A 461,373-nucleotide genomic window follows, 5' to 3' on the forward strand; every position below is an offset into this window, starting at 1 on the left:
ACAATTTAATTGATAATGATTATCATTATCGTATAAAGATTATTCCTCCGCTACAATACAGTGTAGAGAGGATGAACTTTAGCTACTTTTCTCCAGAAGTTTGCTAGTTCATGATTACGCTCCTAAAACCCCCCTCATTTTTTGGGAACGTGAAAATCTCAGACGACTCATTCTATTTAATAGGATGGAGTCGTCTTTTTTGTTGGTAAATTTATTACGCCTACTAAAAAAACAGCCCATAAAAGGACTGTTAGGAAGATATATTCTGTTGAACAGCATTTTTTTTCCCAATGATCATAGTATAGTAACTATGTAATAGCATACCTACGATGATGACGCCCAGACCTGCAAGTGCAATAGGGCTAGGGAATGCAATACCTAATAATAAAACCTCACCGATAATAACAAATAAAATTTCTGTTGATTGGGTTGCTTCCACAGCGGCTAGTTTCCCTTGATGGTCTCTTACACGATCGGTTGCTATGAAAAACAATACTGTTGCAATGACACCTGAACTAATTCCTACGAGTAATGATTGGAACATCTGACTTGCTGAGGGCAGTCCAACTGTAAGACTGGCATAAATAGCTATGATGATCCATGCTGGCATTGAAGCAATGGTCATACCAAGTACTCGTTGAAAAGTATCGATCCGTCCCCCACAAATCTCCATCATCTTGCGATTACCAAGAGGATAGGCAAATGCTGCGACGATGACAGGTAAAATACCGAGCATTAAACTTCTAAACGAAACCGATTGTGCATGAGGTATTTGTATAAGTAGAATACCTACTAAGATGACACATGAAATTAGAAGAGATATGAAAGGTATTTTTTGACGTATTGTTTTACCCGCAATAACTGAAACAAAGAGGGGAGCTAATAATACACCAGCAACAATTGTAAATTGCCATGTGCCAGAAACCAACCAACCTGGACCAAACGCTGCGGCAAAGGTTAATGGTGCATAGAATAAAACAAATCCAACAAAGCTCCAAAGTAACCAAGCTATAGGCTGTGCTTTCATTTCACCTGAAAGCTGTGAAAAGCCTTTGCGATAAAAGACAATGATAAGTAAAAAGGGTAGCATGAAAAAGAATCTTAGTGATGCACTCCATAGCCAACTGCCACCTTGCATTTCCATTGCGTGATTTAAAATAAAAGTCACGGCAAAGAAAAGAGAAGCTAAAATGCCTAAGGCAATTTCTTTCATATCGTTCACCTCAATTTGAGTTTAGAGCTTAAACCCTTTATGTAAATTGAAAATTCAGTAATTATTGCTAAAAAAATGACGAAGAAAGGAAAAGCCTTTCTTCGTAACGATGAGTATTGTTCTTTAGCGTGAGTCTAGAATCATTGAACTTACTCGAAAATTCATCAGAAATAAGATAGACTAATTAGCTTGTTGTTCAAAGAGCTGAACGATTTCAATAATAACTTGTGTTGCCTTTTCCATTGTTTCAGCAGATACATATTCAAATTTACCATGCATGTTTTCGCCACCAGCGAAAATATTAGGTGTTGGTAAGCCCATATAGGATAATTGTGAACCATCTGTACCACCACGAATTGGTAAGGTATTTGGTGTAATATCTAATTTTTCCATTGCGGCACGTGCGATATCAACAATTTCTTTTACAGGCTCAATTTTTTCGCCCATATTGTAGTATTGATCTTCAATAGTAATACTTAGGGCATGTTCGCCATATTGTGCTTGAATTTTTGCAGCCGTATCGAGCATTAATTGTTTTTTCTCTTCGAATTTTTGACGATCATGATCACGCACGATATAAGATAGCTCAGTATGCTCAAGAGCCCCTTTAAAGCCCATTAAATGAATGAAACCTTCATAACCTTCTGTCTTTTCAGGAACTGCGTCAGCAGGCATTTCATTTTGGAAGGCAATGGCCATTGTGATAGCATTCACCATTTTATTTTTCGCAGAACCAGGGTGTACACTTGTTCCATTTGTAACAACCTTTACGCCAGCGGCATTGAAGCTTTCGTATTGTAGCTCACCAAGTGGTCCGCCATCCATTGTATAGGCATAGTCTGCTCCAAACGCGGCAACATCAAATTTATGTGGGCCACGTCCAATTTCCTCATCTGGTGTAAAGGCTACACGAATTTTTCCATGTTTAATAGTAGGGTTTTTAATGAGGTATTCCATCGCTGTTATAATTTCAGCAATACCAGCCTTATCATCAGCCCCTAATAACGTAGTGCCATCTGTTGTAATAAGTGTCTGACCCACGTAATTTTTAAGCTCAGGGAAGTCAGTTGGGGACATCACTAAATGTTCATTTAACTGAATATCTCCACCATCATAATTATCTATGCGCTGTGGATTCACATTTGTGCCCGTGTAGTCGGTAGCTGTATCAACATGGGCTAAAAAGCCGATAGTTGGTACTTCTTTATCTGTATTAGCCTCTAATGAAGCAAATAAATAGCCATTTTCATCTAATGTAATTTCTGTTAAGCCAATTTCAGCAAGTTCGTCTTTCAGGACATGTAACAGGTCAAATTGTTTTTGGGTAGAAGGAGTTGTTTCGCTTGTGAAGTCTGATTGTGTATCAATTTTTGCATAGCGTATTAATCGCTCGATTACTTGTTCTTTCATAAGTATGGCCTCCTAATGTGTATATGTTAAAATTCTTTGTGCATTCACAAAGTTGATTCTGGGCGCATTATGCCAAGGCATAATTGATATTATTGTAACACTTTACTTCGGATTTCGGAATATTGAAGGATACTTAATGCAATAAGTAATTGAGCGCTATAATAAGTTAGCATGATTACTTCGTGTGAAAAAGCTAGTGGCGTGACAAATTTATTAATAGCTAAATAAGAATCAGAAGCAATAAATAACAGAGCACCAATTGTCGCCAATGTAGAATCGGTTTTTATGGCCGTCCATCCCATAGTGAGAATCACTGAAATATAGGCAATCACTGCGATACCAAGTATCGTTTCACCTGTTTTAAAGACAGACCCTGCAATCCAGATGGCCATGCTCGCTCCGTAAAGCAGTAAGAGTATTTTTGCCCACGTGGGTACTTGCCGCTCGTTTGCGGTAGAGAAAGCAAAAATATAAAAGACATGACCTATAAGAAAGCTAGTCAGACCAATTAAAAACCACTGCAATGTATAGTCCCCAATCATACAAAATATAAGCCCAGCAATAATTAAAAGTTGGTATTTTTTAATATGTAATGGCTTCTGAATCGCAGCTAAAATAATGATGAGCAACATGGGAATCACTTTAAAAATGAGTTTTAAACTTTCGGCAATATGGGAAAAGAGAAATATATAATAAAGACCAAATAAAATAATGAAACCTATTAGAAATTTTTTTAACAAATTTTTCAGCTCCTTTCCTTTTGAAATTCAATATTTATGGTAGAATTCCTTTCTGTACAACGTATGTATGAAACTTTTTTAGTATGTAACCGTAAATAAGTAGACAGAAAGCTGAAGAGAGGATGAACCAAATGACTAAGCTACTGATAGCTTCTGCAGTCATTGCATTGATCGCGAGTGTGTTAGTGACACCGCTTATTACAAAGAAGCGAGAAGATGGTAAATCAAGAAAGGTGATTGGATACTTTTTTATTGGTGTCTTTGTACTAGGATTTTTAGCTACTGCAATCACTCTATATGTAACAAAAATTGATGTAAACTGGCTTGTTTTTTGGCCTGCTATTATTTTATTAACGTTAGCTGGCGCCCTGCTTGCAAGTGGTATTGAACGGAAAATAAAAGGTATTTTATTTTTAGCAAGTTTAGGCGTAGCTGTGTATGTATTATCGGCTCCTCTATGGAATGCTAATGAAAAATTTGAATCCTCAGAAATGAAGGAAGAAGTTGAAATAAAACCATTCGATGAGACACAAACACCTGCAAGTGTACCACCGAAATTTGCTCGCAATAAAATGAAAAAAGCTTTCGGGCAAGTGCCAAACACTAGTTACTATGAGTTAGGACGCTTACAAATCCAAAAAGTGAAGGGTGATTATGTTTATATCGCACCTGTTGAATTTTCAGGATTCTTTAAATGGATGAATGGGGATACAACACCTGGTTACTTTATTATGAGTGCCACAGATTCTGCAGATAATCCTAAATTCGTTAAAGAGGAAATGAAATATGTTCCTTCTGCATATTTAAATGCTAATTTAGAACGTCATATGCGTTTACAACATCCATTCCTTATTTTTTATGGAGACGTTCAGCTTGAAGTAGATGATGAAGGTAAGCCTTATTACATTCGTTCATATGGTGAATTTATTACCGCGCGTAATGGCTTTGATGTGAAAGGGATTGTTTTAGTTGATGCACTAACAGGGAAATCGGAAACGGTTGAACTGGACAAAATACCTGAATTTATTGATGGTGCAGTTTCACCAGAGACAGTAAGTTTACAAAACAGTTATTTTGGTAATTATGTTCACGGTTTTTGGAACAGTATGTTTGGTAAAAAGGATGTAAAGATCCCTTCCGATGAAGGAACAGAATCGAATGTAAGTCCAATTTTCGATGAGAAGGGTGATATGTATTACTTTACTGATTTTACAAGCCCTAAAGAAGGTGTAGATTCAATGTTAGGCTATTCCTTAACGAATGCTCGTACAGGGGATGCCACATACTATACAGGAAATTTAGATTCAAGTTATATGGATTCACAGGGTAATTTACAAATTATCGAGAAGAAATTTATTGAGAAAAAATGGACTGGTGAAATGCCAGTGTTATATAACTTTTATGGTGAAGCAAGCTGGCTGACAGCGGTGCTAGATTCCAACGGCTTTTTACAAAACTACTTCATCGTGTCTGCTGCCAATCCTGAAATATCTGTTTATGCTACTACTCCTAAAGAGGCACTAAAGCTATATAAAACGGCCTTAAGTCGTGGAGGAAATACAGTAGATGGTAGCTCAAATGCGGAAGAGAAACAAGTGAGCGGGAAGGTAATGCGTGTTTACAAAGAACGTCTAGGTGATTTTACAATGGTATCTTTCTTATTAAATAATGGTGAAAATTATTTAATTAGTGCCGAAACAGAGCCTTTAGCAATATATTTACAAGAAGGTGATGAGGTCATTCTCACATATGGCGATACAGGTGAACAATTCTTGCCAGTTCGATCCCTCATGATTAAGGGATTACAATAAAAGAACAAAAGACGATCTTCGATATATCAAGATCGTCTTTTATTATGTGGATTTGTCCTCTTGAATAAAGGTTAGCATTTTTTCTTTATGGTTAATAAAGAGTGTTTTTGCGTGGTCATTTAATGTAAAGATTTCATGTAAATAGCCTTGCAGTAATCTATTTTCGTACGCAAAAGAATGTGTGGATTCGCGTTCTAAAATATAGGATAAAAAAAGAGTATGTAAAACAGCTACTTCTAAATTTTGTGTATTGGTAATAAATTTTAAGTTGAGAATAGAGGTATGGGAAACGAACTGATTAACATAATCAATAGCCTGTTTATACAGTGTCAAATCAACATTAGGCTCTAATCGTTTTCTTAGCTGTGTACATGCATTATTTAATTCCTCTATTTTTAAAAATAAACCTCTTACACTTCTTTTATGTTGTTGTTCTAAAGTACGAGCAAGATGTTTATTGATATTGGACATTATTCATTTAACTCCTTTCATCCATTAGGGATCATTTATTAATATGAATGGAATAGCTGGAAAAGGGAAGAGGCTTTTCGTTTAATTTATTGGTGAACTTACTATCTATATCGAGACAAAATCACTAGCCTTAATATCGATGAGTAATAAAATTATGAAAAAAATGGGGTTCTAATCATACGATAGTAACCCCATTTATATTTGGTTATTTCCAGTTAAATCCTTTTGTAGCTAAAAACTCTTTGATATGAGGACGTCGTTGTTCGACTAAAAAATCAGCCATTTGTTTAGTCCAATTATCAATTTTTCTGTTTGATGAACGATTATTGTAATACATTTCCATTGTCTCATTATAAGCTGGTAAAAGCTCTTCATATTTTTCAACATTGTATTCATTTTCATGTAGTATGGCAGATACAGGTAAACGTGGTTTTACTTCATTGCGACGAGCTGGGACACCGATTGTCAGACCGAATAATGGGAAAACGTGATCAGGTAAATTAAACAATTCACTTATTTCAGAAGGTTTATTTCGTACTCCTCCAATATAGCAAATTCCATACCCCATTGACTCTGCTGCAATAACAAAATTCTGTGCAAATAATGAAACATCTGCGACACCAACAAGGACATTTTCAGCTGAATCAGCCACAATGTCTACTCCCTCTAATTTTCCTGCCATTTGAAGACGCTTGAAATCGACGCAGAAGACAAATGCACCACCTGAAGTTTCATATTGACGTGGGTTACCAGAGAGTAAACCTAATTTTTCTTTTTTGTCTGCATCTGTTACCCATATAACACTATAGGCCTGCACAAAATGGGATGTTGCAGCCATTTGTGCTGTTGCGATCAAATCTTCGATGATTTCCTTTGAAATTGGTTGTCCATCATAAATACGTACCGATGAATGATTGCGTAATAATTCTTTAACCATTTAAAAACTCTCTCCTTTATGCGTGCTTTATATCAAGAGCATAGCACGCTTTGTCGCCAAAATCGAATGAAAAAAAGATGGATAGTTATATTTAAATAGTTTACAAATGTAGAAATTATCTCGTAAAGTAAAATATTTCATTTAATATAGATTAAATATTCTAAATAGTTTAAAATTATTGAAGCGACTGTTTATTTGGTTGTGCTACCAAAAAATACAATTTCTTTATTCAACGGATGTTAGTGTTTATCTGATGCAACATTATTTGGATAAAGATATAGCTTCTGACGAATGTCACACATTTAATGGAACCAAATATGCAAGTTGAACAAAAATATAGTGGGATGGGGGAATAAGGAATGGAAGAAAAGTTAGCGAAAAAGCTTCGCCATGAACAATTGCGGAGCAAGATTGTAACAGCAGAAGAAGCAGCATCTTGGATTAAAGATGGTATGGTATTAGGGATGAGTGGATTCACACGTGCTGGCGATGTAAAAGTCGTACCTCTTGCACTTGTAGAGAAAGCTAAAAAAGAGAAATTTCAAGTAGATGTCTTTACAGGTGCATCACTTGGTCCTGAAGTAGACCAATATTTAGCAGAAGCAGGTGTCATTCGTAAACGAGGCCCTTTCCAAGCAGATGCTGGTATTCGTAATAAAATCAATAGCGGTGATATCACATTTGTAGATGCCCATCTTTCTCATAATGCTGAACTTGTTCGCCAAGGTATTATAGGTCCTATTGATTTCGCGATTATTGAAGCTGCTGCCATTACAGAAGACGGCTTATTAATTCCTACAACTTCAGTTGGTAACTCTCCGATTTTTGTACAAGAAGCAGACCAAATCATCATTGAATTAAATGTAGCACAGCTTGATGCATTAGAGGGAGTGCATGATATTTTCGTACCTGCGCCACAAGGTAAGCGTGATCCAATTCCTTTGCAAAATGTGTCTGATCGTCTTGGTATAATTGGGATTCCGCTAGATTTAGATAAAGTAAAGGGCATCGTTATCTCAGATATATTAGATGCGCCATCAACAATTGTTCCTGCTGATGAGGAGACAGATGTAATGGCGAATCATTTATTAAATTTCCTACGTGAAGAGATTAATGTAGGTCGCTTAACAACGAGCTTGCGACCAATTCAATCAGGAGTAGGCTCAGTAGCAAACGCCGTATTGTTAGGCTTTAAAGATTCTGAGTTCGAGAACTTAGAAGTTTATTCAGAAGTTCTACAGGATGCAGTATTTGAATTAATCGATGCAGGGAAAGTAAATTTCGCTTCCGCTACTTCTATTACCCTTTCAGAGCAAGTAGGAAACCGTGTTTATGGGAACTTTGAAAAGTATGCTGATAAATTAGTATTACGTCCACAAGAAATTTCCAATCAACCAGAAATTATTCGTCGACTCGGACTTATTTCAGTGAATACAGCATTGGAAGTTGATATATACGGCAATGTTAATTCAACACATGTTTCTGGTACAAAGATGATGAATGGCATTGGAGGGTCTGGTGACTTTGCACGTAATGCACGTCTAGGGATTTTTGTGACGAAATCGTATGCTAAAGGTGGCAACATTTCAAGTATTGTCCCTATGGTTTCACATGTGGACCATACTGAGCATGATGTGGATGTCATCGTAACTGAGCAGGGTGTAGCTGATTTACGTGGGCTTGCCCCGAAAGAGCGAGCGGCGCTTATCATTGATAATTGTGCACACCCCGATTATCGTGAGCAACTATGGCAGTATTATAATGATGCCAATGAGGCGACTCGTGGACATCATACGCCACACGATCTAGAAAAAGCACTGTCATGGCATGTTCATTATGCAAAAAGTGGGACAATGAAGGACCCTGCGTTTACGAAACAATAAAATACCATCATTAAAAGCCTTGAAGGACAATTGTGCTTCAAGGCTTTTTGTTGTGAGCATATTAGAGTTTTATAATAATCCAATCCATTTCCAATAAGTAGCTGAGAACAGAAGAATTAGAAGGAAGCCGATAATCGTTAATGGAATACCAGATTTCAAGAAATCCTTTGTTGTAAATGCTCCTGTCCCATAGGCAAGCATATTTTGTGGTGCGCTAATTGGTAATAGGAAGCCAAAACTTATGACGAATTGTTGCACGATGACAAAGCCAACTTGATCAACATTCGTTGTTAATGTAGAGGCTAGTACGATGAATACAGGTATCAGTGCAGAGGCTAAGCTTGTTGCACTTGCAAAGCCTAAATGAATTAAAATATTAAATAATGTTACGAGTGCGATGGTTGCTAGTATTGGCATCGTATCTAGCCCAAGTGAACCAAATACTTTATCGGATAACCATGATGCACCTTCCGTCTTAAGTAAAATGGTTCCTAGCATAATACCTACGGCAAAGACGATAATTGTCCCCCACGGGATATGAGGTTCAACTTCCTTCCATGAATAAACACCGATTTTAGGCATTAATAAAATAGCGATGGCAATAATTGTGACTGTAGTTGTGTCAAAGGGATGCAATTTCCCTTCAGTTGCCCAGAAAAATAGCAAAACGATTGATGTTATGATTAAGCGAATTTCAGGAGCCTTCAATGGGCCAAGCTCTGAAAGCTGTTTTTTGATGACCTCTTTACCACCTTCGATATTGCTAGTCTCAGGCTTAATTAAAGCGATCATAATGAAAAATAGAGCTACAGACATAATGATTGAGAAGGGGGCAGCATAGAGCAACCAAGCACCCCAGGAGATATCCACATTAAATTGTTCCTGAATAAAGTTTAAAGCGACCATATTTTGAGCTGCTGCTGTCTTGATACCGATATTCCAAATGGAAACGGCTTGTACCGAAGTAATAACAAGTAAAGCGGCGAGTCGACTATCGCGTGGTAAACCAAATGCTGCGACCATCCCTAGCAATATTGGTACGACTGCGCCTGCACGTGCTGTGGCAGAAGGAACAAAAAAAGCGAGGGCTATAGAAACTAAAATGGCGCCGAATACGATAGCTTTTGTTTTTGTTCCTACAAGTGAAAGGATCCAGAGAGCAAGCCGTTTATGTAAGTTGGTAATTTGCATGGCTGCTGCTAAAAAAAGAGCTGCTGCTACTAATGCGACAGCGGAATTACTAAATCCACTTAAGGATAATTTTAAAGCGCCAGCAGTTCCTAATTCTGTAGCAGGATCGTCCATTGATGGAGCGAGCCCTAGTAGAACAGTTACAAGTGCAATGATCATGGCTGAGCTAACGGGATAGGACACGGCCTCTGTTACCCATAGGATGACTGCGAATGCTAAGATGGCTAAAGCTCGTTGTCCAGCAATCGGTAAGTCACCGTTATTAGGTAAAAAAGTAATGATGATTAGTAAAGCAAAGGCCAAGCCAATCCATAGTGGCTTTAAATTCCGTTTCGTAGCTGTTTGATTGGGTGAAGACATATTTTCTCATCCTTTCTACGATAAATATGACGATTATTATCCATAACATCGGTTAGTAAAATGTTTTATTAAGATAAGAACTTGTCTATTTTATTGTAAAAAAATAAGTATGCAGAATAGCTGCTTTTTACAGCGATATAAGTAGATAAAGAGAAAATATACGGTCATAAAAAATACAAAAATATCCATTGTAATATTATTTCTTTTTCTTAAATGCAGACGTTACTTTAGGCTCTGTACCCTTCACTAATCGTTGGATATTTTCGATGTGCAGGATAATAGCTATGCCAAAAAGAAGGACAGCAATTATAGTTGGGCCAATTCCAGGAATCCATAAATATGTTGCCGTACAAAAAACGAGATAAAACTCTAGAACACCGACAATTAAATAGTTAGTTGCAAAGGATAAAATGACAAATAAAATAAGTGCAAATAAACCAATCTTCCAATCTACAGCAAGTAGAATTCCAATAATAGAGGCAGTTCCTTTCCCACCATTGAAGCCCATATAAAATGGGAAATTATGACCCAAAATAACCCCTGCAGCAATAATGTAGGTCAGGAGCCATATTTCTCCTTCGGTTAAATGCGGAGCATCTGCTAAATAAAAGTGTGCACCGATAATAGCTACAACGCCTTTGCCAATATCGATTAGGGCTACTAAAACGCCATATTTCCAGCCGAGGGAAAGTGTAGCATTAGAGGCACCTGCATTGCCATGGCCAGCTTTTTTTAAATCAACCCCCGATAAAAATTGTGCCACTTTAGAGCCGTGAATACAGCCAATTAAATATCCAACTAAGAGAAAAATGATCACGGCTTTTACCATAAAAATACTCCTTTCAAATTTTTTTCTAAATTAGTGTATGCGTTCATATTACGTATAAGAGCTGACAGAAGTTTCGGAAAAAATAAAATTTACATATTGACAGAAAAAAACTCTATGTTTATACTGTGTTACAACGATGGAAATTGAATCTCATACTCTTATCAAGAGCGGCGGAGGGATAGGCCCTATGATGCCCAGCAACCAGTAAGTGATGAACTTACTAAGGTGCTAATTCCTACAGATTCTTACTTGGATCTGGCAGATAAGGGGAGGAAAACTTGCAACCGCAACCCTCTTCTTAACAGGAGAGGGTTTTGTTTTCTACACATAAATCCTCCTCATCTCCGGTACCATCGTAAAAAAATAATTGGAGGTACACAATGACAAATTTTAAACCAGAAACATTGCTGTTACATGGTGGTCAAGAGCCAGACCCAGTGACGGGCTCTAGAACAGTTCCTGTCTATCGCTCAACTGCTTTCGTATTTAAGGACACTGCTCATGCGCAACGTCTTTTTGCCTTAGAGGAAGCGGGGAACATTTACACACGGATTACAAATCCGACAGTGGATGTTTTTGAAAAGCGTGTGGCCTTATTGGAAGGTGGAACAGCAGCAGTAGCACTTTCATCTGGTGCAGCAGCTATCGCATTTTCCATTTTAAATCTAGCTGGAGCAGGCGATGAAATAGTAGCAGGTAGTTCTTTATATGGTGGTACGTATAATTTATTTGCTAACACATTACCGAAGTATGGCATTAAAACAATTTTTGTAGATGAAACAAACCCAGAGAATTTTAAGGCTGCGATTACCGATAAAACGAAAGCTGTCTTCGCTGAAATTTATGGTAATCCAAGTTTAAAAGTTTTAGATATTGAAGCAGTAGCTAAGATTGCACATGCTAACAGTTTACCATTAATTATCGATAGTACATTTGCTTCTCCTTATGGTTCCACACCAATTGAATACGGTGCAGATATTGTTGTTCACTCCGCAACTAAATGGATAGGTGGTCATGGTACAACTTTAGGTGGGGTTGTTGTAGACGCTGGTAAGTTTGATTGGACTAGTGGACGATTCCCTGGATTTACGGAACCAGATGCTTCTTACCATGGATTACGTTACGGAATTGATACAGCTTCTGCTGCTTTTGCTACGAAGCTACGCGTACAGTTGTTACGTGACTTCGGTCCAACATTAAGTGCTGACGCAGCGTTTAATTTACTACAAGGTTTAGAAACGCTTCATTTGCGTATCCCTAAACACAATGAAAATGCGTTGGCAGTTGCTGAATATTTACGAAACCACCCATCTGTGGAGTATGTAAACTATAATGGCCTAGAAGATTTTGCGACACATGATTTGGCGAAAAAATACTTGAAAAATGGCTTCGGTTCTGTGCTTACATTTGGCATTAAAGGTGGACGTGAGGCTGGTCGAAAGCTAATTGATAGCGTGAAGCTGTTTTCACATGTAGCAAATGTAGGGGATGCCAAATCGCTCATTATTCACCCAGCATCTACTACACATCAGCAATTATCAACAGATGAATTAATTCAAGCTGGCGTAACCGAGTCGCTCATTCGCTTATCCATCGGTTTAGAGGCAGTAGAGGATATTATTGCTGATTTAGAACAAGCCATTACGCTTGCCACAACAACTGAACAAACTGTAGAAGCTTAAGTTTTAGAACGCAAGGGAAGATGTTGTAGAGTTTACGTATTTTCTCATTCGAATTGCCTCATTTGGCATTGCGTCAAACGTTGCTACATCAACCAAGTATAAAATCCATCAATTATCAGAACTTTTTTAAAAATAAAACCAAGTATTTTTATGTGTATTATTGACTTAGTTAATTCCGTGTTATATACTAGGGAATAAGTTAAGAATACGAAAATTCTTGTTATAAGGTAAATGTTTTCATAAGTGCTCCCCCCACTTTTGAATATATAGAAGAAGAGTGGTCGCATAGCCAGTGACTGCTCTTCCAAAAAAACTGATGATAAAGGAGTGTTTAAAATGGGTAATATCTATAGTGCACAAAACATTGCATCCTATCTAATTTATGAGCTGAATGAAGGTCATGTCTTTGTCAACAATCAATCCATTCAACACTTACTTACATCAGTCGATAAAAAATGGAAGCAAGTCTTTGGTCATACAGCATTTCAAGAGTATGTTGTGGCTGAAGAGGAGGGCTATACTGTAAAGGAAGTTTTTGAGGCATATGAACATTACGGTGTGAGCCATATTGCACTTCCTGCAACAGAGCTTTACTTAAAATACGGTACATTTCAATTAGTGGAACGTACGTATGCAATACCAAATTTTACAGAAGAAGAAATTAGTCTTGTTCAACAAGCTTTAACACATTATCGTTATCAATTGCTTTCAAAAGCAAGTTGAAAACCCCCATATATTAAAGCTCATTCTCTGCTGCTACAGGGAATGAGTTTTTTCTTTAGAGGTCATTAAAATAGTAACAAGATGATGGGTGTCCAAGCATACATATATAATAGAAGAAAGACATTCATATATTTAAATGGAAATAGTCAATTTTTGTTCAAATCTTATAGATCAACTAAAAAAACGTATAATAAAGGGAATGAAACCGATTTCTTTTGCACATCTAGAGAAAACAAATGTCCTTCCTAGAAAGATTTTTCTTGTGCTAAGTATGTATTTGCGTTACAATTTTCTTTAAGATAAATTTAGAATTATTTGAATTTGTATGTGTTCCAACACATACTAAAATAGCGAAACTCGTACAAAGAAGAGTAATTGGCTAAAGCTTGCGGTGGGTGTCCAATTATCATGACACAACCCCATGGAGAAATTAGCTTTGATGAAACTGCGGAATGTAAGTTGGAGGGAATAACAGAAATGGCAACTATAAAGGCAGCGATTTTAGGATTTGGAACGGTGGGTCAAGGGATCTATCATATTTTAAATGAAAAGCGAGAAGAGCTAAAAAATAAATTAGGTATTGAATTAGAGGTAGCAAAGATTTTAGTGACAGATGCTAGTCGTGAACGTGTACCAGGTACAGCGCATTTAATGACGACGAGTATGGATGATGTCTTAGCAGAGCCAGGTATGCAGGTTGTGTTTGAAGCGATTGTAAATGAAGAGCCTGCATACAGTTATTTAAAAAGAGCAGTTGAGCATAAATGTCACGTTGTTACAGCCAACAAAGTGATGTTTGCTAAACGAGGCTTAGAGTTGCAGGATCTGGCAAAAGCAAATGGTGTTTTTGTAGGCTATGAGGCAACTACTGCAGGTGGCGTACCTGTTATTAAAACAATGAAAAATATTTTACTTGTTAATGATGTGAGCCGTATTCAAGGAGTCCTGAATGGCACATGTAATTATATTTTAACAAAAATGCGTGCACAAGGCTGGTCATTCGAAACAGCTTTAAAAGAGGCGCAAAGTTTAGGTTATGCCGAGGCGGATCCATATAATGATATTTCTGGTCAGGATGCCTTTAAAAAATTAATGATTTTAAGTGCTTTAGCTTTCGGAGAGCAACCAGATTGGGCTGATGTAGAAGTAATTGGTATCGATAGCATTTCGGCTGAACAAGTCCGTGAAGCGTGTGAAAACGGTCTGCGTTACCGCCATGTCGCTGAAGTGGAAAAAAGGGCTGACGGTAAAATTATCGCTAAAGTTGGTCCTCAACTGGTTGATAAAGAACATCCACTTTATCCCGTTGATGATGTGTTCAACGCGGTAGCGTTAGAGACTAACTATATTGGGACATTAACATTAGTTGGCCCTGGGGCAGGAATGTACCCAACTGCGAGTGTCATGGTAGAGGACTATGCTGAAATCATTGGGAAAAGAGCAGGATTTGTTGTGACAATCTAATAAACTTATTTTTTAAAATTACCCGCCACTCAACAATGTTCGATTGTATGAATGGTGGGTTTTTTTAATCTTCATCTTTCACATCTATATCTTCTGGAATAGGGGTAGAACGCCAAATTTCGATTTCCTCTTTAATACGTTCCAATTGTTTAAAATACGTGCTAAATTGGCCGCTATTGATTAGGGTTTGTTCTCCATCGTAAACAGAACGGATACGCCCCTCATAAACTAGACGCATAATTTGATCCTCAGGCATACCAAGATCAACAGCTGTCTCTGCAATTGTTTTGTACATACGATTCGCTCCTTTTACTGTATATATTATAACTTCCATTGTTGAGAAAGCATACTAGGCTAATTGAAAGAAAAAGTAAAAATGATAATTGTTTGATTTTGGATAAATATGTATTATTAGTATTAATGAAGTAATAAAGCGAGGATGAATTGATAAATGTTAAATCCGTTGTTGGTATTACTAGCAGCCATTCTATGGGGAATGACAGGAACAGCTCAAACATTTTTAAATCAAGGGGTATCTCCAATAGCAGTGGCCACTATTCGTTCTGCAATTGGTGGCGGTCTATTATTAGCCATTACCATTTCATTACGGAAAATTAACTTTCGAAAATGGTCATGGAAATGGACGATTTTAGCTGCAGCCAGTATTGCTCTTTTCCAGGGTCTTTTCTTTTCATCTATCCGTCTAACAGGAGTAGCCATTGGAACAGTTGCGACAATTGGTAGTGCACCAGTATTTTCTGGTGTTTTAGAATGGCTTATTTGGAAAACTCGTCCGACAGCGGTATGGGGACTTGCTACACTGATGGCGATTATCGGATGTCTTTTATTATTTATGAATAATGGAGACGAGTCTGTTCATATAGGTGGATTTGCACTAGCACTTTGTGCAGGTGTGTCCTTTGCATTTTATACAAACATTAGTAAAAAATTAATGGCACAGGAAGAGGCATTGCCAGCAGTCGCCATGACATTCTCTATTTGTACGTTATTTTTACTGCCGTTTTCTTTTGAAAATGGATTTGCTTGGTTAGGGAATACACATAACTTATGGACAATGCTATTCATGGGAATTATGTGTACAAGCGTGGCGTATTTATTGTTTTTAAATGGTCTGCAAAAAATTAGTTCATCCTCAGCTGTAACACTGTCATTAGCAGAGCCATTAACTGCTGCCATTCTTGGGGTGTTTTTCATTGGAGAACAATTAAGTATCGTGTCCTGGCTTGGTCTAGCAATGCTACTAGGTGGCATTGTTGTTTTAACCATAGGTGGAAGGAAAAAACGAAAACCTTAAGAAATTCTTCATTTTTATAATAGCTGGTTTTTAAGATTTGAAAGGTACACTGATATTTGAGAGCGAGGTGTATATCATGACGAAATTAACAGTTCTTGTTACAGATGACGATCAAGATATTCGTGATGGTATTGAAATTTATTTAAAAAATGAAGGCTATCATGTCATTAAAGCAGCAGACGGCCAAGATGCATTAGAAAAGCTAGAGAACAATGAAGTACATTTAATTATTTTAGATATCATGATGCCAAACATGGATGGCATTACAGCAACCTTTAAAATTAGGGAGGAGCGCAATATTCCAATTATTATGCTGAGTGCAAAGGCAGAGGATGGCGATAAAATACATGGGCTATCCGTTGGAGCTGATGATTATGTGACGAAGCCATTTCATCCATTAGAACTATTGGCACGAGTGAAATCGCAGTTGCGACGTTATGTGCAACTAGGGACGTATAGTGAAGGAGCGACAAAAGTGGAAATTGACGGACTTGTTCTTGATGAAGATGCAAAAGAGGTCATACTAGAAGGAGAACCTGTTCGACTAACTCCAATAGAATATAAAATCACGGAATTATTAATGAAAAATGTAGGGCGTGTTTTTTCGATACGTGAAATTTATGAACGTGTTTGGAATGAGGAGGCGTACAATGCTGAAAATATTGTAGCTGTTCACATTCGGAAGATACGTGAAAAAATTGAAGCAGATCCGAAAAATCCGCGCTATCTAAAGGTGGTATGGGGCGTTGGCTATAAAATGGAAAAATAAACTAGAGAAGTATATGACGATTGCAGGATTTATAGCAGGTGTTGTTGGGCTCATTTATTTTGGTGTTTATGCCTATCAAATCGTCGATTCTCGCTCCTCAGAGGTTTTGCAATTTTTGGAAAGAATTTTTTAGAGGAGTGTAAGAGGTATGATAAAAAAATGGAAATCCTCTCTAGTGTTAATGTGTTTCATTTGGACAATTTTTGGTATTTTTACTTTTTGGCATGTAGGTTATCAGTATATTGGTAAATCCTATTTCCAATCGGAAAATTTCCAGCATGAAATCGATAATTTCACAGCAGAACTAGGACCGTTAGTGTTAAATGTACCGAATGCCGCAGATTTTAAAGATGAAATAGAAATTACGCAATCAGAAATAGAAGATCATCGTAATTACTATGGTACATTGGGACAGCAAATCGATAATATTAAACAGCAATACGGACAGCGAATTCAAGAAGCAGTGGATGCCAATGCTGCAGAATTACAAATAAAGCTAGAGACTGAACGCGATAATAAGATTAAAGATATTACGGCAAACTTTGAAAATGATGAGCATGTGCGAAAGAAGATTCGTGCTGAAAAAGAAGCATTAATTGATAAATATATTAAGTCAGTACAAGCCGAAGCGAAAAGCTTTGGAAAAAACTATGACTACTGGTCCTATGAGTTGACGAATATTGAAACAGGTAAAATATACCGTGCAGGTGATGTTTCAGAAAGCAGTGCCTATAAAATAAAATATTCTGAGCGAAACCCATTATATGCAGGAAATATTAGTAATAATTTAAGGGATATTTTTTACAGTACAGAAGCATATGTGGATGTAGATAATTTTTATGAAACAGCTGAATATATGGGTGTCTTAACCATCTCGAAAAAAGCAGTTCAATCATTAGGCGTTATGCAGGATTATAATCGTTTTCACCGTAATCAATATACCTTTTTCTTTGTGTGGCTGACTAGTATAGTAACGGCAATCTTTGCATGGAGAGGTCGTAAGGTTGTACTACAAACTGTCACGAATATGAAGGAAAAAGAGATTTTAACTAAGGTAAAGTTTGACTTTCAGGTTATTCTAGTATTGATCACAGGATTTATGTATCTTTTTACTTCCCAAATTGTTTTTGAATCTATTGAATACACTTACGATTACAATTATCAATATAATTATGTACGGTCTATACTAGATTCTGCCTTTAAAATAGCTGTGTTATTCGTTATAGGCAGTGCTTTCTTTGTACAATTAATTTGGCTGTATACAAGAGTGGATACTTTGAAAAAGCTAGAAGAAAATATGAAATCAAGTTATTTATGGTCACTTGGCGATTCGATGACTGATTTATTTATCAATCGTTCTATTGCATTGCATTCATTGGTCATGTTAGCTGCAGCCTTCTTTGGGGGAGGTAGCCTTGTCGCTTCTATGTTAAGAGGAGGCGGTTTTCCAGTTCTTGTTCTTGCTATGTGTATGTTCGTAGGAATTCCTGCTCTGGTTGTTTTCCTATCAAGAATGGGTTATTTAAATCGCATTATGAAGGATACGAAGAATATGGCTGAAGGACGTTTAAACCGAGATGTGAAGGTAAAAGGCAAATCACCGCTTGCAGGTCATGCTGAAAATCTTAACCATTTACGAGAAGGTGTTCGTACGTCCATGCATGAGCAGGCGAAAAGTGAACGTTTGAAAACAGAGCTTATTACAAATGTGAGTCATGATTTACGTACGCCATTAACCTCTATTATTACGTATACGGATTTACTGAAAAAGCCCACTATTACAGACGAAGAACGTCAACAATACATTCAAATTCTCGATAAAAAATCTGAGCGTTTAAAAGTATTGATTGAAGACCTTTTTGAAGTGTCAAAAATGGCAAGTGGCAATATTGAACTCCATCGCAGTCGAGTAGATTTGACGCAGCTTATTCAGCAAGCGGTAGGGGAGCATAAAGAGGATTTGACACAGTCAAGCTTAGATTTACGTATGACGATGCCACACGATCCCATCTATGCATATGTGGACGGTCAAAAATGGTGGAGACTCATCGATAATTTAATTGTGAATGTCTTGAAATATGCGTTAGAAGGAACACGTGTATACGTGACGTTGAAACGTACGGCAGATGGTGATGCTGAATTTACAGTGAAAAATGTTGCGAAATATGAAATCAGTGAGGATGCCGAGGAATTATTTGAACGCTTTAAACGTGCAGATGCTTCAAGACATACAGAGGGCTCAGGACTTGGATTAGCGATTGCACAATCTATTGTCGACTTACATGGGGCAAGAATGAGTATTGATGTAGATGGCGATCTATTTAAAGTAATTGTTCGAATTCCAGCAGTATAATGGAAAGATGGCGGCAGAAATTTGCCGCCATCTTTTTATAAGCCTAAATTTTTGGCGATAATGACTTTCATCACTTCGTTGGTACCAGCATAGATGGACATAACAGGTATATCTCTATACCTTCTAGCAATTTTATATTCCTCCATATAGCCATAGCCACCATGCAATTGCATACATTGCGTGGCAAGCTCACGTGCATTTTCTGTGATCCAGTATTTTGCCATAGATACTTTTGTCACAACCTCTTTCCCAGCAATATGCTCTTCAATCAAGGATTCTAAAAATGATTTTCCAAGCTCAATTTTAGTAGCCATTTCAGCAATTTTAAATTTTGTATTTTGGAAGTCGCCAATTGTTTTACCAAAGGCTTGACGTGATTTTACATAGTCTAATGTCAAGGTAAGCATATCCTCTGCGGCTGTTTGTGCAGCAATCGCTACTGCTAATCGCTCTTGCTGTAGCTTTTCCATCATATAGTGAAAACCTTTGCCTTCTTCTCCAAGTAGGTTTTGCACAGGCACTCGGCAATCTTCAAAATAGAGTTCTGCCGTATCTTGGGCATGCATCCCAACCTTTTCGAGCTGTCTTCCTTTTGTAAAGCCAGGTGTACCTTCTTCAATGACAAGTAGACTGATGCCGCGATGCTTTTTCTCCACCTGTGGATTTGTTTTCACTGCAACAATGGCTAAGTTTGTATGAATGCCATTAGTGATAAAGGTTTTTTGTCCATTGACAATGTAAAAGTCACCATCGCGGATCGCGGTTGTTTGTATATTTGCCAAGTCTGAACCTGTACCAGGCTCAGTCATCGCAATCGCAGTGATATAGTCGCCTGAAATACATTTAGGCAGCCAGCGAGATTTTTGTTCATGTGTACCATAAGCCTCGATATAAGGTACGGCAATATCATTATGCAGTCCAATCCCAATAAGACTTGAACCTATACGTTCTAGCTCCTCTTGAATAATAACACCGAAGCTGAAATCCAGACCAAGCCCGCCATACTGCTCCTCGACCTGTGGGCAAAGGTAGCCCATCTCACCGAGCTTGCGCCAAAAGGAAAGTGGAATTAGATGGTCTTTTTCCCATTGAATATAATGTGGCTCAGCTTCTTCAGCTAAAAACTTACGGAAGGTTTTACGAAATAACTCATGCTCTATTGTTTCAAATTTATAACGTGTCATTCGAAATAGCACCCCTTTTTGCTCGTAAATGCGTAAATTTTCTCGTTCATCTATTATGTTACTGGAAGATTTGTAGAAATTAAAGTGGCTTTTAGTGTGAAAATGACGAAAATGTCATCTAAATATGGTGGAATGTCATGTAGAACGAGAGAATCGAAGGAAATAAAAAGGTAAACTTATAGTTGTCATCTGTAATCAGTTCCTATTTTCAGATAGAAGATTATTCAAGGGCTTCAAGCAATATGATTGTTAAGTATAATGATATAATCAACTAAATTATAGAAGAAAGTAGAGGACTAGGTTATGCCAAAAGTAATCGGTGGTATACTTTTAATTAGTATTTATAGTGCGTTGACTTTCTATTTAGGGTGGGGAGTAAAGCAGTGGCTTGTAGCGATGGGATGGTTCCGTTATCCAGTCCTATTTTGGCTGATCCTGTATATTGTTGCTTTTAGTATTATTATCGGAAGATTACATGAGTCTTTACGGTTTTTTTCGGTCATCAGTAATTACTGGATGTTTCTCTTTGAATACGGCTTATTACTGTGTTTAGCTTCACAATTGATTGTTTGGTTAACTCCCTTTAAAAATGTACAAATAATTGGTAGTATAGCAGTTGCTGTCCTAGTTTTGTTAAGTATCATCGGCTCTTATTTAGCTTATTCACCAGTAGTTCGTCATTTAGAAATAACGGTAGCCAAAAAGGAAAGTGAACTAGAATCACTGAGAGCTGTTGTGGCATCTGATTTTCATTTAGGGGTATTATCGCATAAAAGGCATTTGCAACGATTTGTAAACTTGGCAAATGAAGCGCAGCCAGATATTGTATTGTTAGCTGGCGATATCGTGGATGATGATCCAAAATGGTTTGTTCAAGAGGGCATGGCGGATGTCATGAAAGGATTAACATCTACATATGGAACGTATGGGATATTGGGTAACCATGAATATTACGGTAAAAAAATTCCTGAGTTTGTAAAGGAAATGGAAAATGCCAATGTGAAAATACTGCTAGATGAAACAATTCGTATAGAAGATGCGTTTGTATTAACAGGGCAAGAGGATAGGACGAATAAAGAAAGAAAAACACTTGAAGAATTAAAGGTATCTGATAACTTGCCATGGCTTGTGATGAACCATACACCCGATGACTTGGTAACACCAACGGCAATGGGGGTTGATTTACATATGTCAGGTCATACACATAAGGGTCAGCTATGGCCAAACCAGTATATAACGGCTCGGGTATTTGAACTGGACTATGGTTATAAGTTGAAGGAGCATATGCATACACTTGTTTCATCAGGCTATGGCTTCTGGGGACCACCGATGCGAATTGGTAGTAGATCAGAGCTTTGGGTAGTGGATATAAACTTTCAATAGTGTGTGGTAATCTTGAAATGAGCTACCTAGGTGAAATGACAGTAGTATATGAAAACGTAGTATCTTATAATAGGTGGGTATTTGATTAAAAAAGGTAAGGTGACATGGTGGAAATTATAGAATTATTAAAAGCGTTAATATTAGGCTTTGTCGAAGGTATGACGGAATTCGCACCAGTATCTTCTACGGGTCATATGATTATCGTGGATGATATGTGGTTAAAGACAGAGGAGTTTTTGGGAAAATATCCTGCTAACACATTTAAAATTGTTGTGCAGCTCGGCTCCATTTTAGCGGTTATCGTAGTGATGTGGAAACGTATGCTAAGCTTAGTTGGCTTATATAATATTGACGGTCAATCAAAATCCATAAACGGCCGTTTTAACTTATTGCATGTTATTGTTGGGATGCTGCCAGCAGTTGTTTTAGGTTTTGCGTTTAAAGATTTTATAGACGACCATTTATTTAAAGTAGAACATGTAGTTTATGCTTTAGTGGCAGGAGCAATTCTAATGATTGCTGCGGATAAATTGGCACCAAGAAAACCAAAAGTAGATTCTTTAGACAAGATATCCTATGGTTTAGCATTTAAAGTTGGGTTAGTTCAATGTCTATCTTTATGGCCAGGTTTTTCTCGTTCAGGTGCGACTATTTCAGGTGGGGTACTCTTTGGTATGAGTCACCGTGTTGCAGCCGATTTTACATTCATTATGGCAGTGCCAATCATGGCAGGGGCTAGTCTAGTATCCGTTCTGAAAAACTGGGATACTTTATCGATGGACTATTTTGGATTCTATGCAGTTGGATTTATTAGTTCATTTATCTTTGCCTTACTATCCATCAAGTTTTTCCTAGCACTTATTTCAAAGGTGAAGTTAATGCCTTTTGCGATTTATCGTTTAGTTTTAGCCGCAGTTCTTTGTGTAATTATTTTTATGTAAATAAAAAAGGTCACTCTTGGTCCTGCACCCCTAAAGTTAGAGTCAAAAATCTAAACTTTAGGGGTGCAGGACTCTTCTTTGATAAGAAGCAGTGGCTTTTTTTATTACTCCAGCCATCATTTTTTTGAAAAATGAGTAAAATAGTTATAAAGACTTATTGAATAGTACAAATGTATAGAGGATTATAATGATAATAGCTATCATTTACCTCTTTATTATTCATTTGTTTATTTTGAGATTATAATTGATACATAGAATGTCCAAATATTTGTTGTTATTGAATAGCATTTAGGATAATAGACTTAGTTCGGTATATGATTATAATATGAGGTGGAGAAAATGTTTCAAATTGTAAATAGATCTAAGAAAAATACAATTGAAATTAGTGATGAAGCAGCTGTCGGTATTTTTATTGAAGAGCCAGAACGTTTATTTCAGTTAAATCTTGTAGGATTAAGTGTATACGACCTTCAATTGATTAAAAGCTTAAAGCCTTATGTGGAAAGAAACGTTGTTGAGGTGGTTGGTGCATTTTATCATGCTATTGAAAGCGTGCCCTCTTTACAGGCTGTGATACAAAAGCATAGTTCTAGCGAGCGCTTACGGCAAACATTACGCCATCATATTATTGAAATGTTTGAGGGGCGTATAGATGAAGCTTTTTTAGAGAAGCGAAGCCGTGTGGCAAAGATGCATGTGAAGATTAATCTCTATCCTAAATGGTATTTAGCAGCCTTTTACATTCTTGAAAAATCACTACGTAAAATTATTTATGAGCTTCGACTATCTAAAGACGAGGAAGAGAAATTTTGTGATGCTGTTAGTAAAATATGTAATTTCGAGCAGCAAATTGTTTTGGAAGAATACGATAACTATGCCAGTATATTAATAGAGAAACAACGCAATAGCGTTAGGGAGCATGTAAAGGATGTCATAGGCGGCATTTCAACACAGTTGGAGGTTCAATCTCAAAATACGACTGAAACAGTAACACAACTTGTTTATAGTGCACAGCATGTCAATGATTCTTTGACAGATAGTATGCAAGAGGCACAATCTATGCAAAAGGTGTCTAGTGAAGGTTATACTAAAATTGTATCTATCAATGAGCAAACTGGAAAAATTCATCATAAAACAGTTGAGATGGCTAATATGGTGGAGCAGTTAGATGCCTCTTCTTCCAAAATTAATGCAGTTGTAGAAATTGTGAAAAGCATCTCAGGGCAAACCAATTTACTTGCGCTGAACTCTGCAATTGAAGCAGCACGTGCTGGCGAACATGGTAAGGGCTTCGCAGTCGTTGCAAATGAAGTAGGTAAGCTTGCTGATCAAACGAAAAGCTCAGTCGAACAAATAGCTGAACTAATTATGATGTCGAACGGTATTACAACACAGGTGGTCCAAGCCATTCAGGATATACAGCAACTCGTGAATAGTAGTATTGAACGCAATGCCGAGTCGCTAAAAGCATTTGATGCGATTTCTGGTTCTGTGGAAGATTCTATCTCTAACTTTCAAAATGTTGGTAGTCAAATAGCTGAATTAGTAAAGATTATTGAAACTATTGGTGAATCTTCTGGAGCATTAGAGAAAGTGGCCAATCGCTTAAATACAACAATTAGAGAATTTTAATAGTGTTGATGTCAACGGCAGAAAAAGTAAGTTTGAAAGGCGAGGGGTTAATTTCCGTTCTGCCAGCGTCTCAGCTGTGACGCTAAATCCCTAGGAGTGACGCTGGCTCCACTCCAATCAACCATGCGCAAAAGAGTCTTTTCCTAATCTTTCATACGAGCCTTAGTGAACAAAATAGCTCTTTATTTGTATGATTAGAGTAAGGATAGGCTTTTATTTTCAATGTGGAGAAGCGATGAGTGACAACACCCCTCCATAAAGAGTAGTGAATACTTCCACTTTAGTTGAAAACCTTTGCTCAAAAGAAATATTTTTATTGATTGGGCTACTTGATTCCCATGGGGTAGTACTCGCTTACAGAATGCAAGTAGCCTACAATGGAACTTTCACAAAAATGTTATTGAAGGTTTTGTTTTCCAACATTATGAAAAACTATGCATCCAATCTATGCATAGTTTTTTTCGTGCTGTGGATTAGGATAGAATGATGTATTACACGGATAAACTAAAAATGAGGCTGATGAATTAGCTAATAACTATCAGTTATGGAAGGATACAGACTAGAAAACCCTAGAAAATGCTTGTTTTAAGTGTTACGCTATAGGCGAATTAGGGAAATGAGTAGAGGGGTGTTTTTGGAGCATGAAAAAGAAATTATTTATAACACGTAAATTTCCTACACATATTGTTGAACCATTACAGGAGTTTTATGAAATCTCGCAGTGGGAAGAAGAAGACCTGGTTATTCCACGAGACAAATTGCTAGCAGCTGTCGCTGACTGTGAGGTGCTATGGGTAACGATAGCCGATCAAGTAGATGAAGAGTTACTTTCACATGCACCCAATTTGAAATTAGTTACCAATTTAGCAGTTGGCTATAATAATATTGATGTGAAAGCTTTACGGAAACAAGGCATTATGGCGACAAATACACCAGGTGTCTTAACCAATACGACTGCGGATTTAGTATTTGGCTTACTGCTTGCAACTGCACGTAGAATTCCAGAAAGTGAAAGATATTTACGTGAAGGCAAATGGAACAGCTGGTATCCAATGCAACTGGTTGGTAAGGATGTATCAGGAGCAACAATAGGAATTATTGGCATGGGGCGAATTGGCCAAGCTGTTGCTAGAAGAGCAAAAGGTTTTGATATGAAAATCTTATATAATAATCGCAGACGTCGGCATGAAGCGGAAGAAATGTATGGCTTCCAGTATGTTTCATTGGAAGACCTTTTAAAGCAATCTGATTTTGTTGTGATTATGACACCTTATAATACTGATACGGAAGGACTCATTGGGGCACAGGAACTAGCTTTGATGAAGGAAGATGCTGTATTAATAAATGCTTCCCGTGGTGGGATCATTGATGAGGCTGCCCTGTATGATGCTTTGAAAAATGGTAAGCTGTGGGCTGCGGGGCTAGATGTTTTTGAACAAGAGCCGATTGCTATGAATCATCCTTTATTAACTCTTCCAAATGTAGTAGCACTTCCACATATCGGTAGCGCTTCGTTAGCAACGAGAACGGCCATGCTGATGCTAAATGTGAAAGCATTAACGGCTTATGGACAAGGCAAGGCAATCTCCAATCGAATTGATTAAAAAAGAGGAGCATATCATTTGCTGACATGCTACACATTGAAAAAAGACTAGAAAAAACTTTTTAGTAAGCTGTGGGATTGATTTCCGTTCCTCCAGTGTCCTTTCAGGGCGTCCGTTAGCCGCTTCACTCACCACGTTTGCTCTAAATTGTTCTTTCAAGAAGTCGAATAATTTCTTAATAACAAAACATGACAAATAGAAAAACCGAACTATTCCGAAACACTTTATAAGTGTTTCATTGGATAGTTCGGTATTTTTGTTGGTTGAAACATTTTTTGTTCCAGCCTTATGTTTTCTTATTTATTGAATAAATCGAATATGCCACCGATGCCGCCTTCACCTTTAGATTGACCGCCCCCTCCTTGCGAAATAGGTGCTGCTGCAAAGACACGACTTGCTAAACGGCTAAATGGTAATGATTGTACCCACACAGTCCCTGGGCCGCGTAGTGTAGCAAAGAAGATCCCTTCTCCACCAAATAGTGCAGTTTTTACGCCTCCAACCATCTCGATATTGTAATCTACATTTGATGTCATCGCCACCAAACATCCTGTATCTACACGTAGCACTTCTCCCGGCTGTAACGTTTTTTCGTGAATCGCTCCACCTGCATGTACAAATGCCATACCGTCTCCCTCAAGCTTTTGCATAATAAAGCCTTCACCGCCGAAGAAGCCTACACCGATTTTTTTCTGAAACTCAACGCCAACAGAAACACCTTTAGCTGCTGCTAAGAATGCATCCTTTTGACAAATGATTTTACCGTTCAATTGGCTTAAATCCATTGGAATAATCTTACCTGGGTATGGTGAAGCGAAATAAACATGCTTTTTACCTGCACCAACATTTGTGAATGTCGTCATGAATAAACTTTCACCAGTAATTAGTCGTTTTCCAGCACCAAATAATTTCCCCATTAGACCACTTTGTGAGCTACCTCGTGAGCCATCACCAAAAATAGTTTCCATATGGATCGAGTCATCCATCATCATTAAAGCTCCTGCTTCTGCAACAACTGTTTCTTGAGGATCAAGCTCAACTTGCACATATTGCATGTCGTCACCAAATAACTTGTAGTCAATTTCATGATTATTCATAAAGGGATTCCTCCAAAAGTAAATTTAATGATATTGTATACGATTATAAATCACATTAGTTTCAATAGGAAATTAAATATTTTAGAAAAAAAGGGAATTAGCTAGAAAATGTCGAATATAAAAAACTAGAATGTGTATTATTTATTTTCATATAACGAAGGGTATTGTGAATATACATAACCTTAAGTGGCTTCTAAATTTAGAAGTCATCCTCTATATGGAGGTAATGACGTTAGATGAAAATAAAGCCTCTGGTAGTTGTCACCGATTATTAGGTAAATGCTAGTATGACCAGGTATATTGCATCTAGAAAATTCGGAATATTGACATATTTCATTCTGTTACAGACGCTGTACCAATGGAATACAACTGGTACAACAGCCGAGGCATCATAGAGTATTTCAGGGGGTGTATGTAGTGGAGATTAAAAACTATATTGGCGGTAAATGGGTCACACATTCACATTTACAAAGTATAGCAGTGACGAACCCTGCAAATGGTGAGCAGCTTGCTACCATACCACGTTCTACTTCAAATGAGGTAGATGAGGCTGTAGCTGCTGCCAAACAAGCACAAAAGAGCTGGGCACTTGTACCAGCGCCAAAGCGTGCAGACTATTTATATGCCATCGGTCTCAAAATGAAAGAGAAGAAAGAATATTTGGCGACCGTTTTAACAAAAGAGATGGGCAAGGTAATTGAAGAGGCTAGGGGAGAAGTGCAAGAAGGAATTGATATGGCTTATTATATGGCTGGTGAGGGTCGAAGATTGTTTGGCGAAACAACACCATCGGAGCTTGCCAATAAATTTGCCATGAGTGTAAGGGCACCTATCGGTGTGGTGGCACTCATTACGCCTTGGAATTTCCCTGTTGCCATTGCAACGTGGAAGTCATTTCCAGCCATTGTTGCGGGGAATACATTTATTTGGAAACCATCGAATGAGACACCGATGATGGCCTATGAAATGGGTAAAATTTTTGAAGAAGTGGGCTTACCAGATGGAGTCGCTAATATTGTGTTTGGTACAGGGCCTACAGTAGGGACAGCGTTAATTGAACACCCTGATGTCAAGGTTATTTCCTTTACTGGTTCTACGACAACGGGTAGTAAAGTAGCCGAGCTTGGCGGTAAGCACTTGAAAAAGATTTCTTTAGAAATGGGTGGAAAAAATGCTGTCATTGTCATGAATGACGCCGATTTACAGCTAGCTACAGAAGGGATTTTATGGAGTGCATTTGGTACTGCTGGACAAAGGTGTACAGCATGTAGCCGAGTCATTGTGCATAAAGATGTAAAAGAACAATTAGAAAAGCGTCTCTTAGATGAAATGCAAAAGCTAACAATTGGCGATGGTCTAGAAAAGGACGTTAAAATCGGGCCAGTGATTAATAAAGCCGCATTGGAAAAGATTAATCACTATGTGCAAATAGGCAAACAAGAGGGAGCCACATTATTAGCAGGGGGCAGAATATTAAATGAACCACCTTACGATAAAGGGTTCTATTATGAGCCAACTCTGTTTACAAATGTGAAGCCTGACATGATTATTGCCCAAGAAGAAATCTTTGGCCCAGTCGTTTCTATCATTGAAGTAGCAAGCTTGGAAGAAGCAATTGAAGTAAATAATGGTGTGAAGTTTGGCTTATCTAGCTCCATTTTCTCACAAGATGTAAATACAATTTTCCGCGCACAACGTGATTTGGACACAGGTATTGTTTATGTAAATGCAGGCACAACAGGTGCTGAAATCCATTTGCCATTTGGTGGCACAAAAGGGACTGGTAATGGACACCGTGATTCAGGTGTAGCGGCCCTAGATGTTTACACAGAATGGAAGAGTATTTATGTAGACTACAGCGGTAAATTACAAAGAGCACAAATCGATACAGAGTAACAGATCAACGAAAGGGGATGTTCTTGATGAAAGTTGTTGTATTAGGTGCAGGTTTAATGGGTAAAGAGGTAGCTCGTGATTTAATAAAAAATGATAAAGTGGAGAGTGTGTTTTTAGGGGATATCGATGTAAAAGTAGCACAGGATTTTGTAGATACGCTAGACTCTAATAAAGTGGAGGTTGTGGAGCTTCATGCAGAGCGTGATGATTCATTAATGGACGTTATGTCTAAGGGTGACGTTGTCGTCAATGCGCTATTTTATTCGTTCAATGAGCGAGTAGCGAGAGCAGCGATTGAGGCAGGCGTACATTCCGTAGATTTAGGCGGTCATATTGGTGGTGTGACAGAGAAGATATTAGATCTTCATGAGGAAGCAAAAGCAAAAGGTGTCACAATCATTCCGGACTTAGGTGTTGCGCCAGGTATGATTAATATTCTTGCTGGCTATGGTGCATCGAAATTAGATGATGTCGATTCTATTAAACTATTTGTAGGTGGTATTCCAACTGATCCAAAGCCTCCACTTCATTATACACGTGTGTTTTCTTTAGATGGCGTATTCGATCATTATACAGAGCCTTCCAAAACGATTCAGAAGGGCAAGCTTGAAGAAGTTCCATCCCTGTCTGGCGTTGAACCTATTTATTTTGATGACTTCGGTGTGCTAGAGGCATTTTATACATCTGGTGGCATTTCCACATTGTATAAGACATTCCCCAATGTCCGCACATTAGAATATAAAACGATCCGCTATAAAGGTCACGCAGAGAAATTTAAGCTTTTAGCTGACTTAGGATTCCTTGATTCCACTAATAAGGTAGAAGTTGATAATCAAGAAGTACCTGTTCGTGCCGTTGTACGAGAGGCGCTTAAAAAGAAGCTTGAACTGGGCACAAAACCAGATGCTGTACTGTTACGTGTCATTGTAGCTGGTGAAAAAGCACAACAGCAGGTAACGTATGAATATGAAATGGTTGTACGTAAGGATATGACAATTAATGAAACAGCCATGGCTCGTGCTACTGCTAATACCATTTCTGTTGTAGCGCAGATGATAGGAGCGGGTGCTATTACAGAGCATGGTGTATTTCCACCTGAAGCAATAGTTCCTGGTGATACGTATATCGAAGAGATGGCTAAACGTGGCGTGGTGATTAAAGAGACATCACATAAGTCTGCTATGATCGTGAAATGGTAGGTGCTAACCATGAATTTTGAAATGTCCACTGAACAGGAAATGCTACGAAAAACGGTAAGACAGTTTGTTGATGAAGAAATCATTCCCTACATTGCAAAGTGGGATGCTGATGGAGGCTTTGATGCTAAAATTTGGTCAAGGCTTGCTGAGTTAGGCTTAATGGGTGTTTGTGTTCCTGAACAATACGGTGGTAGTGGTATGGATTATAATGCTCTTGCCATCGTATGTGAGGAACTTGAACGGGGAGATACAGCATTTCGCACAGCTGTATCTGTCCACACGGGCTTAAATAGCATGACCTTAATGCAGTGGGGTACTGAAGAGCAAAAGCAGCGCTACCTTGTTCCGCAGGCTAAAGGTGTTCGTATTGGAGCATTTGGTCTTACAGAACCAGGCGCTGGGTCTGATGTAGCTGCCATGTCAACAACAGCTGTTCGTGATGGCGATCATTATACCCTCAATGGGCAGAAAACATGGATTTCCTTATGTGATATCGCAGATCATTTTCTCGTTTTTGCCTATACAGACAAATCGAAGAAACATCATGGGATTAGTGCGTTCATTGTAGAACGTTCGATGGCTGGCTTTACGTCAAAAGCGATTAAAGGAAAATATGGTATTCGTGCTGGTAATACAGGTGAGCTCTTTTTTGAAGATTTACGTGTGCCAGTTGAAAACCGACTTGGTGAAGAGGGTGAAGGCTTCAAAATTGCCATGTCTGCGCTTGATAATGGTCGATTTACAGTAGCGGCAGGTGCCGTTGGTTTAATCCAAGCTTGTATAGAGGCTAGTGTGAAATATTGTCATGAACGAGAGACATTTGGTAAGCCTATTGGAGAGCACCAGCTTGTTGGACAAATGATTGCTAATATGGAAGCCGGCTATCAAATGAGTCGTCTTCTTGTCTATCGCGTAGGTGAACTGAAAAATAAAGGTGTTCGAAATACTCGCGAGACATCCTTAGCAAAGTGGCAAGCGTGTGACTTTGCCAATAAGGCTGCTGATGATGCAGTACAGATTCATGGTGCATATGGCTATTCAGATGAATATCCAGTTGCCCGTTATTTACGAAACTCAAAAGCACCTGTTATTTATGAAGGAACCCGTGAAATTCATACCATTATGCAGGCTGATTATGTATTAGGAAGACGTCGAGATAAGTCTTTATCAAACATGTTGCCGAAATGGCCGTTTGAAGAATAAACGAGGGGGGAGGGAGTATTCCCCCCTTGTTTTTTTTGTGAAGTCATAACCTACATTAAAAAATTCAGAAAAATGTAACTTTCCGATTTTTTATTAGTCTAATGGATAAACAAGTAAATGAAAGAGAGGAAAAATGATGAAAAACAAATGGTTGGTAATTATGTTGATACTTGTTGTAGCTATCGTGCCTGGCGTTTTCACATGGATGGTGAATACGGATGTGACTGCAAAGGCCGCTAGCACCAGCATGGCTACACAAAGCTGGCAAGCATCTTTTTCAGTAGCTTTAAAGAAAAACAAGATTACAGAGGACTATGTCTTTATTACAACGGCAAAAGGCCAAAAAGTGCCTGCAACAATTGAATTATTAGAAGATCAAAAAACAATAGTGGTCAAGAAGTTAGCACCAGGGAATTATCAATTACATGTGAAAAAGGAAGCCTTCGCACAAGGGGGGCTGAATGTCTCTTCACAGACGATTTCATTTACTATTATTGAAACGTTAACAGCCGTCAAATCTGAAAAAGAGCTCCAGCAATATTTTAAAAAGCTGTTAACGACTCAAAGAGTTGGATGGGGAGAGGAAGAGAAAGCTGAAAGTGCAGCAAGTGAAGATAAAGCCACTGCTAATAACGAGTCTACAACCAATAACCAAGTAGACGGTGTAGAAGAGGGTGATATTGTTGTCGTAAAAGACGGCTTTATTTACAGTGTAAAGGATCAGAGTATTACGGTTGTCAATGCTAAAGATCCTAAGCATTTGAAGTTAGCGACAAGCATTAAACTAAAAGAGTCACAATATATTTCTAAGCTTGCATTATATGACAATCTATTAATTGCCATTGGGGATGAATATATTGAAAAGGCTGGTACAGCCATGGTAACAGCCTCATTTTATGATATTTCGAATCCAGGCAATCCAAAACATGTACGTCATGTTGGGCAAGAAGGCTTTTTACAGGATATTCGTATTACGAAGGACACATTATATATAATTGGTAATATGTATCCGAATTATTGGATGCTGCAAGAAGACAAAAAAGCCGAATTAAAGCCTAAAACATTTGATAGTGTAGCAGGATCAGCGTACACAAGCCTACCTTTAGAAAAAATCTCTATATTACCTAATACAATGGATGGTACCTATAGTTTAATTACAGCTGTCGATTTAAAAAATGGAGCTAAGACAACAGCCAATACAAAAGGGTATTTAGGTGGAAGTAGTGGTCTTTATATGTCAGAAAATGCCCTATATTTAACGACACCAATTTATGAAAATAATCAGGCTGCTCCATCCAATAAACGAGTTATGGATATGATTTGGCTACCTAGGTCAGCAGACACTCAGATTTTTAAGTGGAATGTAGATGGAACGACTTTAAATTTTGCTGGAAGTACAGAAGTAAAGGGAACTGTCTTAAATCAGTATTCAATGGACGAATACAAAGGTAATTTCCGAATCTTTACAACCGAGGGCAATACGTGGGATGAGAAAAGTACTTCCTATAATCACCTCTTTATTTTAGATGAACATTTAAAACCACTTGGTTCGGTAAAGGATATGGCGCCTGGAGAAAAAATATATTCTGCTCGTTTTATGGGAGAAAAAGCATATGTAGTGACATTTAAACAAGTAGATCCACTATTTGTCATTGATGTAGCAAATCCAAAAAAGCCAGCAGTATTAGGGGAATTGAAGATTCCAGGCTTCAGTAATTACTTACATCCAATAGATGAAACACATTTAATGGGCATTGGTTATGATACAGAGCAACGCTATGATGCTTATACGAAACGTAATTTTACGGTGACAACCAATATGAAGATGTCACTATTTGATGTGTCAGACTTCAGTAACCCAAAAGAACAATCGACAGTAAAAATCGGTGGGAAAGGCTCTTACTCTGATGTGCAATATAATCCGAAAGCGCTATTCCGCAATAAGGAATTCAATTATTTTGGCTTCCCAGTAGTACTGTATGATGCAGGTAAGGGTGATGAGATTGTGTACCAAGGTCATGGTGCTCAAATTTATGAAATTACTGCTGATAAAGGGATTGTTTTAAAAGGAAATATAATCAATCGTAATACTAATGAGCCATATGAGAATTGGGAGCAGGTTGTACAACGAGTAGTCTATATAGATGATGCTCTTTATACAATAGCGCGTAACGAGGTAAAGAGCTATCAGCTAAATGACTTCAAGCCTTTAGATACATTAACAATAAAATAATAAGAAAAGTCCAATGAATTCGTTTGAAAATTCATTGGACTTTTTCATTGAATATATGAAAAGGGTTCATACTATTGACGATATGGTAGTATTTCTGATACCGTTACGAATTCATAACCTTGCTCCTGTAAATAGGCAAGGACAGCATCAAGTCCATCCGCAGTAGATTGATGTATATCGTGCATTAGGACAATGGCATTATTGTGCAAATTATTTTTTACATGTGGCAATAATTGCTGTGCATTGCGATGCTTCCAATCCAATGTATCAATCGACCATAGCACTACAGGTATAGGGATCTCGGCATTAATCGTGTCATTAGTTGCACCATAAGGTGGTCTGAAAACTGTAGCACCATGATTAATTGCCTTTTCTATTTCATTGGCTGTAGTATTGTACTCTTTCATCACTTGCTCTTGTGTAAGCTTTGTTAAGACAGGGTGGTTCCACGAATGATTGCCAATTTCATGGCCCCGCGCCAATACATCTCTTGCAATATCAGGATAATATTGTACTCGACTACCGAGCATAAAGAAGGTTGCTTTTGCGTGATACTTATCGAGAATGTTTAAAATTTGTTCCGTCACTTTTGGATGTGGACCATCATCAAATGTTAATGCAATACGTTTCTTATTCGGATCACCTGTAGGCGGTGGATTTGTTGGTTTTACATTTTCCATAGCAATTTGAAACTCAGAGGCTAACAATGGGTTAATAAGTGAAAGGGGTAGTTTCACTATTGGGGCACCTGCTGCTCCGCTAGCAATCTCATATTCATTGAAATAGAATTGTAATGAATCGTCGACAATAGCAAAGCGATTGAAGTTAGACCATTTTGGCTCTGTAGCTTTCAGTAATTCATCAGTGAAAAGCTCATCCTTTATTTGAAGGTTTTTCTGCAAATCCTTTCGTACATTGGCAGCTAACGTTGATAAGTTGTTCTCGTCATTTTGTAGAAGGGTTTGAATTGTAATTTGCTCGCCTGTTTCGTTATTAATGAAGAATGTTTTCGTTGAGACTTCATGATTAGCTCCACCAAGGTACTCCATTTTTGTTAGAACAAAGGAATAATAATGCTCTCGGTATGGAAATGTTTCAAGACTAATATTTAATTCACCCATAGCTTCTTTATCTTTATTTTTTTTCATAGATGCTAGATAGTTTTCTTTTGAATCCGATATGTATTGTAATACGGCGTCATTAAAAACTTTGTTATCTGTTTGTGGGTAATGTATAGCAAATGGTGTTCGTTTATCATTAGAAACGTCTGTAACAATACGTATGCCTGGAAACGCAGAACTTTCAGTCGATAAATTACTATTGACCGATTCTGTCTTAGATTCTTCTTTTGAAGCACTAATCTTTTGAAACTTAAATTCATCCTTTGATAGGATAATAACTAGTATAACTGTTGTTAAGGTTACAATAAGGCCCAGTAATAAAAAATCAATTATTGGACCGCGTTTTTTTCTGCGTTCCTGCATGGTGTTGGATACGCTCCCCTCTTTTTTATTCTCTATACAATCAGACGTGTTAATCATTAAAAAAGTTATACAAATTACGGATCTTTTAATGTTAATTTATAGTAATTATTTTAAATCGGCTATCCTTCTATAGGGTATCAATCGAATGTTGTTGTACTTCTTTTAAAGTGGTTGTAAAATACCTACTAAAATAGAAAAAACATGCTCAATAATTGTTAATTCATGAAAATTAAATTGAAAGAAAGCTAACTGTTTATGCTGAAATTTTCAGTTGAGTTTTTATTGGCAGTTCGATAATATTGGCAAGGAACCTTTTGAAGGAGGCAGATAGCTGTAATGGTCTTACAAGAAGCGGATAATGAACTTACGATTGACTGTTTGTTGCTTGCAGGGCGTATTATGATTGAAAGTGGAGCAGAAACATATCGTGTGGAGGATACGATGCTGCGGATGGCACATACTCAAAATATGCCAGATGCTCAATGTTATGCCACACCAACTGGAATCATTTTTTCGTTAGGCAAGACACAGCCGACGCGAATTACATCAATTTCCAGTAGGGTTACAGATTTACAAAAAATAGCCTTGGTAAATTCAGTATCTCGGAGACTCACATCTCACATCATAACATTAGAAGAAGCTTATGACGAGTTAAAGTCGATACAAAAAACAAATTATTTTTTACCAACTTATTTACAAGTTTTGTCAGCCGCACTTGCAAGTGGGTGTTTCCTGATTATGTTTAAGGGAGGATGGTCGGATTTTCCGGTAGCTTGTATAGCGGGTGGGATGGGTTTTCTAGTACTTGTGATGATCAACCATTTAACAAGGGTGAAGTTTTTCTCTGAATTTACGGCATCACTTGTTCTCGGCTTTGTGGCCTTCTTAGCAGTAAAGTATGGTTATGGAACTGAACTTGATAAAATTATTATTAGTTCTGTCATGCCACTTGTACCAGGTATTTTGATTACCAATGCTGTTCGTGATTTAATGGCGGGTCATTTTATGTCAGGGATGGCAAAGGGAGCAGAGGCCTTTTTAACAGCCTTTGCAATCGGTGCAGCAATTGCCGTCACGCTAGGATTTTAGGAGGCGGACAATATGCAGATGATGGACATTCTTATACAATTAATTGTTAGTTTTTTTGCGACAGCTGGGATCGCCATTCTTTTTAATGTTCCTAGAAAAACATTACTTCATTGTGGTCTTGTTGGAGTAATTGGCTGGATTATCTATTACGTTTTAACAGAGCAAGGAATGGATGTCGTCAAAGCTTCTTTCTTTGGCTCGTTTGTCATTGCCATAGTTGCCCATTTGTATGCGCGACGTTTTAAAATACCAATGATTATTTTTATCGTTGGTGGAATTATTCCGTTGGTGCCAGGAGGGATGGCATATAATGCCATGCGAAATGTTGTAGAGGACGATTACTTACAAGGCTTACAGTATGGCCTAAAGGCATTTTTAATTACAGGTGCAATTGTGATCGGTCTAGTCTTTGCGGAAGTAATTATTCAACTTATTTTCCGTTCAGTCCGTTCAAGTAAAGTAAAATTACAAAAGGTCTATAAAAAATAGAAGGAGGCTGCGTTTAGCTTAACGCAGCCTCCTTAATTACTTATTATTTTTTACTAAGCAATACTTCAATTTCATCTGGTGTAACTGGCTTACTAATATAATAGCCTTGAATGGCGTCACAACCATATGTGATTATTAGGTCTGCTTGCTCAGCCGTTTCGACACCCTCGGCTACAACTTTCAGTTCCATAGATTTACCAAGTTGTACCATACCATGCATAAGCTTTTGGCTCTTTTCAGATTTTAATAGAGAATTCGTAAACGTTTGATCAATTTTTAGTGTATCAATCGGTAAAATCTGCATATATCTAAATGATCCATAGCCAGTTCCAAAATCATCTAATACGAAAGAGATGCCTTCGTTTTCAAGCTTGCGCATTTGCTGTGCGATAGATGTGGCAGCTTCTGCCTCTAAAGCAAATTTTTCAGTAATTTCAATTTGTAGAAGATTTGCTGGACAACCTGTTTTTGCGAGCACTTCAAGTATGGATTTTGCCATATTTTTATCGCGGAATTCGCGAACAGAAGAGTTAATAGATACTTTTAAATCATGACCCGCCTTTTTCCAAAGTAATGCCTGCTCACAAGCTTTTTCTAGCATAAAGGAACCGATATTATTAATAAGGCCTGTTTCTTCCGCAATCGGAATTAATTCATCAGGCGCAACAACGCCAATTACCTCGTCTTCCCATCTTACAAGTGCTTCAACAGCTGTAATTTTACCAGAATAAACATCAATTTGTGGCTGATAAAGTACCTTTAAATTCTTCTGATCAAGTGCTTGAAGTAACCGTTTTTCAATTAAAGCTTTACGATTTAAAGCTTTATGTGTTGCTGTTGACAGGGAAACAACTTTGTCCCCACCAGCCTCACGCACTGTTGAAATGGTAGCAATTGAGGCTTTCATAAGTTGAGAGAATGTTGTTTGGTCTTCTGGATATCTTGTAATGCCACCACTAATAGAAATTGGTACAGCAATATTGCCGCTATAAATAGGGTGCTGTTGTAAGTAAGATAAGAACCCTTGAATAAACCACTCACTTAAAGGGGTAATGACAACAAAATCATTTTCATTTATACGAGCCATTGTGCTATCTTGGAAATACATTTTTATTCGATTTGTAAATTCAATAATAAGGCTTTGATCGATTTGTTGGTCATGTAATTCTTTTAAAGTATAAAATTTATCAATACTTAGATAAACAAATGAAAAATGTCTTTGCTCTTCAATCATATTGGTAATGACTTTTTCAAGTCGATGTGCATTCATCAGCCCAGTTTCTGTATCGATATAAGCTATTTTTTCTAGCTGATGTTGAATGGTTTTCGATTTAGTAATATCTTTTTCAATTAAGATAAATTGTTGTTCATTTGTTTCGAGATTAAAAGTAGGAATGGCTGTTAGCAATACCCAATAGGATTGGCCTATTTTTGTGATTTTTTCAACTTCGCCTTGCCACGTATGACCATTGTTTAAATTACGCCAAATCGTATTTGTGACTTTTTCGCTCGCTTCATTATCCGGGAATAACTGCCAAAATGTTTTGCCGATTACACGCTTTGGCGTCCATTGACTTGTCTTTAAAAATTCATTATTACATTCTAAGATAAATCCATCGTGATCGAGTGTGACAGTCATGAATGTAGCATCTAAACCTGACTTGATATTAACAAATGTACTGCAATGTGAAACAGCATTCGTCATTAATTCTGGTAGCATAAAGATTAGTAGAATAAAACGTTCTCCTTCTTCTGTATAAGGCTTCGCTAACAGGGCTGTCGTTATTTCTGTGTTTGACGTTGTGTATACTTGAATTTTATCTAAATACGTACTGTCCTCATTTTGTAAAATAGACTGAAATGTTTCTACAGGAAGCTGACGTAGTAGATTTTCGAGTATAGATGGAGTAGTATTTCCTTTAATATCATCGGCTGACAATCCAATCAGATGTTCTGCGCTCTTTCCCCAGATAGTCGCTTGTCCATCTTGATTTATGATAATTGCAGGAAAAGGAAGTGAATTTAAATAATGTTCATCAATCGTAAATGATTTATGCATATGACTCATGATTTTTCGATCTCCTTGGGTAATCAATATATACTAATATTATAGTTAATTATCGGGAATTAGTCATTATGAATATAATTGTAAATATTTGATAATGAAGAAAAATAGGACTTTTCTCGTGATGTGTAAGAAAAGATTTGAAGAAAAGTAACAATTTTTAGTACGTATATAGGAAGCAGGATTGGTATGGAACGTTTAAAAGGAATATTATTTATTGTCTCGGGTGCTATGTTATGGGGAGCAACTGGCCCTTTGATGGAGTGGCTACTTAACCATACACCATTGACCGTCTCCTTTATGTTAACAGTCCGTTTATCGGTTGCAGGTATATTACTACTTACATATTTATTGTTAACAGGAAAAAATATTTTTAGTATTTGGCAGCATAAACTCTGGGGTAGACAGCTCATTACTTTTGGTATTGCAGGGATGCTAGGTGTACAATTTGCTTTTGTTGCTGCTATAAATGAAAGCAACGCAGTACTTGCGACCTTACTACAATTTTTAGCGCCCATTTTTGTTGTGGCATATGTCTCTCTTAGTTTAAAGAAATGGCCACCAAAATATCAAGTGTTAGGGATTATTGGTACCCTTATAGGGTTATTTCTATTACTAACGAACGCTTCGTTTGAAAGTTTGCTTATTAGTCCAAAAGCCTTGCTTTGGGGTATAGCAGTAGGCTTAACATTTGCATTTTACACACTGTATCCTGCACGCTTAATGAAGGAGTGGAGTGTGCTATTAGTAGTTGGCTGGGGCATGCTGGTAGGTGGTTTAACATTAGGCTTAGTGAGCCGTGTGTGGCAGTCCAACCAATGGGTTGTTTTAACAGATTTTAAGATACTTATGTTAGTCGTGGCATTAATATTTTTTGGAACAGTAGCCTTTATTCTGTTTTTAAGTAGTATGAAATATATTACAGCAGTGGAGACGAGTATCCTTTCCAGTATCGAACCATTAACAGCAATGGTTATTTCAGTCATTGTATTCGGTACATCTTTAGGTTTTTGGCAATTAATAGGTGTTTTCGTTATGCTTGTTTGTGTAACCTGGCTTTCGGTAGCAGGCGAAAAAGCATAAATATACTATTGGGTTAGGATTTTTTAACTAGCTTTATATTTTATCTCTGACAAGGGGGAAAGAATGTGAAAGAAGTTTTTTCCTATGTAAGGCCATATAAATGGACTGCCATTTTTGCTTTATGTTTAATGCTTTTAGAATTATTTGTGGAGCTTGTACAGCCACTCATTATGGCAAAAATAATTGACGAAGGTGTACGAGCCCAAAATCAAGGGATGATTTTGCAATGGGGAGCTGTTTTACTTGCACTATCAATCGTAGCCTTTATAGCGGGAGTCATTAACTCTTATTTCTCCTCTCATACAGCACAAAGCTTTTCATATGATTTACGAAATGCCATGTTTGATAAAATTCAATCCTTTACACTAGCAACCTATCAAAAATTTTCCACAGCATCGCTCATTACTAGATTAACGAATGATGTCACACAGGTACAAACGGTACTGTTTATGAGCTTACGTATTATGCTTCGAGCACCGCTTGCTGTTATAGGAAGTATCGTAATGGCCTTTGTTGTAAATGCCAAATTGGCGCTGTTTTTAGTGATAGGCGCACCCATCATCTTTATTTTTCTTATTTTTATGGTGGCGAAGGGTGTGTCTTATTTTGGACGTGTACAGAAGAGGGTAGATCGTTTAAATAGGGTATTACAGGAGAATTTACAGGCAATTCGTTTAGTGAAGGCCTATTTACGTGGAGCATATGAGGCTACACGCTTCGATGAAGTTGCTTCACGCTTAAAAATGGATACAGTAAAGGCTTTACGCATTATGGAATATATTATGCCTGTTCTATTATTCATCATGAACATGAGCTTGCTTGCCGTTTTATGGTTTGGTACAAAGCAAATTGCCACAGGGACAACGCCACTTGGCGATATTGTAGCTATTGTCAATTATGCCATGCGTATGACCGGCTCGTTTTCAATGTTTGCGTTTATTATTATTTTTTATGCGCGTGCAAAGGCCTCCGCAGAACGTATGGCAGAAGTACTATCTATGGAAAATGAGGTGGAGGATATTTCCCACTCAGAAGAAGTAGATAGCACAATGCAATATGGAGAGCTAACCTTTGAACATGTTTGTTTTACCTATCCAGGAGGAGATGCTCCCGTCCTGTCAGATGTGAGTTTTCAAGTGAGGTCAGGAGAAAAATTAGCGATTATGGGGGCAACCGGTGCTGGAAAGTCAACATTGTTACAGCTAATTCCTCGTTTTTATGAAGTAACGCAAGGAAGAATTCTTGTGGAAGGGCAGGATGTTCAGGACTGGGAATTGCAAGAGCTACGTGAAATCATTGGTTATGTCCCTCAGCAATCATTATTGTTTACAGGAAGTATTGCAGATAATGTACGTTGGGGAGATACTCAGGCTGAAATGGATGCTGTACTACAGGCTACAATGCAGGCACAAATACATGCATCTGTGGAAGATTTCCCAAATGGTTACGACACTAAGGTTGGACAAAAAGGTGTTAATTTATCAGGGGGCCAAAAACAAAGACTATCTATTGCTAGAGCTCTTTTGAGAAAGGGGCATATTTTAATGCTTGATGATAGTACAAGTGCCTTAGATGTTAAAACTGAACAGTCTTTGTGGGAGGCATTAAGTGAAGAGAAGGCAACAATGCTTGTTGTCACACAAAAAATTCGCACAGCTAAAGGTGCAGACCGTATTTTACTGATCGATGCTGGAAAAGTGGTTGCATATGGTAAACATGAAGAGCTTTTACAAACTTCAACGCTCTATAAAAAAATTGCAATCTCCCAACAGGAGGTGGAGGATTAATGGGATTTTTCCAAAAACCTTTTGGCTATGAGCCCATTTTGACTAAAGATGATCTGAAGCAAGCTGTGAAGAAAAAGAAAGGGCCTCGTGCAGCAGATTGGAAAAGTACATTGCTTCGACTATGGAAAATTGTCGACGAACAACGCACACTCCTCATTGTGGTTCTTTTACTAGTGATGCTCAGTTCAATTTTAGCTTTAGTTGGTCCTTATTTAATCGGTCAAATGATTGATAATTATGTTATGCATGGCAAGCTTTCAGGTTTAGGTAAGTGGATTGGTGTATTAATTGGTATTTATATTCTGTTAGCTGTTTCACTTTTTCTACAAAACTATTGGATGATTGGTATTGCTCAGCAGACTATTTATAGATTACGAACAAGTATATTTGCTCATTTTCAACGATTACCAGTTGCATTCTTTGATCGTCGCCAACATGGTGAACTGATGAGTCGTATGACGAATGATATTGAAGCTGTCAGCTCTACCTTAAATAGCTCTTTTATCCAAGTGTTTTCAAGTGTACTTACGCTTGGAGGAACCGTCATTATTATGCTTAGTTTAAGCCCTTTGCTGACAGTGCTGACGATGACAATTATTCCGCTGATGTTTTGGGCTATGCGCTGGATTACACGGCGTACAGCATCCTTATTTAAAGAGCAGCAAGTAGCTATTGGCGCTTTGAATGGGATGATAGAGGAAACAATTTCAGGGCAGCGGATTGTCAAAGCTTTCTCACAAGAAGAGCGTATGAAAGCAGAGTTTCGAGAAAAAAGCTCGCGATTAAGAAGAACCGGTTTTTGGGCACAGACATACTCGGGCTATATTCCTAAAGTCATGAACTTTTTAAATAATATGAGCTTTACAATTGTTGCAGGTATAGGAGGCGTGCTTGCGTTATATGGGCATGTGTCGATAGGAGTTATTGTTATATTCACTGAATATGCACGACAATTTACACGTCCTTTAAATGATTTAGCAAACCAGTTCAATACGGTACTATCAGCCATTGCTGGTGCAGAGCGTGTATTTGCCTTGCTTGATGAACAACCAGAGGCAGAAATCGTTTCAGCACAAAAGCATCAGTTATTGGGGCATGTGGCGTTTAAGCATGTGTATTTTAAATATGAGCTGGAAGAAGAAGCTTACACACTAAAGAATGTTAATTTTAAAGTAGAACCTGGACAAACGGTAGCCCTTGTTGGTGCGACTGGAGCTGGGAAAACAACAATCCTCCAACTGATTGCAAGGTTTTATGAGGTAACAAAGGGTGAGGTATTATTTGATGGCATAAATGTACAGCAAATAGATCGTCAATCCCTTCGCTCACAGATGGCTTTTGTATTGCAGGACCCCTTTTTATTTGAGACTTCTGTTCGTGAAAATATCCGATATGGTCGACTGGATGCAAGTGATGCAGAGATTGAGAAAGCTGCCAAGCAAGCGAATGCCCATGACTTTATCATGAAGCTCAAAGATGGCTATGATACGATTCTTGCTGCGGATGGACGCGAGATATCACAAGGTCAGAAGCAGTTACTCTCTATAGCAAGGGCGCTTATTGCTGATCCGAAAATTTTACTTTTGGATGAGGCGACAAGCAGTATCGATACTGTGACGGAAATGGCGATACAAGAGGCGCTTGATACGTTAATGCAGGGTCGCACTAGTTTTGTTATTGCCCATCGATTAAATACTGTGCATAATGCCGATATGATTTTAGTTATGCAAAAAGGTGAGTTAGTTGAAGCTGGACCTCAGCAAAAACTAATTGAATCGGGTGGCCTTTATGCGCAAATGCTTCAGTCCTCCTCGCATCATCTTGAGGAATAGAGGAAAAAGGTGATATCAACGGCAGAAACAGCCATTTTGAAAGGCAAGGGATTGATTGCCGTTCCGCCAGCGTCCTTTCCAGGGGGCGTCTGATGAGCCGCTTTACTCCAAGCAATCATGTGCAAAAGTACCTTACTCTTATCTTTCAAACGAGCCGTAGTGAACAAAATAGCCTATTATTTTTGTATGATTAGAGAAAGGATAGCCTCTTATTTTCAATGTGGAGAAGTGATGAGTGACAACAACCCTCTATAAAGAGTAGTGGACACCTTCACTTTATTTAAAAATCTTTGCTAAAAAGAGCAGTAGCGGAGGAAGCGGCTCACAGGGAAGCAAGTAGCCTGCTACGTTAATCCATCTTCACCTTTCACAAAAATACGATGAAAAGAGTAATTTCATGTGAAATTACTCTTTTTTCGTTAAATTGAAATGTTATTAATTTGAATAAATAGTATAATATTATAAAAAAACATCTAATAGGAGTTTTTGTATAGTTTAAAAGTAACTGTGTAAAAAAGATTAATTATCTCTCATTTTGAGAAATTAGCATAATATTTTATATCTATAATTTCTAGTAAATTTCAGTCATTTTCATGAATTTTTATAGTATAAATCCTTTTATTATTCTGTTTTTTGAAGTAAAATTCTGATTAATAGTGGGTATTTATATATTTTGTTGCCAGTTTATTTTTATTCTTGCTACAATAGGGCAATAGTCTGACACAGGAACGGAGTAAAAGATGAATATTTCAGTGATGACAGTGTCTTTTCCATTAGATGGAGAAACATTGAAAGAAGTAAAACTATTATGTGAAGAAGCAACCATTCATGATTATCGAGTATATGAAACCATTATGAGTGTACCAATGGCTAGCTCTTTTGAGTCAAAGGGCTTTATGGTACTAGCATATGAGGATGAACAGGATCTGTTAGTAGGTGCAGCTAGTGCCATTGATTTGATGGGACTTCATACATATGAATGGTCATTAGTAGTAACACCTGCATATCGACAGAAGGGTATTGGAGCTGCATTAGTTGAGGGTATACAAGCTGGCTTAGCAGATAGAGGAGCGGAGGGGCAATTAGCTGTAGTAATTGATGGCTCTCCTTATGGACATGCATTTATTGAAAATAAAGGTTATGCCTACAGCTTTTCGGAAGCAACATTAGAAACAAAAGCAGAACCAGTAGAATTACAAACGGATATTAGTATTCAACCTTATGCTGGTGAGCAGGGGGAATTGATTGCCATCTATAGTGAAGCTTTTGGTGATTTACCCGAAGAATCAGAGGAACTCATTGCCTTTAATACATCTACAAATGGACGAAAGCTTTGGGTTGCTTATCGAGATGGCCTTGTTGTTGGAACTGTGACGACTGCTCAGGAAAATGAAATCCAATGGGTAACAGCACTTGCTGTTCATCCAAATTGTGAGGGACAAGGTGTTGGAACAGCATTGCTTTCTTTTTCAAAGGATTACGCGAGCAAAGTTGGTGCGAAATTTGTTATGCTCGATGTAGAAATTGACAATAAAAAAGCATTATCTGTCTATGAAAAGGCAGGTTTTATGAAGGCACAGCAAATCGATTATTATGTAAAACAGTAGGAAAAAGGGCGAGGAGTGGTATTTAACATCAACTCCTCGCTCGTTTTTTATCATAATTACCTACTATCTTCATATAGTATTAATAAGCTTTAAGAAAGGAGTCGTGATCATGCGCATGCCAGCATTGCCAAAAAAGAAGTCTCCTCCAAAGGAAGCCCCTAGATCATGGTGGAAAGTAGTTAAAGCTTATTTATCGAAAGGGAAGTTTTATCGATTGCCGCCAAGAAACTGATGATGAATGAAAAAGTCGCCTTCTAGCGACTTTTTAATTTTCTAATAAAAATGTATTTTTGGATGGGCCAATTAAATAGAGTTCATGCATTGATCGTGTGAGAGCTACATACAGTAGTTTCCGATCAATTATTGTATCGTAAAAGGGTGTTTCAAAGGCAGCTACAATGACGGCATCAAACTCAAGCCCTTTAGCAAGATGACTTGGTACAACAAGCAACATTTCCTGATTAATCGATTCATTTTCTGTTAGCAGCTGTGAGGCAATTTTGTTGTCTTTCAATGTATGTTGCATCGAAATGGCTTCAGCAGTAGTTTTGCAAATTAAAGCGATAGACCGATGACCATGTTGACGAATAGCTTCAAAAATCTCTTTAATTTTTAAGGCATCAAATTGATCTGCTTGAATAAAACTTGGCACATTACCGTGACGAACAACTGGCTCAACCAGCGGTAGCTGCTCATTCATTTGCGCTAAAATTTGATTAGCGACTTCCATAATTTCAATGGTTGTTCGATAGCTTTTTTGCAATGTTCGGAAGCTTGCACGAGGAAATAAACTTTGGACAGGTTCCCAGGCAGTTAATGAGCGATAGCTATGAATTCCTTGAGCTAAATCGCCAACCATTGTAAACATGTCTGTATCAAGACCTGTTTTTAAAGCAGCAAGCTGAAACAAACTATAATCTTGTACTTCATCGATAAAGACAACACGCATTTTCCATTCATCTGGGATGCCTTTTAGACGTGCTTGTAAATAGTATAGTGCGGCTAAATCTTCGAGTGCCCATTGTTCTTTACGATGTGCCTGCAAAAATTGCTGTTGTTCAAGATAATGCCATTCAGGAGCTAGCTCTGTTAAAAGTTCGGCGTCGGTAAGAAGGGTGCGATAAAGTGTTTTAATGTTATATTTAGGAAAGCGGCGCATATAGGCAGTTGCAGTTGTTTTCGTTTCTTTTTCTATTGCTGGAATTCGTTCGTCGCGTTCATCGATAAATTTTGTGACAACACGTCGACGCTTTTCATCATCCCGTATACCATTTAAGGCTTTACCCAATGCTTCATCATATTTTTTATGGAGTGTAGCTAAGACAGCCTGTTTTTTTTGGCGGACATGGCTAGCTAACACCTTTTTTATATGTGCAAGGCGTTTTTCAATTGGCATATAAGAAAACTCATATAAAAACAGTTTCTTTAGATGAGCAGCTCGCATAATACAGTATTTTTCAATATAAACATCTTCGAATTGTTGCGCGATTTCTTGCTCCAGCTTCTGGATATAGCGCTCAATGACATCACGATAATAAAGTGAACCTTTCACTTCAGCGATCCACGCAGTAGGCTGATGATTTCCACCAGCAACGAGCAATTCTAATTGCTCATTTGGATTTTGAAGCTTTAATTTTAATTTAGTGGCAGCAAGAACGTAGTCTGTAAAAGTAGTTTGGCATATTTTATCGACACCAAGCTCTGGTAAAACATCACCTATATAATCAATAAATAGCTTATTCGGTGCTAAAATCATGAGCTGTTCAGGATTAAAATGCTCGCCCATTGTGTAGAGGAAATAAGATATTCGGTGGAGAGCGATAGTTGTTTTTCCACTACCTGCTGCACCTTGTACAATAATTGGTTGACGAAGATGTGCTCGAATAATTTCATTTTGTTCCTTTTGGATTGTCGAGACAATTTCAGTTAAACGAACATCTGCTTTCCCAGCCAATGCTTCTTGTAGGAGTTCATCGTTTGTTGTTAGATCAATATCCCGTATATCGAGTAATTCGCCGTTCTCGATCTTATATTGTCTTTTAGCAAAGAGATGTCCTTTATGAACTTCTCCACGGACATCGTACTCCATATCACCAAGACGTCCATCATAATAAACATTGGCTACGGGTGAGCGCCAGTCAACAATAATGGGCTCATGGGTTTCACGATGAAATAGTGAGGTTTTCCCAATATAAAGGAATTCTTCAGGATCACCTGTCTTTTGGAAATGGATTCGGGCAAAATAGGGCTTTTTCCGAACGGCTTCTAGACCTTCTTTTTGATTACGAGCCATTTCAAAGAATCTGGCGTTTGTTAAGATATTTAAATAACTTAAACTCGAATCTAAGTAATCAAGGTCAGCCATGGACTTGCGGATATTTTCTTGAGCGGATTGTAGATCTCGTTGTGATTCGTCTAATATTTGTTGCATATAACTTTGGGTATAGGTTAACCGCTCTACCTCAGCCTGAAAATCCGGATGTTGTACAGTCATTTTTAGCACCTCCTAGGTACTTACAATTTCAAAGTAGATTATCATACTACTATATATAATATTTACCATCAAGTGAAAGCTAAATAGTTAATTATGCTACTATTACATTGGGGTTGGAAAGTTTTTCTTTAAATGATAATAGAGGAGGTTAATGATTTTGGACATTTTTGCACATAGAGGTGTTTCGATAAACTATCCAGAAAACACGATGGCAGCCTTTCAAGCAGCATCAAAGCTTCCTATAGCAGGGATAGAGCTGGATGTTCATTTAACCGCAGATAAAGAGGTAGTGGTCATTCATGATGAAACCATTAATCGTACCTCCAATGGTTCAGGCTATGTAAAAGATTTTACATTACAGCAATTGCGTACATTTGACTTTGGTTCGTGGTTTTCTCCAGAGTTCGGAGATGAAACAATCCCTACGTTAGGGGAAGTGTTAGAGCTTTTTGCAGGTACCAACCATCGTATTAATATTGAACTGAAAACAGATATTATTTCATATGAAGGGATTGAAGCGCTCGTACTCAAAGAAGTGGCTGCACAGCAAATGACTGAAAGAGTAATCATTTCATCTTTTAATCATGAATCATTGCAAACAGTATCAAAAATAGCACCTTATATAGAAAGTGCGGCGCTGTTTGCAGAAGTGTTAGTAGATTTTACTTCTTACATTGCTCTTATTCCAGCTAAAGCGTTACATGTAAGTTTACCAACGTCATTTCGTAAATCAGTTAAACTAGCTCTCGCTGAAGGAGCAACTGTCCGTGTATATACTGTTAATGATCAACGTGATGCTCGCTATTTACAGCAACTAGGTATACAGGCGATATTTACTGATGACCCAGAGAAAATATTACAGGCCCTTAGTTAAAGCAAGGAAGGGGCTAGGAGACAAAAAGCTTCCGTGGAATAAGTAGCATTTTTGTAATACCCACGGAAAGCGACGTCTTCTAGAAGATACGTTCTACCATTTCGCACGATGTTCTTCAATACATCCGAGCATTTGTTGAATAACAAGTGTTTCACCATTGTCGAGTAAAATGGAGCCGTCGTAATAGCCAAATAGTTGATGTACCTCCGATTTAACTAATTTGGCATTAGTTTGAGCAACACGTTCAAAAAAAGGGGAGAAGGTTAATGAAACCTGATTAGAAAATTTCGTTTTTACTTTCCAACGTTGCATATAGTCTCCAGAATCATATTGAAACAAAAGATCCTCATGTATTTTGGTCATTTTACCATCAACAAAAACAGCATTTTCAGTCATGCCAGTACCATCTGTCCATTTACCTCCTAAGTTCAGTCCAATCCGTCTTCCTCGAACTCGCTGAGAGGCCATTCCCCAATTCCATAATGCTTGACGTGGCCATACACCTCGTCCATAATCTAACACTGCAAAATTCTCTTCGGCCGAAAAATTATAACGGCGTGTACCAATTGTGACAACACCTGAAGTTGGGAGTATATGATGCTTGCCTGTAAATTGAAATGTTTTGCGATTCCAAGGGATGACAACATTTAAGGTTTCATCAGTTGGGGGATGTTGGACGATAAGCTTTGCACGTAAAACATCACCATCAAAGTCTGGTATGGACACCGATAGATGCGTTTCATTTTGTATATATAATAGATCAATCATCATTTCGCTATTTTTAAATGAGACGGATTCTAAAACCTGTGTCGGCATTTTTAATTTACCACCGAAGGGAATGGTAATCGTTTTTTCGAAATAGCGCTGTGTTTCATATTCAAGGAAATAAACGAAGCAGACAGCAGCATAATCTAAATGACTAATCGTAGCAGAAAACAAGATTTCGTCACCATAGATACACCAATAGTTCCATTTCTTTTTGCGCATGAGATGGCCGCTTAAATTGCTGTTAATAAGGGGCTTACGTGCAAATCCGATGGCTGCTGGATTTAAATTACCTTTTTTATCGCATAAAAGAGTAGGCTGTAAAATTTCTTTCTCAGCATGCTGCTTCACAATTAACATCCCTTCCAGTCATAAAATAAAATCTGCATTGTATTACTCTTTATTGTAGCAAAAATGTTCTTGAAAATGGAAAGGAACGTGCTGAATATAATTGATTTCAATAAGAATATGAGTAAGGACCTAACTAATAGAAAGTCATGAATAGACATATGATGGCATGAGGAGGGGATGTATGGCAAAAATGTATAACAGGCAGGCTGCAGTTCAATATGCTAATTTATGGTGGAACAGACGCAACCCAGCTTTTCCAAACTTTGATGTAGATTGCACAAACTATATATCTCAATGCTTACTTGCGGGTGGCGCACCAATGCGTGGCGCACCGAGTAGAGATAAAGGTTGGTGGATTCAACAAGGGAATTGGAGCTTTAGCTGGTCTGTGGCTCATTCATTAAGGTGGTATTTAGAGGGATCTACAACTGGATTGAAGGGTAGGCGTGTTCAATCGGCAGAGGAGCTAGAGCTTGGGGATGTCATTTTTTATGATTTTCAAGGAAATGGGAGAATTGATCACTCCGTTATTGTCACAAGTATTCAAAATGGTATTCCCTATGTCAATGCCCATACTTCGGATAGTATTAATCGACCTTATTTTTACGAGGATTCCACTGCCTATACACCGAGTATGACTTACTTTTTCTATCATATAGATGACAGCTTTGCTTAAGAAGAGATAGTTTTAAAGCATATCATTTTGTGATAATGTGAAAGATAGAAGAGACCAACTCTAATATGTTGTCTTATGGTAGAAGGAGAATAGAAATATGAGCGAACAAATTTTATCGGTTAGAGATGCAATTATTCAACGTCGTTCCATTAAAAAGTTTAATGGTCAGCCTGTAGATCGTGAGGATTTGATGGCTATTATCGATGATGCTGTCTGGGCACCAAATCACGGTAACCGTGAGCCTTGGCGTTTAGTAGTAGCCTGTGGAAAGGAATTAGCAGACCTACACCAGCTATTACGCGACCTGACAATTCCAAAATGGCAGGAGCTTTCAAGTGAAGATTTAGCGAAGCAAATGATGAAATTTACATTACCAGGTGGCTATGCTTTTGTAATCGTACCAGAGGATGCTCGTCAAAAAGAACGTTTAGAAGATTATGCAGCTGCAAGTACGTTTATTCAAAATATACAACTGCTTGCGTGGGATAGAGGCATTGGTTCTTGCTGGAAAACGCCAGGCTTCTTAGATAATCCGAAATTCCGTGAAGCTTTAAAGGTTCAGCCAGGTGAGCGTGTCATTGCCATGCTACAAATGGGTTATTTTGATGAAGTACCGAAAGGCAAGGAACGTAAACAATCAGCTGAAATAGTGACGATTTTTGGTGAATAACCGAAAAAAATCCCTTCACTTTAAAAGTGAGGGGATTTTTTAATGGGACGATATTTATTTTTGTAAATCAGAAACCTCGTATAAGTAATCACTTAACACACGTAAGCCTTTATCGAAGTTTTCTAAATGGAAGTGTTCGTTCGGTGCGTGGAAGTTTTCACTTGATAAGCCGAAGCCCATTAACACCACAGGTAAATCTAAAATTTCATCAAAGGCAGCTACAATAGGGATAGATCCTCCGCCACGTGTGTATGCAGTTGGTACATTATACACTTTTTCATAGGAACGTCCAGCTGCTTGGATAAATGGATGATCGAAAGGTGTTAAGAATGGACGCCCTTTATCAAATTCAGAAACATTGATTTCCACACCAGTAGGTTTATGTTTTTCAACATGGGCTTTTAATAGTGCTACAATTTCGTCAGGCTCTTGATTTGGAACAAGACGGCATGTGATTTTAGCACCAGCTTCCGCAGGTAGAACCGTTTTGATGCCTTCACCAGAGAAGCCACCAAATACACCGTTAACCTCTAGTGTTGGACGAGCCCAAGTGCGTTCTAAATAAGAAAAACCTTGTTCACCGAATAATTCTTTTACGCCAACTTCCTGTTTAACTGATTCCTCATCAAAGCCAAGTGCTAAATAAGCTTCACGTTCTTCTTCTGATAGTGGCAATACTTTATCGTAGAAGCCTTCAACTTGAATCGTTCCATGCTCATCACGGAAGGATGCTAAAATTTCAGCCAATGCATGGATAGCATTTTGGACGCCGCCACCGTAAAGACCAGAGTGTAGATCTCCTTTAGCTCCACGAACATCAATTTGAATGCCTGTTAAGCCACGTAATCCATAGCATACCGCAGGCTTACCAGGACCATAAAGGCCCGTATCAGAAATTAAAATTAAATCTGCTGCGAGTTTTTCCTTATGTTCTTCAACATAAGCAGGTAGATGCGGACTGCCGATTTCTTCTTCGCCTTCATAAATGAATTTGACATTGACTGGTAAAGTCCCTGTTGTTGCAAAGAGTGCCTCAATCATTTTTAAATGCATAAACACTTGTCCTTTATCATCACTCGCTCCACGGGCAAATAATTTATTGTCACGAATCGTAGGATTGAACGGCTCGCTATCCCATAAATTTAATGGATCAACAGGTTGTACATCATAATGACCATAAAATAAAATAGTCGGTTTCCCTTCAGCATGTAACCAATCCGCATAGACAACAGGGTGCCCAGCTGTTTGTGTAATAGAGATATTTTCAAGATTTAGTTTTTCAAACGCATTAGCTAGCCATTGTGCTGCCTGTTGAATATCTTCTTTATGCTCAGATAGAGAACTGATACTTGGAATTCGTAAAAATTCATTCAGTTCATTTAAATGTGCCTCACGATGTTCTGCAAAATAAGCATCTAATTGCTGTAAATTTGTCATCTAGCATCCCTCTTTCCAATATTTCGATAATAGAAATAGTATAGCATAATGTGGAAGGGGAATCTTGCTATAGCAATGGTTTCAAACGTTTTTATTAGTGCTTAGCCCCAATTTTAGCCCCACTAGCCTGTAAAGTTTGGCTGAATAACGAAACAGATTCTTCTTCTAATTCCTTTAGAACATGGCCATATACATCCATTATCATTTTTGGTGTATTGCCTAATCGTTCAGCAATAACTTTCACATTAAGTCCACGGTTTAACAAGAAGTGCAATGTGTATGCCGTAAACCATGTATCGTTGTTTTTGGCAGTCCAGTCCGATCTAAAATTTTATTAAATGCATAAATAGGACTTGTCGGAACGATCGGATCTGCAGCGTGTATAACTAACATATAGTCTTTTTTTGTTAATCAATTAAATTGTCGAAAGATAAAATATACTGACATATTGAGAGTGTTTAACTAAAATATATGAACTTATAGTAACGTTATGTTAAATAAGGAATAGTACTTATTTAACTTTTTATTTGAAATATTTAACTTATTAGATTAACATTATATAAAATAAATGGAAGGGGTTTTAGTAATGTACATTTCTACTTTGCGACAGAAACAGGGGGAATTAAGAGCGTTAGATATGTTAGAAGCAAGACATGTTAATTCTAACTTATTCATTCCTAATATTATTCTAAAAGATTCTTCGATAGAATCATTACAACAAATAAAAGATAAATTTAACTCTAAGGTGATTTTAGACACAAGAGATTTAGATGCAGATGAAATTGGAGAATTAGAGGAAAATGTTTTATTAGCTGATTTTCAACATTTTTATATTAATTACTCAATTGAAAATTGTATAACAAGTTGGCCTACAGAAAAATTCGATTATGTTAAAATTCCAAAAAATTTGTTGAATGAATTTTTTGTTCAATGGGTTCAGGCGAATAACTTGAAATTTCCTAAAAATATTATGTTTGATTTTGAAGCTGTGAAAGAAATTCTGTCTGATGAAACTCTCAGTATTGTAACAAGAATAATAGATATATTGGGAGAAAAAAATTACATTATTTGCAGTGGGGCTATACCCAATTCTGTACCTGAAAATGCATCAACAGATTATAAATTACAAAGGTTTGAATTAGATGTTTTTAATCAAATAAAAGAAAAGACTGGTGTAAACATCATTTTTAGTGATTATTCAACAGTAAGTCCTGTAATTTCAAGTGGAGGGAGAGCAATTGTACAAATTAAATATACATTAGAAAACGAATATTGGTTTGTTCGAAACGGGTTAAGACGAGGAAATTATAATTTCGTAAGTGTATGTGATACGATTGTAAGTAAAGCTAGGACTTTTGACGCGCAATCTTGTTGGGCAGATAAATATATTCAAGATGTTCATATTAGTGGGGAGAATAGTGGGAATCCGTCAGTGTGGGCATCATTAGGTATTAATAAACATCTTGTTATGTGTATTAATGAAAATCTCTAAATTAAAAAATAGGTGCCTATCAAAGCACCTATTTTCAGTTTGCGATTTCATTTGTTTTTGATTTCAATGTTAGCCTAATAAGATGTTTAATTTCCCTCTTTTTGTTTAAAGAAAGATGTTCATTTAACAATTTTACTAAGTCTTGCTTAAAAAACTTTCGAATTTGAAGTTTACTGTATTTATTCGTTACTGCAGGTTGACCAATTGCAACTTTCTTCACTTCCTCTGCAGTCAATAGTGCAACAAAATTCTCGAAAGAAAGATATGGATTCAATTTTGCTCTACGTTCAAAACTAATTTTTAATTTACCATTAGAGTTTTTTTCTATTAAAATTATACCCCAATAATTAGGTATGATTTGTTCTGCTTCTTGTAATAACTTTTTTCCAGTTACAATATAATTCATCTCAAAGTTTAAATCATATTCTAAAATTTGTGTCTCTAATCTCTTTAATGAATCGTAATCACTCTTGATTTCATATGCAATAACATGGCCATTTACCGCAACTACATCCGCCCTAGCTTTTCCAGAGGGTACAGTGAATTCCTCATATATATAGCACTCTTTATAACCATTTAAACGATTTATAAGTGCATTTCGCATTTCTTTTTCATCAACTTTCATCATACAAAACACTCCTTAGTAAGTATTTTAACTTTAGAGCTTGAAATTTTAAAGTAAAATAAAAATTGACTTTTATTGATCCCAATCCTATACACTCGCCGCCAAGCTAAATTTAATATATTTCAATCTTGCCCCAAAGCAAACTATTATATTCATTATCTTGCAATTCCTGATGATACTAGATTACCGTTAAACCGTTGATACATAAGGCTTTCTTGCTTATTGATGTAATACCTTGCACCCTGAAAATAATAGAAATAGTATAACATAATGTGGTAGGGAAGTGCCGTCATATCAGAGCCACTGCTATTTTTATTTGGGAGGAGTTTACTAGTCATTTTCTAAAACTTTTCAATCAAGTTCGAATGATGATATAGAGTAAAGTAGGTTGTTAAGAAAAATGTGACAAAGTCTATAAGAGAGAGCTTTGCCACACTCGGGAAATGGTAATATAAACCATGGGAACTATAAAAAGTTCGTCTTATTTTGTTTTCTTATCATTGGCACGCTCGATAAATAAGTCAGTTAAATCGTTCATTTGTCCAATAACAGAAATGGGGTCTGTAAACCAAAATTTGAAATTATCTATTTCGTACACTTCATTATTTTTAACAACATCTAAACTTTTCCATACAGGAGCCGTTGTAAAGTCGACTTTAGGCGTGTCGGCCGCTCTTGCAACGATAACACGGTCCCCTACAAAGTCTGAAATTTTTTCTGAAGAAATTTGTACCCATGGGGTTTTTATAGTAGTTTCTGCTTTTACAGCTGGCGCCATTTGTAAGCCTAATCCCGTATAAACAGGATACCCTGTATAACCATCGCCATAAATAGTGATGGTTCCTTTACCATCCAGTATATCCATAACAGTTATTGTTTCTTCAGGCTTAATAATATGAGCAATTTTTTGGCGAGCTGTTTGAACTTGTTGTTGATAGTTTTTTTGCCACTCCTGGGCAAGATTTTCTCGATTTAAAATAATACCAAATTCTTTAATGAGTTTAGGTATATTTTCTTCGTATTCAATATAGATGGTAGGTGCAATTTTAGAAAGCTGCTCATACATTTCTTTATTACCTGTAATAATTAAATCAGGTTCTAATGAAAGTACTTTTTCTATAGAGTCTCCGATTACCTCAATTTCTTTTTTATCTTTTTCAGGAATATAAGGGTTTTTTAGCTGTGCTTCATTCGAACCAACTGGTTTGACATCTAAAGCAAGTAAGTAACCTAAATAAAAATCAGTAACAATACGTTGCGGATTTTTTTTATACGTAATATCACCATTGATGGAGTGATAAACCATTGTTTCCTCTGATTCTTTGGTAGTGTCGTTGTTTGTACAAGCTGTTAATAATAAAGCAGCACATAAAACAAATGAAGCTACTATAGTATGGTTCCAATTAAATTTCATTGGTAAAAAGCCTCCTTCATATTGATAACAATTATCATTATATAAAGGTCCTCGATTGAATACATCGGAGGATTTTAGCTCAAAATTAGGATTATTCAACACTAGAGAAGTGGGTAAATATAATCTTTTATATTGGCCAGGCGTTAACCCAGTATGTTTTTTAAATAGGCGAGTAAAGTAAGAAGAATCTTCGTAACCAATTTGCTTCGAAACTTCTTGGATTGAATGATGTGTTTCAACTAAAAGCCGCTTTGCATGTTTGATACGAGTATGTAATAAATAATCAATTAGACCATAACCAGTTTGATATTTAAATTGTTTAGAGAGATAAGATACACTGTAATTCATTTTTTCTGCAATTGTATGACGCGATAAATTTTCATGAAAATGCTTATTTATATAATCTAATGTTTGAGAGGTTAACTGTTCCTCATGCAATCTATTTGAATCTAGTGTATACATTTCATAGATTAATTCTGCTAAGTATAATTTTGTCTTATATTTACTAGCATCAGTGTGCATTTCCCATTGTGTGTTTATGTTATCTATTAATGTTAACCAATGCTTCGGTGCATCATAAAAAATGAGAGGCTCTAAGGGCTCAGATATTGTGTTATCAAAAGAAACATTACAATAGATCCATAGACATTCTGAAGATGGTTCCTGCGTGACATGTATGTTTATAGGGTCACGAACAATCAAAAAGATGTTTTTATGGTGTAAAAGGGGAGTATGCTGTAAGTCCCATTCGCCGGACCCTTGAGCAATAAAACCGAAAATACAGTTACAAGTAATGACAGGCATTAACTGTGGATTTTTAGATATATGTATAATGGTTAATTTTGCCGAGTCCCAATCTGCTAAAGTAAGGTTTTTCAATTGATGGTTCACTTCTTTCAATAGGTTATATTACGATAATACAATTAATGATAATGATTCTCAAATAGATGCTTGTATCGTAGAAGTGAAAATTTTCTTAAAAACATACGAAAAAAAGTAAACTGCATTCAAATGATTAGATTGACTCTAATCATTTGAAGTGCAGTTATGCAAGATGTTTCTATTTAATTAGACATATAGCGTTGTATAATTTTCTCATTTTTTTCAGCGAAGCGGTCATTGTGAGAGGATACACCAGCCATATCGACTCCGGTAGGATCTAAATATAGCTTCGCACTATTAACGGCTAGAATGGCATCATTAAACGCACCAGCTATCAGGCGAACCTTACTAGGGTGAGTAATAAAATCACCAGCACCAAATATGCCTGGAATACTTGTGTGCATTTTAGGCGAAACAGATATACCATATTCTTCACATTCAAAGCCCCATTCCATAATAGGACCGTAGAAGGATCGTTCAAAGCCGTGATTAACAATTATTTCATCGACTTCAAATTGTGTGCTCTCACCAGATGTAACATGTTGGACAGTAACCCGTTCTATTTTGGTGTTGTTGCCGTGCAAACTAGTCACAACATAGGGGACTAGTGATGTGGCAACTTGCTTCATTTGCGAAACAGATGATTCAAACGCTTTGAAATCTTCTCGACGATGAACAACAATGACTTCCTTAGCAATTGGTGCAATGGCAATCGCCCATTCCACAGCAGAGTCACCACCACCTGAAATTAAAACACGTTTATTGGCAAACTTAGATTTATCCGTAACTGTATAGTGTAAATTAGTTAATTCGTAACGATCTGCTCCTTCTATATTTAACTTTTGAATTTTGGTAATACCACGACCTGCTGCTAAAATGACCGTTCTGCTAAAATGACGTTCTCCTGTTTTAGCAATTAACTCAAAAATTTTATCTTCCCGCTGTTCCATGCCAACAATTTCTTGCCCATAAACGATGGTTGGATCAAATGTTTTCGCTTGAGTAATAAGTGCATTTATTATTTCTTCACAGCGAACAGGCTCAACACCACCTACATCCCAAATTAGCTTTTCTGGATACGTTCTCATAAAACCACCGAGCTCATGCTTGATCTCAATAATTTTTGTTCTCATTTCGCGCATCCCACTATAAAATGCGGAATACATGCCAGCTGGTCCACCACCAATAATTGTTACGTCATAAATGTCTTGTTCATTTATTGACATTAGGGCACCAACTTTTCAACAATATAGTCGATTAGTAGTTCTGTGCCAATAGGACCTAGTCCAACTGCATAATCCTTTGTATCTAATGGGAACACGCGACCATTCTGTACAGCCTCCATGGATTGCCATAGCGGACTATCTTCTAAACTCTTCATCGATTCATCACTGCTATAATTTTCTAACACTCTCTTTTCAACGAAAATATAGTCTGGTTTAATTTCTGGTAAGATTTCAAGAGATAACGGTGTAAACCAATCTTCTGAATCTGCTAATTGTTCTGGAATTTTTAATCCTAGCTGACGATAGATTAAACCACTACCTGGTCCCTCTGCTTTAGCGCCCATGAAGCGATACTGTTTTGGTTCAACCCTTAATACCATGACTGTTTTATCGCCAATGGCTTGTTGTAGTTTTACTTTAGCTTCTGTCACTTTGTTATTGTAAGCAGTCAGGGTTGCTTCAGCTTCTTTTTCTTTCTCAAAAACTTTACCTAATGCAGGAAGTGCTTCTTCTATAGAACCATTGGCATCCACGGCAAGGGTAGGGGCTATTTTACTTAGCTCTTCATATTTTTTAGCATCGATCACATTCCCTTGCACGACAATTAAATCAGGAGCCAATGAAAGTATTTGCTCTAAATTTTCTTCATATTGAGGGGTATTAATCATTTCTACATTATTTTCTTTAAAAAGCTTTGGACGATAGTCAGGCTCTATTTCATCTACCACTAAAACTTTTTGGGGCACAATGTCAATAGATAGTAAAAACTCTGCATAATTAGAGTTAAACACCAACATATTTTTAGGATTTGTCGGGATCGTAACATCGCCGAAAAGTCCTTTAACGGTTTTGGTAGTAGCCGCTGTTTCTTCTGATGACTGTGTGTTTTGATTGTCTTCCGTTGGCTCACTATTACATGCAGCCAAAGCGAAAACCATCATTAGCAATGGTAAGAAAGCATAATATTTTTTAAACATTTCTCTAATCTCCTTTTTTGATAATGATTATCATTTTCAAATGTTAGCAAATTAGAGAAAGAGAAACCATAGAGGATTGTGTTTATTCAATTGGACTTTAGTGTTGTTCTTTAAAAAATTGATAGAGATTTTGTAGAATAATAGGTTTTCCAAAAATACCACAGTTGTTTAGTCCAAGTGACGTATCAACGAAAAGAATACGATTGTTTTTAACAGCATCTAACATGTTCCATTGATCACTATTTAGTAAGTTTTTCATATTTTCCTCAGAGCTGAAATAATCCATTATTCGTTTTTCTAGCAATAAAAAAATAGGGTTGGCCTGTAATAAATCTTCTAGTGACAAGTCATTAAAGCTATATTCTTTCCCTTGTAAATTTGGAGGCATAGAAAGATCGAGTTCGTTATAGAGTAGCCGAGCAATCTCGCATGATCTTTCACCGATATATCGATAACCAAAATGCTCAACCCTTAAATATACTAGCGTAGGTTTTCTTCGTAGAACATTTGCTAAGTCCTGTTTATACTTTTTAACGTTAGTAAGAGATTCGTTAATTAATGAAACTGCTTGCTCCTCACAGTGAAATAGTGTCCCGAAATAGTTGATTAAGCTCGTCATTTCATTTGGTAATCCACTAATAACAGGAGCAATTTCACGTAATTCATTTTTAATTTGATCATCTAGTATATTGCCAATAATTAATGTAGGCTGTTGGCGTTGAATTTGGTCAATATCAATGATGTAATGCCCCATATCCATAGTATGAATTTGATGGGAGTTAAATAATGCCCGTTGATAACTGGGCACTAGGGAAGCAGTAGTCACTACACTATGAGGGATAATGTTTAGTGCCAGTGCAATCTCAGCATACAGGGGAGATAAAAAACATATCCGCTGCTGAGCAATTGATTTTATATAATTTTTTGGAGAGACGCCAACTATTGCTTTAAATCGTCTACTAAAGTAATGGGCATCTTCAAAGCCGACATTTTTAGCAATGTCCTGTGAGCGTGCTGAAGTAGTGAGTAAAGCCTCCTGTGCACGATAAATGCGATAAGTTGCTAGATATTCTGATAAAGATAAGCCATATTGCTCCTTAAATTTTCGAGAAAAGTGCCATGGGCTAATACCGATACTATTAGCTAATTGTTCTCTTGTAATCAATTCATTGTAATGGTTATGTATATATTCAATTGATAGTTGTAATTTATTTTCGACCGTGAGTTTTTCGTTATTTTGCGGCTGATATACATGTTTTAGTAAGGTGTATAAAATATATTGATTCATAATGATGGAAGTGTTTGAAGTATGATCTATAGGCTCCATTAAATCACGGCTAATCGTAGCCAATACTACCTCAGGAATTTTGGTCATTTGGGATTCATTTTCAAGAATAGGTTGCCGTTCACTAAGGGTATGAGTAGTGAGGTCATATATGTCAAAATAAATGATCCATCCGGCTAATGCATAATTGCTATTGTCCAGTATCTCGACAACAGAATTTTTCTCAACGGCTAATAAATTGCCTAGGTGTACATGTTGTACCCGACCATTTATACTCCATGAAGCTTGCCCATCTGTAATTAAAATGAGTGCATTATTTGTCATAACATGGACAGTCCTACCTTTTATCCATCCATTCGTAATACGGTGTGTAGCTTGCCATTGCGCAAACCAAGATTGATGTGATTGATACATAGGAACACCTCTTCAATGTAAAGTATAGCTATGTATTAGAATAACAAATATTGTGCGAGTAGGAATATAAGAGTGCGATATCTTATAGTAAATAAAAAAAATCTGATTTCTAGAAAACATTGAAATCAGATCTTACTAAAATTAATGAGCAGTATACCCGCCATCAACAAGAAGCGTTGTACCATTGACAAAGCTTGCGTCGTCGCTTGCTAAGAAGAGAACAGCTTTTGCAATTTCTTCTGGTTTACCAAGGCGACCTTGTGGATGAAGGGACGCTAAATATTCTTTCTTTTGCGCATCGACTTCAGCTAGTAGAGGAGTGTCGATATAGCCAGGACATACTGCATTTACGCGAATGCCTTGTTTAGCGTAAGCTGTACATAGATTTTGCGTTAATAATTTTACGCCACCCTTTGCAGAGGAGTAGGCTGTAGGGTTTGGCAAGGCGACAAAGCTATGAATAGAGCCAGCGTTGACAATGACACCACCAGTTCCCTGTGTAAGAAACTGTTCGATGGCATATTTATCAGAAAGAAATACACCTGATAAATTAATATCAATCGTTCTTTTCCATTTTTCGAAAGAAAGCTCATGTGCTGGTGCATCGTCAGCTACGCCTGCATTGGCATACATAATATCAAGTTTACCGTAGTTAGTAACGGTTTCCTTAATCATGTTTTGAATATCTTCTTCGCTAGTTACATCTGTTTTTACGAAGAGTGTATCAAAACCATTGTTATTTAATTCGTCAGAAACAATTTGTCCACGATCTGAAAAATCGGCGATAACTACTTTAGCGCCTTCTTGTACAAAGAGACGAACTGTGGCTTCACCGATACCACTGGCCCCACCTGTAACGATTGCTACTTTATCTTTTAGTTTCATTTCAATGACCACCTTTATTGTTATTTTGCTGTTGCTCCGCCATCAATGACGAATTCTGCACCTGTTGAGAACGAAGATTCATCAGAAGCTAAAAATAATACGGTTTGCGCTACTTCTTTAACAGAGCCTAAACGTCCTAATGGGAATAAATTTTTTCCTAATTCATCTTTAGTGCTTCCAGTTGTTGCTGATGCATAGTCTGCCATACCTGTATCAATATAGCCAGGATGGATCGAATTGACGCGTACGCCATATGGAGCATATTCCATTGCAGCATCTTTTGTCATAATGCGAACGGCACCTTTACTTGCTCCGTATAATACGTGTCCAGCAGCGCCTGTTAAGCCAGCGATGGAAGAGGCATTAATAACTGAGCCCTTATTATGTTTAGCCATAAGTGGCATAATATATTTCATACCTAGGAAGACACCAGTCACATTGATGGACATTAAGCGATTCCAATCAGAAAGCTCGATTTCTGCAAGTGGTTTAATGATATAGATACCTGCATTATTGAAAAGAATATCTACTTTGTTAAATGTTTTGATTGTTTCATCTGCGACCTTTTTCCAGTCTTCCTCATTGCTAACATCATGATGTACAAATAATGCTTCACCGCCAATTGCTTGGATATCGCGGATAGTGTCGTTACCAGATTGTTCATTTATATCAGTAATAACTACTTTTGCTCCTTCTTTAGCAAATAATAGTGCCGTTTCTTTCCCGATTCCTGTACCTCCACCTGTAATAATGGCTACTTTATTTTCCAGTCTCATTTCAAGCACGCACCTTTCATTATTTCTGGTTATATGGTTACCTTGGGATTCAAAAGTATTCGCATTGTTTAGCGATACTTTCATCTTACTCTTTTCAATTTGAAATACTATCCTATAAGATGCTGTATAATATAGTAAGTGAATATCCTCCATTTATAGGGTATTGTTAGTGTGAAGGAGAAGAATTTCCTATGACGCATCCATTTCAGTCAATTGAAGAAGTAACATTACAAGAGTTTGTGTTATTTATTAAAATTCATCATCAACAAATTGAAGAAAATGTCAATATTTACCTCAATTTAGCACCTTCTATAGCCGAAGAAGATCGAAAAAGGGCAGCGATGCTACTGGATTCATTTTTGCGTTTGATGACATATACGAACATTGATGAACTAAATGATGGTGATAAGTCTTTTTTTAATACGTGGCTTCAGGCACAGTTATCTATAATTGATCGGAAGAGCTTTAATTTATTCCAATTAATTTTTGAGAAATCATTGATTACCTTTATGATTCAACAAAAGAGTAGCCGAACGAATGCCATCTTAATGTATGTATTATCGTTATTTACGTTTCTCGTACAGCTTTACGATGACTGTGAGGGAGATGACAAAAGAAGTAACGGATCTACTGAAAATCAAGAGTTGCGGTATTTACAGTTATTAGATAAGCTAGATAAATTGCTGATCAGTTCCTCAGGCTATCAGGATTTAGCCTATATTTTAAAAAAATGTGAAGAGTATTTTAGTTATAAAAGATGCGTATTTTATGCATATGTTCCATGGTCCAACCAATTTTACGGGGTTATTGGGGCGGAACTTCCTAAAGTGCAAAGTATGAAAGGGCAGTTGAATGGGGAAAACGCTATACTTAGTTCAAGAAAACCTATTTATTTGAAAAATCCTAAAAATTACGTAAAAGAGGAGCATATTCAATTATTTAATTTATCCTCCATCATCTTTATTCCTATTATGAGGCGAGACCAATTATTTGGATGGCTAACATTTGATCAGCTAGGCGAGGAATTTGATTGTACAAAGGAAGAATTATCATTTCTTGAAGAAGTAGGGAAGCGTCTAGGTTTATTTTTATCACGTAAGGGCGAGAAGGTAGAAAAAAACACAGAGCTTCATTTAACAGAACGGGAGTCGATGATTCTTGGCTTGCTTGCTGAAGGATATGATAATAAAAAAATTGGTGGTTTATTATTTTTAAGTGAGCATACGGTCAGGGATTATGTTAGCAGTCTCATGACAAAGCTTAAAGCAAAGAACCGTACACAGGTCGTTGCCTCCGCCTTTCGTCTAGGGCTGTTAAGCTAGCATAAATGCACTTCTGCTAGGAGTGCATTTTTTGTGTCTTTATAAACCGAAAAATGCGTCTTTAATTTTCTGATAATAAACGCTATTTAATATATAACGTTAAAAATAGGGAAGTATTGTTATAAAGTGATTTTTAGTAGGAGAAGTAATATAGTAGTAAAACAATTTTTACGAATATTACAAGCAAAAGCGATTAAGCTTACACGATTGTAATGAAATTGAAAGCCAATGCGATAGAGTGTAATACATTATTTTGCGAGAATGTGTATAGAAGCAAGAACAAGAAGCGGAGGCATACACAATGAATGAAAAATTAGAAGGCGTATACGAGGAATACAATCGTTATATATATCACTTATGTTTGAAACTAACTCGCAATAATGTAGAGGCTGAAGATTTAATGCAAGAAGTATGGGTAAAGGTTGTACGCTATGAAGACAGCGTTGCCGAGGTAGAGCATATTAAAGCTTGGCTGACAACTATTACAATGAATACATTTAGAGATCGCTATCGTAAAAAAGTACGTCGAAGCAAATATATGATGAACCAACCTGAAACATTAGACGTACCGATTTTAGATTTGGTTCCCAATAATGAAATTTCGACGGAAGAAAAAATTGAAAAGGATATTGTAACAAAACTCGTACAGGATAAAATGGAGCAATTAGATGCTATTTATAGAAAGACTTTATGGTATTTCTACATAGACCAATATTCACTTGCAGAAATCTCTACAATTATGAAGGTTTCTATTGGTACTGTGAAATCTCGTTTATTCCGTGCAAAGGCTCGATTAAAAGAAATGCTCATGTCTGATACAGCAATTGTGGAATCTGTGCTACCAGCATAATAAAAACAGATTGGTCGCACACCACAAGTACTTAGGCGGAAGTATTCGGTCGATTAATCTAAAAAAAGATGCACTCGCAAATAGTTGCGATGCATCTTTTTAGTTTGTGCTCTTTATTCTGACCGATTAGATTCAACATCTAATAGACATTTTGAAAAAATCGTTCGTAATGTTTGCAGTTCTTCAGCTGTGAGCATACCAAACATATTGTTAATAATTTCACTCACTTGTTGACGCGATTCTTTTAAGATGTTCTCACCCTCTGTAGTAATAACTAGTTGTGAGGCTCGTCGATCTGTGGCATGCTGTGTTTTTTCAATAAAGCCAGCATTAATCAGCTTTGTTGTTAAAACGGTAACACCACCAGTTGTTACTTTTAACCGCTCAGCAATAGCAGAAGGGCGTTTTGGGCCCTCCTGCGATAAGTAGTCTAAAATTAAAATATGGGATTTTGAAAAGCCGAGCACATTATGATTATTCCACTCGTTTGCCCACTTACGCTCAATAGATGAAACGACTTCAAACAACGAGGTAATGGCTTTTTGTTTTTCTTGATCCATAGAGGTCATCTCCAAAACTGTTTTAACTTTCTTGTGCCAATCTTGTCATCGCATTTAATTCGTAAGCACGTACTTTACGTGGGATAAAACGACGGATGTCCATCTCATTGTAACCAACTTGAATACGTTTTTCATCTATTAAAATAGGGCTACGCAACATTCTTGGGTGTGCTTGAATAATAGCGTATAGCTCTTGGATAGAAAGTTGGTCGATGTCGATATTTAAGTTTTTAAAGTCATTTGAGTTTGTTGCAATGATTTCATCTGTACCATCTTCAGTCATGCTTAGAATTTCTTTGAATTCTGCAAGTGTAAGAGGGTGAGATGTGATACGTTTTTCTTTATATTCAATATTGTGATCTTTTAACCATTTAAGTGCTTTTCTGGATGAAGAACAGCTCGCTTGTGAGTAAATTGTAACTGTCATTCTTCATTCCTCGCTTTCTGTATTAGATTATATTTTATGAATAGCTTATCAGTAAGTTATATAGTTTATATATATATCTTACTAGTAAGCTATATATAAATCAATAGTTAATTGAAAGAATTTCTCAATCAAATTAATATTTTTTCAGTTCTATTTAATTATACGAAGAGAAGAGTAAAAAGTTTCGTTCTTTCTGCTTACAATGATGTAAGTTTCAGCTGATATTACAGATTTTGAAGAGAGGCCAGCGTGGCAACTCAGTGAACCGTTATTACAAGAAGTGACTATTATGTAACTTCTAAAAAATCTGTAGGTAATTGATGACGAATTAATAGGGACTACTAGATGAATGAGCTGATCTCGTAGGAGAGCATTAGTTGGAAGTAGGAGTAAAATAGTTAGTCCACTGATTATAGTATGTTTAAATGTGGTCAATTATACATAGAAGTTTGAAAAAAATAAAAAAAGCAGTCCCATAACATGTGGGAACTGCTCTTAAAATGAGCTGGTCTTAGCTTTGTTGTCCAGAAGTGAACCAATCTTGAACGTTCCAGACTTTTGTTGCGAGGCCATCATAGAAATCTGGTTCGTGGCTTACCAGTACAATAGTGCCTTTAAATTCTTTCATGGCACGTTTTAATTCATTTTTCGCATCGACATCTAAGTGGTTTGTCGGTTCGTCAAAAAGAAGCCAGTTCGCTTCTTCCATCATTAATTTACATAAACGAACTTTTGCTTGCTCTCCACCAGATAAAGAATTCAATGGACGTGTAATATGGTCGGTTTTTAGACCCGCTCTTGCTAATGCTGCACGTACTTGAGCCTGCTCCATCGAAGGGAAGGCATTCCAAACATCATCAATTGGTGTTATTTTTTCTGCTTTTACTTCTTGTTCAAAGTAAGACGGATACAGGTAATCACCTCGAATGACTTTCCCATCAAGAGGGTTAATTTTACCTAGCATTGTTTTTAATAATGTGGACTTACCCACACCATTCATGCCAACTAGAGCGATCTTTTCTCCTCGTTCAATAGCAAAAGATAGTGGGGGTAGTAATGGCTTGTCTTTATCGTACCCAATGACCAAGTTCTCTGCCTCTACTACATAGCGGCTGGAAGAACGTGCTTCTTTAAATCCGAATTCAGGTTTTACCGCTGTTTCTGGGCGGTCAATTCGCTCTAAACGATCAAGCTGCTTGGCGCGAGATTTTGCACGACCAGTAGTGGAGTAACGTGCTTTATTTTTAGCGATAAAGTCCTCTTGTTTCTTAATGAATTCCTGTTGCTTCTCATAAGCATCAATATGTTGACGTTTATTGATTTCAGCAAGCTCTAGGAATTTTTCGTATGTTGCTGTATAACGAGTTAATTTTGAAAACTCAAGTTGGAAGATGACATCCACCGTTTCATTCATAAATTCTGTATCATGTGAAATTAAGAGGAAGGCGTATGGATAGTTCTTTAAATAGCTTTTCAGCCAAGTAATATGTTCCTCATCGAGATAGTTCGTCGGCTCATCTAGTAAAAGTACTTTTGGTTTTTCTAGTAACAGCTTAGCTAGTAGGACCTTTGTGCGTTGTCCACCAGAAAGTGCGGCTACATCACGTTCTAAGCCAATAGCATCAAGGCCTAGTCCACGTGCAACCTCTTCAATTTTCATATCTAATGAATAGAAATCTCCTGCATCAAGTGCGTCTTGAACCTCTGCCATTTGTTCTAACAGTACTTCTAATTCCTCAGGTGTAGCTTCTGCCATCTTACCTGTAATTTCATTAAGTTCTTCTTCTTTTTTATATAATGGTAAAAAGGCATCACGCAAAACATCACGCATTGTTCTACCAGCAGTCAGTACTGTATGTTGGTCGAGATAACCATAGTGTGTACCAGGAAGCCACTCTACTTTTCCTGTATCGTGAATCGTTTGTCCTGTAATAATGCCCATTAATGTCGATTTACCTACACCATTAGCTCCTACAAGACCAATATGGTCACCTTCTACTAATCGAAATGATACATCTTTAAAGAGTGTACGATCACCGAAAGAATGACCTAAATTTTCAACTGTTAATATTGCCATATATGTTCCTCCAACTGTCCATCTTGTTTACATTTTAAAGTGCTGCGAGCTGCTTGTTTAGTTCTGCTAACTTAGCTTCCATATTCGCAAGGCGTTCCTCGGCTTTTGTTACCTGATCGTTGTGCCCAGTAGACTCCAATTTTTCTATATCACCTTGTAAATTCATATAGTCCATTTTTAACTCTTTAATTTGGTATTCAATATCGCTTTTTGTTGGCATGATGATTACTCCTTTTTGAGAATATTTTATCGTGAATGCGTGTAAAAGCGATGGAGGTTTTTCTAATCCCCCACCGCTTAGTCATTAAAATCAATCGGGTACTGGTTGAATTTACTTATATTCCAACGTCCATAAGAGGAGTTGAAGTGAAAAATTCTTATATATTGTATCATAATCATCTTCGAAGTAGCACTAAGTAGAAGCGATATTGTGTCGATCATAAGCAAAATCTAAGAGTAATGCTTGGAGTGTTTCATTGTTACTAGCAAGATTGAGTTGTCGTTGTTTTCTTACAGCTCGTTCACTGCGAGCTTCGTGTAATAGAAATTCCATGACAGCATTTTGGATTTGAGACTGCTTCATTTTACGACCAAGTCCAAGATGAATAAAACCATTATGCTCTCGAGGAAAAGCATGAAGAAGCTCAGCTTCAGTTTGTGCAAGTGTAATGCATGGCACACCATAAGAGGCAATTTTATAAGGCGTATAATTAGCATTACAAATAATGACATCAGCTTTTGGTAATAGTTTGAGAAGTGCGTTTTTATCACGAAGAATGGCCGTATTGCGACGACTAAGTACCATCATTTGCAAATCATCCGTTGCATGGCGATAGCTATCATCAATCATTACTGTAATTTGTAGTGGAATTTGTAGCTGTGTTAAGTGTCGAAGTGTTCGGTAGGTTAAGTTATGCTCGTCCCCATCCTCAAAAGCAACGACGATATGAGGAGGATTTTCAGGTGTTTTACTATCAGGAATATCATCAAATTGTTGGTAGGCCTCTGGTAGTGCAAAAACAAAGCTTCCACCAATATAATGCGATGGTAAATAATCTTTCACTTCTTGATAGAGTGCTAGTAATACACAGTCACAGGCTTGACCACCTTCACCAAAATCATCAAAATGAATCATTGTTTTGCAGAAAGGTCGTAAATCCTGTACTTGCCAGCCTTCAGAATTACGGCCATCTCTAACGATTAAATCAGGTTGAAGTCCTTTGATTTGCTTAGGTAATTCGTTAAAGTGGTCAAATAAAATTGGAGAAAGACCTTCATTCATTAAAATTTGGATGCCATCATTTGAAGGAGTCTTGACAAATATAAAAACTTTCTCATTCGTAAGTAACTTAGCCAATGTTGAAACCCGTTCAAAAGGATACAGCCCTTTATCAATACAGCTTTCAATAATGAAAACAATCGTTTTTTTTGGTTCAATTGCTTGTGTTTCTTTTTGCAAATGTATCCCACCCTTTCCTCTGTCTCTTTAAATTATGGCGAAGAAAGTGCAAGTATGTGTAAAATTTAGGATTTGATAATCGATGACTTTGAGGAAATCTTGTAATTAGCTATCTTGAGGGGGATTATAAATAACTTTTTAATGATCAAAAAAATGGTCGATATATATAGTGAAATCAAGAATAGAAAAGATACATACAACATGACATTATGTAGAAGGGGGGGAAGAAGGATGAGCATGCGTGCAGCGATTGTTATAGGAGCGACAGGTTTAACGGGCTCCTCTCTAGTTGAGCAATTATGTGAAAATGATGAATATGTTTCAGTAACCATAATTGCACGGAGAAAACCAATCTTTACGCATCCAAAGTTAGAAGTGAAGATTCGCGATTTTGATAGAATAGAGGAAAAGGATATTGAATTTGCCCATGAATTGTATTGTTGTTTAGGTACAACCATAAAAAAAGCAGGCTCTCGTGAGGTGTTCGAAAAAGTTGATTTTGAATATCCATTAGCGATTGCTTCTTTAGCCAAAAAGCGTGGGATCCCTCATTTTCTTGTCATCACTGCAATGGGTGCTAATGAGAATTCTCCGTTTTACTATAATCGAGTGAAGGGAAAACTTGAGCATGATTTAGTAGAGTTAGGGTTACAACGGCTCTCTATTATTCGACCTTCACTATTAGTAGGAGATCGAGATGAATTCCGTCTAGGAGAGAAGGCAGGAGAAAAGCTATTAAAATTTGCACAACCTTTATTAATTGGACCTTTCAAACGTTCTAGAGCAATTGAAGCCTCACAAGTGGCCAAAGCGATGATTATCATTGCTCTATACGGTAAAAAGCAGCCTGTTACTATTTATCCATCCAATGAACTGGCAACATTACAATACCCTGAAATACCAGAAGAGGATGCTTCAAGAGAGACGCTATTTCATTGGGATAAGCTTGAAGAAGGTGAGAAAGTAAATCGTGATGTTATCATTAATCGAGATAAATTTAAGATGGAGGAAACGGTTATTGATAAGGAGGTACACTTCCAACATCGTGAACAGGGCAAAAAATAATGTGGGTTTGGTTTGTAAATGTTCCGTCTAAAGACTGAATTTATCCCGATCGCTACGACAAACCTTTGCGAGCTACTTTTCATTTGTTACAATATTATTGTAGAAGATGAATGTGGAGGCAAAATAAAGATGAAAATTTTACTCGTTGATGGCACAATGTTTGGTCGTAAAACAGGTGCTATTTTAGAACAAGTGGAACAATATATTAAAGAATTAGATGCTAGTTTCGAATTAGAAATGATGCATTTTAATCAATATAAGCATCAAATTGTGGATGGTTCACCATTAAATGATGATATGAAGAAAATGATTCAACAATTTGAGGAGGCAGACGCTTACATCATTGCAACGCCTATTTTTCAAGCGTCCATCCCAGGTGTTTTGAAAAATGCTTTTGACTACTTACATCCTAAAACGATGCGCTATAAGCCCGTATCTATCGTCGCAAACGGTGGCACATACCAACATCACCTTGTAGTCGAAAATCAATTAAAACCTATTTTAGATTACTTCCGTGCCCTTGTTACGCCTAACTATGTATACACACATACATCACATTTTGATGCAGATAATAACATTGTTGATGAAGATGTTCATAGTCGTTTACGTGAATTAGCACGTGTATTTGTTCAATATTGCGAAATGAGCAAGAACTTGCCGAAGGAAACAATTGATCAACATTAAGATAGCCCTTGTACGGTGGTAAGAAATCACTGTGCAGGGGATTTTTCTTTGTAAGTATTCTTTTAGGATGTGCTAAAATAAAACTTTAGTGACTCGGGAGGGAGGGCTGCTCATGCAGGACATAGCTTTACTAGAAAAACAACGCTGTAGTCTTATTTTGACCAATAAGGCGAAGGAAGCGGTAGAGGAATGCTCAGCAAACGAGCATGCCTTTTTTACGTTACAAAGATCTTTTACTGTTTACATTGAAAAACGCAAAGCAAAAAAAGTTGGTGAAACCTTTTTATCCATCTATTTTAATGCGGAGGACAATGAAAAATTAAGCGATTTACTTGCGGAAAAAACAGTCATTATGGATTGTGTGCTGAAGCTAGAAGGTTTGTTGGCGACTAATATTCGTTTTGTGCATATGCGTGGTCCTATCAATACAAATCGCCGCCTAGCAGCCGCATTACAATTTGTCACAAAGCCTAACAATGGAGCAGGCATTCCACTGGAGCTTCATACAAAAATAAGGCAGTTACCGATAGCGGAAGAACGCACAGAATATGTAAAAAAACGTATAGCTAGCTGGGAAGGCTATTTAAAAATTCAAGAACGTGATGCAACGATTGACGATATTCATACAGAATTTAAGCAAAGCTACTTCAACGAAGACTTTACACGCTTAACGATTGTTTGTCCCTACATAAAGAGTAAAGAGTGGAAAAAGTTAGAGGGTTTAAGTGTAAGTATTCAAGGGGTTCGTGGTGAAATTGGGCAAGTTTTAAAGGCGAATGCAGGAAAACAAACGATTGAAATTGATTTAAAGCCTTTTATACAGGAAATGGCTCGTAAGGATCAGCTGAATCTTCGTTCGAAGCAAGCAAGCTTTAGTAATTTTGCGACCTTAAGTCAAATTCGAAGATTACGAAATGGCTTCACAAAGCTAGAGAAGGGTGAGGCAGTTAACCCTAATTTAGAAACTATCCTGTTTGAACGGCGCCCAACAGTCCGAGCGTCCAAGCTACGAGAAGATATTACGTTTCAAAATAATTTAAATGAATATCAAAGACGAGCAGTATTAGGTGCATTATCTGTTGAGGATTTGTATGTCATACAAGGTCCTCCAGGAACGGGAAAAACGACTGTCATCTCAGAGATTTGTCAGCAAAATGTCAAGGCGGGCTTAAAAACACTAGTAGCATCACAATCAAATTTAGCCGTCGACAATGCATTAGGACGTTTGCTAGCCAATCAAGAAATTCGAATTTTACGCTATGGAAGAACGGAAAGTATCGAGGAAGAAGGCAAAAAATTCATAGAGGAAAATGTCGCTCTCCAATGGCGTGAACAAACACTGGCTGCAATCGAAGAGACAATAGCAATATTTCCAGAACGCGAGCTAGAGCTAAAAGCCAATCTTGCAAAAGCAGAAGATGAACTAGAAAAATTGGAGCAGTGGCTAGAACAATTAACTCAGGAAATTGCCGCAAAAGAGCAAGCAGCAATTGAAGAACCCATTCTACAGCAGGAGATTCAAGCATTAAAAAAAGAATTGAAGGCTGCTAAAACAGAGCAACAAACATGTGAAGCACAAAAAGAGCATTATGAGAAACAGCTCGCACAAATCGAACCAATTGTACAGCAGCTTGAACAGACACTTGCTGATTATCCCTCGGTCGAGCAACTACAGTGTACGATTCAGGAAACTACAGAAAAAGTGGAACAATTAGAAGCGGCTGCTCAGTATAAAGAACTACAAGAACAAAAGCAGCAGTTAACTCAGCAATTTCAAGAAATACAACAGAAATATGAAATCGAAAGTAAGCGTCTAGTCATTATGAAGGAAGCTCAAAAGTATATCTACACCTTAACTTCGTTTGAGCTTATCGAGCGATTTTTACAGCACTATCAAATTCGCCCTTCCCATGTACTTTCTCAGCAAATGAGTCGCTTGCAGCATTTGGAAGATGCGAAAGATTTAGAGGCATGGTCAACGATCAATGCTCGCCTCCAAAAGGCGATTGCCAAGTTAGAGGCTTTAGTTATTCATGAAGTGAAGGAACGAGCCCTTGCTAAAAGTAGATTACAACCCGTACAATCATTTTCTCTGCAAAACCTCACAGGAGTATTCGCAGAGCTGAACACGGCTTTTCAGGATGGTCAATTACCAGCAACTGATGTTCTAGAGAGTTATCTGCTTGGGCTATATATGCGTCGTGATTTCGTTTGGCAAAAGGGAGTAGCACTAAAGCAACAACAAGAGCATAAAGATCGGGAATTTGAATCTTTCCGTAAAAATCTAGTGACTTTGATTCATCAGGAATGTGCAATCACTAGCTTTGATGTGCAAAGTTTACAGCGTCAACTCCAACCATTTTTACAGCATACAGAGCGTTTACAACAATTAGCAAACGCCTTCCAGATTACTGAGGAGCCAGAAGAATCTGTAGAATATTTAAAGATTCTTACCTCACAAGCTCGGGAGTCTCTTCAACAAGCAAAGCAACAGCTTGAGGCAGTGGAACAGGCGAAAGTACAACTAGTTCCGAAGCAAGCCTCTTTACAGACTGTCACAACTAGCTTACAGGAAGTGGAGCAGCAGCTAACACAAATGGAAGAGCGTATAAAGGACATTAATATTGCTGGATTAAAGAAAGAAAAGCAACTAGCAGTTTATACACAGCTTTTACAATCTACGCCAGAACGTACTGCTGAAGAGGTGCTGGAAGCTATTCAAACTTCTAAACAGGCCATTGAAGCATTACAGCGGCAGCAAAAGCAGCTACCTCTTCGCCAAAAACTACAAGAACAATGGCGTGAAAAACTACAAAACGCAACAGAGTATGATTTAGATGAAATTCGAAAATTATATGTACGTCATGCGAACGTTATCGGAACAACATGTGTAGCTTCCGCTAGTAAAGAGTTTATGGAGAATTACCCAACTTTTGATGTGGTCATTATTGATGAAGTTTCAAAGGCAACGCCACCAGAATTATTGTTACCAATGCTTAAGGGGAAAAAAGTTATTTTAGTAGGTGACCATCATCAGCTTCCACCATTACTTGGGGATGATACGCTGGAGGAAACATTGAAGGCAATGCTAGAAGAAAATCCAAACTTTGAAGGTGCACAGGAATTAAAAAATCTGTTGCGTGAATCATTATTTGAGCGTTTATTTAATAATTTGCCTCCAACACATAAACAAATGCTAGCATTACAATACCGTATGCATGAGAAAATCATGCAAAGTATCACACCATTTTATGCGAAAGAAGAAAATGGATTACAATGTGGGTTGCCAGATTCAGATGCAGCAAGAGATCATGGCTTAGAGGGTCAATTTGTAAAACGTAATGATCATTTACTATGGATTGATATGCCAACGGAGAAGCCTTTTTTAGAGGAGCAGGTAAAAGGTGGAACGAGTCGTTATAACGAAGGGGAATTACAAACGATTCGCCGTATCTTAGTAGATCTTAATGAGGCAGTGAAGGCGGCAAAAGAAGCAGGTCGTATGCCGCACGATGCTCTGAAAAGCGTAGGTGTCATTAGTTTCTACGGTGAGCAGGTAAAGAAAATCAATCGTCTGCTGCAACAGGAATTACAGCTACCACACTTGCAGTTTAGAACAGGTACTGTCGATAAGTTTCAGGGGATGGAAATGGATGTCATTTTAGTGAGTATGGTTCGTAATACACCTAAAGGCGGGGATATTGGTTTTGCCAGAGATTATCGTCGTTTAAATGTTGCGCTATCTCGTGCCCGAGAGTTACTTCTACTTGTAGGAAGTGCCGAGATGTTTGCGAAGCGTGCAAAGCATCAAGATACAAGAGAAATGTATACCAATTTATTAAACACAGTAAAATCCTACGATGGCTTGCGTAATCATGAAGGATTGGTGATGTAGAGTGTCAAAATTACAACAACGACTAATGCGTGAACTTCAACAAAATCGCAATATAAAGATTGTCAAAACCGCTGAATGGTGTATTCCTATTCGAACGGTCAGTGTGACCTATGAGCCAGTTAGGCGTTCAACAATGGATGTTTTAATGACTATGTTACTGTTAAGTATTCAGGAGGCTGATTTTGGAAGTGCCCAGGAATTGAGTGAGCTATTACTGGTCGACCCGCTATTTATTGATGACTTAGTTTCTTTAATGATTCGCGTAAATCTTGTAAAGAGCGAGGAACAGTTTTATAGGCTAACTGAAAAAGGGCAACAGCAGCTAGAACGGGGGATTTTTGAAGAGGAGTTAGAAGTAGAAACATCTACACTTTACTTTAGCCCCTGCCACCAATCATTTCTCACAATTGATACAAATAATGATGAATATGATGAATTACCAGAGCTATACCGTTATATCGATAAAGAGGCTGAACAACAGGAGCAGTTTGAGGAGTCGCTAGTGATAGCTGCATTACAAGAAGTGAACGCAGAGGGGGAAGAGAACTCCCAAAAAATCATCTCAAAAATTGTTCAAACAGAAGCCCAACAAATTAATGATAGTCCATGTTTAGAATTTGTTCTTTATGATAGGGAGCAGGATCTACTCTTTGTACGAGTGTGGAATACATTACTTAATCAATGGGATCATCATTTAGAGCAACAGCTTACAGACAAAGAACAGTTAACATGGCGTGAGCAATATTTAACTTAATTCAACTGGTATTCAAAAGCCAGAACAAAAACGAACGTGGACACACGTTCGTTTTTGTTTTTATATGATAAATCATAAAGATGGGTAAGAAATTTATAAAATCGTTTCGATAAAATGTGGCATTAGCATATATTACTTTATGAAAAGGAGGGGACAGATGTTAACGATTAGTTTATGTATGATTGTTAGAAACGCACAATGTACGATTGAAAGATGCTTAGATTCGGTTCAGCATATAGTGGATGAGATTAATATCATTGATACAGGATCGACTGATCGTACGAAGGATATTGTCCAAAGTTATACCTCTCGAATTTACGATTTTCCCTGGTGTGATCATTTTGCCAAGGCACGAAATTTCTCCTTTCAACAGGCAACAAAGGATTATATTTTATGGCTCGATGCAGATGACGTCATGACACAGGAAGACCAGCACAAGTTGAGTCAACTAAAGCACTCTTTATATCCATCTGTTGATGCTGTAACGATGGATTATTACCTAACGCTTGATCAGGATGGCGTAGTGGAGTGTAGTGAACGAAAGTATCGTCTTGTAAAAAGAGCGAATCATTTTCAATGGGAGGGAGCTGTCCATGAAAATTTAAAGGTATCTGGTCAGCTCTATCATAGTGATATCGCTGTCACGCACTTACCAGTAAAAAAAGATATTCATCGTCCTATTCGTATTTATGAGGGGTTAATAAGGGAGGGGCATTCGCTTTCAGCAAGAGACATATTTTATTATGCGAATGAATTGAAACAGCATCAACGTTATGTGGAGGCGATTAATCAATATCATCTATTTTTGGATAGCGATATAGGTACTACAGAAGATCGTATTGAGGCTTGTTTACATGTAGGGGAGTGCTATCGTCGACTACACGATGATCAACAAGCACAGCAAGCTATTTTGCAATCCTTCTTATATGATCGACCAAAGCCAGAAGCATGTTGCCGTATGGGCCAATTTTTTATGGAGCAATCAAAACATAAAGAGGCTATTTACTGGTATTCTCAAGCCTTGCAACAAGCTCCTGTCTATTCAATGACGATCCAAAAACGTTGTTACTCCACATGGCTTCCTCATTTACAATTAAGTCTGTTATATAGGGAGCTACGGTTATTTGAAAATGCCTATCAGCATAATCTAGAGGCACAAAAATGGAAACCAAACCATCCAGAAATAAAGGATAACGAAAAATACTTACGCAATCAATTAGGGATATAAAGCCTTTTATTGGAAAGGTACATCAATAAACAGGACATAAATAGCTTGGCCAATTAATACAGATACACCAACAACAATCGTCATAAAAATCACATTACGTGGTCTAAAATTTTTTGCCTCCATTAAAAACCTCCTTTAAGATAGAATATTCAGTCAATTCAAGATATGTTTAGATGGAATGAGTATGCATAAGAAAAGAGCAAATTCACACTAAATGTGAATTTGCTCTTGTTCATTAATCAAGCTTTAACCCTTTCAATGCTTCAGCAAGGGCGTTGTTTACAGGCTCTTCATCTTTTTGTTGTTTTAAATACTTTTGTACGGAGCGTTTATCAACCTTGCCTCCGCCTTCTTTTTTCCGTCTTGCCTCAAAGGCCGATAATTTTTCACGATAACCACATTTACACACAAAAATTTGACCATCGCCTTCTCCACGAAGCTCTAATTTTTTATGGCATTGAGGACAGCGTGCATTTGTAGTACGTGAGACATTTTTACGATGACCACATTCACGATCTTGGCAAACAAGCATTTTTCCTTTTTTGCCATTCACCTCGAGCATCGGTTTACCACAATCTGGGCAGGATTTAGTAGAGATATTATCATGCTTATACTTTTTGTCACTACCTTTAATGTCCGTAACAATTTCCTTCGTATAATTTTTCATCTCGCTAATAAATACATCCTTTTTTAGCTTGCCCTTTGCAATAAGCTCAAGTTTTTGCTCCCAATCTGCTGTGAGCGCAGGTGATTTTAATTCCTCTGGCACTAAGTCGAGTAGTTGACGACCTTTAGAGGTAATATAAATATCCTTGCCACCACGCTTTTCAATTAAGAAAGAATTAAAAAGCTTATCAATAATGTCAGCACGTGTTGCCACTGTACCAAGACCACCCGTAGATTTTAATGTGTCGGCTAATTTTTTATCACTCGTTGCCATATATTTTGCTGGGTTTTCCATGGCTGATAACAAAGTGGCTTCATTAAAATGAGCAGGTGGCTTTGTTTGACCAGATGTTTGAGCAAGAAGTTTTATTTTTAAAATATCTCCTTTATCAATACGGGGAAGTATTTGTTCCTTTACATCATCTGATGTGTCCTCATCCTCGAAGCGATGTTCATACACTTCCTTCCAGCCAGCTAATAAAATCGTTTTTCCACGAGCAATAAAACTTTCTTCGCCAATTTTTGCACGAAGTGTTAGCTGTTCATATTCAAAAGCTGGCAGTAGCACAGCTAGGAAACGCTTTACAACTAGATCATAAATTTTACGTTCTTTATCCGAGAAAGCAGAATAATTCACATAGCCCTCTGTTGGAATAATCGCGTGGTGATCAGATACCTTGCTATCATCGACAAAGGCTTTTGTTGGCTTGATTGGTTTAGTAAGCAGTTTGTTGGCGATGGAGCGATATTCACCTATACCACAAGCCTTTAAGCGTTCAGGTATTGTGGCTACAATGTCTTGAGAAATAAAGCGAGAATCCGTACGTGGATAAGTTAACACTTTATGTTGCTCATATAGCTTTTGCATAATATTCAATGTTTCTTTCGCTGAGTAGCCAAAGATTTTATTGGCATCACGCTGTAATTCAGTTAAATCATAGAGACCTGGAGCAAATGTTTTTTTAGGTTTTTTTTCAATGTCAGCGACGATGGCATGGCTATTTCCTAGTTTTCTTACCAACGTATCTATTTTTTCTTTATCAAAGCTACGACTATTACCATTTTGGTCTTGCCAAGTGAGCTTCAAGTTGTCCGTTGTTTGTGCTTCAATCCCATAATAAGTTTGTGCTTTAAAGTTTTTAATTTCATCTTCGCGCGTCGCAATTATTGCTACAGTTGGTGTTTGTACACGTCCACAGTTCAGCTGTGCGTTAAAGCGGGTAGTTAAAGCACGAGTAGCATTGAGCCCGATATACCAATCTGCCTCAGAACGAGCTACAGCAGAGGCATAAAGATTATCATAGGCTTTGCCTGGCTTTAGATTAGCAAAGCCATCTTTTATTGCCTTATCTGTTACAGAGGAAATCCATAAGCGTTTTAGTGGCTTTTTGATCTTCACCTTATCGAGTATCCAGCGAGCTACTAATTCACCCTCACGTCCAGCATCTGTTGCAATGATAATTTCGTTTACATCATTGCGTGTAAGCTGACTTTTGACCGCATTAAATTGTTTCCCAGTTTGTTTGATAACTGTTAATTTTAAGCGTTCAGGTAGCATTGGTAAATCTTCAAGATTCCACGTTTTATATTTCACATCATAACTTTCAGGGTCAGCTAGTGTGACAAGATGTCCAAGCGCCCAAGTAACGATATACTTATCTCCTTCAAGGAAACCATTTCCCTTTTTATTACACTTCAGTACACGTGCAATGTCACGTGCTACAGAAGGTTTTTCAGCGATTACTACGCTCTTTGCCATTGTTAACACCCTTTCATAGTTCCATGGTTTTAAATATAGCATAGGTTGAGTGGGTTGGCAGTTGAACTGTAGCGAAATTTGCTAAATGTCGATGAAAAGAGTAAACATGTCAGACTTGGAGTTGTTACAGTACTGAAAATAGAAATTTCAGAAAAAACATTGAATTCAGAAAATAAATGTGCTAGGCTAGTGTACATAAAATGAAGCGAAGACTTCAAATATTAATAAAAAAAGGATGCACTTCTTTTATGGGGAATCAAACAATTCAGCAAATGATTCAGGAGAAATATCAAGAGTTGTCCAAAAGTCAGCAAAAGGTAGCTACATTCATATTAAAAAATTTACAGATAGTAGGAGTTCACTCCGCTTCATATGTAGGGGAAAAGGCTGGCGTAAGTGAAACGACAGTTATTCGCTTTTGTTACGCATTAGGCTTATCTGGTTATGCACAATTGCAACGTCAGGTGACAATGCATTTATTTAATAAAGGAAATGAAAGTAGTTTACAAAATTATTTGCAATCTAAGCAGGCTTTTTTTGAAAATCCACGTTTTTATGTAAAGACTATGGAAAAGGATGCATCTCGCATTTTATATATGGCTAAAAACATTGATGAGGAAGATTTTAATCGAGCTTCAGTATTGCTCCATGAGAAGAAAAAAATATATATTGCAGGGATTGGCTCCTCTCATTTAGCTGCACAATGGTTCCACTTTACACTAAATCTTTTGCGACCAAATGTTGTACTGTTAAATTTTGAGACAAGTGAGGTCATACGTGCAATCCAAGAGATTGATGAGGATAGCGTAGTTATTATTTTATCGTTCCACCGTTACTTTAAAGAACCGATCCAATTTGCAGCTGAAATACAAGAAAAAAAATGCGAAATTATCGGCATTACGGATTCACAAATTGCACCTATTACCCAATATGCAACCATTACCTTTGTGAACGAACAACAACAAGAAGTGTCCACAATAGATGCTATGCCAGCACTTATAGCATTTTTAAATACTCTAATAGCAGGAATGACTGCACAAAATCATGACTACTATGAAAATCAGCGCGTAAAATATGATGATTTCGAAAATAGCTTTTTAGCAAACCGATGGAGTTGACTACTATGAACCAAGTTTTACAAGAGTTACAGCCACGTCTTGCAGATATTTTTAGACATTTACATGAACATCCAGAAGTTAGCTGGCAAGAACATAATACAACACAATATATAGCAAATTTATTGAGAGAAGCCCAAATGGAGCCGCATCTTTTTGAAGATATGACAGGGCTTTATGTTGATATTGGTAATGGAATACCTAAAGTAGGGTTTCGCACGGATATAGATGCGCTTTGGCAGGAGGTTAATGGTGTCTTTCAAGCTAACCATTCTTGTGGACATGATGGTCATATGACGATAGCTATTGGGACTGCATTGCTGTTAAAGGATATGGAGCATCTACTTTCAGGTGCTGTACGCATTCTATTTCAACCTGCTGAGGAAAAGGCCCAAGGAGCGCGGGCATTTGTCGAAAAAGGTATTATGGATGATTTAGAATATTTATTCGGTGTTCATGTTCGACCATTAAAGGAATTACAGGATGGGGCGTATGCGCCTGCATTGTATCATGGAGCAGCAAAGCTTTTTACAGGGACCATTATTGGGGAGGAGGCACATGGCGCACGACCAGAACTTGCCATTAATGCAATTGAAGTCGGAGCAGCTATTGTCGAAGGTCTTCAAAAAATTTGGACGGATCCAAATATCTCTGCCTCTGTCAAAATGACACAATTTAATGCAGGAGGCACCTCTACAAATATCATCCCTGGTAAAGCAACTTTTAGTATTGATGCACGAGCTCAAACAAATGAAGTGATGCAAGTAATCACAGAGGGCGTGGAGCGTGTAAAAGCATCTGTTGAAGCGATGTATGGAGCCAAGATATTTTTACAGGTAGATGCCCATATAGTAGCAGCGGTAGTGAATGATGAAGCCTTACAGCATATGAAGGCAGCTATTATTGATGTAGTTGGAGAAAAGGCTTGTGCTTCACCAATTGTGACACCAGGAGGGGAGGATTTTCATTTTTATACCTATGAACGTCCAAAGCTTAAAGCAACAATGCTTGGATTAGGTTGCGGGGTTACTCCAGGCTTACATCATCCTCAAATGACCTTTAATCAAGATCGGCTTTTAATAGGTGTAAATATTATGACAAAAGCTATTTTGAGAGCATTATAAAGAATAGAAAGAAGAGATAGGTATGATAGATATTAGGGAAATCAAAACAATAGAACAACTTGAGCAAGTTCAGCAATTAGAGTTTGATGTGTGGGGAATGCCTGCTATTCCTCTCCACCAAACGCTTACAGCAGTGAAAAATGGGGGCATCGTTGTAGGAGCCTATCAAGAAGATAAATTAGTTGGTTTTAGTTATGGTTTTTCGGGTTTTCGACAAGGCAAAAGCTATCTATGCTCTCATATGTTAGGGATTGATGAAAAATATCGATCCCTTGGCATAGGTGAAAAGTTAAAGTACAAACAGCGAGCAATTGCTATTGATCGAGGCTATGATTTAATGGTGTGGACATTTGACCCCCTTGAAACCCGGAATGCTTATCTTAATCTATCTAAATTAAAAGGTATTTGTTATACCTATATTGAAAATTGCTACGGTGAAATGCAGGATGGCTTAAATAAAGGGCTTCCTTCTGATCGATTTGAGGTAAGCTGGCATTTAACTTCAGATTATGTGGTGAACAATACTGTAATAGAAGTAGCAAATGCAATACCTGTGGCAAGCTGTGAACTTACAAAGCAAGGTTTATTATGCTTAAAAATAACTGAAAATTTAAAATTTACTGAAGATTTTTATACGCTACCTGTACCTAAGGACTTTCAAGCTTTAAAAGTACAAAATCCTAGCTTAGCATTGGATTGGCGTTTCAAAACAAGAAATATACTAAAGCAGCTATTTTCAGCAGGCTATACCGCTATTCTATTGCAACAACAAGAATACTTTAACGAATATGTTTTAGTGAAAAAAGCAGCTTTAAATTTGGAAGGGGTAAATTAATATGAAAATGTCAGAAATCACAATACGACAATTGAAGATGAAGTTAAAAGCACCGTTTACAACAAGCTTTGGCACGTTTGAAGAGAGAGACTTTTTAGTCCTTGAGGCTAAAGATGAATCCGGGTTAATTGGTTGGGGAGAATCGGTTGCTTTTCATTCACCTTGGTACAATGAAGAAACACTTCAAACAAACTGGCATATGCTCGAAGATTTCCTAATTCCTCTTATTTTAAATAAAGAGATTCATCACCCAGATGAAGTGAGCCAATTATTTGAGCCAATTCGCAAAAACAATATGGCAAAATCAACGATTGAAGGAGCTATTTGGGATATATATGCGCAGCAAACTGGCCAATCCCTAGCAGCAGCACTTGGTGGTAAAAAGGATGAAATTGAAGTAGGTATTAGTATTGGAATACAAAATTCAATCGAGGAGTTAGTTGCGTTAGTTGACGGCTATGTAAAGGAAGGCTATAAACGCATGAAAATTAAAATAAAACCAGGCTGGGATGTAGAGGTTATGCGTACATTAAGGGAAATATTTCCTGATGTAGCCTTTATGGCTGATGCAAATTCAGCCTACCGTCTAGAAGATGCAGAAACATTGAAACAACTTGATGCATTTCAGTTAACAATGATTGAGCAACCACTTGCTTCAGATGACATTATCGATCATGCTTCATTGCAAAAATTACTTGAAACGCCAATTTGTTTGGACGAAAGTATCCATTCGTTAGAAGATGCACGGAAGGCTGTCGAGTTAGGGAGCACAAAAATTATTAATATAAAAATTGGTCGTGTAGGTGGCTTAACAGAAGCAAAAAAAATACATGATTATTGTGAGGCCCATAACATCCCTGTATGGTGCGGAGGCATGTTGGAGTCTGGTATTGGTCGTGCACACAATGTAGCCTTAACAACATTATCGAATTTTATATTGCCGGGAGATACTGCTGGATCAAATCGTTATTGGGAAAAGGATATTATTGAACCAGAAGTAGTTGTAAAAGGTGGTTATATTGAAGTACCACAGCAAGTAGGAATAGGTTATGAAATAAATAGGGAAACGGTTAATTCCTTAACAGTCGCACAGAAAACATATCAATAAATAGGCTTCAGTTTCAAATATTAGAATAGTAGGTGTTCTATGAAAAAAAGTTGGCAGATAGGTGGAGCATTTGTAGGCTTAATTGTTGGAGCAGGGTTTGCATCGGGTCAGGAAATTATGCAGTATTTTACAAGCTTTGGTTTGTACAGTATTATAGGTGCCATTGTCGCCACAATTGCTTTTGCATTTTTAGGGATGAGTTTAGCGCAATTAGGGACCGATCTACAAACAACATCACATAAAGAGGTTATCTATCATATTGGTGGACGATATGTTGGTATTATTTTAGATATCGTCATCACGTTTTTCTTATTTGGTGTCGCTGTTGTCATGTTTGCTGGATCAGGCTCGACATTTCATCAAATGTTTGGCATCAATCCAATGGTCGGCAGTATTTTTATGGTCGTTATAACCATACTAACATTACTATTAAATGTTAATAATATTATTAATTTGATAGCATTGGTGACTCCTTATTTAATGGGTATAATTTTTATTATTTTGATTTATTCTATTTTTACAATGGACTTATCCATTGCAGAGCAAAATACTTTAGCAAAAGCACAACCGTCTGCAGCGTCCAATTGGCTAATGGGAGCGCTACTTTATGTCTCCTATAATATCGCTGCGGGTGCAGCCATGTTAATTGTGATGGGTGGAACAGTAACAGATCGCAAAGTTGCTGGTAGAGGTGGACTACTTGGCGGTATAATGCTAGGTATTTTAATCGTACTCATCAATATAGCAATGTTTTCTAAAATAAATGTTGTCGATGGAGTAGCAATGCCAACATTAGAATTAGCAAAACAAATTCACCCTATAGTAGGAGTCTTAATGTCCATCGCTTTATTAGGCATGATGTACAATACTGCGGTGGGGATGTTCTATTCATTTACAGTTCGTTTTATTGCACCAGACCATAAATATTTTAAAGTGGGTATTGTAGTTATTGGATTAATAGGTTTTGCTGCAAGTTTAGTAGGATTTACTACATTGGTTGGTAAAGTCTATTCAACAATGGGCTACTTAGGTTTTGCGTTAATTATTGCTGTTATTATTTCATGGCTACGTAAACTACCGAAAGTTTTATAAAGAGGAATTTTTCCCTTGTGTTAAAACGAGGGGAATTTTTTTGTATTTTGTAATGAAAACAAAATGTACATCATACAGTTAATTTGTGTTCGTGAAATCGTTGAATGCTGTTTTAAGTAAACGTTATGCTCGAAATTATAGAAAAAGGCTATTTGTTGCTAGACACCAAATTTTGAGAATGCTATATTTATGTTGTCATAGTATTTTTATAATTAGGAAAAAATAGAATAATCTATGGATTTGAGTAGTTTTTCCTGATTATAAGGAGTGATGGAGTATAGAGCTAGATGAAGGATGATAGGTGCTTATGGTAAAGAAAACGTTAAAACAAAGAATTGTAGAAGCTTCAGTTGAATTGTTTCAGCAAGATGGTTATCACAATGTAACGGTGGATCGCATTGTGGATTATATTGGGGCATCAAAGGGTGGATTTTATCATAATTTTAAATCAAAAGATGAACTGTTATATGAAATTCATGATGTCTTTATTTCATATGTTATTCAACAATCACAGGATGCATATGACAAATACGATACACCTATTAAACGTCTATGTGCCATGCTGCAAACGCTGACACAAGTGTTCGATATGTATCAAGCACATATTACGATTTTTTATGAAGAGAGTCGTTCACTCTCAGATGAATATAGTGATATTATTCATAAAAAACGAGATCACTATCGAGACATCTTGCAAAAAGTAATAGCAGAGGGCCAGGAAGCAAAGGTTTTTCGTACAGAATTACCTTGTACGATTGTCACGATGGCAATTGTCGGGATGATTAACTGGACATACAAATGGTTTAAGCAATCGGGGCCATTAACAATGGAGCAAATCACAGATGTTTTTACTGATATGGTATTGCGTGCTATTGTGACGGAACAAGCAATGGATGAAGCTAAACAATTTATGATAAAGGGGTAGCCAGTAGGAAACACTGGTTTTATTATTTGTTTTTACAAACCGACTAGTCGGTATTTATCTGTAAGTGACGATCATTGAATTCCATCTATTATGGCAAATTTGACATTAGGGGGATTAGGGATGAATTTTGAATTAACAAAAGAGCAAGAGATGATTCGTGACATGGTGCGAGATTTTGCTGAAAAAGAGATTAAACCGTATGCTCGTGAGGTTGATGAGACATCAACAATGAGAATAGAGAGCTTTAAGAAGATGGCAGAACTAGGCTTATTGGGTATCCCATTTCCTGAAGAATATGGCGGCTCAGGTGGAGATACGGTGTCCTATGCTTTAGCTGTTGAGGAAATTGGTCGTGCATGTGGGGGGACAGGACTAAGCTATGCAGCTGCTGTTAGCTTAGGAGCTTCACCAATTTACAACTTCGGCACAGAGGAACAAAAGCAGGAATGGCTAGTTCCATTAGCAAAAGGTGAGACATTAGGATCATTCGGTTTAACAGAGCCTAATGCAGGTTCAGATGCTGGTGGCACACGTACTACAGCCGTTATTGATGGCGATGACTATGTTATTAACGGAGAAAAATGCTGGATTACCAATGCAGGGTACGCTCGACAAATTATTGTAACTGCAGTAACGGGTAAACGTGAAGATGGTAAAAAAATTATTTCCTCTATTATTGTGCCAACAAACACACCAGGTGTAACGATTAACTGTAATTATGACAAAATGGGTGTACGTGGCTCCAATACATGTGAAATTGTGTTGCAAAATGTTCGTGTCCCTAGAGCAAATCTATTAGGGGATGAAAAACGAGGCTTTAGCCAGTTTTTAAACACACTAGATGGTGGGCGTATTTCTATTGCCGCGCTATCTGTGGGGATTGCACAGGCTGCCTATGAAAAAGCATTGAAGTTTGCGCAGGAGCGTGAACAATTTGGTGCACCTATTTCGAAGCTACAGGCGATCCAATTTAAATTAGCCGATATGGCGATGGAAATAGAGCTTGCTCGTACATTAGTACATAAAGCGGCATGGCTAAAAGATCACAAGAAACCATTTGGCAAAGAAGCGGCGATGGCTAAACTATTTGCTTCTGAAATGGGTTTCCGTACATGTAATCAAGCTATCCAAATTCATGGTGGCTCTGGGTATATGAAGGAATACGATGTAGAACGCCATTTACGTGACATTAAGTTAATGGAAATCGGTGAAGGAACATCTGAAATTCAACGTCTCGTCATTTCTCGTCTAATTGGCTGTTAATCATAATCAATTATGCCTTGGCATAATTGTGTCCGGAATTGGCTTTGTGCTTGCACAAAGCAGTCCTTTCCGATTCCGTGACACCCGCTGAACAGTAGCTTAAATCAGCACTCATCTCACCATCTATAAAGGTGGGAGACTTCTGCTGAAAGAAGTTAAATAGCATGAATAAGGGGGATCTTCATGGCAGAGCTTGTGTATCAAACCATTGGTCAGTTGCTAGATGAACAATCTAAAAAGTATCCGCAAAACGAAGCGTTGGTCTATGCTGATAGGGGTTTACGCATGACTTATGAGCAGCTAAATCGTCAAGCACGACTCGTGGCGAGAGGTTTAATGGCTTTAGGAATTGAAAAAGGTGACCATATCGCAGTATGGACAACAAATGTGCCTGAGTGGGTGCAGCTTCAATTTGGTACGGGGAAGATGGGTGCTCCTATCGTTACGGTAAATACCAATTATCGTGCAAGCGAGTTGGAGTATCTATTAAAACAATCTGATGCCAAAACGATTTTTTTAGTTGAAAATTATCGAGACCATTCTTTTATTCATACACTGCAAGAGTTATGTCCAGAGCTTGAACATTGTGAACCAGGTAATTTGCAATCAAAGCGACTACCTTTATTAAAAAATGTTATTTTAATCGGCGAAACCAAATATCCAGGTGTACTCAATTGGTCAGATGTTTTGACTGCTGCTGAGCAAGTAACCGAGGAACAGCTAGATCAAAGAGAGCAATCTCTTCATTATGATGATGTCATTAATATTCAATATACATCTGGTACAACAGGCTTTCCTAAAGGTGTGATGTTAACGCATTTTAATTTAGTCAATAATGCAGTCAACATTGCAGAATGTATGCAGTTAACTGCAGAAGATCGTTTATGTATCCCAGTGCCATTTTTCCACTGCTTTGGTTGTGTCATAGGGACATTAGCCATTACAACGAGTGGCGGCACGATGGTACCAGTACAAGAATTTTCACCTGAAGAAGTACTAAGGACCGTTCAGCAAGAACGATGTACAGCATTACATGGCGTGCCAACGATGTTCATTAGCGAACTTAATTTACCGAATTTTGCGTCTTTCGATCTGTCAACTTTACGGACAGGAGTAATGGCGGGTTCAAACTGCCCAATTGAGGTCATGAAAGCAGTCATAGAGAAAATGGGCATGAAAGATATTACAATCTGCTATGGCCAAACGGAATCATCACCAGTTATTACACAAACTAGAACGGATGACCCGTTAACATTAAAAGTGGAAACGGTTGGTCGTGCGTTACCAAATTTAGAAGTGAAAATTGTTGTTCCTGGTACGACTGAGGAGGCCCCAACAAATGAACAAGGGGAGCTATGTACAAGAGGCTACCATGTCATGAAGGGCTACTATAAAAACCAAGAGGAAACAGAGCTTGCTATTGATGAGGCTGGCTGGCTGCATACTGGAGATTTAGCAACGATGGATGAAGCGGGCTATATCCGTGTAACTGGACGGTTGAAAGATATGATTATTCGTGGAGGCGAAAATTTATATCCGAGGGAGATTGAGGAGTTTCTTTACACGCATCCGAAAATTTCAGACGTACAGGTTGCTGGTGTCCCTGACCCTGTATATGGAGAAGAGGCGGCAGCTTGGATCATTTTAAAAGATGGCGAACAGGCAACAGAGGAAGAAATTCGAGATTATTGTAGGGACAAAATTTCTAGACATAAAATTCCGCGACATATTTTCTTTATCGATAACTATCCTATGACTGCATCTGGAAAAGTTCAAAAATATAAATTACGAGAAGATTTTGTTATGACCGTAAAGTAAGGAGGGGCAGTGACTATGTTCAACAAGGTATTAATTGCAAATCGTGGGGAGATTGCTAGACGGGTAATCAGAACATGCAAGCGTCTAAATATTCATACGGTTGCTATTTACTCAGAGGCAGATGTTGATAGCTTACATGTAAAAGATGCGGATGAAGCTTATTGTGTAGGGAAGCCACCCGTTGCACAAAGCTATTTAAACATTGACCGCATTCTTGAAATTGCAAAAGAGAGTGGCGCAGAGGCTGTTCATCCAGGCTATGGTTTACTATCGGAGAATGTGAATTTTGCGAAACGTTGTACAGAGGCGGGTTTAGTCTTTATCGGACCAAGTGCGGAAGTCATTGCGTCAATGGGCAGTAAATTAGAGGCACGTAAAACAATGAAAGCTGCTGGCGTGCCTATTGTAGAAGGAGTAGAGGCTCCTGTGAAGGATGTTGCAGAAGCTACTGAAATCGCTGAACGTTTAGGTTATCCAATTATGTTAAAAGCATCTGCTGGCGGTGGTGGTATTGGGATGCAGCTAGTTGACAATGCTGAGGAGCTGGCTAAAGCATTTGAGGGAAATCAAAAGCGTGCGCAATCATTTTTCGGTGATGGCACGATGTATATGGAGCGTTTTATCGCTAATCCTCACCATGTGGAAGTGCAAATAATTGCCGATCACCAAGGCAATATAGTTCCGTTATTTGAACGGGAATGCTCTATTCAACGAAGAAATCAAAAAGTGGTGGAAGAAGCCCCATCACCGTTCATTTCACAAGAGACAAGAGATAAGATGCTAGAGGCTTCAGTGAAGGCTGTGAGACACATTGGATACGTCAATGCTGGAACGATCGAGTATTTGGTGGATAAAGATCAAAACTTTTACTTCTTAGAAATGAATACAAGATTACAGGTAGAGCATCCAGTCACAGAGGAAATTACAAAGCTTGATTTAGTAGAAGAGCAATTAAAAATTGCGGCAAAACTACCTCTTTCATTTACTAGGGAAAGTATTGCTAAAGATGGGCATGCGATTGAAGTGCGTATATACGCAGAGAATCCCTCCACATTTTTCCCTTCTCCAGGTACCATTACGGTTCTTGAATTACCAACAGGCGAAGGGGTTCGACATGAATGTGGTGTAGAGACAGGTTCAGCAGTTACACCATTCTATGATCCAATGATTAGTAAATTGGTGGTGTGGGGAGAAACAAGGGAAATTGCCTGTGAGAGATTAATTCAAGCACTGAAAGCGTATAAAGTGGAGGGTATTCAAACGAATATTCCGATGCTGTTAAAAACCGTTACACATGAACAATTTTTAAAAGGGAATACAACGACTAAATTTGTAGAGCAATATTATTTACCGCAATTAGCAGAAACAAAATAACAACTTTCATACATTCGTGCTTCTTTGAAGGGCGAATGTATGACTAAAATTAGGAGTGAAGGATAATGGCAACAGTAAAAGCAAGTATGGCAGGTACAGTGTGGAAAATCGTCGTAACAGAAGGAGAGAAAGTGACGGCAGGCCAAGATGTAGCTATTTTAGAATCGATGAAAATGGAAATTCCGATTGCAGCAGAAGAGGATGGCGTGGTAACGAAGATCATTGCCAATGAGGGAGACTTCATTAACGTTGATGATGATATTTTAGAAATTGAATAAGAGGAGGCTTCTTTAATGCAGCTACCTAAGCATGTCATGATCAAAGAAGTTGGTCCCCGTGACGGTTTACAAAACGAAAAAACGCATATTACAACTGTTGATAAAATACAATTAGTGAATTTATTGAGCCAAACAGGACTAACTTACATTGAAGTGACTTCATTTGTTCATCCGAAATGGATACCTCAATTGGCAGATGCTGTTGAGGTTCTTCAAGCTATTAAACGGCAGAAGGATATTACTTATGCAGCGCTTGTACCTAATATGCGTGGCTTAGAACGTGCATTACAGGCTGAAGTAGACGAAGTAAGTATTTTTATGTCTGCTAGTGAAAGTCATAATCAAAGCAATATTAATAAAACCATTGACGATACATTTCCTATATTAGAGGAAGTAGTAATAGGGGCTAAGGCTGCAAAGAAAAAAGTTCGAGGGTATATCTCAACGGTTATTGGCTGTCCATATGAGGGGTATATACATCCTGACAAAGTACTACGTGTAACAGATAAATTATTGGAAATGGGTGTGGCTGAAATATCGCTTGGTGACACAATTGGTGTTGGCGTGCCAACGCAGGTTGAGTATCTTTTAGAGGCGTTATTAAAAAGATACGATGCTGAAAATTTTGCCATGCATTTTCATGACACACGTGGGACAGCACTAGCCAATATTATGAAATCCTTAGAGATGGGTATGACCAAGTTTGATAGTGCGCTTGGCGGATTAGGGGGCTGTCCATATGCTAAAGGAGCTTCAGGGAATGTAGCTACAGAGGATTTATTATATTTATTCGATGAGATGGGCATTGAAACAGGAATAGATCGACAGAAAGTGCTAGAGGCAGCACTCTTTATTGAAGAGAAATTAGGCAAAGCGGTTGCATCGAAGCAAATGGCTATTGTCCGTAATGAAAGGAGTGCAAACCAACGATGACACAACTTGTTCGTTTGGAATTACTAGAGGGCAGCATTGGACTGATTACCCTAACAAGATCAGAAGCTGCAAATGCTATGTCTGTTCAGTTACTTCGTGAGCTGTCCGACATGCTCGATCAAATCAATGGAGATCCAGCAGTGCGTGTTGTCCTACTGACAGGTGCAGGAGAAAAGGCATTTTGTGCAGGAGCAGATTTAAAAGAACGTAAAGGAATGGCTGATCGACAAGTGAAGCGAATCGTACAGTTGATTGGTGCGACTGTGGCAAAAGTTGAGACACTTGCTCAGCCTGTCATTGCTGTACTAAATGGGGTGGCATTTGGCGGTGGATTGGAGCTGGCATTAGCTTGTGATCTACGTATTGCCGCTACACATGCAAAGCTTGGTTTAACAGAAACATCACTCGGTATTATCCCAGGTGCTGGAGGAACACAACGACTTCCACGACTAATTGGCCTTGGCAAAGCAAAGGAATTAATTTATACAGCACGTAGGTTGAGTGCGGCGGAAGCCAAAGATTATGGCATTGTTGAGTATGTTTATGAGGAACATGAGGTAATGGAAAAGGCACAACAACTTGCGCTAGAAATGGCAAAAAATGCACCACTCTCTCTAGTGCAAGCTAAAGTCGCAATCAATCAGGGTGTTGAGGTAGATTTAGCTACCGGGTTAAAAATTGAATCACTAGCATATAGTGCACTGATCCCAACAGAAGACCGATTAGAGGGCTTGTTAGCATTCCAAGAGAAGCGAGCGCCACAATATTCAGGGAAATAAAGCGCTAAAAATGATTTTGGTGTAATTGATTGGGCAAAGGGAGGAAATAAACATGAGCAATATCTCGACAGAAAATACGCCACCTACAATGAAGGACAAAATTTTAACAGGTGGTTTACCAAAATATCATGATAAAAATGCACAACAAGGCAAGCTATTTGTACGTGAACGTCTTGAACTATTACTAGATGATGGTCTTCAATCAGAGGATGGCCTCTATGCAAACTGTTTAGCAGGGGATTTACCAGCTGATGGTGTTGTCACAGGTATAGGTAAAATTCATGGTCGCACGGTATGTGTGCTAGCTAATGATTCTACTATTAAAGCGGGCTCTTGGGGAAAACGCACAGTTGAAAAAATGATTCGTATTCAGGAAACAGCTGAAAAGCTGAATTGCCCATTACTATATTTAGTCGATTCAGCAGGTGCGCGTATTACAGATCAGTTAGAAATGTTCCCAGGACGCAGAGGAGCAGGACGTATTTTCTACAACCAAGTCAAGCTGTCAGGGAAAGTTCCGCAAATTTGCTTATTATTTGGTCCTTCCGCAGCAGGTGGTGCTTATATACCTGCATTTTGCGATATCGTTGTCATGGTAGAAGGAAATGCTTCTATGTATTTAGGATCACCTCGGATGGCGGAAATGGTTATTGGGGAGAAAGTAGATTTAGAGACAATGGGTGGCGCAAAAATGCACTGTTCTGTATCAGGCTGTGGAGATGTGCTTGTCAAAACAGAACAGGAGGCTATTACGTATGCTCGTAAATATTTAGGTTACTTCCCGAATAACTATGCTGAGCGCAGTAAGATAGAGGCACCTAAACCACCTGCTTCATTTGATAAATCTATTGAAGAATTAATTCCACAAAACCAAAATGTTCCTTTTGATATGTATAAATTAATTGAACGTATTATCGATGAAGATTCATTTTGTGAAATCAAAAAATTATTTGCACCAGAATTAATTACAGGTCTTGCACGTATTAATGGGCAATCCGTTGGGATCATCGCTAACCAACCTCGTGTCAAGGGAGGCGTGCTATTCCACGATTCTGCTGATAAAGCAGCGAAGTTCATTTCACTTTGTGATGCATTCAATATTCCGCTGTTATTCTTAGCAGACGTTCCTGGCTTTATGATTGGTACTCAGGTAGAAAAAGCAGGAATCATCCGTCATGGTGCGAAAATGATTTTTGCCATGAGTGAGGCAACTGTTCCTAAGCTAACGGTCATTGTGCGTAAAGCGTATGGTGCAGGTCTATATGCCATGGCAGGACCTGCCTTTGAACCAGATTGCTGTATTGCTTTGTCAAATGCACAAATTGCCGTAATGGGACCAGAGGCTGCTGTGAATGCTGTTTATGCCAATAAAATTGCAGAGCTTCCAAAAGAAGAGCAAGCAAGCTTCATTGCTGAGAAACGTAAAGAATACCAAGAGGAAATTGACGTGTATCGATTAGCATCAGAGCTAATCATCGATGATGTCATTGAGCCGAATGAGTTACGCAAGGTGTTAGAAAATCGCTTAGAGCTTTATATGTCCAAATACTTATTATTCTCACAACGTAAGCATGGGGTAAACCCAGTATAAACATACTTATTGAAAGGCTGTCTCTGCTGTTAAGAGGCAGCTTTTTTTGAATGATTAATTTTTTCAGCTACTTGCATGCCATAGAGCAGCATATTAAAATATGGGAAGGAATAAAGGGAAGTGGGTGTTAAGCTTGTCTAAAAACAACATAACGGATGTTCACGGTAATGCCAAGCTCCCATTACCGTATCGAGATGTCATTGATACATATTATTTGCCCCTCAAGGTCATGGGGTGGATCTTATTTAGCATCTATTCATTTATAGCTTTTTATAAATTGGTCATTGATCGCTTAGTAAATGTAGTAGTTGTTTTATTGCAAGGCGATTATTCTATCGGCGACTTAGGTTTGTTTGATTATAGTAGTTGGCGACTAACTACTAATTTTGTTCCCTTTGAAACGATTCTCCGCTATATAAACTACTCTCAATATTTTAATTGGGATATCATAATCGTTAACCTTCTTGGCAACTTATTAATTTTTACGCCAATGGGTTTTTTATTGCCATTATTGTCGAAAAAATTTCGCAAAGCATGGGTCATTATTTGTTTGGGCTTTTTTGCTAGTCTTGCTGTAGAAACCATTCAATTCATTTTTACAGTGGGTTCTGCGGATATTGATGATTTAATTTTGAATACGATTGGCGCATGGCTTGGCTATATAGCTTATAAAGGGATCTTAATTAGACCTAAAAAATGAGAAAGCAGTCCTGTTTTAAGGGCTGTTTTTTGCGTTAATAAAAATTTTGTTTAAAGAATGCTTACTGTAAAATGAATGTATGGATTATACGCTTAAAAATAGAGTCTTTATACCTAGCACTAAAAATAATTAGTATCTCTTTAGGTGGTTAGTATTAATTTTTGCTTGAATTTAATAGTGAAAATTCCGATAATGAGTGTACAGAAACTGTTCAGACGGTATAGATATAGTGAAAGAAGATATTTTCATATCTAGTATCTTATTAGCATATGAAGATAGAAGGGCGAGGTGAAAACTATGAAAATATCAAATTTAAGGGAGCAAGAGAGACTTTCATCGCAATATAATCGTAAAAAAATCTTGCAACGAAAAGAAGCCGGAGAAGCTTATCGCAAAAATGCGATGTATTTCCAGCCAAAGAAAAACCCAGCATTGCTTGAACTTGAAAATCTACTGTTAGGGCGTACCGATCAAGACTTATTTGAGCAGCAACAAGAAAAGTCAAAAGAAGTTACTCCTCAACAGCAAGCCATAATGGAAGACTTGCGACAAACAGAAAAGAATGTACGTGCTCATGAGCGATCCTATAAAGAAGGTACTAGTGATAGCGCAGAATCTTCTACTGTCGTCAATCCAGAGCAAAATGACACATTGCAAATTTTAGAGCAGGTGCGACATGCCGCATTAGCATCGACAGAGCCTTCTCCTCAAGATTTACAGGTGGCACAAAGCGTGAATGCGCAAATACAACATATATTAAACGATTCGTATACTGAAGAGGGCAAAATAGGTGAAGAAGAACCATCCTTTGTACGTGACATCATGGAAGTGAAGGTTCCTGAACGTTTCTCGAAGGAATTGAAATTGGATCCATTTGCAGATACAATTTTCGGTAAGAACTATGAGACTGCATTTAAATTAAGAACATTCCATCAGGTATCGGAAAAATATGCGGCTCATGTTCAAATGACGAAAAATGGCTATCGTCCAGACACGGACTCTATGTTCTCTTTGATAGCCTGATGCTGTAGATAGGAGATTATTGACATGGCAAAGGCAAAGCATGCGAAAACAAATGCAATTCGATTATTAGAACAACAAAAAATCCATTTTGATGTGATTGAATATGAAACGGGAGACGGTCAAGTTGATGGTGTCTCTGTTGCAGAAAAAATTGGTCACCCTGTCACGCGTGTGTTTAAAACATTGGTAGCAAAGGCAAGCGCACAAAAGCTATTTGTATTTATCATTCCAGTGGCAGAGGAGCTGGATTTAAAAGCTGCCGCAAAGGTAGTAGGGGAAAAGAAAATCGAAATGCTAGCGGTAAAGGATTTACTTGGTTATACCGGTTATGTACGTGGCGGATGTTCACCAGTGGGGATGAAGAAGTTATATCCAACAGTAATAGATGAATCTGCCCTAGGGCAAGATAGTATTATTGTGAGTGCGGGGAAAATAGGTATGCAAATCCATGTTCAGCTAGACGACTTGAAAAATATGACAAAGGCACAGCTTGCCCCTATTACAACTACCCATGTGTGAGAGAATGGGTAGTTTCTTTATGTATAATGGACAATCAAGTACAAGCGCAGTCTCTCAATTTTTTATAGAAAATGTGATACAGTTAGAGCAATATCATGCATAGAGAGAGGGATAGGAAATGCGTAAGATAATGGGGTGGCGTTGGACATTTTTTATTAGTGGCCTAATTGTGATGTCACTTGGCATCACGATGTCGATAAAGGGGAAAATTGTTGGCACAAGCCCTTGGGATGTCTTGCATGTTGGGTTATTTCAAAATTTTGGGTTAAGTATTGGGACATGGTCTATTATAACAGGGCTCTTTATAGTTGCTTCAACATCGATTGTGTTACGTGAATGGCCAAAGATAGGCACTTGGCTGAACATGCTGCTCATCGGCTCCTTCATTGATGTATTTAATTTGGTGCTGCCATCTACTGATGTTTATGGCTTGCAGATTACATATTTTATCATTGGTTTATTTGTTTTAAGTTTTGGCTGTGGGATGTATATTGCACCGAATATGGGTGCAGGTCCACGAGATACTTTAATGATGATACTTGTTGAAAAGTTTGGTGGCTCGATTAAAACAGCCAGAATGGGCATCGAAGTTCTGGTGACCATTGTTGGCTGGCTTTTAGGAGGACCAGTTGGCGTAGGGACGGTATTAATCGCTCTAACCTCAGGCTATATTGTGCAATATTCATTACCGTATTGTCGTAAAATATTAATGAAATGTATTGGGCATATAGAAGGAATGAAGCCATTCTATTAAACGATGAAGCTACTTAGATCTGTAAAAGATAGAAGTAGCTTTTCATCTTTTTTAGCGTTCTTTCATATAATGCAGGGCAGAAGCTAAAGGAGGAACGACATTTGAATGGAAATGTAACGTATTATTTTGGACACGCATTGACTGGGCAAGGTGTGAAACATTTATATAAAGAGATGATAGAAGAGGCGGAGCTTGTTTACTTTTTGCAAGGTGCTCCCACATTTAAAGGATCAGAGCTGTTAAAAGAGCTAGGGTATTTTTATGTGAAGCAGGGCTTTGCAGTCGAATGGTTTAAGCATGCTTTATTAGAGGAAGTAGTTGAGGCCGTTTATGTAAAGGGCTGTAACAGACTTTTTGTATGGGCCTCTGAATGGAATATCGAGCCAACTTTACTCGGTACAAAGCATCGCGTCATGTCCTTTTATGATTGTTTAGAGGAAGTACAGCTTGAAAAGGTTGGGGAGCAGCTTGCTGAGGCGATGCAGGAGCGTGCAACTTGGCGTGAAAAATGTATTGCAAAGCTGGATCAGGCAATCAAGCTTCATGATGACTGGGAGATTATCACGCAAAGCTGTATGAACTGGCAGGCATTAAATGAACAAGTGGAAAATTTAAAGACAGAAGTGTTCCAGTCAATTGTTTTAAATAAAACGGGTATACGGACACATCGTTTACTTGGAACACTAACGCCTAGAGGTGCGGAAAATACCGTTGAAAGTATTACAAAAAGTATAACGACTCGCTTCATGATTAAAGGTAAGCCTGGTACAGGTAAGTCTTCATTAATGAAGGGTTTAGCGGATGAGGCAAATGCAAGAGGTCTTGATGCACAAATTATATGGTGTGGTTTAGATGCAGGTTCAGTGGATATGGTCATTATTCCAGAGCTTAATTTCTGTATCTTTGATAGCACAGAGCCCCATGTCTTTGATCCACAGGATGGTAGATTAGGGGACAAAATTTTTGATATTGGGCAACATTGTGCACTTTCAGAGGAGGCAGAAACAGCAATTGAGGCAGTTCGAGCACACTACAAAGAAGCTATCCAGGATGCAATGGGTCATTCGAAGCGTTATGCTGAAGCCGAATATACAATCCGCCGTCTAGTGGATAATTGTCTATCCGCATCCTTATGGCGTGAAAAAACAGCGCCATTATTCGAAAGATTAACAAAGTAATGTAGCTAATGGCTTGCATGTGCTAAACTAGGAGCTAGAACAGTTTTCCTAGGAAAGGATGATACGCTTGTCAAAAGTATTGAATGCATTTTTAGATGAAAACCTACAAGCCTTACATGAACAAGGCTTATACAATGAAATTGATCCAGTAGAGGGAGCTAATGGCCCGATTATTCAAGTCCGTGGCAAAAATCTTGTTAACTTATCCTCTAACAACTATCTTGGCTTAGCAACAAATGAAGAATTAAAGCGTATTGCCAAAGAGACAATTGATAAATACGGTGTTGGTGCAGGTGCTGTTCGTACAATCAACGGGACACTTGATTTGCACGTTAAATTAGAAGAAAAGCTTGCTGAATTTAAAGGAACAGAAGCGGCTATTTCTTATCAATCTGGCTTTAATTGTAATATGGCAGCCATTTCAGCTGTGATGGATAAAAATGATGCGATTCTATCTGATCAATTAAACCATGCCTCTATTATTGATGGTTGTCGTTTATCAAAGGCGAAAATCATTGCGTTTAATCACTCCGATATGGATGATCTACGTGCTAAGGCAAAAGCAGCTAAAGAATCAGGATTATACAATAAAATCATGGTCATAACAGATGGTGTATTCTCAATGGATGGTGATATTGCTAAATTACCTGAGATTGTGGAAATTGCTAAAGAGTTTGATTTAATTACGTATGTCGATGATGCACATGGTTCAGGTGTAACAGGTAAAGGCAAAGGAACTGTGAAGCATTTTGGATTAGAAAAAGAAATTGACTTCCAAATTGGTACACTATCAAAAGCTATTGGTGTTGTGGGTGGCTATGTAGCAGGTAAGAAAAATTTAATTGATTGGCTGAAAGTTCGCTCTCGTCCATTCCTATTCTCAACAGCTCTACCACCTGGTGATGTAGCAGCCATTACAGCAGCTGTACAAATGCTGATTGATTCAACAGAGCTGCACGATAAGCTTTGGGATAATGGCAACTATTTAAAAGCTGGACTGGAGAAGCTTGGCTTTAATATCGGTGCATCTGAAACACCGATTACGCCTTGTATCATTGGGGATGAAAAGCTGACACAGGAATTTTCAAAACGTCTTTTTGAAGAAGGCGTTTATGCAAAATCAATTGTTTTCCCAACTGTGCCAAAAGGTACAGGACGTGTTCGTAATATGCCAACAGCGGCACATACAAAAGAAATGCTGGATGATGCGATTGCGATTTACGAAAAAGTTGGTCGTGAATTAGGCGTTATTCAATAAGAAAAAGGCTTCCTCATGGATGGGGAAGCCTTTTTGTGTGATAGAAAGTTGAAAGTGGTGGATAAAAGTGAAAAAATAGTCGATAGCAGCTCATAACTGATCGATAGCCACCTGAAAGTAGTCGATAGCTTTATTTCGAACCTATAATTTTGGCTGTTCTTAATTGCTGAATGTCTTCAGCGGAGATATTCAAAGCCTGTAAAATCTCCTCATTATGTTGTCCTAAAGTAGGTGCTGCACTTGTTAGGTGACCTGGTGTTTGTGAGAACTTGGCTGGGAAGCCTAATGTACGCATCGGTCCTGCAGTTGGGTGCTCATAGGACAAGACCATGCCACGCTCTAGAATATGTGGATCATTTAATGTTTGATCGTAGGAATAGATTGGGCTAGAGGGTACGCCGTGTTCATCCAATAGCGCTAGCCAGTAAATAGCTTGATGCTTGATTAATTCGCTCTCAATTTCTGCCTCCAGTACTTTCACATGTTGGGCACGTGAATAGTTGGTAGCAAAGAGGGGATTGTCTAACCAATCAGGTCGGTTGATAACTTTTGTTGCAAAAATCTCCCATAGCTTTTGATTGCCAGCACCTATTAAAATATAGTCGTCCTGCGTTTTGAAACCTTGATAGGGTGCGGATACCCGATGTGCTGTTCCAGTCCGCTCCGGTAGTTCGCCATGTCCAAAGTAAGCAGCGGCCTCCCATACAGTCCATGCTAGACCTGATTCCACTAAGGAAACATCAATATATTGCCCCTCGCCACTACGCAGCTTATAAATATAGGCCATTAAAATAGATTGTAATGCTGTTTGAGCAGCAGCAATATCATTCACGGCAAAGCCGACTTTTACAGGTCGACCATCCGCTTCACCCGTCATATGCATTAAGCCATTCAGACCCTGTGCCATAATATCATAGCCACCCTTTTGACTATACGGACCCGTTTGTCCATAGCCTGAAATAGAGCAATAAATAAGACCAGGATTGATAGCTTTTAATGTGTCATAATCAATACCAAGCTTTTTTGTGACACCTGGTCGATAGTTTTCCACAAGGACATCAACAGATTGGATAAGTTCTTTAAATAAAGCTAATCCCTCTGGCGTTTTTAAATTAATACAAACCCCTTTCTTATTGCGATTGACCATCATATACATATGGCTTTCTTCATTTATAAAAGGACCCATTGTACGGGTATCGTCTCCATTTGGATACTTCTCAATTTTGATAACCTCTGCACCCATATCTGCTAAGACCATCGTGCAATAAGGACCAGCTAGTACTTGCGATAAATCAACAACTCTTAATCCTTGTAATGCTTGTTTCATCTAACCTCAGTCCCATCATGTTTGACTAATGTGATGTTGCGTAATCCTTTGACAGAGGTCGCACCTGCTAAAGCGATGGAAACCTTTAATTCATCATAAAGATTGGTCATCACCTTTTCGACGCCCTGTTGTCCTTCAAGGGCTAGCCCATAGACGAAAGGGCGTCCGATTGCAACGGCATCCGCTCCTAAAGCAAGTGCTTTTAAAGCATCCATGCCACGATAGACACCACTATCTAAAATAATAGGAATTTGTCCATTCACAACTTTCGCAATAGCAGGAAGTGCATCAAGTGAACCAATAACACCATCTAATTGACGGCCACCGTGGTTTGATACAATAATGCCATCAATACCATTGTCGATAGCTAGCTTCGCATCTTCAGGATGTAAAATTCCCTTCAATAGTATAGGAAGGTTTGTACGCTTTTTTAATTCTCGAACATGCGCCCAATTAAGTGTTGGGTGGAAGACATTTTGCAAGACACCTTGTACGTAGGACTCGAATGAATCATCAGGTAAAGTGGCTGTAAAAACGGGATCATTCATATAATTGCCTCGTGCATAGCCTAGCTTCAATGGTGAAAATTGATTGCGGACATCTTCTTCACGCCAACCAAGCATTACTGTATCGACAGTTAAGACAATCGCTTCAAATCCGGCTGCCTCCGCTCGTGCCACCATACTAAAAGCGATTTCTTCATTAGTAGACCAATATAATTGAAACCATTTTGTTGCAGAAGGAGCAGCTTGAGCAACTTCTTCAAGTGCATAAGTGGAAACGGTGCTTTGAATATAGGGCATGTTTAAATGCTCGGCAGCACGTACTACAGCAAGCTCACCTTCATCATGAACCATTCCGTTCATGCCGACGGGAGCAAAGAGCAATGGAGTTGGGTATGTTTTACCAAACAAATTAATCGATGTTTGAACATTTGAAACATCCTTTAAAAAGCGAGGAACTATAGAATACTTTTCGAAAGCTGCACGATTATTGCGCAGTGTTTGTTCACCACCAGCACCTGAACGGATATAGCCAAAAGGTCCAGCTTCGATTTTTTCCGCTACGGCCTTTTCTAAATCTGCAAAGCAAATGGGGAAGGGGGCTTGTGCAGTAATATTTTTTAAGAGTAGATCACCATCAGTTATGTTTGTCATCGTTACTACCTCACTTATTTATTGAAAATAGGCTTTCTTTTGTTTAAGAAGGCTTGAATACCTTCGTTATAATCATCTGAACTAAATGAATTAAGAACGATCTGTGCCAGCTCATCGCTTTCTTCGTTTTCACCATCTACAATTGCTTGGATCATTTTTTTGATGCCTGCGTTTGCAATGGATGATTTACTTAATAGATGTTCAGCAAAATGCAGCGTGGCACTTTCAATATCCTCTGGCTCATGTAAGGCTGTGATTAAACCGATGTTTTTTCCATCTTGTGCTGTAAAAATGTTGGCTGTGTATAAAATCTCTTTCGCCTTGGCAACACCAACAAGATTGATGAGACGCTTTGTACTTTCAAGATTATAGACAATACCAATATTCGCCGCTGTGATGCCAAGCTTACTCTTTGGTGTCGCTATTCTAAAATCACATGCGTTGGCTAGTTCTAAGCCACCACCAATGGCTAAACCCTGAATCATAGCAATTGTCGGGTGAGGAAATTTATAGAGGGTATCAATCGCCTTTAGAGCCAAATCATTATAGGCTTTGGCATTGTCCGCGGCATAACGAATATCTAAAAACTCGCTAATATCGGCACCAGATGAAAAGGCTACTTCATTAACGCCACGGACAATTAAGAGCTTAATAGAAGAATCTACACGTAACTGCTCAAGTTGCTCTACTATGTTCTGAAACATCGCCTTTGATAAGGAATTCCGTTTATCAGGTCGGTTTAACACTAACGTTGCAATATAACCATTTTTCTCTACATAAATTTCAGTTGTCATTGTCATTCTCCTCTTAATCCTTTTTCAATTTCGCAGCGAAGCGGTTGCCGATGGATTGAATGCTTTGCACAAGAATGATTAAGATAAAGACAGTTGCATACATAACATCGACCTCATAGCGTAAATGACCATAACGATAGGCGAGGTCACCCAAACCTCCAGCACCAACCATTCCTGCCATAGCCGTAGCACCGATTAAACCAATTGTGGCAATTGTTAAGCCTAAAATAATAGATGGACGAGCTTCACGTAATAGCACATGCCAAATAATATGGCGACGTTTAATACCCATGGCTGTGTAGGCTTCTACCACTCCCGAATCCACCTCTAATAGCGCAGATTCCATCAGTCGAGCAATATAAGGAGCTGTATAGACAACTAGCGGAACGATAACACCTTTAACCCCAATTGTTGTGCCGACGATCAGCTTAGTAAAAGGTAGAATGAAGAATAATAAAATGATGAATGGGACAGAACGTATAATATTGATGACTAAATTAAAAAATTGATATAAAAATTTATTGTCAAAGGATTGACCTGGTCGTGTTAATACGATTAATAGCCCCAATGGAATCCCAATGAGAATGGAAAACAATAAAGAAATTCCGACCATTTGAAATGTTTCGATAATTGATTTGCCAATTACATCTGACCAATCTGTAAAAAAGCTTTGAATACTACTCATTGAATTCGCCTCCTAATTCTTCCACCGCGACGCCATTTTCCGTAAAATATGTGAGTGCCTTTTGGACAATGTGAAGTTCTCCATGTAAATGCACCACAATGTTACCAACAATGCCGTTTTTTAATTCAATAATATTTGCCGTTAAAATATTTGGTTGTACATCATACACTTTCGTAACTTCTGCTAGTAATGGCTTACCAGTACTTTCACCTAGGAAGGTTAAACGAATGACACTGCCTGAAACATTTAACTGCTCGATCAGGGAAGGGGATAAATTACGTTGTGAAATCGTATTTAAAAACTTTCTCGTTGTAGGATGCTTCGGTTTAGCAAAAAGTTCAATAGCCGTACCAAATTCCACCACTTTTCCGGACTCAAGAACAGAAACCTCATCACATATTTTCTGAATGACATTCATCTCATGTGTAATCAGCAGGATCGTAATGCCTAATTCACGGTTAATTTTTAACAACAATTCAAGAATGGCTTCGGTTGTTTCAGGGTCGAGTGCACTTGTTGCTTCGTCACTAAGTAAAACCTCTGGCTCCTGTGCCAAGGCACGTGCAATAGCAACACGTTGCTTTTGCCCACCTGAAAGTTGGTTAGGGTAGCTGCCTAGTTTGTCTGTTAATCCAACAATTTCAGCATATTTAGTCACACGGTTTTTTACCTCTTTCTCGTTATAGCCAAGTAGCTTTAAAGGAACAGCAATATTATGGTAAACGGTTGCCGTTTTTAATAGATTAAAATGTTGGAAAATCATCCCGATTTTTTGGCGTGTTTGCCGTAATTCATGAAGAGAAAGGGCAGTAATGTCCACATTGTCGATTAACACTTTTCCAGCTGTAGGTCGCTCTAGTAGATTGACGCAACGAATGAGTGTACTTTTACCTGCACCACTATAGCCAATCACACCATGAATTTGTCCTTTTTTTACATGGAGATTGATTCCATCTACAGCCTTAATGATGTCTTTTTTCGTCTTATATTCTTTTGAGATATTTTGTAATTGAATCATCCGATTGATTGCTCCTTTCTCAAGCTCCTAAAAAGCAAGAATCTGCTCGTTTTCCATAGAGGAATTTCGGCAGATTCTTCAGCTACTAGAAGCTTCCTGAATGTATTACCAGCTAGGGATTACTGAACCTTTGAATTCTTCTTCAATGAATTGACGTACTTCATCAGATTGGTAAGCCTCAACGAACTTTTTAATTGTTGGGTCATTTTCATTTTCTGCACGTACCACAATATAGTTCACATATGGAGAGTCAGTAGATTCTAAAAGAATAGCGTCATCTTTAGGATTAATGCCAGCTTCCAATGCGAAGTTTGTATTAATAGCTGCTACATCTACTTCACTAAGCTGCTTAGGAATTTGAGCTGCCTCTAATTCGATGAATTTTAAATTCTTTTTGTTTTCTTCTACATCACGGATAGAGGCTGTTAAATCTGCCCCATCTTTTAATTTTATATAGCCTGCTTCTTGTAAAACAAAGAGGGCACGAGCACCATTTGTTGGATCATTTGGTAAACCAAACGTTGCACCATCTGGAATGTCCTCAAAGGATTTATATTTTTCAGAGTAAATACCCATTGGATTTAAAATCGTTTTGCCTACTGTTACTAAATCTGTATCATGATCTTTATTAAACGTATCGAGGAAAGGCTCGTGTTGATAGCTATTCGCATCAAGATCACCTTCAGATAAAGATGTATTAGGTAAAACATAATCAGAAAATGATTTAAGCTCTACTTCTAGCCCATTTTCTTTGGCTACTTTCGCTGCAACTTCTGCGATTTGTTCGTGTGGACCAGATGTGACACCTACGACGATTTTATTTTCATTAATTGCTTCAGCTTGACCTTTACTCTCTTCTTTAGAGCCACAACCTGCTAGAGCTGCTGCTAATGTAAGACTTGCTAAACCTACTAAAAATTTATTTTTCTTTTTCATGAAAACTACCTCCAAGATTGTTTTTATCGGTTTTTGAAAATAAAAAAACTCTCTTACAAACTAAGAGAGGCTCATGAAAAAATGTCCTCTCTTATCTATCAAACGATAATCGTTTGCAGGATTTAGCACCTTCCTTCTAAAAGGAGGTTGCCGAGCTTCATAGGGCCAGTCCCTCAGCTACTCTTGATAAGAGATTTATCATATTTTTTTGTAATTCCGATAGAACTAATATAATTTATAGGTTATAGTAAGTCAATAAATATTTTTTAAATTTTTTATATTATTATAATATTTCGTCATGAAAGAGGGATAGCAATGTCTGTAAGAGTTAATTATGGTATAGGTTCATTTGGCAAGGTTGTGAGTGCTCGATTGCTAATGGGTACAGACATTATTGAAGGAATGGAGGCACTTTGTGAGGAGAACCATATTGAGTCAGCAACAATTGTTAGCTGTATAGGTAGCCTTCAAAAGAGTAGCTTTGTTTATTTAGTACCTGATGAAACATCTCAGATTAACGTAAGTTTTAGCGATGTCATAAAAAAAGAGGGGCCACTCGAATTGATCCAAGGCTCTGGCGTAGTATGTAAGCGTGATGGGGGATATGAAACACATTTCCATGGTTCTATGAGTGATCAATGGGGCGTCGTGTCAGGGGGGCATTTAATGAAGAGCGGGAACCCTGTTATTACGGCTGACATAGTGCTAGCTGAGGTTCAAGGCATCCAGCACTTTCGAAAATTTGATGAAGAAACAGGCCATGTTCAATTTTATCCATTAGAACACGGTTTACAGCAGCCAAGGAAAATTGAAAAATAGCGAAAATGATACTAACTTTTTCTTTTCACTGAGTTGCATGTTCCTTCCTGAATTAAAAAATGTTAGACCGAGCTTATAATCGGTCTAACATTTTTACTTTTGTCCCAGCCTCATTGCATGGTTAAGGGTTGAATAATTGTAATTGTTCGATTCTATGGATTGCTTCACGTAAGCGTTCCTCGCTAACAAGTAAACCAACACGGATATAGCCTTCGCCATATTGGCCGAAGCCATTGCCTGCTGCTACAGCGATATCAGCCTTTTCCAATAATAAATCGGCAAACTGCTCGCTAGTATAGCCGAATGGTACAGGGAGCCATGCGAAGAAGGAGCCTTTTGGAGCCGTTACATGCCAACCAATTCTTTGAGCTTCTTCAATGAGTACATTGCGGCGACCTTCATAGGTAGCTCGCAGTTCATCCACACATTCTTGGGAAACTGTAAGTGCCGCTGCTGCTGCTTGTTGAATAGCAGGGAATTGACTACAAAACAGATGATCCTGAATTAGATTAATGGCAGCAATAATGTCGGCATTACCGACAGCGAAGCCTATACGCCAGCCTGCCATATTATAAGTTTTGGAGAGTGTGTACATTTCAATTCCTACTTCTTTTGCACCCTCAGCTTGTAGGAAGCTAATAGGTTTATTACCGTCAAATCCTATTGCCCCATAAGCAAAATCATGTGATACGATAATATTGTGTTCCTTCGCAAAGCGAACGGTCTCTTCAAAAAATGCAAGTGTTGCTGTACCACCTGTAGGGTTGTTCGGGTAATTTAGGTAAAGTAGCTTCGCCTTCTCTTTCACTTCATCAGGTAATGCATGATAATTAGGTAAGAAATCATTTGCAGCTAAAAGTGGCATCACTTCAAAATGGACATCACCTAATACGACACCTGATAAGTAATCTGGATAGCCAGGGTCTGGTAAGAGCATTGTATCACCTGGATTTAATACGGCTAAAGGTAGCTCAACGAGTCCAATTTTTGTCCCGCCAAGAATCGCTACCTCTGTGTCAGGATTTAGATTCACATTATATTCACGTTTATAATAGTCGGCAGCTGCTTGGCGTAATTCAGCGATACCGCGAAATGGTGAATATTTGTGATTTTGTGGATTTTCAGCCGCCTCCTGTAATGCTTGAATGATATGAGGGGGCGTTGGTTGATCGGGATTTCCTTGACCAAGATTAATGACATCGCGACCTTCTTCTAAGGCATTATTTACTTTTTGAACTAACGCTGCAAAAAATTGAGTGGGTAGTTGCTGTAGTTTTTTAGAGAATTCCATGCATGATCACCCTTTTCAGAATATAATAATTATTATTGAAGAATATGAAGCAAATAGTATTACTTTTTTTGTTAATTGTCTAGAGGAGGAATGGCTATGAAAATCGGTTGTATTCAATTAAATGTTGGCTTTGGCAAAGTAGAAGAAAATTTTGCACGAGCTGAGGACAAGATTCGAGAAGTGGCAAAAAAAGGAGCAGAAATTATTGTGCTGCCTGAAATGTGGAATACAGGCTATGCGTTAGAGAAGCTGCCTGAACTAGCGGATGTCGATGGTGAACGTACGAAATCCTTCTTGGCTGAATTAGCACAGGAACTTGGTGTACATATTGTAGGTGGTTCTGTTTCAACGAAGAAAGGCGACAAATTTTATAATACGATGTATACATTTGATCGCAATGGAGAACTTGTAGGGGAATATAGCAAAGCACATCTTTTCCGTTTAATGGATGAGCATCTCTACTTAGAAGCAGGGGATGAAATGAATCGATTTGCTCTAGGAGATATTGAAGCTGCTGGGGTCATTTGTTATGATATTCGTTTCCCAGAATGGTTACGTGCACACGCATTACAAGGAGCAAAGGTATTATTTGTACCAGCCCAGTGGCCAACACCAAGGATTGATCATTGGAAAACATTGCTGCAAGCTCGTGCGATTGAGAACCAATGTTTTGTAATAGCAGTTAATCGCATTTCAAAAAAGGTAGAAAACTTTAATGGCCAATCGATGATTATACAGCCTTGGGGAGAAGTACTTTGGATCGGTGCAGAGGATGAAGAAGTAGCGGTGATTGATGTAGATTTTTCTATTGTCGATGAAGTACGTGGAAGAATTCCAGTTTATGACGACCGTAGACCAGGACTATATCATGATGTTGTCGTGAAAGGCTAATAGAGGGGCACGCTCAAGAGGGAGTAATCTTTTGAGCGTGCCATCTTTTTTCTAGCCCTTATCCTCAATCAATGAATTTGCCAATAGCATAAATTCTAATGTAATGCGGTTATGTCCTTTCATGAAATTTTCACCTAGTAAACCTTCAAGCTTTCTTAAGCGGTGATAGAGTGTTTGACGAACAATAAATAATTGGTTGGCTGTTTGCTGCTTGGAGCCATTTGTTTGTAAATAAACCTGTAATGTTTCAAGAAGCTTGCTATTGTATTTTTTATCGTACTCAATAACGGGCTGTAAATAATCGTAAATCACTTCCTGTAAATTCACTTGCATTTGTAATTTATAGATTAAATGATATAAATGCAAATCATCATAAAAGAAAGAGGACGTTTGCACTTTGCGGCAAATATATAAAGTTTCTAAAGCAGTTTGATAGCTTTTAGGAATTTCTTCTACATCGCAAACAACCTTTCCAACGGCTATTTGAAAACCTTGTGCTTGCTGCTTTTTATAAAAGTCGGTATTGGGCAGTGTGGAAAAAATGCTATTCAATATGTCACGAATAGCTTTACTGTCTTTCGTATGAAGTAAAATAAAAATAATATAGCTTTTTCTTTCGAATAAAAATGGCATAAATCCATGTTGCTCAAAGAGATTTCGATAATAAAGCTTACTATAGACCATATCCTCCTGTGTCTTTGTCACTGTAGTAGGAGAGGATAAAATAAAGACAGCTCCACTAGATTGTGTATAGCCCGCGTAATGTGTAACGATAAATTTATAGATTTCTTCCTTAGATAATTTTTGATCAATCCAATCGACTAAAATTGTAGCATCCTCAATATTCTTTTTTTCCTCAATATAAAACTCTCGCATTAATAGCTGTGCCAGCGCCGTTGCTGTACGATCTAATATTAATAATTCAAACTCTGAAAATAGTCCATCCTCTCGATAGAGTGTTAAATTTGCATAATGCTGATCAAAGATAAAAATAGGCCCATGTTTAAATTGCTGAGCAGACTTGTTCAATGTTAATAGCTGCTGTCGTTTTTGGTGTGTCGTATTGGGGAAAAAGATAGGATTGCGTCCCTTAATGGAAAACATGATTTGTGTTTTTAATTCATTATACATATTTTGTAAAATATCTTCTGTGTTTTGTCCTAAGACAGCATTTTTGTTCAAAGCTTGTGCATAAGATTCTAGCGAAGAAATCATTAAATATTGCTGATTGATAATTTGGCTATGTAAATCCTGCGTAATACGAACAAAAGGAACTGCCTCATGAAAAACAATAATGGGAAACTGATGCCGGTTTGCCAGTGCTAGTATTGCTTTTGGAACGGTCTGAATATAAGAGCCATACTCAATACAAAGAGCAGCACAATTTTTTTGAATGATGGCTTCTACAAATGCGGTAAAATTAGCGATACTATGCTGGAGACTAATTCCTGTTGTTAATACTAACTCCTCACCAACTAAAAAATGATCAACCTGTACGATTTCAAGAACATGTACCCATTTGATAATCCTTGATAATCCTTCATGACCTGCCACAACCTCTGCCTTATGAAAATACTTATTTTCCAAAACATCTAGTACTTTAAGTTGAAACGGACTCAATTTAGCCCCTCCCTTAGTTGTATGCATTGTATATTTTTTTCTGTCTGATGATTTATATTTTCTTATAAATTCGTGGATATGGTATTTTAAGAATATTTAGTCTATTTTACATTATGTTTAAAACAAAAGTATATAATTTTACAGTTTGTCTATTACTTCAACGTTATGAAACATGTAAAATTTTTGTAAGCGATCAAGCAATCTACTAAAAGGGGTGACAGATATGGAGCAACAAACGCATTTACAAAGAGGGTTAAAGAAGCGGCATATGACGATGATTGCTATTGCAGGAGTAATCGGTGCTGGCCTATTTATGGGGAGTGGTTCAGTTATTAATTTAGCTGGTCCAGGAGCCATTTTATCGTATATATTTGCAGGAATTATCGTTATTTTAGTTATGCGTATGCTAGGCGAAATGGCAGCTGTTAATCCAACGAGTGGCTCATTTGCACATTATGCGCATGAAGCCATTGGCCCGTGGGCAGGTTTTATGATTGGATGGCTGTACTGGTTTTTCTGGGTCATTGCGATTGCACTAGAAGCAACAGCAGCGGCAGCCATTATTCAATATTGGTATGACGGGATGCCTTTATGGCTATTAAGTTTGTTACTAACCGTAGCACTTACTTTAACGAATGTTCTTTCTGTCAAAGCATTTGGTGAGTTTGAGTATTGGTTCTCTCTTATTAAGGTTGCAAGTATAGTGGTTTTCCTTGGTCTTGGTGCCTTCATTATTTTTGGCATCGCCCCAAACTTTAATGCTGTAGGTATGACCAATCTAGTCGGGCAAGGTGGTTTTTTACCTAATGGTTTTGGTGCTGTTCTAATGGGTGTCGTCATTGTTATTTTCTCCTTCATGGGAACAGAAATTGTGGCCATTGCTGCTGGTGAATCAGATGAACCATTAGCTGCTGTAACGAAAGCTACCAATTCCATTACTTGGCGGATTTTAATTTTCTATGTGGGCTCTATAGCGGTTGTAGTAACGCTATTGCCTTGGCATTCCTCCGATATTTTAACAAGTCCTTATGTAGCGGTACTCGATTATATTGGAATTCCTGCTGCCGCACAAATTATGAATTTTGTTGTGTTAACAGCGGTGCTATCGTGTTTAAATTCAGCACTTTATGCAACATCACGCATGGTATTTTCTTTAGCAGAAAAGGGAGAAGCGCCAAAAGCATTTTTAAAATTAAACAAAAAGGGTGCACCTGTCAATGCCATTTTAGCAGCAACATTTTTCTCGTATATTGCAGTTATTATGAATTATGTTTCACCAGATAAAGTTTTTATGTTTTTACTGAGCTCTTGTAGTGCGATTACTTTAATACTTTATTTAATCATTGCCTTTTCACAATTAAGAATGCGACGCAAGATTGAACAAGAAAATTTAGAGCTATTAAAGGTGAAGATGTGGTTTTTCCCTTATTTAACGTATTTCACAATACTCGCTACAACAGCTTTATTAATGGCGATGTTCTTTATAGAGTCTATGCGCTCACAAATTTTATTTACATGCGTTGTCGTCGCTATTGTGATGATTTTCTATGTACTTACTCAAAAGAAAAAAACGATTAAACAACCCGATGAATCAAGTTCTATTTTTAGCAAAGAAGAATTCGATTTTGAACAATAATACGATAAAGGAGTGGTCTAATTATGACAGTTCAGCAAGAAATGAAAACGCTCACACATTTTATCCAAGGGGAAGAGGTAGCTGGTACAAGTGGCCGATTTTCAGAGGTTTATAATCCATCAACAGGAGAGGTTATTGCAACAGTACCACTTGCTTCAAGAGATGAGGTAAAGCATGCTATTCAGCTTGCAAAAGAAGCCTTTCCAGCATGGAAAAAACGATCAATTGGTAAACGGGTAGAAGTGTTACATCGATTCCGTCAGTTGTTAGTAGAAAAACAGGAAGAGCTTATCGATGTGATTTGTCAGGAAAGTGGTAAAACAAAGGACGATGCAAAAGGTGAAATCGTTCGTGGTATTGAATCCGTTGATATGGCGATCAGTGCACCGCAAATGCTAAAAGGAGAGTACTCAGTCAATGTAGGTGGTAATATAAATGCCTTTTCTGCCAAATCACCACTCGGCGTAGTGGCAACTATCGCACCATTTAATTTCCCTGTTATGGTACCGCTTGCGATTACAAGCATGGCTGTGGCAGTAGGAAATGCCGTTATATTAAAGCCATCAGAGCGCGTACCGATGTCCGCTCTCTATATAAGTCAATTATGGAAAGAGGCAGGTTTACCAGATGGCATTTGGACTGTTGTCAATGGAGATAAAGAGGCTGTCAATGAACTATTAGAAAATAAAGAGATTCAAGCTATCTCATTTGTTGGCTCAACACCTGTTGCTGAATATATTTATCAAACAGGAACAAAGCACAATAAACGTGTTGCGGCATTTGGTGGTGGGAAGAACTTTATGATTGTGATGCCAGATGCCAACCTAGAACAAACGGCGAATGCCTTTTTAGGAGCAGCGTATGGTGCAGCATCACAGCGCTGTATGGCGATTTCAGGTGCACTTGTTGTAGGCAAAGATACCGAACAACGGTTTACGGAACTATTAAAAAATAAAATCTCTCAACTAAAGGTTGGACCCTATACAGAAAAAGACGTCGATTTCGGACCAGTCATCACTAAAGAGTCGAAAGGAACGATTATTCGTTCTATCGATGAGGCAGTCACTGAAGGGGCAAATCTTGTGATTGACGGAAGAAATCCGAAAGTATGTGAAACGTCAAATGGCTTTTATCTTGGCCCAACCCTCCTTAATAATGTCACATCGGAAATGAAGATCTTTAAAGAAGAGGTCTTTGGTCCAGCACGTATTGTTGTAGGGGTGGACTCATTACAAGAGGCAATAGATTTAATCAATAACCATGAGCTTGGCAATGGGGTAACCATGTTTACAAGCAGTGGAGCAGCAGCACGGAAATTCCAAGAGGAAATAGAAGTCGGCATGGTAGGTGTGAACGTACCTATACCAATCCCTGTTGGCTATCATAACTTTGGTGGATGGAAACGTTCTAAGTTTGGTGAAGGGCATATGTTTGGCCCAGATCAGGCAAGGTTCTTTACAAAGGCCAAAACGATTTCTGAGCGCTGGCCAGATGAAACGGAGGATACAACAAGTTCCTTTGCGTTCCCAAGTAATAATGATGCGAAAAACTAATATAGTGAGGGGTGTTTGATGATGACACAGACAAATCTTAAAAGTGATGTATTATCCAAGGATGAGCAATATGTTTGGCATTCTATGAAACCATATAATCCGCAAGCCACATATGTAGTAGAAAGGTCTGATGGTGCAAGAATTATGGATACAGATGGTGTGGAATATATTGATGCAATGGCAGGGCTTTGGTGTGTCAATGTTGGCTATGGACGGAAAGAGTTAGCAGATGCGGCACATGAGCAAATGATGAAAAATGCTTATGCACCATTATCTCAGGGTCATTTGCCTGCAGTGGAATTAGCTGAGAAGCTAAATGAACTACTTGGTGGAGATTACGTTATTTTCTTCTCCAATAGTGGATCAGAGGCGAATGAAACAGCCTTTAAAATTGCTCGGCAATACCATCAGCAAAAAGGACAAAGCTCACGCTATAAAATTGTCTCACGCTACCGTGCTTATCATGGTAACTCCTTTGGGGCTTTAGCGGCAACGGGGCAGGCGGAGCGCAAATATAAATACGAGCCACTATCTCCAGGTTTTATCCATGTCGCACCACCTGATCAATATCGTGAGCATGAAAGCGATGCTATTGCGCCATTGGATTTAGCGAGTGTAAAGGCTGTAGATAAAACGATGACATGGGAACTGAGTGACACAATTGCGGCTATGATCTTAGAGCCTATTATTACAGGTGGCGGTGTCATTATGCCTCCAGAGAATTATTTAAAAGGCATTGAGGAAGTGTGTAAAAGGCATGGTGCTTTACTGATTGTGGATGAGGTTATTTGTGGCTTTGGTCGAACAGGTAAGCCTTTTGGATTTATGAACTACGGTGTTAAGCCAGATATAATTACGATGGCTAAAGGAATTACAAGTGCCTATTTACCATTATCAGCAACAGCCGTGAAGCGTGAAATTTATGAGGCGTTTAAGGGCTCAGATGCATACAGCTATTTCCGCCATGTGAATACATTTGGAGGCTCTCCTGTGGCATGTGCAGTTGCATTAAAAAATATTGAAATTCTTGAGCAAGAAGCGTTGTTTGAGCGTTCCAAGGAAATTGGCGCTGCAACACTACAAACATTGCAGCAACAATTGCAGCATCATCCAAATGTAGGAGATGTGCGTGGCAAAGGTTTATTAATTGGGATTGAATTAGTTGCAGATAAAGTCTCGAAAGAACCTTTACCAGTGGAGAAGGTGAATGCTGTCATTGCCAAATGTAAAGAACAAGGGGTTATCATTGGAAAAAATGGAGCAACTGTTGCAGGGTTTAATAATGTCTTAACGCTATCACCACCACTTAATATTGTACAAGAAGATCTTGATCGTATACTCGATGTGGTTGTGGATAGTGTAAATAAGCTGTAAAGAATATTGATATGGTTCTAAAAGCCTTGGAGTAATTAGCGGTGGGTGGTAGATGTCAACTAGATGGAACAAATTCAGTATACAAATCAAGAAACGATTGAGCGTATTAAAGCCTTGTCTCCTTCATTTGTGCGTAATGACGCAGGGCAGGAAGTAGGAGAAATTGTTTCTACAATTAAAATCGTATAGAGGTGAAGGTACTTGTATGTTTTGGCAATTGACGGTGGTGGAACAAAAACAATTGCGACAATCTCAACATTTCGTGGGCAAGTTATAGCACTAGCAGAAACAGGTAAAAGTAATCCCACATCTATGAGCTTAGAGCAATTTACGCAGACGATAACAGAACTAATAAATGATTTAAAAAGACAACAACCTTATGATTTTCATCAAATTACGAAGTGCCATGCGGGACTATCTGGCGTAACGGAAAATAATAATGAGGAGATTACCCACACATTACTAACCTCGCTATTACCTGAAGGCTGTCAATTATCACTGTCGAATGATGGGTTGAACGCGCTGTATGCTGGTACATTAGGTCAGTCTGGCATTGTACAGATTTCTGGTACAGGTGCAATTACATTAAGTATAGATTCGTCTGGCAGAGTTGAGCGTACGGCAGGATGGGGCTATATTTTTGATGATGAAGGCAGTGGCTATGATATTGGTATTCGCACATTAAAAGCGGTGTTTAAAGCATTTGATAAAAGAGGGCCAGAAACGAGCCTCACATCCGCAGTATTAAATTATTTTCAATTACAATCCATTCCACAAATAATTGAAATTGTTTATGGAAAAGGACATCCGAGAGATACAATCTCTCCTTTAAGTAAGATTGCCATTGATTGCGCTAAAAGAGGTGATGCTGTAGCGAACACGATTCTGGATCAAGTGTGCCATGTTTTTTATCAAAGTATAGATGCTTGTTACAAAAAAAATCCGTTTTCAGATACGCGTGTCAAAGTCGTGCTAGCTGGTGGAGTTTTTAATGAATTGACGTTATTTATTGAAAAATTAGCCTCCATTGATAAAAATAATAGCAATCAGTATGACTTTATGGGTGCTTATAGCCTACCAGTTGGCGGTGCCGCATTAGCCGCATTAAAACTACCTAATAATGAAGCGAAAATATTTATCGATCAATATAATGCTAGTATTAAGGAGTTTTTAACTAATTAATCCCCCCTTTTAATTTAGCAAGTAGAGAATAGGAAGGTCTTTTCTCTACTTGCATTTTGTTAGTCCTCTACTTTAAACATATTACCTTTATAAGACTTATGAATAGTCATAACAATTCCCATAAGCATGATGTTCGATAATATTGATGATGAAGGAGCTTAATTTACACTACTGGAGTGGACAAAAAGACAGCTAATCCCACCTAGTAGAAGAAAATGAACTATTAAACTTACATCCAACCTCTTGAGTTGAGACAAATATAATACCTCCATTCTTTATTAATACGATAAACGTTTGGAATGCATGGAAGGTTACGGTGGCAGAAATAGTATAATTAAGGATCAATGGTAGGGAGTTATTTGTGTGGTAAATTACCTATATAAAACTAGATAATGGGCATAAATTCTTAATTCTTCTTGCAATCTTTACAAAAACATAACACTGGCTTTATATCTTCATACTATCATTATTGGTAAGAGTTGGAGGAGGAGCCAAGGATCATGCATTTTTTCCGTTTCATAAAGGTGAAGGACAAGTTACTTGTACTCATGATTGTTTGTGTATTATCGAATGTATTGCTGGGTGTATTTAGTGTGGATTATTTAAGGAAGATGTCGTGGCATGCAAGTGAGAGTTACACACAGGGACTTGTCCCAATCGGTTGGCTGAATGAGCTAGAAGAATCACAGCGTCAATTAGATTTTATCGTAGATGCTCAGGGTGACTATCAAGAAATGACGGTTATTTTAAAAGAGATGGCACAGCCTTTAAAGCAATTGGATAGCCAAGAAATTGATAAAAAAATGAGTCATCAAATTAAAAAATTTAAATCCTTGCTGAAGAAACAAGGAGAATTGATTGAGAGTTATAAGCAATTGAACCAAGGTGAGCTAGAGCAGTTCTATTCGCTGACATTTCTACCAATAAGTCAGGAAAGCCATACATTATTAGAAGAAACACAAAATTATTTGGTTGAAAAAGCGAAGGATCAACAGAAGTATTATCAACAAGATGTGCAATTTGGTTATTGGTTACTAGGTGGCGTATGCTTAGCAGTGGTGTTGCTTGTCATTCTGATAGGATTTATCGCAACTAAGGCAGTCAATGTACCAACACGTCAATTGAAATCATTATTAAAACGAGCAGAACAAGGCGATTTCACTGCGAATGCAAGTTATGTTGCCCATGATGAGCTTGGTGAGGTAGTACTGTCTTACAATCAAATGGTCACAGAGGTAAAACACCTACTCCATACTGTAACGGACAGCGCCTATGAAGTAGAAGAAATGACAGGTAAATTGCAAGGATCCTCAGAGCAATCATCAACAACAACGTTAAAAATAGCAAAAGATGTACAATCTATTTCAGATTCAACGGCTGCTTCTACTAGTAAATTGGCTTCCAATACTGCTTCTTTAGAGGAAGTTTTAAATGATGTACAAGTCATTTTAGAAAAAGTGCAGGTCGTGGAAAGCTTTGCGCATCAAACAGCAAGAGATGCTGAGAGTGGAACTGAAATTGTACAGGCTAATTTAATGCAAATGCAAGTGATTAAGCAGGCCGTAGAAAAATCGAATACAGCTATCTTTAACTTGGTTGAGCGTGCCTCATCAATCGATCAAATGATTGAGGTCATAGAAAAAATAACAGCACAAACCAACTTACTAGCGTTAAACGCATCCATTGAAGCAGCAAGAGCAGGAGAACATGGAAAGGGGTTTGCAGTTGTAGCCAATGAGGTGCGGAAGCTTGCGGAACAAACAGTCCAATCAACACAAACGATTACATCCATTGTACAAAACATCCATTTAGATTCGAGCTATGCAGTACAAATGATGGAGGGCGTGTTGTTGGCTACTGAAAAAGGTGTTGCCGTAACAGGACAAACAGCGACAAGTTTTGATCAAATTTTAGAAAAAGTACATACAATCAAGCCTTATATGATGGAAGTATCTGCTACAGTTCAAGAGATAGCCACTCACACCCAAAAGGTGAGTGAGGATGCGGTTATGTTAACAGCTATATCGGATACGAATGCTGTATCCACTAAGCATGTTGCTACATTAACAGCAGATCAATTAACAGCTCAACAACAATTCCATAATTACATTAAAGAATTGCGCAAAGTATCAAAAGTTTTGCAAATTGCTGTTAAACGTTTTTCAATCTAATTTAATATTAAAGAATAATGTTGAAAAGGAGTCTTTTTTGCGGAAATTAGCAAAGAAGGTTCTTTTTTTGCGTGGTTACAAAACTAGTTTATGAAAGATTTAATTTTTTGTATTTTTGAGGTGTACAATTGTATTTTGTATATTTTTGTAGCACAATATTTTTTGAGTGCTCATATACTGGAAGTAAGGGATTATATGTTCCTTTTAATGAATATTATTAATATAATTGTTGTATTTTCAAAACGAACACATTATAATGAGTTTCATTGAAAGTGTTATTAAATCAATGTTTATCAATATATATTTGTACTTTCAGCAAGTACAATTGTTCATATGTGGAGGTTTTGAGAAATGAAAAAGATTATTGTTACTGGGGCACTTGGTCAAATTGGTTCTGAGCTTGTAGAAAAACTTCGTGGTATTTATGGAGAGGACAATATACTTGCTACAGACATTAGAAAGCTTGAACATACTAAGGGCCCATTTGAAATATTGGACGTGACAGATGGACAAAGAATGCACGATTTAGCAAAGGACTTTGGTGCAGATACGATGATGCATTTAGCAGCATTACTATCAGCCACAGCTGAAAGAAATCCATTGTTAGCTTGGAATTTAAATATGGGTGGTTTAATGAATGCATTGGAAGTTTCTCGTGAGTTAAATATGCAATTTTTCACGCCAAGTTCAATTGGAGCATTTGGTCCATCTACACCGAAGGAAGATACACCGCAGGATACTTTGCAACGTCCAACAACTATGTATGGTGTAAATAAGGTAGCGGGTGAATTATTATGCGATTATTACTTCAATCGTTTTGGTGTTGATACACGTGGTGTACGTTTCCCTGGATTAATTTCTTATGTAACACCTCCAGGTGGTGGTACAACTGATTATGCAGTAGAAATTTTCTATGAAGCAATTGAGCAAGGTAAGTACACATCTTATATTCAGGAAGGTACGTTTATGGATATGATGTACATGCCAGATGCCTTACAAGCTATTGTAGATTTAATGGAGGCAGATGGTAGTAAGCTCGTTCATCGCAATGCCTTTAATATTACAGCGATGAGCTTTGAACCATCACAAATCGCAGCTGAAATCAAGAAGCATTTACCAAATTTCACAATGGATTATCAGGTTGATCCAGTGCGTCAAGCGATTGCAGACAGCTGGCCAAACTCTTTAAATATTGACGCAGCTCAAAAAGAGTGGGGCTTCAAAGCAGAGTATGATTTAGCCAAAATGACGATAGATATGTTAGAAAAACTAAAAATGAAACTGCATAAAAAGGCAATTTCCTAATCGTTAAAGGAACGGATGTAGAATTAGTCTACATCCGTTTTTTTATGTGTCTGTAAAAGAGAATTGTTGGCATACATAGATTAAATTACGTAACTGAAATATATTAGTGTTCTGAATATTGACAGTTCCTAAAAGCTAAGCTTTGTGATAGTATTGCCGAAATATACCTAGATCATTGATATAGTTAAAAGAGCGATTTCCTTTTATGGAAGTTGCTCTTTTATTGAATTATTTAGTTAACATGTGGAAAACCTGTTCCACGTCTTTATCACCACGACCTGAGATATTAATAATAATGCTTTCTTCAGATGATAAAGTTGGTGCTAATTTTAGAGCATGTGCGACCGCATGTGAGCTCTCAAGGGCAGGAATAATCCCTTCAACCTTCGAAAGTACTTGAAATGCCTCAAGGACTTCTTTGTTTGTCACAGTCACATACTCAGCACGGCCAATTGTTTTTAAATGACTATGTTCTGGACCTGCTCCAGGGTAATCTAAACCAGCAGCTATTGAATAGGTTGGTAGTGGATTGCCGTCTGCATCCTGTAATACTAAGCATTTGAAGCCATGTAGCTCTCCGGGCGAACCTTCGTTTAATGTAGCAGCTTGATCTGGCTCTATTCCAATAAGACGAACCTGTTCATCTGCAATGTAGTCTGCAAATGCTCCAATGGCATTACTGCCACCGCCAACACAGGCAAGGATCGCTGCTGGTAGCTTTCCTTCTTTTTCTAAAATCTGTTCACGACTTTCGCGACTAATCACAGATTGGAAGTGTTTAACCATTGATGGGAAGGGATGTGGCCCAACTGCTGAACCTAATAAGTAAAACGTTGTTTCATAGTTTTCGACTAAGTCAGCGAATGCTTCATCAACTGCATCCTTTAAACGTCCTTGCCCTTTATCAACAGCTACTACTTTCGCGCCAAGAAGCTCCATGCGAAACACGTTCAATGCTTGACGTTTTGTATCCTCTAAGCCCATATAAATAGTGCAATCCATTCCAAACATGGCACAAGCAGTCGCAGTTGCTACACCATGTTGACCTGCACCTGTTTCGGCAATAACGCGATTTGCCCTCATACGTTTGGCTAGTAAAATCTGTCCCAATACATTATTAATTTTATGTGAGCCTGTATGGTTAAGATCTTCACGTTTTAAATAAATTTTTGCGCCACCCAATTGCTTTGTTAAATTTTCTGCAAAATAAAGTGGGGATTTACGACCAACATACTCACGGAAATAGTAATCCAATTCTTTTTTAAATTCTTCATCATCTTTAAACTTTTGGAAATGCTCATCTAGAATAGTTAAGACATTTTGAAGCTCCTTTGGAACAAAGCTTCCGCCAAATTCTCCGAAATAACCTTTTTTCTCTACTACTTTACTCATCTTTACTCGACTCCTCTATGCTAATTTTTCCATAAAAAAAAGCCACTCTAATCCTCTTAAAAAGGACGAGTAACCGTGGTGCCACCTTCATTCGCAATTTTTGCGCGCTTTCTTACTCCGATAACGGGGAGTGAATCGGCCTTACATTTAATAAGGCTGCTCTGAAGTCCATTCACAAGTATCTACTACTGGTTTGCACCATTCACCAGCTCTCTGAAAGTAACCATGCTTGCTACTACTCTTCTTCCTTGCATTTATATTAGAAAGAATTGTAGTTTATTTTCAGAATAGTGTCAAGAAAAAAAGACGAATCTAAAAAGACTCGTCTGTTAAATCAAATGATGAAAGTGAAGGCGTTTATTGAGTGCATACATAATCGGTGCACCAACAGCTAACACAACAAATTCACCTGCCGCCACTGTTAGCCAAGTCCAGAAGAATGGTAGTTCTAAGGCCAAATTCAACTCGAAGGCAATAATAAACATTGTGCAAGTAAATAATAATGTATTAATAATTAAACGTGCCCAAATATTTTTGACATATTTACAGATTAAAATGAACAGTCCAAGTGTAATCATCGAATGACCAACACCAAACACTAAATCGTAAATGCCAAGTGGTGAAAATAGATTAGAGATCAATACACCAATAATGATCCCTACGGCAAAGCGTGGGTTAAAGGCAACCAAATGGTTAAACATTTCAGATACACGGAATTGTACCTCTGTAAAACCAAACGGTGCAACAAGCATTGTCACCGCAATATATAGCGCTGCAATAATACCACTTGCTGCTAAAAATTTTATCTTCATATTCATTTCTCCTTAGTTTTTTTGCGTGGGATGGTTACGAACCACGGTGCTTTCACACAAGATAATATTTTATTATAGATATCTAGCAGAAGTCAAATGTCAGACTTTTTGTCTATATGACACACTTCGTAAAATTGTCATAAATATTTTTTACTATTTTTTAAAAAGAAAGCAATTAACTAAAATAGCGTAGTTTAGCGGTTTAAAGCGGCAAATTGAATGAAAAACTAAAATGTTTCGTCAGTTTTAAAAGTCAGAACATTCATAATGTTGTTGACGGAGCTTGATAATAACGATAATATAGCGATACATTCACACTTTGTTTGGATAAAGTGTGATAGATATTGAGAGTATAATCGGGGGGATTATTTGTGAAGAACAGTGTAAAAAAGCTTTCATTCCTTCTTTTTGGATTAGTGTTACTACTTGCTGCTTGCGGTAGTGGCGGATCTAGTTCAACAGATTCAAAAGGGAATGAATCAAACAATGCAAGTGAGAGCGGGAATACAGAGGATAAAACATATAAAATCGGGATTACTCAAATTGTAGAGCATCCATCATTAAACGCAGCAACGGAAGGCTTTAAAAAGGCAATTGAAGATGCTGGCTTAAAAGTTGACTACGATCCACAAATTGCACAAGGAGATAACAGTCTTAACACAACGATTGCTAACAATCTAGTAAGTGCAAACGTAGATTTAATTTTTGCTAACTCCACACCTTCTGCACAAGCAGCGGCAACAGCCACAAGTGATATTCCAATTATCTTCACATCTGTCACAGATGCTGTTGGTGCACAGTTAATCGAATCAATGGAGAAGCCAGGAAAAAATGTTACAGGAACAATTGATTTACATCCTGAAACGATTTCTAAAACAGTCGCATTCCTAAAAGAGCTTGGCGCCAAAAAAGTAGGGATGGTCTACAATGCTGGTGAGCAAAACTCTGTTGCACAAGTTAAAGAAGTGAAAAAGGTGATGGATGAACAAGGCTTAACAGTAGTAGAAGCGTCAGCATCTACTTCGGCAGATGTAAAACAAGCAACAGAATCACTAATTGGTAAGGTAGAGGCTTTCTATATTATTACTGATAATACAGTAGTTTCTGCTTTAGAGTCTGTTATTGATGTTGCCAATACAAATGAATTACCACTTGTTGTGGGAGAGCTAGACTCTGTTGCACGAGGCGGTTTAGCTGCTTATGGTTTTGAATATTTCGATATTGGTTATGAGGCTGGTCAAATGGCTGTGAAAATTTTAAAAGGTGAAGCAACACCTGCCGAGACGCCAGCACAATATCCGCAAAATCTGAAACTATTAATCAATAAAAAAGTAGCGGATGATTTAGGAATTGAAATAAAAGATTCTTGGGGTGCAGAACTTCTAGAAAAATAAATGGAAGCGGGGGAGAACTATCCCCGCTTTATCTTCATTTATAAGCAGTAGAAATAATAAAAAGATTTAGGAGATGATTCAACGATGTTTTTAGCATTATTTGGCGCAGTGGAGCAAGGAATCATCTATGCAATTATGGCACTTGGTGTATATTTAACGTTTCGGGTGTTAGATTTTCCGGATTTAACGGTTGATGGAAGCTTTGTAACAGGGGCGGCAACTGCAGCAACAATGGTTTTGCTTGGCTACTCCCCAATCTTAGCGACTTTAGTGGCAATTGTTGCTGGATTTATTGCTGGATGTATGACAGGAATTCTTCACACGAAAGGAAAGATTAATCCACTATTATCAGGGATTTTAATGATGATTGCGTTATACTCGATTAACCTGCGCATCATGGGGTTAACTGCAGAAAATACGATAGGTCGCCCGAATATTCCACTATTAAACTCAGAAACGATTTTTTCAAAGTTTCAAGCATTTTGGAGTGATTTAGGGATCGATGCTGCTCTCAATAACCTATTAAAAGGCATGGGCTTTCAGCATGTACCAAATACATGGAGTGTGCTGATAGTCGTATTAATCATCACGATTTTAATTAAGTTAATAGCAGACTGGTTCTTGAAGACTGAGGTCGGGCTAGCTATCCGAGCAACTGGTGATAATAAACGAATGATTCGTAGCTTCTCTGCAAATACAGATACACTTATCATTTTAGGGCTTGGACTTTCCAATGCGCTTGTCGCATTTTCTGGAGCTTTAATCGCACAATATTCGAAGTTCTCCGATGTTAGTATGGGGATTGGTATGATTGTCATCGGTCTTGCATCGGTTATTATTGGTGAAGCCATTTTTGGGACAAAGACCATTATCCGTACAACTTTTGCAGTCATTGCAGGAGCTATCATTTACCGTATTATTTTAGCATTAGCATTACGTGTAGATTTCCTTGATTCAGGAGATATGAAATTAATTACGGCTATCATCGTTATTTTGGCGCTGATCTTACCACAATTTATCAATAAGAGTAAGGAACGTAAACGTAAGGCGAAGCGTGCTGCAGAGCTGTCACGAGTAAAAACAGTAGAGCAAGGAGGAAAAGGTCTTGCTTAAATTACATGGTATTAATAAGGTGTTTAATGAAGGAACACCAGATGAAAAAATTGCACTAGCAGAGATTAATCTACACTTAAAGCCAGGTGATTTTGTGACAATCATTGGTAGTAACGGTGCAGGGAAATCAACGATGATGAATATGATTTCAGGCGCCTTAACACCTGATTTTGGCACAGTTTCTATTGATGGTAATGATGTCACGAATTTGCCTGAATATAAACGCTCTCAATACATTGGTCGTGTGTTCCAAGACCCAATGGCGGGAACAGCTCCTACGATGACAATTGAAGAAAACTTAGCACTGGCCTATTCACGAAATAAGGGTAGAGGACTGCACATCGGTGTGGACAAAAAGCGTCGTACCTTGTTCAAAGAATCATTAGAAATGCTTGGTTTAAATCTGGAAGATCGGCTTTCTGCAAAAGTAGGCTTACTTTCAGGTGGGGAACGGCAAGCATTGTCACTGTTAATGGCTACTTTCACAAAGCCCTCTATTTTATTGCTGGATGAGCATACGGCTGCACTTGATCCATCACGTGCAGAATTAATTACCCGTATTACGAAGTATTTAGTTGAAAAAGATCAGTTAACGACATTAATGGTAACGCACAATATGCAACAAGCTTTGGATTTAGGGAATCGTCTTATTATGATGGACAAAGGCCAAATTATTTTAGAGGTTGCTGAAGACCGTAAGCATGAATTAACGATCCCAGATTTAATGGCCGAATTTGAACGCATTCGTGGGGAAAAAATGAATTCAGACCGCGCTTTATTAGGTTAATGACAAAACGCTCATACACTTGTATGGGCATTTTTTATAGTGTTAAAAAATCCATCAATAGCATTTTTGTCAATGGTGAAAATGAATGTCCGTTGCAGGCTACTTGATTTCCTGTGGGGGGAATGCCGATCTATCCCACGGGAGTCAAGTAGCCTTCCACTCCAACCCATAAATTGAGCAAAGGGGTTCACTACTGTTAGTATGAAAGAAAATGAAAAGACACATTTGCAGAATAGTTGATTGGAGTGGAGCCAGCGTCACTCCTAGGGGATTTAGCGTCATATAGGAGAAGCTGGAGCGAGTGAAGCGGGGCTATCGGAAGCTGGCGGAACGGAGATTAACCCCTCGCATTGCCAGAATGTCACTTTCCGCAGGTGATATTATTTTTTTCAACAATATATATAACGCTCATGCACTAGTTTGAATGTTTTTTATTTAGGGTAATAAAAACGATTGATAAACTTTATCACAATAAAAAAGTCTCACTTGCTGAGAAGTGAGACTCTTCATTTTAAACGAGTAAGCCAAATAGTTGAATGTCGTTGTTTACTTCTTTGTATTTGAAGCCGAATTCATCCATTCGTGCAAGCAGCCCTTCATAATCCGCTTGATCGCCAAGCTCAATACCAACGAGGGCAGGACCACTTTCTTTATTGTTTTTCTTTGTGTATTCAAAGGTAGTAATATCGTCGTTAGGTCCTACAACGCTTGTGAGGAATTGACGTAATGCCCCTGCGCGCTGAGGGAAGCTGACGATGAAGTAGTAAAGTAAGCCTTCGTGAATAAGCGACTTTTCTTTAATCTCCTGCATCCGTCCAATATCATTATTACCACCGCTAATAATGACCACGACTGATTTCCCTTTAATTTCTTCTTTATAAAAATCAAGAGCTGCCACTGATAGTGCCCCAGCAGGCTCGGCAATAATGGCATGTTTATTATATAGATCTAAAATCGTTGTACAAACTTTGCCTTCTGGTACAAGAATAATGTCGTCTAAATAGCGGCGACAAACATCATAAGTGTGATGGCCGACGCATTTTACGGCAGCGCCATCGACGAATTTATCAATCCAATTAAGAGCCACAGCGCCCCCTTCAGCAAAAGCAGCTTTCATACTGCCAGCACCAGCGGGCTCTACGCCAATAATTTTAGTAGAAGGGGAGAGGTTTTTAACGTAGGCAGAAACGCCAGACATTAAGCCGCCACCACCAATACTGCCAAAGACGTAGTCGATTGGCTCCTCCATGTCATTCATAATTTCTACTGCAACAGTTCCTTGACCAGCAATGACATCGAAATCATCGAATGGATGGATGAATATTTTATCGTGTTCTTCGCAATAGCTTAAGGCGCTTTCAGCAGAGTCATCGAACGTATCGCCTGCTAAAATAATCTCTACAAATTCGCGCCCAAACATTCGCACTTGGTCTATTTTTTGCTTTGGTGTTGTTTGAGGCATAAAAATGCTAGCCTGGATTTTTAATTGAGCACAGGCATAAGCTACACCTTGTGCATGATTGCCTGCGCTTGCACAGACAACACCAGCGTTGCGTGCTTCTTCCTCGATTTTTTTAATTTTATAATAGGCACCTCGGAGCTTGAATGAGCGCACATGTTGTAAATCTTCGCGTTTAAAGTAAATAGTAGCTCCGTATTTCTCGGATAAATAATCGTTTTTTTGTAGTGGTGTATGGACAACTACATCTTTTAAAAAATGATGTGCAATCAGGACATTCTCCACTTGCACGGTTCTAGTATCAGCAACTTCCATAGTATTCATCCTCCGTTATACGTTTAAAACATTTATCTATGATAGCACACTTTATTTGCTTTTGGTGGTTAATTTTTAGTAAATTCTAAATTTTCCGTGTCTATTTTATGATGTAAGCGTTTTATCGAATAAATGATGCCTCGAGCAATTGCTGAAACGTTACTTTTGGGACAAAAAGCATTTGCTGAATCAGGATAAATACAATTCTCATAACAAAAATGGTCAAGCATATACTAGATTAGCTGAGGACAAGTAGGAGGGTAAGTAGTGGAAATCATTCAAGGAATTCTATCTACATATTGGCAATTTTTTGATTGGGCGATGTGGCAGGAAGTATTAATGGACCCTGTATCCTGGGGGCTAATATCCTCATTAATTATTATAGAAGGGCTACTGTCGGCGGATAATGCACTTGTATTGGCAGTTCTTGTTAAACATTTACCAGATAAACAACGAAAGCGGGCATTAATGTACGGTATGCTAGGTGCCTATTTTTTTAGATTTTTATTTATTGGTATAGGTGTTTATCTTGTGGAATTTTGGTTTATTAAAGTGTTAGGTGCATTATATTTAGGCTGGCTCTGTGTAGCTCATTTTCTTCAAATTGGGAATGAGGATAGCGTGAAGGAAGTGAAAAAATCAGGATGGATGGTGCGACTCTTTGGAACCTTTTGGGCCACCGTCATTTCTGTCGAGCTAATGGATATTGCATTTTCGATCGACTCTATCTTTGCAGCCTTTGCCATATCAGATCAAGTGTGGGTACTTTTAATTGGGGGGATGTTAGGCATATTAATGATGAGGACAATTGCAGGTGTGTTTTTAATCATTATCGAAAAAATTCCAGAGCTTGAAGCAACGGCCTTTATTATAATAGGTGTTATTGGCTTAAAAATGCTAGTGAGTGTTGTTAATATTCATATCCCGCATTACTTATTCTTCCTATTCTTGGTGATTGCTTTTTCCATCACAATCATTGTGCATATGATGAAGAGGGTAAGAGCTGCCTAATTAAAAATTACTGTTCTCCAAAAATGAGAACAGTACTTTTCTTATTGCTGAAAAACAGTCAATTGACAGACAGAAATGGATTTCCGTTGCAGGCTACTTGCTTTCCTGTGGGCGAGCGTCGAGCTGTCCCACCGGAGTCAAGTAGCCTTCCACTCCAATCCACAAAAGTGTTACCTTTTTAGCAAAGATTTTCAAATAAAGTAAAGGTGTTCACTACTCTTTTATGAGATGTTGTCACTCATCACTTCTCTACATTGAAAATAAAAGCTTATCCCCTCTAAGAATAAAGGTAATGGGCGATTGGATCGCTATGCTACTACGAAAAAAAGTAAAGACACTTTGCAGAATGGTTGATTGGAGTGGAGCGGCACATCAGGGCGTTGGCGGAACGGAAATCAACCTCTCACCTTGCAAAGTTGCTTTTTCTGCCATTGACATCATCTTTTTTTATTTTACATATTTATCTGGGTCAACAATATAAAACTTTTCAACATTTAGCCAGCTTTCACTCATTGGTTCACCATCATCAATGCGCTTTTCAGTTTCCTGCATCATCCAACCAGTTTGGGATGAATGGGCTTGTAATGCTTTTAATTTGTCCATTTTCATTTCAGAAATATCATAGACAACATGTGGATCACCATTTTTTTCAATTGTATCATTGGCAAAGGCACAGCCTAATACTTGTGGTCGGGCAGCCTTAGGCATTCGACGAACAGCTTCAACTACAGCACGTGCTGTGGCTTCGTGGTCTGGATGGACAGCAAAGTCAGGTAAGAACGTGAAGATTAATGAAGGCATTAGCTCTTCGATTAACCCTTCAACTATTTTTACCATTTTCTCATCGTCTTCAAATTCGATTGTTTTATCTCGTAAACCTAGCATACGTAAATCTTGAATACCCATTGCCTCTGCTGCTGCTACCAATTCTTTGCGGCGGATTTCAGGCAAAGATTCGCGTGTTGCAAAGGGTGGATTACCTAAATTACGTCCCATTTCGCCTAATGTTAAACAGGCATATGTAACAGGTGTATTCATCTTCTTTGTATAGTAGGCGATTGTCCCAGCAACTGAAAAAGCTTCATCATCTGGGTGAGGGTACACAATTAAAATATGACGTTGTGGTTGTAAATTCAAATAGTCGTCCCCCTTAGTAAGTAAATGGCGTTTCGCTAATTTCAAGCGCAATCGCCAGTTTCCCTGAGTAGTCTAGTCCAGCCATTAATAAACGGCCTAAATCATCTAATTCAAAATGTGTAATGCCTTGTGCATAAACCCAGCCGTGAGGTAATTTTAAACCAACACGATGCGGTGCATGATCTACCACTTTAGCAAGCTCATAATTAATCTTAGCATTGCGAATAAAAGCACCTGCATTAAAGAATTTTTCATCATAGTGTGCTGCATAAGATCCATTTGTCGTCTCAAGATGAATATAAACGTCTTTGTTGGCGAAAGAATTCAGCAATTCCTGTAACGTCTCTACCTGTACTTCTTGCATCTTAACACTCCTCTCGATCATTTCTCCTTTTAGTATAGTAAAAAAAATTCGCAAAGGGAAATTGATTGCATTGTTATGACAATTTAATGACTCATGAAAAAATGAATCATTATCTATAATTCTATGATAAGTATTTAAGCAATATTCTTGAAAAAATTATTGTAATGTATCAATATAGGGAGTGTGAAAATAGTATGTACAAAATGTGTCGTTCTGTATTGTATCCGTTTTCACATCCGAAAAGATATTGCAACCATGACTTCTTCCTAATTCGTGTGTGTAGACAGCCCCGCCTGTTGAAGGGAGTATTATTTTAGTAATAACGGATTCTATCTTGGTACAATAGATGACGTTCCTTAGACAGGTGAAACAGGGTAGCTGTGAAAAGAGGAAGAAAAGTGAAGCTCATTATCATAGTATAGTAAAAAACCGCGATTCTCTTTTATGACGGAGAGTCGCGGTTTTTTGTCTTGATTCAGCAAATGTTTTTTTATACCAAAAGCGAAGCGTCCTATAAAGAGACTACCTCATCTATTGGTTATGTATTTATTAGTATCGATTAAGCTTTCGTTCGATTGTATCTAAACGGTTGTTGACATTTTGTAACTGTTTAAACATTTGCTTCATATAAAGATTTTGATCTTGTGTTTCAGTTGTTTTGGCTTGTGCCAATTCTTCCTCCTCCTGCAGAGCTAATATTGTGGCAAGGGTGGATAATGAGTAACCAAGTGTTAATATAATGGAAGCAATTACTTCAACTTTTGAAGAGGTGATTTCTCCAGCTAGTAAACCTGATTCTTCCGTTAAGTCCTCTGCCTTGTTTTTTTTCATCTTTTCCCCTCCCATACAGCTAATATATGGGATATGTAGCCCTAACGTATCTTGTCCACTTTTTATCTTTAGCAAGCAAATGATTCATCATGAACAGAGTGTTTACCATTGGTAATTTTTAAAAAGGATGTCTCCAAAATTCTTTGAGACATCCTTTCTATGTTAAATTTCAGTTACTGTTACTGGAGGAGCACCAAAGCGAGATTTCGCTCCATGCATGACTGGTCCTACATATTCATTTAGCGCCCAGCCATGGGCAATGGCAGCAGATACAAATTCTTTCGCTTCAATGACAGAATCTTTAATAGAAAGACCGTTAGCAAGGTTGGCTGTTACAGAAGCTGCAAATGTACAACCAGCGCCATGATTATAAGTAGACGCGACCTTTTCCGATTCTAATAAGAAGAATGTTTCACCGTCGAAGAAAAGGTCTGTTGCTTTTTCAGTAGCTAATGCTTTTCCACCTTTAATGACAACAGCCTTAGCCCCTAGTTCGTGAATTTTACGAGCAGCAATTTTCATGTCGTCAATGTTTTTTGGTGTACCTGTGCCAGCTAATTGTCCTGCTTCAAAAAGGTTTGGTGTTGTTATAGTTGCTAGTGGTAGAAGATGTTGCACCATAGCATCAGTATTTCCAGGATTCAGTACTTCATCGTCACCTTTACATACCATAACAGGGTCGATGACAACATTTGAAGTGCCAGATTTTGCGATAGCTTCTCCAGCGATACGAATAATCTCTTCTGTTGAAAGCATTCCTGTCTTAATGGCATCAATACCTGTTGAAAGGGCGGTATCAATTTGTTTTTGAAGAAGCTTTGTTGGCAATGGTGTGACGTTATGTGTCCAGCCATTCGGATCCATTGTTACGACTACTGTTAAAGCCAACATCCCATATGTACCGTGCTCCTGGAATGTTTTCAGGTCAGCTTGCATACCTGCGCCACCTGATGTATCTGAACCAGCAATTGTTAATGTTTTTTTTAGAGTCATCTGAAAGATCTCCTTTAGCATTGAGAGTTGTAAAATTACCATCTAGTATAATCCGAAACTGATTCTATAAAAATAGTCAGAATATGATATTTATATATGGTCAGTTCGAACTGATGCTTGAATTCATGTTTGATTTTTTGTACCGTTGTAAGAAGAGAAAGGGGCTTAAAGAACGATGAAACAAGTATTCCCGAATGATTGGCAAGAAATACTCGCAGAAGAATTGAAAAAACCATACTATCACAAACTACGTCAATTTGTAGCAAATGAATATTCGACGCAAATGATTTATCCACCAATGACTGATGTGATGAATGCCTTTTATACAACAGCTTACCATGATGTAAAGGTTGTTATTTTAGGACAAGATCCTTATCACGGTCCGAATCAAGCACATGGCTTAAGCTTTTCCGTTAAACCAGGTATTCCACATCCACCAAGCTTGCGAAACATGTTGCAAGAGCTGCAAGATGATTTAGGCTGTCCTATTCCTCCAAATGGAACATTAACAAAATGGGCAGAGCAAGGTGTTATGCTTTTAAATACTGTGCTTACTGTTCGAGCAGGACAGGCTCATTCTCATAAAGATCAAGGGTGGGAGCAATTTACCGACGCTGTTATCGACCAATTAGCAGCAAGGGAAGAGCCGCTAATTTTTGTACTGTGGGGTAAACCAGCACAGCGTAAAAAGCAATTGATACGTAAATATAAAACACCACATGTTATACTCGAAGCGCCACATCCGAGTCCACTCAGTGCTTACCGAGGATTCTTTGGTAGTAAACCTTATTCAAAAATTAATCAACAATTGGTGGAATGGGGCAAACAGCCAATTGATTGGTGTCTAGTATAGATTGGCACAAATCGTTTTCTTTATACACTTTATAAATCATGATACAGTTAATATAGAAGAAAGTGTGGGACAATAATGAAGGTGAATTGTTTCAAGTGTCAATTTTTCAAAGTAACCTGGGACCCTCAAACGCCACGAGCCTGTGCAGCATATGGCTTTAAAACAAAGCAAATACCATCCGTTGTCGTGAAGCAATCTTCAGGCATGGAGTGTTTAAAATTTGTACCAAAAATAGAAGGGGGGAGAATGTCATGATTCCTTATCAAGCCGTGATACAGCAACTTGAAAAACAATTATCTGGCGCAAAAAATGCAGGAAATGATCAGCAAATTCGCGAGGCACTTACAGCTATTCGAGCATTATGTGATGTGGTATTAGATTCTCCAAACGATACGCCAGCCATCACAACACCTAAGCATATACCTCAAATGCTTGTGTCTGAGTCAAAACAAGCAACTTTATACACATCAAAAATTGAAGAAGATGGAGCAAATGGTGACTCCATTTTTGATTTTTAATCCATTTAAAAGGTAGGGTACGAGAAATGAAAAGATTCATCGTGACAGGTGCTCTTCATGGCCTATTAGCAGTGGCATTGGGTGCATTTGGTGCACATGCGTTAAAGGAAATATTAGATGAATATAGCCGAGGAATTTGGGAGACTGCTGTTCAATATCAAATGTTTCATGCAACAGGGCTGCTGGTCATTGGTCTATTAATGAGCTCTAAACTATTAGGTGAAGTAAAGCAATTAAATGTAGCAGGTATTTTCTTTAATCTGGGCATTGTGTTCTTCTCAGGTAGCTTATATGTACTGGCGATAAGTGGAATTAAAGTATTGGGTGCCATTACACCAATTGGTGGCGTCCTATTCTTAGCTGGATGGTTACTCATTATTTTATCTGCTTTAAAACATGCTCGCTAATTTAAAGTTAAGACTCTCTTACATTATTTGTAGGAGAGTTTTTTTGTTATAAACGAATTTTTTACGTTGGCGATTTAAATCCTATTCATTTTGTAAGAATTTATAGTACACTACTATTATTACTTGCAATATTTCGAAAATACAAAAAGAGAGGTTATGTAGTATGGAAAAACTATTTGCATTAATAGATGGGTACTATAATGAAATGGTAGGGATTCGTCGTCATTTACATGAATACCCTGAATTATCCTTTGAGGAAGTGGAGACGCCAGCCTATATAGCTGCTTTTCATAGAGAATTGGGTCATGAGGTTCGTGAAGGAGTAGGGGGACGTGGCGTAGTAGCTATATTATGTAGCGGAAAACCTGGTAAGACAGTAGCATTACGTGCTGATTTTGATGCATTAGCGATACAAGAGGAAAATGATGTACCTTATAAATCTAAAGTAGCTGGAAAAATGCATGCATGTGGACATGATGGTCATACAGCAACATTGCTTGGGCTAGCTAAAGCACTCAATGCGATGAAGGATGAAATAACAGGCAATGTGGTGTTTATTCACCAGCATGCAGAGGAAGTAGCACCAGGTGGCGCAAAGCCGATGATAGAGGATGGTTGTTTAGATGGCGTAGATGTTATTTTTGGTACGCACTTATGGGCGCCTACACCACTAGGAGAAATTTTAGTGAAGGATGGAGCCATTATGGCAGCTGCGGATAAAGTAGAAATCACGGTTCAAGGGAAAGGCGGTCATGGCGCAGAGCCGCATCATTCCATCGATGCTGTTACCCTTGCCTCACAATTTGTGGTCAATGCTCAACAACTTGTTTCAAGACGCATTGATCCATTAAAATCAGCTGTTTTAACAATTGGTCATTTGGAGGCTATTAATCCGTTTAATGTGATTGCGGATCGAGTGATTTTAGCAGGAACAATTCGTACCTTTGAAGAAGAAGTACGTTCACAAATGGAGCAGGAACTAGAAGCAGTTTTAAATGCGACATGTCTGGCATTTGGGGCAAGCTATGAATATCGTTATACAAGAGGTTATCCGCCTGTATATAACCATCAAAAAGAAACAGAGTTTGTAGCACAGTTGGCGTCTACTGTTCCAGGTGTGGAGCAAGTAATAACATGTCCACCGTTTATGATTGGGGAAGATTTTGCCTATTATTTAGAAAAGGTACCGGGTACTTTCTTCTTCACAGGTGCTAAAAAGCCGGAATGGGAAACTGCCTATCCACATCATCATGCACGCTTTGATTTTGATGAACGTGCCATGCTAATAGCTGCGAAAACTTTAGGGAAAGCAACTTTAACGTATCTAAAAGAGCACTAAATATAGTGAATGATAAAAATCCGCCTACACTCATCGACTTTTGTCAGTGAGCGTATAGCGGATTTTTACATTACAAGATGGCATTATGGATTTTGATTAAAGTAAGCCATTTCCTCATCGTATTCAGCAAAATCGAAATAAATCATAGGGAATAGGAAGCGATGATTGGATTTTAGTTCACGAATAATGACATGATCACGACCAGCGGCTTCTACCACACCACGAACAGTTTTTGTATTTTTTCCCTGTTCCACAGCATGTTCGAAAGAAAAATGGAAGGTAGCTGGTTTTCCGCGATTCAAACGTAAAATATTTTCTATATAGGACTCCTCACGACCAGGTGGTCGTCCGCTCGGAAGAGTGACTGGAGGAGGAGTCATTTGTTGTTGCGTTGTTGGTGTCCAATAATAAGGCATCATCAATTATCAACCTACTTTCTTTTTAAATTTGAGGACAATCTTGTTCAGATGGCGAGAAAAAGCAATGAGATTTGAATCTGCCAGTATTCCATTGACCATACCATTGTGCGGGACAATCCCCCGCTGGCATGAAAAACCACAAGGAGCGAGTAGCTGGATGAAATCTTTCCCCTTGAATCACCCTTTTCGCTAAACGAATGTCTTGTTCACGGGCCCGCTGATAAAAATAACCCTTTTGTGTTGCTTCAAAGCCTCCCGGACGCTGATAAACCATTTGCTCAATCGTTCGAATATCACCAAAATCTAAACAGTCACCTCTTACACGATTAACGCCAACATTCCCAACCATCAGCATGCCTAGCTCTCCTTCACCTTCTGCTTCGGCACGCATTAGCCTTGCTAGTAGGGCAGTCTGTGCATCATTCGTCTTGATAACAGCGATTTTCATACCTCCTCGCAGACAGTATATGCACGAGGGTATTGTAGACATGTTCAATTTTGATAAGAAAGACAATCACACATTAAAGTTACTATGCATATAGTAATCATAACGATAAGTGCCTAGAAAATAATTGAAAACGCTACAAGATCCGATAGTCTTTTAGTCAAAACGGGTAAATAGAAAAAGATAGAATTAGGGGAATGTGAGATGGATGATTTGCATGTGTATTCAATACATGTGAGGTGAGTACTTATGGAAATTGGAGTTTGGTTTGGAATTTTATTAAGTGCGGTACTGGCTTTTCTATTGGGCGAGTTTTATGGACAGCCGCTCCATTGGTATCTCTTTATTGTCATAATTGTAATCGGTTTTTTTATTCAAACTGTTATTTTGATTTTAAAAGTAAAGGACGAACACTCTTGAGGAAGTATGCAAAAATTGAATGGATGAATGAACAAAGTGTCATCGCAGAGAGATGGCACTTTTTTATATTACAAGTATATTAAAGATAGAGCGAGACATACTAAAAGTGACTTTATTTTTGCTTTCAAGAAGGAGCGTTTTCATGCGTATTTTTAGTATGTTTGTAGCCATTATCATCAGTGCTTTTTTAGCAGTTGGGATAGCAGAATACTATCATCAACCATATAATTGGTATTTAGTTTTTCTCATGGTTCTTACTGGGTTCTTTATTCACATCATTATTTTAATATTTGAATCTGAGAATGCTGAAGAAAACGAAATTTAAAAATGCGAGTCCGTTGTGGAGGACTCGCATTTTCTATGTGTATTAAACAGTTAAGAACTTAACTAATTTATCGTTATCAAGTAGGTTTCCGACGAAGAATGCACCGAACTCACCATAGCGAGCAGACACTTCATCAAAGCGCATTTCATATACTAATTTTTTGAATTGTAATACATCGTCTGCGAATAGTGTTACGCCCCATTCGTGATCATCGAAGCCTACTGAGCCAGTAATAATTTGTTTCACTTTACCTGCATAGCCACGACCAATCATTCCATGAGAACGCATTAATGATTTACGCTCATCCATTGATAGCATGTACCAGTTATCGTTGCCTTGACGGCGTTTATCCATTGGGTAGAAGCATACATATTTGGCACGTGGAAGTTCTGGGTATAAACGTGCACGTACATGTGGGTTTTGGTAAGGATCCTCATTTGATTCGCCAGCTAAATAGTTTGAAAGCTCCACAACAGATACATAAGAATATGTAGGAATTGTAAAATCAGCAATTGCTAATTTATTGAATTCTGCTTCAATCTCTTGTAGTTCATCCATTGTTTCACGCAATGTCATAACCATAAAGTCAGCTTTTTGACCCACGATAGCATAAAAGGCATGAGCGCCTGTTTTAGCGATATCTGCTTCGTTCAATTTTTCTAAATAAGCAATAAATTCCTCTATTGCTGCTTGACGTTCTTCTGCAGAAACAAGTTTCCAAGAAGCCCAGTCGATTGAGCGGAAATCATGTAAAGCGTACCATCCATCTAATGTAATTGCTGCTTCATTCATTATTGAAACACTCCTTTATAAGTGAATACCATTCAAAATTAGTTTATCATAGTTTGTACAAAATCCCTAAGTTCATGACAGTAATTCACGAATTTGACACCAACTAAAGATGATGTATTCTAAGAAGAAGATATGTGACTAGAGGAGTACCAATATGAAAAGTATTTTACAACAGCCAATTTGGCGTTTTTATGATCAATCCATTAGTGCCAAGCAACGATCACCATTAGAATCGTTTGCAACGGATGATACGTTGTGCCAATTAGTTGGACAATTAACTTCTCCGCCAACTATTCGTACATGGGTCCATGAGGCATCCGTTGTGCTTGGTATTCAAGATCATCGTTTGCCGTATGTTCAGCAAGGCATGGATTTACTAGAGTCTAGAGGCTATCATCCAATCGTTCGTAACTCTGGTGGATTAGCAGTTGTGCTAGATGAAGGAGTCCTCAATATTTCTATTGTATTATCTGAACAATCAGAGTCGCTTAGTATAAACGATGGCTATGATGTGATGGTAGACCTTGTGAAGGGATTGTTTCCAGAAGTAGCTGATAAAATAGAAGCTTATGAAATTGTAGGCTCCTATTGCCCTGGCTCTTATGATCTAAGTATTGAGGGAAAAAAATTTGCTGGTATATCTCAAAGACGCTTACGCCAAGGAGTGGCTGTGCAAATTTATTTATGTATTGAAGGAAGTGGCTCACAACGTGCGGCACTCATTCGTGACTTTTACGAAGTAAGCTTGCGACAAGAGGAGACAAAGTTTATTTATCCTCAAATCGTACCTGAAGTGATGGCATCATTATCAGAGCTTGTTGACCCCGATTTAACAGTAGAAGGGGTGGTTATTCGTCTACAGCAATTACTTCATCAGTTGTCCGAGGAAGTTCGTCCACAATCTTTCTATGATGAAGAATTAACAGTATACGGTTTCTATTTACAGCGAGTATTTGAGCGTAATGCCAAAATGCTTGAACGAAAATAATAGGCTGATTATATGAAACATAAAAGGGAAAAGCGATGCTGCTAATTTAGCGCATCGCCATTTTCTGATTGATAAACTGGGCCACTTGTTACGAGATTTCCGTTTTTCTCCATTTTGAAAACGGGTGCAATTCGCTCTTCTTCTTCATCCAGTGTTACAAGACGTCGAGCACGATTCATAATTTGAACAAACTGCTCGTAATCTTTGCGGATTGCTCGATTTTCTTCCTCTAGTTTTGTAATAGTTTTCTCTAGTTTTTTATTTTTCTCAGATGTTACATGTACTAGCTGTCTCCATTTTGAAGATTCATTTCCTACTTCACCAGAATGCTGTAAACGTAGTAAATAAGCTATCACAATATCAAGAGAAAGAGCAGATAACGGAATTGATTTTCCTTCTGCAGCACTATTATTCACGGTAAACATACTAGAGGCACGACGTCTCGCTGGTGCTCCTAACACTCGCATTCTCTCTTTTCTTTCTTTTTTAGCCTCTGCTAATTGTTCCTCGTATTCTTTACGAACAACCGCATTCCAACGGAAACCACAGGCTGCAGCAGTACGATTTAATGCATCACCAGCTTCTTCAAAAGCATTGAGCTGTGTGCTACCTTCTGTCACATGACGAATAACCGCCTCTGCTAATAATTCATCGTTTTCTTGTAACCAAGCATCTTGTCTTATTTTACTCATCTTAAAATCCTCCCACCTTTATTTGGAACTTGTTATGTAAGACTAGCATGACCAATCTTTTAACCTTTTATTCATCTATGTAGAAGGAATTATGCTTGAATAGAAGGGGAAAAGTACGATACAATACCCGATGTAGGTTTGTGCACATGCTGCATACTTAAATATGTGAAGGTCATGTGTTCAATAGAGCGATATTTTGTTGAAAAAATACTATATAGAAAGGGTTGTTGACAAAATGGCAAACGAATTTAAAGTTTGCGATGAATGTCAGGCCGTTAACTTAAAGACGTTAATTCCAAAATTAAAGGAAATCGATCCTGATGCAACCATCGAAATTGGCTGTCATTCTTATTGTGGCCCAGGACGCAAAAAAACATTCACCTTTGTAAATAGTCGCCCTGTTGCAGCACTAACAGAAGACGAACTAATGGAAAAGGTTTTAGCAAAATTAAAGAATAAGTAAAATAAAAAGCTATCTCTATTTGTTAGGGATAGCTTTTCATGTTGTTGAAAAAAGATAATGTCATTAGTAGAAAATGACCTTTTGGCAAGGTGAGGAGGTGATTTCCGTTCCGCCAGCGTCCTTTCTAGGGAGACGTCACTCTAATCAACCGTACTACAAAAGTGTCTTTTTTTGTCTTACATACTAGTAGTAGTGAATAAAATAGCCCATGATTTCTATTTTTAAAGAAAGGATAGCCTCTTAATTTTCAATGTGGAGAAGTGATTGATTTCAACAACCATCATCTTCGTTTGATTTGTGAAAGCTTTGCTAAATTTTGTTGAACGGAAAATCTTTCCCACCTCTCATCTTTCATAAAAATGCCATTGTTTTTCAACACTTTGCTATCTCTACATATTAGGTATAGCATTTGCTTTGTATATTTTTAAGTTGCTGTGAATATTAGATCAATAGAAATTTACAATAAATAGGCATATGGCGAAAAAAGGTTGTTAGTATCTATAGAAAAAAGTTAATAAGTATGCTAGTCCTAGATTTATGGCATATAATAGAACTATCACAAAATGGAGGTGCTATCCAAATGACATATGCAAACGCTAAATTACAAGAAGAGAAGGTATTTAAAGACCCTGTTCACCGATATGTACATGTTCGCGATCAAGTGATATGGGATTTAGTGGGTACAAGAGAATTTCAGCGTTTACGCAGAGTTCGTCAGCTAGGTACCACATTTTTAGTATTTCATGGGGCGGAACACAGCCGCTTTAGTCATTCACTTGGTGTTTACGAAATTGTACGCCGCATAGTAGATGATATCTTCGTCGGTCGTCCCGATTGGGATGAAGGGGAAAGACTATTAGTATTATGTGCAGCCCTTTTGCATGATTTAGGGCACGGTCCATTTTCACATGCCTTTGAAAATGTCTTCGAGCTGGATCATGAATACTATACAAGGCAAATTTTATTAGGGGATACAGAGGTAAATGCTGTTTTAAGAAAAGTAGCAGATGATTTTCCAGAAAAGGTCTCGCAAGTGATTGAAAAGACATATCCGAATAAGCAAGTCATCAGTTTAATTTCCAGCCAAATTGATGCGGATCGTATGGATTACTTACAACGTGATGCTTATTTTACAGGTGTCAGCTATGGTCACTTTGATATGGAGCGGATTTTAAGAGTAATGCGTCCACGTAAAAACCAAGTGGTTATTAAAGCAACAGGCATGCATGCAGTGGAAGATTATATTATGAGCCGCTATCAAATGTACTTGCAAATTTATTTCCACCCTGTGTCACGGAGTGCGGAAGTTATTTTAAATAATATTTTAAAAAGAGTTAAACAATTAAGCCAAGAAGGTTATACATTTAAGCATGAACCTACTCACTTCTTAGCATTTTTTCGCAATGCTATTACATTAGAGGATTATCTTGCTTTAGATGAGAGTATACTTTTTACATATTTTCAGCTATGGATGCAAGAGGGTGATGCTATTCTAAGTGATTTAAGTCGTCGCTTTGTTAATCGTAAGCTATTCCAATACATTGATTTAGATCCCGGTGTTGAGCTAGATAAATATCAAAAACTACAAGAGCTTTTCAAGCAAGCAGACCTGAATCCAGATTATTATCTTGTTCATGATACAACGGCAGATTTGCCCTATGATTTTTATAGACCTGGGGAGGAAGAGGTGCGTGTGCCGATTTTTCTAGAAATGAAAAATGGCGAGCTACGAGAGCTTTCGCGTGAATCCATCATCGTTGATTCCATTTCAGGTCGTATGAAACGAGACCATAAAATCTATTTTCCATTAGATTTCTTAGAGGATGACTCTATTCACTCAACTATTAAAAAACAAATCTTAACACTGTTAAGAGAAGACAGCAAATAAAATAAGAATAAACAAAGCAGTAAACACGTTCAAATAAGAGCGTTGTTTACTGCTTTTTTGTATGTATACATGATTTGTTTAGAATTTGTTCAGGACCCCTAGTTATAATGGAACAAAAATCCTAAAGGGGGGTGAGGCCAATTATTGTAGGTGTCACAAAAGTAGTGCTTATAAAATAAAAAGTGAAAAAGGCTATAATTTGTTAATTCTTATGACCTATGTTAGCATACAATTTGGCTTTTATTCACAAGAGTGACAAGTTAATTTTAGGAAAGAGGGAGCAACTGATTGTTTGTAGCACGCCTTTCCTAAACAGTGAAAGGAAGCTATCGTCATAGCAAACAATTCAAGCTCTCTATCTATTAGAAAAGAGGAGAGACATGAGGAAAAAAATGAACATTGCTATGCTGACCATGTTGTTAGTGTTCCAAACACTACTAAGTCCACTGTCAGCATTTGCAGCAGATGACCTTTCAACACCACCAGTCGCAAATGACAATGGTGCGGAGGCCGGAATGGCAGAAAACCTATCTACGCCTGTCGACGATGGCACAGATTTGACAGAAGACAACACAGGTGAAGAAGACCTTTCTACAACTCCATCGGAAAATGAAAACACGGAGCAAGCTCCTGAGGGCGAGGCTCCTGAAGAAGAAAAAGCAGCAGATGAGCCTGTGAAAACATTGCCAATGAATGAGGCACCATTAGCGGCTCAAGAAATTCCAGCTTCACTATCATCATTTGTGATGAAAATTGGTGGAACAACGGTTGGAGCAGGTGAATTTGGTACAGAGCTAGATCCAAATACAACAGCTAACTTCACTGTTAAATTTTCCGTACCAATGCAAGATAGTCAAGGCGAAGCATGGGGAGACGGGAGCTGGTTTGAATTCCAACTGCCGCAATCATTAATTGACTTTGATGGGGCATTTACAGGAAGCAGAACAGTGAACGGTATCACATATAATTATGTAACTACAGATAATAAAGTACGTGTAGAGTTAAGCGGTATGGAACCAGGCTCAGGCAGCTCTCAACCGGAGGAATTAAGCATTACATTTAATTCTGGATTTAACCTCCTTTCTGATAACATTGAGCAAGAGCTGGAAATTCCAGCAGCCACTGGTGGTAGTGAGATAATTAAAGCTCAATTTAGTTTTTTACCTTCAACGAGCAACAAAAAGGTAAGTAAGTCAAAACTAGGCACTCCTACACCAACAGCAAGTGGTAACCATGAAATGGAATGGCAAGTATGGGTTAATGAAGCGGGTAAATCATTAAGCAATCCAACTTTGACAGACGATCCAACATCACATGAAATTATGGCTAATTCCGTGAATGTATATCAATATGTGGTTGGTCTTAATGGTGTAAGAACAAGTACTGAAACAAATGTTCTTACAAATGGTAGTTGGAGCGATATTGAAAGTAAGTTGACTGGTAAATATGCATATAAAATTACGTACAAAACGTCTGTAACATTAGATGCTGATAAACGTGATGGTGCAGTTAACTTTCATAACAAGGTACTATTTACTAACAATGGGCAACTAGAAACTTCTAATACGGCTACTCACACCATTACGTATGGTAAAGCACTAGATAAAAAGCTAGTGAGCAATACAAACTATGAAACAAAATGGCGTATTGATTATAATCATAATCTGTTAAGTATCGATCAAGCTGATGCCTATATTGAAGATACAATCCAAGGTCCTCACGAAATTGATGCATCAAGCATTAAAGTATATAAAATGAATGATGCGGCTGGCAATGTGGCGACAACAGTTTCGGAAGCTAATAGAGTAACAAGTGGATTTACTATTACTCCTACTCCTGCAACTGGAGATGTTAAAAGTTTCACATTAACCTTTGATAACGGTATTTCAGATGCCTATACAATAGTGTATGATGCGAACTATACTAAACAGGATTTTTATGAAAATGAAGCAGGTCTGTTTAACAATAGTGTGACAAGTGGTTCAGGTAAAGAGAAGAATATAGACTATGCACTTACAGAAAACTTATTAAAAAAATCATATACAGTTGATTTTGATAAAAAAGTAATTACATGGACGGTCGACATTATATCTGATAATCCAACTAAACCAATTAACAACCTAAAACTAACAGATACATTTACAGCAGGTGCTGCAGATGGGGTGCATGAGTTAATAGATAACACTGTAAAGCTTAATGGTATAGCAACTACTTATACTCTAATTGATGGAGATAAGAAAAAAGGCTTTACAATTTCAGGTATTAATGTACCAGCAGGTAGTACATCAACTATCACTTATCAAACGAGCTTCGCAATTGGTGATGAGGGTACTGTACAAAAGCAAGGGTATGGCAATACAGCTGCTACAGAGTGGACTAGTGGCGGTAAAACATATAAAAAGTCATCTTCAACGAGTTATATCCCACAGTCAACTACTGTTAACAATGGCAGCAAATCGGGAACCTTTAACTACTCCACGCAGCGATTTACATGGGATGTGAAAGTGAATATCAATAAAAAGGATATTAATGGAGCCGTTTTAATTGATACAGTTGGTGAGGGACATAAGTATTTACCGGGAACAATTGAAGTATTACCTTTAACTGACTTAGGTGGTAGTGATACAGGTGGAACGATTGGTACTACACCGATTAACTCGAGTAATTACACAATCTCGGCTGAATCAGATAAAGGCTTTACATTAAAATTCAGTGATTCCTTAGCAGGAGACATAAACTACCAAGCATACGTTGTTCGTTATAACACAATGGATGACGATCACATTTTAGGTATTGGTTCTGATACGGCTACTGATAGAGGGAATGTTTACACGAATGATGCCACATTTAAAACAAAAGGTACGCAAGAATTTACGCTTGAATCAAAGCCAGTAACGATTGACGAGGATGTAGCGAATAATTTAGTGACAAAAAATACACCACAACAAAACGCGAATACAGAAACAATTACTTGGACATTAGATGTGAATAGATCTCATTCTAATTTAGGTCAAAATGTCATCTTAACAGATTTACCAGGTAATAATTTAATGTTATTGGAAAGTAGTATTCTATTAACACCATATACAGTATCTAAAACTGGTATTCAAAAAGGAACTACTTGGCAAACACCTTCGCAATTAGGGGTAACGGTCACATTCGATACACAAGGTGGCTTTAGCCTCGAATTTCCTGATTTAAATCAAAAGGGGTATCAAGTACAGTATAAAACAATAGGCTTTGGTCAATTTGGGGATGCATTGGAAAATACAGCAACATTGCATTATACGGGTCAAACAAAAGCTAATCAAAAAACAGAGAGCGACTATAAGGATAAATTTAGCTTTAGTAGCTCTGAATCAGATTTTACGTCAACACGAGGCAGTGCTAAATTTAAAAAGATTGGTATCGATTCAGCTACAGGCCAATTTAAAGAAAATTTAGCTGGTGTTGAATTCCAACTTATTAAAAAAACTGCAAAACCGAATGAATATATTATCCAAACAGCTACTACAGATGTAAATGGTGAATTCACATTTGAAAATGTACCGTACAACGATTATCTTATTCGTGAAGTAGCTGCACCAACTGGTTATAGTAAAATGTCTGACTTTAAATTTAAGTTAGATGAAAACACGACACTAGATAAGCAACCAGACTTCATTACACAACTTGTCAATACAACACCAATCATTGGTGGTAGTTGTACACAATTTGAAATAGCGATTAAGGATGTTGATGGTCATTCCATTACAACAGGCACAGTTACATTAAAGGATCACAATGGTATAGAAACAGCGCCGTACACAGTAACAAATGGCAAAGTGACATTACCGAATCATTTTACTGCTGGTGAGTATACAGTAATTCATTCAGTTGAAGGTGAATTAGGGAAGGTAACAGTGAAATATGACGGCGGATGTAAAGCTGAGGTTCAACCAGTACCAAAATGTGAAAACTACACAATTGTTGTGAAAGATGATCAAGGTAATATTCGTACTAATATTTTAGAATTAACATTAAAGCAAGGTACTACAGTAGTGACAAAGGTATCTCCTGACGCATCAGGTAAGTTTATTGTTGAATCCAATCAAAACGATCCTACTAATGGTGTAAAACCTGGTGAATATACATTGTATGAGGGTAATCAATTCTTAGGTACAGTCACACTAACGTACAAGAAAAGCTGCGATTATGAATTTACAATTATACAAGCACCGAAGTGCGAAACATTCGAATTAACGGTCAAAGATGTTGATGGAGAATTAGTAGCAGATAAAACGGAAGTAACAATTAAAGATATAGATGGCAAGACGATAGCTACTGAGGAAACAAAAGACGGTAAAGTAGAATTAAAAGATTTAGAACCAGGTGTTTACGTAGTATTTGATAAGGATGGCAATAAAATTGGCGATTTCGCAAGTAATATTCATTGTCAAGCAACGGTTCAACCAAAACCGGCTTGCGAGCGCTTTACTGTAGCATTGAAAGATGAAAATAATGTGTTGGTTAAGGCTGGTAAAGATGTTGTCATTAAAGATAAACAAGGTAACATTATTTCAACAGTGATAGAAGCAGATGGTAGTATTACATTTATTTCTGAAGATGTACTTGCAGGAAAGTATGAGGTTTACGACAACAAAGTTTATTTAGGCGAAATTGAAGTTTCTTATAAACAAACTTGTAAAGCTGAATTACCTATTGCTCCAGCTTGTCCAAACTTCACATTAACAATTAACAATATGTATGGTCAGCCACGTGAAGGTGTGAAAGTTACGTTTACAGATGAAAATGGTAAAGCGGTAGAAGAGAATGGGTTAATAGAATTTGTTACAGATAGCAAAGGGCAAATTAAGATTAACCACTCATTGATCAAACCAGGTAAATATATAGTTAGGGAGAATGGTAATACCATTATTGGGACAGTTACAGTAGGTAATACATGTGAGGCTAAAATACAGCCGACACCACCTACAACAGATCCAGGACAACCAGTAGAGCCAAACAATCCAAACCCAGATCCAACTAAACCAGTAGATCCAAATAACCCAAACCCAGATCCAACTAAACCGGTAGATCCAAATAACCCAAACCCAGATCCAACTAAACCGGTAGATCCAAATAATCCAAATCCAGATCCAACTAAACCGGTAGATCCAAATAAGCCGAACACAGATTCAAATAAACCAGTGGATCCAAGTAAGCCAACGACAGATCCTAACAAACCAACGACCCCTGATAATGGTGGTACATCAGTACAAAATGTGATTGATCAAGGGAAGCAATTACCACCATATCATCCATCTAACGCTACAAAAGATACGTTAGATGCCTATAAAGATTTCCTTAATAGATATAGTAAGCTATCTAAAGACCAACAGGCAGAGGTAGCCCAAGCGATTGATATTAATCAAATCAAGGCAGACACAGCACGCTTAGAAGCGCTGCTAAGAGCACAAGGTAAATTACCACAAACAGATGGAGCAAATCAAACAGCTCTTGTCTTTGTTGGTTTACTACTTGTAGCTGGGGCAGTATGGTTTATGCGCCGCCGTGAAACAGAGGTATAATAAGAAAAAGCGTCATCCTTTTTAGGATGGCGCTTTTTCATGTTGTTGAAAAAAGGTAATGTCAACGGCATAATAAGCAATTTTGTAAGGCGAGGGGTTGATTTCCGTTCCGCCAGCGTCCTTTCCAGGGGGCGTCCGATGAGCCGCTTCACTCACTGCGTTCGCTCCAGGGTCTCCTCTGTGACGCTAAATCCCCTAGGAGTGACGCTGGCTCCACTCCAATCAATCATTCTGCAAAAGTGTCTTTTCCTGAACAAAATAGCCCATTATTTATATTATAAGAGAGGATAGCCTCTTACTTTCAATGTGGAGAAGCGATGTGTGACAACACCCCTCCATAAAAGAGTAGTGAATACCTTCACTTTTTTGCTAAAAAGTGAACATTTTTATGGATTGGAGTGGAAGGCTACTTGACTCCCGTGGGAATAGCGAGACAGGCGAGCCTCTAAACGGAGCGGTAGCAGAGGAAGCGGCTCGGCGCTCGCCCACAGGAAAGCAAGTAGCCTGCAACGGAAATCCTTTTTCACCTTTCACATAAATTCTATGGATGGTTTTGTTTTTCAACACTATGAAAAAGCGTCATCCTTTTTAGGATGGCGCTTTTTGCGTATTGCTTGCATCAAAAGGTTCCTTTGGCATTTTCTAACGAGTAGCTTTGAACAAAATCTGCTTGTAATGCCAGTCGTTTAGAACCTTTTTCTGCACATGTAATCAATGTTAGTGTAGTTTGATTGGGAATATCGTCAATGATATAAACATCAGTTGCAGCAATGATTTTTTTCGTTGTTAATTTATACTCATAGACATCTTTCATATCCGTGATATAGATGATATCGCCAATTTGTGCTTGATAGAGTGGGCTGAATAAAATATCTTTTTCCTCAAAGTAGTGACCAGCCAATGCATAGTTCCCTTGACCGAGCTGTTGGTTGGGTTTCATCGTACCTGCTCCAATAGCAAGTACAGAATGGCCAACACCTTTTAAAATTGGTAGCTGCATATGTACACTTGGAACAGCAATACTGCCGATAACAGGCATATTACTAGCTTTTACTTGTGCTTGGAGTACCTCAGCGATAGATAATGATTGAACGGCTTCAAACTCAAAATCAGCTGCTGCTTTTTTGTTTTTTTCAATGTCTTTAACGCTGTAGTCAGTTGTATTTAATTGGTCACTCAAATGAGCGATAATAGCATGTTGAATCGGATTAATAAATATTAATAATAGGCCAAAAAGTAACACGCAAACGAGCAAGGTCAGTCTAAATTTATTCATTTTGTATAACACATCCTAGTTATTGAAATAACGGAACGATGATTGTCAGTTTAAAAATGGGTAGAGCTAAGATGCTCTACCCATCTTCATCTTATTTATCACTAAAACGAACGCCTGCAACCCCATAATGGTTTTTTGACATTTCTTCGATAAAAACTGTTACATTTTCTGCAGGTGCATTAACTGTACGCGAAACGGCCTCTGTTACTTCCTTTACAAGGGCGCGTTTTTGCTCCTCTGTACGACCTTCAAGCATTTTCACTGTTACGTATGGCATAATATTGCCTCCTTTATAGAATAATGTTGTATAGTTAGTTTATAAGAAAGTATAAACTTCTTACTTGCGTTGAGGCATAAGTGCGCGTTAGAAATAGTGTGTTATACGACAAAATATACGCGATATGCTTTCCTTTATAATAGCAGAATGGAGGATATTTAAGTATGGCAAATGAAGAAAAACCAAAACAAAAAATGGGTTTTACCATTATAAAAAACGATCCAACAGATGGACATAAAGGGTTTGGAATTGGTTCACTTTCATTAGAGAATGTATCGCCTGTTATGATTGATGTAGAAGAGGGGACAGCTACTGTTGAAATTGGTGCCATGCATGCACGAAGTGATGTTGAGCGAGGTATTAAATTTACGATGGACCGTGCTGATTCAGAAGGTGGGAAATCCTATTGGTTAGTGTGGGTGACGGTAGACCATAAAGAAGATGGACCCTATTATGCGGGTGTAACAGCTTGTGAAATGGTCGTTAACCGTGAAAAGAGACGTGGCTATAAAATTCTAGCTGACCATGTGAACAAAATGGATAAATCCATGAAGCGTCAGATTATTGTAGAGCATATGGATGCACCATCTAAAAAAGTGTTGGCTACTTTCCTAGAGCAACTTAATCCAGATTTGTGGGGACGTAGTGATGAGCAACTGCGTCAAGACTTATTTGTCGAATAGACCAATAATGATTGAACAATCTGTGACATTTTGCGATCGCTTTCGATATTAGGTTGAAAGTGGGTTTGAAACAAAGTACACTTGATGCAGAGCTTACATTTTAGTAAGCTAGGACACTTGGTATCGCGAATATGATGAGCGCTATGCGGCATTTGAATAACCCAAACCCAAGCCAAATGCCCCATGATGCTCATACTTCGCGTACCATAAAAAAGAAAAGCTTTCTGTTCCCACGGACACGTCTCCGGGGAAGAGAAAGCTTTTCTTATTTATTCGTCTATTAGTTACTTTGTCGAGAGCCTTCATAACATAGAACGAGAGCTGTTCAAAAAGGTTTCCGCATTATTGTTTATTTTTATCATCACCTTTAAAAAGTGAGAATGGCAGCATGTTCCAAAATTCTCCCCATGTATCACTGTCGAGAATATCGAAGTTTGTACATTTTTCAGTTGGTACATCCTTAGCTTCTACATAAACAAGACGTTGTTTTGGACAAGCATCAGTAGCGAGTTTACCTGTTTCGATATCAATGACAACGCCCTCTACACCTTTAGGTTTTTTGAAATCCTCATTTTTCGTTCCTTTGTTGACGCTCTCCATAAAGTCAATCCAAATTTGCTTAGTGGCAGCAGTATCTTCCTTCGTTGTAAGGTTTTTACCCTGATCATAGCCGTTCCACACACCAGCAGTTAGACTTGGTGTAAAACCAATTAGCCATTGGTCACTGTTGGTAGAACCTGATTTAGCCGCATAGGTGTGTGTCATGCGGGAACGAATACTAATGCCTGTAGCAGGAGAATAATCACTGAAAACCGGGTCAAAAATACCTGTCATCATCTCAGTTAAAATGTATGCATTTTCTTTTGAAATGGCTGTTTCCGCCTTGCTTGAAACATCTTTATTTTCATAAATAACGTCTCCATGAGCATTTTTTATGGACACAATGGTTGTTGGAATGGTTTGCTGTCCCTGAGATGCTAAAATATTATAAGCATTCGTCATCTCATATAATGTCGTTTCAATTGTACCGAGTGCGATAGATAAATTATCTTTAGCACCAATCCCTACACTAAAACGGTTTGCCATATCATGAAATTCCTTGAAGCCAATGTCCTCTAACGTTTTTACGGCGTAAATATTGTCTGAGATCGCAATCGCTTGAGCCATCGTCATATCATGATCTGCAAACTGACCATTGACATTTTTAGGTGCATAAGTGCCACGTCCATTATCATAAGTAAAGGTTGTCTCACCAACATCTAAAAATGTAAGCGGTGTGTAACCATTTTCTAGTGCCGCTGCATATAAAATCGGCTTAATAGTAGAGCCTGGTTGACGTTTAGCCTGTGTGACACGGTTAAATGAACTTACTGAATAGTCACGACCTCCAACTAATGCAGTGACAGCACCTGATTTCGATTCCATACTAACGAATGCTGTTTGAAGATCATTGGCAGGCATGTTTTTTACTACTGCTTCTTCAGCGGCTTTCTGGTGTTCCAGATTAAGCGTTGTTTGAATTGTCCAGCCACCTTCGCTAATATCGAGATTTTTTGACTTTAAAATTTCGCTAGCCTCTTGCCATGCCACATCAAGGAAATAAGGGGCGACAGATTTTGTGGCAACCCAGCTATCATTTTTTAAGACAAGCTGTTCATTTTCAGCTCGTGTTTTTTCTTCTTGTGTAATGGCACCTTGATCCGCCATTAGTTTTAAAATTACGTTTTGGCGATTCGTAGCCTTTTCTAAATTGGCAATAGGTGAATAGATACTTGGTCCCTTTGGTACGCCTGTTAGCATTGCAGCTTCCGCAAGTGTTAAATCAGCGGCAGATTTACCGAAGTAAAATCTACTTGCTGCTTCTACTCCATACATGCCGTGTCCATAGTATACCGTATTTAAATAGCCCTCTAATATTTCGTCCTTGTCATAAAAAACTTCTAATCTATAAGCATACAGGGCTTCATTTAATTTACGTGTCCAAGATTTTTCATGGGAAAGATAAAGATTACGTGCATATTGTTGCGTAATGGTACTAGCCCCTTGGACTTTTCCGCCCGCCTTAATATCCACTAAAATGGCACCAGCAATACGTGAATAATCAAAACCACCATGTTTATAAAAATCTTTATCCTCAACAGCAACTACTGCTTCTTTTAAATAAGGTGACATCTCATCAAGACCAACCCAATAACGTCGTTGATTTGTAAAGTGATCTCCAATTTGGTTCTCATTTTCATCTAAGAAGATGGAAGCTTTCGGTACGGTTAAAGGCGGTGCACCAGCCACTTGAACATAGATGCGTAGAGCGACAAATGCTACGACAATTGCAGATGCAAAGGCGACAAAAAGAGTAAGGGATTTCCGTGTGCGCTTTACACGCTTTTGCTTTCGATGATAGCTTTTTCGTTTCATCCGACTTCACCTCGTTTTCTTACAACTTCTAATTTTAGCTTTAGTATGTGTTTGAACACTCATCTTTAATCGAAATTCTAACTAAAAACTATTGCACTTTATTCAAAAACATCTATACTTTTTTTGTACTACTTGAAATGCGAGCATTCGACAGAAAAATCACACCTTGTAGATTTTAATCGAAATTTGCTAGATGTTCCAATAATGTATACGAGGACGAAAGGATACAGGTTTCATTACAATCCTGTAAGCCATAATAGAAGAAGTTGAAGAGAATTGATAATCAATACAATTTGTTAATGATACGGAGGGCAAGCAATGAGATTTGATGAAGCTTATTCAGGAAATGTTTTTATAAAAAGTCATCCTACCTATGAGGATGCACAAGCCGTTATTTATGGCATGCCAATGGACTGGACAGTAAGTTATCGTCCAGGATCACGTTTCGGTCCACAGCGTATCCGTGAGGTATCGATCGGTCTTGAAGAGTATAGCCCATATCTAGATCGCGAGCTTGAGGAAGTAAAGTACTTTGATGCTGGTGATATTCCACTACCTTTCGGGAATGCACAGCGCTCATTAGATGAAATCGAAAAATTTATTGAAACATTATTAGCAGATGGCAAGATTCCTGTCGGTATGGGTGGGGAGCATTTAGTGTCTTGGCCAGTTATGAAGGCTGTCTCTGCTAAATATGATGATCTTGCCATCATTCATTTTGATGCACATACCGATTTACGTGTGGAATATGAGGGAGAACCACTTTCTCACTCAACACCAATTCGTAAAATTGCGGAACATATTGGGCCGAAAAATGTTTATTCTTTTGGCATTCGTTCAGGCATGAAAGAAGAATTTGAATGGGCAAAGGAAAACGGCATGCACATTGCAAAATTTGAAGTGCTTGAGCCGTTAAAAGAGGTTTTACCAACATTAGCTGGGCGCAATGTGTATGTAACGATTGATATTGACGTTTTAGATCCAGCACACGCTCCAGGCACTGGTACAGTAGATTGTGGTGGTATTACATCAAAAGAATTACTAGCTTCCATCCACGCGATAGCAGCTAGTGGTGTAAATGTTGTAGGCTTTGATCTAGTAGAAGTCGCACCTATCTATGATTCATCAGAAATGACGGCAAACACAGCTTCTAAATTATTACGAGAAATGATTTTAGGCTGGGTAAAATAAGTAAGGCATTGAAAACAGATTGATTGGATGGGGTTAGCTATAGGCTTGCCCCATTTTGTATTTTCTATTGAAATGAAGAATAGCTATACGTCATAAATTTGAAACTTATTTTACGTAGTTGCGTAGATAAGTTAAGTAATAGTTTCTATTTTATAGAAGAGAGAAAAATTGATGAAACAACTGTCATCTATTGGTCAGTAGAATGTATGGTTCTTTAATTTAATTAGTGATAGGAAGGAGGAGTATTATGATTTGGTCACTTCTCATCAATGATTTATTCATTATTGTCAGTACAATGGAATACTTTTGGCTATTAGCTTCTTTGGTTTTAACTGTGCTAAGTGTTCATTTGCATCTGTATCTGGTTAATAAAATAACAATTCAAGAAGTAAAGGACGAAGCGTTTGAAGTTGACTATAATATCACGAATACTTGGACTCCACCTATGCTAACGTGGTTTGTTCTATGTATTAGGACGTCTGAAAACAGTGAGGAAGAAAGTGTATCTCCTAGTTTCATGTAAACTTTTAAACTAGGAGGAATATCATTGTTAACCTTTTTAGCACAACCGATTATTTACTTCATTCATTTCATCCATTCATTTACAGGTAGCTATGCAGTGAGTGTCATTGGCATTACGATTGCAGTAAGATTAATTCTAATGCCGCTATTTATTCAATCTGCAAAACATCAAAAGCGCTCGAAAGAACTAATGTCAGCCATTAAGCCTGAACTAGATGCGCTTACCACTAAATATAAGAACAGTCAAAATGAATCTGAAAAAATAATAGTACAACAAAAAATGCAAGCATTAACGTCAGATTCATTGAAAAGTTCTTTATTAGGCTGTTTACCTATTATTGTTCAATTGCCTGTATTATTTTCACTGTATTACGCGATTAAGTTAGATACCGTCATCGCAAGTGAAAATTTCCTATGGATGAATTTAGGTACGATAGATATTGGCATTTCGATCATTGCTTGTTTGATTTATTTGATGCAAAGTGTTTTCTCCTTAGAGAAAAGCCAACCATTTAATATGAAGATTATGGTGTTCATTAATCCAATCATGATCCTCATTTTTAGTTTGTTCAATCCAGCGATTATCCCTATCTATTGGACAGTTAGTGCTATATTATTAATAGTTCAACAATTAATCATTAAAAAATGGTATAGATAAAATGAAACTCCTCTCTTTCGATTATGTAAAGAGAGGAGTTTTTATTTATTCTCCATCTATATTTGTGAGATGCTTTACATGACTTCTATCTTGAAAAAACAGGAGTATTCATCCTATAATAAAAAGGTTATAGTAAAAGACTAAAAGGGAGCGTCCATTATGGCGAACGAAATAAGATCGCAAGTGAACATTAAGCTCATTTCTACAATTCGTCCAAGTGATGGAGAGTCCGAAAGTTATGAAATGTGGCTCAAAGGGCAGCTACTTGAAAAAGCAGGAAGCTTATATTTGAAATATGATGAGGTGCAGGAGGATAAAACTATCCGCACAACAATGAAGTTAGGACATGAGAAAGCGCTAATTATGCGTGCTGGCTCGGTCAATATGCGCTTACCACTTAACATAATTGAGCAACAAAAAGGGCATTATGAGAGTGAGTTTGGTTCCATGCCACTCATTATTGACACGAAAAAAATGACCTTTACGAAACAGGCATTAAGCGGAGATTTCCATGTACAGTACGATTTACTAATGGGTGGGCAATCCGTTGGCAACTATACATTAGATATTACATTTACGGAGGTACAATGATGAACGCAGTAGAACAAGTACAACAGGCTATAAAAGCAGCAATAGCTCAGGCTGTTGAAAAGGCAGGCTTAGTTGAGGCTGGTACAGAATTATCGATTCACTTGGAATCACCAAAGGATAAAGCGAATGGGGACTATGCAACAAACATTGCAATGCAATTAACGAAATTAGCTAAAAAACCACCTCGTGCTATTGCGGAAGCCATTTTAGAAAATCTTGAAACAGCAGGTACAGATATTGAAAAGATCGACATTGCTGGTCCTGGCTTCATGAATATCACAGTACGTAAAGATTTCCTAACTGGGGTAATTACACAGGCTCTTGAACAAGGTACTGACTACGGCCGTTCAAATGCTGGTGCTGGGGAAAAGATTCAAGTGGAGTTTGTTTCAGCAAACCCTACAGGGGACCTTCATCTAGGACATGCACGTGGAGCTTCTGTTGGAGATTCATTATGTAATGTATTAGATCTGGCTGGTTACAGCGTCTCTCGTGAATATTATATTAATGATGCGGGCAATCAAATTAATAACCTAGCTTACTCATTAGAAGCACGCTATAAACAAGCACTAGGTATGGAAGCGGAGATGCCAGAAGACGGCTATCATGGGCAAGATATTATTGATATTGCGGGTAAATTAGCGGAGGAGCATGGTGAAACTATTTTAGCAAAATCAGAGGATGAACGTTTTGCATTCTTCCGTCAACACGGTTTAGCCTTAGAATTAGATAAATTAAAAACAGACTTAGCAAACTTCCGCGTGAACTTTGATGTCTGGTATTCTGAAACGTCTCTATATGAAAACGGTAAAATCGAAGTAGCGTTAGATAAATTAAAAGCAAATGGTCATGTCTTTGAAGAAGATGGTGCTACTTGGTTCCGCTCTACAACATTTGGTGATGATAAAGACCGTGTGTTAATTAAAAATGATGGTTCGTTCACATACTTAACGCCAGATATTGCTTACCACGAAGACAAAATTGTCCGTGGTTTCGATAAATTAATCAATATTTGGGGAGCTGACCACCACGGTTATATTCCACGTATGAAAGCAGCTATTCAGGCCCTTGGCTATGATCGTGATACATTAGAAGTAGAAGTTATTCAAATGGTTCAGCTTTATAAAAACGGTGAAAAATTCAAAATGTCTAAACGGACAGGGAACGCGGTAACAATGCGTGAGCTTGTAGAAGAGGTTGGCCTTGATGCAGTACGATACTTCTTCGTGAAAACTGCAGGCGATTCTCATATGGACTTTGACCTTGATCTTGCTGTATCACAATCTAATGAAAACCCAGTGTACTATGCACAATATGCACATGCTCGTATTTCATCTATTTTACGCTCAGCAAATGAGCAAGGATTTGCTGCAGCAACAGATCATCTTAATCTGTTAACAGCAGAAAAAGAAATTGATTTACTGAAAAAGATTGGCGATTTCCCGAGAGTGGTAGCAGAAGCGGCGAAACACCGTACACCACACCGAATCGCTAACTATATTCAAGAGACAGCAGCAACATTCCATAGCTTTTACAATGCAGAAAAAGTATTGGATGCTTCCAACAAGGAGTTAACAGAGGCTCGTTTAGCATTAATTACAGCTGTACGCACAACAATTGCTAATGCACTACGTTTAATCGGCGTATCTGCACCAGAAAAAATGTAATACTTTTTAAGCCCCTAACATGATGAATGTTAGGGGTTTTTTAGTGGCTAGAAGGCCAAAAATGGGCGATAACATTCTAAAAGTGGTTGATAAAACAGTAAATGTGAAAGATAAAAAGGCACAAGGAACGGATAGCACTAAAAATTAGCTGTTTCAAACTTAATTTTTCTGTTAATTTCGAAAATTTTGTTGAAGTTTACGTCAACGTCAATGATATACTGTTGACAATAAGGAAAGGGGAGATGGTTTTGAAGACGATTCAGGAGGTAGCAAAGGAATTCAATGTATCTACTCGTACAATTCGTTATTATGAAGAACTTGGTCTTCTTCGTCCCGATCGCTCATCTACCAATCAACGAACCTTTTCAAAAAAAGAATTGGCGAAGCTCAAGCTTATTTTCAGAGGCAAGCGTTACGGGTTCTCACTAGAGGAAATCAAAGAGATGGTTTTACTTTTTGATTTTGATCGCTCAGGTATTCAGCAATTAGAGCGGACAGTAGAGTATGGAGAACAAAAAATTCAAGAGATTGAGAGTAAAATTGCTGAGCTGACGCAAATGAAACAGGAATTACAGCAAATGCAAGGCATGTTTAGTGAAAAATTAGCTACTTTAAAGGGAGAGATGCATGATGAATAGTTCCAGTTTGTTAGCACGAAATGCCCGTAAGTATCCAAAAAATGAAGCCATTATTTGTCATGGCAGAAGAGTGACCTATCGTGATTTAGATGAACAAGTAACACGTTTTAGTCATGCTTTGCTAGAGCAAGGAGTAAGTCAGGATGATAAGGTTTTAATCTTTATGCCGAACGTTTTAGAGTTTGTTGTAAGCTATTTTGCTATTCAGCGTATCGGGGCAATCGTTGTTCCAGTCAATGCGAAATTTACATTGCAGGAAGTAGAGTATGTGGCACAGCATGCCGAAGCGAAGGCGATTGTTGTTCATGAGGCGATTTTTGCCGCAGTTGAACAGCTAGCCGCTGTACCATTAAAAATTAAAACCGGCCAAGAAAAAGCAGGTTGGCAGCATTACGAAACAATGCTTCAAAATGCGAGCACACAAACAATTGATTGCCAGCTACAAGAAGATGACCCTTCGACTATTTTGTATACATCTGGTACGACAGGAAAACCAAAGGGTGTGTTATTTAGCTACCGTAATATTTTAACAGTGGCACAAATGATTGCTGTTGAAATGGAAGTGAAACCTGAAAGCCGTATATTGCTCATGATGCCATTAACTCATTCAGCACCATTGCATTTATTTTTAATGGCGGGCGTATTTGTAGGGTCAACAAGCGTATTAACACCAACCTTTACACCAGACCTTTTTATCGATGCCATTGAGCAGGAAAAAACGACGCATTTCTTTGGAGCGCCTGTTGCTTATTTATTAACGGCTCAGATGCCGAGGCTACAAACGGCTGATTTGTCTTCCATGAAGTGGTGGGTATATGGTGGAGCACCATTATCTCAAAATGAGGTTCGCTTCATTCAACAGGCATTCCGAACAACTAATTTAACCTGTGTTTATGGATTAACAGAGGCGGGTCCGAGTGGCTCACTGTTATTTGGCAAGGAGCATGAAACGAAGGCTGGGAGTATTGGCCAACGGGCGCCACTTGGCACAGAGCTTCGTATTGTCAATGACAATGGAGAAGATGTAAATGTGGGCGAAGTAGGAGAAATTGTCTTATTTGGTGAGGGTAATATGCTTGGCTACTTCAAGGATGAAATAGCAACCAAGGCTGCTTACATTGATGGGTGGTTAAAAACAGGAGATCTGGCTCGGATGGATGAGGACGGCTTTATTTGGATTGTGGATCGTAAAAAAGATGTCATTATTTCAGGTGGTGTCAATATTTATCCGAAGGAAATTGAAGATTGTCTATTAAGCTTTGAAGGGATATTTGAAGTTGCTGTCATTGGTATACCACATCCGCAATGGGGGGAAACCGTGAAGGCTGTATATGCTACGAAACAAGACATAGATGAGGATGCATTGAAAGCTTATTTAGAGGAACGGCTTGCGAAGTATAAACTACCACGTATTTTCGAAAAAGTGGAAGCGCTACCACGCAATGCTTCAGGCAAAATTTTAAAACAATCCTTGAAAGGACAAGAGGTGAGATAGCATGAAGGTTTTACAGCAGGAAGAAATGCGTGCAACAAACTTTTTTACAGAGGAAGAAACGCTTCAAAAAGTGTTAGAAATGATGTTAGATAAAGAGTTTTTGTCTTATGCACACAGAGAACTGACAGATTTCGGTGAGTTATGTGCAGGTGATATTGACGTAAGGGCAAAACATACTGATCGGCAGGGAGAGCCCCGCCTTGAACGGTATAATGCTTATGGAGAAGAGGTATCAGAGGTTTGGGTGAATGACGGTTACAAAAAAACAATTGAAGAGACATATAATACGGGAATTGTTGGCTACGTGCACAAAGAAATTCCACAGTTAGGTCACAAAGGGAATTATGTCTATAGCTTTGCACAAGGTTATTTACTATCTCATGCAGAGCCCGGTTTTTATTGTCCCGTGACTTTGACGATGGCTACGGCTTATCTATTAGATCATTATGCTGATGAGGATGTAAAGCAGCGTTTCTTGCCACATGTTTGTGCAACAGGAGAGACGGAGCTATACGAAGGGGCAACATTTTTAACAGAACGTCAAGGAGGGTCAGACGTTGGGGCGAATGTTGTGGAGGCCAGAAAAGTAGGCAATGAGTACCGTCTCTATGGAGAAAAATACTTCGCATCCAATGCAGGTATGTGTGGCGTAGCAATGGTGTTGGCACGTTTAGAAGGCGCACAAGCAGGCTCTAAAGGGTTAACGTTATTTGCAGTTCCATGGAATAATGAAGATGGTACGGCTAATCATCTTCGTATTCGTCGATTGAAAGATAAATTAGGCGTTCGAGCAGTCCCATCGGGCGAGGTAGAGTTTGATGGTGCCCTTGCTTATATTGTAGGGGAACAAAATAAAGGGATTTATTACATGCTAGAAGCACTAAATCTTTCGAGAATTTGTAATGCAGTCGCATCGATTGGTATTATGCGTCGAGGCTTTTTAGAGGCAAAGCATTATGTGACCAATCGATATGCATTTGGCAAGCCCTTAACACAATACCCAATGATCCAGGATACATTAGGGAAGTTTGCTGCTAAGCTGCATGTGGAAGTAGCGACAGTATTTGATCTTATTCAATTATACGATAAAGTGACAAGTGGGCAGGGAACACAACAAGATCTCATTATGAATCGTTTATATATTGCCATTATGAAAAAGGAAACGGCAGAGCAAGCCGTTCATTATGCTAGTGAAGCGATTGAATTACATGGTGGTAATGGCTATATTGAAGACTTTGTGACACCACGCTTACTAAGGGATGCACAAGTATTGACGGTATGGGAGGGAACGGCAAATATTTTGGCTTTAGAACTTATTCGTTTAGTGGATAAATTCCATGCACATGAACTGTTTGTCCGTGAAATGGAGACAAGGCTAGAGAAGCTAGCGGATAGTCCACTAGTGCAAATTGTGGAAGAGCAGTTGGTAAATCTTGCGGCTACATTACAAATTTTTAGCGCTTTAGATGAAGCAACTAAAACTTTTGAAGCAAAAGGTATAGCGAAAAAGATGGCCCATCTTTATGAAAGTGTTGTAGCGGTGGAATGGGCACTAAAATTTGGCGGGAAGTACGAAAAGCTAGCGGATATCTATTTAGAGCAAACGTGGTCATTGCGACAAATAGGTGCACAAATGAAAACCGTACAATATTTTTCTGAAATTGTATAATTGCCAAGGAGTCGTCTGGAATGGAGGCGACTTCTTTTATTTTCATGTATAATGAAATCAACTGAATATTATAAAGGTTCTTTACTTAAGTAAAGTGAAAAGGGAAGTCGGTGTAATTCCGATGCGGTCCCGCCACTGTAAGTGTGAGTTTTTTCAAATAATGCCACTGAAGATTTCGGGAAGGCTTGAAAAACGCAATAAGCACGAGCCAGGAGACCTGCCTTTATAGTATAGACATGACAGCCTACGAGGATAGGGTGGTGGATTTTGTATCAGTTTTTTGGTGCGATTTTGACCCCTCATCATTCGAAGATGAGGGGTCTTATTTTGATGGAGAAAATATTTCTAACCAATTGACGCACGGATCAACAAAGGAGGATTCACATGAAGAAATATTGGAAAATAGGATTATCAGCATTTTTAGCAGTAGGTTTGTTAGCAGCATGTGGGCAAGAAGCCAAAAATGACAAGCCAGTAGCTACGGAGCAGCAAACACAGCAAGAGACTCCACAGGTGGATGAAGCAACATTCCCAATGACCATAACAGATGCCATTGGCAAGGATATTACACTTGAAGCACCGCCTGAAAAAATTGTTTCTCTTATTCCAAGTAACACAGAGATATTATTTGAACTTGGTTTAAATGATGAAATAGTTGGGGTGACAGACAATGATGATTATCCACCAGAAGTCGCTGAAAAGGAGAAAGTTGGGGGCATGGAGTACAATATTGAAAAAATTATTGCCTTAAAGCCAGATATCGTGTTTTCGCATGAATCTAGCATGTCCCTTTCAGAAGCGGCAATTGAACAGCTTGAGTCAGCAGGTTTGAAAGTATTTGTCGTAAAAAATGCACAAGACTTTAATGAAACTTACACAACGATTGAGCTGCTTGGTCGTGCAACAGGGAAATTACCAGAGGCTGAAAAAATCGTTGCTAATATGAAGGAAAAAGTGGAAGATGTTCTGACAAAAGTAAAGGATGTCGAACCCAAAAAAGTGCTAGTCGAAGCATCGGATGAACCTACTATTTATACGGCGGGTAATGGCACATTTATGAATGCTATGCTGGACATGATTCATGCAGAAAACGTAGCGGCAGATGCGAAGGATTGGTATGAAATTAGTTCAGAACAAATTATTGCGAAAAACCCAGATGTCATCGTTGTGACATATCATTATGTACCAGATATTTTAACAAAAATACCACAACGTGCTGGTTTCGATACTGTTAATGCCGTGAAAAATAAGGCAATCGTTCAAGTAGATGAAAGCACAACAAGTCGTCAAGGTCCCCGTTTAGGAGAAGGTCTTGAAGAATTAGCAAAAGCTATTTATCCAGAGGTATTTAAGTGAAAAAAATAGCACTAGCCTATGTACTAACATGTACGCTTCTTGTCATTAGTATCTGGTGTGGCGTAGCGATAGGCTCAGTTCATATTCCGTTAGAAGTTTTATGGAATCAAGCAGTTGATGAAACGGCTGCTAATATCTTTTGGAAAATCCGTCTGCCACGCGTGTTGTTAGCTGGACTAGTGGGAGCTTCTTTGGCCATTGCTGGAGCAGCTTTCCAAGGGTTGTTAAAAAACCCATTGGCAGATCCATATACATTAGGCGTCTCGTCGGGGGCATCTGTTGGTGCTGTTATTACGATCTTTTTTAGTATATCTATACCGGTCGTAGGCTTGTATGCCCTACCCACTTTTAGTATGATAGGCGCAATCATCACGATGGTAGTGGTCATGAGCTTCGCTAGAATGGTAGACCGTTCATTGAAGATGGAAACGTTAATTTTAACAGGTGTTATTTTTAGCTCATTTCTAGGTTCTCTCATTTCATTAATGATCGCTTTATCTGGAGAAGAGCTACGCCAAGTAATTGGCTGGTTACTAGGTTCTGTGTCAATGCGTGGATGGCCATATGTCCAAATGATCACGCCATTTGTTATTGTTGGTTCCATTATGCTTTGGACGCAAAGACGAGAGCTAAATGTTTTGTTATATGGTGAAGAGCGCGCGAAGCATTTAGGTGTCAATGTGAAACGTAGTAAGTATTTGATTTTAGCGGGTGGCTCCATGTTAACAGGAGCTGCTGTAGCGGTTTCTGGCACAATTGGCTTTGTAGGATTAGTTGTACCGCATATGACAAGGATGATTTGGGGTTCTGACCACCGCCATTTATTGCCATTATCGTTTTTCAATGGCGCAACTTTACTCATTGTTTGCGATTTAGTAGCACGAACAATTATTGTGCCAAGAGAGCTACCTATTGGTGTTATTACGGCGTTTATTGGTGCACCTGTTTTCTCCTATATTTTTTATAAGCAACGAAGAAGTAAGGGGGTACGGGCATGATTATTGTCGAACATCTATCAGGTGGTTATGAAGATGTACCAATCGTCAAGGACATTAGTTTTACTGTGGAAAAAGGGAAAATTCTTGGTATTCTGGGACCGAATGGTAGCGGGAAATCCACATTATTAAAGGTAATGAGTGGGATATTACCAGCTACTGCTGGAACAATCACAATTGATGGACAAAATATCCTTTCTTATAATGCCCGTGCTTTGGCGCAAAAGATGGCTGTACTACCACAGCTTCATGCAAATGCTTTCTCAAACAGTGTAAGGGAGGCCATTTCACTAGGGCGCTACCCCCATCAAACAGGTTTTTTCTCAAGTTGGTCTGAACAGGATGAACAGGCTGTTCAGCATGCCATGCTGCAAACAGGTGTGAAACGCTATGAGCACACCCCGTTAGAATTTTTATCGGGTGGTGAACAACAAAGAGTATTTGTTGCCCAGGCATTAGCGCAAACAGCAGAAATTCTACTGCTGGATGAGCCAACCAATCATCTAGACATTGCACATCAACGGCAAATCTTAGATATGGTCAGGAAGGAAGCTGTGGAGTGTGGTTTAACGGTCGTTATGGTACTACATGATATGAATTTAGCCTCTCTCTATTGTGATGAATTATTGCTTATGGAGGGTGGGCAAATGAGAGCACTTGGAGTACCGCATGAAGTATTAATAGCCTCCCAAATTGAAGAAGTTTATCAAGCACGAGTGGCTACATATGCCCATCCCGAAATACCAAAACCTCAAATTACAATGATGCCCGCAACAACTGATTACCAGCAGCGAGCTGTCATCAAAAAAGAACATTTCATGATAACGGAACACTATATTCAACTTCAATCAGAGATTCCGTTAAAAACAGTGTCCTCTGCTGTTCATAACCCAGGTATTGGCTGGCATAATTGCTTGTTAAACCGCTCTGTACCTGGTGATTATGTGATAAGTGATGTAAAAAGAGAAGTTAGTGATTTTTTGCAAAGAGAGAATTTTTCCCCAACAAGTACTGTTGTGATGCTGACAGCAGTGCCAACAGCTCTTGTTGCCATCAATGAATTTTCAGCGCCTTTTGGCAGTATGATAGTAGCTGTAACAGCTGGTGTGGGCAATGCGGTTGATGTATCACGTGTACACGAAAGACAGGATGATCCATATATTGGTACTATCAATACATGGATCATAATCAATGGCTGTTTATCGGAGGAGGCATTTTTCCAGGCACTGATGACAGCTACAGAGGCGAAAACAAAAGCTTTGCAATCAGAAGATATTCGTGACGAGCGTAGTGGAACTATTGCTACAGGAACTGCTACAGATAGTCTGTTAATTGCAGCAACTCAAAAAGGGGAAGAAATGCTGTATGGTGGCCCGATTACGGAAGTTGGTAAAATGATTGCCAAGGGTGTTTATGAAACAACAGTTCAGGCCATCAGAAATTATAAAAATCAGTTTTAGGAGATGAGAGAAATGAAGCTTTACACGAAAACAGGCGATACGGGGAAAACAAGTCTAATTGGCGGACGCGTTGATAAAGATAGCTTACGTGTTGAAACATACGGGGCGATTGATGAATTAAACTCTTTTATCGGGAAGGCAGTAAGTGAATTAGATCAAGCACTTTTTAAGGATATTTTAACAGATCTTGAAACAATTCAGCATGAACTATTCGATGCTGGTGGTGACCTTGCCAATGTGATGAAAGAACGCCACTATAAATTAACAGAGCAACCGATTGAAGTGTTGGAAGCTCGTATAGATGCTTTATCAGATGAGGCACCACCATTACAACGTTTTATTTTACCAGGTGGCGCACCAGCAGCTGCAACTTTACACATTGCTCGTACAGTTGCACGACGAGCAGAGCGTGAAATGGTGACACTTATGAAAGAAGTGGAGGACGTGCCGAAAGTTGTACAAAAATATTTAAATCGATTATCAGATTATTTATTTGCAGCCGCACGTGTTGTAAATGCTCGATTAAACGTAGCGGATATTGAATACATTCGCAGTGGCAATGTCTTCAAAAAATAAACTTGTTATGTGGATGTCGCAGCTTTTATTAATTAAATTTTAAAAAAGAAAAGTAAAAAAATGCTACTTTGAATAAATTTCAGGGTGGCTTTTTTTCTTGTAAAGTGTAAGAATATAAAATTATCAGAAATATTTCCGTTTTATGTTGACTGAATGCTCACTCATTTATTAGAATAGGAATATATTGATATAGTGACGCACATTTCCGTATGAACTAGCAAATTTGCCGCAAAGAGAGAAAATTACGACAAACTAAAGGGGGGACCAACCATGAGTCCATTATTAATTGCTAACATAGTCTTAACAGTCGTGGTTGTGCTTTATGCAGTAGGATTGTTCTTCTATCTGTTGAAAACACGCTATAAGTATGTGCAATTGGGGAAAAAGGTTGAGTTTGATGAAAGTGTTAAAGAGCGACTACGCTATATTATGGTCAATGTATTTGGTCAAAACAAGCTATTAAAGGATCCAAAGAGTGGATTAATTCACGTGATGTTTTTCTATGGATTTTTGATGGTTCAGTTAGGGGCCATTGATTTAATTTGGAAAGGACTAGCACCAGGATCACATCTGCCATTAGGTATTTTCTATGGTGTCTTTACATTCTTCCAAGAGCTTGTAGTTTTAATGATTTTAGTTGCGGTAGTGTGGGCATTTTACCGCCGCTATGTAGAAAAGCTAGTGCGTCTAAAAAGAGGATGGAAAAACGGTCTTGTGTTAATTTTCATTGGTGGCTTAATGGTCTCAACATTAATCGCTAATGGTATGGGATTAATCTGGCATGGTGAGGGGTTAACTTATACGGAGCCTGTTGCTTCAAGCATTGCTGCTATATTTGGCTTCCTACCTGCATCAGTAGCTGCTGGAGTGTTTTATGTTATGTGGTGGGCACATCTTTTAATTCTATTAACATTCCTTGTGTATGTACCACAATCTAAGCATTTCCATTTAATTGTTAGCCCACTGAATGTTTACATGAATCGTTTAGATCGTGTGGGTACATTAACGCCTATCGATTTTGAGGCATTAGAAGAAGCAGGAGAAAATGCTGAAAGTGAAGAGGATATGCCTTCAATTGGAGTTGGACGCATACAAGACTTCACACAAAAGCAAATGCTCGATCTGTATTCTTGTGTGGAATGTGGACGTTGTACCAATATGTGTCCTGCAACTGGAACAGGAAAAATGCTGTCTCCAATGGATTTAATCGTGAAATTGCGTGATCATTTAACATTTACTGGTGCTGTTGTAACAAAGCAAAAGCCTTGGGTTCCTTATCAATTTTTTGCCAATACCAAGGGTAATCAGCTTGCGATGGCTGCTGGTGCTGAAGGCGTAGTAATTGAAGATATTTACAGCCCATCTTTAATTGGCGATGTGATTACAGAAGAAGAAATTTGGGCTTGTACGACTTGTCGAAACTGTGAGGATCAATGTCCAGTAATGAATGAGCATGTTGATAAAATCATCGACCTACGTCGCTATCTAACAATGACGGAAGGAAAAGTTAATCCTGATGCACAACGTGCCATGACAAATATCGAACGACAAGGGAATCCTTGGGGCTTAAACCGTAAAGAAAAAGAGAATTGGCGTGATCTTGATCCAACAATCCATATTCCAACAGTAAAAGAGTTAAAAAAATCTGGCGAAGAAATGGAATATCTATTCTGGGTTGGTTCGATGGGGGCATTCGATAATCGCTCTCAAAAAATTGCTTTAGCTTTCTGTCGTCTATTAAACGAAGCTGGTGTGAAGTTTGCGATCTTAGGAAATAAAGAGAAAAACTCTGGGGACACACCTCGTCGTTTAGGAAATGAATTTTTATTCCAAGAATTAGCTACAGCAAATATTGATGAGTTTGAGAAAAATGATGTGAAGAAAATAGTGACAATCGACCCTCATGCTTACAATATCTTTAAAAATGAATACCAAGACTTTGGCTGGAATGGCGAAGTGTATCATCATACTGAAATACTAAATCAGTTGATTGAGGAAAATCGTCTGGCACTCAATTATGAAGTTCATGAAACAATTGTTTTCCACGATTCCTGTTACTTAGGCCGTTACAATGATGTTTATGATGCGCCGAGAGAAATTCTACGCGGTATCCCGGGTGTGAAGCTTGTGGAAATGGAACGAAATCGCGAAACTGCTATGTGCTGTGGTGCAGGTGGTGGCTTAATGTGGATGGAAGAGCATGTTGGTAATCGCATTAATGTAGCTCGTACAGAGCAAGCTCTTGCTACTAATGCATCCGTTATTTCATCTGGCTGTCCTTATTGCTTAACAATGCTGGAGGATGGTACAAAGGCAAAAGAAGTGGAAGACTCTATTGGCACATTCGATGTAGCAGAATTACTAGAGCGTTCAGTGTTCGGTGAAAAAGTGAAGGCTGTTGATCCTTCATCTGAGGAAGCTGAAGAAGAAACATTAGAGGAAGTGGTAGCATCCGTAGAAAATATTCAACAGGACGAGAATACGGAAGCGAACGCAGAAAAATGATTGCTATTGTAGAAATATTTTAGTTATCTGAAAAATATAAATTGCACAATAAAAAATTGTTTTGTAGAATAAGATTAAATGGAAATGGGAGTTGCAACTAACAAGCTCCCATTTTTCATCGATAGAAGTCGAGCGAGCGTTCAGTCAATGAAATGCTATACTACTTCATCGAGTACGTAAAACAAAAGGGGTGTTTTACTTGAATAGAGCTGTCATTTTAGCAGGAGCAAGAACTGCATTTGGTAAATTTGGAGGTTCATTATCAACATTACATGCAAGTGATCTAGGGGCAATTGCAATAAAAGGTGCGCTAGAGAAAGCAAATATTGCATCTGACGAAGTAGATGAGGTTATTTTGGGCTCTGTTTTACAAGGGGGACAGGGGCAAATACCTTCGAGGCAAGCTGCGATAAAAGCCAATTTACCAACAGCGGTAAAAACAGAAACAATCAATAAAGTTTGTGCATCAGGGATGCGTGCAGTGACATTAGCAGATCAATTGATTCGATTAGGGGACGAAGAAGTGATTATTGCTGGTGGAATGGAGTCTATGTCCAATGCTCCGTACTATCTGTTAAATGGTCGAAGTGGCTTGCGTATGGGAGATTCCACAATGGTGGATGGCATGCTTTATGACGGTTTAACATGTGCTTTCGATAAAGCGAGACCGCATATGGGGAGCTATGGTAATGCAACAGCTAAGGAATTCTCGCTCAGTCGTGAGGAACAGGATGCTTGGTCTGTTCGCAGTCATGAGCGCGCACTAGCGGCGATTGAACAAGGTTACTTTGCTGAAGAAATCGTACAAGTGGAGATTCCACAACGTAAAGGACAACCACTGGTCGTCGATACAGATGAAGCACCAAGAGCAGGTACAACGTTGGAGGTACTAGCAAAACTGAAACCAGCCTTTGACAAGGATGGCACGATCACAGCAGGTAATGCACCTGGCGTTAACGATGGTGCATGTGCCCTCGTGGTTATGAGTGAGGAACGTGCCACACGTGAAGGAAGAGAGCCATTAGCAATAATTTTAGGTCATGAAGAGCTTGCCATCGAGCCAGAAAACTTCCCACAAACACCAGGTCTTGTTATTAATAAATTGCTGAAAAAAACCAATAAATCATTGGCAGATATTGATTTGATCGAAATCAATGAGGCCTTTGCAGCAGTCGCTTTGGTCAGCAAGCAGTTAGCTGATTTAGATGCTGAAAAGGTGAATGTTAATGGCGGTGCGGTTGCTTTAGGTCATCCTATTGGAGCATCTGGTGCACGTATTATTTTAACGCTTGCACAAGAATTGAAGCGTCGTGGTGGAGGCATCGGTATTGCTGCAATTTGTTCAGGTGGGGGTCAAGGTGATGCGATTATGATTGAAGTACCAAAAACAGGGGGACTGAACTAATGGGAATTCAAAAGGTAATGGTCATTGGTGCAGGGCAAATGGGCTCTGGCATTGCACAAGTTTGTGCACAAGCAGGCTATGATGTGAAATTGAATGATATCAAACAAGAGTTCTTCGAGCGTGGAATAGGAGTTATTACAAAAAATTTATCACGTGATGTAGAAAAGGGCCGTAAAACGGAGGATGACAAAGCGGCTGTTTTAGGTCGAATTAGTATGTCACTAGATTTACAGGATGCTAGTGATGTAGATATTATCATCGAGGCAGCTGTAGAGAATATGGACATTAAGCAATCCATCTTTAAGCAACTTGATGGCATTGCACCAGCACATGCCATTTTAGCTACGAATACATCTTCGTTGCCTATTACTGAAATTGCAGCGGTAACAAATCGACCAGAGCAAGTAATTGGTATGCATTTTATGAATCCAGTGCCAGTAATGAAGCTTGTTGAAATCATTAGAGGCTTAGCAACTACGGATGAAGTATACAAAGCTGTTGAAGCGATGACAGTCAAGTTAGCGAAAACACCAGTAGAAGTGAATGACTTCCCAGGATTTATTTCAAACCGTATTTTGCTACCAATGATTAATGAAGCAATTTATGCGCTTTATGAAGGTGTAGCTACGAAGGAAGCAATTGACGATGTGATGAAGCTAGGTATGAACCATCCGATGGGACCATTAACATTAGCAGACTTCATTGGCTTAGATACTTGCCTTTACATCATGGAAATTTTACATGAGGGTCTAGGAGATAGTAAATATCGCCCTTGTCCACTGCTTCGTAAATACGTTGCAGCTGGCTGGCTAGGAAAGAAATCAGGAAGAGGCTTTTACGTTTACGAATAATCCTATGGGGATGGGGTTATGTAGATGTTGCGGGACAACTTAGAGGGGTGACATTATAGATGCAATTGCAATTTACAGATGAGCAAATGATGATGCGCGATATGGTTCGTCAATTTGCTCAGGAAAAAATTCAACCATGGGTAGGGCGGATGGAAGCAGGAGAATTTCCACGTGAGCTTCTACAACAAATGGGTGAACTTGGCTTAATGGGGATTACGACACCAGAAGACTTAGGTGGCTCTGGTATGGATTTTACATCGTATATTATTGCGATTAATGAATTGTCAAAAGTAAGCGCTGTAATGGGGGTTATTTTATCAGTGCATACTTCGGTTGGAACAAATCCAATCATTTACTTTGGAAATGAGGAACAAAAGAAGCGTTATGTACCAAAGCTTGCAGCCGGGGAATATTTAGGCGCATTTTGTTTAACAGAGCCAGGTGCAGGCTCTGACGCAGGGTCTCTACAATCAAAGGCAGTACGAGATGGCGATGAATATGTGATTAACGGCTCTAAAGTTTTTATTACAAATGGCGGAGAGGCTGATGTATATATCGTATTCGCCTCAACCAACCCTGCTGAAAAAACACGAGGTATTTCAGCTTTTATTGTTGAAAAAGGAACACCAGGTTTAATCATTGGTAAAGATGAACAAAAGATGGGTTTACATGGCTCACGCACTGTTCAACTGACATTCGATAATTGCCGCATCCCAACCGACAACCTTTTAGGGGAAGAGGGAGAAGGCTTCAAAATTGCGATGGCGAATTTAGATGTAGGGCGAATCGGTATTGCAGCACAGGCATTGGGGATTGCTGAAGCAGCACTAGAGGCGGCTACTACTTATGCAAAAGAGCGTGTGCAATTTGGTAAACCGATTGCTGCTCAACAAGGAGTTGGCTTTACACTCGCTGATATGGCAACAGCTGTTGAATCGGCAAAACTATTAGTGTATCGTGCAGCAGATTTACGTGCAAAAGGTTTACCGTGTGGAGCAGAAGCTTCAATGGCCAAACTTTTCGCATCACGAACAGCTGTACAAACGTCAATAGAAGCGGTTCAAGTTTTTGGCGGCTACGGCTACACAGAGGACTATCCAGTAGAGCGATATTTCCGTGATGCAAAGGTCACAGAAATCTATGAAGGTACAAGTGAAATTCAAAAACTAGTTATTAGTAAACATTTACTGAAATAAAGCCTGATAATAGGCTATTCTCTTAGGGATGACTTATTAAAGTGGAGTAAAGACCTCATCAAGAATGGAAACTCGCTCCAATGCTCCAATATGATTGACAATCGCTGAACCCAGAACAACACACAGGTAACATAGAACAGAGTCTAATTAAAAAGGGGAAATGGACAATGAACTTTCAGTTAACAGAAGAGCATGAACAATTACGTGAAATGATTCGTGATTTTGCTATAAATGAAGTGGCACCAACAGCTGCTGAACGTGACGAGAATGAAGAATTTGACCGTGCAATTTTCGATAAAATGGCGGAGCTTGGGTTAACTGGTATTCCGTGGCCAGAAGAATACGGTGGAGCTGGGTTTGACTACCTTGCATATGTCATTGCTGTTGAAGAATTATCACGTGTCTGTGCCTCCACTGGGGTAACATTATCAGCACATACTTCACTGGCAGGATGGCCACTGTACAAGTTCGGTACAGAAGAACAAAAACAAAAATACCTTCGTCCAATGGCAGAAGGAAAACATATTGGTGCGTATGGTTTAACAGAACCAGGTTCAGGTTCTGATGCGGGTGGCATGAAAACATATGCTAAACGTGATGGCGATGATTATATTTTAAATGGCTCAAAAATCTTTATTACAAACGGCGGAGTGGCAGATACATATATTGTGTTTGCAGTAACAGATCCAGAAGCTAAACACGGTACATCAGCATTTATCGTGGAAGCTGGATTTAAAGGTTTCTCTGTAGGGAAGAAAGAAAAGAAATTAGGAATTCGTTCATCTCCTACAACCGAAATCATTTTCGACAACTGCCGTGTTCCAAAAGAAAACCTGCTAGGAGCTGAAGGGGAAGGTTTTAAAATTGCTATGACGACACTAGATGGTGGACGTAATGGTATTGCTGCTCAAGCTGTAGGAATTGCACAAGGAGCGCTGGATGCAGCAGTTGACTATGCCAAAGAACGTGTGCAATTTGGTAAACCAATCTCTGCTAACCAAGGTGTATCTTTTAAATTAGCAGACATGGCAACTCAAATTGAAGCTTCTCGACTTCTTACATACCAAGCGGCTTGGTTAGAGTCTAATAACCTACCATATGGTAAGGCTTCTGCAATGGCGAAATTAATGGCTGGCGATACAGCAATGAGTGTAACGACAGAGGCGGTTCAAGTATTTGGTGGCTATGGTTATACAAAGGATTATCCAGTAGAGCGCTTTATGCGTGATGCGAAAATTACTCAAATTTACGAAGGTACGCAGGAGATTCAACGTCTTGTAATCTCGCGTATGCTAACGAAATAATTGATGACAGAAAAAGATAAAAGGCCCCAAGTACAGTCAACTGTAAAAGATGAAAATTTAATCGCCATTCGTCGTGAACAAATGATTCAAGGAGCTATTAAGCTATTTAAAGAAAAAGGCTTTCATCGTGCCACGACGAGAGAAATCGCAAAAGCTGCAGGCTTTAGTATTGGTACTTTATACGAGTACATTCGTACTAAAGAAGACGTTCTTTATCTTGTTTGTGATAGTATCTATCATCATGCAATGGAGCGACTTTCAAGTTACGAGATTAAAGCTGGAACAATTGATGAGTTAAAAGAAATGATTCGAGAATATTTCGTGCAAATTGATAGCATGGTTGATGAGCTAACAATCATGTATCAAGAAACAAAATCATTGTCAAAAGAAGCACAACGCTATGTCTTTAGTAAAGAGTTTGAAATGGTTGCCACTTTTGAACGCTTGCTACAGCGCTGTGTGCAGTCTGGGGAACTAACAATGACAGACAAGCAAATTCATTTAGCAGCCAATAACTTAGTTGTCTCAGGACAAAGTTGGGCGTTCCGCAAATGGGCATTACATCGTCAACATTCAATTGATGAGTTCATCGACATGCAAATCACCTTGTTCATTTCAGGCATAAAGGGGTTCTAATATTTCGTAAGGGGTTTGTCGGCAATTGCATACATCGACATTGCAATTGTCGGCTTTTTTCAATTCATTAAGGGGAGAGAGTGGGGATTTCATATGACAAAGGTAGAAGTATATCGTCCAAAAAATCACGTACGTTTTGTGACAGCATCAAGTCTTTTTGATGGACATGATGCTTCAGTCAATATAATGCGACGCATATTACAATCGAGCGGTGTAGAAGTAATCCATTTAGGGCATAACCGTTCTGTCGAAGAAGTCGTGAATGCCGCGATTCAAGAAGATGCACAAGGTATTGCAGTTTCTTCTTATCAAGGCGGGCATATGGAATACTTTAAATATATGTATGATTTGCTGCGTGAAAAAGGGGCACCACATATTAAAATTTATGGCGGTGGTGGTGGGGTTATTTTACCTCGTGAAATTAAAGAGCTTCATACGTATGGCATTGCAGGCATTTTCTCACCAGAGGATGGCCGTGTTTTAGGGCTACAAGGGATGATTAATGAGCAAATTAAAGGAACGGACTTTCCAACTGCAACAGGCAACTATTTAGATAAATTAGAGGCTTTAACGACAGAAACGCCTGAAATTTTAGCCAATCTAATTACAGCAGCTGAGTCAAATAAGGATGAAGCTACGAAAGAGATGTTAATTGAGGCACGAAAGCGTTCAAAAGGTACACCTGTCATGGGGATTACAGGAACAGGTGGCGCAGGGAAATCTTCATTAACGGATGAGCTGATTCGCCGTTTCCTGAAAGAATTCCCAGATAAACGTGTAGCCATTCTTTCGGTCGATCCAACAAAGCAAAAAACAGGTGGAGCATTACTTGGAGATAGAATTCGCATGAACGCCATCTTCAATAACCGCGTTTATATGCGTAGTTTAGCAACACGAGGCTCTCGCACTGAATTATCTGCATCTATTGGTGATGTAATAGATGTAGTACGTGTAGCGGGCTATGATTTAATCATCGTCGAAACAAGTGGTATTGGTCAAGGTGATGCCGAAATCACAAGGTATACAGATCTTTCCATGTATGTTATGACAAGTGAATTTGGTGCACCTACACAGCTTGAGAAAATTGATATGATTGATTTTGCAGATGTCATTGCAATCAATAAGTTTGAGCGTAAAGGCTCGGAGGATGCGCTACGTCAAGTACAAAAACAATACCAACGATCTCGTGAGCTATGGGAAGAATCACTTGATAGTATGCCTGTTTATGGAACAATTGCTAGCCAGTTTAATGACAAAGGGACCAATGCATTATTCGCAGCTTTAGTTCATATTATTAACGAAAAAACAGGCTACAATTGGGAAACTAGCTATGAGCAATTTGCTAAGACGCAAAAGCAAGATGTCATTATTCCAAACGATCGTCGTTATTATTTACGTGAAATTACTGACACGGTTCGTGGCTATCATAAAAAATCAGAACAGCAGGTGGGATTTGCTCGCCGTCTGTTCCAATTAGAAGGTGCTATTACGGCAGTTAAGGAAAAAGCACCAGAGGATGCACTTATAGCATCGCTTTCTTCTTTAGCACAAGGTGTCAGAGATGAATTATCAGCAGAATCCAAGCGTATATTGGATAATTGGCAAACTTTAAAAGAAGCTTATGCTGGTGATGAGTTTGTGACGAAGGTTCGAGACAAAGAAATTCGCACTATTTTAAAAACAACAAGTCTTTCTGGCACAAAAATTCCTAAAGTAGCATTGCCGAAATTTGAGGACTACGGTGAAATATTACGCTGGGTGTACAAAGAGAATGTTCCTGGTGAGTTTCCTTATACAGCAGGTGTTTTCCAATTCAAACGTGAGGGAGAAGATCCGAAGCGTCAATTTGCTGGTGAAGGAACACCTGAACGTACAAATAAACGCTTCCACTATTTATCGAAGGATGACGATGCGAAACGTTTATCTACAGCCTTTGATTCTGTAACTCTCTATGGGGAAGATCCAGATTACCGTCCAGATATTTATGGTAAGGTCGGGGAATCGGGTGTATCGATCTGTACATTAGAGGATATGAAAAAGCTTTATGCAGGCTTTGATTTATGTGCACCGTCTACATCTGTATCTATGACCATTAATGGTCCAGCGCCTATTATTTTAGCGATGTTCATGAATACGGCGATCGATCAACAAGTTAAATTGCGCGAACAAGAGCTAGGACGGACTTTGACAGTAGAAGAGTTTACCGAGACACGTGAAAACACATTGCAGGTTGTACGTGGTACAGTACAAGCTGATATTTTAAAAGAAGATCAAGGACAGAACACATGTATTTTCTCGACAGAGTTTGCTTTACGTATGATGGGTGATATTCAGCAATACTTTATTGATCATAAGGTGCGTAACTACTATTCCGTTTCTATTTCGGGTTACCATATTGCAGAAGCTGGGGCAAATCCTATTTCCCAATTAGCTTTCACCTTAGCAAATGGCTTTACGTATGTAGAGTATTATTTAAGTCGTGGCATGAATATTAACGACTTTGCACCAAATCTATCGTTCTTCTTCTCGAATGGACTTGATCCAGAGTATACAGTAATTGGACGTGTTGCTCGTCGTATTTGGGCCATTGTAATGCGTGATAAATATGGTGCCAATGAACGTGCGCAAAAGCTAAAATATCATATTCAAACATCTGGTCGTAGTCTACATGCGCAAGAGATTGATTTTAATGATATTCGTACAACATTACAAGCATTGATGGCATTACAAGATAACTGTAACTCATTGCATACAAATGCCTATGATGAAGCTATTACAACACCTACAGAGGAATCTGTACGTCGTGCCATGGCTATCCAAATGATTATTACGAAAGAGCATGGCTTGGCAAAAAACGAAAATCCTCTGCAAGGTGCATTTGTTATAGAAGAATTGACAGATCTTGTAGAAGAAGCGGTCCTTGAGGAATTTGATCGTATTAATGATCGTGGTGGTGTTTTAGGTGCAATGGAAACGCAATATCAACGAGGTAAAATTCAAGAGGAGTCCATGTACTATGAAATGTTAAAGCATTCAGGGGAGCTACCAATCATTGGTGTCAATACGTACCTGAATCCAAATCCACCTTCAGACGCTGCTATCGATAATATGGAAATTGCTCGTGCATCCACAGAAGAGAAGGAAACGCAAATTCGCAATTTACAAGCATTCTGGAAGACGCATGAAGAAGAAAGTGAAGCTGCAATCGCACATTTACAAGAAGTTGCTGTTAACAATGGTAATATTTTTGCTGAGCTTATGGAATCAGTAAAAGTAGCAAGCTTAGGACAAATTACAAAAGCTTTATATGAAGTTGGCGGACAATATCGTCGAAATATGTAATTGTAGACATTCAAAACTGCTTTTTTTCTAATTTATGTAACAAGCTTCTCTAGTTTCTAGTGTCTAGTCTTAAGATTAGGCACTTCTTTTTATTTTCGTTATAATAGAAATGTAAAAAAAGGGGAGGCGCAGTAGGGATGAAATCATTTATTCACTACATAATTATATTAGCTTTAGTATTGGTAGCCATTTTCCTGTATAATAAGCAAATTGGCGCTATTCCTTTACTACTATTATCTGTTTATTTGTTTTATCTTGGAATAAAAAAAATGCGTAATATAAAAAACAGTAATTGAAGCTAGCAAAGGGGCTAAAACTTTGTATATAATGGGTATTATGCTTATGTATAGAAAGTACCTTTTGCGTGGCCTTTTTTGCTGCGCTTGGAAAATAAAGCACCATGTAATTTTAAAACGTCCATTGTGATGAGGGAAAGGAAGTGCACGAATTGAATTTTCGTGAAATGACAAAGGAACAATTAACGGAAGAATCGTTAATTAACTTAGCTTATGCAATTTTAAATGAAAAACGTGCCTCAGTGTCTTTTAATGATTTACTAAAATTAATTCAAGAGCTTGTGGGCTATAGTGATGCAGAAATGAAATCCCGTCTGTTACAATTTTATACAGATATTAATATTGATGGCCGCTTCTTATATAATCAAGAAGCAGGATGGGGCCTACGTGAATGGTTTAAAGTAGAGCAAATTGAAGAAGAAACAGCACCTTCTGTTAAGACTCAAAAGAAAAAATCTAAAGCTGCCTTTGATGATGAAGATCTTGATGAGGATGTAGATTTAGAAGAAGAAGATATCGACTTTGACGAAGACTTCGAAGAGTTTGTTGATGAAGAAGATATTGAAGAAGAGGACGAAGAAAAAGAAGAAATCGATTTTGACGATGAAGAAATCGAAGATATTGATGAAGAAATTGATGAAGACTTTATTGATGAAGAGGAAGAAGAGTTCGACGAAGAAGAGGAAGAAAACTAATACAGTACTCTTAGAATTTTCTTTCTATTAGGCATGGAGTAAAAAATCTTGACTTCTATCACGGTTCCGTTTAATCTTTTACTTGGGCTCCTTAAAAGAAGGAGAAAGACCGTGTATATAATACGCTCCCCCTGCAAACCTATGCAGGAGGAGCGTTTTTTTGTTTTTAACTATATTCAGTTCTCCCATACATTCATCCAGAAATGAATATAAAAGTTTGGATTTATTCATGATGTATAGTAAACGGTGACTGGATAAATGTTAGAGTTTTAAGGTTTAAAGGAAAGTGGAAAAGAGATAGAACCGATTACAGCTTCGAATCGACTACATTTTTTGTAGACATTCTCGGCTTTTCTTTTTTTAGGGTATTAGAATATAAAGGATTCTGTTCCCCCCTAAGCGAGCTAGTAATTTTAGAACATCATAAGGAGGAATTTATTCATGACGAAGTATATTTTTGTAACAGGTGGGGTTGTATCATCACTTGGAAAAGGGATTGTTGCAGCATCTCTAGGTCGTTTATTAAAGAACCGTGGTTTAGAAGTTACGATTCAAAAGTTTGACCCATATATCAATATTGACCCAGGTACAATGAGCCCTTATCAACATGGTGAGGTTTTTGTAACAGATGATGGTGCTGAGGCTGATTTAGACTTAGGACATTATGAACGTTTCATTGACATTAACCTAGGGAAACATTCTACAGTAACTTCAGGTCGCGTTTACCAATCTGTATTACAGAAAGAACGTCGTGGTGATTATAATGGTGGAACAGTACAAGTAATTCCTCATATTACAAACGAAATTAAAGACCGTATCCAACGTGCTGGTCGTGAAACTAATGCAGACGTTGTTATTACAGAGGTTGGTGGGACAGTAGGGGATATTGAATCATTGCCATTCCTTGAAGCGATTCGCCAAATGAAAACAAATTTAGGTCATGACAATGTGATGTATATTCACTGTACACTTATACCTTATATTAAAGCAGCTGGTGAATTGAAAACAAAGCCTACTCAGCATTCTGTTAAAGAATTACGCTCTTTAGGTATCCAGCCAAATATTATCGTCGTACGTACAGAACAAGAAGTACCACAAGATATGAAAGAGAAATTAGCATTATTCTGTGATGTGCAACCACATGAAATTATTGAATCTCGTGATGCAGAGCATTTATATGAAGTGCCATTAAACCTGCATGCACAAGATATTGATGATATCGTTCTTGATCATTTTGGCATTGAAGCACCAGAGGCAGATATGGAAGAATGGCGCGAGCTGGTAGACAAAGTGAAGAACTTACCAAATAAAAGAAAAGTAGCATTAGTAGGGAAATATGTGGAATTACAAGATGCTTACATTTCAGTAGTTGAGGCATTAAAGCATGCGGGCTACGCATTTAACTCTGATATTGAAATTGACTGGATTAATGCAGAACATGTCAATGCAGATAACGTTGCTTCACTATTAAAAGGTGCAGATGCCATTTTAGTACCAGGCGGTTTTGGTGATCGTGGTGTTGAAGGGAAAATTTTAGCGACACAATATGCGCGTGAAAATGATGTACCGTTCCTTGGTATTTGCTTAGGTATGCAATTAGCAACAATAGAATTTGCTCGTAATGTTCTTGGTTTAAAAGGTGCACATTCTACAGAGCTTGATGCAAATACAGAGTACCCAATTATCGACTTCTTACCAGATCAAAATGATAGTGTAGATATTGGCGGTACATTACGTTTAGGATTATACCCATGTAAATTGAAAGATGGTTCAAAGGCAAGCAATGCATACGGTAAAGAGCTTGTTTATGAGCGTCACCGTCACCGCTATGAGTTTAACAATGAATATCGTGAGGCAATGGAAGCAGCAGGTCTTGTCTTCTCAGGTACAAGCCCTGATGGCAAATTGGTTGAAATTATTGAGCTACCAGGTAACAACTTCTTTGTAGCATGTCAATTCCACCCAGAGCTAGTTTCACGTCCAAATCGTCCACAACCATTGTTCCGTGATTTTATCGGAGCAACATTTAAATAATCAAAAAGAGTTGTCTCTCTATTAATGAGACAACTCTTTTTAAATGAATGTTTATAGTTCTTCTTCATCAATACCAAGCATTTCATCATAAGCAATTTTCACTGCTTCATATACAAAAAGTCCAGCAATTGCATGTGGTACAACGATTCTTTGCCCTAAATCATTAGGCAATAAACCACCTTTAACGCGTGTAGAAACATACGTATAGGCCAAATCTGCAAGAGGATTTTCCGTATTCGCTACTTCACTCGCAACAGCAGCGAAAGGAATAAACCGTTTATTTAAGTCTTGAGCTAAAGCCAGTGCCTCCTCATCGTGCGCACTGCGTGTAAAAATGCAAACACGATCAGCTTCAGTTAAGCTTGTACTCGAAGTCCAAGGAGCTAATTTGCTAAATGGTTCAACTGCTTGAGATGCATTGGATTCAATAACTTGCATTTCACCAAAGCAAGCGAAATACACATGACCTTCTCCAATGGCTGCTTGTGCAAGGAGTCTTGCTGTTTCCTCAATAGCCTCCTCTTCATTTTGTGTTATTCTTTGTAATAATCCACTTAATTGTGTTGTTAGAATTTTTGACATGTTCCCACCTCTAACCATATTATAGGGGCGGAAAAGGTAGAAAGCAAAAGCAGATAATTTATAATACTAGAAGGTATTAAGCTGAAAAAGGAGAATTATACATAATAAAGAAAGTTTTTGTGTAAGAATAAAACTAAAAAAGGGCGGAATGAAATGTGAAACGATTACTAATTGTCGATGATCAGCAGGGAATTCGTTTACTTTTAAATGAAGTGTTGAAAAAGGAAGGTTATCTTACATATTTAGCGGCTAATGGTTCAGAGGCATTAAAATATGCAGATGAGCAACAGATGGATTGTGTTTTACTGGATATGAAGATTCCAGGAATGGATGGTATTGAAATCTTGAAACGCTTAAAAGAAAAATTTCCGAAGTTACCTGTATTTATGATGACAGCATATGGCGAATTGGATGTAGTGCAAGAAGCTTTAGAATTAGGAGCTATTCGTTACTTTACAAAACCATTTGATATTTTTGAAGTGCGAGATGAAGTAAATAAGGCTTTACAGGTGTAAAAAACAGACAGTGGACACACGGTCTGTTTTTTATGTTTATTTTGAAAGGAGCGACAGGGCATTGCCTTCAATTTCAGTGTGTTGCACTATGCTGTCGTGTAGAAAATAAGAGCCCCTGCATTTCAGGTGCAAGCCTTCGTTGAGTTGCCCTCCACTACGGCAGACACTGCCGCTACGTTACACTGCGCTTTCGTGTAGAAAATAAGAGCCTCTGCATTTCAGGTGCAAGCCTCTGTTGCGTTGCCCTCCACAACGGCAGACACTGTCGCTACGTTACACTGCGCTATCGTGTAGAAAATAATAGCCCCTGCATTTCAGGTGCAAGCCTCTGTTGCGTTGCCCTCCACAACGGCAGACATTGTCGCTACGTTACACTGCGCTATCGTGTAGAAAATAATAGCCCCTGCATTTCAGGTGCAAGCCTCTGTTGCGTTGCCCTCCACAACGGCAGACATTGTCGCTACGTTACACTGCGCTATCGTGTAGAAAATAATAGCCCCTGCTTTTCAGGTTCAAGCGCCGCCGTTACGTTGCACTACACTTTGGCGACACTGCCGCTACGTTGCCCTCCGCTTTCGTGTAGAAAATAATAGCCCCTGCTTTTCAGGGGCTATTATTTTTGCTATGATTGAGGGGCATGTTTATGTAAAGAATAGTCCTATGAGGAGGATTTTTAGTATGGCATTAGTATCTATGAAAGAGATGTTAATTAAAGCAAAAGCAGAAGGTTATGCGGTTGGTCAATTCAACATTAATAACCTTGAATGGACTCAAGCAATTTTACAAGCAGCTGAAGAAGAAAAATCTCCAGTGATTCTTGGTGTTTCTGAAGGTGCAGGTAAATATATGGGCGGATTTATTTCCGTTGTTCATATGGTAAAAGGTTTAATGGAATCTTACGGTATTACAGTTCCTGTAGCGATTCATCTTGACCATGGTTCTAGCTTTGCAAAATGTAAAGAGGCAATTGATGCAGGCTTTACTTCAGTGATGATTGATGCATCACATCACTCATTTGAGGAAAATGTAAAAATTACTTCAGAAGTAGTAGAATACGCACATGCTAAAGGCGTTTCTGTGGAAGCAGAATTAGGAACAGTTGGTGGAGATGAAGATGGCGTAATCGGTGGTATTATTTATGCTAATCCAGAAGAATGCCGCAAAATGGTTGAACTGACAGACATCGATTGCTTAGCACCAGCACTTGGCTCTGTACATGGTCCTTACAAAGGAGAGCCAAACTTAGGCTTTAAAGAAATGGAAGAAATCTCTAAATTAGCGGATCTTCCACTTGTCTTACATGGTGGTACTGGTATCCCAACAAAGGATATTCAACGTTCCATTTCATTAGGTACAGCTAAAATCAACGTCAATACTGAAAATCAAATTGAAGCAACAAAAGTAATCCGTGAAATTCTAGACAACGACAAAGTTGTTTACGATCCACGTAAATTCCTTGGTCCAGCACGTGAAGCCATTAAGGCAACGGTTATTGGTAAAATTCGTGAATTTGGTAGTGCACAAAAAGCATAATTTTTGCATTTAATATGTTACAAAAGCATAGTTAAATACACATACTAAGAGAAGTGTTGATGCTTTCAATCGACCTTCTCTTGTTTTTGAAATAATAAAATTTTGGAAAATATTTAATAATATAAGAAAAATGATCAGGAGGAAATAAAAATGAAATTTTTCATTGATACAGCAAACTTTGAAGAGATTAAAGAGGCACATGCATGGGGTATTTTATCAGGGGTTACAACAAACCCATCATTAGTGGCTAAAGAAGAGAATGTTTCTTTCCATGATCGTCTTCGTGAAATAGCTGAGCTTGTTGATGGCTCTGTAAGCGGAGAAGTTATTGCACTTGATGCGGAAGGTATGATTAAAGAAGGTTTGGAATTAGCTGCGATTGCTCCAAACATAACAGTAAAGTTACCAATGACACCAGCTGGATTAGAGGCATGTCGTTTCTTTGCAAACAAAGGTATTAAAACAAACGTGACATTAATCTTTAGTGCGAACCAAGCATTAATGGCTGCGCGTGCAGGTGCTACATACGTATCACCATTTATCGGCCGTTTAGATGACATTGGTCAAAATGGTGTCGAGCTAATTGAAACAATAGCAGATATTTTTACCATTCATAATATCGATACGCAAATTATTGCTGCTTCTGTTCGTCATCCTCAGCATGTTACAGCAGCAGCTTTAGCTGGCGCACATATTTCAACTACACCGTTTAAAGTATTAAAGCAACTTTTCAACCATCCATTAACGGAAAAAGGAATTGAAGGATTTTTAACGGATTGGAATACGAGAAAAGGCGAATAATAAGATTATAAAGTGAGCCAATTGCAAAAAATACTACTTTCCAATCATGAGGGAGAACGCAAAATGGATGTTTATAAAATTACTGGCGAAAATCGTCTACGAGGTACAATTAAAGTTAGTGGTGCAAAAAATAGTGCAGTCGCCTTAATTCCTGCATCAATTTTGGCGAACTCTCCAGTGACTATTGGGGGGATACCCGAAATTTCAGATGCTTGGACGTTAAAGGCTTTATTAGAGGAAATTGGTGGAGAAGTTTCATTTGAGGATGGCACAATGACAATTGATCCTACAGATATGATTGCATTGCCTTTACCAAATGGCAACGTGAAAAAGTTACGCGCTTCTTATTATTTAATGGGTGCTATGCTTGGACGTTTTAAGAAGGCAGTCATAGGGTTACCTGGAGGCTGCTTTTTAGGACCACGACCAATTGACCAACATATAAAAGGCTTTGAGGCATTGGGAGCTAAAATTACCAATGAACATGGAGCCATCTATTTACGTGCAGATGAATTGATTGGGGCAAAAATTTATTTAGATGTAGCAAGTGTTGGGGCAACGATTAATATTATGTTAGCAGCAGTGCTTGCAAAGGGACGGACTGTCATTGAAAATGCCGCAAAGGAGCCTGAAATCATCGATGTAGCGACACTTCTGACGAATATGGGGGCCAATATTAAAGGTGCAGGTACAAGTGTCATCCGTATTGAAGGTGTAGAAGAGCTACATGGTACCGAGCATACGATTATACCAGATCGCATTGAAGCATCTACATTTTTGATAATGGCTGCAGCAGTTGGTGATGGTATTACCATTGATAACGTTATTCCACTGCATTTAGAAGCGATTATCGCAAAGCTTCGTGAAATGGGTGTGAAAATCGAAATTGGTGAAGAAAGTATTTATGTACCAAAAACAGATCTCTCGACATTACAGGCAGTGGATGTTAAAACGCTGGTATACCCTGGATTCCCAACGGACATTCAGCAGCCACTTGCGGTGTTAATGTCACAGGCATTCGGTTCTTCTAAAGTAACAGATACTATTTATACAGCTCGATTTAAACATATTGATGAGCTTCGTCGTATGAATGCAGATGCTCGTGTAGAAGGAAATACAGCTATTATTAAAGGGCCGAGTAAATTACATGGCTCAACGGTAACAGCTACAGATCTTCGCGCGGGTGCAGCTTTAGTTTTAGCTGGTCTCTTAGCTGAAGGCGAAACAGAGGTTCAGGATATATATCATATCGAACGTGGCTATAGCTCACTTATTGAGAAATTACGTGATTTAGGCGCTGATATTCGACGTGAAACAATCATGGCACGTGTAGCTGAGACAAAGGAATAATGAGAGCTAAAAGTTTTCAGCCAATTATGTTACAATAGAGGTAATTTGAATGTTTTGGCATAAAAAGATGCCGATAACGGGAGGCAAAGCAACAATGGAACGTAGTTTATCGATGGAAGTAGTACGAGTAACAGAAGCAGCAGCAATCGCATCCGGGAAATGGATGGGACGCGGTTTGAAAATTGAAGCAGATGATGCAGCAACAACAGCGATGCGCAAAATGTTCGATACAATTCCAATGCATGCTACAGTAGTAATTGGTGAAGGTGAAATGGATGAAGCACCAATGCTTTATATTGGTGAAGAACTTGGTTTACGAAATGGTGGTCCAAAAGTAGATATCGCAGTGGATCCTTTAGAAGGTACAAATATTGTGGCAAAAGGTACGAACGGTGCCATGACAGTACTTGCTATCGCAGATAAAGGCAATTTGTTAAATGCACCAGACATGTACATGGAGAAAATTGCTGTAGGGCCAGAAGCGGCTGGTAAAGTGGATATAAATGCTTCTGTCACTTATAACTTATTACAAGTAGCAAAGGCTAAAAATAAAGATATTTCTGATGTAGTTGCTACTCTTTTAGATCGACCTCGCCATCAAGCAATTGTTGATGAAATTCGTGAAGCTGGCGCACGTATTAAGTTTATCCAAGATGGCGATGTTGGCGCAGCAATCAACACCGCTTTTGATGAAACGGGTATTGATATTATGTTTGGAACAGGTGGCGCTCCAGAGGGTGTTATTTCGGCAGTGGCCTTAAAATGCCTCGGTGGGGACTTCCAAGCAAAACTAGTACCAGAGGATGAAGAGCAATTAGAACGCTGCACAAAAATGGGTGTAGATGTTGAGAAAGTGCTTTATTTAGATGACCTAGTAAAAGGCGATGATGCTATTTTTGCAGCAACTGCTGTAACAGATTGCGAGCTATTAAAGGGTGTTCAATATAAAGGTGCTTATGCTCTAACACACTCAGTAGTTATGCGAGCTAAATCCGGTACGGTTCGCTTTGTAGAAGGCCGTCACGCTCTTGAGAAAAAACCTAGATATTAATGATATTTTCTTCTAAAATATACCTAGTACATCTATTGTGCTAGGTACCTTCTTCTTAAATTAACCATCCCATATTTTAAGGCAATGTTTAGTTGTATGGTAGAAAGTGTATCAGTAGTTATTATTAAACTCAGGCTACCATATAAGCATTAACAGAGCCTATCGAAAACTTCAATGATAACCCCAATAATTGTATTATATTTTGAAAAAGACTGGAGTTGTGCATATGTCTACATTGACAATCGCTCAATTAGAAAACATGACGTTAAAAGAGCTTTACGCCCTCGCACGCCAATATAAAATTTCATATTATAGCAAGCTAACGAAAAAAGAATTAATATTTGCTATTTTGAAAACGCGTTCAGAGCAAGAGGGCTATTTCTTTATGGAAGGCGTATTAGAAATTGTTTCGCAAGAGGGCTTTGGCTTCCTACGACCAATAAACTACTCACCAAGTAAAGAAGATATTTATATTTCTGCATCTCAAATCCGTCGCTTTGACCTACGTAATGGGGACAAGGTGTCTGGGAAGGTGCGACCACCGAAGGAAAATGAACGCTATTACGGCCTTTTACAAGTAGATGCTGTCAATGGCGAAGATCCTGAAGTAGCAAAGGAACGTGTGCATTTCCCTGCATTAACACCTTTATATCCTGATCGACAAATTAAGCTTGAAACAACACAGCGCAATTTATCAACACGTATAATGGATTTAGTGGCCCCTGTAGGTTTTGGTCAGCGTGGTTTAATCGTTGCACCACCAAAGGCAGGGAAAACATCTTTATTAAAAGAAATTGCAAACGCTATTACAACCAATCATCCAGAAGCTGAATTAATTGTCTTGCTGATTGATGAACGTCCTGAGGAAGTGACAGATATTGAACGTTCTGTAAATGCAGATGTTGTCAGCTCAACATTTGATGAAGTACCAGAGAATCACGTGAAAGTGGCAGAAATTGTATTAGAACGTGCACGCCGTTTAGTTGAACATAAGCGTGATGTTATCATTTTAATGGACTCTATCACGCGTTTAGCACGTGCTTTTAACTTAGTCATTCCGCCAAGTGGACGTACACTTTCAGGTGGTATTGATCCTGCTGCTTTCCATAGACCAAAACGTTTCTTTGGTTCAGCTCGTAATATTGAAGAAGGCGGTAGCTTAACAATTTTAGCAACAGCTTTAGTCGATACAGGCTCTCGTATGGATGAAGTCATCTATGAAGAATTTAAAGGTACAGGTAACTTAGAGCTTCATCTAGACCGTCAGTTGGCGGAGCGCCGTATTTTCCCTGCGCTTGATATTCGCCGCTCAGGTACACGTAAAGAAGAGCTTCTTCTTGAGCCAGAACAGCTTGAAAAACTATGGGCGATCCGTAAAACATTTTCAGATGCGCCTGATTTTGCAGAGCGCTTCCTGAAAAAGCTGCGCACGACAAAATCAAATGAAGAATTTTTTGAGAAATTGAACGAAGATATGAAAAAAGCCACAAAAGGTAAGGGGCTACTTTAACTTAAAATTTAGTTAGCTCTTCATATTGCTGATTATAATCTTCAGAAAAGAATCACCATTAACTAAAATTAGTTGATGGTGATTTTTTGTAATAAAAAAGGAAAATATTGTATGATTGTATAATCATTTTCCTAATACTATTTTACTGATAAAGGGAGCTAGAAACTAAATGTATCAAAATAGAAACTATGAAATTTGAATTAAAAAACTACAATTTACCATAAATGTATTGTATAATTATGTTATTATACATAAGGAATGGTGATTTTTAATGAGATTTTGCATAAGTTGTGGTGAAAAAAATAGTGAAGAAGTATTGTATTGTACAAATTGTGGTAATAGTCTTAGCGATGTACAAGATAAAACATCTATGAAAATTGAACCAAAACTAAGTGCTCAAAAGAAGCATCGTAAAAAAATGACTAAAAAACAGAAATGGATATTTTCTATCTCAAGTGTCCTACTATTAGTTCTTGCTATTACACATTTCGTTTTAAGTAGCATTTATGAGCCAACTAAGCAGATTAGTGCGATGAATGATGCGTATAATAATCAAGATAAAGATGCTTTCTTTCAAGAGTTTGAAGTTAAAGAGGGCACTGTAGCAGATGCTCAAAATTTTTATGCGATTGTTAAAGAGTACGGTTGGACAAATTTGAGAAATCAACTTACATATGAAGTAGAACGTATTATGAATAATGAAAATCCAGATATTATATACAATGGGGGTGAATTTATTTCTGTACATAGTAAACCTATTTTATTTGGGTTGTATGACAGGGTTGAATTCATCATTATTCCGACTGAAGTGTTTATTTATGCACCTTTTAAAAATATGACTTTACAGTTTGGGGATAAGGAAATTGTCAGTAAGAGTGATGAGGAAAATGTAGGATTTGGTCACTATATTCCAGGAGAGTATGCTTGGTCTTATAGTTATGAAGGTGGTTATATACCTTTAGCAGACGAAGGAAAACTAATGCTTGAAGCACAAGCAGACAATATTGCACAAATTGATGTAGACTGGGGTTTCCAAACAGTATCTGTAGACTCCGATTTAGAGGATGCGATTTTATATGTAAATGGAAAATCGACTGAAAAAAAAGTAAGTGAATTAAGAGAGCTTTATCCTGCGAAACTAAATAGTAAAATAGAAGTTTATGCACAAAGTCAAGATAAGGATGGTAAAACGGTAAAGTCAGATGTATTGCCACTAGATAGTGATACTATTTATTTACCATTTGAACATATTCGAACGGAACAAAAATTAGCAGAACATGAAGATATCATAAGGGATATTTATAAAAATTTCCGCTCAGACTATTCCTCTGCTATTCGATACACAAATTTTGATTACATAGGTGATTATTTCAGAGAAGGAAGTAAAATAAAAAAAGATTATGCGAAATTTGTAACGGATCATGATAATATTCCTGGCTATAACTATGAATTTTTGTTAAATGAAATAATATCATTTAATACATTATCAGATAAACAATTTGAGTTACAGTCATATGAAACTTTTAATTATTCTTCAGATAAAGAAGGTTCTATTAACTATGAACGTAAAAAGAAATATATTTTCTCATTTGAAAATGGAAAATACTTTATTGATGAAATTGTGGATTTAGATACGAAAAAGACAAAATTATAGTGAGGTATGTGTAGATGAAAAATTGTTTAACATGTGGACATTCGCAGGAGGATGGAAAATTCTGTGGGAAATGCGGGACTCCACTAGAAAGCGCTGCTCTTGAACAAGCAGCAACAATAAATAATATGACGGATTATCAAAATCAGCCGCAGCCACAAGCCGGACAGGCTGTTCAGGAAACTTCGCACAGTAGTGATCAAATTGAATTATTAAAAAAACAATCTAAATTATACTTTAATCATTTTCTAGAACAATTAAAAAAACCATCTGCAGGTTTTAATGTAGAAATAGCTTGGAAAAATAATCTTACTAGTATGATTATCTATGTTTTAATTACGGCTTTATCTGTATTTTTATTAATAAAAAGTTTCACTTCACGAACGTTTGGGCTTTTCGAAAGTTATGGACCTTCTATAATTCAAGTGATTCTATATGTGTCATTATTTCTAATTTTACTAATGGCGATAAACGTATTAGCCATATTCTTAACTTCAAAATTATTTTCTGAAAACCTCAGTTTTACAAATGTGATTAGTAAAATAGGAAGTTACTACGCTCTTCCTATTGCAGTTACGATTTTAAGTATTTTATTTGGCTTGTTGAAATCTTATACATATTCCATGATTATGTTATATATTGGATTTGTGTTAGCTATCGGGATCATACCTATTTTTGTTATGGTTAAATTATTGAGTAATACATCTAAAATTATTGATAATTTCTATAGTTTTATTTTTTATCTAGTTGTAACAGCTATCTTAACTTCAATTATCTTCTCTTTTATTATTGACTCAACAATAGGGGACTATTTAAGTTTTTTAATATAAGAAATTAATAGCTTCAAAGAAAATTATTGAAGAGAAGACAGTTCACAAATACGTATCCATATGGCACTAACACATGGACAAGTTATTTTATCAAAAAGAAGCAACCTTCTAGTATTGTTGTCTTGTTCTGCAACGAAGGACCCTCATTCATATTAGACGTTAAAATTTGGCGTCTGGATGATCCTTTGAATAAAAAGAGGCTTTAAAAACAATTGTTTGTTTAATACCTGCCAAGTTCGCGCTTGGCAGGTATTTTTGTATATGTTTTATTTTATAAATGTATATTGAAATTGATAATCATTATCAATATAATGAGGCTATAAAGTATGTTTATTGAAGGAGACGAAGATGAATTATGACGCTTATATGCTTCTTTGGCAAAATGCATTTATCCAGTTGAAGCAAATCGATTACATAAATAAATCAGATGTTCATGTGTCAAAGGTTTTAACATATAGCTCGTTTCTTATTGTCACAGGAGGTGGTGCACAGGTTGTCATTGATGATCAACCCTATCACGTGCAGCGCTTCAGTATTTTTCATATAGGAAAATCTCAATGCCTTCAGATTACAGCACAACAGAGTGTGAGCTACTTTCTCATTAGCTATAAGGGGGATGTCATGTACAAAGATGCTTTTATGCAACATTTGCACATGCATTATCAACCATTTCAAACACATTTTTCATGTGTACCCGCTAATCCGATCGTCATTCACAGTATCCTTCAAGATATGTACAGTAAATGGCAATCTGGTTCCATTCAGGAGCATTTATCTGTAAGGGCCTCCTTCTATGAGCTTGTCTATCATGTCTTTCGAGAATTAGCGGAAGGGCAAGGTAAACCACATGAGATGGATAAGGCAGAAGCTGCACGATTGTTTATTAAGCAACACATTCATCAACCACTATCTATACAGACATTAGCAGATATGCTTCAGATTAGTACACGGCATTTATTACGCATCTTTAAAGCGCGTTATGAAATAGGTCCACAAATTTATTTACAGCAATTGAGAATAGAGCAAGCTAAGCAGTATTTATTAACCAATCAATATGGCATTAAAGAAATTGCCATTTCTCTTGGTTTTGAAGATGAATATTATTTTAGTCGTGCTTTTAAAAAAGCAACAAATATGGCTCCAAGTAGCTTTAGGCTGAAATATACAGCTAGTATGTCCGAAATTGCCATTACAAATGAGAATCATTTTCAATACAATAATAATCAGCTCGCGCAAGCAAAACGATTTGAGAATGGAGAAAATGAAATCATGATGAGAAAGATGATTCAGCATATAAAGCTACCTTTTTTACTAAGCCTGATTGTTTTACTGGCAGCATGTAATGAAGATACGAGCCAATCTAAGGTTGACGAACAAACTTTGTCTGATACGGCAGTGACTAGAACCGTAACAGATGATAGTGGACGCGAAGTTGAAATTCCAGTGAAGGCAGAGAGAGTCGTAACCGATTGGTATCTTGGGCAAATTTTAGCGTTAGATGTTGTACCAGTTGGAGGCGTAACGGCTAACCTTGATTATGCAGCTTTCTTAAAGCAACACTATAAGGATGGGGAAATTACGAATATTGGTACAGATGGCAAGGTATCATTAGAAAAAGTTTTAGAGTTAAAGCCAGACCTGATTATTACTTGGAATGTGGAAGATGTAGCGAAATATGAAAAAATTGCCCCGACAATTGTCTTCGCTGAAGATGCTCATCAATCAGCAATGGAGGAGATTGAGGCAATGGGAAATTACTTAGGAAGACAAGCAGAGGCTGAAAAATTTACAAAAGAATTTGAAGACCGTATAGCAAAAGCTAAGGAAAAAATCATGGATGTGATTCCAGAAGGATCCACATTTACTATTTATGAAATGTTTGAAAAAAATGCAACGATTGTAGGGCAATCAAGTGTATCAGGCGGTAGAGCACTCTATCAAATTTTGGGCATGAAACCTCAAGAAAAGGTGCAGGAGATTTTTGATACAAAGGAAGCAAGTAATGGACGTTATGAGATTTCCTATGAAGTAGTAGGTGATTATGTAGGTGACTATAACTTCATGATTAATTTCTTTAACAAAGATGGCCAGTTGCCAGCAACGTGGACAAATTTAGATGTCGTTAAAAATAATCAAGTATTAGAGCTTCCATCTGAATATTATTTTGCTTCTGATCCGCTTTCTGGCTTACACCAAGCTGAAGAATTAGCTGACAAAATAGTTGATTTTACGAAGGCTCAGCAACAATAACTGTGAAAACATGTGAGCTATCTGTATGTAGAATCAGATAGCTCATTTATTAGATACGAAAATGACATTACCATAGGAGGTTGCAACATGTTATTAAGGCGCTTTTTTTCATATTATAAACCCTATAAAGGTTTATTCATTTTAGATTTTAGCTGTGCGATATTAGTGGCACTAATCGAGCTGGCATTTCCACTTGTTTTAAATAAAGTAATTGATGATATTCTGCCAGATGGGGAATTAAAATGGATTCTTATGGCAAGTTTATTGCTGTTTGGTCTATATATTTTCAATTCTATTCTTCACTTTATCGTATCGTACTGGGGGCATATGCTAGGGATTAATATTGAAACAGATATGAGGAAGGAATCCTTTAGCCATGTGCAAAAACTATCTTTCCGATATTTTGATAACAATAAAACAGGGCATCTTGTTTCTCGATTAACGAACGATTTAATGGATATTGGTGAACTTGCTCACCATGGTCCAGAGGATATTTTTATTGCGGCAATGACGATTATTGGGACGTTTGGGGTTATGTACTATATTGATCCAACCTTTACAATTCTTATTTTCTTACTTGTACCGATCATTTTAATTTTAACGATTATTTTTGGGAAGTTAATGTCCAAAGCATTCCGTCAAATGTTCGGAGATATCGCAGATTTCAATGCGCGAGTTGAAAATAATGTAAGTGGTATTCGTGTGGTACAGGCTTTCACAAATGAAGATCATGAGATTAAACGCTTTAAAGTAAATAATGAACGATTCCGTATGACAAAGCTGTTCTCCTATAAAGTAATGGCTTGGAATGAGGCTATTTCAGGCATACTCACTAAAGTATTATCACTCTTTACTTTATTTGTAGGAGCGTATTTTGTTTTAAATGGACATATAACAAATGGAGATTTTATCGCATTTATTTTACTATCAGGTATTCTTTTAGGCCCAATTAACAAAATTAATATGTTTATAGAAAGCTATCCGAAAGGTATGGCAGGATTTAGACGCTATATCGAATTTTTAGAAACGGAACCTGAAATTGCGGATCGTCCAGAGGCAAAAATGGTTGATGAAATTAATGGCGAAATTACTTTCTCCGATGTATCGTTTGGCTATGCTGCCAATAACCGTGCCCTACATCATATTAATTTAAAAGTAAATCCTGGCGAAACCGTTGCCTTGGTAGGTCCATCTGGTGCAGGGAAATCAACAATCTGTAGTTTATTGCCACGTTTTTATGAAGTCAATGAAGGATCCATTAGTATTGATGGTATGGATATACGCGATTTTAAACTGCATTCCTTACGTTCGCATATTGGGATTGTCCAGCAGGATGTCTTTTTATTCGATGGTACCATTCGTGAAAATATTGCCTATGGTGATTTAAATGCCAGTGAAGAAGATATTTGGTATGCAGCACAACGAGCGCAACTGACGGATGTCATCAATGCTCTACCTGAAGGTATGGATACATTAATTGGTGAGCGTGGTGTGAAATTATCAGGTGGTCAAAAGCAAAGATTATCCATTGCCCGTATTTTCTTGAAAAACCCAAAAATCTTAATACTAGATGAAGCAACATCTGCATTGGATACAGAAACTGAACAAGCTATCCAACAGGCATTAAATGAACTTTCCATTGGACGTACTACATTAGTGATTGCTCACCGATTAGCAACAATTAAGGATGCAGACAGAATTGTCGTTGTGTCGAAAAAGGGCATCATTGAAGAAGGTACACACGAGCAATTAATGGAACGCCAAAATGCTTACTATGGCTTGTATACAGCTCAATTTGGTTTACAAATGTAAGAGTGGAACGCATTCTCAAAAATGAAAGGAAGTTAAAGATGTCAGTACTCGAAATAGATCATGTTGCGATTGGTTATTCTTCAGCGCTCATCGTCAACGATTTAAGTGTGGAGATTCCTAAAGGGCAAATCTCCACAATCATCGGCCCAAATGGTTGTGGCAAGTCTACTTTATTAAAGGCTGTTGCCCGTGTATTACGAACACAAAATGGAGCTGTCTATTTAGATGGCAAGGCGATACATCAATTAAAAACGAAAGATGTGGCCAAAAGAATGGCTATTTTACCTCAAACAGCAACAGCACCCGGAGGATTAACGGTTTTTGAATTGGTATCATATGGTCGCTTTCCTCACCAAGTTGGGTTTGGTTCCTTGCAAAAGGAAGACTACGAATATATCCACTGGGCGATTGATGTAACGGGGCTAAGAGAATTTAGTGATCGACCAATTGAAGCATTATCAGGTGGCCAGCGTCAGAGAGTATGGATTGCTATGGCATTGGCGCAAGGCACGGATATTTTAGTACTGGATGAACCAACAACTTATTTAGATTTAGCGCACCAGCTAGATATATTATTGCTACTGCAAAAACTAAATAAGGAAGAAGGACGAACAATTATCATGGTCTTGCATGATTTAAATCATGCGTCACGATTCTCCCACTTCATAATGGCTATGAGAGACGGCGATTTAATGGTGAACGGTAGTCCAAAAGAAGTGATGACAAAGGAAAATCTACAAAAAGTATTTAATATCGATGCAGAAATGGCTGTTTGTCCATATAGTAAAAATCCAATCTGCCTATCTTATCAGTTGTACGACATGAAGGAATAAAAGTTTAATTGAAAGTTATGAGGAGGAAGTAAAATGACTACGTCGACAGGAGTAGGAGAGCTCAACGATTTAGAGGAGCTACAGAAACGATCTCATCCGATCCGTGGAGTAGTGGCTTTAATCGTAGGAGTAATTGGATTAATATTTGCCATTGGCTTATCGATTTCTTTTGGAGCAGCAGATATTTCATTGGGTACTGTTTGGACAGCAGTTACCCATTTTTCACCAGAATTAACAACACATCAAATTATCCATGATATTCGCTTACCTCGAGTACTTGGAGCAGCATTAGTAGGTGCAAGCTTTGCAGTAGCGGGTGCTATTATGCAGGGGATGACACGTAACCCATTAGCAGACTCGGGGCTACTTGGTCTGAACTCTGGAGCGGCCTTTATGTTAGCATTGTGCTTTGCCTTCTTCCCTGGTCTGCCTTACATGTATTTAATTTTATGGTCCTTTGTAGGCGCAGGTCTTGGCGTAGCCATTGTTTATGGTATTGGCTCACTGTCAAAAGGTGGCTTAACACCGATGCGGCTAGTTCTAGCAGGTGCAGCTGTTAGTGCATTGCTTGGAGCGTTAGGAGAAGGGATTGCACTTTATTATCGTATTGGACAAGACCTAGCATTTTGGTATGCTGGCGGTGTTTCAGGTACAAAATGGAGTCATTTACAAATATTGTCCCCATGGATCTTTATTGCGATGATAGGAGCACTTATCCTATCACGTTCAATCACTGTACTGAGCTTAGGTGAAGAAATTGCAGTTGGACTTGGGCAACGGACAGCAGTTGTAAAAGTATGGGGAATGATCATTGTTTTAGTTTTAGCAGGTGCAGCCGTGTCTGTTGTCGGTGCGGTTGGTTTTGTAGGGTTAATTATCCCTCATTTAACGAGATACATAGTTGGACATGATTATCGCTGGATTATCTCTTGTTCTATAGTATATGGGGCATTGCTTGTTGTGTTAGCTGATTTAGTAGCACGTATTATCAATCCACCTTATGAAACACCGATTGGCGCACTAATTGCCTTTATCGGTGTACCATTCTTCCTTTATTTAGCACGTAAAGGAGGGAAAGAACTATGAGTAACAGCTATTTAACACCGAGTCAGCTTAAGGCGAAAAGAAAAAATTTCTCCATCCTTGTTACACTCATTGTGTTAATCATTATTACCTTTATTATTAGTATGAATACTGGCGTTATTAAACTGACGCCAATGGAAGTTCTGCGCACACTTTTTGGTCAAGGTGATGCACAACAGCAACTTATATTATTTGAGTTCAGACTTCCTAGAATTGTGATTGCTGTGTTAGTAGGTATGGGCTTAGCGGTTTCAGGCGCTATTTTACAGGGCATTTCCAAAAATGCTTTAGCGGATCCAGGAATCTTAGGGATTAATGCTGGGGCAGGACTTGCTGTCATGCTCTATGTATCATTTTTCCCAACTACGAAAGCAGCACCTGTTTATTTACTGCCAGTACTGGCTTTTGTAGGGGCAGGTTTGACAGCTGTTCTGATTTATTCACTTTCTTATAGACGACATGAAGGTATTACACCAATGCGTTTAATTTTAACAGGGGTAGCTGTAGCAGCAGGGATTAGCTCGGCTATGATTGTGCTAACACTACGCCTATCACCAGAAAATTATCAATTTGTAGCGACATGGCTAGCAGGTAGCATTTGGGGCTCGAATTGGCGATTTGTGCTGTCGCTGTTACCATGGTTAATTATCTTATTGCCTTTTGTTTATGCAAAATCACGGGTATTAAACGTACTAAATCTAGGCGAACTAACAGCTGTAGGGCTAGGTGCCTCTATTGAAAAAGAGCGCCGTTGGTTATTGGCTGCTGCTGTTGGTTTAGCTGGAGCTAGTGTTTCTGTAAGTGGAGGCATTGGTTTCGTGGGTCTTGTTGCACCACATTTAGCTCGACAACTTGTTGGCGCTAAACATCAGTTTTTACTGCCAACTGCAGCTCTGTTAGGAGGATTTTTAGTGTTGATGGCAGATACAATCGGTCGTTCTATATTAGAGCCTTCAGAAATTCCAGCGGGGATTGTGGTTGCTGTTTTAGGAGCACCTTATTTCTTATATTTATTGGCGCGATTGAAAGAGTAACTATAGTTTGTGGATGGTGTGTGAATAGTATGATCCTCGTCAGAAAGAATAGACAGGCAGTAGCTTAACACAACCTCAAAACTGTATGATCGAATCGAGACAGAAGGGGATGGAGAACGGAAATGTCAGAAGAACTATATGATGTAACGATTGTTGGTGGTGGTCCAGCTGGGCTTTATACTGCCTTTTATAGTGGGATGCGAGATTTAAAAACGAAAATTATTGAATACAGCTCACAGCTTGGCGGTCGTATGTTAATTTATCCTGAAAAAATGATTTGGGATGTCGGCGGAGTAACACCTATTTTAGGGGGACAGTTGATTAAACAACTTGTTGAGCAAGCTAAAACATTCGATCCTACAATTGTTTTAAATCAAAAGGTGGAAAAATTAGAAAAGCAACAGGATGGAACATTTATGTTGACATCTTCTACAGGTGAGAAGCATTTTTCGAAAACAGTTATTTTAGCAGTGGGGTATGGTGTTCTTTCTATGCAAAAGCTTGAAATAGAAGGAGCAGACCGATTTGAAGTAACAAATTTACATTATACAGTACAGGAACTAGAGATTTTCCGACACAAGCATGTGTTAATTTCAGGTGGTGGTAATTCTGCAGTTGATTGGGCAAATGAGCTAGAGCCAATTGCTGCAAGTGTTACAGTCGTTCATCGCCGAGATGATTTTGGCGGCCATGAAAAAAATGTCTTGCGCATGAAAGAATCCTCAGTTCGTGTAAAAACGCCATATGAGGTTGTTCAATTGCATGGTGACGGTGATTTAATTCAGTATGTGTCCATAGTCAATAAAGAGACAGGTGAAAGTGAACGAGTAGAGGTAGATGCTGTCATTGTCAACCATGGTTTGAAATGTGATTATGGTGCACTTGAAGAATGGGGATTAAATATCCAAGATGAAGTAGCGATTGTCAATGAGAAGCGTGAAACGAACATTGAAGGTGTCTATGGAGCGGGTGATTTTATTGATCATCCTAGTAAAGTAAGATTAATAGCAGGTGCATTTACGGATGGAATACTAGCATTAAATAGTGCCAAGCTATATTTGGAGCCAGATGCACCGAAAGTAGCCTATGTGTCATCACATAATATTCGCTTCAAAGAACGAAACGAGCAAATTGGGTTAGTAGACAATGATTATCGCGAAGTTCGTGGATAAGAAAGATGGAAGGTTCGTTTTTAATATTTTTTACTTGAAAATAATAAAATGACTATGCTATACTTCAAAAGTATGCAACGTGTACATATGTAGCTGACCCTTTCGACGCAAATTTTGTAGTCGACATATTCGGGCTATGTAAGGTACAGTTCGATAATACTCTGTTCCAGATGGTTCAGGGCGAGAGGAGAAAACGAATATGAAACAAGGAATTCATCCAGACTACAAAGAAGCAACAGTAACTTGCTCTTGTGGGAACACTTTCAAAACTGGTTCAGTAAAAGAAAACATCGTTGTCGAGTTCTGCAACGAATGTCACCCATTCTACACTGGCCGTCAAAAATTCGCGTCTGCTGATGGTCGCGTGGATCGTTTCAACAAAAAATACGGTCTTAAAAACTAATGTTAGTTTAATACCTGCCAAGCATGCGCTTGGCAGGTATTTTTTTCAGTAAATAATACACGTTGATGCAATACCTTTCAAAATCCACATTGACATAGAGAAAGGGAGAAGACAGAATGGCACAGCTATATTTTAAACATGGTGCAATGAATAGTGGAAAATCAATAGAAATTCTAAAAGTTGCCCATAATTATGAAGAACAACAAAAGCCTGTGATGATGTTTACTTCAGGTTTAGATACACGTGATGAGGTTGGCTTTGTTTCCAGTCGAGTAGGTTTACGCCAACAAGCCATCCCTGTTTATGAGGATACAAATATTTTTGAACTAGTGGAATCCAATACTGTCAAGCCATACTGTGTGCTTGTGGATGAAGTTCAATTTTTAAAAAAAGCACATGTTTTACAACTTGCTAACATTGTGGATAAATTGGACATCCCGGTGATGGGCTTTGGCTTAAAAAATGATTTTCAAAATGAGCTATTTGAAGGTAGCCAATACATGCTTACATATGCAGATAAAATTGAGGAAATGAAAACAATTTGCTGGTTCTGTCATAAAAAAGCAACAATGAATTTACGAGTAGATGAAAGTGGAAAGCCAGTCTACACAGGTGATCAAATTCAAATTGGTGGTAATGACTCGTATTATCCGGTTTGTCGAAAATGTCACGCACAGCCACCACTTTAAAGCCAATAGACAGGTGGACACGCTAAGAAAAAGTAGCATACATGCGAAATTTTTCTTATACTAAGTAGTGGAAATAAACATTGTAATTACTGAATGAAAGCTTCTTTGTCAAAAAGGAGCATACCTTAAAAAACTAAATAGAGGTGAAATCCATGTTTGATCGATTACAAGCAGTGGAGGATCGTTATGAAAGGCTAACAGAGCTTTTGAGCGATCCGGATATTGTGAATGATAGTAAGAAATTACGTGAATATTCTAAGGAACAATCAGATATCCAAGAAACAGTGGATACTTATCGTGAATATAAAAGTGTTAAAGAGCAGATAGTAGATACTCGTGAAATGTTAGATAGTGAAAAAGATCCTGATATGCATGAGATGGTAAAGGAAGAATTTAACCTATTAAAAGCACAGCAGGAAGAGCTAGAAGAACGTCTACGCATTTTATTAATTCCTAAAGATCCTAATGATAATAAAAACGTTATCATGGAAATTCGTGGAGCAGCTGGTGGTGACGAGGCCAATATTTTTGCGGGTGATTTATTCCGTATGTACTCTCGCTATGCGGAAACACAAGGCTGGAAAATTGATATTATGGAAGCTACACCAAACCCAATGGGCGGCTATAAAGAAGTAATCTTTATGATTAACGGACAAGGAGCCTATTCAAAATTCAAATTCGAAAATGGTGCACACCGCGTACAACGTGTCCCTGCTACCGAATCTCAAGGTCGTATTCATACATCGACGGCAACAGTTGCGTGTTTACCTGAAGTGGAGGAAGTAGATGTTGAAATCCATGAAAAAGATATTCGTGTAGATACATTTGCCTCTTCAGGTGCTGGTGGTCAATCTGTAAATACAACGATGTCTGCTGTTCGTATGACCCATTTACCAACAGGTGTTGTGGTTTCGATGCAGGATGAACGCTCACAAATTAAAAATCGTGAAAAAGCCATGAAAATTCTACGTGCTCGTGTTGCTGATATGTATATGCAAGAAGCACAAAAAGAAATTGATGCTACACGTAAATCTGCTGTAGGCTCAGGCGATCGCTCCGAGCGAATTCGCACATACAATTATCCACAAAACCGTGTAACAGATCACCGTATCGGTTTAACGATTCAAAAGCTAGATCAAATCGTCGAAGGAAGACTAGGCGAGATTATCGATGCCCTTATTTTAGAAGAACAAGCATCGAAGTTAGAGCGATTAAATGATGACTTATAAAAATGTGATGGAGGCCCTAGAGTGGGCTTCTTCTTTTTTAGTAGATAATGGTCGTGAGCAAACAGCAGCACGTATCGTCATGCAACATGTACTTGGTACAAGTTATTCAGAAGTTATGTTGCACTTACAGGATGAATTAACAGCAGCACAGCAAGTGAAATTTAAAGCGCTCATAGAAGAACATGTCAATGGCCGCCCTGTACAATATTGTGTTGGAAGTGAAGAATTTTATGGCCGCTCCTTCCTAGTCGATGAATCTGTCTTAATTCCTCGGCCAGAAACAGAGGAGCTAGTACTTGGTACAATCAATCGCCTGCCTAAACTATTTCCACAACAAACCCTGAAGTTGGCTGATATCGGTACAGGCAGTGGAGCTATTGCTATTTCGATGAAACTGGAATGTCCAGCGCTAACTGTTATAGCCACTGATTTATCACAGGATGCACTAGCGACGGCGCAAAAAAATGCTCAACGATTAGAGGCTGATATTGATTTTAGGTTGGGCGATTTAACAGCGCCACTTGCAGGAGAAAAATTGGATGTTGTCTTATCAAACCCACCGTATATTGCCTTTGATGAGGCACAGGAAATGTCGAATGTTGTACTAGAGCATGAGCCACATAGTGCACTATTTGCTGAGGAAGATGGTCTGATTTTGTATAGAAAATTAGCTGAGCAACTACCAGCCTATATGAATAAACCAGCATTGATTGGGTTAGAAATCGGTTATACACAAGGTGAGCAAGTAGCCAAATTCTTTCAAGATAGTTTTCCACATGCGACAGTTTCAATAGAAAAAGATATTAACGGTAAGCCTCGAATGATTTTTTGTGAGATTCATGTATAAAGTTTCTTAATCTTGCCAACAATGTTGAGCAAGGAGGGATTTATATGTTAAATGAATACAAGATTATTAGATTACCTAAACAAAATATCTTTCTAGCTTTTGCTAGACTAGTATTAATCGCGATTGCTTTACAATTATGTATTTTATATATTCCATCATTAGTAGGCTTTGCCAAGGAAGCTACCAATGATGAGCAAGAAAACGATTTTCGTATACGTGTTATTGCGAACAGTAATACGACACAAGATCAGCTAGAGAAAGAGCAGCTTGTCCAAGAATTAAAGCCATACTTTATGCAAGTAGCCACTGCTGGCAATGTAGGGAGTGAGCAAATTCTTTCGCTAAAACAACAAATTGAAACAGAATTGAGCGAAAATTATCCACAGATGGATACACAGATTGTCATTGGGGATAACTTATTTCCACCAAAAAGACAAGGTGCTGTACTCTATCCACAAAATGTGTATCACTCGATTGTTGTGAAGATTGGTGATGCACGTGGGGATAACTGGTGGTGCAGTATCTTTCCATCTATTTGTGAGCCTGAAAAAGAAGAAGTAAAAGAAGAAGTAAAAGAAGAAAAAGAGCAAGTAACATTCTTTATATGGGAATGGATTAAAGGACTTTTTGAATGAATTGTGCACAAATTCAGACAACTTATACACATTTTTTCGTAAGTTATAAACATTATGTGGATAATTCAGTAAAAACCAATAATTGAAGGTAGGTTTTAATGATGGAAACCGTTTGCAAGGTTGTGGACAGTAATGTGAATAGTCAGATTAATTATACACAAGCTGTGGATATCTTAAATGCGGGAGAGGTAGTAGCATTTCCGACAGAAACGGTTTATGGCTTAGGAGCAGTGGCCACAAATGATTTGGCAGTGAAAAAGATATTTGAAGCGAAAGGCCGACCTTCAGATAATCCTTTAATTGTCCATGTGGGGACAAAAGAGGAAGTAGCCATTTATATCGATCAAATTTCTGAAGTAGCCAAACAGTGCATGGATTTCTTTTGGCCCGGCCCCTTAACGCTTGTAATGCCAGCAAAGCCAAATGTTTTAGCACAAAGTGTCACAGCTGGGTTATCAACAGTGGGCATTCGAATGCCGAATCATCCAGTAGCACTCGCATTGCTACAGCAGCTTCAAAAACCGCTTGCTGCACCAAGTGCCAATCGTAGCGGTAAACCAAGCCCTACAGAGGCAGTCCATGTATTAGATGATTTGGGAGGATACATACCTTATATTTTGGATGGAGGTTCTACAGGCATTGGGCTCGAATCTACTGTGTTAGATGTGACACATGAACCTCCAGTAATTTTACGTCCAGGTGGCATTACAAAGGAAATGCTTGAGGCGAAGATAGGTCCCGTTATTCAACCAACCAATATAGAGCAGAAGCTAGAAACAACGCCTAAAGCACCAGGCATGAAATATACACATTATGCTCCAAATGCTCCTGTGTATTTAATAGATTGCCATTATGAGAAAGTCAGCGAGGCTGTTCAGCGAATGCAGCGAGAAGGACATGTAGTAGCATTGCTTGCACCAGTGAATTTTGAAGATATCAAAGCTGATTTTTACTTCTCAATTGGTGAAGCTGGAAGTAAACAAGAAATGGGTGCGAACTTATACAATGCACTTAGAGCATGTGATAAAACCGCCGCTACCATTATATTAGCAACAACAACCTCAACAGAAGGTGTAGGAGCAGCTATCATGAATAGACTTGAAAAGGCCTCTGGAGGCAAATGGTATTCATTATAAATGAATATAGTTCAGGTACATTAGCGACAAAAGACATTGATATAAATCATGTCTTTTGTCCTTTTTGTTTATCATTACAAAATATAAAAGAAAAACTATTGTGGACAATTATGATAATAATGTATTTTCGAGCATAAAATGATAAAATATTAGGGAGAGAAGGAGTGCGTTCTTGCAGGGAATTCTTGCAGGTATACTAACGTCTGTTGATGTGATTGGTCTATATGTCTTACTGCCAAATGTTAGATATCGCTTATTTTTGTCATTATGGACAGCAGCATTGCATATGCTTTTCCCGTTATTAGGCTTTGAGCTAGGAAGCTATTTAGTTCGATTTCTATTAGAATGGGGACAATGGATTTCAAGTATTTTATTATTTTGTATTGGTATGCATTTACTATTATTCTCTCATCGAGATGAAAAAGTAACAATATCACCTGTAATTTTGGCTGTGACTGCAAGCCTAGATACCTTTTCAGTTAGTGTTTCTTTTGGTATGCTTAACTTAGAAAAAACTATTTTTATCATGAGTGCAGGCTTGAGCGCTCTAATTTGCGCTTATGGTTCATTAGTCATTGCCCGTAGAAGCCAAGTATTTTTTGGCAATAAAATTCAAATAGCTGCTGGCGTTATATTTATTATCATGAGCATTCTAGCTATTCAACAATAAATGAAATTGGAGAGTGATAAGTGTGAAAATATTATTTGTTTGTACAGGCAATACTTGTCGCAGTCCGATGGCAGAAGTTATTTTAAAACATAAACAAATCAACAATGTAGAGGTGCGCTCAGCAGGTATTTATGCCATGCCAAATGCACAAATGTCAGCACATGCACAACAAGTGTTAAATGAAGCGCAAATGTCACATCAGCATTTTGCAACGCAATTATCAATGACAGAAATGGCATGGGCAGACTTAATTTTAACGATGACGACTGCTCACAAAGACGCCGTGATTTCAAATTATCCAGAAGCTGAACATAAAGTATTTACCTTGAAAGAATATACAAATGAGGGCAGTCTGGAAAATGTAGTAGATCCTTATGGTGGCAATAAAGCAATATATGAAGCAACATTTGCAGAATTAAAGGAATTAGTTGATCAATTAATACAAAAACTTGAAAAGAATTGAGGGGCCCTATGAAAAAACAATTTGGTTTACGGCTTAAATTGGTATTATTTGTTAGTGTACTTGCGCTTATCACCTACAGTGTCAGTTTTATATTCATTGAGTTTTTACAACCTACTTTCTTCCCAGACACGAATCGAATGGTTTTTGAGGTAATTACCTACGCATTAGGTATTATATGGTCAGGTATATTAGCGGCGTTGTTAAGCGTGATCTTAATCAAACCTTTACAGCAGCTCGAACATTCAGCAATCCTTGTAGCTGAGGGGAAAATTGGACAGGATGTGCAAATGCCTAAAACAAATGATGAAATTCGATCCGTTGCTGAGGCGTTCCAACAAATGGTGTTAAATCTGCGTCAAATGGTGGAAAGTATCGATCAAAACTTTCAGCAAACAAATCAATCAATTATTCAGCTATCTGATGAGGCGGGAGTGGCAACTAGAAAGGCAGAAGGAATTGCCTCTACTGTGAAGCATATATCTGCAGGAGCAGAAGCATCTGCAACAGCTGTACAAGACACTGCCGAAGCTATTGAAGATGTGCGAGCTCTTGCAACAGAAGTAAATAGTAGAGCAGAAGCATCAGCATCACAATCAAAAGAGATTCTACATAATTTATCGACAACAACAAAGGCCATCGAAATATTAGTGAATAGTATTCAGCAAATTGCTACAGGTAATAATGAGGCACTAAAAAGTATTCATGCACTTGAAGAAAATGCTGGCCAAGTAGAACGGATTATTAGCTTAGTCGGTGACATTGCGGCACAAACAAATTTACTGGCATTAAATGCCTCGATTGAAGCAGCACGAGCAGGAGAGCATGGAAAGGGCTTCGCAGTGGTAGCTGAGGAAGTTCGCGGTTTGGCTGATGAAAGTGCGAAAGCTGTCCAAGGTATTACAGCTTTAATTCAGTCCATGCAGCAAAATGTAGAGGTGGTTGTTAAACAAATGAATGAACAAGTAGCATTTGCGACGAAGGAAGCTGATCGCGTTTCTGAAACAACGACAGCCGTTGAAGGTATGGCTTCCAACGTACATGAAATGGCAACAGCAATTGTTGAAATTTCCTCGTTAATTGAACAGCAAATGCATAATATTGAAACGACAGCTCGCCAATCACAAGAAGTTGCAGCCATTGCTGAAGAAACGTCAGCAGGTGCACAGGAAGTTCGTAGCGCCGCTGAGGAGCAAGCTTATGCTATCGAGCAGGTAGAGCATTTGGCTCAAAGTTTGAAAAAGCAATCGGAAGCATTGCATAAGATGATTCAACAATTTGATAGACAAGCATAGTTCTAAAGGCTATACATAAATGCGACGTAAAATCGGATTTATGTATAGCCTTTTTTATTAGAGAGCTTCCATCTTAAGATCACACTCTGTCAAAGTATTTATGTCCATCGTAAGTGAAAAGCTAAAAAAACTTCAGAAGATGGAATATTACAACAAAGGACCTTTATCCGAACTTATTAACATGATATTCACATTATCCACAGAAAAACGGGTTTAAAAGTGAATATTTTTATGTTAATATACAATAAATGTTCGTCTTTCAGGAGAAATCAGCATAAAAAAACAAGAAAAATCATGTTATTCTTCAGAAAGAAGTGGTACACTAAGGGTGACTATAATTCGAAAAGAGGGAACCCAGTGAGAATAGCAATTTCTTCTGATCACGGAGGCAACAACTTACGTCGTGAGATTATGCAGCTATTAGATGAACTTCATATTAGCTACGAAGATTTTGGTCCACAATCTGCGGATTCAGTAGACTATCCTGATTATGCAAAACCTGTTTCTGAAGGTGTTGCTAATGGAGAATTTGATAAAGGTATTTTAATTTGTGGCACAGGAATTGGTATGTCCATTGCTGCTAATAAGGTGAAGGGCATTCGTTGTGCATTAGTGCATGATGTATTCAGTGCCAAGGCAACACGTTGCCATAATGACTCAAATATTATAGCCATGGGTGAACGTGTCATTGGTCCAGGCCTTGCACGTGAAATCGTCCAAACTTGGCTAGAAACAGAGTTTGAAGGTGGTCGTCATACACGCCGCATAGAAAAAATTGCTGAGCTAGAGCAATAATTGTTTCATGATTCCATATATGGCATTCGTCAAGGATGTCCTATATGGCATGATTTTAATGGATATAGATGAAGGAGCTGAGCTTAATGGTAGTAAAACAAATACGAACGCATTTGACTCAGTTACTCAGTGAGTTTGAAGAGCAGGTAACGTTACGACCTCATACAATTTTTGTTGTAGGGTGCTCTACATCTGAAGTGATTGGTCAGAAAATTGGCACAGCAGGGGCATTGGAAATAGCTGAAGCCATTTATGAGCCGTTACAAGAATTTGCATCGAAACATCAATTACATTTAGCATTCCAAGGCTGTGAGCATATTAACCGCGCTGTTACTATGGATGCATCGACGGCTGAACGATTTGGCTATGATGAAGTAGCAGTAGTTCCAGTACGTACAGCAGGTGGATCGATGTCTGCTTATGCCTATACACAATTTGCTAATCCAGTGGTTGTTGAAACAATACAGGCACATGCAGGTATTGATATTGGACAAACATTAATTGGTATGCATTTGAAAGCAGTAGCTGTTCCCGTTCGAACATCAGTGAAAATGGTGGGAGAAGCGATTGTTACGGTTGCAACAACACGTCCAAAGCTAATTGGCGGAGAACGTGCAATATATAAATAAGTACCCTTATTATAAGTGGTATAGATAATTAACGATACTTTAGGAGGCTTTTTCAAACATGGCATATGAAAAATTAGCAGTACAAGACAAAGCAGTATTAGACGGAATTCTTGCAGAAAAAAAACGTCAACAAGCAAATATTGAATTGATTGCATCTGAAAACTTTGTTTCCGAAGCGGTTATGGAAGCACAAGGATCAGTACTGACAAATAAATACGCTGAAGGCTATCCAGGTAAACGCTACTACGGTGGTTGTGAACATGTAGACGTAGTAGAAAATATTGCACGTGATCGCGTGAAAGAAATTTTTGGAGCAGAATATGCTAATGTACAACCACACTCTGGTGCACAAGCAAACATGGCTGTTTACCATACAATTTTAGAACCAGGTGACACAGTTCTTGGTATGAACCTTTCTCATGGTGGTCACTTAACACATGGATCTCCAGTAAACTTCTCTGGTATCCTATATAACTTTGTGGAATATGGTGTAACGAAAGAAAATCAAGTAATCGATTATGAAGATGTACGTCAAAAAGCATTAGAACATAAACCAAAACTTATCGTTGCTGGTGCTTCTGCCTACCCACGTGAAATTGACTTCTCTAAATTCCGTGAAATCGCAGACGAAGTGGGTGCATACTTCATGGTGGATATGGCACACATTGCTGGTCTTGTAGCTGCCGGTGAACATCAATCACCAGTGCCGTATGCTGATTTTGTTACATCAACAACGCATAAAACATTACGTGGACCACGTGGTGGTTTAATTCTTGCTTCAAAAGAATGGGAGCAAAAATTAAATAAATCTGTATTTCCAGGAATTCAAGGTGGTCCATTAATGCATGTCATTGCTGCAAAAGCTGTAGCATTTGGCGAAGTATTACAACCAGAATTTAAAGACTATGCAAAGCAAATTAAAGCGAATGCCAAAGCTTTAGCAGAAGTACTAATTGCTGAAGGTGTTGAAATCGTTTCTGGTGGTACAGATAACCACTTATTACTGTTAAATGTAAAATCACTTGGTTTAACAGGTAAAGTAGCAGAGCATGCACTAGATGAAGTAGGTATTACAACGAATAAAAACACAATTCCTTACGATACAGAATCGCCATTTGTTACTTCTGGTATTCGTATCGGTACGCCAGCTGTTACTTCTCGCGGCTTTAAAGAAGAAGATATGAAAGAAGTTGGAGCAATTATTGCTGCGGTTCTTAAAAATCCTGAAGATGAAGCAGTTAAAGCAGAAGCAAAAGATCGTGTAAAAGCATTAACAGATAGACACCCATTATACGCATAATAGAAATGAGAGGGCTGTGTTTAAAGTACATTTGTTACTTTAAATACAGCCTTTTATTGTGGGAATTTAGGACTAAACTATAAAAAACATATTTTTTCTAAAAAAATAGAATAATCATCTTGTTTTTGAATAAATTTACATAAAATAGATAAGTAGGGTTTTATTATAATAGTTTAAGGACAGATAATGTCCTAGAAAAGAAGTTTTTTTTCATAAAGGTGAAAATTTATTTGAATTTTATGTACAATGGAAATGGGATGAAGTGATAGAGATGGAGGGATTGGATGGTCACTAAATCATTAGACATAGAAAATGATGTTTTATTAAGTAGCATTCGTAAATTAGGGGATAATTCGAAAGAAAGCTACGTTATTTTTGATGCGACAAATCATCATGGCATACTAGCGTGTAATGATTCATTTTGTATGCTTACAAATGCTTCGCGTTCACAAATCCTAAATACTGATTATTTTTCATGGCTCTCTATAGATGAAAAAAAGACAACCATAAAAATGATAAAAGAAAAAATACATAACGGCATAATGGTCCAGGCAAAGCTCTATCATAATGGCATTAATAAATCGCCCTTTTGGGCAGAGATACAAGCATTACCATTTTGCAATGAGGCTAATCGTACGAAATATGTTTTAGTGCTTGTGAAGGATGTAACGTATTACCGTACTGAAGACTTCCTCATGAGATTAGAAAATGATATGTATAAGGCCATCGAGCGAGATAGCACTCTTGAACAAAAGATGAAAATTATTTGCCGTGGACTGGATGATTTTTTTACGCCGAATATTGCAAGTATGGTTCTGGTAAAAACAGAGTCCAATCAATTACAAGTTTTCACAGGTAATGATCCGGAGGAAAGTGTGCCAAGATGCTGTGAAAACAATGCATTTTTTATTGAAGTAATGCAATCAGGAAATGCTAGGCTCGTGGAAAATTTAGATGAAGTAAATATCCCTGAGGAACATAAACAATATGCTACATTATTTGAAAAGCCGTATGGATGGTTTGTACCTATACGCAATCAACAACGGCAAGTGATAGGGCTATTTTCGATCTATTTTCAAAAAACACGAAGCGACCAAATGTCTTTTAAAAATATGCTTCAAAAAATGGGGTCACTTGTTGCGTTGGCTGTTACCTATGCTCGAACTCAAAAAAAAATTTGGGATTTAGCCTACACGGATATTACAACGGGTCTACCTAATCGTCATAGCTTTGTTAATTCGATTGAAAAAGAAGTGGAGCATGGTTTAAGCGGTTTTATCAAAATATTAAAACCAAGTGAATTTCATCAAGTAGTGGAACTTTACGGGCGTGAGGTTGGAGATGAGCTTTTAAGGCAACTCGCTAAAAGGTTGGAGCAAGACAAGCCAGAAGATAATGAATATGTTGCTAGATTTACAAGCTCTAGTCTCATTATGTCTACGTTGGCACACAATGAAAATTTACAGGAGTATGATAAGCGGATAAAGGAAACAATTCGTCAGCCCTTTATTATAGGGGGAAAGCAAATCTATATCACGCTAAAAACAGGAATCGCTTCCTATAATAATGACACAAAAATCATTGATGCGATTCGCTTTGCTGATAATGCTCTTTCCTTTGCAATTGATAGACCAGGTACACATACTGAAATTTTTACAACAGAAAAAAATGATGTGCTTATACAGAAAATGACGGTTTTAAATCATTTATCACAAGCAATCAAAAATAAAGAAATTACAGTCCATTTACAGCCTAAAGTAGACTTACGTAATGGTGAAATACACAGTATTGAGGCACTGGCACGGTGGATTTCTCCAAAACTAGGCTTTGTGTCACCAGCCATCTTCATTCCAGTAGCTGAGAGTACCGGGAAGGTTCTGGAAATAGATGTTCTTGTTTTAGAGACTGTGCTTTCATGGCTTTCAGAACGTCAACGGCTAGGAAAGAAATTAGTGAAAATTGCAGTTAATATCTCACCTGATCATTTTTACTATACGCATTTCGTTCAGGATACACTGAAACTTGTTCAAAAATATAATATTGATCCTAGCTATATTATTTTAGAGGTGACTGAAAATATTGGTTTAGTAGACTTTCAATCTGCCTTTAAAATTATTCAAGAATTAAAAAGCTATGGTTTTAAAACATCAGTAGATGATTTTGGAACAGGTTTTTCATCATTAAGCTATCTACAACAGCTACCCTTCACTGAATTAAAGATTGATCGTAGCTTTATTAATGCGATTGAAGATGCGGCAACACTTGCGATTGTACGCTCCATTATTCAGTTGGCATTAAACTTAGGGATGATTTCAGTTGCAGAGGGCATTGAAACGGAAGAGCAGGTAGAAATTTTACGTGCACTAGGCTGTACAGTAGGACAAGGCTATTTTTATTATAAGCCAATGCCCATTGAACAAGTAGATAAAATTCTTGATCAATAGCTTATTTTTGACAAATATAAAATAACAAAAGGAGTCGTCCTAAATTAATTTTTGAGGCGACTCCTTTTTTCTGTTATACTAGTTGAGATAAAAATGAAATCCGAACGGTGAGGAGAGAATCCCTTTGAGCAAAGTCTATGTATTTGATCATCCACTAATCCAACACAAATTAACTTATATTCGCGACAAGAACACAGGAACAAAAGAATTTCGTGAGCTAGTAGACGAAGTAGCAACACTTATGGCGTTTGAAATCACACGTGATATGCCAGTAGAAGAAATTGAAATTGAAACACCTGTAACAATTGCCAAAACAAAAGTACTTTCTGGTAAAAAGCTTGCGATTGTACCAATTCTACGTGCAGGTATCGGTATGGTAGATGGCGTATTAAAGCTTATCCCAGCGGCTAAAGTTGGTCATATTGGTCTTTATCGTGATCCTGAAACGTTAAAACCAGTTGAATATTATGCAAAACTTCCAGCAGATGTGGAAGAGCGTGATTTCATCATTGTAGATCCAATGCTTGCAACTGGTGGTTCAGCAGTGGAAGCCATCCACTCACTGAAAAAACGTGGAGCTAAAAACATTAAATTCATGTGCTTAATCGCTGCACCAGAGGGTGTAAAAGCTATTCAAGAAGAACATTCTGATGTAGATATTTATATTGCTGCACTCGATGAAAAATTAAACGATCATGGCTATATTGTACCTGGTTTAGGTGATGCCGGAGACCGTCTATTCGGTACAAAATAAAAATCAATACATGTAATTTCCTCATTTAGGAAACTAATAACTTGTGAAAGCGTCCTTCAAATTGAAGGGCGTTTCCTAGTATGTGTAGGCAAGTACGTCTATTGATGACCATTAATAGATGTAGTTGACCATTTCATACAATAACAAAAAGGACGGTGCAGATCGTTTTGATAAAAAAATGGAAAGTAATGACGATTTTTGGTACAAGACCAGAAGCAATTAAAATGGCTCCTCTCGTTTTGGAGTTACAAAAGTATCCTGAGCAAATAGAATCTATTGTAACCGTAACAGCACAGCATCGCCAAATGCTCGACCAAGTATTAGAGACATTTAACATAACACCAAACTATGATTTAAATATAATGAAGGATCGTCAAACATTAATTGATGTAACGACAAACGCATTACAGGGCTTAGATAAAGTAATGAAAGAAGCACAACCAGATATCGTTTTGGTACATGGTGATACAGCAACAACCTTCATTGCGAGCTTGGCGGCATTCTATAACCAAATTGCTATAGGGCATGTGGAAGCGGGCTTACGTACATGGAACAAGTATTCACCATATCCAGAGGAAATGAATCGTCAGCTAACAGGTGTGATGGCAGATTTACATTTTGCTCCAACGGAAGTATCTAAAAAGAACCTGCTAGATGAAAATAAAAATCCAGACACGATTTTTGTGACAGGAAATACAGCCATTGACGCATTAGCAACAACGGTCAGTGAGCACTACACACACCCTGTATTAGATAAGATTGGCGAAGATCGCATGATTTTATTAACGGCACATCGTCGTGAAAATCTGGGTGAACCAATGCGCCATATGTTCAAAGCGATTACGAGAATATTAACAGAGCATGAGGATGTTCAAGTTGTATATCCAGTGCATATGAATCCAGCTGTTAGAGAAATTGCGAATGAAATCTTAGGAGACAATGAACGTGTACATTTAATAGAGCCTCTTGAAGTGTTTGATTTCCATAATTTTGCGGCAAATTCATATATGATTTTAACGGACTCAGGTGGCGTACAAGAAGAAGCACCTTCATTAGGGAAACCAGTGCTTGTTCTAAGAGATACGACAGAACGTCCAGAAGGTATTGAAGCTGGCACATTAAAGCTAGCAGGAACGGAAGAAGAAACAATCTATGCCTTAGCAAAGGAATTACTAACAGATAAAAATGCCTACGAAGTAATGGCGAAAGCATCGAATCCATATGGAGATGGGCATGCATCGAAGCGTATTGTTGAGGCACTGCTAGAATTTTTACAAAGAACTAATTAATGTACTATATTTAATTCGGAAAAATAAGTCTAATGTACCTATTGAAATGGGTAAGCTAATTTACGAGCATAATCATGTCGTAAATTAGCTTTTTTTTCGTGTGAGAAGGTTGGGAACTTTTGAAACTATGAAATTTCATACACAAATTTGTCAACAATTTGACAAGAGTATATAGGCTGTGAAGTTTTTCTCCTTTACCAATTGACTTCAAATATCACCTATTGTATGCTTACAAAGGGTAAGAATGATAAGGGTTTCAGTTCATAAATAGGACGTTGAAACACTTGTTATATCAACTTTCTACTAAATTGACAGTTCAAAATAAAACTGTCGATTTGCAACGTTTTGTGCGTTTCGGTTTTTACCGAGTCGGTAAGGGGTGTAAGTTATTTTTGGGCATTTACACCTGTAATTGAAATGACTCTCCCATTACTATTCCGCTGTGAGTAGTGTCTTTCACTGCTCTTTTCTGATTTCACATAGTGGTCAGCAAACGTTTTCATTACTCGAAAAAATGATTCAGGAGATTATAACCAATGCTAGATTTGCATCACATTTTTGCTGTGCAGAAGAGGGCGTTATTTTTTTTGCTTGCACTCTGCGCATTAGGCTGGGGATTTACTCCCTATCAAACTGTTTTTGCGGGCATCGCAATAGGTGCATTTTTTGGTACGTATAATTTTTGGATTCTAGTTCGACGTATGGAGAAGTTTGACAGATCCATTAGTGAAGGGAAGAAAATAGGCTCACTTGGTACAGCACTTCGCTTTGGATCAGGTGTTGCGGCAGTCGCAATAGCCATTTCGTTGCCAAACTATTTTCACTTAATTAGCACGGTTATAGGGCTAATGATTCCGTACGTTTTTCTCTTTGTCGAGAGAATTGTGTCACATGTAAGGAACCGCTAATGTGCTTTAAATTAGAAAGAGAGGTGAAAAATAACAATGAATCATGAAGCTCCGTTACTAGAAGTCGGTTTTTTAACATTTAACTTATCAACAGTTATGATGTTACTAGTTGCAGCAATTATCGTATTTTTAATTGCCTTTATTTCAACTAGAAGCCTAAAGTTAAAACCTACTGGTATGCAAAACTTTATGGAATGGATTATGGATTTCGTTAAGAATATTATTAAAAGCAACATGGACTGGAAAACTGGTGGTCGATTCCACGTTCTAGCCATTACGCTAATTATGTTTATCGCAGTATCTAACTTACTAGGTCTTCCATTCTCTATCGTCTATGATCATCAGCTATGGTGGAAATCACCAACAGCTGACCCTACAGTTACGATGACATTGGCAGCAATGATTTTAGTCTTAACGCAATACTATGGTGTTAAAATGAAGGGTACAGGTCATTATGTTGGTACATTCTTCAAACCAATGTCATTCATGTTCCCGCTGAAAATAGTAGAAGAATTTGCAAACACATTAACATTAGGTTTACGTCTTTACGGTAACATTTACGCGGGTGAGATTTTACTTGGCTTACTTGCAGGTTTAGCATCATCAGGTGCTGTGGGATTCATCGGGGCAATCGTTCCTATGATGGCATGGCAAGGTTTCTCAATTTTCATCGGCTTTATCCAAGCCTTTATCTTCACAATGTTAACAATGGTTTACATGGCTCATAAAGTGAGCGATGACCATTAATATAAAGCATATATCCTATGCTTGAATCACAAAAAAACAAACAATTCCAAGGAGGAAATTTTCAAATGACAGGTTCATTAGGTTTATTAGCAGCAGCAATCGCAATCGGTTTAGGTGCACTTGGTGCAGGTATTGGTAACGGTCTTATCGTATCAAAAACAGTAGAAGGTATCGCTCGTCAACCAGAAGCTCGTGGCGTTCTTCAAACTACAATGTTCATCGGGGTTGCATTAGTTGAAGCCCTACCGATCATCGCAGTAGTAGTAGCATTCATCGTAATGAACAAATAATTCAGTTGAACACTGAATTTTACTAGTGGCGAAGCAGGATTCACCAGATGAAACTTCGCCCTTCATTTTGGAACGGATAAAAGCTATGTGTAAATATAGCTTTTTAAAATAGGTAGTTTTTTTAATCATTAAATTATGTTGAAGTTAAAGCTCTTGAAGGGAGTGAAACAATCGTGTTTTTAGATTATCTTGTACTAGGTGCAAGCGCTGGTAGTTTTAATAGCGGAGACATCATCGCAACATTAGTTATCTTCATCGTGTTAATGGTATTACTTAAGAAATTCGCTTGGGGTCCACTTATGGGCATCATGCAGCAACGTGAAGAATTAGTAGCGAGTGAAATCGAAGCAGCTGAAAAAGCGCGCAAAGAATCGCACCAATTTTTAGAAGAACAAAAGAGCCTTCTTAAAGAAGCTCGTACGGAAGCACAATCGATTGTTGAAGGCGCTAAGAAACAAGGCGAACTACAAAAAGAAGAAATTCTTACTGTAGCGCGCAATGAAGCAAACCGCTTAAAAGAATCGGCTTTACGTGAAATTGAGTCTGAAAAAGAAAAAGCTATTGCAGCAGTACGTGATGAAGTCGTTTCATTATCTGTACTTGCAGCATCTAAAGTCCTTAGCAAAGAGATTTCTGAGGCAGACAACCGTGCTCTAATTGAAGAGACGATTGCGAAGGCAGGCGAAGCTCGATGAGTAATTCAACTGTAGCAAAACGTTACGCTCAAGCGCTTTTTGAATTAGCGCAACAAAAAAACAATCTTACTGAAGTTGGAGCAGACTTAAACGAACTAACAAAAGTAATGAAAGAATCTCCTGATTTTTTAACGCTTTTAAGTGCGCCTAAGTTCTCCATCGAACGTAAAAAACAAATGGTAGCTGAAATCTTCACTGGTGCAACACCAGAAGTTTTACACACGGTTCAACTTCTAGTTGAGAAAAAACGTGTAAACGAGATTAAGCTAATTGCCAATGCATATGCTGAGCTTGCTGCACAAGCACAAGGTATGGCAGATGCAACAGTATTTTCAACACGTGCACTTTCTGCAGAAGAAAGCGCTAATATTTCGACAGCATTTGCGAAACTTGTTGGAAAACAATCATTAAACATTACAAACGAAATCGATCCAACTTTACTTGGTGGTATTCGTGTTCAAATCGGTAACCATATTTATGACAGCTCAGTAGTTAACAAATTAGAGCGTCTAAAACGTGAATTAATCGGTTAATAATTTAGAAATGTGAGAGGTGACATACATGGGCATCAAGGCTGAAGAAATCAGCAGTCTGATTAAACAACAGATTGAGAATTATGAATCTGAACTTAAAGTAAGCGAAGTTGGTACAGTTATCCGTATTGGTGACGGTATCGCTCTTGCTCATGGCCTCGACAACGCCATGGCTGGAGAGCTTTTAGAGTTCTCTAACGGTGTTATGGGTATGGCTCAAAACCTAGAAGAAGGTAACGTTGGTATCGTAATCTTAGGTCCATACACTGACATCAAAGAAGGCGATGAAGTTCGTCGTACAGGTCGTATCATGGAAGTACCAGTTGGTGAAGAACTGATTGGTCGTGTTGTAAACCCACTTGGTCAACCAGTGGATGGACAAGGTCCTATCAACGCTACAAAATCTCGTCCAATCGAAAGCCCAGCTTTCGGAGTAATGGCTCGTAAATCAGTACACGAACCACTACAAACGGGTATTAAAGCGATTGACGCATTAGTGCCAATCGGTCGTGGTCAACGTGAGTTAATCATCGGTGACCGTCAAGTAGGTAAAACATCTGTAGCAATCGATACAATCTTAAACCAAAACGGTGAAAACATGATTTGTATCTATGTTGCAATCGGTCAAAAAGAATCTACTGTACGTGGTGTTGTTGAAACTTTACGTAAACATGGTGCTTTAGATTATACAATCGTTGTAACTGCAGCAGCATCTCAACCTGCTCCATTATTATACTTAGCACCATTTGCTGGTGTTTCTATGGCAGAAGAATTCATGTTACAAGGTAAACACGTTTTAATCGTGTATGATGATCTTTCTAAACAAGCATCAGCTTACCGTGAACTTTCACTTCTTCTACGCCGTCCTCCAGGTCGTGAAGCATACCCTGGTGATGTATTCTACTTACACAGCCGCTTACTTGAACGTGCTGCGAAGTTAAATGAAACTTACAACTGTGGTTCTATTACAGCTCTTCCATTCGTAGAGACACAAGCTGGGGATATCTCTGCATACATCCCAACTAACGTAATCTCAATTACTGATGGTCAAATCTTCTTACAATCTGACTTATTCAACTCAGGTGTACGTCCAGCGATCAACGCAGGTCTTTCAGTATCACGTGTAGGTGGATCAGCTCAAATTAAAGCAATGAAAAAAGTTGCGGGTACACTACGTCTTGACTTAGCTGCATTCCGTGAGCTTGAATCATTTGCTCAATTCGGTTCAGATTTAGATAAAATTACACTTGCTAAACTTGAACGTGGTAAACGTACGGTTGAAGTGCTTAAACAAGACCTAAACAAACCACTTAAAGTTGAAAAACAAGTTGCTATCCTATATGCATTAACTAAAGGTCATTTAGATGATATCCCAGTACAAGATATCGTTCGTTTCGAAAACGAATTCTTAAGCTGGTTAGATTCAAACCACACTAACGTTCTAGATCATGTTCGTACTACAAAAGAGCTTGCTCCGGATGCGGATTATGAAGCAGCAATCAATGCATTCAAGAAAACATTCGCTAAATCAGAATAAGTTCTAGCTAGTCACTTGATTAAAAAACAAAAGGTGGTGAAATACCAGTGGTAAACTTACGCGAAATAAAAGGTCGTATTAATTCAACAAAGAGTACGAAACAAATTACGAAAGCGATGCAGATGGTTTCTTCTTCAAAGTTACGTCGTGCAGAGCAAAATGCTAAAGCTTACGTTCCTTATATGGAAAAAATCCAAGACGTAGTAGGCGCGATTGCAGCAGGTACAAAAGACAGTGGACACCCAATGTTAACTGCTCGTCCTGTAAAGAAAACAGCTTACTTAGTCATTGGTTCTGACCGTGGTCTAGCAGGTGCTTACAACTCAAGTATCCTACGTCAAGTACAACGTACAATTAACGAGCGTCATAAATCAAAAGACGAATACGTTATTTTAGCAGTAGGTCGTGTTGTTCGTGATTACTTTGTGAAACGTGATCATAATGTCATCAGCAGTGTTGTTGCTCTTCCTGACCAACCAACATTCGCTGATATTAAAGAAATCGCTCGTAATGCTGTTGGTATGTTCATTGACGGTACGTATGATGAGCTTTATATGTACTATAATCACTTTGTCAGCGCAATTGCTAACGAAGTGACAGAGAAAAAACTTCTTCCATTAACAGATATCGCACCTGTAAACAGTAAAGCTTCTTATGAATTCGAACCATCTGGCGAAGCAATTCTTGAAGTATTACTTCCACAATACGCGGAAAGCTTAGTTTATGGCGCATTATTGGATGGAAAAGCAAGTGAACATGCTTCTCGTATGACTGCTATGAAAAATGCAACTGATAATGCATCTGATCTTATTGCAGATCTTTCATTGCAATATAACCGTGCACGTCAAGCAGCGATTACACAAGAAATTACAGAAATCGTTGGTGGAGCTGCAGCCTTAGAATAGGCTCAGCTCACCAATGTCGTATAAGAATACGATAGGAGGGTACACAGTAATGAATAAAGGACATGTTATTCAAGTAATGGGTCCAGTTGTCGACGTAAAATTCGAAAACGGCCAATTACCAGCAATCTATAACTCATTAACAGTTAAGATTGAACGTCCTAATGAAGAACCAACAACTCTTGCATTAGAAGTTGCACTTCATTTAGGCGATGATTCTGTTCGTACAATTGCAATGTCATCTACTGATGGCTTACAACGTGGAGCAGAAGTAACAGACTTAGGAAAAGCTATCTCAGTACCAGTTGGTGAAGTGACACTAGGTCGTGTATTCAACGTACTTGGAGAAGTAATTGACTTAGGTGAAGAGATTCCAGCAGATGCTCGTCGTGATTCAATTCACCGCGAAGCTCCAGCATTCGATGAACTTTCAACTACAGTTGAAATTCTTGAAACAGGTATCAAAGTAGTAGACTTATTAGCACCTTATATTAAAGGTGGTAAGATCGGTCTATTCGGTGGTGCTGGTGTAGGTAAAACAGTATTAATCCAAGAATTAATCAATAACATCGCACAAGAGCACTCAGGTATCTCTGTATTTGCTGGTGTAGGTGAGCGTACTCGTGAAGGGAACGACTTATTCTTCGAGATGAGCGATTCAGGCGTTATCAAGCAAACAGCGATGGTATTCGGTCAAATGAACGAGCCTCCTGGTGCACGTATGCGTGTAGCTTTAACTGGTCTTACAATGGCGGAATACTTCCGTGATGAGCAAGGCGCTGACGTACTTTTATTCATCGACAATATCTTCCGTTTCACACAAGCAGGTTCAGAGGTTTCTGCCCTATTAGGTCGTATGCCTTCTGCGGTAGGTTACCAACCAACACTTGCAACTGAAATGGGTAAACTACAAGAACGTATCACATCTACGAACAAAGGATCTGTAACTTCTATCCAAGCGATTTATGTACCAGCCGATGACTATACTGACCCGGCTCCAGCTACAACTTTCGCCCACTTAGATGCAACTACTAACCTTGAGCGTAAATTATCAGAAATGGGTATCTACCCTGCGGTTGACCCATTAGCTTCGACTTCTCGTGCATTATCACCTGAAATCGTAGGCGCTGAGCACTACGCAATTGCTACTGGTGTACAACGTACAATCCAACGTTACCGTGAATTACAAGATATCATTGCAATCTTAGGTATGGATGAGTTATCTGATGAAGACAAACAAACAGTAGAACGTGCTCGTCGTATTCAATTCTTCTTATCACAAAACTTCCACGTAGCGGAACAATTCACTGGTCAAAAAGGTTCTTATGTACCTGTAAAAGAAACTGTTCGTTCATTCAAGGAAATCCTTGATGGCAAATGGGATCACCTTCCAGAAGATGCTTTCCGTCTAGTTGGTTCTATTGATGAAGTAGTTGAAAAAGCGAAAAGCATGGGCGTAGAGGTTTAATACTAGGGACGAGGAGGAAAAAATATGAAGACAGTTCAAGTCAATATTGTCACTCCCGACGGCCCAGTATACGATTCTGAAGTATCAATGGTAATCGCTAAAACAACTTCAGGAGAAATCGGTGTTCTTGCAGGCCATATTCCAATGGTTGCTCCACTTGCAATTGGTGCAGTGAAGCTGAAAAAAGAAAACGGTTCGACTGATATAGTTGCTGTAAGCGGTGGTTTCATTGAAGTTCGTCCAGAAAAGATCTCAATTTTAGCGCCTTCTGCTGAAATTGCTGAAAACATCGATGTTCAACGTGCTAAAGAAGCCGTTAAACGCGCTGAAGGACGTCTTCAAAGTAAACAAGACGACATTGATTTCAAACGTGCTGACCTAGCATTAAAACGTGCGTTGAATCGTATCAACGTTCATGAGGGTAATATCTAATTCATTTTTAACGGGCAGATATAGTATCTGCCCGTTTTTTAAGGTGAAGTAAATTGAAGGAGGGGTAGCATGGAACTGTATGAAGCGATAGGACAAGAAGCATTACTGGGCATTTTATCTCATCTGTTTTTTATTGCTATTACTTTTTACGCATTACAAGCTTTTATGGTGGAGAAACTATTTAAGAAGAATCGAGTATTTCAAATTCAACTTATTTATATTTTACTCAGTATTACGATAGGCTCAGCAGTATCTAATTTCTTTCTCCAAATATCTAGCTGGTCAGGCAAACTTCCCTATTTATTTTAAAGCACTCGTTGTTAAATACTATAAGATTTATGCACCTACATGCTTCAAAGGACTTTATAATACCATTTGTGTGGCCCTTTGAACTATGTATAAAAATCTTCCGTACCAGTTTTGCCTTGGCATCATTACAGCTTACGATGCGTCTGTTATTGGTAAAACGCACGCTAACAAAATATGTACATGATGCATTCATATAGTAAAGGGAATATTTTACTGAATGAAGATAAAATAGGTTTTTTGTGCATATATCTTTGGGTATGTATTGAAAGTGAACGGGTTATTGGTCATTCACAAAAAAAAAATGACAGCGTACAATAAATAAATAGCAAAATATCTAATAATGCCTTAAAATAGTGATTTGGACGCTTGAACGAGCGTTAGAAAAGTTGTACTATAGAGTTGTTTGTTTACTGATTATGACATTATACTTCTTTTTAAAATAAAAATTCGATAGGTTAATAGATTGAATTCGGAGGGACATAGGGTGGATAAAATAATAGTGACTGGCGGCCAAAAACTACAGGGAAAAGTACGTGTAGAGGGCGCAAAAAATGCAGTGTTACCAATCCTTGCGGCAGCTTTACTTGCTTCAAAAGGAGAAAATGTAATTAAAGAAGTCCCTAATTTAGCAGACGTCTTTACAATAAACGAAGTACTTAAAAGTTTAAACGCAGCAGTTACATATATACCTGAAGATAATGCCGTATATATAGATGCAACTAAAGAACTTTCAAGTGAAGCTCAATTTGAATTTGTTAGTAAAATGCGTGCATCTATTTTAGTGATGGGTTCTCTACTTGCTCGTAATGGATATGCTCGCGTGGCACTACCAGGAGGCTGTGCAATCGGTTCTCGTCCAATTGAGTTACACTTAAAGGGCTTCGAAGCTATGGGTGCAAAAATTTCATTTGGTCACGGATATGTAGAGGCAAAAACGGAAGGTCGTTTAAAAGGGGCTAATGTGTATTTAGATTTCCCTAGTGTTGGTGCTACTGAAAATATTATGACAGCCGCATCTTTAGCAGAAGGGACAACTGTAATTGAAAATGCTGCGAAGGAGCCCGAAATTGTCGATCTTGCAAACTTCATCAATAGCATGGGCGGTCGTGTAATTGGTGCTGGTACAAATACAATACGTATCGAAGGAGTCGATACATTATATGGAGTAGAGCACCATATTATTCCCGATCGTATTGAGGCTGGTACATTTATGGTGGCAGCAGCTATTACGAAGGGTGATGTAGTCATTGAAAATGCTGTTCCTGAGCATATGACAGCTTTAATAGCTAAGATGCGTGAAATGGGTGTAGAGATTACTGAACTGGATGAGGGAATCCGTGTACGTGCTCCTCATACATTAAAAGCTGTTGATATTAAAACAATGCCACATCCAGGCTTCCCAACAGATATGCAATCACAAATGATGGCATTAATGTTAACTGCGGAAGGTACGAGTATTATTACAGAAACGGTATTTGAAAATCGTTTTATGCATGTTGAGGAATTCCGTCGCATGAATGCTGGTGCTAAAATAGAAGGACGTTCTGTGTTTATCGAGGGGCCGGTTAATCTTCAGGGAGCTGAAGTAATGGCAACGGATTTACGAGCTGCGGCTGCCCTAATTTTAGCAGGTCTTGTATCTGAAGGAATAACACGTGTGACGAAGCTACATCATTTAGACCGTGGTTATGTTGATTTCCATGGCAAGCTAGCATCGCTTGGTGCCAACATTGAACGTATTACTGAACTTACTGAAGAAGTAGTGACAGTTGAAGACACAATAATTGAATTACCTACAAACTAAATGGATTTCTCAACCCTTTGCTTTTGGAGCAGAGGGTTTTTTGTTTGCTCATAACTTTAAGAGATCTAGCATATTATTCCTTATGAAAAAATGGATGATTAGTATAGGTGTCATTTGTTTGATTGGAGTATTATACATGCTTCCTGTTATAGGGCTTAGTGAAAGACGGGAGGCTGTCAAACCTCTAACTAGTGATGAGAATGCCTGTGAAATATTTATAGAAGTGGAGGGACAAGAGGAAAAAATCCCTTTGGAAACGTATATTACAGGTGTTGTTGCAGCGGAAATGCCTGTTTCTTTTAAAAAGGAGGCATTGAAAGCCCAAGCGATTGCAGCACGCACATATGCACTGAAAACGACAAATTACGGTAAAACTGCAATTGCTCCAACTGTGGCAAGGCAAGTTTTTTATGATGAGGAGCAAAGAAAGGCGAATTGGGCTAGCAATTTCCTGGGAAATGAAAAGAAAATTGTCGAAGCAATCAATGAAACGAAAGGACAAGTTCTTCTTTATAATAAGGAACTAATTACAGCCATGTTCCACTCGACAAGCAATGGTAAAACAGAAAGTGCCTTTGGCTATAGTGGGAATGATATTCCATATTTGAAAAGTGTTGCAAGTATCTCAGATCAAGCATCACCGAAGTTTGAGGCGCAGCAAGAATGGACATTAGCACAATGGAATAAGTTGTGGCCTGTACAGTGGCAAGCTAGTGATTTTAATCGTATACAGCTATTTTACAATGAGTCAGGGCGAGTAGAGCGTTTACAGTTAGGGAGCAATGTCTGGACTGGTAGAGAGGTTAGAACACTTCTTGGCATACCATCAACTGATTTTACAATTGTCTATGACGCGAAGACAAGAAAGGTCCATGTGACAACCCAAGGTTATGGTCATGGCGTGGGCATGAGTCAATATGGCGCTGAGGCAATGGCAAACGAAGGGAAAACGGCTGCCGAAATTTTACACTATTATTATCAAGATATTGAAATAAAAAAAATAGATGCATGTTTAAAATAACTTCTAGTTGTTCACACTGCAACTAGAGGTGATGAAAATGAGAGAGGATAAAAACAATAAAACTTCTCAAAACCAAAATCCAAATCAAAAGGAAAATGGTCAATTACAAAAGAAACCTTGGTTTTGGCCAGCAGTTTACACAGGTGGTGCACTAGTTCTAGCAGGATTGTTATTTGGTTACAATAGTCTCGTATCAAAAGTAGAAGAGGCTCCTTTACCAGATTTAGCGGAAGTTGATCCAGGTCCTGTAGTAGAAACAAATGCACGTACTGAAAACATGAAGTACCCATTCAAAGAAGAGAGTCTTAGTAAAGTACAAGTTTTACAAGAGTTCTACGAGTTAGAGGCAAATGAAGAGTCCCGTGAAAATGCACTAATGGTATTTAATCAAACATTTACAACGTCTTCTGGTATCTCTATCGCTATGAATGGTGAAGAATTTGAAGTACTAGCTGCTATGAGTGGTAAAGTACTAGAGGTAAAACTAGACGCATTTACAGGCAATAAGATTGTAATTGAGCATCCAAACGGTATGCAAACACATTATAGCTCTGTAAAGGATATCGCTGTTAAAGAAGGCGATGAGGTTACACAAGGTCAGGCATTAGGAAAAGCAACTGATAACGAGTGGAATCAAGCGGCTGGCGTCCACATGCATTTCGAAGTTCTTGAAGACGGAAAATATATTAATCCGAAAAAATTACTAGCTTTTTAATTCGAAAAGCTAGTAACGCATAAAAAGTCAGCATTTTATCAGGAAAATGCAAAAAATGTTCTGAATAGCTTTGTCCTTACATAAGGTGAAGAAATGCGCAAATGTGCATCTGATTGCCAAAGCATTTTGTGAAATTGTGTGGAAAGGACGAAGAAAGTGCATGAGCACATTCGGAAGCGCTGCATACGCCTCGGTGAATTACTGATTGAGACGCGTGAGACTGTGCGTGTCCTCGCGAAAATGACTGGTTATTCAAAAAGTACGGTGCACAAGGATTTAACAGAGCGATTACCAACAATTCATGAAGGATTAGCTGACCAAGTGAAAGAAATACTCGCCTACCATAAGGCCGTACGTCATATTCGTGGAGGAGAAGCAACGAAAAACAAGTGGAAAGAGAGAGCGAGTCAAGACTGATTCGTTCTTTTTTATTGTCTTGGAAATGTATTTATGACGAATTCTATGGAATAGTAATTCTATATTATAGCCGTTCATAACCTGAAAAGAAAACAGTCTCATTCACTAAATTTAGGTGAAATTACCAATAGAATATGATAAAATATTCTAGATAAAGAGATAAAATGAACGTTATGTAGTTGGAACTGGCGGGAAGGAGAAATTATAGAATGTTTTCGAAAGATATTGGCATTGACTTAGGAACTGCGAACGTATTAATCCACGTTAAAGGTAAAGGAATCGTCCTAAATGAACCATCTGTGGTGGCGATTGACAAAAAGACAAACAAAGTATTAGCGGTAGGGGAAGAAGCTCGCCAAATGGTAGGGAGAACGCCAGGTAATATTACAGCAATTCGCCCACTAAGAGATGGAGTCATTGCAGATTTTGATGTGACAGAGGCGATGTTAAGACATTTCATCAATAAATTAAATGTAAAAGGATTTTTGGCGAAGCCACGAATTTTAATTTGCTGTCCAACGAACATCACAAGTGTTGAGCAAAAAGCAATCCGTGAAGCCGCAGAAAAATCTGGCGGTAAAAAAGTATATTTAGAGGAAGAACCAAAAGTAGCTGCTATCGGTGCAGGCATGGATATCTTCCAACCAAGTGGTAATATGGTAGTCGATATAGGTGGCGGAACAACAGATATCGCAGTTCTATCAATGGGTGATATTGTAACAAGTGAATCCATTAAAGTAGCAGGAGATGTGTTTGATAACGACATTTTGCAATATATTAAAAAAGAATATAAATTGCTAATTGGTGAACGTACAGCAGAAGCAATCAAGATGACAATTGGTACAGTTTTCAAAGGTAGCCGCAACGATACAATGGATATTCGTGGTCGTGACATGGTAACAGGTTTACCACGTACTATTACAATTCATTCCGAGGAAATTGAACGAGCATTGCACGAGTCTGTAGCGATGATTGTCCAATCAGCAAAAAATGTCTTAGAAAAAACACCACCTGAGCTATCAGCCGATATCATTGACCGTGGCGTTATTATTACGGGTGGCGGTGCACTATTACATGGAATGGATCAGCTATTAATAGAAGAGTTAAAGGTACCTGTCTTCGTTGCAGAGAGACCTATGGATTGTGTAGCAATTGGTACGGGAATAATGCTAGAAAACATTGATCGTGTGCCAGCATCCTTATAAAAATAAAATGAGGTGATTTCTTTGTTTAAAGGGTTTTATACAGTTGCAACAGGTATGATCACGCAACAAAGAAGAACAGAATTACTAACAAATAATTTATCAAATGCGAATACACCAGGATTTAAAGCAGATCAATCAACTATTCGCTCATTTCCAGACATGCTAATGTCTAGTATTGGTAAAACAAATGCTCCCGCCAATCAACAAGCAGGCGCTGAATATATGAGTCAAGTAGGAGCTTTAAATACAGGAACATATTTACAAGAAACATTGCCAAATTACATACAAGGCCAAATCTATAGCACTGATTTTACAACAGATATGGCGCTAATTGATGGAAACTTACCACAAAACGAAGATGGGATTACGGGGTCAATTTTCTTCCGTCTAGAACATCCAGCTGGTGGTGAGGCCTATACACGTAATGGTAATTTCACATTAGATGGTCAAGGCTATTTAGTAAACGGGCAGGGTCTATACGTACTCAATGATGCAGGACAACGTATCCAGCTTCCAAACGATGATTTTCGCCTCGATGAAAGTGGAGCCATTTTTGTAAACGATCAGCAAGTAGCACGAGTTGGCGTATCATATGCTGCTAATCCGAACATGCTACGTAAACAGGATAATGGTCTTATTCGTACAGAAAATGGTGAGAACTTACCAACAGCCTATGGTGCGAATGGCGTTTCCTTTACGCTACGTCAAAACTTTTTAGAAGGTTCAAACGTAGATTCTGGTCGCACAATGACAGATTTAATGACAGCCTACCGAGCATTCGAAGCAAATCAAAAAGTATTACAAGCTTATGATCGCAGCATGGAAAAGGCAGTGAATGAAATCGGGAAAATCTAACGGGCGAACAGGAGGCGTTTTATAAATGCTACGTACAATGATGACAGCAACGAACACAATGGGTCAATTACAAAATAAACTAGATACAATTAGTAATAATATTGCTAATAGTAGTACAACCGGTTATAAAACGAAGGAAGCATCCTTCAATGAACTACTTTATCAGCAATTTAACAATGATAAGCAGGACCGAGCTGAACGCCAAACACCAGTTGGTATTCGCTATGGATCTGGTGCCATGCTTGGACAAATTAAATCCAATGAAAAGCAAGGCTCATTACAAACAACGAATCGAGATTTAGACTTTGCTTTCACAAAAGCAAAACAATATTTCAATATTTTAATGCCAAATGGTGAAAATGGAACTGAAACAGTGTATACTCGACAAGGTGACTTTTATTTATCTCCGTTGAATAACGGAACAGTAATGCTCGTAACGGCAGAGGGTTATCCCGTAGCCAATGCAGCAGGACAAGCTATTACATTACCAGATACTGTTCAAAAGTTTGCCGTTCGAGATGGTGGTGTTTTAGAAGCATCTTATCCAAATGGTGATATCATTCGTACGGATTTAGCTGTAACAGAATTCCAAAAACCACAATTAATGGAACATGTTTCTGGTTCTTATGTTGGTTTACCAGACAATCTAGCTGAACTTGGCTTTACACAAGCGGAAGTTCTGACAGAGCTTGTGGGTGCGAACCGTCAGCAAATTGGCATGCAAAGTGGTACACTAGAAATGTCCAATGTAAACCTCTCAAAGGAAATGACAGAACTAATACAAACTCAACGTTCTTATCAGTTCAATGCAAGAGCGGTTACATTAGCAGATCAAATGTTAGGACTAATTAACGGCATTCGATAAAAAGTCATCCAAAAACACATAGTTAGGAATGAAGAGGAGTACAATCTATGACAAACGATTCACGTCGACGTTCTGTGCCGACACAAGAAACCGATACGCAACCAGAAAAGAAAGAACGCCGCTCAAATGGAGAGCAACGCGAGGTTCGCTGGGTGCAAATCCGACTGATTCCGATTTGGTTACGCATTGTAATTGTTCTCGTCTTAGTCGTTGCTGCCGCAGCATTAGGCGCAATGTTTGGCTTCAGTGTGATTGGAGAAGGCAATGCTATGGATATTTTTAAAAGGGACACATGGCAGCATATATTTGATATTATGAACGGTAAAGAATAGCAATATTCTTTACCTTACTTTGTGTATACATACTTAATTTCGAGGGGGAAATTACATGTTAACAGCAGAACAAATTCAAGCAATTTTACCACATCGCTATCCTTTTTTATTCGTTGATCGCATTGTTGAATTAGATGAAGGTAAACGCGCAGTAGGTTTAAAAAATGTTTCGATCAATGAAGACTTCTTTAATGGACACTTCCCAGGCTATCCTGTAATGCCAGGTGTATTAATTGTAGAGGCATTAGCACAAGTGGGTGGAGTCGCTTTATTAAATGCAGAAGAATTCAAGGGACGTTTAGCCTTTTTAACAGGTGTGGATAATTGTCGTTTCAAGCGTCAAGTAGTTCCTGGCGACCAACTTAAATTGGAAGTAGAATTTGTTAAACTTCGTGGCGCAATGGGTAAAGGTCATGGTATAGCGACTGTAGATGGAGAACTTGTATGTGAAGCCGATATTCTATTTGCGATTGGACCTGAACAGCCTAAACAAGCCTAATTTGCATTTGTAGACCAAAAGATATAAAATAGATAAAGTCAAGTTAAAAGTTGATTAGTAGGTTCTTAAATTGCAGTGACGAAAAAGCGTTTGGGAATTGAAATAGATGTAATTTTTAGGTTTTACAAACGTAGGAGGATTATTAAGATGTATAAGGAATTGTCTTCAGGTATTAAAATTAGCATTACTCGTTCGATTTCGACATCTTTTGAAGCATACTTAGCAAGTATTGGTTGGGATGAAGAGCGTTTTTCTATGGAAGACTTCATTGCAAGCTGGCAGACTTATTTTCAGGAGAATGCCGCATGGATCGAAAAAATCCCTGCTGATATATTGTTGAGTGCACAGTTTCATGAAGAGATGGCACAAAAAATCGATGAGGTCATTGCTAAAATTTTAAATGAAGAACCAACAGCGCAGCAGATCGAAACAATCGAGGCATTGCAAAAAGAGCTAGGCACAAACTATAGCTATGACTGTAAAGCAGAAGCAGCATACATTGAACAAGTATTAAAAGAAAAACAAAAATAGTTTGTACAAATATCGGATAGTTCCCTCCTTTCCCGGGCAATCTATGTAGGATCACAAATACACACGATGTATTTGCTGACATAGTACCCAAGAAAGGAGGTTTTTTACTATGTGGAAAATGTCATTTTTAACCATTATTCTTGCAACTGTATTCCTTGGAGGATGTAACTGGGGAAATAATGCAGTCGAAGATCACCCTGTTCGAGACGTCGAAAATGACGTTCGTCGTGGTGTAGACAATGTGGAAGATGCATTAGACCCGAATAATCGTGACGATGCATACGATCGCAACGTAGATGGTACTAACCGAGGTACTGTTAACGAAAATACAACATTGCCTGAAGCGACAACACCTGGATCAAATGCCGATATCAACAGTACAAACGGCTATGACAACGTACCAAATGCTAATGGTGTAAACGGTGTTGAACGTAATGACAACGTAAACAATAATAATGATATTGTCGACGATAAAGTCAAAGACACTGAAAAGTACCGTGATGGTATGAACAACCGATAACATAAAAAAGAGTGTTTCCTAAATGGAAAACACTCTTTTTTGATAAAAAGAAGCAAATACTCGCGGAAGAAAGGTAAATACTCGCGGAAGAAAGGTAAATACTCGTGGAAGAAGAGTGAATACTCGCGGAAGGAAGGTGAATACTCGCGGAAGGAAGGTGAATACTCGCGGAAGGGAGGTGAATACTCGCGGAAGGGAGGTGAATACTCGCGGAAGGGAGGTGAATACTCGCGGAAGGAAGGTGAATACTCGCGGAAGAAAGGTGAATACTCGCGGAAGGAAGGTGAATACTCGCGGAAGAAGAGTGAATACTCGCGGAAGGAAGGTGAATACTCGCGGAAGGAAGGTGAATACTCGCGGAAGGAAGGTGAATACTCGCGGAAGGAAAGTGAATACTCGCGGAAGGAAAGTGAATACTCGCGGAAGGAAGGCGAATACTCGCGGAAGGAAGGTGAATACTCGCGAAAGTGAAGTGTATGCCCCATGAGCATTGCAAATATTCTCGCCAGTGAAGCGAGCCAATCAACCCTCAAAAAAATCTCTTCATGTAATCCAATAAATTTTCAGGTAAATGGTAAACACGATTTTTATAGGTTCCGGTATAAGGGAACTGAAATTTCTGAAGCAATCGTGTAGCTGTATCGATAGAATCAATTTTGAAAAATTTACGTAACTGTTGATTAGTAATAGAATGGCTAACCAATAGTTGATAATCGAGCATGGCTTCTGCAAAAATTTCTATACTCCGATAATGACAAAATGAACATTTCCAAATGCCCCGATAGAAATACATATTATGTTGATAGGAACATTTAGGACAAAGCACACCATGCCGAAATCGTGATGGGGCAATCGAAGTTTGAATGTGAGGAATCGTTTGTTTGGAGAGAAGCCCTTGAACCAGTTGAGCTAATTGATCATCTGTTAGCATTTTTTGAGGATGCTTTTTAAAAAGTGACTGGAGATGTTGATGAAGACCTGACACATGAAAAATAGGGAGCGCTTTAGAAGGATTAACGATGATCGCTGAAGGATTTGCTATGACAACGGCACCTTCAATGGGGAGTGAGTAAGAAAGACTTTTAAGAAAACGTATATGACGCTCAGTTTGGGTAAACGCATTTGGAAATCCTTCTACTGTGCCATCTGCCTTTGTGCGTGTACATTGATGTGTGAGTTGATTAAATTCTAGTCGACCATGAATATTTTTAATTTCTAAAACGAAGATAAATTGAGAGCAAATAAAGAGTGTATCAAGCTGATGCATATGTTGAGCAGTGTTCTTGAGACACAAATTATGTAATACGAAAAAAGTATTTGGACATAGTAATTCATGCCATTCGCGGTCCACTTTTTGTTCACCAGCAAAACCTGCATCCAGTCGGCGATATTGTTCCTGATAATAGTGAAACTCAACATCATTCTTTAAAAGCCTCCTCATCACAGCCTCAAGCCATAATAATTTTAAAGGCTTCTCTCTGATAGCAATAACCAAATATAACGCTCCTTTTTAAATTGTATTGTACTGAAAAATGGCAGCTTGTCCAATAAAAAAACGATGCAAAATTCGCATCGCTAATCATTTTTTAATTTTGGTCGCTGCTTCATATCTTTCGTAAAGCGCTCCAGTAAATCCTCTAGGGATACACCCTCAGCAAGTAGCTCGGAAAGCAATTGTTCAGCATATTTAGAGCGTTTAATTTTGAGTGTTCCTTTTAGTAGTACTGAAACATGATCACCAATTTCTTGAACTGTATGTACGATTACCTGAAAAGGAGCGGGTTCATTATCTGGAAATGAAATAACTGCACGGACATTGCAGACTGTAGCATTTACTAAGAGTTCATCAAAGGTTGAGCGATATTGTTTTTCCATAAACAATTCTAGTATCCAAGATTGATGGCTGTTTTCCTGATTAATAATAATGCCATCGACTAAAGGGAATGGTTGTACGCCATCTTTCGTGACAAGGTCAAAGGAAAGCATTTTAAATGTTTTCATTATGTATATTCCTCCTAAGTCTGTCATTCTTTTATTATAACACATGAAGTAGTGGCTGTTTGTTATGTGCACCTGTGACGATATTTCAAAACCTGCGAAAATGCTGATTTCATGAAATAGCATTTGCCATTACAGTCCAAAGCATTCAGCTAGAAAATTAAAAAAAATTAGCAAATTAAAAATGCTAATTTACCCAATTTATGCTGCAAAACAGAAGGAAATTTATAATATCGGATTTTGCCAATGCGGATATCCTTTTGTAAGATGAAAGCAATCCAACAGAAAGGTGGTGAACGAATGAATCAAGTCGGACTGGTCGGAAGGTTTACGAAAGATCCGGTGTTACGTTACTTATCTGGAAATCGTGTACAGACTCATTTTTCATTGGCCATTAACCGCAATTTTAAAAACAATCGTGGAGAAGTAGATGCAGACTTTATTTTCTGTACAGCTTGGGGAAGGCTAGCAGAACATATCGTCAAATATTGCGGTAAAGGCTCTTTAATCGGTGCAAATGGTCGTATTCAAACAAGATCATTTGTAAATGAAGAAAACACTAAGATTTTTATGACAGAGGTGGTTGTAGAAGATATACGATTTTATCATCTCAAACAAAGGAATAGTGACGAAACGGCTATTGTACCGCCACAGCCACCGAATGAACAGGAAGACTTAAAAGATTTTGTTTTACCATAGACAAGCTATTTACATACGGAGCAAGAGAAATATCGTTGTCTGATCCGCCATTCTCCTTATATTTCTTGCACCGTAGCAACAGAAAGGAATGATGTATACACATATTAAAAAGACATTGCTGAAGACCGCACAGCAATGGATGTTTTGACACAACTAAATAAGAATGTTTGAAGTAAGTAGGGATAAGAAGTAACGAGGTTCCACTAAAAGAGCGCCAAGAACAATGTAGTTCTTGGCGCATCTAATTACTATATGTCCAATGTTATTAGATCACGAAGTTCTTGATCTTCTAACTCGGTCAACCACTGGCTTGATTGAATGAGTTCTTCGGATAATGCAGATTTCTGCACCAGCATTTTATCAATTTTTTCTTCAATTGTACCGATGGTTACAAATTTATGGACCTGCACAAATTGTGTCTGCCCAATGCGATAAGCACGATCAGTTGCTTGATTTTCGACAGCGGGGTTCCACCAGCGATCTGCATGTAAAACATGATTAGCAGCTGTTAAATTAAGACCTGTTCCACCTGCTTTTAAGGAAAGAATAAATATAGGGAAGTCTCCTGCCTGAAAAGCCTCTACTAAGCGGTCACGCTGCTGCTTAGGCATAGCACCAGTTAAAAACGGTGCATCCACATTGTATAGTTCACTTAAACAATGCTGTAGCAATTGCCCCATTCCGATATACTGTGTAAAGATAAGGCATTGTTCGCCATTGTCCACAATCTCTGCTGCCATTTGTACAATGCGCTCTAGCTTAGTCGAACGTGCAAGCATTGTTTCGGCATCCTCGAAAGATTCCTTTAAATATAAGGCAGGATGATTACATAGTTGCTTTAACTTACTAAGCATCTTTAAAACACGTCCCTTTTTTTGAAAACCTGTTAACTGCTCTAGCTGATCGAGTGTCTCTAAAATATATCCTTCATAGAGAGAAGCTTGCTCGGCTGTTAATGGACAGTATTCGTTCGATTCTAGCTTATTTGGTAAGTTAAGCTGTAAATGGGGATCACGCTTTGTACGACGCAATAAGAAAGGTTGAATTTTAGCTCGTAACTTCTGCTTATGTGATTCAGATTCGTCTCGTTCAATAGGCAAAATAAATTCTTCATTGAAGCGGCCAAAGCTACCTAAATAACCCTTATGAATGAAATCAAAAATAGCCCATAGCTCAGATAAGCGGTTTTCTACAGGTGTTCCTGTAAGGGCAATATGATGGTCTCCTAACAATTTACGAATGGCTCTTGATTGTAAGGTCTGCATGTTTTTTATATTTTGAGCTTCATCGAGCACAACAGTTGCCCATTCTATATTCTGTAAAAATTCAGTATCCTGCGACACAGTACCATAGGTTGATAAAATAACATGTGGTTTTTCGGCAGTCACTAGCTCTTTAAAATCCTCATCCTTAGCTCGATTTGTCTGATAATGCGTATGCACAATCAGTGAAGGGGCAAATCGAGCGAGTTCTTTTTGCCAGTTACCGAGGACTGAGGTTGGACAAATAATAATGGTTGGCTTCGTATAATCAGCTGCTGTCTCATAAATATGAAGTAAATAGGTGATTAGTTGCACCGTTTTCCCAAGTCCCATATCATCGGCTAGACATGCACCAAAACCTTGTTCGCGCATAAAGATTAACCATTCAAAGCCCTCTTGTTGGTAAGGACGTAATTCGGTTTGTAAGGATAAAGGAATCGGTACTGCTGGCAAGCCCTTCTTCTCCAAAAGCTGCTCCATATATGATTTTAATGATTGTTGTATTTCCAGTGCGAAAATTGGATCATCTCTTAGCGCATCATCGGCATCTTCTTCGAGAGGAGCAGACAAGTCTTCGGGTAATTCTCTAAACAACAATTCTCGAACAGTCCAACTTTCATCTTCTGCCTGCTGCATTAGTTCACGCATTTCGTGCATCCAATTGGCATCGACTCGGAACCATTCCGTACCTATACGAATAAATTCACGTTTCTCATCCACCAGCTTTTTAAATTGCTCAGCTGAAATCGTTTGCCCATTCATAGAAAATTGCCATTTAAACGTTAAAATATCATCTAATCCTGCTACCTTCTTTGTGGAGACATTGTTAGTTGTTACACGTACACGTAATTTGGATTGTTTTAAATCTTTTAGCCATGCAGGGAGTACAACATCAAAACCAAGTGCCTGTAATCTGGCGAGATCCTCACGTAAAAAAGACCGTACTTCTGAGTCCTCCAATGTCACACGAATAAAGGTATCACTTCTGATATCGTCATTGGATAGAAGATTCACAATTTGTTGTTGCTGTTGTTCAATTTCAGTGGCGAACATTCGCCATTTCGTAGGAAGCGCCTCTTCAATTGGTAAGGATTGCTTACGAATAGCAGGAGTCCAGTAGTTTTTTGTCGTAGCAGTGCTGAGCACTGTTTCTAATAACCAGACATCGGCTTCATCTTCTGGCTCACTTAACCGTAAAGAAACTGAAACTGCACCGGCTTGACGAGCTTGATCCAATGGCCAGCCACCACGTAAGAAAAAGGGTAGAAGTTTTGGTAAATCAGCTAGTATTAGACCAACTTGTGAAAGCTTTTGCTGAACAGCTATTTCTAATAATGCTGTATCGATGTGATCAATAGGAAAAGTTAGCGAAGAAAAATCTTCCGCAATGACAGCGTATGACCAAAGTGAGGGCTCCTGCCAGTATTCCTGTAACGCCAGTACTTTTCCGAGCCATTCCTTACTTTCATCATTTGCACCAAGCCAATTAATAAAGGGATGTTGGAAGCTTGATGAAAAAATATCAAGTAATTCAGCAGTAGAAACCTCAATCGTGAAATCAGTCCGATTGGTTAATAAGCCATAGACATTTGCTTCATAGGTAAAGAATAATGAAGAAATTAATGTATCAGCGTCGATTGTCGTACCATTTGCAGTAAAACCCTGCAATGTAAAATATCCTTCCCGTGCTACATCAATACGAAGCTGTTGAGTTTGGGAAAAGGGGGAAGGAGCATTTATTGTCATCATACTAAGTTTCCTTTCTCAATTTCTTCTTGTAACGCACGTAATCGTTTATATTCTGCACGAATGGTTTGCATATATGTTTCAAAATAAGCTGTTTTGCCAGCTCGTTTTGCGGCACTACGCATACTTTTCCAAATACGCACAGCTTGCTTATAATTCATACGTGATTTTTGTGAAATTTCAGCCATTGCATAGACATGGTATAAAGGTAAGACAGTAGCTGGTTCAATCTGTAAGACGTCCTTTAATCCACACATTTCTAAATAGGATAGAGATGAAGGATTTAATTGATGGAGAGCAGCCCATTCACGGTAACGTCCTTTTTTTATTAAAAACGATGAAAATGGCTGAAGCCCATACACACCAAATGCACTGTATAACATTGCTTCCTCTTCCTCAGTAAGCTGTATGTCATCAAATAAAAGCTGAAATTGCCTTACGTACTGGGCTCTTTGAACGACTGGTACGACTTCCTGTAGGAAGGCTTCAGTCAAAGGTAATATAGCTCGTAAAATGACAGCTAATGAATAGGACTCACCAGCACGTTGAGCAAAAGTAGCCAGTTCAAATAAATCCTGCATTTGGGGTAAATCAATCTGTGCCAAATTTTCGAGCAGCAGATCCTCCTTTTGTAATAACACATAAAATAATAGCTTTAATGATTGCAAAGAAATTTCTTCGGAAGGGTTTTCTAGATTATTTAAATAAGTTAATTCCTGCTCGCGTCGAGGCTTTTCATAAAAAAGCACTGCCCAAAGCAGCATATATAGACGAAGTCGATGGGCAAACAGCCCTTGTCGTTCTAATAAAAATTCCCTTACTAGCTCTTGAATGGCATCATAAAAAGGATCAGTCGCAAAAAGACGTGACCGATTCGTTAACTCAGTAAGAATGCTTTCAAAGGATTGCATGCTTTGATCGATAAAGTATTTCATATATGGAGAATCTAATGAATGCCCAGCTGTTGCATTTAAATGCCGCCATATAGTATTAAAAATAGCTAATTCCATATAGAGCTTATAAAGGGGCTGCCATTCACGTTCAAAGGGCATATGCCGGCGAAGACGCTCCAATGCATCTGTTCTTACAGCAGAAAGCCCATAGCCCTCTAATACTCGGCCAGATGGTAATAAGCGCTTCATTACTTCATCAACCATCATCGACCAGCTTTGTGGTCTACGTTCTTCTGCTAAGGTTTTTAGCTGGACCGATTTTTGAGCACGCCAAGCACTCGACCAATTTTGCACGGAGTCAAAGTATTGGTAGAGAGCGAGTAAAGCACCTACTTGATGTCGACACCATTTAGGTTGTGGACAGTTACAATGTAGCTCTTCCTTGTAAAAATCAATTTCAACAGAAGCGGGTCTGACATCCTGAACACTTGCATATAATATAGAACTTGTTCCATTAAAACGTTCAAAAACAATGGATTTATTTCTTACAGAAAAGACAGCACGACGCACTAGTTCTTCATCTTCCGTAGAGGAAGGATGTAGCCCTTGTTCAGCTTCTTTTAATTTAGTCAGCACAAATGCTTGATGTTCTTTAGCTATTTGCGATATAGACAATGCCATAACCTCACTCCTTTCATCATGTATGGCTATGTTTAACATTGTTAATTGTAAGAATGAAAAAAAGACTGTCCTTCCATTATACGATTAAAATGCAGTAATGATAAGCTGAATGATCAGAAAGAAAAAAATGAAGTCAAAGATAGTTAACAAGCCAATTGATTTGTGTTAAAATCTGAATAATCAGATAACTAAGGAGGGATGAAGGATGATGCAAGTTCAATACATGAAGCCGTTTTACACAAAAGTTACTGGAGACAAATTACGTCTCGTATTTGCTTATCAATATTTCTCTATTTTAAAAGAGAATGAGATTTTCCATTTCATTCCCATAGAAGGTAAAGAGATGATTATCAACATGAAGACACAGCAAATTGAAAATTTATCTGAGGTTTTTGTTTTCCAAAAAGGAAATCGTTTTATCCGATTACCACTTTATCAACTACTGCTTATTACGAATGTTCATGAGCATTTAGCACCAATACTTGAAAGCGCAACACCGAAGAAACAAATTCCACTTGTTTCATCTGTGACGGTTGGCGAAATCGATCAGCTTATCGCAGAACTAGAGGAGAAAAATTTTGATTATTTAATTGATCAAACATTATTGGAGAACGATAAAGAACTCTTTTTCGAATTGCTACAGCAAAAGAGCCATCAACTTGGAGGTTTAACAATTGAATAGTTGGAATGCCCAGTAAGCACCTACTTTTCAGAAATGATAAGCAGGTGCTTTTACTAAAATTTGGCATGTATCTCCAGAAAGAGAAGAATTGTATTCCAACACAAGTTACAATAGGAGAACACCTTCATTAAACGTCTGCTACTATTATATTGCCACAAAGCTGAATGAGCGACTTGCAAGTCAGCTAATCATCATCGCTCGTAATGACTATAGGTTCACTAAAAAATCTGGACACTATTAAGCTAAAAGGAGTCATGTGCCTATAAATTGTTAATAATACATAAAAAATTAGCAACGATTCCCATAATGGTGATTAATAGAATAGAGAATAGGCCGATATACATATTAAGAAGGTGGTGAAAGCATGCTTGGTAAGTGGTCAGCTACGGGGATGTCGATCCTGAATAATATGAATCGGCATCAAAGTGCGATGAGTAAAGCTATGCTACGCATTTCGTCGGGGTATCGAATCAATAGTGCAGCGGATGATCCAGCTGGATTGGCGATTTCTGAAAAAATGCGTTCTCAAATTCGGGGATTGAATATGGCGGCTAAAAATATACAGGACGGCATTTCTCTCGTGCAGACAGCAGAGGGGGCACTGAATGAGACACATGCGATGATTCAGCGCATGCGTGAATTAGCAGTGGAGGCAGCCAATGACACATTAACCGATGATGATCGTGAAAAATTAGAGCTGGAGTTCCAAGAATTAAAGAAGGAAATTCAGCGACTCTCTACGGATACAGAATTTAATACGAAGACATTACTCAATGGAGATCATGAGACAAATAGCATTAAAATTCAGGCAGGGGCCAATGCAGGGCAGCATATAGAATTATTTATCAATGGTATGGGCTCTGAAGCACTCGGTTTGAAGGATGTGTCCATTGCTACTCGTGAGGATGCGGATAAAGCCATTTCTTCAATGGATGAGGCTTTAAAACGTGTATCTAATGAGCGTTCTCGTCTAGGAGCGTACCAAAATCGTTTGGAACATGCTTATAATGCTAATGTTAACACCGCAGAAAATTTACAAGCGGCAGAGTCTCGTATTCGAGATGCAGATATCGCTAAAGAGATGATGAATATGGTGAAGGCTCAAATTTTGATGCAGGCCAGTCAATATGTCTTAGCTATGCATTTGCAGCAAGCACAGTCTGTTTTAAAATTATTAGAAATCGGAAAAAAATGATGAATTTCAATATTAATTGAAATTCATCGTTTTTTCATGTTTATTGTGAAAAAACCTCAATGGCTAATTTCGCCGTTGCTGTTGCTTCATTTTGTAAGGGTATGATAGCCTGACGCATATTTTCTTGAACCGTCGTAAATGATTCAAGGATTGTGACGGCTTGTTCAAACAATGTCACACCGTTCCAATCATCTGCTTCGACATGACCAATAACTGGTTGACTGACAATGTCAGCAAACGCATCGATTTTTGGATCGTACGAGATGGCGATAAAAGGAGTCGCATAGATTGCAGAAAAAATGAGAGAATGTAGTCGCATCCCAATTAATAATTGAGATTGTCCAATTACTGCGATTTTCTCCTCTATGGATAAATCGGCTGGCGCAATCAAACTTTTCTCCTTCATTAGTGCAGCTACTTCCTGTGATGTTTTTAAATCATGCTCACCATGCATAGGTAAGAAGACAATTTGCTCACCTTGACGCACTAATTCGTCTAGGCTATGCGCAATTTTTTCTTTGTACGCTATGGCGGATGGCCAGTCACGCACACTTACAGAGATATAGCTATCTGCTGATAATGTGACACTTTCGAGCCATTCACTATGAAAGTCACTGCCGTTAAGTCCCATAACAGGGTCTGGCACAAGCTTAGCCTCTTTTCGCACACCAATCTCTGTTAGAAGAGATTGAGAGGCTTTATCTCGGACTGTAATTTGCTCTACCTTATTAAAGACAGAGCGAACAATGAATTTACTTAGAGAGTGATTAATCGGGCCCATGCCTTGGGCGTAAACAAATACTGGTTTTTTCAACCATTTTGCTATTTGGATAACGCCCGCATAGTAAGGAATGGTTTTCATTCCTGTTTGATCCTGCATAAGGCTACCGCCACCGCTGATAAGTCCATCTGCCCTTTTAAGCAATTGGCGTATTTCTTTCATTTTCCAACGATTCACGGCTTTGACACCGTATGTTTGCTCAGTAGCTGCTGGATTATTGGATAATACCGTGATTTCTATATCATGCTGCCACTTTTTTAGAGAGTGGATAATGGACAGCAGGATGGCATCATCGCCAACATTATCAAATCCATAATAGCCAGATAAAACAACGTGCATTATGACCACCTCGCGATTGCCTTAGAAACCCAACGATAACCAATTTTGAAGATGAGGATAAACACTAATCCTACTACAAGGCCAAGAGATACGCTGTATAGTGTACGCAAGACAGAAACAGCTACTGGAATGTGTAGGTGGGTAAATGTATTGACGATGGATAGGAATCCGATAACACCTGGTACAAGTAGGATACTACCCCATTTGCGATTAATCCCCATTACATATAACGCTAAAATAAAGAATGGGAAACCAATTAAAAATTCCTTCGTCCTTGGTCGAACATACAATGTATTTTCGAGCCATTGTCTAAAGGCTAATTCCATATCACTGACAGAGCCAGAGTTACCTGTACGGCTAATGTAAAATAAACCGATACCTGCGACAACTACTAGTAATAGCACATGCCAATATTTTAGTTCTTTGTTTAATAATGTGACGGTATTCGATAAAGATTTTTTGATGTTTTGCTCAGCTAGTCGGTTGATCTCAATTACAGTAAATAATAATACACCCATAATTGGAATGAGATAAACAAGCTTAACTCCTTTAAATACAGCAAAGCCTGTCATAAAGGCATTACCATTCAATAAGCCAATGACAATGATAATCCCAATAAGGCTAATCGCTACGGCCTTCACATATTGCACCAAGATTTTAGTCATTTTCGTAGAGCCTTGCGCCGATTTGATGACTGCATAGGTTGGTGCAAGGACTGCAATAATTAGTGCAAAAGCTTGTAAGAATAGAGTACTTTTTAGAATAAAGTACGCAATAGCTAGTAACGCCATAAAGCCAGCTGCCGCTAAACGAAGAGGCATCCATTTTACTAACTCTGAAACGATAAAGGTAAATAAAATACCTGCTAATAATACGGTTGCTGTGACCCATGCTGGAACGGCAACTTTATCAAATAGCTTTGGTTCACCTGGTTGGAAATGATGGGGCATTGTCTCATGAACACCATTTAAGTATTCAATCGTGTCTTCTATATTATCTTTGGCATTGCCTGTTGTTTTAATATGATAGAAGATGGAGCGAATATTACGCTCTTTGACAGCTCGTGTTGTACGGTCAATACTTGCATTTAACTTTAATTTTGTTTCTCTGTTGACATTGATACTATGCAAACGAATCATATGATAATCCGTCATTTGAGCAATTTTACTTTCGCCTTTAAGCGGGTTGCTTTCAATTGTGTAGAAGTAATAGCCAGCATCACTTAATTTTTCAACTAATTGATTGCCATCTTCTTGTCCAAATCCAATGGCTTCATCGCCTTGGCCAAGCAAACGACCAGCAGAAGCATCTTTTAACGCTAGTAATTGATTTACTATTTTTTCATTAGCTACTTCATTATCTGCATTTTCCACTTTAAAGATGTGGGCTAGTCCATGCTTACTAATCATATCAATCGCAGGCTGATCGTAGCCAATTGGTGTTTTTAAATCAAAATTGTGGTTAGAAGCAGGGAGGAAATAAAAAGCTTCTTCTCCTATTTGTACTTCCTCTGGTTCCATGCTTTCCATGATAAGCTTCTGATAACTTTCATTTTCAGGCACTCGAATATAATAGCCACCCTTAGTGATATCAACAGCATCTTTATAAGGTGTAAATAATAATTGCGCTGCTAATTCGCTTTCTTTATAAACCTTAATTAAGTTTTGCTTTTCCATTTCCTTTAATGTTAAAGGCTCTAGACTTACCGTATTCAGTCCAGCATCCTTTAAGGAGGAAAGAATTTCATCCATTGTTAAATCGCTATTTTTTTCTGCGGTTTGTATTTCATGATAGGGAATGACAATTTCATAAGCATTATTCGATTGCTCTGCATTCCACCTCATCATCATACCTGTGGAGGAAACGATGAGTAAAAGAACAATGATTCCCCAAAGCCATTTCTGTTTCGACATAAGTGTCCTACCTCTCTTAATTATGAAAATCTTTTTCCGATAACAGGGATTTTCTTTAAATCTTGTTTATGGATTGCTTTCATCATCCATAGAAGAAGGAAATAAAGAGCTCCTCCCACTATGATTGCAACAGTTAAATAACCCATCGCCAACATTCGAGACCAATGTGTAAAATCAAGCCAAAGCGTTGGTAAACCAACGGCTGCCCCCATTACAATGGAAGACACAATCATTTTTACCGTATCTTTTCCAAGAACAGTGAAGCGAATCATACGATAAATAAAGACAGAATTCACAATAAATAACACTAAGTACACCAACAACGTTGCATATGCAGCACCATCTAAACCGAATTCTTGAATAAAGAAGATGTTCGCAAACACCTTAAGGACAACTCCACTCAAAATAATGATGGCTCCTGTTTTGGCAGCGTTCATGCCCTGTAAAATACCTGTTCCAAGTAATGTCAGGGATGTAAAGACCGAGCTAAGGTTAATGATGGCTAACATTAAGCTTCCCTCTAAGTCTTTGAAAAGAGCTAGATTTAAAGGCAAGGTTAAGGCTAGCAACCCGATAGCAGCTGGCCAAGAAATAAGATGTGTCATACGATGTGTTCGTTCAATAATACTGCGTGTTTCATTCAATTTACGTTCTGCTAGCTTCGTTGTAATCAGCGGCACAAGTGGTAAGATAATTGAAGAAGCGAAAACCGTTGTGATTTGAACTAATGTCAGTCCTCGACCATAAATCCCGTAAAGGAAGCTAATCTCACTTGCATCTGCTCCAGCATTTCTTAAGCCATATGTGACCGTGAAGGAGTCAACGAAATTAAAAAGTGCCATTGTTACAGAACCAATTGCAATGGGTATGGAGATTTTTAAAATGGTTTTACTGTATGTGGAAAAATCCTTACTAGAATATTTCTCTTTGCTCGTCACTTTTACCGAAGAACGGAAATATTTAAAGAGTAAATAGAAAAGTGATCCAAGTGCACCTAATACAGAACCTGCCATAATACCACCAGCTACGATATCATTTGAATAATCCATCGCAACTAAGAAATACGCAACAATTAAAATTAAAGCGACACGTACTAATTGCTCAATTACTTGTGAGATGGCAGTAGGTCGCATATCCCCAAAGCCTTGGAAAAATCCTCGATAGACAGCCATATAGGGAGCAACGAGTAGTGTTAGGGCTACAATGATCAATGCAATCTCCGTTGAAGGGCCACCAAGTGCATTCGCTATCTGCTCTGAAAAGCCGTAAATGATTGTAAAACTAATGACGCCAAAGGATAATGCAAGGATTCTTGCAGTCACATAAATTTTCTTAATTTTGGCAGTATCCATACTCGTCCTAGCTTCCGCAATCAGCTTAGAAATAGCGATAGGGATACCAGCAACGGATAAATACAGTGCCACCATATAGACAGGATAAACAAGACTAAAGATACCGAGTACTTCATCACCAGCAATATTTTGTAGCGGTATACGGAAAATACTACCAATTACTTTAGAAAGTAATGTTGCAATTGTTAAGATAAGTGTACTTTTGACAAAGGTTGACTGACTCATTTTGTTTTGCCCTGACCTTTAAGCTTTAATGCAAAAACCTTTAAAGCAAAGCGAGGGAGAACGAGCATTCTGCCAAAACGACTTGGCTGACGCAGCACTCGGTAGAGCCACTCCAAGTTTAACTTTTGCCAAATGACTGGTGCACGCTTTACAGTGCCAGCGATCACATCGAAGGAACCACCTACACCGATAAATACACCCTTTGAAAACTTATCCAGATTTTCTGTAATCCATTTTTCCTGTCTTGGTACACCTAATGCTACAAACACGAGATCAGGCTGTAATGTCGCGATTTCATTTGCAAAATCATTATTATTCCAGTCGAAGTAACCATCATGATAACCAACGACATCAACATTCGGGTAGTTTTTATGAATATTCGCAACCGTCTTTTCGATTGTTTCTTTTTGTGCACCTAATAAATAAATTTTAAAACGCTTCTGCTGACCTACTTCCAGCAGCTGTACCATCGTATCATAGCCTGTTACACGTTCTGGCAGTGATTCACCAAGGATTTGTGCAGCTTTAACGACACCAATGCCATCCGCACAAATATAGGTCGCCTGCTGTAAATAATTCATCACAGTGGCATTTTCATTTGCCTGCATAACAACTTCTGGATTGGCTGTTACAACGAAAGTCTTTTCTTGCTGTTCAATACGATGAACGAGTAAATCAACAAACCCTTGCTGATTAATATGTAAAAAGGGTACGCCCATAATTGTTACATGCCTCATATAGTGTTCAAACCTTTCTGTAATTCCTTTTTCACTGCAATCTATCATACCATAAAAGCAATATTGACAGGAAATTTTCGTATAGGGGTTTAGTCGTTATGGAAGAGGGTATATCTCAGACAGGGGAATGAAAGCGGAAAGGGATGTCGATAGTCATAGTCGAGTAGCGCCTATTACTTAGCATGATCGATGAAACAGCTGAATAAGCATAAAATTGTACTAAATTTTAGGAGAATTTTTTCATAATCCTAACATATAATTTCGAGTTTCTTCTATTATATAGCGATCAAATAGTAGGACAAAAATGAACAATAAAAAGAGTGCGCAGCAATGTCGCACTCTTTTTTAGATGATCGCAATCGAATCATTTTTTTACAATATAATCACCATGCACCCAGCCAGTTTTGCCGTTGTAGATTACCTGATACCAGGCACCATTTTTTATGAACTCACCTTTGTCATCGACTTCACCAATAATAAAGCCATTCGGTTTCACTGTGCCTAAAATAGCGCTTGTAGTGGAAGGTTCACTTCTGACATTGAGCGTGATATTCATGTTAACAATCTGTAGACCATTTTCAAGAACGACATAATCATCAAATACCCAGCCTTCTTGTCCATTAACACTTACTTTGAACCAGCCACCATTTTCGCCAAGGACTTTAAAGGATGTATCCTTTGGTAAATTCGTAATGATTGAAGCATTATCAGTTGTAGTCGGGTATGTTCTCATATTGAGATTAATCGTAGCCTTGCCTGTTGCTCCAGCTAAACCTAAATCCAACGCATATTGCTTCGTTGGGCTTGGTAATGATGGCGCGGAAGACTGACTTTGATAAGCAGGTACATCAAACACCAAATTAGTTGTTGTATGAGCACCAATTAATTCGTAGATGTCATAAATCTTTTTTGCTTGAATGACTGCCCACATCACATGCGTAGCATATTGGTGAACGGTTGGATTTTCAGGATTCCAACGCATTTTATATAGTGTGTCTTGCCCCTTGCTAATATACTGATCCTTTACAAATTGAGCACCACCGATAATAGCATCCTCAACAGTAAACCAACCATTTGCATAGGCACGCTCAGCCCCATATTTATTAGCATCTGCATCAATAGCACCAATACCATAAGCATTGTAAGTTTTCTTAATCGCTGTTAATTTTTCACGATTTTCTGCGGTCGCCATCATCGGTTTACCATTAGTATCTAAACCAACCTCGATACCTTTAATGAGTGAAGAGCCACCATTGGCTGTTTCATGTAAGGCATGGGACACCAAATAAATGGCATTGACATTGTTATCGACACCCGCCTTTATAAAGGCATCAGCTGTATTCGCTAAGCTTCCTTTATTCGCAAGTACCTTATCATTCAGTTCCTTTGCACTAAGGTTATTCACCACAGTAGATAATTTTAAAAATTGATAATAAGATGGGCTATCCTGCATAAAGCTTTTTGGGTGCACATAGTATGACACTAGTGCCTCGCTAGCCGTGAAAATGCCTGCACCATCAACCTTTGGATTATTCTTCGCCTGATTACGCACCACCGTTGAGTAATCGTGTGAGTAGTTCGTCGTAGTGTATTGCTTACCACCTGTTTCAGGTGCTTCCAAATGGATTAAACGATAGAGCACAGTAGCTGCCTCGGCACGAGTTGTTTGGGCAAGAGGTGCAAATTGATTATTAGGCTTCCCGACAAGTAGTCCTGTCGTGACGACAGCTTGTACATCTGCATAGGCCCATTTGGCAATACGGGCATTATCATTAAACGTAATAGGGGAGGAAGTTGTGTTGATGTTTTGGTAATGGAGAGCTCTTTTTAACATAGCCGCCATTTCCTGACGGTTAATATGGTCATTCGGGTTGAACTTACCTTGCTCATCACCTTTAATCAGTCCGTGATAGCTTGCCTGTTCGATAACCCCGTAATACCAGTCACCCTTCTTAACATCTGAGAAGGTTGCATTACTAGAAGCAGCTGGCAGATTAAGTGTTCTAACTAGAAATGCAGCAAACTCAGCACGAGTAACAGCATCATTCGGACGATAATTGCCGAATTCATCACCTTTCATTAAATCGTTGGTAATAAGATAGTTCATTTCATGGTAGGCCCAGTGCTTCGAAAGATCTTCTGCTGAAGCGGAAGTAGGTGCCAGATATAACATTCCGGCAAGCACGGCCCCGTAAAGAGGAAATTTACGTTTCATTTTTTTAGCTCCCTTCAATAGCTGATGATGTTCTATCAAACTATCAAAAGTGTAGCATAAAAATAGCCAATCTATCATTACAACATGAGGACAGATAGAGACTGCTTTTCATTAATATAGTAGAAACTCTTGAAAAGTCTGGATTTTACAGAAAAGTACAAACAGTATTACTGTAGCTTTACAATTATTACTAAATTATTACGGGAGTCTTTAATTTTTGACAATTTAGTAACCATTCTAGAAAACACTTGGTTATTAAGGAGAGTCAGGTATAATAGGTAACGGAACTATATGTTACCAATCCAAATAAGGGGATAAATAGATGGGAGATTATAAGTTTCTATAAAATACCACACTAGGTATGGTAAAAAAATCTTCTATAACTAAATTTATGTCCCAGTGCTTGAATTATGGAAAAAAGAGTGTTATATTATTGTAGAAAGTGAATAAGCTTACTAGAATGGTATTCTACTACTCTTTTTCTAGTAACTTTACTAAGAAAATTTGCTTTAGTTTTGAATTATTCAGGAAAGCTATAATACATAAATTTAGGCAACTAATTATGGTGGTACTATAGTTTTCATTGGAATAATATCAATTTTTAGGAATATTAGGGAGGAATACAAATAATGGCAAAGCAAAACAAAGGCCGTAAGTTTTTCGCGGCATCTGCAACAGCTGCATTAGTTGCATCAGCAATCGTTCCTGTAGCATCTGCAGCACAATTAAATGATTTCGATAAAGTTTCAGGGTACGCTAAAGAGGCAGTTCAAGCTTTAGTTGACAGTGGTGTAATTCAAGGAGATGCTAACGGCAACTTCAACCCAACTAGCACAATCACTCGTGCACAAGCTGCAACAATCTTCGCAAATGCTCTAGAATTAGAAGCTGAAGGTTCTGTAGACTTCAAAGACGTAAAAGCTGACGCTTGGTACTACGATGCAATCGCTGCAACTGTAGAATACGGAATCTTTGAAGGTGTAAGCGCAACTGAATTTGCTCCTAACAAACAATTAACTCGTTCAGAAGCAGCTAAAATTCTTGTTGAAGCTTTCGAATTAGAAGGTGAAGCAGATCTAGGTCAATTCGCTGACGCTTCAACTGTTAAATCATGGGCTAAACCTTACCTTGAAATCGCAGTAGCAAACGGCGTTATCAAAGGTTCTGAAGCAAATGGTAAAACAAACTTAAACCCAAATGCTTCAATTACTCGCCAAGACTTCGCAGTTGTATTCTCACGTACACTTGATACTGTAGATGCAACTCCAAAAGTTGACAAAATCGAAGTAGTTGACGCTAAAACTTTAAACGTTACTTTAACTGACGGTACTAAAGAAACTGTTACTTTAGAAAAAGCTCTAGAGCCTAACAAAGAAACAGAAGTTACTTTCAAAATCAAAGACGTTGAGTACACAGCTAAAGTTACTTATGTTGTAACTACAGCTACTGCAGTTAAATCTGTATCTGCAACTAACCTTAAACAAGTAGTAGTAGAGTTCGACGGTAAAGTTGATCCATCTACAGCTGCTGAAGCAGGTAACTATTCTCTTACTGGCACTAACGATCCTGAAGTGGATACTGCAGTAGTTTCTGAAGATGGTCGCTCTGTAACGTTAACTCTTAAAAACCAATTCGAGAACCAAGCAGAATATAAATTATCACTTAACAATATTAAAGCTGGCGATAAAGTTTTAAATGAAAAAGATTTAAAATTCAAGCCTCTTGACAACACAGTGCCAACTGTAGCTAAAGTAGAAGCTTTAGGTAACAAAACTGTTCGTGTACACTTCAGCGAGCCAGTGAAACCTGCTCAAACATCACAATTCCAAATTGATGGTAAAACAGTTGTTGGTTCAATTCAAACAAACTTAAACTCTGTAATCATTAAATTATCTAATGCTTTAACTGATGGAGAACACACTCTAACTGCTGAAGGTACTGAAGATTTCAATAACTTCAAAACAGTAAAAGCTGACACTAAATTCAATGTTGTTGAAGATAAAACTGCTCCAACTGTATCAGTTGTAAGTGCTTCATTTGAGAAAGTAGTTCTTAAATTCTCTGAACCAGTTGAACAAGTATTCGCTTCAAACATCTACTGGATGCAAGGTGGATCTAAAAAGCAAGCTTCTTCTGTAAAACAACTTGCTGATGATAAATATGAGTTAACATTTGCTGGTGACAATAAACTGGTTTACACAACAGATTTACATGTTACTAACGTAAAAGACTACTCTGGTAACGTTATTGATAAAGATACAAAAGTTCAAGTAACACCTGTAATCGATCAAACTCGTCCAGAAGTAATTAGCTCTACATTTGTTAAAGATTCTAACAACAAACAAATCACTATCAAATTTACAAAATCATTAGATAAAGAAACAGCTAAAAAAGCTGCTAACTATGTCATTAAAGACAAAGATGGTAAAGTTCAACCAATCTCTACTAATGTTAATGTAGATAAAGATAAAGAAGTAACAATTACTTTACTTGGTAGTTTAAAAGATACTTCTGATTACACATTAAGTGTAAATGGTGTAGCTGATAACACTACATTGAAAAATGTAATGCTTCCTTACACTACAACTTTATCAGTTAAAGACGTTACTGCACCAACATTTGAAAAAGTAACACGTTTAAATGATAAACAACTTTATGTTGCATATAGTGAAGCAATGGCTACAAGTGGAGACGGAAGCATTGTTGATGTAGATAAATATTCTGTTACTGCTGATGGTACAAAATTAACAATTTCAGGATTTAATGTAACTCAAGATGCAAAAGGAGTTATTCTTAACTTCACTAAAGACCTTCCAGCAGTTGCTTCTAAAGATTTCAAAGTAAAAGTATCACTTGTTAAAGACTTAGCTGGCAATCATTTAGAAGGATATACTAAAGAAAGAACTGTTGAATCACATACAGCGACTGATATTAAATCAGTTGAAGCTACTGCAAAAAATAAAATTGAAGTAGAATTCACTAACCCAATTCAATCACTAGTTCAAGGTGACTTCAAATTTACTGATTCTGAAATTGCTCATTATGAACTTTCTAGTAATGGTAAAGTAGCAACTTTCACATTAAAATCAGATTTAAAAGAAGATGCTACTAAAGATGGTAAAGAAGTATCATTAACTATTACAAATCCATCAACTATTGATGTATTAGGTAACAAAATTAATGCTATTGCTGGCGGTAAACCAGTTGTTGACAAAATCTCAGCTACTGTTGATACTGAAAAAGTAGTTTCTGTTGCAAACAGTCAAGATCAAATCAAAATCACTTTCAATGAAGCTGTTAAACTTACAGCTGATAATGCAGCATCAGATTTCACAGTATATGATGGTCTAAATTCAAGTACTCAAGTTAAAGTAAAAGAAGCAGTATTAGAAAGTCCAACAACTATTACAGTTGACGGTAAACCTGTACAAGTTAGTAACACTGTTATCTTAACTCTTGAGAAGAATTTAGTTGCTGCTACTGTTGAAGTTACAAGCCCACGTTTTGTAGCTGATAAAGCTGATAATGTTATTGCTAAATTCGAAAAAATTTCTGTAGAAATGGATAAAAAAGGTGCAGAAGATACACTTGCAACAGCAAAAGCTGAATTAACATCATCAATCAATGCTGCTCAAGCTGCTCATGATGACGTTGCCTTTGTTGAAGGACCTGCTGCTGGTAATACAATTGTAGGTTCAAGAGCAACTCTAGCAGCAGCTATTACTGCTGCAACAAATGCTAGCAACAAATCAGATGCAACTGCAGCTGATTTAAACACAGCGAAATCTACTTTAGATACTGCTGTAGCAGCTTTCAAGGCTGCTAAAGTTGCTCCAATCACTGGATTAAATCCTGTAAGTATTGTAATTGCTACTTCTCCTGTAGATTCTTCTAATACTGTTGAACTTGCTGCTGGAGAGACTCTTACATTAAGTTCTTCTGCGGAAGCTGTAGCTACTGTAACTGAAGACCCAGCTAAAACAATTAAAGTAACTGGACTTACTGCAGGTACTGCAACTATTACTGTTCAAGTAAAAAATGCTGTAGGTACTGTAATTAAAGCTGGTACTGTAGCTGTTACTGTAGCTACTAATTAATAAAACTAAAAGAAAAGTTACTCTATTAACTGATTAATTCAGTAAACTGAGTAGAAAGGAAAACCCTATGTCTTGCATTAAGCAATGAATATGGGGTTTTCTTTCTGTTTATTTATCCCTATTAATTGTAGTTAATCCTGTTCTTATAAAACATTCAGTTTACAAGGACCTAATCTTACTGCATCCAGTGATGTGCTGAATGACACAAAAGAAATGAAGTCAGGTGAAATCGTATACGGTGGTACCAGGGCGGGGTTCTTTAAAAGATAAGATTTCTATGGTTAGGCAGACGAATCCCTGTAAGCAGGGTAAGCTAATGTATGGTGCGAAATAAAGCTAGGAGCTAACTGTATATTCCTATAGACGCAATGCTATGGAGGCGATCTATGAATTGACTGTTAAACCGGTCGTTCTTACTTCTGGATAGTGGAAACCTAAGGAAATCAGGAAGTAGTGGAACTTTTGAAGTCTTGTTATAAGAGGTGTGTCAGCGGATTTTAGTAGTGTAGATCGCTAGCCGTTTGGATTTGTATGGTAACATATGAGAAGGAGAAAACTAGCAGGAGCGAAGAAATCCAGTCAGTGGTAGATCTATAAGAAACTTATTTCCCAAAATTTTGTTTCTTTAAAAGTTAAATTCAGAGGCAATCATATTAAATGATTGTCTCTTTTATTATTTTGTATCTACTCTTGGAAAGAAGAATTCTCATTCTATTTAATATAGAGGGGTTCCTTGTAATGTTTATCATTTAATGCTTGAATAACTTTAGTGAAAAAAGGAGATGAATAAGTAAAAATCATTAGGTAGGTTAATATGGAATTTTATAAAAAAAAGAAATCTTTTGCTACAGTTGTCGTAAAAAAACTATATTTACTTATAGAGATACGTATAGAAAGAACGGGGTAGACAGTCATTGTAGTGAATGTTCTGGTATTTGGTTTGAATGGCAAAATAGAGCTGTGGAGAGGGAAATGGAAAAGTGGATTGAATATAATAAACATCTTATCAAATGACTAATAGGTTGTTTATCAATAATTAATAGAGAAGTTTATACTCGAAGCTCTGCAAAGAAAGTCTTTGCAGGGCTTTTTCATTATGAATATAATAAGCTTCTTGATAAAAATATTTTATTATTTAGTCTAGTTAAATGTATTAAGCCTAATAGTAAATTAAAGACATTTTAAATATGGTAATACTAATAGTAATGGGGCATTTTCTCGTATATGAAGTTAATAAGCAATAGTAATAAAGGCAATAATAAGCGGAAAAATTTTTAGATTCTCCATGTGAAGTGCATGCTTAATAGATTAGAGTCTTATTGTACTATTGATAAATAACAGACATTATTTTCGTTATCTATTTTATCAACAAATTCAACAACTTGTTCAATTTACTAAAAAAGCTTTTTACATTTTGTTTTTTAGCTCGAGAAGATATTTCGATATTAAATAACCTCTTTTTGTATGAAGGGAGATATTGTTTAAAGAAGGTAGTTTTCTCAAAGATTGTTGCTGTTAAAATAAAAAAACAGATTTAATCTACAAAGCGTGTAGAATAAATCTGTTTTTTGTAGTTTGATTTTCATGAATCAAAATTACTAAAGGATTCCATTAGCCATTCCTGTAGCGCTAAAATAAGAACTATACCACAGAAAATGAAAGATGTTTAAGTTCTTTCACAGGAAAAGAGATGCCTTAATCCATAATCACACTTGATTGCTGAAGATCGTTTTTCTGTGTCCCCAAACTTTTATTTTAGAACTTTTTTTATCGACCTTAACAGCTTAATACATTGCAGTCCATCTTGCGCTATTTTTTTATATTACGGGCTTACTGTTTACTGAACGAAGAATTGACGAATTTAAACAGGGATCTAGTTTAACAATTAAAGTGGAGAAACCACAAGTTGATAGTATTTATCTGGCGTATAAATAATGTTGTATGGCGAGAATATTCCAATAACATATTGTGGCACAGAGCCATCACTTTTTAAGCCAGGAATGTTTAAATAAACATTTTGATAGAAGTCTCCATTGTCTCTGGCTACTTCAACATATTTTCCATTTATTTTTTCATATACTACTACCCCATAATTGTATCCGCCATCAGGAACTTGCAAAGCAATTTGATAGCCATTAGGATTAGTTCCATATTCAAATTTCCAATAATCAATATCATTTACTGAACTGATGTAACCTCTATTTATTGCCTGATCGATGTTATAAGTAATAACCTGACTGCCAGTAGCCCAGCTATCGTTCGGTTCTGTTTCCCACTGAATATAATTCGCTGAGGCCGCTGAGGCACCTGTGGACAATAAAAATATTGTGAGTAATGTCATAATAGAAAATGTATAGAGTTTCTTCATTTTTCAAACCTCCTAATATATTGTTTGGGTGACCAGCTAATACTAGATTAACATATTATATGTTAATAAGGAATTATTTTACTTATAACTATTATTTTACAATTGTTGTAATTAAACAGGAAATAAAAATCGAACTCTATCAGTATTCACTGCGGATTATAGCTTATTTATATTATTGTTTAATCTTTATATAATATTCACAAATTAGAAAACATCAGTAAAAGTGAAAGCCCATCAACCTTAATTTAGAGTGTATACTTTGTAAAGGATATTTTGAAAAAGCGGAACTTCTTTGAACTGTACCAAGAAAATACCAAACGACTTTATCTTACTCACCTACGATGAATGGTTATGAATACACAAACCAAACACCATTTACTATTAGTTTTGTTGGAGATGGTGAAATATTAAAAACTTTTACGCTCTCAAAAGATAACAATGTAATTAAAGTTGATATCCCAATTGATGTGAAAAGGACATTTGGAGTAATTATAGAAGGTGACGTAACGGATTACTCAATTGTCACATTACTAGGATCAAAATTTATAAATAAGTTGAACAGGTAACTTATATAAAAAAACTTTATTTGTAGGCAGTAAGCCACTAATGCGTTTAAAAAGCATCTGATGAAAAGTGGACTCTTTCAAACCTCGAAATGCATATTATGGAAGATAACTCTGAATATATATAAAAAATTATAATAATCGTCGTATTAAATATGTATAATTTCCATTTCTTAAGTAATTGGAAAAATAAAAAAAGTAGCTAATTTATCTTTGAATAGATTAGCTACTTTTATTTTTAACTTACATTTAAAGTGGATTGTTCTTCTTGGATAGCCTTAATAGGTTCTGTTCTCCATACTTCATTTTCTATGGTGATTACCCAAAAGTTATGTAACTTTTTTTTATAAAACGAGTCTACTTAAGAAAATATAACTTTACTGGAAGTTCTAATAGTAATGAAGTTACTTATCAAATATTATGCACATATAATTTGATAAAAAGCTGACTTCATTACCTTTAAAATACAGTACGATGGGGGTTATACATAAGGATTTATCAAGTAGCAATGAGTTTGATAGAAAATGTTCATGGAGATTTGGAAATAGCCTTTTCTTTCTATGAAGCTTTTGAAGGAGAGGGGTTAGCACTCTAGTACCGAATTCAACTCTTTTCGATAAAAATCCCACATTTTAGGGTTTTTTCGTGTTAAGATGTTAAAGACTATGGAATGTGAAAAAGGAGATTAGCATGTTTAAGAAACTTAGGAATACATGTATTGTATCGGCAGTTGCTTTGGCTACCATTTTGCCTGGACAAGCATCTGCAACAGCTATTAGTAAAGATGGAATTCAGATAAAAAACAATGTTTCGATTACGATTAATGGAGAGACGATTAGTGTCAATGACCCTATCTTAAATAAATCGGATTTCTTATTATTACCGATGCGCGCATTATATGAGGCGATTGGTGCGAATGTGGAGTGGAATAAGGAAACATTGACAGCGTCAGCTACTCGAAATGGTAAGCTTGTCGATTTAACGATTGACTCTATGAACGCATTAGTAGATGGGGAAGAGGTGGCGATGGATGTCGCACCGTTTATGTATAAGGACCGAACTTATATGCCATTACGCTTTGTCAGTGAAAACTTTGATGGCACTGTGAATTGGGACCCCGATACTCAAAGTGTAGATATTACGTTATCTGATGAAACACCAGAGCAACCTCAAGAAAACCCATATATTTTACATATTAATAATCATCGCATTGTGATGAAAGATCCAATTGTGATGAAGCAATCAAGATCCTACATCCCAGCGAATTATATATATGAATACCTTGATGATTCAACAGGTATGTGGCTACCAGATAACTCTTTTGAATTACAAATAGCTGGCATGAGCTTTGTTTTTAAGGATAACAGTAATCAAGTTTTAGTGAATAATGAAGTTGTCACTTTAGAAGAGGTTCCTTTTGTTCAAAAAGGGAAGATGTACGTTCCTATTACCTTTGTAGTGAATGCATTAGGCGGAAACTTGCGTTATATAAGTGAAAAACGAGAAATGTATTTATATGTCTATCATTATATGTATACAAGCTCTTTCCTTGAAAAATCATTTGGCTCAACAGCTTATCCAGAAGCCGTTCCTTCTGCTCGTTTAGAGGGAGATCGTGATTTATTTATTAGTGACAACCCAGAAACTTTAACACGTAAATTAGTTCCTAAATCTAATGCTACGCTTGCACAATACGATGTTAGTGCAACAGCAGCATCGAATAAGCACCGTATCTTTGGTTGGCATTATAACACATTAGGGACAGATGTGAAGCTTGGGATTACGGTTCAAAATAAATCTACTACAGAGAGTATTAAGGTAACAGAATCGAAGGGCATTAACCAAAAAACTGGGAACAGCTGGGTAGGCCACGATATTGGTTTAACAATTGCTGATGCTGTTTTAAATAACAAGCTTCAAAGATCAACAAGTAAAGGTACTGTGATTGAACCAGGAGAAACAAAGGTTATTGAAACATACGATTTAGAATACGACTATATCATTGGTTTTTTACATGATTTAGATATCCAAGCGGCTAACGGTGGAAAGCCAGAGTATACAATTCGTACAGTGCTTACAAAGGATAATAGTGACTTAAGAACGATTCAATCAGAGCAGGTTGCTGTTGATGAATATGCTAAACATCCAAGGGGTGCTTGGCCAAGTGCTACAATTCTAGCAGAGCTACCAGCTTATACAGTAGATTCTCCAGAGGTAGGCTATAACATTTCTAACGGCCGTACAGATCATTTACAAACGGCTGAAAATTCCTTCTCCCAAATCAATGGAGCAGTAGGGAATCCAGGTCATTTTGGCATGAACTATAAGGTGTCGATTCCAGTGGTGAATTCATCTGGTACATCAAAAACGATTAAGATGAAATTAGCTGGTCGTGGTGGTTTATATAGTGGTGCTATTAAGGTCAATGGCAAAGTATATTTAGTGCCTTCTTTACGAGTAGGAACAGAATATGTTGAGCTGCCAGAGTACACAATTGATGGTTCATCAGGAACAATTGAATTAGAACTAATGCATGCTGGTGGTGTCAATCTTCCAGTAGCTATCTATGTAGGAACAAAATAAAAAAGTCACTGGCACGGGTCATGTGACATGAGATCGTGCCATACTTTGAATATATTCGGAGTGAAGAAATTGGCAAGGAAACTAGTAACAATTATTGTAGCCCTATTTGTGCTTATACTAACAGTTAGCCCAATCAATGGACAAGCAGCTGGTTTAGGCAATAAAGTCAGTGAAGTTAAAACGGAGGTTTCACCACAGGTAACACATATACAGCAAAGCTATACTTCAGGTTCTATTCGTGAGTTTGTAAATGTTTTAGATGTTAATTTAAATAATACATATACAAAATTAGAAATCGGTATGCCCAATCCTATTAATTCATTAAAAACAACATCAGCGATGGCAAAGCAAAATACGTATGATGGACATCGTGTTGTGGGAGCTGTCAATGCTTCTTACTTTTTAGGTAATGGTATGCCCGCGAACTTGTTAGCGGAAAAAAATGAAATAGTGAACTATGGTATTTTAGGAGATACGTATGATAGCCCAACACAAAAACCAGTTGCGTTTGGTTTATCAAAATCAGGGAAAGCCATAGCAGATTATTATACAACAAATCTAACGTTCCAAGTGAATGGCAAAAGCTATCCTATTGATCTCATTAATAGTGAACGAGGAACGAATAAAACAGTTTTATATACACCTGAAAAAAGAACGACAGGTACGAATACATGGGGTGTAGAATTAGTGGTGACAGGTGCTAGCCAAGATACAAATGTCTTGCATTTTGGCGATCAGTTTTCAGGCACAGTTTCGCATGTAACAGCCTATGGGGCAGAAGGTAACTCATCTGTACCAGCGGATGGCTTTGTTATTTCTGTTCAAAATAAAGAGTTAGCTGCTGAATTAAGTACAATTACTTCAGGCACGAATGTGGATGTAAGCTTATCCATTGATCAAAAATGGATGGATGCTCAATTCATTTTAGCTGCTGGACCAATGCTAGTGCGAAACGGCAAAGTAGATATTTCGATGCCGACGAATTCTGGTTTTGCTTCAACACGTAGTCCACGTACAGCAGTTGCAGTGGATGCCACTGGTACGAAGGTATCTCTTGTAACAATTGATGGTCGCATAAGCGGTCACAGTAATGGGGTTAATTTATCAGATTTAGCTTCTCATTTAATTTCAATGGGCGCTTCTTCGGCTATTAACTTAGATGGAGGCGGCTCTACAGCGATGGTCGTGCGTAATCCAGGTGGCTATTTTGCCAACCTAGTGAACAGACCATCAGAGGGCAGTGAACGTCGTGTATCAGCCATTTTGCAGGTTGTGAATACAGCGCCACCAGGACAAGCAAAATCGATTACATTAAGTAGTGTCAGTCAAGTAATGAAAGGTTCGTCTGTAGATATGCAGGTAGCAAGTGCCTATGATCAATACTTGAATCCGATGACGATCAACCCAGCCAATATGAAATGGACTGTGGAAGGAAATATCGGGAAAATGGATGGGGCAACCTTTACCGCTACACAAAAAGGTGAAGGGAAAATTATCGCAGAATATGAAGGAATCCGTACGTCTACACCTGTAAAAGTAATAGACTTAGCAGAAAAACCTATCGTACTAGATAGCTTCGATAATGCGTCATCTTGGACAACTGAAGTGGCAAAAGCCAATGCTTCATTAGCAAACTCTAAAGAGTATGCTAGACAGGGAACTGCTAGCTTACAATTAAACTATGATTTTACGACAGCAGGCACAGGCACAAAAGCGGCCTATATGGTTGCTAAGACACCAATTGCTATGACAGGTCAGCCTAAAAACATCGGTCTTTGGGTATTTGGTGATGGCGGTAAGCATTGGCTAAGAGGTGTAGTTGTTGATGGTTCTGGCGCTAAGCATACGATTGATTTCACAAGTCAGGGCGGTTTAGACTGGAATGGCTGGAAGTACGTTACGGCGAATATTCCGAGTGATTTAGCGCAGCCATTGAAATTTGAACGTTTATATGTTGCTCAACCAACAGCGTCTCTTCAAAAGAAAGGGCAGCTATACTTCGATCAATTACAGGCTGTCTATAAAGATAATCATGAGGAATTAATTTATACAGATGTTGCAAAAGGACATTGGGCATTTTCTGAAATCCAAAGCCTAAACAATAAATCGCTTATTAAAGGGTATGCCAATGGAACATTTAAGCCAGAAGCATCGATTACTCGTGCAGAGGCAGCAACAATCATTGCTAGAGCTTTAAATCTAACAACGACGAAGGATTCAAGCTTTAAAGATGTGAGTAAAGGTCACTATGCTTACAGTGCCATTGCTGCCGTAGAGCAGGCTGGTATTATTAAAGGGCAAGAAGCAGGGAAGTTTAATCCAAATGGACAGCTTTCACGTGCAGAAATGGCTGCGATTTTAACAAGAGCGTACAAATTAACAGGTACAAGTAAGGTAAGCTTCACAGATGTTAAATCAACACATTGGGCATATAGCAATATCCAAGCACTTGTGGCGAATAATTTAACTGGAGGTTTCCCAGACAATACATTTAGACCAGATGCACAAATTACACGTGCTCAATTTGCAAGCTTCTTAAATAGATGCTTATCATTAAAATAATATTGATGAATCCCCTGTAGCTACTACAGGGGATTCGTTCGTAACAAAAAAATCCGCCTAGCTCATAAGAGAGCGAAGCGGATTTTTTATTTAGAATACAATGTATTTCACATATTGTTTCCAAGTTAAATCTTTAAAATGGCTCCATTGTATTTTCTCAACAGGCAATGTGCGGAAGGTATAGGCTGCAATATTACGTTTCTCATTAGAGAGCATTGGCGTGCCTTCCTCTACATAGTCCATAAAAATAGCGGATTTCGCTGTGTTAAATTGCACATTGATATCGATCAGCTGGATTTTGCCCTCCTGATTGATAATATAAAGCTTTTTATTTCCTTTTTTAGTCGTCGCTAGCCACGATTTATCGACTTTGTAAGAATCGAATGCTTCATTGACAATAATGGATGCCTTGCCTGTAGTTGAAAATGGGATGTCCTCTAATGGAGCATCTTGCTGTAACGTTACTTCATAATTTGTTGGCTGTGGTAAAGCTGCTGTTTTGGCTAGCTCATTTGCCCAAAATGTATGATCATCTGTAGCGATCATTTGTTTTTCTAAAACCACACCTGATAAGGCATCTTTAACATGTTTGACTTTAAAATCAACGGTTTGGCCTTCCTGTACCTTTTGCCATTCCTTTTCTGATAAATAGGCATACATTGCTTTTTCATTAGAATAGATTTCAAACGTTACTGTACCAGCTTCTTCTTTAATGGCAGATATGATACCGTCAATAGGGCTGACAATGCCTTGTCGAGATTGAATTTGTGTAATTTGTGCTTCAATTAGCGCAATTTGACGATTTGTTTCGGCAATATGTCGATTTAACAGTGCAACGGCTGTCGATGCTGAATTTTGTTGAGCAAGCTCTAATTTTAGCGTAACAGATAGTTTATCATTGATTTGGTCCGTATTAATCGAGCTTTTCGGATTAGAGCCATCTCCATATTCATCCTCAATTTGGTCGAGTGCATCCTGTAAATCACTTAATTCTGTTTCATAGGCAGTACGTTCTGATTCAAGCTTTGTTATCTCTTCATCTACCTCATCCGTTTGATAGGTAGCAAGCAAATCATTCATCATCACTTCCTGACCACGCTTTACATTCACAGCCGATAAGCTAGTTGCATCAGCCGTAATCGTAAATGTTTCAGCAGGTGCTACAATCGTTTCTTTATTGACACGCTCAGTATTTGTGCCGATATAAGCTTTTTGAAACTCGTTGATAAAGTAGGATCGTGTGATGTTGCTATCATTCTTGAAGACTAAATAAGCATTTATACCGATTACTAGCATCGCCAACACAATGGTCATACTTGTCCATGGTCTTGCTTTGATAAATGCCATCATCCTAACCCCCTAGCAATCCATTCTTTTATTGGTAGCACACTAATCATCCCAACAAATAAGGCCATAAATAGTTGTACACCAATCAATTTGACTACTAATATTTTTCTACTAGCTGCTTCCTCCCATTTAGATAGGAATAGATACTGCACAATAATGATTAAAACGGTCGTTACTGTCAATTGGTTGATGCTAAATAAGACGAAATCTGTTTCAATCACCTGTAGGGCAGCTGGAGCTAATGAGAAGAATGAAAACATTGTTGTATAGCCTACTGCGTAGAAAACAGCAAAGAGAATTGCTTTTTCGATTAATAAGAAGGCAACAACATAAAGCTGGACTTTTTTAATCCAAGAGTAAGGAATGTCCGTTAATAGATGTAATAGATAGGTAACCCCATAATAATGGAAGCAAAAATAGACGATTGCCCATAATACAGCACCGAGCATGGAAAGTACGCGTGCTACAAAATAATCATTTTGTTGATCCATTGCGAATAGGGTCGTTAAATTTTCCGTCCCCATTCCCCAATATTCGCGTACAGCATACAACAGGATAAATAAAATAAACACTGATAATACGCGTTTCTTATATCCGATGACCTCACCTTCCTCTACTATGTTTGTAAAGTAGGTAGGATTTTTTAAGCTATGCCAGAACTTATAATGGTAAAACATAAACAGCGTCCTTTCTTCCAAAATAGGATTTCAAAGTTGTAGTATACACCTTGTAAAAAGATTATGACATATGAAATTAGCTGTTTTTTTTCATTAATTTCGTAGAAAAAATCATATGCCGTCACTACATGTCGGTTGATGTAAACATCACATAAATCTATTGTATAGTATAATTGAAATAACTTCCTGTTTTTCTAGCTAGTAAATTTGAAAAATTATTTTTGATACTCATAATTTTGTAAATATACTAGAATGTCTTGAAAACATGATATTTATACCGATACTAAAGTAATGATTATCAATTACACTTTGCTGTAATTACGTCCGGATTTTTTCGAGCTTGCCCGAAACGTTTTATTTCAAAATCTGTGACATCCGCCAGAGGTATTGGGGCTACTTGATGCTGGTCACAGACCTTCATTACTACAAGACGTGGCACATTTAGACGGTGTTCCCTTATTTCGGTGGGCATTTAATTAATCGATGAAAAAAGTAAAACAAGAATTTAACTCTGTCTAGTGGAAGGGGATAAATTCTGAATCAAGATAATTGAAAATGAACATAATCATTTTCCCATACATAAAAGATGAAAGGGTGGTTCGATTGAATCGAAAATTGACAGCAGGGGTCATAACAAGTCTTTTACTTGCACCTACGGCTATAGCGAATGCACAGGAAAATGATGCGCAAACTCGTGTGACACCACAGACAGAGCAAGTTGGCTATGCCAACGCGGTAGCAGCTGCTACGACAAGAGAGCAGCTCATTGCAGAATTTGGTAAGTTATCTGAAAATTCTTCAGGTGATGAAATGGTGATTGCAGAAGGAAATCTCATTGTTGTACAAAATTCTGGAGATTTTAATGTTGATGAAAAAGCAATTATAAAAGCGAAGTATGAATATGTAGTAAAACATCGCGAGCTATTAACAAAGCTTAAAGGAATGGGCAATAAAGTTAATGGAATTTTGTATTCAAGTAAAACGTTTTTTGAAGAAGTTGAAGCTGTAAATGACGAATATGTTAAATTTTTAGGAGAAAAAGAACCAACAGATACAACATCCTATCTATATGTACAAGCTCAATTTAAACAGGCCGTTGATACAGCGCTTATAAATAACGCAAGTAGTATTGCTCCTACTATGCGTAACTCGGTGTTGCAATATGGTTATGATAAGGCAGCACGTGATGCGTATTTTGGCAAAAAAGGACTGGACGTTGGAAAACTATCAAAATTAGGTAAGGATGTAGAAGCTACTGAATTGATTGCTAGCGAGCTAGTGGATTTAGTTAATTTATTGGAGAGTTCTGCAAATTTTGAAGATATTTCGACTGCACTAAACAGTTTTACAACTGGATATAATACCTTAACTGCAGATCAAAAGAAGGTGGTTGAAGCTTATAATCCAAACGATGCTTCCGTAACGCCCTTCAAAAAATATAAGGACGCTCTAACGAGTCAGTCTGCTGTAGAAAAAGTTATTTTAAGTATTAATCAGCTGAAAGCAAAACAACCATCTGAATTCACATCAGCAACAAATTTCATTAGTGCGGTATCGTCTGTTGAAAAAGCATATAACAGCCTTGATACGGCATCAAAAAATTTGGTGACAAACGCTTCTATACTTGAAGAGTATAAAAAAGCGGCTGAAATTTCCAAGCGAATTTCAGCACTACGTGTATCAAGTGATGCTGCTTATCGTACAGAAGTAGCTTCAATTAAAGATATTTATGATAATCAATTAACCCTAGAAAAGGGATATATAAAGAATGCGGCTGATTTTGAAATAGCGGTCGCGAATATTGCTTCTGCACAACAGATTGAAGGACTCATCTTGGCAATTGCAGGTGCTTCAGATAAAGTACAAGCAATTAAAGATGCTCGAACTGCTTATGATGCTCCTCCAGCACCATCTGGAACAACAATCAATGCGGCAAATGTCAAAAAAATTGTTAATAATCTAGCAGAGTTAACGAAGTGGGAAAAGGTTTATAACGCGTCTTTAACTGTGGATAAATTAATCGATAGTATTGATCCAACAGCTTCTACTTTTGAAAGCAAGACATTAGCTGCACAGGCTGCTTTCGATAAGCTTGGAGAAAGTGAAAAGACGTTAGTTCAAGGCACAAATAAACTAACTCTGTTTTTCAAATATGCGGATGTATCGAAAAAAGTGAATGCACTGAATTCTTCTGTGTCTGACTACAACGCACAGCTTGCAACATTGAAAACTGCAGTTGCTGCTTTAGATGCTTCGGGCAGTGAATATGCAGCAGCGCTTGATAATATCAAAGATAAACTCAATGAAAAATTAACAGCTCTTACAAACGAAGCATCAGCAGTAACAGATGTTATGAGCAAGATCGACAGTTTAAATACATCATCTAATCTCGTACAGGATATGCTAGATGCTCGTTCAGCTTATAATGCACTACCATCAGCAGCAAAAAGTCGTGTAACGAACATTAAAGTTTTAACAGATTTTGAAAAATCACATAAAGCTGTTGTGAATGTCATCTCACTCTTTGAAAAACTTGATCCATCTTCTAAAAGCTATATTTCCAAAGCGAAGTCAGCTTTTACTGCTTATGCAAAGCTAGATGACAATAATAAAGTATATGTAAAAAATTACAAGGATTTAAAAGATATAGTACCAGTTGTAGATGTCATTGTTCAAATTAATGCTTTAAATCCTTCTAAAAAAACGTATAAAGTGGATGTAACAAAAGCAACAGAGGCATACGCGGCATTAGCAGATGCAACACTTCAAGGAAAGGTTGTCAATTATGCTGACCTAATAAAAGCACAGGGGTATATCGATACAGCCAAAAACTTTGATGCCCGTGTCGCAGCATTGGCGAATGAGAATCCTGACACATTTGTCAAAAAGGTAGCCGACCTAGCTGCAGAATATAAGACGATGGATAAGAATGTTAAAAAGCTGGTAGAAGAGTACAAAACGTTAAGTGCGTATGAAAAAAACAATAAGGCTGTAGTAAAGGTTATTCAAATGATTGATGCCTTAAACCCAACAAGTAAGGATTATACGAAAAAGGTACTTGCTGCACGCAAAGCCTATAATGCGCTTGATACAGTATCACAAAAACGAGTGACGAACTATGATAATCTGACAGCAGTTGAGGATGTAGCTTCTTTGATTGGTCTTATTGCTTCATTAAAGCCAACGAGTAAAACATTCTATCAGGATATGAAAACAGCTCGTGAGCTTTACGATTCACTACCTGAAGCGAAACAACAAGCTATCATCAACTATGATGCTCTGGTGGCAGCAGAAAATGAACAGGGCTTAGCGCAGAGCGTGATTGAGCTTATTAATTTAACAGAAGAACAAGATGCAGACTATTTAACGAAGCTGATGAATGCACGAGTAGCCTATGATAAGCTGTCATCGAATCAAAAGAAATTAGTGACAAATATTAAAGATTTAACAACACGTGAAAAAGCAGTTAAACCGATTTTAAGTGTGATGGTTCAAATTAATGAACTAGATCCAGAAGCACAAAACTTTGTTAGTAAGTTTAACGCCGCACGTAAGGCCTATGACAAACTATCAAAGGATCAGAAGAAATATATTGATAATATTGATGTACTCTTAAAGTTTGAGCCTGTTTCTAATGTGATGGAATTGATTAGCAAACTAAAATCTTCTAATAGTACATTCCTTCAGGATACATCACGAGCACGTTCATTGTACGATGCACTGCCTGCTGATTTGCAGCAATATGTGACAAACTATTATTTATTGCAAGCAGCTGAGTCTAGTATTTTAGGTGCTGGGAATGTAATGCAGATGATCAATGACTTACCATCTGTTGATCCAAAGCAATATGTGAAACGTATTCAAGAGATTCGTGCGGCTTATAATGCTTTACCAAAGGATCAGCAGCGAGCTGTACAAAATTACAGAGTGCTACAAGATCAAGAGAAGCTAATTAAGCCTGTTATTAGTGTGGTAGAGGATATTGACCGATTATTAACAGCCAAAGATATGAACAGCCAGTATCAAAAGATTTTAAAAGCCTATGATAAGCTCAATGCCGATCAAAGACGCTATGTCTATAACGACCAGCTATTGCTATCATTAGACAACGTGATAAAAGTTTATAATAGCATTGCTAACTTGAATCCGAAGGATAAGTTCTACTTTGGTATGATCGAAGCGGTGCGTAGAGAGTATGATAGCTTGAATACAATAGATAAACAGCGTATTTCCAACTACTCAATTTTATTAGAGGCAGAGAAAAGCATGGCTGACGTCAAGAAAGTGGTTGAGTTAATAGCGGGACTTTCACCAAGCTCGCCAACCTATATTGAAGATGTGGCTAATGCAGTTGCTGCTTATAAAGCGCTGGATTCAAAAGTACGAGGACAAGTCATCAATGAGGATGTATTAAAGCAGGCTGAAAAAGATGTGGCAGCTGTTTTGAAAGTTGTCCAAGCCATTGGCGGCATTGATCCAGAAAGCTCATCCTTCGAGAAAAAAGTATTAGCTGCTCAAAAAGATTATAGTAATTTATCGATTGAGCAACAGGGGTTAGTTTATAATTTCCGCATTTTAGAAGAATATCTAAAAATGATACAATAGTCTGACGAAAAAGGAGTTTCCCCAATGAAGATTGCGGGAAAACTCCTTTTATAACGAGAAAATAATGGATTTACTTATAAATTTCCAAAAAAGTGAAACTATATCAGATGAAATTCGTATCTTATAATGTGCTTACTTATTTTTATTACATTATGGATACATATTCATTTGACAGAGTGAGGAGGTAGCCCTGTTGAAAAAAATACTTTGTATAGTGGTCCTTTCAATAGCTGCAACCATAGGAAGTTTAACTAATTCAAGTCAGGTAGAAGCTGCATCTGCAAAAGCTGTAGATGTGACTAGTTCATATTGGGCAAATGCTTCCATTCAACATATGCTCACTAAACAATATATGACTACATATAACGATCATACATTTAAGCCTGAGCAAGCTATTACGAGGGCTGAGGCTGCCGCTACCATTGCTCGTTCTCTCCAGGTAAATGTAGACATTGCGAATTCCGCAAAATTTAAGGATGTTCCTGCAACACATCCATATTACAAGGAAATTTGTCAGCTCGTTCAGCTAGGTGTTATTCAAAAAGGTGATGAATTTCATCCAGAAGAGCCTTTGAAGCGAATGCAGGTAGCGAAAATGCTAACACTTGCCTATCAGTTTAAAGTAGATAGCAAAAACAACAGCCAGTTTGCAGATATTGCTAGCACACATTGGGCAAAGGACTATATCGAATCCTTAGCAGATATAGGCATTGTTAGTGGAGTGGATACAAAACATTTTGCACCGGACCAATTGGTGACGCGTGCACAGTTTGCTGTTTTTGTTGAGCGCAGCATAAATTTTCAGCAAAAGATAAAGAAGCTGGAAGTAGCCTATGATTATTTAGCGAAGCAATATATCCCAACAAAAAACCTTTCTACAGAATGGTCTAAAAAGGTCATTGAATTAATCAATGTGGAAAGAAAAAAGAATAAGCTAGAAACGGTTGTCTATGATCCAGAGCTGACACAAATCGCGATTATCAAAGCACAGGACATGGTGAATCGCCATTATTTTGAACATGTTTCTCCATTTTATGGTGCACCTTGGGATTTAGCGACATTATTTGATTACGATTACACAAGCTTTGGCGAGAATATTGCCAGAAATATAAAAACACCTGAAATTGCTGTAAAGGCGTGGATGGCTTCCACTAGTCATCGAGAGAATATTTTAAAAGAACATTATACAAATACAGGTGTTGCGATAGCACAGGACATCAAAGGAAATTACTATTGGGTTCAAATGTTCTCTAGTCAATAAGTTGTTGTGTAACAAAGAGTCTCTAATATTACAGGAATGTTACGAAAGATCCAAAATACGATAAAAAAATTTCCTTTTGAACGCTGGAAATACCACCAAACGTTGGTATTACAGCGTTTTTTTGCTGTCTAAAACCGTTACACAATTGAAAAATAACAATCGCTTTTTTTGTGATAGTCTATGTATAGGCAAAAAAGTTTTGAGAGGGGTATAACAAAAGTATGAATAAGAAATGGTTATTACCGATTTTTGCATCTTTTATGTTATTTTCAACAGCTCATATAAACACTGCTGAGGCAGCGACTAAAGCAGATGTAACTGATACAGCTTCTAAATACGTAGGTATTCCATATAAATACGGCGGTACAACAACAAGTGGTTTTGATTGCTCTGGCTTTACTTCTAAAGTATTTTCAGATTTAGGCATTCAATTAAATCGCACATCTGGCTCACAGTATCAACAAGGTACTGCAGTAGCGAAAAGTGATTTGCAAGTTGGCGATTTACTATTTTTCAATACAAGTGGTAGTGGTATTTCACATGTGGCTATATACATAGGTGACGGTAAAATGATCCACTCTCAAACTGGTCAAGGCGTAAGTTATTCAAGTGTGAATGATCCATACTATTGGAGCTCTCGTTATGTAGGTGCTAAACGCGTTGCGACATTTGATACACAACAGCAAGCAGAAGTTAAACAAGCAGCAATTGACTTTTCAGTATATGCTTCTCGCGCAGAGGTAGCTGTCCAAATTGCGAAAGCTTTGAACTTAGATACATCTGATACAAATGCTGGTTTTGTAGACGTAAAACCATCCAATGCCCATGCAGGTGCAATCGCAGCTGTGGCAAAACTAGGCATCTTTGAAGGCGATGCGAATGGTAAATTCAACCCGTCTTCACCAATTACACGCGCACAAATTGCTAAGGTATTAGTGGTAGCATTTGGCCTTGAAAACAATGGTGGAAGTGTAGCATTTAGCGATGTACCTCAAAATAGCTGGGCTAATGGATATATTTCGACTTTAGCATCAAATGGTATTACAAATGGCGATGGAGAAGGTAGCTTCGGTTCAGATGAGTTACTTAAAATCGACCAACTAAAAGTATTTATCAAACGAATTCAACAATAAGTTCATAAAGTTAACACTTTAATTGTGTTATAGATTGCAAGAATTGATCTTTTGAATAGCGTATAATGGAAGAAGGGTTTGCAATCGCAGACTCTTCTATTTTTATGATAATTTTGTAGGAAAGGGTGTGACTTGGAAAATTAAATTTTAACAGTTCTATTGTCTGATGCATTATTTAGCTAATTTTGTTAAAATGGACACGTTAAGAGAACAAGAAGGGAGGAAATAAGACATTGAACATCAAAAAAATTAGTCTTATCTTGTGCGTCTTATTGATTTCGGCTTCTATGTTTACGATACATAGTGCAAGTGTCAGTGCAGCTACCAATTCAAATATAACATTTGAAGATGTCACTAAAACACACCCAGCCTATGAAGAAATCAATTATTTAGTAAGTTTAGGTGTTATTCAAGGATACTTTGTCAATGGTAAAAGAGTATTTGGCCCAAATAACAATGTAACAAGAGGACAAGCTGCTAAGATGGTTGTAGTTGCTTCAGGTAACAAACCATTAGTTGTTAATAAATCAAGCTTTTCAGATGTTACAGTAGGCACTGAAATGTCAGGTTACATAGAACGTGCTGTCCAATTAGGATTTTTCGACAAAAATATAAAAGGTGAATTCCTACCAAATAAGCCTCTAACTCGTGGAGAAATGAGTTATGTATTAACAAAGGCATTCAATTTAGATACTAGTGAGTATGAGGGAATTGACTCACCATTTACGGACGTAGCGATTACACATGAATATGTGAAATACATTAATACCATCTATTATAATGGTATTACGAACGGAACGGGTGATAAGTATTTACCAAATAGTACTGTAACACGTTCACAATTTTCTTTATTCGTTGCACGTGCAAAAAGTGAAAAATATCGCTTAGAATTACCTGTAAAAGGTGTACAAGTGCCAGATACATCACAAGTGATTGGCTTAGTAAAAGTTACTACAGAGGGGTTAAACATCCGTAAATCAAAGGATTCCTCTTCTAGTACTAACATCGTAGGTAAAGTCAATACAGGCGGTAAATTATCAGTATATGCAGTTGAAGGCAATTGGTTAAAGGTAACTTATAAAGGTGCATTTGCCTATGTTTTTAAGCAATACACTGAATTTTTAGATGCAGATGGCAATGAGCTAGGAGCAGTCGAAAAAGAAGTTACGACAAATGGTGCTGTAAACTTATATGTGAAGCCAACATCTTCCGCAAAAGTAATTTCATCAGTTAAAGCCAACGAAAAACTACCAGTTTACAAAACAATCGGTGGCTATTATTTAACACAAGTAAATGGTTTGCCAGGTTATATTGTAGCAAACAGTACTACGGATGCTACTGGAGAAGTAAAACCTAATCCGGATCCAACACCACCACCAGCTTCTGGAGATGTATTAGGTAAGGTAACGGTTGCTAACCTAAATGTGCGTAGTCAAGGTAACTCAACTTCGCCAGTGCTATTTAAGCTGAACAAGGGAGAGTATGTCCAAGTTAATAGCATTAATGGTTATTGGGCAGAAATCACCTATAATGGTCAAACAGGATATGTTCATAAATCCTATTTAAAACTATTAAATCAAACAGCTAAGCCTTTACAAAATCGTATTATCATCCTAGACCCAGGTCACGGTGGTAAAGATCCAGGTACTGTAAAAGGTTCTGTTTCTGAAAAAAGCATTACATTAAAAGTCAGCACACAAGTTAAGCAATTACTAGAGAATGCTGGTGCAAAAGTTTATATGACACGTACTGGTGATACGTATCCATCATTACAAGATCGTGTAGATTTTACACAAGCAAACTATGGTGAGATTTTCGTTAGTGTCCATGTTAACTCTGCTGCCAATGCGTCAGCACAGGGTACTGAAACATATTATGCAATATCTACAGGAGATATGTATCAAGAGGACATCGATTTAGCTACATTTGTGAATAACCAAATTGTTAACAATTTAAATATGAAAAACCGTGGTGTGAAGCAAGAGCAATACTACGTCATTCGTAACATGGTCATTCCATCTATTTTAGTGGAGCTAGGATTCTTAACGAATACAGAGGATCACAATAAAATGACGAATGATCAATACGTTAAATTATTTGCAGAATCTATTTACAATGGTATTTTGCAATATTACAAGAAACAATAATAGTTGAAGAACGATTCCAAAGGGGTGCTATCTTTTGGGATCGTTTTTCTTACTTTATACATACCCGCATTCGAAAAATACAAACAAATCTATAAAAAAATGGCTGCCTCGTTCCTTAGGAGGCAGCCATTTACTATTATTTCACGGTATTGATGAATTTAATATAATCCTTACTAATATAGGCAGGTTCAGTGGGTAATTTATCTGAAACAACTTGATACCAACCATTTGCTCCTGTATCTGTGACAATGACGGGCATATTACTTTTGCTAAATGTGAACAATGGACTTTGACTTGTTGATGCGTCTGCACGAACATTTAGACCAGCTGTTGTAGTTAGGGCAATTTTATAAGGGTTATTTGCATCTTTAAAGCCTAAAGCCTTTTCTGCTCGATAGTAGTGTCCAGCAATTTTAGCGCCCCAGAATGGATCTGAAGCGTATTTTACATTGAAACCGATAGCCTTAGAACCGACCACTGCACCATTCGTATAACGTCCTCCTGGTGTAATATAATTTGGCTGTAAGAACCTTTCAACAAGCTCATTAATGTTTGCACCAACACTATCAAACTTTTTGTTTAATGGGTTTGTGTCATAGACATATAAACCAAATAGATTGTTCAAGTTTTGCGCGTGATCACTCATACCATAAGCGCTCTCATGCTGTGCTAGAGATAAAATAAGCATAGCATTAATATGGGCATTTGCTTCTACTTCCTTTAACACAGAGCCTAAGCCAATTAATTTACTTTTTGTTGTTGCATCCTTATAAATGGTAGCACCTGAGCTTTCAACTTCCGCTAATTTTTGCAAAATATATTGATCTAGCTCTTCTGCTGTATATTGAGTTGTCGCACGAGCGGGTAGGAATTGATAGTAATTATAGCCTTCTCCTTTTGAAGAACCATTGGCATTTGTAAAATTAATGCCATCCCAGCTAAAGTATTTTTCGCCTTGCTTCATAAAGCTAGGAGCCTTACCGTACACGTAACTAGAGGAATACTTATTCGTTTTATAATCATATAGGGTATGCTTGATTTCACCATTTTCATTTGAATAGAAAGAACGTCCCTTCACTAATGCAGAAGGAATTAAGCTAACGTCAGCCTGTTTTAAATAGCCTACATGACCAGCTAAGCGTACTTTTACTTGTGTGGCATCACTGCCTAGATACTCCATTTCTGTATTACCAGCAACAGCGATTTGATCCTTAATTATTTCAGAGTTCAGTGCAACGTAATTATTCGTTACAACATAACCCGAAGTCATTTTTATAATTTTATTATTTTGAGTAATCACTAACGAATTACTTGTCATCGCTTTTTCAGCTGCTTCAAAGGTAGGAAGGCTTTGCTTGTCTACTAGATTGCCATTTGAAATTTCTTTGATGATATATGCTGTAGTATTACCGTTATTCCCAGTATTTTCGTTGTTACCAGCGTTTCCATTATTATTGCTATTATTCTCTGAGTTTCCGTTGTTTTCGTTATTCTCAGTACCCATTTGATCGGCAAGAAGAATTAAACGTAGAATGAATGTTGAAGCTTCACCGATAGTGGCATTGTCTCTAGGTAAAAACATGCCATTAGAGCTTCCTTTAATCAGTCCTAATTGTGCACCAATGGCAATATCCTGACGGAAATCTTTAAAAATAGTGGCATTGTCTTTAAACGTAATAGAAGAAGTACCTTTTGGTATTTTTAAATAATCCACCGCTCTAATTAGCATAACTGCCATATGCTCTCTTGAAATGCGTGCGTCAGGCTTAAAAGAGCCATCTGTATACCCTGTGATAATTCCAGCAGTAGCGGCAAGCTTAATTTCATTTGCATATAAATAGGTGTCTGAGACATCTGTAAACGTCATGTCGCTTTTTGTACCTAAATCTAAAGCTTTTGCTATGTATGTGGCAAATTCACCGCGTGTAACCGTGTCATTTGGACGATAGCTGCCGTTTGCATCTTTAATCAATGCATCTTTAGAGATTAAATAACGCAAGCCACTTTCGTGCATATGGCCTGATAGCTCATCAGCATTGGCCGATTGTGGTTGCCAAATGACTACACTAATAAGCATCATAAGCAACATAAAAATTGATCGTTTTTTCATAGTTTTACCCTCCTAAACTGATATCATTTTAACAAAGTTATACAATCAAGTTAAGGGTCAAATGTTAGAAATATCATAAAATATGCCAACGAATTCTAGGAAATAAGTAGGCTTTTCGTTTTTGTAGAAAGATTTTGTATGGAATAAGGGAGGGGGAGTGAATCAAAATTCATATGAGTTTCTTCTATTATATAGTGGTTTTCTGTTTAGCCCAAAAAATAATGCCGCCCATTGTTTGGAATGGACGGCATTTTTGAAAAATATTAAAGCATTTCTGAAGTTGTTTTTGCTTGCATATGCAGTTGTAGGTAGTCTGGTCCACCTGCTTTTGAGTCTGTACCTGACATGTTGAAGCCACCAAATGGTTGGTAGCCAACGATGGCACCTGTACAGCCACGATTGAAGTAAAGGTTTCCTACATGGAATTCTTCACGTGCTTTTTCTAAGTTCACACGGTTTTTCGTGATGACTGCACCTGTTAAACCGTATTCTGTATCGTTCGCAATTTCAATAGCGTGATCGAAATCTTTTGCTTTTGCGATTGCTACCACTGGCCCGAAGATTTCTTCTTTCATAATACGTGCAGAAGGTTCTACGTCTGCGAACACAGTTGGCTGTACGAAGTAACCAACTGAATCATCTGCTGTACCACCAGCCACTAGACGACCTTCGCCTTTACCGATTTCGATGTATTCCGTAATTTTGTTGAATGCCGCTTGGTCAATAACTGTTGCCATGAAGTTGCTGAAATCTGTTGGATCTCCAACTGTTAAAGCATTTGTTAATTCTTCTACACGATTAACAACTTGCTCATATACATCTTCTACAATGACTGCACGAGAACATGCTGAACATTTTTGACCTGAGAAGCCAAATGCTGATTTGACGATTGATTGTGCAGCTAATTCTAAGTCTGCTTCTTTATCAACCACGATTGTATCTTTTCCGCCCATTTCAGCGATGACACGTTTAATCCAAATTTGACCATCATTTAATACAGAAGCACGTTGGTTGATACGTAAACCAACATCACGTGAACCTGTGAAGCTGATGAAGCGTGTTTTTGGATGATCAACTAAGTAGTCGCCTACTTCAGCACCAGAACCTGGTACGAAGTTCACGGCACCTGCTGGAAGACCTGCTTCTTCTAATACTTCGATAAATTTATACGCCACTACTGGTGTTGTAGAAGCTGGTTTTAATAAGACTGTGTTCCCTGTTACTAAAGCGGCCACTGTTGTACCAGCCATGATCGCAAATGGGAAGTTCCAAGGAGAAATAACGATACCGATTCCTAATGGAATATAGTCATAACGGTTGTATTCGCCTGGACGGCTTTCTACTGGTTGACCGCCTTTAATGCGTAGCATTTGGCGACCATAGTATTCCAAGAAGTCGATTGCTTCCGCTGTATCTGCATCTGCCTCTGCCCAAGGTTTCCCTGCTTCTTTTGTTAATAATGCAGAGAATTCATGTTTACGACGACGAATAATAGCTGCTGCTTTGAATAAAACGTCAGCACGAATCGCAGGGTCAACTTTTTTCCATGTTTTAAATGTTTCATCCGCTGCTTGCATCGCTTTTTCAGCTAACTCTTTGCTTGCTTTTGACACACGGCCAATCACTTCTGTTTTCTTTGCAGGATTGTACGAAACAATTTTATCTTCTGTTGTAATGCGCTCGCCACCAATAATAAGTGGGTAGTCTTGACCTAAGTAACCTTCAACTTTATTTAAAGCCTCCACATAAGCATTGTAGTTTACCTCTTGTGAAAAATCTGTGAATGGTTCGTGTTTGTATGGAATCATGTCAGTTTCCTCCCCATGAATAAGTGATGCCAAATGATTATGCACCTTTTAAGATTGTGATAATTATATAATGCAATATAATTTGGCATTTATCAACTCAAATCTTAAAATTTTTTCAATTTTTGCATCTGTTTTTCGTATTGGTGTTAGAATAAGCTTAATGGAATACAGGAGGACAAGATGGATAATAATGTACTACAAAGTATTTATAAATATGTCATTGAAAAAGGTGATATGGGAATTTGCGTCGTAGATACGGATGGCAAGTTGCTCATATATAATAAAAAAATGAGGGAATTAGAGGGTGTTAACGAAGATGAGTTTGAGGAAAGGCGAGCCTTAGAGATTATTGATTTTGAGATTGAAAAAAGTGATATTTATAAGGTCCTCAGCTCTGAAACACCCATTTACAATATCAAAAAAACGTATTGGAATAAAAAAAATCAAGAAGTGACCTATATAAGCAATATTTATCCGTTGCACTATGAAGGTGCTTTAGTGGGGGCTGTGGAATTTGCGCGAGATATTACACAGCTTGAATATATGATGTATCAGCCATTAAGAAGATATGGCGCACCATTGACATTTGATATTATCACCGCTGTATCACCAGTCATGAAGGATGTTATTGAAAAAGCAAAGATTGTAGCGCTAAGTAGAATGCCTGTTGTCTTAATAGGGGAATCAGGTACAGGCATTGATATGGTGGCTGAGGGAATTCATCATGATCTAAAGGTTCAAAATGATATGTTTATTGCTTTAATTTGCCGTCGAGACGAAAAAACGGTTTTAAAGCAATTTGAAAAATATATTATTGAAAAGGAAAAAATCACTTTTTTTGCAGAGCGTATCGAATATTTATCGCTTGAAGCACAGGAAAAGATTGTTGAGCTTTTTAATAATCACCCAAATCATCAGCATGTTCTAATCGCTAGTGTTGGCAAAGACCCAATTGATTTAATTCAAAAGCAAGAGCTATCTAAAAAGCTGTATCGACTTTTTTCTGGCATCACAATATATGTACCACCTTTACGAGAAAGAAAAGAGGATATCATGCCCTTTATCGATGACTATTTCAAACGGCATCGTGATAGCTTTGGCTCATCAATTCAAGGGCTTTCAGAAGAAGTGCGTGAAACCTTTTTAAAATATGATTGGCCAGGTAATCTAAAGGAATTGGAAGTTCTATTGGATGAAATTACGTCGTTGATTACCAATGAAATGATTGTGGAGTCACATATGTTGCCTGTCCATTTCAAATGGAAAATCCAAAGCTCATGTGAGGAAACGGAAAAAGAAGTATCTACGAGTGACTTGTTTGTAATTAAAAATCAGCAGGATATCCGACCGTTAGACGTCTACATGAAAGAGGTAGAGGAGTACTATATTTCGAAGGCGTTAGATTTTCATCAGGGGAATATTTCTAAAACGGCTGCGGCATTGGGGATTCGTCGTCAAAGCTTACAATATCGCGTTAAAAACTATAAGCTCAATAAAAAAAGCGAAAACATTGATTAACGATGTTTTCGCTTTTATTGTTGATTTGATGGATAGACTCACTAAATTGATGGATAGAGCTATCTAACTGATGGATAGAATCACTAAATTGATGGATAGAACTATCTAACTGACGGATAGAATCACTAAATTGATGGATAGAACTATCTAACTGACGGATAGAATCACTAAATTGATGGATAGAACTATCTAACTGATGGATAACATCTAGCTTGTAATGATTATTTTCCTTTTTTTGAAAGGCGACCAAGAGCAAATGCCGCAGCTCCTAAGCCGATTGCCATATTTGTTTTTTTATTAAACACTTGTTTTGTCACAAGTGCCACATTTTGTGGGCGTTCTGCTAAACGGCGCATAAAGTAACCGTACCAATCGTTACCAAATGGTAGGTATGTGCAGAAGTTATAGCCTTCACGTGCAAGATCTAGCTGCATTTCTTTACGGAAACCATATAGCATTTGGAATTCGAATTTTTCATTTGGAATATTATGTTGCTTCACAAATTGTTTTACATGGTTAATAACATTATGGTCATGTGTAGCAATCGAAGTAAATTTACCATGTAATAAATGATACTCGATTAGTTTTAAATAGTTGCGATCAATATCACCTTTTGATTGATATGCTACATTTTCTGGCTCTTTGTAGGCACCTTTAACGATTCGTAATCGGAAGTTTTTGTATTTCTCAATATTTTCTTCTGACTCGAAGAAGTAAGCTTGAATAACTGTACCTACGTTATCAAACTCTTTGTGTAGCTCCTCTAATAGTTCAAAAGAGCTGTGTAAGCGTTCGTAGTTTTCCATATCGAAATTTACGAAAATGTTATATTGATGTGCCAGAGCCACGATTTCTTTTAAGTTTTCGTAGCAAAATGCATAATCAATATCTAAACCTAATTGAGAAGGCTTAAGGGAGATGTGAGCATCAAGCTTTTCATCATGAATAGCTTGAACAACAGCTAAAATATTATTTTTTGCAGCTGTTGCTTCTGATTTTTCGTAGACGAATTCGCCTAGATTATCGACTGTACATGAAATATTAGCATTGTTTAATTCTCTAATCGATTGCACAACTTCAGGTAAGCTTGTTCCAGCAACTACACTTTGAGCACCCATTTTTAGACCATATTTTTGTGCAGCGCTATTTAATAATTTGTTTTCTGATAAGTAAATGAAAAAATCACGTAATACCATCATATGCCTCCAAAATTGAAAATTTTAAATTCTTGGCGATTATAACACTTTTTTTGAAAAGTAAAATGGCTAGATTTTTAGAAAAAAATTTTTTCAAGAAGCAATAAGGGGAGAAAACTATTGTATTGATTGACTTTTGAAAGTGAAAAAAACAAATAAAAAATTTTTTTCAATAAAAGGAACTTTTCAAAATAATAGTTTTGAATTATGTTGAAAGGTATGTGTATTACATAAAGCATGTAATTGTTGAGGGAATTTTCTGATATTTAACCGAGGCGCTCAATTGATTTTTGAATCCTGTTAGTATTTTAATATAACATTAAAAGTAATTATCTTTAGAAGAAATTCTAAGATAATTACTTTTTTATTTCCATTATAAATATCATATTAATAGTAGTTCATAGTAAAAAAAAAGTGGGTGTATTATAATAGAATGGTGTATAATCATGGATAAAATATGTACAATTTGTGAAGATATAGTTACTTTTGATTTGTAATACTGAAGGCAATATGACTACTTTAAACTAAGATAAGGTGGAAAGTATGGCAAGAGGCAGAAAATTTAATTCAAATGGAGAGCGAAGCAAACAAATATTACTTGAAAAAGCGATAGAGCTATTTTCTGATAAAGGTTATTATCAGACAAAAATTAGTGACATTGTAAAGGCTGCCAATGTAACACAGCCTACTTTTTATCTGTATTTTAAAAGCAAGGATGCCCTTTATAATGATTTAAATATACAATTCCAAAGTGGATTTTTGGGAGCGCTGGAAAGTCAATCAACTGAAATTGTTGAAAACGGCTTAAAAGGATTTGTCACGCTGTTAGAGCAAAAGTTATTAAACTTGTTCGTTTATATTACGGAAAATCCCAAATTGGCAAAAATCGGTTTTATCGAATCAGAGCAATCCCATATAGTGAAAACACAACTGACACAGCAAATTATCCACCTAATTTATCTTCATGATTGCGACAAAGATTTCCAGATGTATAGTGTGGATATGAAAATAATGATAGACAGCTTAGTAGGATCAATGGAGCGACTCATCATAATTTATTTATTAGAGCAAAAAAGATTACCTGCTGATCTAGCAAATGATATTATACAATTATATTTTTGGAAAACAAAAGAAACGATATAAAAAATCCTCTCAACGATAAAATGTCTATCGATGAGAGGAATTTTTTTACTGATTTATTTTTATATGCTGATAGTAGCCTTTTTGACCCTTGCTATTTGCATGAATAAGAAGCATATATTCTTGATCTGCTACTAAAGGTTTTGCTGGGGTAACGACAAGTGTTTGCCCTTCAACTTTAGCAGTTATAGATACTTCATTTGCCCCTAAAGCAACTAGTTGAACGTGATCTTTAGCAATTTGTGAAGAAAGAACTGCAGGGATTTTCACACTTACTTTTTCTTTTGTTGCATTACTCTTTGCAGTAGATAACTTTCTATATTTTGGATACTGTTCCTTTAGAGCATCAAAATGTGCTTGGAAAATAGGAGCTGATGTTGTTTGTATATTTGGCTTAACCCCTACTTCGTGAATAATCTGACTAGCAGGTCCTGTAAATTTACCGACTGTTAGCTTTAAATAACTTCCATCATGTAAGGTATAAAAGCCTTGCATAGCACCTTTTCCATAGGTTGTTTCACCATATAATATAGCCGCCTTTTGGTCTTTTAGTGAGGCGGAAAGCATTTCAGAAGCACTAGCACTATAGCGATTCACGAGAATACGAGTATTTTTTGGAAATTTTGTATTTTGGTGAACTGCTGGTATTGTGTAGGAGGCGTGTGCTTCCTCTAATAAATAGGCGATTTTAGCAGATGGGAATAATCCTGTCATTTCTTCCGCTGTTGTCACGTAACCCCCACCATTATTTTGTAAATCCAATATGAACGATGTTGCACCACGTTGTTTTAAGTCAATAAGCGCTTTTTTGACAAGCTGTGCGCCATCTTCAGAAAAGGAAGCCAACGAAATATAGCCAACATGCCCAAACAGTAATTCAGATTGTACATTTGGTAATGTGAATTTTTTTCGTGTAATAGTTTTAGTCGTTGTTGTTTCATTATTATGCTTGATTGTAACCTTCACTTGGGTCCCTTCATTACCGATTAAGAGGGAAGAGGTTTCTTGTGTAGAGCGACCAATAATAGATTCACCATTAACGGCAATGATGATATCTCCAGCCTTAATATCAGCTTCAAAGGCGCCGCTACCTTCAATTACTTGTAAAATATGAATCCCATCTTCGTGTTCTTCAATTATAACACCAATCCCAATTGTTGATAGGTTAATGCTATTCATATAATCCTCAAATTCTTGCTTTGTAAAATAAGTGGAATATGGATCAAGCATCTCCATGATTTCTGAGATGGACGTGGCTTTCTCTAAGTTTCCATCGATTGTTCCAACATAAGTATTTTTAATGATCTCCTTAATTTCCTTCATAAGCTGTTGATCATTACTTGCAGCATGAGTAGCCGTGAAAGGAATTAGAAAGAAGGCTAGAACAAATACAAACGACCACATTAATTTTTTCATTGGACACCTCTTTTCTAGAACTCGAAAAAGGAATGCACCATGCTCATTAGGTGTTTAATGGATGGATACATTTTACAATTGAGTATCTATTTTTTATTATACATGAGCTGTAGGAATTGTGGGGGGATTAAATAAGATAAAAGAATCTGCTTGTTATGAACAGCAAGCAGATTCCAATAAATTATTTTTTTATTTCGCTGAGGCGTTATTAGTTAGCTTATGAATCATAATGCCAATAAATGCGCCAACTATGGCTGGTAAAAGCCATCCTAAATTTTGCTCATACAGAGGCAATGCTTTTAGCATGTTTTCATACGGCGCGATTTCTACCTTCATTTCTTTTAAGCCACCGTAAAGGCTAACAAGGAAAGTTGGAATGAGCGCTAAAATATAAACAATTTGTCCACCTTTAAAGAAATGGTCCGCTAATGATAATACCATCAATACCATCGCCAGTGGATAAATGATTAACAGTACAGGTAAAGATGCACTAATAATTGTTGAAAGACCAACATTTGTAATAGCTGCACTAATAATAGTGAAGACAATCAAAAATGTCTTGTACGAGATTTTTGGGAAGAGCTTGTGGAAATATTGGGCATTAGCAGTTAATAAACCGACAGCCGTTGATATACAAGCTAGTAAAATAGTAGCAGACAAAATAATACTTCCAAGACTACCAAAAAGCACTTCCGCTGATTTTGCAATAATATCTCCGCCATTGGCAGAGGCACCAATTGCAGTAATACTTGTATTCCCGATATGACCGAGTGAGATATAAACAAAAGATAAACCTATAGCTGCAACCACACCAGCAAAAATCGTCGTATTAACTTGCTTTTTCTTATCTGTCATGCCCATATCACGTAAAGCTTGTAAAATAACGATACCGAAAACAAGTGCACTTAGAACATCCATTGTTAAGTACCCTTGTACAAAGCCTTCAGCAAAAGGAGAGCTAATATATTTTCCTGCTGCTTCCCCTGGTTCTCCCATTGGAGAGATAAAGCTTTTGACAGCGAGCAATAAAATAACTAGAAGCAGGGCAGGTGTTAAGATTTTTCCTACTCGATCGACAAGCTTCGAAGGGTTAATAGAGAGATAAAGAATTAGGGCGAAAAATAAAATAGATGTGATTAAAAGCGGCGCCCAATGCCCCTTCATCGCTTCAGGAAGGAACGGTGCAATCCCTATTTCATAGGACACAGATCCAGTTCGCGGTACAGCGAAGAACGGTCCAATGGCTAAATAAACAATGGATGTAAAGATTACGCCAAAAGCAGGGCTAACACGATTGGCAAGCAGCTGTAAATCGCCTCCTGCTTTGGCGACAGCAACGATAGCTAATAGTGGTAAACCGACACCTGTTATTAAGAAACCGATCATAGCAACTGTGATATTTTCACCTGCTTGTTGACCTAATAACGGTGGAAAAATAATATTCCCAGCACCCAAGAATAAGGCAAATAATAGCAATCCTACTGCTAAATTTCCTTTGATGAAATGCAAGATGTTTTTCATAAGTATAAAAACTCCTTTAAGATTGAAAAGATAAAACTTTCTAAAAATTTTAAATACAGAAGTGTATGTTATCATAGGAACAAGAATCTGGCAATGAATATATTATTGCAATATAGTCGGATTTTGTCGTATTCTATAGGATTACTAAAATGTTTGAAAAATAGTCAGTATTTCCGATTTTTCATGAAGCAGTTATCTAGTATGATAGACACACAAGGAAATATTCTAGCACGAACGGAGGCAATTTGGTATGCAAAAGACAAAAAAATGGAGAATTCTTGTTTTAAGTACTATCGCAACTTCATTTTTAGCACTACAAACAGCAGAAGCAGCAACTTACACCGTACAAAAAGGCGATACTTTATCCAAAATCGCGCAACATCATCAAGTTACGATTGAGGATATTATGAAGTGGAATAATCTATCGAAAGATACGATTTTTGTAGCTCAAAAGCTTGAAATTCAAAAGCAAACAACGAGTGAGGGGACAAAACCTTCAACCCCATCAACATCTGTCAAACCTACTGCTGGCTCTCATACAGTAGCGAAAGGTGACACATTATCAAAAATTGCAAAGCAATATAATGTGTCAATTAAAGATATACAGGAATGGAACAAGCTTGAGAAAGACATAATTTACATTGGACAAGTACTAAAGATTTCTTCAGGAGCCGTGAAACCCGGGGGCGAATCTATACATAATAATGTGACTTCAGATACGGGCACACCATCCAAAGTGACAGATAAAGATCCTACAGCAAATGGACAAGCTATTTATAAAAAAACAGTTGAAGTGGCAAATACATTGGTTGGGACACCCTACCTATACGGTGGTAATACGCCAGTGGGTCTTGACTGCAGTGGATTTATTTTCTATGCCTTTAATCAAGGCGGATTAAAAATAGGAAGAACAAGTAGTGAGGGGTATTTTAATGGCAACACAACACTTGTGGAAAACCCAGTACCAGGAGATCTAGTTTTCTTTGAAAATACATATAAAGAAGGTATTTCTCATATGGGCATTTATATTGGGGATAATAAATTCATCCACGCGGGCACAGATGGCGTAGAAATTTCAGATGTTACTTACACTTACTGGTCTTCTAAACTAGTAGCTTATAAACGTTTTGATAGTGTGAAATAAAAAAGGAGTGATTTTTGCTTACGCAGAAATCACTTTTTATATGACATAAACAAACCCCCTTCTTAACGAAAGAAGGGGGGTTTTGATGTTATTGTGTAACACGCGCTGTCCAACGGGAGAGATCAGCATCATTTGCATCAACAAGCTCTGCTGGGAAAACAAATGTCCAAGGCTTAGTTGAGTTTGGTTGCACAGTTAAGATTGGGTCCATTTTAAATGAACCTTTGGCAATTTGTTTGCCTGTTGCATCAATAATTTCTAATGGCAATTGTTCAAGATTAATTGCTTTATTGTGGCCATTGCGGATAAAGATCGATACATTTAAATTACCATTTTCAGCTAGCTTTGCCTGTAAACCTGTGAAGTTTACCTCTGTTTCGCCTAGCTCTGGTAATGTTTTAACGATTTTTTCAAGCTCCTCTTTTTGAGCTGCTGGTAATTGCTTTTCCCAAGATGGATCAAGCTCTAATTGGTGTCCGCGAAGGGAAACAAGGTTAAAGGCAATTTTCCAGCCTTCTTCAGGAACCTCATCAACTTTGATTGTAGACTTGTCAAATTCGAATACCCATGGACGAGCACTTTCTGCTGGAATTGTGCCAAGTGCTTTAAAATCGAATTTTTTAGATGCTACAAGCTCATCATTTTTATCCATAATGAATAGTTCGATTTCACCTAGCTCAATCGCTTGTGGTAAAGATGAACGGAAAAATGCACGTACTAGCCATTTTCCACCACGACCTTCTTCAATACTAATAGAAGATAGAGATAATTGATTTGGTTTCAATGGTTCTAGCTCATTAGCAAGGAAGTTAAAGATATATTTTTGCTCCTGAGGTACGTCCCATTCTGGATGGAAAGAAAGCTTTGTTTCAACATCACGGTTTTCACCTTTATTTGTAGAAACAGTACCTAGCAAGTCTTTTGAGTCAATTGTGTTTTCTTGAACGATTTTGTCTGATTTTTTAAAGAATGAAAATAAGCCCATTATTGTTCCTCCTGCTGTGCTTCAATTGTTTTCATGAAGCTTGTAATTTCTATAATGATTGAACGACGTAGTTCTTGGAAATTTTTACCGAACAATTCCAGTCCTTCACGTTGGTAAATTCGCATCGGATCTTCTTGTTGATAATGACGTAAGCCTATTCCTTCTTTTAAATGCGCCATGGCTTCCAAATGTCTTACCCAGCCACTATCGATGTAGCTAAGCATAACTTGAGGGATAGCTTGAAGTATTTGCTCATTTTCAGAGAATTTTTCGATTTTATTAAGTAGTTCTAGTTCAGATGGTTCGATATCTGCTAGTATCTGTTTAATTCTTCCGACCTCACGATCGATTGTAACAGGCGTAATGAATAGTGAGTTTAATGTTTGCTCCATACGATCATAATCCCATTCGATAGAAGAAACATCTTCTGGTGCAGCATCACGAACAGCAAAATCAACTGTTTCACGTAGCATTTTTTTCAGCTCGCCCATTAAGTCTTCACCAGCTAAAATTTTGTCACGTAATCCATAAAGAACCGTGCGTTGATCATTAATAACATCATCTAGTTTTAAGTTGTATTCACGCATGCCGTATTGAGAACCTTCCACAATGCGCTGCGTACGATCTATAAGCTCCTGCACCTCTTTGTTTTGAATAATGCCATTTTCATCTGTGACCATTTTTGCAGAGAATTTTTCAACTTCTTCTTTTGCGTAACGACGGAACATATCATCTTCAATAGAGAGAATGAAGCGGCTTTCGCCTATGTCTCCTTGACGACCTGAACGACCACGTAACTGATTATCTACACGTCGACTTTCATGCTTTTCTGTACCCATTACATATAAACCACCAAGATCATGCACTTCTTCCCCTAGCACGATATCTGTACCACGACCAGCCATATTTGTTGCTACAGTAATACGACCTTTTTGACCTGCTTGTGAAATAAGCTCTACTTCTTGCTCTACGGTTTTTGCATTGAGTAATTGGAAAGTTAATTTTTCTTTTTTTAGATAATCAGCAACCGTTTCGGACTGTAAGATTGATGTTGTACCAATGAGAATTGGTTGACCTTTTTCATGACGTTTTTTAGTCTCAGCTGCAACATATTTATATTTTGCCTCTTGGGTGCTAAAAATAATATCAGGCTGATCGACACGTTGACGTGGACGGTTGGTTGGAATTTGCACAACTTCCATACCGTACACTTCTCGAATTTCCTTTTCCTGTGTTTTCGCTGTACCCGTCATCCCAGAAAGTCTCGGATACATACGGAAATAGTTTTGAATTGTAATTTGCGCCATTGATTTATTTTCATCCGTGATGGTAACGCCCTCTTTGGCTTCAATTGCTTGATGTAAGCCATCAGAGAGTGAGCGACCTTCTAAAATACGGCCAGTAAACATATCAACAAGCTCAATTTTGTCGTTTTTAACGATGTAATCTACATCACGTTTAAACATGACGTGTGCACGAACTGCTTGAATCACATAATGGAAAAGTGTTTGATGTTCTAAATCATACAGATTATCAATATTGAAGGCAGCCTCAACCTTTTCAATACCTTTGTCTGTTAAGGAAGTAGCTTTTGTTTCTTCATCAAAATCATAATCTTCCTCGACTTTGAAACGTTTGGCTAGCATGGCAGCAATTTGATGTAATTCGTTATTCGATGCCATTTTACCTGCGATAATGAGAGGTGTTTTGGCCTCATCAATCAGGACACTATCTACTTCATCAATAATGGCAAAGTGATATGGTCGTTGAACCTTATCTGCTAAGCTATGGGCCATATTATCACGTAAGTAATCGAAACCGAATTCAGTTCCAACACCGTATGTAATATCTGCGTTGTAAGCTAATTTTTTTTCATCTTGCTCCATCATCGGTACATTTAAACCAACAGTTAAGCCAAGGAACCGATGGATTTGACCAACTAACTCATAGTCTCGTTTTGCAAGGTAATCATTTACTGTGATAACGTGAACGCCTTTACCTTCTAATGCTCGTACATAAGAGGGAAGGGAAGCAACGAGTGTTTTACCTTCACCTGTAGGCATTTCAGCGATATTGCCTTCAGTCAATACAAGACCACCGATAAGCTGTACATCAAAATGACGCATACCTAATACACGCTTTGAGGCTTCGCGTACAACTGCAAAGGCGTCCGGGATGATTGATGTAATAGGCTCACCTTGTTCTAATTGATTTTTGAAAATAAAAGTCATTTCTCTTAATTCAGCATCTGACTTGTTAACATACGTTTCTTCAAGATTATTAATTTGATCTACTATTTTATAGTAGCGCTTTAATTGACGAGCACTAGTTTGCTCTTTGTTACTTTTGAAAATTGAGAACATGAAATATACGCTCCTTTAAAGTTGTCTACATGCTAGACACTTCATTATTTTATCAAATTTTGCGAATGGTGACTACAATTGACTGTATAGGAATCTATGAATGCTAAAATGTACAAAATATTTGTGAAATCGTGGAAAATGTTTAGAAAAAGTATATTTCAATGCTTGTTCATGCTATAATCAATTTGGATTTCAATGTAGATTATTTATTTGAGGAGGAGAGACATGCTTTACGTGTCTTTAATAGCAGCGTTCGTTGCATCCATTTTGTTAACTCCATTAGTGAAACGTTTAGCGTTTAGAATAGGTGCTGTTGATGCACCAAACTACCGAAAAGTACATGCTCGAATTATGCCAAGACTTGGCGGCTTAGCCATTTTCCTTGCGTTTATAATTGGTGTGACGATTTTATATTCATTTTTAATCCATACTAAACATGGTAGTCCCGAATCTTTGTTAGCAATCATTATAGGTGCTTGTATTATCGTTGCCACTGGTGTTATTGACGATATGCGTGAGATTTCTGCCAAGGCAAAGATGATTGGTCAGCTAGGTGCCGCACTAATTGTTGTTTTTGTAGGTGGAATTCAAATTGAAATGGTTAACTTACCATTCTTAGGTACATTAGACTTTGGTTTACTAAGTATCCCATTAACAATTATTTGGATTGTTGGGGTTACAAATGCTATTAATTTAATTGATGGCTTAGATGGCCTAGCAGCAGGTGTTTCTACAATTGCACTCATTACATTAGCAATCATGGCGTTTATTATGAGCAATATGTTTGTTTTAGCGCTAGCAGCCATTTTAGCTGTAGCTTCACTTGGTTTCTTATTTTATAATTTCCACCCAGCGAAAATTTTTATGGGTGATACAGGGGCATTGTTCCTCGGATTTATGATTTCCGTGTTGGCATTACTTGGTTTTAAAAATGTTGCATTCGTAGCTTTAATCATCCCAATTATTATTCTTGGTGTACCGATTTCTGATACATTCTTTGCGATTGTTCGTCGTGTACGCATGAAGAAGAAATGGTCTGATCCAGATAAATCTCACTTACACCACCGTTTACTGGATATGGGCTTTACACATCGTCAAACTGTATTAATTATTTATGGCATCGCGATGATGTTTGGATTAGCAGCGATCATCTTCTCTATGGCAAAATTATGGGGAGCTATTTTACTTGTAGCTGTTATTTTAACAGCCATTGAAATCTTTGTTGAGGTCATTGGGCTAGCAGGTAAAAACTATAGACCATTATTAAACTTTGTACGGATTTTCAGTAAATAAAACGAAAGCAATCATACATTTTGTATGATTGCTCAGACTGTAGATAAACTCAAAAAAATTGAGATTATCTACAGTCTTTTTTTATTAAAACCGTCGATTGATGCTAAAGGCGGGGGCGAGTTGCTTCCCTCGCTTTGTTATTGCCACTACTTCGCACCAATCAGCTTCTACATAAAATACTTCATCGTGAACGATTAGAGATGTTAACGATTGATTCATTAGTACCTAAGAAGCATTTAGTACGAAAATGAAAGAAATCGCAACGAATATGACGTATCGCCAATATAACCATGCATCACAATGTACAGAAAATAACTCATTCAACACCATATTTTGGAATTATATTTAGAGGAAGCTGAACATTTACGACATTCCTATGACAGCAAACAAATTTATGCAAAGCGCAAAGAGACGATTGAATGTGTCTTTGCGGACGCGAAGCAAAAGCATGGATTGTGATGGAAAACCTTAATAGATCTAAAAACATTGTCCATGCAGGTGAGGCTTACTTTTACTGCCAAAGAAACTACTTGGATGTATAGCTTAAGAGAGCGCTTCTCAATGTCTTTCTTATTGATAAACATAAATAGCAACTTTGAGTGAACCATTACTGACGGACATTACCATTATAATGTATAGGAAATGGAAGGGGAGGAAAGCTAAAATAGGCTTGTTTAACTAGTTCATGACAGGGTAAATGAAAAGAGCAGTTTAATCATTGGGGAAGTAATATAAAAAGCCCCTAGACAAGATGGCTTGTCTAAGGGCTTTGGAAAGTCATTACTGGTTATTCAATGGCTGAATTATCATCGCTTGCAGCACTGTCTGTTCCTGAAGTATTGCCACTTGTTAGGCTTGATGAACTTTCATTCCGTCCAAGATGGTTATTGAAGATTTCCTTCACTTCATCTACAGAATCCTGATTTAACTGATAATAATATATACCAGTAGACATGTCATCTGTACCATCCAATGTTAAAGAGTCGATACGTGGAGCACCTTTTGATAAATAAGATATGAAGGATTTCATTTCAGTGAATGTCATATCTGTTTTCATGTTATCACCAAGGGCTTTAATGACATCATCATACTTTGTGATGGAACCAACAGAAGCAACTTTTTTGATAATAGCTGAAAGAATTTCTTGTTGACGTTTACCACGCTCAATATCACTATCTTGCTTACGTGTTCTTGCAAGGGCAAGAGCCTCGCTACCGTTTAAATGCTGTAAGCCTGGCTGTAAATTGATTGTGAATTTATCAAATTCATCTAATTCGTGTAAAGCATAAGGTACCTCTGCTTCAATACCACCGAGTGCATCGACAACGTCAATGAAGGCATTGAAGTTCATACGCACATAATAGTCGATTGGAATGTCAAATAGTTGTTCTACTGTTTCGATAGTAGTAAGTGTTCCACCCATTGCATGAGCATGAGTAATTTTATCTTTATAACCGACCTTAGGAATATAAACGTAAGAATCACGAGGAATACTTAACATTTTAATTGTATGTGTTTTGTTATTTAACGTAGCTAAAATAAGTGCATCGGAACGTGAGTTTTCAGAACCCTGTCCACGATTATCACTATCATCAACCCCGACAAATAAAATAGATACATTATCATGTACTGGCTCTACTTTTTCTTCTCGCTGAGTAGAAACCTGTCGACCTTCTAATTCCTCGTATGCTGAGTTTGCAGCATGCTCTACCTGTTTTGTAAGGTAAACACCATAAGCCGTTACACAAATCACCAAGCTGGCAACTAATAGTAGTGTAACTTTTATAATTAAGGAAGCTTTAGAAGATCTTTTTTTGTACGGTTTAACAGATCTTTTTTTCATATTAGATATATTCTCCTCTAATTATTGGGAATAATAATGCGATAAAGCTAAATTTTATTCAATTACAATAAAGCAAACGAATGGTCAATAAAAATAGCCTAACAAAAAAATTATACTATGCATATTTAGTTTCGACAATTAAAACTATTTATTTGACAATAAATTCTATAAATTGAGCATCTTCGAATGAAATGGATGCTTGTCCATTCGTGATTTCTGTAATCCAATTTCGGAACTGCTCTTCTTCCTCTTTTAACACAGAAGTAATGATTTCGACACCCTCTAAATACCGTATTTCCTCTAAAGAGTAAGATGAACCTCTTATTTCATTTTCGACTTTCCCTAGCCATGTGTAATCAATGGCTACCTTCATGAAATGATGAAGTTTACGTTCAACTACCTGTGCAGCAATGAGACCCTCTGTTGTCGCTTTCCCGTAAGCACGAATGAGACCACCGCCACCGAGCTTAATACCTCCAAAATAGCGAGTAACTACGACGACCGTATCTTTTAAGCCTTGTTTTTTTAAGACCTCTAACATAGGGACGCCAGCCGTACCACTAGGTTCCCCGTCATCATTCGCTTTTTGAATATGATCATGCTCACCAATAATATAGGCTGAGCAGTTATGTGTTGCATTATGATGCATTTTTTTTATACGATCTATAAAGGAAATTGCATCCTCTTCCGTTTCTGCACGTTCTATATAAGTGAGAAAGCGGGATTTGGAAATAACAATTTCGCTTTCACCATATCCTTTTACTGTTAAATAGTTTTCTCTCATCCGTATCAATCTCCTTTTAATTAGAGTTCTATTCTATAATTTTCGTGTAGAAAAAGCATTAAATTTTAGCATGGTAATGCTATAATGGGTGTAGACTATGGAATATATGAAATTGGTCTATTAAAATAGTGAGTAATCATAAGACATTAGACTGGGGAGTATACTATGTTTTCAAATGATACCTTCGATTTAAAGTCGCTTGATGACATTTTCAATCGAATGTTAGATACAATCATGAGCTCAAAGGATGACATCTTTATTATAAGTGAACAAAGCCGAAGAAGCTTTGAAGATATGCAAAAAGAGCTGGAAATTGTTCGAAAACAAATATCAATTGTAATTGATGAAGGCGATGCTCTGGAAAAAAGTACGCAGCTTGCTAAGCAAAGACTTGTATTAGTAAGTAAAGCTTTTGATAATTATACCGAAGAACAAGTTAGAGAAGCATATGAAACTGCACATGATTTCCAGGTAAAGCTCTCCGTTATTAGAACGCAAGAAAAACAGCTACGCGATAAAAGAGATGATCTAGAGAGAAGATTAAGAGGATTACTCGATACGATTGAACGTGCTGATCATATTGTCAATCAGGTAAATGTCATTTTGAATTACTTAACTTCAGATTTAAAAAATGTTGGTTTAGCGCTTGAACAAGCAAAAATGAAGCAAGATTTTGGGATACGTATTATTGCAGCTCAAGAAGAAGAGCGTAAGCGTTTATCGAGAGAGATTCATGATGGACCTGCTCAAATGCTTGCAAATGTACTAATGCGCACTGATTTAATAGATAGAACGTATCGTGAAAAGGGTATTGAAAATGCATTGGCTGAAATTGCTGATTTAAAGAAAACGGTGCGAAATGCTTTATCTGAGGTGCGACGTATTATTTATGATCTACGACCAATGGCACTTGATGATTTGGGAATTGTTCCGACATTAAAGAAGTATTTATCGACAGTAACTGAATATAACCCAGGTGTTGAAGTTCATTTCCAATCGAGAAGTACAGAAAAACGTATACCTTCAAATTATGAGGTATCCATTTTCCGATTAGTGCAGGAATGCGTAACAAATGCCATGAAGCATGGCAAATGTAAAGACATTTGGGTAAAGCTTGAGTGGTTAAAAGAAGCTGTCAATATCGTTGTGAAAGATGATGGCATTGGCTTTGATCCACAAGTAGTGAAAGACCATTCCTTTGGGATTTTAGGAATGAAAGAACGTATCGAAATTTTAAATGGTACAATCACGATTACTAGTGAAATCAATCGAGGGACAACGGTTTTATTTAAAATACCGTTAGAAGTAGAGTGATGCAATGTTGCAGAAATTTAGGGGGTAAAGACAAATGACAAAGATTATAATTGTAGACGATCACCAGCTATTCCGCGAAGGAGTAAAACGCATTTTAGATTTTGAAGATACGTTTGATGTAGTAGCTGAAGGTGATGATGGTACTGACGTGGTTACGTTATATGCTGAAAACGAACCAGATGTTGTATTAATGGATATTAACATGCCAGGTAAAAATGGAGTAGAAGCAACGTCAGAGTTAATCAATGATTTTCCTGATGCGAAAGTGATTATGCTGTCGATCCATGATGATGAAACATATGTGACACATGCATTAAAATCAGGTGCTCTTGGCTATATGTTAAAAGAGATGGATGCCGATGAAATCGTTGAAGCGATCAAAGTCGTTGCTAATGGTGGATCTTATTTACATCCAAAAGTAACAAAAAACCTAGTAGCTGAGTTCAAACGCCTGTCTGAACACGAAAATAAAGGGAACTTCCACCAAACGGAAATTCGTCGTCCATTCCATTTATTAACTAAACGTGAATGTGAAGTATTACAGCTATTAACAGATGGTCAATCAAACCGTACAATTGGTGAGACATTGTTTATCTCTGAAAAAACGGTTAAAAACCACGTTTCAAGTATTCTACAAAAAATGAATGTTAATGACCGTACACAAGCTGTTGTAACAGCCATTAAAAATGGTTGGGTGGAAGTACGATAAGTGCTAAAACTGTTTTTAAAGGCTGCTTTCTAATGAAGTAGTTTTTAAAACAGTTTTTTATTGTTTTTTGGTAATTATTTATAAAGGTTTACGAAATCATGAAGAGGCTATTCACAATTTTGTAACATTGCTAAAAGGGACTGTTTATACGTATAAACATGAAAACTAATAGAACGTGCAACATTTTACAAGCAAATGCGTCATAAGAAAGATGTAGCATCTAAATGTTGAAAAAGCACAACAAAATTCCTACTACAGCATTTATATGCTACAATATGCGCGGGAGGTTTTTTGATGTTAAAGAAAAGTTTTCTAGCAGTGTTAATCTTATTCGTATTAACTTTAACTGCATGTGGTAATAAAGAAGAGAAGATGAGTGACGAGGATCGAGAAAAAGTAATAGAAGATGGTACAGTAGGCTTTGAGATGATGGGTGGTAACGTGGAAAAAGCTGAAAATGTGCCAGCAGCAGATGAAAAGGCAATTTTAGCATCTTTCGATGAGTATATTGCTGCATTAAATGCTGAAGAAATCGAGCGTTATATGAAGACAATCTCGAAAAATCCAAAGGGTTTTAAATACGATGAAGAAAAAACATATGCAACAGAAGTATTCGATCAATTTGATATTAAGCGTGATGTAGAAAACGTAACGATTGCTAAATATGAACCAGAAGAGGCTCAAGTGTTTGCCAACATGAAAATGCACTCTCTTCAGATTGAGACAAATGTTGAACACGAAAGTGCAGGACGTCAAGTAACAGTCTTTGTGAAGGAAGACGATGATTGGAAGGTTACAAGTGTCTTTTATATTGGTGATGACTCACAGTCTAGTACAGGCAACTAACAGGAGCTATCTTCATTCAATATAAGAATTGAGTGAAGATACGCCTACTATACATAGAAAATGAATGCGAAATGAATAACGAAAACGTGAATCTCACGTTCGTCATTCATTTTACATTCATTTCTTTTTGTTTTCATTCCGTATCCTGTGCGACAGCGAACAAACAACAACAATTGCACCAAGAAGAAATAGATTGTAAACTAAGAATCATAGGAGAGTGGACATGGATGAGGATGGCAATCGTAACAGATAGTACTGCATATCTTTCAGCTGAGGAACGTGCACGCTTAAACATTCACATGATACCTTTAAGTGTTAATATCTCAGGTGAACTATTTGCAGAAGAAGTAGACATCACAGCATCTGAGTTTTACGATAAGGTGCGTGGAGCAAAAGAATTCCCAAAAACAACACAGCCTCCAATCGGAGAATTTGTTGCTCTCTTTGACGAGCTAGCGAAGGATTATGACGAGGTTATTTCGATCCATTTATCAAGTGGTATTAGTGGAACATATCAAGGGGCAGTACAGGCAGGTGAAATGGTGGAAGGCATAAAAGTGCATGCCTTTGACAGTGAAATTTCCTGTGCGGTTCAGGGCTTTTATGTTTTAAAAGCTGCTGAAATGGCGAAAGAGGGCCATTCAGCGCAAGACATACTGGCGGCATTAGCGGACATGCAGCAGTATATCCGTGCTTACTTCATTGTAGACGACTTAGCTCATTTACAACGTGGTGGGCGTTTGTCTTCTGCGGCAGCCTTGATCGGCGGCTTATTACAAGTAAAGCCTGTTCTACATTTTGTAGACAAGGTGATTGTGCCTTTTGAAAAAATCCGAACACGTAAAAAAGCATTAAAACGTGCTGAGGAATTGCTAGCAGAGGATGCGAGAAAGTATGAAGTTATGGACGCTGTTGTCATACACGGCAATTGCCAAGCAGAGGCACAAGAATGGCTAGAGCAATTAGCAGAAGCGTACCCGAACGTAAGCTTTAAATTAAGCTATTTCGGCCCTGTCATCGGCACACATTTAGGTGAAGGATCGATGGGCTTAGGCTGGACAAAAAAATAAAATTTCTATGAGAAGGTCTCTACAGCAAAGTAGAGGCTTTTTTCTATTGAGGGAGAGAAATTATGAAATATAAAGGTTGGCTGTTACCACCAGCATTACGTGATTTCCATGAAGGTCGCATTTGGTTAAAAAATCATTCTCCATATTCATCAGCACATATTGATAACGCAATCGAGCGAAAATATTTCAATTTAATAGAAGGAATTCAAATGAAGCCAGTTATTCGTTGCAATCGCTGCCACAATACAAACCCGCAATTATTCACTCTATTTGATTGTTCAAAATGCCAGCAACAATGTTTATATTGTCGGCACTGTATCAAAATGGGGAGGGTGAGCAGCTGTACGAATTTGATGGTTTGGATTGGCCCTAAAGCCATTAAGACGTACAAGCATTTATTCAAATGGGCAGGGCAATTCACGGAACTCCAACAGCTGGCAGCAAATGAAACTTTAGCAAGTGTGGAAGCAAAGCGTTCGCATTTAATTCATGCAGTGTGTGGTGCTGGGAAAACTGAGCTACTTTTTCCAACGGTTTATGATGCGCTAAAGCGAGGGCTACGTGTTTGTATTGCAACACCACGCACAGATGTAGTGTTGGAATTGACGCCACGCTTCCAGCAAGTATTCCCTGAAACTATTATTCATGCATTATACGGTGGTGTCTCACAACAACATGGCTATGCCCAGATGGTTATAGCAACGACCCAACAGCTTTACCGATTTGACAAGGCTTTTGATGTTATCATTGTCGATGAAGCAGATGCTTTTCCTTATACATTTGATGAAACCCTACAAAGAGCAGTAGGAAAGGCTAAAAAAGAACATGCTCCTATTGTATTTGTTACAGCAACCCCATCACCATCATTACTACATGCCTTTCAGCAAGAAAGCTACTCCTTTATTCCAAAACGCTATCACAATCATCCATTGCCAGTTCCTCAAGTGCGTGCTTTATGGGGCTATGATAAAAGCTTCCAGCGAGGTACGATCCCCAAAAGGTTAAAAAAATGGACAGAGGAACGTCTTAGCCAAAAGCAGCCATTTTTAATCTTCTTTCCAACAATCGCCTTAATGAATAGAGCAGAACCCCTTTTTCAGTTGCTAGATGAAAAGATAGTAGCTGTGCATGCAGCAGATTCGGAGCGAAAGGAAAAGGTGCTGAAGCTAAGAAATAAAGAAGTTCCAGGATTATTAACTACAACTATATTAGAAAGAGGCATTACAATTAGCAATGTACAGGTGGCAGTAATCGGAGCAGAGTCATTGATTTTTACTGCCAACGCTCTTATTCAAATTGCGGGTCGTGTTGGGCGGGATAGACATTTTCCTGCTGGTGAGGTCTTGTTCTTTCATCACAGCATCACAATAGAGATGGATGAGGCATGTGCAAAAATTGCTTTATATAATAGAAAAGGATTTCCCAATGAATAAAATAGAATCGCATTGCTTAATTTGCTCGCAGCCGTTGACATCAACCATATCCTGGAAAATGCTGTTAACAAAGCAGTTTTCACCGACTATATGTGATAGGTGTGCTGCTCGCTTTGAACATTCACAGTCAGCTACAGCACTCTATCAGTATAATGACGCGATGAAAGATTACTTACATCAGTTTAAATTTCTTCAGGATGTAGCTCTTGCAAAAGTATTTCGACAGGAGCTTTGTGCTCGATTTAGAAAAGAGAAAGCGATGATTCTACCAATTCCCATGCATCCCCTCAAGCAACAGGAGCGTACCTTCTCACACACAGAGGAACTATTAAAGGCAGCTTTTATTCCGTACATTCAGCTATTAGAAAAGACAACAACAGAGACACAAAGCTCCAAAAATAGAGAGCAGCGCATACATGTAGCACCTCTTTTTCGCGTAAAGGTAGGCTCACAAGTAGAGCATAAAGATTACCTTCTTTTTGACGATATTAAAACTACAGGAACAACCATTCAGCATGCCGCAGATGCGCTAATGCAGGCGGGTGCTAAAAATGTCCAATACTTCACATTAATTGAAGGATGAATTTTCCAACGTATTATGTATAATAGATGATGGGTATAGCATTCGTAGATAAGATTTCTTGAAAGAGGAGGAAAAGCAGATGGCTGAGGTTCGCAATTGTCCAAAATGTAATGAATTTTTTAATTATACAGGGGTCCGAGAAGTATGTCATAAGTGTGCACAATCGGAGGAAGAGCTTTATCAAATCGTTTATCGCTTCCTTCGTAAACGTGAGAACCGTGCAGCAACAGTTGAGCGTATCGTAGAAGCAACTGGAGCAGAAGAGGAGCTATTGTATAAATGGGTTCGTAAAGGCCGCTTGCAGCCAGCCATGTTCCCTAACCTTGGCTATCCATGTGATAACTGTGGTCACCTGACAACAACAGGCAAGCTTTGTACAAAATGTCAAGATGAATTAAAGGCAGACTTACGTACATTTGAAGCAGCCAAGGAATTCCGCGACAGTGTAGAGCAACGCGATCGTGTAACCTATCACGCAGAGCGAAAACGCTAATAACGGGAAGTGTGTTAATTTTAAACAAAATTAGCACACTTTTTTATATGTGAAAACTTAACATTATGTGAGACAATCCGAAATAATAGGAAGATAAGATTTTTAGATGGGGGGTTTCAAAATGAAAATTACATCTTATGGAATTAATGCAGTAAACGCCTATAAAAACCAAGTACGTAACGTTAAATCAGATACAAACAAAGCATCTTTTGCTGATAAAATTGAGATTTCGAAAGCTGCTCAAGATATGAAAAGCGTATCAACATACAGTACAGAGCGAGCTGACCGCGTACAACAGCTGAAAAAAGACATTGATTCTGGTGAATACAAAGTAGATGCTCGCAAAGTAGCAGAGGATATGCTGAAATATTATCGTTTCTAGGGAACAGCAGAAAGGGTGTATAGCGATATGTCTGTAGAAGCGATTAATTCTACATTAACGATGCTAGAAAGAATGCATAAAAGTTTACTTGAACTAGCCTTGAAAAAAACAGAAATCATTAAAGCTGGCGATATCGAAGCTCTAGACCAATTGCTCAAGGATGAGCAGGCACACATAGCGGCCATCGATAAGCTCGAGCAACAGCGTCAGAAACAGGTAACGGACTACCTCGAAGCAAAGGGACTTGCTTCATCTGACAAAACGACTGTCGCAGATGTCATCGAGGCTGCTGACCAACAGGCTGACAAAGCAACCTTATCAGTAGTTCGCGATCGTTTACTGCAAATTATCACTGACCTACGAAAACAAAATGACTTAAATCAAAAACTTGTTTTCCAATCACTACAAATCGTCAACCTAACATTAGATGCTGTAAGACCTCGCACAGAGCAAATGAACTACTCTAGCAACGAGGTTCATGGCACAAATAACATAGCTAAAAAATCATATTTCGATTCACAAGCCTAATAAGGGAGGAAGAAACATGCGCTCAACATTTATGGGTCTAGAAACAAGTAAACGCGGCCTCTTTACTCAACAAACAGCTTTATACACAACAGGACATAATATTTCCAACGCCAACACATTAGGTTACTCACGCCAACGAGTAAACATGCAGGCGACACCAGGTTTTCCAACAGCCGGTTTAAACCAACCAACCTATCCAGGACATCTTGGTACTGGGGTGGAAGCGGGGTCTATCCAACGTATTCGCGATCAATTTATTGATCGACAGTATCGTCAAGAAACGAATAAGTTGGGGTATTGGGATTCAGCAGCAAAGTCGATTGCGCAGATGGAAGATATTATGGCAGAGCCTTCAGAATTTGGTATCAATCAATCTTTTACTGATTTTTGGAAGGCAATGGAGGATGTTATTGATAACCCTAAAGACTCTGCGGCAAGACAAGTGTTAATAGCAAAAGGAAAATCAATAGCAGATTCCTTTAATTATATGGATAGACAAATAAAACAGATTCAGGGCAATATTGGAAATGAAATAAGTGTATCAACAGATAAAGTAAATTCAATTCTTAAACAAATTGCAGCCATTAATAAGCAAATCCAAGAAGTAGAGCCTAGTGGCTATGTACCAAATGATTTATATGATGCTCGCGATTTATTAGTAGATGAGTTAAATGAACATATTCCTGTATCAATATCTTTTGAAAAATCAGGTGGATTAGCAAAAGACGTAGCTGAAGGATCTATGACGATTACATATGTACCAGCGGATGGTAGCACACCTATTAAATTAGTAGAAGGTAAAGAATATGCTGCTCTTGCAACGATGGATACAAATAATCAACGTGTCGATGGTGAGGTGGATGACCAAGCCACTGGAGGATATTATAACTTTAGTGAACTTAAAATTTCAGCTATCGGCGCACCACCAGGTGATCCAACGACTGGCCCTTATACGATTGATTACAGTCAAATGGATCAAGGGAAAGGTTCATTGCGTGCTTTAATAGATGCGTATGGACATAGTGGTGGACAAGGTACTTATCCAGAAATGATAGATAACCTAGATAAACTAGCAAATGAATTTATTACAAAATTTAATGATGTCCATAAAGCAGGTTTTGGTTTAGACAATAGTACAGGTCTAGACTTCTTCTCTGGAACAACTGCTCGTGATTTCAAAGTAGTGATTACTGATCCAAAACAAGTAGCCGTATCAGATACAACGGGTGAAGAAGGAAATAACCAAAACATGCGTAAGCTAGCAGAGCTACAAACACAGGCACAAGCAAACTTAAAGCAAGGAACATTCCAAAGCTACTATAAATCATTGGTGGGGGATTTAGCAGTAAAGGGACAAGAAGCAATACGTAGTGCATACAACTCTGAAACATTGCACTTGCAAATTGCTAGTAACCGTGATTCCATGAGTTCGGTTTCCTTAGATGAAGAAATGACTAATATGATAACATTCCAACAAGCATACAATGCTAATGCACGTATGATTACAGTTGTGGATGAAACATTAGATAAAATTATCAATGGTATGGGAAGAGTAGGGCTATAAAAATAGTCACTTAACTGAGAGGAGATAAATTATGCGTGTCACACAATCAATGCTATCTAGTAATATGCTACGCAATTTAAATACAAGCTACAGCAAAATGTCTAAGTATCAAAATATGCTAGACTCAGGTAGTAAAATTTCAAGACCATCGGATGATCCAGTTGTAGCAGTAAAAGGGATGGGCTATCGTATAGATCTTGATAAAAATCAACAATACCAAAGAAATATTCGCGATGCAAATACATGGCTAGATACAACAGATGAGTCTCTCGATCAAGTAGGTGCTGCATTAAAACGTGTAAAAGAGCTTATAATACAAGCAGCAACTGATACAACTACTACTGATGATCGTCAAAAAATAAATGCAGAAATGAAACAGATTAAGGAACAATTACGTGATATCGCCAATACAAAAGTGGGAGAGAACTATATTTTTTCAGGTACGCATACAAACCTACCGCTTTATACTGATAATACAGGACCACAAAACCCGGCCCTTACCCCAGCTGGAGGACAAAAATCAATTGATATTAACGTTTTTGATGGCATCTCAATGAATATAAACACACCAGGTGCTGATTTATTTAACGATATCGATGGGTTTATGACAAATATAAACACGCTTTTGCAAAATGGTGCAACAGCTGTTGAAATCGGAAATACACTTGGATTGCAAACGACAAATGGTGCTACTACAATCCCTGGTTTAGATGGTATTTATGAAAGCACGTTGACTGTAAGAGCAGATGTCGGCGCTCGACAAAATCGCGTAGAGCTGATGGAAAATCGACTAAGTATTCAGGAAGTCAATGTAACGAAACAATTGTCTCTTAATGAAGATACAGATTATGCTAAAACGATTACAGATATGGTAACACAGGATTCTATTCATCAAGCTGCTTTATCTGTAGGAGCAAAAATTATTCAGCAAACCTTAGTAGATTTTATAAGATAAAATCTACTAAGGTTCTGCCCCGTAAGTGAGATGGCAGGGGAAACTTTATACTAAACAACCAAGCGTTTGGACTATTTGTTCAGACGCTTTTATTGAAAGGAGATGTATACGTGAGGCTCCCACAAATTCAAATTCATACAACAGATGTCAAAATAGACCTAAATATATCAAAGCCACAGCAATATATTAAACAACCTAAAGCAACACAACATATTGAACAGCCAGCAGCTATTTTAGAAATACGGACAACTAGAGGGATATTAAAAATAGACTCTTCACAGGCAAGACGGGATATAGGAATGATTGGTCCATTGGAATCAAGTGCTAACTACGCAGAAAAAGGAAAACAAGAGGCACTTAAGGGGATGGCGCGTAGAGCAAGAGAGGGACGTCAAATGATGGACAACGCTGGAAAAGGTCAAGGACGAGCTACTATTCAAAATATTGCAAAACAAAATTATGGTCCACACCATGCACAAATTAACGTTAAATTTGTACCCTCTATAGGGTCAGTGCAAATCGACTATACACCAGGTACAACGGATGTTAATATTCAGCGCAAAGAACCAATAATTGACGCTAAAGTGAACAAACCAATCCATGAATACACACCAGGAAAAGTAACTGGTACAATGATACAAAGACCGGATGTTGATATCAATGTCATCATATAAAGGAGCGCGAAGAATAGATGAAAATTGCGACAAAATTTTTAGGTGAAGTCGAAATTGAAGAAAAAGACATACTTTTTTTTGAACATGGACTACTAGGATTAGAAGAACATAAAAAATTTGTATTACTACCCATCTCAGAAGAACATCCACTAGTATTGCTACAATCAGTTGAGAAATATGAAATAGGTTTTATAGTGGCTTACCCATTTGCGTTTAAAAAAGACTATAGCTTTGATTTAAGTGAAGAGGATTTAGAACAACTCCAAATTGAAAATGAAGAAGATGTTCTCGCATACGCTGTTGTCACAATGAAGGAAACACTACAGGACTCTACCATTAATTTACTTGCACCACTAGTTATTAATATGGATAAAAAATATGGTAAACAAATCGTACTTCAGGATAGTAAGGCTTTTCCATTACGCTACCCAATGCAAACACTGGAAGGAAGTGCGAAGTAATGCTAGTCTTGTCACGTAAGAAAGATGAATCTATTATGATTGGGGACCATATTGAAATAAAAATATTAGCAGTGGAAGGTGAACAAATTAAGTTAGGTATCATCGCACCTAAAACGGTCAAAGTTCATCGTTCTGAAGTTTTTGAAGCTATACAAGTACAGAACAAAGAAGCTTTATCGACATCGTCAAATTTCTTGGAACAACTAAATAAGAATTAAATTTATTAACTGTTTTAATAAAAAGTTAAACTCGAAAAAATCTATTACATAAAAAATAAAAAAAATTTAAAAAAACTATTAAACATTTCCAACTAATTACGATATATAGATTGTAAGGGGCGGGAAGTACATAACTACCTAATCCTAAATTCCACACGGATGTGGAATAACAAAACAAACATTCAAGGAGGAATTCCAAATGAGAATTCAACACAACATTTCAGCTTTAAACACACACCGTAATCTAGCTTTCAACAACTCTCAATCAGCTAAAAACCTTGAGAAATTATCTTCAGGTTACAAAATTAACCGTGCTGGTGACGATGCTGCTGGTTTAGCAATCTCTGAAAAAATGCGCGCTCAAATCAAAGGTCTTGACATGGCATCTAAAAACTCTCAAGACTCAATTTCATTAATTCAAACTGCTGAGGGTGCTCTTAATGAAACTCACGCTATCCTACAACGTATGCGTGAATTAGCAGTACAATCTCGTAACGATACAAACGAAGCAACAGATCGTAACTTCTTACAAGATGAAATTGTTCAATTAAAAGATGAAATTAATCGTATTGCAACTACTACTGAATTCAATGAAAAGAAATTATTAAATGGTGCACAATCTAAAGATGGTCTTACTTTCCAAATTGGTGCAAATTCAGGTCAAACTATGAATTTGAAAATTAACAATATGGCAGTTTCAAAACTTGATGCAGATCTTAAAGATGCTAGTATTTCTACAGGTTCTAAAGCAAGTAAAGCAATTTCTATTATTGATAAAGCAATCAAAACTGTTTCTACTCAACGTTCTGCACTTGGTGCGGTTCAAAACCGTTTAGAGCATACAATCAATAACTTAGGTGCTGCTTCTGAAAACTTAACAGCTGCTGAATCACGTATTCGTGATACTGATATGGCTGCTGAGATGATGGCATTCACTAAGAATAACATCCTTACTCAAGCTGCACAATCTATGCTAGCTCAAGCTAACCAACAACCACAAGGTGTTTTACAATTACTACAATAATATTTTCCAATCAGTTGATGAAAACTCGTGTTTCTCTTTGAGAAATACGAGTTTTCAGACTGTAGACAAACTCGATGAATTTTGAGTTTGCCTACAGTCTTTTTTCTTTTACAATGAAATAAAGTAAAGCCGTTGATTTCCACTACGGGCGGACGCTTTCCGCGGGCGGGGTCGAGCTGCTTCCCTCGCTTCGCTCAGTCCAGGATCTCGACTTTCCCGCTTTTCCCGCAGGAGTCGCCGCCCTTCGTTCCAATCAACTTCTACATAAAGAATTCCTTATTCATCTATTGATAAAAAGTAAACTTTTGAGGTGATCAACCATGATGACGAAAAATCATACCAATGAACGTGAACAATTAGAAATGTTAACGATTGATCAATTAGTTCCCAACGATCATTTAGTGAGAAAACTGGAGGCTGCTATTGATTTTTCATTTATCTATCCTTTAGTAGAACATCTCTATTCACCTAATGGGCGTCCAAGTATTGATCCTGTTGTTCTCTTTAAAATGACGTTTATTCAATATGTTTTTGGCATTCGCTCCATGCGTCAAACGATCAAAGAAATTGAAACGAATATGGCGTATCGCTGGTTTTTAGGATTTGGCTTCCATACAGAAGTCCTGCATTTCTCTACCTTCGGTAAAAATTATGTCTGTCGCTTTCAAGACACCGATATATTTGAACAGATATTCTATCGTATTTTAAAAGAGATTATGCATCAAGGACTCCTCCATGCAGACCATTTATTTATCGATTCTACGCATGTGAAAGCGAGTGCGAATAAACGGAAGTATGATAAAAAGATCGTGCGAAAAGAAACACGGGCTTATGAAGAGAAGCTTCAATTAGAGTTAAATATGGATCGTGAGGAACACGGAAAAAAGCCCTTTCCCCCGGAGAAATTTGAAAAAGAAGAATGGAAAGAAATAAAGGAAAGCACGACAGATCCTGAAAGTGGCTATTACGTGAAGGATGAACGTACGAAGCAGTTTGCATATTCCTTTCATGCAGCCACAGACGAAAAAGGCTTTGTCTTAGGTACCATTGTGACTCCGGGAAATGTGCACGATAGCCATGTATTACAGCCACTTGTGGAAAGGGTCATTCAAAACGTTCAAAAACCAATCGCCGTTGCGGCAGATGCAGCCTATAAAACACCAGCGATTACGAACTTTTTGTTAGAGAATCAAATGTTGCCTGTTCTTCCGTATACACGTCCTAAAACGAAAGATGGATTCTTCCGAAAGCACGAGTATACATATGACGAGCACTATAATTGTTATCTTTGCCCACAAGGGCAGATATTGAAGTATGCGACAACGACGAAGGAAGGATATCGCCAATATAAATCGAATCCTTTGATTTGTGCGAAGTGTCCAAGCCTTTCCCAATGTACAGAAAGTAAGCATCATCAAAAACTCATTCAACGCCATATTTGGGAGTCGTATGTGGAGGAAGCTGAACATTTACGCCATTCCTATGACATCAAACAGATTTATGCAAAGCGCAAAGAAACGATTGAGCGTGTCTTTGCCGATGCAAAAGAAAAGCATGGTATGCGATGGACAACCTTAAGAGGTCTAAAAAAATTGTCCATGCAGGCGATGCTTACTTTTGCTGCCATGAATTTAAAGAAACTGGCTACTTGGACGTGGCAAGTAGCTTAAGAGAGCAACTAAGCTCGAAGAGTATGTTGAATTTGGTAGTATATTACCAAATGTTGAAAATAAAATAGGAAGAAAAATGACAAAAGCCATCGAGAGTGAACTTCTCGATGGGCTTTTGTCTACAATCTGAAAACTCGTGTTTCTCTTTGAGAAATACGAGTTTTTCTTTATTTTTGAAAAATAAAACCGATAAATTATAAGAGGTGAAATTTATGGAACAAACCTACGTTATTGAAGATGTCATAACGAAAAATGGAATGAAAACATTACGTGTAAATGGATATTACTTACATAGCAAATATAATCCTTTTTTAGAGGCTGAAAATTTTGTGTTGGAAAATTTTAAACCTCAGAATATACATATTTTATTTGGTTATGGAACAGGAATCATAGTAGATGCTTTTTTGAAAAAAATGAGTGAAGAAGATAGCCTGATTGTTATAGAACCTATTCTAAGTAATATATCAGTTGAGGATAATAGGGTAACTTTGATTAACTATATTAATAAGAATCAATTAAAAAATGATATAGCAAACAGTTTCACTATTACTAACAACGTTACAATTTGTTGCTCGCCGAATTATGATAAAATTTGTACAAAAATGTATATAGATTTTTTGAGAGTTATAAAAGATAAATTAGCTATAGATCGCGTAAGTGAAAACACAATTAATTTAATGTCTGAAGAATGGCAACGTAACTATTTATATAATATAAGACAGGCTATTCATGATAGTTCAATTTATGAATTGAAAAAGTGTTTAACTAGTCCTATCGTTGTTGTTTCTGGGGGTCCATCTTTAACGAAACAATTGCAAACAATAAAAAAATATCGTGATAAGCTTATATTAATTGCTTCAGGCTCAGCAATTAATACGTTGTTAGCTTTTTCTATAGAACCTGATTTTGTGGTTTCGATAGACAGTCAAGAAGTTAATTACAATCATTTTAAGGAATTGCAATTAAGTCATTCAAATTTTGTATATTTAATGTACAGTCATTATAAAATTAGAGAATCATTTACAAATAAATCATTTTATTTTTTAGGGAGAGGTGATGAGTCATTTAAAGAACATCTTGAAAAAACTACAACCGATAATGTAGTTGTTTTACCAGGTGGAGGATCTGTTGCCCATTTTGCATTATCCCTTGCAACGTATTTGACAACTGGACCAATTACACTTATTGGTCAAGATTTAGCATTTACATATAATCAAACTCATGCGGAGAGCAATAAAAACTTCAAAATCCTTACTGAAAGAGAAATTAAATCAAAGGGGTTTATCAAAGCTGAAGGCTATAATGGTGACGAAGTATTAACTGACTATTCTTTTATGGCTATGAAACAGTCATTTGAGTTTTTAATAAAAAATGATTTTAATGATAGATTGATATTTAATAGCACTGAAGGAGGGATAAAACTAGAAGGATTTGTACAAATACCTTTTGGGGATTTTTGTGAAAAATATACTGATGAAAAAATAAAGATAAATAATAAGTTTAATAAAAATAAGGATAAAAATATTGATTATGAATTATTAATAAAAAATTTCAGTAAAGAGTTAGAGAATCTTGATACTATTGAAGTAATTCTAAGGAAAAACTTAAAATTGATGTCTAAAAATACTTTGAAAACTAAATTTAATAATGATATTTTGAAAAAAATGGAGTGTAACGATGAAGAAATCTTAAATTTACAACAAAAAACTTCATTAAATGTAATTGTTGATCCTATAAATTTACATGTGCTTAAGCATTTTTCTGCTACTAAAAATGAAACACCTGAACAAGCTTATAAAAGAGTATATAATCAGAGTAAAACATTATATACAAAATATATAGATGCAGTAATAAAGACACGTAAATATACTATGAATCTTATAAAAAAATTAAGAGAAGATAAGGAGAATGAAGAAAATGGATGTAATGCATAAGGATATTATGGAAAGTTATAATAATTACTTATTAAATATTCCTAATGGATGTCAACAAATTGTAAATCATATTAGAGAAAATAAAATACAAGAAGCTTTAGGGATGATTTTAGATTTTAGTGAAGGTGTTAATTGGTTAGTTGATGTAAATCAAATATTAAAATTTCACGGAATTTCTAAATTATTAGAGGTTGAAAAAATTCATGATTTTTTAGAAGAAATTAATAATGGATTAGCAATTCACGATTTTTTACTGGTTGCTGATTTATTTGAATATGAAATTATGCCTTTTTTTGAGCAAGTTGAGATTTATGAAGTACCAGTGAATTAAAGAATATAGAATTTTATAGGTAAAGGTGATTAATTTATGGAAAAAAATCCATTGATGAATAAAATAGTGCTAGTCACAGGAGGAACAGGGTCATTTGGAAAAAAGTTTATAAGTAAGGCACTTACATTAGATGTAAAAAAGATAATTGTTTTTAGCCGAGATGAGTTGAAACAATACGAAATGAAGCAAGAATTTAAGGATGAACGTATTCGTTTCTTTATCGGTGATGTTCGGGATAAAGAGCGTTTATACCGTGCATTTGATGGAGTAGATATTGTTATACATGCAGCTGCTATGAAGCATGTTGATGCATGTGAATATAACCCTTTTGAGGCAGTAAAAACAAATATTCATGGTGCCCAAAACATTATTGAAGCAGCGATTGATCGTGGAGTGGAAAAGGTCATTGCATTATCAACAGATAAAGCTTGTTCACCTGTCAATTTATATGGTGCTACAAAACTAGCATCTGATAAGCTATTTGTTGCTGCTAATTCGTATGTTGGAGAAAAGAAAACGCGCTTTTCAGTTGTCCGCTATGGAAATGTTGTGGGAAGTCGAGGAAGTGTAGTTCCTTTTTTCAAAAAGATAAAGGAAGCAGGTACTTTACCCATTACTGATGACCGGATGACTCGATTTTGGATTACACTTGAGCAAGGAGTACAATTTGTTCTGAATAATTTAGAGCGAATGTATGGTGGAGAGATTTTTGTACCGAAAATCCCAAGTATGAAGGTAACAGATTTAGCAAAAGCAATTGCTCCAGAATGTGAAATAAAAATTATCGGTATTCGACCTGGTGAAAAATTACATGAAGCGATGATTATGGAAGACGATGCACGCCATACGATAGAGTTCGATGACTATTATGTTATTCAGCCTGAGCTTGCTTGGTGGCCTCAAGGACAATTAAATGGTGGAAAAGCTCTACCTGATGGATTTGCTTATACAAGTGATAATAATAACGAATGGCTAAATATTGAACAATTAAGAGATTTAGTAGAAGAAATGTAGTCATTGACTGCATTTTTTCTTTAAAGGAGCTAAATAAAATGAGAGATACATATTTACCGTATGGACAACAATGGCTTGATGATCAGGATATACAGGCTGTGGTGAATGTTTTAAAGAGTAGTCATTTAACGACTGGTCCAACAATTTCTAAATTTGAAGATGCAGTCGCCGAATATGTAGGTGCCAAATATGCAGTAGCATTTTCTAATGGAACTGCTGCACTTCATGGTGCGTGCTTTGCTGCTGGTATTGTAGAAGGAAATGAAGTTATTACCTCACCAATAACTTTTGCAGCTAGTGCAAATTGTGTACGTTATGTAGGGGGAACAGTGGTTTTTGCAGATATTAAGGAGGATACATATAACATAGATCCATTAGAAATAGAAAAAAATATTACGCCGAATACAAAAGCAATTATTCCTGTTCATTTTACTGGGCAGCCTGTGCAGTTAGATGAAATTCATGCCATCGCAAAAAAGTATAAATTAATTGTTATTGAAGATGCAGCACATGCACTTGGTGCTAAATATAAAGGACAAAAAATTGGTGCATTGAGCGACATGACGATGTTTAGTTTTCATCCTGTGAAGCATGTCACAACTGGTGAGGGTGGAGTGATTACAACAAATAATTATTTCTATTATAAAAAGCTATTACAATTCCGCTCACATGGTATTACGAGAGATACTGAAAAGATTATTAAAAATGATGGCCCTTGGTACTATGATATGCAGTTTTTAGGCTACAATTATCGAATGACAGATATTCAGGCTGCTTTGGGAATAAGCCAGATGGAAAAGCTAGATCGTTTTGTTGCACGCCGGTGTGAAATTGCACAAATGTATGATAAAGCATTTAAAGATAGTGAGTTATTAATAACCCCTCAACCACTTAAAGGGTGTTTTTCAAGCTGGCATTTATATGTTATTCAATTAAATCTGGAAAAGCTTAATGCAACACGGAGGGAAATATTTGATTCATTAGTGGCACAAAATATAGGTGTGAACGTGCATTATATACCAGTGCATACATTGTCATATTATAAGGAGTTAGGCTATAAAGAAGGTTCAATGCCAAAAGCTGAAGCGCTATATAAAGCAATGATTACATTGCCGCTTTTCCCTAAAATGACAGATAGTGATGTATATGATGTAGTCGTAGCAGTGTTAAGTGAGCTAGAGAAGGTGAGTAAATGAAAGTTGTAGCAATTATTCAAGCGAGAATGGGCTCAACACGCTTACCTGGTAAAATTTTAAAAGAAATAAACGAAAAGCCACTACTTTCCTATCAGCTAGAGCGTTTAAGCAATAGTATATTCATTAACGAATTTGTTATCGCAACAACAAAAAAAGAACAAGATGATAAAATTATCACTTTTTGTGAGGAACAAAATATCTTGTATTATAGAGGTTCTGAAACAGATGTACTAGAAAGATATTATGAAACTGCAGTTGAATTTAATGCAGACGTTATTGTAAGAATTACATCCGATTGCCCTATTATTGATGTACAGGTTGTTGATAAAACGATTGGATTTTTTTTAGAAAAGGGTCATTTTGATTACGTCTCTAATACAATAGAGCGTACATATCCACGAGGATTAGATACTGAAATTTTTACATTCGCAGCTTTAGAAAAAGCTTATAAAGAAGCGACATTAGAAAGAGAACGTGAGCATGTAACTGCATTTTTTTATTCAAATCCTAATATTTTTAAAATTGCTAATGTGAAAAATGATTTTGACTATAGCAAATTTCGCTGGACAGTAGATACAACCGAAGATTTTGAATTGATTAAAAATATAATACAAGCATTATACGTTAAAAATCCAAGATTCACTTTACTAGATACAGTAAATGTAATGAAAGAAAATCCTGATTGGTTTAATATTAATGCTCATATAGAGCAAAAGAAAATATAGGTGATAGTATGAACGTATTAATGCGAGTGGATGCTTCCTATGAAATAGGCACAGGACATGTAATGCGTTGTTTAACTTTAGCTCATAGACTAGAAAAAGAAGGAAATACTATTGCATTCATTTGTAGACGCGCTAAAGGTGACTGTATAGATTTAATAGAACAGCAAGGTTTCCATGTATATAAATTGCCTATTTGTGAAGGTTCTTTATGGAAATATATATCAAAAAGATGGGAAGTAGATGCTAAGGAAACTATAGAGATATTGAGGGGGAGTTCTGTAGATAAGCTAATTATTGACCATTACTCAATTGATTTCAAATGGGAAAAATTAATGCGGCAATATACAAAAAAAATAATGGTTATTGATGATTTGGCTAACCGTCAGCACGACTGTGATATTTTACTGGATCAAAATTTTTATTTAAATATGGATAATCGGTATAAAGATTTAGTCCCTTCTACAACAAGGATGTTATTAGGCCCCAAATATGCGTTGTTACGAGATGAATTTATTATAGCTAAAAAGAATTTTAAACAATTTAATGGTAAAATGAAAAGATTATTTATTTTTTTTGGGGGTAGTGATCCAACAAACGAAACAATGAAAACATTAATTTCAATAATTCCTCTAGTTGAAAAATACAATTTTGTGATTGATGTCGTTGTAGGTAATTCTAATCTGAATAAAAACCGTATAGAAGATATTACTTTAAAACAAAGAAATATTAATTTTTATTGTCAAATTAATAATATTGCTGAATTAATGGCTAAGGCTGATTTGGCAATTGGCGCAGGTGGAGCGACAACTTGGGAAAGAATTTTTTTAGGACTACCTTCGATTGTCATTGCCGTGGCTGAGAATCAAATAGAAGTTGCAAAAGCAGTAGCAAATAGAGGGGCAATTATTTATCTGGGTTTCTCTAATGAAGTAGATGTTAATCAAATTGTGAAAAAAATTGATTTATTATATAGAAATCCTTATAAATTGTCTTGTATTAGAAAGAGTTGTATTAATTTAATGTCATGAAGGGATGTAATATAGTGTTAAATGCATCACTTAGGGATATAGTAATAGATGATTTAGAAAAAATTTTAGCATGGCGCAATCAAGAACATATTAGATGTGTAATGTATAACAGGGATATTATTTTATGGCAACAACATTTAATTTGGTTCAATGAATTAAAGAATAACAAATATAAACTTTCTAAAATTTTTTCTATAAACAATGATGATTATGGTGTAATAAATATTAATAATATAGATAGATATTCAAATAGGTGTACTTGGGGTTTTTATATAGGAGAACAAAAATCCCCAAAAGGGACTGGTTTATTATTAGGTTATACTACTCTCGAATTTATTTTTAAGGAATTAAAATTCAGAAAATTATGTGCAGAAGTTATCGAATCAAATAAAATCAGTCGTAGTTTTCATGAAAAATTAGGTTTTAAATTAGACGGTACATTGCGTAAGCATTTAAAACTAAATGAAGACTATCAAGATATTTATATGTATAGTTTATTTGCCGAAGAATGGGAAGAAAAGAGAATAGGATTGAAGCTAGAGTTAGAGGAGAGATTTAAATGAGACAAATTAAGGTAGGGAATTTTGAAATTGGCTCACTTTCTAAACCATTCATTATTGCAGAAATGTCAGGAAATCATAACCAATCCCTAAAAAGAGCTTTGGAAATAGTAGACGCTGCTGCTGCCTCTGGAGCTAATGCATTAAAAATACAGACGTATACAGCAGATACGATGACTTTAAATATAGATACTCCAGATTTCAAAATAGATGATAGTTCCAACCTATGGGATGGACAAAATTTGTATGAATTGTATCAGCAAGCATACACTCCCTGGGAGTGGCATAAGCCAATCTTTGATCGTGCTAAGGAGCTAGGTATGGTTGCTTTTAGTACACCATTTGACGAGACGGCAGTTGACTTTTTGGAGCAATTAGAGGTACCCCTCTATAAAATCGCTTCTTTTGAAAATACCGATTTGCCTCTAATAAAGAAAATTGCATCTACAGGAAAACCAATGATTGTATCAACTGGTATGGCAACATTAGCCGAATTAGATGAACTTGTTCATACTGCAAAAGAAGCTGGGTGTAGAGACCTTGTGTTATTAAAATGTACAAGTACTTATCCAGCATCACCAGAAAACACAAATATATTAACAATACCCCATATGAAGCAATTGTTTGAAGAAGTGCATATAGGATTATCTGATCATACAATGGGCATTGGGGTGGCTGTAGCTAGTGTTGCATTAGGTGCTACGGTCATTGAAAAACATTTTACACTAAATCGAGCTGATGGTGGTGTAGATGCAGCATTTTCTATGGAGCCAACTGAAATGAAGGCGCTTGTAGAAGAAACAAAGCGTGCTTGGTTGGCTATGGGGAAAATTACTTATGGGCCAACTAAAAAAGAAAAGAATTCTCTAAAATTTCGACGATCGATTTATGTATCTAAAGATATTAAAGCTGGGGAAAAATTCACAAAGGATAACATAAAAATTGTTCGTCCAGGATACGGTCTAGAACCAAAACATTATGAAACTATTTTAGGGAATGTAGCAAATAAGTCATTGGCTAAAGGAACGCCTTTAAAGTATCAACATCTATTTTAAATAACTCATTATAAATGGAAATAGAAACTAGGATCTAAAGTATTGAAAAGACTATAAAAAATTTCCTTTATTGATTAACAACTTTCTAATAATAATTAAAAAAATTCTAAATCATAGGAATTTCGCCAATGATTTTATTATCATTCTAGATTATCTAAGAGAATAGTAAAGGTAATGATAAATATTAATAAGGAGAGGAAACCTTTGAGTTATAATGATACTTTAAAAATACCAGCTCATTATAATATATATACTGGTGTAAATGGAAGAGAACTCAGAATTGATTACTCAATTCCTCAGAAGGGAACTAATGCGGATACAGGTATCTTTATTTTTGTCCCGGGATTTGGTGGCCATATTGATTCTAAAATTTATAAAAAAATGCGTGAACATTTTGCTGAAAAATATAATGTTGTAACTGTACAGTGTGATTACTTTGGAAGTAGATTTATGCAATCTTCTGATAGCTTTCGACTTAAGAATGATATTAATATTGTTTTAAATCAATTAACACTTGAAGATCAGCTTATAGTTAAAAATGATACTTCCACATTTATTAATATTATTAGTAAATATAATATTAATTTGCCTGTTCACGCAGTAATAGATGAATCAATAGATGAATTTGTTGATATGGGATACATGCAGTCAATTGATGTTATTACTGCTATTGAAGCTATTAAAATACTATTAAGTGAGAATAGCTTAGAGTTTGATGAAGGTCGAATATTAGGCTTTGGACAATCACAGGGGGCATACATTTTACTGTTAGCGAATAGGTTGGTGCCTCATTTGTTTTCACAAATTATAGACAATGCTGCTTGGGTAGAACCACAATATTTATATAACAATCGATCACTTATAAATAGTGTTGGAAATGCAATTATAACGTTTGAGTTTGAATATCTAGCAAAGAGGGTAGTCAATAATAAAAAGTCACTTTCTTTACATAATATATATAATGGATTTGAAAATGGCTCTTTTATTTATTCATGCCTAGGAGTTACAGATGTATTGGTAGATGTACAGGATAAAGAGCGGGCAATTGGACATATAAAAAATTTAGAATTTGAAGTTATTGATAATAAAGATGTTGATGGTACAATCTTCAAATCTACTAACCATGGCTTAGACGCGGATTTTATTAATTTAATAGACTATGCTTTAGCTAAAAAAACTTTTCACAGAAATACAAATATGAAACAATTTAAGTATATAGTGAATATTTCAAAAACTAAATTAAGTGTTGATTATTCTAATGGGCTACCTATATTTCAGTTTGTAAATAGTTAAAATAATAACTTTAAAGCTGCTCTTGTAAGAGGTTTTGAAAGTTTTGAAGGGAATAATTTCAAATGGTTAGCTGGTTTGAGCTCGGTGTACACCGGACTTAAACCAGCTAATTTTGCATTTATTCTTTTTTATTATAGTAATAGATATAATCATCAATCTTTATTTTAGCTCCAATTTTAAAATATTTCTTTGATTTATTATAGTTCTTGTTTGTTTAGAAAGGATTTAATCCTAGTAGGATTTTTTTGTGATAATGAGATAAACAAGAGCTCATAACTCTAAATAAATATCCGTCCGTTTCTTTGTATAAGTGCTAGAACTAAATCTTTCTACTATTTTCTATTTTTTCACTAGTTGCTACGCTGGATAGTGACACGTTATCTTCAAACTTCTAGTAATTGTCCCAGCTAGCCATCCATTAAATAAGGGTTGTTCATATTAAATTCAATAAATGTATTTAGGTAAAACGGTCTCTTTCTATCATAAAATTTAATCCATTCGAACTTAATTCTTATAGTCACACACTTACCTTTTCAGCAGAGCTTCAGAAGGAACAAGGTATGTATAATTTTTGCATTTAAAACAGTTGAATGGTAACTTTCTGTTCAAACTTTTTGTTACAACATCTAAAAAGACCATACCTATAATTATATTATTATTCGAATTATTGGAAATATATTAGAGAATATTTATAGTACTAAAAAATGCGTTTGGGGGTAATAACAGTTTTTTTCTTTATAAAACTGTAACAATACAAATTACTTCCGATAATACTTATAAGAATATGAAATGTTTAGGAGGTTGAGTGTAATGCGTATTGTGTCCCAAGGAAAAACAGCAGAAACAGTGGCAAATCCTTCAACTATTATTCATATAGATAGTACACAACAAAGTAGCAAAACGAATGAGATAACTCAGTCAATAGCACAAACCACTGTAGATAATATATCAATTCATGATAATCAGGAATTTTCCAAAGAACAATTACAACAAGTGGTGGAAATGGTAAATGAGTTCTTACAAATAAACAGTAGTGCATCTAAATTTGTTCTGCATGAAGGGTTGGATCGCTACTTTGTTCAGGTTATAGATTCTGAAACTGAAGAAGTACTAAAAGAAATACCACCAAAGAGATTATTAGATGCATTTTATGAAATGCAAAAACTACTTGGTATGATAGTCGACGAAAAAATCTGAAATAACCTAGGAGGGTAATAATTATGGTAAACCGTATTGGTGGACTAGCATCTGGTATGGATATAGATGCATTAGTAGAAAAGTTAATGGCGGCTGAAAGATCCCCACTTATTAAATTACAGCAAAGAAAACAAACAACGTTATGGACACGTGATGCTTATCGAAGTATAAATACAAAATTAGAAACTGCTAGACAGAATATTTATGATAATTTATTACTTAAAAGTTTTAATACTAAAACTGCAGCCACATCTAATTCTAACTTTGTAACTGCAACAGCAACATCAAATGCTGCTGGAACACTAACTATAGAAGGGGTGTCTCAGTTAGCAACTGCTGCTCGGAAAACAGGTTCCCAAATTAATGCGACTCAAAATTCTAATTTAATAGATTTAGGAATTACGGAAGGATCTATTTCTTTTAAAGCAATAAAATCTGATGGGACATTAGCAGAAAACGCAACTAAAATTGAATTTGATCCTGCTACTACAACACTTAGTCAATTAGTTGAAAAAATAAATAAAAGTAATGCAGGTGTTACTGCAGTTTTTGAAAACGGGCGTTTTTCGATAACAGCTAAAAATACAGGGGATGTCAAGAGTGGAGCTGAAATTGTTGTTGCAAATGAAGATACTAGCATACTAAATAAGCTTGGATTGGGAACTTCAACAGATTTGGCAAATAACGGTCAAAACGCAATGTTTACAGTTAATGGTATTACAACCGAACGTTCTACGAATTCTTTTGAAATTTCAGGATATAAAGTTACACTCCAAACTACATTTAATGCTACTAATACAATTAATGAATCACTTAAGGCTGCTTATGCAGAGAGAAAAAATGCTAAAGATAGTCTACCTTTACTGATATCAACAGCAGCAGATAAAGAAAATGCATACAATACTAAATTAAACAATTTTAATTCAATTTTTGATAGTGCTTTTTTAACAGGGCTAAGTGTTGATGAGAAAGCATCTTATAGTACAATAAATAATTCAGGTTTCTTGAATGATTTAACGCAGGAGGAAATAGATGAATTAGTAACATTAGATTTATCTACTTTAGATTTTGAGGATGCTAATAATGGGGTTTCCAAATCGTTAAATGATAAACTTAACTCACTTAAACCAGAACAATTAGCAGCACTAGATAACCTTGATAAAACCCAACTTCAAAAAATACAATCAGTAGCTGCTAAAGAAGTTGCTTATCAGAATGCTGATTCTAGGTTTTTAGCAAGTCTAACAGATGAAGATCGGGTAATTATTGCATCTATCGATTGGACAGTAGATAAACCATTAGAAGGATTAGCAGATAGTGAGACGAAGAATAAGTTAAGTAAGCTCAACAATACTCAACTTCAAGCACTAAAAGGTTTGAACGAAAGCGATTTAGCAACATTTAAAGATGTAGCTTCTAGCCAACTTGATTTAAAGACAGCTGAAAATGAAATGATATCATCTGCAAATGCTTTAAAAGCTGGTGAAAAGCGTGTTGACGATGCTTTAGCAACTGTAAATGCTGCCAGAGCAGCTGCAGGCTATCCTGCTATTGATGACACTGAAGATCCTAACAATACTCCTCCACAAATTACTGGCCCTGGTACAACCGAACCACCAGTTACGGTTACTTCTACAACAGATGTAGATGATATAATGAAAAAAGTAAAAGATTTTGTAACAATGTACAATGGGCTAATTAAAGATTTAAATGATCAAACGAAAGAAACGAAGTATCGGGATTACGCCCCTTTGACAGACGAACAGCGAAAAGAGATGTCAGAAAATGATATTAAATTGTGGGAAGAAAAAGCAAGAAGTGGTTTGCTTCGAAGTGATAGTATTGTTCGAGGTGGATTAGCGAAAATGCGCAGTTTAATTTATGAATCAAATCCCGGTGTAGAGAATGAAAAGTATAATACACTATATAGTATTGGTATTACTACATCGAAGTCATATAATGATGGTGGTACTCTAGAAATTGATGAAGAAAAGTTGAGAAAAGCGTTAGAGGATGATCCTGATGCTATCACTGCGCTGTTTGCAAATAATGGAAACAAAGAAGAGAAAAAAATTATAGATGGTGTTGAACAAACCGTTGATACTAGAGGTTTCCTAGTGAAACTCCGTGAATCAATGAATAATTTTAAACTAGATATAGAGAAAAAAGCAGGCCGTGCAACATTGACAGATAACCAGTATTCTATCGGTAAAAATATTATTGATATGGATAAACGGATTGATACGTGGAAAGATAAGCTTGAAAAAATTGAAGCACGCTATTGGAAACAATTTAGTGCCATGGAGAAAGCTATTAATAAAGCAAACTCACAATCTTCCTACTTTGCACAGTTTAGTGGACAGGCATAATATGCTATAATTAGTAAAAAGGTTATATAAAGGAGTTGTCTTTTATTGGCAGCACAAACATCAGCTCATAATGCATATAAACAAAATAGTGTAACTACAGCCTCTCCAGGAGAATTAACACTAATGTTATATAATGGATGCTTAAAATTTCTTAATAAAGCGAAGTTGGCAATTCATGATAAAAATGTTCAAGAGAAAAATATTAATCTCCAAAAGGCCCAAGCAATAATAAGTGAGCTAAGGGCTACGTTAAATATGGAAATAGAAGTCTCTAAAAATATGTTGGCGCTATATGAATATATGAATAATAGATTAGTTGAGGCGAATATTCGCAATGATATTACTATAATCGAAGAAGTTGAAGGGCTGGTTACTGAATTCCGTGATACTTGGAAAGAAGTTATTCGTATAAATCGTCAGCAACAATTTGGAAATGGAGACAGAATATGATGGGACCAGTTGAACGTTTGCTCTCTATTTCAGCTAGACTTTATGAGCATATGTCAACCATTCCTAATGGAGAAGACCGAGAAGAGTTTATAGAAAAGATAGATGTATTACTTGATGAACGTGGAACCATAATCAAAGAATTACAACAATCTGGTAAATCTTTAGATGGTCATCAATTAAATAAACATTTACAAGAGCTTGATCATAACATACAAAAACAATTACAAAAGGTTATGACTGCTATTAAAACGGATATGAAAACTCTCCAACAATCAAAAAAAACAGAGCAACAATATTTAAATCCATACAGTTCTGTTCGAGTAATGGATGGTATGTATTATGACGGAAAAAAATAATATAAACATTTAGAGATACTTATAATTGATTACATCAAACCAGGACTCATTTAAAAATGAGCTTCTGGTTTTGTGTTTTCCTCTACATAGTTTGATATATTTCGATAATATATTTATTCCTAACATTTTTCGACATTTTTTAATCATCGTATAAAAAGCGTGAATATATTTCTAATCTTTATAAAATGGTTTAAGTAAAATAGTCATAAATTAGGCATTTCAACGGTAAAATATGTTACTTATTCCCCTAGCAGTAAGATGGGCATCGTGTCATAATCAAAGCAATATAAATGTTTAACAATATACTGGGGTGGGAATATGATTTTTAAGCGTCAAGAAGGTTTCCGATTTAAATTTGAGGAACCTGTTCAAATAACTTTTGCTGTTTATGAAAATGGGCGAGTTAATCATGGGCAGACGGCTATGGCTGAATTGCTGGATATTAGTCCTCGTGGGTTAAAGATGTATACGGAAGTGGATTTAGGTGTGAATCCCCCACCATTAGATATCCATTTTGTGCTTGATACGCAAGAGGTACGGGCTTATGGTGAAGTGATTTGGAGTCGTCCATTTGGTAGTGGTAAGCAATATGGCGTTTATTTTAATGATCAAGGTCGTGTTGAAGAGTTAATTGTAGATGAATTAAAGCTACGACGCAAAAAAGAAGCGGCAGAAGCGAAAAAGCAAAGCCAATATTAATTTTATAAAAGTTTTTTGTAAAATAAAGAATTATTTTAGAGGAATTTCACACACTTGTGTAGAAATAGATAGTATAGCAGTTATAAAGGAGGAGTTTACATGTTAAACTTTAACATTCGTGGTGAAAATATTGAGGTAACTCCAGCTATTCGAGAGTATGTTGAGAATAAAATCGAAAAAGTTGAACGTTATTTTAACGAGGATGTTAACGCCAATGCTAACGTAAATTTAAAGGTTTATAATGACAAGCAAACAAAAGTGGAAGTTACAATCCCAATGAAGAACTTAACTCTTCGTGCTGAAGAGCGTCATAATGATATGTATGCTGCGGTTGATCTCATTGTTGATAAATTAGAGCGTCAGATTCGTAAGCATAAAACGAAAGTAAACCGTAAATTCCGTGAGCGTGAAGGGGCAGGCCTTTATTTTGCTACTACTCAAGCAGTCGCTGATACGACTTTGGATGAAGAAGAATACTCCATTGTACGTACTAAGCAATTTGATTTAAAACCGATGGATCAGGAAGAGGCTGTATTACAAATGAATATGTTAGGGCATGATTTCTATGTCTTTACAGATGCTGAATCAAACGGCACAAATATTGTTTATAAACGCAAAGATGGCAAATACGGCCTAATTGAAACAATTTGAGATTTTTAATTGTAAAAAACTCTCACATATGTGAGAGTTTTTTACAATTAAACAAAAGAAAAGTAGGAAGTGTTGAAAATGAAAAAAGAAATACTGATTCCAAAATATTACAATGATTTTGCTTGTATAGGTGCTAAATGTGAGGATACTTGTTGTGCTGGTTGGAAAGTAAGCGTAGATAAAGCTACATTTCATAAATATAGAAATATTGGAAAATCTGAATTAAAAAATGAATTAAAAAAAAATATTTCCCGAGAGCGCTCAAATCCATCAGACTATAATTATGGAAAAATTAAAATGAATGAAAAAAATGTATGTACAATGCTGACACAGGAAGGTTGGTGTAAAATTCAATCAGAGCTAGGTGAAGAGTATTTATGTAATACATGTTCAACATATCCTAGAATCTATAATGAAGTTGAAACACGTATAGAGAAAAGTATGACAATTTCTTGTCCAGAGTCAGCTAGATTAATTCTACTTAATAAAGAGGGGATAGATTTTATAGTTGATGAAGAGCAGCTCAATACAAGTAAAATGATTATTGGCAAATTACCATTAAATGAGGAACAATATTTTTGGGATTTAAGATCATTTACAATAAAACTACTGCAAAATAGAAAGCAATCATTAGAAGACCGATTAATTGTTCTAGGAATGTTTAATCAAAAGTTATGTGAAATACCAATAAAAGATTGGTCAATTCAATTACAGCCATTAATGAATCGCTATGAAGAAATTTTGGATGATAATGAACAAATAGAGTTAGTGAAGAATTTGCCTCAGAATTTAGCCTTTCAAATGAATATGGCTAAAGAGCTTATAAAATATAGATTAACAGGTGGAGTTTCAAGTCAACGCTACTTAGACTGTCTGAATGATATGTTAACTGCCTTAAATTTGAGTGATGATTCAAATATTGAAAAATCAGAAAAAATGTATAAAAAACATTATGATAATTACTATTCACCATTTATGAAAAACCATGAATACATACTTGAAAATTATACAGTTAACTATGTGTTTAAAAATTTATTCCATTTTCATCAGCAAAATTTGTTTGAAAGTTATGTAATGTTAGTATTGAATATTTCGTTGATTAAGTTACATTTAATTGGTATGGCAGGGCTCCACAAAGGGCTAACAATTGAACTGGTAATAAAGTTAATACAATCTTTTGCCAAAACCATAGAGCATAACTCTGACTATCTTCAAAATGTTCGTAAGATGCTTCAAGAGCATAATTACACAACAATGGCTCACATGATAGTATTATTAAAAAGCTAATATGTATAATAATGAATAATGACCTTCTGATTTTTGAGAAGGTCATTTTTTAGGCATGACAATTTGCACCATGTCTATACACAATGGTAAAATGGAAGTTGAATCTATATAGGAAGTGAAAAACATTCATGGCAAACCTATTAAATAAATTATTTGATTTCAATAAACGTGAGTTAAAAAAATTAGAAAAAATCGCTGACCAAGTAGAGGGATTTGCTTCTCAAATGGAACAGCTTTCAGATGAACAATTACAAGCAAAAACAGAAGAGTTTAAAAAGCGTTATGCTGATGGAGAGCATTTAGAGTCGATTCGTGCAGAGGCTTTTGCTGTTTGTCGCGAAGCATCTAAACGTGTTTTAGAGATGTATCCTTTCCGTGTTCAAATCATGGGGGCTGCTTCACTGGATGAAGGTAATATTTCAGAGATGAAAACAGGTGAAGGTAAAACATTAACAGCTACTATGGCGGTTTATTTAAACGCGATTACTGGTAAAGGTGTACATGTTGTAACAGTCAATGAATATTTGGCTAGTCGTGATGCTGCTGAGATGGGACAGCTGTATAATTTCTTAGGTCTTACAGTAGGTTTAAATTTAAATAGCCTGTCAAAAGAAGAGAAGCGTGCGGCATATGAAGCGGATATTACTTATAGTACAAACAATGAATTAGGATTTGACTATTTACGTGACAATATGGTGCTTTATAAAGAAGAGCGTGTTCAACGACCGCTTCATTATGCTGTAATCGATGAGGTGGACTCTATTTTAATTGATGAGGCTCGTACGCCATTAATTATTTCGGGTCAAGCTGGGAAATCAGCACAGTTGTACAAACAGTCTAATGCTTTTGTACGCATGTTAAGTGCAGATACAGATTACACATACGAAGAGTCGACAAAAGGTGTTACATTAACAGATGCAGGTGTAGAAAAGGCAGAAAAAGCATTTGGGATCGACAATTTGTTTGATTTAACACATGTACGCTTAAATCATGCCATTAACCAATCGTTAAAGGCACATGTGAGTATGCATAATGATGTTGACTATGTTGTCCAAGAGGGCGAAATTGTAATTGTTGACGGCTTTACGGGCCGTTTAATGAAGGGCCGTCGATATTCTGATGGACTTCACCAAGCAATTGAAGCCAAAGAGGGCGTTGACATTCAAAATGAATCGATGACAATGGCTACCATTACGTTCCAAAACTATTTCCGTATGTACCAAAAGCTTGCGGGTATGACAGGTACAGCGAAAACAGAGGAAGAAGAGTTCCGAAATATTTACAACATGAGCGTTATTGCGATTCCAACGAATAAACCAATAGCTCGTGATGACCGTCCAGATTTAATTTTTGCTTCGATGGAAGGAAAATATAAAGCGGTGGCGGCCGATATTGCTGAGCGTCATAAGGCAGGACAACCGGTGCTTGTTGGTACAGTTGCGATTGAAACATCTGAAATTATTTCGCAGTTACTTGATAAACATAAAATTCCTCATAATGTCTTGAATGCGAAAAACCATGAACGCGAGGCAGAAATTATTGCAAATGCCGGTACTAAGGGCGCAGTAACGATTGCGACAAACATGGCGGGTCGTGGTACAGATATTAAACCAGGTGAAGGTGTACTAGAAATTGGTGGTTTAGCGGTCATCGGGACAGAGCGACATGAATCACGTCGTATCGATAACCAGCTTCGTGGACGTTCTGGTCGTCAAGGGAATCCAGGGGTTACGCAGTTCTATCTATCCCTAGAAGATGATTTAATGCGTCGTTTTGGCTCTGATAATATGAAGTCGATGATGATGCGCTTAGGCATGGATGATTCTCAGCCATTGCAATCAAAAGTTGTGTCGAGAGCTGTAGAATCAGCGCAGAAACGTGTCGAAGGTAATAACTTTGATGCACGTAAACGTTTATTACAATATGACGATGTGCTACGTCAGCAACGTGAGATTATTTATAAAGAGCGTTATGATGTATTGGAAACAGAGAATATGCGTGTACTCGTAGAGTCTATGATTCAAGAGACAATCGATAATGTTGTTGGTCTGTATACTCAGGGTGAGCAGAAAGATTGGAACTTAAAAGCAATTGAAGATTTTGTAGCGGCTAATCTGTTAGAAGAGGGTCAGCTTAAAGTAGCAGATTTCCAAGGCAAGTCTGCTGAAGACATTAATCAGTTGATTTCGGATGCTGTTCATGCTCGTTATGATGAAAAAGAGGCAGAACTGACACCAGAGCGTATGCGTGAGTTTGAAAAGGTAATTTTATTACGTTCTATTGATACGAAATGGATTGATCATATCGATGCGATGGACCAACTTCGTCAAGGTATCCATCTACGTGCATATGGACAAAATGATCCACTTCGAGAATATCAACAAGAAGGCTTTGCTATGTTTGAGGATATGGTTGCGTCTATTCGTGAGGATGTTGCGAAATATGCAATGAAGGCAGAAATTCGCAGTAATCTTGAGCGTGAAGAGGTGGCGAAGGGCCAAGCGGTTAATCCGAAGGAAGAAGGCGGCTCAGCTCCGAAAAAGCAACCTGTGCGTAAGTCTGAAAACATTGGTCGTAATGATTTATGCCCATGTGGAAGCGGCAAGAAATTTAAAAACTGTCATGGTGCAGGTCAATAATATATTAGTGAAAAAAATCATTTTAACTACATGTTGAAATGGTTTTTTTCTTTTGACATTATACTGTTTTAGGAAGAAATTCAGGAATAAAAGTCAGAATTTATAGACAATTGAAAAATATGGGTATACAATAGCTGTAATATTAGGATTTTAGTTCAGGGAAGCTCCCGTTATTATCCTAAATAAGAAGGTGCTATGAAGACTTAGACCTAGAAAGGGAAGGGGTGCTATGCATGATAATAAAGCAATTTTACGAGTCACAAACATCTGGAATGTACGAATATTGGTATATCCCTTTTTATTTTAATTGAAAAAACATAAAGTGTATAAAGGAGGACTATAGGTGCATAAAAAAGATATTATGAATAGTGAAACAATGATGTATATGCCTGTGTATGATTCCTTTGGAAATTTATGTACGCGGGTGATTGAGAAAAATAATGAATATCTATCGAAATTAGCACCAACGAAGTTAATGGACTATAACCTTCGTTATTTTGGTTCGAGTTTAAGAGGGGCATTTGATGGCTCGAAAATGATTTTAGGAAAGCTTAATAAAAATCCAATTGTAGTGGATGAACGATGTAATATTTTATGGTTTCCAAGTAAGTCTCCTCTACAACCTGAATGTATCTGGTTCGCCGTTCATCATATTGATGAATATATCGCTGTGGATAAAAAGAGAGCAAAAATAACTTTTACGAATGGCAAAGAACTGGTAGTGGATGTCAGTGTTAAAGCGTTAGAATATCGTATTCAGAGAGCCTATTTATTAAAATATAGGTTAGAAAAACGAACAAAGCATTTGCTTGTTCAGTATGACCGTGTAAAGGTTTTTCAGCGTCTCGCTCTTAATATGCTAGAGGACGAGACACAGGATCATTGATTACTCCGAGAAAACAACTGCTAGATAGTATGTTTTCCTTTGTAAAAACGTTATAATGAAAAGATACGGAGCTTTGTGAGTGCAATGTTAGCTCCATTACTAACGTTCGGAGGATTTAACAATGATTGAATTAGCAGATGTACGCAATGTGTTAGACACTACAGCCAAAAAACTGGCGGACTTCAGGGGGTCTCTTTGACTTAGAAAACAAAGAGGCACGCATTCAGGAGCTAGATGAAATGATGCTAGAGCCTGGCTTTTGGGATGATCAGCAAGGGGCACAGGTGACCATCAATGAAGGCAATGGCTTAAAAGCAATCGTCAATGAATATAAAGATTTAGTGGAAACCCATGAAAATTTAGATATGACACTGGAGCTTTTACAGGAAGAGCCAGATGAAGAGTTACAGGAAGAACTAGGCAAAGAGCTAGCAGAATTCCAGCAAAAAATGGGGGATTTTGAGCTGCAATTGCTGTTAAGTGGTCCATATGATCAAAACAATGCCATTTTAGAGCTACACCCTGGTGCCGGTGGAACGGAATCTCAGGACTGGGGTTCTATGCTGTTACGTATGTATACAAGATGGGCGGAGAAACGTGGATTTAAAGTGGAGACTGTGGACTATCTTCCTGGTGATGAAGCAGGGATTAAATCGGTAACATTGTCGATTAAAGGTCACAATGCTTTCGGTTATTTACAGGCTGAAAAAGGCGTGCATCGTCTAGTGCGTATCTCACCATTCGATTCGTCAGGCCGTCGTCATACATCATTTGTTTCTTGTGATGTTATGCCAGAGTTCGACGAAAATATTGAAATCGACATTCGCACAGAGGATTTAAAAATTGATACGTATCGTGCTACAGGTGCGGGTGGTCAGCATATTAATACGACAGATTCAGCAGTTCGTATTACACATATTCCGACTGGTACTGTTGTACAGTGTCAAGCAGAGCGTTCACAGATTAAAAACCGTGAAAAAGCGATGACGATGCTAAAAGGGAAATTATATCAATTAGAGTTAGATAAGCAGCAAGCGCAACTAGATGAAATACGTGGTGAGCAAAAGGAAATCGGCTGGGGCTCACAAATTCGTTCGTATGTATTCCACCCATACTCTATGGTGAAGGATCACCGTACGAATGAAGAAACAGGTAATGTTGGTGCAGTGATGGACGGCGATTTAGATCCGTTTATTAATGCCTATTTACGCTCGAAAATTGGCTAATACACAAATCCCCCAAGAGGTGTCCTTGGGGGATTTTCTAGTTAAAAGGGAGGGTGATATGGCGCATCTTGGCTAAGCTGCTTGCGCTCGTTCATGTAATATTTATAGAGCATCGATGCATTCAAAAACTGTTTACTAATCGAGGCATATTGAATAGGTAGTTCAATTGTTTTACCATTTTTTAATGTGACAACACATCCCGTCTGACTTGGTGTAATATTGATAATCGCGTGAAGTCCAATCCATATATTATGAATGGAGTTCGGGGAGTAGGTTGGTAGAAAAATACAGGGATAGCCGTAGTCAAAGGCCACGACGATTGGTAGCTTATGTTGATTGCCAAAGAAACGTTTAGCCGATAGTTTTGCAGCTTCATAGGTTGAACCTAATGAGATACAAGATTTTCGAAGCACATGCATCGGTTTACGCGTGACGATCAGCTCATTGTGCTTATCGATAACATGAGTGAAAACCTTGGAGTTGTGCTGAATAGGTTGAAGCAAGTAAGTGTTGAATGAAATTAAGTAGCTATTGACAAAATTGCTAGTCATATAAAGAGAGCCTCCTTTTTCTGTTGATAATGGTAGTGTAGAACAAAAGGGGAGTTTCAAAAAATAGACAAAGTAGCTGAAAACCCTTCAGAAAAGAATGAAATGCTTAGAGAATTCACTGCAAATGTCACGAGATTAATAGCTAATCCAAGTTATTTTCAATTCGTAAGCATTGCAATTTAATTTCAATTTTCATATAATTTAGAAAAGGATCGAGGTGAGATCGTTGGATAAATATTATTCGTACACAGATTTTCTAAAAGCCGTGGGTCAGTCGAAAAAAGTTGATGAGGCAGAGAAATTATTAAACGAGATTTATTTAGATTTATTTTTAAATCGTATCCAGCGTATGCATCGTCAAGAGCAACTCATGGTTCTGATAGACAGAGTACTCGATGAAAAAGATGAAAACGCATTTTACCAATACGCAGCCGAACTACATTCCTTGCAGCAAACAGAGGATGAATCATACTAAACGAACCCGCTCTCCATGTCTAGTGGAGAGCGGGATTTTTTTGATTGAAGGAGGGCTGCTCGTTCAAAAAGTGAGAGTCTTCGCTTATAAAAGAGGGAGAGTTGCTCAGAAAGTAAGAACTCCTGCTCAGGAGTAAATCCGCTCTCAAAGCAAGAGCCCTGGCTCATAAAAGAATGCAACCCACGCCAAAAATCTGTTACCCCACTCACAAAAGCAGAAGCCCTCTACTGAAAATATTATGACTTCTACTCAAGAATCGAAATCTATTGAATAGATTAAGCTTGAAAACGTGTTGAAGCGGCTATTATGAGAGTAATAAGTATTCTTCGCTTCACGGTTATTCATTTAAATTTTAGGGATAAAAAATTTTTTACAAACATTCGTTCGTTAAATGTTCGAAATTTTAATATTGCTATGCTAAAATATATGTACAAATTGGAAGGAAAGGACGGGGACATGTGTGCAAACATTTGATTTACAAGCGCCATATCAGCCTAACGGGGATCAGCCACAGGCAATTGCGGAATTAGTGGAGGGTGTGAAAGCGGGCAAGCGTCATCAAACATTACTTGGTGCTACGGGAACAGGTAAAACGTTTACCATTTCTAATGTCATCCAGCAAATTAAAAAACCAACACTCATTATGGCACATAATAAAACACTAGCTGGCCAGTTATATAGTGAGTTTAAAGAGTTCTTCCCGAATAACGCTGTTGAATATTTTGTCAGCTACTATGATTACTACCAACCAGAAGCCTATGTACCGCAGACAGATACCTATATAGAAAAAGATTCCAGCATTAACGATGAAATTGATAAGCTGCGTCACTCTGCTACTTCTGCATTATTTGAGCGTGATGATGTCATCATTATTGCATCTGTGTCCTGTATTTATGGTTTAGGTTCTCCTGAAGAATATCGAGAAATGGTTGTATCAATTCGCACAGGTATGGAAATTGAACGTAATCAGCTACTGCGCAAACTTGTAGATGTTCAATACGAGCGTAATGATGTCAGTTTTACTCGGGGAACATTTCGGGTACGTGGAGATGTAGTGGAAATTTTCCCAGCCTCACGTGACGAGCATTGTATTCGGGTGGAGTTTTTCGGTGATGAAATCGATCGTATTCGAGAGGTGGATGCCTTAACTGGAGAAATTTTATCGGATCGAGAGCATGTTGCTATATTCCCGGCATCCCACTTCGTTACACGAGAAGAGAAAATGCGAAAAGCGATTGAAAACATTGAAAAAGAATTAGAGGAACGTCTTGCGTTGCTACGTGCAGAGGATAAATTACTGGAGGCACAGCGCCTAGAGCAACGGACACGTTATGATTTAGAAATGATGCGTGAAATGGGCTTTTGCTCAGGGATTGAAAACTATTCACGCCATTTAACATTGCGTGGAGCAGGTGCCACTCCATATACATTGCTAGATTACTTCCCAGATGACTTTTTGCTTGTAGTAGATGAAAGTCACGTAACACTTCCTCAGGTTCGTGGTATGTACAATGGTGACCAAGCTCGTAAAGGTGTACTCGTAGAACATGGTTTCCGTTTGCCATCAGCACTTGATAACCGTCCACTACGTTTTGAAGAATACGAAAGCCGAGTGCATCAGGCCATTTATGTATCAGCCACACCAGGCCCTTATGAGCTGGAGCATACGCCGGAAATGGTTGAGCAAATTATTCGACCTACTGGATTATTGGATCCGTTAATTGAAGTGCGACCTATTGAAGGGCAAATCGATAATTTAATTGATGAAATTCAAGATCGAATTGCTCGAAATGAACGGGTTTTAGTGACAACATTAACGAAGAAAATGTCAGAAGATTTAACGGCCTACTTGAAAGAAATGGGCTTAAAGGTCGAGTACCTACATTCCGAAATTAAAACGCTAGAACGTATTGAGATTATTCGTGAGCTACGTAAAGGAACGTACGATGTACTCATCGGTATTAATCTCTTGCGTGAAGGGCTTGATATTCCTGAGGTGTCACTTGTAGCGATTCTTGATGCTGATAAAGAAGGATTTTTACGTTCAGAACGTTCATTAATTCAAACGATTGGTCGTGCTGCACGTAATGCAAATGGTCATGTCATTATGTATGCGGACCATGTAACAGATTCGATGAAAAAGGCAATTGATGAAACACAACGTCGTCGTGCATTGCAAATGGCTTACAACGAGGAGCATGGCATAACGCCTCAAACTATTATCAAGAAAATCCCAGATGTAATTCGTGCGACACAAGTGGCAGAAGAAGAAGAATCCTATGTGACAAAGGCTACGAAAGGCAAAAAGCTGACAAAGGCGGAAAGAGAACAGCTTTTGGCTTCCTTAGAGGTCGAAATGAAGGAAGCAGCAAAAGCGCTTGATTTTGAACGTGCGGCTGAGTTACGAGATACAATATTTGAATTGAAGGTAGAAGGGTGAATGACTTGTGAAAAATACTGAAATTGTCGTGCAAGGTGCACGTGCTCATAATTTAAAAAATATCAATGTCACAATTCCACGTGACCAATTAGTCGTATTAACAGGTTTATCAGGCTCAGGAAAATCTTCTCTAGCATTTGACACAATTTATGCGGAGGGCCAACGTCGTTATGTTGAGTCCCTTTCTGCCTATGCCCGTCAATTTTTAGGACAAATGGATAAGCCAGATGTCGATGCAATAGAAGGATTATCGCCTGCTATTTCCATTGACCAAAAAACAACGAGTCGTAATCCACGTTCTACGGTTGGTACGGTAACGGAAATCTATGATTACTTACGATTACTTTATGCACGCATTGGTAAACCTATCTGTCCAAATCATGGCATAGAAATCACTTCCCAAACGATTGAGCAGATGGTAGACCGTTTATTATCATATCCAGAAAGAACAAAAATGCAGCTTCTTGCGCCGATGGTTTCTGGACGCAAGGGAACCCATGTTAAACTGCTAGAGGATTTAAAAAAGCAAGGGTTTGTTCGTGTGCGAATTGATGGGGAATTACGGGATTTAGATGATGCGATTGATCTTGATAAAAATAAAAAGCACTCGATTGAAGTAGTAGTGGACCGTGTTGTTATGAAGGAAGGTATAGCCTCACGTTTGAGTGATTCCTTAGAAACAGCTTTACGTTTGGCTGATGGTCGTGTACTTGTTGATGTGATGGAGTATGAAGAATTATTATTTAGTGAACATCATGCCTGCCCGATATGTGGTTTTTCTATAGGCGAGCTAGAGCCTCGTATGTTTTCATTTAATAGCCCGTTTGGTGCTTGCACAAGCTGCGATGGCTTAGGCTCAACACAGGAAGTGGATTTAGATTTAGTCGTTCCAGATTGGGATCGTTCCTTGTTAGAGCATGCTATTGCTCCATGGGAACCGACTAGTTCACAGTACTATCCACAATTATTAAAAGCGGTGTGTGATCACTACGATATCCCAATGGACGTGCCTGTGAAGGATTTACCAAAGGAAAAGATGGATAAGGTTTTATATGGCTCAGGAAAAGACAAAATTCACTTCCATTATGAAAATGAGTTTGGCAATGTGCGAGACCAAATGATTGAATTTGAAGGTGTTGTGCGCAATGTGGAACGCCGTTTTAAAGAAACAACATCCGATTATGTTCGTGAGCAAATGGAAAAATATATGGCACAGCAGCCATGTCCGTCCTGTAAAGGTTATCGTTTAAAGCCTGAGACGTTAGCTGTGAAAGTAGCAGATAAGCATATTGGTGAAGTCACACAATATTCGATTCAGGAAGCGGACACATTTTTCAAAGAGTTGGATTTAAGTGAAAAGGATATGCAAATTGCTCGACTGGTTTTACGAGAAATTGAAGAACGATTGGGCTTCCTTGTCAACGTAGGTTTAGATTATTTGACATTGAGTCGTGCAGCAGGGACATTATCAGGCGGAGAGGCGCAACGTATTCGGCTCGCTACACAAATCGGCTCACGTTTAACAGGAGTTCTCTATATTTTAGATGAGCCTTCGATTGGTTTGCATCAACGTGATAATGATCGTTTAATTAACACGCTGCAAAATATGCGTGATATCGGCAATACGTTAATTGTGGTAGAGCACGATGAAGATACGATGTTGGCAGCCGATTATCTTATTGATGTGGGACCTGGAGCAGGTGTTCATGGCGGTCAAATTGTGGCAGCAGGCACACCACAGGAAGTTATGAAGAATGAAAACTCTCTAACAGGGCAATATTTAAGTGGTAAAAAATTCATTCCATTACCAGTGGAAAGACGTCAACCAAATGGTCGTAAGCTGTCCATTAAAGGTGCTAAGGAAAATAATTTACGTAACGTCAAAGTGGATGTGCCACTGGGTTTATTTGTAGCGGTGACAGGTGTGTCAGGCTCTGGGAAATCGACACTGATAAATGAAATTTTATATAAATCATTGGCACAGAAGCTGAATCGTTCAAAGGTTAAGCCTGGAGAACATAAAGAAGTGACGGGCCTTGATGAGCTTGAAAAAGTAATCGATATTGACCAATCACCAATTGGTCGTACGCCTCGTTCAAACCCAGCAACGTATACAGGTGTCTTTGATGATATTCGTGATGTTTTTGCGGCAACAAATGAAGCAAAGGTACGAGGCTATAAAAAAGGTCGCTTTAGCTTTAATGTGAAAGGTGGACGCTGTGAAGCATGTCGAGGAGATGGCATTATTAAAATCGAAATGCACTTCCTTCCAGATGTTTATGTTCCATGTGAGGTATGTCATGGCAAACGTTATAATCGTGAAACACTTGAAGTGAAGTATAAAGATAAGAGTATTGCAGATATTCTTGATATGACGATTGAAAATGCAGTAGTGTTCTTCGAAAATATTCCTAAAATCCAGCGTAAACTACAAACAATTGTCGATGTGGGCTTGGGCTATATGAAATTGGGACAACCAGCTACCACTTTATCGGGTGGTGAGGCACAGCGCGTAAAGCTAGCCTCTGAGTTACACCGACGATCTACAGGGAAATCCTTCTATATTTTGGATGAGCCAACGACAGGTTTACATGCCGATGATATTGCTCGATTGCTCGTCGTGTTGCAGCGGCTTGTTGAAAATGGGGACTCTGTATTAGTCATTGAGCATAATTTAGACGTTATTAAAACCGCTGATTATATCATCGACTTAGGGCCGGAAGGTGGAGATAAAGGTGGCACTATCGTTGCGACAGGTACACCTGAAGAGGTAGTAAAAGTCGTCGGCTCTTACACAGGGAAATACTTAAAACCTATTCTGGAACGTGATCGTCTGCGAATGGATGCATTGCTAGTAGAAGCGTCTCAATCTTAAAAGACCCAATTTATTCAATTTTGCAGTGAAACTTTTCACATGATGAATCGTATAAATAGTATAACGAACTGAGGGAGGCTATTTATTTATGCAAAATGAACGTCAACGAATTTTAGAACTTGTAGAAAAAGGAACGATTTCGGCACAAGAGGCGATTACATTACTAGAAGCATTAGAGCAACCTGGCAAGTCTACTCAAAATGTTATGGATGATGTGTCAAAAGAGGCGCAATCCTTTTCAACTGAAAAAGAAGAGTCACTATTTGAAGAAAAATCAAAAGATGGTGACAAGAAAAAAGATGATTTTATGAAATATTTCCAAGATGAAATGCAAGATTTTCGTAAGGATTTAACGCAAATCGGTTCTCTTTTTATGGATATGATGAATACCGCTGTTAAAAAGGTAAAGGAATTTGATGTAGCATCTCCATTTGGAGATAAAATTGAATTTACACATACAGAAGAAGTGGCAGCTGCTAACGTAGACAATGTTATTGTTGAATTGCCAAATGGTAATTTCTCATTGGAAGCAAGTGAAGGAGATACGATTCAGGTAGTTTGTAAGGTGAAAGCACCGCTGATGAATGAGAGCGAGGAAGAAACACGCAATCACTTTTTAGAGCAATTTGTTGTAAAAGAGGATGAGCGTTCACTTCGCATTTTAAGCCAATTAAAGCTTGTTCAAGTCAATGTAAAGGTGCAAGTACCTAAGGATAAACTTGAAAAATTATCTGTTCGTCTCATGAATGGTAGTGCGTCACTACAGGATATAGAATTTGAAGAATTAAAAGTTAAAACATTGAACGGAGCTATTAAAGGCACTAAGTTTAATTTTGGAAAAGCGGAAGTGGACTCTTCTAATGGTTCCATTGAATTAACGAATGTTCGTGGTAAGGATTTAGAGGCTGAAACATTGAATGGACGTGTTTATTTAGATGGTGCTTTGGATGAGGTAGAGGCGAAGTCTGTCAATGGACATGTAGTGGTAACAACTTGTTCCACAAATTCATCTAAAATAAAAGCTCAAACAGTTGCTGGAGCGGTGGAAATATATGTCCCACGTACCATTTCATTAAGTGGTAAAGTTGTGACGAATTTCGGGAAAGTGGATGTAGGCATTCAGGATGTTTCTAAAATGGAGTCACAGGACCAATTCCTATCCAAAGTAGTACGCTTTGATAAAGAAGTTGAAAGTGCAAATCGCTTATTTATCGAAGGCGAATCGAAAACTGGCGCCGTTTTAGTGCGCTACACAACAACGGACGAACAACAAATGTAACATGGGAAGCATTCAGGCGAAAGCTTGAATGCTTCTTGCTATTTCAAACAGTATTCGACTTGGTTTATCGTCGATTGCTGTTTTTATTTTTGTCATTTTTTTAATGATAATGGCAATGAAAGAACGAAATAGAAGGAACTGGCACGTATTGAAATGAAACTGTAATAAAAAAACAGAAATAGAGTGCTATAATAGTAAAAGAAATACCTCTTACATAGATGAGAGTTTTAGGTGGTTTAATCATGATAGAAATGAAAAATGTGACAAAGAAGTACCCAAACGGTGTAGTTGCGACAAATGGTATTTCCGTTAATATAAAGCAAGGCGAATTTGTGTATGTAGTTGGTCCAAGTGGAGCAGGTAAATCTACATTTATTAAATTGATGTATCGTGAAGAAAAGGCAACATCAGGGCAAATTATAGTCAATGGTATTGATTTAGCAACATTAAAAAATAAGAAGGTCCCTTTTTTGCGCCGTCAACTTGGCGTAGTTTTCCAGGATTTCAAATTACTACCTCGTTTGAATGTTTATGAGAATGTAGCATTTGCACTTGAAGTAATTGAGGAAAATCCAGATGAAATCCGACGTCGTGTGATGGAAGTATTAGAACTGGTGGGATTAAAGCATAAAGCAAGAATGTTCCCGAATGAGCTTTCAGGTGGGGAACAGCAACGAGTGTCGATTGCACGCTCAATCGTCAATGTTCCTAAAGTGGTGATTGCAGATGAACCAACAGGGAACCTCGATCCTGAAACATCGTGGGAAATCATGAATTTATTTGAGGAAATTAATGCTCGAGGGACAACCATTGTGATGGCGACCCATAACCGTGAAATTGTCAATACGATTCGTCGTCGTGTTATCGCAATTGAAGGCGGTTTAATTGTCCGTGATGAACACGGAGGTGAATACGGCTATGAAATTTAATACAGTAAAGCGCCACTTCCGGGAAAGTGTGAAATCACTTGGCCGAAATAGCTGGATGACCATTGCGTCTGTCAGTGCCGTAACAGTTACGCTTATACTAGTAGGCGTTTTTGCGCTCATTATGATGAATTTAAATAAAGTAGCGACTGATTTAGAAAACGATGTTGAGATTAAAGTTTTAATTGATGAGACAGCAGATGAAGCTGCAGAAAAAGCACTCGTCGAAAAAGTCAAAAAATTGCCTGGTGTGTCAGAGATGACCTATTCCACTAAGGAAGATGAGTTAACTAAGTTAGTAAAAGATTTTGGTGATGATTTTAAGCTATTTGAACAAAGCAACCCTTTACGTAATGTAATCTATGTAAAAGCTGCTGATCCCCAGCAAACAGCTAAAATTGCAAAAGCGATAGATAAATATGAGTATACGTATGACGTTATGTATGGCGAAGGAAAAGTTGAAAAACTATTTAACTTCTTAAATATTAGTCGTAATGTAGGCATCGTACTTATTTTAGGGTTATTATTCACGGCGATTTTCTTAATTTCGAATACAATTCGTATTACTATTATTGCTCGTAGAGATGAAATTGAAATTATGAAACTTGTAGGGGCTACGAATTCATTCGTACGTATCCCATTCCTATTGGAAGGTATGTGGCTCGGAATTTTAGGTTCGATTATTCCGATTGCGGTTGTCACAACCCTTTACCACAATGTATATAAAATTATTGCACCACGTTTACAAGGTGAGCTAATTCAATTACTTGATTTTTCTCCACTTGTGTATCAGGTGAGCGGTCTCCTGTTACTCATTGGCGTGCTTATCGGTGTTTGGGGAAGCTTTATGTCAGTGCGTAAGTTTTTAAAAATTTAGTCACAACGGATATTTGTGAAGAAGAAAAAGAATAGTCGAAGGGGAGTTCAATCGGTGAAAAGTAAGGCGAAAAAAACATTGAAAACACTTGCAGCAGCATCTGCTCTATTTCTTTTTATCCAAACTCCATCAGCATATGCAACAAGTTTATCGGATTTAAAAGAAGAAAAGAAACAAATTGAAACAAAGAAATATGATTTAAATTCATCCATTAGTAATAAGTCAAATGCCATCACGGCTAATCAAGAAAAGCAACAAAAAATCTTAGATCAAATTCAAGCATTGAACGCTGAAATCGACAAAACCAATAGTAATATTAAAAATGTTCAAGCAGATATTCATACAACAAATGAAGAAATAAAAAAATTAGAAGCTTCCATTAAAGAACTTCTGCATAAAATTGAAGAGCGAGATTTATTATTACAAGAACGTGCACGTGCGATTCAAGCTGGTGGCTCGGTAAGCTATTTAGATGTTTTGCTTGGATCTAATAGCTTTGTAGATTTCATTGATCGCTTCTCTGCAGTTAATGCACTATTAGAAGCGGATCGTCAAATTATTCAAGATCAAAAAGATGATAAACAACAGTTAGAAGAGCAAAAGCAAAGTGTAGAAGAAAAACGTCAAAAATTAGAAGGCAAGAAAGCTGAGCTTGAACGATTAAAGGCATCTTTAGATAGCCAAAAAGCTGAGAAAAATAAACTAGTTGACCAATTAGAAAAAGAGCAAGAAAAGCTCAAATCTGAAAAAGTATTACTTGAAAAAGAGTACTCAGAAGCATTAGAAGTAAGCCAAGAATTACAAGATCAAATCATTGCTGAGCAAAAACGTTTAGCTGAAATTGCTCGTCAGCAAGAAGCAAAACGTAAAGCAGCGGCTGCGGCTGCAGCGGCTGCAGCAGCCAACAATGGTGGTGGTTCATCAGGTGGTACTGTGAACGCGCCTCAATCAAATGGTACTTGGATTAAACCAACGAACGGCCGCCTAACATCACCTTATGGCTGGCGTAATATTGGAGCTGGCCCTGAATTCCATTACGGCGTGGACCTTGCAAATGCAACAGGAACACCGATTTGGGCAGCGGCGGATGGTGTAGTTTCTTATGCAGCACCACTTAGTTCTTATGGTAATGTTGTCATTTTAACGCACTCAGTTGATGGACAAATTTATACAACAGTTTATGCCCATTTAAGTGCATTTAATGTTAGTGTAGGACAAGAAGTAACACAAGGTCAGCAAATTGCAGCAATGGGTAGTACAGGTCGCTCTACTGGCCCTCACTTACACTTTGAAGTGCATATTGGTCCTTGGCGAGGACAAGCTGTGGGCAGTGTAAACCCACTAAAATATATTCCATTGTAAAATAGAACAGCTATACATTAGAGAATTCTAGTGTATAGCTTTTTTTATTTCATCTATATCTTTAGAAGATAAGAACTCCCTCCTCTATGAGTAACGGCTATTATACGATTCTATTTAATGTTATGATGAATATATACATAGTGGGGTATTTTTAACAGATGTTAATTTCTGAAGATTTTCTGAACACAGTGTGAAATATTCTTATTTTAAAAGGGTTCTATGCTATGCTGTATCTAACTTTCGGAGGAGGATTTGTTGGAGTGATTAATACAGAGTGGTACTCGATTCGAGCACTAACTTTACCAGCTACTGCAGTGGCTTTACTCATTACATTTTTTATAGTGTGGCTCATATTACGCGTGCAATTTTCAAAAAAATGGTCTGAAGTATATGCTGATGCGATTTTTACATTTCTCATTGTTTGGAAACTAAGCCTACTTGTGACTGATTTCAAAGCTGTTGTGAATAATCCAATGTCATTACTTTATTTCAATGGCGGTACAATAGGTGTTTATCTCGGCGTCATCGTAGTGTCCTTACAAATATGGAGAAAGCGGCACAATCTTCAGCTTGAAAAACAAGATATTATCCCTTGTAGCTGGGCTATTATTTTAACGCAATCTATTTACCAAATGATTGTCGTGCTACTCAATGACAACACTACATCGAGTGAAATCATTACATTAGTTGTGCTAAGTGTATTAACCATCATCATATTATGGAAACTAGCAGCGATGAAACAAGCTTTATTATTGTATACAGTTGGCTATTTGATCGTAGCTCTCTTCCAAACCCTTGGTATATGGCAAACAACTGTGGGTGTGAGTGTAGTACTACTTTGTTTGGGATTAGCCATTCAATATGAACGAATCAATGTGGGAGGTAAAGAATGAAAAAAAATATTGGGCTACTGATCGTTGTGCTATTAGTGATTGCGATGATTGGTACATATGTGAGACAACAAATTAACGAAGAACGTGCTATTGAAAAGTCTGCTCTTGGTAAGGATATGGAGGAGCTAGAAACGGGCTTGAAAAAAGGGGATATACCGCCTGATTTCACCTTAACAAGCTTAGACGGAGAAGATATCACATTAAGTGATTTGCGTGGAAAAAAGGTTGTACTAAATTTCTGGGCGACGTGGTGCCCACCTTGTAAGGCGGAAATGCCGCATATGCAAAGCTTCTACGATGAGTATGCTAAAGAGAAAAACGTTGAAATTATAGCTGTCAATTTAACAAGTGCAGAACGGGATGTGACTGCCGATGCCAAAGTAGACACAGTGATGACATTTAGAGATAGCTTTGAGCTAACATTCCCCATTTTATTGGACCCAGACAATGACGCTGGCTTAGATTATCAAATCATCACCATTCCAACCACTTATTTTATTGATTCCAACGGCTATATCCAACGCGCCATCAGAGGACCAATGGATGTAGATATGTTAAATGATTATGTAGATGCACTAGATTAATTCATAAAAAATCTGTTCGTTTTCTATAGTAGAAACGAGCAGATTTTTTATTTTTATAGGAATTAAGGTGAACAATTGTGGGGCAGGAGGGAATACTCGCGAAGCTAGAGGAAATACTCGCGGAGGCAGAGGAAATACTCGCGGAGCCAGAGGAAATACTCGCGAAGGCAGAGGAAATACTCGCGGAGGCAGAGGAAATACTCGCGAAGGCAGAGGAAATACTCGCGAAGGCAGAGGAAATACTCGCGGAGTCAGAGGAAATACTCGCGGAGTCAGAGGGAATACTCGCGAAGGCAGAGGAAATACTCGCGGAACAAAGGAAAATACTCTCGAAGCAACAACCAACACCCATGAGAAAAGTGAAATATTCTCTCTTCATAAATTTGAAAGGTAATCTTGTATGTTTGAAAAAATAGAGTCATACAGTAAAAGAGACGGAGGAGGGAAGAATTGCGCAAATTAACGGCCGGTGTCGGAGTCCTGCTTAGTAGTTTGGTGGTAGGTAGTGGTATTTACTTTGATTGGTTTTCTAGTGACGATAAAAAGGAGCCTGTTACGGAGGTTGATACAATTGGTGAAGCCATGACACTTATTGAAGAAAAATCAGTCTACAGCACAAAAAAGGATGCATTGGTGGAGGGGGCTCTTCGTGGTATGGCTGATGCCATTAAGGATCCTTATAGTACGTATTACTCCCAGGAAGAGGCCGAGCAACATCGGCAAATGCTGGCTGAGGAAAGGGTAGGTATTGGGATTGAACTAGCAGAAAATAAAGGGAAGTTTATTGTTGTGTCTCCAGTTCGTTCTTCACCTGCTGAGAAAGCTGGTATGCGTTCACTCGATGAAATTGTACAAGTTGATGGAGTGCGTGTAGATGGGAAAACGATGAGTGAATTAATGCATTTAATTCAAGGTGAAAAAGGGTCGAAGGTAACTATTGTTGTCTACCGTCCGAGTGAGGATAAACATATTAAGATGACAATGGAGCGTGCTGCAATCTCTAATAAAACGGTATCGAGTGAGGTTATAAAAGTAGAAGATACAACCATTGGCTATGTGGCTATCTCGTTGTTTGGGGAAAAAACGGCCAATGAATGGGTTGCTGAAACGAGTAAATTGCTTCGTAAAGATGTTGAAGGTATTGTGATTGATGTACGTGATAATCCAGGTGGTTATTTACATAGCGTCGCAGCGCTACTGAGCACGGTATTGGACAATGGCAAGGTATTTGCATATATGCAAAATGCGGAAGGTGCTATGGAACCATTGAAAACGCAAACGAAAGGCTTTGATGAAAAATATATAGCAACGATGAACAAAATCCCAATCGTTGTCTTACAAAATCAAGGTAGTGCTTCAGCGAGTGAAGTATTGAGTGGTGCTTTAAAAGGCTGGGGACGTGCTTCACTAATTGGTGTCAAGAGTTTTGGGAAAGGGACTGTGCAGGAATCTTGGGAGCTATCAAATGGTGGAGAGCTGAAATTATCAACTAATAAATGGCTGACACCAAAACGCGAATGGATTCATGGGCAAGGCATTGAAGCAAGTTTAGTAATTGAGCAAAATGAATTATTTGCTTTTCAACTACATCCACTAACAGGCAAATTTAAAGTCGGTGATATGAGTGAGGAGATCGCCTATTCACAAACTGCCTTACAGAAACTAGGCTATCAGATAGATCGTTTAGATGGCTATATGGATGAAACGACTGCAGAGGCCGTCAACCTTTATCGCAAACAGAAAAAATTAAAATTAGCAGAAGATGAATTTTATATGGATACAACTTTCTTCAATAGCTTAAATGAGACATTAAAAAATTATAAAGCGGATCGTCAAAATGATCAGCAATTCCAGATGGCCACTAGCTTTTTACTGCATACTATTGAACAATAAACCTATCTGACAGAACAAAAATAACATAATACAAAGCTTTCTATGAGTTTGTACTACGCAAGAGTGTAGTCGTTTGATACAATAAATTCATAGTATTCAAGATAGAAATGGCGGGTGTTCGTATGGTTAGTGAGATTTTAATAGAAATTGTAACAGCGATTGGCCGCTTTTTACTCAACCCATTACTGTATATAGTCATAATATTTGCTATTTTTTTAGGATATCGTCGTGTAAAACAGGAGCGTAAATATTTTAATAGACGTATTATTTGGGGCTGGACAGAGTTAATCGGACAATGGAAAGATGGATGGCTTTATGCACTGCTCATTTCTCTTATCAGTATTGTCGCAGGGCTTACTGTACCAAAAGAATTTTTAATCATTTTAATAGTAATTTCTATAGTAGCGCTAGTCCTGTACCTTATTAATGCACTATCGCCCATTGTGACAATGGGTATTGCAACACTTGTGATATGGGCCATGTCCTATTACAATTGGACATTTACTTGGTGGATATTTTCCTTGGAGGGGAGCAATTTAGAGGATGGCGCAATTGTTACGATTACCATTTTGGCAGGCCTTTGTGTTATCGCAGAGGGGCTATTAATCCGTCGTGCTGCCATGAAGGTATCAACGCCTTCCATAGAGAAAACAAAGCGGGGTATGCAGGCTATTGTCTATCGCACAAAAAATGTATGGGTATTACCTATTTTCTTTGTTATGCCTGGTGATGCTATATCGGCTGTATTGCCATATTGGCCCCTGTTTACGATAGGTGATAGTAGCTTTGCACTTGTTTTATTCCCTCTTATCATTGGCTTTGCTAAGCTATCAAGAAAGGAATTACCAGTCATAAAATTACCTAAAATAGGGCGATCTGTCTTATTGCTTGGAGAGCTTATTTTAATAGGTGGCTTAGCTGCTTATTTTGAGCCGATGATCGGTTTCATCGTACTTGGTGTTGGGGCAATTATACGTATCATCATCTCTATCTACTTTGCACAGCAGGATAAAACAGATCATTATGCCGTTGCACCAAGTACAAAGGGTGCCATTATCGCAGCTGTTCTTCCTGATTCGCCAGCAGAAAAAATGGGCTTGCTTGCAGGGGAATGTATTCGTAAAGTAAATGGAAAATCTATTTTTACAGAGAATGAGCTATACGAGGCATTGCAATTAAATGCAGCACACTGTCGTCTAGAGGTGTTGGACCGCAACAATGAAATTCGTTTAACACAGCATGTGATTTACAGCAATGATCATTACCGTATTGGTTTATTACTAGCTGAGCCGAGGGAAATATAATGGATGTTTTTGGAAAAATGATATTAGCGCTATTTATACCAGCGATCCTTGTCTTATTGTTTACAAGAATTACCTATAATCGCTATGTTGCGCTGTTATTAGCAATTGCACTTATCGCAGCTTCTGTTTATGCAGGCTATACATCTTCGCCTATTATTTATGTGATGGATGCATTTTCATTAACCGTAGGCTTTTGGTTAGCTAGTAAAATGAAGAAATAAAAAGGTCAGTCCTCTCAAAGGGGATTGACCTTTTTACATGAAAAATCGAACAGCTGCCATAATGATTACGCCTGCAATGACAGTAATCGATAAACTTTTTGTGATAAGTGCAATAATAAGAGTTGGCACAAATGTAACAAAGACGGGCCAATCAAGAGTCACTACTTTCCCACTTTCAGTATCGAATAAGTTTTCAATTACAAGAGCACTTAAGATACAAACAGGTATAAAGCTGAGCCACTTGAGTGCAACATCTGGGAGTGTTACACTACGTACAAAAATAAATGGAATGACACGCGGCAGCCATGTAACAAGTGCACAGCCAATAATAAGCCAGACCATATAAGAAGTTGTTGTCATTTATCTGTCACCACCCCAATTGTTGCGACAATGACTGTTGCTAGAAGCACAGCTACATGTGAAGGCACTAGATAAGAAAGGCCATACATAATAACTGTCATATAGCCGATTAACTTGATATAATGCATGATTTTGCTTTTGCCAACACTGCTCAATTGCAGTACTAACAATGCAACAAACATGGCAATTAAAGCAAAATCTAGGCCCCATTTTTCGGGATTTGCTACCCATTGTCCTAAAAAGGCACCTGCAACACAGGAGAGAATCCAAAAAATGTAGGCTGTGATGTTAAGCCCATCCATCCATTTGCCGTATAATTTGCCTGTTTGCATTTGCTTTGTTACTGCGACACCAAAGGTTTCATCCGTTAATAATGTACCGAAACCAACATTTCTAAGCATAGAGTAGCGCGTAAAATGAGGTGCTAATGTTAAACTCATTAATAAATGGCGTAGATTAACTACAAAAATGGTTACAATGATAGCAGAGGCAGGGCTGCTTGTTAAAAGAAGTGCACAAAAAATAAATTGTGCAGATCCTGCATAAATAAGTATCGTTAACAGGGCAATTTCAAGGACAGATAATCCAGAAGCGGAACCTACAACACCGAATGCAAGTCCTATACTAATATAACCGAGTAAAGTAGGTATGCAATCTTTGACGCCCTGTAGAAAGCTGTCGTTGGAAGGGCTTATGGAATCATCATGATGAAGCTCTGTTGTACTTGTCATAAATAGGCCATCCTTTCTTAATCATTTCCATGTATACTATTGATGGAATTGTTTGATAGTTCTTGATGTTTATTAAAGTATACATATGTCTGATAAAATAAACAATAGAAATTGGTGATTAAAATGGAACAAATGAGTCGAAATTTAGCATTTCAATTAAAGAAAATTAGACAGCAGCGTCATCTAAGTCTAGATGACGTAGCTAAAGCGACAGGTGTTAGTAAAGCACAGCTTGCACAAATTGAAAAGGGTGAGGCTAATCCGACTGTTTCAACAATTTGGAAAATCGCAGCTGGTATGCGCATATCATTCTCTTCATTATTACAGCCACCAACCGCTCATTACATGCGTTATAGCAGTAAGGATGTGCCGCATGTGGATGAAGATGAGGGACGCTATCGTGTCTACTCCATTATTCCGTATAATCCTGAGCGAGGCTGGGAATTTTATAAGGTTGAAATGGAGCCAGGCGCAATTAGTAAGAGTGAAGCTCATACAGAAGGGGTAGAGGAAACTGTAATGGTCATCAAAGGACAAGCAGTTATTTCTGCTGGGGATATGCATGAATTACTGGATGAAGGGGATACACTAGTATTCTCAGGGCATCAGCCCCATGAATATCGCAATACTTCGGAAGGGCTAACAATTTTTCATTTAATTTTACAGTATAAATAGAGGTGTCGATGTTGAGTGAATGGTTTACTGTAGAAAATATTGAACAGGTTGCGGCACAATATCGAACATTTGGCCCAATCATTGGTTTACTGCTACCATTTTTAGAAGCGTTTTTACCTTTTCTGCCATTAGTCGTATTTGTTGTAGCGAATGCAAGTGCATTTGGCTTATGGTTAGGGTTCTTATTATCATGGTTAGGCTCTGTAGCGGGCTCCTATGCTGTCTTCTTGCTTGTTCGCCATTTTGGCAAGCATCCAAGGCTACGATTTTTAACAGGTAGTAAAAAGGTTCAGAAACTTATTAAATGGGTGGATATGAATGGCATCAGCCCTCTTTTTGTCCTCCTTTGTTTCCCTTTTACACCATCTGTTATTGTCAATATTGTTGCTGGGTTATCCCATATTCATAAAAAGTTTTACTTAGTCGTTTTATTGGCTGGGAAGTTCGTGATGATTTTAGGCATGAGTGTGTTGGGCTATGACTTAAAATCGTTATTGACAAGCCCCGTCAGATTGGTCATTGCTGCTGTAGCCATCGTAATTTTATGGTGGGTCGGCAAGCTGATAGAGAAGCGCTTGAACGCTCGTGTGGAAAGAGATTTGAAGCAAGCGCGAAAATTGACGAAAAATCAGGATCATCATGCTCGCTAACCAATTGTTTGTAGCCTCTTTAATTTTTAAAGAGGCTGTTTTTTTGTGTCATTATCTTCTCACATGAAGGTTGATAGATAGTATTTACTAGTTTTTTTCGATAGAATTTAAGATAGACGATTAAAGTTGCTGTAACATAGGTACGTTAACTAACTAGCAAAGGAAATGCTCAAAAAGCGTATCAAATAATCAAATCATCAAAAGATTCACCCAAAATGGGCAAGTCAATGAGGAGGGGGAAAGAATATGTCATTGCGTATTGTTTCAGGACGTTCAGGAACAGGAAAATCCGCATTTATTCATCAGGAGATCATTGAACAGCTTAAAACGGAGCCATTGGGACATCCGATTTTCATAATTGTCCCCGACCAGATGTCTTATTCTACAGAATATGAGTTGACGAATAAGCATGGTTTACAAGGCTTGATCCGTGCACAAGTGATGACGTTTAAGCGTTTAGCGTGGCTGGTTTTACAGGAAACTGGCGGGATTGCTCGCAAAGAAGTGAATGGCTATGGCTATCGAATGCTCATTCGTAAACTTTTAGAGGAACAAAAAAGTGAGTTTTCCTTATTTCGACAAGCAGCAGGAAAACGTGGCTTTACGGAGGAGATTGAAACACTTTTAAAAGAATTTAGCCGCTATAGCGTCAATAGCTCAGTCTTAGCAGAGGTAACGGAATCATTAAAGGCAATTGATGCTCCAAATACCTTACAGGCTAAAGCAAATGATTTACATGTAGTGTTACAGGCCTTAGAGGAACGACTAGGCACGACATATGTCGACAGTGAGGGCTATTATCCAATTTTAACAGAGCAATTGAAGTATGCTGATACGATGAAGCAAGCAACCATTTATATTGATGGATTTACCGCCTTCACTGTACGGGAGTTAGAATTAGTACGTGAGTTGTTAAAAGTAACTAAACAAGTAACAATTGTTCTTCCGTTTGATCATTCAGATGAAGCGTTTGATGAACAGGCACTATTCCATGAGGCGGCTTTAACAAATCAACGGTTGCATGACATCGCAAATGAAGAGGGCATCGATGTTGATGCACCATTACATTTTTACAATACTAAAAGGTTCCATTCTGAAGATTTGCAGCATGTGGAGGCTAAATTTACTGATTTGGTGCCTAAAACGAAAAAATCTTCTGGAGATGTGATGGTACTTGAAGCGTCTAATCGTCGAGCCGAAGTACATGCGATTGCCCGGGAAATAACAAAGCTGACAAGAGAAGACGGTTATCGTTATCAGGATATAGTTCTTTTATATAGACAAGCAGAGCTATATGATCCACTTATTACAAGTATTTTCCAACAATATGAAATTCCTATTTTTACAAATACAAAAAAGACGATGTTACATCATCCACTAATCGAGCTAAGTCGTTCTGCACTAGAGGTCATGACGTCTACTTGGAAGTACGAACCTGTTTTCCGTAGTGTGAAAACAGATTTATTTTTCCCATTACATGCTGAGCTAACCATCTGGCGTGAGCGAGCAGATCGATTAGAAAACTATTGCTTGGCACAAGGCATCTATGGAGAACGGTGGTTTGAGGAGGCACGTTGGTTTTATAAAAAGTATCGTGGATTAGAATTCCATTCGTGTGTTCAAACAGATGAGGAACGTGCTATGCAGGCGGAAATCGAGGCTATTCGAGATGAAATTCGTCTACCGTTAAAGAATTTACAAGATAAGCTTGATAGTGCGAAAACGGGTAGAGATATTGCGACTGCATTATTTGAGCTAGTGGAGTCATTACAGGTTTATGATAAGCTTCAAGCAATGAAAGATCGTGAGCTAGAGCGAGGTGACGCATTAGCAGCGAGTGAACATGAGCAAGCTTGGAACGAATGGATTGGTGTTCTTGACCAATTCGTCTATATGTTTGGGGAGCAAGAAATGACTTTGGAGGAAGCAGCTAAAATTCTTGATGAAGGGTTTGATACGCTAGAATTTTCTCGCATTCCGCCGACCTTAGATGAGGTCATGGTCGCTACTGTTGATTTAGCCAGATTGTCTAATATCAAAGTTACTTTTGTAGTGGGTATGAATGATGGTGTTTATCCAACTCGAATGGAATATGAGGGTTTATTGTCAGATACAGAGCGAGAATGGTTTAGCCAAATTGGCTACGAGCTTGCACCAACCTCCACCAATCGTTTATTACAGGAAAATTACTTATTCTACCGTGCTATTACAACACCATCTGACAAGCTGTATATGACATATCCTACGGCAGATGAAGAGGGCAAGGCACTGCTATCCTCTCTTTATATCAAGAAAATGATTGGCAATGATAAAACAGCTGGTTTATTAAGTGAAGTTGTCATTGAGCGAGTGGTGATGGATCCCATTGAATTACTTAACGGAGATGTTTTACCCTATTTACGCCACCCTCGTACGGCTTTAGCACATCTGATGGTGCAGTTACGTCAAGCTGAGCATAGCCGTGAACTAGCACCAGAATGGCTAGCATTACAAAAATTTTATAAACAAGATCCGTATTGGGCACTCATTTTTGAGCGTGTCCTCTATCCGATTACCCATAAAAATGAAGCTGAGCCACTTGAAACATATATTACACAGGAATTATATGGTCAGAAGTTAACATCAAGTGTGTCACGAATCGAGAAATACTTTAGATGTCCATTTTCTCATTTCACTACGTATGGTCTACGTTTAGAAGAACGTGCTGAATACCGACTTGAAACCTTTGCAATGGGTGATTTATTCCACGAGGCATTAAAGTGGATTACTGAAGAAACACATCGCCAGCAGTTATCATGGATTCGTTTAACAACACAGCAAATTAAACAATTAGCACGACAAGCAGTAGAGCAAATTGTGCCTGTCTTTTCACATCAAATTTTATTGTCGAGTGCTCGTTATCGCTATATTCAGCGTAAGCTTATTCGCATTGTTGAGCGCACAATGACTGCACTGACACAGCATGCTAATGTATCCCACTTCAAGCCTATTGCTATTGAGGCGTCGTTTGGTCCAGGGCAGCATGAACAGCTACCACCGCTTGAAATTGATTTGACTAGCGGCAAGAAAATGTTTATGCGAGGACGTATTGATAGAGTGGATAGTGCAACAATCGATGATCGTTCTTATTTGCGGGTTGTCGACTATAAATCATCAGCTCGAGATCTGGACTTAAATGAGGTTTATTATGGATTGTCCTTACAAGTCCTTACGTATTTAGATGTAGCAATGGAAAATAGCTCTTATTGGCTACCTGGTCAAACTGAACCAGCTGGGGTACTGTATGTCCATGTCCATAATCCAATGTTAAAGCTAGATAAGGATTTAACAGATAGTGAAATAGAGGAAGATCGATTAAAGCAATATAAAATGAAGGGTCTACTGTCAGAAAATGCTGAGGCGATTTTATCGATGGACGAGCAATTAGAAGAAAGTAGTGGGTACTCAAAAATTATTCCTGTATATATGAAAAAGGATGGGACACCGTCTGAATCACAATCACGCATTGTTCCTGTCAATGATATGAAAAAGTTACAACATTTCGTTCGACGTAAACATCAGGAAGCAGGGAATGGCATTTTATCTGGTGATACAGCCATTAGCCCCTATAAATTAAAAGCCAAAACAGCATGTGATTACTGTCAATTCGCCGCGGTTTGTCAATTTGATCCTTCAGATGGTAAACAAAGCTATCGTCAGTTGGCGCAAGCGAAGCCGAATGACATTGTTGATAAAATTCGGAAGGAGATGGAGTAGCATGGCACAAACAATTCCTATTAAGCCAGCAGATGTCACGTGGACAGATGATCAATGGAAGGCGATTTATGCTAGTGGTCAAGACACACTTGTTTCAGCCGCGGCAGGGTCTGGGAAAACAGCAGTACTGATTAATCGGATGATTGAAAAAGTCATTGCTACCGAGAATCCTATCAATGTGGATGAACTATTGGTAGTGACCTTTACGAATGCTTCAGCCGCTGAAATGCGACATCGTATGTCAGAGGCATTAGAAAAAGCAATCGCAGAAAATCCAACATCTAATCACTTAAGACGCCAGCTTAGCCTTGTCAATAAAGCGCAAATTTCCACGTTGCACTCGTTCTGTTTAGCCATTGTGAAGCAATATGCATACTTGCTTGATATAGATCCAGGCTTTCGTATCGCCAATGAAGCAGAAATCGCTTTATTAAGAGATGATGTATTAACGGATGTTCTAGAAGATGCCTATGATGCTGAGGATGAGGCTCAAGTACAGGCTATTTATCGCCTTGTTGATAGCTTTACTTCGGATCGTGATGATCAAGCAATCGAAACGCTGATTAGTAAACTATATGATACGTCACGTGTACATGCAGAGCCTCAAAAATGGCTATGGAGTCTTCCTCAAGTATACGAGTTAGCAGAGGATGTAACGATTGATGATCTAGAGCTTTCTCAATATGTTAAATTGACCGTTCGCCATAGTTTGGAAGAAGCCTTCGTGTTAATTTCAGAAATGCGGGCGATTACATTACAGCCAGACGGACCGGCTCCTTATGCTGAAACGGCAGAAGTTGATTTTGCCATGATTCAAGAAGGGATTCGAATTAGCCAAAACGGTACATGGCAGGAGCTATTTGAATTTTTTGCGATGGTCAAATGGTCTACGTTAAAACGAGTATCCAAAGATGCATTAGTAGATGTAGAGTTACAGGAGCTTGCGAAGAAAAAAAGAGAAGCAGCTAAAAAAATAATGAATAAAATCAAAGAAACGTATTTTGTTCGTACACCTGCACGCCTACTTGAAGAAATACGATTAATGGCGCCAATAATTGCCACATTAGTAGACCTGACCGCTACTTTTAGTGAACAGTTCCGCCTAGCTAAGCTAGAACGGGGAATCATTGATTTTTCAGATTTAGAGCATTATGCGCTACAAATTTTGACAGTAGAAATAGATGGTGAACTTCAGCCTTCGCCAGTTGCATTAGATATGAAAAAACGTTTTAAAGAAGTACTTGTGGATGAATATCAGGATACGAATATGCTACAGGAAACCATTTTGCAGCTTGTCAAAACAGGGGAAGAGAGGGATGGCAACCTGTTTATGGTTGGAGACGTAAAGCAAAGTATTTATCGCTTCCGATTAGCTGAACCGAAGCTCTTTATGCGAAAATATAGTGATTTTTTGGAGATGCCTGATGTAACGGGAATGAGAATTGATTTAAATGCTAATTTCCGTAGTCGCAAAGAAGTGTTGAATGCTACAAACTATGTATTTGCACAAATTATGGGAGAGCGTGTTGGTGAGATTCTTTATGATGACAATGCATCATTAAAGCCAGCAGCACCTTATGATGAAAAAGAAATACCTGTTGAGCTTGTAGTGATGCATCCGCCACAGGATGAGGAAGCAACAGAAGAGCTTGAGGAAATGGGCAATGAAGCTACTACAGAGCTAGAAGAATTGAAAAAATCACAATATGAGGCGCGCTTTATCATTGATCGTATACGACTGATGATGGAAGATGGGACAACTGTTTATGATACGAAAACGAAGTCTGAGCGACCATTAAAGTATAGTGATATTGTGATTTTAATGCGCTCCATGACATGGTCGACAGATTTAGTGGAGGAATTTAAGCTGGCAGGGATTCCACTCTATGCTGAGTCATCTAAAGGCTATTTTGATGCGCTCGAAGTGATGATTATGTTAAATGTCTTGAAGGTAGTCGATAATCCCTATCAGGATATTCCACTAGCTTCTGTACTGCGTGCACCGTTTGTTGGTTTAACGGAAAATGAGTTGGCAAAAATTCGTTTAGCCGATCAGAAGGTACCGTTCTATGATGCTTTACGTCAATTTATTCGTAGCGAAGGGCATGGCGTGCAATCAACTACATTTGAAAAGCTTCAACGCTTTATGCTGGCCTTCGAAAACTGGCGAGATTTAGCACGTCGTGGATCATTATCCGATTTAATTTGGAGGATTTATTTAGATACGCATTATTATGAAATGGTTGGTGCAATGCCAAATGGTAAGCAGCGTCAGGCGAATTTACGCATCTTACATGACCGTGCATTAATGTATGAAAAAACGGCCTTTCGTGGACTATTCCGCTTTCTCCGCTTTATTGATCGAATGCGTACGCGTGGGGATGATTTAGGTACTGCAAAATCAATTGGCGAAAAGGACGATGTTGTGCGTCTTGTGACGATTCACTCCTCAAAGGGATTAGAGTATCCAGTAGTCTTTGTTGCAGGAATGGGACGCCCGTTTAACAAAATGGATTTTCATCAACCTTATTTATTCGACCAAGATTTTGGACTCGCTGTCAAGGCTATTGACCCAGAAAATCGCATCACATATACATCTTTACCGTTTTTAGCGTTAAAAGAAAAAAAAGAGCTGGAAATGCGTGCAGAAGAAATGCGTGTTTTATATGTTGCCATGACTCGTGCGAAGGAACGCCTAATTTTAGTGGGCTCTGTGAAGAATTGGGAGAAAACACGTGACAACTGGCAGGATGCACAAAGTTTACCGATAGATGCGCCGCTACAGGAATATTTGCGAGCAAGAGCTAATAGCTATTTGGATTGGGTAGGACCAGCGGTGGCAAGGCATGCAGACTTTACTACAGTTGCTACCACTTCTTATAAGGCGTTAGAAGATCATTCACGCTGGTCGGTACAAGCGATCAACACAAGCCATTATTCATATGAAATACATGCGATGGATGAAGAAGTACAACAATGGCTCACGATGCCAGAGGACGAGGCATTACTAGATGAAATTACGTCACGCTTTCAAGCGCAGTACGCCTACCAAAGGTCTACAAAAAAACGTTCTAAAACGTCTGTTAGTGAGATTAAGCGCTTAGAAAACTTACAGCGCCAGGCGGAACCTGAATTTTACTTTGCCACACCTGCCAAGCAAAAAACTTCTTCCATTGCACCTCGACCAGCCTTTTTACAGGAACAACAGCTAACAGGTGCTGAAATTGGAACAGCTGTGCATACAGTGATGCAGCATGTCCCACAGTGTGGCTTTGTTGAAATCCAAGATGTGAAGGATTTTGTAGAGGATTTAGTGGCGAGACAATTGTTAACTGAGGCAGAGGGAAAAATGGTTCCACTAGCGAAGATTTTTCATTTTTTTGAGACAGAAATAGGGCAGCGGTTCAAAAAGGCAAAGCAAATACGGAGGGAAATGCCCTTTACCATTAGTAGAGTTGATGAAGATGGCGATGCTCAAATTGTACAAGGGATCATTGACTGCTTATTTGAAGATGAATATGGCGATTGGGTCTTGCTAGATTATAAAACTGACCGTATCCTGCCACATTTTGCACAGGAGCCTGCCCTGACAAAGGAAATACGAAATCGTTATGCTGTACAGCTTCGTGTTTATAGTGAGGCCATTGAATCAATTTTACACATCAATGTGAGCGATAAAGTATTATATTTATTCGATAATGAACAGGCCGTACAGGCATAAAGAACTTGTTATGGCAAAGCAGGGCAAGCCTTTTTTGCCTTGCTTGCACCATAGCATTTAGTCAAGAGGAGGCTATTTCGTGGAGTCAAAACCGACCATGTTGCAGGAACGAATGGCAACATTAGATATTTTACGAGGCATTAGTTTGGTAGGTATTTTACTTGTAAATATGTATACCTTTTATTTGCCAATGCCGCATATTGATTTGGCATCGTGGTTTACAACACCATCTGATATTGTTTGGCAAAAAAATATAGACATATATGTGCAGGGAAGCTTTTACCCATTATTTGCAATGCTATTTGGTTATGGGCTTGCCATGCAGTGGCAAAAAGCACAGAGCCGTGAACAAAATTTTTACACACTAGGTCTTCGCAGACTGTCTATATTGTTTGTTTTTGGTTTTCTACATGCTGTGCTGATTTGGTGGGGCGATATATTAATGATGTACGCGTTCTGTGGCGTTTTTTTAGTGCTATTCCTACGCTTTAGTCCTATTTGGTTAGTAGCTAGTGCATTTATTATTAACGGTTTAATGCAAGTTTTTATGTTATTCGTTGTAGGAATTATGCTTTTTAATACCAAGGTAGATGATTATTTAGATATCGTATCTGTAGAGAAGGCTATTACGGCTTATGGTACAGGCAATTGGGTAGATGCCTTTATGCAACGCTTAACAGATTTATCGACGCAGGCAGGCATAGGGATGTGGTTTGCAGCACTGTTCACTATTTTACCGTATATGTTAATAGGTGCTGCAGCGTCAAAATGGCGTCTAGTAGAACGAGCTAAAGAATTGAAATGGCTCTGGCTGACATTAGCGATCACGGGGTTGATCATTGGTATCGGTGTTAAAAGTTTACCAATTATGTTTACAAGAACATATTTACTAGATTATTTAAAGGTATACATAGGTGGTCCAATTTTAGCAGTAGGGTATATCGGGGTCATTGTGTTACTTTGCTTAGTGCCAATTGTACCGAAGTTACTTAGTCCTTTTGCTAAAATTGGTCGTATGTCCTTAACGATGTATATTCTTCAATCTATTATAGGTACTTGTTTATTCTACCAATTTGGCTTTGGCTGGTACGGTAAAGTCACTGTGGAAACAGGGGTATTAATTGCTATCGGCATTATTGTTGTGCAAATGATCCTAGCTGAAGTTTGGTTATCTAAGTGGAAACAAGGACCATTAGAGGCGATATGGCGTAAATTAACGTATAAGCAAAACGTGGAATCACGTTAATATATGCCTCTTCACATGCATAATTTATGAAGATAGTACAACTTATAAAATTATTGTCGCAAAAGTAAGGCAATTTCTATCATATTGTTGTATTATGTAGAAAAAAGAAGGAGCTCTTAAAATCATGAAAATTTTATCATTCAAATTAGGTGGACATGTAAGCTTTGGACCAAAAGTAAAAAAAGAAGAAGCGGTATGGGATGTACTCGCTATTCAAAATGAACTTCAAGTTCTCCCTTCTTTTTCAAGTTCAATTGTGGATGGCATTGCTTTAGGCTTTGATTTCGTTGAACAGATTCGTAAATTAGTAGAAGCAGCAGAAAAATCAGATCGTGCCGATAGTTTTAAACGTGAATTTACAGATATCGAGTGGCTTTCACCAATTCCGCGTACACCCAAAAATATTATGTGTATCGGTAAAAACTATGATGAACATGCCAAAGAAATGGGTGCAGAAGCAGCACCAACAGATTTAATGGTATTTACAAAATCACCAACTGCTATTGCAGCGGATGGACAAACAATTTCCATTCATGCTGACCTTTCTTCCAAAATGGACTATGAAGGTGAGCTAGCGATTGTTATTGGAAAACGTGGTAAAAATATTCCTAAAAATTTAGCATTTGATTATGTATTTGGTTATACAATTGCTAATGATATATCAGCTCGTGATTTACAAGACAAACATAAACAATTTTTCTTAGGTAAAAGCTTGGAAGGTAATTGCCCTCTTGGACCATACCTTGTGACAAAGGATGAAATTCCAAATCCACAAGACTTAACAGTGGTGACAAAGGTCAATGATGAAGTACGCCAAAACGGTTCTACGAAGGATATGATGTTCTCTGTTGAAACCTTAGTATCTATTCTATCTCAACATGTAACATTAGAGCCAGGAGATGTTATTTTAACAGGTACGCCTGCAGGAGTTGGAAAAGGGATGAACCCGCCACAGTTCTTAAAGGCTGGGGATACAGTAAAAGTATCTATTCAAGGCATTGGTACATTAGTCAACCATTTTGAATAATGACGATAACCATCCGCGTGAGTCTTTACTCCGCGGATTGTTTCTTTCTACACTCGATAGGCTGTGAGATGTCGAGCTATAATTGATGTAAATTATGTGAACACTGTTGTAATGTTTGAAACCCTTTCCATCGCATGGTAGGATAGAGTTTGATAGAAAAATGAATGAGGTGGGACAAACATGAGTTTTTTAACTAGCCAAACGCATTTGCATATTACTACGTGGGTTATTGCTATTGTTATCTTTTTAATCGCTGCACTAATGGGCAAGCAATCGAAGGGCTTACATATGGCTTTACGTCTATTCTACGTATTAATTATCATCACAGGTGGGGCATTATTCTTTAAATATCAGGCTGGAGACCCGATGATGTACGGACTGAAATTTTTATTCGGTATTTTAGTAATTGGTATGATGGAAATGGTATTAGTGCGTCAAAAGAAAAACAAACCAACAGGGATGTTTTGGGCATTATTCGCAGTATTCCTATTTATCACGCTGTTCTTAGGCTTTAAGCTACCATTAAACATTAATTTCCTAGCATAATAATTTCTTAAAGGTCGTGAAGTATTTGCTTCACGGCTTTTATTTTGCCAAAAGGGTGAATACGAGAGAACTGACACCTTTTTGCCCTAATTCATTTCGCATTTTCGTAAAATCTTTTGAAAAGATAGCGACGTGACAGTGTTATTTGGTAAAATGACGATGGATTGGTTTGAAAGAGAGGGAATAACAGTGAAATTTAAGAAATGGATAAGTGCGACGGCTGCATCACTTTTATTAGCAACTTCATTCGTAAGTACTACACCAGTAGCGCATGCGGATGAAAAAGCGACAACATCGATAGCAGAAGAAAGCATCTTTGATTTACTCGTTGACCGTTTCTTTAATGGTTCGGGCACAAACGATTTTGATACAAATACGAAAGACCCTTCGAAATTTGCAGGAGGCGATTTTACAGGTCTGCAAGATAAGCTAAAATTTATTGGTGAGATGGGTTTTACAATTGTTTCTATTGGTCCTATTTTTTCTACAGAGAAATATGATGGATCACTACTTACAAGCTACACGACAATCGAACGTCATTTTGGAACAACAGAAGAATTCCAAAGTGTTGTAGAAGCCTATAAAGCTAAAAATATGTCCATCATGGTGGATTTCCCGCTCAATAATGTGAGTCCAAATCATGAATGGGCAAAGGACTCATCAAAAGCTGACTGGATTGCTTCTACGAATAATGGACAAGTACAATGGGATTTATCGAACAAAGCTGTGCAAGAGGCGCTCATTCAATCAGCCACTGAATTTGTTTCTACATATGATGTTGGTGGTATTCGTTTAACGAATATTGCAGAGGCTGATATAGCGTTTGTCAATGCGATGATTGCAGCATTAAAAGAGACAAAAGCATCTCTTTACGTGATTGCTAATGAAGAAAGTGATGCTGATTTTGATGCAACCTTCTCACCAGCAACAGCGGATATTTATCGTAATATTTTTAAAAACGTGGATATGGATTCTTCTAAATTAATGGAGCCTTTTACAGGAGAGAAGCCGACACAGATTATGGTGGATTCACTTGAAACCCATCGTTTTACATTCGATTCTGCGACTGAAAATATGTTTCCGCCTACACGCTTAAAAATGGCGATGGGTGCTTTATTTATGCTTCCTGGGATTCCCGTTGTGCAATATGGTACAGAAATCGCCATGAATGGGGAAGCAAAACCAGATACACATCAGTTGTATAACTTTAAAACTGATGAAGAATTGATTGATTATATTAAAAATGTTCAATCCTTACGTAATCAATCTGCAACTTTACGTAAAGGTGATTTTGAAGTAATTACAAATGACAATGGCCTACTTGTCTTCACACGTACCTCTGACGAAGAAAAGTGGGTAATTATGGTGAATAATACAGGCAAAACGCAACGTGTGGACTTAACACCAGCGCAACTTGGTGAAGGGAAAATGCTGAACGGAATTTTACATGAGGAAAAAGTTCGTATAAATGAAAAAGAGGTTTATCCTGTTATTTTAGACCGAGAAATGGTTGAGATTTATCAGGTTCGCAATGATGAAGGCTTAAACATGCCCTACATGGTTGCCCTTGGTTTAGTGTGGGTAATCTTTATCGGCTTTGTTGTTATCATCATTAAACGAGGAAAAGTTCGCCGTCAAGAACAAGACGTCCAACAACCATAGCACAACGAAAAAGCATGCTAGGAGCAATCCTAACATGCTTTTTATTAGCCTTGATAGCTTTTGTTCGTAAAGAAGATTGCAATAGTGCCTGGTCCTACATGTGAACCGATTGCAGAGCCAATCATAGTAATTTGAACAGCTTGAGGAGAAAAACGTTCCTGAATAGAAGCCTTTACTTCATTGGCAAAGGCCACATCATCACTATGACTAATACCAACAATTTTATCCGTAAAGCTTCCGCCACGCTCCTGCATTAAATCTAACATACGATTAAGTGCTTTTTTACGACCACGTGACTTTTCAATAGGTATCAGCTTGCCTTCCTCTACATTTAAAATAGGTTTAATGCTCAGAAGACCACCTAAAAAGGCACTGGCCTTGGATACACGACCACCTTTGGCAAGGTAATCTAAATCTTCTACTGTAAATAAATGCTCCATCTGAGGTGCATATGCACTCATTTTAGAGGCCATATCCTCTAAGGATACCCCTATATTTCGAAGGCGAACTGCTTCCTCTACAACTAGACCATGTCCTAGTGAAGCGCATTTAGAGTCGATAATGACTAATTTTAATGAAGGATATTGCTCTAATACTTGATTGCGAATCATTTGAGCAGTACTATATGTGCCGGATAATTCCGATGAAAAGGCAATATAGATGCCTTCTTCTTCATTTTTAGCTAGTTCCTCAAAGTGCTTTAAAAACAGCTCAGGTGACACTTGTGATGTTTTTGGTTGAGCACCTTGGCGGATGGCATCGTAAATCTCTTTGGAATCAATCGTAATGACATCTTCATATTCTTTGTTGTTCAATTGCACTCGTAAAGGGAGTAACACGACATCATTTTCTTCATAGTAAGACTTCGGTAGATCGCATCCACTATCCGTAAAAATCTTCATTCTCTTGTCCCCCTAATTTCAACTTACTCATCAAGTATTTTTAACTTTATTCAGTCGGTACTCACTTAAGATAAATGGAAGGGGTACCACTGAATAAAGTTAAACTGGTAAAAATGGAATGTTAACTTGAACTTACTACTTAACTATGATAATTTCAAGCGTTCAATGAGGATTTTTGCGATTCCATCATCATTATTTGTTGCTGTAATTTCATTGGCAATGTTTTTAAGACTTGGAATACCGTTCCCCATCGCTACACCAAGTCCAGCATATTCGATCATTTCTAAATCATTGTCTTCATCACCAAACGCGATGATACGCTCACGTGGAATACCTAAATCTTTTGCCACATGCGCAATACCCACAGCTTTATTTAAGCCGCGACGTACAATTTCAATAATATGAAGTGGCGCGCCCCATCGACGATGCTCAATAACTTCTGCGTGCACCGCCTGTAAATGGTCACGTATAATGACCGAATTCGCTTCATTTGCTTGAATTAATAAACTTGTGGGATTTTCCAAGAGATGTGTGTATAAATCCCCAAGTGTGATTTTGGGATTACCCATATTAAAAATATTTAAGATACGATCATCTTCTGTGTGTACATAAATATCATCTTTTACCTCAGCGATAATATTTTCATACTCGTAACTATTGATGGATCCAACAACATCATGTACAACACTTAAATCAATCGGTGTGTGCATATGTTGCCAAGATACATTTTTGGGATGATGTACATATGCGCCATTAAAATTGACAATGGGTGTAGTGAGCCCAAGTTCATGATAATAAAGATCACTTGCACGGTATGGACGCCCCGTTGCAATCATCACTTGATGCCCTAATTCCTTAGCCTGCAATAATGTTTTTTTCGTTTTTGCTGAGATTTGTTGTTGGTCTGTTAATAAAGTACCATCTAAGTCTAGTACGATTAAATGCGGTTTCATAGCTCGTTGCCCCTTTCCTATAGTTTGAATAGTATCTCTTTGTCTTTCATTCGTCAAAATTTTGTCACAGTGAAAAAAGTTTGCTAACATAAAGATGAGACAATAGTTGGGAGTGACAAAAATGTTTGTAGAAAAAGAAGTGTGGGGAAATATTCCTTTATTACATATACATACAGACAAGATGAATGAAGAAACCCCAGTAGTGATTTTTTTGCATGGTTTTATGAGCGCGAAAGAACATAACTTACACTATGCATACCAATTGGTGCATAAGGGGGTGCGTGTCCTATTACCAGATGCAAAATTTCATGGTGACCGTAGCGAAGGCCTTACAGAAATACAAATGAACTTGAAATTTTGGGATATTGTTTTAAATTCTATTCATGAAGTGCAACAATTATATGATGAATTAAGGAATAAAAATTTATTGGCCAGTCATAATATTGGCATAGCAGGTACTTCAATGGGCGGTATCGTGACCTCCGGCTGTTTAAAACTTTATGATTGGATAAAAACAGCGTCAATATGTATGGGTGCACCAGGTTTTATTAAATTAGGTGAATATCAATTGCAGCAATTTGCAAAAAGCGGTATCAATTGGCCGATGTCAGAGGAAGATGTTCAAAAAGTGAATGAGCTCTTAGCTAAATATGATGTTAGTTTAACGCCAGAAAAATTCGCAGGTCGTCCAGTTTTCTTTTGGCATGGAGAATTAGATAAAACAGTACCTTTCCAAGAAACGTATAAATTTTATGAGACATTACGGGAATACTATCAAGCAAGCCCTGAATATTTAAAGTTTATGGTGAACAAAAAGGCAGGACATGCAGTCCCACGTGACGGTATGCTAGCAGCAACAGACTGGCTTGCACAGCATTTGGCATAACAGGATGCATCTGCTATGATAAGGTTAACACTATGATGGAAGGAGAAATACGAATGGATCAAGATATGAAAGATAGCATGTTTGGTGCTTTAGAAAATGTAATTGACCCTGAGCTTGGGATTGATATCGTCAACTTAGGTTTAGTATATGATGTAGATTTAGATGATGAAGGTGTAGCAACTGTTACGATGACATTAACATCGATGGGATGCCCACTTGGGCCAGTTATTGTGGATCAGGTGAATACGGCATTAGGGGAACTTCCAGAAGTGAAAAGTACAAATGTTAACATTGTATGGAATCCACCTTGGTCAAAAGACAAAATGTCACGCTATGCAAAAATGGCATTAGGCGTACGCTAAAATTGCAACATTAAAAATCCCTGCTTATTTTATAGGCAGGGATTTCATGTTGTTGAAAAAAGATGATGTTCATAGTAGAAAAAGAACCTTTAGCAAGGCGAGGGGTTGATTTCCGTTCCACCAGCGTCCTTTCCAGGGGGCGTCCGATGAGCCGCTTCACTCACTGCGTTCGCTCCAGAGTCTCAACTGTGACGCTAAATCCCCTAGGAGTGACGCTGGCTCCACTCCAATCAACCATTCTGCAAAAATGTCTTTTTCTTATCTTTCATACGAGCCGTATTTGTATGATTAGAGAAAGGATAGCCTCTTATTGTCAATGTGGAGAAGTGATGAGTGACAACACCCTCCATAAAGAGTAATGAATACCTTCACTTTATTTGAAGATCTTTGCTAAAAAGAAATATTTTTATGGGTTGGAGTGGAAGGCTACTTGACTCCCGTGGGATAGCGAGACAGGCGAGCCCCTGCACGGAGGAAGCGGCTCGGCGCTCGCCCACAGGAAAGCAAGTAGCCTGCAACGGAAATCCATTTTCACCCTTCACAAAAATGCTATGGATGGTTTTGTTTTTCAACACGATAAAATCCCTGCTATATTTTATAGGCAGGGATTTTCGTTTGTAACGAAATTAATCGATACGGCATATTTGTAATGGACAATTTTCACAAGCAATTTCATTTTTTAAAAATTGTAAATCATGAATTGTAATAAAGCCTTTATCAAAGGTGATAATGTCGTGTTTTTTTAAATCATTCAACATACGATTAATCATTTCACGACTTGTTGCACACAAATTCGCAATTTCTGTATTTGTTAGCTGGAAATCAATAAAAATTGAGCCATTTTCTAAAGGTTTACCATACGTATTGGAAAGCCGAATGAGCGTTGAAAATAAAGCACCTTTTTTACCATTTAACACTAAATCACGCAAACGACTTTGATGCTTTAAGTTTTCTGTTTGCAACCACTTTATATATTCCACCATCACAGTAGGCTGATCTTCTAGTAAATGCTCCAATGATTTCCGACTTAACACATACATCGTAGAAGGCTCTAAAACCTTTGCAGTCATGGAATTATAGATTAGGTTACAAAACAATGACCCCTCTCCAATTATACTGTCAGGACCACAAATACGAATAGTTAATTCCTTGCCAGTTTCGGTTTCTTGGCTTATCGAAATCACACCAGATTGGATGTAATAAATTTCTTTTGCCCGTTCACCCTCTAGGAAAATTTTATTTCCTTTATTCACTTTGATAAAAACACCATGCTTTTGAAATAGATCTTTAATTTTTTCAAACATATTATCCATTAAAACCATATCTCCAACACATCGCTTTCTTTTTGTAATAAACGGCAATTATTACAAAAGGATAGTGGATTTTTCGATACTAAAACATAGAAACATACCATTATTATAACGTAAATTTCCAAAATCCGTGAAAAAATTTTAGTGCGATTTCTTTGCGAAGCAATGTCGATTGATGTAAAATAAAGTTAGTCAAAAAAGGTCAAACTTTTTTAAAAGAACAAGAATGGGTATAACAATAATAAGAAACATGATGGTAAAGGAGTGCTAGCTATGCAATTTCAACAAACAGATAACAAAAAACCACTAGAGCAATTTGGACGAAATTTGATTGAAGAAGTTAAAAACGGCAAAATGGACCCTGTTATCGGGCGTGATGAGGAAATTCGAAATGTCATTCGTATTTTAACACGCAAAACGAAAAATAATCCTGTATTAATTGGTGAACCAGGAGTTGGTAAAACAGCGATTGTTGAGGGTTTAGCACAGCGTATTGTGAAAGGCGATGTGCCAGAGGGCTTGAAAGAATGTGTGTTATATGAGCTAGATATGAGTGCTTTAATCGCAGGGGCAAGCTATCGTGGCCAATTTGAAGAGCGCTTAAAAGGTGTGTTAAAAGAGGTGAAAGATTCAGAAGGACAAATCATTTTATTTATTGATGAAATTCATACCATCGTCGGCGCAGGCAAAACAGACGGTGCTATGGATGCAGGGAATATGCTCAAGCCAATGCTTGCACGCGGTGAACTACATTGTATTGGTGCTACAACACTAGATGAGTATCGTATGTACATTGAAAAAGATCCTGCTTTAGAGCGACGATTCCAGCAAGTTCTTGTACGTGAGCCTTCGATTGAGGATACGGTTTCCATTTTACGGGGCTTAAAAGAACGCTTTGAATTACATCATGCAGTACGAATTCATGACAGAGCAATTGTTGCGGCAGCAGAACTGTCCAACCGATATATTACAGAGCGATTTTTACCTGATAAGGCAATTGATTTAATTGATGAGGCTTGTGCGATGATTCGTACAGAAATTGATTCGATGCCACAGGAATTAGATGCAGTGACACGTCGCATTATGCAGCTTGAGATTGAAGAACAGGCATTACGTAAGGAAAAGGACGAGGCAAGTAAAAAACGTCTAGAGCAATTGCGTGAGGAATTAACAAAATTAAAAGAATCCTCAGAGGGCATGCGCCAACAATGGGAAGCAGAAAAAGAAATGTTACACGATATTCAGAAAAAACGGGAAACATTAGATAAATACCGTCGTGATTTAGATGAAGCAGAAAGTAAATATGATTTAAATAAAGCTGCCGAATTACGCCATGGCAAAATCCCAACATTAGAAAAGGAAATTCAGGAACTCGAAAAACAGTTAGAAAACGGGGCAGAATCCCGCATTTTACGTGAAGAAGTAACGGCAGATGAAATTGCTGCGATCGTTTCCCGCTGGACAGGAATTCCTGTAACAAAATTAGTAGAAGGAGAACGTGAAAAACTTCTACGATTAAAGGATACATTACATGAAAGGGTAGTCGGTCAAGATACAGCAGTTCAATTAGTAACAGAAGCTGTATGGCGTGCACGTGCAGGTATTAAAGATCCGCATCGTCCGATTGGTAGCTTTTTATTCTTAGGTCCAACAGGTGTTGGTAAAACTGAGCTTGCTAAGGCACTTGCTGCGCAGTTATTTGATGCAGAAGATCACTTTATTCGAATTGATATGAGTGAATACATGGAGAAACATAGTGTGTCTCGTCTCGTTGGTGCTCCTCCAGGCTATGTAGGTTATGAGGAGGGCGGACAATTAACAGAAGCTGTACGCCGAAATCCATATTCCGTGGTCCTCCTAGATGAAATTGAAAAAGCGCATCCAGACGTGGCGAATATTTTATTACAAATTTTAGATGATGGCCGCATTACAGATAGTCAGGGACGTATGGTGAATTTTACAAATACAGTGGTCATTCTAACATCCAATATTGGCTCTAGTTATTTAATGGAGGCAAAAGAAGGCGATAATGCTGTTGAAGACTTAGTGATGACGGCCTTACGCCAACATTTTAAACCAGAGTTATTAAACCGTATGGATGACATTATCTTTTTCCATGCTTTATCTACAAAGCATTTTACTGCGATTGCTTGGAAGTACGTGGAGCAACTGATTAAACGTGTGGCAGAACAGGAAATTACTTTATCTGTCGAGCAAGAGGTTATTGATTGGGTAGTACAGCAAGGAGCGGATGCTCAGTTTGGAGCGAGACCATTAAAACGCTTTGTACAACGACATATCGAAACAGCAGTAGCTAGAGAACTGCTTCGTGGTGAGGTTTTACTAGGAGAAACTTTGCATGTGAAAATGCGTGATGGTCAATGTGTTGTGGAAAAATAACAGAAAAAACCTGTTCGGCAATATGCTGAACAGGTTTTTTCTAGATAAATTAATGATGGTCTGCAGCTTCTGGTGTAGGATCGTTTGGAATGATTGCTCCAATAATAAAGATTAGAATGGAGAATACAACGGAAACGATTGCCCCTGTTTTAAAATCGAATGGTACACCAAGTACAGAGCTGACTACGTAGTTTAACATAGAAACTAGTAGGAATGACCATATGAACGTTACGATATATTGCATTAATTTCACCTCAACCGAACTTTTTTCATTATAAGGTTTTACTCATATTCATTATCATATCATAACATAAATCGAAAAAAAAAGAACCTTTTATGTGAAACATGGCGAATTTGTCACAACAAATACAAGGATCTGGATTTTATATTCAACGGCCTATCGTAGCATTTGATTTGCAGAAGGTATGCTGATGTTTAATGATAGGAAGTTAGTGTGTGCTTTGTAATGAAGAGGAGTCAGGGAATTAGTCTCGATTAGGGTTTTTGTTCGTAACGAGTGCAGAAGTGCTCTAATTATAGTAGGAACTTGGCTCAGAGCTAGTAGATAGTGCTCCTAAGTAAGACACTCCGTTCATAAAAAGGTGGACAGTACTATGACGTAGAAGTTCACCCGCTCAAAAACGACGATAATGCCAAAACTCTCACCTAACCTAATAAAGAGTCAGCCCTCACCAAAAATAAAATCTCCGCCACGTCCAAAACACATTAATTTTAAATCACCTTGCTTCCTTCCTTTCGTATGCGTTATAATTATGACCAGTTACTAATAATTGATAGTAAGAAAGCTGAGGGGTTGCTATATGAACGCTGGTATTATAGGAATTGGCAAATATGTTCCTGAGAAGGTCGTTACAAATTTTGATTTGGAAAAAATAATGGATACTTCAGATGAATGGATTCGAACTCGAACAGGCATTGAAGAACGTCATTTTGCGGCAGAGGATCAGGAAACTTCAGATTTAGCAGTAGCAGCTGCTAAAGAAGCTATTGCAAAAGCGGGTATTACGCCAGAGGAAATTGGTTTAATACTTGTAGCAACTGTCACACAGGATCAAACTTTTCCAAGTGTAGCATGTATGGTTCAAGAACAAATCGGAGCAGTGAATGCGGCGGCGATGGATCAAGCAGCGGCATGTGCAGGATTTATATATAGCTTAGTGACAGCGAAGCACTTTGTAGAGGCAAATACTTATAAATATGTCTTAGTAGTAGGTGTAGAAAAACTGTCGAAAGTCATCGATTGGAAGGATCGTAATACAGCTGTTTTATTCGGTGATGGTGCTAGTGCAGCTATTGTTGGGCCAGTATCTGAAGGCAGAGGTATTGTATCATTTGAACTTGGTGCTGATGGTACAGGCGGTAAAAACCTTTATTTAACACAGCAAGACACAATTACAATGAATGGTCGTGAAGTGTTTAAGTTTGCTGTACGTCAAATGGGTGAATCGGCTGTTAATGTGTTAGAGAAAGCAGGATTAACAAAAGAAGACGTAGATTTTTTAGTGCCGCATCAGGCAAATATACGAATTATGGAATCTGCTCGTGAGCGATTAGAGCTACCACCTGAAAAAATGTCAAAAACGATTCATAAATATGGAAATACTTCAGCAGCATCTATTGGTATTTCCTTGGTAGATGAGCTCGAAGCAGGTAAGATTAAAGAGGATGACTTATTAGTCCTCGTTGGTTTTGGTGGCGGCTTAACATGGGGTGCCGTAGCCATGAGATGGGGAAAATAAGAAGGAAAAATGCTTGAGGGGAGTAAGACAATGAGTAAACGACGAGTAGTAATTACAGGAATTGGCGCAGTTACACCACTAGGAAATAGCATCGAAGAAACATGGGCTAACATCAAGGCTGGTAAATCTGGCATTGGTGAGCTGACACGATTGAATAAAGAACTTTTTGCAGCAAAAATCGCAGCAGAAGTGAAGGATTTCGATATTGAAAAATATATTGATCGTAAAGAAGCACGTAAAATGGATCGTTTTACGCACTACGCGTTAGCCGCTTCCATTATGGCAATGGAAGATTCACAATTAACAATTGATGAAGAGTTAGCTCCACGTGCAGGTGTATGGATTGGCTCTGGTATCGGCGGTATGGAAACTTATGAACAACAATTTTTAACATTCCAAGAGCGTGGCGCAAGACGTGTCAGCCCATTCTTCATTCCAATGATGATTCCTGATATGGCTTCAGGGCAAGTATCTATTCACGTTGGTGCAAAAGGTATTAACTCATGTTCTGTAACGGCGTGTGCTTCGGGAACAAACTCCATTGGCGATGCCTTTAAAGTAATTGAACGTGGGGATGCAGATGTGATGATTTCAGGTGGTGCTGAATCACCAATCGTTACAATGGCTGTGGCAGGCTTCTGTGCAAATACAGCTTTATCATTAAATCCAGACCCACAAGCCGCATGCCGTCCATTTGATAAAAACCGCGATGGTTTTATTATCGGAGAAGGCGCTGGTATCGTTATTCTAGAAGAGTATGAACATGCAAAAGCTCGTGGCGCTAAAATCTATGCTGAAGTTTTAGGTTATGGTGCAACAGGTGATGCGCATCACATTACGGCTCCAGCTCCAGAGGGTGAGGGGGCAGCACGTGCAATGACGCAAGCATTGACAGATGGTGGAGTTGATCCATCACAAGTTGATTATATTAATGCACATGGTACTAGCACACCTTACAATGATTTATTTGAAACACAAGCTGTTAAAACTGCTTTTGGTGATCATGCGTATAAACTTGCTATGAGCTCCACAAAGTCTATGACGGGTCACTTATTAGGAGCAGCTGGTGGTGTGGAAGCGATTTTCACAGCATTAGCCTTAAAAGAAGGCATTTTACCTCCAACAATTAATTTAGTAGATCCAGATCCAGAATGTGATTTAGATTATGTTCCAAACGAAGCGAGAGAAGCAAACATTCAATATGCGATGAGTAATTCTCTTGGTTTTGGTGGTCACAATGCCAGTCTTTTATTCAAAAAATATGAAGCATAATATATAAACTTAAAAAACGTCAGCCAAATTTAAACGGCTGACGTCTTTTTTTATAGTTTTGTGAATAAATGATAAGTAAGAAGAAATAGAAAGGATGCCTCTACTGTGTTTCGTCTCTTTTTATTTTTAGTAAGCTATGGCTTAATGATCCTCTCTGTAGGGAATCTCATATTGTATTTAAATTATCGAACATTAGGTTATTCCTGGAAGGTTGTTTTCAAATTTATTTTTCAAACAACAGAATTTTATATGGCGGTAGGAGCCTGCATTATCATTTGTGCTGTTGTGCTTGATTTAGGCTTTGATCGCTCCACAGACAAGCCATAAATTAGCGACGTGTGCGGCCGAGACCCATTGCTTCTTCCATGCGTTTTAATGTAGCACTGGCAATCGCATTCGCCTTTTCAGCACCTTCATCTAAGATGACATCTAATTCAGAGGATTCTACTAAATGATAGAATTTTTCTTGAATTGGTGTTAGATGTTCGATAACAGCTGTTGCAACACCTTGCTTGAATCCACCATAACCAATTCCCTCATATTTTTTGACTAAATCTTCAATGGCTATACCAGAAATAGCCGATTCGATTGTCAATAAATTTGAGACACCTGGTTTATTTTCTACATCAAATGCAACAATACCATCAGAATCCGTAACCGCTGATTTAATTTTTTTCTCAATGTCCTTTGCCGTATCTAGCAAACGGATTGTCGCTTTCGTATTAGGGTCAGATTTACTCATTTTCTTTGTTGGCTCTTGTAAGGATTTAATACGAGCGCCTGCTTTTGGTAATTGAATTTCTGGAATTGTTAAAACGTCACCAAAGCGTTTATTAAAACGTTCTGCAAGGTCACGAGTTAGCTCGATATGCTGCTTCTGATCATCGCCGACAGGGACAATGTTTGTGTTGTAAAGTAGAATGTCTGCAGCCATTAACGGTGGATATGTTAAAAGAGCAGCAGAAACGCTTTCTTTACCATGTGATTTATCTTTAAATTGTGTCATACGTTCTAGCTCCCCGATAGACGCAACACATTGTAACATCCATCCTGCCTGAGCATGCGCTGGCACCTCTGATTGAATGAATAACGTAGATTTTTTAGGGTCGATGCCAGTAGCAATATAGGTAGCTGCCAGCTTACGAATGCTTTCACGTAATTCTTTAGGATCTTGGGCAACCGTGATCGCATGCTGATCAACGATACAATAAATAGCATTTCCTTCGTCTTGTAGTGCAGGGAATTGCTTGAATGCTCCTAAATAGTTCCCTAAAGTAACGATTCCTGTAGGCTGTACGCCTGAAAAAATAGTTGTCATTAAAAGTTCCTCCTCGAATTCAAATTCCGTGACGGTTGTCAGTGGCGTTTTGCTCACTTTTCCACCTCACGATAAAGACAAAAAAACATCATGCGTCCTCATTAGATTTTTTCTAATGAAGGGACGAATGATGTTTTGAATCCGCGGTACCACCCAGCTTGCCTAAAAGGCCACTCAGCTTCGTAACGTGAAGGGACGAGCTCTGCTAATAGCTTCTAATAGCGTTCACAAAGCTAACTCGGAAGTCCATTCCATATGCCTCCACGATCTGTTTGCAGCAACCACAGACTCTCTAAACGTGAAATGAACATATGTACTACTCTTCGTCAGCGTTTTTCTCAATTTAAATTATTCAAATTGATTTGATTGCAAAGAATTATATTATAAAGATTCCATTGTGTAAAGTCAGACTTTTGACGGTGGTTTTTTTCGAGAAAAAATTATATGCTTTTTTTGTTGTGTAATTTTGTTATAAATATAAAATTTTTTATTAAAATTGTGTTTAGGTGTACACGTCAAATTGACAATTTTCTCGTTTAATCTTTTTAAATGAGAACAACTAAGATACATGCTTGGATGTTTAAAATGCACTGAAAGTGGGAATGTTAGTAGTAGCACATAAGATAGAAGGAAATACGCTTTATTAAAAGCTGTATAAAGAGACAGAATAATTTGTGACGGCTTCAGTCTTTTTTTATTGGAACTATATTCAAATACAGCTGAGTACTGTATAATGGTACTGTGTATTTTACTTTACATTAATTCTAATTTAACACTTTGGTTCTGGTTTATAGATAATGATTACAAAATGAAAGGATGTGTCAGAATGATCGTAACCCTATTTACATCACCAAGTTGTACCTCTTGTCGTAAAGCGAAAGCTTGGTTAGAGGAGCACGAAATTCCATATACAGAACGTAATATATTTTCTGAGCCACTAAGTATTAGTGAAATTAAAAAAATTTTACGTATGACAGAAGACGGGACAGATGAAATTATTTCTACTCGTTCAAAAATATTTCAAAAATTAAATGTGGATGTTGAAAGTTTACCACTACAACGTTTATATGAATTAATTCAGGAGTATCCTGGGTTATTACGCCGACCAATTATTTTGGACGAAAAACGTCTACAAGTCGGCTATAATGAAGATGAAATTCGTCGCTTCCTACCTCGAAAAGTTCGAGCATATCAGCTTCAAGAAGCGCAACGAATGGTGAATTAAACCTACTCATTTTGAATAATATATATTGTAGATGTTACAAATGTGGAATGCATGTTGTGACATCTATTTTTTTATGTTTTACTTATGTAAAACCTTCTATATGAAGTATAATAATTGATAGGGAAAAGTCATATATTTCCGTAAAAGTATGTTAAACTTGATTTAAGTTAAATAGTTTACTACAATTTCAATAATTCAAATATCTTCTGTGAAACGGTGTATATCCTTTTCATTTTATGACAGAACAGCATACAATAGAGTTAGAGACAACTGTGAACAAAAAAAATCATGTTTGCGGTTCCTCGATGGTTTTACTGAGTGTGGTCAAAGGTTGAAAAACAAATGCAGTATGAAGGTTAAAAACAAAGAATAAAAGCATACTAATGAAACAAAACTGTTTTTCAGCATATGACAGTGAAGGGAGATGAGGTCTAGTGGACATCGAACGTGTAAATGAAAATACACTCAAGCTCTTTATTACGTATAATGATATAGAGGATCGCGGCTATAGTCGTGAAGAAATTTGGTACAATCGAGCAAAGGGTGAGCAACTTTTTTGGGATATGATTGATGAAGTAAACACGGAGGATTACTTTGATGTAGAGGGTCCGATTTGGATTCACATCAATGCATCTGAAGTAGGCTTAGAAATCATTGTCACACGTGCACATATTTTAAAAGACGGTGAAACATTAGATGGTCATTCGAGTTTTGATGAACACAAAGAAATGTTTGCACCATTCGATGAAGTTGGAGAGGATCTTCTTAGCCAGCTAACTCAACTTGGTGACATGGATGAGTCAGAGTTATTTATGGATACAGACATTTATGTTTATAAATTTAAAGATATTGATGAGTTAATCCCTGTCGCAAAACGAATGACAGACGAATTAGTGGATTCCTCATTATTCAAATATGAAGATTGGTACTATTTAGTTGTTGATTTCGGGAACGCAGATGAGGATTTAAATCGTCATGATCGAAATGCGGTCATCAAGGAATTTTTAACACCATCCAATTTAACCATTCACCGTCTAGAGGAGTACGGTGAAAAGATTATGGAATTTAATTGCTTTGAAACAGTTCGAAAATACTTTGCGTAAGCGTTAAAATACCTCATTTTTTAGACTGTAGTAAAACTCGTAAATTTATTGAGTTTTGCTACAGTCCTTTTTTTGCATTCCTATTTAAGCTATCATCGGGTAATTGACCAGCGTTGTACAGGCCTCTCTGCTCATGCTGTGAAATCTGCTGAATGAAGATATATGAGACGGCATTTTTTAAATTTCAAGAAATAATTGCTTAATTTTTGTGAGGGCAAACCAACTCCATTATAGTTGACTAAAAAGGAGTTGATTAAATGCTGGTAGCTTATAACAACAAACAGCAGCTATTTCTCCCATATCAATATACGAGGAAAGCTTTACAACGATATAGGCGACAAATGAAATTTTTTTGTCCTCAATGTCTAGAACCAGTTCAATTGAAAGTAGGTCAACATAATATTCCCCATTTTTCACACTTCGCCAAAAAGCATTGTCCACAATTGTTCGCTGAAGGTGAATCTAAACTTCATCTCCAAGGTAAAATGCAATTATTTGAATGGCTCACAAAGCATGGATATCAAGTGGAGCTAGAGCCATTTTTAAAGCAGCTTGCTCAACGCCCGGATTTGCTCATTACAATAAATGATCGTCACTATGCAATTGAATTTCAATGTAGCACAATCTCCCATGAAAAATGGCAACAACGTACAGCTGGCTACGAAAAAAACGATATACAAGTAATTTGGCTTTTTCAAACGCCTCAAAGTAAAGATGCAATCAACGGCATCAGCAAAATTACCATTTCCCCATTGCTGCAAAAATCGTTTATGACAACTACATCAGGTGTACCTTATTTAATGACGTATAACGCTAGGACGGCCCATTTTACTTATTGGACGAATCTTCTTCATGTACATGGGCATACTTTCATAGGTAAAGTTCAGACAATACCAGTCAATCAACAACACTTTCCTTTTTATATACCGAAGCAAATTACTCAAGAAGAATTTCAACAGTATTGGCAACTTTATAAACAAGCATGTAGGCAATTTGTATCTGCGCGTCTTTTATATAGTAAAAAGGGGGCGCAAGATTTATTTTTACGAAATTGCTATGAATTAAACTTTGCGTTAACTGCTATGCCTTCCTACATTGGAATTCCAGTGAAGGGTGGAGAAGCTATCTCCTTGTTTACTAGTGAATGGCAAACGATGCTGTTGCATTTTAGTAAACAATTAGGTCGACAGCCCTTTATGTTAACGAAGCAGGAGATTCACCATTTTTTAAGTAAGCATCAACTAGAAGTGACAACACAGTCGGTAAGTGCTGTCCTGTATTATGGACAGCTCTTGAAGCATATGACTCAAGAAGAGCAGTTGCTAGATATTTGTGAGCATGTATATGTACATTTATTTGCAATTGCCACAATATATTGAGAAAATATGAGAGTAAAAGGAAAAAAGCACATATAAAGGGGGCTGGCATACATGGCTAGTAACAGTAATCAGATTTTGGTTAGAAATGAAGTACCCGCAGAATTAACATGGCGCTTAGAGGATATCTTTGCAACAGATAAAGCTTGGGAAGAGGAATTGAAGGAAGTTGCAGAGCTTGCTAAACAAGCACCGAGCTATGCAGGTACTTTAAATAATGGGGCAGAGGCATTATTAACAGCTTTACAATATCATGATCATCTATATGAGCGTGCGATGAAGCTCTACACATATGCCCATATGCGCTATGATCAAGATACAACAAATAGCTTTTATCAAGATATGAACAGTCGCATTCAAACATTGGCAACTAGTATCTCAGCTGGTCTTTCATATTTAACACCAGAGATTTTAGCATTAAGTGAAGAAACAATTGAAGGCTACTTAGCAGAAAATCAAGACCTACAATTATATAAGCAATCTTTAAAAGAAATTACAATGGCACGTCCACATGTATTACCAGCTGAGCAGGAGGCATTGCTAGCGCAAATGTCTGAGGTAACGGGTACAGCTTCTAATACATTCAGTATGTTAAACAATGCGGACATGGTTTTCCCTTATGTGAAAAATGAAGAGGGAGAGGAAGTACAACTTACACATGGTAACTATATTAAGTTTTTAGAGAGCAAAGATCGCTCAGTGCGTGAAGGTGCATTTAAAGCTATGTACGAAGCATATGGCAAGTTTAAAAATACGTTCTCGGCAACGCTAACGGGTAATGTGAAGAAGCATAATGTGAGTGCTCGTATTCGTCATTATGATTCTGCACGCCATGCAGCCATGTCTAATAATTTCATTCCGGAAAATGTGTATGATCAATTAGTTGAAACAATTCATAAGTATTTACCAGCTATGCAGCGTTATATTTCGTTACGTAAGCAATTATTAGGTGTAGACGAATTGCATATGTGGGATTTATTTGCACCACTTGTTAAAGAAGTGGAAATGAAAGTCACTTATGATGAAGCGAAAGATATTTTAGTGAAAGCACTAGCTCCATTAGGCGAAGAATATCAAAGCATCGTCCAAAGTGGATTGGATAACCGTTGGGTTGATGTATTAGAGAATAAAGGGAAACGTAGTGGAGCCTACTCATCAGGCGCGTATGGTACGAATCCGTATATTTTAATGAATTGGCAAGACAATGTGAATAATCTATTTACATTAGCGCATGAATTTGGCCATAGTGTTCACAGCTATTATTCACGTAACAATCAGCCATTCGTTTATGGAGATTATTCTATTTTTGTCGCAGAGGTTGCTTCAACATGTAATGAAGAGTTATTAAATGACTATTTACTAAAAACAATTGATGACCCTCAACAAAAAATTTACTTATTAAATCATTGGTTAGATGGTTTCAGAAGTACGGTATTCAGACAAACAATGTTTGCAGAGTTTGAACATCTTATTCATCAAATGGATAAGAACGGTGAGTCATTAACAGCTGATCGTTTAACTGAGGTTTATTATGAACTAAACAAAAAATACTTCGGCGATGATATGATTGTAGATGAGGAAATTGGCTTAGAATGGGCTCGTATTCCACACTTCTACTATAATTACTATGTTTATCAATATGCGACTGGTAAATCAGCCGCTACAGCATTGAGTAAACAAATTTTAGAGGAGGGGGCACCAGCTGTAGAACGTTATATTAATAACTTCTTAAAAGCTGGATGCTCTGATTTCCCAATAGAAGTATTAAAGGCAGCAGGTGTTGATATGAACGTTGCTAAGCCGATTGAAGATGCATGTAAAGTATTTGAAGAGCGTTTAAATGAATTAGAAAAATTATTGTTGAATAACTAATTAAAAGGGCGGTGGGAATATTCCTACTGCTCTTTTTTATGTATTGTCCATGTTATTTCAAATGAAAGAATAATGATTTTTTTTGATTTCTAAATAGTTTAAAAGTGTGCATCTTGGAAAAATACTGTTTGTAATCGCTTTCTATTTGACAAATTTGTGAATCTAGTATTGGTTGCATTGCTAAATATATTATTCCATGATAGAGTAATTCTTGTGAAATAAATCACAAAACAAACATACACCCCTTTGTTTGAACGTGAACATTTCTCCCATCCCCTTTGTGAAAAAGAAGCGTCTCTATCGGTCGAGGATAGAGGCGCTTCTTTGTATTTTGCTTTATCTAACAAAATATCCATAGAATTTATGTGAAAGGTGAAAATGGATTACCGTTGCAGGCTACTTGCTTTTCTGTGGGCGAGCGCAAAGCCGCTTCCGCTTCGCTATCCTAAGGTAGTCAAGCCTTCCACTTCAACCGATAAAAATATTTCTCTTTAGCAATGGTTTTTAAATAAAGGGAAGGTGTTCACTACTCATTTTATGGAGGAGCGGTACGCATCATTTCTCCATATTGAAAATAAGAGCCTATCCTTCCTCTAATTATGCTCGTATGAAAGGTAAGGAAAAGACACTTTTGCACATGGTTGTTTGGAGTGGAGCCAGCGTCACTCCTAGGGGGATTAGCGTCATAACTGAGGCCTTGGAGCGAACGGCTCGGACGCCCCCTGGAATGGACGCTGGTGGTACGGAAATCTACCCCACACTTTGTGAAAAGGTCTATTATTGCTATTGACATGATCTTTTTTCAACAACATGAAAAGGACTCCATCATGAAAGATTGGAGTCCCTGTCGTTTCTTGTATTATTTAAGACGCCATAACGTAGCGTGAGTTGTCTGGATTCGTTCGATTTTTTGTTGTAGCATGCGTTTCTTTAATTCACGCTCTGCTGCTTGCTCTGTAAATGAATAGATAAAAGCTATTTCATTTGTAGAAAGTGTATGGAATTTAGAAAATAAGTCCTCTATTGATGGTAATGGCTGACGGACAAGCTGTTCGTTCAGCATTTCTTGTAAAATATGTTCATAAACTTCATAGGAATAGCTACCGCTGACTTTTAGTCCTTCATCTTCAATACATTCATTGAAAAACACGATACTAGGGACTTCGTCAACTTCCATTTCACGTTTAATATATAAATCGCATTGGAAAGCTCGTGCTGCTTCCTTTGAGCCAAAGTCGACAGTGAATTCATTCATGTCTAGTTGAACATCCTCTGCAATTTTTAAAAGCGTTGCATAGGAGTTTACATCTTGGTGGTTTAGTAATACATATTCTTGTAGTTTCGACAAATAGCGTGCACCTGCACGTTTTCCCTGTAGTTCGGCTGCTTTAATAGCAATTGAAGGTAAGACAGGGTGATTAATATCAAGTTCGACTCCCGAGATACAACCTTTGACACGTTTACTTAAGCAATTTAAAGAAGTAAGCTCTGTGCTTAAAACAAAGCGCCACGTGAAATAGTGGTTGTATTCAAGCTGTAATTTACGAAGAGTTGCTTGCATACTGAAAGCTTCAGGGCAAAGTGGATCTACGAAAATATACAATTCAATAGGCTTGTTGGCAGTAGAAATCGTCGGCGTTGGCTCTTGCAGCAACATTTGAATATTATTCACGTAACAATTCCCCCTCATCGTCATTTGGCGTATTAACCATGTGATGAGCTGTTAATACTAAACGTTGATAATAAGTTTCACGGAACTTCCCTTCCAAACCTACCTCATCCATTGCTTCTGACATACACTCTAGCCAAGCTTGAGCACGGTCAGGTGTAATCGGAAAATTCATGTGACGTGCACGCATCATTGGATGTCCATGTTCCTCAGTAAAGAGATTTGGTCCACCTAAATACTGTGTTTGAAATTGAATTTGCTTACGGGCTGTCTCTGTTAAATCCTTTGGAAAGATTGGAATAAGATCAGGATGCTGAGCCACTCTTTTATAGAACGCGTGAATGAGTTCTGACAGTTTTTCAGCTCCCAGCTCCTCATAAGGAACAGTGTATTTTCGACTCATAGGTTATATGCTCCTTTAATTCTTCTTTATATCTTAAAGTATCATTTTATCGCATTCAGCAAGTGTTCAAACGACTGCTGAATCTAGAACACCGTCAAAAAGCGCTACGCCTGTGGCAATGAAAGTGTTGCCACAAAGCCCTCCGGCAGATGTCACAGGTTTATAAAGAGACCTGTACATTAACCGTTGTCACAGGACGTGACTTTCTTAGGCTAACTTCTACTTTTCTGCTCGGAAAAATCTAGACACATCGTTAGCGGCAATTAAGCCGAAGCGTTATTGATATACTTGTCATCCTCAAAATGTGAATTTCTTGTGACTACCTTCATTCTATCAACGTCTTTTCGTTAACACAAACAAAGAGCTCTTTCGAATTGTTGTTCGCTAAAATAGCACAAATTTCACCACAATGGGTGAAATTTGTTGGAAAAAGCATGGATAAAAGGAAAGATGCGATTACACTGTGTAGTAATTCATCACTTTTTTGACATAATTCTGTGTTTCTTTGAAAGGAGGAATCCCTCCATATTTCGTAACGCGAGACGCGCCAGCATTGTAGGCTGCTAAAGCTAGTGTAGGGTCATTATTAAATTTATCTAGCATTTGACGCAAATATTTTGCCCCAGCCATAATGTTTTGCTCTGGGTCAAAAGCGTTTGTCACGCCTAAATATTGTGCTGTTGTGGGCATTAATTGCATTAAGCCCTGCGCTCCTGCATGACTCACTACAGTTGGATTAAAATTAGATTCTTGCTTGATGACAGCCGCAATAAGCTTTTCGGGTACCTGATAAGTAGCGGCAGCTTTTTCGATAATAGCGGCATATTGATTGGCTCCTGTTAGTGAATTGGCGTACGCTGTAGAGCCTATAACATCATCTGAAACATAAGAATCAAGCTTTGTGCCAGTATAGTTGTTTGCTAAAGCTTGTTTGACAGATTCAGGGATAAACACAGCATTAGAGCCTTGATAAAGCAATGATTCGAGTGAGCTACCTTCTGAATTATTGGCTAACATTGTCAGCTGATTGACGAAATCTGAATGATTTGCTGTTCCAGAAGCAAACAAGCTAGACAATTTGGCATTGCTTGCTGTCGATGCTTCTCCTAATAATTCATTAATCATGTCAGAAAAAATAGAATTATTGTCTGTCAGATTGTTTGTTGATGCATTTTCGGTAGCTCCAAGTGTTTGCAATGCTTGAATTTCTAGTAAAGATTTTAGTGATTGAATATCCAAGGAGTCAGTCACCTTCCTTTTTATACTATTATGAATTTTGTGCTTGTAGAGCTTTCATAAAGCGGGCTATTTTTTTATCTGTAGCCTGTTTTTTAATTCCGTATTGCTGTAAAAATTCGTCGAAAATTGTATTTCCTTTTATTGCATCTTTTGCTTCATATTCTACCTCATAATCGTCGCACTGCAAATAGTAAGAATGGTCAAAAACAAGAAGCCCCTCTTTATAAGGAATTTCGACACGATCTGTAGTGAGTGAGCCAAATACTTGTAATTGTTCTAAAGGAATACTGTGGCTGGCTAATTTTTTTGCTACTTCTTGAGCAAAAAAGCCTTTACCATCAAGCATTTGCTGTGCCTGTACTGCAGTTAATTCATCTGTTGTTTCAAGATGAGCATGCTCGGTATTTTTCTCTTTGAGTGTACATTCGTAATAATCACCAATTTGTCTAATTCGCAGCCCGCTTTGCAGTTGACGAATGGCCTGTGTAGGCGTGTCAAAATAATGATTTACTTGTCGATGAATAGCATTTTGGCTAATGTGGAAGTCTTGTAACAATTGCTCGTATTGTTGTTTTGTTAATAGATTTTTAAACTCAATTTCAATTTCTTGTGTCATTTATATTCACCTATTTAATTTTTTATTTTTCATTCGTTGTTTCGCTTGATTTAGTATTTACACACTGCAACTATTTACCCTGTGTGATAAAATAAGAGGAAGAGTACAACGAAAAGGGGAACCGCAGTGCGTAAAATTTATACAATAGAAACATCGAATTTTGAACAAGATCAACTTCATTTTAGTTTAAACGACAATGAAGTAAATTTACAGTTAAAACCTGCTGGACAACTCATTGCAGATTCAGATGAGTTTGCATTTATTTATTTACTTGATGCAGGCGAAGACTATCATTACTTGCGTTTTCCACCGAGTAGTTGGGAGAATCTTGTACATATTTTACAAAAAAAGAAAGATCCAATACTACGAATAGGTGAAGAAGAGATTGAGCTGACAAATTTCTACGATGAATTGGAAATGCTCGTGTATAATATTGAAGGAAATTACAATTACGGGGCAGAATTTGTCCAAACCGTGGAACAACAATTTCAGGCAATTCTTGCTGAATAGAAAGACAAAACGAACAGACGGTGGTGTTCGATACCGAATGTCGGGAGGTTTTTACAATGGGACAATGGGAAATATTTTTAAGTCCTTATAAACAAGCAGTAGACGAGTTAAAAGTAAAATTAAAAGGCATGCGTTCTCAATTTGGTATTGTTAATGCCAATTCACCAATTGAATTTGTAACAGGACGTGTTAAGCCTTTAGCAAGTATATATGATAAAACATTAGAAAAAGGATTAGCTTTTGAGCCCTCTAAACAACTTGGTGATGAACTTGGTGATATTGCCGGCCTTCGGATTATGTGTCAATTTGTTGATGATATCGCAACGGTAACAGAGCTTATTCGTCAGCGTAAAGATATGCGTGTAGTGGAAGAACGCGATTATATTACACATAATAAGCCAAGTGGTTACCGCTCCTACCATATGATCGTGGAATATCCTGTTGAAACGATTCAAGGAAAAAAAGTAGTGTTAGCCGAAATCCAAATTCGAACACTAGCCATGAATTTCTGGGCATCTATTGAGCACTCTTTAAATTATAAATATAAGGGCATGTTCCCAGAGGAAATTAAAAATCGTTTACAAAGTGCAGCAGAGGCAGCATTTCGATTGGATGAGGAAATGTCATTGATTCGTAGTGAAATTCAAGAGGCACAGGCCTACTTTAGCGAATACAAAGAAGCATCGAATCCTAATTTACTAACAGAGAAGGAGCGTGACGCCCAATGAAATTTTCGATTCAATCACGTAGAGATGCACAATCTAACGAGCTAATGGAGCTAGCTAAAACTTATTTACAGGATTTTGGCTTAACTTATGATGAGGAAACACCAGAAATCGTTGTTTCTATTGGAGGAGACGGCACGCTTTTGCATGCCTTTCATCGATATTCTCATTTGTTAGACCAAGTAGCATTCGTTGGTATTCATACGGGGCATTTAGGGTTTTATGCGGATTGGAAGCCATCTGAATTAGAAAAATTAGTTTTATCCATTGCTAAAAAAGACTTTAATGTTGTGGAGTATCCACTTTTAGAAGTAAAAGTAGAGCATCACAATGCCGATTCGAATACGTACCTAGCGTTAAATGAAGCAACAATCAAATCGCCAGATGTAACACTTGTTATGGATGTCGAGCTGAACGGCAATCAATTTGAGCGTTTCCGTGGAGATGGTCTATGTGTATCAACGCCTTCTGGTAGTACGGCTTATAATAAAGCACTTGGTGGGGCAATTATCCATCCTACATTAGCGGCACTACAAGTCACTGAAATTGCATCCATTAATAATCGTGTTTTCAGAACAGTAGGATCACCATTAATATTACCAGCACACCATCATTGTGTGTTACGTCCGGTAAATGAACAGAACTTTAATATGACCGTCGATCACTTGCAAATTACACAAGGTGATGTCAAGGCTATTGCATTTAATGTAGCAAATGAAAAAGTACGTTTTGCCCGTTTCCGACCATTCCCATTTTGGGAGCGCGTGCATGAATCTTTCGTCGCTAATGAATAATATGGATACAAGGTTTACATTGCACTTTGTGGCTGATAAAGAGGGGCAATTATTACGAGAAGCCCTTCAGGAATGGCGTATATCCAAGAAAGCCTTAACCGCCATTAAGTTTGATGGTGGCTTATTAACAGTCAATGGTGTCGAACGTAATGTGAGACATGTCCTTCAAGAGGGTGACTATGTGGGAGTGACATTTCCTCCTGAGGAAAGAAGTGACGGTCTTGCTATTGAGCATGGTGATTTAACCATCGTATTTGAGGATGATGCAATTTTAGTGCTTGATAAACCAGCTCACCAGAGTACAATTCCCTCAAGAGAGCATCCAACCAAAAGCATTGCAAATTTAGTTTGTGGCTATTTTGAGCAACAAGGATTAGCTTCCACAGCCCACATAGTTACAAGGTTAGATCGAGATACATCAGGCTTACTCTGTATTGCCAAGCATGCGCACATTCATCATTTAACAGGGCTTGCTCAGCGTAGTAGAAACATTTCAAGGCAATATGAGGCGATTGTGCATGGCCATGTCGAACAAAATTTTCAATCCATTGTGGCTCCTATAGGGCGTAAAGTGACGAGTATTATTGAAAGAGAAGTACGAGAAGATGGGCAATATGCACATACAGATGTAACCGTGCTAAAGCGGTTTTTACTTGATGCTGAACCAGTGACATATGTACGATTGCAATTGCATACAGGACGTACACATCAAATTCGCGTACACATGGCGTACCTTGGGCATCCACTTGTTGGTGATGACCTTTATGGTGGAAGCCGTCATTTGATTGATCGACAAGCACTACATTGTGTCTCCTTAAGTATGGAGCATCCATTGACCGGTAGGCCATTACACTTTACAAGTATGTTAAATGAAGACATGCAGAGATTATTGAAGTAGTCTTTGACTGATAGAAAGGAGATGTTCGCACAAACGGGCATCTCCTTATCATTTTTGATGTAATAACAGTGTATAGGAAGTATCTGTACACCGACTTCATAAAATTAATGTATAGTAAAATAGAAATCGTCATGATTTTACGCTTAAAATCAAATTTTATAAAAATCTGTACACCGACTCTGATGGATAACTTAAAAAAGGGTTTGCAGAAAAGGTATAATACACTCTATTATATAGAAGGTAGATTTACGGCATTGCCCGTAAAGATGATTGAAAGCTCGGAAGGAGGGGACAAGCATGATAGAGGAAAGAAATGAAAAGGATGATGTGCAATTTGATGAGGCACATCTACGAGGAATGCTCGAAGCACATAATATTGATGCATTCCGTGATGAGTTTTTAGAACTTCATCCATATGATCAGGCAACGTTTTACGAAAAGGTGGAACCTGATATAAGGAAGATCATCTATTCGTTCTTGTCTCCGACAGAAATGGCTGATATTTTTCAGGCAATCGATATCGAAGATGATGAATATAAAGCGTACCTAGCTGAAATGGATCCTTCATATGGGGCAGAAATGCTTTCGCATATGTATGCTGATGATGCGGCAGATGTCTTAAATGAGCTGGATTTGGCACAGCGTGAAAGCTATTTGGAAATGATGGATGAGGAAACGGCTGAAGAAATTAATGAGCTATTAAGCTACGATGAATATACAGCCGGTTCTATTATGACAACTGAATACGTTGCTATACCAGAAAATTCAACAGTGCGTTCAGCAATGGCCATTTTGCGTAAAGAAGCACCAGATGCAGAGACTGTTTATTATATTTTCGTGGTGGATGAAGAACACCGTTTGACAGGTGTTATATCACTACGAGATTTAATCATTGCTGACGAGGATACACGTATTCGATCCATTATGAATGAACGTGTTGTGATGGTACATGCAAATGATGACCAAGAGGAAGTCGCACAAATTATGAAGGACTATAATTTTTTAGCGACACCTGTTATTGATGATAAAGGGGAACTGCTCGGTATTATCACGGTCGATGATATTATTGATGTTATTGATGAAGAGGCTTCTGAGGATTACTCAAAATTAGCCGGTATTTCGGATATGGATAAGTTTGATGTAACACCTTTCCAAGCAGCTAAAAAACGTTTACCTTGGTTAGTGGTACTACTGTTTTTAGGTATGCTGACAGCCAATTTAATGGGGCAATTTGAAGATACTTTAGATAAGGTAGCCTTACTAGCTGTCTTTATTCCACTTATTTCAGGAACATCAGGGAATAGTGGAACACAAGCATTAGCCGTGGCGATCAGAGGTATTGCAACAGGAGACGTGGAAGAACATAGTAAATTCAAGTTACTACTACGTGAAGCAGGTACAGGCTTAATGTCAGGCGTTGTTTGTGGATTAATCGTTATTGGCATTGTTTATTTCTGGAAACATGAACTTGTTTTAGGAATGTTAGTAGGAGCAGCACTTTGTGGTTCTATTTTAGTCGCGACATTAGCGGGTTCCTTTATTCCGTTGTTAATGCATCGACTAAAAATAGACCCTGCTGTGGCATCAGGACCTTTTATTACAACTTTAAATGATATAACAAGTATTTTAATTTACTTAGGATTAGCGACAGTTTTTTTAAGTCAAATAGGCTAAGAACCAATTTACTTACTTTCGCATATTGTATGGAAAAAAGGGAAGTGAGTAAAGTGGATCGAGAGCCACGCTTGTTTATAAAATCACCATCATATTTTTTAAATATTTCTAAGGCGTTACATGAACTTGATTTGGATGAAAGTACATCCGTATATGTAAGGGACAACATTTTCGATGAGCAAACAGTTGATGGGAAAGAAGATATCGTAGAAGATGTACAAATAGATCCGTACTTACTAAAACAACTTCAATTTTTAGAAAAGCCATTTCGTCAGAGGGCCTATCAGCCATTATTAGTTTGCTTAAAAGATGGTAGAAAATTAACTGGAACTGCCTCAGAAGTACAGAGTGATTCTTTAATGCTAACGTCATTAGAATTAAAAACACAGGAAATCATTCATTTTGAAGAGATACAACAAATACTGTGGCGTGGAAGAAAATTGCCAACATTATAAAAAAAGTGTACAGCAGAGGATGCTGTACACTTTTTTTTATGTGTGTGTGTCAAAGGTGAAAGAAATTAATCACAAATCCCTAAGTCAACATCAGCGATACATTGTACAGCGCAGAAACAAGATAAATCTACAGTAATACAGCTATCTGTTGAGTTCCAGTCATCTACTTTACAGATTTTCTTCATGTTTACGCAACAGCCGTCACGACTTAATAAGTCTACTGTACTTTCACTAGAGTCAAATGTACATAATGGCTCTAAAACACGTAAAGTTGCACAGCACTCATCAAACATATCTTCTACACGGAAGAATACGGATGTACAAATACAAGGATCTGCTGTTGGAGAGTTAAAGAATGCTTTGAAAGGAGTACCATCTTTTGTAATTAACATGAATACACGTGTATCTGCTTGAGAGCGTGCAGGACTAACAATTCCGCCTAGTGGTTCTAAGAAACAGTTCGCTGTACATGGAGAACACTCATCTCGCACCGCTTGATTTTGAATATCTAAAATAGCGCGAACTACGTCACAAACGCAGCCTGCTGAATGGATTGGTCCAATAGGATTTGTTGGCTTACCACAACCCATATTGTCACCTCCTTTCCTTGTTACTACTTCTACAATATGTACTTTTGAAAAATGGACTCGGGCTTTCGTATATATCTTCGAATGAATAGTTTTTTTATGTGTGGAGAAACTGTAAAGAAAAGGAGGGGAAAACATTTGAGGCTACTAGGAATGACATTACCTCTCTTAGTCGTTTTATCGCTGTTAAATGGTTGTGCTGAAAAAGAAAAATTTATTGTCTATGGGTCGCCACAAAATGAAAGTGAAGTCGAAGCCCTTATAAAAGAAGAAGACTATGTTGAACGATCAACGGTTATCCAATATGACGATAGTATGCTTGTTGCAGTGCAAATCAAACCATGGGAAAAGTGGAAAAAGACTAAGCTAGAGAAAAAATTGCAAAAGAAATTTGATGAGAAATATCCAAACAAAGATGTATTTGTCTCAGCTGATTATAAAATTTTTTATGAAGCCAATAAAATAAAAAAGGATCAGATTGAAGATAATAAATTGAGCGATAAAATTACAAAACTAAAAGAGCTTGCAAAGGAGCAGACATAAATGGAAAAAGAACAATACCAACAGTTAGAGCAATATGTTACACCAAAGCCCCCTTATTTAAAGAATATAGCTAAGGCATTCTTTGTTGGTGGACTGATTTGTGCAATTGGTCAAGCTGTGTCCCTTTTTTATATTATTTTTTTCAATTTTACGGAAGCAACAGCAGGAAATCCAACTGTTGCCACAATGGTATTCTTTGCCATGATTTTAACAGGCTTGGGCCTTTATAAAAAAATTGGTCAATTTGCTGGAGCAGGCTCAGCAGTTCCAGTAACAGGCTTTGGTAATGCCGTTATTTCTGCGGCTATCGAACATCGGTCAGAAGGGTTGGTACTGGGCGTCGGTGGCAATTTATTTAAATTGGCAGGGTCAGTTGTATTATTTGGAGTAGTATCTGCATTTTTCGTTGCTCTCATTAAATATATCCTTGTGACGATAGGAGTGGTTTCATGGTAATCGTTTTTCAATCGAAACCATCTCTTTTAGCTGGTGGAGTAGTAGCTGGCCCATTGGAGAATCGCAGTATTTTTAGTCAGTATTTTGACTCGGTCTATGATGATGAACGATGGCAGATGAAAACAAATGAACAGGGGCATCGCAAAATGATCGAAGAGGCCTGTGAATTTGCTATGAAAAAATTGGGCATACAAAACGGAGATATTGATTATTTAATGGGTGGGGATTTGGTTAATCAAATGACACCGACCAATTTTGCAGCTAGAGATTTAGAAATCCCCTTTATTGGATTATTTTCGGCTTGTGCAACATCTGTATCCTCTGCCATTATTGCATGCCTATTAACAGAGTTAGGTGTGGCTAATTTTTCATTAGCTGGTGCCTCAAGTCAGCATAATTCCATTGAACGTCAATTTCGTTATCCCATCAATTATGGTGCTCAAAAACCTCAAACTGCACAATGGACTGTGACAGCTGCAGGCTATGCCCTTATTGGAAAGCATCGTGAGGAGTATCCTTCTATAGAAGCAGCAACGATAGGCAAGTCAGTTGACTATGGCATGGATGATCCTTTCCATATGGGTGCAGCGATGGCACCAGCCGCCTTTCAAACGATTCAATCTCACCTACAGCAAAGAAACCAAAAAATTTATCATTATGATTTAATTTTAACGGGTGATTTAGGTCAGCTTGGATTAAAGCTGTTGAAAGGAATGCTTGTGGAAAATGGTGTGAAGAATGAAGAGCTAACGTTATTACGTGATGCAGGTGCCGAATTTTATGGACAGGATGAAGCATTCCAATCTGGTGCAAGTGGAGCAGGCTGTTCGGCGGCTGTTTTTTTTAGTTATGTTATTCAACAAATGCGCGCAGGGAGTTATAAACGAGTATTACTTGTGGCAACAGGGGCATTATTATCGCCGCTATCCTATCAACAAGGCGAGACGATTCCATGTACGGCACATGCGATAGAAATTACAATGAAATGAGGCAAAAACCATGGTTATGACATTTGTATTTGCATTTATTATTGGAGGCATTATTTGCGTCATAGGCCAATTATTAATGGATGTTGGCAATTTAACACCGGGACACACACTAAGTACGTTGGTTGTCCTCGGTGCCGTATTGGATGGTATGGGTTTATATGAGCCACTAATCAATTTTGCTGGAGCAGGAGCTACAGTACCCATTACATCCTTCGGGAATTCATTAACTCATGGGGCATTGGCGGAAGCAGAAAAGCATGGACTTGTTGGCGTATTAACAGGCATGTTCGAAGTAACAAGCTCAGGGATCAGTGCTGCTATCGTATTTGGCTTTATCGGTGCATTAATTTTTAAACCAAAAGGAAATATTGACTAGACGAATACCCCTCCCATTTTTACAACCGAAACATATTATAGGTTGTAGAAGGGAGGGGTGCTTTTATGGGATATCAAGGCTGGTCCTCACAACCTTATGGAAATAATGTTGGTGGGTGGAACAATAGCTATTGCGGAGGTTACTCTGGAGGCGGCAACAACTATGGCTATGGTTCTACGTTTGTTCTAATTGTTGTCCTATTCATTCTATTAATTATTGTTGGCGCTACTTACATCTAATTTGATGAACATAAAGGCTTTAGCTTCTATTTAGGACTATCTAAATAAGGTTAAGGCCTCCACCATTTGCGAAATGTTTCGTGCAAGACGCAAGGTCAATTTGAGTTTTAATGATAGGAGGGAAAACATGCATCGCTCGTTTTTTAATTCGATTGAGCAAAAAACAGGTGTATCGATGGATGAAATCTTCGCATTAGCCAATGCCATTCAACATGCGGATTTTACCAGTGAAAAACAAGTAAGAAAAATTGTAAGACGTGTAGCTAAAATTTCTAACAGATCGATTACGCAAGAGTTGGAAGATAAACTTGTACAATCTATTATTCAAGATGGCGCATCACTAGATTTAGATAAAATCACTAGAATGATGAAGTAGCGTATGGCATATCTACTTGGCAATGTAGCTTGTTACGATGGAGTAGATAAATGGTGGCAAGCGAATTCGTGTCTATTTAAAAAGGGTGTTACGACAATGCGCAATGCATATCGTAACACCCTTTGATTACATTTTTTTCTTCATAGCACGATGTGGAATACCTGCATCCATAAACTCAGGAGAGGTAACTGTAAATCCAAGCTTTTCGTAGAAGGGAATGGCATAGCTTTGTGCATGCAATTTTAATATTTCCTTGTTGATAGAAATGGCATGCTTCTCCATTTCCTTCATCATTAAAGCTCCTAATTTTTTGCCACGCTGAGATTGTAAAATACAAACACGTTCAATTTTAGCTGTTGTGCCGTCAATACTACGTAAACGTGCTGCTCCTACTGGTTCAACGTTATCATACATAATGAAATGTGTTGCAGTGGCATCCTCAGCATCACATTCTAGATGAAGCGGAACACCCTGCTCTTCAACAAATACCTTTTGCCGAATAGCAAAGGCATCATCGTGTTCTTGCTTTGTTTCAACAATTTTCACCTGATACAAGAATCACTCAGCTCCAGACAAACGGAATGTTTCATATGTTGTCCATGAGCCATCTTCTAATTGATATAAAAGATGGATGCGATCAATTGTATCCTTTTCATCAACGCCAGTCATGCGTAATTGTCCAAAGATATCGTCATGCTCAGAAGCTGACATTTTTTGAGCGATTGTAATATGAGGAACAAATACATGTTTCATTTCCCCATGAGGGATGTTGTCTTGAAGTTCATGTTGGAATGCTACTAATTGTTCAGTTGGTTCAATGCGGAAGTAAATCGCATTTGTTGTAGGGAAAAACGAACTTATGCGAGATGCATGAATGTTTAAAGGTGCATATTTAGCAGCAAGTTCATCCAATTGCTTGACGATGGTTTGAATTTCTTCTTCAGATGCATCGAAGCTGTCCTTTAACGTCATATGCGGTGTAATCTTTGCATAATGAGGATCATAACGTTTGCGATAAGTGTTTGCTAAATCTTGCAATTTTTTTGATGGAAATGCCACAATACCGTACTTCATAGTCCATTACCTCCCGAAAATAAACAATTTTTCTATTTAAGTATAACAGAAATTTCAATTTTCGTAATTTGAATCACCCAATATTAATTGAAATTTTCAATTAAAGCACGTCGAAGGTCTGGTTTCCAATATTTCCATGTATGATTGCCTTCGAACTCGTCATAAAATGTAGTGAACCCTTTACTAATCATGAGCTCATGTAATTGACGGTTAGGTGTTAAAAAGTCTTTGATGGTTTTATCCATTGTCACTACCTGATCTTCGCCCTTACCTACTATATGGTAGATAGAAATCGCGCCAGGATCTTTAAATTTTTCAACAGCCTGTAAGACATCCTCATCAACATATGGTGATTGTAAAATGACTTTGCCAAAGATGCTTGGGTACTTTAGGGCAGCCATTAAGGAAGCAGTGGCAGCCATAGAGTCTCCAATGACGCCACGACTCATACCCATTTGGTAAGTGGCATATTCATTGTCTAAATAGGGTACTAGCTCATGAGCTAAAAAGCGTAGATAGGCTTCGTGTTGCTCACCGCTTGGAATATATTTATGACGTCGATCTTTAATATCTTTGTAAGGAACAAATGCTATAATTAAATTTTCGATTTCATAGTCATCAATCAGTTCATCAGCTAGCTTTGTAATGCCGCCGAGTTGGAAATAATCTTTACCGTCTGATGCGATTAAAATATTGTATTTATAAAGTGGAGAATAATTTGCAGGAACATAAATATAGAGCTGTAATTCTTCCTGTAATGCTTCACTATAAAATGTTAAATCCTGTACTGTTCCCTTATCCAATGATGACACTCCTTCTTGTGTTTGTAACAAAATTGTACCATATTACGAAAGTAAAGGTATAATAGGTTGGGCTAGCTTTATACTAGCAATAAAAATCGAAATGAGGGTTAATTATGCATAATAAAAGTATTCGTGTGCACTCTGACGAAGTAGCAAAGGCAGCTCAAGCCGCGTTAATTCGTAGAGGTGTAGCGATAGAGGATATCGCAAAAATTGTTTACGAAATGCAAAAAACCTATAATGAAGGTTTAACACTGGAGCATTGTGTTCATTCTGTTGAACGTGTTTTACGTAAGCGAGAAGTACAGCATGCTTTATTAGTAGGAATTGAATTAGATGAACTAGCAGAGAAAAAATTATTATCTTCACCACTGCAACAAATTATCGAATCGGATGAGGGGTTATTTGGTGTAGACGAAACAATCGCACTAGGATCTGTTTTTACATATGGCAGTATCGCCGTTACCACTTTTGGTCATTTAGACAAGCAAAAAATAGGGATTATTAAAAAACTCGATACAGAACCTGGACATCATGTCAACACATTCTTAGATGATTTAGTTGGCAGTATAGCAGCTTCAGCTGCTTCACGTATTGCACACCGCATGCGTGACCTAGAAGAGGAAGGCGAAACATTTGCTGATATCGAGCCTGAAGAGCTAGGACCAAAACCAAAATCACATAATGAAATATAAAATGAGTTTCTACTATTAAAAATGAGCCTTCTCAATTTTGAGAAGGCTTTCATGTTGTTGAAAAAAGATCATGTCAAAGGCAGAAAAAGCAAATTTGCAAGGTAAGAGGTTGATTTCCGTTCCGCCAGCGCCCTTTCCAGGGGGCGTCCGATGAGCCGCTTCACTCACTTACGCTCGCTCCAGGGTCTCATCTGTGACGCTAAATCCCCTAGGAGTGACGCTGGCTCCACTCCAATCAACCATTCTGCAAAGTGTCTTTACTTTTTTTCATAGTAATATAGCGATTAAATAGCCCATTATTTTTAGAGGGAATAAGCTCTTATTTTCAATGTGGGGAAGTGATGTGTGACAACACCTCTCCATAAAGAGTAGTGAAGACCTTCGCCTTATTTGAAAACCTTTGCTAAAAAGGTAATACTTTTGTAGGTTGGAGTGGAGGCTACTTGACTCCCGTGTGATAACGAGACAGGCGAGCCTCTAAACGGAGCGATAGCGGAGGAAGCGGCTCGGGGCGCTCGCCCACAGGAAAGCAAGTAGCCTGCAACGGAAATCCATTTCTACCTTCCAATTGACTGTTTTGTTTTTCAACACTAAGTGAGCCTTCTCAAATTTTGAGAAGGCTCAAATTAGTATTACTTATTATCGTTATATGCTTTTACAAATTCTTTTACTTTCTCGCTATCTGCCTCCAGTTTTAAACCAGTATCGATTAATGGAGATACTGTGGATACAGCTGGTTTTTTATTGCCTTGGTAATAGCTAATGAATTCGTCTTGGTTAATGGAGTATAGGATTGCTTTACGTAAATCTGCTGAATCAGAAACTGCACGTCCAGACGTATTCATTTGTAAGTAAGACACAGCATTACTATCTGCCGTATTTAATGTTAATTTAGCGTCTGATTTCACAATATCCAACTTCGTTTCTGGAACTGTTTGAAGAACATGTATTTCACCATTACGTAATGCAGATAGTGCACTATCAACATCAGAGATAAATCGAACATTAATTTTGGCGATTTTTGGTTCATATTCGCTACCTGCACGGTAAGCAGGGTTTTTCACGAATTGTGCTTCATAATCATTTTTCTTCACTAAAATGTAAGGACCACTTGCATATAGCTGATTGTTAAATGTTGCTGAACCTTCCGTTATAGTAGCTTGATCACCATAGGCAATGTCTTTATCAGGATCATAGCTAGCCACGTCATACGTATTAATGCTTGTTACTTGTTTTTCAGATACGATACCACCAGATTGGTGTGCTAAATAATTTAATACTTGTGGGAATGGAGTTGGCGTTGTAATTTTAACAACTTGGTATGCACCTGCTGCATTATGAACAGCACCTTTTTCCTTTGTTAATTGTGCTATTGAAGCAGGTAGGTTTTGTGATAAGGCATCTAACACTGATTGCTCAGAGCCTGCTACTTTTTTGCTTTGTAATTCAGCTAAATCAGAAACGATTTCCACTGTTTCTATATTTTCATGAATGCTATAAGTACGATGATCTGGTACTGAATTAGCATCTTTTGCACGATTTAATGAGAAGACAACATCTTCAGCTGACACTAATTCACCTGTATCAATTGCTGCACCATCTTTCACAGCTGCAAAGTGGATATCATCACGTAAAATGAAGTAATATTCTTGATTACCTTCAGCCATTACATGGTTATAAGATAATGAACCATCTGAAACAACTTCATCTGTATCTGTTAAGTTAACAAGACGAACGTACATATTCGTGTTTAATGTATTGATGGAACCATCATTCCCTTTGATTGGGTCAAGTGAAGTAAGGGAGTTGATTGTTTGGTGTAAGATTAAAGGTTCTGTTGCATTCTTAGCCGCATCATTAAATTCAATTTTTTCCCAAACCTGTGCACGAGATTTTGGTAAAAGGACCGTTTTAGGATTTACTAATTCAGAGTAGATCCCTTGATATTTATTGGAAATATATAAAGGCGCAATATAAGCTTGATCGAATACTAGTAATTGCTCTAAATCTTTGTATTTAGCTGCTGCTTCTTCACCAGTCAATGTGCTTGCTTCATCGATTAGTGCATCTAATTTTGAATCTGCAACAACACTGTAGTCACCGCCTGTTTTAAATAGACCACGTACAGCATAGTCAGGGTTCCCAGTTACTGTCGTCCAGCTTGAAAGAGCAAGATCATAGTTACCCGCTTCTTTTTGAGCAGAGAATGAACCGTAATCTGGTTGAATATTTAGTTTTACATCAAAACCATTTTTCACCAATTGGTCGCGTACAATATTCATATCTTCTTCAGCAGACGCCATTCCTAATACTTCAATGGCCACTTTGCCATTGCTCTTGTTATTATCTTTTGAATCTTTACTGCCTTCTACGTCAGTTTTTGTTTGTACACAGCCAGCTAAAGCTAGTACTGCAACGAATAAAAATACAAGTAATTTCTTCATAGTTACCTCCAATTAATTTGTTTTTGGATCTAAAGCATCTCGTAAACCATCTCCTAAGAAGTTAAAGGAGAGGACAAGAAGCATAATACAAAGACCTGGGAAAATCGCGACATATGAATGTGTCTCCAGGTACGTACTACCAACTTTTAAAATATTGCCCCATTCGGGAATATGTGGCTCAATACCAAGCCCTAAAAAACTTAAACTACTTGTTGAAATAACAGCTCCCCCAATCGTTAAGGTTGCTTTCACAATCATTGGTGCTAATGAATTGGGAACAATATGCTTGAAAATAATAGCAGCATCAGATGCACCTAAAGCTCTAGCTGATTCCACAAATTCAAAATTAGCAAGCTGCATAACATTAGCCCGCATTGTACGAGCATAGGTTGGAATTGCCCCAACACTCAGCGCAATAATGAGGTTCACTGTATTAGCACCAAAGGCAGCGATAATAGCAATAGCTAACAAAATGCCAGGGATAGCATATAAAACATCAAGGCTTCGCATGATGATATTATCAGTGGATTTTCCATAATAGCCTGACAAAGCGCCTAATGTCCCTCCCACAACTGCTGGAATAATCGTTGAGAAAAATCCGACGATTAACGATATTTGTGCACCAAATACAATGCGAGAAAATAAATCTCGTCCGTAATTATCTGTGCCTAGCGGATAGTCCAATGATGGTGTTTGCAGTAACGCACCATAGTTATTTTCTGTAGCAAAATCATAGTCAAAAGTCCAAGAGCTTGTGACGGACAATGAGAACATGAAAATAATGAAGAATAAGCCGAATACAGCCATCGTATTACGTAAAATCTTTTCCCATATTTTTTGCCACTTTTCTATAGAAGACGGATTTGCCTTTCGAGCCTTTTGAATCAGGCTATAGCCTAGTAATGTCGCAAATAGATTACCAGTGAAAGTTGCAAATAGTAATAAAACGCCGGGAATAATCATCCATTTAGGTGCCTCAGTAGCTGTCACATATTTCGTACATAAAATGGCCATCACGATATAAAATAGCGCTAGTACTAAGAAAACACCCATCGCCAGTAAAAAGGTATCCGTTACATATGGTTTAAATATATTCAATGCTGCAATACCAATGATGAATAATTGTGTAATAAAGGCATAGGCTGCAAAAGTATATTCTGCAGATTTTCTTTTCGACACAAGCATAAATGCAAAGGATGTTGAAAAAATATTGCCTGACAATATAGTGATTAACAATGGATAGCCCAGCACTCGAGTGTTTTTTTGAATGTCACCGTGCTTTGCTAAGTCCTTTTTAATTCGTAAATTGATGAAAGCAACATATGCCGTGGTAATAGCATAAATAACAAAAAAGAGTATAATAACTGGTCGCCAGCTATTGGTAGAAAAATTATAGCTATAGGCTAGAAACAAGAAAGAAAACAATAAGGAAAAGACAAAAGTGAAATGAGAATTGACATATTCCTGTGTAATCTTCAAGAGTAGTTTGACATGTAAGATGTTTTTCACAGGTGATCCTCCTTTAAGACTTCTTCATTTTCGAGCGAATGCGTGGATCAAAAAAGGCATACATGATATCAATCAATAAATTGACAATTGAAATAGTAATGGCAATATAAACAACGCCTCCAAGAATGGCCGGAATATCAGGGATAAATTGTTTATCGACGATATAGCTACCAATCCCACTAATGTTGAATACCTTTTCTGTTACAGATGCGCCTCCCAACATACCCCCAAAAAGAAGTCCAATCACCGTAATAATTGGAATCATGGCATTACGAATGGCATGTTTTGAAATGACTTTAAATTCATTTAAGCCTTTTGCTTTTGCTGTAATAATGTAATCCTCATGAATCACCTCAAGCATACTCGACCTTGTCATCCTAGCGATGGATGCTGTAATGGATGTTCCCAAGACGATAATGGGCATGATGAGCGATAACCAATTGTGAGGATTATAGGTCGCTGGAAACCATTGAAGCTTTAAAGCAAACGTTAAAATAAAAATTAAACCTTGCCAAAAGCTTGGGATGGATAAACCGATTAAAGCAATGAACATAAATGTATAATCCAAATATGAATTTGGACGAACAGCTGAAATAATACCGACTGGAATAGCAATGGCGATAGCCATTAACAATGACAATACGGCTATTTCAAGTGTGACAGGAAATTTTGTCGCAATGCTGTGGGTAATATCTTCTTTACCTGCAAAGGATGTTCCTAAATCAAATGTAAATAGGCCAGATAGTGCGTTCCAAAGCTGCGATAAATAAGGCTGATCTAAACCGTGAATACGATTAAAATTCGCAATCTGCTCGGGTGTTGCTTCAACTCCGAGTAGGTTTCTTGCTGGGTCAAATGGTGATAAATACAAAATAGTAAACACCAATGTAGCTACACCAACAATGACAATGAAGCTTTGTAAAAGACGTTCAATAATAAATTGTAGGAACGGATTCGCAAATAAGATAAGTACTACATAAAATAAAAAAGCTGGTAGAAAGGTAAGAGCGATAAAGCGTTTGTTTGTTAGTAGCTGATTAAAAAATTGGTTATACGTTAGTTGTTGTATGCCCTCTTTTTGTAAATCTTGATCCACTTGCTGTTGTAGTTTATTTTGAGCTAATTGCTTGGCTGTTGTTTGAATTTGTGACTGTAATACAGTCTCTTTAAAAAAGGTAGCTTTTGCTATTTCTTGTTGTTCAAAGTCCTTTTGCCAGTGAGCAACCAAAGCCTTCTCTAGGTAGTACTGACTACGTAATGCAAAAGCCTGATCATAATTGTTTGAATGATTTCTTTTCCGATAGATAAAGTATGTAAAGGGATGAACTAAAATACTTAAGAAAAAAAGAATCAAATGGTAAGGCTTTTGATGCATTAGTTTTTGATAAACCGTAGAAAAGAAAATAAATTCCTTAGGTTTTAAATGATTTTTTGAAGTAACCATGCATTTCCTCCAAACGTAAATAAAATATTCAGCATCATATTGTATAATTCCTATCAGTATTGTAAAGTATGGATTATACTTGTAAGTAAGTCAATCACAAATTTTAAAAAGGATGGGTCGAATGAATGAAAAGCTTTTAGAAATCAATAATCTTCGCGTGTCCTTTATCACAGGGGAGACAGAATTCGAAGCTGTTAAGGACGTTAGCTTCCATCTAAATAAAGGTGAAACACTCGGAATTGTAGGAGAGTCTGGAAGTGGAAAAAGTGTAACGGCTCGTTCCATTATGCGTTTATTACCATCGCCGCCTTCATTTCTGAAATCTGGCACTATTGTGTTTAAAGGCCAAGAACTCACGGAATTAAGTGAAAAACAAATGGAAGGGATTCGTGGACAAGATATTAGTATGATCTTTCAGGATCCGATGACATCAACAAACCCTACCATTCGAATAGGAGATCAAGTGGCTGAAAGTTTAATCAAGCATCAGGCCATGTCAAAAACAGAGGCCTACCAACAAACAATTGAATTATTAAAACTGGTTGGTATTCAGGATGCTGAAGAAAGATATCGACAATACCCTCACGAATTCTCAGGTGGTATGCGCCAACGTGTGATGATTGCCATGGCACTTGCTTGTAACCCGTCCCTGCTTATTGCGGATGAGCCAACAACAGCACTTGATGTAACGATTCAAGCGCAAATACTAAAATTGATGCGTGATATGCAGAAAAAAATGGGGACGTCTATTGTTTTAATTACACATGACTTAGGCGTGGTTGCAGGTATGTGTGATCGTATCATCGTCATGAAAGAAGGAGAAATTGTTGAACAGGGCACAACGGAAGAGATTTTTGCGAATGCTCAGCATCCATATACCCAAAAATTATTGAATGCGCTACCAAAGCTGCATGAAAAAAAGCAGCCAAAAGAGATAGCCAATATTCAGTCAGGTATCAATCGTCATAAGCCATTGATTGAGGTGACACATCTGTCGAAGGAATTTTCACTAGGTCGTGGTCAAACGCTAAAAGCAGTCAATGATTTATCCTTCCATATATATCCTGGTGAAACATTGGGCTTGGTTGGTGAATCAGGCTCAGGAAAATCTACTACAGGTCGAACGATTCTTCAGCTTCATCAGCCTACAAATGGAGAGGTTTTATATCAAGGCATACCCGTAACAAGACTAACGAAAAAGCAGTTAAAGGCAATGCGTCGTCATATGCAAATTATTTTCCAAGATCCTTATTCATCGTTAAATCCTCGAAAAAAAATCTTAGATATTATCGGGGAAGCTCTGGATATTCATGGTCTAGTGAAGACACATGAAGAAAGACGACTACGAGTAGAGGAATTGCTTGAGCTTGTTGGTTTAAGGAAAGAACATGCTATGCGTTATCCTCATGAATTTTCAGGGGGGCAACGTCAGCGAATTGGGATTGCTAGAGCATTAGCAGTCGAGCCAAACTTTATTGTTTGTGATGAACCTTTATCAGCACTGGATGTTTCTATTCAAAAGCAGATTGTAGATTTATTAAAGGAATTACAGCAAAAACTTGGTTTAACATATTTATTTATTGCCCATGATCTGTCAATGGTGAAACATATTAGTGATCGTGTTGCGGTCATGTATGGTGGGAAAATTGTTGAATTGGCAGAAAGTGAAGAACTATATACTAATCCACAGCATCCTTATACCCGTGCATTATTACGCTCAATACCTATTCCAGATCCTGCAATAGAGAAGAAGAAATATAATGATGCCGAATATATCGAAGATAAAAAAGTACGCTATGAAGTAGAAAATAGTCAGCTAGTAGAGGTTTCTCCTAACCATTGGGTAGCTGTGACAATGTGATAGCTTGAATGTAGTAGCTTGATATTTTACAATAGAAACATCGTGCAACTTTTTGTTTTCCTAATGATGAGTTGCACAACTTATACCAAGCGTAGGTATAAGCAAAGATGATTAGTTGTGAGGGGCCTACTACATGAAAATGCAAGATATAAAAACATTAATAACAAGTGGTACGATTATTCTGGCTGTAGCATTGTACATGATATTTGGCAGATCACCTGCCGAAGATCAAGATACTAAAACAGTGACAGATCAGCAAGGAACTATTTCAATTGAACAAGTGGAAGAAAAAACAGGAAATAAACGCTTTGAGCTAGACTATATTAAAGCATATGATGGAGATACGATTCAGGCGACAATTAATGGTGAGAAACGAAAAATTCGTCTGTTAATGGTGGATACACCTGAAATGAATTACAACAAAGGCGATGCCCAGCCATATGCTGAACAAGCAAAAGATTACACGATTAATTTATTGGAAAAGGCTAAAAAAATTGAAGCAGTCTATGATGTTGGGCCAGAAACAGACAATTATGATCGCCTTCTAGCCTATGTTTTTGTAGATGATGTATTATTGCAGGAATCCTTATTAAAGGAAGGCCTTGCAGTTGTACGTTATATTCATAAGCCAAACAACACATTTGAAGATGCATTTAGAGCTATTCAACAAAAAACACAGGATGCTAAATTAAATATTTGGTCATATGATGACTACTTCCAAAATGATGGTTTCCACCCTGAAGTAGTTCAATAAACTAAAAATCCCTTTACTATACGCCTTTTAAAGGGCAATTTCAAAAAAGCTACTGTCTGTATTCTACAGGCAGTAGCTTATGTTGTTGAAAAAAGGTAATGTCAACGGCATAATAAGCAATTTTTTAAGGCGAGGGGTTGATTTCCGCTCCGCCAGCGTCCTTTCCAGGGGGCGTCCGATGAGCCGCTTCACTCACTGCGTTTCGCTCCAGGGTCTCATCTGTGACGCTAAATCCCCTAGGAGTGACGCTGGCTCCACTCCAATCAACCATTCTGCAAAAGTGTCTTTTCCTGAACAAAATAGCCCATTATTTATAGTATAAGAGAGGATAGCCTCTTACTTTCAATGTGGAGAAGTGATGTGTGACAACACCCCACCATAAAAGAGTAGTGAATACCTTTACTTTTTTGCTAAAAAGTGAACATTTTTATTTTATGGATTGGAGTGGAAGGCTACTTGACTCCCGTGGGAATAGCGAGACAGGCGAGCCCCTGCACGGAGGAAGCGGCTCGCCGCTCGCCCACAGGAAAGCAAGTAGCCTGCAACGGAAATCCTTTTTCACCTTTCACATAAATTCTATGGATGGTTTTGTTTTTCAACACTATGAGCTACTGTCTGTATTCTACAGGCAGTAGCTTTTTTAACCTAATTCTCTTAAAATCACCAAACCTAATTTTAGCATAATAAGATGTTGGGGTTTTCGTTAGTAGATGTATCCCAAAACAACTAGTTGGATTTGGTCGCTTTCCTTACTCAAAGGGAAGATTAACTAAAGAAGATGAGATGATTATTTCTAAATATATCGATTTCTTAGACTTAACTGATTTAGAGAATAGATATTTAGATGAACTTTCTGGTGGTCAAAGACAAAGGACATATGTAGCGATGGTTTTGTGTCAAGAAACTGAATATGTACTATTGGACGAGCCATTGAACAACCTTGATGTTGCTCGTTCTGTTCAAATCGTTTGCAGTAGCAACTGTCTGTTTTCCGTTCTAGCTTTTAAAATAATTTGTGTTAGTTTGCACACACTATACTACAATAAAGGGATACAGTTTCAGCAACAATTGTTGATGGTCTTCCAATAATATCGAGCAATAGAAACAATGATGAGCCTAGTAACCTTATTTATATTCATTGGAGCAACGATAGTTTATAAAAGTAAATGAGGGTAGATCGTTACTGATTGAACTTTGCTAATAAATATAGTATTTGTTAGCATGAAAAAAGAAGTTGCACAAATTATAAGATTATTGTTGACAAGTTAAATGAAAATGATTATCATTATCATATAAAGAATATTCCTTGACTACAATACAGTGTAGCAAGGATGAACTTTAGCTACTTTTCTCCAGAAGTTTGCTAGTTCATGATTACGCTCCTGAAACCCCCCTCATTTTTTGGGAACGTGAAAATCTCAGACGACTCATCTATCATAGGTGAGTCGTTTTTTTATGTTTTGAGCATAAAAAACAGTCTGTGATAGTAACTCAACAAGCTGTCTCTCATTATTTTTATATAAAAGATACTGCAAAATTAATACTTCAAGCACTAATAAAATATATGAACTAGGTGGTCTACTGAGCTCATATAGTTTTAATTTTCAGGTACTATTTGATATTAGTCAAAATTGGATTATTAAAAACCAAAATATAGAGAGCATCGTTTACATATAGATGATTCATTTCGAAATTTGTTTATTTTTAGAAAAATATTTTAAGAAAATAGAGTAGTAGATTGAGCTATTGAAGAAGGGGTATATTTTCTGAATTTTCGGATAGGTCAACTCATATACGTTTTATTTAATTTATACTAGCGAACAAAACCTAGGGTATTGACATATTAAGTGTTAGAATTATATATTTATTCCAGTTAAATTTTTGGAATATTCATTACATTTTTTTCGCTTTAACTTGTACCTACAACGTGTTGACGTGTAGTGGTGTTGTTATGAATAGTTTAATTTGATTTGTAAACGTTTACGAAATACAGGGGAGCAAGGATAAGAGGGGGAATTACAATGAAAAAAATACGAATTGGTGTAATTGGAGCCGGTTTAAGAGGGGGCTTAGCACAATACTGGCATAAACCTACTGGAGCATCAGAAATAGTAGCATTAGCTGATATCTCTCAAGAACGTTTAGAAAAATTTCAGGAAAAATTCGATACACCATTATTTTTAACAAAGGATTATAAGGAATTATTAACAAGAGATGATATCGACGCAATTGCGGTTTTATCACCAGATTATCTGCATGAAGAACATATTATTACTTGCTTAAGTGCAGGCAAGCATGTATATGCTGAAAAACCATTAGCCATTACTGTGGAAGGGTGCGATCGAATATTAGATGCATGGAAAAAGTCAGGAAAGCATTTAATGGTTGGCTTTAATATGCGTTATATGAGTATGTATCAAACGATGAAAGGCTTAATTGACTCAGGAGCTATTGGAGAATTAAAGGCTATATGGGTACGTCATTTTGTTGGATTCGGCGGTTACTTCTACTACCACGATTGGCATGGTAATTCAAAAAATACAACATCTCTGCTACTTCAAAAAGGCTCACATGATTTAGATGTCATTCATTGGATTTCTGGGAAATATGCAACGAAAGTCTCTGCATTTGGTAGCTTAGATTATTATGGTGGAAATCAGCCAAATACGTTAACGTGTCCAACATGTGACCAGAAAAAAACTTGTCCAGAATATGTTGAACATACATTTACGGAATGTGCATTCCGTGAAGAAATTGATGTAGAGGATAATAATATGGTCATTATGGAATTGGAAGGTGGCATAAAAGCTTCTTACTTACAATGTCACTTCACACCAGACTATTCACGAAATTATACATTCATAGGTACGAAAGGGCGTATCGAAAATGATGATATCAATAATAAAATTTATTTAAAAACACGAAAATCAAATTCTTGGGAAGAACTTAGTGATGTTGTTTACGAAATGAAGCCTGAGGAAGGAAGCCATGGTGGGGCTGATCCAAAAATTGCCCAAGATTTTGTAGAACTCATTCTCTACAATAAAGAACCTTTAACAACGCCATTTGCAGGACGAATGAGTGTTGCGGTGGGCTGCGCAGCAACAGAGTCTATTCGTAACGGAGGCAAGGTTATGGAGATCATACAGGAATCTACCATTCTGCAACATTGATAAATTGGGGGTGTAATTATGACGCTTTTAGATAAAACAACTGTTGAGGACAAAACATCTAAAACACAACGTTTTTTCAAAAAGCAATCAAAAGTAAAGAAAAATCACTTGGTAGAGTGGAAAAAATCTATCAAAAAAAATTGGGAGCTTTATTTATTACTAGCTCCTGTCATACTTTACTTTTTGGTTTTTCATTACTATCCACTATATGGGGTGCAAATTGCCTTTAAGGATTTCATTGCTACAAAGGGAATTATGGGAAGTCCGTGGGTAGGGTTTAAGCATTTCGAACGTTTTTTTGATAGTTATTATTTTTGGCGCTTAATAAAAAATACGATAGGGATTGGTGTATTCACTTTACTTATATCTTTCCCAATACCAATCATTATTGCATTGCTATTAAATGAAGTGAAAAGTCTTCGTTTTAAAAAATTTGTACAGACAGTTATTTATGCCCCACATTTTCTATCAACAGTAGTCGTTGTGGGTATGCTGTTACTATTCTTAAAGTCTGATGGGATGATTAATCAAATAATTTTGTTATTTGGGGGTACACCAATTGATTTTATTTCAGAACCAGCATGGTTTAAATCAATATACGTACTATCTGATGTTTGGCAAACGATGGGATGGAGCTCCATCATATATATTGCCGCTTTAGCAGCCGTAGATCCAGCACAGCATGAGGCGGCAATGATAGATGGGGCATCAAAATTCCAAAGAATTATTCATATTAATATTCCTGCGATTATGCCGACTATTGTCATTTTATTTATCTTAAATGTAGGATCTGTCATGGCAATTGGATTTGAGAAGGTATTTTTAATGCAAAATGATTTAAATATGTCGGCATCGGATGTTATATCAACTTTCGTTTATCGTAGCGGGATTTTAGAAGCGCAATATAGCTTTTCAGCAGCTGTTGGCTTATTCAACTCTATCATTAATTTTATCCTCCTTATTATGGTTAATAAAATAGCTAAAAAAGTGAGTGATACAAGTTTATGGTAAAGGAGAGATTGAAATGAAAGAATCAAAGGGCGATCGTGCGTTTACACTCTTTAATTATATTTTTTTAACAATTGTAGCAGTTGTTGTTTTGTATCCACTTATTTTTGTTTTAAGTGCTTCCCTTAGTAATCCGGAGTACGTAATCTCGGGGGATATATGGCTATGGCCAAAGGAATTTACGGTGGAGGCCTACCAAAAGGTATTCCAAAATCCAGATATTATGAATGGATTTATCAACACATTGAAGTACACATTCTTTGGAACATTGTTAAATATAGTTATGACAATTTGTGCAGCCTACCCTCTTTCTCGTAGACATTTAAAAGGAAAAGGCTTTATTATGGCATTTATGGTTTTCACCATGTTTTTCAGTGGAGGACTAATTCCTACATATTTATTAATTCGTGATTTGGGCATGATTAATACTTTTTGGGTCATGATTATTCCGAACGCGGTAGCTGTATGGAACATCATTATTATGCGGACATTTTTCCAGTCCATTCCATATGAGCTAGAGGAATCTGCCATGATTGATGGCGCAGGGAACTTCCGTATTTTGTGGAGTATTGTTCTACCACTATCATTACCAGTTATGGCAGTCATGGTTTTATTTTACGCTGTAGGACATTGGAACTCTTATTTCCAAGCATTGATTTACTTGCAAGACCAAGATAAGTTTCCACTACAACTTATTCTGAGGCAAATATTAATTCAAGGACAAGCTGACGATATGATTAAAGCGACGTCAGAAAGCTTTTTAGCTCAAAAACTTAGCGTTGAAGGGTTAAAGTACGCAGTTTTAATCGTTGCTAACCTACCAATGTTAATGCTTTATCCATTCTTACAAAGATATTTTGTAAAAGGTGTCATGATTGGTTCATTAAAAGGTTAAAGAATAGGGGCGATTTTAAATGAAAGTGAAAAAAAAGCGTGTTTACGGTTTAATAACAAGCCTGATGTTAGCTGCAAGTTTGCTAGGAGCATGTTCAGATAATAAAGATAATGGTGGAGAAAAAAGCGGTAATCTAGATCATTTGAATGCAACGGATATGCCTATTACAAAAGAGAAAATTGAAGTAGACGGTTTTGCAGCAAAGTTTTTTGCATCACAAGATTGGAACAATCTAATGTTATGGGAAGAATACGAGAAAATGTCTAACATCCATATTAATTGGACAACTGTTCAGACTGAAGTATTAGCGGACAAAAAGAACTTACTTTTAGCTGCTGGAAATTATCCAGAAATATTCTTTGCATCAGCATTTTCAAAAACTGATTTAATCAAGTATGGACAACAAGGTGTATTCTTACCGTTGAATGATTATATTGATCAATATGCTCCAAATTTTAAAAAACTATTAGAAGAATACCCATCTGTAAAACAAGGTGTGACGATGGCAGATGGCAATATTTATGGCTTCCCAACAATTTACGATCCGAAGTTTTCATCACTTCGCGTCGGAGCTCCATGGATTAACCAGAAATGGCTTGATAATCTAGGTTTACAATCACCTGAAACAACAGAAGACTTGTATAACGTGCTGAAAGCATTTAAAGAGAATGATCCTAATGGCAATGGTTTACAAGATGAACAAGGCTGGGGAACTGGCTATGGTATTGAACAAATTATTTCTTATTTAAGAGGTTCATTTGGCTTGAATAAACAAGGAACGATGAATCTGAATTTAGACTTTAAAAAAGGAACTGAAGAATTCCGTTTCGTGCCAACGACAGACGAATATAAACAATTACTTGAGTTTTTAAATAAACTTTACAAAGAAGGTTTAATCAATAAAGATGTATTTACGACAGAGCCTCAGAAATTTGCGGCAGAAGCAGCTAAAGGGACGTTTGGTATGCTTAGTGAAGTAGACCCGAAAGAGTTATATAAAATAGATGGTTATACTGGTGCACAAGTTTTAGAAGGACCGAATGGGGATAGACAATTTACTGCGATGACTAATGGTCTTGGTAATTTAGGCATGTTTGTTTTAACAGATAAAGCGAAAAATCCTGAAGCGATGGTTCGTTGGATTGATCATTTATATGGTGATGAAGGAGCTAAAATGTTCTTTATGGGCTTTGAAGGTGTCACTTACGAAGAAAATGCGGATGGTACTATTCAATATGTAGAAAATATTACGAATAACCCAGATGGCAAAAACTTAGATCAAGCGATAAGTGATTATTTAACATGGCCAGGCGGCTATTACCCTGGGATTGTAACGAAAAAGTACTTCCAAGGTGCAGAGGCTAAGGAAAATTCTATTAACAATGCTAACCAAGTAATGCCATATGCATTGAAAGATGATGAAATTATTCCAGGATTGAATTACACAGTAGAAGAAAATGATCGAGTGTCAGCCGTTTTAACAGACATTCAAACGTATGTAAATGAAATGACGGCAAGTTTTATTACAGGTAAAGAAAGCTTCGATAAATGGAATGATTATAAGAAAACAATTGAGAAGATGGGCTTACAAGAATATTTGGAAGTAGCACAAGGGGCATATGACCGATCAAAATAATTAGATTTAGATTTCCTTCAAGCTTAATAAGAAGGAGAAGGTCACATAAGCTAAATAGTCACTTTTGATTCCAAGCTTATGTGACCCTCATTCTATAAACCTTCTTTCTAATGACGTGTCTAGTTAGAGAAACCAACTCTTCACACTTAAAATGAAGCATGCACGATATATAGTTGTATGTGAATCGTAGGGAGGTAATGTACTTGGAATTTGAAGGGTGGAAAAGTAAATTATACTGGATTGTAGAGTGGATCACATTGTTAGCAGTGCTACAGATATTATGGACAGGCTTAACTTTGCTTGGACTTGTTTTATTTGGACTATCCCCAGCAACTGTTGCAATGTTTACTACTTTACGTAAAAGATTACTAGGAGAAGATGACTTAAAAAGATTAGTAAAAATATATTGGAATACATATAAAGTCGAATTTATTCCATCTAATAAAATAGGTATTATCTTACTGGGTTTAGGCTACTTTTTAATCATTAATTTTCAGATTATTATAACATTTAATGGCATACTTGGTTTACTTTTGCTAACAATGTTCATCACAATTAGTATGCTATTCGGTATTATTCTAGTGAATATATTTCAACTATATGCCCATTATAATTTACCATCATTACGTTACTTTGCGGCTTCCATCATATTTAGTATTGCGTATCCATTACAGATGATTAGCAGCATTATAGGGCTTGCCATACTATATAAAATTTATAGTTGGATTCCTGGCTTATTACCATTCTTCGGTGTTAGCTTAACTGCATTATTTTTAACTTGGATGTCATCTCATATATTTAAGAAAGAAATTGAAGCAGAGGAACAAACGAATCTACCACAGTATTCTGGTGGAGGGATAACCTCATGAATAAAATATGGATTATTAATGCTAATATCGTTTTGGAAAATCAAATTTTAAATAACGGATTTCTAGAAATGTCGGGAGGGAAAATTACAGTAATTGATCAAATGGATAATTGTCCTTCACTAGCTTCGATAGAGAATGTAATAGACTGTCAGCTAAAAGGTTATATAATCCCTGGAATGATCGATATCCATGTACATGGTGCTTTAGGACATGATTTTATGGATGCTGATCAAATTTGTTATTCGAAAATGGCGAAGTATTTAGCTAGTGAAGGCATAACAGCTTTTTTAGCAACAACGATGACAGCTCCGATGTCAGAGATTGAAGCTACTATTGAGGAACTTTCTTCTTATTATAAAAACCAACCTACAGCAGTAGCTGAAATGTTAGGAATTCATTTAGAAGGTCCATTTATTAATGGGGCAAAAAAAGGAGCCCAACCAGAAGAGTATATCTTAAAGCCAAATGTTCAACAATTTAATGATTTATACGATAAGTCTCAACAATCCATTCGTCTTGTCACATTTGCACCTGAGGAAGATAGCAATTTCGAATTACTAAAAGAATTGACTAGTAAGGGAATTATTGCATCTATTGGTCATTCTGACGCTGACTATCATACGGCAATCCATGCATTAAAAGCTGGTATCACTCATGCAACACATCTATTTAATGGTATGAGTGGACTTCATCATCGTGATCCAGGTGTTGTTGGAGCAGTGCTTTTAGCTGAAGATGTGTATGTTGAGGTAATTCCAGATAATATTCATTTCCATAAAGATTTACTACCAATGGTTTACAAAATGACGGGCTTAGATCGTTTATTAGTCATTACAGATGGTATACGTGCAAAGGGGATGCCAGATGGTATGTATAGTTTAGGTGGAAATGAAGTAGAAGTAATCAATAATCAATGTATTCAACGTAAAACAGGATCCTTAGCTGGAAGTGTGTTGAATATGAATACAGCAAGGAAAAACATAGAAGAGTGGCTTACACTTTCAATCGTTGAACAAATGCGTCTTGTTTCTTTGAATCAAGCAGTACATTTAGGGTTCGATAAGCGAAAAGGGTCTATTGCACTAGGAAAAGATGCAGATGTTGTTTGGTTGAATGAAGAAGGAGAAGTGGAGAAAACTTTTTGCTTAGGGAATCTTGCCTTTGAGAAGGGTTGATATATCAATAGGCATCTTTTTATATAGATGGTATATTGATTACAAAACCTAGAGAAGGAAGGAAAAAAGATGCATTTGTTAGATCAATCCAGTGTAATCCCATTGTATCACCAATTGAAACAAATATTATTTGCAAAAATACAATCAGGTGAATGGAAGCCAGGAGATAAAATTGACTCAGAAAACCAATTAATGGAAATTTTTCGAGTTAGTCGAAATACAGTAAAAAAGGCAATTGAGGAATTAGTAAAGGAAGAGAAATTATATCGTATACAAGGGAAAGGGACCTTCGTTTCGAAACCTAGACTTGAACAATCGCTTGGAGGATTTTATAGTTTTAGTCGCATGATTCAAGAAAAAGGTTTAAATCCAAGAGATGAAGTGCTAGAAATACAGAAGGTTTATCCCTCAACAAAGGTTAGGTCCAATTTAGCATTAGAGGAAAATGAGCAAGTAGTAGAAATGAAGCGTTTACGATTTGCAGATAATGAGCCTATTATTTTGGAATCATCATTTTTACCTTTAAGTATTATTAAGGATAGTGAAATATTAAAAGAAGTAACTACTTCCTCTTTATACAGCTTATTAGAACAACGGTTTAACATTATTGTTGTAAGGGCGCGAGAAGCTTTTGAACCAGTCCTTATTAATAAAGATGAAGCGCCTTTATTGAAAACAGATGCTGGAAAACCAGCTTTATTACTAGAACGAACTGCGTTTGATACTTCAGGAAAACCAGTTGAATTCTGTATTTCGATTGTAAGAGGGGATCGTTGCCGATTTTATACAGAATTAAACTAATTGAGTAATTCCCTCTATTTTTTTACGTTATAGATTATACCAACAACCCATTGAGGGAGGAATTCTATTATGCCATTAGTGACAACTAAAGTTATGTTAGAAGATGCTTATAAAAATAATTATGCAATCGGTGCTTTTGGAGCACATAATTTGGAAATTATAAAAGCAGTAATTGCTGGTGCAGAAAAAGTAGGTGCACCTGTCATTTTGCAGACAACTTCAAGCACTTATAAATATGTTGAGATGCCTTATATGATTGCACTTGCAAAAACAGCAGCTGAACAGGCAAAAGTACCGGTGGCATTACATCTGGATCATGGTGAATCTTATAAGATTGTTATGGAATGTTTACGGGCAGGCTATACCTCTGTGATGATTGATGGTTCCTCCTTACCTTTTGAGGAAAATATCTTATTAGTAAAAAAAGTAGTAGAAGCTGCAAATGCGTTAAATGTGCCTGTTGAAGCAGAGCTTGGGACAATTGGTGGTGTCGAAGATCGTTTAAGTGTCCATGAGGATAATGCATTCTTTACTGAACCCAAGCAGGCTGAACATTTTGTAAAGGTTACAGGAATCCAGTCATTTGCTCCAGCTTTTGGTACAGCGCATGGTAAGTATAAACAAAAGCCAAAATTACAATTTGATCTTTTACAAGAAATTCATTGTTCTACAAATGTGCCCTTAGTCATGCACGGAGCATCTGGAGTGCCAGAAGAGGATGTGCGTAAATCTTTGAATTATGGCATTGCAAAAGTGAATTTTTCTACTGAGCTGAAGGATTTATTTGCTGAGCAATTAAGAGCTTATTTTAAGGATAATCCAACTGAAAATGATCCAAGAAAGTATTTCCTTCCAGCACGTGAATCTTTAATTAAGTTAGTAGAGCAAAAGATTGAGATGTTACAAAAATGATTACTACATTAACCTTAAACGCAGCCATTGACCAAGTATATGAGGTAGGTTCTTTAATGGTTGGTCAAACCAATCGTGTATCGCAGAAGTCACAACAAGGTGGAGGGAAAGGTGTTAATGTAGCTCGTGTTATCGTGGCACTTGGTGGCGATGTAATTATTGGCGGTTTCGTTGGTGGATTAAATGGTAGTAGAATAACGGAACTTTTACAGGAAGAAAATTTACAAACAGAGTTCATACAAATACAGGAAGAAAACCGAATTTGTTTAACCGTTATTAATCAGCAAAAGAAGGAAATGACAGAGCTTTTAGAGACAGGACCAACCATTTATGAATATGAATGGAATAAAATGTTAAATTGGGTTGAGGCACAAGCCGAACATGCTAGCTATTTTGTGTTGTCAGGAAGCCTACCTAAAGGTATCCCAAAAACGGCCTATGCGGAGATTATTCATAGATTAAAGCAAAAAGGGATTCGAGTTGCACTTGATACAAGTGGTGATGCGTTGAAACATGGTATTAAGGCAATACCCTATATCATTAAACCTAATGAGGATGAAATGACTCAATTGATTGGTAAGCCAGTTCTAGCTCAGAAAGACTTAGTTCAAGCTGGTATAAAATTACAAGAATTAGGGATTGAACATGTGTGTTTTTCATTGGGCGAGCAAGGGGCTTTATTCGTTAATTCGTTAGGGGTTTACAAAGTGAATGCACCACGGATAAATGTTGTCAATACAGTTGGCAGTGGTGATGCCTTTTTAGGTGGACTTATTTATAAGCTCTCACAGGGTGCAGACCCTACAGAGGCATATAAATGGGCTGTTGCATGTGGCTCAGCGAATGCAGAAAATAAAGAGATTGCAAAAGTACAAAGAGTGACTGTTGAAAGTCTCTTAGCCGAGATACAAATAACTAAAATTAAAGAGAAGTAGGGATTTGTTTATGTACACTTACAATGAGATTATGGCACAAGGACAAAAGTTAGAAAAAACAAAAGACATTGTTCAGTCAATTGCATTCAATAAAAGTGCTGTAGATGTCGTTCTTTTCACGGGATGTGGAACATCATTTTATTTAGCGATTGCAGCAGCACGTTATTATCAAGCTGTAACTGGAGAGTTTGCTATTGCTGTACCAGCATCTGAGTTATTTTTACACACAGAAACGTATATTTTAAAAAATAAAAAGTATCTTATCATTGGCATTTCACGTTCGGGGACAACTTCGGAAATCATTATGTCTTTAGAACATTTGAATGATGCGGAAAATATACGTACTATGGCAGTGACATGTAATGGGGACACACCTATGGCTAAATTAACTGATGAATTGATTGCTTTAAATGATATATCAGAAAAAAGTGTGGTAATGACTCAATCATTTTCTAATATGCTATACGCTCTCCAATTATATGCAGCGAAAATTAGTGGACGAACGGATATGATGAAACAGTTAGAGAAAATTCCTACACTTGTTCATTCGGCATTAGGCAATGGAAAGCAATTAACACAGGTGACAGAAGATGTCTCAAAAAAGCGTTTTATCTTTTTAGGGTCTGGTGCTTATAATGGGTTGGCTAAAGAAGCGACATTAAAGCTAAAGGAAATGACACAAACGGAATGTGAAAGTTACTCCAATTTAGAATTCCGTCACGGCCCTATCTCTATTGTCGATAAGGAAACGGTTGTTATTTTATTTACACAAAATGAAACGAAGGAATATGATCACGCATTAGTGAAAGATATTCAAAAGCTGGGAGGTTTCGTTGTTGTCATCGGTATAGCTTCAGAAGAATTAGAAGCAGATTTAATTCTCAAGTTATCAGAAGAAGTAGATGATTTAAATCGACTTGTTGAAGCTATTCCTTATTTCCAACTATTAGCTTATCAAAATGCAATATTTAAAGGTTGTGATCCTGATAAGCCACGTAATTTAACGCAAGTCGTAAATCTTTCATAACAAAAGCAGATGCAATGAAGAATAGACATATATATAACCTTTACTTTCTGAGAATTGCGAATTCGAGTAGATCATGTGGCGAAAACTGGTGGTGGAAAGATGCGTTATATTTTAGTAGCAGATGTTGGCGGAACAAAATTAGCAACGGCTTTATTCAATCAACAGCAACAGTTGTTAATCAAAAAAGAGGTACCAAGTGATGTTACAAATAGAGAAACTTTATTCCATTGTTTAATTAATAGTTTTGAAAAGCTATGTATAGAGCAAGAAGTCTCTATTAATGAGATCTCTAAGGTATGTATTGGTGTACCTGGTATTGTGGATGTTCAAAAAGGTCTAGCAGTTTATCAAAATAATATACCGTGGAGTAACTTTCCGATTTCTGAGCGTTTAATTGAATTTTTTCCATATGCACAAATATTGATGGATAACGATGTTAACATGGCAACCTGGGGAGAATACAATGCTAGAGGGTTCTGCAAAGAAGTGATGGTATATGTAACATTAAGCACCGGATTATCTTGTTGTACAGTTGTAAATGGCGAATTTATAAGAGGAACAGGATTAGCTGGTGAAATAGGTTTTAATATCGTTGGTAATGATGGAGAAACATTAGAAGAAAGTGTGTCAGGACCTGCTATAGAAAAGTTAGGAAGAGCGTTACTGGGGAATTCGGAAATTCGATTAAAAGATATGATGGAGCTCTATTACAAGGGAGACCTCATCATGAATAAGCTTTTGCAGCAATTAATCTACTGCATGGAAAAACAATTGCATCAAATGATTTTGATGCTTGACCCACATTGCATAGTGTTAGGTGGCGGCTTTTTTAATCACCATCCGAAAATCATAGAGCAGATTAAAGAGGTGATTCAGCAACGTTTGTTAAACACACCTTTTGAAGGGAAAGAGCAAATTATAGGCAGTAGTATTCGTAAAGGTGAGGCGGGACTGTACGGTGCAGCAATGAAATAAAAAGAGCAATCGTTTTTATACTTAATATTATAAATCTCTACTCCAAAATAGCGGTACCGTTAGGAAAATAGGGATTTACATCGATAAAAAAAATCCAACTTCCTTATAGATTCTATTGAGAAATTTTTGACATGAAATGTTTCATTTCTACAAGACGGAGGTAATAGTTGAAAACCTCATATAAAATAGTTGAGATAGCTTAGTGGCGAAATGACAGTGTATTTTTCCATCTAGCTATCTTTTTTGGTTATTTTGCTTTGTTTTATATAAAGTAATAGCAAAATAACATCCACCAAGTAAAATACGATTGTTGGATGCAGAAACACTGATGATCTTCTAAAATCGAATCAGATCAGTGAAGTTGGTTGAATCTAAAGTCAATCAATAATCGAGTATGGACTATGAGTGGGAGGTGAAAAAAGCGGGAAACAGACTCTTTGCCTGAATCCCTTTCTATGAGGATTAATATTTGCAGTACTTTTTGCTTCTAACGAATGCGTTTCTCTGTTTCTAAGTCAAAGAAATGTGCCCGAGACATATCAAATTGTAGGTGTGCAACTTGGCCTTGTGTAATTTTTGTATCAGAGTTAACACGTGCAATATAAGGCTGTCCATTTAACTGGGCATGTAACATCAGCTCAGCACCTGTTAATTCTGATACTTCAATATTTGCCTCGATGGACGAGAAGAAAGGCTCAGAAATGACAGAAGAATTTTCATAAATATGCTCAGGACGAATGCCAAGAATCAGCTCTTTTTGTAAGTAGCCTTGTTCTAATAATAATTTTGATTTTTCTGCTGGAATAGTTAATGAAATAGGACCGATCTGAATTCCTTCTTCATGGAAAACCCCTTTAAAAAAGTTCATGGATGGAGAGCCTATAAAACCGCCAACAAATTTATTTTCAGGTAAGCCATATACTTCTTCAGGTGTACCAATTTGTTGAACAATACCGTCCTTCATGACAACAAGACGCGTTGCCATTGTCATTGCTTCAGTTTGGTCATGTGTTACATAAATTGTCGTTGTTTTTAAGCGCTGATGAAGCTTGGTAATTTCTGCACGCATTTGTACGCGTAGTTTTGCATCTAAATTGGACAAAGGCTCATCCATTAAGAAAATATGTGCATCTCGGACGATTGCTCGACCAAGGGCAACCCGTTGTCTCTGACCACCCGATAAAGCTTTAGGCTTGCGATCCAAATATTTTTCTAAATCAAGAATGGCTGCTGCATTGTGGACACGTTCTTTAATTTGTTGTTTTGAAAATTTTCGAAGCTTTAAGCCAAATGCCATGTTGTCGTATACCGTCATATGAGGGTATAGTGCATAGTTTTGAAAAACCATCGCAATATCACGTTCCTTTGAAGGTACATCGTTCATTCTCTTGTTATCAATAAAAAAATCGCCTTCCGAGATTTCCTCTAAGCCAGCTATCATACGTAAGGTGGTTGATTTCCCACAACCTGATGGACCAACAAGTACAATAAACTCTCTATCCTGAACAGTTAGATTAAAATCAGATACAGCCGTTACACCGCCATCGTATATTTTATAAATATTATTAAGTATGATTTTCTCCATATTTAATCCCCTTTGTTCTTTTTTACAGTTTAAATAAAGTGAGGAAGAAAACCAATGTCTAAAATGCATAATTTTCAGTTAACTATTTTTGTGCATTTTGTAAAAATGACCAAAGATAACTAGCAAAGTAAACAAGTATTGCACCATCTAAATTTTTTATGTTAATATTTGTGATTTCCTGGAATTTTGATAAACGATAGGTTAATGTATTACGATGCATGTGCAACTTCTTAGATGTCAACGAAATATTTAAACCACATTCATAAAAAGTTTTAACAGTTTCAAGTAATTCTCTATCAGACTTTAAAGGTATAATAATTTGCTCTTCTAAAAATTTTAGAATAGAAGTAGGCAATTGTTGTGTTAGTAAAATAGGGAATATCGTTTGAAATGAATAATAAGGTTCAGCAAATCTTAAATGTAAACATTCCTTGAACCATTGTGCTTCTCTTTGGAATTTATATGGAAATTTCTTATCTATTTCATAAAATTCTCCAAGATATAATTGGATTCTGACATAAAAATCTGCTTCAATTGTACGAATAAGTGCAATAAAATCTTCTTTCTCATTCATAGAAAGACTCTTAGGTTCAATGAGTAAAAATTGATTTGTAGTAACTTGAATTAATATCGTATCTTCCTGAAAAAAATTATAAAGAGCTTCTTTTAAAGCCTCTAAAGGAGGGTTTTCATTTATAAAAGTAATTTGAATAACTCGAGCTTTATTAAAGGATAAATTGGATGGTATATCACCATTTGAATAGATAAATTCATACCAAGTATCCGATGCCTGAAATAGTGAAGAGGTAGCTTCAGTATAAAAAACAGTAAGCCATTGGTAGTCTCGCTGTGAAACCTCATGCTTTGAGATGGAAAACCATTCTTTTGTTTGGTGATGGTAGAAAATATAAGAGTCATATGATAGCTGAGTTGGCTTTGTTCGATAATAACGATATGAAGGAAACAATGCTTTGAGATTTAAGTTCATTAAATATTCCTCTTCTTTCGATATATAGTAAAAAATATAAAAAGCGCTAAATGAAAGTCATACAATTTTGTAAAAGACATAGGTTGGAAAAAAACAACGTTTATATAAGCATTTCAAAAGGGTTATAAAACTCCAAATATGTACAATCAAAAAATATGTGATATAAATTTTTCTCCTATTACTAGTAATAATAAGTGCTAGGATAAAAAAAGTTAATAAGTATAGCTTTGATTCATGGAGCATCACCCCAAAGGATTTATTTTTCATTTATCTATGTAGATAGAGTGCTTTATGTGAAATTAGTGGCTTTACTTCATTTAATTGTAAAAGAAAAAAGACTGTAGGCAAACTCTCAAATTTTTTGAGTTTGTCTACAGTCTGAATCCAATGACTAATGATGAGTAATCGGATCTTTTGTAGTTGTTATGCTTTTACATCTTTTGTCCAATCCGCGACTTTGTCTTGGTTGTTTTCAATCCATTTTTTTGCTGCTTCTGTGGCACTCATACCTTCCATAATATCGAACATCACACTTTCTATATCTTCGGAAGTCCAATGGAAATGATCAAGGACACGATAGGCATCGGGATCATCTTTTTTCAAGCCATTACGAGCAAATGTGCCAATATATTCTTCTGTCCCATATAAACCTTTTGGGTCATCTAAATATTTTAAATCGTATGCATTAAATATCCAGTGCGGTGACCACCCTGTAATGATAATTTCTTCATTATTAGTAATGGCTTGACTAAGGGCGGCTGTCATTGCACCTGCAGAAGAAGTAAGTACATTCCAGCCTTCTAGATTGTTATATTTCTTATAGGCATTTTCTGTCGTAGCCATCATATTAGCCCCAGGTTCAATGCCTGTAATTGTTTTATTGGCTTCAGTGGTTAAGTCTTCGATTGAATCGACATCCATATAGCTTGGAACAACTAAGCCAATTTTAGCACCAGTTAGATTTTCACCTAAATTCTCTATTTTATCTTTGTATTTCTCTACTTGCGGAGCATGTGTTTGCGGTAACCAAGCAGATACCATACCGTCAACCTCTCCGTTTGCAAGTGCCTCCCACATAATGCCATTGTCGAGTGGCGTTAATGTTACCTCATATCCTAAATCCTCTAAAACTTGTCCTACTACGTGAGTAGAAGCTACTTCAGTATCCCATTCAACATAGGCTAGGTTGATTGTCTTTCGATCTTCTTTTTTAGATCCTGCATCTGCTGAACTACATGCAGTTAAAACGAGTAGACATAGTAAAGAAAAACCTATTTTCCATAATTTTAGATGTCTCATAAATTTCCCCTCTCTAGCAATTCTTATATTCTTGTGAAAATTAAAAAATCAATAAGTAACAACTTAATTTTAATGACAAGTTGTTACTTTTGTCAAATGGATGTTGTACAAATCATGAGGGGAATCATGGGATTAGCCGTGCAGTCTATATTGGGCTGCCCAAAAATCTTTCTATTGATCACATATGATAGGTGAAAATGGAAACGGTGATTTGAGGAGGCTTAGTATGCATTGGATTACCATTATTTTAATAGGAATTGCAGCGAATTTAGATAATTTGGGAATCGGCCTAGCTTATGGCGTCAAACAAGTTAAAATTCCGATTTTATCCAATGCTGTGATTGCTGTCATGTCAATGATTGTCACATACATCGCAGTAACAGCAGGCAGCACAGTTGTTGCGTATATTTCACCGCATACTGCCAATTTATTAGGCAGCTTGTTGTTGTGTATTATTGGGCTCTGGACTTTAATGTCCAATAATTTTTCTAAACAACAGATAGCTGGCAACCCTGAGTTATTTGATGAAGATAAAAACTTAGTGATTTCAACGAGAGAGGCAATGGCACTCGGCTTCGTTTTATCAGCGAACTGTTTAGCAGGGGGCATTGCTATTGGGGCAAACGGCATTTCGGCCCTTTGGACGGTCATATCGATTGGTGTGTTTTCGTTTATTACAGTGGGAGTGGGGAGTCAATGTGGCTCTTTACTATCAAAAACGTATATTGGTAAGCATTCAACTGCGATCTCAGGATGGCTGCTAATTATGATTGGCATTTTCGAGATTTTTGCTAAATAACATATGAAAACAATGGGTAACCTCCACACCATATGTAGATGGAGTATTTAATGTAGAAGTTGATTGGAACGAAGAGCAGCGACTCCAGCGGGAAAAGCGGGATGGACTGAACGGATGTTTTTTCTATGAAAGCGAAGCGACAGTAACGAAGCAAGGGAAGAAGCTCGACCCCGCCCGCGGAAAGCGTCCGCTCGTAGTGGAAATCAACGGCATTACTTTATTTCATCGAATTTGTCTACAGCTTGAGAATATAACCATATTTTGGTTATATTCTTTTTATTAGGAGGAAAATTTGACATATTGAGGACGAATTTGGTTTAACGGTTGACATACACTGGTATCAACGATTATTCTTGGGAGTAGAATCGTAATTGAGAATAATTTTCGTTTAGGTGAAAGTGCTTTCATGAGGATATTTTTTCAATTATGATGTTTTACTATGACCAAGGGAGGCGTGCAATACATGAAGAAAATGCTCATGTTGATCATGCTTGTTAGTATTATTGTCGTTAACTTAGGGTTGACACAAGCATCTGCTCAACTGGCTGATGGCACACATTCGATAAAATATCAGGTCAATAAACCTGACAGTAACTCTGCATCCATTGCCAACGATTATTTTGTAAAACCAGCAAATGTAACAGTGAAAAATGGTACTGCTACAGTACAAATTACTTTAAAAAGCAGTGCGTGGATTACGAAATTTCAACCACCTGGTGGAGCAACTGTTGTGAGTGAAGATAAAGCAGCAGATACTCGCACTGTACAATTCACAGTTAATGACTTATCAAAACCAGTAGTAACAGCTATGAAAATTGATATTGATGATATTAATTATCACCATGAATACAGTGTATCGCTTGTATTTGATGCCGTATCGACTGCTAGCCCAGCTGCTACAACGCAACAAGCAACACAAAATGAATCAAAGTCACCCCAAGCATCTACTACAGAAAGTCAAGTGCCGAACCCACAGACAGGTGACGCAACACCTTATCTATTAATTGTTGCTTTAGTGGGATCAGCATTTTTACTTTATAAAAAAAAATACCAAACAAAAACGGAGGGTCAATAAATGACTAAAAAACGTCAATCTCGCGCAACTAAAATAGTACTAGCTTCATTGCTAGCGGCATCTCTTTCAGTCCCATCTTTTGCATCGGCAGCAGAGGTAGTAACTACAAATACTGAAGTGAAGGCAGAAGCAACAAAAGCTGACAAAACGGCAGCAGTTATCAATTTCCAAATCTTCAAACCTGGTACAACAGAAGCACAACCTGCTATTAGCTCTCATCTAGTACCTCAAGGTTCAATCGTTGAAAAAGATGGAAAATTTGAAGCGAATTTAACGATTACAGCTAAATCAGCACCAATGATTGCAGGTCTACAAACAAAGCAAGGTGATAAATTTGTAGATGCTACAGAAGTGAAAAATAGTGATGGCACAATTACATACAGTTTCCCTGTTGTTGTTGATGAAGTAAAATCAGCAAAAATCCATGTGGTTGTTCCTTCTGCAAATATGGACAAATGGTATGATTTTGATTTAAAAGCAGTGAAAGAAGTAAAAGAAGAAGTAAAAGTGGATGAAGTAGCTGTTACTGTTTACAAAAATGGTACAACAGAAGAATCTATGATGAAACAATATATTGCACCGAAAGTAGGCGTTTCTACTAAAGACGGTAAAAATATTGTGACAATGACATTCCCTCAAGGCCAATATGTACAAGGTTTTACTGTAGAGGGGAAAGAAGCAACACTAGTGAAACAAGATGATGCTACAAATGCACGCACATACTCATTTGAAGTAGCAGATTTAAAGAAACTTGTGAATGCTCAATTACACATCGTTGTTAATGAACCAGCACAAGGTGTGAAGTATGACTCGAATCATACAGTTCAATTTAGTTTTGCTGTCGAAGGTGCAGTAAAGCCAGTTATAAATCCATTTAAAGATATTAGTAAAGATGCGAATAAAGAAGCCATCCTATCACTTTACAGCTTAGGAATTGTTAAAGGACAAGACAACTTTAATCCAAACAATAACATTACACGTTCTCAATTTGCCTTAATGGTGGCACGTGCATTGAACGTCTCTTCTACAAAAGATGCAGGATTTAAAGATACAGGTAAGCTTAGTGCAGAAGCTGTTCAAGCTATAAATGCATTAGCGGAAGCTGGGATTGTTAAAAAAGCAACAAACTTTAATCCAAATGACACATTAACTCGTCAACAAGCAGCTGTGATGATTTACCGCACAGTAACACATGTAGCAGGTAAAGAAATGAACTTTGGCGACCCAAGTCTTTCTTACTATGCTGATGGGGCAAAAGTGAAAGATGAAGAAGCGAAAAAGGCCTTTGCACTTCTATATGCAGGTAAAGTGATGACTGGTTCACCTACTGCAGATGGTAAAACAGTTATTGATGCAAATAGCCCATTAAAACGTTCACATATGGCAAAAATTTTAAATGGTTCATTGCAATACATCAACAAATAATGATCTTCACAGCAACTTCCTTTCTCATATTGATGGGGAAGGAAGTTCCTGTGCTTTTAAAGAAATGGGAGGCTATGATGCAATGATTCTAAAAAAAAATAACCTTTGCATAGTGGCTGTTTGTACAATTTTATTAATCTTTTTTTCTCCATTCATTTTTCTAGAAGCAGAAGCAGAGGAATCTGTTATTGCAGATGGTAGTTATCAAGTTGAACTAAGTTTTTCTCCAATCGAAGGCTTTGAAGGAAGTATTTTCAAACAAGTAGCAACGCTCGCAGTTAAGGATGGGCAATATCAATTAACGATGAAACTTGAAGAACTCAATCCTATACGAGATATTCATATCGAGCAGCAAGGCAATGAGCTTTCTTTTACACTAGATAAAATAGAAAATTTAGTTCAGTTTGATGTTTTAGCCTTACAACAACCAATTGTCCTAAAGGGCAATATAGAGCTTGCAACAGAAGAACAATATGCTTCGTTTTCCCAAGAGCTTCGCCTCAAAGTGCAGACACTGTCACCAAATATTCCACAAGGTGAAGGTAATGAAGAAGTGGCTGAGGGAATAAATTCAGAAGGAACAATGGGCCAGGAATGGTCATTGAATTATGAGTTAATGGTAGATGGTAAACAAGAGCCCTCTATTATGAATAGCTATGTGAATCCAGTGGCAAAGGTGATCGAAAAAGATGGTAGATACTACGCACAAATGACGATTTTACAATCAGCTTGGATCACAGGATTAACGGTAGATTATAAAGGACAGCAAGTTGAACCTAAACTACTTTCACTTTTAGATAATGTACGAATCGTGGAATTTGAGGTTGAAGATTTAACACAACCATTACGATTGTGGGTGAAGGTCGATATTCCTGATATTTCTTATCATCATCAATATTTTGTTCAATTAGTATTTGATCCAGCACAGGTTGCAAAGATTTTAGATAAACCTTCAGAAGAAGTATCCTCCGAACCCAAAGACAGTGATAAAACAGCAGAAGTAGTAGGAAAAGAGCAAGTGCAAAAGCAAGTGCAAACGCCGTCGGAACAAAACAATGTGAAGAAGGAAGCGAACTCGGCTACATCGACAGTACCCACTACCCAATCGATGCTTGTTGTACCACAGGAAGAAAAACTAGCATTTGATCGGACACTGGATGAATCAGTGGACGAAGCAGAGGAAGAGGCAGCAGAGGAAAACAAAAAAGAAGAGGTTGCCACTGATAAGGTAGTGAACCATTCTACGGCAAAGCAGCAGATCGAGCCGCTAAACATTGTAAAAATTATGTTGCTAATCGCTATTTGCCTTGTATCAGGTTGGTTACTCATTCGCCGTATTAAAAAAGCCAAAAAAGATCGTACTGAGCAGAAATAAGTAGGAGATGACATAATGAAAAAGGATTGGAAAATTGGGATACTGTTAATGACATTACTATCACTGCTTCTTGCTGCTTGTAGTGGCAGTGACAAACCAGCAACAAAGTATAAAACAGTTGCAGTAAGTGAACAAGTAGCTGAAGAGAGTGAGCAACGAATCATTGCTGGAACAGTTGTAGTGGCAGATATTCTAGATAAGTTGGAGCTTGACGCAATCGCAGTACCAGAAACGGAAAAGCAATTAGCCAAACGTTTTGAGGATTTGCCGACCATTGGTAATGCAATGGAGCCTGATATGGAAATTGTGAAATCATTGAATCCGACAGAAGTATTATCGGTATCGACTTTAGAGTACGATTTACAGGATAAGTTTAAACAGTTGAATATTCCTGTAGACTTTTTAAATTTACAAAGTGTTGATGCGATGTTAACGGAAATCACAACACTTGGTGAACGCTATGATCGTGTAGCACAAGCTGAGGAATTAGTGCAGGATTTACAGAAAAATATGGAAGCTGTTCAAGGTGTTGCTGCGAATAAAGAGGGGCCTCGTGTCTTAATTTTACTTGGTATTCCAGGAAGCTATTTAGTCGCAACTGAAAACTCTTATGCAGGGGATCTTGTTAAACGAGCAGGAGGAATCAATGTCATGGAAGGGCAAGATGCTGAGTATTTATCTTCAAATACGGAGCATTTACATAGCAGTAATCCTGATATTATTTTACGCTTATCACATGGTATGCCTGATGAGGTTGTGAAAATGTTTGATGAGGAATTTAAAACAAATGATATTTGGAAACATTTCGATGCAGTGAAAAACGGTAAAGTGTATGATTTAGAGGAAGAATTATTCGGGACGACAGCCTCCTTACAGGTACCTCAAGCTTTAGGACAACTGATGGAAATCTTCTATCGTAAATAGTAACTAGAATTGTCGCTCGTATGATGTATTACTACTCGTCATAGAGCGTTTTTCTTATCCTGAGAGAATATAAACATAAAAAAAGGAAATCCAATATGACAAAAAGAATCGTCAGTTTTTTAATTGTAACTGTTTTATTACTAGTGACAATCGTTTATTCAGCTACAACAGGTAGTATAAAAATGGGCTTTTTCGAGTTTATAGGGGCATTATTTGAGGAAGGGAATAGCCAAATGGAGGCTATACGAGATTTAAGGTTTCCACGTATCATTGTGGCATTATTTGCAGGTGCAGCACTTTCAGTCTCTGGGGTGCTTTTACAATCCGTGATGCGTAATCCTTTGGCTGATGCTGGTGTCATTGGGATATCTTCTGGTGCAGCATTTGTACAGCTCTCTATCATTGCCTTTTTCCCAGCATTATTTTTTATGACACCTGTCTTAGCATTTATGGGTGGTGCATTGGCTTGTTCACTCGTATTTGCACTTTCGTGGAAATCCGGCTTGAGTCCACTTAAATTGATCTTAGTGGGGATTGCCATTAACGCCATGTTTACAGGATTAACAGAGGCACTTATTAGCTTAGGTGGTTCCTTGAATACGTCAGCTTCCAGTGTAATCGGTTCTAATTTAACGATGCGTACATGGAAAGATGTCTCTACGATTGTGACCTATGGGACAATCGGATTAATTGGCGCATTTGCATTATATAGTTGGTGTAATTTGCTTATATTACAAGATAAAACAGTCAAAAGTTTAGGGTTTCAAGTAGCACGGGCACGCTTACTGATTGCCGCTGTCGCTGTTCTATTAGCGGCTGTTTCAGTTGTTGTGGCTGGAGTTATTTCGTTTGTGGGGCTATTAGTACCTCATATTGCACGCAGATTGGTTGGGCATGACCATCTTGTGCTTATTCCTTTTACAGCACTTGCTGGTGCCTTATTAATTTTAGTAGCAGACACGATTGGCCGGACAATTATTGCACCTATTGAAATTCCAGCCTCTACCATTATGGCAATCATAGGTGGTCCATTCTTAATATTCTTATTACGAAAAGAGTGACGAAACATGGATATACAAGACATCATTGTATCGCATGATAATACACGTAACCATTTAAATGGTGTTTCAACAACGATTGTCCAAGGGAAAATTACGACAATCATTGGCCCAAATGGCTGTGGGAAATCTACATTATTAAGTGTTATCTCTCGCCTTCATTCACCTAAATCAGGGACTGTCTCGTTAGAAAATAAAGATTTACTGCACTATAAGCCGAAAGAATTTGCTAAAAAACTGGCCATTGTGTATCAACAAAATGACATACCGAGAGATTTAACGATTGAAAAACTAGTTGGGTTTGGTCGTTTGCCACACCAAACAATGCTAAAAAAGAATCACGATGAGGACTCAAAAGCCATTGAATGGGCACTTGCCTGTACAAATTTACAGCATAAAGCTACAACAAGTTTAGAGGCGTTATCAGGTGGAGAGCGGCAGCGAGTGTGGATTGCTATGGCATTAGCACAACAGTCAGAAATATTATGTTTAGATGAGCCTACAACCTATTTGGATATATACTATCAAATAGAATTGCTAGAGCTGGTGAAAACATTAAACGAGCAGCATGGTTTAACGATTATCATGGTACTACATGATATTAATCAAGCCATTCGCTATAGCGACCATATTATTTTGATGAAGGAAGGTCAAATTTTTGCAGAGGGTGCGCCACGTGATGTGATTACGAAAGATATGATTAAAGAAGTGTATGGAGTGGATGCAATCTTTAATGAAGATAAACAGCTTGGCTACTATATGATGCCAATGGGAATATAAGAAGGTAATCCGATGAAGAAGAAAGTATCCAAGTTGCTAACACTGCTATATTTAGGCATATTTTTATTTTCTGTTTTTTCACTTGCAAAGTATCTATATACGTACTACGAAACGTCAAAATCATTAAAAGAAGTACAGGATATTTATCAGGCCACATTAGCAGCTAATGAAGAACAGCCAGCAGAACAAATCGAGGAGACAGAAACAACAAATGATGTATCAGCATTCACTATACGACCACAGTTCCTTGATTTATTGGCGATTAATCCTCAAATTATTGGGTGGATTTCAGTAGACGGAACAAAGCTGAATAATCCAATTTTACAAGCTGACAATAATGACTATTATTTAAATCATAACTTTAAAAATAAGGAGAGTCGTGCAGGCAGTGTTTTTATGGATTATCGAAATCAAATACTAGACATGAACAAAAATACGATTTTATATGGTCATGCCATGAAGAACGAGACGATGTTCGGTAGTTTAAAAAATTACTTAAAGCAAGACTATGCAGATGAGCATCCCATCCTATATCTTGATACCTTATATGAGGGCTATGATATTGAGGTTTTTGCTGCATATGAGACGACGATTGATTTCTATTATATTGAGACCGACTTTGCCAACAATGAAGCTTACCAAAACTTTATAGAGGAGATACAACAGCGATCTTCTATTCAGATGAATGTCGATCTAAGTCCAGACGATAAAATTTTGACGTTATCTACTTGTAAGGATGCGGTTTTAAGTGACGACCATCGCTTTGTCGTGCAAGGCAAGTTAGTCAAGCGTTGAGGGGAAGAAATGTAAAGGGTGAACCTTTAAGCTTGTTGGCAAGAATAGCTCCAACCTTGATTTTTCACAGCGAGTTGGAGCTTGCCTTCATCTCATTGTCACCTCTTCATATTTAAACCTTCATAAAAGCTTATATCAGTAGACAGAATGATCTCTACTGTCTGAAAGGATGTACCGATAATTTGGATATCCTTTTTTATTTTTAAAATTACTTGACGTAACTTTATTATTAATATATAGTAAGTTACATAAAGTAATTGATTGCTTTTCGTAATCATAATGTTTAACCAATCGAGTAACTACAAATGTTTATCCAATTCTGTTTTGGGTAACATAAATACTGTAGTTGCTTCATATTTTAAAATATATCTCGAAATCGAGATATAATCAACTTATTTGGAGGAATTTATAATGGCAAAATGGAACATTGATTTAGGACACTCAGCAGTAAACTTTCAAGTAAAACACATGATGGTATCAAAAGTTAAAGGCGTATTTGATAGCTATTCAGCTGATATTGAAGCGACAGACCTTGCAGACTTAACAACTGCTAACATTAACTTTACAATTGATCCAGCGAGTATTAATACACGTAGTGAAGATCGTGATAATCATTTAAAAGCAGAAGATTTCTTTGATGCTGAAAAATATCCAACAATTACATTTAAATCGACAAACATTGCTAAAAAAGCAGGAGATGAATATGCAGTAACTGGTGATTTAACAATTAAAGGCGTGACAAAGTCCGTAACGTTTGATACAGAATTCAATGGAAAAGGTACAAATCCATGGGGACAAGAAGTATATGGTTTTGAAGCTGAAACAACAATCAATCGTGAAGACTTTGGCCTAACTTGGAACGCAGCGTTAGAAACGGGTGGGGTTCTTGTTGGAAAAGATATTAAAGTAACTGTTGAATTAGAAATAAACCCAGCTTAAAAATAGATGATAGAGCATGCTTGAAGTAATTTTCAAGCATGCTTTTTATATAGAAAAATATAGACGTTTTTTAGTTAATCATTCTAGTAATGCTATTCTGTTAGAAATTACCATCAAATAAGTTTCTTGCATATTTTTAGTAATTACTGCATATAAATCATCATATTGTTTTTGGGGGCGATAGGATGAATGTATTAGTGACAGGTGGCTATGGTTTTATTGGCAGTGCCGTAGGTAGGCGTTTTTTCGAAGAAGGTGCAACAATTTATATTATTGATAATTTAAGTACGGGTCATTTACGAAATGTTGACTTTGAGCATAAATCCTATCTTTTAAATGTAGAGGATGAGGTTTGTGAGCATCTTTTTAAAGAAATACATTTTGATGTAGTCATCCATTGTGCGGCACAAACGAGCGTACAACAATCCATCCAAGAGCCAGTAAAGGATATTTTGACAAATATCGTTGGGCTAAGCCAAATGCTTTTTTTAGCTTCTAAGTATAATGTACAGCATTTTGTTTTTGCTTCGTCAGCATCGGTGTATGGAGATAGTCATTATCCGCCATTAGAAGAAACAGATGTCTGTGAACCGATATCTATGTATGGACTCAATAAGAGCATTGGGGAAACCTACTGTGAGAAATGGCATAAAGATTATCGTTTACCTATTCTCATCTACAGATTTGCTAATGTTTTTGGTCCAAGGCAACAAATGCAGGGGGAAGCAGCAGTGATCCCAAGTATGCTAAAAAGCAGTATGGCAGGCAAGCCTTTTACGATTTATGGTGACGGTGAACAAACACGAGATTTCATTTATGTCGATGATATTGCAGATGCTATTTACGCTGGTGTATCTGCCCGTTTGCAAGGCACGTATAATGTATCCACAAATGAAGCTTGGTCTATTCACCAAGTCATCTTACTGCTGCAACATTTAAATCACCCACTTGAAATTCAATATGCCCCTGCACGAGAAGGAGATATCGAACATTCATTTTTAAATAACGACAAATTAGCCAAGGCCATTGGCTGGAGGCCAAAAACTTCTTTTGCAGAAGGAATCGAACGTACATTGCATGCATTACAAAATGAAAAACTAGCAGAAATTCAACAAAATAGTGGCTAAAGGGCATTTAAATTATGTAGGCATATTACATCGTGTAATATGTCTTTTTCTATGTCTATAGTATAATAATTCATTAAAGAAATGGTTGTGGACGGAGGCTTATTGATGCTTGTAGATTTTAGAGTGAAAAATTGTTTAAGTTATAAAGATGATACGTTATTTTCAATGGTAGCGGGCAGCCGTCTGCGAAAATGGAAGGATACTCATACCATTCAATTTGATTCACTTCGACTTGTGAAAAGTGCATTTATTTTTGGACCAAATGGTAGTGGGAAATCCAATCTTTTTACGGCTATTAAAGTATTACGTACTTTGCTTTTTAATTTTGAAAATTTAAATAATGTTAAGCAGTTACGTTTACCCTATCAACCGTTTAAGTTAGGAAGACAGCAGGGCACACCAACAGAGTTTATGATATCGCTTTTTTTAGATGGTGCTCTTTATGATTATGAAATACAGTACAATGCTTCTCAAGTTCTCTATGAGCGTCTTGTGAAGACGAACAAGTTGCAAAAAGAAGAGCTGTTTGTCAGACAATGGGATGGTACACAATATTCATATGAAACAGCTCAAACGAGTGCACAGGAGCTGACAAAATATACACGTAACAATACGGCCTTTTTGTCTGTCTTGCATGTTTTTAATGATTCAGATGCTTTAAAGATATTCGATTGGTTTTTACATAAAATTCTATTTCTTGATGAAGCAAATCGGTTATCAAGTCATCCTCTAATTCGTAAACTTGAAGAGAAGCCCTTTAAAAAAGAAGTGATCAAACTCCTTAAAATTGCAGACCTATCCATTCAAGATGTCACGGCCAGACGTGTGGAACGTCGAGAGAAAAATACAATTGGTTATGAGTATGAATCGTCTGAGGTGATTCAAGAAGTAGATATTGACCTACATTACTTATCATTTGATGAAGCAGGTGCACCGATAGGAACGGAAACGATTAATTGGACAATGGATTCGAAAGGCACAGTACGAATGCTACATTTAGCATGCGTGATGGTGGATGCTTATAATAAAGGAAAAACGATTTTTATAGACGAATTCGATACGGCATTCCATGTGTCGATTTGTGAGTTTTTAATGGCCATTATGAACAGCAAACGCAATCGAAATAATCAATTTATCGTGACAAGTCATGAAATAGAATTGCTAGATCAGCCATTGCGTTCAGATCAAATTTGGTTTGTTAATAAAAGCTTTAAAAATGAATCAGAGCTTTACTCTTTATTTGATTTTGCAGATTTACAAAAGAAGCGTGGAGATCTTTCTTATGCGAAACGCTATATAAAAGGTGAGTTTGGTGCAATGCCTGTTATCAATGAGTATTTATCTGAACAATATTTAGAAGAAGCGGAGGTATCTGAGCCTTGAGAGTACGTCAACAAGGGAGCCGAACACTGCGTAAAACGATTTTAATTTATTGTGAAGGTGAGACAGAACGTATTTATTTTGAACAAATGCGTATATTAAAGCGCTCTAAAATGGTTAGTGTCAAAATAAAAAACGTTAAACGTTCAGCTATTAAGCTTGCTCAACATGCTTATCGAGATTCCAGCTATCAATATTTTGATGAGGTTTGGATTGTTTTTGATAAGGATGACTTAACCGAAAAGCAATTAGAGGAAGTCAATCAATTTTGCGAGGAAAAAAATATTCGCATTGCCTATACCAATGAAGCATTTGAATTGTGGCTACTCCTGCATTTTGAGGAAGTCGACAGTTCAGAAAAGTATCCTCGTGCTGTCTTGAATGACAAGATGGAACAGCATCTTGGCGTAAGTCGTTATTTCCGTCACAAGGCAGATGAATCCATTATTGCCCCCATCGCATTACGACATGAGGTAGCGATTAAAAATTGTACAGACATGATGGCTCTTCGAAAGACGGAGAGCCGCGACAACCCTTACTGTAACATACATGAAATGATACGATACATATTTTAAGCGTGAGTAGGTTTTCTATTTCCAAATAGAGACCTGCTTTTTTATTTTTACACAATGCATTGTCGAAATGAAAGCATGTTTATTTTTCCAAAACATATAGTGTATATGGAGCGAAAGTAGTAAATAGATGAAAGGGGATTGTGTGGATAACTCAAAGTCGAATCAACGCAAAAATCTAGAGGAGAATGCCAAGGATCAGCAACTAGAGCCATTCCGTGTCGAGAATGAAGGCACGAGAATGACAACCAATCAGGGGCTAAGGGTGTCCAATGATGAGGATTCGCTTAAGGCAGGCGTTCGTGGGCCAACAATTATGGAGGATTTTCATCTTAGAGAAAAAATTACCCATTTTGATCATGAACGTATTCCAGAGCGCGTCGTACATGCCAGAGGTTTTGCAGCACATGGCGAGTTTGAATTGTATGAATCCATGGCAGAGTATACGAAGGCGAAATTTTTGCAGGATCCGAAAAAGAAAACACCTGTGTTTGTCAGGTTTTCAACAGTGGTAGGGAGCTTAGGATCGATGGACACAGCTCGTGATGTACGCGGATTTGCAACGAAATTTTATACGGATGAAGGAAATTATGATTTAGTCGGTAATAATATTCCTGTCTTTTTTATTCAGGATGCCATTAAGTTTCCCGATTTAATTCATGCCGTAAAGCCTGAGCCACACAATGATATGCCACAAGCAGCCTCTGCACACGATACCTTTTGGGATTTTGTAGCCAATAATCAGGAAATTGCGCATATGGTGATGTGGGTGATGTCTGACCGTGCCATTCCGCGAAGCTTTCGTATGATGGAAGGTTTCGGCGTGCATACATTCCGCTTCGTCAATGACAAGGGAAGATCGAGATTTGTCAAATTCCATTGGAAGCCTGTACTCGGTGTACATTCTCTTGTTTGGGATGAAGCCCAGATAATTGCTGGGAAGGACCCCGATTTTCAGCGACGGGATTTATGGGAAGCCATCGAAATTGGCGATTATCCAGAGTTTGAGTTAGCTGTCCAAATTCTTGAACCTGAAGATGAATTTAAATTTGATTTTGATATTTTAGATGCGACAAAGCTTTGGCCAGAGGAAATAGTACCAGTGAAGAAGATTGGCAAAATGACCTTAAATCGTAATGTGGATAATGTTTTTGCTGAAACAGAGCAAGTTGCCTTCCACCCAGGTAGCGTTGTACCAGGCATAGACTTTACGAATGATCCTCTGTTACAGGGACGATTATTTTCATACTTAGACACACAGTTAATCCGTCTAGGTGGACCAAACTTTGCAGAAATCCCCATTAATCGACCGATTTGCCCAGTGCATAACAATCAGCGGAATGGCTTTAGTCGACAGACCATTAATTTAGGAAGAGTGAGTTATCATAAAAATTCGCTGGCTAATAATACACCCGCCACTTCTACTGCAAGGGAAGGGGGATATGTTCATTATGAGGAAAAGGTTGAGGGACGCATCACAAGAGCGCGCAGTAAATCCTTTGATGATCATTTTTCACAAGCACGACTCTTTTGGAACAGTATGTCCCCGCCTGAAAAACAACATATTATAGAGGCATTTAGCTTCGAGGTAGGAAAAGTGAAGAGTAAATCAGTTCGGCAGCAAGTTGTGGATATGTTTGTCCATGTAGATAAAGCAATGGCTACAACAGTGGCAGACAATGTTGGCGTTAATCGCCCTACAGGAGAACAGTCCAAGGTCACAGCCTCCTCACCAGCACTTAGTCAAGCCAATACCATTAAATTGCCTTATACACTTAAGGTCGGAGTCTTAATTGGCGATGGCTTTGATGCAAATGAGGTCGGTGAAGTATTGAAATATTTAACAAGGCAAGGTGTACGCTACAGCATTATCTCCGATCGACTAGGTGTTGTGACAGGGAATAATGGGGTTCAATTAACGGCTACTGACACATTTATCACAACTGATGCTGTATTATTCGACTCGTTATATGTTGTTGGGGTAAAGGCAAGCAATCAGGCGAAATTCAATACTTATATCGTCAATTATATCAATGAAGCATATCGTCACTTTAAGCCGATCGGATTTGCTGCTACTGGCACAACTTTCTTCAATATGTCCAATGCAAACGTAGGCCCTGGCATTGTGTTAGCAACAGGTAACAAGGATTTCGCTAAAAAGTTCGTAGCAGCCATTGCCCAGCAACGATTTTGGCAACGAAATATCTATTAAATAGATCGGTGAGTAGTGAATACTTTCAGAACGAAGAGAAATACTCGCGGAACGAAGAGAAATACTCGCGGAACGAAGAGAAATACTCGCGGAACGGAGAGAAATACTCGCGGAACGAAGAGAAATACTCGCGGAACGGAGAGAAATACTCGCGGAACGGAGAGAAATACTCGCGGAACGAAGAGAAATACTCGCGGAACGGAAAGAAATACTCGCGGAACGAAGAGAAATACTCACGGAACGAGAAGTGAAATACTCGCGGAACGGAGTGAAAACTCACGGAACGAAGAGAAATACTCGCGGAACGAGAAGTGAAATACTCGCAAAAGGTAAGTAAATATTGTGCATGTCAAAAGGCCTTTCATTGAATGAGAGGCTTTTCCTCTGTCTGTCATTGCATTCAAATTTTGCGAATGATATGGTGATACATGAGGTGAAAATTATGGAAAAATTTGATATTGCTATCATTGGAGCGGGACCAGGTGGTTATGTGGCTGCCATACATGCAGCGAAACATGGCAAAAAGGTTGCTCTCATCGAACGGGATAAGCTAGGGGGAGCCTGTTATAATGTTGGCTGCATTCCTTCAAAAATTTTATTAGAGCATAGTAAGCTTGTACAGGAAATTAAACGAGGGACGAGCTGGGGAATTGCAGTGCCTCAAGTGGAAATTCATTTTCCTCGATTGATGCAGCGAAAAGATACAATTATTCAAGAGCTGTTAAACAATATTGAGCACTATATTGTCAGCAATCAGATTACTTTATATCGTGGTGAGGCCTCTGTCGCAAAGGATTTAACGATTACAATTGGGAATGAGACGATAATGGCTACAGATATTATTTTAGCGACAGGCAGTAAACCATTTGTCCCCCCATTTGAGGGTTTAGCAACTTCGACCTATTTTACAACGGATACATTTTTTGATATAGACGAGTTACCAGCTCAATTAACCATTATTGGGGGTGGGGTAATTGCAGTTGAAATGGCCTTTAGTTTAGCGCCACTTGGTACAAAGGTAACGTTACTGAATCATAGTGAGGACATATTACAAACGGAAGAGGCTGAAGCAAGACCGCTGATTCGAGAAAAAATGAAAAAACTTAATATCGAGCTTGTGACAGATTTCAAGTTTGAAAAGTTTGAAGGCAATAGCATCCATACATCTAAAGGTGCTTATACATATGAAAATCTCTTATTTGCAACTGGTCGTCGTCCCAATACCGAAATCGCTCAGCAATTAGGCTTAACTTTAGATGGTCGATTAATTGCAGTGGATGAACATTTACAGACAAGTCAGCCACATGTTTATGCAATAGGTGACTTAGTAGATGGTTATCAGCTAGCGCATTCTGCCAGTGCTGAAGGCATTTACGTTGTCGATTATATTGTGGGCAAACAGCCAACATCAATTGACCAAACTTCAATTCCTCGTTGCGTTTATACACATCCGGAAATTGCTACATTTGGTTTATTAGAGGAGCAGGTCACAATACCTTACACCGTAACCAAAATGCCACTACAGACAAATTCTAAGGCATTAATGGAGGGGAATACAGAAGGCTTTGTGAAGTTAATTGCAGCAGAGGAAAGTGGTCAAATTTTAGGTGCATGTGTTGTAGCCGATGGTGCCACAGAAATGCTTAATGCTATATTGGCAACAAAAAATGCAGGTGGTACAGCCCAATCACTTGCGCAGATGATCTTCCCACATCCAACGGTGTCGGAGCATATTGGAGATGCCGCAAAGGCTGTTTTTGGGAAAGCAATTCACCAATCATAAAAAAGCTATTGACATTCAGAGAATTTATGTTAGATTAATTTTATAAGAATACTTGGTATTAGAGTTGACTAGGCAACTAGAGGCTTCTATTTTACAAAACGGTAATCCGCCTGATTGTAAAATAGAAGCCTTTTTTAATGACAATGATTAAAAGGAGTGGGAAAAATGACAAAAGCAGTTATTTTGAATGGGAGCAATTCGAAAAATTCTAGAGTTACAGCCATTCATGAAAAGGTGGAAAATCATTTTATTGCGCGAGGAATAGAGGTACATTCCAATTATGTACATGAACTACCAGCTACCGATTTACTCACTGCCAATTTTGCCAGTAAGGAAATCCAAGCAGAAAATGCGCATGTTGAGCAAGCTGATTTTATTGTCATACTAACCCCTATTTATAAAGCTTCCTATACAGGTATTTTGAAGACCTACTTGGATTTACTGCCTCAAAAAGCCTTGCTTGGGAAGATCGTACTTCCTATTGCTGTAGGAGGTTCAATCGGTCATTTATTGGCATTAGAATATGCATTAAAGCCAGTTTTAGCTGTGCTTGGAGCAACATCAATTACCCATTCTGTTTATATTGTGGATAAACAAATTATTCGCCTTGAGGAAGGTGGCTTTGCGATTGAAGAAGAGGCTAGCAGCAGATTGGAAGCGGTGTTAGAACAATTACAGAAAGTGTTAATCGTTAATTAACGTGGTAAAAGCGCATTATAGGGGCATCCTATAATGCGCTTTCTTTAATTGATTTCAACATTTTCTTCATTCTCCATAGGTATTGTAGAGAGATATAAAAAAGCTTCATCTTGCAATAGCAATAATTTTTCTTCACAAATTCCGTGTGATAATGGTCCAGAAAATATGGACTCCCACCATGTCCCAGTTGTTGTTGTCATTCATCTACGCCCCCATTTCAGTTTTAATATGTAGTTGTATATTTCCCGAGATAAAAAAACTAAAACATTTCATTTTCACATAAAGCCATTTCACCCCCGATGCAGAAAGAGGATTTTTGCCCTCCGATGTTGTATCGTATAGACAATGATAGTTTGTTTCAAAATGAAAAAACTATGTATGGCATTTTAAAAAAAGGGGTGCTTTATTGATGAATTTTACGTCACAAGATGTGGAAAATATGATTACAGAGCAGCGTCAATTTTATTTTTCTCGTGCAACAAAAAGTGTAAAGTTTCGAAAAGAACAATTAAAAAAGTTAAAAACTTCCATTTTAAAATACGAAAAAGACATCTTGAATGCGCTGTATTTAGATCTTCGTAAAAGCGAATTTGAAGCATATGCAACTGAAATTGGCATTGTTTTAGATAGTATTTCATATATGGTAAAGCATGTAGAAGAATGGATGGAGCCAGAAGCAGTTAAAACACCGATACAATATCAAATGGGCAAAAGCTTCATTGTTCGTGAACCCTATGGTGTCACATTAATTATTGGACCGTTTAATTATCCATTTCAACTAGTTATGGAACCATTAATTGGTGCCATTGTTGGAGGGAACACAGCAATTGTCAAGCCGTCAGAAGCGTCTGTCCATACAGCAGCTATTGTGAAAAAAATAATTGAAGAAACGTTTCATTCCTCCTATGTACGTGTGGTAGAAGGTGAAAAAGAAGAAGTAACAGCTCTTATTCATGCGTCCTTTGATTACATTTTCTTTACAGGCAGTGTAGCTGTTGGAAAAGTGATAGCAAAGGCAGCAGCAGAACGTTTGACACCAATTGCTTTAGAGCTTGGTGGAAAAAGTCCAGCGATTGTCGATCAAACTGCAAACTTAGAAGTAGCAGCAAAGCGGATTGTATGGGGGAAATTTACAAATACTGGGCAAACATGTGTGGCCCCCGATTATTTACTTGTTCATAAAGATGTTTATGACCGTTTTATGAAAATCTTAAAAGAAACGATCCGATCGTTTTATGGCAAAAATCCTTTAAAAAGCCCTGATTACGGACGTATTGTGAATTTGAGACAATTCGATCGTTTACAACAAATTATCAAGGAAGAACGAGATGCCATTACATTTGGCGGCCGAATTGATCGTGATGATTTATATGTTGAGCCAACAATCATCGAGTATGTAAAATGGACAAGCCCATCTATGCAGGAAGAACTCTTTGGTCCTATTTTACCTGTTATGATGTATAATGAGTTACCACTGGCGATTCATCAAATTCGTCAATTACCAAAGCCTTTGGCGGCATATTTCTTCTCAGAACATGAAAAGGCCATACAATACTTTTTGGAGGAATTACCCTTCGGTGGTGGATGTATAAACGATACCATCACCCATGTTGGAAATTTACATTTACCATTTGGTGGTGTTGGACCATCTGGTGTGAAAGCGTACCATGGCAAAGCAAGCTTTGAAAACTTTACACATCCTAAATCCATTTTAAAGAAGTCCTCTAAGCTTGAGACAAATGTATTGTTCCCACCATATAAACAAAAAGTGAAAATTGTGCGGTCCATTATGAAATAGAAATTAGAAGGGAGAAGGGAGATATCTTAGGATGTCTCCCTTGAAAAATAACCTCTTTGTCCTCAAAAAATCTTCCTAATTATGTCGAAAATCGTCGATTTGTGATTATAAATGAAAATTTCGAAGAAAACATAATTATTTCTTTAAATGAAAGCGTTTTCGTTGAAAAAACACATCTGAGGCATTTTATTTATCATGAAATAAGTAGTAAAATAAGTTCAATAGAACGTGGGGGTATTCATCTTGTCGTTTTTTGTCGAGTAATCAAAAATGATGATATGAGTGTAGAGATTGATTGGAGGACTATGAAATGTATGCAGAGGAATTGTTAAGCGCATTACCTTTGAAAAAAATAATTGGCGTGTTGCCAGATCAAGTTAGTGATATTGTAATTGACTCAAGAAGTGTGCAACCAAATAGCATGTTTGTTTGTATCAAAGGTTACACAGTGGATGGGCATGATTATGCGCAAAAGGCAGTGGATGGTGGCGCAACAATCGTTGTAACAGAACGTCAATTACCGTTAGGAGAGACAATTGCACAAGTGATTGTCAGAGATACAGATCGTGCGGTAGGCTTATTAGCCGCAAAGTTTTTTGATTATCCTTCTAAGGATATAACGATGATTGGAGTAACTGGAACGAATGGTAAAACATCCGTAACAGGAATTATTCAAAATATCATGCATGGTATGGGCGAAAAATCCGCTTTATCCGGCACAATCGGTTTTAATTTAAATGGTATTTTATATGAATCTGCCAATACAACGAGTGATGCTTTATCGACACAACAAATGATTTTCCGAGCAAAAATGGAAGGTTGTCGTTTAATGACGATGGAAGTTTCATCACATGGCTTAGCACTTGGACGTTTAGCAGGTGTTGATTATGATATCGCTATTTTCACAAATCTAACACATGATCATCTTGATTTCCATGGTACGATGGAGGAATATGGCCATGCAAAAGGCTTATTATTTTCCCAACTTGGACAAGATTTAGAAAAGAGCAAATTTGTTGTCTTAAATGCTGATGATGCTTGGTCAGAGCGCTATGCCGCAATGACACCATTTCCAGTGTGGACATATGGTTTAAAAAATGAAAAGGCCGATTTCCGTGCCATTAACTGTGAATATCACGACTATATGACTTTGTTTGATGTGGAAATGCCAGAAGGGATTTATCGTGTAAAAATGAATTTGCTTGGTGAATTTAATATTTACAATGTGTTGGCAGCTATGATTGCATTTTACGGTCGTGGGTATTCTATGGAGTCCATTATTGAGCAAATAGAGCAACTACCGCCAGTTAAAGGTCGTATGGAGAAAGTTTGTTCAGATTTACCTGTACAAATTTTTATTGATTATGCCCATACACCAGATGCAATTGAAAAAGCGATTGAAGCGGCACAGCCTTATAAAAAGGGTAAGCTGATTTTCTTAGTTGGAACAGGTGGCAATCGTGATAAATCGAAACGTCCTGCGATGGCTGAAAAAGCGTCTGCTGCAGAATATGTCATTTTGACGACAGATGATCCACGCTATGAGGACTATGATAGCATTACGGGCGATCTTGCCAAAGGGATGCTTCATGACCATTATGCTTGTATCGGGGATCGGGCAGAGGCAGTACGTCATGCCATTGAGGTTGCCGAACCAGGAGATATGATTATTTTTGCTGGTAAAGGTCATGAGGATTATCAAATTATTGAAGATACAAAATTTCCACATAGTGATGCAGAAATTGCAATAGAAGCTGGCCGATTAAAATTTGTTTAATGAAAGATTAAATGTTAGGAAACCCTTTTAGTTGAACTAAAGGGTTTTCTTTTTTGAGATTTCATGTAAAAAGGTTGTACGAAAGGCAAGTCTTCTTTTATTATTATTAAGTATGAAAAAAGGAGAATGACGAGATGAATTCAAATTTAGAAAAAGATATACTATCACGTCGTACTTTTGCCATTATCAGTCACCCTGATGCTGGGAAAACGACGATTACAGAAAAGCTTTTACTATTTGGTGGTGCCATTCGTGACGCAGGGACAGTAAAAGGGAAAAAAACAGGTAAGTATGCAACGTCTGACTGGATGGAAATTGAAAAGCAACGTGGGATTTCGGTTACTTCATCCGTAATGCAATTTGATTATAATGGTTCTCGTGTGAATATTTTGGATACCCCTGGTCACCAAGATTTCTCTGAGGACACATATCGTACATTAATGGCTGTGGATAGTGCTGTCATGGTAGTGGATGCTGCCAAAGGGATCGAGGCCCAAACATTAAAGCTATTTAAAGTTTGTAAAATGCGTGGTATCCCTATTTTTACATTTATCAACAAATTGGATCGTCAAGGGAAAGAGCCACTTGAGTTAATAGAAGAGCTTGAAGAAGTACTTGGCATAAACGCTTATCCTATGAACTGGCCAATCGGTATGGGGAAAGAGTTCCTTGGTATTTACGATCGTTATAATAAACGTATTGAGCAATTCCGTACAGATGAAGCTGAACGATTCTTACCAATTGACGACAATGGAGAGCTTGCTGTGGAGCATCCAATGAAAGTTACTTCTTATTATTCACAAGCAATGGATGATGTTTTACTGCTAGATGAAGCTGGAAATGCCTATTCTGAGGAAAAAATTCGTCGTGGAGAATTAACACCTGTATTTTTTGGTTCAGCATTAACAAACTTTGGTGTGCAAACGTTCCTTGAAACCTATTTACAATTTGCACCGACACCTCAGCCTAGAATTACCGAAGATGAGCAATTTATTGATCCTGTTGAACATGATGAGTTTTCAGGTTTCATTTTCAAAATTCAAGCCAATATGAATCCTGCCCACCGTGACCGCATTGCCTTTGTACGCATTGTTTCTGGTAAATTTGAGCGCGGAATGAATATGACATTAGCTCGTACAGGTAAGTCATTTAAAGTGACTCAATCTACACAATTCCTTGCAGATGATCGTGAGACCGTAGATGAAGCGGTTGCGGGAGATATTATTGGGTTATATGATACAGGAACTTACCAAATTGGGGACACTGTTGTAGGTGGCAAGAAAACATTCCAATTTGAAAAATTACCGCAGTTTACACCAGAGCTATTCGTACGTGTAACAGCGAAAAACGTAATGAAATCAAAGCAATTCCATAAAGGGATTTTACAATTGGTACAAGAGGGAGCTATTCAATATTATAAAACGCTGCATACAGAGGAAGTCATTCTTGGTGCAGTTGGTCAATTACAATTTGAAGTGTTTGAGCACCGTATGAAAAATGAATACAATGTGGAAGTAAGAATGGAGCCAATCGGTTCTAAAATTGCACGATGGATTGAAAACGAAGAGGATGTTAAAGAGTCCATGTCTTCTGGTCGATCTATGCTAGTGAAAGACCGCTTTGATAATCTTGTTTTCCTATTTGAAAATGAGTTTGCCATGCGCTGGTTTGCTGATAAAAACGAAAACATTAAACTTTATAGCCTTCTATAATTACCAGACACGAATCGACAATTTTGCGATTCGTGTTTTTTTGCAAGGAAAATTGACACTGTTTGTAGAATATAGACAGTATTAGGAAATATATTGCACGACGAACTAATTGAAGGGGGCTTAGCTCATTTATAAATCGGCTATCCTAGAAAGGAAGAGGTAGAAAAAGGAGTTTGTTTATATGAATATTAGTCATTTTTCCATTAAAAGACCCGTCTTTACAATTGTTACGATGCTTTTTGTCATCCTGTTAGGCGGTGTCTCCTTATTAAAAATACCGATTACGTTAATTCCAGAGTTAAATCCCCCCATAGGTGTTGTTGTCACTTCTTATCCTGGGGCAAGTCCAACAGAGGTGAATGAGAAGATAACGAAACCATTAGAGGCTACACTTGCCACCTTACCTGGCATAAAAAAACTACAGTCAACCTCACAAGAAGGCTCTAATTTAATTATGCTTGAGTTTAATTGGTCCACGAATATGGAAGATATCCAACTCGATATTTTACAGCGAATTGATATGACACCACTGCCAAATGATGCGGGCAAGCCTAGTTTTTTAAAGTTTGATCCGTCTCAATTTCCCATTATTCAACTATCATTACGTGCAGAAAATAATGATGTAGATGTACGTTTATTAGCAGAGGACTTAGAAAAAGAACTGCGACGGACAGAGGGTGTTGCAAGTGTAAATGTTTCTGGCAAGTTGATCGAGGAAGTACAAATAATATTAGACGAAGCAAAGCTAGTGGAAAAAGGCTTAACACAAGCAGACATTATACAAATTATCCAAGCGAATAATGTATCTCTCCCTGGTGAACCTGTTTCAACAGATGATGGTAAGCTGTTAACAACACGTATTGTAAGTACATTATCGTCACCTGAAAGTATTGCAAGTTTGATCGTTTCAGTGAACCCGTTAACAGGTGAAGCGCTAACTGTGAGCGATCTTGCAACCGTAGAGAGGACAGAGCAACAATCTATTACGACAACTCGTGCAAATGAGCACCCAGCAGTCCTTATGTCCGTTTTACAGGAATCTGGCGCGAATACAGCAGAAGTTTCCAAAGCGTTTCAGCAAACATTAGATGAACTACTAAAGAAAGAGCAATATAAGGGAATCACGGCAGACATTCTTGTCGATCAAGGTAATTATGTAGATTTAGCTATTAATAACATTGGCTCTTCTTTAATTTTAGGTGGATTATTCGCGATGTTCATCCTATTTGTTTTTTTACGTAGTGTAAAGAGTCCAATCATTATTGGTATTGCTATTCCTTATTCGGTTATTGTGACATTTGTGTTGATGTTTTTTGCGGATTTTACCCTTAACATCATGACACTAGGTGCTCTTGCACTGGGCATTGGTATGCTAGTGGATAATGCCATTGTTGTTATTGAAAATATCGAAAGACATTTAGGGCTAGAAAAGGATCCTATCACAGCAGCGCAGGAAGGAACTAAGGAGGTTGCACTTGCTATTACAGCTTCCACGTTAACTACTATAGCCGTATTCATTCCTGTTATGTTTATCGAAGGATTGATTGGACAAATATTTACAGAATTCGCCCTAACGATTTCGTTCAGCCTAATCGCTTCTCTAGTAGTTGCGCTTACTGTCGTTCCAATGCTAGCAAGTCGTCTTTTAAAAATGAAAAATACCAATTTTTATGAGCAGCGCAGTAGCTCTAAATTTTACAACCATTATAAATCCTCTATTGTATGGGTATTACGGCATCGACTGCTAATTCTAATTTTCACGGTGATGTGCTTTGGTTTATCCTTATTTGGGCTGACAAGAATTGGTACAGAATTTTTACCACCTACCGATGAAGGATTCACATCTATAAGTGTCAATCTTGAAAAAGGTGTCGCTGTATCGGAAACAGAAAAGGTAGTGAAGCATATTGAGGAGCGCTTGAAGCAGGAAAAAGATGTGGATGTTTATGTTAGCTTAATTGGGGGTACGCAACAATCCCAAGCGCGTGGACAAACGAGCGCCAATCAAGCTGAAATGTATGTCAAACTAGTACCATTAGCAGAAAGGCAACGTTCCATTTTTGAATTTGTGGAAGAGCTGGAGCAAGATATAAAGGGAGAGCTTGGAGAGCAAGCTGATATTACATTTAATGTATCAACAGCAACGGGTTCGTCACCACATACATTAACGTTCCGATTAACAGACTCAGATGAACAAAGGCTACAGCACACTGTTAAAAAAGTGCAGCAAGAGCTACAAGCGATTCAAGAAGTAACAAAGGTTTCAACGGATCTAGACCAGACTGTGCCAGAGATTCAAATTGAGGTTGATCGAGAAAAAGCAAAAGACTACGGTTTTATCCCAGCACAAATTGCTCAAACCGTGAACCAAATGACAAAAGGACAATTAACGTCTCAACTACTTACTGAGGACGGCGCTGTATTACCCGTTTATACGGGTTTTGGACAGGTATTTAATACGAGTATAGATGCGCTAAAAGCCATGCAGCTTCGTTCTCCAGCAGGGTTGTTTGTGAAATTAGAGGACGTTGCTACTGTATCTATACAAGAGGGACCCGTGTCCATTCGTCGTTCTGATCAGGCAGCAGCAGTAGCCTTTTTTGTAGATTATGAAACAAAGGAATCATTGGGCGGCATTTCGGCAAAAGTAGATAAAGCATTGACCCAAGTTCATTTACCGCCTGCTACTCAAATTGTTTTTAGTGGGGATCGAGAGCTTTATGATAGTGCAATTGACGATATGCTATTAGCAGTTATGCTAGCAATCGTACTAGTTTATATTGTAATGGCTGCGCAATTTGAGTCATTTAAATATCCGTTTGTCATCATGTTTACAGTCCCATTAATGATCATCGGTGTGGCGATTGCTATGTTCGCAACACATACTTTAATCGGTGTGACGTCTGTCATCGGTATTTTAGTGCTTGTAGGGATTGTCGTGAACAATGGCATTGTGCTTGTCGATTATATTAACCAGCTAAAGGCGAAGGGCATGTCTGCTTATGAAGCTATTTTACTGGCTAGCCAAGATCGTCTTCGACCGATTTTAATGACAGCATTAACGACTATTTTAGGACTGTTTCTACTAGCGCTTGGTATTGGTGAAGGGACAGAGATGAACCAACCGATGGGGATTGCGGTTATTGGAGGCCTTGTAACCTCGACATTGCTAACATTGTACATTGTACCGATTATCTATAGTTTAGTGGATAAAGAAACAAGAAAGATGCGCTAGATTTCAAGGGGGAATAGGAGATGAACGTTCATTTTTTTACTGGATTTCCTGGTTTCATTTCAAGTCAACTCATTCGGACATTATTCCAAAAGAGACAGACACAACAAGTGATTGCGATTGTGTTGGCAGGTGAAACCATTAAGGCAGAGCAGGAAAAAAGCAAAATAATAGAAGCTTTCCCTGACTGTTCAATTCATATTGTAGAAGGCGATATTACGCTGCCAAATCTGGGTTTAGACGATCAAATAATCAGTGGAATTGTACCAAAAATAGAAGTGCTTTGGCATTTAGCCGCTATTTATGATTTAGCGGTACCACGTGATCTTGCATGGAAAGTGAATGTCCATGGTACAACAATGGTCAATGATTTTGTGCGCACCTTACCGAATTTAAAACGCTATATGTATTTTAGTACAGCCTATGTGGCAGGCACACGTGAAGGGATACTGCGTGAAAATGAACTCATTCGGCCTTCAGCATTTAAAAACTACTATGAGGAAACAAAATATGAGGCCGAGCTTCGAGTTGAAGATTTAAAATCAGAAATACCACTTACGATTATTAGACCTGGAATAGTGCGGGGGCATTCAATGACAGGTGAAACCATTAAATTTGATGGACCTTACTTCTTTTTAAATTTAGTAGAACGATTAAAGAGTTTACCCTTTATTCCATACATCGGCCGATCGACATCAACGATTAATGTCGTACCCGTTGATTATATTTTAAATGCCTCAGTTTTTGTAGTGAATGAACAAGGTGCAGAAGGCAAGACACTTCATTTAACAGATCCTAATCCTCACCCTGTACAGGAAGTATACCGTACTATGGTGAAATTAATAACGAATGTCTATCCAAAGGGACGTTTCCCATTTATATTAGCAAAGCTATCGTTACAAGTTCCTTTTATTCGAAAAAAACTTGGAGTTGAACAAGAAACGCTAGATTACTTAACATGGAATGCCACATTTGACACAGCTGAAGCACAGCAAATTTTACAAAAAGGTGGTATTACATGCCCTGATTTTATACAGACTATGCCAAAAATGATTGCCTTTTATTTAGCACATAAGGAAGAGAAGAGCTATCAAATTCAGATTAAGTAAAAACAATATAGATATTTTTGTCAGTTGTAAATGATAGTGCTATAATGATGGAAAGAAGATACCTTCGACAATTTGTCAAAGGGGAGTAGCTAACAGGAATGATATGTCCTGGTTTCACATTCGTCAAGACATGGTTATGACCATCGGGTGTGATAGTGAATGGCTCTATACGTAATGACGTGTAGATTGATGTACCATAAAAGAAATAGGTACGAATTTACTTAGCGAGACCTTTGCCTGAATTAGGGCAGAGGCTTTTTTCTTTTGTACTTTAGATAAAATAGTCGTTTTAGGGATAGAGCTTAGAGGAGGCACTAGAATGGAAGCAATTATATTACAATACGGCTGGGTGTTAATTGTCCTTGTTGTATTAGAAGGATTACTTGCAGCTGATAATGCGGTAGTGATGGCTGTGATGGTCAAGCATTTACCACAGGAACAGCAAAAAAAGGCGTTATTTTATGGACTATTTGGAGCACTGATTTTCAGATTTTCCGCCTTATTTGTTATTACAGTATTGGTAAACTATTGGCAAATCCAAGCAGTCGGTGCGGCCTACCTATTGTTTATGTCTGCGAAAAATATATATGATTTGCGTAAACATAAAGATGATGAAGAGGAAACAGCTGAAAGAGCAGAGAAAAAGGGTTCTGGATTCTGGTTAACGGTTCTTAAGGTTGAAGCAGCAGATATTGCATTTGCTATTGATTCGATGCTGGCAGCCGTTGCGATCGCTGTAACTTTGCCTCACTTAGGAAATTTTGATATTGGTGGCATCAATGGAGGACAATTTATTGTCATGCTTCTTGGTGGATTTATCGGTGTCATTATGATGCGTTTTGCAGCACAATGGTTTGTTAAAGTATTGAACGATTATCCTTCACTTGAAACGGCAGCATTTCTTATCGTTGGTTGGGTCGGTGTGAAGCTCGTTATCTTAACATTAGCTCATGAAAAAGTAGGGATATTACCTGTAGAGTTTCCTCATTCAACTGCCTGGGAATTAACATTCTGGATAGTCTTACTAGGCATTGCATTTGTGGGCTACCTAGTGGGAGTTCGTCATAAAAAAAATAATTAGTATCTAAATGGGAGGAATAGTTGTTACTATTTCTCTTTCTTTTTTTATGTATCTTTTCTATACTATTATCTATCTAGTTGGGCATCATATGTGGGAGGAGTTGTTAAAGTGCCTTGGAAAAAATCATCAAATAGACTTGTCACACCATTTCAGGTACTTGTTTCTTATTACTTTATAGCTATAGCGATTTCCTTCCTGTTATTACGACTTCCAGGCGTTCATCAAGAGGGCGTAAGAATTTCCTTTTTAGACAGCTTGTTTACAGCAGTAAGTGCAGTTAGTGTCACGGGCTTAACAACGATTACTATTTCGGAAACCTATACAACCTTTGGGCTTGTGATGATTCTTGTTATTTTACAGTTAGGGGCCATTGGTATTATGTCACTTGGTACCTTTGTGTGGCTGCTAGTAGGGAAAAAAATTGGGATGCGTGAGCGTCAATTAATTATGATTGACCATAACCAGTATAATTTGTCCGGTGTTGTGAAACTAATTCGTGAAATCATAAAGATTTTATTTGGCATTGAAGTTGCGGGTACGATTATTTTAACGCTACATTTCACCAATTATTTTGATACATTAGAAGAAGCCTTTTTACATGGGATATTTGCTTCCATCTCTGCTACAACAAATGGTGGTTTCGATATAACTGGAATGAGCTTACTGCCATTTCATGATGATTACTTTGTACAAATGGTTACAATGGTACTGATCGTGTTAGGTGCTATCGGCTTCCCAGTATTAATCGAATTAAAAACGTTCTTGCTCAATCGACGTGAGAATTTTCGTTTTAGTTTATTTACTAAAATTACTACATCCACATACGCTATTTTATTTGTTGTAGGTGCACTTGTCATTTTACTTCTTGAATCTTTCCATTCCTTCAAGGAAATGTCCTGGCACGAGGCGCTATTTTCGGCGATGTTCCATTCAGTATCAACAAGATCGGCTGGATTGACAACATACGATGTTACGACATTTAGTGAAGCAACAGATATATTTATGAGTTTCCTTATGTTCATCGGTTCTTCGCCAAGCTCAGTTGGTGGAGGGATTCGCACAACTACTTTTGCCTTAGCTATTTTATTCTTAATTACTTTTGCTAGGGGAAGAGAAGATATTCAAGTATTTGGGCGAGAAATTCATTTAATAGATGTCTTTCGCTCATTCGTTGTTATTTTATTAGCATTTTTTATGGTGTTAATTGCTACACTTATCTTACTCATCACAGAGCCACAAGCATCACTGATTCAGATCATTTTTGAAATCACTTCAGCGTTCGGTACTTGTGGTATGTCGTTAGGAATCACCGAGGACTTATCTGTCATTGGTAAAATCATTATCATTATTTTAATGTTTATCGGTCGAGTAGGGTTAATTTCCTTCCTTTACACACTTGGTGGTGGGGGTAGAGGGAAAAAATCAAGCTTCCATTATCCAAAGGAACGCGTAATCATTGGGTAATTATACAGAAACGATGGTATATAAGGGCTTTGTAAGGGACAATCATTAGATTGCCCTTTTTTGCCCCCGAAAGTTCAATTTTCTAGATAATCACTGAATTTTTTGAGGGGACTTCTTTCATGTTCAGTGGTTACATGTAAATAGCTATTTGCAGTTATCTCTCTATTTTTGTGAGCAAGAATGGTACTAACATATCTACATCAGCTTCTTACTTCATAACTGAGAGTGTGTATGCATCTTGAAATACTCATGCTAACTAGGGAGCATAACACATTACTATTAATATGATTCTAAAAAAATAATTACCCTATTTTGACCAATCAATACTAATATATAGTTTCTAAATATTGGTATTTTATAATAGTTTAAAGTAAAAGATTATTTTATGAATAAAACGAATTTACTGGTAAATATTATAAGTATAGTAAATGACTTTCTTCTATTATATATAGATAAAAAAGAAGTAATTTGTCGAAAACTGTCATTACAGGTGTATATACACGAGGGAAAACCTCTTGTTCGCGTCCCCTATCAAAAGTTAATTTTAAGGAATTAAAAAGTAATTGCCTTAATATAGGTAGTTCAAATACAATAAAAAACACATAAAAAGGCTACACGAATAAATGCGTAATAATGGGGAATGTTTTAGAAGAAAATGATACTTAATAAAGAACATTCCTGCGTATTTTTCATTAAAAAAGGTGAAAAATACGAAATTGTCATACAATTTTCAAAAAATTTAAAATTGTTTTTCCCGCATTTTTAAAATTTTTGTGGGTATTATTTACAAAATAGAACTAGCTTGTCTTTAAGGCATTTGCCCTAAACTTTTGGAGGGAGGCTATGAATACTTGACTAACTCATTTAGTTAGTCGAAGAAAGTACATATACAGTCATGTTATTTTTGTGAAAAGGATTTAAGAATTGTTTAAGAAAGAAAAAAACTAGTCCTGACTGTTAGCACAGGACTAGCTTTTATTATTAACTAGAGTGGATAGATGCAAAATATGGTTGCTGACCGTGACGGAAATAGGTTAACAGATAGCCATTTTTTTGTACAATTTTGCCATTTAGGAAATTGTGATAGTCAAGGCCATGAGGGATAATCAGTGTATGCTTAAACAACTCTTTCTCAGATAGCTTAAAGCTAGCAAATTCCTCGCCAGCGATAGTAGGATCTTCGCGTAATGCTTGATAAAGGGCTTTTTGTTGCTCTTCTGTTGGGCGTTCATTCCACCACAGCTTACGTGGTTGGAACTGCTGTGCCATTAGATAATCAAGCTGCATGAGACTCTGGATAATATTTAAATTCACGCCCTCCACAGTTTCCAAAAACATTAATAAACGGCGGAATAAATCTTCCAACTGATGGCCAATACGAGACCAACCTTTTGTTTCCCAATACGTCCCAAAGTTTTGGAAAAAATCAAATGGTGTGTCAAAGACCTCAGTAACTAAGTATTCAATCGTATGATCCATCCGATGGTCATTCCAATACTTCTCAAGAACATCCTCTGCATGTTTAATGCGTACGATATCATCAAAGGTTAGCACATTATTTGAAAAGATTTCGTAAGGAGAGACATCCACATAGGTATAACCAAACTTTTCCGCTTCTAATCGAAGGCCTGTACCACGTAAAAGCTTTAAAAATCCTAGCTGTAACTCTTCTGGTCTCATCGCAAAAACGTCATTAAACGTTTGACGGAAGCTTGCGTAATCTTCCTCTGGTAGACCAGCAATTAAATCTAAATGTTGATCTATTTTTCCGCCATCCTTCACCATTGTTACCGTTCGTTTTAGCTTTTCAAAGTTTTGACGACGTTTCACGAGTGTATTGGTTAAATCGTTTGTAGATTGTACGCCAATTTCGAAACGGAACAAACCTTTTGGTGCATTGTCATTTAAGAATTGAATCACCTCAGGGCGCATAATATCTGCAGTAATCTCAAATTGGAATACAACACCAGGTTTATGTTCATCAATTAAAAACTGGAACATTTCCATTGCATAGCTACGGCTAATATTGAAGGTACGATCCACGAATTTAATTGTCCGAGCTCCGTTATCCATTAAAAAACGAATATCTTCTTTTATTTTTTCACGGTTAAAGTATCGTACACCTACTTCAATAGAAGATAAACAAAATTGGCAACTAAATGGGCAGCCTCTACTTGTTTCGATATACTGAATGCGTTTACCTAAATGGGGAAGATCCTCCTCAAAGCGGAATGGACTTGGTAATTCACGCAAATCAATTTTAGGTGGCATAGCGTGAATTTTGACTTTTCCATCCTCTAAATAACAAATGCCTGGAACATCCTCTAACAAAATTTCACCGTGGAAATAGCGTAATAATTGTTTGAAAGAAGTTTCTCCTTCGCCCATGACAATAAAATCTACCTCGGGTATTTGACGTAACCAATGATGAGAATCGTAAGAAACCTCAGGACCTCCTAGCAAAATTTTAACATTTGGACAGACAGTCTTTAACATTTTTATAACGTGAATGGTTTCTTCTATATTCCAGATGTAGCAACTAAATCCAACAATATCAGGTTTTTTTTGGAATAAATCTGATACAATATTAAAAGCAGGATCCTTAATAGTGTACTCTGCTATAATTGGATTAAATTCTGGTAAAGCGGCGCCTTTAAGATAGCGCAATGCTAAATTTGTGTGAATATACTTTGCATTTAAAGTAGTTAAAATAGTATTCATGCAATAATCTTCCTTTCAACATCTTATTGTATCAGTCAAGTATCTGACATACAATATAATTCTTTTTACCTATTTATTTTGTGAACGGTTCGTGAAATAATTTAAAATACTTAAATTTACTAAATTTTGTAATAATAGAATCGTGCTGTCATAAAGTATAGTAAAGGCTCAAAATTCGATTTAGAGGTTTTTTACTCTTTTGAAAGGTTCGGTGAGAAAGTTGAAGCAAAATGATATTAATCAATGTTTTGGAAATCTTATGAAAAGTACTTCGTCACCAACACTTATACTCAATAAAGCAGGGAAAATTTTGAACGTTAATGAGGCTGCTATTAAACGTTTTAATCTTAATTTAACGTATATTGGCTATTTAGCTATGGACGAGCCATCTAATTTTAAATGGACTAAATTCGTCAAACAATTACAAAATGATTTACGTTCAGAAGAAATTTTTAATATTCGTACAACTGGAAACGACTATGAAATGCTGTCTTTTAAATGTTTTTATGATCCTAATACAGAAGAAATTGTTGCGCAAATTTCTACACTAAATGATGATGTTGCTCATAAATTATACATGAGTCAGGCGCATGAAAGATCACAATCTTTTAATGCATACGATTATTTACCTTATGCTGTTATTGTAAGTGATGCTAGCGGTATTATTCTTGGGCTTAATAAGTATGCGGAAATGTTTCTGAAAGTTGAAAATTCGCAGTTGCTCCATAAAGCACATCAACATATATTCGATTCATTTACATTGAAAAAGGGACAAATTACATCATACCTGTCTAAGCTGATGGGTGACAAGCATGCAAGTATTCATGTAGTCGATGAAACACAAGTAAGCAGAACTTGCTATTATGAAATTTCCAGTATTTTCGATGAATACAATAATATTATTGTCACGGTTATCAATGATGAAACAGAGAAAAAACAACTTCAGCATAAAGTCGAGCATCAGCAAGCATTAAATGTTGTGGGACAGATGGCTGCAAGTATTGCGCATGAAATTCGTAACCCATTAACTTCTTTAAAGGGATTTACTGAATTATTAAAGTTAAATGCTGATGATGAATCACGCATGTATCTCTCTGTTATTGACAGTGAGCTTCAACGGATGGAACAAATTTTATCCGAGCTTTTAGTGTTGTCTAAGCCAACGACGATGAAAGTTGAATTATTAGAACTGGATCATATTGTAAAGCAAGTCATTGAGTTTATGCTACCAGATGCACTCATGAAAAATATTATGATTCAGTACATTTCTCCTTCTAACCAAATTTATATCGGTGGCAACGAGAATCGCTTAAAGCAGGTGTTAATGAACCTAATTAAAAATGCAATGGAATCCATGAATAATGGTGGCACGATTACAGTTGAAATGGCGACAAATGACTGTGCGATTGTCGAGCTTATGATTAAAGATGAAGGGGTTGGCATGGACAGCACGACACTTCAAAACCTATTCCAGCCTTTTTACACGACAAAATCAACAGGGACAGGACTGGGCCTTGCTTTCGTGAAAAAGGTGATTGAAGAACATGATGGGGTAATAGGCGTTAATAGTGAACTACAGAAGGGGACATGCTTCCATCTGCAGTTCCCAATTTACACATTTAATCAACTTGATACATTGGAAGTATCCTCAAAAGATTCTGCTTATTTAGTAACGTAAATAGAGTAAAAATGGTGAGATAATTCACAATAAAACCTTCTAAATCATATAATGCTTTTGACAATGCTTTTCTAATATCGCTATAATGTCATATAAAGAGCGAAGTGAGAGGAAAAGAATATGAAGTCAGAAGATCTAAAACAATCTTTAAAATTATATATTGTACTATCGCGTGCATTGAAAGCGATCAATGAGACAACACATCAATTATTTCAGGATAATGGTTTAAACCCAACTGAATTTGCTGTTCTAGAGCTTCTTTACCATAAAGGGAGACAACCTTTACAGCAAATAGGCAATAAAATTTTGCTCGCTAGTGGGTCTATTACGTATGTCATTGATAAGCTTGAAAAGAGAGGCTATTTATTACGTGTTTCTTGTCCTTCAGATCGTCGTGTGACATATGCAGAAATCACTGGAGAAGGTGAAGCCTTTATGGCAGAGCTATTCCCAAAACACGAGCAGCATTTGCATGAATTAATGAGTGTGCTATCACCGCAAGAAAAGGAACAAGCAATTACGTTATTAAAGAAAATAGGCCTTTCTATTAAGGATTTATCTTATTAAAAAAGTTGTCTCATTGATTTGAGACAACTTTTTTATAATGGAAATAAAAGGACGATAGACAATGTCTATCGTCCTTATTGTCTTACTATTTTTTAGAGATAGTGGCTGCCATATTAAGCATAGCATCTGTTAAATCTTGTTTATCGTTATCGTGAATTGTTAATTTTGTAATGAGACCATCTTTTTCAAAAACAACCCCAATAACTTTCTCTGTGTCAAAGTCTACGACATAACCCTCGATATGTTGAACATTTTTAAATGCTGCTAATTCTTCAGTAGTTAAAGCTACTGTTTCGCCTACAGCATTCATATAATCTTGCATAGTTGTTTTCACTTCATCAAAGCTTGATTGTGATGCTTCAATTGTTTCAATACGCATAAACACTTCGTCATCATCATTAGATACTAACATATCTTTACCTGGTTCTTCCTGTGTCATTGTAAATCCTGGAAGCTGTTGTAGCTTGTAGGTTTGATTGACACTTTCAGACTGAGTGGCTGTTTCCGTTTTATTTTCGCCTTTTTGTACGTATTTCACATCTTGTTGTGGCTGTTTAGAAGTATCCTCTGTATTTGTATCATCTGATGCAGGAGTTTCCTCTTCTTCTTGTGATTCGCCTGCAGTTTCATCTCCAGATGGTTTTTGATCAACACCAGTATTGGATGGCTCATTTTGTTGAGCATCTGAATCCCCTGTTTTATCAGAGGTATTACAACCTACAACTAATACGGCTGTTAGTACTAATGCAAGAATTGAAAATAATTTTTTTTGCATAAAAAACCCTCCTTTTCTAAATTAAACGTTTGTAAAGATAAAATGTTTCCAAAATTAAATGTTATGATGTTAAAGGCAACACTAAAAATAATAATAGTACAAAAACGACATGAGCTACAATAACAAGTGGCATACTTTTTTTCCACTCATAGATGAAGCCCCAAATAATACTTGCCAAAAGTACAGCTATAACACCAAGTATAAAACCACTTAGAGCAATTGATATCGCACACAGTATGGCAGTTACTATAACAGCCAACGATGGACGCATAAAGCGTTTTAACTGCTGTTGGATATAACCACGCCAAAATAGTTCTTCACCTATGGCAACGATGAATACGAGTAAAACATAGTGCCAAATATTTTGTGGTCCATAGTTTGTTAAAAACTTTTGAACGGATTGTACTAAATTATTATTAATATATGGAGCGAGCCAGTAACCAAAGCGAATGATACCATATGTGATGGTACCGTATCCAATACCAAAGAGTAAAAATTGCCATGTAGGTAATTTATCTTCAATGGAGCCAGCTAAGATGGCGATGGCAATACATACTAATAAAGTAAATGCATACATGTACCAAAATACTGCTTGGTTAGCAAAGGTAAAAGCAAGCATGCCATAAACGAATAATAAAGAAAGGAGAAATAGTAGTGTTTGTTTCGAATTTGTTAGCATATTCGACCTCCATACTTTAATTTTATCAAAAAAATAGCCCCTTATCATCTATAAAGACAAATAGGGACTATTCGGACTATTAAGCTTCATTAGTATATAAAATTTTATAACGTTTATGATTGACGACCGTTTTCTCTTCAATCTCAAGGGAATCAAAATTCTCCATATATGTTAAATTAACAATCACCGAATTTTCATTTACCTTTTCGACAATACCTTGTAGACCATTTTTAAACTCGATAATATTTCCAACTTCAGCTATTTTCACAGACAGTCAGCTCCTTCATCGACTAATAATATACAGTTTGCATGAAAATTTGGGAAACGTAAAGCTTTTTTTAAATAATTCATAATTTATTACACAAAAGATGAAAAGAGAGGTATAAAATAAATGGAAAAATACGAAAATATGCTTAAACAATTACAAAACGGGGAAATAGAAAGTATTGAAATTCAAAAGGAAGATTTTTATGAATTTCGCGAAATACTTGTAAAGCATCCTTTATTTAAACATTATAGGGGTGAGGCCAAACAAAATGGACGGATTATATATACTTATACTGAACTTCCGAGAAGTTAAAATTTGTCGAACATTGTCGTAAGTTAATGCTGTAAGAAATAAAATATAAATGTATAATAATGGTATGATTATTTGTGTGTGGAGGGTTGTATGAATGGTCAATCTACTCTTGAAACAAATGGAACAAACTCGTGAGATGATGATTCGCTCAGGTGTAGAAAACGGGTTACAAAATGCAAAAACCATTCAACTGAGTCGCAGATTAGATCAGTTAATGAACACTTATTATAGACAGATGGCATTTGAGGAAGAAAAAGACCAAGAAAACTAAAAAGATTGTTCCAGTATTCAGAGTAAAAACATTTTAACATATATGTTTAAAATGCATTTCAATGGGGAATAACTTACTATGAACACAGCAACATTCTCATTTCCCCCTTTAGAGCAGTGATCCCCCAATCACTTGCTCTCTTTTTTTTCGCTTATTCGGTATATATGTCATACATAAAAAGTTTAGTACAAGTTATGGGAAGAGTTTGAATTATATGTTTCCTTCACCTAAACTGAAAAGATACAGAGTTTGGATTCTCACCGAGAGTGCAGACATTCTAAAATAAAGGAGCATGTACATATGACGAAGAAACGTATAGCATTTATTGGCACGGGTGTGATGGGTGCTAGCATCATTAAACATTTAATAAAAAATGGGCATGAAGTATCTGTGTTTACGCGGACAAAGGAAAAAGCAGAACCTCTTGTGGCATTGGGAGCGTCTTGGGCAAGTTCGCCAGCAGCAGCATTTAAAAATCGTGACATTGCCTTCACAATGGTTGGATATCCTTCAGATGTTGAGGAAGTATATTTTGGGCAAAATGGTCTTTTCCAAACAGCAGAGCAAGGTAACATTGTCGTTGATATGACGACTTCAGAGCCTTCCTTGGCAAAGAGAATTTATGAACACGCCCTTTCAATGGGTGTAGAGGCTTTAGATGCTCCTGTTTCAGGTGGTGATATAGGAGCACAAAATGGTACATTGTCCATTATGATTGGTGGCGATCAAGCTACCTATGATAAGATATTGCCAATTATGAAGCATTTTGGGGGAAATATTGTTTATCAAGGTGAAGCTGGTGCTGGGCAACATGCAAAGATGTGCAACCAAATTGTCATTGCTTCAGGTATGATTGGAGTGTGCGAATCACTAGCATATGGTTTAAAGGCAGGTTTAGATTTACCGACGGTATTACAATCAATCGCATCAGGGGCAGCTGGCTCATGGTCTTTAAGCAATTTAGCTCCACGCATGATACAAGGGGATTTTGCTCCAGGCTTTTATGTTAAACATTTTGTCAAAGATATGAAAATTGCTTTAGATGAATCCAAAAAAATGGGCATCTCTTTACCAGGGCTTTCATTAGCATATGACATGTATGAGAAATTGATTGAAGAGGGCTATGGTGATAATGGTACACAAGTTCTTCTAAAGTATTATAAATAGTGGCGTGAATAGGAAACCTGAAGTCTCTTTATTTCTTGGGAGACTTCAGGTTTTTTAGTACTACTCTTTACCAAAAAGTTGAGAATCTAAAGAGAAGTTAGATGCTCCTGCTAAAGCAAAATAAAGAGCTATAGCGCCTAAAGCTAAATCTAATTCATAACCAGCCAATCCATCAGCTCCGATAAAGCCAATGCTTAGTTTTGCTGTAAAGATAGCAACGATCATTGTAATCGTTAGTAAAGCGCCAAAGATTCTAGTGGCTAAACCTAAAATAATGGCAATTCCGCCTACTAATTCAATAATCGCAACGATATACGCCATAAATCCTGGTATACCTAGACTATCAAAGAAGTCAGCTGTGTAGCTGATTCCACCTTGAAACTTTTGAAAACCATGTACGGCAAAAATAATGCCAAGAACGACACGTAAAATAGTTGAACCAATCATTTGCATAATAAAATAACTCCTTTTCTTTAACTTACATTTCGTAACTTAGTTTATTTTTAAAAATAACTTTTGTCAAGTAACTTAATGTATTTTTAGAATTGGTTTTTTAGAAAAAGTGCTATACTGTTAAATAGGAACTAACAACAATGGAGGCTAGTAGATTGGATCAAAAAAATATTTGTCCACGATTTGAAAAAGCACTCATGATATTAAATCATCGATGGAATACTTTGCTAATTTATCAGTTGCTCGATGGTCCACAACGTTATTCAACCATTAAAAATCAGTTGAATATTAGCAGTCGTGTTTTAACAGAACGATTAAAGGAGTTAGAGACAGAGCAAATCGTGTTACGTACAGTAATTCCTTCTACACCAGTTGTCATTGAGTATGAGCTTACGGAAAAGGGCTATGCTATTGCGCCAGTGCTAAAAGCAATTGAACAATGGTCTTCTGACTGGGTGACACTAAATGAAAAATGATAAAAAGGTATTCAAGTGAGGGGCTTGAATACCTTTTTATCGTGTTGAAAAACAAACAATCAATAGAATTTGTGAAAGGTGAAAATGGATTTCCGTTGCAGGCTACTTGTTTTCCTGTGGGCGAGCGCCGAGCCGCTTCCTCCGCTACCGCTCCGTTTAGAGGCTCGCCTGTCTCGCTATCCTACGGGAGTCAAGTAGCCTTCCACTCCAATCCATAAAAATGTTTCTTGTTAGCAAAGGTTTTCCAATAAAGTGAAGGGTATTCACTACTCTTTATGGTGGGGTGTTGTCACTCATCACTTCTCCACATTGTAAATAAGAGCCTATCCTCTCTCTAATAATATAAATAAAGGGCTATTTTGTTCAGGAAAAGACACTGGAGCGAACGCAGTGAGCGCAGCGGCTCATCGGACGCCCCCTGGAAAGGACGCTGGCGGAACGGAAATCACCTCCCCTCACCTTGTCAAAAGATCTTTTTTGATTTACACGGAAAACGATGGAAAATGAGTGTTCATTTATCGGTCATTTGGCAGTTATTTTTCAATGAAATTGCTGTTATATTGTAAATAATATTAATTTTCTTTAAAAAAAGATATTTTTTATTACAGAGAGAGGTTAATTGATTATTATAGAAAATAGAGGGGAGGTTTTATATGAAGAAAGGTACAGCAATCGATGTACAGCATCGAAGTCAGTTAGCCATTTATTTATCATTGCCAATACTTTCATGGGCATTTTATGATTTTGCGAATACAATTTTTTCTTCAAATATAAATACAATTTTTTTCCCGTTTTACATGGATGAAGTGCTGGGTACGAATGAAGTCATGCAACAAGTAGCAAGCACCTTTATATCCTACGCCAATGCGATTGCAAGCTTGTTGCTCGTTATCTTTTCACCGCTTTTTGGGGTTTGGATTGATAACACTGGCTATAAAAAGAGGTTTATCGTATGGTTTGCATCTATTTCCATTCTTTTTACATTTATGATGGGGATCTTTGCAAATGTACAATCGACAACCAACTATTCAGGTGTCCCTCTTAGTTTATTTTTAGTAGTTGCAAGCTTTGTCATTGCAAAATTTTTCTTTAATTCAAGTCTAGTATTCTACGACTCTATGATGGGTGATTTAGGAACAAAAGAAGAGATGCCATTAATCTCAGGGTATGGAGTTGCAATTGGTTATTTGGGCACACTTTTCGGATTACTTGTATATTTATATGTTGGTAACAGCGATTTTCACCGAGCGTTTATTCCAACAGCTATCTTGTATTTATTATTTTCATTGCCATTATTTTTAATTAATAAAGATACACCTATTCCAAAAGCGCAGCGCAAGTCCATAAAGTTTTTAGACGGCTATAAAGAAATCATTCAAACTTTTAAGGATATGAAGCAATATAAGGCCATTTTTACGTTCATGATTGCTTATTTCTTTTTAAATGATGCCATTGCTACGACGATCGCCATGATGGCTGTTTATGCTACGGCAATTGTTGGATTTAGTTCTGGTCAGTTTATCGTTCTTTATTTGGTCTCTACGGTATCAACAATCATTGGTTCTCTTGCATTTGGCTATATAACGAAATCCATAGGAGCTAAACGTGCCATTACGATAGTTGCGCTCATTATGATTATTGCTTTAGTGTTCGCTGTTTTTGCCTCAGCACAATGGATGTTCTGGCTAGCAGGTAGTCTATTTGGGATATCTCTTGGATCCATGTGGGTGACATCTAGGACCTATATTATTGAATTATCACCATATGAGAAACGCGGGCAGTTTTTCGGCTTATTTGCCTTTTCAGGTAAAGTATCATCGATTATCGGTCCAGCCGTATATGGAACAGTGACATTATGGATGAAGGATTATGGCACCCTTGCTAGTCGTGTCGCGTTATCAACATTAATAGTGATGACAGTAATCGGCCTATTGGTACATCTAAAAGTTAATGATAAAAATGGAAATAGCAAGTAGGAGAAATGTATTGCCTATGATACAATTGAATTATAAATAGATGTAGAGAAAGGAGCGGGATTGCATTGGAACATAAAGGAATATTATTAGAAAGTGGCACAAATGAGCTAGAAATCGTTGAATTTGAAGTAGCAAACAATAAATTCGGCATCAATGTCATTAAAGTGAAAGAAATTATTCAACCGATACCAGTAACATTTATCCCACACGCGCACCCGCATGTAGAAGGAATTATTCAATTACGAGGTGAAGTATTACCGGTTGTAGATATGCTGCGAGTATTAGGAATTCAAGGTGCGGAGCGTAATCCTCAACAAAAATATATTGTGGCTGAATTCAATAAGCAACGTGTTGTTTTCCATGTAGATAATGTGACACAAATTCATCGTATTTCATGGAATCAAATTGAAAAGCCATCTGATATGTATCAAGGTGGGACATCACAAGTAATTGGCGTAATTAAACAAAATGAACAAATGATTCTATTGCTAGATTTCGAAAGAATTATGGTGGATATCAATCCTGAATCAGGAATTAGTGTGGAATCTGTTAAAAAGCTTGGTAAACGTGAACGTTCTGGAAAGCGTATTTTAATTGCAGAAGATTCACCATTATTACGCAAATTATTATTCGATACAATGAGCGAAGCTGGTTATGACAATGTAGAATTCTTTGAAAATGGTCGCGATGCTTATGAATACTTAGAAGGAATTGCGAATAGTGGTAGCGATATCGCAGAACATATTCAATTAGTGGTAACTGATATTGAGATGCCACAAATGGATGGTCATCATTTGACACGAAAAATCAAAGAGCACCCTGATCTTCAAAAGCTTCCTGTCATCATTTTCTCAAGTCTCATTACAGACGATCTTCGCCATAAAGGGGATCAAGTAGGAGCAGAAGATCAAATTAGTAAGCCAGAAATTGCAGAGCTCATTTTACGTGTTGACCAACTTATTCTGTAATGGTAATGACTTACAAGATACTTCACAATTTTAATAATGGGTATCCTAAAAGTAAAAATAAATGAAAGAAAAGTCGGATGCCTTAAAAGGGTGCCGACTTTTTTGTATAGGTCCACATTTTATGAACAAAATAGGCTTGGAGGATGTGATGATTTGAATGAACTAAAAACAGCCATTATTGATATCGGCTCCAATACCATTCGATTAGTATTATATCAGTATGATAATGAAGAGGGGCTTTGTGAGCTAGGAAATATTAAAACGGTAGCACGTTTGCGTACATATATATTGCCTTCAGGAGAAATGTCTGAAGAAGGTATTCAAGTGTTATCAGAAACTTTATTCACATTCAAAGCGATGCTAGAGGATTTTGAAATAACTGATGTCAAAGCAGCTGCAACTGCTGCTATCCGACAAGCCACTAATCGAGATCAAATTATAGAGGAAATGAAAAAACGAACTGGTATCCAAATCGAGCTTTTATCAGAAGAAGAAGAAGCCTATTTTGGCTATGTTGCAGTTGCCTATTCCATGGGTACAAAATCGGCCGTAACAATTGATATTGGTGGTGGAAGTACCGAAATTACGCTCTTTGAAAATAAAGAAATTCAGCAATCACATAGTTTTCCATTTGGGACAGTTTCTTTAAAGCAACGATTTGTAAAAGGCGACATTATGAATAGTAGTGAAAAAGTGGAACTCATTGCCTTTGTTAAAGAGCAATTTCAAACACTCCCTTGGATACAAAATGTCGCATTACCTGTTATCGCAATTGGTGGTAGTGCGCGGAATATTGTACAAATTCATCAGCAAAAGCATGACTATCCAATTGCAAGTGTGCATGGCTACGAAATGTCTAAGGCAGATTTGGATGATTTAAGCTCATTTTTAGGTCAACTAAGCTTTCAGGAATTGAAACAATTAGATGGGCTTTCATCGGATCGCGCAGATATTATTGTACCTGCATTAGAGGTATTTAGAGTATTAATGGAGGCGGTTGGTAGTGGGACATTCCAACTGACAAAGAGAGGTTTACGTGAGGGACTCATTTTTCAACGGATTTTGCAAACAGATGCACAGGCCTTTGATAAATACAATGTATTTGAAGGGAATGCAAGAAGATTAGCACGTCAGTATGGTCGAACTGAAATGGAAGTTGATTATTTAATGAATTTAGCAGACCAATTGTATCGTGAATGCTGTCATTTAGGTTATTTGCAATATCATCCAGAAGATTTGCATTTATTGTCGAAAGCGGCCAAGGTTTTTAATATTGGAGAGTATATTGAATTAAGCTCTTCCAGCCAACATACTTTTTATTTAATCGCAAATCAATCCATTGATGGTTTAAATCATTTAGAACGAGTAAAACTAGCACTTCTTGCATCCTATAAAAATAAAGATTATTTTGAACGATTTGCCGCTCCGTTTGCAACATGGATGGATCGTGAGGAATATCGCAAATTACGAGATTTTGGAGCGTTATTAAAATTTGTCTATGCGTTAAATGTGTCAAAGCGCAATGTTGTTCATGCCATTGAGATGCGCACAGAAGAGGATCATGTACAACTGGATATTTATGTGAAAAAGAATGCAGCTGCTGAAAAGTATCAAGCCAATCGCCATAGAAAACATTTAGAACGAGCATTAAAAATCCCAATAAGGATCAATTTTATTGAAGAAGGGTGGAACAATGGATGACAACTGAAGTAACGAAAAACGAGCTACATGAGGAAGACTTTTCAGAAAAACATAGTCGGTTATTAGAGGAGATTGCCAAGCCTCAGTACTATAATAATCGGGAATTGAGCTGGCTTGCCTTTAATGAACGAGTATTAGAGGAAGCGGAGGATATCAATAATCCTCTGCTAGAGCGTTTGAAATTTTTAGCTATATTTAGCTCAAATTTAGATGAATTTTTTATGGTGCGTGTTGCAGGGCTACAAGATCAAGTTCGAGCTGGCTTTCATAAACCTGAAAATAAATCTGGATTAACACCAAAGGAGCAGTTGGCGAAAATTGCAGAGCGTACACAAGCATTAGTTCGTCGACAGACAGAAGTTTATCGTCATTTAATTTATGATTTGCTTCCACAGCATAATGTACATATTGCAGATATGAAAGATTTAAACAGAGCACAAAAAGCATTTATCAATGAGATGTTTGCGGAAACAATCTTCCCAGTTTTAACCCCTGTAGCAGTAGACGCGTATCGTCCTTTCCCAACATTATTTGGTAAGACATTGAATTTACTCGTACTGTTAGAGCAGGATGAGACCGAAGTTGAAAGTCGGGAAAAAGTAGCCATCGTACAAGTCCCTTCTGTTCTAGACCGTTATATAAAAGTGCCATCCGAAGAAGGGAAAACAATTGTTGTTTTATTGGAGGACGTGATTGTAGCGCATATTGAAAAGCTATTTTATGGCTATAGTGTAAAATCAGCACAAGCTTTCCGTCTAACAAGAAATGCAGATTTAACGATCCATGAAGAGGGGGCTCGCGATCTGCTAGTTGAAATTGAAAAGGAACTAAAAAAACGAAAATGGGGCGTAGGGAGCCGTTTAGAAGTTCGAGTTGGAGAAATGAATGAGGAAGTACTTCAATATTTATTAGATGAATTTGAAATTGAAGAAACAGATGTGTTCCATATTGATGGGCCTTTGGATTTAACCTTTATGTTCTCTTTTGTTAAAGGTATTTCTGTTGGTCGCGAGCATCTAGAATATGAAAGCTTTATTCCACAGCCACCTTTAGATTTACAATCAGATGAAAATATTTTTGAAAAAGCTCTACAACAAGATATATTTTTCCATCATCCATATGAATCGTTTGCTCCAATTGTTGATTTTATTGCAGAGGCAGCGGTTAACCCAAATATATTAGCAATCAAGCAAACATTATATCGAGTAAGTGGCAATTCACCAATTATACAAGCATTAAAACTTGCGGCTGAAAATGGCAAACAAGTAACAGTGCTAGTTGAACTAAAGGCTCGTTTCGATGAAGAAAACAATGTACACTGGGCAAAACAATTAGAACAAGCAGGCTGTCTTGTGATTTATGGCATGAATAATTTAAAAACGCACTCTAAAATAACACTAGTTGTTAGTCGTCGTAACGGTAAAATTGAGCGTTTTGTCCATCTTGGGACAGGAAATTATAATGATGCTACTGCAAAAATTTATACGGATATGGGCATAATAACTACAGATAAAGAGTTTGGCATTGATGCGACAAACTTCTTTAACTACTTAAGCGGCTATACAGAAAAGCCTACCTTTAATCATTTAGTCGTGGCACCATTTGATATTCGAGATGAATTTATTCGTTTAATGGATGAAGAAATTGCTTGTCATAAAAAACATGGTAATGGTTTTATTAGGGCAAAAATGAACTCACTGACAGACAAAGACTTAATGATGAAGCTTTATGAAGCATCCATTGCAGGTGTAAAAGTGGAACTCATTATACGTGGTATTTGCTGTATTAGACCAGGTATTCCTGGTATAAGTGAAAACATTACAGTGACAAGTATTGTTGGCCGTTTCCTAGAACATTCTCGTATCTATTGGTTCCATCATAATGGAGAAAATAAAGTCTATTTATCGTCAGCAGATATGATGACACGCAATATGATTAAACGTGTAGAAATATTGTTCCCTGTATATGCAAGTGAAGCAAAAACTCGTATTATTGACATAATGAATGCACAATTAATGGATACTGCGAAAGCACGTATTCAAGACTCGAATGGTAAATACCATTACAAAGAGTTTGATCGTAGCGAAGATCCGTTAAATAGCCAGGAAGTTTTCTTAAAGGATGCATTAAAGCCTACGCTAGACGAAGAATAGAGCAAACACGCTACTTAGTGAGGGATAGAATGAAAAAATATAGAGAGAGTGTAGCGCCATTTGCAGATTATCAGCAGCTCATCCAACTGAATCCATTTGATGCAGTTGTCTGTTTGAAAAAAGTGGATACGGCCGTGTTTGAGGTTGTTGAATTTAATGATAAGCTATCTTTATTGCTTGAGTTACAAGATAGCTCAGCCAAGAACGCGGAGCATTTTTTTTCAAAGCCATGCTGGCTGCAATTGTCGGAACTGCTAAATCAAGATGTCAATCAACAACATGTCCTAACATTAGGTACTGATCTTCAAAAAAAAACATTTGTGATTCATGTACAGCACTTAGCTAATTCTATGGTTGCTATGATCCTTCGTGCAACACAAAGTGAAGTAGCGCCATATTTACAATTTGTGGAGCAACATGTGAGCCCAGTGTTAACGACAGATATACAAGGTCGTATTATCCATCAGAACGTTGCTGCTACCTCTGTCTTATCTAGAGAGCAGCACAGCCTAATAGGACTAGATATTTTTTCATTATTAGAAAATAGATATAGCAATGAATTTAAATTATTATTTGCCAAAACCATTGAAGGTTCAGCTTTTGGCATGCCTAGGTGTTTATTAAAGGGCCAATTGCTAAGTAAAGAGCCTTTTTATTTAAGAACGCATCCAACTTATTATAATGGTGAGGTAATAGGGGTACATTTATTTGTCAAAGAAGCCAATTCATTTATGAATGATCATGAGGCATTTTATTACCTAGCACTGATGGACGAATTAACAGGTATTTGGAACCGAAAGGCTTTTAAAGAACACTGGCTGCACCATTTAAATGACAAAAAGCAAGAACACAAGCAAGCTGCTCTAATTTTGGTTGATATTGATCGCTTTAAAAAATTTAATGAATCTCTTGGCGAGAGCAAGGGTGACGAGCTTATGCGTATGTTTAGTCATAGGCTTCGTGAGCTTTGTTACTCAAAATGCTCCCTTTATCGCTATAACAGTGATGAGTTTATCTTTGTGCTAAAAGATGCAACCATCCAAAAAATTGAGCATACCGCGAATGCAATCTTGGATGTTCTAAAACAGCCGTTTATGATAGATGGACAGGAATATTTTATTAGCGTGTCGATTGGCATTTCGCTTAGTCCAGCAGATGGAAGGGATTTAGAGACACTTGTACGGAAAGCTGATAAGGCTTTATTTTCTGCTAAAGAGCATGGCCGATCACATTACCGTTACTATCGTGAAGATATGACAGCTGTCTTTCCAAATGAAGCATTAATGGAGGCACATTTACGTCGTGCCATTGAATTTAATGAGCTGAGTCTCCATCTACAGCCACAAATGGATTTAGCAAACAATAGCATCAATAGCTTTGAAGCATTACTGCGGTGGAATAATCGTAAATTTGGTTTTGTGTCACCTGCACAGTTTATTCCGATTGCTGAGGCTTCAGGCTTAATAATCGAAATAGGTGATTGGATTATTGATGAGGTTTGTCGTTACCAAAGAGAATGGCAATCGAAAGGCTATCGTCCTGTACGGATAGCCGTTAATATTTCACCTAAGCAGTTTAGAAAAGAAAATTTCGCTCGAAAAATTAAAGCGGCTTTGAAGAAATATAGTGTACCACCCGAATTATTAGAGGTGGAAATAACCGAAAGTTCTATGACAAACGTTCATGAAACTTACTCGATTTTGACCGAGTTGAAGCAACTAGGTGTGTATGTGTCAGTGGATGATTTTGGGACAGGCTATTCCTCATTGAGCTATCTCAAGCGCTATCCAATTGATATCATTAAAATCGATCAGTCATTTATTGCAGATATTGCAAAAGATGACAAAAACGAAGCCATTATTAAGGCAATTATTTCGATGTCTCATAATTTAGGATTAGAGGTCATTGCTGAAGGAATTGAAGAGGCTTCACAAGTTGATTTTCTTAAACGTCATCGCTGTCAAAAAGGACAGGGCTATTTATATAATAAACCATTACCAGTGGAAACAATTGTTCAACAATATTTTGTTAGCTAATCAACGAGTAGCACTTTCATCGCCAAAAATGGGTGAAGTGCTACTTTTTTATTTATGGCTTTTAAGACCATCCAAGACAATAGTTGTGAATTGGGCCATTTCGGAGGCCAAATCGAAATCCTCACTATGAATTAACCAATCATAAACATTGGCACGCATACAGCGCCGAATAATTGCTTGTATGTTAGGAGCAGATACATCTTGTCTGAATTCCCCCTGTCGAATTCCTTCCTCAATATATGTATTCATAATTTGAAAGATTTTACGTTGTGGATTGATTAAGTAGTGATCTTGTTCTACTTGGTTTGTCATGGCAGCCGTATACACTGTGCGCAATAAATCTTTTCCTACAACTTTCGTTAAATAGTTCATTTGTTGTTGATAGACAAATAAAATTTTTTCACTTGCTGACAATGAAGGATCAATATTTTTTTCTACAGTGCTATAAAATTGATCCAGCTCCATAAATTTTTCTAATATAACATCATATTTGGATGGGAAATGTGTATAAAAGGTCCCTTTCGAAACATTGCAGGCTTTTGTAATTTGTTCAACAGAGACATGTTCAAAACCATACTTGTTAAATAAATCTAACGAGGTTTTTAATAATTTTTCCCGTGTTTCTAATGCCTTTTTCTGTCTGCTCGTTAATGATTCCATCGTAGCTTATTACCTCCAAAGTAAAGTATTGTAAAATATTTTTTGTAAAAATATTCTGAAAATATCTTTTTTTTAATTGACGAGATGGAATTATTTTGATTATGATTTAATTGACCGCAGTCACTGACTATGGTCAACAAAAGTATCTCGTTATTAATGTTACGACAAAAAATAGGCGTTGGCTAGTGTATCATGCAGCTTGTCTGCTGTATTTTCAAAGATTGGGGGAAGTTTAAATGAAGGAGAAATTAGGTTTTATTGGCTTAGGCAATATGGGGTTACCGATGTCTATCAATTTATTAAAGGCAAATTATCAAGTGTATGGCTTTGATACAAATGCAAAGGCCATGGAGCAATTTAGAGCAGCGGGTGGCATTGGTGTGGAAACAGCAAAGGAAGTTGCACAGCAATGTGATGTGGTGATGACCAGCTTACCGACTCCTCAGGTAGTAGAAATGGTGTATCAATCAGAACAAGGAATCATTCATCATGCTAAAAAGGGATGCTTACTCATTGATTTTAGTACAGTTAATCCCGAATTGAACGATTCATTATATAAAGAAGCAAAAGCCTTAGGGTTACGATATTTAGGAGCACCTGTAAGTGGGGGAGTAATTGGAGCAGTAAATGCTACTCTAACAATTATGGTTGGTGGTGACAAGGAAGATTATGAAAGTGCTGCAAAAATATTCGGAATAGTCGGTAAAAATAGTTACCATCTAGGAATTTCGTCAAGTGTAGGTACACGTATTAAATTATTAAATAATTTAATGATTGGATTTTATACAGAGGCCGTAGCTGAAACAATCGTACTTGGTGAAAAGATGGGCATTCATGCTGATGTGCTGTATGAAGTGTTAAGTAATAGCTATGGTCAAAGCCGTATTTATGAACGCAATTATGTGGAATATATGAAAAACGATAATTATGAGCCAGGCTTTTCGACAAACCTACTATTAAAGGATTTAAAGCTAGCGAAAGAAATGGCAGACGAAGCAGGGGTATCGCTGCGAATCGGGGAAAAATTGGTGGATTTGTATAGTGAAATTGCTCAGCAAGGCTATGGTGAAAACGATATGTCTGCTGCTTATTTAAGTTTAAAAGAAACTGCTAAAATAGAACAATTTTAAGAGGAGGAAAAGAAAAATGACAACAGCACAAGAAATTCAAACATTAACACATTTTATTGGCGGACATTTAGTGGAAGGAAAAAGCGGCCGTTATGGTTCAGTATTCAATCCTACAACAGGTGATGTCATTGCAAAAGTACCACTTGCCACAATAGCAGAAACACGGGAGGCAATTGAGCAAGCACAAGCGGCATTTCCTAAATGGCGTGACACATCTGTGGCAAAGCGAGCAGAAATTGTCTTAAGGTTTCGAAACCTTATTACAGAAAATATGGAGGAGCTACTGCAAATTATTTGTACAGAAAGCGGAAAGACGCTTGAAGATGCTAAAGGAGAAATCACCCGAGGACTTGAATCTGTTGACTTAGCTATCGGTGCCCCACACTTAATGAAAGGGGAATACTCTGTTAATGTTGGCGGGCAAATTAATGCCTATTCTGCAAAATATCCATTAGGAGTAGTGGCGGCCATCTCGCCATTTAACTTCCCAATTATGGTGCCTTTAGCACAAACAAGTATGGCTATTGCTGTAGGGAATGCTGTTGTGTTAAAAGCATCAGAACGTGTGCCAATGACTGCATTGTTTGTTAGTGAGCTGTGGAAAAAAGCTGGGTTGCCCGATGGTATTTGGACAGTGATAAATGGTGATAAGGATGCCGTTAATGAACTTTTGGAAAACCCAACTGTGCAAGCCATTTCATTTGTTGGCTCAACACCGGTGGCGAAGTATATTTATGAAACAGGCTCAAAGTATGGAAAACGTGTCACTGCCCTTGGTGGTGGTAAAAACAATATGGTTGTGATGCCAGATGCAGACCTTGAACAGGTAGCAAATGCCTTTATTGGTGCAGCATATGGTGCAGCCTCTCAGCGTTGTATGGCAATATCTACGATTATGCCTGTAGGGAAAGAGACAGCAGACCGTCTAGTGGCGATTCTTAAAAAGAAAATCACTAATCTGAAGGTAGGTCCATATACAGACCCTGATGCAGATTTTGGCCCTGTCATTTCTCAACAATCAAAAGAGGCGATTCTTGCTGCAATTGAGCGGGGAGAAACTGAGGGAGCATCGGTGATTTGTGATGGCCGTGAACTTGATATTGTCAAAGAATCTAAAGGCTTCTATGTAGGACCTACATTATTAGATCATGTAAAGCCAGGGATGGAAATTTATGAGCAAGAGGTATTTGGACCTGCTCGTAATGTTGTACGTGTAGATTCACTGGAGGAGGCTATTTCACTTATTAATAAACATGAGCTAGGCAATGGTGTCACAATCTTTACGAATGACGGGTTAGCAGCTCGTCAATTTACGACTGAAATAGATGTTGGCATGGTAGGTGTCAATGTACCAATTCCAATTCCAGTTGGCTACCATAATTTTGCTGGTTTTAAAGGCTCTCGTTTTGGTGAAGGGCATATGTTTGGTCCAGATCAGGCACGATTCTTTACAAAAACTAAGACAATTTCAGAGCGTTGGATGGCAGGTAATGCCTCTACAGCATCTACATTTGCATTCCCAAGTAATAACGACTAATACAAACAAAGAGCTGTAGATTCTTACAGCTCTTTTTCTTAAAAAAGGAGAGGGAATGGTGTATGCAAGGAAAAACAGTTTTCATTACAGGGGCTGCTCGTGGCATTGGTCTTGCCATCGCCCAAGCATTTGCTAGGGAAGGAGCAAATGTAGTAATTACGGATAAAAATGAACAGCTTTTAAAGGAAGCGGTTGCTCAAAACCCTTCTTTAACGATATATACATGTGATGTGACAGAAGAACAAGCTATACGAGAGGCTATTGCATTTACGATTGAAAAATTTTCAACAATAGACATTTTAATTAATAATGCAGGATTTCAACATGTCTCATTGATTGAAGACTTTAAAACGGAGATTTTTGAGGCTATGCAAAAGGTCATGGTCGTTGCACCATTTGTGGCGATGAAATATGCATTACCACATATGAAGAACAATCAATTTGGTCGCATTATCAATATGGCCTCCATCAATGGAGTTATCGGGTTTGCCGGTAAGGCTGGTTACAACGCAGCAAAGCACGGTGTTATTGGGTTAACAAAAGTGGCAGCCCTGGAGGTAGCAAATGATGGGATTACAGTTAATGCCATTTGTCCAGGTTATGTGGATACAGAATTAGTGCACAATCAATTTAGCGATTTAGCGAAGACTCGAGGTATTCAAGTAGAGGAAGTACTAGAACAGGTGCTTTATCCACTTGTACCGCAAAAACGGCTGTTGGATGTCTCTGAAATTACAGGGCTAGCTTTATATTTAGCAAGCGATATAGCAAAGGGGTTAACTGGTCAGGCGATTCTTTTAGATGGTGGTTATACGGCTCAATAGCTTAGGAGGGTGAAATATGATTCAAACGAAAACAATCTTTACCGTTCATTCACCAGGAACCATTGTATATGGGCGTGATTCTTTTAAGGAAGTAGGGGACTATGCCAAAGCATTAGGCTCTAAGGCATTAATCGTTAGTGATCCAATCATGGATCGCTTAAGTTTTGTTAAGCAGTGTCATACCTTGTTAAAAATCCAAGGGATAGAGGCTGTTTCATACTTAGGAGTGACAACTGAGCCGGATGATACGTATGTAGCCGAGGGACTACAGCTGCTGCAGAAACACCACTGTGATGTCATTATATCTGTTGGTGGAGGAAGCTGTATTGATACGGCAAAAGCGATTGCGGTAGTAGCTACAAATGGTGGCTACATAGGAGATTATATGAAAATGGCCAAAGTTGCAGCGCATGCACCAATACCGCATATAGCCATACCAACCACAGCGGGGACAGGCTCTGAGGCCACAGATGCAACTGTTATTACGAATACAAAAACGGCTGTAAAAATGATGATTAAACAGCCAGCTTTTATGCCAACTGTTGCAATAGTCGATCCTGTTTTAACTATAACATCACCGCCTGCGATTACAGCAGCAACGGGAATTGATGCTTTAAGTCATGCCATTGAAAGCTATTTATCACGTTTAGCGCATCCATATTCGAATGTTCTTGCATTATCTGCCATGGAATTAATCGTCAATAATATACTTAAAGTTTATGAGCAAGGAGATGATGTGGATGCGAGGGAAGCGATGTCATTAGGCTCCATGCAGGCAGGGCTGTCATTTTCAAATGCTTCTGTTGCCTTAGTTCATGGAATGTCGCGTCCAATCGGTGCACTCTTCCATGTTCCACATGGCATCTCCAATGCGATGCTTTTACCAGCTGTATTGGACTATTCAAAAGAAGCTTGTATAGATCGTCTAGCGGATTTAGGACAGTTTTTTAATAAAACAAAAGAGTCGTATTCACAAGAGGAGCTAGCACAATTAGCCATTACGTCCATTAAGGTAATGTGTAGGCATATGAAGATTGGCAATTTAAAACATTGGGGAATAGAAGAACAAGCTTTTTACAATGCTATCCCTAAAATGGCTGAGGATGCTCTTGCAAGTGGCAGTCCTAGCAATAATCCGAAGATACCAACAAAAGAAGAATTAATGGAACTATATAAAATTGCCTATACGTATGAGTTTTAATGATTGTGAGAGTTATTCAAACTGCTGAATAGCTCTCTTTTTTTGAAAAAACAGAAAATATTCTAGTAATCTATAGAATTAATATGACATATTCGAGAAAATATAGTAAAATTATAATGAATCATCATTCATTTTTTACTAAGGGGGAAATGGAATGTTACAGGGGAAAACGATTATTATTACGGGTGGATCAAGTGGTATGGGGCTTTATATGGCAAAGCAATTCGTCACTGAAGGTGCTAATGTTGTCATAACAGGGCGTGACGAAGAACGATTAGCAGAGGCTAAAAAATTTATTGCTGAGGCGGGTCCCTCTATTGAGACGTTTCAAATGGATGTGCGTGTACCTGAGCATGCAGAGGCCATGCTCGCATTTGCTATTGATAAATTCGGTCAGGTGGATGGGCTAGTAAATAATGCGGCAGGTAATTTTATTGTACGAGCTGAGGATCTATCTCCGAATGGGTGGAAGGCTGTTGTGGATATTGTGTTAAATGGTACATTTTTCTGTTCTTCAGTAATTGGGAATTATTGGATTAAAAATAATATAAAAGGATCTATTTTAAATATGGTGGCTACTTATGCTTGGAATGCTGGAGCTGGTGTTGTTCACTCAGCTGCAGCAAAAGCTGGTGTATTATCACTGACGAGAACGTTGGCTGTCGAGTGGGGAAAACAGTATGGTATTCGTGTTAATGCGATTGCACCTGGCCCAATTGAACGAACAGGTGGGGCAGATAAGCTTTGGGAATCCGAAGCAGCAGCAGCTCGTACGCTAGATTCAGTTCCATTAGGTCGTATAGGAACACCAGAAGAAATTGCTGATTTAGCTACGTTTATGATGTCTAACAAGGCAAGCTATATGAATGGAGAATGTGTAACACTGGATGGTGGGCAATGGCTCAATCAATATCCATTCTAAAAATATTTGCATAACAGTGAGCTGGGTTGACGCATACTAAGGGTAAAGAAAGGAGTGTTACCTATGGGTATGTGGTTAATTCCAGCTATTATTGCCATTGTGATCATTTCTGCAATTTCGTTTGTGTCTACGCTGAAAATTGCAAAAATGACCTCTGAACGGAAATCTGAAAATGATACACCGATTTCAGAAACAGTCGAAGAGTATGCCACGATGTTGAACCCCATTGTTTGGGTCTATGCGATTTTTTTGCTTTTTTTAGGGATTATGATTTTTTATTACTGGAGTAAGGCTGGTTATTAGATAGAAACCATCTTCATTCAGTTAAGTAGAAACTTGACTGAATGAAGATATACTTAGCTTTTGTAGGATAGACCAAAATAATTCATTGTTCATGAAAACTCTTCCCGACCTGGTCATGGTCATACATAGAAAAGTTATGATATGATGAAAGAGAAGGACTGTTCTCCACAGCGAGAACAGAAAAGGAGAAGAAGTTCATGATTTCAACTAACAGCAAAGACTTATTAGCAATGCCAATTAGTGAATTTATTATTTCCTCTGAAAAAGTTGCG

The 461,373-nt window shown here is 37.6% G+C and carries 399 protein-coding genes, 3 pseudogenes, 4 riboswitches and 2 other annotated features (1 of these 408 only partly in view); of the genes and pseudogenes, 299 read left to right on the forward strand and 103 right to left on the reverse strand.

The window, feature by feature from the left end; genetic code table 11:
• Positions 1-250: 250 nt before the first annotated feature.
• The 3 genes from MHI22_RS18390 to MHI22_RS18400 form a co-directional block, all read right to left on the reverse strand.
• The gene (locus MHI22_RS18390; protein ID WP_036117785.1) at positions 251-1,213 is read right to left on the reverse strand and encodes a DMT family transporter; all 963 of its coding nucleotides are present in this window, start codon (positions 1,211-1,213) and stop codon (positions 251-253) included.
• 180 nt (positions 1,214-1,393) lie between these two features.
• Complete coding sequence (gene pepT / locus MHI22_RS18395; protein WP_271912205.1) at positions 1,394-2,623, reverse strand: peptidase T; 1,230 nt, start codon at positions 2,621-2,623, stop codon at positions 1,394-1,396.
• Between the two features lie 89 nt (positions 2,624-2,712).
• Positions 2,713-3,363 (reverse strand): lysoplasmalogenase, encoded by a 651-nt coding sequence (locus tag MHI22_RS18400; protein ID WP_036117779.1) that lies wholly within the window; start codon positions 3,361-3,363, stop codon positions 2,713-2,715.
• A gap of 131 nt (positions 3,364-3,494) precedes the next feature.
• Between MHI22_RS18400 and MHI22_RS18405 the strand changes: the two genes are divergently transcribed.
• On the forward strand, positions 3,495-5,174 hold the full coding sequence (locus tag MHI22_RS18405) for a hypothetical protein (protein WP_036117776.1): 1,680 nt from the start codon (positions 3,495-3,497) through the stop codon (positions 5,172-5,174).
• A gap of 42 nt (positions 5,175-5,216) precedes the next feature.
• On the opposite strand, the gene MHI22_RS18410 is transcribed toward MHI22_RS18405, so the two are convergent.
• Positions 5,217-5,645, reverse strand: a complete 429-nt coding sequence (locus tag MHI22_RS18410) for a hypothetical protein (protein ID WP_340812517.1) — start codon at positions 5,643-5,645, stop codon at positions 5,217-5,219.
• Positions 5,646-5,850: 205 nt separating this feature from the next.
• A complete protein-coding gene (chrR, locus tag MHI22_RS18415) occupies positions 5,851-6,582 on the reverse strand; it encodes a class II chromate reductase ChrR (RefSeq protein ID WP_141905162.1) in 732 nt (243 codons plus the stop codon).
• Positions 6,583-6,941: 359 nt separating this feature from the next.
• On the opposite strand from chrR, the gene MHI22_RS18420 reads away from it, so the two are divergent.
• Positions 6,942-8,465 (forward strand): succinate CoA transferase, encoded by a 1,524-nt coding sequence (locus tag MHI22_RS18420; RefSeq protein WP_340810237.1) that lies wholly within the window; start codon positions 6,942-6,944, stop codon positions 8,463-8,465.
• 69 nt (positions 8,466-8,534) lie between these two features.
• Here the strand turns inward: MHI22_RS18420 and MHI22_RS18425 are convergent, their stop codons facing one another.
• Complete coding sequence (locus MHI22_RS18425) at positions 8,535-10,016, reverse strand: DASS family sodium-coupled anion symporter (RefSeq protein ID WP_058844783.1); 1,482 nt, start codon at positions 10,014-10,016, stop codon at positions 8,535-8,537.
• Positions 10,017-10,212: 196 nt separating this feature from the next.
• On the reverse strand, positions 10,213-10,845 hold the full coding sequence (locus MHI22_RS18430) for a glycerol-3-phosphate acyltransferase (protein ID WP_036117761.1): 633 nt from the start codon (positions 10,843-10,845) through the stop codon (positions 10,213-10,215).
• A 155-nt stretch (positions 10,846-11,000) separates the two neighbouring features.
• Positions 11,001-11,114: riboswitch (SAM riboswitch) on the forward strand.
• A 111-nt stretch (positions 11,115-11,225) separates the two neighbouring features.
• Here MHI22_RS18430 and MHI22_RS18435 point away from each other — a divergent pair.
• From MHI22_RS18435 to MHI22_RS18445, 3 genes are all read left to right on the forward strand, one after another.
• Complete coding sequence (locus MHI22_RS18435; protein ID WP_340810241.1) at positions 11,226-12,527, forward strand: O-acetylhomoserine aminocarboxypropyltransferase/cysteine synthase family protein; 1,302 nt, start codon at positions 11,226-11,228, stop codon at positions 12,525-12,527.
• Positions 12,528-12,863: 336 nt separating this feature from the next.
• Positions 12,864-13,250 carry a hypothetical protein gene (locus MHI22_RS18440; protein WP_141905157.1) on the forward strand — a complete coding sequence of 129 codons (387 nt, stop codon included), beginning with the start codon at positions 12,864-12,866 and terminating at the stop codon, positions 13,248-13,250.
• Between the two features lie 477 nt (positions 13,251-13,727).
• On the forward strand, positions 13,728-14,714 hold the full coding sequence (locus MHI22_RS18445) for a homoserine dehydrogenase (RefSeq protein ID WP_036117793.1): 987 nt from the start codon (positions 13,728-13,730) through the stop codon (positions 14,712-14,714).
• Between the two features lie 64 nt (positions 14,715-14,778).
• On the opposite strand, the gene MHI22_RS18450 is transcribed toward MHI22_RS18445, so the two are convergent.
• Positions 14,779-15,009 (reverse strand): excisionase, encoded by a 231-nt coding sequence (locus tag MHI22_RS18450; protein ID WP_036117751.1) that lies wholly within the window; start codon positions 15,007-15,009, stop codon positions 14,779-14,781.
• 156 nt (positions 15,010-15,165) lie between these two features.
• Here MHI22_RS18450 and MHI22_RS18455 point away from each other — a divergent pair, with 156 nt between their 5' ends.
• From MHI22_RS18455 to MHI22_RS18465, 3 genes are all read left to right on the forward strand, one after another.
• Positions 15,166-16,029, forward strand: a complete 864-nt coding sequence (locus MHI22_RS18455; RefSeq protein WP_036117748.1) for a DMT family transporter — start codon at positions 15,166-15,168, stop codon at positions 16,027-16,029.
• A 76-nt stretch (positions 16,030-16,105) separates the two neighbouring features.
• Positions 16,106-16,798 carry a response regulator transcription factor gene (locus MHI22_RS18460; RefSeq protein ID WP_036117745.1) on the forward strand — a complete coding sequence of 231 codons (693 nt, stop codon included), beginning with the start codon at positions 16,106-16,108 and terminating at the stop codon, positions 16,796-16,798.
• Between the two features lie 148 nt (positions 16,799-16,946).
• Positions 16,947-19,151, forward strand: coding sequence for a sensor histidine kinase (locus tag MHI22_RS18465; protein WP_058844779.1), 2,205 nt, complete (start codon positions 16,947-16,949; stop codon positions 19,149-19,151).
• Between the two features lie 35 nt (positions 19,152-19,186).
• Here MHI22_RS18465 and MHI22_RS18470 read toward each other — a convergent pair whose 3' ends face one another.
• Positions 19,187-20,335, reverse strand: coding sequence for an acyl-CoA dehydrogenase family protein (locus MHI22_RS18470; RefSeq protein ID WP_058844778.1), 1,149 nt, complete (start codon positions 20,333-20,335; stop codon positions 19,187-19,189).
• A 303-nt stretch (positions 20,336-20,638) separates the two neighbouring features.
• Here MHI22_RS18470 and MHI22_RS18475 point away from each other — a divergent pair, with 303 nt between their 5' ends.
• From MHI22_RS18475 to MHI22_RS18490, 4 genes are all read left to right on the forward strand, one after another.
• The gene (locus MHI22_RS18475; RefSeq protein ID WP_058844777.1) at positions 20,639-21,718 is read left to right on the forward strand and encodes a metallophosphoesterase; all 1,080 of its coding nucleotides are present in this window, start codon (positions 20,639-20,641) and stop codon (positions 21,716-21,718) included.
• A 104-nt stretch (positions 21,719-21,822) separates the two neighbouring features.
• Positions 21,823-22,659, forward strand: a complete 837-nt coding sequence (locus MHI22_RS18480) for an undecaprenyl-diphosphate phosphatase (RefSeq protein WP_170829842.1) — start codon at positions 21,823-21,825, stop codon at positions 22,657-22,659.
• 339 nt (positions 22,660-22,998) lie between these two features.
• A complete protein-coding gene (locus MHI22_RS18485; protein WP_036117732.1) occupies positions 22,999-24,291 on the forward strand; it encodes a globin-coupled sensor protein in 1,293 nt (430 codons plus the stop codon).
• A gap of 641 nt (positions 24,292-24,932) precedes the next feature.
• Positions 24,933-25,895 carry a 2-hydroxyacid dehydrogenase gene (locus MHI22_RS18490; RefSeq protein WP_058844775.1) on the forward strand — a complete coding sequence of 321 codons (963 nt, stop codon included), beginning with the start codon at positions 24,933-24,935 and terminating at the stop codon, positions 25,893-25,895.
• Between the two features lie 296 nt (positions 25,896-26,191).
• Here MHI22_RS18490 and MHI22_RS18495 read toward each other — a convergent pair whose 3' ends face one another.
• The gene (locus tag MHI22_RS18495) at positions 26,192-26,992 is read right to left on the reverse strand and encodes a TIGR00266 family protein (protein ID WP_089933090.1); all 801 of its coding nucleotides are present in this window, start codon (positions 26,990-26,992) and stop codon (positions 26,192-26,194) included.
• 417 nt (positions 26,993-27,409) lie between these two features.
• On the opposite strand from MHI22_RS18495, the gene MHI22_RS18500 reads away from it, so the two are divergent.
• The 4 genes from MHI22_RS18500 (at position 27,410) to MHI22_RS18515 (ending at position 33,523) form a co-directional block, all read left to right on the forward strand.
• Positions 27,410-28,888 carry an aldehyde dehydrogenase family protein gene (locus tag MHI22_RS18500; protein WP_036117723.1) on the forward strand — a complete coding sequence of 493 codons (1,479 nt, stop codon included), beginning with the start codon at positions 27,410-27,412 and terminating at the stop codon, positions 28,886-28,888.
• A gap of 26 nt (positions 28,889-28,914) precedes the next feature.
• Complete coding sequence (locus MHI22_RS18505; RefSeq protein WP_036117720.1) at positions 28,915-30,087, forward strand: saccharopine dehydrogenase family protein; 1,173 nt, start codon at positions 28,915-28,917, stop codon at positions 30,085-30,087.
• Positions 30,088-30,096: 9 nt separating this feature from the next.
• Positions 30,097-31,290 carry an acyl-CoA dehydrogenase family protein gene (locus MHI22_RS18510; protein ID WP_340810251.1) on the forward strand — a complete coding sequence of 398 codons (1,194 nt, stop codon included), beginning with the start codon at positions 30,097-30,099 and terminating at the stop codon, positions 31,288-31,290.
• A 136-nt stretch (positions 31,291-31,426) separates the two neighbouring features.
• On the forward strand, positions 31,427-33,523 hold the full coding sequence (locus MHI22_RS18515) for a beta-propeller domain-containing protein (RefSeq protein ID WP_036117716.1): 2,097 nt from the start codon (positions 31,427-31,429) through the stop codon (positions 33,521-33,523).
• A gap of 71 nt (positions 33,524-33,594) precedes the next feature.
• On the opposite strand, the gene MHI22_RS18520 is transcribed toward MHI22_RS18515, so the two are convergent.
• On the reverse strand, positions 33,595-35,007 hold the full coding sequence (locus MHI22_RS18520; RefSeq protein WP_036117713.1) for a polysaccharide deacetylase family protein: 1,413 nt from the start codon (positions 35,005-35,007) through the stop codon (positions 33,595-33,597).
• Positions 35,008-35,343: 336 nt separating this feature from the next.
• On the opposite strand from MHI22_RS18520, the gene MHI22_RS18525 reads away from it, so the two are divergent.
• Together MHI22_RS18525 and MHI22_RS18530 are read left to right on the forward strand one after the other, a co-directional pair.
• Positions 35,344-36,096, forward strand: a complete 753-nt coding sequence (locus tag MHI22_RS18525; protein WP_036117711.1) for a threonine/serine exporter family protein — start codon at positions 35,344-35,346, stop codon at positions 36,094-36,096.
• Between the two features lie 21 nt (positions 36,097-36,117).
• Positions 36,118-36,585: a threonine/serine exporter family protein gene (locus MHI22_RS18530; RefSeq protein WP_170829849.1), complete on the forward strand. Its 468-nt coding sequence runs from the start codon at positions 36,118-36,120 to the stop codon at positions 36,583-36,585.
• A gap of 43 nt (positions 36,586-36,628) precedes the next feature.
• Here MHI22_RS18530 and MHI22_RS18535 read toward each other — a convergent pair whose 3' ends face one another.
• Positions 36,629-38,653 (reverse strand): EAL domain-containing protein, encoded by a 2,025-nt coding sequence (locus MHI22_RS18535; RefSeq protein ID WP_340812518.1) that lies wholly within the window; start codon positions 38,651-38,653, stop codon positions 36,629-36,631.
• Positions 38,654-38,839: 186 nt separating this feature from the next.
• On the opposite strand from MHI22_RS18535, the gene MHI22_RS18540 reads away from it, so the two are divergent.
• From MHI22_RS18540 to MHI22_RS18555, 4 genes are all read left to right on the forward strand, one after another.
• Complete coding sequence (locus tag MHI22_RS18540) at positions 38,840-39,733, forward strand: DMT family transporter (protein ID WP_036117705.1); 894 nt, start codon at positions 38,840-38,842, stop codon at positions 39,731-39,733.
• Between the two features lie 65 nt (positions 39,734-39,798).
• Positions 39,799-41,520, forward strand: coding sequence for an ABC transporter ATP-binding protein (locus MHI22_RS18545; RefSeq protein ID WP_340812519.1), 1,722 nt, complete (start codon positions 39,799-39,801; stop codon positions 41,518-41,520).
• The gene (locus tag MHI22_RS18550) at positions 41,520-43,352 is read left to right on the forward strand and encodes an ABC transporter ATP-binding protein (RefSeq protein ID WP_340812520.1); all 1,833 of its coding nucleotides are present in this window, start codon (positions 41,520-41,522) and stop codon (positions 43,350-43,352) included. Before MHI22_RS18545 ends, MHI22_RS18550 begins: the two co-directional genes overlap by 1 nt.
• Before the next feature lie 740 nt (positions 43,353-44,092).
• The gene (locus tag MHI22_RS18555; RefSeq protein ID WP_271912235.1) at positions 44,093-44,959 is read left to right on the forward strand and encodes a GNAT family N-acetyltransferase; all 867 of its coding nucleotides are present in this window, start codon (positions 44,093-44,095) and stop codon (positions 44,957-44,959) included.
• A 265-nt stretch (positions 44,960-45,224) separates the two neighbouring features.
• Here MHI22_RS18555 and helD read toward each other — a convergent pair whose 3' ends face one another.
• Positions 45,225-47,453 carry an RNA polymerase recycling motor HelD gene (gene helD / locus MHI22_RS18560; protein WP_340812521.1) on the reverse strand — a complete coding sequence of 743 codons (2,229 nt, stop codon included), beginning with the start codon at positions 47,451-47,453 and terminating at the stop codon, positions 45,225-45,227.
• Positions 47,454-47,610: 157 nt separating this feature from the next.
• Here helD and MHI22_RS18565 point away from each other — a divergent pair, with 157 nt between their 5' ends.
• The gene (locus MHI22_RS18565) at positions 47,611-48,327 is read left to right on the forward strand and encodes a glycerophosphodiester phosphodiesterase (protein WP_058844765.1); all 717 of its coding nucleotides are present in this window, start codon (positions 47,611-47,613) and stop codon (positions 48,325-48,327) included.
• A 93-nt stretch (positions 48,328-48,420) separates the two neighbouring features.
• Here the strand turns inward: MHI22_RS18565 and MHI22_RS18570 are convergent, their stop codons facing one another.
• Positions 48,421-49,443, reverse strand: a complete 1,023-nt coding sequence (locus tag MHI22_RS18570) for a DUF2804 domain-containing protein (RefSeq protein ID WP_036117552.1) — start codon at positions 49,441-49,443, stop codon at positions 48,421-48,423.
• Between the two features lie 181 nt (positions 49,444-49,624).
• Between MHI22_RS18570 and MHI22_RS18575 the strand changes: the two genes are divergently transcribed.
• Both MHI22_RS18575 and MHI22_RS18580 read left to right on the forward strand, forming a co-directional pair.
• Positions 49,625-50,119, forward strand: a complete 495-nt coding sequence (locus MHI22_RS18575; RefSeq protein WP_036117549.1) for an amidase domain-containing protein — start codon at positions 49,625-49,627, stop codon at positions 50,117-50,119.
• Between the two features lie 97 nt (positions 50,120-50,216).
• Positions 50,217-50,789 carry a nitroreductase family protein gene (locus tag MHI22_RS18580; RefSeq protein ID WP_036117546.1) on the forward strand — a complete coding sequence of 191 codons (573 nt, stop codon included), beginning with the start codon at positions 50,217-50,219 and terminating at the stop codon, positions 50,787-50,789.
• Positions 50,790-50,843: 54 nt separating this feature from the next.
• Here MHI22_RS18580 and MHI22_RS18585 read toward each other — a convergent pair whose 3' ends face one another.
• Complete coding sequence (locus MHI22_RS18585; protein WP_141903964.1) at positions 50,844-52,226, reverse strand: dipeptidase; 1,383 nt, start codon at positions 52,224-52,226, stop codon at positions 50,844-50,846.
• Positions 52,227-52,320: 94 nt separating this feature from the next.
• A pseudogene (locus tag MHI22_RS18590) lies at positions 52,321-52,598 on the reverse strand (tyrosine-type recombinase/integrase); the annotation flags it as partial.
• 214 nt (positions 52,599-52,812) lie between these two features.
• On the opposite strand from MHI22_RS18590, the gene MHI22_RS18595 reads away from it, so the two are divergent.
• Positions 52,813-53,718 (forward strand): beta family protein, encoded by a 906-nt coding sequence (locus MHI22_RS18595; RefSeq protein WP_271912243.1) that lies wholly within the window; start codon positions 52,813-52,815, stop codon positions 53,716-53,718.
• A gap of 34 nt (positions 53,719-53,752) precedes the next feature.
• Here MHI22_RS18595 and MHI22_RS18600 read toward each other — a convergent pair whose 3' ends face one another.
• From MHI22_RS18600 to MHI22_RS18630, 7 genes are all read right to left on the reverse strand, one after another.
• Positions 53,753-54,346: a sce7726 family protein gene (locus tag MHI22_RS18600; protein ID WP_271912245.1), complete on the reverse strand. Its 594-nt coding sequence runs from the start codon at positions 54,344-54,346 to the stop codon at positions 53,753-53,755.
• 478 nt (positions 54,347-54,824) lie between these two features.
• Positions 54,825-56,636, reverse strand: coding sequence for an AraC family transcriptional regulator (locus tag MHI22_RS18605; RefSeq protein ID WP_340812522.1), 1,812 nt, complete (start codon positions 56,634-56,636; stop codon positions 54,825-54,827).
• 185 nt (positions 56,637-56,821) lie between these two features.
• The gene (locus tag MHI22_RS18610) at positions 56,822-57,865 is read right to left on the reverse strand and encodes an NAD(P)/FAD-dependent oxidoreductase (RefSeq protein ID WP_170829840.1); all 1,044 of its coding nucleotides are present in this window, start codon (positions 57,863-57,865) and stop codon (positions 56,822-56,824) included.
• Entirely contained in the window at positions 57,865-58,842 is a 978-nt protein-coding gene (locus tag MHI22_RS18615; protein ID WP_340812523.1) for an ABC transporter substrate-binding protein, read from the reverse strand. Before MHI22_RS18615 ends, MHI22_RS18610 begins: the two co-directional genes overlap by 1 nt.
• Before the next feature lie 97 nt (positions 58,843-58,939).
• Positions 58,940-60,541: a helix-turn-helix domain-containing protein gene (locus MHI22_RS18620; protein WP_340812524.1), complete on the reverse strand. Its 1,602-nt coding sequence runs from the start codon at positions 60,539-60,541 to the stop codon at positions 58,940-58,942.
• A gap of 141 nt (positions 60,542-60,682) precedes the next feature.
• Positions 60,683-61,426 carry an SDR family NAD(P)-dependent oxidoreductase gene (locus MHI22_RS18625; protein ID WP_036117533.1) on the reverse strand — a complete coding sequence of 248 codons (744 nt, stop codon included), beginning with the start codon at positions 61,424-61,426 and terminating at the stop codon, positions 60,683-60,685.
• Between the two features lie 20 nt (positions 61,427-61,446).
• Positions 61,447-62,202 carry an SDR family NAD(P)-dependent oxidoreductase gene (locus tag MHI22_RS18630; RefSeq protein WP_036117531.1) on the reverse strand — a complete coding sequence of 252 codons (756 nt, stop codon included), beginning with the start codon at positions 62,200-62,202 and terminating at the stop codon, positions 61,447-61,449.
• A gap of 191 nt (positions 62,203-62,393) precedes the next feature.
• On the opposite strand from MHI22_RS18630, the gene MHI22_RS18635 reads away from it, so the two are divergent.
• Together MHI22_RS18635 and MHI22_RS18640 are read left to right on the forward strand one after the other, a co-directional pair.
• Positions 62,394-63,524 carry a LuxR C-terminal-related transcriptional regulator gene (locus MHI22_RS18635; protein WP_340812525.1) on the forward strand — a complete coding sequence of 377 codons (1,131 nt, stop codon included), beginning with the start codon at positions 62,394-62,396 and terminating at the stop codon, positions 63,522-63,524.
• A 301-nt stretch (positions 63,525-63,825) separates the two neighbouring features.
• Entirely contained in the window at positions 63,826-64,374 is a 549-nt protein-coding gene (locus tag MHI22_RS18640; protein WP_036117528.1) for an RNA polymerase sigma factor, read from the forward strand.
• Between the two features lie 113 nt (positions 64,375-64,487).
• On the opposite strand, the gene MHI22_RS18645 is transcribed toward MHI22_RS18640, so the two are convergent.
• The 5 genes from MHI22_RS18645 to MHI22_RS18665 form a co-directional block, all read right to left on the reverse strand.
• Positions 64,488-64,934, reverse strand: coding sequence for a MarR family winged helix-turn-helix transcriptional regulator (locus MHI22_RS18645; RefSeq protein ID WP_036117526.1), 447 nt, complete (start codon positions 64,932-64,934; stop codon positions 64,488-64,490).
• Between the two features lie 22 nt (positions 64,935-64,956).
• Positions 64,957-65,361 (reverse strand): transcriptional regulator Spx, encoded by a 405-nt coding sequence (gene spx, locus MHI22_RS18650; RefSeq protein WP_036117523.1) that lies wholly within the window; start codon positions 65,359-65,361, stop codon positions 64,957-64,959.
• 511 nt (positions 65,362-65,872) lie between these two features.
• Positions 65,873-67,438 (reverse strand): ABC-F family ATP-binding cassette domain-containing protein, encoded by a 1,566-nt coding sequence (locus tag MHI22_RS18655; protein WP_036117522.1) that lies wholly within the window; start codon positions 67,436-67,438, stop codon positions 65,873-65,875.
• Positions 67,439-67,472: 34 nt separating this feature from the next.
• Positions 67,473-67,658, reverse strand: a complete 186-nt coding sequence (locus MHI22_RS18660) for an SE1832 family protein (RefSeq protein WP_036117520.1) — start codon at positions 67,656-67,658, stop codon at positions 67,473-67,475.
• 192 nt (positions 67,659-67,850) lie between these two features.
• Positions 67,851-68,897: a PseG/SpsG family protein gene (locus MHI22_RS18665; protein WP_036117518.1), complete on the reverse strand. Its 1,047-nt coding sequence runs from the start codon at positions 68,895-68,897 to the stop codon at positions 67,851-67,853.
• A gap of 231 nt (positions 68,898-69,128) precedes the next feature.
• Here MHI22_RS18665 and MHI22_RS18670 point away from each other — a divergent pair, with 231 nt between their 5' ends.
• From MHI22_RS18670 to MHI22_RS18690, 5 genes are all read left to right on the forward strand, one after another.
• The gene (locus MHI22_RS18670) at positions 69,129-69,962 is read left to right on the forward strand and encodes an oxidoreductase (protein ID WP_101966480.1); all 834 of its coding nucleotides are present in this window, start codon (positions 69,129-69,131) and stop codon (positions 69,960-69,962) included.
• Between the two features lie 129 nt (positions 69,963-70,091).
• A complete protein-coding gene (locus MHI22_RS18675) occupies positions 70,092-70,646 on the forward strand; it encodes an NADPH-dependent FMN reductase (protein WP_036117514.1) in 555 nt (184 codons plus the stop codon).
• A gap of 112 nt (positions 70,647-70,758) precedes the next feature.
• Positions 70,759-74,541: a DEAD/DEAH box helicase gene (locus MHI22_RS18680; RefSeq protein WP_101966479.1), complete on the forward strand. Its 3,783-nt coding sequence runs from the start codon at positions 70,759-70,761 to the stop codon at positions 74,539-74,541.
• Between the two features lies 1 nt (position 74,542).
• On the forward strand, positions 74,543-75,295 hold the full coding sequence (locus tag MHI22_RS18685) for a hypothetical protein (protein ID WP_036117511.1): 753 nt from the start codon (positions 74,543-74,545) through the stop codon (positions 75,293-75,295).
• A gap of 157 nt (positions 75,296-75,452) precedes the next feature.
• A complete protein-coding gene (locus MHI22_RS18690; protein ID WP_340812526.1) occupies positions 75,453-76,523 on the forward strand; it encodes a glycosyltransferase family 2 protein in 1,071 nt (356 codons plus the stop codon).
• Between the two features lie 235 nt (positions 76,524-76,758).
• On the opposite strand, the gene MHI22_RS18695 is transcribed toward MHI22_RS18690, so the two are convergent.
• Positions 76,759-78,948 (reverse strand): DNA topoisomerase III, encoded by a 2,190-nt coding sequence (locus MHI22_RS18695; RefSeq protein ID WP_101966477.1) that lies wholly within the window; start codon positions 78,946-78,948, stop codon positions 76,759-76,761.
• A 248-nt stretch (positions 78,949-79,196) separates the two neighbouring features.
• Between MHI22_RS18695 and MHI22_RS18700 the strand changes: the two genes are divergently transcribed.
• The 19 genes from MHI22_RS18700 (at position 79,197) to MHI22_RS18790 (ending at position 98,615) form a co-directional block, all read left to right on the forward strand.
• Positions 79,197-80,066, forward strand: coding sequence for a MurR/RpiR family transcriptional regulator (locus MHI22_RS18700; protein WP_036117502.1), 870 nt, complete (start codon positions 79,197-79,199; stop codon positions 80,064-80,066).
• A 5-nt stretch (positions 80,067-80,071) separates the two neighbouring features.
• Positions 80,072-81,187, forward strand: a complete 1,116-nt coding sequence (locus MHI22_RS18705) for a M20 peptidase aminoacylase family protein (RefSeq protein WP_058843608.1) — start codon at positions 80,072-80,074, stop codon at positions 81,185-81,187.
• A 22-nt stretch (positions 81,188-81,209) separates the two neighbouring features.
• Positions 81,210-82,022, forward strand: a complete 813-nt coding sequence (locus tag MHI22_RS18710; RefSeq protein ID WP_036117498.1) for a GNAT family N-acetyltransferase — start codon at positions 81,210-81,212, stop codon at positions 82,020-82,022.
• A gap of 1 nt (position 82,023) precedes the next feature.
• The gene (menC, locus tag MHI22_RS18715; protein WP_101966475.1) at positions 82,024-83,130 is read left to right on the forward strand and encodes an o-succinylbenzoate synthase; all 1,107 of its coding nucleotides are present in this window, start codon (positions 82,024-82,026) and stop codon (positions 83,128-83,130) included.
• Between the two features lie 39 nt (positions 83,131-83,169).
• The gene (locus tag MHI22_RS18720; RefSeq protein WP_101966474.1) at positions 83,170-84,222 is read left to right on the forward strand and encodes a YkvI family membrane protein; all 1,053 of its coding nucleotides are present in this window, start codon (positions 83,170-83,172) and stop codon (positions 84,220-84,222) included.
• A gap of 307 nt (positions 84,223-84,529) precedes the next feature.
• A complete protein-coding gene (locus MHI22_RS18725; RefSeq protein ID WP_036117492.1) occupies positions 84,530-85,147 on the forward strand; it encodes a TetR/AcrR family transcriptional regulator in 618 nt (205 codons plus the stop codon).
• Positions 85,148-85,267: 120 nt separating this feature from the next.
• Complete coding sequence (locus MHI22_RS18730; RefSeq protein ID WP_036117490.1) at positions 85,268-86,410, forward strand: acyl-CoA dehydrogenase; 1,143 nt, start codon at positions 85,268-85,270, stop codon at positions 86,408-86,410.
• A 183-nt stretch (positions 86,411-86,593) separates the two neighbouring features.
• Positions 86,594-88,228, forward strand: coding sequence for an AMP-binding protein (locus MHI22_RS18735; RefSeq protein WP_036117488.1), 1,635 nt, complete (start codon positions 86,594-86,596; stop codon positions 88,226-88,228).
• 15 nt (positions 88,229-88,243) lie between these two features.
• Positions 88,244-89,602, forward strand: a complete 1,359-nt coding sequence (locus tag MHI22_RS18740) for an acetyl-CoA carboxylase biotin carboxylase subunit (protein ID WP_036117487.1) — start codon at positions 88,244-88,246, stop codon at positions 89,600-89,602.
• A 65-nt stretch (positions 89,603-89,667) separates the two neighbouring features.
• The gene (locus MHI22_RS18745) at positions 89,668-89,880 is read left to right on the forward strand and encodes an acetyl-CoA carboxylase biotin carboxyl carrier protein subunit (RefSeq protein ID WP_004225532.1); all 213 of its coding nucleotides are present in this window, start codon (positions 89,668-89,670) and stop codon (positions 89,878-89,880) included.
• Positions 89,881-89,895: 15 nt separating this feature from the next.
• Complete coding sequence (locus MHI22_RS18750; RefSeq protein WP_036117483.1) at positions 89,896-90,813, forward strand: hydroxymethylglutaryl-CoA lyase; 918 nt, start codon at positions 89,896-89,898, stop codon at positions 90,811-90,813.
• Positions 90,810-91,592: an enoyl-CoA hydratase gene (locus MHI22_RS18755; protein ID WP_340812527.1), complete on the forward strand. Its 783-nt coding sequence runs from the start codon at positions 90,810-90,812 to the stop codon at positions 91,590-91,592. Before MHI22_RS18750 ends, MHI22_RS18755 begins: the two co-directional genes overlap by 4 nt.
• A 52-nt stretch (positions 91,593-91,644) precedes the next feature.
• Positions 91,645-93,183 carry an acyl-CoA carboxylase subunit beta gene (locus MHI22_RS18760; RefSeq protein WP_058843613.1) on the forward strand — a complete coding sequence of 513 codons (1,539 nt, stop codon included), beginning with the start codon at positions 91,645-91,647 and terminating at the stop codon, positions 93,181-93,183.
• 124 nt (positions 93,184-93,307) lie between these two features.
• Entirely contained in the window at positions 93,308-93,883 is a 576-nt protein-coding gene (locus MHI22_RS18765) for a VanZ family protein (RefSeq protein WP_231744989.1), read from the forward strand.
• 297 nt (positions 93,884-94,180) lie between these two features.
• Positions 94,181-94,906, forward strand: coding sequence for a hypothetical protein (locus MHI22_RS18770; protein ID WP_340812528.1), 726 nt, complete (start codon positions 94,181-94,183; stop codon positions 94,904-94,906).
• Positions 94,907-94,930: 24 nt separating this feature from the next.
• Positions 94,931-95,425: a Cys-tRNA(Pro) deacylase gene (gene ybaK / locus MHI22_RS18775; protein WP_141903935.1), complete on the forward strand. Its 495-nt coding sequence runs from the start codon at positions 94,931-94,933 to the stop codon at positions 95,423-95,425.
• Positions 95,426-95,543: 118 nt separating this feature from the next.
• Positions 95,544-96,179 (forward strand): YczE/YyaS/YitT family protein, encoded by a 636-nt coding sequence (locus tag MHI22_RS18780; RefSeq protein WP_036117471.1) that lies wholly within the window; start codon positions 95,544-95,546, stop codon positions 96,177-96,179.
• Between the two features lie 101 nt (positions 96,180-96,280).
• The gene (locus tag MHI22_RS18785; protein WP_036117469.1) at positions 96,281-97,357 is read left to right on the forward strand and encodes a nucleotide kinase; all 1,077 of its coding nucleotides are present in this window, start codon (positions 96,281-96,283) and stop codon (positions 97,355-97,357) included.
• Between the two features lie 58 nt (positions 97,358-97,415).
• Entirely contained in the window at positions 97,416-98,615 is a 1,200-nt protein-coding gene (locus MHI22_RS18790; protein ID WP_170829839.1) for a glycine C-acetyltransferase, read from the forward strand.
• A 130-nt stretch (positions 98,616-98,745) separates the two neighbouring features.
• Here MHI22_RS18790 and MHI22_RS18795 read toward each other — a convergent pair whose 3' ends face one another.
• From MHI22_RS18795 to MHI22_RS18820, 6 genes are all read right to left on the reverse strand, one after another.
• The gene (locus tag MHI22_RS18795; RefSeq protein WP_058843615.1) at positions 98,746-99,942 is read right to left on the reverse strand and encodes a CaiB/BaiF CoA transferase family protein; all 1,197 of its coding nucleotides are present in this window, start codon (positions 99,940-99,942) and stop codon (positions 98,746-98,748) included.
• Complete coding sequence (locus MHI22_RS18800) at positions 99,939-101,099, reverse strand: alpha-hydroxy acid oxidase (RefSeq protein WP_058843616.1); 1,161 nt, start codon at positions 101,097-101,099, stop codon at positions 99,939-99,941. The genes MHI22_RS18795 and MHI22_RS18800 overlap by 4 nt, the downstream gene beginning before the upstream one ends.
• Positions 101,100-101,113: 14 nt before the next feature.
• Positions 101,114-101,893 (reverse strand): enoyl-CoA hydratase/isomerase family protein, encoded by a 780-nt coding sequence (locus MHI22_RS18805; RefSeq protein WP_051891566.1) that lies wholly within the window; start codon positions 101,891-101,893, stop codon positions 101,114-101,116.
• A 13-nt stretch (positions 101,894-101,906) separates the two neighbouring features.
• Positions 101,907-102,578: a methionine ABC transporter permease gene (locus MHI22_RS18810; RefSeq protein WP_036117459.1), complete on the reverse strand. Its 672-nt coding sequence runs from the start codon at positions 102,576-102,578 to the stop codon at positions 101,907-101,909.
• Complete coding sequence (locus tag MHI22_RS18815) at positions 102,571-103,596, reverse strand: methionine ABC transporter ATP-binding protein (protein WP_340812529.1); 1,026 nt, start codon at positions 103,594-103,596, stop codon at positions 102,571-102,573. The genes MHI22_RS18810 and MHI22_RS18815 overlap by 8 nt, the downstream gene beginning before the upstream one ends.
• Positions 103,597-103,701: 105 nt before the next feature.
• Positions 103,702-104,532 (reverse strand): MetQ/NlpA family ABC transporter substrate-binding protein, encoded by an 831-nt coding sequence (locus MHI22_RS18820; protein ID WP_340812530.1) that lies wholly within the window; start codon positions 104,530-104,532, stop codon positions 103,702-103,704.
• A gap of 88 nt (positions 104,533-104,620) precedes the next feature.
• Positions 104,621-104,725, reverse strand: a riboswitch (SAM riboswitch).
• Between the two features lie 122 nt (positions 104,726-104,847).
• On the opposite strand from MHI22_RS18820, the gene MHI22_RS18825 reads away from it, so the two are divergent.
• Positions 104,848-105,351 (forward strand): PPC domain-containing DNA-binding protein, encoded by a 504-nt coding sequence (locus MHI22_RS18825; RefSeq protein WP_340812531.1) that lies wholly within the window; start codon positions 104,848-104,850, stop codon positions 105,349-105,351.
• A 121-nt stretch (positions 105,352-105,472) separates the two neighbouring features.
• Here MHI22_RS18825 and MHI22_RS18830 read toward each other — a convergent pair whose 3' ends face one another.
• Complete coding sequence (locus MHI22_RS18830) at positions 105,473-106,642, reverse strand: pyridoxal phosphate-dependent aminotransferase (RefSeq protein WP_036117451.1); 1,170 nt, start codon at positions 106,640-106,642, stop codon at positions 105,473-105,475.
• A 96-nt stretch (positions 106,643-106,738) separates the two neighbouring features.
• On the opposite strand from MHI22_RS18830, the gene MHI22_RS18835 reads away from it, so the two are divergent.
• Positions 106,739-107,533: a carbon-nitrogen family hydrolase gene (locus MHI22_RS18835; protein ID WP_036117447.1), complete on the forward strand. Its 795-nt coding sequence runs from the start codon at positions 106,739-106,741 to the stop codon at positions 107,531-107,533.
• Positions 107,534-107,584: 51 nt separating this feature from the next.
• On the opposite strand, the gene MHI22_RS18840 is transcribed toward MHI22_RS18835, so the two are convergent.
• A complete protein-coding gene (locus MHI22_RS18840; RefSeq protein ID WP_340812532.1) occupies positions 107,585-109,153 on the reverse strand; it encodes a PucR family transcriptional regulator in 1,569 nt (522 codons plus the stop codon).
• Positions 109,154-109,376: 223 nt separating this feature from the next.
• Between MHI22_RS18840 and MHI22_RS18845 the strand changes: the two genes are divergently transcribed.
• The 7 genes from MHI22_RS18845 to MHI22_RS18875 all read left to right on the forward strand — a co-directional run bounded on the left by MHI22_RS18845 (position 109,377) and on the right by MHI22_RS18875 (position 118,374).
• The gene (locus MHI22_RS18845) at positions 109,377-110,789 is read left to right on the forward strand and encodes an amino acid permease (protein WP_058843621.1); all 1,413 of its coding nucleotides are present in this window, start codon (positions 109,377-109,379) and stop codon (positions 110,787-110,789) included.
• 23 nt (positions 110,790-110,812) lie between these two features.
• Complete coding sequence (locus MHI22_RS18850; protein WP_330493604.1) at positions 110,813-112,342, forward strand: CoA-acylating methylmalonate-semialdehyde dehydrogenase; 1,530 nt, start codon at positions 110,813-110,815, stop codon at positions 112,340-112,342.
• 21 nt (positions 112,343-112,363) lie between these two features.
• On the forward strand, positions 112,364-113,716 hold the full coding sequence (locus MHI22_RS18855; RefSeq protein WP_340810194.1) for an aspartate aminotransferase family protein: 1,353 nt from the start codon (positions 112,364-112,366) through the stop codon (positions 113,714-113,716).
• Between the two features lie 63 nt (positions 113,717-113,779).
• The gene (locus MHI22_RS18860) at positions 113,780-113,905 is read left to right on the forward strand and encodes a hypothetical protein (protein ID WP_340812533.1); all 126 of its coding nucleotides are present in this window, start codon (positions 113,780-113,782) and stop codon (positions 113,903-113,905) included.
• Positions 113,906-113,917: 12 nt separating this feature from the next.
• Positions 113,918-114,898: an N-acetylglucosamine kinase gene (locus tag MHI22_RS18865; RefSeq protein WP_036117436.1), complete on the forward strand. Its 981-nt coding sequence runs from the start codon at positions 113,918-113,920 to the stop codon at positions 114,896-114,898.
• 500 nt (positions 114,899-115,398) lie between these two features.
• On the forward strand, positions 115,399-117,069 hold the full coding sequence (locus MHI22_RS18870) for a methyl-accepting chemotaxis protein (RefSeq protein ID WP_271912321.1): 1,671 nt from the start codon (positions 115,399-115,401) through the stop codon (positions 117,067-117,069).
• Positions 117,070-117,420: 351 nt separating this feature from the next.
• A complete protein-coding gene (locus MHI22_RS18875; protein ID WP_141903905.1) occupies positions 117,421-118,374 on the forward strand; it encodes an L-threonine 3-dehydrogenase in 954 nt (317 codons plus the stop codon).
• A gap of 228 nt (positions 118,375-118,602) precedes the next feature.
• Here the strand turns inward: MHI22_RS18875 and trpB are convergent, their stop codons facing one another.
• A complete protein-coding gene (gene trpB, locus MHI22_RS18880) occupies positions 118,603-119,766 on the reverse strand; it encodes a tryptophan synthase subunit beta (RefSeq protein WP_340812534.1) in 1,164 nt (387 codons plus the stop codon).
• A gap of 58 nt (positions 119,767-119,824) precedes the next feature.
• Positions 119,825-120,024, reverse strand: a binding site (T-box leader).
• Positions 120,025-120,095: 71 nt separating this feature from the next.
• Positions 120,096-120,578, reverse strand: coding sequence for a QueT transporter family protein (locus MHI22_RS18885; RefSeq protein ID WP_036117427.1), 483 nt, complete (start codon positions 120,576-120,578; stop codon positions 120,096-120,098).
• A gap of 6 nt (positions 120,579-120,584) precedes the next feature.
• Positions 120,585-120,629, reverse strand: a riboswitch (PreQ1 riboswitch).
• A 320-nt stretch (positions 120,630-120,949) separates the two neighbouring features.
• Between MHI22_RS18885 and MHI22_RS18890 the strand changes: the two genes are divergently transcribed.
• The 3 genes from MHI22_RS18890 (at position 120,950) to MHI22_RS18900 (ending at position 123,872) form a co-directional block, all read left to right on the forward strand.
• On the forward strand, positions 120,950-121,972 hold the full coding sequence (locus MHI22_RS18890) for an ABC transporter substrate-binding protein (RefSeq protein WP_340812535.1): 1,023 nt from the start codon (positions 120,950-120,952) through the stop codon (positions 121,970-121,972).
• 84 nt (positions 121,973-122,056) lie between these two features.
• Positions 122,057-123,085, forward strand: a complete 1,029-nt coding sequence (locus tag MHI22_RS18895; RefSeq protein ID WP_340812536.1) for an ABC transporter permease — start codon at positions 122,057-122,059, stop codon at positions 123,083-123,085.
• Complete coding sequence (locus MHI22_RS18900; protein WP_036117422.1) at positions 123,078-123,872, forward strand: ABC transporter ATP-binding protein; 795 nt, start codon at positions 123,078-123,080, stop codon at positions 123,870-123,872. Before MHI22_RS18895 ends, MHI22_RS18900 begins: the two co-directional genes overlap by 8 nt.
• A gap of 511 nt (positions 123,873-124,383) precedes the next feature.
• On the opposite strand, the gene ilvA is transcribed toward MHI22_RS18900, so the two are convergent.
• Complete coding sequence (gene ilvA, locus MHI22_RS18905) at positions 124,384-125,646, reverse strand: threonine ammonia-lyase IlvA (RefSeq protein WP_340812537.1); 1,263 nt, start codon at positions 125,644-125,646, stop codon at positions 124,384-124,386.
• Between the two features lie 267 nt (positions 125,647-125,913).
• On the opposite strand from ilvA, the gene MHI22_RS18910 reads away from it, so the two are divergent.
• Positions 125,914-126,657, forward strand: a complete 744-nt coding sequence (locus MHI22_RS18910; protein WP_036117400.1) for a TerC family protein — start codon at positions 125,914-125,916, stop codon at positions 126,655-126,657.
• Between the two features lie 447 nt (positions 126,658-127,104).
• Here the strand turns inward: MHI22_RS18910 and bshB2 are convergent, their stop codons facing one another.
• The 4 genes from bshB2 to thiD all read right to left on the reverse strand — a co-directional run bounded on the left by bshB2 (position 127,105) and on the right by thiD (position 129,982).
• Positions 127,105-127,794, reverse strand: a complete 690-nt coding sequence (bshB2, locus tag MHI22_RS18915) for a bacillithiol biosynthesis deacetylase BshB2 (protein WP_036117397.1) — start codon at positions 127,792-127,794, stop codon at positions 127,105-127,107.
• A gap of 13 nt (positions 127,795-127,807) precedes the next feature.
• Positions 127,808-128,158, reverse strand: coding sequence for a YojF family protein (locus MHI22_RS18920; RefSeq protein WP_036117395.1), 351 nt, complete (start codon positions 128,156-128,158; stop codon positions 127,808-127,810).
• A 549-nt stretch (positions 128,159-128,707) separates the two neighbouring features.
• On the reverse strand, positions 128,708-128,989 hold the full coding sequence (locus MHI22_RS18925) for a hypothetical protein (protein WP_058844322.1): 282 nt from the start codon (positions 128,987-128,989) through the stop codon (positions 128,708-128,710).
• A gap of 162 nt (positions 128,990-129,151) precedes the next feature.
• The gene (thiD, locus tag MHI22_RS18930; RefSeq protein ID WP_340812538.1) at positions 129,152-129,982 is read right to left on the reverse strand and encodes a bifunctional hydroxymethylpyrimidine kinase/phosphomethylpyrimidine kinase; all 831 of its coding nucleotides are present in this window, start codon (positions 129,980-129,982) and stop codon (positions 129,152-129,154) included.
• Between the two features lie 175 nt (positions 129,983-130,157).
• Between thiD and MHI22_RS18935 the strand changes: the two genes are divergently transcribed.
• The 5 genes from MHI22_RS18935 to MHI22_RS18955 all read left to right on the forward strand — a co-directional run bounded on the left by MHI22_RS18935 (position 130,158) and on the right by MHI22_RS18955 (position 133,099).
• Positions 130,158-130,835 (forward strand): uracil-DNA glycosylase, encoded by a 678-nt coding sequence (locus MHI22_RS18935; protein ID WP_036117389.1) that lies wholly within the window; start codon positions 130,158-130,160, stop codon positions 130,833-130,835.
• A gap of 75 nt (positions 130,836-130,910) precedes the next feature.
• Complete coding sequence (locus tag MHI22_RS18940) at positions 130,911-131,090, forward strand: hypothetical protein (RefSeq protein ID WP_036117386.1); 180 nt, start codon at positions 130,911-130,913, stop codon at positions 131,088-131,090.
• Entirely contained in the window at positions 131,087-131,353 is a 267-nt protein-coding gene (locus MHI22_RS18945) for a YwdI family protein (protein WP_036117384.1), read from the forward strand. Before MHI22_RS18940 ends, MHI22_RS18945 begins: the two co-directional genes overlap by 4 nt.
• 26 nt (positions 131,354-131,379) lie before the next feature.
• Positions 131,380-131,760: a DUF423 domain-containing protein gene (locus MHI22_RS18950; RefSeq protein ID WP_036117383.1), complete on the forward strand. Its 381-nt coding sequence runs from the start codon at positions 131,380-131,382 to the stop codon at positions 131,758-131,760.
• Positions 131,761-131,923: 163 nt separating this feature from the next.
• Positions 131,924-133,099, forward strand: coding sequence for a M20 family metallopeptidase (locus MHI22_RS18955; RefSeq protein WP_036117381.1), 1,176 nt, complete (start codon positions 131,924-131,926; stop codon positions 133,097-133,099).
• 83 nt (positions 133,100-133,182) lie between these two features.
• On the opposite strand, the gene gerQ is transcribed toward MHI22_RS18955, so the two are convergent.
• Complete coding sequence (gene gerQ / locus MHI22_RS18960) at positions 133,183-133,518, reverse strand: spore coat protein GerQ (protein WP_004227629.1); 336 nt, start codon at positions 133,516-133,518, stop codon at positions 133,183-133,185.
• Between the two features lie 22 nt (positions 133,519-133,540).
• Entirely contained in the window at positions 133,541-133,966 is a 426-nt protein-coding gene (locus MHI22_RS18965; RefSeq protein WP_036117377.1) for a cell wall hydrolase, read from the reverse strand.
• A gap of 559 nt (positions 133,967-134,525) precedes the next feature.
• On the opposite strand from MHI22_RS18965, the gene MHI22_RS18970 reads away from it, so the two are divergent.
• Entirely contained in the window at positions 134,526-134,708 is a 183-nt protein-coding gene (locus MHI22_RS18970) for a hypothetical protein (RefSeq protein WP_036117367.1), read from the forward strand.
• A gap of 42 nt (positions 134,709-134,750) precedes the next feature.
• Here MHI22_RS18970 and hemQ read toward each other — a convergent pair whose 3' ends face one another.
• Positions 134,751-135,500: a hydrogen peroxide-dependent heme synthase gene (gene hemQ / locus MHI22_RS18975; protein WP_036117365.1), complete on the reverse strand. Its 750-nt coding sequence runs from the start codon at positions 135,498-135,500 to the stop codon at positions 134,751-134,753.
• A 154-nt stretch (positions 135,501-135,654) separates the two neighbouring features.
• Here hemQ and MHI22_RS18980 point away from each other — a divergent pair, with 154 nt between their 5' ends.
• The gene (locus MHI22_RS18980) at positions 135,655-136,488 is read left to right on the forward strand and encodes a lipoate--protein ligase family protein (protein ID WP_340812539.1); all 834 of its coding nucleotides are present in this window, start codon (positions 135,655-135,657) and stop codon (positions 136,486-136,488) included.
• Between the two features lie 41 nt (positions 136,489-136,529).
• On the opposite strand, the gene MHI22_RS18985 is transcribed toward MHI22_RS18980, so the two are convergent.
• Entirely contained in the window at positions 136,530-137,180 is a 651-nt protein-coding gene (locus MHI22_RS18985) for an RsfA family transcriptional regulator (protein ID WP_036117361.1), read from the reverse strand.
• A 235-nt stretch (positions 137,181-137,415) separates the two neighbouring features.
• On the opposite strand from MHI22_RS18985, the gene MHI22_RS18990 reads away from it, so the two are divergent.
• The 4 genes from MHI22_RS18990 to MHI22_RS19005 all read left to right on the forward strand — a co-directional run bounded on the left by MHI22_RS18990 (position 137,416) and on the right by MHI22_RS19005 (position 145,639).
• Positions 137,416-137,643 carry a DUF1450 domain-containing protein gene (locus MHI22_RS18990; protein WP_036117359.1) on the forward strand — a complete coding sequence of 76 codons (228 nt, stop codon included), beginning with the start codon at positions 137,416-137,418 and terminating at the stop codon, positions 137,641-137,643.
• Positions 137,644-138,223: 580 nt separating this feature from the next.
• Positions 138,224-139,531, forward strand: coding sequence for an HD domain-containing protein (locus MHI22_RS18995; RefSeq protein ID WP_080717019.1), 1,308 nt, complete (start codon positions 138,224-138,226; stop codon positions 139,529-139,531).
• 380 nt (positions 139,532-139,911) lie between these two features.
• Positions 139,912-145,101 (forward strand): collagen binding domain-containing protein, encoded by a 5,190-nt coding sequence (locus tag MHI22_RS19000; protein WP_340812540.1) that lies wholly within the window; start codon positions 139,912-139,914, stop codon positions 145,099-145,101.
• A 388-nt stretch (positions 145,102-145,489) separates the two neighbouring features.
• Positions 145,490-145,639, forward strand: a complete 150-nt coding sequence (locus MHI22_RS19005; RefSeq protein WP_157492955.1) for a hypothetical protein — start codon at positions 145,490-145,492, stop codon at positions 145,637-145,639.
• Between the two features lie 81 nt (positions 145,640-145,720).
• Here the strand turns inward: MHI22_RS19005 and MHI22_RS19010 are convergent, their stop codons facing one another.
• Both MHI22_RS19010 and MHI22_RS19015 read right to left on the reverse strand, forming a co-directional pair.
• Positions 145,721-146,377, reverse strand: coding sequence for a class A sortase (locus tag MHI22_RS19010; RefSeq protein ID WP_036121527.1), 657 nt, complete (start codon positions 146,375-146,377; stop codon positions 145,721-145,723).
• Between the two features lie 91 nt (positions 146,378-146,468).
• Positions 146,469-146,654: a 2-hydroxymuconate tautomerase gene (locus MHI22_RS19015; RefSeq protein ID WP_004231516.1), complete on the reverse strand. Its 186-nt coding sequence runs from the start codon at positions 146,652-146,654 to the stop codon at positions 146,469-146,471.
• A gap of 164 nt (positions 146,655-146,818) precedes the next feature.
• Here MHI22_RS19015 and MHI22_RS19020 point away from each other — a divergent pair, with 164 nt between their 5' ends.
• The gene (locus MHI22_RS19020; protein ID WP_036121521.1) at positions 146,819-147,337 is read left to right on the forward strand and encodes a YwhD family protein; all 519 of its coding nucleotides are present in this window, start codon (positions 146,819-146,821) and stop codon (positions 147,335-147,337) included.
• Positions 147,338-147,679: 342 nt separating this feature from the next.
• On the opposite strand, the gene MHI22_RS19025 is transcribed toward MHI22_RS19020, so the two are convergent.
• The gene (locus MHI22_RS19025; protein ID WP_271912331.1) at positions 147,680-149,752 is read right to left on the reverse strand and encodes a transglycosylase domain-containing protein; all 2,073 of its coding nucleotides are present in this window, start codon (positions 149,750-149,752) and stop codon (positions 147,680-147,682) included.
• Positions 149,753-150,070: 318 nt separating this feature from the next.
• Here MHI22_RS19025 and speB point away from each other — a divergent pair, with 318 nt between their 5' ends.
• From speB to MHI22_RS19130, 21 genes are all read left to right on the forward strand, one after another.
• Positions 150,071-150,943 (forward strand): agmatinase, encoded by an 873-nt coding sequence (speB, locus tag MHI22_RS19030; protein ID WP_340812541.1) that lies wholly within the window; start codon positions 150,071-150,073, stop codon positions 150,941-150,943.
• A 247-nt stretch (positions 150,944-151,190) separates the two neighbouring features.
• The gene (locus MHI22_RS19035) at positions 151,191-151,466 is read left to right on the forward strand and encodes a hypothetical protein (RefSeq protein WP_036121509.1); all 276 of its coding nucleotides are present in this window, start codon (positions 151,191-151,193) and stop codon (positions 151,464-151,466) included.
• Between the two features lie 24 nt (positions 151,467-151,490).
• Entirely contained in the window at positions 151,491-152,123 is a 633-nt protein-coding gene (locus MHI22_RS19040; RefSeq protein WP_036121506.1) for a YidC/Oxa1 family membrane protein insertase, read from the forward strand.
• A 159-nt stretch (positions 152,124-152,282) separates the two neighbouring features.
• Positions 152,283-152,714 carry a DUF1934 domain-containing protein gene (locus MHI22_RS19045; protein ID WP_036121502.1) on the forward strand — a complete coding sequence of 144 codons (432 nt, stop codon included), beginning with the start codon at positions 152,283-152,285 and terminating at the stop codon, positions 152,712-152,714.
• Positions 152,714-154,381 carry an arginine--tRNA ligase gene (argS, locus tag MHI22_RS19050; RefSeq protein ID WP_036121500.1) on the forward strand — a complete coding sequence of 556 codons (1,668 nt, stop codon included), beginning with the start codon at positions 152,714-152,716 and terminating at the stop codon, positions 154,379-154,381. Before MHI22_RS19045 ends, argS begins: the two co-directional genes overlap by 1 nt.
• 248 nt (positions 154,382-154,629) lie before the next feature.
• A complete protein-coding gene (locus tag MHI22_RS19055) occupies positions 154,630-155,019 on the forward strand; it encodes a MerR family transcriptional regulator (protein WP_036121497.1) in 390 nt (129 codons plus the stop codon).
• Positions 155,012-156,514: a class I adenylate-forming enzyme family protein gene (locus MHI22_RS19060; RefSeq protein WP_036121494.1), complete on the forward strand. Its 1,503-nt coding sequence runs from the start codon at positions 155,012-155,014 to the stop codon at positions 156,512-156,514. The genes MHI22_RS19055 and MHI22_RS19060 overlap by 8 nt, the downstream gene beginning before the upstream one ends.
• Before the next feature lies 1 nt (position 156,515).
• Positions 156,516-158,183 carry an acyl-CoA dehydrogenase family protein gene (locus tag MHI22_RS19065; protein ID WP_340812542.1) on the forward strand — a complete coding sequence of 556 codons (1,668 nt, stop codon included), beginning with the start codon at positions 156,516-156,518 and terminating at the stop codon, positions 158,181-158,183.
• 57 nt (positions 158,184-158,240) lie between these two features.
• Positions 158,241-158,422: riboswitch (cobalamin riboswitch) on the forward strand.
• A gap of 145 nt (positions 158,423-158,567) precedes the next feature.
• Positions 158,568-159,539, forward strand: coding sequence for an ABC transporter substrate-binding protein (locus MHI22_RS19070; RefSeq protein ID WP_036121480.1), 972 nt, complete (start codon positions 158,568-158,570; stop codon positions 159,537-159,539).
• Complete coding sequence (locus MHI22_RS19075) at positions 159,536-160,537, forward strand: FecCD family ABC transporter permease (protein WP_058844294.1); 1,002 nt, start codon at positions 159,536-159,538, stop codon at positions 160,535-160,537. Before MHI22_RS19070 ends, MHI22_RS19075 begins: the two co-directional genes overlap by 4 nt.
• Entirely contained in the window at positions 160,534-161,994 is a 1,461-nt protein-coding gene (locus MHI22_RS19080) for an adenosylcobinamide amidohydrolase (RefSeq protein WP_036121471.1), read from the forward strand. Before MHI22_RS19075 ends, MHI22_RS19080 begins: the two co-directional genes overlap by 4 nt.
• A 12-nt stretch (positions 161,995-162,006) precedes the next feature.
• Positions 162,007-162,570, forward strand: a complete 564-nt coding sequence (locus tag MHI22_RS19085) for a cob(I)yrinic acid a,c-diamide adenosyltransferase (protein ID WP_036121468.1) — start codon at positions 162,007-162,009, stop codon at positions 162,568-162,570.
• A gap of 270 nt (positions 162,571-162,840) precedes the next feature.
• Entirely contained in the window at positions 162,841-165,075 is a 2,235-nt protein-coding gene (locus MHI22_RS19090) for a heterodisulfide reductase-related iron-sulfur binding cluster (protein ID WP_036121464.1), read from the forward strand.
• Positions 165,076-165,274: 199 nt separating this feature from the next.
• Positions 165,275-166,480 carry an acetyl-CoA C-acetyltransferase gene (locus tag MHI22_RS19095; protein ID WP_036121462.1) on the forward strand — a complete coding sequence of 402 codons (1,206 nt, stop codon included), beginning with the start codon at positions 165,275-165,277 and terminating at the stop codon, positions 166,478-166,480.
• Positions 166,480-167,331, forward strand: a complete 852-nt coding sequence (locus MHI22_RS19100) for a 3-hydroxybutyryl-CoA dehydrogenase (protein ID WP_036121460.1) — start codon at positions 166,480-166,482, stop codon at positions 167,329-167,331. The genes MHI22_RS19095 and MHI22_RS19100 overlap by 1 nt, the downstream gene beginning before the upstream one ends.
• Before the next feature lie 59 nt (positions 167,332-167,390).
• Entirely contained in the window at positions 167,391-168,527 is a 1,137-nt protein-coding gene (locus tag MHI22_RS19105) for an acyl-CoA dehydrogenase (protein WP_340812543.1), read from the forward strand.
• Positions 168,528-168,694: 167 nt separating this feature from the next.
• The gene (locus MHI22_RS19110; protein WP_036121450.1) at positions 168,695-169,831 is read left to right on the forward strand and encodes an acyl-CoA dehydrogenase; all 1,137 of its coding nucleotides are present in this window, start codon (positions 168,695-168,697) and stop codon (positions 169,829-169,831) included.
• Positions 169,832-169,834: 3 nt separating this feature from the next.
• A complete protein-coding gene (locus MHI22_RS19115; RefSeq protein ID WP_036121448.1) occupies positions 169,835-170,467 on the forward strand; it encodes a TetR/AcrR family transcriptional regulator in 633 nt (210 codons plus the stop codon).
• A gap of 93 nt (positions 170,468-170,560) precedes the next feature.
• Positions 170,561-173,809, forward strand: a complete 3,249-nt coding sequence (icmF, locus tag MHI22_RS19120; RefSeq protein ID WP_340812727.1) for a fused isobutyryl-CoA mutase/GTPase IcmF — start codon at positions 170,561-170,563, stop codon at positions 173,807-173,809.
• 448 nt (positions 173,810-174,257) lie between these two features.
• The gene (rpoE, locus tag MHI22_RS19125) at positions 174,258-174,800 is read left to right on the forward strand and encodes a DNA-directed RNA polymerase subunit delta (RefSeq protein ID WP_058844289.1); all 543 of its coding nucleotides are present in this window, start codon (positions 174,258-174,260) and stop codon (positions 174,798-174,800) included.
• A 441-nt stretch (positions 174,801-175,241) separates the two neighbouring features.
• Positions 175,242-176,834, forward strand: coding sequence for a CTP synthase (locus MHI22_RS19130; protein ID WP_036121444.1), 1,593 nt, complete (start codon positions 175,242-175,244; stop codon positions 176,832-176,834).
• A 51-nt stretch (positions 176,835-176,885) separates the two neighbouring features.
• On the opposite strand, the gene MHI22_RS19135 is transcribed toward MHI22_RS19130, so the two are convergent.
• Positions 176,886-177,416, reverse strand: coding sequence for a DUF2529 family protein (locus MHI22_RS19135; protein WP_036121442.1), 531 nt, complete (start codon positions 177,414-177,416; stop codon positions 176,886-176,888).
• Positions 177,417-177,571: 155 nt separating this feature from the next.
• On the opposite strand from MHI22_RS19135, the gene MHI22_RS19140 reads away from it, so the two are divergent.
• From MHI22_RS19140 to MHI22_RS19390, 51 genes are all read left to right on the forward strand, one after another.
• Positions 177,572-177,931 (forward strand): response regulator, encoded by a 360-nt coding sequence (locus MHI22_RS19140; RefSeq protein ID WP_036121440.1) that lies wholly within the window; start codon positions 177,572-177,574, stop codon positions 177,929-177,931.
• 678 nt (positions 177,932-178,609) lie between these two features.
• Positions 178,610-179,464 (forward strand): class II fructose-bisphosphate aldolase, encoded by an 855-nt coding sequence (locus MHI22_RS19145; RefSeq protein WP_036121426.1) that lies wholly within the window; start codon positions 178,610-178,612, stop codon positions 179,462-179,464.
• 150 nt (positions 179,465-179,614) lie between these two features.
• Positions 179,615-180,265 (forward strand): fructose-6-phosphate aldolase, encoded by a 651-nt coding sequence (gene fsa, locus MHI22_RS19150; protein ID WP_036121423.1) that lies wholly within the window; start codon positions 179,615-179,617, stop codon positions 180,263-180,265.
• 63 nt (positions 180,266-180,328) lie between these two features.
• Positions 180,329-181,615 carry a UDP-N-acetylglucosamine 1-carboxyvinyltransferase gene (locus tag MHI22_RS19155; protein WP_036121421.1) on the forward strand — a complete coding sequence of 429 codons (1,287 nt, stop codon included), beginning with the start codon at positions 180,329-180,331 and terminating at the stop codon, positions 181,613-181,615.
• 94 nt (positions 181,616-181,709) lie between these two features.
• Entirely contained in the window at positions 181,710-182,666 is a 957-nt protein-coding gene (gene glpX, locus MHI22_RS19160; RefSeq protein ID WP_036121428.1) for a class II fructose-bisphosphatase, read from the forward strand.
• A gap of 226 nt (positions 182,667-182,892) precedes the next feature.
• A complete protein-coding gene (gene rho / locus MHI22_RS19165) occupies positions 182,893-184,176 on the forward strand; it encodes a transcription termination factor Rho (RefSeq protein WP_036121419.1) in 1,284 nt (427 codons plus the stop codon).
• A gap of 271 nt (positions 184,177-184,447) precedes the next feature.
• Positions 184,448-185,830: a TcaA 3rd/4th domain-containing protein gene (locus MHI22_RS19170; protein ID WP_036121417.1), complete on the forward strand. Its 1,383-nt coding sequence runs from the start codon at positions 184,448-184,450 to the stop codon at positions 185,828-185,830.
• A 14-nt stretch (positions 185,831-185,844) separates the two neighbouring features.
• Entirely contained in the window at positions 185,845-186,657 is an 813-nt protein-coding gene (locus tag MHI22_RS19175) for a hypothetical protein (RefSeq protein WP_330493597.1), read from the forward strand.
• A gap of 348 nt (positions 186,658-187,005) precedes the next feature.
• A complete protein-coding gene (locus MHI22_RS19180; RefSeq protein WP_036123691.1) occupies positions 187,006-188,907 on the forward strand; it encodes an AraC family transcriptional regulator in 1,902 nt (633 codons plus the stop codon).
• 87 nt (positions 188,908-188,994) lie between these two features.
• Positions 188,995-190,719: an ABC transporter ATP-binding protein gene (locus MHI22_RS19185; protein WP_036123690.1), complete on the forward strand. Its 1,725-nt coding sequence runs from the start codon at positions 188,995-188,997 to the stop codon at positions 190,717-190,719.
• Between the two features lie 38 nt (positions 190,720-190,757).
• Entirely contained in the window at positions 190,758-191,552 is a 795-nt protein-coding gene (locus MHI22_RS19190) for an ABC transporter ATP-binding protein (RefSeq protein ID WP_036123689.1), read from the forward strand.
• 33 nt (positions 191,553-191,585) lie between these two features.
• On the forward strand, positions 191,586-192,638 hold the full coding sequence (locus tag MHI22_RS19195) for a FecCD family ABC transporter permease (protein WP_036123687.1): 1,053 nt from the start codon (positions 191,586-191,588) through the stop codon (positions 192,636-192,638).
• Positions 192,635-193,669: a FecCD family ABC transporter permease gene (locus MHI22_RS19200; RefSeq protein WP_036123683.1), complete on the forward strand. Its 1,035-nt coding sequence runs from the start codon at positions 192,635-192,637 to the stop codon at positions 193,667-193,669. Before MHI22_RS19195 ends, MHI22_RS19200 begins: the two co-directional genes overlap by 4 nt.
• 122 nt (positions 193,670-193,791) lie before the next feature.
• Positions 193,792-194,841: an NAD(P)/FAD-dependent oxidoreductase gene (locus tag MHI22_RS19205; RefSeq protein ID WP_036123680.1), complete on the forward strand. Its 1,050-nt coding sequence runs from the start codon at positions 193,792-193,794 to the stop codon at positions 194,839-194,841.
• Between the two features lie 199 nt (positions 194,842-195,040).
• Positions 195,041-195,244: a 50S ribosomal protein L31 gene (gene rpmE, locus MHI22_RS19210; RefSeq protein ID WP_004269457.1), complete on the forward strand. Its 204-nt coding sequence runs from the start codon at positions 195,041-195,043 to the stop codon at positions 195,242-195,244.
• Between the two features lie 116 nt (positions 195,245-195,360).
• The gene (locus MHI22_RS19215) at positions 195,361-195,933 is read left to right on the forward strand and encodes a thymidine kinase (RefSeq protein WP_036123677.1); all 573 of its coding nucleotides are present in this window, start codon (positions 195,361-195,363) and stop codon (positions 195,931-195,933) included.
• Positions 195,934-196,085: 152 nt separating this feature from the next.
• On the forward strand, positions 196,086-197,162 hold the full coding sequence (gene prfA / locus MHI22_RS19220) for a peptide chain release factor 1 (protein WP_036123674.1): 1,077 nt from the start codon (positions 196,086-196,088) through the stop codon (positions 197,160-197,162).
• Positions 197,149-198,009: a peptide chain release factor N(5)-glutamine methyltransferase gene (gene prmC / locus MHI22_RS19225; protein WP_036123672.1), complete on the forward strand. Its 861-nt coding sequence runs from the start codon at positions 197,149-197,151 to the stop codon at positions 198,007-198,009. Before prfA ends, prmC begins: the two co-directional genes overlap by 14 nt.
• Before the next feature lie 44 nt (positions 198,010-198,053).
• The gene (locus MHI22_RS19230; RefSeq protein ID WP_036123670.1) at positions 198,054-198,644 is read left to right on the forward strand and encodes a stage II sporulation protein R; all 591 of its coding nucleotides are present in this window, start codon (positions 198,054-198,056) and stop codon (positions 198,642-198,644) included.
• Positions 198,645-198,745: 101 nt separating this feature from the next.
• The gene (locus MHI22_RS19235) at positions 198,746-199,780 is read left to right on the forward strand and encodes an L-threonylcarbamoyladenylate synthase (protein ID WP_036123693.1); all 1,035 of its coding nucleotides are present in this window, start codon (positions 198,746-198,748) and stop codon (positions 199,778-199,780) included.
• A gap of 172 nt (positions 199,781-199,952) precedes the next feature.
• Positions 199,953-200,450 (forward strand): manganese efflux pump MntP, encoded by a 498-nt coding sequence (locus MHI22_RS19240; RefSeq protein ID WP_036123667.1) that lies wholly within the window; start codon positions 199,953-199,955, stop codon positions 200,448-200,450.
• 22 nt (positions 200,451-200,472) lie between these two features.
• On the forward strand, positions 200,473-200,913 hold the full coding sequence (locus tag MHI22_RS19245) for a low molecular weight protein arginine phosphatase (RefSeq protein ID WP_036123665.1): 441 nt from the start codon (positions 200,473-200,475) through the stop codon (positions 200,911-200,913).
• Positions 200,914-200,921: 8 nt separating this feature from the next.
• On the forward strand, positions 200,922-202,205 hold the full coding sequence (locus MHI22_RS19250; protein ID WP_058843798.1) for a methyl-accepting chemotaxis protein: 1,284 nt from the start codon (positions 200,922-200,924) through the stop codon (positions 202,203-202,205).
• 357 nt (positions 202,206-202,562) lie between these two features.
• Complete coding sequence (gene rpiB, locus MHI22_RS19255; protein ID WP_036123645.1) at positions 202,563-203,000, forward strand: ribose 5-phosphate isomerase B; 438 nt, start codon at positions 202,563-202,565, stop codon at positions 202,998-203,000.
• A gap of 86 nt (positions 203,001-203,086) precedes the next feature.
• Positions 203,087-203,629: a TIGR01440 family protein gene (locus MHI22_RS19260; protein WP_036123643.1), complete on the forward strand. Its 543-nt coding sequence runs from the start codon at positions 203,087-203,089 to the stop codon at positions 203,627-203,629.
• Between the two features lie 58 nt (positions 203,630-203,687).
• The gene (gene glyA / locus MHI22_RS19265) at positions 203,688-204,929 is read left to right on the forward strand and encodes a serine hydroxymethyltransferase (RefSeq protein ID WP_036123640.1); all 1,242 of its coding nucleotides are present in this window, start codon (positions 203,688-203,690) and stop codon (positions 204,927-204,929) included.
• 284 nt (positions 204,930-205,213) lie between these two features.
• Positions 205,214-207,373: an EAL domain-containing protein gene (locus MHI22_RS19270; protein ID WP_036123637.1), complete on the forward strand. Its 2,160-nt coding sequence runs from the start codon at positions 205,214-205,216 to the stop codon at positions 207,371-207,373.
• Between the two features lie 124 nt (positions 207,374-207,497).
• Positions 207,498-208,127: a uracil phosphoribosyltransferase gene (upp, locus tag MHI22_RS19275; RefSeq protein ID WP_004269470.1), complete on the forward strand. Its 630-nt coding sequence runs from the start codon at positions 207,498-207,500 to the stop codon at positions 208,125-208,127.
• Positions 208,128-208,294: 167 nt separating this feature from the next.
• Positions 208,295-209,416: a non-hydrolyzing UDP-N-acetylglucosamine 2-epimerase gene (wecB, locus tag MHI22_RS19280; RefSeq protein ID WP_036123633.1), complete on the forward strand. Its 1,122-nt coding sequence runs from the start codon at positions 208,295-208,297 to the stop codon at positions 209,414-209,416.
• 536 nt (positions 209,417-209,952) lie between these two features.
• Positions 209,953-210,324 carry an ATP synthase subunit I gene (locus MHI22_RS19285; protein ID WP_036123631.1) on the forward strand — a complete coding sequence of 124 codons (372 nt, stop codon included), beginning with the start codon at positions 209,953-209,955 and terminating at the stop codon, positions 210,322-210,324.
• Between the two features lie 36 nt (positions 210,325-210,360).
• Positions 210,361-211,071, forward strand: a complete 711-nt coding sequence (gene atpB, locus MHI22_RS19290; protein ID WP_036123628.1) for a F0F1 ATP synthase subunit A — start codon at positions 210,361-210,363, stop codon at positions 211,069-211,071.
• Positions 211,072-211,136: 65 nt separating this feature from the next.
• The gene (gene atpE / locus MHI22_RS19295) at positions 211,137-211,361 is read left to right on the forward strand and encodes a F0F1 ATP synthase subunit C (RefSeq protein WP_004269474.1); all 225 of its coding nucleotides are present in this window, start codon (positions 211,137-211,139) and stop codon (positions 211,359-211,361) included.
• 173 nt (positions 211,362-211,534) lie between these two features.
• The gene (atpF, locus tag MHI22_RS19300; protein WP_036123625.1) at positions 211,535-212,056 is read left to right on the forward strand and encodes a F0F1 ATP synthase subunit B; all 522 of its coding nucleotides are present in this window, start codon (positions 211,535-211,537) and stop codon (positions 212,054-212,056) included.
• Positions 212,053-212,589: a F0F1 ATP synthase subunit delta gene (locus tag MHI22_RS19305; protein WP_036123623.1), complete on the forward strand. Its 537-nt coding sequence runs from the start codon at positions 212,053-212,055 to the stop codon at positions 212,587-212,589. Before atpF ends, MHI22_RS19305 begins: the two co-directional genes overlap by 4 nt.
• Before the next feature lie 28 nt (positions 212,590-212,617).
• Entirely contained in the window at positions 212,618-214,126 is a 1,509-nt protein-coding gene (gene atpA / locus MHI22_RS19310; protein WP_036123620.1) for a F0F1 ATP synthase subunit alpha, read from the forward strand.
• Between the two features lie 47 nt (positions 214,127-214,173).
• Positions 214,174-215,031 (forward strand): ATP synthase F1 subunit gamma, encoded by an 858-nt coding sequence (atpG, locus tag MHI22_RS19315; protein WP_036123615.1) that lies wholly within the window; start codon positions 214,174-214,176, stop codon positions 215,029-215,031.
• A gap of 49 nt (positions 215,032-215,080) precedes the next feature.
• Complete coding sequence (atpD, locus tag MHI22_RS19320) at positions 215,081-216,496, forward strand: F0F1 ATP synthase subunit beta (RefSeq protein ID WP_036123612.1); 1,416 nt, start codon at positions 215,081-215,083, stop codon at positions 216,494-216,496.
• A gap of 24 nt (positions 216,497-216,520) precedes the next feature.
• Complete coding sequence (locus MHI22_RS19325) at positions 216,521-216,928, forward strand: F0F1 ATP synthase subunit epsilon (RefSeq protein ID WP_036123609.1); 408 nt, start codon at positions 216,521-216,523, stop codon at positions 216,926-216,928.
• 69 nt (positions 216,929-216,997) lie between these two features.
• Complete coding sequence (locus MHI22_RS19330; RefSeq protein WP_036123606.1) at positions 216,998-217,237, forward strand: DUF1146 family protein; 240 nt, start codon at positions 216,998-217,000, stop codon at positions 217,235-217,237.
• Positions 217,238-217,721: 484 nt separating this feature from the next.
• A complete protein-coding gene (gene murA / locus MHI22_RS19335) occupies positions 217,722-219,041 on the forward strand; it encodes a UDP-N-acetylglucosamine 1-carboxyvinyltransferase (RefSeq protein WP_036123602.1) in 1,320 nt (439 codons plus the stop codon).
• Positions 219,042-219,123: 82 nt separating this feature from the next.
• Positions 219,124-220,062 carry a stage II sporulation protein D gene (spoIID, locus tag MHI22_RS19340; protein WP_036123651.1) on the forward strand — a complete coding sequence of 313 codons (939 nt, stop codon included), beginning with the start codon at positions 219,124-219,126 and terminating at the stop codon, positions 220,060-220,062.
• A 37-nt stretch (positions 220,063-220,099) separates the two neighbouring features.
• Positions 220,100-220,777: a M23 family metallopeptidase gene (locus tag MHI22_RS19345; protein WP_036123599.1), complete on the forward strand. Its 678-nt coding sequence runs from the start codon at positions 220,100-220,102 to the stop codon at positions 220,775-220,777.
• Between the two features lie 156 nt (positions 220,778-220,933).
• The gene (locus MHI22_RS19350; protein WP_025114760.1) at positions 220,934-221,194 is read left to right on the forward strand and encodes a sporulation transcriptional regulator SpoIIID; all 261 of its coding nucleotides are present in this window, start codon (positions 220,934-220,936) and stop codon (positions 221,192-221,194) included.
• Between the two features lie 209 nt (positions 221,195-221,403).
• Positions 221,404-222,399: a rod shape-determining protein gene (locus MHI22_RS19355; RefSeq protein ID WP_036123595.1), complete on the forward strand. Its 996-nt coding sequence runs from the start codon at positions 221,404-221,406 to the stop codon at positions 222,397-222,399.
• A 21-nt stretch (positions 222,400-222,420) separates the two neighbouring features.
• Positions 222,421-223,254 carry a flagellar hook-basal body protein gene (locus MHI22_RS19360; protein WP_036123592.1) on the forward strand — a complete coding sequence of 278 codons (834 nt, stop codon included), beginning with the start codon at positions 222,421-222,423 and terminating at the stop codon, positions 223,252-223,254.
• A gap of 25 nt (positions 223,255-223,279) precedes the next feature.
• Positions 223,280-224,119, forward strand: coding sequence for a flagellar hook-basal body protein (locus MHI22_RS19365; protein WP_058843805.1), 840 nt, complete (start codon positions 223,280-223,282; stop codon positions 224,117-224,119).
• 47 nt (positions 224,120-224,166) lie between these two features.
• Positions 224,167-224,451, forward strand: coding sequence for a DNA-directed RNA polymerase subunit beta (locus tag MHI22_RS19370; RefSeq protein WP_036124463.1), 285 nt, complete (start codon positions 224,167-224,169; stop codon positions 224,449-224,451).
• 55 nt (positions 224,452-224,506) lie between these two features.
• Positions 224,507-224,950 (forward strand): 3-hydroxyacyl-ACP dehydratase FabZ, encoded by a 444-nt coding sequence (fabZ, locus tag MHI22_RS19375; protein WP_036124465.1) that lies wholly within the window; start codon positions 224,507-224,509, stop codon positions 224,948-224,950.
• Positions 224,951-225,097: 147 nt separating this feature from the next.
• Complete coding sequence (locus MHI22_RS19380) at positions 225,098-225,481, forward strand: hypothetical protein (RefSeq protein ID WP_036124467.1); 384 nt, start codon at positions 225,098-225,100, stop codon at positions 225,479-225,481.
• A 109-nt stretch (positions 225,482-225,590) separates the two neighbouring features.
• Entirely contained in the window at positions 225,591-226,001 is a 411-nt protein-coding gene (locus tag MHI22_RS19385) for a hypothetical protein (RefSeq protein WP_036124468.1), read from the forward strand.
• Positions 226,002-226,040: 39 nt separating this feature from the next.
• Positions 226,041-226,472: a hypothetical protein gene (locus tag MHI22_RS19390; RefSeq protein ID WP_340812544.1), complete on the forward strand. Its 432-nt coding sequence runs from the start codon at positions 226,041-226,043 to the stop codon at positions 226,470-226,472.
• Between the two features lie 58 nt (positions 226,473-226,530).
• Here the strand turns inward: MHI22_RS19390 and MHI22_RS19395 are convergent, their stop codons facing one another.
• Positions 226,531-227,496 (reverse strand): nuclease-related domain-containing protein, encoded by a 966-nt coding sequence (locus tag MHI22_RS19395; RefSeq protein ID WP_340812545.1) that lies wholly within the window; start codon positions 227,494-227,496, stop codon positions 226,531-226,533.
• Positions 227,497-227,576: 80 nt separating this feature from the next.
• Positions 227,577-228,002 carry a YwpF family protein gene (locus tag MHI22_RS19400; RefSeq protein ID WP_036124472.1) on the reverse strand — a complete coding sequence of 142 codons (426 nt, stop codon included), beginning with the start codon at positions 228,000-228,002 and terminating at the stop codon, positions 227,577-227,579.
• Between the two features lie 297 nt (positions 228,003-228,299).
• Here MHI22_RS19400 and MHI22_RS19405 point away from each other — a divergent pair, with 297 nt between their 5' ends.
• Positions 228,300-228,698 (forward strand): single-stranded DNA-binding protein, encoded by a 399-nt coding sequence (locus tag MHI22_RS19405; RefSeq protein ID WP_036124475.1) that lies wholly within the window; start codon positions 228,300-228,302, stop codon positions 228,696-228,698.
• Between the two features lie 248 nt (positions 228,699-228,946).
• On the opposite strand, the gene MHI22_RS19410 is transcribed toward MHI22_RS19405, so the two are convergent.
• Together MHI22_RS19410 and MHI22_RS19415 are read right to left on the reverse strand one after the other, a co-directional pair.
• Complete coding sequence (locus MHI22_RS19410; protein WP_340812546.1) at positions 228,947-231,709, reverse strand: DEAD/DEAH box helicase; 2,763 nt, start codon at positions 231,707-231,709, stop codon at positions 228,947-228,949.
• Positions 231,706-233,280 (reverse strand): hypothetical protein, encoded by a 1,575-nt coding sequence (locus tag MHI22_RS19415; protein WP_058844993.1) that lies wholly within the window; start codon positions 233,278-233,280, stop codon positions 231,706-231,708. The genes MHI22_RS19410 and MHI22_RS19415 overlap by 4 nt, the downstream gene beginning before the upstream one ends.
• A 205-nt stretch (positions 233,281-233,485) precedes the next feature.
• Here MHI22_RS19415 and MHI22_RS19420 point away from each other — a divergent pair, with 205 nt between their 5' ends.
• Both MHI22_RS19420 and MHI22_RS19425 read left to right on the forward strand, forming a co-directional pair.
• Complete coding sequence (locus MHI22_RS19420) at positions 233,486-233,962, forward strand: transcriptional regulator (RefSeq protein WP_036124322.1); 477 nt, start codon at positions 233,486-233,488, stop codon at positions 233,960-233,962.
• 364 nt (positions 233,963-234,326) lie between these two features.
• Positions 234,327-235,157, forward strand: a complete 831-nt coding sequence (locus tag MHI22_RS19425) for a flagellin N-terminal helical domain-containing protein (RefSeq protein ID WP_340812547.1) — start codon at positions 234,327-234,329, stop codon at positions 235,155-235,157.
• 40 nt (positions 235,158-235,197) lie between these two features.
• Here MHI22_RS19425 and csaB read toward each other — a convergent pair whose 3' ends face one another.
• The 5 genes from csaB to MHI22_RS19450 form a co-directional block, all read right to left on the reverse strand.
• Positions 235,198-236,277 (reverse strand): polysaccharide pyruvyl transferase CsaB, encoded by a 1,080-nt coding sequence (gene csaB, locus MHI22_RS19430; protein WP_340812548.1) that lies wholly within the window; start codon positions 236,275-236,277, stop codon positions 235,198-235,200.
• Positions 236,277-238,190: a DUF5693 family protein gene (locus tag MHI22_RS19435; RefSeq protein WP_340812549.1), complete on the reverse strand. Its 1,914-nt coding sequence runs from the start codon at positions 238,188-238,190 to the stop codon at positions 236,277-236,279. The genes csaB and MHI22_RS19435 overlap by 1 nt, the downstream gene beginning before the upstream one ends.
• Before the next feature lie 20 nt (positions 238,191-238,210).
• Positions 238,211-239,767, reverse strand: coding sequence for a putative polysaccharide biosynthesis protein (locus tag MHI22_RS19440; RefSeq protein ID WP_101966460.1), 1,557 nt, complete (start codon positions 239,765-239,767; stop codon positions 238,211-238,213).
• Positions 239,764-240,504, reverse strand: a complete 741-nt coding sequence (locus MHI22_RS19445; protein WP_036124308.1) for a WecB/TagA/CpsF family glycosyltransferase — start codon at positions 240,502-240,504, stop codon at positions 239,764-239,766. Before MHI22_RS19445 ends, MHI22_RS19440 begins: the two co-directional genes overlap by 4 nt.
• Positions 240,505-240,868: 364 nt before the next feature.
• Positions 240,869-242,719 carry an S-layer homology domain-containing protein gene (locus MHI22_RS19450; RefSeq protein ID WP_340812550.1) on the reverse strand — a complete coding sequence of 617 codons (1,851 nt, stop codon included), beginning with the start codon at positions 242,717-242,719 and terminating at the stop codon, positions 240,869-240,871.
• Positions 242,720-243,348: 629 nt separating this feature from the next.
• Between MHI22_RS19450 and MHI22_RS19455 the strand changes: the two genes are divergently transcribed.
• Complete coding sequence (locus MHI22_RS19455) at positions 243,349-246,816, forward strand: S-layer homology domain-containing protein (protein WP_340812551.1); 3,468 nt, start codon at positions 243,349-243,351, stop codon at positions 246,814-246,816.
• Between the two features lie 1,885 nt (positions 246,817-248,701).
• Here the strand turns inward: MHI22_RS19455 and MHI22_RS19460 are convergent.
• Positions 248,702-249,184, reverse strand: a complete 483-nt coding sequence (locus tag MHI22_RS19460; protein ID WP_340812552.1) for a hypothetical protein — start codon at positions 249,182-249,184, stop codon at positions 248,702-248,704.
• Positions 249,185-249,525: 341 nt separating this feature from the next.
• On the opposite strand from MHI22_RS19460, the gene MHI22_RS19465 reads away from it, so the two are divergent.
• The 3 genes from MHI22_RS19465 (at position 249,526) to MHI22_RS19475 (ending at position 254,892) form a co-directional block, all read left to right on the forward strand.
• Positions 249,526-249,750: a hypothetical protein gene (locus MHI22_RS19465; protein WP_340812553.1), complete on the forward strand. Its 225-nt coding sequence runs from the start codon at positions 249,526-249,528 to the stop codon at positions 249,748-249,750.
• A gap of 687 nt (positions 249,751-250,437) precedes the next feature.
• On the forward strand, positions 250,438-252,330 hold the full coding sequence (locus tag MHI22_RS19470; protein WP_340812554.1) for a stalk domain-containing protein: 1,893 nt from the start codon (positions 250,438-250,440) through the stop codon (positions 252,328-252,330).
• Between the two features lie 60 nt (positions 252,331-252,390).
• Positions 252,391-254,892, forward strand: coding sequence for an S-layer homology domain-containing protein (locus tag MHI22_RS19475; protein WP_231745126.1), 2,502 nt, complete (start codon positions 252,391-252,393; stop codon positions 254,890-254,892).
• A gap of 90 nt (positions 254,893-254,982) precedes the next feature.
• Here MHI22_RS19475 and MHI22_RS19480 read toward each other — a convergent pair whose 3' ends face one another.
• Both MHI22_RS19480 and MHI22_RS19485 read right to left on the reverse strand, forming a co-directional pair.
• Positions 254,983-256,239: an HlyD family secretion protein gene (locus MHI22_RS19480; protein ID WP_340812555.1), complete on the reverse strand. Its 1,257-nt coding sequence runs from the start codon at positions 256,237-256,239 to the stop codon at positions 254,983-254,985.
• Positions 256,239-256,916 carry a hypothetical protein gene (locus MHI22_RS19485; RefSeq protein WP_058845006.1) on the reverse strand — a complete coding sequence of 226 codons (678 nt, stop codon included), beginning with the start codon at positions 256,914-256,916 and terminating at the stop codon, positions 256,239-256,241. Before MHI22_RS19485 ends, MHI22_RS19480 begins: the two co-directional genes overlap by 1 nt.
• 555 nt (positions 256,917-257,471) lie before the next feature.
• Between MHI22_RS19485 and MHI22_RS19490 the strand changes: the two genes are divergently transcribed.
• From MHI22_RS19490 to MHI22_RS19505, 4 genes are all read left to right on the forward strand, one after another.
• Complete coding sequence (locus MHI22_RS19490; protein WP_340812556.1) at positions 257,472-261,521, forward strand: cell wall-binding protein; 4,050 nt, start codon at positions 257,472-257,474, stop codon at positions 261,519-261,521.
• A 193-nt stretch (positions 261,522-261,714) separates the two neighbouring features.
• Entirely contained in the window at positions 261,715-262,782 is a 1,068-nt protein-coding gene (locus MHI22_RS19495; RefSeq protein WP_036124284.1) for a CAP and S-layer homology domain-containing protein, read from the forward strand.
• A 221-nt stretch (positions 262,783-263,003) separates the two neighbouring features.
• Entirely contained in the window at positions 263,004-263,915 is a 912-nt protein-coding gene (locus MHI22_RS19500) for a C40 family peptidase (RefSeq protein ID WP_036124282.1), read from the forward strand.
• A 233-nt stretch (positions 263,916-264,148) separates the two neighbouring features.
• On the forward strand, positions 264,149-266,062 hold the full coding sequence (locus MHI22_RS19505; RefSeq protein WP_089932944.1) for an N-acetylmuramoyl-L-alanine amidase: 1,914 nt from the start codon (positions 264,149-264,151) through the stop codon (positions 266,060-266,062).
• A 136-nt stretch (positions 266,063-266,198) separates the two neighbouring features.
• On the opposite strand, the gene MHI22_RS19510 is transcribed toward MHI22_RS19505, so the two are convergent.
• Positions 266,199-268,172, reverse strand: coding sequence for an S-layer homology domain-containing protein (locus tag MHI22_RS19510; protein ID WP_340812557.1), 1,974 nt, complete (start codon positions 268,170-268,172; stop codon positions 266,199-266,201).
• A gap of 263 nt (positions 268,173-268,435) precedes the next feature.
• Complete coding sequence (pruA, locus tag MHI22_RS19515) at positions 268,436-269,980, reverse strand: L-glutamate gamma-semialdehyde dehydrogenase (protein WP_340812558.1); 1,545 nt, start codon at positions 269,978-269,980, stop codon at positions 268,436-268,438.
• A gap of 180 nt (positions 269,981-270,160) precedes the next feature.
• Between pruA and MHI22_RS19520 the strand changes: the two genes are divergently transcribed.
• A complete protein-coding gene (locus tag MHI22_RS19520) occupies positions 270,161-271,498 on the forward strand; it encodes a helix-turn-helix domain-containing protein (protein WP_036121141.1) in 1,338 nt (445 codons plus the stop codon).
• Here the strand turns inward: MHI22_RS19520 and MHI22_RS19525 are convergent.
• Together MHI22_RS19525 and MHI22_RS19530 are read right to left on the reverse strand one after the other, a co-directional pair.
• Positions 271,470-271,748 carry a hypothetical protein gene (locus tag MHI22_RS19525; protein ID WP_340812559.1) on the reverse strand — a complete coding sequence of 93 codons (279 nt, stop codon included), beginning with the start codon at positions 271,746-271,748 and terminating at the stop codon, positions 271,470-271,472. The genes MHI22_RS19520 and MHI22_RS19525 overlap by 29 nt on opposite strands.
• The gene (locus tag MHI22_RS19530) at positions 271,720-272,694 is read right to left on the reverse strand and encodes a proline dehydrogenase family protein (protein ID WP_058843863.1); all 975 of its coding nucleotides are present in this window, start codon (positions 272,692-272,694) and stop codon (positions 271,720-271,722) included. The genes MHI22_RS19525 and MHI22_RS19530 overlap by 29 nt, the downstream gene beginning before the upstream one ends.
• Positions 272,695-273,237: 543 nt before the next feature.
• Between MHI22_RS19530 and MHI22_RS19535 the strand changes: the two genes are divergently transcribed.
• A complete protein-coding gene (locus MHI22_RS19535; protein WP_340812560.1) occupies positions 273,238-273,837 on the forward strand; it encodes a TetR/AcrR family transcriptional regulator in 600 nt (199 codons plus the stop codon).
• Between the two features lie 45 nt (positions 273,838-273,882).
• Here MHI22_RS19535 and MHI22_RS19540 read toward each other — a convergent pair whose 3' ends face one another.
• Together MHI22_RS19540 and brnQ are read right to left on the reverse strand one after the other, a co-directional pair.
• Complete coding sequence (locus MHI22_RS19540; protein ID WP_340812561.1) at positions 273,883-275,250, reverse strand: S41 family peptidase; 1,368 nt, start codon at positions 275,248-275,250, stop codon at positions 273,883-273,885.
• A gap of 189 nt (positions 275,251-275,439) precedes the next feature.
• Positions 275,440-276,771 (reverse strand): branched-chain amino acid transport system II carrier protein, encoded by a 1,332-nt coding sequence (gene brnQ, locus MHI22_RS19545; protein WP_340812562.1) that lies wholly within the window; start codon positions 276,769-276,771, stop codon positions 275,440-275,442.
• Between the two features lie 250 nt (positions 276,772-277,021).
• Between brnQ and MHI22_RS19550 the strand changes: the two genes are divergently transcribed.
• Positions 277,022-277,915, forward strand: coding sequence for a C40 family peptidase (locus tag MHI22_RS19550; RefSeq protein WP_036121127.1), 894 nt, complete (start codon positions 277,022-277,024; stop codon positions 277,913-277,915).
• Between the two features lie 88 nt (positions 277,916-278,003).
• On the opposite strand, the gene MHI22_RS19555 is transcribed toward MHI22_RS19550, so the two are convergent.
• Together MHI22_RS19555 and secA2 are read right to left on the reverse strand one after the other, a co-directional pair.
• On the reverse strand, positions 278,004-278,900 hold the full coding sequence (locus MHI22_RS19555) for an accessory Sec system S-layer assembly protein (RefSeq protein WP_036121124.1): 897 nt from the start codon (positions 278,898-278,900) through the stop codon (positions 278,004-278,006).
• Positions 278,900-281,263, reverse strand: coding sequence for an accessory Sec system translocase SecA2 (secA2, locus tag MHI22_RS19560; RefSeq protein ID WP_036121120.1), 2,364 nt, complete (start codon positions 281,261-281,263; stop codon positions 278,900-278,902). Before secA2 ends, MHI22_RS19555 begins: the two co-directional genes overlap by 1 nt.
• A 225-nt stretch (positions 281,264-281,488) precedes the next feature.
• Here secA2 and MHI22_RS19565 point away from each other — a divergent pair, with 225 nt between their 5' ends.
• Positions 281,489-282,556, forward strand: a complete 1,068-nt coding sequence (locus MHI22_RS19565; RefSeq protein ID WP_036121117.1) for a glycosyltransferase family 4 protein — start codon at positions 281,489-281,491, stop codon at positions 282,554-282,556.
• Positions 282,557-282,871: 315 nt separating this feature from the next.
• Positions 282,872-283,159 (forward strand): annotated as a pseudogene (locus tag MHI22_RS19570) (transposase); the annotation flags it as partial.
• A gap of 184 nt (positions 283,160-283,343) precedes the next feature.
• Here MHI22_RS19570 and MHI22_RS19575 read toward each other — a convergent pair.
• Both MHI22_RS19575 and MHI22_RS19580 read right to left on the reverse strand, forming a co-directional pair.
• A complete protein-coding gene (locus tag MHI22_RS19575) occupies positions 283,344-284,399 on the reverse strand; it encodes an LCP family protein (RefSeq protein ID WP_058843858.1) in 1,056 nt (351 codons plus the stop codon).
• A 148-nt stretch (positions 284,400-284,547) separates the two neighbouring features.
• Positions 284,548-285,183, reverse strand: coding sequence for a YigZ family protein (locus MHI22_RS19580; RefSeq protein WP_330493576.1), 636 nt, complete (start codon positions 285,181-285,183; stop codon positions 284,548-284,550).
• A gap of 165 nt (positions 285,184-285,348) precedes the next feature.
• On the opposite strand from MHI22_RS19580, the gene MHI22_RS19585 reads away from it, so the two are divergent.
• The 35 genes from MHI22_RS19585 to prfB all read left to right on the forward strand — a co-directional run bounded on the left by MHI22_RS19585 (position 285,349) and on the right by prfB (position 320,003).
• Entirely contained in the window at positions 285,349-286,497 is a 1,149-nt protein-coding gene (locus MHI22_RS19585) for a sensor histidine kinase (protein ID WP_036121108.1), read from the forward strand.
• 34 nt (positions 286,498-286,531) lie between these two features.
• Positions 286,532-287,206, forward strand: coding sequence for a response regulator transcription factor (locus MHI22_RS19590; protein ID WP_036121104.1), 675 nt, complete (start codon positions 286,532-286,534; stop codon positions 287,204-287,206).
• A 294-nt stretch (positions 287,207-287,500) separates the two neighbouring features.
• Positions 287,501-288,052: a DUF3225 domain-containing protein gene (locus MHI22_RS19595; protein ID WP_036121101.1), complete on the forward strand. Its 552-nt coding sequence runs from the start codon at positions 287,501-287,503 to the stop codon at positions 288,050-288,052.
• Positions 288,053-288,279: 227 nt separating this feature from the next.
• The gene (locus MHI22_RS19600; RefSeq protein WP_340812563.1) at positions 288,280-289,122 is read left to right on the forward strand and encodes a DegV family protein; all 843 of its coding nucleotides are present in this window, start codon (positions 288,280-288,282) and stop codon (positions 289,120-289,122) included.
• Between the two features lie 62 nt (positions 289,123-289,184).
• A complete protein-coding gene (locus tag MHI22_RS19605; RefSeq protein WP_340812564.1) occupies positions 289,185-290,555 on the forward strand; it encodes a DEAD/DEAH box helicase in 1,371 nt (456 codons plus the stop codon).
• Positions 290,548-291,138 (forward strand): ComF family protein, encoded by a 591-nt coding sequence (locus MHI22_RS19610; protein WP_058843854.1) that lies wholly within the window; start codon positions 290,548-290,550, stop codon positions 291,136-291,138. The genes MHI22_RS19605 and MHI22_RS19610 overlap by 8 nt, the downstream gene beginning before the upstream one ends.
• Before the next feature lie 79 nt (positions 291,139-291,217).
• Positions 291,218-291,631, forward strand: coding sequence for a TIGR03826 family flagellar region protein (locus tag MHI22_RS19615; protein WP_036121090.1), 414 nt, complete (start codon positions 291,218-291,220; stop codon positions 291,629-291,631).
• Between the two features lie 121 nt (positions 291,632-291,752).
• Positions 291,753-292,013, forward strand: coding sequence for a flagellar biosynthesis anti-sigma factor FlgM (gene flgM, locus MHI22_RS19620; protein WP_036121087.1), 261 nt, complete (start codon positions 291,753-291,755; stop codon positions 292,011-292,013).
• Positions 292,014-292,040: 27 nt separating this feature from the next.
• Positions 292,041-292,541, forward strand: coding sequence for a flagellar protein FlgN (locus MHI22_RS19625; RefSeq protein WP_058843853.1), 501 nt, complete (start codon positions 292,041-292,043; stop codon positions 292,539-292,541).
• Between the two features lie 16 nt (positions 292,542-292,557).
• Positions 292,558-294,105, forward strand: a complete 1,548-nt coding sequence (flgK, locus tag MHI22_RS19630) for a flagellar hook-associated protein FlgK (RefSeq protein WP_340812565.1) — start codon at positions 292,558-292,560, stop codon at positions 294,103-294,105.
• A gap of 31 nt (positions 294,106-294,136) precedes the next feature.
• On the forward strand, positions 294,137-295,060 hold the full coding sequence (flgL, locus tag MHI22_RS19635) for a flagellar hook-associated protein FlgL (RefSeq protein WP_340812566.1): 924 nt from the start codon (positions 294,137-294,139) through the stop codon (positions 295,058-295,060).
• Positions 295,061-295,170: 110 nt separating this feature from the next.
• Positions 295,171-295,734, forward strand: a complete 564-nt coding sequence (locus tag MHI22_RS19640) for a DUF6470 family protein (RefSeq protein WP_340812567.1) — start codon at positions 295,171-295,173, stop codon at positions 295,732-295,734.
• 17 nt (positions 295,735-295,751) lie between these two features.
• Entirely contained in the window at positions 295,752-296,195 is a 444-nt protein-coding gene (gene fliW / locus MHI22_RS19645; RefSeq protein ID WP_340812568.1) for a flagellar assembly protein FliW, read from the forward strand.
• Positions 296,195-296,413 (forward strand): carbon storage regulator CsrA, encoded by a 219-nt coding sequence (gene csrA / locus MHI22_RS19650; protein ID WP_340812569.1) that lies wholly within the window; start codon positions 296,195-296,197, stop codon positions 296,411-296,413. Before fliW ends, csrA begins: the two co-directional genes overlap by 1 nt.
• A gap of 199 nt (positions 296,414-296,612) precedes the next feature.
• A complete protein-coding gene (locus MHI22_RS19655; protein ID WP_340812570.1) occupies positions 296,613-297,437 on the forward strand; it encodes a flagellin N-terminal helical domain-containing protein in 825 nt (274 codons plus the stop codon).
• 320 nt (positions 297,438-297,757) lie between these two features.
• On the forward strand, positions 297,758-299,107 hold the full coding sequence (locus MHI22_RS19660) for an IS1182-like element ISBsp5 family transposase (protein WP_340812571.1): 1,350 nt from the start codon (positions 297,758-297,760) through the stop codon (positions 299,105-299,107).
• Between the two features lie 212 nt (positions 299,108-299,319).
• Entirely contained in the window at positions 299,320-301,041 is a 1,722-nt protein-coding gene (locus MHI22_RS19665) for a motility associated factor glycosyltransferase family protein (protein WP_340812572.1), read from the forward strand.
• The gene (locus MHI22_RS19670) at positions 301,025-301,372 is read left to right on the forward strand and encodes a hypothetical protein (RefSeq protein ID WP_340812573.1); all 348 of its coding nucleotides are present in this window, start codon (positions 301,025-301,027) and stop codon (positions 301,370-301,372) included. The genes MHI22_RS19665 and MHI22_RS19670 overlap by 17 nt, the downstream gene beginning before the upstream one ends.
• 36 nt (positions 301,373-301,408) lie before the next feature.
• Positions 301,409-302,386, forward strand: coding sequence for a UDP-N-acetylglucosamine 4,6-dehydratase (inverting) (pseB, locus tag MHI22_RS19675; RefSeq protein ID WP_340812574.1), 978 nt, complete (start codon positions 301,409-301,411; stop codon positions 302,384-302,386).
• 38 nt (positions 302,387-302,424) lie between these two features.
• On the forward strand, positions 302,425-303,582 hold the full coding sequence (gene pseC, locus MHI22_RS19680) for a UDP-4-amino-4,6-dideoxy-N-acetyl-beta-L-altrosamine transaminase (protein WP_340812575.1): 1,158 nt from the start codon (positions 302,425-302,427) through the stop codon (positions 303,580-303,582).
• Entirely contained in the window at positions 303,579-304,307 is a 729-nt protein-coding gene (locus MHI22_RS19685; protein WP_340812576.1) for a glycosyltransferase family protein, read from the forward strand. Before pseC ends, MHI22_RS19685 begins: the two co-directional genes overlap by 4 nt.
• An 8-nt stretch (positions 304,308-304,315) precedes the next feature.
• On the forward strand, positions 304,316-305,335 hold the full coding sequence (pseG, locus tag MHI22_RS19690) for a UDP-2,4-diacetamido-2,4,6-trideoxy-beta-L-altropyranose hydrolase (protein ID WP_340812577.1): 1,020 nt from the start codon (positions 304,316-304,318) through the stop codon (positions 305,333-305,335).
• A 14-nt stretch (positions 305,336-305,349) separates the two neighbouring features.
• The gene (gene pseH / locus MHI22_RS19695) at positions 305,350-305,898 is read left to right on the forward strand and encodes a UDP-4-amino-4,6-dideoxy-N-acetyl-beta-L-altrosamine N-acetyltransferase (RefSeq protein ID WP_340812578.1); all 549 of its coding nucleotides are present in this window, start codon (positions 305,350-305,352) and stop codon (positions 305,896-305,898) included.
• Complete coding sequence (gene pseI, locus MHI22_RS19700) at positions 305,895-306,950, forward strand: pseudaminic acid synthase (RefSeq protein ID WP_340812579.1); 1,056 nt, start codon at positions 305,895-305,897, stop codon at positions 306,948-306,950. Before pseH ends, pseI begins: the two co-directional genes overlap by 4 nt.
• A gap of 204 nt (positions 306,951-307,154) precedes the next feature.
• Entirely contained in the window at positions 307,155-308,243 is a 1,089-nt protein-coding gene (locus tag MHI22_RS19705) for a DUF2920 family protein (RefSeq protein ID WP_340812580.1), read from the forward strand.
• A gap of 810 nt (positions 308,244-309,053) precedes the next feature.
• Positions 309,054-309,440 (forward strand): flagellar protein FlaG, encoded by a 387-nt coding sequence (locus MHI22_RS19710; RefSeq protein ID WP_340812581.1) that lies wholly within the window; start codon positions 309,054-309,056, stop codon positions 309,438-309,440.
• 23 nt (positions 309,441-309,463) lie between these two features.
• Complete coding sequence (fliD, locus tag MHI22_RS19715) at positions 309,464-311,809, forward strand: flagellar filament capping protein FliD (protein WP_340812582.1); 2,346 nt, start codon at positions 309,464-309,466, stop codon at positions 311,807-311,809.
• 45 nt (positions 311,810-311,854) lie between these two features.
• Positions 311,855-312,259: a flagellar export chaperone FliS gene (gene fliS / locus MHI22_RS19720; RefSeq protein ID WP_340812583.1), complete on the forward strand. Its 405-nt coding sequence runs from the start codon at positions 311,855-311,857 to the stop codon at positions 312,257-312,259.
• Positions 312,259-312,615 (forward strand): flagellar protein FliT, encoded by a 357-nt coding sequence (locus MHI22_RS19725; RefSeq protein ID WP_340812584.1) that lies wholly within the window; start codon positions 312,259-312,261, stop codon positions 312,613-312,615. The genes fliS and MHI22_RS19725 overlap by 1 nt, the downstream gene beginning before the upstream one ends.
• Positions 312,616-312,933: 318 nt before the next feature.
• The gene (locus MHI22_RS19730) at positions 312,934-313,314 is read left to right on the forward strand and encodes a PilZ domain-containing protein (RefSeq protein ID WP_008178814.1); all 381 of its coding nucleotides are present in this window, start codon (positions 312,934-312,936) and stop codon (positions 313,312-313,314) included.
• Between the two features lie 99 nt (positions 313,315-313,413).
• Positions 313,414-313,965, forward strand: coding sequence for a ribosome hibernation-promoting factor, HPF/YfiA family (hpf, locus tag MHI22_RS19735; RefSeq protein WP_340812585.1), 552 nt, complete (start codon positions 313,414-313,416; stop codon positions 313,963-313,965).
• Between the two features lie 78 nt (positions 313,966-314,043).
• A complete protein-coding gene (fliB, locus tag MHI22_RS19740) occupies positions 314,044-315,252 on the forward strand; it encodes a flagellin lysine-N-methylase (protein ID WP_340812586.1) in 1,209 nt (402 codons plus the stop codon).
• Positions 315,253-315,380: 128 nt separating this feature from the next.
• Positions 315,381-317,891 carry a preprotein translocase subunit SecA gene (secA, locus tag MHI22_RS19745; protein WP_340812587.1) on the forward strand — a complete coding sequence of 837 codons (2,511 nt, stop codon included), beginning with the start codon at positions 315,381-315,383 and terminating at the stop codon, positions 317,889-317,891.
• 343 nt (positions 317,892-318,234) lie between these two features.
• Entirely contained in the window at positions 318,235-318,777 is a 543-nt protein-coding gene (locus tag MHI22_RS19750; RefSeq protein WP_036120994.1) for a competence protein ComK, read from the forward strand.
• 121 nt (positions 318,778-318,898) lie between these two features.
• Positions 318,899-320,003 (forward strand): peptide chain release factor 2 gene (prfB, locus tag MHI22_RS19755; protein ID WP_283778204.1). Its coding sequence is split into 2 segments (ribosomal slippage): positions 318,899-318,973 and positions 318,975-320,003, totalling 1,104 coding nucleotides; the frame shifts between segments, so codons are not numbered across the junction.
• A gap of 41 nt (positions 320,004-320,044) precedes the next feature.
• On the opposite strand, the gene MHI22_RS19760 is transcribed toward prfB, so the two are convergent.
• On the reverse strand, positions 320,045-320,554 hold the full coding sequence (locus tag MHI22_RS19760) for a competence protein ComK (protein WP_036120991.1): 510 nt from the start codon (positions 320,552-320,554) through the stop codon (positions 320,045-320,047).
• 226 nt (positions 320,555-320,780) lie between these two features.
• On the opposite strand from MHI22_RS19760, the gene MHI22_RS19765 reads away from it, so the two are divergent.
• The 13 genes from MHI22_RS19765 (at position 320,781) to MHI22_RS19825 (ending at position 335,683) form a co-directional block, all read left to right on the forward strand.
• Positions 320,781-321,029, forward strand: a complete 249-nt coding sequence (locus MHI22_RS19765; RefSeq protein ID WP_036120988.1) for an IDEAL domain-containing protein — start codon at positions 320,781-320,783, stop codon at positions 321,027-321,029.
• 460 nt (positions 321,030-321,489) lie between these two features.
• Entirely contained in the window at positions 321,490-323,469 is a 1,980-nt protein-coding gene (uvrB, locus tag MHI22_RS19770) for an excinuclease ABC subunit UvrB (protein ID WP_340812588.1), read from the forward strand.
• A gap of 7 nt (positions 323,470-323,476) precedes the next feature.
• Positions 323,477-326,344 carry an excinuclease ABC subunit UvrA gene (uvrA, locus tag MHI22_RS19775; RefSeq protein WP_340812589.1) on the forward strand — a complete coding sequence of 956 codons (2,868 nt, stop codon included), beginning with the start codon at positions 323,477-323,479 and terminating at the stop codon, positions 326,342-326,344.
• 88 nt (positions 326,345-326,432) lie between these two features.
• Complete coding sequence (locus MHI22_RS19780) at positions 326,433-327,623, forward strand: DUF4097 family beta strand repeat-containing protein (protein ID WP_036120976.1); 1,191 nt, start codon at positions 326,433-326,435, stop codon at positions 327,621-327,623.
• Between the two features lie 242 nt (positions 327,624-327,865).
• A complete protein-coding gene (gene ftsE, locus MHI22_RS19785; protein ID WP_036120973.1) occupies positions 327,866-328,552 on the forward strand; it encodes a cell division ATP-binding protein FtsE in 687 nt (228 codons plus the stop codon).
• On the forward strand, positions 328,542-329,426 hold the full coding sequence (ftsX, locus tag MHI22_RS19790) for a permease-like cell division protein FtsX (RefSeq protein WP_036120971.1): 885 nt from the start codon (positions 328,542-328,544) through the stop codon (positions 329,424-329,426). The genes ftsE and ftsX overlap by 11 nt, the downstream gene beginning before the upstream one ends.
• 54 nt (positions 329,427-329,480) lie before the next feature.
• Complete coding sequence (locus MHI22_RS19795; protein ID WP_058843821.1) at positions 329,481-330,788, forward strand: murein hydrolase activator EnvC family protein; 1,308 nt, start codon at positions 329,481-329,483, stop codon at positions 330,786-330,788.
• Positions 330,789-331,048: 260 nt separating this feature from the next.
• The gene (locus MHI22_RS19800; protein ID WP_089934824.1) at positions 331,049-331,681 is read left to right on the forward strand and encodes a hypothetical protein; all 633 of its coding nucleotides are present in this window, start codon (positions 331,049-331,051) and stop codon (positions 331,679-331,681) included.
• Positions 331,678-332,265, forward strand: coding sequence for a peroxiredoxin family protein (locus MHI22_RS19805; RefSeq protein ID WP_036128486.1), 588 nt, complete (start codon positions 331,678-331,680; stop codon positions 332,263-332,265). The genes MHI22_RS19800 and MHI22_RS19805 overlap by 4 nt, the downstream gene beginning before the upstream one ends.
• A 77-nt stretch (positions 332,266-332,342) precedes the next feature.
• A complete protein-coding gene (locus tag MHI22_RS19810; protein ID WP_340812590.1) occupies positions 332,343-332,681 on the forward strand; it encodes a hypothetical protein in 339 nt (112 codons plus the stop codon).
• A gap of 34 nt (positions 332,682-332,715) precedes the next feature.
• The gene (locus tag MHI22_RS19815) at positions 332,716-334,158 is read left to right on the forward strand and encodes a S41 family peptidase (RefSeq protein WP_058843819.1); all 1,443 of its coding nucleotides are present in this window, start codon (positions 332,716-332,718) and stop codon (positions 334,156-334,158) included.
• Between the two features lie 122 nt (positions 334,159-334,280).
• Positions 334,281-335,462, forward strand: coding sequence for a PDZ domain-containing protein (locus tag MHI22_RS19820; protein ID WP_036120958.1), 1,182 nt, complete (start codon positions 334,281-334,283; stop codon positions 335,460-335,462).
• On the forward strand, positions 335,462-335,683 hold the full coding sequence (locus tag MHI22_RS19825; RefSeq protein WP_036120955.1) for a DUF2198 family protein: 222 nt from the start codon (positions 335,462-335,464) through the stop codon (positions 335,681-335,683). The genes MHI22_RS19820 and MHI22_RS19825 overlap by 1 nt, the downstream gene beginning before the upstream one ends.
• Positions 335,684-335,716: 33 nt before the next feature.
• Here the strand turns inward: MHI22_RS19825 and MHI22_RS19830 are convergent, their stop codons facing one another.
• Together MHI22_RS19830 and MHI22_RS19835 are read right to left on the reverse strand one after the other, a co-directional pair.
• Positions 335,717-336,043: an AzlD domain-containing protein gene (locus tag MHI22_RS19830; RefSeq protein ID WP_036120943.1), complete on the reverse strand. Its 327-nt coding sequence runs from the start codon at positions 336,041-336,043 to the stop codon at positions 335,717-335,719.
• Positions 336,040-336,774, reverse strand: a complete 735-nt coding sequence (locus MHI22_RS19835) for an AzlC family ABC transporter permease (protein ID WP_058843818.1) — start codon at positions 336,772-336,774, stop codon at positions 336,040-336,042. The genes MHI22_RS19830 and MHI22_RS19835 overlap by 4 nt, the downstream gene beginning before the upstream one ends.
• A gap of 123 nt (positions 336,775-336,897) precedes the next feature.
• Here MHI22_RS19835 and MHI22_RS19840 point away from each other — a divergent pair, with 123 nt between their 5' ends.
• The 8 genes from MHI22_RS19840 to MHI22_RS19875 all read left to right on the forward strand — a co-directional run bounded on the left by MHI22_RS19840 (position 336,898) and on the right by MHI22_RS19875 (position 350,057).
• Positions 336,898-337,449, forward strand: coding sequence for a helix-turn-helix domain-containing protein (locus MHI22_RS19840; RefSeq protein ID WP_036120940.1), 552 nt, complete (start codon positions 336,898-336,900; stop codon positions 337,447-337,449).
• A gap of 11 nt (positions 337,450-337,460) precedes the next feature.
• A complete protein-coding gene (locus MHI22_RS19845; protein WP_170829911.1) occupies positions 337,461-338,099 on the forward strand; it encodes a TVP38/TMEM64 family protein in 639 nt (212 codons plus the stop codon).
• A 246-nt stretch (positions 338,100-338,345) separates the two neighbouring features.
• The gene (gene addB / locus MHI22_RS19850; protein WP_340812591.1) at positions 338,346-341,855 is read left to right on the forward strand and encodes a helicase-exonuclease AddAB subunit AddB; all 3,510 of its coding nucleotides are present in this window, start codon (positions 338,346-338,348) and stop codon (positions 341,853-341,855) included.
• 1 nt (position 341,856) lies between these two features.
• A complete protein-coding gene (gene addA / locus MHI22_RS19855) occupies positions 341,857-345,576 on the forward strand; it encodes a helicase-exonuclease AddAB subunit AddA (RefSeq protein WP_340812592.1) in 3,720 nt (1,239 codons plus the stop codon).
• Between the two features lie 79 nt (positions 345,577-345,655).
• Positions 345,656-346,822, forward strand: coding sequence for a DUF418 domain-containing protein (locus MHI22_RS19860; protein WP_340812593.1), 1,167 nt, complete (start codon positions 345,656-345,658; stop codon positions 346,820-346,822).
• Between the two features lie 124 nt (positions 346,823-346,946).
• A complete protein-coding gene (locus MHI22_RS19865) occupies positions 346,947-347,849 on the forward strand; it encodes a fumarylacetoacetate hydrolase family protein (protein ID WP_340812594.1) in 903 nt (300 codons plus the stop codon).
• Positions 347,850-348,029: 180 nt separating this feature from the next.
• Positions 348,030-348,395 carry a YisL family protein gene (locus MHI22_RS19870; RefSeq protein ID WP_036120921.1) on the forward strand — a complete coding sequence of 122 codons (366 nt, stop codon included), beginning with the start codon at positions 348,030-348,032 and terminating at the stop codon, positions 348,393-348,395.
• Between the two features lie 132 nt (positions 348,396-348,527).
• Positions 348,528-350,057 (forward strand): alpha-amylase family glycosyl hydrolase, encoded by a 1,530-nt coding sequence (locus MHI22_RS19875; protein WP_230593788.1) that lies wholly within the window; start codon positions 348,528-348,530, stop codon positions 350,055-350,057.
• 44 nt (positions 350,058-350,101) lie between these two features.
• Here MHI22_RS19875 and MHI22_RS19880 read toward each other — a convergent pair whose 3' ends face one another.
• Positions 350,102-350,959: a DegV family protein gene (locus MHI22_RS19880; protein WP_036120917.1), complete on the reverse strand. Its 858-nt coding sequence runs from the start codon at positions 350,957-350,959 to the stop codon at positions 350,102-350,104.
• A 143-nt stretch (positions 350,960-351,102) separates the two neighbouring features.
• The gene (locus MHI22_RS19885; RefSeq protein WP_036120914.1) at positions 351,103-351,912 is read right to left on the reverse strand and encodes a Cof-type HAD-IIB family hydrolase; all 810 of its coding nucleotides are present in this window, start codon (positions 351,910-351,912) and stop codon (positions 351,103-351,105) included.
• Positions 351,913-352,033: 121 nt separating this feature from the next.
• On the opposite strand from MHI22_RS19885, the gene MHI22_RS19890 reads away from it, so the two are divergent.
• Entirely contained in the window at positions 352,034-352,798 is a 765-nt protein-coding gene (locus MHI22_RS19890) for a prolyl oligopeptidase family serine peptidase (protein WP_036120911.1), read from the forward strand.
• Between the two features lie 53 nt (positions 352,799-352,851).
• The gene (locus MHI22_RS19895) at positions 352,852-353,160 is read left to right on the forward strand and encodes a metal-sulfur cluster assembly factor (RefSeq protein WP_036120908.1); all 309 of its coding nucleotides are present in this window, start codon (positions 352,852-352,854) and stop codon (positions 353,158-353,160) included.
• Between the two features lie 626 nt (positions 353,161-353,786).
• On the opposite strand, the gene MHI22_RS19900 is transcribed toward MHI22_RS19895, so the two are convergent.
• On the reverse strand, positions 353,787-354,473 hold the full coding sequence (locus tag MHI22_RS19900) for a Crp/Fnr family transcriptional regulator (RefSeq protein WP_249646031.1): 687 nt from the start codon (positions 354,471-354,473) through the stop codon (positions 353,787-353,789).
• Positions 354,474-354,743: 270 nt separating this feature from the next.
• On the opposite strand from MHI22_RS19900, the gene MHI22_RS19905 reads away from it, so the two are divergent.
• Positions 354,744-356,870 carry an ATP-dependent Clp protease ATP-binding subunit gene (locus MHI22_RS19905; protein ID WP_340812595.1) on the forward strand — a complete coding sequence of 709 codons (2,127 nt, stop codon included), beginning with the start codon at positions 354,744-354,746 and terminating at the stop codon, positions 356,868-356,870.
• 49 nt (positions 356,871-356,919) lie between these two features.
• Here the strand turns inward: MHI22_RS19905 and MHI22_RS19910 are convergent, their stop codons facing one another.
• Positions 356,920-357,114 carry a YjzD family protein gene (locus MHI22_RS19910; protein ID WP_004227469.1) on the reverse strand — a complete coding sequence of 65 codons (195 nt, stop codon included), beginning with the start codon at positions 357,112-357,114 and terminating at the stop codon, positions 356,920-356,922.
• Between the two features lie 577 nt (positions 357,115-357,691).
• Between MHI22_RS19910 and MHI22_RS19915 the strand changes: the two genes are divergently transcribed.
• The 3 genes from MHI22_RS19915 (at position 357,692) to MHI22_RS19925 (ending at position 360,229) form a co-directional block, all read left to right on the forward strand.
• Positions 357,692-358,630, forward strand: a complete 939-nt coding sequence (locus MHI22_RS19915) for a beta-ketoacyl-ACP synthase III (protein ID WP_089934871.1) — start codon at positions 357,692-357,694, stop codon at positions 358,628-358,630.
• Between the two features lie 30 nt (positions 358,631-358,660).
• Positions 358,661-359,902, forward strand: coding sequence for a beta-ketoacyl-ACP synthase II (gene fabF, locus MHI22_RS19920; protein ID WP_340812596.1), 1,242 nt, complete (start codon positions 358,661-358,663; stop codon positions 359,900-359,902).
• 105 nt (positions 359,903-360,007) lie between these two features.
• Positions 360,008-360,229, forward strand: a complete 222-nt coding sequence (locus tag MHI22_RS19925; RefSeq protein ID WP_036126664.1) for a hypothetical protein — start codon at positions 360,008-360,010, stop codon at positions 360,227-360,229.
• 1 nt (position 360,230) lies between these two features.
• On the opposite strand, the gene trpS is transcribed toward MHI22_RS19925, so the two are convergent.
• Positions 360,231-361,220: a tryptophan--tRNA ligase gene (trpS, locus tag MHI22_RS19930; protein ID WP_340812597.1), complete on the reverse strand. Its 990-nt coding sequence runs from the start codon at positions 361,218-361,220 to the stop codon at positions 360,231-360,233.
• 116 nt (positions 361,221-361,336) lie between these two features.
• Positions 361,337-361,559, reverse strand: a binding site (T-box leader).
• A 490-nt stretch (positions 361,560-362,049) separates the two neighbouring features.
• Here trpS and spxA point away from each other — a divergent pair.
• From spxA to pepF, 4 genes are all read left to right on the forward strand, one after another.
• Positions 362,050-362,445 (forward strand): transcriptional regulator SpxA, encoded by a 396-nt coding sequence (spxA, locus tag MHI22_RS19935; RefSeq protein ID WP_025116803.1) that lies wholly within the window; start codon positions 362,050-362,052, stop codon positions 362,443-362,445.
• Positions 362,446-362,879: 434 nt separating this feature from the next.
• Entirely contained in the window at positions 362,880-363,548 is a 669-nt protein-coding gene (gene mecA / locus MHI22_RS19940; protein WP_036126663.1) for an adaptor protein MecA, read from the forward strand.
• 257 nt (positions 363,549-363,805) lie between these two features.
• On the forward strand, positions 363,806-364,927 hold the full coding sequence (locus MHI22_RS19945; RefSeq protein WP_089934869.1) for a competence protein CoiA: 1,122 nt from the start codon (positions 363,806-363,808) through the stop codon (positions 364,925-364,927).
• 51 nt (positions 364,928-364,978) lie between these two features.
• Positions 364,979-366,796 carry an oligoendopeptidase F gene (gene pepF / locus MHI22_RS19950; RefSeq protein WP_058844598.1) on the forward strand — a complete coding sequence of 606 codons (1,818 nt, stop codon included), beginning with the start codon at positions 364,979-364,981 and terminating at the stop codon, positions 366,794-366,796.
• 859 nt (positions 366,797-367,655) lie between these two features.
• On the opposite strand, the gene MHI22_RS19955 is transcribed toward pepF, so the two are convergent.
• The 4 genes from MHI22_RS19955 to MHI22_RS19970 all read right to left on the reverse strand — a co-directional run bounded on the left by MHI22_RS19955 (position 367,656) and on the right by MHI22_RS19970 (position 370,723).
• Entirely contained in the window at positions 367,656-368,468 is an 813-nt protein-coding gene (locus MHI22_RS19955) for a DsbA family protein (protein ID WP_036126658.1), read from the reverse strand.
• On the reverse strand, positions 368,461-368,868 hold the full coding sequence (locus tag MHI22_RS19960) for a globin domain-containing protein (protein ID WP_004227447.1): 408 nt from the start codon (positions 368,866-368,868) through the stop codon (positions 368,461-368,463). The genes MHI22_RS19955 and MHI22_RS19960 overlap by 8 nt, the downstream gene beginning before the upstream one ends.
• Positions 368,869-369,324: 456 nt before the next feature.
• Positions 369,325-370,107, reverse strand: coding sequence for a lytic transglycosylase domain-containing protein (locus MHI22_RS19965; protein ID WP_036126656.1), 783 nt, complete (start codon positions 370,105-370,107; stop codon positions 369,325-369,327).
• Positions 370,108-370,135: 28 nt separating this feature from the next.
• Positions 370,136-370,723, reverse strand: a complete 588-nt coding sequence (locus MHI22_RS19970) for a CYTH domain-containing protein (protein ID WP_036126653.1) — start codon at positions 370,721-370,723, stop codon at positions 370,136-370,138.
• Between the two features lie 126 nt (positions 370,724-370,849).
• On the opposite strand from MHI22_RS19970, the gene MHI22_RS19975 reads away from it, so the two are divergent.
• From MHI22_RS19975 to MHI22_RS20000, 6 genes are all read left to right on the forward strand, one after another.
• The gene (locus tag MHI22_RS19975; protein WP_340812598.1) at positions 370,850-371,233 is read left to right on the forward strand and encodes a UPF0738 family protein; all 384 of its coding nucleotides are present in this window, start codon (positions 370,850-370,852) and stop codon (positions 371,231-371,233) included.
• 56 nt (positions 371,234-371,289) lie between these two features.
• Positions 371,290-371,961, forward strand: coding sequence for a GTP pyrophosphokinase (locus MHI22_RS19980; protein WP_036126650.1), 672 nt, complete (start codon positions 371,290-371,292; stop codon positions 371,959-371,961).
• The gene (locus tag MHI22_RS19985; RefSeq protein WP_036126648.1) at positions 371,958-372,752 is read left to right on the forward strand and encodes an NAD kinase; all 795 of its coding nucleotides are present in this window, start codon (positions 371,958-371,960) and stop codon (positions 372,750-372,752) included. Before MHI22_RS19980 ends, MHI22_RS19985 begins: the two co-directional genes overlap by 4 nt.
• Position 372,753: 1 nt before the next feature.
• Complete coding sequence (locus tag MHI22_RS19990) at positions 372,754-373,650, forward strand: RluA family pseudouridine synthase (RefSeq protein WP_036126675.1); 897 nt, start codon at positions 372,754-372,756, stop codon at positions 373,648-373,650.
• A gap of 297 nt (positions 373,651-373,947) precedes the next feature.
• A complete protein-coding gene (gene mgtE, locus MHI22_RS19995; protein ID WP_036126643.1) occupies positions 373,948-375,324 on the forward strand; it encodes a magnesium transporter in 1,377 nt (458 codons plus the stop codon).
• A 53-nt stretch (positions 375,325-375,377) separates the two neighbouring features.
• The gene (locus MHI22_RS20000; RefSeq protein ID WP_230593938.1) at positions 375,378-375,779 is read left to right on the forward strand and encodes a hypothetical protein; all 402 of its coding nucleotides are present in this window, start codon (positions 375,378-375,380) and stop codon (positions 375,777-375,779) included.
• Between the two features lie 65 nt (positions 375,780-375,844).
• On the opposite strand, the gene MHI22_RS20005 is transcribed toward MHI22_RS20000, so the two are convergent.
• Positions 375,845-376,369, reverse strand: coding sequence for a CotY/CotZ family spore coat protein (locus MHI22_RS20005; protein ID WP_008174263.1), 525 nt, complete (start codon positions 376,367-376,369; stop codon positions 375,845-375,847).
• Positions 376,370-376,450: 81 nt separating this feature from the next.
• Here MHI22_RS20005 and MHI22_RS20010 point away from each other — a divergent pair, with 81 nt between their 5' ends.
• The 6 genes from MHI22_RS20010 (at position 376,451) to MHI22_RS20035 (ending at position 379,345) form a co-directional block, all read left to right on the forward strand.
• Positions 376,451-376,909 (forward strand): YhcN/YlaJ family sporulation lipoprotein, encoded by a 459-nt coding sequence (locus MHI22_RS20010; protein WP_231745077.1) that lies wholly within the window; start codon positions 376,451-376,453, stop codon positions 376,907-376,909.
• Positions 376,910-377,365: a stage V sporulation protein AC gene (gene spoVAC, locus MHI22_RS20015; protein ID WP_036126638.1), complete on the forward strand. Its 456-nt coding sequence runs from the start codon at positions 376,910-376,912 to the stop codon at positions 377,363-377,365.
• Positions 377,359-378,354 (forward strand): stage V sporulation protein AD, encoded by a 996-nt coding sequence (locus tag MHI22_RS20020; protein ID WP_036126636.1) that lies wholly within the window; start codon positions 377,359-377,361, stop codon positions 378,352-378,354. The genes spoVAC and MHI22_RS20020 overlap by 7 nt, the downstream gene beginning before the upstream one ends.
• Positions 378,355-378,370: 16 nt before the next feature.
• A complete protein-coding gene (gene spoVAE, locus MHI22_RS20025; protein WP_170829916.1) occupies positions 378,371-378,730 on the forward strand; it encodes a stage V sporulation protein AE in 360 nt (119 codons plus the stop codon).
• 65 nt (positions 378,731-378,795) lie between these two features.
• On the forward strand, positions 378,796-378,969 hold the full coding sequence (locus MHI22_RS20030; RefSeq protein ID WP_080717135.1) for a YjcZ family sporulation protein: 174 nt from the start codon (positions 378,796-378,798) through the stop codon (positions 378,967-378,969).
• A 127-nt stretch (positions 378,970-379,096) separates the two neighbouring features.
• Positions 379,097-379,345, forward strand: coding sequence for a stage VI sporulation protein F (locus MHI22_RS20035; protein ID WP_036126630.1), 249 nt, complete (start codon positions 379,097-379,099; stop codon positions 379,343-379,345).
• Between the two features lie 126 nt (positions 379,346-379,471).
• Here MHI22_RS20035 and MHI22_RS20040 read toward each other — a convergent pair whose 3' ends face one another.
• The 3 genes from MHI22_RS20040 to MHI22_RS20050 all read right to left on the reverse strand — a co-directional run bounded on the left by MHI22_RS20040 (position 379,472) and on the right by MHI22_RS20050 (position 381,222).
• Positions 379,472-379,900 (reverse strand): GNAT family N-acetyltransferase, encoded by a 429-nt coding sequence (locus MHI22_RS20040; protein ID WP_058844599.1) that lies wholly within the window; start codon positions 379,898-379,900, stop codon positions 379,472-379,474.
• Positions 379,901-379,903: 3 nt separating this feature from the next.
• The gene (locus tag MHI22_RS20045; protein ID WP_036126625.1) at positions 379,904-380,419 is read right to left on the reverse strand and encodes a YjcG family protein; all 516 of its coding nucleotides are present in this window, start codon (positions 380,417-380,419) and stop codon (positions 379,904-379,906) included.
• Between the two features lie 83 nt (positions 380,420-380,502).
• Positions 380,503-381,222 (reverse strand): alpha/beta hydrolase, encoded by a 720-nt coding sequence (locus tag MHI22_RS20050; RefSeq protein WP_058844600.1) that lies wholly within the window; start codon positions 381,220-381,222, stop codon positions 380,503-380,505.
• 113 nt (positions 381,223-381,335) lie between these two features.
• Between MHI22_RS20050 and MHI22_RS20055 the strand changes: the two genes are divergently transcribed.
• The gene (locus MHI22_RS20055) at positions 381,336-381,917 is read left to right on the forward strand and encodes a phosphatidylglycerophosphatase A family protein (RefSeq protein ID WP_036126573.1); all 582 of its coding nucleotides are present in this window, start codon (positions 381,336-381,338) and stop codon (positions 381,915-381,917) included.
• Between the two features lie 632 nt (positions 381,918-382,549).
• Here MHI22_RS20055 and MHI22_RS20060 read toward each other — a convergent pair.
• The 3 genes from MHI22_RS20060 to MHI22_RS20070 are packed head-to-tail and all read right to left on the reverse strand — an operon-like array spanning position 382,550 to position 387,314.
• Positions 382,550-384,361 (reverse strand): ABC transporter substrate-binding protein, encoded by a 1,812-nt coding sequence (locus MHI22_RS20060; RefSeq protein ID WP_089935045.1) that lies wholly within the window; start codon positions 384,359-384,361, stop codon positions 382,550-382,552.
• Positions 384,362-384,373: 12 nt separating this feature from the next.
• Positions 384,374-385,870 (reverse strand): ABC transporter permease, encoded by a 1,497-nt coding sequence (locus tag MHI22_RS20065; protein ID WP_058843229.1) that lies wholly within the window; start codon positions 385,868-385,870, stop codon positions 384,374-384,376.
• A gap of 13 nt (positions 385,871-385,883) precedes the next feature.
• Positions 385,884-387,314, reverse strand: coding sequence for an ABC transporter permease (locus MHI22_RS20070; protein ID WP_058843230.1), 1,431 nt, complete (start codon positions 387,312-387,314; stop codon positions 385,884-385,886).
• A gap of 121 nt (positions 387,315-387,435) precedes the next feature.
• Between MHI22_RS20070 and MHI22_RS20075 the strand changes: the two genes are divergently transcribed.
• The 14 genes and pseudogenes from MHI22_RS20075 to MHI22_RS20140 all read left to right on the forward strand — a co-directional run bounded on the left by MHI22_RS20075 (position 387,436) and on the right by MHI22_RS20140 (position 403,335).
• Complete coding sequence (locus MHI22_RS20075; protein ID WP_036126538.1) at positions 387,436-389,175, forward strand: ABC transporter ATP-binding protein; 1,740 nt, start codon at positions 387,436-387,438, stop codon at positions 389,173-389,175.
• 133 nt (positions 389,176-389,308) lie between these two features.
• On the forward strand, positions 389,309-389,929 hold the full coding sequence (locus tag MHI22_RS20080; RefSeq protein WP_058843231.1) for a thermonuclease family protein: 621 nt from the start codon (positions 389,309-389,311) through the stop codon (positions 389,927-389,929).
• A gap of 717 nt (positions 389,930-390,646) precedes the next feature.
• Positions 390,647-390,898: pseudogene (locus tag MHI22_RS20085) on the forward strand (ATP-binding cassette domain-containing protein); the annotation flags it as partial.
• Between the two features lie 1,052 nt (positions 390,899-391,950).
• The gene (locus MHI22_RS20090) at positions 391,951-393,102 is read left to right on the forward strand and encodes a Gfo/Idh/MocA family protein (protein WP_058844174.1); all 1,152 of its coding nucleotides are present in this window, start codon (positions 391,951-391,953) and stop codon (positions 393,100-393,102) included.
• 18 nt (positions 393,103-393,120) lie between these two features.
• Positions 393,121-394,113 carry an ABC transporter permease gene (locus MHI22_RS20095; RefSeq protein WP_036126514.1) on the forward strand — a complete coding sequence of 331 codons (993 nt, stop codon included), beginning with the start codon at positions 393,121-393,123 and terminating at the stop codon, positions 394,111-394,113.
• 13 nt (positions 394,114-394,126) lie between these two features.
• Entirely contained in the window at positions 394,127-395,005 is an 879-nt protein-coding gene (locus MHI22_RS20100; protein WP_036126512.1) for a carbohydrate ABC transporter permease, read from the forward strand.
• A 19-nt stretch (positions 395,006-395,024) separates the two neighbouring features.
• Positions 395,025-396,641, forward strand: a complete 1,617-nt coding sequence (locus MHI22_RS20105) for an extracellular solute-binding protein (RefSeq protein WP_089931846.1) — start codon at positions 395,025-395,027, stop codon at positions 396,639-396,641.
• 197 nt (positions 396,642-396,838) lie between these two features.
• Positions 396,839-397,510 carry a YesL family protein gene (locus tag MHI22_RS20110; protein ID WP_058844173.1) on the forward strand — a complete coding sequence of 224 codons (672 nt, stop codon included), beginning with the start codon at positions 396,839-396,841 and terminating at the stop codon, positions 397,508-397,510.
• On the forward strand, positions 397,507-398,685 hold the full coding sequence (nagA, locus tag MHI22_RS20115; protein ID WP_089931848.1) for an N-acetylglucosamine-6-phosphate deacetylase: 1,179 nt from the start codon (positions 397,507-397,509) through the stop codon (positions 398,683-398,685). Before MHI22_RS20110 ends, nagA begins: the two co-directional genes overlap by 4 nt.
• Before the next feature lie 69 nt (positions 398,686-398,754).
• Positions 398,755-399,486, forward strand: coding sequence for a GntR family transcriptional regulator (locus MHI22_RS20120; protein ID WP_036126505.1), 732 nt, complete (start codon positions 398,755-398,757; stop codon positions 399,484-399,486).
• A 69-nt stretch (positions 399,487-399,555) separates the two neighbouring features.
• A complete protein-coding gene (locus MHI22_RS20125) occupies positions 399,556-400,398 on the forward strand; it encodes a class II fructose-bisphosphate aldolase (RefSeq protein ID WP_036126503.1) in 843 nt (280 codons plus the stop codon).
• The gene (gene pfkB / locus MHI22_RS20130) at positions 400,395-401,333 is read left to right on the forward strand and encodes a 1-phosphofructokinase (protein ID WP_330493542.1); all 939 of its coding nucleotides are present in this window, start codon (positions 400,395-400,397) and stop codon (positions 401,331-401,333) included. The genes MHI22_RS20125 and pfkB overlap by 4 nt, the downstream gene beginning before the upstream one ends.
• A gap of 31 nt (positions 401,334-401,364) precedes the next feature.
• Positions 401,365-402,360, forward strand: coding sequence for an SIS domain-containing protein (locus tag MHI22_RS20135; protein ID WP_340812599.1), 996 nt, complete (start codon positions 401,365-401,367; stop codon positions 402,358-402,360).
• 75 nt (positions 402,361-402,435) lie between these two features.
• Complete coding sequence (locus tag MHI22_RS20140; RefSeq protein ID WP_340812600.1) at positions 402,436-403,335, forward strand: ROK family protein; 900 nt, start codon at positions 402,436-402,438, stop codon at positions 403,333-403,335.
• A 487-nt stretch (positions 403,336-403,822) separates the two neighbouring features.
• On the opposite strand, the gene MHI22_RS20145 is transcribed toward MHI22_RS20140, so the two are convergent.
• The 3 genes from MHI22_RS20145 to MHI22_RS20155 all read right to left on the reverse strand — a co-directional run bounded on the left by MHI22_RS20145 (position 403,823) and on the right by MHI22_RS20155 (position 407,207).
• The gene (locus tag MHI22_RS20145) at positions 403,823-404,920 is read right to left on the reverse strand and encodes an ABC transporter ATP-binding protein (protein WP_036126498.1); all 1,098 of its coding nucleotides are present in this window, start codon (positions 404,918-404,920) and stop codon (positions 403,823-403,825) included.
• Between the two features lie 82 nt (positions 404,921-405,002).
• Positions 405,003-405,908 carry a PucR family transcriptional regulator gene (locus MHI22_RS20150; protein WP_036126495.1) on the reverse strand — a complete coding sequence of 302 codons (906 nt, stop codon included), beginning with the start codon at positions 405,906-405,908 and terminating at the stop codon, positions 405,003-405,005.
• A gap of 423 nt (positions 405,909-406,331) precedes the next feature.
• The gene (locus MHI22_RS20155) at positions 406,332-407,207 is read right to left on the reverse strand and encodes a glycine betaine ABC transporter substrate-binding protein (protein ID WP_089931854.1); all 876 of its coding nucleotides are present in this window, start codon (positions 407,205-407,207) and stop codon (positions 406,332-406,334) included.
• A gap of 226 nt (positions 407,208-407,433) precedes the next feature.
• Between MHI22_RS20155 and MHI22_RS20160 the strand changes: the two genes are divergently transcribed.
• From MHI22_RS20160 to ssuE, 16 genes are all read left to right on the forward strand, one after another.
• On the forward strand, positions 407,434-408,006 hold the full coding sequence (locus tag MHI22_RS20160; RefSeq protein ID WP_036126492.1) for a manganese efflux pump: 573 nt from the start codon (positions 407,434-407,436) through the stop codon (positions 408,004-408,006).
• 463 nt (positions 408,007-408,469) lie between these two features.
• The gene (gene isdC / locus MHI22_RS20165; RefSeq protein WP_231745045.1) at positions 408,470-409,081 is read left to right on the forward strand and encodes a heme uptake protein IsdC; all 612 of its coding nucleotides are present in this window, start codon (positions 408,470-408,472) and stop codon (positions 409,079-409,081) included.
• On the forward strand, positions 409,082-410,506 hold the full coding sequence (locus MHI22_RS20170; protein ID WP_058844165.1) for an NEAT domain-containing protein: 1,425 nt from the start codon (positions 409,082-409,084) through the stop codon (positions 410,504-410,506). It begins immediately after the preceding gene.
• A gap of 82 nt (positions 410,507-410,588) precedes the next feature.
• Positions 410,589-411,881, forward strand: coding sequence for an NEAT domain-containing protein (locus MHI22_RS20175; RefSeq protein WP_340812601.1), 1,293 nt, complete (start codon positions 410,589-410,591; stop codon positions 411,879-411,881).
• 15 nt (positions 411,882-411,896) lie between these two features.
• Positions 411,897-412,805 (forward strand): heme ABC transporter substrate-binding protein IsdE, encoded by a 909-nt coding sequence (gene isdE / locus MHI22_RS20180; RefSeq protein WP_340812602.1) that lies wholly within the window; start codon positions 411,897-411,899, stop codon positions 412,803-412,805.
• A gap of 95 nt (positions 412,806-412,900) precedes the next feature.
• Complete coding sequence (locus tag MHI22_RS20185) at positions 412,901-413,866, forward strand: FecCD family ABC transporter permease (protein ID WP_036126481.1); 966 nt, start codon at positions 412,901-412,903, stop codon at positions 413,864-413,866.
• Positions 413,867-413,872: 6 nt separating this feature from the next.
• On the forward strand, positions 413,873-414,643 hold the full coding sequence (locus MHI22_RS20190) for an ABC transporter ATP-binding protein (protein WP_058844162.1): 771 nt from the start codon (positions 413,873-413,875) through the stop codon (positions 414,641-414,643).
• Between the two features lie 12 nt (positions 414,644-414,655).
• Positions 414,656-415,438, forward strand: a complete 783-nt coding sequence (gene srtB / locus MHI22_RS20195) for a class B sortase (protein ID WP_036126477.1) — start codon at positions 414,656-414,658, stop codon at positions 415,436-415,438.
• A 411-nt stretch (positions 415,439-415,849) separates the two neighbouring features.
• Positions 415,850-416,377: a YceI family protein gene (locus tag MHI22_RS20200; RefSeq protein WP_036126475.1), complete on the forward strand. Its 528-nt coding sequence runs from the start codon at positions 415,850-415,852 to the stop codon at positions 416,375-416,377.
• Between the two features lie 185 nt (positions 416,378-416,562).
• Complete coding sequence (locus tag MHI22_RS20205; protein WP_036126473.1) at positions 416,563-417,504, forward strand: NAD-dependent epimerase/dehydratase family protein; 942 nt, start codon at positions 416,563-416,565, stop codon at positions 417,502-417,504.
• Positions 417,505-417,609: 105 nt separating this feature from the next.
• On the forward strand, positions 417,610-418,887 hold the full coding sequence (locus MHI22_RS20210; RefSeq protein ID WP_058844161.1) for an AAA family ATPase: 1,278 nt from the start codon (positions 417,610-417,612) through the stop codon (positions 418,885-418,887).
• Positions 418,884-419,459, forward strand: a complete 576-nt coding sequence (locus MHI22_RS20215; RefSeq protein ID WP_036126467.1) for an RloB family protein — start codon at positions 418,884-418,886, stop codon at positions 419,457-419,459. The genes MHI22_RS20210 and MHI22_RS20215 overlap by 4 nt, the downstream gene beginning before the upstream one ends.
• Before the next feature lie 127 nt (positions 419,460-419,586).
• Positions 419,587-421,668 carry a catalase gene (locus tag MHI22_RS20220; RefSeq protein ID WP_170829776.1) on the forward strand — a complete coding sequence of 694 codons (2,082 nt, stop codon included), beginning with the start codon at positions 419,587-419,589 and terminating at the stop codon, positions 421,666-421,668.
• A gap of 8 nt (positions 421,669-421,676) precedes the next feature.
• Positions 421,677-421,919: a hypothetical protein gene (locus MHI22_RS20225; protein WP_340812603.1), complete on the forward strand. Its 243-nt coding sequence runs from the start codon at positions 421,677-421,679 to the stop codon at positions 421,917-421,919.
• A gap of 191 nt (positions 421,920-422,110) precedes the next feature.
• Positions 422,111-423,451, forward strand: coding sequence for a dihydrolipoyl dehydrogenase (lpdA, locus tag MHI22_RS20230; RefSeq protein WP_340812604.1), 1,341 nt, complete (start codon positions 422,111-422,113; stop codon positions 423,449-423,451).
• A 165-nt stretch (positions 423,452-423,616) separates the two neighbouring features.
• On the forward strand, positions 423,617-424,150 hold the full coding sequence (gene ssuE / locus MHI22_RS20235) for an NADPH-dependent FMN reductase (RefSeq protein WP_036125935.1): 534 nt from the start codon (positions 423,617-423,619) through the stop codon (positions 424,148-424,150).
• Between the two features lie 44 nt (positions 424,151-424,194).
• Here the strand turns inward: ssuE and MHI22_RS20240 are convergent, their stop codons facing one another.
• On the reverse strand, positions 424,195-424,350 hold the full coding sequence (locus tag MHI22_RS20240; protein ID WP_186436192.1) for a hypothetical protein: 156 nt from the start codon (positions 424,348-424,350) through the stop codon (positions 424,195-424,197).
• Positions 424,351-424,559: 209 nt separating this feature from the next.
• Between MHI22_RS20240 and MHI22_RS20245 the strand changes: the two genes are divergently transcribed.
• The 7 genes from MHI22_RS20245 (at position 424,560) to MHI22_RS20275 (ending at position 436,323) form a co-directional block, all read left to right on the forward strand.
• The gene (locus tag MHI22_RS20245) at positions 424,560-425,948 is read left to right on the forward strand and encodes an aldehyde dehydrogenase (protein WP_058845184.1); all 1,389 of its coding nucleotides are present in this window, start codon (positions 424,560-424,562) and stop codon (positions 425,946-425,948) included.
• 310 nt (positions 425,949-426,258) lie between these two features.
• A complete protein-coding gene (locus tag MHI22_RS20250; protein WP_036125930.1) occupies positions 426,259-427,725 on the forward strand; it encodes a UDP-N-acetylmuramoyl-L-alanyl-D-glutamate--2,6-diaminopimelate ligase in 1,467 nt (488 codons plus the stop codon).
• 134 nt (positions 427,726-427,859) lie between these two features.
• Positions 427,860-429,437, forward strand: coding sequence for a peptide chain release factor 3 (locus MHI22_RS20255; protein ID WP_058845183.1), 1,578 nt, complete (start codon positions 427,860-427,862; stop codon positions 429,435-429,437).
• 181 nt (positions 429,438-429,618) lie between these two features.
• A complete protein-coding gene (locus MHI22_RS20260; protein WP_340812605.1) occupies positions 429,619-432,672 on the forward strand; it encodes an efflux RND transporter permease subunit in 3,054 nt (1,017 codons plus the stop codon).
• Between the two features lie 20 nt (positions 432,673-432,692).
• Positions 432,693-433,778, forward strand: a complete 1,086-nt coding sequence (locus MHI22_RS20265) for an SDR family oxidoreductase (RefSeq protein ID WP_330493430.1) — start codon at positions 432,693-432,695, stop codon at positions 433,776-433,778.
• Positions 433,779-434,097: 319 nt separating this feature from the next.
• Positions 434,098-434,859 carry a TerC family protein gene (locus MHI22_RS20270; RefSeq protein ID WP_058845180.1) on the forward strand — a complete coding sequence of 254 codons (762 nt, stop codon included), beginning with the start codon at positions 434,098-434,100 and terminating at the stop codon, positions 434,857-434,859.
• A 108-nt stretch (positions 434,860-434,967) separates the two neighbouring features.
• Entirely contained in the window at positions 434,968-436,323 is a 1,356-nt protein-coding gene (locus tag MHI22_RS20275; RefSeq protein WP_036125865.1) for a TrkH family potassium uptake protein, read from the forward strand.
• 981 nt (positions 436,324-437,304) lie between these two features.
• On the opposite strand, the gene MHI22_RS20280 is transcribed toward MHI22_RS20275, so the two are convergent.
• On the reverse strand, positions 437,305-439,044 hold the full coding sequence (locus tag MHI22_RS20280; RefSeq protein ID WP_036125863.1) for a B12-binding domain-containing radical SAM protein: 1,740 nt from the start codon (positions 439,042-439,044) through the stop codon (positions 437,305-437,307).
• Between the two features lie 310 nt (positions 439,045-439,354).
• On the opposite strand from MHI22_RS20280, the gene MHI22_RS20285 reads away from it, so the two are divergent.
• Both MHI22_RS20285 and MHI22_RS20290 read left to right on the forward strand, forming a co-directional pair.
• Positions 439,355-440,722, forward strand: a complete 1,368-nt coding sequence (locus MHI22_RS20285) for an ATP-binding protein (RefSeq protein ID WP_244504793.1) — start codon at positions 439,355-439,357, stop codon at positions 440,720-440,722.
• Positions 440,723-440,842: 120 nt separating this feature from the next.
• Positions 440,843-441,289 carry a MarR family winged helix-turn-helix transcriptional regulator gene (locus MHI22_RS20290; protein WP_036125858.1) on the forward strand — a complete coding sequence of 149 codons (447 nt, stop codon included), beginning with the start codon at positions 440,843-440,845 and terminating at the stop codon, positions 441,287-441,289.
• An 85-nt stretch (positions 441,290-441,374) separates the two neighbouring features.
• Here MHI22_RS20290 and MHI22_RS20295 read toward each other — a convergent pair whose 3' ends face one another.
• From MHI22_RS20295 to MHI22_RS20305, 3 genes are all read right to left on the reverse strand, one after another.
• On the reverse strand, positions 441,375-442,064 hold the full coding sequence (locus MHI22_RS20295) for a hypothetical protein (protein WP_058845178.1): 690 nt from the start codon (positions 442,062-442,064) through the stop codon (positions 441,375-441,377).
• A gap of 61 nt (positions 442,065-442,125) precedes the next feature.
• Positions 442,126-442,743, reverse strand: a complete 618-nt coding sequence (locus MHI22_RS20300; RefSeq protein ID WP_036125844.1) for a CPBP family intramembrane glutamic endopeptidase — start codon at positions 442,741-442,743, stop codon at positions 442,126-442,128.
• 79 nt (positions 442,744-442,822) lie between these two features.
• The gene (locus tag MHI22_RS20305; protein WP_004224583.1) at positions 442,823-443,011 is read right to left on the reverse strand and encodes a YkvS family protein; all 189 of its coding nucleotides are present in this window, start codon (positions 443,009-443,011) and stop codon (positions 442,823-442,825) included.
• A gap of 123 nt (positions 443,012-443,134) precedes the next feature.
• On the opposite strand from MHI22_RS20305, the gene MHI22_RS20310 reads away from it, so the two are divergent.
• From MHI22_RS20310 to MHI22_RS20320, 3 genes are all read left to right on the forward strand, one after another.
• Positions 443,135-443,323 (forward strand): hypothetical protein, encoded by a 189-nt coding sequence (locus MHI22_RS20310; RefSeq protein ID WP_036125841.1) that lies wholly within the window; start codon positions 443,135-443,137, stop codon positions 443,321-443,323.
• Between the two features lie 118 nt (positions 443,324-443,441).
• Positions 443,442-443,594, forward strand: coding sequence for a Spo0E family sporulation regulatory protein-aspartic acid phosphatase (locus tag MHI22_RS20315; protein WP_445668829.1), 153 nt, complete (start codon positions 443,442-443,444; stop codon positions 443,592-443,594).
• A 300-nt stretch (positions 443,595-443,894) separates the two neighbouring features.
• Positions 443,895-444,761: an NAD(P)-dependent oxidoreductase gene (locus MHI22_RS20320; protein ID WP_340812606.1), complete on the forward strand. Its 867-nt coding sequence runs from the start codon at positions 443,895-443,897 to the stop codon at positions 444,759-444,761.
• Between the two features lie 60 nt (positions 444,762-444,821).
• Here the strand turns inward: MHI22_RS20320 and MHI22_RS20325 are convergent, their stop codons facing one another.
• The gene (locus MHI22_RS20325) at positions 444,822-445,214 is read right to left on the reverse strand and encodes a DoxX family protein (protein ID WP_036125836.1); all 393 of its coding nucleotides are present in this window, start codon (positions 445,212-445,214) and stop codon (positions 444,822-444,824) included.
• A gap of 155 nt (positions 445,215-445,369) precedes the next feature.
• Between MHI22_RS20325 and MHI22_RS20330 the strand changes: the two genes are divergently transcribed.
• The 6 genes from MHI22_RS20330 (at position 445,370) to MHI22_RS20355 (ending at position 454,524) form a co-directional block, all read left to right on the forward strand.
• Positions 445,370-445,690 (forward strand): winged helix-turn-helix transcriptional regulator, encoded by a 321-nt coding sequence (locus MHI22_RS20330; RefSeq protein ID WP_036125834.1) that lies wholly within the window; start codon positions 445,370-445,372, stop codon positions 445,688-445,690.
• A 653-nt stretch (positions 445,691-446,343) separates the two neighbouring features.
• Entirely contained in the window at positions 446,344-447,666 is a 1,323-nt protein-coding gene (locus MHI22_RS20335; RefSeq protein ID WP_058843413.1) for an MFS transporter, read from the forward strand.
• Positions 447,667-447,731: 65 nt separating this feature from the next.
• Entirely contained in the window at positions 447,732-448,634 is a 903-nt protein-coding gene (locus tag MHI22_RS20340) for a chemotaxis protein (RefSeq protein WP_036125743.1), read from the forward strand.
• Positions 448,635-448,787: 153 nt separating this feature from the next.
• On the forward strand, positions 448,788-450,335 hold the full coding sequence (locus MHI22_RS20345; protein ID WP_340812607.1) for a Ppx/GppA family phosphatase: 1,548 nt from the start codon (positions 448,788-448,790) through the stop codon (positions 450,333-450,335).
• Positions 450,332-452,488 (forward strand): RNA degradosome polyphosphate kinase, encoded by a 2,157-nt coding sequence (locus tag MHI22_RS20350; protein WP_036125738.1) that lies wholly within the window; start codon positions 450,332-450,334, stop codon positions 452,486-452,488. Before MHI22_RS20345 ends, MHI22_RS20350 begins: the two co-directional genes overlap by 4 nt.
• A gap of 29 nt (positions 452,489-452,517) precedes the next feature.
• Entirely contained in the window at positions 452,518-454,524 is a 2,007-nt protein-coding gene (locus tag MHI22_RS20355) for a putative bifunctional diguanylate cyclase/phosphodiesterase (RefSeq protein ID WP_340812608.1), read from the forward strand.
• Between the two features lie 48 nt (positions 454,525-454,572).
• Here the strand turns inward: MHI22_RS20355 and MHI22_RS20360 are convergent, their stop codons facing one another.
• Positions 454,573-455,184 (reverse strand): TetR/AcrR family transcriptional regulator, encoded by a 612-nt coding sequence (locus MHI22_RS20360; RefSeq protein WP_058843415.1) that lies wholly within the window; start codon positions 455,182-455,184, stop codon positions 454,573-454,575.
• Between the two features lie 236 nt (positions 455,185-455,420).
• On the opposite strand from MHI22_RS20360, the gene MHI22_RS20365 reads away from it, so the two are divergent.
• The 7 genes from MHI22_RS20365 to cbpB all read left to right on the forward strand — a co-directional run.
• Positions 455,421-456,314: an NAD(P)-dependent oxidoreductase gene (locus tag MHI22_RS20365; protein ID WP_058843416.1), complete on the forward strand. Its 894-nt coding sequence runs from the start codon at positions 455,421-455,423 to the stop codon at positions 456,312-456,314.
• Between the two features lie 16 nt (positions 456,315-456,330).
• Positions 456,331-457,851, forward strand: coding sequence for a CoA-acylating methylmalonate-semialdehyde dehydrogenase (locus MHI22_RS20370; protein ID WP_340812609.1), 1,521 nt, complete (start codon positions 456,331-456,333; stop codon positions 457,849-457,851).
• Positions 457,852-457,913: 62 nt separating this feature from the next.
• Positions 457,914-458,675 (forward strand): 3-hydroxybutyrate dehydrogenase, encoded by a 762-nt coding sequence (locus MHI22_RS20375; protein WP_340812610.1) that lies wholly within the window; start codon positions 457,914-457,916, stop codon positions 458,673-458,675.
• 16 nt (positions 458,676-458,691) lie between these two features.
• A complete protein-coding gene (locus tag MHI22_RS20380; RefSeq protein WP_340812611.1) occupies positions 458,692-459,876 on the forward strand; it encodes an iron-containing alcohol dehydrogenase in 1,185 nt (394 codons plus the stop codon).
• A gap of 154 nt (positions 459,877-460,030) precedes the next feature.
• Positions 460,031-460,798, forward strand: a complete 768-nt coding sequence (fadH, locus tag MHI22_RS20385) for a 2,4-dienoyl-CoA reductase (protein WP_058843419.1) — start codon at positions 460,031-460,033, stop codon at positions 460,796-460,798.
• A 63-nt stretch (positions 460,799-460,861) separates the two neighbouring features.
• The gene (locus MHI22_RS20390) at positions 460,862-461,101 is read left to right on the forward strand and encodes a hypothetical protein (RefSeq protein ID WP_036125717.1); all 240 of its coding nucleotides are present in this window, start codon (positions 460,862-460,864) and stop codon (positions 461,099-461,101) included.
• Between the two features lie 197 nt (positions 461,102-461,298).
• A protein-coding gene (gene cbpB, locus MHI22_RS20395) for a cyclic-di-AMP-binding protein CbpB (protein WP_036125716.1) crosses the window boundary here: on the forward strand, positions 461,299-461,373 show its start. The gene runs 366 nt beyond the window's last position; the window shows 75 of its 441 coding nt (coding positions 1-75); it begins with the start codon at positions 461,299-461,301; its stop codon lies off the right edge, out of view.

The organism is Lysinibacillus sp. FSL L8-0312 (assembly GCF_038003285.1).
Lineage (GTDB): Bacteria > Bacillota > Bacilli > Bacillales_A > Planococcaceae > Lysinibacillus > Lysinibacillus fusiformis_D.

Bases quoted from the DNA above. Each gene is read 5' to 3' on its own strand.
- MHI22_RS18390 (WP_036117785.1), bottom strand. From the start codon at position 1,213: ATGAAAGAAATTGCCTTAGGCATTTTAGCTTCTCTTTTCTTTGCCGTG.
- pepT (WP_271912205.1), bottom strand. From the start codon at position 2,623: ATGAAAGAACAAGTAATCGAGCGATTAATACGCTATGCAAAAATTGAT.
- MHI22_RS18405 (WP_036117776.1), top strand. From the start codon at position 3,495: ATGACTAAGCTACTGATAGCTTCTGCAGTCATTGCATTGATCGCGAGT.
- MHI22_RS18410 (WP_340812517.1), bottom strand. From the start codon at position 5,645: ATGTCCAATATCAATAAACATCTTGCTCGTACTTTAGAACAACAACAT.
- chrR (WP_141905162.1), bottom strand. From the start codon at position 6,582: ATGGTTAAAGAATTATTACGCAATCATTCATCGGTACGTATTTATGAT.
- MHI22_RS18420 (WP_340810237.1), top strand. From the start codon at position 6,942: ATGGAAGAAAAGTTAGCGAAAAAGCTTCGCCATGAACAATTGCGGAGC.
- MHI22_RS18425 (WP_058844783.1), bottom strand. From the start codon at position 10,016: ATGTCTTCACCCAATCAAACAGCTACGAAACGGAATTTAAAGCCACTA.
- MHI22_RS18430 (WP_036117761.1), bottom strand. From the start codon at position 10,845: ATGGTAAAAGCCGTGATCATTTTTCTCTTAGTTGGATATTTAATTGGC.
- MHI22_RS18435 (WP_340810241.1), top strand. From the start codon at position 11,226: ATGACAAATTTTAAACCAGAAACATTGCTGTTACATGGTGGTCAAGAG.
- MHI22_RS18440 (WP_141905157.1), top strand. From the start codon at position 12,864: ATGGGTAATATCTATAGTGCACAAAACATTGCATCCTATCTAATTTAT.
- MHI22_RS18445 (WP_036117793.1), top strand. From the start codon at position 13,728: ATGGCAACTATAAAGGCAGCGATTTTAGGATTTGGAACGGTGGGTCAA.
- MHI22_RS18450 (WP_036117751.1), bottom strand. From the start codon at position 15,009: ATGTACAAAACAATTGCAGAGACAGCTGTTGATCTTGGTATGCCTGAG.
- MHI22_RS18455 (WP_036117748.1), top strand. From the start codon at position 15,166: ATGTTAAATCCGTTGTTGGTATTACTAGCAGCCATTCTATGGGGAATG.
- MHI22_RS18460 (WP_036117745.1), top strand. From the start codon at position 16,106: ATGACGAAATTAACAGTTCTTGTTACAGATGACGATCAAGATATTCGT.
- MHI22_RS18465 (WP_058844779.1), top strand. From the start codon at position 16,947: ATGATAAAAAAATGGAAATCCTCTCTAGTGTTAATGTGTTTCATTTGG.
- MHI22_RS18470 (WP_058844778.1), bottom strand. From the start codon at position 20,335: ATGACACGTTATAAATTTGAAACAATAGAGCATGAGTTATTTCGTAAA.
- MHI22_RS18475 (WP_058844777.1), top strand. From the start codon at position 20,639: ATGCCAAAAGTAATCGGTGGTATACTTTTAATTAGTATTTATAGTGCG.
- MHI22_RS18480 (WP_170829842.1), top strand. From the start codon at position 21,823: ATGGTGGAAATTATAGAATTATTAAAAGCGTTAATATTAGGCTTTGTC.
- MHI22_RS18485 (WP_036117732.1), top strand. From the start codon at position 22,999: ATGTTTCAAATTGTAAATAGATCTAAGAAAAATACAATTGAAATTAGT.
- MHI22_RS18490 (WP_058844775.1), top strand. From the start codon at position 24,933: ATGAAAAAGAAATTATTTATAACACGTAAATTTCCTACACATATTGTT.
- MHI22_RS18495 (WP_089933090.1), bottom strand. From the start codon at position 26,992: ATGAATAATCATGAAATTGACTACAAGTTATTTGGTGACGACATGCAA.
- MHI22_RS18505 (WP_036117720.1), top strand. From the start codon at position 28,915: ATGAAAGTTGTTGTATTAGGTGCAGGTTTAATGGGTAAAGAGGTAGCT.
- MHI22_RS18510 (WP_340810251.1), top strand. From the start codon at position 30,097: ATGAATTTTGAAATGTCCACTGAACAGGAAATGCTACGAAAAACGGTA.
- MHI22_RS18515 (WP_036117716.1), top strand. From the start codon at position 31,427: ATGAAAAACAAATGGTTGGTAATTATGTTGATACTTGTTGTAGCTATC.
- MHI22_RS18520 (WP_036117713.1), bottom strand. From the start codon at position 35,007: ATGCAGGAACGCAGAAAAAAACGCGGTCCAATAATTGATTTTTTATTA.
- MHI22_RS18525 (WP_036117711.1), top strand. From the start codon at position 35,344: ATGGTCTTACAAGAAGCGGATAATGAACTTACGATTGACTGTTTGTTG.
- MHI22_RS18530 (WP_170829849.1), top strand. From the start codon at position 36,118: ATGGACATTCTTATACAATTAATTGTTAGTTTTTTTGCGACAGCTGGG.
- MHI22_RS18535 (WP_340812518.1), bottom strand. From the start codon at position 38,653: ATGAGTCATATGCATAAATCATTTACGATTGATGAACATTATTTAAAT.
- MHI22_RS18540 (WP_036117705.1), top strand. From the start codon at position 38,840: ATGGAACGTTTAAAAGGAATATTATTTATTGTCTCGGGTGCTATGTTA.
- MHI22_RS18550 (WP_340812520.1), top strand. From the start codon at position 41,520: ATGGGATTTTTCCAAAAACCTTTTGGCTATGAGCCCATTTTGACTAAA.
- MHI22_RS18555 (WP_271912235.1), top strand. From the start codon at position 44,093: ATGAATATTTCAGTGATGACAGTGTCTTTTCCATTAGATGGAGAAACA.
- helD (WP_340812521.1), bottom strand. From the start codon at position 47,453: ATGACTGTACAACATCCGGATTTTCAGGCTGAGGTAGAGCGGTTAACC.
- MHI22_RS18575 (WP_036117549.1), top strand. From the start codon at position 49,625: ATGGCAAAAATGTATAACAGGCAGGCTGCAGTTCAATATGCTAATTTA.
- MHI22_RS18580 (WP_036117546.1), top strand. From the start codon at position 50,217: ATGAGCGAACAAATTTTATCGGTTAGAGATGCAATTATTCAACGTCGT.
- MHI22_RS18585 (WP_141903964.1), bottom strand. From the start codon at position 52,226: ATGACAAATTTACAGCAATTAGATGCTTATTTTGCAGAACATCGTGAG.
- MHI22_RS18595 (WP_271912243.1), top strand. From the start codon at position 52,813: ATGTACATTTCTACTTTGCGACAGAAACAGGGGGAATTAAGAGCGTTA.
- MHI22_RS18600 (WP_271912245.1), bottom strand. From the start codon at position 54,346: ATGATGAAAGTTGATGAAAAAGAAATGCGAAATGCACTTATAAATCGT.
- MHI22_RS18610 (WP_170829840.1), bottom strand. From the start codon at position 57,865: ATGTCAATAAATGAACAAGACATTTATGACGTAACAATTATTGGTGGT.
- MHI22_RS18615 (WP_340812523.1), bottom strand. From the start codon at position 58,842: ATGTTTAAAAAATATTATGCTTTCTTACCATTGCTAATGATGGTTTTC.
- MHI22_RS18620 (WP_340812524.1), bottom strand. From the start codon at position 60,541: ATGTATCAATCACATCAATCTTGGTTTGCGCAATGGCAAGCTACACAC.
- MHI22_RS18625 (WP_036117533.1), bottom strand. From the start codon at position 61,426: ATGAAACTAAAAGATAAAGTAGCAATCGTTACAGGTGGGGCCAGTGGT.
- MHI22_RS18630 (WP_036117531.1), bottom strand. From the start codon at position 62,202: ATGAGACTGGAAAATAAAGTAGCCATTATTACAGGTGGAGGTACAGGA.
- MHI22_RS18635 (WP_340812525.1), top strand. From the start codon at position 62,394: ATGACGCATCCATTTCAGTCAATTGAAGAAGTAACATTACAAGAGTTT.
- MHI22_RS18640 (WP_036117528.1), top strand. From the start codon at position 63,826: ATGAATGAAAAATTAGAAGGCGTATACGAGGAATACAATCGTTATATA.
- MHI22_RS18645 (WP_036117526.1), bottom strand. From the start codon at position 64,934: ATGGATCAAGAAAAACAAAAAGCCATTACCTCGTTGTTTGAAGTCGTT.
- spx (WP_036117523.1), bottom strand. From the start codon at position 65,361: ATGACAGTTACAATTTACTCACAAGCGAGCTGTTCTTCATCCAGAAAA.
- MHI22_RS18655 (WP_036117522.1), bottom strand. From the start codon at position 67,438: ATGGCAATATTAACAGTTGAAAATTTAGGTCATTCTTTCGGTGATCGT.
- MHI22_RS18660 (WP_036117520.1), bottom strand. From the start codon at position 67,658: ATGCCAACAAAAAGCGATATTGAATACCAAATTAAAGAGTTAAAAATG.
- MHI22_RS18670 (WP_101966480.1), top strand. From the start codon at position 69,129: ATGAGCATGCGTGCAGCGATTGTTATAGGAGCGACAGGTTTAACGGGC.
- MHI22_RS18675 (WP_036117514.1), top strand. From the start codon at position 70,092: ATGAAAATTTTACTCGTTGATGGCACAATGTTTGGTCGTAAAACAGGT.
- MHI22_RS18680 (WP_101966479.1), top strand. From the start codon at position 70,759: ATGCAGGACATAGCTTTACTAGAAAAACAACGCTGTAGTCTTATTTTG.
- MHI22_RS18690 (WP_340812526.1), top strand. From the start codon at position 75,453: ATGTTAACGATTAGTTTATGTATGATTGTTAGAAACGCACAATGTACG.
- MHI22_RS18695 (WP_101966477.1), bottom strand. From the start codon at position 78,948: ATGGCAAAGAGCGTAGTAATCGCTGAAAAACCTTCTGTAGCACGTGAC.
- MHI22_RS18700 (WP_036117502.1), top strand. From the start codon at position 79,197: ATGGGGAATCAAACAATTCAGCAAATGATTCAGGAGAAATATCAAGAG.
- MHI22_RS18705 (WP_058843608.1), top strand. From the start codon at position 80,072: ATGAACCAAGTTTTACAAGAGTTACAGCCACGTCTTGCAGATATTTTT.
- MHI22_RS18710 (WP_036117498.1), top strand. From the start codon at position 81,210: ATGATAGATATTAGGGAAATCAAAACAATAGAACAACTTGAGCAAGTT.
- menC (WP_101966475.1), top strand. From the start codon at position 82,024: ATGAAAATGTCAGAAATCACAATACGACAATTGAAGATGAAGTTAAAA.
- MHI22_RS18720 (WP_101966474.1), top strand. From the start codon at position 83,170: ATGAAAAAAAGTTGGCAGATAGGTGGAGCATTTGTAGGCTTAATTGTT.
- MHI22_RS18725 (WP_036117492.1), top strand. From the start codon at position 84,530: ATGGTAAAGAAAACGTTAAAACAAAGAATTGTAGAAGCTTCAGTTGAA.
- MHI22_RS18730 (WP_036117490.1), top strand. From the start codon at position 85,268: ATGAATTTTGAATTAACAAAAGAGCAAGAGATGATTCGTGACATGGTG.
- MHI22_RS18735 (WP_036117488.1), top strand. From the start codon at position 86,594: ATGGCAGAGCTTGTGTATCAAACCATTGGTCAGTTGCTAGATGAACAA.
- MHI22_RS18740 (WP_036117487.1), top strand. From the start codon at position 88,244: ATGTTCAACAAGGTATTAATTGCAAATCGTGGGGAGATTGCTAGACGG.
- MHI22_RS18745 (WP_004225532.1), top strand. From the start codon at position 89,668: ATGGCAACAGTAAAAGCAAGTATGGCAGGTACAGTGTGGAAAATCGTC.
- MHI22_RS18750 (WP_036117483.1), top strand. From the start codon at position 89,896: ATGCAGCTACCTAAGCATGTCATGATCAAAGAAGTTGGTCCCCGTGAC.
- MHI22_RS18755 (WP_340812527.1), top strand. From the start codon at position 90,810: ATGACACAACTTGTTCGTTTGGAATTACTAGAGGGCAGCATTGGACTG.
- MHI22_RS18760 (WP_058843613.1), top strand. From the start codon at position 91,645: ATGAGCAATATCTCGACAGAAAATACGCCACCTACAATGAAGGACAAA.
- MHI22_RS18770 (WP_340812528.1), top strand. From the start codon at position 94,181: ATGAAAATATCAAATTTAAGGGAGCAAGAGAGACTTTCATCGCAATAT.
- ybaK (WP_141903935.1), top strand. From the start codon at position 94,931: ATGGCAAAGGCAAAGCATGCGAAAACAAATGCAATTCGATTATTAGAA.
- MHI22_RS18780 (WP_036117471.1), top strand. From the start codon at position 95,544: ATGCGTAAGATAATGGGGTGGCGTTGGACATTTTTTATTAGTGGCCTA.
- MHI22_RS18790 (WP_170829839.1), top strand. From the start codon at position 97,416: ATGATACGCTTGTCAAAAGTATTGAATGCATTTTTAGATGAAAACCTA.
- MHI22_RS18795 (WP_058843615.1), bottom strand. From the start codon at position 99,942: ATGAAACAAGCATTACAAGGATTAAGAGTTGTTGATTTATCGCAAGTA.
- MHI22_RS18800 (WP_058843616.1), bottom strand. From the start codon at position 101,099: ATGACAAACATAACTGATGGTGATCTACTCTTAAAAAATATTACTGCA.
- MHI22_RS18805 (WP_051891566.1), bottom strand. From the start codon at position 101,893: ATGACAACTGAAATTTATGTAGAGAAAAATGGTTATATTGCAACGTTA.
- MHI22_RS18810 (WP_036117459.1), bottom strand. From the start codon at position 102,578: ATGAGTAGTATTCAAAGCTTTTTTACAGATTGGTCAGATGTAATTGGC.
- MHI22_RS18815 (WP_340812529.1), bottom strand. From the start codon at position 103,596: ATGATTCAATTACAAAATATCTCAAAAGAATATAAGACGAAAAAAGAC.
- MHI22_RS18820 (WP_340812530.1), bottom strand. From the start codon at position 104,532: ATGAAAAAGAAAAATAAATTTTTAGTAGGTTTAGCAAGTCTTACATTA.
- MHI22_RS18825 (WP_340812531.1), top strand. From the start codon at position 104,848: ATGTCTGTAAGAGTTAATTATGGTATAGGTTCATTTGGCAAGGTTGTG.
- MHI22_RS18830 (WP_036117451.1), bottom strand. From the start codon at position 106,642: ATGGAATTCTCTAAAAAACTACAGCAACTACCCACTCAATTTTTTGCA.
- MHI22_RS18835 (WP_036117447.1), top strand. From the start codon at position 106,739: ATGAAAATCGGTTGTATTCAATTAAATGTTGGCTTTGGCAAAGTAGAA.
- MHI22_RS18845 (WP_058843621.1), top strand. From the start codon at position 109,377: ATGGAGCAACAAACGCATTTACAAAGAGGGTTAAAGAAGCGGCATATG.
- MHI22_RS18850 (WP_330493604.1), top strand. From the start codon at position 110,813: ATGACAGTTCAGCAAGAAATGAAAACGCTCACACATTTTATCCAAGGG.
- MHI22_RS18855 (WP_340810194.1), top strand. From the start codon at position 112,364: ATGACACAGACAAATCTTAAAAGTGATGTATTATCCAAGGATGAGCAA.
- MHI22_RS18860 (WP_340812533.1), top strand. From the start codon at position 113,780: ATGGAACAAATTCAGTATACAAATCAAGAAACGATTGAGCGTATTAAA.
- MHI22_RS18870 (WP_271912321.1), top strand. From the start codon at position 115,399: ATGCATTTTTTCCGTTTCATAAAGGTGAAGGACAAGTTACTTGTACTC.
- MHI22_RS18875 (WP_141903905.1), top strand. From the start codon at position 117,421: ATGAAAAAGATTATTGTTACTGGGGCACTTGGTCAAATTGGTTCTGAG.
- trpB (WP_340812534.1), bottom strand. From the start codon at position 119,766: ATGAGTAAAGTAGTAGAGAAAAAAGGTTATTTCGGAGAATTTGGCGGA.
- MHI22_RS18885 (WP_036117427.1), bottom strand. From the start codon at position 120,578: ATGAAGATAAAATTTTTAGCAGCAAGTGGTATTATTGCAGCGCTATAT.
- MHI22_RS18895 (WP_340812536.1), top strand. From the start codon at position 122,057: ATGTTTTTAGCATTATTTGGCGCAGTGGAGCAAGGAATCATCTATGCA.
- ilvA (WP_340812537.1), bottom strand. From the start codon at position 125,646: ATGGAAGTTGCTGATACTAGAACCGTGCAAGTGGAGAATGTCCTGATT.
- MHI22_RS18920 (WP_036117395.1), bottom strand. From the start codon at position 128,158: ATGCAAGAAGTACAGGTAGAGACGTTACAGGAATTGCTGAATTCTTTC.
- MHI22_RS18925 (WP_058844322.1), bottom strand. From the start codon at position 128,989: ATGAAAAAAAACAAGGCAGAGGACTTAACGGAAGAATCAGGTTTACTA.
- thiD (WP_340812538.1), bottom strand. From the start codon at position 129,982: ATGACTCTAAAAAAAACATTAACAATTGCTGGTTCAGATACATCAGGT.
- MHI22_RS18935 (WP_036117389.1), top strand. From the start codon at position 130,158: ATGAAACAAGTATTCCCGAATGATTGGCAAGAAATACTCGCAGAAGAA.
- MHI22_RS18940 (WP_036117386.1), top strand. From the start codon at position 130,911: ATGAAGGTGAATTGTTTCAAGTGTCAATTTTTCAAAGTAACCTGGGAC.
- MHI22_RS18945 (WP_036117384.1), top strand. From the start codon at position 131,087: ATGATTCCTTATCAAGCCGTGATACAGCAACTTGAAAAACAATTATCT.
- MHI22_RS18950 (WP_036117383.1), top strand. From the start codon at position 131,380: ATGAAAAGATTCATCGTGACAGGTGCTCTTCATGGCCTATTAGCAGTG.
- MHI22_RS18955 (WP_036117381.1), top strand. From the start codon at position 131,924: ATGGAAAAACTATTTGCATTAATAGATGGGTACTATAATGAAATGGTA.
- gerQ (WP_004227629.1), bottom strand. From the start codon at position 133,518: ATGATGCCTTATTATTGGACACCAACAACGCAACAACAAATGACTCCT.
- MHI22_RS18965 (WP_036117377.1), bottom strand. From the start codon at position 133,966: ATGAAAATCGCTGTTATCAAGACGAATGATGCACAGACTGCCCTACTA.
- MHI22_RS18970 (WP_036117367.1), top strand. From the start codon at position 134,526: ATGCGTATTTTTAGTATGTTTGTAGCCATTATCATCAGTGCTTTTTTA.
- hemQ (WP_036117365.1), bottom strand. From the start codon at position 135,500: ATGAATGAAGCAGCAATTACATTAGATGGATGGTACGCTTTACATGAT.
- MHI22_RS18980 (WP_340812539.1), top strand. From the start codon at position 135,655: ATGAAAAGTATTTTACAACAGCCAATTTGGCGTTTTTATGATCAATCC.
- MHI22_RS18985 (WP_036117361.1), bottom strand. From the start codon at position 137,180: ATGAGTAAAATAAGACAAGATGCTTGGTTACAAGAAAACGATGAATTA.
- MHI22_RS18990 (WP_036117359.1), top strand. From the start codon at position 137,416: ATGGCAAACGAATTTAAAGTTTGCGATGAATGTCAGGCCGTTAACTTA.
- MHI22_RS18995 (WP_080717019.1), top strand. From the start codon at position 138,224: ATGACATATGCAAACGCTAAATTACAAGAAGAGAAGGTATTTAAAGAC.
- MHI22_RS19000 (WP_340812540.1), top strand. From the start codon at position 139,912: ATGAGGAAAAAAATGAACATTGCTATGCTGACCATGTTGTTAGTGTTC.
- MHI22_RS19005 (WP_157492955.1), top strand. From the start codon at position 145,490: ATGGATTGGAGTGGAAGGCTACTTGACTCCCGTGGGAATAGCGAGACA.
- MHI22_RS19010 (WP_036121527.1), bottom strand. From the start codon at position 146,377: ATGAATAAATTTAGACTGACCTTGCTCGTTTGCGTGTTACTTTTTGGC.
- MHI22_RS19015 (WP_004231516.1), bottom strand. From the start codon at position 146,654: ATGCCATACGTAACAGTGAAAATGCTTGAAGGTCGTACAGAGGAGCAA.
- MHI22_RS19020 (WP_036121521.1), top strand. From the start codon at position 146,819: ATGGCAAATGAAGAAAAACCAAAACAAAAAATGGGTTTTACCATTATA.
- MHI22_RS19025 (WP_271912331.1), bottom strand. From the start codon at position 149,752: ATGAAACGAAAAAGCTATCATCGAAAGCAAAAGCGTGTAAAGCGCACA.
- speB (WP_340812541.1), top strand. From the start codon at position 150,071: ATGAGATTTGATGAAGCTTATTCAGGAAATGTTTTTATAAAAAGTCAT.
- MHI22_RS19035 (WP_036121509.1), top strand. From the start codon at position 151,191: ATGATTTGGTCACTTCTCATCAATGATTTATTCATTATTGTCAGTACA.
- MHI22_RS19045 (WP_036121502.1), top strand. From the start codon at position 152,283: ATGGCGAACGAAATAAGATCGCAAGTGAACATTAAGCTCATTTCTACA.
- argS (WP_036121500.1), top strand. From the start codon at position 152,714: ATGAACGCAGTAGAACAAGTACAACAGGCTATAAAAGCAGCAATAGCT.
- MHI22_RS19060 (WP_036121494.1), top strand. From the start codon at position 155,012: ATGAATAGTTCCAGTTTGTTAGCACGAAATGCCCGTAAGTATCCAAAA.
- MHI22_RS19065 (WP_340812542.1), top strand. From the start codon at position 156,516: ATGAAGGTTTTACAGCAGGAAGAAATGCGTGCAACAAACTTTTTTACA.
- MHI22_RS19070 (WP_036121480.1), top strand. From the start codon at position 158,568: ATGAAGAAATATTGGAAAATAGGATTATCAGCATTTTTAGCAGTAGGT.
- MHI22_RS19080 (WP_036121471.1), top strand. From the start codon at position 160,534: ATGATTATTGTCGAACATCTATCAGGTGGTTATGAAGATGTACCAATC.
- MHI22_RS19085 (WP_036121468.1), top strand. From the start codon at position 162,007: ATGAAGCTTTACACGAAAACAGGCGATACGGGGAAAACAAGTCTAATT.
- MHI22_RS19090 (WP_036121464.1), top strand. From the start codon at position 162,841: ATGAGTCCATTATTAATTGCTAACATAGTCTTAACAGTCGTGGTTGTG.
- MHI22_RS19100 (WP_036121460.1), top strand. From the start codon at position 166,480: ATGGGAATTCAAAAGGTAATGGTCATTGGTGCAGGGCAAATGGGCTCT.
- MHI22_RS19105 (WP_340812543.1), top strand. From the start codon at position 167,391: ATGCAATTGCAATTTACAGATGAGCAAATGATGATGCGCGATATGGTT.
- MHI22_RS19110 (WP_036121450.1), top strand. From the start codon at position 168,695: ATGAACTTTCAGTTAACAGAAGAGCATGAACAATTACGTGAAATGATT.
- MHI22_RS19115 (WP_036121448.1), top strand. From the start codon at position 169,835: ATGACAGAAAAAGATAAAAGGCCCCAAGTACAGTCAACTGTAAAAGAT.
- icmF (WP_340812727.1), top strand. From the start codon at position 170,561: ATGACAAAGGTAGAAGTATATCGTCCAAAAAATCACGTACGTTTTGTG.
- MHI22_RS19130 (WP_036121444.1), top strand. From the start codon at position 175,242: ATGACGAAGTATATTTTTGTAACAGGTGGGGTTGTATCATCACTTGGA.
- MHI22_RS19135 (WP_036121442.1), bottom strand. From the start codon at position 177,416: ATGTCAAAAATTCTAACAACACAATTAAGTGGATTATTACAAAGAATA.
- MHI22_RS19145 (WP_036121426.1), top strand. From the start codon at position 178,610: ATGGCATTAGTATCTATGAAAGAGATGTTAATTAAAGCAAAAGCAGAA.
- fsa (WP_036121423.1), top strand. From the start codon at position 179,615: ATGAAATTTTTCATTGATACAGCAAACTTTGAAGAGATTAAAGAGGCA.
- MHI22_RS19155 (WP_036121421.1), top strand. From the start codon at position 180,329: ATGGATGTTTATAAAATTACTGGCGAAAATCGTCTACGAGGTACAATT.
- glpX (WP_036121428.1), top strand. From the start codon at position 181,710: ATGGAACGTAGTTTATCGATGGAAGTAGTACGAGTAACAGAAGCAGCA.
- rho (WP_036121419.1), top strand. From the start codon at position 182,893: ATGTCTACATTGACAATCGCTCAATTAGAAAACATGACGTTAAAAGAG.
- MHI22_RS19170 (WP_036121417.1), top strand. From the start codon at position 184,448: ATGAGATTTTGCATAAGTTGTGGTGAAAAAAATAGTGAAGAAGTATTG.
- MHI22_RS19175 (WP_330493597.1), top strand. From the start codon at position 185,845: ATGAAAAATTGTTTAACATGTGGACATTCGCAGGAGGATGGAAAATTC.
- MHI22_RS19180 (WP_036123691.1), top strand. From the start codon at position 187,006: ATGAATTATGACGCTTATATGCTTCTTTGGCAAAATGCATTTATCCAG.
- MHI22_RS19185 (WP_036123690.1), top strand. From the start codon at position 188,995: ATGTTATTAAGGCGCTTTTTTTCATATTATAAACCCTATAAAGGTTTA.
- MHI22_RS19190 (WP_036123689.1), top strand. From the start codon at position 190,758: ATGTCAGTACTCGAAATAGATCATGTTGCGATTGGTTATTCTTCAGCG.
- MHI22_RS19195 (WP_036123687.1), top strand. From the start codon at position 191,586: ATGACTACGTCGACAGGAGTAGGAGAGCTCAACGATTTAGAGGAGCTA.
- MHI22_RS19200 (WP_036123683.1), top strand. From the start codon at position 192,635: ATGAGTAACAGCTATTTAACACCGAGTCAGCTTAAGGCGAAAAGAAAA.
- MHI22_RS19205 (WP_036123680.1), top strand. From the start codon at position 193,792: ATGTCAGAAGAACTATATGATGTAACGATTGTTGGTGGTGGTCCAGCT.
- rpmE (WP_004269457.1), top strand. From the start codon at position 195,041: ATGAAACAAGGAATTCATCCAGACTACAAAGAAGCAACAGTAACTTGC.
- MHI22_RS19215 (WP_036123677.1), top strand. From the start codon at position 195,361: ATGGCACAGCTATATTTTAAACATGGTGCAATGAATAGTGGAAAATCA.
- prfA (WP_036123674.1), top strand. From the start codon at position 196,086: ATGTTTGATCGATTACAAGCAGTGGAGGATCGTTATGAAAGGCTAACA.
- prmC (WP_036123672.1), top strand. From the start codon at position 197,149: ATGATGACTTATAAAAATGTGATGGAGGCCCTAGAGTGGGCTTCTTCT.
- MHI22_RS19230 (WP_036123670.1), top strand. From the start codon at position 198,054: ATGTTAAATGAATACAAGATTATTAGATTACCTAAACAAAATATCTTT.
- MHI22_RS19235 (WP_036123693.1), top strand. From the start codon at position 198,746: ATGGAAACCGTTTGCAAGGTTGTGGACAGTAATGTGAATAGTCAGATT.
- MHI22_RS19250 (WP_058843798.1), top strand. From the start codon at position 200,922: ATGAAAAAACAATTTGGTTTACGGCTTAAATTGGTATTATTTGTTAGT.
- MHI22_RS19260 (WP_036123643.1), top strand. From the start codon at position 203,087: ATGGTAGTAAAACAAATACGAACGCATTTGACTCAGTTACTCAGTGAG.
- glyA (WP_036123640.1), top strand. From the start codon at position 203,688: ATGGCATATGAAAAATTAGCAGTACAAGACAAAGCAGTATTAGACGGA.
- MHI22_RS19270 (WP_036123637.1), top strand. From the start codon at position 205,214: ATGGTCACTAAATCATTAGACATAGAAAATGATGTTTTATTAAGTAGC.
- MHI22_RS19285 (WP_036123631.1), top strand. From the start codon at position 209,953: ATGCTAGATTTGCATCACATTTTTGCTGTGCAGAAGAGGGCGTTATTT.
- atpB (WP_036123628.1), top strand. From the start codon at position 210,361: ATGAATCATGAAGCTCCGTTACTAGAAGTCGGTTTTTTAACATTTAAC.
- atpE (WP_004269474.1), top strand. From the start codon at position 211,137: ATGACAGGTTCATTAGGTTTATTAGCAGCAGCAATCGCAATCGGTTTA.
- MHI22_RS19305 (WP_036123623.1), top strand. From the start codon at position 212,053: ATGAGTAATTCAACTGTAGCAAAACGTTACGCTCAAGCGCTTTTTGAA.
- atpA (WP_036123620.1), top strand. From the start codon at position 212,618: ATGGGCATCAAGGCTGAAGAAATCAGCAGTCTGATTAAACAACAGATT.
- atpD (WP_036123612.1), top strand. From the start codon at position 215,081: ATGAATAAAGGACATGTTATTCAAGTAATGGGTCCAGTTGTCGACGTA.
- MHI22_RS19325 (WP_036123609.1), top strand. From the start codon at position 216,521: ATGAAGACAGTTCAAGTCAATATTGTCACTCCCGACGGCCCAGTATAC.
- MHI22_RS19330 (WP_036123606.1), top strand. From the start codon at position 216,998: ATGGAACTGTATGAAGCGATAGGACAAGAAGCATTACTGGGCATTTTA.
- spoIID (WP_036123651.1), top strand. From the start codon at position 219,124: ATGAAAAAATGGATGATTAGTATAGGTGTCATTTGTTTGATTGGAGTA.
- MHI22_RS19345 (WP_036123599.1), top strand. From the start codon at position 220,100: ATGAGAGAGGATAAAAACAATAAAACTTCTCAAAACCAAAATCCAAAT.
- MHI22_RS19355 (WP_036123595.1), top strand. From the start codon at position 221,404: ATGTTTTCGAAAGATATTGGCATTGACTTAGGAACTGCGAACGTATTA.
- MHI22_RS19365 (WP_058843805.1), top strand. From the start codon at position 223,280: ATGCTACGTACAATGATGACAGCAACGAACACAATGGGTCAATTACAA.
- MHI22_RS19370 (WP_036124463.1), top strand. From the start codon at position 224,167: ATGACAAACGATTCACGTCGACGTTCTGTGCCGACACAAGAAACCGAT.
- fabZ (WP_036124465.1), top strand. From the start codon at position 224,507: ATGTTAACAGCAGAACAAATTCAAGCAATTTTACCACATCGCTATCCT.
- MHI22_RS19380 (WP_036124467.1), top strand. From the start codon at position 225,098: ATGTATAAGGAATTGTCTTCAGGTATTAAAATTAGCATTACTCGTTCG.
- MHI22_RS19385 (WP_036124468.1), top strand. From the start codon at position 225,591: ATGTGGAAAATGTCATTTTTAACCATTATTCTTGCAACTGTATTCCTT.
- MHI22_RS19400 (WP_036124472.1), bottom strand. From the start codon at position 228,002: ATGAAAACATTTAAAATGCTTTCCTTTGACCTTGTCACGAAAGATGGC.
- MHI22_RS19405 (WP_036124475.1), top strand. From the start codon at position 228,300: ATGAATCAAGTCGGACTGGTCGGAAGGTTTACGAAAGATCCGGTGTTA.
- MHI22_RS19410 (WP_340812546.1), bottom strand. From the start codon at position 231,709: ATGATGACAATAAATGCTCCTTCCCCCTTTTCCCAAACTCAACAGCTT.
- MHI22_RS19415 (WP_058844993.1), bottom strand. From the start codon at position 233,280: ATGGCATTGTCTATATCGCAAATAGCTAAAGAACATCAAGCATTTGTG.
- MHI22_RS19420 (WP_036124322.1), top strand. From the start codon at position 233,486: ATGATGCAAGTTCAATACATGAAGCCGTTTTACACAAAAGTTACTGGA.
- MHI22_RS19425 (WP_340812547.1), top strand. From the start codon at position 234,327: ATGCTTGGTAAGTGGTCAGCTACGGGGATGTCGATCCTGAATAATATG.
- csaB (WP_340812548.1), bottom strand. From the start codon at position 236,277: ATGCACGTTGTTTTATCTGGCTATTATGGATTTGATAATGTTGGCGAT.
- MHI22_RS19435 (WP_340812549.1), bottom strand. From the start codon at position 238,190: ATGTCGAAACAGAAATGGCTTTGGGGAATCATTGTTCTTTTACTCATC.
- MHI22_RS19440 (WP_101966460.1), bottom strand. From the start codon at position 239,767: ATGAGTCAGTCAACCTTTGTCAAAAGTACACTTATCTTAACAATTGCA.
- MHI22_RS19445 (WP_036124308.1), bottom strand. From the start codon at position 240,504: ATGAGGCATGTAACAATTATGGGCGTACCCTTTTTACATATTAATCAG.
- MHI22_RS19450 (WP_340812550.1), bottom strand. From the start codon at position 242,719: ATGAAACGTAAATTTCCTCTTTACGGGGCCGTGCTTGCCGGAATGTTA.
- MHI22_RS19455 (WP_340812551.1), top strand. From the start codon at position 243,349: ATGGCAAAGCAAAACAAAGGCCGTAAGTTTTTCGCGGCATCTGCAACA.
- MHI22_RS19460 (WP_340812552.1), bottom strand. From the start codon at position 249,184: ATGAAGAAACTCTATACATTTTCTATTATGACATTACTCACAATATTT.
- MHI22_RS19465 (WP_340812553.1), top strand. From the start codon at position 249,526: ATGAATGGTTATGAATACACAAACCAAACACCATTTACTATTAGTTTT.
- MHI22_RS19470 (WP_340812554.1), top strand. From the start codon at position 250,438: ATGTTTAAGAAACTTAGGAATACATGTATTGTATCGGCAGTTGCTTTG.
- MHI22_RS19480 (WP_340812555.1), bottom strand. From the start codon at position 256,239: ATGGCATTTATCAAAGCAAGACCATGGACAAGTATGACCATTGTGTTG.
- MHI22_RS19485 (WP_058845006.1), bottom strand. From the start codon at position 256,916: ATGTTTTACCATTATAAGTTCTGGCATAGCTTAAAAAATCCTACCTAC.
- MHI22_RS19490 (WP_340812556.1), top strand. From the start codon at position 257,472: ATGAACATAATCATTTTCCCATACATAAAAGATGAAAGGGTGGTTCGA.
- MHI22_RS19500 (WP_036124282.1), top strand. From the start codon at position 263,004: ATGAATAAGAAATGGTTATTACCGATTTTTGCATCTTTTATGTTATTT.
- MHI22_RS19510 (WP_340812557.1), bottom strand. From the start codon at position 268,172: ATGAAAAAACGATCAATTTTTATGTTGCTTATGATGCTTATTAGTGTA.
- pruA (WP_340812558.1), bottom strand. From the start codon at position 269,980: ATGATTCCATACAAACACGAACCATTCACAGATTTTTCACAAGAGGTA.
- MHI22_RS19520 (WP_036121141.1), top strand. From the start codon at position 270,161: ATGGATAATAATGTACTACAAAGTATTTATAAATATGTCATTGAAAAA.
- MHI22_RS19530 (WP_058843863.1), bottom strand. From the start codon at position 272,694: ATGGTATTACGTGATTTTTTCATTTACTTATCAGAAAACAAATTATTA.
- MHI22_RS19535 (WP_340812560.1), top strand. From the start codon at position 273,238: ATGGCAAGAGGCAGAAAATTTAATTCAAATGGAGAGCGAAGCAAACAA.
- MHI22_RS19540 (WP_340812561.1), bottom strand. From the start codon at position 275,250: ATGAAAAAATTAATGTGGTCGTTTGTATTTGTTCTAGCCTTCTTTCTA.
- brnQ (WP_340812562.1), bottom strand. From the start codon at position 276,771: ATGAAAAACATCTTGCATTTCATCAAAGGAAATTTAGCAGTAGGATTG.
- MHI22_RS19550 (WP_036121127.1), top strand. From the start codon at position 277,022: ATGCAAAAGACAAAAAAATGGAGAATTCTTGTTTTAAGTACTATCGCA.
- MHI22_RS19555 (WP_036121124.1), bottom strand. From the start codon at position 278,900: ATGGGCTTATTTTCATTCTTTAAAAAATCAGACAAAATCGTTCAAGAA.
- secA2 (WP_036121120.1), bottom strand. From the start codon at position 281,263: ATGTTCTCAATTTTCAAAAGTAACAAAGAGCAAACTAGTGCTCGTCAA.
- MHI22_RS19565 (WP_036121117.1), top strand. From the start codon at position 281,489: ATGCTTTACGTGTCTTTAATAGCAGCGTTCGTTGCATCCATTTTGTTA.
- MHI22_RS19575 (WP_058843858.1), bottom strand. From the start codon at position 284,399: ATGAAAAAAAGATCTGTTAAACCGTACAAAAAAAGATCTTCTAAAGCT.
- MHI22_RS19580 (WP_330493576.1), bottom strand. From the start codon at position 285,183: ATGAGAGAAAACTATTTAACAGTAAAAGGATATGGTGAAAGCGAAATT.
- MHI22_RS19585 (WP_036121108.1), top strand. From the start codon at position 285,349: ATGTTTTCAAATGATACCTTCGATTTAAAGTCGCTTGATGACATTTTC.
- MHI22_RS19590 (WP_036121104.1), top strand. From the start codon at position 286,532: ATGACAAAGATTATAATTGTAGACGATCACCAGCTATTCCGCGAAGGA.
- MHI22_RS19595 (WP_036121101.1), top strand. From the start codon at position 287,501: ATGTTAAAGAAAAGTTTTCTAGCAGTGTTAATCTTATTCGTATTAACT.
- MHI22_RS19600 (WP_340812563.1), top strand. From the start codon at position 288,280: ATGAGGATGGCAATCGTAACAGATAGTACTGCATATCTTTCAGCTGAG.
- MHI22_RS19605 (WP_340812564.1), top strand. From the start codon at position 289,185: ATGAAATATAAAGGTTGGCTGTTACCACCAGCATTACGTGATTTCCAT.
- MHI22_RS19610 (WP_058843854.1), top strand. From the start codon at position 290,548: ATGAATAAAATAGAATCGCATTGCTTAATTTGCTCGCAGCCGTTGACA.
- MHI22_RS19615 (WP_036121090.1), top strand. From the start codon at position 291,218: ATGGCTGAGGTTCGCAATTGTCCAAAATGTAATGAATTTTTTAATTAT.
- flgM (WP_036121087.1), top strand. From the start codon at position 291,753: ATGAAAATTACATCTTATGGAATTAATGCAGTAAACGCCTATAAAAAC.
- MHI22_RS19625 (WP_058843853.1), top strand. From the start codon at position 292,041: ATGTCTGTAGAAGCGATTAATTCTACATTAACGATGCTAGAAAGAATG.
- flgK (WP_340812565.1), top strand. From the start codon at position 292,558: ATGCGCTCAACATTTATGGGTCTAGAAACAAGTAAACGCGGCCTCTTT.
- flgL (WP_340812566.1), top strand. From the start codon at position 294,137: ATGCGTGTCACACAATCAATGCTATCTAGTAATATGCTACGCAATTTA.
- fliW (WP_340812568.1), top strand. From the start codon at position 295,752: ATGAAAATTGCGACAAAATTTTTAGGTGAAGTCGAAATTGAAGAAAAA.
- csrA (WP_340812569.1), top strand. From the start codon at position 296,195: ATGCTAGTCTTGTCACGTAAGAAAGATGAATCTATTATGATTGGGGAC.
- MHI22_RS19655 (WP_340812570.1), top strand. From the start codon at position 296,613: ATGAGAATTCAACACAACATTTCAGCTTTAAACACACACCGTAATCTA.
- MHI22_RS19660 (WP_340812571.1), top strand. From the start codon at position 297,758: ATGATGACGAAAAATCATACCAATGAACGTGAACAATTAGAAATGTTA.
- MHI22_RS19665 (WP_340812572.1), top strand. From the start codon at position 299,320: ATGGAACAAACCTACGTTATTGAAGATGTCATAACGAAAAATGGAATG.
- MHI22_RS19670 (WP_340812573.1), top strand. From the start codon at position 301,025: ATGGATGTAATGCATAAGGATATTATGGAAAGTTATAATAATTACTTA.
- pseB (WP_340812574.1), top strand. From the start codon at position 301,409: ATGGAAAAAAATCCATTGATGAATAAAATAGTGCTAGTCACAGGAGGA.
- pseC (WP_340812575.1), top strand. From the start codon at position 302,425: ATGAGAGATACATATTTACCGTATGGACAACAATGGCTTGATGATCAG.
- MHI22_RS19685 (WP_340812576.1), top strand. From the start codon at position 303,579: ATGAAAGTTGTAGCAATTATTCAAGCGAGAATGGGCTCAACACGCTTA.
- pseG (WP_340812577.1), top strand. From the start codon at position 304,316: ATGAACGTATTAATGCGAGTGGATGCTTCCTATGAAATAGGCACAGGA.
- pseI (WP_340812579.1), top strand. From the start codon at position 305,895: ATGAGACAAATTAAGGTAGGGAATTTTGAAATTGGCTCACTTTCTAAA.
- MHI22_RS19710 (WP_340812581.1), top strand. From the start codon at position 309,054: ATGCGTATTGTGTCCCAAGGAAAAACAGCAGAAACAGTGGCAAATCCT.
- fliD (WP_340812582.1), top strand. From the start codon at position 309,464: ATGGTAAACCGTATTGGTGGACTAGCATCTGGTATGGATATAGATGCA.
- MHI22_RS19725 (WP_340812584.1), top strand. From the start codon at position 312,259: ATGGGACCAGTTGAACGTTTGCTCTCTATTTCAGCTAGACTTTATGAG.
- MHI22_RS19730 (WP_008178814.1), top strand. From the start codon at position 312,934: ATGATTTTTAAGCGTCAAGAAGGTTTCCGATTTAAATTTGAGGAACCT.
- hpf (WP_340812585.1), top strand. From the start codon at position 313,414: ATGTTAAACTTTAACATTCGTGGTGAAAATATTGAGGTAACTCCAGCT.
- fliB (WP_340812586.1), top strand. From the start codon at position 314,044: ATGAAAAAAGAAATACTGATTCCAAAATATTACAATGATTTTGCTTGT.
- secA (WP_340812587.1), top strand. From the start codon at position 315,381: ATGGCAAACCTATTAAATAAATTATTTGATTTCAATAAACGTGAGTTA.
- MHI22_RS19760 (WP_036120991.1), bottom strand. From the start codon at position 320,554: ATGACTAGCAATTTTGTCAATAGCTACTTAATTTCATTCAACACTTAC.
- MHI22_RS19780 (WP_036120976.1), top strand. From the start codon at position 326,433: ATGCAAAATGAACGTCAACGAATTTTAGAACTTGTAGAAAAAGGAACG.
- ftsE (WP_036120973.1), top strand. From the start codon at position 327,866: ATGATAGAAATGAAAAATGTGACAAAGAAGTACCCAAACGGTGTAGTT.
- ftsX (WP_036120971.1), top strand. From the start codon at position 328,542: ATGAAATTTAATACAGTAAAGCGCCACTTCCGGGAAAGTGTGAAATCA.
- MHI22_RS19805 (WP_036128486.1), top strand. From the start codon at position 331,678: ATGAAAAAAAATATTGGGCTACTGATCGTTGTGCTATTAGTGATTGCG.
- MHI22_RS19820 (WP_036120958.1), top strand. From the start codon at position 334,281: ATGGTTAGTGAGATTTTAATAGAAATTGTAACAGCGATTGGCCGCTTT.
- MHI22_RS19825 (WP_036120955.1), top strand. From the start codon at position 335,462: ATGGATGTTTTTGGAAAAATGATATTAGCGCTATTTATACCAGCGATC.
- MHI22_RS19830 (WP_036120943.1), bottom strand. From the start codon at position 336,043: ATGACAACAACTTCTTATATGGTCTGGCTTATTATTGGCTGTGCACTT.
- MHI22_RS19835 (WP_058843818.1), bottom strand. From the start codon at position 336,774: ATGACAAGTACAACAGAGCTTCATCATGATGATTCCATAAGCCCTTCC.
- MHI22_RS19840 (WP_036120940.1), top strand. From the start codon at position 336,898: ATGGAACAAATGAGTCGAAATTTAGCATTTCAATTAAAGAAAATTAGA.
- addB (WP_340812591.1), top strand. From the start codon at position 338,346: ATGTCATTGCGTATTGTTTCAGGACGTTCAGGAACAGGAAAATCCGCA.
- addA (WP_340812592.1), top strand. From the start codon at position 341,857: ATGGCACAAACAATTCCTATTAAGCCAGCAGATGTCACGTGGACAGAT.
- MHI22_RS19865 (WP_340812594.1), top strand. From the start codon at position 346,947: ATGAAAATTTTATCATTCAAATTAGGTGGACATGTAAGCTTTGGACCA.
- MHI22_RS19870 (WP_036120921.1), top strand. From the start codon at position 348,030: ATGAGTTTTTTAACTAGCCAAACGCATTTGCATATTACTACGTGGGTT.
- MHI22_RS19880 (WP_036120917.1), bottom strand. From the start codon at position 350,959: ATGAAGATTTTTACGGATAGTGGATGCGATCTACCGAAGTCTTACTAT.
- MHI22_RS19885 (WP_036120914.1), bottom strand. From the start codon at position 351,912: ATGAAACCGCATTTAATCGTACTAGACTTAGATGGTACTTTATTAACA.
- MHI22_RS19890 (WP_036120911.1), top strand. From the start codon at position 352,034: ATGTTTGTAGAAAAAGAAGTGTGGGGAAATATTCCTTTATTACATATA.
- MHI22_RS19895 (WP_036120908.1), top strand. From the start codon at position 352,852: ATGGATCAAGATATGAAAGATAGCATGTTTGGTGCTTTAGAAAATGTA.
- MHI22_RS19900 (WP_249646031.1), bottom strand. From the start codon at position 354,473: ATGGATAATATGTTTGAAAAAATTAAAGATCTATTTCAAAAGCATGGT.
- MHI22_RS19905 (WP_340812595.1), top strand. From the start codon at position 354,744: ATGCAATTTCAACAAACAGATAACAAAAAACCACTAGAGCAATTTGGA.
- MHI22_RS19910 (WP_004227469.1), bottom strand. From the start codon at position 357,114: ATGCAATATATCGTAACGTTCATATGGTCATTCCTACTAGTTTCTATG.
- MHI22_RS19915 (WP_089934871.1), top strand. From the start codon at position 357,692: ATGAACGCTGGTATTATAGGAATTGGCAAATATGTTCCTGAGAAGGTC.
- fabF (WP_340812596.1), top strand. From the start codon at position 358,661: ATGAGTAAACGACGAGTAGTAATTACAGGAATTGGCGCAGTTACACCA.
- trpS (WP_340812597.1), bottom strand. From the start codon at position 361,220: ATGACAACTATTTTTTCAGGCGTACAGCCTACAGGAATCGTTACTTTA.
- MHI22_RS19945 (WP_089934869.1), top strand. From the start codon at position 363,806: ATGCTGGTAGCTTATAACAACAAACAGCAGCTATTTCTCCCATATCAA.
- pepF (WP_058844598.1), top strand. From the start codon at position 364,979: ATGGCTAGTAACAGTAATCAGATTTTGGTTAGAAATGAAGTACCCGCA.
- MHI22_RS19960 (WP_004227447.1), bottom strand. From the start codon at position 368,868: ATGAGTCGAAAATACACTGTTCCTTATGAGGAGCTGGGAGCTGAAAAA.
- MHI22_RS19970 (WP_036126653.1), bottom strand. From the start codon at position 370,723: ATGACACAAGAAATTGAAATTGAGTTTAAAAATCTATTAACAAAACAA.
- MHI22_RS19980 (WP_036126650.1), top strand. From the start codon at position 371,290: ATGGGACAATGGGAAATATTTTTAAGTCCTTATAAACAAGCAGTAGAC.
- MHI22_RS19985 (WP_036126648.1), top strand. From the start codon at position 371,958: ATGAAATTTTCGATTCAATCACGTAGAGATGCACAATCTAACGAGCTA.
- MHI22_RS19990 (WP_036126675.1), top strand. From the start codon at position 372,754: ATGGATACAAGGTTTACATTGCACTTTGTGGCTGATAAAGAGGGGCAA.
- mgtE (WP_036126643.1), top strand. From the start codon at position 373,948: ATGATAGAGGAAAGAAATGAAAAGGATGATGTGCAATTTGATGAGGCA.
- MHI22_RS20005 (WP_008174263.1), bottom strand. From the start codon at position 376,369: ATGGGTTGTGGTAAGCCAACAAATCCTATTGGACCAATCCATTCAGCA.
- MHI22_RS20010 (WP_231745077.1), top strand. From the start codon at position 376,451: ATGAATAGTTTTTTTATGTGTGGAGAAACTGTAAAGAAAAGGAGGGGA.
- spoVAC (WP_036126638.1), top strand. From the start codon at position 376,910: ATGGAAAAAGAACAATACCAACAGTTAGAGCAATATGTTACACCAAAG.
- MHI22_RS20020 (WP_036126636.1), top strand. From the start codon at position 377,359: ATGGTAATCGTTTTTCAATCGAAACCATCTCTTTTAGCTGGTGGAGTA.
- spoVAE (WP_170829916.1), top strand. From the start codon at position 378,371: ATGACATTTGTATTTGCATTTATTATTGGAGGCATTATTTGCGTCATA.
- MHI22_RS20030 (WP_080717135.1), top strand. From the start codon at position 378,796: ATGGGATATCAAGGCTGGTCCTCACAACCTTATGGAAATAATGTTGGT.
- MHI22_RS20035 (WP_036126630.1), top strand. From the start codon at position 379,097: ATGCATCGCTCGTTTTTTAATTCGATTGAGCAAAAAACAGGTGTATCG.
- MHI22_RS20045 (WP_036126625.1), bottom strand. From the start codon at position 380,419: ATGAAGTACGGTATTGTGGCATTTCCATCAAAAAAATTGCAAGATTTA.
- MHI22_RS20055 (WP_036126573.1), top strand. From the start codon at position 381,336: ATGCATAATAAAAGTATTCGTGTGCACTCTGACGAAGTAGCAAAGGCA.
- MHI22_RS20060 (WP_089935045.1), bottom strand. From the start codon at position 384,361: ATGAAGAAATTACTTGTATTTTTATTCGTTGCAGTACTAGCTTTAGCT.
- MHI22_RS20070 (WP_058843230.1), bottom strand. From the start codon at position 387,314: ATGGTTACTTCAAAAAATCATTTAAAACCTAAGGAATTTATTTTCTTT.
- MHI22_RS20075 (WP_036126538.1), top strand. From the start codon at position 387,436: ATGAATGAAAAGCTTTTAGAAATCAATAATCTTCGCGTGTCCTTTATC.
- MHI22_RS20080 (WP_058843231.1), top strand. From the start codon at position 389,309: ATGAAAATGCAAGATATAAAAACATTAATAACAAGTGGTACGATTATT.
- MHI22_RS20090 (WP_058844174.1), top strand. From the start codon at position 391,951: ATGAAAAAAATACGAATTGGTGTAATTGGAGCCGGTTTAAGAGGGGGC.
- MHI22_RS20095 (WP_036126514.1), top strand. From the start codon at position 393,121: ATGACGCTTTTAGATAAAACAACTGTTGAGGACAAAACATCTAAAACA.
- MHI22_RS20100 (WP_036126512.1), top strand. From the start codon at position 394,127: ATGAAAGAATCAAAGGGCGATCGTGCGTTTACACTCTTTAATTATATT.
- MHI22_RS20105 (WP_089931846.1), top strand. From the start codon at position 395,025: ATGAAAGTGAAAAAAAAGCGTGTTTACGGTTTAATAACAAGCCTGATG.
- MHI22_RS20110 (WP_058844173.1), top strand. From the start codon at position 396,839: ATGTACTTGGAATTTGAAGGGTGGAAAAGTAAATTATACTGGATTGTA.
- nagA (WP_089931848.1), top strand. From the start codon at position 397,507: ATGAATAAAATATGGATTATTAATGCTAATATCGTTTTGGAAAATCAA.
- MHI22_RS20120 (WP_036126505.1), top strand. From the start codon at position 398,755: ATGCATTTGTTAGATCAATCCAGTGTAATCCCATTGTATCACCAATTG.
- MHI22_RS20125 (WP_036126503.1), top strand. From the start codon at position 399,556: ATGCCATTAGTGACAACTAAAGTTATGTTAGAAGATGCTTATAAAAAT.
- pfkB (WP_330493542.1), top strand. From the start codon at position 400,395: ATGATTACTACATTAACCTTAAACGCAGCCATTGACCAAGTATATGAG.
- MHI22_RS20135 (WP_340812599.1), top strand. From the start codon at position 401,365: ATGGCACAAGGACAAAAGTTAGAAAAAACAAAAGACATTGTTCAGTCA.
- MHI22_RS20145 (WP_036126498.1), bottom strand. From the start codon at position 404,920: ATGGAGAAAATCATACTTAATAATATTTATAAAATATACGATGGCGGT.
- MHI22_RS20150 (WP_036126495.1), bottom strand. From the start codon at position 405,908: ATGAACTTAAATCTCAAAGCATTGTTTCCTTCATATCGTTATTATCGA.
- MHI22_RS20155 (WP_089931854.1), bottom strand. From the start codon at position 407,207: ATGAGACATCTAAAATTATGGAAAATAGGTTTTTCTTTACTATGTCTA.
- MHI22_RS20160 (WP_036126492.1), top strand. From the start codon at position 407,434: ATGCATTGGATTACCATTATTTTAATAGGAATTGCAGCGAATTTAGAT.
- isdC (WP_231745045.1), top strand. From the start codon at position 408,470: ATGAAGAAAATGCTCATGTTGATCATGCTTGTTAGTATTATTGTCGTT.
- MHI22_RS20170 (WP_058844165.1), top strand. From the start codon at position 409,082: ATGACTAAAAAACGTCAATCTCGCGCAACTAAAATAGTACTAGCTTCA.
- MHI22_RS20175 (WP_340812601.1), top strand. From the start codon at position 410,589: ATGATTCTAAAAAAAAATAACCTTTGCATAGTGGCTGTTTGTACAATT.
- isdE (WP_340812602.1), top strand. From the start codon at position 411,897: ATGAAAAAGGATTGGAAAATTGGGATACTGTTAATGACATTACTATCA.
- MHI22_RS20185 (WP_036126481.1), top strand. From the start codon at position 412,901: ATGACAAAAAGAATCGTCAGTTTTTTAATTGTAACTGTTTTATTACTA.
- MHI22_RS20190 (WP_058844162.1), top strand. From the start codon at position 413,873: ATGGATATACAAGACATCATTGTATCGCATGATAATACACGTAACCAT.
- srtB (WP_036126477.1), top strand. From the start codon at position 414,656: ATGAAGAAGAAAGTATCCAAGTTGCTAACACTGCTATATTTAGGCATA.
- MHI22_RS20200 (WP_036126475.1), top strand. From the start codon at position 415,850: ATGGCAAAATGGAACATTGATTTAGGACACTCAGCAGTAAACTTTCAA.
- MHI22_RS20205 (WP_036126473.1), top strand. From the start codon at position 416,563: ATGAATGTATTAGTGACAGGTGGCTATGGTTTTATTGGCAGTGCCGTA.
- MHI22_RS20210 (WP_058844161.1), top strand. From the start codon at position 417,610: ATGCTTGTAGATTTTAGAGTGAAAAATTGTTTAAGTTATAAAGATGAT.
- MHI22_RS20220 (WP_170829776.1), top strand. From the start codon at position 419,587: ATGAAAGGGGATTGTGTGGATAACTCAAAGTCGAATCAACGCAAAAAT.
- lpdA (WP_340812604.1), top strand. From the start codon at position 422,111: ATGGAAAAATTTGATATTGCTATCATTGGAGCGGGACCAGGTGGTTAT.
- ssuE (WP_036125935.1), top strand. From the start codon at position 423,617: ATGACAAAAGCAGTTATTTTGAATGGGAGCAATTCGAAAAATTCTAGA.
- MHI22_RS20240 (WP_186436192.1), bottom strand. From the start codon at position 424,350: ATGACAACAACAACTGGGACATGGTGGGAGTCCATATTTTCTGGACCA.
- MHI22_RS20245 (WP_058845184.1), top strand. From the start codon at position 424,560: ATGAATTTTACGTCACAAGATGTGGAAAATATGATTACAGAGCAGCGT.
- MHI22_RS20250 (WP_036125930.1), top strand. From the start codon at position 426,259: ATGTATGCAGAGGAATTGTTAAGCGCATTACCTTTGAAAAAAATAATT.
- MHI22_RS20255 (WP_058845183.1), top strand. From the start codon at position 427,860: ATGAATTCAAATTTAGAAAAAGATATACTATCACGTCGTACTTTTGCC.
- MHI22_RS20260 (WP_340812605.1), top strand. From the start codon at position 429,619: ATGAATATTAGTCATTTTTCCATTAAAAGACCCGTCTTTACAATTGTT.
- MHI22_RS20265 (WP_330493430.1), top strand. From the start codon at position 432,693: ATGAACGTTCATTTTTTTACTGGATTTCCTGGTTTCATTTCAAGTCAA.
- MHI22_RS20270 (WP_058845180.1), top strand. From the start codon at position 434,098: ATGGAAGCAATTATATTACAATACGGCTGGGTGTTAATTGTCCTTGTT.
- MHI22_RS20280 (WP_036125863.1), bottom strand. From the start codon at position 439,044: ATGAATACTATTTTAACTACTTTAAATGCAAAGTATATTCACACAAAT.
- MHI22_RS20290 (WP_036125858.1), top strand. From the start codon at position 440,843: ATGAAGTCAGAAGATCTAAAACAATCTTTAAAATTATATATTGTACTA.
- MHI22_RS20295 (WP_058845178.1), bottom strand. From the start codon at position 442,064: ATGCAAAAAAAATTATTTTCAATTCTTGCATTAGTACTAACAGCCGTA.
- MHI22_RS20300 (WP_036125844.1), bottom strand. From the start codon at position 442,743: ATGCTAACAAATTCGAAACAAACACTACTATTTCTCCTTTCTTTATTA.
- MHI22_RS20310 (WP_036125841.1), top strand. From the start codon at position 443,135: ATGGAAAAATACGAAAATATGCTTAAACAATTACAAAACGGGGAAATA.
- MHI22_RS20315 (WP_445668829.1), top strand. From the start codon at position 443,442: ATGGAACAAACTCGTGAGATGATGATTCGCTCAGGTGTAGAAAACGGG.
- MHI22_RS20320 (WP_340812606.1), top strand. From the start codon at position 443,895: ATGACGAAGAAACGTATAGCATTTATTGGCACGGGTGTGATGGGTGCT.
- MHI22_RS20325 (WP_036125836.1), bottom strand. From the start codon at position 445,214: ATGCAAATGATTGGTTCAACTATTTTACGTGTCGTTCTTGGCATTATT.
- MHI22_RS20335 (WP_058843413.1), top strand. From the start codon at position 446,344: ATGAAGAAAGGTACAGCAATCGATGTACAGCATCGAAGTCAGTTAGCC.
- MHI22_RS20350 (WP_036125738.1), top strand. From the start codon at position 450,332: ATGACAACTGAAGTAACGAAAAACGAGCTACATGAGGAAGACTTTTCA.
- MHI22_RS20355 (WP_340812608.1), top strand. From the start codon at position 452,518: ATGAAAAAATATAGAGAGAGTGTAGCGCCATTTGCAGATTATCAGCAG.
- MHI22_RS20360 (WP_058843415.1), bottom strand. From the start codon at position 455,184: ATGGAATCATTAACGAGCAGACAGAAAAAGGCATTAGAAACACGGGAA.
- MHI22_RS20365 (WP_058843416.1), top strand. From the start codon at position 455,421: ATGAAGGAGAAATTAGGTTTTATTGGCTTAGGCAATATGGGGTTACCG.
- MHI22_RS20370 (WP_340812609.1), top strand. From the start codon at position 456,331: ATGACAACAGCACAAGAAATTCAAACATTAACACATTTTATTGGCGGA.
- MHI22_RS20375 (WP_340812610.1), top strand. From the start codon at position 457,914: ATGCAAGGAAAAACAGTTTTCATTACAGGGGCTGCTCGTGGCATTGGT.
- MHI22_RS20380 (WP_340812611.1), top strand. From the start codon at position 458,692: ATGATTCAAACGAAAACAATCTTTACCGTTCATTCACCAGGAACCATT.
- fadH (WP_058843419.1), top strand. From the start codon at position 460,031: ATGTTACAGGGGAAAACGATTATTATTACGGGTGGATCAAGTGGTATG.
- MHI22_RS20390 (WP_036125717.1), top strand. From the start codon at position 460,862: ATGGGTATGTGGTTAATTCCAGCTATTATTGCCATTGTGATCATTTCT.